The organism is Microbacterium sp. TNHR37B, assembly GCF_001620065.1.
GTDB lineage: Bacteria > Actinomycetota > Actinomycetes > Actinomycetales > Microbacteriaceae > Microbacterium.
Map to the genome: position 1 here is coordinate 56498 of NZ_LQGV01000003.1, position 461373 is coordinate 517870.

The window sequence follows — 461373 nt, forward strand, 5'->3', positions numbered from 1 at the left end:
ACGATCGTGCGGCCGGGTTCGAAGGCGAGGTCGGGCACGGCCACGCCGTGGGTGCGGCATTCGCGCGCGACCGCATCGACGACGCCGTCGGCAAGCTCGCCGATCGGGGTGGGGTCGTCGACGGAGGTGTAGGCGATGCCGAATCCGCCACCGAGGTTCAGGAGGGGGATCTCTCCCTCGCGGCTCAGTCGCGCGTGGAGTTCCACGACACGAGCCGCGGACTCGGCGAAACCGGCGGTGCCGAAGATCTGCGAACCGATGTGACAATGCAGGCCGAGAAAGCGCAGCGAGGTGAGCTCACGGATGCGCGCGACGATCGCCGGCGCGTCCGCGAGGGCGAACCCGAACTTCTGGTCCTCGTGCGCCGTGGCAAGGAAATCGTGCGTCTCGGCGTGCACACCGCTGTTGACGCGCACGAGCACGTTCTGCACGACACTCGCGTGCGCGGCGATCTCGGCGAGCCGCTCCACCTCGATCGCGCTGTCGACGATGACGGTTCCCACACCCGCCGCCACGGCATCGCGCAGTTCCGGAACGGACTTGTTGTTGCCGTGCATGCCGATCCGCGCGGGATCGGCTCCTGCAGCGAGCGCGATGGCGAGCTCGCCTCCGGTGGCGACGTCCACGGCCAATCCCTCGCCGGTGACCCAGCGGACGACCTCCGTGCTGAGAAAAGCCTTGCCGGCGTAGTACACGCGAGCGCGCGATCCGTGACGGGCGGCCGCCGCCTCGAAGGCGCTGCGCACCTCGCGCGCGCGGGCACGCACCTCGGGCTCGTCGAGCACGTACAGCGGAGTGCCGAAGCGCCGCTGGAGCTCGGAGACGCCGACGCCACCGACGAACACCTCCCCCGACGCGTCGCGGCGGGCTGATGCCGGCCAGACGGCGGGCACGAGCTCATCGGCGTCGCGAGGCACGGCGAGCCATTCGGGCGCGAGCGGACGGTGATCGGGGGCGGACACGAGTGGACACCAATCGGGTGGAGACGGCGGCTGCCGGCGGGATGTTCACGCCGGGACAGTCCCTTTCAGGCGGTGACTCAGAGTCTAGAGCACCCGCCTCCCCCGCTCCGACGAGACGGCTCGTCTCCCGGACGAGCGCTCCGGCACGCGCAGAGCCGAGGGCGCCTCAGGAGCACTCGCCCTTCTGACGCGCCGCATCGTCGCGGAGGATCGAGCTGTCGATCTCGAACTCGGCCGTCACCGCTCGAGGGGCCACCGAGACATCGGTGAGGGTCAGGGCCGCGGGAAGGTACTGGGCGATACACACGTCCCAATCCCGCACCACCGTGGAGGCGAGAGCGCCGAACTGTCGCAGAATCGCCTCCGCAGAGATCTCCGCGCCCGCGAGCCGGAGCGACGTCGGGGTGAGGACGAGTTCCCCCGCCTCCGCCCGCGGCGTGAGCGCCACGCCCACGGGCACGGTCGTGAGAAGCGCGTTGAGCTCGAAGGTCACCGCGATGTCGGGAGCATCGATCTGCACACTGTCGGCCGGGAACTCGTCGAGGTTCGCCAGCAGCGCCTGCAGTTGCTCGTCGTCCAGCGTGACCGAGGCGTAGGCCCCGCTCCAGTCACCGTCGCCGCGGATGGGGACGTCCTGCGCGCGTACGGTGACGTCGGCGGAGAAGTCCCCGATCGGAACGTCCGCCGAACTCACCCGCACCTCGCCGAGGTTGCCCACCAGCAACGGCAGGAGCACCGGGCCGATCACCTCGACGTCGATGTCCTGGTCCGCAGGAAGGGAGAGCTGGGTGACGGCCTGCTCGCGGATCGTCTGCTCGACGACACCCCGGGCGATCTGTTCACCGGCCAGCCACGCCCCCGCGGCGAGCACCAGTACGATCACGACCCCGATGGCCCAGGGCCACCGCCGGCGCGCTCGTCGGGTTGCCGGCGAGGACGCGGCGGGAGGCACGCGCGGGGCGGGGCCGGCGAGCGGGCTGGTGTCGTCGCGGTCCGCGGTCACGTCGGTGCCCTCCGCTCACATGCGTTCGGGCGCGCTGACGCCGAGGAGGCCGAGACCATTGCGCAGTACCTGACCGGTCGCATCGTTGAGCCAGAGGCGCGTCCGATGCAGGTCGGTCACCTCTTCGTCGCCCAGCGGGGTGACGCGGCAGTTGTCGTACCACCGGTGGTAGAGGGCGGCGAGCTCCTCGAGGTAGCGCGCGACCCGGTGCGGCTCACGGACCTCGGCGGCGAAGGCCACGATCCGCGGGAACTCCTGAAGGGCACCCAGGAGCGCCGACTCGGTCTCGTGCTCCAGCTGCTCCGGGGCGAAGGCCTCACGGGTGACCCCGGCCGCTGCGGCATTGCGTGCCACGTTGTGGGTCCGCGCGTGGGCGTACTGCACGTAGAAGACGGGGTTGTCGTTCGTGCGCTTGGTGAGGATCTCGGGGTCGAGCGTCAACGGCGAATCGGCGGGGTAACGGGCCAGCGAGTAGCGGAGGGCGTCGGTGCCCAGCCAGTCCCGCAGGTCGTCGAGCTCGATGATGTTGCCCGCGCGCTTGGACAGCCGCGCGCCGTTGACCGACACCAGCTGCCCGATGAGCACCTCGATATCGCGTTCCGGATCGTCGCCGGCCGCGCCCGCGAGGGCCTTGAGCCGGTGGACGTAGCCGTGGTGGTCGGCGCCGAGGAGGTAGATCTTGTGGGCGAATCCTCGGTCGCTCTTGTTCAAGTAGTAGGCGGCATCGGCGGCGAAGTAGGTGTACTCGCCGTTGGACCGACGGATCACACGGTCCTTGTCGTCGCCGAACTCCGTCGTGCGCACCCAGACGGCGCCGTCCTGATCGAAGACATGCCCCTGCTCGCGAAGCCGGTCGACCGCTTCGTCCACGAGACTCGGTCCCCCGTCGGCACCCGGGGCGTGTAGCGTGCGCTCGCTGAAGAAGACGTCGAAGTGGACGTTGAACTTCTCGAGCGACGACTGGAGCTCGCCGAGCTGGAACTCGTACGCGCGGTCGCGCGCGGTGACCAGCTGCGCGTCGGCGTCGAGGTCGAGGATGTCGGGGACGGCGGCGCGCACACGCTCGGCGAGATCCCCGATGTAGGAGCCGGCGTACCCGTCCTCCGGGGCCGGTTCACCCTTGATCGCGGCCAGCACCGAGCGTCCGAAGCGCTCCATCTGCGCGCCCGCGTCGTTGATGTAGAACTCCCGCACGAGCGTCGCGCCGCTGGCGAGGAGCACACGCGCGATCGCGTCGCCGACGGCCGCCCAGCGGGTATGCCCGATGTGCATCGGTCCGGTCGGGTTGGCGCTGACGAACTCGAGGTTGATCGTCTGGCCCCGCTGGCTGTCGTTGGTGCCGAAAGCCGCGCCGGCCTCGACGATCGTCTTCGCGAGAGCTCCCGCAGCGGCCGCGTCGAGGCGGATGTTGATGAACCCGGGCCCGGCGACCTCCACGCTCGCGATGCCGTCCACCGCGGCGAGCGCCTCGGCGATCTCCGCCGCGAACTCCCGCGGATTGGCGCCGACGAGCTTGCTGAGCTTCAGCGCCGCGTTGGAGGCCCAGTCGCCGTGAGCCCGGTTCTTCGGCCGCTCCAGCACGAAGTCGGCTGCCGTCAGCCCCTCACTCGCCCCGGGTCGTCGCGCGTCGGCGAGCGGGGCGACGACGGCGAGCAGGGCGTGGGCGAGGGCATCGGGATTCATAACCCGTCAATCCTACGGTCCCGCCCCCGCCTCCCCCGTCGAGAGCACATGCTGTCGCCGAGCGGATACCTTCCGGACGGCGTGAACGTGTGCGCTCGGCGAGAGCATGTGCTCTCGCGATCCGAAGCGAGGGCGCCGGGCGCTCAGGCGAGTTGGACGAGCGTGGCGAGGTCGTCGCGGGCGGGATCGGCGGCGGCGTCCGCCTCCTCCTGCGCGACGAGGTCGACGGCGGCTCCGGGTACGACACAGGCGTCCACCCGCATCCGCTGCAACCCCACGTGGCCGCCGTGGTAGCTGAGGAACGCGCAGTCGGCGGCATCGCGACCGGTGGCGATCCGCACGAGCGACCGGCGGTTGGCCAGTCGCGTCGCATCGATGACGTACCAGCTCCCGTCGTGGTAGGCCTCGGCGACCGCGTGGAAGTCCATCGGACGCAGGCCCGGCGCGTAGCAGGCGGCGTAGCGGGCCGGCATGTCCATCGCGCGCAGGAGCGCGATCACGACGTGGGCGTAGTCGCGGCACACCCCCTGGCCCGTCATGAGCGTCGTCACAGCCGAGTCGGTGCCCTGGCTCAGCCCCGGAGTGTAGGTGGTGCTCGCAGCGACGAACTCTCCGACCGCGAGGATGAGATCGACCCCCGAGAGCCCGCGGAACTGACGCCGCGCCTGCGAGAACACCTCGTCGGACTGGCAGTACCGACTGGGACGCAAGTAGGTGATCGCCTCCAGGTCGCTCGTCGCTCGCACCGGCGCGGGCCCGTCGATCGCGGCCTGATAGCGCACGCGCATGAGGCCGGCCTCGCCTTGGAGCCGGTGCAAGCGACTCCCGGACTGATCCACGATCTCGGTCGGGGTGTACACCCGCTCGACCTGCCCCGCATCGACCTGGACGAAGCTCAGTTCCTCCCTCGCGACGGGGGTCGGCTGGGCAGCGGCGATCTGGAAAATGAGGTCGACGGACGAGCCGAGCTCGAGGTCCAGTTCCGCCGTCACGATGCGATGCACCGGGATATCCTCGCACGCTCCGAACCACCGCGGATCCGCTGTCGCACCGGGCCGGAAACCCGCGGTACCGGGGCGGGGCAGCGGTGACGTACGCTCATGGCATGGGTGCACCCGAGCGCCTCGTCGCACGCCCGTCATTGTGGACGATCATCGCCGCCGTCGCGGCGGTCATCGTCGTGTCCGTCGTGGCTTTCTGGGGGCCCTGGGCGACCCCCGCCGCGACGGTCGCCGCCGGCGAGGACGAAGCGGTCGTCGCGGCGCCACCCTCTCCCCTGGATCTGCCCGAGAACGCGCGCGTCCTCATCTTCGGCGACTCGTGGACCTGGGGCGAGGCGGCAGCACCCGGCAAGGGCTACGCGTACGAGGTCGCCGACGTGACGGGGTGGACGACCATCGTCGACGGCGTCCGCGGGAGCGGCTATCTTCGCCCGGGCATCGACGGCGCCGACTTCGGCACCCGGATCGCCCAGCTCGACCGGTGGCTTGCTCCGGACCTCATCGTCGTACAGGGATCCATCAACGACCGCCGTCTGTACCCGCAGAACTATCGCGAGGCCGTCGAGCGCGCGTGGGACCGCCTCGCCGACATCTTCCCGGACGCGCAGATCGTGATCCTCGGCCCGGCACCGCAAGTGCTTCCGGTGGAAGAGGCGACAGCCCTGATCGACGCCGACCTCGCCGACCTGGCGGCCCGTCGCGGATGGTGGTACATCTCTCCGATCGCGGAGAACTGGATCACCGCCGCCGACTACCGCGACATCATCGACACGAGCGCGGTCGGCCGCGATCATCCCTCGACCGCCGGGCACCGCTACCTTGCGGAGCGTCTGGCCGCGGCGGTGGCTGCCCTGTCTCGGTGATAACCTCGATCAGTACGCCTCCGTAGCTCAGGGGATAGAGCGTTGGTTTCCGGTACCAAAGGTCGCAGGTTCGATTCCTGTCGGGGGCACAGTGGGTTGTGCGCGGAACGGGTGTGAACTCGTACGCGGAACCTGATGCCATGAGAGAAGCCGCCTGAGGTCCGGGCGGCTTCTCGCATTGTGCGGCGACGCGGTCAGCGGGCGTCGAGCAGCTCCGCCGCCACCTCCCGCAGGTCGCGGGCGAGTTCACGGGACTCGAGGACGACGATGCTCTCGCCGTCCCTCAGGAGCAGGCGCGTCAGAGGGTCTCCCGTGCCGACCTGGCCGACCTCGTCCTCCCGATCGTCGATGACGGCGTCCTCCGCCCCCGCGACCGTCGTGTCCACGGCCGTCGGGGCGAGCTCCTGGACGAGGCGGTCCCATCCCGCCGCCCCACCCGGGTAGATGGTCACCCAGAGCGCGGGGAAGGATGACGCCGTCGTGGGGTCGACGTCCTTGCTCCAGACGCACGGACCGATGACCGACCCCGCCGCGACCGCAATCTCGTGCAGCGGGTCGGGGCTCGATCCGTCGACGCCGGGGAGACCCTCTCCGGGAGCACCGCCCAGCGCCGACGGGAGATCGATCGCCGCCGCGACGTCATCGCAGCCTGCAAAGCCGTCCCACCCTGTTCGGTCACCCGGTACACCCGGGGCCAGGTCGGGGAGGCCCGCCTCGATCACGTCGGCGACCTGATCGGTGAGCCCCTCGGGGACATCCTGGCCGTAGGTCGTCGCGCCGGGGCTCACTGTCACGAGAGCCCACAGGTCATCCGTGGCACGGGCGACGCGGCAGCCGTAACCGTCGTAGCCGATCGACTCGCACTGTTGCGCCGCGTACCGCTCTTCGAGCGCAGCCGGCACGACCTCGACGGGGAAGAGGTCCACCTGCACCTGCCAGCTCCCGGTCCATCGGCAGCTCACGGCGCCAAGGGTGTGCAGGGACGTCGTGGTGACGTCTTCCACGGCGCCTTGTCCGATGGCGGCGGGCAGCCCGGCGGAGGGAATGACGTCATCGCACGAGCCTCCGGCGACGGCAACCGGTGTCTGCGGAAGCGGCGGTGGCGGTGCGGTCGGCGGCGGCGTGGTCGGCGACGGTGTCGCGGTCGGTGTGGGGGCCGCACTGACCGTTGCCGTCGGGCTCGGCGTCTGCGCGATGTTCGGCGGCGCCGGACGGTAGAGCGCCAGCGCCGATACACCCACGACGATCGCGACAGCCGCGGTCGCACCCGCGGCAGCTATCAGACGCGCCCTCCGCGCCCTCCGCGCGCTGAGCGAGCGCGCTCCCGCCATGATGCGGGAACGGAGCTCGATCTGCTCCGCCGGGTCGAGTTCCTCGTTCAGACCCATGTCTCCTCCATCGTGGTGAGTTCGTCGCGCAGTTTCGCCTTGGCCCGGGACAGACGTGATTTGACCGTTCCCGGTGGGATGCCGAGGATCTCCGCGGTCTCGCGCTCCGCGTAGCCCTCGAGAATCGCGAGCACCACGACGTGCTGCTCGGCCGCAGGAAGCCGTTTCAACGCCGCCAGCACACCCGTCTCATCGGAGGAGACCACCTCCCGCGCGCCGTGAGCGACGGGCACGCGGGCGACGAGCGACCGATACCGCCTTCGCGAGCGCTCGAGGTTGCGTGCGGCGTTGCCGACGGTCACCAGCAGCCACGGCAAGGGCGACCCATCGACCAGACGCACACGACGGCGGTGGCGCCACAGCTCGAAGAAGGCGATCGTGACGGCGTCCTTCGCGTCCTCTCGGTCGTTGAGCAACCGCCGGGCATGAGCGAAGAGCCTGGTGCGGTGGCGGTCGAAGAGGGCCCCGAGCGCAGCCTCGTCATCAACGAGCACGCGGCGCCAGTCTGAGGAATCGTCATCCATCACACCTTGTATTGTCCGGCGGCGCCCGATCGGTTCACGCCGGGCACGGGGTGCCTGATCGGGGCGAACGAGGCGCTTCTCAGATTCTTTTGCGAAGTCGCGTAATAGATCGGTCCTCCCCCACTCTCTTCAGGTGAGTCCAGCGTTCGGGGGGAGGCGGACTCCTGCGGGGCCGGTCACCATCGGGGGACGGTGACGGGCCCCGCCATAATCAGCCGCGACATCGTCGCCGCACATGAAGATCGCCCCGGGGCCGAAGCCTCGGGGCGATCATTCTGCGGATTCGGTGTCTGTGTCCGGATCCCTTTCGAGTTCCTTCTGTCTCCGTTTTCCTTCGCGATGCCCAAAATACTCAGCCTCGGCCCACCGTCAAGAGTTGGCCGCCAACTCGTTTCAGGTTCATGTTGAAGCTCACGTTGCCCGTCGTGCGACGACGAAATCATCCTCTCGATGGATACCGGTCCATCCCGCGGGCGACGCCAGCGACCCATCCCGGTTCGTACCGTCGAATCATGGCCACCGCAACCCTGCCCCGCGTTCCCGCGTCAGCGATCTCCGGGCCCTCGGCGACCCGTCGCACGGCGTCGGCCGGAGGGGCCGCGGTGCTGTCGATCCTCGGCGCAGCGGTGGCGATCGGCATCGCCGCTCTCGGCCTCCTCGTCGTCCCGGCCGCCGCCGCGATCGTCTTCGGTCCCGCACTCCTGAAGCTGCTCTGACCTCGCGCCTCCGGCTCACGCGGGTCGGACCGACCATGCCGCACCCCAAAACCTGCCGCCCGCGCGGAGCCCCGACGTGTGCACGGAGGCCCGTCGCTAGGGTGACACCATGACGGTCACGTCCACCCACGCGCCGTCCCGCTCCCCTCTGATCCTGGACCTGGCCCGGCGCGTGCCCCTCACACTCGGGTTCGTCCTCGTCCTCCTGATCGTGGGGCTGGCCTTCGGCGGCCTCTGGCGACCCGTCGGCGAGACGCCTCTGATGGACCAGATCGCCTACGGCGTGCCCGCGTTCGAGGCGGGCCGCTGGTGGACGCCGGTGACCGGCGCCTTCTTCGTCGTGAGCCCGTGGGGATACGTACCGACGCTTCTCACCATGGTGTCCGTCGGGCTCCTGGAGGCAAAGCGCGGGTCACGCGTCGCGCTCGCCTACTTCTGGATCGGACACCTGTTCGCGGTCGTCACGACCGCACTGATCGTCTCGCTGTGCGCGAGTGCGTCCGGCTGGGCGTGGGCGCAGGACCAGGTGCAGATGCTGGACGTCGGTCCGAGCGCCGGAGCTCTCGCCTGTCTCGCCGCCTTCCTCGGCACCCTTCGGACCTCCTGGCGCCTCCGCGGGTGGCTGATCCTCCTCGCGACCCTCACGATCGGCGTGCTGGTTCTCGGCACGCTCGCCGACCTCGAGCACATGGCCGCCGTCCTCCTGGTGCTGGGAGTGGACCGCAGCCTGACCCCGCGCCGAGCGTCGCTCCGGGAGCAACGGCTCGTCGCGCAGGTGGGGATGGTCTCCTTCGCCGCGATCGAGGTGATCCTCGCGTTCGTTCCGACCGACGGCCCGCTGGGAACCACGGCGCCGCTCGGTGGATCCCCCTGGAGCACGGCGATCGACATCGCCATCGTCGCCCTCGTCGTCAGCGGTCTGCGCCGTGCCCGTCGATGGGCATGGCGCGTCGCGACCGCGCTCTTGACGCTCAACACCCTTCTCGCTGCGGCCCTCTGGGTCCTCCTCGTCGCCGACTCCACGGGCGAGGCGAGCGACCTCATCGACGGCGATGCGCGCATCGAGATCGCCGCGGGGATCCTGTCGCTGCTCCTCCTCGTCTACCTGCTCAGCGTGCGGCGGGCCTTCCAGGGCGACCGGCACACGCGCGTCGGCCTGGCGCCCGAACCCGGCGCCCGGGAGGTCCGCGACGCGTTGACGGCGTATGGCGGGGGCACGCTCTCCTGGATGTCGTTGTGGGAGGGCAACTCCTACGCGCGCACCTCCGGCGGCATCGTCGTCTACCAGCGCCGAGCCGGCGTCGCGATCGCCCTGGCCGACCCCCTAGGACCCCGCGCCTCTCGCGCCTCCTCGGCGAGAGAGTTCATCTCGGCAGCAGAGCACGCCGGTCTCGTCCCCTGCTTCTTCAGCGCCGGTGCCGACACCCGCCGCGCGGTGCCGAAGGAGTGGCGGAGCCTCGTGGTGGCCGACGACACCATCGTCGACCTCCCCGGCCTGGCCTTCCGCGGCAAACGCTGGAACTCGGTGCGGACCTCACTGAACCGCGCCGAACGCGAACAGGTGACCTTCCGGATGACCCGCTACGCCGACGAGCCTTGGGGAGTCCACACCCAGCTCCACGCGATCTCCGAACAATGGGTCGGCGACAAGGCCTTGCCCGAAATGGGCTTCACTCTCGGCAGCCTCACCGAGGCAGCCGATCCAGACGTGCGCATCGCTCTCGCCCACTCGGCGGAGGGGAACGTCGAGGGATTCCTGTCCTGGCTCCCGGTATACGGAGAGGGCGGGATCCGTGGGTGGACCCTCGACGTCATGCGACGCAGGGAGGGCGGGTTCGGGCCTGTCATGGAGTTCCTCATCGCGCAGTCCGCGCTGACCTTCCGCGACGAGGGGGCTGAGGTGATGTCACTGTCCGGTGCTCCGCTCACGCACGAGTATCCTCCCGAGGCGCGGCTGCTCACCGACTTGAGCACGCGCCTCGCCGATGCCCTCGAACCGGTCTATGGCTTCCGCTCGCTCCACCGGTTCAAGGCCAAGTTCCATCCCCGCTACGAGACGATGTACCTGCTGTTCCGTGACGAGGCCGACCTGACACGGATCGCCGCAGGGCTCACGCGGGCGTTCCTTCCGAGCGCAACCATCGGACAGTTCGCTCGGGCAGGGGCAGAGCTCCTTCGACGCGACGAGTGACTCCGCGGCCGAGGCGTCGACGATCAGTGCTCGCCGCCGCCGACGAGCTTCAGGCCGACGACGCATCCCACGAGGCCGAGGATCAGGAGGGTTCGGACGAGCGAGAACTCCTCGTCGCCGGTGACCATCGCCCACGCGACGGTCAAGGACGCGCCGATTCCCACCCAGACCGCGTAGGCGGTGCCGGTCGGGATGTCCCGCATCGCCCAGGCGAGGCCGCCCATGCTGGCCGCCAGAGCGACGCCGAACACCACGGTCGGCCAGAGCCGGGTGAAACCCTCCGACTTGCCGAGGGCAGTGGCCCACACCGCTTCCAGCACACCCGAGACGATGAGGATGACCCACGACATGACGACCTCCTGGCCAGTCTTGTCGCTCACCGGGTACTGATCCGTCGTCCGGGGATCCTGTCGAGACCCAGGATTCAGCATAGGGCGGCGACCTGCTCACCCGCTGTGCACCGCGGGCGGGCTCCGTCAGCGCAGGTACGCATCGACCATCAGGGGGCCACGGATGTCTCTCAGAGCGTCGACGAGCCTGGTGAGGGCACGCGCGTTCCAGGCACCGACGCACAAGTCGTGCGGCCCCAGGGGCGGCAGCTTCCCCGTCCGCACGCGGACCACCTCCCATCCGGCGGACCGGACGGCGCGGTCCTTCCGGCGGTCGGCGACCTCCCGATCCCCGACGTGCTCGAGTCCGTGGCGGCCGACGGAGTCGTACTCCACGGCGATGCGCAGCTCCGGAAGCAGGAGATCCGGCCACACCTCGAGGTGGCGGAAGAAGGGGCGGGCCACCCGCACAGCGGTCATTCCCGGCGTGAGGTCCAGAGCGCTGAAGACGTCGGCACGCATCCGCGCCTCGACCGCTGAGGCCGGCGGAGGCGCGCACGCCGAGACGAAGGGCTCTCCGACCGGCAGCAACGGTGTCTTGTCACACACGTCGAGGGCCGGACGAGGGCGCGCCGAGCGCGCTCGCAGAACCGCCGCCTCCTGGACCATCGGCTCACCGGGCATCGGCACACGGTCCCGCATCGGAAGCGCCAGAGTCCGCGAAGGACGAGCGTTCTCGGCGCACTCCGGGCACCAGGCACTCCGCCGGCGCTGCCGTCCGGGCCGCGAGCGCTGCTCCGCCGGGGTCGCGGCGAAACGGTGTCCGCGCTCGCATTCCCACAGCAACAGCACGTCGGCGGCCGGCGGGACCTGCGAGAGCGAGATGCCCGCGTTGAGCTCGGGATGATACTGGCGGATCAACGCGGGATAGCCGGCCCACGCCTCCCGGTAGGTACCGACGGGATAGGGCACCGCGAGCGTCTTCGACCACTGCCGACGCGACCACCACGCCTCCACCCGTTCCGGCATGCCGGGAGGCTATCGCCGACCATCGACACGGCCCCCGGTCGGCAGATCGGCGCCCCTAAGAGTCGGACCCGTCACCGAGGGACAGTGAGGAGAAGGCCACGATGCCGGCTCGCCCACTCACCGCCTCCACCGTGACAAGGTCTCCCGACAGGTTTTCGCCGTCTGCCCCGATGCACGCGCGCACGGCCGCCGGCTGATCATCGATCGGTGCCATCGTGATGACGACCTGATAGTCGCCGCGTAACGTGCCGCCGTCGTCGTCCTGGAGGGGCCCGAATGTAGCCGCACCGCCGCTCACCTCATCCTGGGACTGAAATCCGCCACTCTCCTCGCGAAACATGGCAGCGCCGAGCAACGTCCCCTCAGGCAGATTCGTGGCGGCGTGGAGGATCACACCCGCCTCCGTGATCTCGACCTCGGAATCGATCGTCACGTCGATGGGCGTCGGAGGACAGTCCCCGGCACTGGCGGCAGCGGGGACGGACACGGGGTCGGTGGCAGCACACCCACCCAGAGCGAGACCGCCGACGACGAAGAGGGCCAGAAGAGGACGGACGCGGAGGCGAGAGGTCACCCGAGCGAATCTACCGGCCGTCCTCGCTCGCCTTCAGGGACTGATGAAGAAGATCGCGTCCAGGAGGCCGGGGTTGTGGGCATGGACGAGCACGGCGAACACCACGGCGTCGAACAGCAGATGCACCGTCACGACGTAACCGAGCGAGCGCGTGCGCAGGAAGATGATCGCCTGGAGGAGCGCGAACGGGATCGTCAGCACGGGGCCCCAGGCCTGGTAGCCGAGCTCCCACAGGAAGGACACGAAGACGATCGCCTGCAGCACGTTGGCGGTGGCATCGGCGACGTGACGGCGCAGCAGGACGAAGCACGTGCAGATGAAGAACAGCTCGTCCCAGATCCCGACCGCCCCCACCCCGACGAACAGTCGCGCGACGAGGTCGGGGGTGTCCACCACGGGCCAGTTCTGATAGACGCCCGACGTGATGAAGTAGAACGGCAGGATCGCCCACCCGAGAAACAGCACGGCGACCAGCCATGCCCACTGCCAGCGCGTCCAGCGACCTCCTCCCCGCCAGGGGAACCGGATGGCGCGATCGCGGTAGACCCACCGGGAGACGGCGTACGGCACCACGACCGCACCCCCGAGCGCGAGGGTGAACCGCAGCATCGCGACGTCGTCGAGCTCAGCCTTGAGAGGGATCGCGCTGACGATGAGCAGCCCGCACGCGATGAGCGAGAGATCGCGGGCGAGCGACTTCTCAGCGGCCAGGGCCTCCCGGCGCTCACCCGCCACGGCCGCACCGACGCCCCCGGCCAGGAGCAGCCAGCCGAGCCAGGGCTGGAGGAGCACGAAGAATGCGGGCGCGGCGAGACAGACCGCGAGCGCCGGGAGCACGCGCCAGGACAACAGGGGACGGCGAGGCTCGACGGCGGAGGTGGTCACAACCGCTCCCGCCGCCGGTAGGCGAGGTCACGGATCTCCCGTCCCTTCGCGAGTCCCTTGCGCTCGAACGCGGTCATGACACGGCCCTCGAACCGGGGCGCCCACTCGCCGTCGAAGTCCGGCGCGAACTCCGACGCATCGGTGAAGACCTCCCGCATCTGCAGCGCGTACTCCTCCCAGTCGGTGGCGAGGCGAAGCACTCCCCCGTCCCGGAGAGCGCGGGAGGCGAGGGGAAGGAATGCCGGCGCGATGAGACGCCGCTTGTTGTGCTTCGTCTTGTGCCACGGGTCGGGGAAGAAGACCCAGATCTCATCGACGGAGCCGTCCGGAAGGAGGTGCTCGAGCACCTCGGGCGCGTTGGCCTCGACGAGGCGCAGGTTCTCGAGCCCGGCACGAGCGGCATCGAGCATGGTGCGTGCAAGACCCGCACGGAACACCTCCACCGCCACGTGGTCCCGCTCCGGGTGGGTCGCGGCGGCGTGGACGATCGCGTGCCCTTGTCCGGAGCCGATCTCGACGATGAGCGGCGCGGTGCGGCCGAACACCTCGGCCGGGTCGATACCACTCCCCGGACGCACGCTGGTCGCCGCGGCATCGCGCTCGACCGTGAGCAGGTAGCGCGGAGCGAGTTCCGCCCAGCCCCGTTCCTGCGCATCGCTCATCCGGCCGCTGCGGCGGACGAACGAGACCGGCTTGTCACGGAAACGGAGTTCGGAGGGCTCGTTCACTTCGGCATCGGACACCGGTTCAGGCTACCGACCCGCTGTCCGCCGTGACGAAGTCGATGAGTTCCTCCACCCGTCCGAGAAGAGCGGGGTCGAGGTCGCGATAGGTCCGCACGGCCGCCAGAATGCGCTGCCAGTTGCGGGCGAGGTCCGCCGGCGAGTCGGCCGGCCAGCCGAGGGCGCGACTGACTCCGACCTTCCACTCGATCCCACGCGGGACGTCGGGCCACCCAGAGATGCCGAGGGCGCGCGGTGTGACGCACTGCCACACGTCGACGTGCGGATGCCCGACGATCCTGACGAACCGACCGTGCGGACCGCGTCGCACCGCCTCAGCGAGCCGGGTCTCCTTGGAGCCCGGGACGAGGTGGTCCAGCAGCACGCCGTAGCGGCGCTGCGCGGAGGGCGGGTCGTCCCGCAGCACCTCCTCGAGGAGGTCCGCCCCCTGCAAGAACTCCACGACGACGCCTTCGATGCGCAAGTCGTCGCCCCACACCTTCTCCACGAGCTCCGCGTCGTGCTTGCCTTCGACGAGGATGCGGGAGGCGCGCGCGACGCGTGCCCGCGCCTGCGGCGCCGCGAAAGAGCCCGACGCCGTGCGGGCGGGTCCCGAGGCCCGGGCAGCCGCGGGGGCGACGAGCTCCACCGCCTCGCCGTCGATGAGGAAACCCCCGCCAAGGGGGAAGAGACGACGGTTCCCCCGGCGATCCTCCAGTTCGATGAGGTTCGACTGACGACCGACGACCGCGCCGCAGAAGCCGTCGGCGACCACCTCGACCACGAGGTCTCGTTGCGCCTCCACGCGGGGCATCGGTCGGCGTCCCACCTCACGCCATCCCGGCGCCAGCACATCGCTTCCGTATCTGTCGTCCATGAACCCTCCGAAGCGGTGAGCCTAGTCGGCGGGCGCGTTCCCGAGCGGCAGACGCGCCCGAGCGCCGTCGGACGGGGCCGGCTCCGGCGCGAGACTCGGCGGATCCACAGGCGCGGCGGCCCGTCTCACCTTTCTCCACATGCCGTGCGGAGAATAGACTCACCCAGGGTGAGCAGCACGCCCGGCGAGGAGGATTCACCGATGCGATCGCGCAAGTCATCGGTGCTCATCGTGGTGCTCGCCCTGCTCGCGACGGTCCTGTTCGGCGCGGCCACCCCCGCCGCGGCGACTCCTCCGGTCTCCCTCGGATCCTCGCGGGTGCTCGACGACGCCGGCGTGCTCAGCGCATCCGAGGAGCGCGAGATCATCGCGCGCTCGAAGGCGCTGTCAGAGTCATCGCGGCTCGACCTGTGGGTCGTCTACGTCGACCGTTTCACCGACCCGTCCGACCCCTCCGAGTGGGGAACCCAGACGGCCCGGCTGAACGGCCTCGGCCTCAACCAGTACGTCCTCGTGGTCTCCACCGAGGGACGCACCTTCTACTTGGCCGGTCAGTCCGGGGGCCAGGTCAGCGACGACCAGCTCGCGCGCATCGAGCAGGATCGTGTCGGGCCCGCCCTCGGCAGCGACGGGTGGGTCGCCGGCGCGATCGCCGCGGCCGATGGCCTCGCCGCCGCACATGGCGGAGGCGGCGGTGTGAACCTCGGCGTGGTGCTGTTCGTGCTCCTGCTCGCCGCGATCCTGGGTGTGCTGGTCTGGCTGTTCGTGCGATCCCGCCGCCGCGCCAGTGGCGGTTCCGCTTCGGCCGTGCCGATCGAAGAGCTGGCTCGTCGCGCTGCCTCCGCGCTCGTCCAGACCGACGACGCGGTCAAGACGAGCGAGCAAGAACTCGGGTTCGCCCGCGCACAGTTCGGCGATGACGCCGCGGCCGAGTTCGAAGCGACGATCGCTCAGGCCAAGGCCGATCTCGATGCCGCGTTCTCGCTGCAGCAGAAGCTCGACGATGACGTTCCCGATACCGACGACGAAGTGCGAGCCTGGAACACCCGGATCATCGAGCTCTGCACGCAGGCGAACAGCGCACTCGATGCGAAGGCCGCAGCCTTCGACGAACTGCGCAAGCTCGAGCAGAACGCCCCCGAGGCACTGACTCGCGTACAGGAGCTGCGCACCGAGATCGGCGGCCGGGCGCCCGAGACGACGGCGCAGCTGACCGCGCTGCGGCAGGAGTACGCGGCGGACGCCCTCGCCACGATCGCCGACAACCCGGAGCAGATCGCTCAGCGGCTGGCCTTCGCCGATGAGCAGGTGGCGCGCGCCGAGGCGGCGATCGGCGCCGGCAAAGGCGGCGAGGCGGCCGTCGGCATCCGTGCGGCCGAGGAGGCCATCGGCCAAGCCCGCGCCCTCGAAGACGCGGTGGCCCGGATGAGCGGCGACCTGCGCGCCGCCGAGACCCAGGCTGCCGCTCTCCTCGCTGAGATCGACGGCGACCTCGCCGCCGCTGCCGCTCTTCCCGACGCGGATGGTCGCGTGACGGGAGTGGTCACCGCCACCCGTCAGCAGACCGACGCCGCACGGCCGCTGCTCACCGGCGCGGAGCGTGATCCGCTTCGCGCCCTCGACCTCCTCGAGCGGGCCAACACTCAGATCGACACGCTGCTCGCGGGCATTCGCGACGAGCAGGAACGGCAGAGGCGCGCCGCCCAGCAACTCGATCAGTTGCTCACGCATGCCCAGGCGCAGGTCTCCGCCGCGGAGGACTTCATCACGTCCCGCCGCGGCGCGGTCGGTGCCACCGCCCGTACCCGGCTCGCCGAGGCGGGAGCCTCCATCGTGCAGGCGCGACAGCTCGCCGCCACCGACCCGGCGCAGGCGCTGTCGGCCGCCCAACGCGCGAACGAGCTGGCATCGCAGGCGATCCGTCAGGCCCAGAACGACGTCGGAGCCTTCGGCGGATCCGGTGGCGACAGCGGCAATGTCATGGGGGCGGTGCTGGGTGGCATCCTACTCAACTCGATGCTCGGCGGAGGCGGCCGGCGCAGTACCGGACCGACGACGCGCTCCGGCGGCCGCGGAGGCGGCTTCAGCTCCGGCAGTTTCGGAGGCGGCGCCACCCGCACCCGACGGGGCGGAGGGAGATTCTGAGCCGCACGACCGCCCCTTCACCCGCCGCTCCGCACAGATGACCCCACGACCACAGACCCTCGTGTGAGGAAAGGAAAACCGATGGCAAAGCAGTCCATCTTCGGCCGCATCTCGACCCTTGTGAAGGCGAACATCAACGCCCTCATCGATTCCGCCGAAGACCCCCAGAAGATGCTCGACCAGCTCGTCCGGGACTTCACCAACAACATCGTCGATGCCGAATCGGCGATCGCCGAGACGATCGGGAACCTGCGCCTGCTCGAGCGTGACCACGCCGAGGACGTCAAGGCCGCTGCGGAGTGGGGCAACAAGGCTCTCGCCGCCAGCCGCAAGGCCGACGAGCTGCGCGCGGTCGGCAACACCGCTGACGCGGACAAGTTCGACAACCTCGCCAAGATCGCCCTGCAGCGCCAGATCAGCGAGGAGAACGAGGCGGCGGCCATCGCCCCCTCGATCGCCGCGCAGACCGAGGTCGTCGACAAGCTCAAGGACGGCCTCAATGGCATGAAGCAGAAGCTCGAGCAGCTGAAGTCGAAGCGGGCCGAGTTGGTCGCCCGCGCCAAGACCGCCGAGGCGCAGAACAAGGTGCACGACGCCGTCAAGTCGATCGACGTGCTCGACCCGACGAGCGACCTGGGTCGCTTCGAGGACAAGGTGCGCCGCCAGGAGGCTCTCGCGGCCGGCAAGGCGGAGATCGCCGCCTCGTCGCTCGACGCCCAGTTCAACGAGCTGGAGGACATGGGAGAGCTGACCGAGGTCGAAGCGCGTCTGGCCGCGCTGAAGACCGGCGGCTCGAGCTCGGCCGCGATCGAGCAGTAATCCGGTCGGCACAGCGCCGGGTGTCGTCCGCGACCCCGGCGCTGTGCCGTCTCTTCCGCCGGACACCCTGGCCCGCCCGTCCCCGGCCCCACCGGAGGTACGCCGACAGGCGTCGCCGTGACGGCGGAGGAGGAAGATGGGAGCATGACCCGATTTCTCGTGGTGCCGCAATGGCAGGGATCGCCCGCGGCTCGAGCGATGCTGCTGGCCGAGGGCGCGGAGACAATCGCCGGTGACCTTCCCCGCGCCGGGCGCACTGCTGTCGAGGTCCCCGTGGAGGCAGGCGAGTCGCTGGAGACCGGCATCCGTCGCTTCAGCGCCCTGACACGCGTCCGCGACGCGATGTCCGAGGAGCTCGATGCATCGCCCGAACCCGCCGTCATCGTCGGCGGTGACTGCAGCGTCGCGGTGGCGGCGATCGCCCACGCTGCGGCCCGCCATCCCGGCCTCGCCGTGGTGTGGTTCGACGCTCACGGAGATCTCCACTCTCCCCAGACGAGCTCCTCGGGGGCGTTTGCCGGAATGGCGCTGCGCGCCGTGTTCGAGGAGGGCCCGTGGGGGTCGGCATCGGTGTCGGCGGATCGGGTCGTCCTGGCCGGAGCCCGCGAGTTCGACCCCGCGGAAGCAGACGTGCTGCGCTCCTCGGCCCTCGCTCACGTCCCGGTCGATGCGCTGGCCGAGCCGACGACGATCGCGGACGCGGTGGCGGCCTCGGGGGCCGACGAGGTCTACGTGCACATCGACCTCGATGTGCTCGACCCCGCAGTCCTGGCCGGCGTCTCGCAGGCGATCCCGTTCGGCGCCCGCGGCGAAGACGTCGCCGGCGCGATCCGGGAGCTCCGCCGTCGCTTCCCCCTGGTGGGCTCCTCGATTTCCGGCTTCGCACCCGCGACCCCAGAGGCCGCGGTGGACGACCTCGGCACCATCCTGCGCATCGTCGGGGCTCTCGCATGATCGCCCGCCCCCCGGCCGGATGGCAGGAGAGGGCGCGGGCCGCCGTCGCGAGAGGCGAGCGCGGCGATCGCTGGATCCCGTCGGCGCTGCTGGACTCGCCGATCAGTCGTCTCGGCTACGCGTGGGGCACCGCCGTCGGATGGATCTGGGGCACGCTGTGGTCCACGGGCCGCGTGGAACGCCGACAGGGGCTGTGGGTGTTCCGCGGAATGCCCGCGTGGACCTTCGGACGGGGCGGTGTCTGCGTCGGCGGGTGCTTCCTCACCGGCAGCGGCGTGGTGACCGACGCCGTCTTGCGCCACGAGGCCGTGCATGCACGGCAATGGCGCCGCTACGGGTTCCTGATGCCGCTGCTGTATCTCCTCGCAGGGAGAGACCCTCTGACGAACCGCTTCGAGATCCTCGCCGGGCTCGAAGACGGCAACTACGTTCCGCGAGGAGTCAGTGCGCGGGAGTGAGGCCGAATCGCGGCGGAGTGTGGATGTCGGCGGGGTCGATCGCCCGCACCTCGGTGAGGTGGTCGACGATGTCTGCCGTACCGAGGTAGCCGCCCAGCAGATGCACGTGGGTGGAGTGACCCGGCTCGCACAGCATCTCGTCTGCCCAGGCCGTCACGGCCCGTGCGAGCGCCTGTCCGGGTGCGCACCCCCGGCCGGTGCCCGGGGCGCCGGTGCGCCGCGACCGGTCGAGCCAGGTCACGATCATGCGCGCCGGGACGGGAAGCTCACCCATCCAGCTCTCGTCGGGAACCTCGATGAAGACGCGGCCCGTCGAGCACAGGGGAAGTGTCGCGATGAACGCCTGGAGCTCGGCCAACGAGTGCTCGTCTGCGGTGATCAGCTGCTGGGCGCGCGCGTGCTTGGAGGCGCGGCACGCGCGGGTGCTGTGATCGGTCGCGGGGAGGCTCATGACACCTCCACTATACGTCAATGAAGGCGAGCCTTACCTCAGTCCTCGATGACGAGGATTCGGCGCAGGGCGTGCAGCTCCTCCTCGGAGACACCGTGGTGACGGAGGTAGCCGGCCGCTCCCCCGTAGCGCTGCCGCACGTGATCGAGGAGGCCCCGCATGACCGGTGCCGGGGAGCGGGTCGCGAGCGTCTCCAGGTTCCGCGCCTCGGGGTGGGTGCGGCGGAGGTAGGCCAGGACCATCGCGTTGCGCTCCGCGGGCAGCGCCGCCTCGGTGCGCGCGTAGTCCGCGATCACGTCGTCCTCGGCCACCCCGGCGGCGGCGAGCACCAGCGCGACGCTCACCCCCGTCCGGTCCTTCCCCACACTGCAGTGCACGAGAACCGGGCCGTCGGCGATCACACGGCGGGCGACGCGGACGAGGGCGTCGCCGGAATCGTCCACGATCGTGCGGTACAGGGCGTCGAGGGTGACGTCGGCGCGGAAGAACGAGGCCACCGATCCAGCGAACAACGGCACACGGTCCACCACGACATCCAGGCTGCGCAGGTCGGTGGGCTCGTAGGCCACCTCGGTGTCGTCGCGCAGATCGACGACCGTGCGAATGCGCAGCGCCCTGATCGCCTCGCGCCCCTCTGCGGTGACCCCGGCGAGGTTTCCCGAGCGGAACAGCACACCCGGACGCGTGCGACCGCCCTCCGCGACCAGTCCCCCGGTGTCGCGGAAGTTCAGCGCACCGGGGACGAGGTCCGGGGCCTCACGCATCGCCGGAGCGCGCGCCGCGCGGCGGCACCGGATAGCGTCCCGCGATCGTGAGTCGATTGAACGCGTTGATGGAGATGAGGAGCCAACTGATCGCGACATACTCCTGCTCCGAGAGAATGCCTCCTACGCGGTCGTAGACCTCATCGGGGATGCCGTCCTCGTGGATGAACACGTACCGCTCCGTGAGCTCGAACGCCGCGCGCTCCCGATCCGAGAACACGCCGGAGTCACGCCAGGCCGCCAGCTGCGTGAGCTCGTCGACCGTCACTCCCGCCGCGACGGCACGATCGCCGTGCACGCGCAGACAGTACGCACAGCCGTTGAGCTGAGAGGCATAGAGGAGCGTCAGCTCTTTGAGGCGATCCTCGATCCCGGCCTCGGCGGCGATCGTGCCGACCGTTCGCGCGAAAGTCTCCAGCGCGTCGTAGGCGGGTCGAGCGGAACGCGCGAGGTGGACGCGGCGCTCCGCGGGCGCGTCCGGGAGCGGTTCGTGGGTCATGCGGCCAGCCTATGCCGACGCGCGATGGTCGCGGCGGGCGGCGCCCGGCCGCACGACAGGTCCCGACGACAGAGCACGAACACGACCACCGCGAACACCGCCGCCGAAGTGGCACAATGACCGGATGGACGACGCGTCGGACGAGTTCCGATTCCTTCCCGGCCAGGCCGCCGACCTCGACGTCGAGGTGGTTCCGCCCGTGTCGCGACTCACCTCCACGCTGCCGGACGGCCGCAAGGTGAGCGGCCTGCGATTCGGCGAGGGCCCGCCCGTCGCCGTGTTCCTCCACGGCGGCGGACTCAACGCCCACACGTGGGACACCACGATCCTGGCGACTGGCCTTCCGGCCATCGCCGTCGACCTTCCCGGGCACGGCGACTCGTCGTGGCGGGACGACGAGAACTACACGGGAGCCAGCCTCGCCGAGGACGTCGCGCCAGCGATCCGGGAGTGGACGGGGTCTCCCTTCGTGCTGGTGGGCCATTCCCTGGGCGGACTTACGGCCGCCGCGTTGGCGGCGCACCATCCCGACCTCGTACGCGCGCTGATCGTGGTCGACATCACCCCCGGGATGGACCCCGACGGCGGCGCCGCTCAGATCCGGGCGTTCTTCGCCGGGCCGATCGACTGGGCATCGCGCGAGGAGCTCGTCGAACGCGCGCTCGCGTTCGGGCTCGGAGGCAATCGTGCGGCGGCGGCACGGGGCGTGTTCCTGAACTCCCGCGTGCGCGCGGACGGCAGGGTGGAATGGAAGCACCACTACGCGCGCATCGCGAACCGGCTCGCCGCCGACTCCGCCGCCGCCGACGAGGCGCAGGAGAAGCAGGGCGCGATGCGCGACGCCCTGGCCTCCTCGGGCTGGAAGGACCTCGCCGCGGTCGCCGCGCCTCTCACGCTCGTCCGCGGAGCACGTGGATTCCTGACCGATGCCGACGTGGCCGAGTTCCGGCGGCGGGTTCCGGAGGCGACGGTCATCGAGCTGGACTCGGGTCACAACGTCCACGAACAGATGCCCGCGGCACTGGCCCGGATCATCGTCGACGTCGCGCACGGCGACGACGAGTGACGGCCCCGCGTGACGATTCCGGAACGTTCGTGACGGCCGATGCCCCCGACGCCTGCTGCGGACCCTAGGCTGTTACGCGCACCCGAGTCGGCGGGCGCGCTCTCACGACCTCCAGAAGCCGGAGACGTGAGGCAGACGCGCCGCCCGCCCCTGTGAAAGGAACACCCCCACATGCTCCGCAGATCCGCTCTTCTGGCCGCAGGACTGTTGGCATCCGGCGCGCTGCTGCTCTCCGCGTGCACGAGCAGTCCGACCCCTGCGCCGTCGGCGACCGAGATCACGCCCGACCCGAATGCCGTCGCGAACATCCGGCTCGTTCTGGAGCCGAGCAACCTGGACATCCGCGAGACCGCCGGGGCGGCGCTGGATCAGATCCTCATCGACAACGTCTATCAGGGCTTGGTCGCACGCACTCCCGATCAGAAGATCGTCCCGTCGCTGGCCAGCGAGTTCGAGATCTCTCCCGACCGACTCACCTACACTTTCACGCTGCGGGAAGGCGTGCTCTTCCACAACGGCGACGAGCTGACCCCGGAAGACGTCGTCTGGTCGCTCGAACAGGTCAAGAAGAACGACACCTATCGCGATTCCGCTCGCCTGGCAGCCGTCGAGGACATCCAGGCCGACGGGCAGACGATCACCCTCACGCTCAGCGAACCCGACTCGACGCTGCTGTGGAACCTCACCGGCCGCGCCGGTCTCGTGCTGGAGAAGGGCGACAAGACCGACCGCAAGACGGCAGCCAACGGCACCGGCCCCTTCACGCTCGCGAGCTGGAAGCAGGGCGACAGCATCACGCTGGCCCGCAACGACGACTATTGGGGCACGAAGGCGGGAGTCGCCGAGGTGGTCCTCAGTTACGTCCCCGACACGCAGGCCGCGCTGAGCGGAGCGCTGGCGGGACAGTTCGACGCGCTGACCGGCTTCGATGCCACCCTCACCGACAAGATCGAGGCGAACGGGGACTTCGCCGTGGTCGTCGGCAAGTCGACCGACAAAGGCACCCTCGCCTTCAACTCCACCAAGGCACCCCTCGACGACGTGCGCGTGCGCAAGGCGATCCGTCAGGCGATCGACCACGACGCGATCATCACCGCGCTCGGCGCCGGCCAGACCCAGTACGGCCCCATCCCCGAGCTCGACCCGGGGTACGAGGATCTCTCCGACGTCGCGCCCTTCGATCCGGAGGCGTCGCGCGCGCTGCTCGCCGAGGCGGGCGTGTCCGATCTCACCCTGACGCTCACGATCTACAGCGGCTACGGCACCACGGTTTCCCAGATCCTCGTCTCGAACCTCAACGACGTGGGAATCACGCTGAAGGTCAACCAGGTCGAGTTCCCCACCTGGGTCAACGACGTGTACGTCAACAAGGACTACGACCTGAGCTTCGTCCTGCACACCGAGGCACGCGACTTCGAGAACTGGGCGAACCCCGACTACTACTTCACCTATGACAACCCCGAGGTTCAGCGCCTCTACGCCGAGTCGATCGCCGCGACCGACGACGCCAGCGCTGCCGACCTGCTGAAGCAGGCCGCACGCATCGTGTCGGAGGACCACGCCGCCGACTGGGTCTACAACGGGGCCTCTGTGGTGGCCGTCGGCACCAACATCAGCGGTCTCCCCTCGGTCAACGTCAACGAACGTCTGAACCTCTCCGAGCTGGTCAAGAGCAAGGGGTGATCCGGTACGCGCTGACGCGACTGGCCCTGCTCCTGCTGGGCCTGCTCGTCGCCAGTGCGCTGATCTTCGCGGCATTGCGGGTGCTGCCGGGCGACGTCGCACAGCTGATCGCAGGGATCAACGCGTCGCCCGAACAGATCCAGGCCATTCGGGAGAACCTGGGCCTCGATCAGCCGCTGATCGCCCAGTACGGGTCGTGGCTCGCCGGGATCCTCTCCGGCGACCTCGGCACGTCGCAACTGACGGGAACGCCCGTGATCGACGAGCTCGTCGAGAAGAGCGAGGTCACTCTCCCTCTCGGCGTCTTGGCGATGACGATCGCCCTCGTGATCGCGCTCCCCTTCGGCGTGCTCTCGGCGCTGCGTCGCGGACGCCCCGACGGCACGGCGCTGAACGTCACGGCACAGACCATCGCGGCGGTGCCCGTGGTGTGGGCGGGGATGATGCTCGTCGTGCTCTTCGCCGTGTGGTGGGGCTGGCTTCCCGCGCAGGGCTTCCCCCGCGCCGGCTGGAACGACCCCGTCGCGGCCGTGCGCGCTCTCCTCCTTCCGGCGATCACGATCGGGGTCGTGGAAGGCGCGATGCTCATGCGCTTCGTCCGTTCCGCGACCCTGCAGGCCGTGGGCCAGGACTACGTGCGCACGGCGGCGGCGCAGGGATTCACCCGCACGCGCGCACTGCTTCGCCACGGACTCCCCAACGTCGGCCTGTCGATCATCACGGTGCTCGGCCTTCAGGTGGCGGGGATCATCGTGGGGGCCGTCGTGATCGAGCAGCTGTTCGGACTGCCGGGCATCGGACGCATGCTGGTCGACGACGTGAGCAACCGCGACCTGCCGAAGGTGCAGGGCGAGCTCCTCGTGCTCACGGGTCTCGTGCTCGTGATCGGATTCGTCGTGGACCTCGTCCATCGCGTGCTCGATCCGCGTCTGCGGGAGGCCGAATGATCCGCTTCCTCTGGCTCCGGCGCCTGTGGGCGTCGTCGACGGGTCGCTTCGGCCTGATCGTGGTCGCTGCGATCGGCATCGTCGCGCTCGTCTCGCTCTTCTGGCTCCCCTTCGAGCCGAAACGCGTCGACATCGCCAACCGCTGGGCGATGCCCTCGTGGCCGCACGTCCTCGGCACCGATGGCTCGGGACGCGACATCCTGAGTCTTCTCATGGCCGGCGCTCGTACGACCGTGTGGGTGGCCGCCGGTGCCGGAGTGGTCGCCACGCTTCTGGGGCTCGCTCTGGCGGCCCTCGGCGCGCTCACGGCGCGATGGCTGCGAGAGACGGTCGCCGTGATCGTCGACATCCTCATCGCGTTCCCCGTGCTGCTGATCGCGATGATGATCTCCGCCGTCTGGGGCGGATCCCTGTGGGTCGTGATCGTCTCGGTCGGCATCGGGTTCGGCGTGAACATCGCCCGGGTCACCCGGCCGGAGCTGCGACGCGTCCTTCACAGCGACTTCGTGCTCGCGGGCCGCGCGAACGGCCTCACACCCTTCCAGAACCTCTGGCGGCACCTCCTCCCCAACGTCGCGCCCGTCTTCATCGTGCAGCTCTCCTGGGGGATGGCGGTGGCCGTGCTCGCCGAAGCGGGACTCAGCTACCTCGGTTTCGGAGCACCACCGACCGAGCCGTCCTGGGGACTGCTGCTCAAGGAGCTGCAGGACTACATCTCGGTCCATCCCCTGAGCGTCGTGTGGCCCGGAGCGACGATCACGATCACCGTGCTCGGCCTCAACCTCCTGGGAGATGCCCTCCGCGACGCCACCGATCCCACCCTGACGCGGCGGCGCGCGAGCGGATCCCGCGCCGACGCAGCGCGCGCGGCCGCGGCGCATCAGCCGGGAGTGATCGCATGAGTCTGCAGGTGCGGGGGCTCGAGATCGAGATCGATGGGCGACGCGTCGTCGACGGCGTCTCCTTCGACGTTCCCGACGGCGCGCGCGTCGGCCTCATCGGCGAGTCGGGCTCCGGGAAGTCGCTGACAGCCATGGCCGTGCTGGGGCTTCTCCCCGACGGCGTCACCGCGCGCGGAAGCGTGCGATGGAACGGCCGGGAACTGATCGGGCTCCCCGACCGGGAACTCGCACGCCTCCGGGGCGCGGAGATCGGGATCGTCTTCCAGGAGCCACGCACCGCGCTGAACCCCATCCGCACGGTGGGGCGCCAGATCGCGGAGTCGCTGCGGATCCACGAGGGGCTGGGACGACGAGAGGCGGCGGCACGGGCGGTCGAGGAGGCGACCCGCGTGCGGTTGCCGGATCCGGCGCAGATCGTCCGTCGTTACCCGCACCAGCTCTCCGGCGGCCAGCGCCAGCGGGTCGCGACCGCGATGGCTCTCGCCTGCCGGCCGCGGCTGCTCATCGCCGACGAGCCGACGACAGCCCTCGACGTGACGATCCAGGCCGAGATCCTCGAGCTGTTGGCCTCGCTCGTCGACTCCGACGGGATGTCCCTCGTGTTCATCACGCACGACCTGGCCGTCCTGTCCCGCGTCGCGAGCCACGCCGTCGTCCTCGAGCACGGCCGTGTCGTCGAGCACGGGCCGCTGTCCACGCTGCTGCACCATCCGTCCTCGCCGGTGACCCAGGCCCTGCTGCGCGACGCCACGGCGACGCTCTGGCGCCCGGGAGGTGCGGGATGACCGACACGCTCTTGCGGGCCCGCGGACTGACCCGCCGGTTTCCCACTCCCGGTCGCGCCCCATTCACCCCCGCCCGATGGACGACGGCGCTCGATGACGTCGACGTCGACGTCCGGGACGGAAGCGCGCTCGGCGTGATCGGCGAGTCGGGGTCGGGCAAGTCGACCCTCGTCCGGCTGCTCCTGGGGCTTGACTCCCCCACCGCCGGAACAGTCGAGTTCGACGGGCGGGCCGTGACGGCCGGTGCGCGCGCTCGGTCGCTGCATTGGCTCCGGCGGCAGACCGGGATCGTGTTCCAAGATCCGTACGCGTCGCTGGATCCGCGCATGAGCGTGGGGCGGATCATCGCCGAACCACTGTGGGCGCTCGGCGTGCCCGGCGATCGTCGCGCCCGCGTCCGCGAAGTGCTGACCGCCGTCGGCTTGGAAGCCGAGATGGCCGACCGCTACCCGCACGAGTTCTCCGGCGGACAGCGGCAGCGAATCGCCTTCGCTCGAGCGATCGCGCACCGTCCGCGGTTGCTGATCGGCGACGAGCCGCTGTCCGCGCTCGATGTGACCGTCCGCGCGCAGATCCTGGAGCTCATCCGCGAGCTCCGGAGCACGCAGCATCTGACCCTCGTGCTGGTCTCCCACGACATCGGGGTCGTGCAGAACCTGTGCGATCAGGTCGTCGTCATGAAGGACGGACGGATCGTCGAGGAGGGGCCCACGGAGAAGGTGCTGCTGACCCCGCAGGTCGCCTATACGCGGCACCTCCTGGCCTCCATCCCCACGATCGCTCCCTGAGCGCTGGGGAGAGTCCCGGGAGGACGTCGGAGGCGCGCACTACCCTGACCGTCATGGACGTCCTGCTCGATGACACCGAGGCACCGCACGGCCCGGCCCACGCGATCGTTCCGGCCTACCTTCTGGCGCGGCTCGCCGCGTCCCGCGCCGCGCACCTCAGCGTCGCCTCCGCGGCCGCGCGCGCCACCCTGGCCACTCCTCGCGCCTACCGCCCGTCCCCACCCTCGCGCGCCACTCTCGATCTGTCGGTCGACGGCGCCGGAGGACTCGTGCTCCAGGCCACCCCGGCACCCGACCGCGTCATCTCCGATGCAGGGCGACGGGAAGCGCTTCCGGGGGTCCCCGTGCGCCGCGAGGACGAACCCGCCACGGGAGACCCGGCCGCGGACGAAGCCTTCGACGGCCTGGGCGCGACATTCGCCCTCTTCGCCGAAGAGTACGCGCGCAACGCGATCGACGGCCACGGCGGCGCGCTCCTGGCCACCGTCCACTACGGCGAGCGCTACGACAACGCGTTCTGGAACGGCGAGCGAATGGTCTTCGGTGACGGCGACGGCGAGGTGTTCACGGGCTTCACCCGCTCCCTCAGCGTCATCGCGCACGAGCTCACCCACGGCGTGATCGAAAGCGCGGGCGGCCTGACCTACTCGGGGCAGTCGGGCGCCCTCAACGAGTCGATCGCGGACGTGTTCGGCGCCCTCGTCGACCAGCGGGCTGCCGGACAGCAGGCCGACGAGGCGAGCTGGCTCATCGGGGCGGAGATCTTCACCGACGCGGTTCACGGCGTCGCGCTGCGCTCCCTCAGCGCGCCCGGAACCGCCTACGACGACGACGTGCTCGGCCGCGATCCACAGCCGGCGCACATGCGCGACTACGTCGAGACCACCGCCGACAACGGCGGCGTGCACATCAACTCCGGGATCCCGAACAAGGCCTTCCACGCCGCGGCGACCGCGCTCGGCGGTTACGCGTGGGAGCGGGCGGGACGCATCTGGTACCTCACACTCACATCGGGCTCGTTGACCTCGACGAGCGACTTCGCGGCGTTCGCGCACGCGACGATCACCACCGCCGCGCGAGAGTACGGTGAGAATTCGGAGGAGCACATCGCCGTCCGGTCAGCCTGGACCGGAGTCGGTGTGATCGAGGATGCAGCCATCGCCTGAGACGCCGCCTGTCCCCCCGCCGCACGTGTCCATCGCCGTCGAGCGCACGGGCGGCATCGCCGGGCTGGTGCGTCGTTGGACGGTGGATGGCACCCGCGACCAGGACGACCGATGGGCAGCACTGGTCGCTGCCTGCCCGTGGCCGGACGCGGGCTCCGCCACCTCGGGGATCGCCGTCGGCGCCGACCGCTTCTGCTGGTCGCTCACCGCCATGCAAGACGGAGACACCCGGCACGTCGAGCTGAGCGAGTCCGAGCTCGAGGGCCCGTGGCGCACTCTCGTCGACGCCGTCCGCGCGGCCGATGCGACGCGGTCGCCGTCCTCAGCGGCGGAAGAGTGAGCGCTTCTTCTTCGGGCTGAGATGCTTCTGCAGGTAGATCGTGCCCAGCCAGCGTCCGAACTTGTGTCCGACGCGTCCCATCCGGCCGACCTCCACGAACCCGAGCTTCTCGTGCAGAGCCACGGACGCTTCCGCCCCCTTGTCGCTGATGACGGCGACCATCTCGCGAATCCCCAACTCCTCGCACGCCGCGATCAGCGCCTCCAGCAGCGCGCGTCCGAGCCCCTTGCCCGTGGCAGCCTGACCGAGGTAGACCGAGTTCTCCACGGTATAGCGATACCCCGACTTTCCCGTCCACGGAGAGACGAGCGCGTAGCCGAGGATCTGGCCGCCGGGCGAGACCGCCACGAGGAAGGGAAGGCCGAGTTTGTGCAGGTAGTCGAACTTCTCGACCCACTGCGCGTGCGACCACCGCTTCTCGTCGAAGGTGACGACCGAGTTGGTCACGTAGTAGTTGTAGATCTCGCGCACATCGGCCATGTCGGTGCGCTGCGCCGGGCGGATCTCGAATGAAAAGGGGCGCTCGGGTTCGGCGGCACGATGCAGGTGCCGCGGCAGCCGACGGCGACCGGTCTCGTACTCCTCCTCCAGCATGCCGACAGCCTACGGGCGGCGGATGACGATCATGTGTCGCGCGCCGGGATCGCCCAGTCCACGGGCGAAACCCCCCGCTGCTCGAGGAGCGTGTTGGCGCGCGAGAACGGCCGAGAGCCGAAGAAGCCGCGGTGCGCCGACAGCGGTGAGGGATGGGCCGACGCGATCACGGGCGTCTCACCGAGGAGAGGACGCAGCCCCGCGGCGTCGCGCCCCCAGAGGATCGCGACGAGGGGGACGCCTCGTGCCACCAGGACACGGATGGCGTGCTCGGTCACCTTCTCCCATCCCCAGCCGCGGTGCGAGGCCGGTGCTCCGGGCGTCACCGTGAGCACTCTGTTCAGGAGCATCACGCCCTGGTCGCTCCACGCGGAGAGGTCACCGTGCGCGGCACGCGGGATCCCGAGGTCGGTCTCCAGCTCCTGATAGATGTTGGCGAGACTGCGCGGCAGAGGGCGGACATGAGCGTCGACGGCGAACGACAGGCCGATCGGATGACCCGGCGTCGGGTAGGGGTCCTGCCCGACGATCAGTACCTTGACGTCGCGCAACGGCCGGCCGAAGGCCCGGAGCACGCGGTCGCCGGCCGGCAGGTAGCCGCGGCCCGCCGCCGTCTCTGCGCGCAGTCTCTCGCCGAGCGCGGCGATGTCGGGGGCGACGGGAGCCAGGGCGTCCGCCCATTCCGGGTCGATCAGTCCGTCGGCGGCGAGCTGGTCGAGCGTCCGGGCCATCATGCGCTCCGCTCGCGCCCGGCGTCCTCCTCGACCACAGTGCCCTGGGCCGACCAAGGGAAGTCGATCCACTGCGCCGTCTCGCGCCACGAGTAGTCGGGGAGGGCCACCGCGCCGGGCTTGGTGTAGATGCAGACCGATCGCACGTCGGCTCCGACGTCGGCCAGAAGCTTCACGGCGAGCGCGAGAGTGCGCCCGCTGTCGGCCACATCGTCCACGAGCAGGACACGCTTTCCGGGCAGATAGCCGAGGTCGAGGTCCGGCGGCAAGACCTCGGGAGCATCGCGCACCGTGCCGATGCCGGTGTAGAACTCCACGTTCAGAGCACCGCAGCTCTTGACCCCGAGTCCGTAGGCCACCGCCCCCGCAGGCAGCAGGCCCCCGCGAGCGATCGCCACGACCACGTCGGGCGCGAACCCGTCCGCCACGATGCGCCGCGACAACGCACGGGTTGCCGCACCGAACCCTTCCCACGTCAGCGTCTCGCGCTCCTGCGTCACTGTCGTCCTCCTCGCCTCCGTGCCAGCCTACGGCCGGAGAGGGGGCGCCGATTCCCCGGGGCGTCGGACAGAGGCCCCGCCGGAGGACGGTCCTAGACTGACGCCGTGCCCACCCCTCGTGACCTCGGCGGCCTCGCCCCGTCCTCGCGTCTGTCCGCTCTCCGAACATCCACGATGGGGATCACCGCCGGGCTGATCGGCTGGTTCATCCTCGTCGAGATCGTCTCCGGCATCCTGCAGGGGTACTACGTCCCCCTGTTCAGCGACATCGTCGTCGCTCTCGGCGTCCACGACTCCGACGTCAACTGGTTCGAGGCGGCGCAGCTCCTCCTGTCGGCACTGGTGGTGCCGATCCTCGCCAAGCTCGGCGACATGTACGGCCACAAGCGGATCCTGCTGATCGCCGCCATCCTGACGGCGGGGGCCACCTGGTGGGTGGCCTTCGCCGGGTCGTTCTGGTCCTTCCTCATCGCCTGGGCACTCCAGGGCTTCTACGTCGTCTGGCTGCCGCTGGAGATCGCGCTCATCTTCGAACGCGGACGCACGCAGAACCGCGGAGTGTCCCTCACCCGCCGCGCGGCGGGCCTCCTCGTCGTGGGCCTCCAGGCCGGGGCCATCATCGGCGCGCTCGCGGCCGGACGGATCTACGCCGCCACCGGCGGCGACCTCACCCTGACCCTCATCGTCCCGGCGGTGGCGGTGAGCGTGATCGTCGTCGTGATCTGGCTCTGGGTGCCGGAGTCCACGCCCCAGCCGGGTCGGTCGCTGGACACCTGGGGATTCGTGATCCTCGCATGGGGGCTGCTGCTGGTCACCAGCGCCCTGGCGTGGATGCGGCTGATCGGAAAGCTGGGCCTGGGCCCCCTCGCCTGGACGGGGGTCTGGGCGCTCCTCCTCCTCGGAGTCGCCGTGCTCGTCGGCTTCGTCTTCTTCGAACGGCGCCAGGACGATCCTGCGATCGACCTCCGGGTCGTCGCGCGGCCGGAGATGTGGCCTGTGCAGGCGACGGCATTCCTCATCGGCATCAGTCTCCTCGGAGCGCAAGGGCCACTGTCGACGTATGTGGGCACCGACCCGTCGCTCGGCTACGGACTGGGGCTGGACGCGACCGAGCGCTCGAACGTCATCGGCATCTACCTCGTGTCGCTCATCATCGGCGCCGTGCTGTTCGCGGTGACCTCACGCCGCGCGAGCCCGCGCGTTGTCCTCATCGTCGCTGCGGTGCTCGTGGGTCTCGGCTACGCGCTGTTCCTCCCCTTCCACCTGCAGCTCTGGCAGGTGCTGTTGAACCTGTCGATCGCGGGCCTCGGGTGCGGTGCGCTCGTGGGCGCGATGCCCGCCGCAGCCGCCGCGGCCGCTCCGCGGGGCCAGACGGGCGTGGCCTCGGCCCTCACCAACACGACCAAGACGGTCGGCGGCGCGTTCTCCTCCGCCGTCTTCGGCGTCGTGCTGGCCGGAGGGGCGGGAGTCGTCGCGAGCGAGACAGCCGCCTCCCTCGGCGGATACCTCACGGTCTGGGCGATCTGCGCGGCAGGAGGATTCCTCGCCGCGCTCCTGCTCCTGTTCGTGCCGAAAGTCGCCTTCGCCGACGCGCCCGAAGCCGTCGGCTGATCGCAGGGCCTCCGGAGACGATCAGCGGCGAGGGCGCAGCGCGCCACGAGCGAGCAGGTGCTGCGCCGACTGAGCGACGGGACGCATGGTCACCAGGTCAAGGTTCACGTGGCCCGGCGCGTTCAGGGCGTACGCGATGACGTCGGCGACATCTGCCGCCGTCAGCGGGTCGGCGACCCCCTCGTAGACCTTCTCGGCGGCCGCCTGGTCGCCGCCGAGTCGATGGAGCGTGAACTCCTCCGTGAAGACCATGCCCGGCGCGATCTCGGTGACCCGGATCGGCTCTCCATTGAGCTCGAGTCGCAGGGCCCGGACGAGCATGGACTCCCCCGCCTTCGCGGCGTTGTAGCCGGCTCCTCCGGGATACGCCGTCTGGGCGGCCGTGGAGGTGACGTAGAGGGTGTCGGCGTGGCCGCCGTCTGCGATCGCCGCGCGAAGATGCGGCAGGAGGGCGGCGGTCACCGCCTGAGCCGACAGGACGTTCGCCTCGAACATCCACCGCCAGTCGGCCGGGTCGCCGTCCTCGACACGGTCGGTTCCGCGCGCGCCGCCCGCGACGTGCACGAGCGCGTGCAGCGGACCGGTGTCGGAGATGTGGGCGGCGAGCGCATCGACGTCGGCCTGCGCGGTGAGGTCCGCCGCGAACGAGCGCGATCCCACGGCGGAGTCGAGGTCGGCCAGCCTGTCCGCGCGGCGCGCCACCCCGACGACGTCCCATCCGCAGCTCCGCAGGGAGTGGACCACCGCCTGCCCGATTCCCGAACTCGCCCCGGTGACCACTGCGCGTCGCGTCATCCCCCCACGCTACGACACGAGGCCTCCTCCGCCGGGACGGCGAACGTTACGTCACATTTCCGGCCCGTTGTTGACAGAGAGGGACATCCCTACTCTCGGTGGAGTCGAAGAACGCATCCGCCCTTCGTCTTCCCACCCGAATCCGCAGGAGACCGACATGTCCGCAGCCGAGAACTGGCGCTTCGAGACCAAGCAGATCCACACCGGCGCCGCGCCCGATCCGGTCACGAAGGCCCGGGCCACACCGATCTACCAGACCACGTCGTACGTCTTCGACAACGCCGACCACGCTGCGAATCTCTTCGCGCTCGCGGAGTTCGGCAACATCTACACGCGCATCCAGAACCCGACGCAAGACGTCGTGGAGCAGCGGATCGCCGCCCTCGAAGGCGGCACCGGCGCGCTCCTGGTGGCCTCGGGTCAGGCCGCGGAGACCTTCGCGGTCCTCAACATCGCCCAGGCGGGCGACCACATCGTCTCGTCGAGCTCGATCTACGGCGGCACCTACAACCTCTTCAAGTACACCCTCGCCAAGCTCGGCATCGAGGTCACCTTCGTCGAGAACCAGGACGACGCCGAGGAATGGCGCCGCGCGGTCCGTCCGAACACCAAGCTGTTCTTCGCGGAGACCATCGGAAACCCCAAGATCAACATCCTCGACATCCGCACCGTCGCCGACGTGGCACACGAGTCGGGCGTCCCGCTCATCGTCGACAACACGATCGCGACCCCGTATCTCATCCGCCCGTTCGAGCACGGCGCCGACATCGTCATCCACTCGGCCACCAAGTTCCTCGGCGGTCACGGCACCGTCATCGGCGGCGTGATCGTCGACGGCGGAAAGTTCGAGTGGTCGAAGAACGTCGAGAAGTTCCCCGGCCTCACCGAGCCCGACCCCTCCTACCACGGCGCCTCGTACACCACGGCCGTCGGCGACGCCCTCGCCTACATCATCAAGGCGCGCGTCCAGCTGCTGCGCGACCTCGGTGCGGCGATCTCGCCGCAGAGCGCCTGGCTGCTGATCCAGGGAATTGAGACGCTGTCGCTGCGCATCGAGCGTCACGTGCAGAACGCGCAGGAGATCGCGGAGTGGCTCGAGAACCACGACGACATCGCGTCGGTCAACTACTCGGGCCTGCCCACCTCGCCGTGGTACGCGGCGGCGAACACCTACGCCCCCAAGGGCGTCGGAGCGGTCCTCTCGTTCGAGCTGAAGGGTGGCGTGGAAGCCGGCCGCGAGTTCGTCAACTCGCTGTCGCTGTTCAGCCACCTCGCCAACATCGGTGACGTGCGCTCGCTCGTGATCCACCCCGCTTCGACGACCCACTCGCAGCTCACGCCCGAGCAGCAGCTCACCACGGGGGTGACGCCGGGTCTCGTCCGGCTCTCGGTCGGCCTCGAGAACGTCGACGACCTGAAGGCCGACCTGGAGCAGGCCCTCGCTGCGGCGCGGCGCGTGTCCGAGGCGGCACGTGCCTGATCGGCCGTCCCGCGTCTGATCGTTCCTCCTCAGAACACGGCAGGTGCCCCGTCCTCCGGGACGGGGCACCTGCCGTTTCCCCCTCCAACCGTGCCGGAAGCAGGCTGGACGGGTGATGCGGGCCACGGTCTCCCGGCGGAGACCGATCGGGCCTGCTTTCGGTACGTAACACGACGGATCCCCCCCGCCGCGACGGGCGAGAATGGGGGCATGGACTGGCAGACCTCCGAAGACACGGTGCCGAGCGCGCCGATCACGGAGGCCGATGCGCGCCTGCTCCGGGCCCGGCCGCCGGCCACTGGCGCCTGGCGCGACGGGGATCCGGCCGGCGACCGCCGGTTCGCGTCCCTCGGCAGCTTCCGCACCGAGGGGGGCCGGGAGCTTCCCAGCATCCGTCTCGCCTACGAGACCTGGGGCACGCTGTCGCCGCAGCGGGACAACGCCGTGCTGGTCCTCCACGCCCTCACCGGCGACAGCCACGTGCGGGGTCCGGCGGGACCGGGTCACGCCACGGCGGGATGGTGGGAGGACATCATCGGCCCCGGCTCCGCGATCGACACCGACGAGTGGTTCGTGGTCGCCGCCAATATCCTCGGCGGCTGCCAGGGCTCGACGGGCCCCGCGAGCATCGCCCCCGACGGGTACGAATGGGGGCCCCGCTTCCCCCATCTGACGGTGCGCGACCAGGTCGAGGCGCAGGCGCGCCTCGCCGACGCGCTCGGCATCCAGGTGTGGGCTGCGGTGGTCGGCGGCTCGATGGGCGGGATGCACGCTCTGGAGTGGGCGATCGGTCACGCCGATCGGGTCGATCGACTCGCGGTGCTGTGCTCTCCCCCCACGACAACGGCCGATCAGGTCGCGCTCAACTCGGTGCAGCTGGAGGCGATCCGGATGGATCCGCGCTTCGCGGGCGGGGAGTACTACGACGCGGCGGACGGCGAGGGTCCGCACCGCGGACTCGCCCTGGCCCGGCGGATGGCGCTCCTGAATTACCGGAGCCCCACGGAGCTGAACCAGCGGTTCGGCCGGAGCTGGCAATCGGACAAGGACCCGCTGCGCGAGGGCGGACGCTACGCCGTGGAGAGCTACCTCGATTTCCACGGCAACAAGTTCACGCGGCGCTTCGACGCCAACGCATACCTGACCTTGGTGGAGGCGATGAACTCGCACGACGTCGGTCGGGGACGCGGAGGGATCGAGGACGCCCTCGCGCAGGTCACCGCCCGCACGCTCGTGCTCGGGATCGACAGCGACCGCCTCTTCCCGGTCGACGGCCAGCGACGCATCAGCCGCGGGATCCGCTCGACCATCGACGACGACACGGTCGTCCTGTCCAGCGACTTCGGCCACGACGGGTTCCTCATCGAGACCGAGGCCGTCGGCCACCACCTCCGCCGGCTGCTCGAGGGGTGAGGATTCAGCTCGTCTCGTCGATCGCGCGCTCCAGACGCTCGATCTTCCCGTCGATCTCCCCCTCGTAGCCCGGCCGGATGTCGGCCTTCAGCACGAGCGACACCCGGGAGCCGAACGGCATCACGGCGTCGGTCGCACGCTTGACGACATCCATCACCTCGTCCCAGGTGCCCTCGACCTCCGTGAACATGCTCGTCGTGCGGTGAGGAAGGCCTGAGTCGCGGACGACGCGGACGGCCGCGGCGACGGCATCGTGGACGGAGCCGTCGGCGCGACCGGTGCCGGAAGGGGCGACGGAGAAGGCGATGAGCATGGGGGTCCTCTCGGAGCGATCAGGCCGGATCGGCGGCGCCGTGTGGCACGGAGCGCACGCGGGTGTGCGCGGGGGGTCGCACCCGCAGGAGACGGACGACCATCCAGACGAACAGGATGATCAGCATGCCGTTGCGTGCCGTGAGGATGCTGACAGCGAGAGGCTCCGGCACGAGGATGCCGTTGTAGAGCACGGGGTAGACGAGCTGCGTCAGGAGGGCGGTCACGAGAGAGAGGACCGCCGGCGTGAGCCATCGTTCGCGGTCGAGCAGCAGCCCGATCACGAGGGGAGCGACGAGCCAGGCGAGGTACTGCGGCGAGCCGACCTTGTTGAACACGATGAAGCCGGTCACGAGCGCGAGCGACAAGACGGGAAATAGGGCGTGGAAGGTCGCGCCCCGCCAGGCCTTGAGGGCTCCGATCGCGACGACACCGGCCATCGCAAGGACGAGCACGGGAGTCATGGCCGCGATCACCGGGTCGATCTCGGTGCCCGTCACCTGGAAGGTGAGGAGATCGTAGGAGTAGTACACCGAGAAGCCGTCGAGACCGAGGAGCGCGCCCCAGAGGTACGGCGCTGCGACGGGGGCCTCCACCTGCAGGCCCCGCGTCGTCTGGTCGCCGACGAAGCCGAAGGCGTTCGCCCCGCCTCCCGCCGCCCAGATCACGGCCAGCGTCAGCGCCGAGATGACCACGGCACCGCCGACCAGCGCGGAGCGGCGCCGCAGAGCGACGAGGGCTGCCGCCATGACCGCCGCCGGCCACACCTTGATCCACGTGGCGACGGCCAGGACGATCGACCCGAGCCACGGTCTGCCGACGAGCCACAGCGAACCGGCGATGACGAGCGGAACGGTCAACCCGTCGAGGCGGTACAGCCCGACCGGACCGAGCGCGGCGATCGAGGACAGCCAGAACCAGGCCGCCACGACCCGACCGGTCGAGCGTGCCTGCCCGACGAGCATCGCGAACACGAGCGCATCGACGAGGGTCACGAGCACGGCCCATGCCACCGTGTACGACCCGACGAAGGGGACGAAGGCGTGCGCCAGCACCATCGGTACGAGGGCGACCTGCGGATACACCCACCGGGTGTCGATTCCGACGATCGCCCCGCCGTTCAGCGCTTGGGCCGACCACGGCTCATAGACCCGGTACACGTCGCCCATGGGTTCGTTGGGCATGAGGAACCCCAACCATGCCACCCCCACGTGCACGGCGACGAAGGCGATCCACAGCACGGCACGCTTCGACATCCTCCCCATCCTAGGGAGCCGCTGCGACCGCCCCGAACGCGGTCAGCCGTCGGCGAGGACGGCCGCGACAGCCAACGGCAAGGACTCCGCCACGTCGAGCGCCGTGATCGGGCCTTCCCCGCGACTGTCGACGGCGAGCGCCCCCGCTCGCGCGTGGAGCCACGCGCCGGCTGCCGCGGCCCGCGCGATCTCCCGCGGCGACGGCTCGCCTGCCGACCGCGCCACGACTCCCGCCACCACCGCGCCGATCGTCCCGGCCAGGACATCGCCGGTTCCCGCCGTGGCGAGCCAGGCCGTCGCGACGGGGAGCACGATCAGCGAACCGTCGGCGCCTGCGACGATCGTCTCGGATCCCTTTCGCACGACGCACGCCTTCAGCACCCGAGCGGTCTCGGCGACCGCCTCTGCGTCATTGGCGTCCTCCTCGAGGCCCAGGGCGGCGCGAACCCGCGCATGCTCCCCCGCATGCGGCGTGAGGATCCTCGGCGCGGTGGCACCGATCGCGAGCTCGAGCGCACCCGCGTCGACGACGACTGGGGCCACCCCCGACAGCAGCTCGCGCAGTGCCGCGGTCTCGCTCTCGGATCGTGCGGCCGGGTCCGTCCCGGATCCGACGACCCACGCCTGGACACGCCCCGCCACCGTCACCGTCTCGGGTCGGCGCGCCAACACCAGCGAAGCCGCCCGCTCCGGCCCGACGTAGCGCACCATCCCCACACCGGTGCGCCAGGCCGCCTCCACACCGAGCACGGCGGCACCGGGATAGGTGATCGAACCGGTGCGCAGACCCACCACTCCCCGGGAATACTTGTCGTCGGATGCGGTTGGCTTCCGCAGGAGCTCCGCCGTGTCGGATGCCGTCCATCCCCTGTCCATGGCGCCACCCTACCGGCGCCCTCCCCTGGAGCGACGACCGTATGAGCCAGCTGTTCTCCCCCATCGACATCCGCGGCATCCGGGCGCGCAACCGCCTGTGGGTGGCTCCGATGTGCCAGTACTCGGCCGAGGAGGGCATGCCCAACGACTGGCACCACGTCCACCTGGCACAGTTCGCCTCGGGCGGGGCGGGAGTGGTGATCACCGAAGCGACGGCGGTGTCTCCCGAGGGGCGTATCTCGCCCGAGGACACCGGAATCTGGAACGACGCGCAACGCGACGCGTGGCGCCCGATCGCGGCCGCGATCCGCAGCCGCGGCGCGGTCGCCGGGATCCAGCTGGCCCACGCCGGACGCAAGGCCTCGACGTGGTCGCCGTTCACCGGTCGTCGCGGCACCGTCCCGGCTTCCGAGGGCGGCTGGCAGACCGTGGCGCCGTCGGCGGTCGCCTACGACGGGTTCGAAGAACCGCGGGCGCTGGAGATCGCCGAGATCGACGCCCTCGTCGCGGACTTCGCCGCCGGGGCGGCGCGGGCCGTCGCCGCCGGCTTCACGGTGCTGGAGATCCACGCCGCGCACGGATACCTCCTGCACCAGTTCCTCTCGCCCCTGTCGAACACCCGCACCGACGAGTACGGCGGAAGCCTCGAGAACCGCGCGCGACTGCTGCTCCGCATCGTCGAGGCCGTGCGCGGGGCGGCGCCCGACGCCGCCGTCTTCGTCCGGTTCTCGGCGACCGACGCCGCGGAAGGCGGCTGGGATGTGGCCCAGACGACGACCGTCGCGGGCTGGGCAGCCCAGCGCGGTGCCGACTTCTTCGACATCTCCAGCGGCGGCCTCGTCGCCCACCAGCGGATCGCGACCGGCCCCGGCTACCAGGTGCCCCTCGCCGCCGCCGTGCGCGCCGCCGGCGTCGGGCCGGTGGGCGCGGTGGGTGAGATCGTCGACGGACCGCAGGCAGAGGCGATCCTCCGCTCCGGCGACGCCGATGTCATCCTCGCCGGTCGCGAGTGGCTCCGCGACCCGCACTTCGCGCTCCGCGCCGCCACCGAACTGGGGGACGCCGCCACAGACCTCTGGCCCGTGCAGTACGTGCGCGCACGTCCCACCCGCTGAGCGCTCGGCACGCTCCCGGAACACCGCCCCGGGGCCGGACGCGGCTGTCAGCGTCGACGGCGGGTGGCGTCGTGCACCTCTCCGACGAGTTCCTCGATGATGTCCTCCAGGAACAGCACGGCAGTCGTCTCACCGCGGCGGTCGCGGACCTGCGCGAGGTGACGGCTCGATCGGCGCATGAGGGCGAGGGCGTCCTCGAGGTCGGTGGTCTCGGAGACGGGGACCATCTGGTGGATGCGCTTGGCGGGGATCCTCGTCGTCGCCGCCGCGTCGGGTCCCGGACCCTCCGCCGCCCGCAGCACGTCCTTGAGGTGGACGTAGCCCACGGGAGAACCGGCCTCGTCGACGATCACATATCGGGAGAAGCCGTGCCGGGAGACGGCCCGTTCGATCTCGTCGGGTGTCGTCGACTCGGGAAGGGTCACCAGTTCCGACAGCGGCACGGCGATGTCCATCGCCTTCTTCTCGGTGAACTCGACCGCCGCCGTCACCGCACCCGAGGCGTCGTCGAGCACCCCCTCGATCCGTGACTGGTTGACGATCGTGGCGACCTCATCGAGCGTGAACGTCGAGGCGGCCTCGTCCTTGGGCTCCACGCGGAACAGGCGCACGACATGGTTGGCCGTCCAGTTGAGCGCGACGATGATCGGATGGAACAGCTTGGACACCCAGACGAGAGGTGTCGCCAGCAGCAGAACGGCCCGGTCGGGAAGCGAGAAGGCGAGGTTCTTCGGAACCATCTCGCCGAAGACGACGTGGAGGTAGGAGACGAGGATCAGCGCCAGGGCGAAGGCGATGCCTCCGATGACCGCCTCGCTCCAGCCCGTGAGTCCCAGCGGCACCTCCAGCAGGTGGTGGATCGCCGGCTCCGACACGTTCAGGATGAGCAGCGAGCAGATCGTGATGCCGAGCTGGCTCGTGGCGAGCATGAGCGTGGCGTGCTCCATCGCATACAGCGCCGTCTTCGCAGCCCGCGACCCGCGCTCGGCGAGAGGCTCGATCTGCGAGCGACGCGCAGAGATCACGGCGAACTCCGCACCGACGAAGAAGGCGTTGAAGACGAGGAGCACGAACAGCCACGCGATTCCGGCCCAGTCGTTCATCGCTGCCCTCCGTCCGACTCGCCGCGCACGACGGCGTCCGCATCAGCGGGAAGCGGCCGCGGCGTGAACCGCACGCGATCGACGCGGCGCCCGTCCATCCGGTGCACGGTGAGGGTGCCGTCCTCGATCTCCACGGCGTCGCCGACGACGGGAATGCGCTCGAGCGTGGACATGATGAACCCGCCGACGGTGTCGTAGACGTCGCCCTCGGGCACGCGGATCCCGGTCCGGTCGAGCACCTCATCCGGGCGCAGATCGGCGGGGAAGGTGACCGTGTCGACACCGCGGACGATCCCCGCGCGGTTGCGGTCGTGCTCGTCCAACACCTCGCCGACGATCTCCTCCACGAGATCCTCCAGCGTCACGACGCCGGCGGTTCCGCCGTACTCGTCGACCACGATCGCCATCTGATATCCGCGACCGCGCAGCTCGGACATGAGGGCGTCCAGGTGCACGGCCTCCGGGACGCGCAGCGGCTCTTCGGCGATGGCCGCGGCGGGGACCTCGGCGCGGCGGTCGCGGGGGACGCTGACGGCCTGCTTGAGGTGCACGATCCCGGTGATGTCGTCCATGGAGTCGTCGTAGACGGGGAATCGGCTGTGGCCCGTCCGACGGGCGAGCTGGATGACGTCTTCGACGCTGTCCCCGGCCGCGACAGCGTGCACGCTGGGGCGCGGGGTCATGACATCGGCGGTGGTCAGACGGGCGAAGGTGAGCGTCCGGTCCAGAAGTGAGGCGGTGTCTTCCTCGAGCACTCCGGCGTTGGCCGAGCGACGGACGAGGCTCGAGAGCTCCTCCGCCGTGCGGGCGCCCGAGAGCTCCTCCTTCGGCTCCACCCCCATCGCCCGCAGGACGCCATTGGCGCTGCCGTTGAGGACGACGATCGCCGGGCGGAACACCGTCGTGAAAGCGACCTGGAAGGGGATGACGAGCTTCGCGGTCTGCCGCGGCACCGCGAGGGCGAAGTTCTTGGGAACGAGCTCACCCAGGATCATCGAGAACACCGTGGCCACCGAGATCGCGACGATCGTCGCGATGGGACGCACCGCCGACTCGGGGATCCCCCAGCCCGTGAGCAGCGGCGAGAGCAGGTTCGACAGCGCCGGCTCCATCGTGTACCCGGTCAGGAGCGTCGTCAGGGTGATGCCGAGCTGTGCGCTCGACAGGTGCGTCGAGGTGATCCTCAGCGCACTGATCGTCAGCGACAGACGCGACTCGCCGGCGGTCTGCCGTTTCTCGAGCTCGGCGCGGTCGAGGTTCACGAGCGCGAACTCGCTGGCGACGAACAGCCCCGTGCCGATGGTCAGAAGGAGCCCCACGCCCAACATGACGTAGTCCATCACGCGTCACCCCCGCTCGCGCGGAAGAAGGGTCGGTGGGGCGAGCGTCTGCAACTAGGAGGGTCGTCCATTGTGCAGACGATTGTACGGCACGCCACCCCGGCGGACGCCGGTCGTCGGGCGGTCGCTACCAGCTGACGGGCAACGCCTTGCCCTCTTCGTATCCGGCGGCCGACTGCAGGCCCACGAGGGCACGCTCATGGAACTCCGCCACCGTTGCCGCACCGGCGTAGGTGAACGAGGAACGCACGCCCGAGGTGATCATGTCGACGAGGTCCTCCACGGAGGGTCGCAGCGGGTCGAGGTAGATCCGCGACGACGAGATCCCTTCCGCGAAGAGTTCCTTACGTGCGCGCTCGTACGGGTCGAGACGCCCGAAGCGGCCGTGGACGGCCTTCGTGGAGGCCATGCCCCACGACTCCTTGTACACGCGGCCGGCTTCGTCGGTCTGCAGCTGCCCCGGCGCCTCCAGCGTGCCGGCGAACCACGACCCGATCATGACCGAAGCGGCCCCGGCTGCCAGAGCGAGAGCGACATCGCGCGGGTAGCGCACACCGCCGTCGGCCCACACGTGGGCACCCCGCTCCGCCGCCGCCTGAGCGGTCTCGAGCACGGCGGAGAACTGCGGCCTGCCCACGGCGGTCATCATGCGCGTCGTACACATCGCCCCCGGGCCGACTCCCACCTTGAGGATCGAGGCGCCCGCATCGACGAGGTCGGCCACACCGTCGGCCGTCACGATGTTGCCCGCGGCGATCGGCACACCGAGATCCAGGGCGGCGACCTCGCGGAGCGCGCGGAGCATCCCCTCCTGGTGTCCGTGCGCGGTGTCGACGACGAGCACGTCCACACCGGCGGCGACCAGGGCCCGTGCCTTGCCGGCGACATCGCCGTTGATGCCCACAGCGGCCGCCACGATGAGGCGCCCGTTCGCGTCGACGGCCGGACGGTAGAGAGTGGAGCGCAGGGCGGTGCGCTGCGAGAGAGTGCCCACGAGGTATCCGTGGTGGAGCACGCAGACGGTCTCCGCTTCGGCGGCGACGATGAGGTCGAATGCGTGGCGGGCATCGGTCACATCGTCGGCGTCGATCGAGGCGACGCGCCCGCGAACGAGATCCCCCAGGCGGGCGTCGGAGAGGGCGGTTCCCAGGCGCTGGGCCGGCACGACGCCGAGAACGTCGTCGCGGTGCACGCGGCCCTCACGTTCGACGGCGACGACGATCCCGTGGCCGTCGGTCGGCGGCAGCAGGAGCGCGGCTTCGGCGACCGTGGCCTCGGGCGGCAGCACCAGGGGGGTGTCCCACACCACGGGCTGGTCCTTGACCCAGCGGATGGCGGCGTCGATCTGCTGCAGCGCCATGTCCTGCGGGAGGACGCCGAGTCCGCCACGGCGGGCCAGCGCCGCGGCCAGGCGCGGACCGGTGACCGAGTTCATGTTGGATGCCACGAGCGGAAGCGTCGCCGTCGTCCCGTCACCGGGGGCCAGGTCCACGTCCAGGCGGCTCGTGACGGCCGAACGCCGGGGAACGAGGAAGACGTCGGAGTACGTCAGATCGACCTGGGGTCGCGCGCCGGAGAACTGCATACTCCGAGGCTACCCACTCGGCACTGCCCGGGGCCGGGACGGCGGCGAACTCCTGCCCTCCGTCAGCCCGTCGCCATGCGGGAGGAACGAACGACGAGACGTATTCCTGGGCTACCCTTGATAGTCGTGCGCGCGGGCCACGACAGTGCCCCGCAGCATCTGAACTTCACCGATGAAAGCAGGCGAATCGTGTCCAGCCAGGTGACCGGCGTGGGAACTTCGAACGACGGCGAATTCGGGGCCAACGAATGGCTCGTCGCCGAGATGTACGAGCAGTACACGAAGGACCGGAACTCGGTGGATCGCGCCTGGTGGCCGATCCTCGACGCCTACCAGCCTCAGGCGGAGACCGCGAGCGCCACGACGGTTCCCACGACCCCGCCCTCCGCCACGGCCGCACCGTCCGAGGCCCGGCCGGTCACGGCACCCATCCCCGTCGTCGGGACGGCCCCGGTGGCCCGGACCACGGCGCGCCCCGCCGCGCCGCAGCCGGTTCCCGCGCAGGCACCCAAGTCGGCTCCGTCGACCCCCGAAGCCGCGGGAGAGGACGTCGTCACACCGCTGCGGGGCATGCCGAAGACCCTCGCGGCCAACATGGACGAATCGCTCACCGTTCCCACGGCCACGAGCGTGCGCACCGTTCCGGCCAAGCTCATGATCGACAACCGGATCGTGATCAACAACCACATGTCGCGCACGCGAGGCGGCAAGGTGAGCTTCACGCACCTCATCGGCTGGGCGCTCATCCAGGCCCTCAAGGTCTTCCCCAGCCAAAACGTGGCCTACGCGGAGGTCGACGGCAAGCCGTCGGTGGTCGCTCCGGCCCACATCAACCTCGGCATCGCGATCGACCTGCCCAAGCCCGACGGCACCCGGGCGCTCATGGTCCCCAGCATCAAGCGTGCGGAGTCCCTGACGTTCCACGAGTACCTCGCCTCGTACGAAGACCTCGTCAAGCGCGCCCGCGCCGGCAAACTGACCGCCGCGGATTTCCAGGGCACCACCATCTCCCTCACCAACCCCGGCGGCATCGGGACGGTGCACTCGGTCCCCCGCCTCATGAAGGGGCAGGGCTGCATCGTGGGCGCCGGAGCGCTGGAGTACCCGGCGGAGTTCCAGGGTTCGAGCGAGAAGACCCTGGTCGAGCTCGGCATCGGGAAGACGATCACCCTCACGAGCACCTACGACCACCGGGTCATCCAGGGCGCCGGCTCGGGCGAGTTCCTCAAGATCGTCCACGAGATGCTCATCGGTCAGCGCGGGTTCTACGAGGACATCTTCGCCGCCCTGCGCATCCCCTACGCGCCGATCCACTGGGGCGGGGACATCAACGTCGACATCGCCGAGCGCGTCGACAAGACGGCGCGTGTGCAGGAGCTCATCAACTCGTTCCGCGTGCGCGGGCACCTGATGGCGGACATCGATCCGCTCGAGTACGTGCAGCGCACTCACCCCGACCTCGAGATCGAGTCGCACGGCCTGACCTTCTGGGACCTCGACCGTGAGTTCGTCACCGGGGGCTTCGGGGGGAAGCGCACCATGAAGCTGCGCGAGATCCTCGGGGTGCTGCGCGACTCCTACTGCCGCACGATCGGCATCGAGTACATGCACATCCAGGACCCTGCCCAGCGCAAGTGGTTCCAGGACAACGTCGAGGTCAAGTACCAGAAGCCGGGGCACGACGAACAGCTCCGCATCCTCGACAAGCTCAACCAGGCCGAGGCCTTCGAGACCTTCCTGCAGACCAAGTACGTCGGCCAGAAGCGCTTCAGCCTGGAAGGCGGAGAGTCGCTCATCCCCCTCCTCGACGAGGTTCTGCAGGGCGCGGCAGGCGCGGGCCTCGACGGCGCCGCGATCGGCATGGCTCACCGCGGCCGTCTCAACGTCCTCACCAACATCGCCGGAAAGACCTACGGTCAGGTCTTCCGCGAGTTCGAGGGCTCCGTGGCGATCGGCTCCAAGAGCGGCTCGGGCGATGTCAAGTACCACCTCGGCACCGAAGGGACCTTCGTCTCCGATGCCGGCGAGGAGATCCCGGTCTACCTCGCGGCCAACCCGTCGCACCTCGAGACCGTCGACGGCGTGCTGGAGGGGATCGTGCGGGCCAAGCAGGACCGCATGCCCATCGGCTCCTTCTCGTGGCTGCCCATCCTGGTGCACGGGGATGCCGCCTTCGCGGGCCAGGGCGTCGTGGTCGAGACGCTCCAGATGTCGCAGCTGCGCGGTTACCGCACGGGCGGCACGGTGCACGTCGTCGTCAACAACCAGGTGGGCTTCACGACGCTTCCCCAGGACGGTCGCACCTCGGTCTATGCGACCGATGTCGCCAAGACCATCCAGGCTCCCATCTTCCACGTCAACGGGGACGACCCGGAGGCGGTCGTCCGCGTCGCCGAGCTGGCGTTCCGCTATCGCGAGGAGTTCCACCGCGACGTCGTGATCGACCTCGTCTGCTACCGGCGCCGAGGACACAACGAGGGTGACGACCCCTCGATGACGCAGCCCCTCATGACCAACCTCATCGAGGCGAAGCGGTCGGTCCGTCGCCTCTACACCGAGTCGCTCGTCGGTCGCGGCGACATCACCGAGGAGGAGTACGAGAAGGCCAAGCAGGACTTCCAGAACCGCCTCGAGGTCGCCTTCGCCGAGACGCACGCCGCCGAGACCGGCTCGACCGGGATCGTGACCTCCACGGGCTCGGTCGACGTCGCCGTCGGCGCCCCGGAGACGACGGGGGTCTCGACCGCGGTCGTCCACCAGATCGGCGACGCGTTCGTCAACCGCCCCGAGGGCTTCACCGTCCACAGCAAGCTGCAGCAGCTCCTCGAGAAGCGCCACGACATGAGCCGCAACGGCTCGATCGACTGGGCGTTCGGCGAGCTCCTCGCCTTTGGCTCGCTCCTCATGGAGGGCACCAACGTCCGCCTCGCCGGTCAGGACGCCCGTCGGGGAACGTTCGTGCAGCGCCACGCCGTCATGCACGATCGCGCGAACGGCCAGGAGTGGCTGCCGCTGGCGAACCTCGGCGAGAACCAGGGGCGCTTCTACGTGTACGACTCGCTGCTCAGCGAGTATGCCGCCATGGGCTTCGAGTACGGCTACTCGGTCGAGCGCGCCGACACGCTGACGCTGTGGGAGGCGCAGTTCGGCGACTTCGCCAACGGCGCGCAGTCCGTCGTGGACGAGTACATCTCCGCCGCGGAGCAGAAGTGGAGCCAGCAGTCCAGCGTCGTCCTCCTCCTCCCCCACGGATACGAAGGTCAGGGACCGGACCACTCCTCGGCTCGCATCGAGCGCTATCTGCAGATGTGCGCGCAGGACAACATGACCGTGGCGCGACCGTCCACACCCGCCTCGTACTTCCATCTCCTTCGCCGGCAGGCCTACGCGCGCCCGCGTCGACCGCTGATCGTCTTCACTCCCAAGGCCATGCTGCGCCTGCGCGGCGCGACGAGCCCGGTGGGCGCGTTCACCGAGGGGCGCTTCGAACCGGTGCTCGATGACGATCGCGGCATCGACAAGAGCGCCGTGCGCCGCGTGTTGCTCCATTCCGGGAAGATCCACTGGGATCTCAAGGCAGAGCTCGACAAGAACCCGAACCCGGCGATCGCGCTGGTGCGGCTGGAGCAGTTCTATCCGGCGCCGGTCGACGAGCTCAACGCGGTGCTGGCCGAGTATCCGAACGCGGAACTCGTGTGGGTGCAGGACGAGCCGGAGAACCAGGGCGCGTGGCCCTTCATCGCCCTCGAAGTGGTCAAGCATCTGCGCGGACGCACCATCTCGCGCGTCTCCCGCCCCGCGGCCGCCTCCACGGCCACCGGCTCGCCGAAGGTGCACGCCGTCGAGCAGTCCACCATCATGCAGGAGGCGCTCCGGGTCTGAGCCGGCAGACGAGCGCCACCGGCGCGACATGGACGTGGCACTCCTCGTGAACCCCGCCGCACGGTCGGGGGCACGTTCCGCTGCGGCGTTGCGGTGCGCGGAACACCTCCACGCCCACGGGGTGAGAACGACCGTGCTGGCCGGAGGGAGCCCGTCGGAGTCCGCCGACCTCGTCCGGCGAGCGGTGGATGCCGGCGCGGATGCCGTGGTCGTCGCCGGCGGCGATGGGACTGTCCGGATCGCCGCGGAAGCGCTCGCCCACACCGGGGTACCTCTCGCTCCCCTCGCCATCGGCACCGGCAATGATCTCGCCACCTCCCTCGGCTATCGCGAGCGCGACGCCGAAGGCACCGCCCGCGCTGTCCTGGGGTCAGCCGTGAAGACGATCGACCTCGGCCGCATCCAGCGTGCCGATGGCTCCGTGGCGCTCTTCACGACGGTGCTCGCGAGCGGGTTCGATGCGAAGGTGAACGATCGCGCCAACCGGATGCGGTTTCCGCGCGGTCGGTCCCGCTACACGGTGGCCCTGCTCATCGAGTTCGCGAGATTGCGCGGGCAGCGGTTCCACCTCACCCTGGAACATGCCGACGGGTCTGAGGAGCACGTCGACCGGGACCTCATCATGGCAGCTCTGGGCAACGGTCCCTCCTACGGAGGCGGCATCCCGATCTGCCCCGATGCGTCGCAGGAGGACGGACTGCTCGATCTGACCCTCGTGCGCCCCGCCGGTCGCCCCCGGCTCCTGCGGCTTCTGCCCCGCGTGTATCGGGGCACGCACGGGACACTGCCCGAAGTATCGATGTGTCGGGTGCGCGCCGTGCGGATGGAAGCGGCCGACATCACGGCCTACGCCGACGGAGACCCGGTCGGACCGCTTCCACTCCGGGTGGATGTCCTCCCCGGCGCGCTCACCGTCCTCACCCCCTGACGGAGGCGCCTGGGGCGCGTCAGTGGTGGGTGGCCTGCTCCGCACGAAGGCGTGCCAACACCTGGTCGCGGAGCTCCTCGGGAGCCGTCTCACGGCACGCACGGGCGACCACTGCGGTCAGCGTCGTCGCCACGAGAGCCTCCTCGCGGCACGAATCGCAGTTCTCCAGGTGCTCCTTGATGTCGGAATGCTCCGTCTTGCAGACCTCGTTCCGCAAGTACTCCTCAAGGTCCTTCCGGGCTTTGTCGCAGCCGCAGTCGCTCATCTCGTGCTCCTCGTGGCGGGCACATCGATGCCGCGCTCTCTTGCATAGTCGGCGAGCAGTTCACGGAGCATTCGCCTGCCACGGTGCAGGCGGCTCATGACCGTGCCGATCGGGGTTTTCATGATGTCCGCGATCTCCTGATACGCGAATCCTTCGACGTCGGCGAGATACACCGCGAGGCGGAAGTCCTCGGGAATCTCTTGCAGTGCGTCCTTGACGGCGGATGCCGGCATGTGGTCGATCGCCTCGGCCTCCGCCGAGCGAGTACGTGTTGCGGTGGTCGACTCCGCACCGCCCAGCTGCCAGTCTTCGAGATCGTCGATCGTTCCCTGGTAGGGCTCGCGCTGCTTCTTCCGATACGTGTTGATGTACGTGTTGGTGAGAATGCGGTAGAGCCACGCCTTGAGATTGGTGCCCTGGGTGAAGGACGCCCACGAGGCGAACGCCTTGACGAACGTCTCTTGCACGAGGTCGGCCGCGTCGGCCGGGTTTCGCGTCATCCGCATCGCGGCGGCATAGAGCTGGTCCATGAAAGGAAGGGCCTGCTCTTCGAACTGGTGTCGCGGATCGGTTGCCGCCTCGTTTTCCATCAGGCGCCAGTCTACGTCGCCGAACAGATCCGACACGGGTGGCAGCGTCGCGATCATGCCGCTCCTCGCTCTCCGGTCTCGAGATATTCCGCCGGCGGGTGTCGACGGGTTCGTTAGGGTAGAACTCGATGACTGCGTCCGGGTATTCCCCCCTTTCCTCTTCACCGGGAGCACAGGCGCCGCGCGGGGCGGTGCATCCCGGCCCCTGGCGCGCTCCGGCGGTCTCCGGACCGCTCGCCGCGACCGTCACGGTGCCCGGCTCGAAGTCGCTCACGAACCGTAAACTCGTCCTCGCCGCACTGGCCGACGGGCCGAGCACGCTCGTCGCCCCCCTGCACTCCGACGACTCCGCCCGCATGATCGAGGCGCTTCGCACCCTGGGCGTCGAGATCGAGGAGCTTCCCGCCACCGGGCCGTTCGGGCCGGATCTGCTCATCACCCCGCCCCGGAAGCTCCGCGGCGACGTCGTCATCGATTGCGGCCAGGCCGGCACCGTCATGCGTTTCATCGCGCCGCTGGCGGGCCTCGCCGACGGCGACGTGACGATCACCGCGCATGAGAGCGCGCTGCACCGTCCGATGGGCACCATGATCACCGCGTTGCGCGAGATCGGCGTCGACATCGACGACGGCGGCCGCTGGGCCCTTCCCTTCACCGTCCGCGGAAGGGGCCATATCCGCGGTGGCGAGGTCACGATCGATGCCAGCGCCTCGAGCCAGTTCGTCTCCGGCCTGCTTCTCGCCGCCCCCCGATACGACGTCGGACTGCACCTGCGCCACAGCGGCGAGCGACTGCCCAGCGTCCCCCACATCGACATGACGGTGGAGGCCCTGGCCCGCCGCGGCGTGCATGTGGAGCATCCCGAGCCGCACGAATGGCTCGTGCCGGCCGGCGCTCCGCGCGGCCGCGACGCGACGGTGGAGCCTGATCTGTCCAACGCCGCCCCCTTCCTCGCGGCGGCGATGGTCGTCGGCGGAGCGGTCACCATCCCGGCGTGGCCGGCCACGTCGACCCAGCCCGGGGCCCTGCTCACCGAGATCCTCTCCCTCATGGGGGCCCGTGTCACCCGTCGCGGTGGCGCGGTCACCGTGACGGCGGGTGACCGGATCAACGGCGTCGACCTGGATCTCACGGCCGCCAGCGAGCTGACTCCGACGTTGTTCGCGCTGGCCGCGTTCGCCGATGCGCCCTCGACGCTCCACGGCATCGGGCACATCCGTGGCCATGAGACCGACCGGATCGCCGCACTGGTGAACAACCTCCGCCGGCTCGGCGGCGAGGCCGAAGAGCTCGCCGACGGCATCCGGGTGACGCCCGCTCCCCTCCACGGAGGCGTGTGGCATGCGGAGCACGATCACCGCATCGCCACCGCGGGAGCGATCATCGGACTGCGAGTGCCCGGCGTCGAGGTCGATGACATCGGCACGACCGCCAAGACCATGCCCGAGTTCCCCGACATGTGGCAACGGATGCTGCAGTCCACGAGTCGATGACGGGGCGGCGACCGGGGTGAGCTGGCTCGACGCCGACGACGAGGACGAGGACGACTTCGACGAGTCGCGGATCCGTGTTCGCCCCAACCCGAAAGCCAACCGACCACGAACGAAGCGTCGCCCTGCCCACGCCGACGCACAGATCGCCCGGGTGCTCGGTGTGGACCGCGGCCGTTACGCCGTCCTCGTCGACGAGGACGGGCCTGAGGAACGTCAGATCTCCGCAACCCGGGCCCGGGAGCTGCGCAAACACCCGATCGTCACCGGCGACCGCGCCCGCGTCGTCGGCGACCTCTCCGGCACCGAAGGAACCCTGGCACGCATCATCGGCATCGAGGAGCGCACGTCGCTCCTGCGCCGCAGCGCGGATGACACCGATCAGGTGGAGCGCGTCGTCGTCGCCAACGCCGACCAGATGCTCGTCGTGGTCGCCGCCGCCGATCCCGAGCCGCGCCCGCGCCTGGTCGACCGCTACCTCGTCGCCGCGCTCGACGCCGGAATCCACCCGCTCCTGGTCGTCACCAAGACCGATCTCGCCGATCCCTCGGCCTTCCTCGCGCATTTCGAGGGTCTCGACGACCTCGACGTGTTCACGAGCGGTCACGGACGCATGCCGGTCGAGGAGATCGGCGACCGGCTGGTCGGGCACTCGACGGTGTTCGTGGGTCATTCCGGAGTCGGCAAGTCGACGCTCGTGAACGCCCTCGTCCCCGGCGCCTCCCGCGCCACGGGACACGTGAACGAGGTCACCGGTCGCGGGCGGCACACCTCCAGCTCCACGGTGTCGCTGCGCTACCAGAACGACACCGGGCGCGGCTGGGTCATCGACACCCCCGGGGTCCGATCGTTCGGCCTCGGACACGTCGACCCCGCCAACATCCTCCGCGCCTTCACGGATCTGGCGGCCATCGCTGAGGAGTGCCCGCGCGGGTGCACACATCTGCCGGATGCCCCCGACTGCGCGCTCGTGGAAGCCGTGGCGGAGGGGCGCCTCGGCGAGCGGGGAGCCGCGCGGCTCGACTCTCTCCAGCGGCTTCTCGCGACCTTCGGCTGACCCGCCGCGCAGCCTGTCACCCTCGATAGGCTGGACGCATGGCACGTCTAGAACCCGGAGTCCCCGCCCCCTCGTTCGATCTCGTCGATCAGGACGAGAAGCCGGTCCGCCTCTCCGATCTCCGCGGGTCCGGGGTCATCCTCTTCTTCTACCCCGCCGCCATGACGCCCGGGTGCACGACGGAGGCCTGCGACTTCCGCGACAGCCTCGCGCCGCTGCAGGCCGCCGGCTACACCGTGCTGGGCATCTCTCGAGACGCCCCGGCGAAGCTCCGCGAGTTCCGCGAGCGCGATCACCTTCCGTACGCCCTGTTGAGCGACCCCGACCATGCGGTCCACGAGGAGTACGGCGCGTGGGGCGAGAAGAGCAACTACGGCAAGATCGTCCACGGCGTCATCCGTTCGACCTTCATCATCGACGGCGAGGGCGTCCTCACGCACGCCTTGTACAACGTGAAGGCCACCGGACACGTCGCTCGGATCCGAGCGCTTCTCGAGGTCTAGGAACGAAGGCGGCGCGCGGCCGCACGCGCTGCGACGATCAGCAACGCGAGTCCGAGGAGAGCGGGGAGCACGACAGCGACCGCGAACCCCGGCTGGGGGTCCTCACCCGTCAACGCCCCACCCGCGACCGCGAGCGCGAGCAGTTGCGTCACGATCCCGCCGCTGCGTCCCCATGAGGCTCCGCGCCATGTGGCCAGGGCGAAGCCGGCCACGGCGAACGCGCCGACTGCCGTGAGCACGATCAGGGCGACGGAGCTGGCGACCGATCCCGTGTCACCCCGCACGAGCGCGACGATCTCCCACCCGGCGAGCACGAACACGGCCACCGCCTCCGCCGTCAGAAGGAGGCCCGCTAGTCGTTCCACGGTCGTCGTGGTCATTGCGCACATGCTCCTGATCGGGTCGTATCGGATCTCATCGCGGGCGTCACGTCGAGCGTCTGCACAGCACACTGCTCAGGAAATGACATGTTCACCCTTGATTCACCTCGCCTCGCATGGGACGATTGAACCAGCGTGTGCTCCCACAGCGCAGTGGGGCGAGCAACTGCTCGCACACTTCCAGGGTAATCGACGTCACCCGGCGTCAGACCCACCCGAACTTCATCCCGCATCAAGGAGCACCACACCATGGATTGGCGCGACAAAGCCGCCTGCCTGACCGTCGACCCCGAGCTGTTCTTCCCGGTGGGGAACACTGGTCCGGCGGTCGACCAGATCGAAAAAGCAAAGGCCGTGTGCGCGCGCTGCACCGTCACCGAGATCTGCCTGCAGTACGCCCTCGAGAGCGGTCAGGACTCGGGCGTGTGGGGCGGGCTGTCCGAGGACGAGCGCCGCGCTCTCAAGCGCCGCGCCGCTCGCGCACGCCGCGCCTCCTGACGACTCCCTCCTGCGTCAGGTGACGCGACGGTCGATGTAGCGCAGCGGAATCTCGATCGTCACCTCGGTTCCCGAGCCCACGAGCGTGTGCCAGTCGATGGTCCCACTGAGTTCACCTTGGATCAGGGTGCGCACGATCTGCGTGCCGAGCCCTCGGCCCACCTGCCCCTCGGGCAGCCCGACACCGGTGTCTCGCACGCGCACACCCAGTTGATCGTCGGTGCGCTCGGCGATGATCTCGACTTCCCCCTCCTTGTCGGCGAGTCCGTGCTCCACGGCGTTGGTGACGAGCTCGGTCAGGGCCAACGCGAGGGGCGTGGCGTACTCGCTGGGGAGAGTCCCGAAGGTGCCGGTCTTGCGCGTCCGTGCCCGGGTGTTGGGAGACGCGGCGACCTCCGCCACGAGCTTGAGCACGCGATCGAACACGTCGTCGAAGTCCACGTTCTGCGCGAGCCCTTCCGACAGCGTGTCGTGGACGACCGCGATGGCGGACACCCGTCGCATCGCCTGGGTCAGCGCATCGCGCGCCTCGTCGGAGTGCGTGCGGCGGGACTGGATTCGCAGCAGTGACGCGACGGTCTGGAGGTTGTTCTTCACGCGGTGGTGAATCTCCCGGATGGTCGCATCCTTCGTGATGAGCTCTTGCTCCTGGTGGCGAATCTCCGTCACGTCACGACACAGGACGATCGCGCCGATGCGTGTGCCGTGGTCTTTCAAGGGGATGGTGCGCAAGGAGACGGTCACCCCGCGCGCTTCGATGTCTGCACGCCAGGGGGCTCGGCCCGCCATGACGATCGGCAGCGATTCGTCGAATTGACGGGACGCGGGCAGGAGCGCGGTGGCCACCTCGATCAGCGGCTCTCCTTCCAGCTCGTCGTCGAATCCCAGACGATTGAAGGCGGACAGCGCGTTGGGGCTCGCGAACGTCGTCACGCCGTCCACGTCGAGGCGGATGAGTCCGTCCGACGCGCGCGGAGCACCCCGCCGCGGCGAGGTCGGTGCTGCGAGATCGGGGAAGTCCGCCGAAGCGATCATGCCGAAGAGATCGTCAGCGCAGTCGTTGAACGTGATCTGCTGCCGCGAAGGAGTGCGCGCCTCACCCAGGTTGGTGTGCCGGGTGAGCACTCCGATCACCGTGGTCCCCGTGTCCTCGCTCCCCTGTGCTCGGACGATCGGGACGGCCCGCACGCGCGTCGGCGTCTCTTCGAACCAGTCGGGCGAAGCGGAGTCGACGATCCGCAGCTGCGTGAACGCGTCGCGCACCTGCGTGCGCCATTGCGGCCGGACCCGGTCGCCCACGATGTCACGGTAGAACAGGGTCGCCGCCCCGGAGGGACGGGTGTGGGCCACGGCGATGAACGAATCGTCGTCGGTGGGCACCCAGATGACGATGTCCGCGAAAGCGAGGTCGGCGAGCAACTGGCCGTCGCCCGCCAGACGATGCAGCCACTCGACGTCCGCCTCGCTCGAACGGCCTTGCGCGTAGACGAGATCGCTGAGTGTCGACACGTCTCCAGGCTACTCACCCGTTCGGGCCGCCGCGCGCCGCGTGCGCCTCTCGCCGCGTGCGCCTCTCGCCGGTGCTGCGGCCTCGGCGCTCGCGAGACGGGGTGACGCGACGAAGCGTCGGCGGGTCGATGGCCTCTCCGACGAAGCGGCGGACGGCGGCCGTGAGCGCCGACCGTCCGGCCACCCGCAGGAGCGGCTGCGCCTCGAGAAGGGCTGCGTCCACCGCTCGGACGTCGAACGGCGCGAACCAGACGTGGGCGATACCGAGATAGCGGTCGAGCGTGCGGCGCACCTGCCCCCGCGCGTCGATCCCGAGCACGCCGGCGCGCGTCTTGTTGACGAGCACTCGCACCGGCGTGGCGCCCATCGCCGCCACGAGATCGGCGTGCGCGCGAACGAAGCGCGAGACCCCCACCGGGTCGGCGGCGACGACGGCGACGACCAGGTCCGCGGCACCGAGGGCCGCGAGCGTGGCGGCGTTGCGACGAGGGCCGTCGAGGTCGCTGACGATCTCCTCGTCCGACTCGAGCGAGGACGCCACGTCCACGACGATGTCGTCGGCCCAGTCTCGGCACACCCCCAAGGCTCCCGTCACACGGTCGGCCGTGAGTTCGGGCCACCGGCTCGGACGGTTGATCCCGGTCAGGACGGACACGTCTCCGGAGACGGCCGCGATCCGCGAGAGCTCCTCGCCCGTCAGCTGTCGGCGGGCGACCTGCCGACACGCAGCAGCGAAACCCGGAGCTTCGTCGGGGAGCCCGGTGGCGAGCGCGAGGGACGGTGCATGCGTGTCGGCGTCGACGAGCGCGACCCGTCTGCCATCGCGGGCGAGCTCTGCCGCGAGCGCAGAGGCGATGGTGCTCCGACCCGGGGCGCCGGCGGGGCCCCACACGACGATGATCCGGCCGCGCGACGGTCCTGCCTCGGACGAACGCGGGAGCGGGGAGTCCAGCAGACGGTCGACGTCGTCGTCGGGGGCCACCGCCCGCACGCCGAATGCGGTCGCGAGGCGCCGGTCGGCATCACGAGCACAGCGCGCGACGATGCGCACGCCGAAGCCGTCGCAGACCGAGACGAGGGCGCTCGTGAGCGCCTCACGGGATGCATCGATGACCAGGAGGTCGGCGCCCGACAGAAGAGACGCCAGACCACCGTCGCTCGTGGGTCCCCCCGACTCACGAGCTCTGGCGACGGCCGCCGCGGGCGCGGTCGGGTCGACGACAGCGGCCACCTCGACGGCGTGACGGCGGAGCGCATCGGCCAGTGCCGCGCCGTCGTGGACGGCGACGACGGCCCTCATGGGAGCGGTCCGCCGGCGGGGACGACCGAGATGCTCGCGCCGCCCGCGATCGCGGCCAGGGTCTCGGCGACCTCCGAGCGATCGATCACGACTTCCAGCGACACCCCTCCACCCGCCATCACGGAGTCGTCGCGCGTCACCGAGAGGACCGTCGCCGCGTCAACGAGCACGTGCGGAGTGTCGAACCGGCCCTGCTCGAGCGGTGCCGCAGCCCAGACCTCCACCTGCGCCCCCGTGACGACGGACGACGGCACGTCACCGTCGGTGTGAAGCACGACCGTCGTGGTGCGGATCGCGGGCTCCGACGAGATCGCGGCCTGCGGAACCAGTTCGCCCGCGGCGATCGTGCGGGTCGCCACTGCATCGGCCGGAAGCGACGCGGTGGCGGCGTACGCGCTCGCGGTGTCGCCCAGCGCCACGTCGACGAGGGTCAGATCGCGCGGCGCGACGCGCTCGCCCGGAACGATCGTCCGGCTCGCCGCGTACACGGGCACGGTATGGCGCGCGGCGGCGACGACGGCCCAGACTCCGGCGACCGAGGCGACGACCAGGACGATCCCCAGCAGGAAACGTGTATCGCTCCAAAACGCTCGGGCACGAGGGCGGGCGGTCTCTCCTGAGCTCATGGCCCCATCGTGACCGCTCCGGAGGCGGAGCAGGACGTCTGTCCACAGCGGCGCTATCCACAGACCCGAACGTCTTCGCATTTCGACTCACTTCAGGCGGATAATGGCGTCATGCCCGAAGCACTCCCCCCCGAAGTGCGCCTCCTCGCCGCTGCGCAGGTCGCGGAAATGCTCGCGATCGATGTCGACGAAGTGATCGCGCTTGCACTCGACGGCCGACTGGAGGGAATGAAGGTCGGCAACCCTCCCCGCTGGCGAATCTCGCACACGAGCGTCGATGCCTACGTGTCCGAGCAGGCCGAGGAGGCCCGCCGGATGGCCTTGTGGCGGCAATCGAACGCGGCGAGCTTCCCCGAACTGTGGGGACGCGGACCGGTGAGCCGCCCCGACTGAATCTCCGCGGGTTACGGCAGCGGGGTCGCCACTTCGGTGCGCACCCAGGCGACGGCCGAGAAGGCGACCACGCGGTACCCGGTGACCGATGACGCGCGCCGTGGCGCGTCGACGTCGTGCAGCGCAAGATCGGCGTGGTCGGCTCCGGCGCGGTCGAGCGTTCCGACGAAGCTTCGTCCACCCGTGACCGCAACGGTGACCGGTGCGCGCCGTCGCGCGAGGTCTCTCAGAGCGAAGCCGAAGGTCATCCGCTGCGCCAAGGCCGCCCCCGGTGTGGCGTCCCGCGCGCTGGTCAGCACATCCTCGCGCGTGAGTGAGACGGCGACGATGGACGGCAGGGGCATCAGCACGATGCCGGGGTGCCGGGTGCCGAGCTCCATCGCGATCCAGTCTGCGCCGACGGCGACGATCCGCCCGGACCAGGCCGTGCCGTCGACGAGGTCTACGGCCACCTCTCCGCCGGGATGAGCGAGCATCGCCGTGAGGCGCTCACGTAGCGCCAGTCGCGCCACCCGCAGCCGTTCGGTCTCGCTGTCGAGGGCCGCACGCTCGGCTTCCCATTCCGAGTCGAGCTGGTCTTCCAGGTCCTCGAAGAATCGTTCCCACCGCACGGCGAGAGGTTAGGCGATCGCCGTCGACGGCGTCCGCGGTTTCCACAGGTTGGAGGATTCTCATCCCCTCGTTCGAGGCGCTGTGCTCTACTCGACCGGACGCACTGAACGGAGGAACGGCATGCATGCAGTGGCCGACGAGACCCCGACACCGCATCGAGGTGTCCTGCGCTTGTCCCGTTCCCTGTCGATCGAGGAGTACTTCGCGGCGCAGCGCACCTCCACGCGCGATCTCCCCGCCTCCGAGCCGCTTCTGCGCAACCTCGCCATCGGGGTCATGGAGGTGCTCGCCGGCGTGCGCGAGGTCGACCAGCTCGCCCGGTGGCTCGGCGAAGACGCCTACCGTGCGCTGGTCGCGCGAGCCAATCTCTCCGCCCGCGCTCGCAGCGCCCGCGGAGTGCCGGCGGCCCGGCCTGCCCACCGGATCCTGTCGATCCGTGAGACGACGCCCGCCGACGGCGTCGTGGAGGCCGCCATCATCGTCGCCGGACCCGCGCGCACGCGGGCGATCGCCATGCGCCTCGAAGGCTGGGACGGCCGCTGGCGAGCGACGACGCTGGCTCTGCTGTAGGCCTCCTACTGCCGGTACGACGCGAGGAAGTTCCCGAGTCGCTCGACCGCCTCCGACAGCACACGAGCCTCGGGCAACGTCACGATCCGCAGGTGATCGGGCGTCGGCCAGTTGAAGCCGGTTCCCTGTACGAGCAGCACGTGCTCGGCGACGAGGAAGTCGTAGACGAGCTTGGCGTCGTCGCGGATCTCGTACACCTCCGGGTCGATCCGTGGGAAGGCGTAGAGGGCACCCTGGGGCTTCAGGCAGGTCACTCCGGGGATCCGGGTGAGGCCTTCCCACGCCGCATCGCGTTGCTCGTGCAGGCGCCCCGTCGGCGCGATGAGCGCATCGATCGACTGCACCCCCGACAGAGCCGCCTGCACCGCGTGCTGCCCCGGCACATTCGGACACAGACGTGTGGACGCGAGGAGTTGAATGCCTTCCAAGAAGCCGCGAGCGCGCGTCTTGGGACCGGTGATGACCATCCAGCCGGACCGGAACCCTGCGACACGGTAAGTCTTGGACAGCCCGTTGAAGGTGAGACAGAGGAGGTCCGGGGCCAGGGTCGCGAGAGGGATGTGCACCGCCTCGTCGAAGAGGATCCGGTCGTAGATCTCGTCGCTCAGCAGCAGCAGTTCGTTCTCGCGAGCGATCTCGACAAGTCCCGTCAGCACCTCGCGGGTGTAGACGGCGCCGGTCGGGTTGTTGGGATTGATGACGACGATCGCCTTGGTCTGCGGCGTGATCTTCTCGCGGATGTCGTCGAGGTCGGGCTGCCAGCCGTTCTCGTTGTCGCAGCGGTAATGCACCGGGGTACCGCCGGCCAGCGACGTCATCGCCGTCCACAACGGATAGTCGGGCGCGGGGATCAGTACTTCGTCACCCTCGTCGAGAAGCGCCTGCATCGTCATGGTGATGAGCTCGGAGACGCCGTTACCGAGATAGACGTCGTCGGGGTCGAACGAGGGGAATCCGTCCACCTGCTCGTATCGCGAGACGATCGCCCGGCGCGCGGACATGATGCCGCGGCTGTCGCTGTAGCCGTGGGCGTGTGGGATCGCGTCGATCATGTCCCGCACGATCTGATACGGGGCCTCGAAGCCGAAGGTGGCGGGGTTTCCCGTGTTGAGCTTGAGGATCGTGTGCCCATCGGCCTCGAGCCGGTCGGCCTCGACGAGGGCGGCTCCGCGGATCTCGTAGAGGACGTCCTTCAGCTTCGACGATTGATCCAGGATACGAGGGCTCATCGGATCAGGATATCGCCGTAGTCCGGTAGCCAATCGACCACGCGTGGCCTGAACGACGGATGCCGGCCGCGTCTGCGCAGCCGGCATCCGTCGTCGCTCTCGTCCTACTTCTTCTTGTCCGCCGCGCGACGCTGAGCGCGGTTGAGCGGAGCGGAATCGCCCCCGGCTCCGCCGTCGGTGCGCTGTCCGAAGGCACCGCGGGGAGCCTCCTCGGTGGGCTGTGCGGGCGCCGAGGCCTGTCGCAGCTTGTTGGTGGCAGCCTGCTGGACTTGCCCCCGGTCGTTGCGCACCTCCACTTCGCCAGCGTCGTTCGCGGCGGTGTACTGCAGCTTCTGCACCTCGACCGGCGGCGCTTCCAGACCCTTCGCCTCGACGGCGTCTCCGGCCTGGCGGACCTCGACGTCCAGGTTGTAGAGGAAGCCGACCGACTCCTCCTTGATCTGGGCCATCATGGCCTGGAACATCTGGAAGCCCTCGCGCTGGTACTCGATGAGGGGATCGCGCTGCGCCATCGCGCGCAGGCCGATGCCGTCCTTGAGGTAGTCCATCTCATACAGGTGGTCACGCCAGCGGCGATCGAGCACCTGCAGGACGACCCGTCGCTCGAGCTCGCGCATCGCGGGCTCGCCCAGCGTCTTCTCGCGCGCGGTGTAGGCGATCTTCGCGTCGGAGAGGATCTCGCGCTTGAGCAGCTCCGGTGTCACGCGCCCCTTGCTGCCGCTCTCCGCGACGACCTCGTCGATCGTCACCCCGACCGGGTAGAGCGTCTTCAGCTCGGTCCACAACGCGTCGAAGTCCCAGCTCTCGTTGTGACCGTTGGCGGTGTGGTCGTCGATGATCGCCGAGATGGCGTCTTCGATGAAGTGCTGGACGCGGTCGGACAGATCGTCACCCTCGAGCATGTGCCGGCGGTCGGCGTAGATCGCCTCGCGCTGCCGGTTGAGGACGTCGTCGTACTTCAGGACGTTCTTGCGGATCTCGGCGTTGCGGGCCTCCACCTGCGACTGCGCGCTCTTGATCGCGCGAGAGACCATCGTGGACTCGATGGCGACGTCGTCGGGGAAGTTGGTGCGCGCGAGGATCGCTTCGGCGGCACCCGACTGGAACAGTCGCATGAGGTCGTCGGTGAGGGACAGGTAGAACCGGCTCTCACCGGGGTCTCCCTGACGCCCCGAGCGACCGCGGAGCTGGTTGTCGATGCGTCGCGACTCGTGCCGCTCGGTACCGAGCACGTAGAGGCCGCCGGCGGCGACGACCTTTGCGGCCTCCTCCGCCACGGTGTCACGCATCGCGGTGTAGACCTCGTCCCACGCCGCTTCGTACTCCTCCGGAGTCTCCTCGGGATCGAGCCCCCGGGACTTCACTTCCTGCACGGCCAGGAACTCGGCGTTACCGCCGAGCATGATGTCGGTACCGCGACCGGCCATGTTGGTGGCGACCGTCACGGCGCCCAGGCGTCCCGCGCGGGCGACGATCTCCGCCTCGCGGGCATGGTTCTTGGCGTTGAGGACCTCGTGCTTGACGCCCTTCTTGGCCAGCAGACGCGACAGGTACTCGCTCTTCTCGACGCTCACCGTTCCGACGAGCACGGGCTGTCCGGTCTCGTGCCGCTGGACGATGTCCTCGACGACCTGTGCGAACTTGGCCTGCTCGTTCTTGTAGACGAGGTCCGACTGGTCCTTGCGGATCATGGGCTTGTTCGTCGGGATGGGAACGACGCCCAGCTTGTAGGTGGACATGAACTCGGCCGCCTCGGTCTCGGCCGTACCGGTCATACCGGCGAGCTTCTCGTAGAGGCGGAAGTAGTTCTGCAGCGTGACCGTCGCCAACGTCTGGTTCTCGGCCTTGACCGGAACGTTCTCCTTGGCCTCGATCGCCTGGTGGATGCCCTCGTTGTAGCGGCGTCCCACGAGGATGCGGCCGGTGTGCTCGTCGACGATCATGACCTCGTCGTTCATGACGACGTAGTCGGTGTCGCGCTTGAACAGCGCCAGTGCCTTGATCGAGTTGTTGAGGAACGAGATCAGCGGCGTGTTGGCCGATTCGTACAGGTTGTCGATGCCGAGATAGTCCTCGACCTTCTCGATCCCGGGTTCGAGGACGCCGATCGTGCGCTTCTTCTCGTCGACCTCGTAGTCCACGCCCGCCTCGAGCGTCTTCGCGATCTTCGCGAACTCCACGAACCAGCGATTCGCCTCGCCCGAGGAGGGACCGGAGATGATCAGCGGCGTCCGGGCCTCGTCGATCAGGATGGAGTCGACCTCGTCGACGATCGCGAAGAAATGACCACGCTGGACGAGGTCTTCCTTGCGCCACGCCATGTTGTCGCGGAGGTAATCGAATCCGAACTCGTTGTTGGTCCCGTACGTGATGTCGGCCTCATACTGCTCACGCCGCACATCGGGGGTCTGGCCGGAGATGATCGTGCCCGTCGTCATTCCGAGGGCCCGATAGACGCGACCCATGAGCTCGGACTGGTACGAGGCGAGGAAGTCGTTGACGGTGATGACGTGAACGCCCTTGCCGGCGATCGCGTTGAGATACACCGCGAACGTCGCCGTCAGGGTCTTTCCTTCACCGGTCTTCATCTCGGCGATGTTGCCGAGATGAAGGGCGGCGCCACCCATGATCTGCACGTCGTAGGGACGCTGACCGAGCGTCCGCTTGGCGGCCTCGCGCACGGCGGCGAACGCCTCTGGCATGAGCTTGTCGAGGGTCTCCCCTGCGTCGTAGCGTGCGCGCAGCTCCGCCGTCTCGCCGCGCAACTCCTCATCGGTCAGCTGGGCGTAATCCTCCTCGAGAGCATTCACGGCCTTCACGACCTGCTGAAGCCGACGCAGAATGCGTCCTTCTCCGGCGCGGAGCAGTTTCTCGAGAGGGTTGGCCACGGAGGATCTCCATCTTTCGGGTGCGGGCGACGCGAATGCCGCCGGTGATGCGCGCCGATGCGCACAGCACAACTCCCCATGTTATGCGGTTGTGACCTTGAAACGGGCTGAACAAACCACCGGGCGCCCGGGGAAGACCCCTGTTCCGCTCGCGCGCCGGACGCCGCGAGGGGTGCGGATGCCGCTCACCACGGAAGATCGCGAGCCCCGGCTGGTTCGCAGCGGCGGACCGTAGGATCGAACCATGGCCGGAATCTGGGGCAATCGCAAGAAGGAACGCGAAGCGCAGGCAGCACAGGACGCCGAGGAGACGCGCCGCGCGGGGGCCGCGCTCGTCGCGATCGATGAGCGCCTGCGGACGACCAGCGATGAGCTCGTCTACGCCGAGGCCGAGCTCGGCACCGATGCGGTGCGCCCCGTCCGTGAGGCGATCGAGGCCGTCCGCCAGCACCTCGCCGAGGCCTTTCACCTCCATCAGCTCAACCACGACGAGATCCCCGACACCTCGGAGGAGCTGCGCACCCGCAGCGCCCGCATCATCCAGCTCTGCGAATGGGCCGAGGACCTGCTCGACGATCGCACGGAAGCGCTCGCGGCGCCCATCGAGCGCGCACGTCGCGCTCCGGAGATCGTCGCGGGCATCCGTCGCGACGCGGAGCGGCTCTCGGCCCGACTCCCCCAGACCAAGACCACGCTCGAGCGCCTGGCGGCACGCTACTCCAGCGATGCCCTGCGGAAGGTGTCGGGAAACCACGCCGAGGCCGAGCAGCTGCTGAACTTCGCCCTCCACGGCGCTGACATCTCGGAGCGGCGCCGCGAGTCCGGCCAGCGGGAGCAAGCCAATCTCGCGCTCGAGACGGCGATCGAGGCGATCCGGCGCGCCACGACCCTCATCGACGCCGTGGATTCCTACGAGGTGGAGGCTCTGCGGGCGGAGTCGACGCTCGATGCGATCGTGCTCGATTCCCGGGAGGATCTCGCCGCTGCGCGCGACATCGCCCACGTGCCCGATGTCGCGACGGCGATGTCCGCCCTGGAGCGGGAGCTGACCGCCCTCACCCCGGCCGGATCGCTCGCCGACCCCTTCAGCGAACTCACCCGGTTGCGGGAGGCGAACGCCGCCCTCGACGTGGTCGTGGCGCGCGTTCGGGAGCGTGCCGCCCGACCCGTGATCCCGGAAGCCCACGTCCGCCACGCCGTCGAAGACGCGGACCGCCAACTCGGTGTGGCCCGGAGCGTCATCTCGGGGCATCGCGGATGGATCGGCGCCGACGCCCGCACTCGCCTGGCCGAGGCCGAGCGCATTCGGCTGGACCTGGCGACGGCGGTGTCCGGCCCCATCGACGAAGACGACCGGGAACGGGCTCTCGCCGATGCCCGCCGTTGCGGCATGTTGGCCGCGGAGGCGCTGCAGCTCGCCCAGCGCGACATCGACTCCTCCCGTCCCCGCGACGACGACTGGGGTGGCGGATGGGGAGGACGCGGAGGCGGTCGAGGCGGCGGCGGTGACGTCATGGGCGGCATCCTGGGCGGCCTCGTGATCGGCAGCATCCTCGACGGCATCTTCGACTGAGCGAACGCGGGCGCGTGCGTCACACGAGAAAGGGGCGGACACCCATCGGTGCCCGCCCCTTCCTCCTGTCAGATCAGGACGCCAGCTCCTGCGCCGGCGGCGCCGTCGCGGTCAACGAGATCACGCCGTAGTCCCAGCCCTTGCGACGGTAGACGACGCTCGGGTGATCGGTACGGGCGTCGATGAAGAGGAAGAAGTCGTGCCCGACGAGTTCCATCCGATCGACGGCCTCCTCGACCGTCATCCATTCGGCGTCGAAGTTCTTCGTCCGGATCACGACGGGCGTGTAGTCGGCTTCCTCGGCATCGCTGTTCTGGATCGGCACCTCGCCGGTGGCCACCGCGTGGAGCACTTCCACCGAAGCGGGCTGCACATCGATGCCCTGCAGGGCACCGCTCCCCTTCTCGAACTTGGCGCCACGAGGGTGATTGCGCGCGTCGACCCGCTTCTCCTTGGCCCGGCGCAATTGCTCGGCGAGCTTGTCGACGGCGAGGTCGAGCGCGACGAACTTGTCTCCGTCCGTGGCCTCGGCCCGTACGACCGGACCCTTACCGGTGACGGTGAGCTCCACCGTCTCCTCTTCTCGGCCGCCGTTGTGATAGGCGCGGTGGGTGACTTTGACGTCGAGTCGCTGCGCTCGCGGAGCGAGGTTCTCGATGCGGGTGGACTTCTCCTCCGCGACCGTGCGGAAGCGATCGGTGATACCCACCCCGACGCCGACGATGCTGGTTTCCATCCCTGACCTCCTTGTTCCGGGTCCACCCGGTCAAGGGCGGACCCTGAGTTCGCCTTGTCCCCTCCACGCTATCGGGCGTTGTCTCCGATGTCACCTCCCGTTACCGGGACGATCCTCTGTCCCGCCTGTGCCGACGGTGTGGCCGCGACAGTCACCGCGCCGACCACGTCCGCACCGGCGGCGGCGAGCACCCGAGCGGCCTCGGCCAGTGTCGCTCCGGTCGTGACGACGTCGTCGACGAGGATCACTCGGTGCCCGCGCGCCTCCCGCGCGCGCACGGTGCCGACGACGTTGCGAATGCGCTCTTCGCGCCCCAGCCTGCGCTGGTCGGCGGCTGCCACCCCCGGGGTGAGAAGACGCGTCGGGCGCACTCCCGCCCGCCGGACCAAGAGGTCGACCGGAACGAAGCCGCGACGGCGGAACGCCGCTCGCGAGGACGGGAGCGGCACGAGGTCGACACTGCCCTCCGCCGTTCTCGTGCGATCGCAGAGCCCGGCGACCGCGAGGCGGAGCGCCGCCGCAAGCGGAGCGGTCAACGCCGTCCGACCGTCCTCCTTCCACGCGCGGATCACGCGGGAGACCGTGTCGGCGTAGCGCAGTGAGGACACCACCGTCGTCCCCTGGACGAGTCGCCGCACGATGAGCTCCGGCGGGTGAGGCAGAAGCGCGGCGCGGCACGCCGGACACAGTTCGACACCGGCGAGGTCGCAGCCGGCGCACCAGACCGGGAAGAAGAGGCCGACCGCTTCTCGGAGGGCCTCGCGCACGACAGACACGCACCAGTGTCCGTCACCTCGGTACTCGCCCCCGACGCTCGGTCCGCCAGAGGCACAGGCAGGCCCGGTCGGGCCGTTGGGGACGAGCCGGTGCAGGTCAGCCGGGCATGCCCCGCTGAGTGGCGAGCACTCCGACGTCGTTCGCGATCACCGACCACGTCGCGCCACGCTGCCCGAACAGGCGCCCCTCGGAGTCGAGGAGGCGGACCTCCCCCGACTCGTTGCCCCCGGCGAGCGACGTCGCCCCCTCGGGGGCCCGCGTGCCACGTGACGGGCCGCCGACCGGCTGCTCGATCACGACCGGCTGCCCTTCGCTCTGCGCGAGGACGGCGAGGGTCGATCCGTCGAGCCACGCCATGTCGACGCCCGCACCAGGAAGAGCCCCGAGCGCCTTCGGCTCGCTGAGCCGGACGGGGACACCGTCGTCGTCGCGGATGATGCCGGAGATCCAGACCGCGGGTTGCGTGCCGTCGCGGACGACGGCGGCGAGGCGAGTGCCGTCGCGAGACACGCGGAGCGCGTACACCCGCGTGACGCCTGGCCACGCCGACGCGAGGTCATGGACGGTGCCATCGGGGCCGTAGGCCCGCAGACCCGCCGGATCGCCCGCCGGCACGGAATAGGTGAAGAGGTCGTCGTCCATCGTGGGCTTCACGAGCCCCGCCCGGGTGTCCAGCACCTGCCAGCGACCGTCGGACTGCACGAGGCCGACGCCTCCGCTCGCTCCGCGCACCGCGGCGTGGGTCCTCTCTGCATCGACCTCGATCGCGTTCACGGCGCCGATCTCGGTCGCGATGTCGGTCAGCGCTCCGCCCAGACCCGTGAGAGGGTCCAACTCGGCACCCGAGAGAAACCCGAAGCCGTCGCCCCAGGTCACCAGGGGCCTGGTCTCCACCCGTGTCTGCCGGATCTCGGCGGGGACGGCTCCGAGCGACTGCCCGTCCACGAGCATGTCGACCCCCTGCACCCCTGTGCCCGCCAGGCTCTCCGCCAGTTGGAGCTGCATCCGCCCGAGCGTCGTCCGGTCGACCCCGCGCGCCGCGGAGCGCAGCGGCACCTCGGCCACTTGCGAACGCACGGGGACGGACGGCGCGCCGAGCCCGGTGCTCTCCGTGAACTCGTTGCGCACCGAATCGGCGAGCCACGCGCTCGGCCCGCCGAGAGTGAGGGCTTCGGCGATGCGCACGCGGGCGGAATCGACCGGGAACCAGCGTTCATCGGGCACCAGGTAGCGCCAGTCCCGGTCGAAGAACATGAGCGGGTAGTTGCGGAACACCGACGTGAACCGGTTCCGGTCCAGCACGATCCCGTCGGGTGCCTCCGTGATCCGCCACTCGCCCTCTTCCTTAGCCAGGCGGAAGTTCAGCGAGACGACCTCGCCGGCGCGCTCGGTGTAGGCGCCGTTGGCCTCGACGGAGCCCTCCACCCGCACCGCGACGTTCACCTCGTCATCGGACACCGCAGTGACCGTGCGTTGGCCCGGGGTGTATACCGTGACGCCCGCCCGCGGGTTCCACGCCGTGGCCTCGGCGAGGAAGAGCTTGGCGACCGCCCACGTGTCGCGCGTCCCGCTCCCGGCGGCGATGAATCCCTCGACCACCTGCTGCGGCGTCATGCCGGGGCTCGGCTTGTCGGGGTTGAAGGAGACGGCGGGATCCTCGCCGGCCTCCGAGACGCTCCGACCGAGTTTGACCGGTCCGCTCGTGGGCAGCCCCGCGCACGCGGCCAAGACGAGGATGAGCGCGATGGCCGGGAGGGCGAGGATGCGACGCGTCCGCTGCGGGATCATGCGAGCCCTCCCGTCGGTGTCCGCGAGATGTCGATCGGCTGCGTGAGCCCCAGGTCGTCCAGCGGTGCTCCATCGTCGCCGGGATCGAGCGGAATCGGCGAGGCGTTGCCGATCCGGGCGGCGCCCCGGGGAAGGGTCAGCACGAAGTGGGTGCCCCGCCCCGGCTCCGACCACACCGCGAGCGTGCCGCCGTGAAGTCGCGCGTCGCCCAGGGCGATCGAGAGCCCGAGACCCGTGCCGCCGATCGTGCGCTTGCGCGACGGATCCGCGCGCCAGAAGCGATCGAAAACCCGCTCGACGTCCTGCGCGCGCATCCCCAGACCGAAGTCGCGGACGCCGAGGGCGACCGAACGCTGATCACTGTCGACGGTGACGACGATCGGACGCCCCTCGCCGTGCTCGATCGCGTTGCCGAGCAGGTTTCGGACGACGCGACGCACGCGCCGCGGGTCCATCTCGACCGGCGAGTACCCTCCCGGGGCGACCAGGCGCACATCGCTCCCGTGCTGCTCGGCGAGCTGCTGCATGGACGCGATGACGTCTTCGGCCAGATGAGCGAGGCTCGTGGGCTCGGTCTCCAGCTGCACCGACCCCGCGTCGTACCGGCTGATCTCGAGGAGGTCGGTGAGCAGGGTCTCGAACCGCTGCACTTGGGCGTGGAGCAGCTCGGCGGCACGAGCGGTGGTGGGGTCGAACTCCGTCCGCTGATCGTTGAGCATGTCGGAGGCGAGACGGATCGTCGTCAGCGGGGTGCGGAGCTCGTGCGAGACGTCGGAGACGAAGCGCTGCTGGACGAGGGACAGGTCCGCGAGCTCCTTGATCTGACTCTCGATGCTGTCGGCCATGGCGTTGAAGGAACGCCCGAGCGTGGCGAACTCGTCCTCGCCCCGCACCGGCAGCCGGACCCCGAGGTCCCCCGCGGCGAGCTTGGCGCTCGTGTCGGCGGCCTGTGCGATCGGGACGGTGACCGAACGCAGGACGATCCAGGAGATCGCGCCGATGAGAACGACGAGCGCGATTCCGACGCCCCAGAGGGTCACCTGGACGAAGCGCAGCGTCTCTGCCTCCGACGCCAGGTCGTACGCGAAGTAGAGCTCGTACGGCCCCGCTTCCGGCAGGAGGAGCTGCTGGCCCACCACGACGCCCGGGACGACCGCTCCGTCTTCGGTGGGGATGCCGATCGATTGCCAGGCCTGGTGGTCGGGGTCGGCGACGACGGCCTTGCGCAAGGCCGGGGAGAGCATGGTGGAGAGCTGACCACCCACTTCGAGGTCCTGCGGTGCGACGGCGGAGGGATCCGAGGAGATCCGGAACATCGCGTACATGTCGGTGGCGGCCTGCCGGAACTGCGTGGCCTGCACGTCACGCATCACATCCTGCAGGGCGACGGCGTCGCCTCCGATCGCCGCAGAGTCCAGCGTCGTCTGAGCGGCGAGCGTGGCGCGCTGCGCGGCGGCCTCCACCTGCTCGACGCGAGACTCGAACAGGTCGTTCTGAATCGCCAGCGACATCCACACGAGCGCGACGAGGATCGTCAGGGCAGTGGATCCGAGCGTCACCGCGAGCGTGCGGAACCGGAGCGAACGACGCCACGAGTAGCCGACATTGGCGGGCCAGCCGCGCCAGTCCCGCCACGTCGGCAGGGCGGCCGTGCGGACGGAGCCGGTGGAGGACACGGTCCCCTACACCGCGGCGCCGGCGCGGTAGCCGACGCCGCGCACCGTCATGACGATCTTCGGATTGTCCGGGTCGATCTCCACCTTGGCGCGCAGTCGCTGCACGTGGACGTTCACCAGCCGGGTGTCGGCCTTGTAGTGGTAGCCCCACACCTGCTCCAACAGCGCTTCGCGCGAGAAGACCTGCTGGGGCTTCGAGGCGAGAGCGACGAGCAGCTCGAACTCCAGCGGCGTCAGCGCGATGACCGCGTCGCCACGACGCACCTCGTGCGCGGCGACGTCCACGGACAAGTCGCCGATCCGGAGGGTCTCGGCAGGCGCCGCGCTGGCGGGACGCAATCGTGTGCGGATGCGGGCGACGAGCTCCTTCGGGTTGAAGGGCTTCACGATGTAGTCGTCTGCACCCGACTCCAGGCCCCGGACCACATCGGCGGTGTCGGTGCGCGCCGTGAGCATGATGATGGGAACGCCGGACTCCGCCCGGATGCGCGTGCAGATCTCGATGCCGTCCATCCCGGGGAGCATGAGGTCCAGAAGGACCAGCTCGGGGCGCTCGTGCCGCCACATCTCCACGGCCACCGCGCCGTCGGCGCAGAAGACCGGCTCGAACCCCTCGGTGCGCAGGACGATGCCGATCATCTCTGCCAGAGCGGTGTCGTCGTCGACGACCAGGATGCGAGAAGCCATCTGACCCATTCGTCCTTCGGGTTAGGCGGGAGCCAACGCGTACCGGGCGGTGTGCGTTGACTGACACAGTATCGGACCACCCCGGGAATGGGGCGGGGAGCAGCCATGCGAGCGCCGTGCGCAGCGGCCGTTCCGCGCGAAGAACGGGCCAGGACGGTGTGCCACGATAGGAGGACCACCAGCCCTCCGACTGCCCCACGGACGCGGAGAGGCTGCGCGAGATGGAAGGATCCTCGACGTGACGGACACGACCTGGACCCCGGCGACGAGGCCCGGCATCGTTCCCCTGCAGCCGCTGGGATTCGGCACCATCCTCGGTCGCTCCTTCACCGTGCTCCGCCACAATCCCCGGGTCCTCCTGGGCTTCGCCCTCGTCGTGCAGGCGGTGGGTGCGCTCCTGGTGGCGGGGGTCCTCGTCGGGCTCGGCGTGCTCAGTTTCTCGCGGCTGGCCTCGCTGCAACCCGGCACCGAAGAGTTCGAGACCGTCCTGGCCGGCTCCGTCGCCCTCGTGGGGATCGCCGGCCTCATCCTGACCATCGCCTCGGCCGCTCTCGGGGTGATCGTGCAAGGGGTCGTCGTCGCCGAGGTGCTCCACGCGGTGGTCGCGGAGAAGCTCACCCTGCGCCGACTCTGGGGGCGGGTCCGTCCCGTGGCGGGACGGCTGATCGGCTACGGACTGCTCCTGACCCTGGCGATCGTGGTCGCCGTTGCCATCGTGGTGGGGATCTTCTTCGGACTCAGCGTGATCGCCGGGCCGCTCGGCTTCGTCGTCGCGATGGTCGTCGCCCTCGGGATGGTCCCGCTCTCGCTGTGGCTGACGACCAAGCTCATGCTCGTCCCCGCCGTGCTGGTAGCCGAGCAGGCGACGATCCGCGCGGCCGTCGCTCGGTCGTGGACCCTGATCCGGGGACGGTTCTGGGTGGGGCTCGGCGTCAGCGTCATCATCAGCCTCGCGTTCGGCACGCTTGCTCAGGTGGTGAGCGTGCCGCTGTCGATCGCCGCGTTGGGCATGGGCACGATCGTGACGCCGACCGGGGAGCCCGACGTTGCCGCCCTCACGACCTTTCTCGTCGGCAACGTCCTCACCCAACTCGTGGTCTTCCTGGTCCAGTGCGTCTCGCTCATCGTCCTGTCCACCGGGGCCGCGCTCGTGTATGTCGATTGCCGTATGCGACACGAGGGGCTCGATCTCGATCTCTTGAGGTACGTCGACCAGCGCGACGCCGGCGCGAGCGAGCTCGCCGATCCCTACCGCCTCCACATCGGGCGGAGGAGCCTTCCGCGGTGGGGTGCTCCGCCCGCTGCGTGGCCGTCACCGGGCGGTGCCGCCTGGCCCGCACCGAACTCGATGTGGCCCGCCCCCGGCGTCGTCGGGCCGCCGCCGGGCGGATGGTCACCGCCGCAGAGCGCCGCATGGCCTCCGCCGAGCGCGGGACCGGCGTCTCCGACCGCCGTCGATCCGGCGTGGCCGGCTCCGTCCGCCGGTGGTTTCCTCGCACCGGCGCCGGAGGCGGGGCAGTCTGTCGACGTCTCCCCGCCGCACGGTCCCTCCGGGCCGAACGCGACGCAGTGGGTGCCGCCCGGGTCGGGATCGTCGTGACGATCCGCGACCTCGCCCTCCCCCTGATCCCCGACGGTGACGAGGCGCGTCGATGGGCGGAGCAGGAGCTGTCGGACCCGGCCTACCAGGCCGCCGAGCCCACCCCGTTCGATCGGATGGCGCGCGCGGTGGGCGAGTTCCTCGGATCGCTCTTCTCCGGCTCGGCCCCGGCAGCCCTCGCGCCGTGGATGGCGGTAGGTGTCGTCCTCGTCCTCCTCGCCATCGTGGTGCTCGCGGTGATCGTGTGGGGGCGGCCGCGTCGCACCGTCCGGTCCCGCGGACGTGTCGACCTCTTCGGGATCGACGATGCGCGACGGGCGGATGAGCTCCGCACCGCTTCCCGCGCGGCCGCGGACCGCGAGGACTGGGAGGAGGCGATCGCGCTGCGCTTCCGTGCGCTCTCCCGCGGTCTCGTCGAGCGCACCGTGCTCGACCCCGCCCCCGGCACGACCGTCCACGGCTTCGCGCGGCAAGCCTCCGCCGCGTTCCCCGCGGAGGGAGGAGCGCTCGCGCACGCCGCCGACCTCTTCGACGACGTCCGCTACCTCCGCCGCCCCGGCGATGCGACGGGATACCGCTCGATGGTGGAGCTGGACGAACGCCTCGCCCGTACGTCGCCCCGGTTCGACACCGGCGACCGTGACCTGGGCGCCGAGGTGGCTCGATGAGCGGGAGTGGCTCGATGAGCGCGGTGGCCACGGCGCCGTCGCGGAGGCGGGGCATCTGGGGGTGGACGGCGATCGCCGCCGGCATCATCGTCGTCGGGCTTGGGTTGACCGCGATCGCCGGCATCGCCCAGCTTCCCGCGCGTGGCCTCCTGGACCCACACGCCGCCGGTCCCGACGGCACCCGGGCGATCACGCGTCTATTGCAGAAAGAGGGCGTCAGCGTCGTCGCCGTCCGCGACCGCGCGGCGGCGCGGGCCGCCCTCTCCAGCGGCGGGACGCTGGTCTGGGCGGACACCTCGCCCCTGGCCGACGATACGATCCGAGAGATCTCCTCCCTCGCCGAGGACGTGGTGTTGCTCGACCCGGCGTCGCGGGATCTGCGCGTGCTTCTCCCCGGCGCGAGCGTCGGCGGCTACGGCATGTCGCTGGTCGAACCCGATTGCGAGCTTCCCGACGCCCAACGGGCCGGCCCGATCACTCCGGGGGCGCTCTTCACCGCCGATGCACCGGTTCAGGCCTGCTACATCTCCGACGGCGGCGCCGGTCTCGTCGTCCGAGACGAGGGCGAACGCCGGGTGTCCGCCGTCGACGGCACGGTGCTCTTCACGAACGCGCAGCTGGCCCGCGACGGCAATGCCGCGCTGGCCCTCAACCTCCTGGGCCGTCATCCGTGGGTCGTCTGGTATCTGCCGTCGCTCGAGGACAGCGACTTCGCCGATAGCGCCCCGAGCCTGGGTGAGCTCACCCCGCCGTGGGTCACTCCCGTCATGCTGCTCCTGCTCACCGCGGGTGTCGCCGCCGCGGTCTGGCGCGGACGACGCTTCGGACCGTTGGTGACCGAGCGGCTGCCGGTCACCGTGCGCGTCGGAGAGACCTCGGAAGGTCGCGCACGCCTCTACGCCCGCGCGGGGGAACCGACCCATGCGCTGGACAACCTGAGGATCGGCGCGCTCACACGCCTGGCCCGCTTGGTGGGTCTCGGCCCGAGTGCGAGTGCGCAGGAGATCAGCGACGCCGTCGCCGAACGCCTCGGCGAGGACCGCCAGGCGGTGCGCGGACTCCTCCTCGACACGACCGTGGACGACGATGCCCAACTCGTCGAGGCAGCCGACCGCGTGCGGTCGCTCGAGCAGCGACTCCACGCCGCCGTGCGCCCCGCACGGCCCGCGCAGCGTCCCGAACCCGACACCGCCCTCGAACAGCCCCCGTCCCGAAAGGACCATTCATGAGCGCACTGGACCCCGCGTCGACTCCGACGACGGCGCCCTCATCCGATCAGCTCCGCGAGGCGATGAACCGCGTGCGGATCGAGGTCGGCAAAGCCGTCGTCGGACAGGACGGCGCGGTCACGGGGTTGCTGATCGCTCTGCTCAGCCGCGGCCACGTGCTCCTGGAGGGCGTTCCCGGGGTCGCCAAGACGCTGCTCGTCCGAGCCTTCAGCCGTGCGATCGGACTGGACACCGCGCGGATCCAGTTCACGCCCGACCTCATGCCGGGAGACGTCACGGGATCGCTCGTCTTCGACGCGCGCTCCGGGGAGTTCGACTTCCGGGCAGGCCCCGTGTTCACGCACGTCCTCCTGGCCGACGAGATCAACCGGACGCCCCCGAAGACGCAGGCCGCCCTGCTGGAGGCGATGGAGGAGCGCCAGGTCTCCGCCGACGGTGTCTCCCGCGCCCTCCCCGAGCCCTTCCTGGTCGCCGCCACGCAGAACCCGGTGGAACACGAGGGCACCTACACACTGCCCGAGGCCCAACTCGACCGCTTCCTGCTCAAGCTGATGATCGACGTCCCGGCGCGCGGCGACGAGATCGCGGTGCTCCGCCGTCACGCGAGCGGATTCACTTCGCGCGATCTCGCCGCCGCGGGTCTGGAGGCCGTCACCGGCGCGGAGGAGATCCGCGCCGCGCAGGCCGCCGTCGGCCGCGTCGAGGTGTCCGACGACGTGCTCGGATACGTCGTGGATCTAGCGCGGGCCACCCGCCTTTCCCCCTCCGTGCAGCTGGGAGCGAGCCCGCGCGCGGCGACCGCGCTGCTGGCGACCTCGAAGGCGTGGGCGTGGCTGGGCGGCTACCCCGCCATCACCCCGGACCACGTCCAGACGATGCTCGTGCCCACGTGGCGACACCGTCTGCGCCTCCGCCCCGACGCCGAGATCGAGGGCGTGTCGGCCGATGCGATCCTCACCTCTGTGGTCCAGCAGACGCGCGTACCCGTCTAGGCCTCATGTTCGTCACCGGTCGTCTGCCGCTCGCCCTGGCCCTGGGCGTCGTCCCTGTCATCGCGCTGTCGTCGATGGCGGTCCCGGCGTGGACGGTCGCGGCGGGCTGGGTGCTGCTGGCAGCGTTCCTGGCAGCGATGGACGTCGCTCTCGCCGCCTCCCCGCGGCGATTGCGGATCGAACGACGCGTTCCCGCACGCGCGCTTCGAGACAGCGACGTGTCCACGACGGTCCTCGTGCACAACACCGGTTCCCGGCGGCTCCGCGGACTCCTGCGCGACGGGTGGCAGCCCACCGCCGGCGCCCCGTCCCGCCGCAGCGTCCTCGATCTCCCGGCCGGGGAGCGACGCGGAGTCGAGGTCCCACTGCGTCCGCGGCGACGCGGTGAACTGCGCAGCGACTTCGTCGTGGTCCGCTCGGTCGGTCCGCTCGGGCTCGCCGGGCGACAAGCGCGCCTCGACGCGCCCGCGAGGATCCGCGTCCTCCCGCCGTTCACCGCACGCCGACACCTGCCCTCGCGGCTGGCGCGGCTGCGCGAGCTCGACGGCAACACGAGTCTGCAGGTCCGAGGGCAAGGCACCGAGTTCGACAGCCTCCGCGAGTACGTGCGCGGTGACGACGTGCGCTCGATCGACTGGCGGGCCACGGCCCGGGCGAGCACGACGATGCTGCGGACGTGGCGTCCCGAGCGGGACCGTCACGTCGTCATCATCATCGACACCGGCCGCACGGCCGCCGCACGCGTCGGCGACGGGATCCGTCTGGATGCCGCCATGGAGTCCGCCCTCCTGTTGAGCGCCCTCGCCTCGCGCGCGGGCGACCACGTCCATCTCGTGATGTTCGACCGTGTCGTTCGCGCGCGGGTGACCGGGCGCGACGGGGCGGGACTGCTGTCGAGCCTCGTGGACGCCATGGCGCCGGTGGAGGCACAGCTGATCGACACCGACTGGGACGCCGCGTTCGCCCACGTGCGCACGTTGACGACGCGCCCCTCGCTCGTGGTGGCGCTGACGGCCCAGGACGCGGTGGAATCGGCGCGGGGATTCCTCGCGGCCCTTCCCGCGGTCACACGGCGGGCGCCGCTGCTGGTGGGGGCGGCGTGGGACGAACCGTCCGCTCCTCCGCCGCGGCGGACGGCCGCCGACATCTACCGCGAAGCCGCAGACGAACGCGCCCGACGTGACGCCGACCGCGTGGCCGCAGCCATCCGCCGTGCCGGTGGCGAGGCCCTCGCTGCGACCCCCGAGGACCTTCCCCCCGCCATCGCCGACCGCTACCTGGCCCTGAAAGCGGCCGGGCGGCTCTAGATCCGCGCCGCGCATCCCGAAGCCCGTCGACGGTTCCGCGTCACGGATCGAGAGATCACGCGTCTTGTCACACGACGCCACACGTCGGCCGCCTCCTGGGCAATCGCCCGGAACAGGGGCAGAATCACCCTCATCTGGATCGCCCCGCGTGATCCTCAGCGAAAGGACCTCTCATGAGCACCGACCCCATCCCCGATACCCCGGCCACGCCGACTGCTCTGGACCACACGCCACCGCCGGCGGGACCGGCGACCAGCATCAAGCTCCTGGCGGAAGCGGCGGGGACCTTCCTTCTCGTCTTCGGCGGCATCGGAGCCGCCCTGTTCGCCTCGGACTTCGGTGTGGGGTCCAACGGATCCTCGCTCGGGATCGGCTTCGTGGGGGTGGCGCTCGCCTTCGGCCTGACGGTCGTGGCGGGTGCCTACGCCTGGGGACCGATCTCCGGCGGCCACTTCAATCCCGCTGTCACGCTCGGCCTCGCCGCCGCCGGCCGCTTCCCGTGGAAGGACACGATCGGCTACATCGTCGCGCAGGTCGTCGGCGGCGCGATCGCGACCAGCCTGATCGTCCTGATCGGTCTGTTCGGCCCGAACGGATGGCTGACCGCCGCGCAGTCCGGGGGCTTTGCCAGCAACGGGTTCGGTGACCACTCCCCCGGGAACTTCGGCATCGGCGGGGCGATCACCGCCGAGATCCTCTTCACGGGGATCTTCGTGCTCGTCATCCTCGGCGTGACCCACGCGACGCGCGGGACGACGCTGGCCGGGCTCGTCATCGGTCTCACCCTGACGCTCATCCACCTCGTCTCGATCCCGATCGACAACACCTCAGTCAACCCCGCCCGTTCGATCGCCACCGCTCTCTACGGCGGCGGGGACGCCCTGGCACAGCTGTGGGTCTTCATCGTGTTCCCGATCGTCGGCGCCCTGCTGGCCGGGTTCGCCCACCGCGCCCTGTTCGACGGCAAGTCGGCCGGCTGAACCGACCCCGCACACACACGACGACCGGAGGCGGGAGGCCTCCGGTCGTCGTGTGCAGCGAGGGGAAACGAGGCGTCCCCGCCGCCGGCGCTCAGGCGTGCAGGTCGAACCGATCGAGCTCCATGACGCGACCCCACGCGGCGGCGAAGTCACGGACGAATTTGTCGTTCGCATCGTCGGACGCGTAGACCTCGGCGAGCGCGCGCAGCTCCGAGTTGGAGCCGAACAACAGATCGACGCGGGTGCCGACGCCGACCTTCTCGCCCGAGCCGTCCTTCGTGCCGATGAACGCGTGGGAGCCCGGATCGAGCGGTCGCCAGGTGGTCCCGAGGTCGAGCAGGTTCACGAAGAAGTCGTTCGAGAGCACTCCCGGCCGATCCGTGAAGACGCCGTACTCCGAACCGTCCCAGTTGGCACCGAGTACCCGGAGCCCCCCGACCAGGACCGTCATCTCCGGTGCGCTGAGGGTCAGGAGGTTCGCCTTGTCGATGAGCAGGTGCTCCGCGGGAAGCCCCGAGGCGACCGCAACCGGACCCTGGTAGTTGCGGAACCCGTCGGCCGCCGGCTCGAGATAGGCAAACGACTCGACGTCGGTCTGCTCGGCGGAGGCATCTGTGCGACCGGGGTGGAACACGACCTCCACCTCGACGCCGGCGTCCTGCGCAGCCTTCTCGATCGCGGCGTTCCCCGCCAGGACGATGAGATCGGCCAACGACACCTTCGCATCGGACTGGGTGTCGAAGTCGGCCTTGATGCCGCCGAGGACGCCAAGCACGCGGTGCAGCTGTGCGGGGTTGTTGACCTCCCAGTCCTTCTGCGGGGCAAGCCGGATACGCGCACCGTTCACACCGCCCCGCTTGTCGCTGCCGCGGAAGGTCGAGGCGGCCGCCCATGCCGTGGAGACCAGCTCGGCGACGCTGAGCCCCGACTCGAGGATCCGCGCCTTCAGCGCTGCCGCCGCCGCGTCGTCGATGAGCGGGTGATCGACCGGGGGAACCCGGTCCTGCCAGATGAGCTCCTCGCTGGGCACCTCGGGACCGAGGTAGCGCTCGATGGGCCCCATGTCGCGGTGGGTCAGCTTGAACCAGGCGCGGGCGAACGCGTCGGCGAAGGCCTCGGGGTCATCCTTGAAGCGTCGCGAGATCTTGTCGTACTCGGGGTCCGCGCGCAGAGCCAGGTCGCTCGTGAGCATGCGCGGCTCACGACGGCCCGACGAGTGGGCCATGGGCACCATGTCGGCTCCTCCGCCGTTGACCGGACGCCACTGGTGCGCGCCGGCGGGGCTCTGGAAGAGCTCCCACTCATACGCGTAGAGGATGTGGAAGAACTCGTTGTCCCATCGGGTGGGGTGGTAGGTCCAGGTGACCTCGAGACCCGACGTGATCGTGTCGTCGCCCGTGCCGGAGGCGTAGTCGTTCCTCCAGCCGAGTCCCTGTTCCTCGATCGGCGAGGCCTCGGGGTTGTCGGCGAGGTGCGAGTCGGGCGCCGCACCGTGCGTCTTCCCGAACGTGTGGCCGCCCGCGATGAGCGCCACGGTCTCTTCGTCGTTCATCGCCATCCGGCCGAACGTCTCGCGGATGTCGCGCGCCGACGCGAGGGGGTCGGGCTGGCCGCCCGGGCCTTCGGGGTTGACGTAGATGAGCCCCATCTGCACCGCCGCGAGCGGCTTCTCGAGGTCGCGCTCGCCCGTGTACCGCTCGTCGCCGAGCCACGTGGTCTCCGGCCCCCAGTACACGTCGTCGTCCGGCTCCCAGACATCGGGCCGCCCGCCGGCGAACCCGAAGGTGGAGAACCCCATCGACTCCAGGGCGACGTTGCCGGCGAGGATCATGAGGTCTCCCCAGGAGATGCTCTGTCCGTACTTCTTCTTGACCGGCCAGAGCAGCCGCCGCGCCTTGTCGAGGTTGACGTTGTCGGGCCAGCTGTTCAGCGGCGCGAAGCGCTGCTGCCCCGTGCCGCCTCCCCCGCGACCGTCCATCACCCGATAGGTGCCGGCGGAATGCCACGCCATGCGGATCATGAGCGGGCCGTAGTTGCCGAAGTCGGCGGGCCACCAGTCCTGCGAGGTGGTCAGCACCTCGGCGATGTCCTTCTTGACGGCCTTCAGGTCGAGAGCCGAGAAGGCGGCCCGGTAGTCGAAGTCCTCGCCGAGCGGGTTGGCCACCGCAGGGTTCTTCTTCAGGATGCGGAGGTTCAGCTGGTTCGGCCACCACACGTCGTTCGCCGACCCGGTGGTGGGGTGGGGCTGGGCGTGGATCACGGGGCAGGAGCCGGCCTGGTCGGTCTGCTCCTGCTCGACGCGGGCCTCGTCGGTGTCGGTGACGGTGACGGACTGGTCGATGCCCGTCGGGTTCTCACCGATCGGGGCGGCGCTGTCGTCGTGTGCGCTCATTTTCTTCCTTCCTGAAGGGTCGAGGGGGCGGGAGATCCGGGACGCGGCGAGACCGCGATGAAGGGTTCGGTCACGGGCGCGTTCCCTCCGCGCACGCGGGGCACGTGCCCCAGAAGGTGACCTCGGCCGCCTGAAGGCGGTATCCGTGGGAGTCGGACGGGGTGAGACAGGGGGCGTGCCCGACGACGCACTCGACGTCTTCGACCTCGCCGCACTGAATGCAGACGAGGTGGTGATGATTGTCGTCGACGCGCAGCTCGAAGAGCATGGGACGGCCCGCCGGCTCGATACGGCGGACGAGTCCGGCATCGGCGAAGTCGCTCAGTGCGTTGTAGACCGATTGCCTGCTGGTGCGGGGCATCCGATGGGCGATCGACGCGAAGACGGCGTCTGCGCTCGCATGCGGCCGTGCCGCAAGGGCCTCGTAGACGGCGGCCCGCGACTCCGTGACGCGCAGCCCGGCGTGTCGCAGGGCGAGCGCGGCAGCGGCGTCCCCGACGGCGGATGCGATCTCTGTCACACCCTCAGCGTAGCGGCTTGTTTTGACAGATTCAAAACAACACCTCACCCCGCGACGAGCCGAGTCGTGCCCGCCTCGTACTCGGTGAGATCGCCCGTCTCTCCCCGCCGCACCGCGCGGCCTCCGACCACGATCATCGTGACGAGCAGCACCGCGAGCGCGAGAGTCCCGATACCGATCTTCACGGCCCACGGCCACGGCTGCGCCGTGACGAACCCCTCGACGAGACCGGCGAGAGCGAGGGCGAAGACGAGACCGATCGCGACGGTGACGAGGGAGCGGCCCGCCTCGGCGATGGCTTCCCCGCGCGAGCGCGGACCGGGGGCGACCCACGCCCAGAAGATGTGGAGTCCCGCGGCGGCCGCGACGAAGACGCAGGTGAGTTCCAGCTGCCCGTGCGGGGCGATGTAGAGGAGGAACACGTCACCCCGCCCGTGCGCGAACAGCACGGCCCCCGCGGTCCCCACCCCGACCGCGTTCTGGATGACGACCATGATGGGCCAGAATCCGGTGATCCCGAAGAGCACGCACTGCGCGGCGATCCAGGCGTTGTTGGTCCACACCGTGCCCGCGAACACCGCCGCGGGGTTCTCGCTGTAGTACTCGGTGAAGGAGCTCTCGGCGTACTGCTCGAGCTGCGCCGCGTTCCCCAGCGCCGCGAGGGCCTGCGGATCGCGGGCGATCCAGCTGCCGGCGAGGGTCGCGACCACCAGGAAGAAGACGGCGACGGCGAGTGTCGTCCACCGCAGACGGTAGAGCGCCGCAGGCAGCTGACGAACGAAGAACCGTGGCACCTGCTGCAGGACGTTGTCCGGCGCACCGGTCAGTCGCAGCCGCGCCCGCGCGAGGAGAGTCGAGAGATGATCGCCTTCGGTGCTGCGACCGGCGGAGGTCTTGATCTCGGCGAGATCGGCGGACGCGGAACGGTAGCGCGAGACCAGCTCGTCGACCTCCGCCCCCGTGGGACGACGCACTCGACCCAGTTCGTCCAGACGCTCCCACTCGGCCCGTCGCGCAGCCGTGATCGCGTCGAGGTCCATGTGTTTCACTGTAGTCATGACGTCCCCGGGTGCTGCCGCCGAGATCCGACAGGACGAGGTGCTCACCGGTGAAGCCGTCGCTCTGGACGTGCAGGCGGTGGGTTTCTTCCTGCGGGCGCTGGGAGCGCTGATCGACGTCGTCGCCTCGGTCGCCGCCCTGGTCGCGTTCTGGACCGTGGCGGGTCTGGTCACGGGGTCGGGCGGCGACCTCGTGACCATGTCTCCCGTGCTCACGATCGCCACCATCGTGATCGTGCTGGTGGTGATCCCGACCGCCGTGGAGACCGCGACACGCGGCCGGAGCCTGGGGAAGCTGGCGGTCGGCGGGCGGATCGTGCGCACCGACGGGGGCGCGATCGGCTTCCGGCACGCGTTCATCCGCGCCCTGACCGGCGTCCTGGAGATCTGGTTCACCGCGGGGGCGGTGGCAGGGCTCGTCGGCGTGTTCACTCCCCGCGCGCAACGACTCGGCGACCTCTTGGCCGGTACCTACAGCGAGCGCACGCGCGCACCGCGCCTCCCCGCTCCGGCGGGAGACGTGCCCCCGGCGCTGACGGAATGGGCTCGGGTCGCCGACGTCGCCCGGCTCCCCTACCGGGTCGCCCGACGGGCCGCGCAGTTCGTCCGCGGCGCAGACGGCCTGGATCCCGCCGCTCGCTCCCGAGCGGCGTTCCATCTCGCGGCGGAGGTCAGCGCGTTCGTGTCACCGGTCCCCGTTGCAGATCCCGAGACGTTCGTCCGCGCCGTCGTGGCCGTGCGGCGCGACCGTGAGTACCGCGCACTCCGCGGCGCCTCGGAGAGGGTCGACGCGCTGACAGCGACCGCTGCCGCCGCGCCCCGCGGGTTCCCGGTGCGTTCGGGTCCCTCGTCGCGGCCCGCCCGCTGACCCGATCCGGCGGTGACCGACGGCCCGTCAGTAGCGGTAGTGCTCCAGCTTGTAGGGCCCCTCCACGGGAACACCGATGTAGGCCGCCTGGTGAGGCGTTAGCTCGGTCAGCTCGACGCCGAGGGCCGAGAGGTGGAGACGCGCGACCTTCTCGTCGAGGAGCTTGGGGAGCACATACACTCCCGTCGGGTAGGCGTCGCGCCGCTCCCACAGCTCGAGCTGCGCGAGCACCTGGTTGGTGAAGGACGCGCTCATCACGAACGACGGGTGACCGGTCGCGTTGCCGAGGTTCATCAGGCGCCCCTCGGAGAGCACGAGGATGCTCCGTCCGGTGGGCAGACGCCACTCGTGGACCTGCGGCTTGATCTCGATACGTTCGGCGCCGGGAAGGGCTTCCAGCCCGGCCATGTCGATCTCGTCGTCGAAGTGACCGACGTTCCCGACGATCGCGAGGTGCTTGAGCCCGAGCAGGTGGTCGACCGTCACGACGTGGGTGTTGCCGGTTCCCGTGATGAGGAGGTCAATCTCCCCGATCACCGACTCGAGGCGGGCGACCTGGAACCCGTCCATCGCCGCCTGCAGCGCGCAGATCGGGTCGATCTCCCCGATGATGACGCGAGCGCCTTGTCCGCGCAGCGCCTCGGCTGCCCCCTTGCCCACGTCGCCGTAGCCGACGACGAAGGCCACCTTGCCCCCCATGAGCACGTCGGTGGCGCGGTTGATGCCATCGGGCAGCGAGTGGCGGATGCCGTACTTGTTGTCGAACTTCGACTTGGTGACGGAGTCGTTGACATTGATGCCGGGGAACAGCAGACGCCCCGCGGCGTGGAGCTCGTACAGTCGGTGAACTCCGGTGGTGGTCTCCTCGGTGACGCCGAGGATGCCCGCGGCCATGCGGGTGAACCGCTGCGGATCGCGTGCCAGCGACGCGCGTAGCGTCTGGAGCACGATGCGGTACTCCGCCGAGTCCCCCTCCTGCGCATCGGGGACGACGCCCGCCGCCTCGAACTCCACGCCCTTGTGCACGAGCAGGGTCGCATCGCCGCCGTCGTCGAGGATCAGGTTGGGTCCGTCAAAGCCCTCGGCCGACCAGTCGAAGATCCGGTCGGCGAAGTCCCAGTATTCCTCCAGCGTCTCGCCCTTGAAGGCGAAGACGGGGACACCGGCGGGCTCGTCGACGGTTCCCGTCGGCCCCACCGCGACCGCGGCGGCCGCCTCGTCCTGAGTGGAGAAGATGTTGCAGCTGGCCCAGCGCACCTGCGCGCCCAGGGCGACGAGCGTCTCGATCAGCACCGCTGTCTGCACCGTCATGTGGAGCGAGCCGGCGATCCGTGCCCCGGCGAGGGGACGAGTGTCGGCGAACTCCGCACGCAGGGCCATGAGCCCGGGCATCTCGTTCTCGGCGAGGCGGATCTGATGACGGCCCGCCTCGGCGAGCGAGAGGTCGGCGACGACGAAGTCGAGAGATGTCACGGAAGTCGGCATCCGCCCATTCTCCCACCCCGGGGGCCGACCCGGTCGCCGCGTGTCACGGACTCCGCGACGGGCGAGATCGAGTCGTGTCGATTCAGACGCGCAGAGTCTCGTGCCGCACGACCACCCATCCCTTGGGCACCGACAGCCGGTCGGTGTGAATCGCGCAGAGGTCGTGGGCATGCGGATCGTTGCCGCCGCCGAGGGGACCGAGAGCGGCCATCTGGTCGCCGTAGTCGAACGTCAACGTCGTGACCGCTTCGCGGGCGCACGCCACCTTGGAGCAGAGTCTGTCACGCATCGCTTCTACGGTACCCAGCCGACCGCCGGTGCCGACCGCGCCGCGCCGGGGCCGTCCGATCGACGCCCCGGCCGCATAGGATGATCGGCATGATGAGGCGCCGACGCACCGCTTCGCCCGCCCGCCCGAATCGCCACGGCCGACACGGACGCCTCGATCGCAGTTCCGTGGTGCGACCGCCGCTGCCGCCCCTCGAGACGCGGGCGGACAAGTTCGATCTCGCCGTCGGGACCGCAGCCGAGTTCCTGCGCAGCGCCTGGTCGGAGCTGCGTGACGTGCGCTTCGAAGTGGCGGCGATGCCGCCGTCGACCGACGAGGACGGGATCCCGCGGTGGAGCGCCCTCCCCGACGAGAAGCGGATCATCCTCTACCGCTTTCCGATCGAGCGGCTGAGCCACCTGCACCGCAACGACGACCTGCACCGGCGCATGATGATCGAGAGTTGTGTGTTCCGCGCTGCTGCGGAGTACCTCGACCGCGACCCGTGGGACCTCGGCCCCGAGCGGTTCCGCTTCTTCTGAGCGGTTCCGTCTCTTCTGAGTGATTCCCGCCTCACGGCGCGATCGCGGATCGGCGGCGCGCTACTGCGTGAACACCACGACCGGCTCCGATGCCGCATCAGCCGGAACGACGTCGTAGCCGGCCAGCGATCCAGGGCCGTAGTAGGTGACATTGGCGCGCAGGCGCGCGCCACCCCCGTCGATCGAATAGACGGCGCCGGACTGCACCGCCACCCGCGCGGACGATCCCGCCTCGATCGTGATCTCCTGCTCACCGTCAGGACCGGTCAGGCGCATCCGGGCGGCAGCATCCGAGTCGTTGGACACCGTGAGCTTGGGCGACGGGCCGGCGGCGACCGCCACGAGACTCGGAACGTTGAGGGCGGCCGGTGCCGTATGCCAGGCGAAATCGGACCCCGCGCCGAAGCCCGTCGTCGTCCACGCCGCCGTGACGATCGGCTCGTCCGCGATGACCTCGACGCGGTAAGCGTTGCGCGCCAGCGACCCCAACTCCAGCTCCGCCGGCACACCAGCCAGCAGCGGCAGCGTATCGGTCACCGTGGAGCCTCCCCCCAGGGGGGTGAGGACGACGCGCGCCTCGGTGTCTGACGACGGTGCGAGGACGCGCAAGACGGTGGCGGACTCCGACGCGCCGGCCTGACCCGGCGCTGCGACCACCGAGAGGGCGGGGATCACCTGCCGCGTGGCCGGCGCGGCTGTGACACCGACCTGGTCGACGCCGCCGGGCACGAGCGTCCGGGTGATGCTCGCCTGCAGGCTCACCTGCACCGGGGCGCCCGACGACGTGACACGCACGACCGGGCTCTCCTCGCCCAGAGCGACCGTCGCCAGCGGAACGACGCGTTGCGTGCGCGGGGCGACGACGATCCCGGTCGCCGCAGCCGGCTCCGTCGCCCCCTGCGCCCCGTAGACCGTGAGCGATACCTCGGCGGCAACCGCCGAGGGGTTGGCGATCAGGAGGAGATCGGCAGCGCCGGTGGTGCCGCTGCCACCGGCGATCCAGGACTCCAGCCGCGGCGGCGCACACGACGAGGCCGCGAACCCGCGGAGGTCCTCATCGGAAACGGTGGTGGACCCGGCGGCCGCGAGATCGGTGCGCTTCCCATCGACCGGAAGGGCCTCGAGCGCTTCGGGACCCGCCCCGCCCGCCACGTCCGGGGCAGCGAGTCGCGCCGTCGTCGCCTCGAGCGCACCCACCCCGGTGGCGGCGGAGATCTCCGAGTCCGCCGCGTCGGCGAGCTGGCCGGCATCGGCGGCGTTGCGCCCTGCGGCCAACACCGGACCGACGCACGAGAGGGTCGATGCCGTCGGCCGCGGCTGAGCGGTGACCGAGACCGGCTCCCGCTCCACACTCGGCCAGGGCAGGACGACGGCGGCACCGAGGCCCACCACGAGCGCGGCGGAGACCGCCGCACCGATGCCGGCTCGGCGCCCCATTCTGCGAGAGTCCGTCGGCATCACCGCTCACCTCCGACCACACGCGGCCGGCGACGGGATTGCCGAATGCTCGCCGCGGTGGGAACGGCGAGGAGGAGCGTCACGACGACGATGCCCAGCTGCGCGGCCGCCACGCTCCACGCCGTGGCCCGCTCCGATGCGCTCGGCGCCCGCGGTGTCACCTCGTCGCGCACGAACCAGAGCTGTCCCTTGCCGGTCTCCCCCACCGCCTCCAGGCCGTCCCGGCGATCGAGCGCGGCTTGCGCTGCCAGCCGGGTCACCCGCGCGTCGTCGCTCTGCCCCGCATTGCCGCCGGGGGCGTCGAGGAGGATGTAGGCGATCCCGTGGTCGGCGAGCCGCGACACGACATCGCCGGCGGACCCGGTGATGAGGTCGGCGGTGACGGACGCGGTCGTCTCGTCAGCTGTCGTCGCGTGCTGCCTCGACGACTGCAGCGTCGTCTGCCCGCCGAGGGTGACGCTTCCTCCCCAGACCACCGTGCTCACGACACCGCCCTCGCGCTGCGGCGTGAGCACGAGGGTCGCCGTCCCGGGACCACCACGCCCCTCCGCGCTCACGTAGGCGGGCAGGGTGCTGTCGGGTCCGTTGTCGATCTGGGCCTGGTCGCGGGGGAAGGCCGTCATGGCCGGCACGGCGAGCACGACGAGGGCGACGAGCGGAACCGCTGCGGCCACCCCTCGCCAGGTCCGCGCCGGCAGGGCGGCCAGCGCGAGCGCCGCGGCACCCAGCAGTCCCGCCCATGCCAGACTCAGTCCGGCGCCGGGCCACACCGTCACGGGCGTCGCGCCGGCGGCGGACAATTGGACGCCCGACGCGACGAGTGCCGTCACGACGCCGAGCCCCACGCTGACGTAGCAGACCGCCACCGGCGCCATCCGCGACATGGCCGGCGCGGCCAGGGCCAGCAGCAGGATGGGGACGATCAGGAGCGCCATCCATCCGGCTGCCTCGCCGACGATCCCCGCCCATCCGGCGACGTCGTCGGTCGGGAAGCCGGCGGCGATCCCCAGGCGCCCCCACACATCGTCGCGAGGCGTGGCGAACGGTGCGGGCACCCCGGGATCGGCGAACAGTGCCCAGCCCTCACCCGCCCGGAGGCGGTGCCAGACGAGGGGTGCGGCGGCGACGGCGGAGGGGATCACGAGCCAGACCACCCGCGCGGCGCCGCGGCCACCGCGGCGGCTCAGGACGAGCACGAGGACCAGGAGCCAGAGGACGAGGATCGCCGGGGCGAGCGAGGGGGCGCAGGCCACGACCGCGGCGAGGATCAACGACGCCGACGCCGCCGCGGTCCACGATCGGTGAGCGACGGCGCCGGTCGTGAAGAGCCACGGCAGAAGGAGATGGACGAGGACCGCGGTCGGCCGACCGTGCAGGAGAGCCGCGAGGAACGTCGGCGCCAGCGCCCATCCGATCGCCACGAGGGCGCGCGGGAGAGGCTTCTCGGTGAGGCGGGTCGCCGCGAACCACCCGCCGAGCGCCGCGAGCGGCAGCGCCAGGATCCACAACGCCACGAGCGCGCGCGACGGCTCCCACGGACTCAGGGATCCCAGAGCGGCCACGACGGCCGAGAAGGGATCGGCGGGGCCCACGGTGTCCCAGCCGAGGGGACGGGGACCTGCGAGCGCGTCGGCCCACAGCGCGGCCACCGTCGTCCGCAGCGGCGCGAGCGCCCCTCCGCCCAACGCGGGCCAAGCCAACAGGGCCGGGAAGGCCGCGAGCGAGACAGCCAACGCGACGACGACGATCCATACCCCGCCATCGCCACGGAAGAACCCGAGTTCGGACCGCGCCTGACCGGCGCCACCCTCGTCGTCGAGTCGATGCCGCAGCTGTCGCCCGCCGATCCGGAGCGGGGCCAGCTGCGACCAGGAGACGCGCTGCACCCGGCGGATGCCGGCGCGGGCCCGGACGATCGAAGGGATCCGCAACGCGGCGACGATCGTCGCCCCCAGCTCCGGCGCGATGCGTCCGGGTCTCTTGGCGAGCAAGTGTGCCGCGCTTCTCAGGACGGCGAGCGGACCGAAAGTGAGCCAGTGCAGCAGCAGCAGTGGTCCGGCCGCGTACACCAGCCGGCGATGCACCTGCGCGAGACGGCTGTGATAGGCCGACCGCCGGCGTCCTGCCGCCCCGGCATCGTCGTCACGCTCCTCGGCAGCACCCACCGCGACCACGGCTGCCGGCGTGAGAGCCACCCGGCTGCCCGACAGCCGGGCGCGCACGCTCAGATCCAGCCCCTCGTCCGCTCCGCGCAAGGCCGGGTCCACCCCGTCGAGCAGACGCCACATCTCGGCGCGCACGAGAAGGCCGCGCACGTCGGCGCCCAGGACGTCCTCGCGGGCGTCGTGCTGGCCCTGGTCGTGCTCGTCGTCGGCCAGACCCACCGTGCGCCCGAACCGGGTCATCGACACCCCGAGGGAGACGATGTGGGCGCGATCCTCCCACCGCACGAGCTTGGGAGCGGCCACCGCGACCGAGGGAGCCGTCTCCAGTGCAGCCGCGAGAGCCGCCAAGGCGTCCGGCTCGGGCGCGCAGTCATGGCCGAGCAACCAGACCGCGTTCCCGTCGAGACGGTGCGAGGCCATTCGCAGGCCTTCCGCGAATGTCGTCGAGCGCCCCGCCGTGATGACCGCTTCGGCCCCGGACGTGGCAGCGACCTCTGCCGAGGCCCGGTCGTCACCACAGAGCACGATCGTGATCGCGTCGACGGGGCGCGTCTGATTCGCCACGGCGGTGAGCGTGCGGCGCAGACGGATGTCCGCAGCGACACGCCCCTCGGGGCGCACGATCAGGAGGGCGTGTACACGGGCGGGCATGACGACGTCAGCCTAGACGCGGCAGCGGCCGTACCCGGCGGCCGCAGCGGCGATTCCCGGGATGGGGAGTCGCGCCGCCGCGTCGGGGCTCAGACCGCGCGGCGCTTGAGCTTGCGGCGCTCGCGCTCGCTGAGACCACCCCAGATGCCGAAACGCTCGTCGTTCTGGAGGGCGTACTCGAGGCACTCGCCACGCACGTCGCACGAGGTGCAGATGCGCTTGGCGTCACGAGTGGATCCGCCCTTCTCGGGGAAGAAGGCCTCGGGATCGGTCTGAGCGCACAACGCATCGGACTGCCAGGCGAGAGCGCCATCCTCCTCGGCGTCGGACACCCGACGAACGCCGGGGACTCCGAGGTTGACGGGGTCGACGAACCAATTCTCGGGGACGCCGGAACGGTAAGCCGCCATATCGCTCTCCCACCTGTGTCGCCTTGCGCTGTTGCGCGTGTGGGATTAATTACACCCGTGTCATTCGATCAGGTCAAGTCGCAGATCGTAAACCCTCAATGCGGGATTGAAGCTTCTTGACACGCCCGGGCGTGTCGCACACGTCACTCCGCGCCGGGCTGCGCCACGAAGACGTCGCCGTCGCCGGACACCGTGAGAGCCCTCTCGTCCGCGCTGGCGAAGACGGCTCCGCCGGGCGTCACCTCGACCGGCACCGATTCATCGTCGGCGGAGGCCACTCGGACGGTGCCCCGCGTCACGAGGGCGATCGCGGGACCCGCGATCCCCACGCGACGCTCAGCCCCCTCGCTCACCGTCACCCGCGTCAGCGCGAAGTCGGGGACCCCGACGTCATAACGGGCCAGGCCGTCGACCAGCTCGGGCTCCAGGACGGGAGCAGCCGCAGGCCGGGTGTCGAGGATCCGGAGGAGCTCGCCCACATCGACATGCTTGGGCGTGAGCCCTCCGCGCAGCACATTGTCGCTGGCGGCCATGAGTTCGACGCCCAGTCCGTCCTGGTAGGCATGCAGGACGCCGGCGGGCGCGAACAGAGCCTGCCCGGGCCGGAGGATGACGAGGTTCATCAACAGCGCGACGACGACTCCGCCGTCACCGGGGAAGTCGTCGCAGATCCGGCGCAGCACGTCGAGTTCCTCTGCGAACTCCTCCGAGGTCGCCACGCGGACGGCGCGGACGATGTCGGCCACCGCGTCACCGGCTTCCCCCGACAGCGCCCAGGCCAGGGTCTCCCGCAGGGCCGCCGGCTCGTCGTCGCCCTGCAGCCGACGACGCAGCGCCTCCGGGCCGGGGCCGTCGCCGAGCGCGTCCAGCAGCCGGCGGGTGTCCGCCAGCGGCCGAAGCCCGACGAGAGCGCGGAAGCGGTCGCTCAGCGCCACGATGATCTCGGGTTTGTGGTTCGCGTCGCGGTAGGTGCGCTCGGGTGCGTCACGTGCGATCCCCGCCGCTTCTTCTCGCGCGAATCCCTCGGCGGCCTGCGCGCGCGAGGGATGCGCCTGGATCGACAGCGACTGGCCGGCGGCGAGCACCTTGAGCAGGAACGGCAGCGCCGGCTCGCCGCGTTCCTTCCGCAGGACATCCAGCGTGACGCCGTCGGGCGTGCGCGAGGGAGAGCCGGGATGATCGCCGTACCAGATCTCCGCCTCGGTGGCTCCGTCGGGCTCGCGGCCCTCCAGCTCGGGGATTAGGGTCGTGGAGCCCCAGGCGTATGCGCGCGGGACGTTGGAGATCGGGATCAGCACCCTCTCAGCCTAGAGTCGCCCGCGATAGCCTGAGAGCAGATGACCTCTCACACCCAGCACCCGATCACCGCCCCACCCGCCGCGCCGATCCGAGAGACGACGGGTCATCTGTTGCTGCGCGGATGGTGCATCTTCGTGCTGGCCGGGGGCCTGGCGGGGACCGGATGGCTGATGGTGCTCGGCACCGTGGGCACGGGGGTCGCCGTGTTCGGCTCGGCGTTGCTCTCCCTCGTGCTGTGGATCGTCCTCCGTCCTCCGGTGCAGTGGCGGCGTCTCCCGTGGTTCGCGGTGGGCTACGTCGTGCTCGCGACGTTGTCGTTGTCGTGGTCGCACTGGCTGGGCGCGAGCGCGCTGACCCTCGCGGTCCTGGTGAGCACCACCGTCTTGGGCTTCTTCGTCGCCGCCGTCCTCACCTGGCGCGAGATCGTCCGAGCGCTCGCATCGGCGCTCAAGTGGATCCTCGTTCTCTCGCTCGTCTTCGAACTGTGGGTCTCCCTGATCTGGCAAGGACCGATCCTGCCGCAGTTCGTGCGTCCCGACGGCGGCGTGGAGGATCCGATCGTGCTGTGGAGCCGGGACAACCTGTTCGACGGCGGCCGCATCCAGGGCCTGTTCGGAAACTCCAACGCGCTGGCCTACGTCGCCCTCCTCGGCATGGTGGTGTTCGCGATTCGCTTCGCCGCCCGAGCGCCTCGGCGCGTGCTGCTGGTGGGGTGGTTCGCGCTCGCCCTCTTCCTCTTCGTCCGCGCCGGATCGGCGACGGCGTATCTCGCCGCCGCGATGACCGCTGTCGTCCTGGTCACTGTCCTCCTCATGCGCACGACCCGCCGCCCGGGCGAGCGCACACGCTTCTACGTGCTGTACGCGGTCGTGGCGATCGGCGGACTGGCCGGCCTCTGGTATGCCCGCGACGCCATCTTCGCGATCCTCGGGCGCTCGTCCGACCTCACCGGACGCGAGTCGATCTGGGCCGCCGTTGCCGCGCGCGCCTCCGAGCGCCCCCTCTGGGGCTGGGGATTCTCTTCGCCGTGGGTGCCGACCGAGCCCGCCTTCGACCGCTGGATCGTCGACCACGGCCAGACCGTCATGCAGGCCCACAACATGTGGCTCGACGTCTTCCTCCAGCTGGGGGCCATCGGCGTCGCCGTGATGGCGCTCACCTATCTCGCCTTCATCTGGCGCTCGTGGTTCTTCGCCATCGACCGCCCCCGCTGGGATCTCGTGGCCGACCGGCCATACTCCCCGCTGACGCTCCTGCCGACCCTCGTGGCTGCGCAGCTGCTCGTCCAAGGGCTCGCGGAGTCGACCCCGTTGCTCAACTGGGGCTGGATGCTGCTCGTCCTCCTGGCGTTCAAGATCAAGCAAGCCCCGCTCGTGGGGCGCGGACCGACCGAGCAACGCCTCGTCGGCGAGCAGGGTGAGCGGCTGACGACCCCATGAAGCCGGTCTCCTCCGACGCGTTGAGCTTCTTGCGCTCCTCGGCCCTGGCCGCCGCGTTCGCGACGACCACGATCGGCGCCCTGTTCTCGACGCACCTGCTCCGGCAGCTGATGGGCGACGCCGGATACGGAGCGGTGATCTCAGGACTGTGCGTGTTGGGAGCGGCCATGCTGGTCGCTCGTCGGCGCGAGCTCCGTCCGTTCGAGATCATGCCCACGACCCTGCTGCTGCTGCTCGTGTGGCTGCTGCTGACCGTGTTCTGGTCGAGGTCGGTGAGTGCGACCCTCGGCGGCTGGCTGCAGCTGGCGGCGCCGACCTTCCTCGCCGTCGTCGTCGCACAGTTCCGCGACACGCTCCAGACCGTCCGCTCCACCGGCGACGCGCTGCGGTTCCTCCTCACCGCTTCCCTCGCGATCGAGATCCTGAGCGGGATCCTGCTGGACGTGCCCGTCCCCTTCCTCGGCATCGCCGGCAACCTCGCCGAGGGCGGTCCGATCCAGGGGCTCTTCGGCACCCGGACGATGCTCGGGCTGGTGACGATCATCGCGCTGGTGACCTTCGTCGTCGAGTGGCGCACGCGGTCCGTCGCGCCGGGCCTGTCCGCCTACTCGGTATCGCTGGCCGCGGTGCTCGCCGTCTTCACGGGCTCCCCCATCGTCCTCGGGATGGCCGTGATCGCGGGGCTCGCGATCGGGATCCTCGCCGTCGTGCGACACACGCCACCGGCCGGGCGGACGGCCCTGCAATGGGGCATCGCCGGAGCGCTCGCGATCGGCGGAATCCTCGTCTACACGTTCCGTCGACCGCTCGTGTACTGGCTGAACGCGGAGCCCGACTTCCTCACCCGGTCAAAGCTCTGGAACGAGGTCCTCGACATGTCGGCGGACCGGCCCGTCCAGGGATGGGGCTGGGTCGGCACCTGGCCCGACCACCAGCTGCCATACACGATCATCCGCTTCGCCACCGGCACCAACCACACCTCGGCGCTCAACGCGTGGATGGACATGCTGTTGCAGGCCGGCGCGGCCGGAGTGGTCCTCTTCGTCGGTGTCGCCGGGCTCGGGCTCGCCCGCGCGTGGGTGACGGCGTCGGAACGACGCTCGACCGTCTACACCTGGCCGGCGCTGGTGATCATCACGCTGCTGGCCGATTCGGTCGTCACGAGCTCCCTGCTGGGCGGGTTCGGCTGGTTCCTCCTGGTCGTCTGCGTGACCCGAGCCTCGCTCGTGCGCGGCTGGCGCAGCAGACTGGACACCGGGCCGGAATCACCGGCGTGGCGCTCGCCGCGACCGATCCAGTGACCACCCGCGTCAGCGGCGCGCTCCCGTGCGTGTGGAGATGAGGGCGCGCACGATGCCCTCCGCTCCGTCCGCGGGGGGAACGAGCACGATCTGACCGGGAAAGAGCGATGACTCCTCGCGCAGGCGTGCCTGCGTGTCCGCATCGTCGGTGACGACGAGGTCCGGGCCCAGCGCGTCGATCCCCACGCGCTGCGAGGCCTGGATCGCGCCCCGCACCAACAGCACCCGTCGTGCGCTCGTCGCGGGCAGAGACGCCGCTGCAGCAACCGACGTCGCCAGGACCACGCCGCTGCGAAGCTCGCCGAGAAGGCCTCGCACGCGGCCACGCGGGCCCCGCCCCGCTCGACCGCCGCGTGTGGAAACGAGGCGGACGCGGACACCGTGATCTGCCGCCCGTTCGCGGATCCCCCGGCCGAGATCGGGGTCGTCGGTGACGACCGTCCACACGTCGGGAGATCGAGGCGCAAACCGATCGAGGAAGGCCTTGCCCACCCGGAGGTCATGCCGAGCGCGTGCCGCCAGCACCATGACGTTCTCCCGAGCGTTGAGTCGCACCGGGCCCCGCCACCGCACCTTCCGGAACTTCCAGACACGTACGGCGCCCGGCTGGCTGGGCACCGACTGGACGGCCTGCCCGGTCACGGCTCGGCGATGACGTTCGGCGGCTTGCACCCAGGTCTCCCCCGCGCGAGCGACGACGACGGGGCGCAGCAGATCGCCGTCCTGAACGGCATCGGCGGTCGACGGCACCCGCAGCGCCCGCTCGTAGAGCCTGGTCTGCCCGAAGTAGTCGAGGGGACGGACCTTCACCGCCTGCAGTTCGCGGAGCCTCCCGTCGGCGAGCACCAGCACGCGCTCCTCGGGTTCGGTGGTGTAGCCGCGAAGGGTCACCCGACGCTGTCCGGGGCGGGGGCGCTCGGCGTAGTACCCCACCCAGTTCCATACGCGTCGTCCGGACAGGGCCAGTACGACCAGTCGCGACTCGAGCGGGAGTGCCGTGGCGTCGTAGCGCAGCACCCGGTCAGCGTCGACATGCGCCAGGCACGCGCTCACCGCGTCGCGCGCGTCGCGTCGCTGTTGTGCATCCAGTCCGGCCGCGTAGGTCTGCGGGTCGAGCTGGCGGGGCAGGAGCCACTGGCATTCGTACAGCAGGATCGACTGCAGCCATGCGGGCACCCCACCGGAGGCGGCGGCCTCTTCGAGGATCGGCAGATAGCCGTCGCGGAACCGGTCGATGTAGGCACTCGGGTCGTCCTGGTACGAATCGACCGCGGAGTCCCGGCTGGCGCGCTTGCGGTAGCCGTACCGCGCCTCCGCCACCAATCCGATCCGCGCATGAGGGCGTGAGAGGAGGAACCGGCTGACGAAGAGGGCGTCTTCGGAGGCATGGAGGCCCGACTGGAAGGTGACGCCGGTCTCGACGAGCCGGTCCCTCCGGAACAGGGCCGTGGCGACATTGAGCTGGAAGATGTCGGGCTCGTCCTCGAGCGAGACGACTCGCGACCCCTGGAAGAAGCGGAATCGCAGAGCGTGAACATCCTGGAACTGCGGATCGGGATCGAACACGCGGAAGATGTTCGCGCTGACGACATCGACGTCCTCCGCGGCGGTCCGGAGGAACTGCGCGAGCGCCGCGAAGTAGCCGGGATCGAGGAGATCGTCGGGGTCGGGGAAGGTCACCCATTGACCACGGGCATGCGAGAGACCGTGATTGCGCGCCTTGCTCACTCCGCCGTGCGGCTGGCGGAGGAGCACCGTACGATGCGCCGTGGTCTGCATCCACTCCGCCACGATCCGCGCGGTCGAATCGGGCGAAGCATCGTCGACGAAGACGAGGTCGAGATCGTAATCGCCGGGTCGTTGGCGCTCGAGCGAGCGGAGGAAGTCGCCCACGAACGCTTCGACATCGTGCAGGGGCACGATCGCGGTGATGGTCACCGGAGCGTCGGACGGCATACGTCGAGTCTACGGTTCGGCACGCACCGGCACGGCCGGCACCCTAGGTGGTCAACCGGGCGCGGACGCTAGAATCGTCCGCGGTGCCCGACCGCGGAGCGCCGTCGTCGACGGCGGCCTCTTCCGGGCCGTCGACCATCAGAAGGGGCCCCCGTGCACGCTCTCCGCCGGTTTCTGAGGCGAAGCGCGCTTCTGCACCGGTGGCGTTTCGCCCCGTACGCGACCGCATACGCCATTGCGAAGCGGATCGTCCCGGTGCGCCGCGACCGCACCGTGTTCCTCTCGGACTCCCGGGCAGGATTCTCCGGCAACTTCGGCTTCCTCGTCGACGAGCTCCGACGGCAGCGCCCCGACGCGGAGATCTTCGGACTGTTCAAGCCGAACCTCGGCGCGCGTCGGCGGCTGCGGGACACGTTGCGTCTGCCCTGGCTGATCGCGAGTGCGCAGACGGTCGTGCTGGACGACTTCTATCCCTTGATCTACCCGTTCCGGTTGCGACCGGAGACGCGGCTCCTGCAGGTGTGGCACGCGTCGGGCGCGTTCAAAAAGGTCGGGTGGAGTCGCGTCGACCTGCCCGGCGGCCCCGTGCAGGGTTCGCTCACACACCGCAACTACACCGACGCGCTGGTGGGAGCCGAGACCACACGTGCCAACTACGCCGAAGCCTTCGGCATCGATGTCGCCAAAGTCCACGCGCTCGGGATTCCCCGCACCGACGTCTTCTTCGACGCGGAGGTGATCGCACGGACGGCGACACGCATTCGGGACCGCTACGGCATCCCCGCCGACCGCCGCATCGCAGTGTTCGCTCCCACCTTCCGGGGGAACGGACAGCTCACGGCCTACTACGACCTCGAGCAGATTCCGTGGGATCAGGTGCTCGCAGAGCTCGGCGACGAGTGGGTCGTCCTGGTCAAGATGCACCCCTTCGTTCGCGACGCCGTCATCCCTCCCGGGGTGATCGATGCCTCCGACGAGCGGGAGCTCAACGACCTGCTCATGGCGTCGGACGTCCTGATCACGGACTACTCGTCGGCCATCTTCGAGTACGCGCTGCTGGACCGCCCCGTCGTCTTCTTCTGCCCGGACATCGACGACTACACCGCCTCTCGCGACTTCTACTACCCGTTCAGCGACTTCCTCATGGGACCGCTCGTCAAACGAGGCGAGGACCTGGCCGAGGCCATCCGGTCCGCTCGCACGGGCCCGGCGACGGCCGCCTTCCGCGAGCGGTTCCTCTCGGCGTGCGACGGGCACGCCAGCGAACGAGTCGTCCGGGAGATCCTGCTCCGTCCCGCCGTCACGGTGGACCGTGCCGCGCTCGCGCCCGGCGGCACCCCGGAACCCACCCGCGTCACGGGGGGGATGCGCCGTCAGCTCCTCACCGCCTGGGCGGCCCGCACGGGCCTCAACCTCGTCTACGCACCGTTGAAGCTGCTCCCGAGCCGACGCAAGGTGGTGATGATCAGCCGGGAGCATCCGACCGAGCCCGAGGACTTCGCCGACCTCCGCGCGGCGCTGGCGGCAGTGGACCCCCGTATCCGGGTCGTCTCCCTCGTGCGCATGGTGCCGCCGGGGATCGTCGGCAAAGTGCGCTACTCGATCCACATGCTCGCCCAGCTGTATCACGTCGCCACGGCCCGGGTGCTCGTCGTCGACACCTACGCCATCGTCGCCAGCGTGCTGCGCCACAAGCCCGACCTCACGGTCGTGCAGATCTGGCATGCGCTGGGCGCGTTCAAGAAGTTCGGCCTGAGCATCCTGGGACAGCAGGAGGGCCGTGATTCCCGGCTGGCTGCCGCCATGCGGATGCACCAGGGATACGACCTCGTGCTGACGAGCTCCGAGGAGTGCCGGCCCGCGTATGCGGAGGCGTTCGGGACGGACATCGCACGCGTCGCGGTGGCCCCGCTCCCCCGCGTCGACCGCCTTCGAGACCCGGCGCGCCACGCCCGGATACGCGAACGCATCTACGCACGCCATCCCCACCTTCGCGATGCGCGCATCGCCCTGTTCGCGCCGACGTTCCGGCTCGATGGCACCATGACCGTCGATGTCGCCGCTCTGTCGGAGTCGCTCTCGACTCTCGGGGTGCATACCGTCGTCAAGCTCCACCCGCTGATGCACGGCGCTTTCGGCAACGAGGTCGACACGGCGGACGGTTTCTCGACGCAGGAGATGCTGCACGTCGCCGACCTCTTCATCACCGACTACTCCTCCGCGTTGTACGAAGCGGCCGTGGTCGGCGTCCCCAGTTACTTCCTCGCCCCGGACCTCGACGAGTACCTGTCGTCGCGGAACTTCTATCTCGACTACCGCACCGATCTCCCCGGTCCCATCGTGCGCACGATCGAGGAGGTCACCTCGGCCGTCTCCGCCGGGGCGGCGACCGCGTCGGATGCCCTCGCCTTCGCCCGCCGCTGGGTGGAAGTGCCGGGGGACCCGATCCCGGAAGCCGGAGCCACCCCCTGCGCGGACGCCATCGCGCAGCGCCTGCGTGACGCCGTCGACGGCTCGCACACCCGCCGTCTACCCTGACGTTGCCTTCCGGCTACCTGCGCCCCCTACCATCGCGGCCGCGTGGTCGGCCATCGTTTCCGTCCCGCAGGAGGGACGTGCACGTGAGGCCGACTGTCCAGACGCCAGTCCTGCTTCGGGCAGATGAGTTGCCCCGAGACCCCGCGGACGTCGTCTATCTGACGAAGTACGTGAGCCGACTCGATTCGGGGATCGCCTTCACCGACACCTTCTATCTGGACGGATTGGCTCGTTCGGCACTGTCCACGCTCGTCATGGCCAACCGCGTGCCGGTCGACCTGGGCGAGCGACTTGTCACGACCTCCTCTTCTGACGCGGTGTACCGCCGTCAGAGGCCCCTCCTGCAGCTGAGCAACGGCTTGGGCTCCTTCCGCCATCACGCGCCGGGTGGTCCTCTCCCCGAGCACGAGGGGGCGCTGCGGGTCGTGGTGGTCCACGACGAGCCCGCCGCTTACGACCACTACGGGACCGACGTGTGGAATCGAGACAACGTCGTCCACCACCTCATGCCCGCCCATGACGCCTACATCTTCGTGTCGGAGAACTGCCGTGCGGCGTGGAACGCCTACCCCCACATCGCCGCCAAACCGCAGTTCTTCCTCCCCAATACGTGTGCGGAGGAACCCGACATCGCCACGCTGATGTCCTCGCGGGCCCGCGAGGACGTGTGCCGCGAGCTCGGATACCGAGACGACGAGGTGAATCTCTGCGTCGTGGCCACCGTGCAGCCGCGCAAGGCACAGCGCACCGCGATCGAGGCGATCGCACGCCTGCGATCCGAGGACCCGGACCGGCGCTATCGCCTGCGCCTGTTCGGCCGCGCGACGCAGCCCGACTACCTCGCCGAGCTCCACACGCACGCCGCACAATGGGGCGTGGCCGATGCCGTCACCTTCGCGGGGCAGCTCCCCAAAGCCGAGGTGCTGGAGCACATCTACGCGTCGGACGCACTGGTGTGTCCCTCCGAGTCGGAGGCGATGCCGCTGGTCCTCCTGGAGGCGATGCAGCTGCAGACTCCGATCCTCACCACCCCCGTCGGCGGGATCCCGGAGATGGTCGACGACGCGTCCGCTCGACTGTTCGCGCCCGGCGACGTGGCGGCCCTCTCCGACGCTCTCCGGCGAACGGTCACCGAGCCCGCCGCGACGGCAGCGCGGGTGGCCGCCGCCGCGGAGCGCTACGGGGCGGAGTTCTCTCAGGCGCGTTTCCGGGAACGGTTCGACAGCGTCCTCCAGTCCCTCGTCCGGATCGCCGCGCACGGCGCGACGGGGGTGCCCGCGTTCACCGGCGGGGATCCCGGCGCCCTCCTGGACGGGAAGGGAGGACGAGAGGCACGGATCGCCCTGGCCCTCGCCGACCCTGCCGCGTGGTCGCCGACCACGCGTTCCTCCGCCGCGGAGGGCGGCCTCGTGGCGGCACTCCGGGCGGCGGCTCCCGCCCTGCGGCTCGGATACCGTCCGATCGGCGTGGACGAATCGTCCGGAACCCTGCACCTCAGCCGGGCACCGGAGGCCCCCTCGATCCTCGCCCCCCGAGATGTCGCGGCGCTCCTCCACGGGGACGCACACGTGCAGGCCGTCGCCACCGATGTCGCGGCGCACGCGGCGCTCGAGCGGCGGACGCTCCTGCGGACGATTCGCGGCCTTCGCCGCACTGTCCGCAGGAAAGACGCCGTGTTGATCGGTGGCCGACTCCGCCGGGCACTCCGACGGGTACCGGGGCTCACCCGTGTCGCGCGGGGCTGGCGAGCCTGGCGGCGGGGTGCGCCGACGACGAGCCCGTCCACCGGCGCGGCGTCCGATGCGATCGTGTTCATCGTCAACAGTCCGACCCAGCTGGTGACGGGCCTGGCGCTCTGGGACCAGGTCTACTCCTCCCCCGACGCACCCCCGCTGACCGCCCTCGTCTACTCGACCGGAGGTGCGTCCGACTTCGGCGCACGCGTGAAGGACCTCGCCGTCCGCACGGGCCGTTTCGCGCGGGTCGTCGATGTCACCGACACCTACCGCCGGGTCTACGGCCGGGATCCGGGAACCGACGACCTCCGGCGCGCGCAGCGTGCCTTCCGGGCGCACCTCGCCCCGCTCCGAGCGACCCGGGTGTTCATTCCCGCCTTCATGTCGGCGCGCGCGCAGAAACTGCTCTACGAGACCTTCGACGGCGCGTCGGTGCATCTGTTCGAAGACGGGCTCGGATCGTACGTTCCCAAGCCCATCAAGATGGTCGACGACGGCCTGCGCGACCGGGTGCTCTCCGGCGACTGCGCCGAGGCGTTCCACATCCGCAGGATCGCGACGGTCGACCTGCTGTGGGATGCTCTCCCGGCGCCGCCGCAGTACGGCGCGGACCTTCCCGGCGTCCGCTTCCCAGAGCTGCACGTGGGACGCTTTCGACCCGACTTCTCCGCCGTCGCCGCCGCCTGGGATGCCGTGCCACGCGCGTTCTCGCCGGACACCGTCCTGGTCACGACACAGAACTTCGCCGACCACTTGCGGCACGCGGGGCTGACCCGCGACGTCGAGCGCGAACTCAACGACGCCATGATCGCGCGCCTGGTCGACTCCGGCGCGCGCGTGGTCGTCCGGCCCCATCCCCGAGCGAGCGAGGACGTATGGAGCGGACGATGGTCGAGCGACCCACGGGTGGAGATCTGGCGTGAGCATCCGGGCGTTCCGGTCGAGGCGCTGCTGACGCCTTCGGCACTCCCGGGCGCGGTCGTCGGCGTGTCGAGTTCCTGCCTGTTCACCCTGGCCGGGCGATCCGACCTCGCCGTACGACGATTCGCCGACGCCGCCTACACGACGCTCGAACGGTTCTCGACTCCGGAGTATCGGGAGATGCTGGAGCTGGCTCGCACGGCCATCGAGCCGTGGTCATCGCCGGAGTCTCCGGCCGACAGGCCGCAGCACCCGTCAGGGTTGGTCCAGGCAGCGCTGTCAGAATCGAGGCCATGACCACACCCCCCGACGCTCCCCGGACCGGAGCGACCACTGCCGTGCTCCCGGTCGTCGGCGGCGAGCCCGCCTCGACACCGAAGCCGAAGAAGAAGCGGGACAGGATCAAGGTCGCCTTCTTCAGCGTCCTTGCGGTGTTCGCCGTCGTCGTGGTCGTCGTCGGCCTCTTCGGATGGAATCTGTGGAGCTCTTTCGACAAGGCCGAGAAGATCCAGGACGCCTTCCCCACCGGCGAGCGCCCCGCGGCGGTGGCGGGGGCGCAGACGATCCTCCTCCTCGGATCGGACACGCGTGGCTCGAGCGACGAGGACGAGGTGTCCGGCCGCTCCGACACGATCATGGTGGTCAACGTCCCGGCCGACCACCAGAGCGTGTCGGTCATGTCGATCATGCGCGACAACTGGGTGGAGATCCCGGCACACGGCGAGGCCAAGATCAATGCCGCCATGGCCCTCGGCGGCGTGCCCCTCGTGGTGGAGACGGTGGAGAGGTTCATCGACGCGCGCATCGACCATGTCGCGATCGTCGACTTCGAGAGCTTCGCCGGCATGGCCGACGCCCTCGGAGGGGTCACCGTCGACAACCCGAAGGAGTTCACGGCGGTCTCGGGCGAGCACTTCGACGAGGGCAAGATCACCCTTCGCGGGGACGACGCCCTGGCCTTCGTCCGCGAGCGAAAGGCCTTCGCGACGGGCGACTACCAGCGTGCCGCCAACCAGCAGCGGTTCATGAAGGGTTTGCTCTCGGAAGTCCTGAGCGCCGACACGCTCCTCAACCCGTTCCGCATGAGCAGCCTCGTCGGAGAGGTCTCACCGTTCCTCTCCGTCGACGCGGGGGTGGACCCGGGGTACCTTCTGTCCACGCTGTGGAATGCGCGTGACATCCGCTCGAGCGACGTTCACTTCTTCACCTCGCCGACGCTGGGCACGGGATGGCGGAGCGGGCAGTCGGTCGTGCTGCCGGACTGGGATCAGATCGACGTCGTGCGAAAGGCCCTCCGGGACGGCACGCTGTCCGAGTACGAGCCGCCGAAGCTCTGACCGGACGCTCACGCCCCCGGGGTCGGGGCGCGGCGGCGCAGACCCCTAGACTTGCTCTGCCCGCTTCCCGACACCTTCCGAACACCGTGCACCCGAACTCCCCCGCTGAGACCACCCGCGCCCGTCGACCCGGCTACATCGCCGAGATCGAGGGTGTGCGCGGGCTCGCGCTCACCCTCGTCGTCCTGTTCCACCTCTTCGGGCAGGGACGCGTCTCCGGTGGCGTCGACGTCTTCCTCCTGATCTCGGGGTTCCTCCTGACCCGTTCGATGCTCAAGCGCACGGAACGCCCGGGGGAACGATTCCTCACCGCGCACTTCGGGCGTGTGCTGTTGCGGCTGGTGCCGGCGGCGCTGGTCGTCCTGATCTTCACCGCCGTGATGACCCTCCTCATCGCTCCCACGACGCGATGGGTGCAGACGGGGCGCGAGCTGATCGCATCGGCCCTGTATTACGAGAACTGGGAGCTCATCGGTTCGCAGCTCTCCTATGGCGCTGCGGGCCCGTCGACCAGCCCGCTCCAGCATTTCTGGTCGCTGTCGGTGCAGGGCCAGTTCTTTCTCGTCTGGCCGTTCCTGGTGCTCGCATTGGCAGTGCTGGCCCGTCGCCTCGGTGGCCGGCCCGCCACGTGGGTAGGGATCGTCACTGCCGTCGCAACGATCGCGTCGTTCGTCTATGCGATCGCGCTGACCGGCCTGGACCAGCCGGTGGCCTACTTCAACTCGTTCACGCGCTTCTGGGAGATCGGCGTCGGCTGTCTGCTCGCCTTCGTCGCCGGACGACTGTCACTCCCGCAGGTCGCTCGCATCGTCCTCGGGTGGACCGGGCTCGCGTTGATCGTCACCAGTGGTTTCTTCATCGACGGAGCACACCTCTTCCCCGGTGTCTGGACTCTGTGGCCCATCATCGGGGTCAGCCTCGTCATCCTCAGTTCGGGAGAGCCGACCCGCGTCGGTCCCGACCGCATGCTCGAGTGGGCGCCGCTGCGCTTCTTCGCCCGGATCTCATACCCGCTCTACCTCTGGCACTGGCCGATCCTGATCGCCTACCTCGAGTACCGCGACCAGTCGCGCGTGGGTGTCCTGGGCGCTGTCGTGGTCTTGACGATCTCGGTCACCCTGGCGTGGGCGACCCAGAAGTTCATCGCCGAGCCGGCACTCCGCCTGCGTGTGTCCTGGCGACCCCGCGCGACGCTCCTCGCTCCCGCGGCGGCGTTGCTGTCCGTCGTGCTCGTGGTGGGAGCGGGGGTGTTCACTCTCGAACGCGCCCGTGAGGCGGAGCTCGCCACGGCGGCGGCCCCCTCCTCGGACCATCCCGGCGCTCGTGCACTGACGGAGACCCCGCCGCCCACCTGGGACGCCGACACGCCCTTCCGCCCGAGCGTCGATGCCGCGTTCGACGACCTGCCCGATCTCTACGAGCGCGGTTGCGTGCAGAAATGGCGCAGCGAACCGGGCATGGACGAGGTGCTCACCTGCGAAGACGATTCCGTGAGCTCGCCTCGTCGGACGATCGTCATGTCGGGCGGATCGCACGTGCTGCACTGGTACCCCGCGCTGAAGGCGGTGGCCGAGGCGCGGGGGTGGAGCCTCGTCGTCGTCGACAAGGACGGCTGCCGCCTCACGACGCGCGCCGGCGGGAAGGATGGACTGTCGGAGTCCTGCCACTCCTGGAACGACAAGGCGATCCCCTATCTCATCGACCTGCATCCCGACGCGGTGTTCACGGTGGCGACCAAGACCCCCGAGGTGGAAGGCGACGTGGAGATCTCCTACCCGGGCCAGGTGGACGCGTGGGCGCGTCTGGCCGAGGGCGGGGTCCCGGTCATCGCCATCCGCGACACTCCACGCTTCCTCGGCGATGTGCCCGAGTGCGTCGAAGAGAACGCCGCCGATCCGGCATCGTGCGGGCGCGATCGCAGCGACGTGTTCCTCCCCACCTCGCCGGTGCGGGACGAGCCCGGCCTGTCGGACGAGGTCACTCTGCTGGACCTGACGGACGCCTTCTGCACGCAGACGCGATGCGATCCGATCGTCGGCAATGTGCTCGCCTATCGCGACCAGGACCACATGACCGCGACCTACTCGGCCACGCTGGCCACCGCGCTCGACGCCGCCCTGCGCGAAGCGGCGCCGTGGTTGGACTGACGGGCCGACCGGGACACCGCTAACGGCCGCTCGCGGTCACGTGAAGAAGCGGGTCCCCCGGACGGTGCCCTGCGGAACGGTCAGCGGACGACGCCACCCGGAGTCGATGCCGCCGCGGACGGCCTCCTATCATGGGGTGGGCTGCGCGCTTTCCGGAGGCGACGGCTGCCCCCGGCTTGAGGAACGGATCGAAGAGGCATGGATAGACGCACGGTGACGCGAGTCGTCGCAGACCGACTCCCGCAGGGAATGCGTCACCGCCTGCGGAACCTGCGCGCGGGTCGCACTCCGGAGGGATACGTTCGCGGGTTGCTGTCCATCGTCGTCCCGGCCTACAACGTCGAGCGCTACATCGAAGAGTGCTTGCAGTCTCTTCTCGACCAGACCTACCGGCGGATCGAGATCATCGTCGTCGACGACGGCGCGATCGACGGCACCCGCGCCGTCGCGGCGAGAGTGCGGGCGCGCGATCGACGCATCCGGATCGTCAGCCAGCCCAACGGCGGCCTGTCGGCAGCCCGCAACACGGGTATCCGTTACGCGACGGGTGAGTATCTGTGGTTCGTCGACTCCGACGACACCGTGGAGCCGCACGCCGCCATGACATTCCTCCGGTCCCTCCAGAAGACGGGTTCGGATTTCGCCGTCGCGCAGTACCGCCGTTTCACCGGTCTGCGGACGTGGCCGGCGGGCCCGTGGATCCAAGACGCGCACCGCGTCCGCCGCACCCGGATCTCGGCGACCGACTTCCCCGAGATCCTCGTCAATGCGGTCGCCTGGAGCAAGGTCTACCGTCGATCGTTCTGGGATCGCATGGGGACGACGTTCCCCGTGGGCGCCCTGTACGAGGATCAGCCGGTCTCCGCAGTCGCGTACGCGGTGGCACGCTCCGTGGACGTCCTGCCCGACGTCCTCATCAACTGGCGCGACCGCGAAGACGCGTCGTCGATCTCCCAGCAGACCCGCTCGGTGGGCGACGTGACCGGACGGATGCACGCTGCGATCCGCAGCGTGGAACTGCTCCGCGACCACTCCTCCGCCCTCGCCGAGACGCGGACCTGTCAGTTGCTGTCCAACGACATCCAGCACTCGAGGAAACAGCTGCCACACACCTCGGACGACTTCTGGGACGCGCTGACCGCGGGAGTCCGAGCGCTCGTGGCCGAGCTCGAGGACAGCGGGTGGGCTCGGATCCTGCCCCACCAGGCGTCCCTCGTCTGGCTGATCGCCGAGGGACGTCGCGACGACGCGTTGCGCTATCTCGCCGCCGACGGCCTGGACGCAGGACGCTGGCCGACGGAGATCGACGCGGACGTGGCAACCCTGCGCGTCGCCCTCTCGGACGAGATCGACTATCCGCGGGCCGTGGTGACGATGCCCCCTGAGTGCTTCACGCCGAAGATCGCCCTGCGGGGGGTCACGTGGATCGATGACGACACGCTCCAACTCGATGGCTGGGGCTTTGTGACGGGAATCGATTCCGTCGAGGTGCCGACGACGGCCGAGGTCGAGCTCGTCGGGCCCGGCGATGTCCGGATTCCGCTGACGACAGTGCGCCGTGAGGACGCGCGGATCGATCTGGTGGCCCACCACAAGGTCAACGACTACTCGGCAGGAGCATGGCGGGCCACCGTCACTCGGCCCCACCTGGTAGCCACGGGGCTCGAGCGCGCCGACTTCTTCCTGTGGGTCACCCTGCGCAACGCCATCGGCACCTGGCGGCTGCAGGTGCGCGACGTGAACCTGTGGGGCTCCACCGCACTGGTGCGTCCGCGCTTCGACGCCGAAGGCCGAAGGATCGCCGTGATCCTCTCCGATCCGAACCGGCTGCACCTCCAACTCCGCAGGCTTCCCGAGCGCGCGGTCTCGGTGGACACGCACGACGAACAGATCGACGTCGTCGTGGAGTCCACCGCCCCGATGACCTTCGTCGAAGCTCGCGTGACGGGGAATGCGTCGAGCGAACCGGTGGCCTTCCCCGTCGAATCCTCGGGCGCAGGGCGGTGGGCCTTCTCGATCGACCCCGCCGCGCTGGTCGGTCCCCGCGACACCTCCTGGGGGCTCCGCCTGATCGACGCCGACGGCGTCGCTCACGAGATCTCCTGGGCCGCACCCGAGACGGACTGGCCGACGGTCGTGCCGGCATCGCTCGTGTCGGCGACCCAGACCGTTTACGGCAACCTCGCCCTGGCACGCATCACCCGTCGGATGACGATCGAGTCGATCCAGGTCGACGAGGGAACACTCCGGATGGGCGGGCGGCTTCTGTCCGGCCGGGGCGCCCCGTTCGTGGAGATGCGCGATCACCGGACTCAGGTGCGGGCGGATGTGGAATGGGACGGCGATCGGTGGACGGCGCGGATCCCTCTCCGCGCGGAACGCTGGGGCCGCACCCCGGCTCCTCTCCCCTCGGGTCGTTATCGCCTCCTGGCGGTGGACGAGACGACCGAGCAGGACTTCTTCCTCTCCGAGGCATTCGTCGCGACGACGCCCCACGAGACGCTCATCCCCGGCGAGCTCACGGCACGCGTCGAGGTGAACCCGAAGCAGTCGTGTCCCGAGATCATCCTCAGCGCGCCGCTGACGCGGGAAGAGACCGGTACCCGTCGTCAGTTCGCCCTTCAGCGGCAGCAAGCCGCCACGGGGCGCCCGCTTCGCGATGCGGTTCTCTTCCGTTCCTTCTATGGCGAGAACACGTCGTGCAGCAACGCGGGCGTGCACCGTGAGCTCGTCGAGCGGGACTACGGTCTTGATCTGGTGTGGTCGGTGAAGGATCGCTCCGTCCCCGTGCCCGCCGGCGGGCGCGGGGTCGTGGTGGGCACTGCGGAGTGGTTCGACCTGCTCGCCACCGCGCGGTACCTGTTCGACAACGTCCACCAGCCCGACTTCTTCCACAAGCACGACGGGCAGGTGTTCGTCCAGACGCTCCACGGCTACCCCTTCAAGACCGCCGGACTGCGCTATTGGGAGCAGGCGGGATACTCCGAGAGCCGGATCGCATCGTTCCTCGCCCGGCATGAGCAGTGGGACTACCTGCTCTCTCCCGCGGCCTACGCCACCCCCCTCCTCGAGCGCGACTTCCGTTCCACGACGGCGACCACGCTGGAGATCGGATATCCCCGCAACGACGTCTTCTTCGACCCCAACGCGCAGGAGTTGCGAGAGCGCACGCGGGCGGTACTGGGCATCCGGCCCGGGCAGAAGGCGATCCTCTACGCCCCGACCTACCGGGACAACCTCGCGACGAGCGAGTTCGAGGCGAAACCGGTCGACTGGCTCGCTCCGCGCGATGTGGTGGAGCGGCTCGGGGACGACCACGTCGTCCTCATGCGCGGCCACGCGATGAACGCCCGCACGACCTCGCGCGCGCAGGCGGCACCGGGGGTCATCGACGTCACCGACTACCCCGAGATCACGGAGCTGTGCCTCGCCTCCGACGCCGCGATCCTGGACTACTCGTCGCTGCGGTTCGACTACGCGTTGACCGGCAACCCGATGGTGTTCTTCGTCCCCGACCTCGACGTCTACCGCGACGACGCGCGGGGCTGGATGCTGCCCTACGAGGAGACCGCGCCCGGCCCGATCGCCCGGACGGTCGAGGAGTGCCTCGCCGCACTGGCCGACCTCGACCTGCTGCAGCGCAACACGCGCCCGGCGGTGGACGCCTTCCGGGCACGGTTCATGGAGCGCGAAGACGGCCACGCCTCGGCCCGCCTGGTCGACGCGGTCTTCGAACGATGACCGTCCCGTCGATCACGACGAGACGCGCTCACCGCGAGCGTCAGGGCCCGGTCGCGCCGCGTGCGGGCCTGCGCACCGACATCCAGGGCCTTCGCGCGCTCGCGGTGCTCCTCGTGGTCGTGTTCCACCTGTGGCCGGGCCGGCTCGCGGGCGGATTCATCGGCGTCGACGTGTTCTTCGTCATCTCCGGGTTCCTCATCACCGGTCACATCGTCCGCAGCGCTCGCCACGACCGTTCGGTGCTCACGACGCTCTCGAGCTTCTACGCACGACGCATCCGGCGTCTGATGCCGGCGGCGACCGCGGTGCTGCTGATCACCGCGGCGGCCGTCGTCGTCTGGATGCCGGTGTCGCGGTGGAACGACATGGCCCGCGAGCTCCTGGCCTCGGCTCTGGCTGTGGAGAACTGGGTGCTGGCCGGCAACGCCGTGGACTATCTCGCGGCGGAGTCCGCGCCCTCACCCTTCCAGCACTTCTGGTCGCTCTCGGTCGAGGAGCAGTTCTACTTGTTCTGGCCGGTCCTGCTGCTCTCGCTCCTCGCGCTGCTGCGCCGACGCCGGGACGCCGAGCGGCGCGCCGCGGTGATCGCCCTCGTCGCCGGGGTCGGCGTGCTGAGCTTTGCCGCCATGCTGTGGCTGATGTCCACAGCGCCGGCCGCGGCCTACTTCGTCACGCCCGGACGGGTCTGGCAGCTCGCCGCGGGAGGCCTCTTGGCGCTCGTGGTCTCCGACGACCGCGCGATCCCCCGCCCGGTCCGGTTCGCCGCGCCGTGGGTGGGCCTGGCCGTGATCGTGGTGGCCGCGTTCACGCTCGGCGACGTCACCTATCCGGGCGTCTGGGCCCTCCTCCCCGTGATCGGCGCGACCCTCGTGCTGCTCGGGGGCGGAGAGGAAGGCCGAGGCTCACTCGGGTCGCTCGCGCGGGTGCGTCCGCTCCAGATCGTCGGAGACGCGTCTTACTCCATCTACCTCTGGCACTGGCCGCTCGTCATCCTCGTTCCCTACGCGATCGGGCACGAGCTGCGCGGGGTGGAGAAGGTGATCCTCTTCGCCGCCAGCCTGTTGCTGGGGTGGCTGTCGCTGCGGTGGGTGGAGACACCGCTGCGCACCGGCGGCGGAAGACGCCGCGTGGCGTACGCCCTCGGACTCGCGTGCATCCTGAGCGTCGGCGCGGCGGCTCTCGGCACCAGCCTGGCGGGGACCGCCCGCGTCGAACAGGCCCAGCAGGCCGTGGATGCTCGCCTGGTCTCCGCCGCACCATGCGCGGGTGCGCGCTCGACCTCGAACCCCGGCTGCTCCCCCGCGTGGGGTGAGGTGCCCGGCGATGCCGGCGCCGCCGCGGCGGAAGACCGCCCCTGGCCGTGGGAAGAGTACTGCGCAAACGGCCTGGGTGCCTTCGCAACCACCGTCTGCCGCACCGACAGCCCCGACGGAGACCTCAACGTGCTGCTCTGGGGCGACTCCCACAGTGGCAACTGGAGCGATGCCCTCCGCGCGGCCGGCGAGGCGGGCGGGTTCGATGTGACCGTCGCCATGCGGCACGGATGCCCCTCGACGGGCGAGGCGCCCGACGCGACGGTGTCGCGAGAGATCCCGGCGGCCGAACAGGCCGCCTGCGACGCGCGCAATGCGTGGGTGGAGAAGACGCTGGTGCCGGAGGCCGATGTCGTCATCCTCGCCAACATGACCTCCAACTACCCGTTCGACGGAGACGCGGCCGGACCCTATGAGGAGACGATCGAGACGCTCCTGGCTCGGGGCGAGCCGGTGGTCGTCCTCGAGGACGTTCCGCTGACCGGTGACAGCGTCGGCAATCGCGTCGACGGGCCGGAGTGTCTCTCGAGTGGCGGCGACTGCCGCAACCCGCGGGAGCGGGCGCTCTACCGCTCCGTCACCGACGAACTGGAGGCGCGGTTCGGCGATCGCATCACCGTCGCCGACCCGGCCGACAACTTCTGCGACGAGCGTTACTGCTACTTCGCGGTCGGCGGCCTACCGGTGTACTTCGACGCATCGCATCTGACCGGATCCTTCTCGGAATCGCTCGACTCGTGGATCTACCGGGTCGTGTCCGACGCCGTCACCCCGTAAGCCTCAGACCGGCTTCCACTCCGGCATGTAGCCGCCCACCCACCGGGCCGCGTCGTTCTTCTCGCCCTGCCGGAGCCAGGCGAGTTTGCGCAAGAGTTCCCGCTCGAACTCGGTGGTCTCCGCCGCGTAGCTGCGCACGGCGGCGGGGAAGGGGGCGGCGGCCAACGCGGCCTCATAGGCGGGATGGGCGCGGCCGGACTGATGGATGTGCGCGAGCCCGTTGCGATCGAGGAAGGCGGTGTAGCGGGCGAAGGCCTCCGGCATGAACGCATTGAGCTCATCGAACGACGCGGTCTCGTACAGCTCCGCGGCGTCAGCCACGCCCCCTTCGTACACGCGGTAGGGGATGCGGTGGTAATCCGCGAGCTCCTGGGTACGGGCGTCATGACACAACAGCACGGCGGGGGTGCCTGCGGCCAGCGCGGCAACGTTCCCGTGGATGCGCGAGCCGAAGGCGAAGTCCTGCTCCTTCATGAACGACTTCCACGTGGTCGGGTCGAGGAAGAAGCGGATCCGGTCCTGCCGGTAGAACGGGTGCGTCCGGTCCAGGGGCATATCTGGTCGCGTCGTGGAGGCATCGGTGCCCCACAGGAGCATCGCCAGTTCGTGGTGTTCCTGCGGCACATACACCAGATTCGGGTACGCGTCGACGTGATGGCGGATCACCCGGTCGAATCCCGCGGCGGGATCGATGTTGATCGCGACGTTGAAGGCGATCGGCGAGTTCTCATCGATGCGCTCCTTCGTGCGCTCGACGCGATGCGTTCCGTCGTGATCGAACATGCTGGGGCACCCGATGACGTCGACGACATCGGAACCGAAGCCCAGCCGGTTCAGGTACGCGGCGGTCTGCTCCCCGCGCACCCCGAGCGAGCGGGAGCGATCGAGCACGGCCGAGACGAAACGCGCGACGGATCCGTCGACCTCGGGGTCGGACATGTCTCCGCCGACGTCCGACTGACCCCCCACTCCGGTGATGACGACCGGGATCGTCAGGAGGCGGATGACGGCGGTGAGGCGGTCGAGCGAGGGCAGGAAGTCCCGACGGAAGGCGTTGGCCAACGGAATCACGTAGACGTCGAACGATCCGTTGATGGCGGAGGCCATGGCCGCCGGGTCCTTGGAGAGCTCGACGTAGAGGGAATCGACGGTCATATCCGTGTCGGGCGTGTGGAGTGCCCGGTACACCGATTCCAGGTACAGGGCGTTGCCGACGTTCGACCCGAAGATGCCCCATCCCCAGCGCGCCAGAGAGGCCTCGGGCGAGACGGGGACGTGGGGCGGCTTGCCCCCGCGGATGAGTACGCGCATGACGTGCCTTCCTCGGCCCCCACCGGCAAGGGACCAGTCGTCGATTGTACGTGAGGTCGACCCGCCTACGATGGTGGCGTGAGCAGTCCTCCCATGCTGACGGTGGTCGTCGCCCTCGATGCGTCGGATGAGATCCGGATCGATGCCCTCGCGGATGCGATCGGCGGGGTCGAGGAGTCTTCCGCGGCGAGATGGGAACTGGTCGCTGCAGACCCGACGGTGCTGCGCGCCGCGCATGCACGCTGGCTCGACGACGACCGGATGCCGCGAGACGTGCACACCGTCGCTGGAGAGCTCACCGACGCACTGAGGTCGGTCACGACACCGTGGGTGGGCATCCTCGACGGGACGACCCTGCCCGATCCCGCGTGGCTCGTCCGGCTCCGGGAGGCATGCGCGGGGGATGCCGATGCCGAGGGAGGCACCGCCGACCTCGTCGTGTCCCGGCCGGTGTCACCGGGGTGGGAGCAGGCCCCGTTGTTCGGGCCCGGTGACCGCCTCGCCGACCTCGATCCACAGACTGGAACCCTCCCGGCGGTCCTGCCGGGCCTCGCCCTCCGACGCGAGATCGCTGCGGATGCCGCACCGTCGGGAACGTCGCCGGACGCTCTGCTCCTGGCCCTCCTGCGGCGTTCGGCCCGGATCCGCGTGGCCGCCGGGGCGACCTATCGAGTCACCGCCACCGGAGGCGCCGCGTCGTGGGGGGAACGGGCCGCCGCCCTCCTCGACGAAGCCGGGCACGATCGGACCGCGCAGGTGCTGGCGCTGCACCGGCTCCGCGCCGCGTTTCTCGGCGAGCTCACCCTGGCGACGGCGGCACGCCTGAACACGCGCGACCGCGCCGAGGTGCTCGACGTCGCGACCCGGGTCCTGACGCGTATCGATCCGGACGTGATGCGCGGCTATCGGCTGACGCCGCTGCGGGTCGATCTGCGCGCGCTCTTCCTCGTCCTCGGGGGCTCGTCCCTCCCGTTCGTCCTCGCCCACACGACCGTGCGCGGCCCGCGCTCGCGCACCGAGATCCGCATGCTCCACACCTCGACGGCCCCTCACGTGGTGGTCCGCTCGGCAGACGGGAGCGCCCTCCCGATCGTCGATCGAAAGTGGCGCACGCTCGACTACTTCGGCCAGGACCGCCTGCGAGAGCACATTCTGTGGACCACGGGCGATCCGCCCGCCGTGGTCGAGGTCGACGGTGTGGCAGGCGCGGTCACCGATCGCGTGTATGTCTACCCACCGCGTCCGGTACCGGTACCGTCGCCGCGGGAGGCCCCCGACGCATCGGCCGGGAACGCCGTGCGCTCGGGTTCCTCCCGCGGAGGCGTCGCCGGTGTGCTCCGCCGGCTCGTGTCGCGCCCGCCGCGCGGCAGCACCCCCGAGGGCGGCCCGGATGCCCGCGCGGGCGCCGAGATCCCGTCGACGCGTCCGCCGGCGACGGTCGAGGAGTCGCCGTTCACGGACGCGTGGCTGATGATGGACCGCGTCGACCACGCCGGCGACAACGCGGAGCTCTTGTTCACCCACCTCCGACGCGAGCGTCCGTCGATCAACGCCTGGTTCGTGGTGGCGGAGGGGTCGCCCGACTTCGCCCGGCTGCGCGAGGAGTCCGACCGGGTCCTCCCGTACGGCGGCGATGAGCACGCGAAGGCCCTCGACCGAGCGGTCGTCGTGGCGTCGTCCTACGTCGATGCCCCCATGACCCACCCCAAGCCCGACCGTCTCTATCCCGGCGGTCAGCGGCCATGGCTATTCGTCTACCTCCAGCACGGCGTGCTGCACAACGATCTGTCGTTGTGGTTCAACGCAAAGCCCATCGACCTCATGACCACGGCCACGCAGAGCGAGCACGAGGCGATCGTCGGCGATGGATCACCCTACGTGCTGTCACGAAGCTCTGTCGCACGCACCGGCTTCCCGCGCTTCGACCGAGTGGCGCAGCGCGCTCTCGATCGGCGGCCGGCTTCGCCGGACACCATCCTCCTCGCTCCCACGTGGCGACTTCCCCTGGTGCGTACAGGGTCCGACGCACGCCGGCACGTCACCGACGACGTGCTCGAGAGCGAGTTCGCACGGCAATGGCTCGGTCTCGCCGGCGACGCGCGGCTGAGGGAGCACGCAGAGCGACACGGCGCCCGCGTGCTGCTGCTCCCCCACCCGGCCATGCGGGGTGACTTCGCACGCGTGGCGGCGGGGAGCGGCGTGCTCATCGCCGATGACGACGTGGACGCCGTCGATGCGCTCGTGCGCTCGCGCGTGGTGGTGACCGACTACTCCTCGATCGCGTTCGATGCCGCCGTGGCGGGGAGCCACGTCGTGTACTTCCAGTTCGACCGCGAGGCGGCCTTGGGCGGCGGGCACACGTATCGGGCGGGGCGCTTCGACTACGAGCGGGAGGGGCTCGGTCCCGTCACGCGTGAGACGTCCGCGGCCGTGTCCGCGATCGAGAGGGCCCTCCACGACCACGTGGATGACCCCTTCCGCGAACGGCGGAGAGAAGTGGCGGAGACGGCGGACGGGGGCGCCGCGGCACGGATCGTCTCCGCGATCGAGGAGCATCTGAGCGCGCAGTGATGCGTGCTCAGCCCGGAGCCACCGACCAGGAATCCGGCGGGGCGGGCCGGGAGCGCTCCTCGAGGCTTCTACGCGTGCGCACCTCGCGCATGGCGTCGAAGGTGCGGGCACGGTTGTTCCCGTCGCGGACCGGGAAGGCGGCGTCGGTGCGAGCCGTGTACTCCGCGGGGAAGTCCCCCGCGATCGCGCGCGCGATCATCTCGACGACGGCCGTCGGCTCGGTCAGGACGGGTCCGAACCCGTCGCGCTCGTAGTCGAAGTACCCGGCGCGCTCGGTGTGACCGCGGCGATACTCCTCCTGATCGAACTGGTAGTAGATCACCGGGCGACGCAGATACGCGGCGTTGAACGCGGTGGAGGAGTAGTCGGTGACCAGCACGGCCGCGCGCACGATCATGTCGCGGACGTCGGCGTCGAGATAGGACACGATCTCGATGTGCGGCGGGAGGTCGAACTGCGGAAGGTAGCGCTGCATGTTGGGATGCGGCATGAAGACGATGCGGGCCCCGGCCTCCTGCAACCGCTCCAGTTCCGGGTCGCGCAGGAGCGTCGCGAGCGCGCGACCGTACTCGGTCTCGGCGAGCGCCCCCAGAAGCTCGCGGTCGTCGGATGCAGACTTGAGGTCGCTGACGAGATAGTTGCGCCACGTGGGCATCACCAGGACGATGTCGCGCTCGCTCTCGTTCACCGCCGCGTCGAGCTCACGGAGCACATCGAAGCGCGGCAGCCCGGTGAGCCGCACCTCCTTCGTGCTGTAGCGATACGGCGAGACCCCCGCGATGTAGTCGTACTCGGCCTGGGTCGAGGTCACGAACACGTCGATGACCTTCGGATTGAGCCACAGCGAAAGGTCGCCCTTGATGACTCCGTGCTGCAGGAAGGTGAAGCTGTACCCGGCCGGGCGGTACTTGCGCGGCAGCGCGTGGGTGATGAACCGGTCGGCATGACTGGAGGCGAGATGATCGGCATGCACGAGGAGCGCGGTGAACTCCGGAGAACCATAGGCGACCAGTCGAGCCCCGCGAGCAGCCAGGCGGTGCCAGTCGGGCGTTCCCGCTCGCACGACGAACCATGCATTCACCTCCGGGTGATGCTCCCGCACCCACCAGTAGAGGTCTTCCGCGCTGTCGTTGGCGTCGACCTCGCGGTCGATGAACACCCACGCCCCCGCGAAGCGCCGGGCGAGTCGGGGCGACCTCACCGCGAGGTCGCGCCGGAGAAGCGACACCAGCTGGCCGCTCAGACGCCGGCGGATCGCACTTCCCACACGCTTTCGGAGCCGCCGGAGATCGGCGGCGGTCCTCCCCCGGAGACGGCCCCGTGCGGCAAAGGGGCTGAGCGGCACCGTCGGCCGCTCCTCGATCTCTCGGGGTTCGCCGTCGAGGGTTACCTCCACCGCTCCGGGCTCGGGAATCCAGAGCGTGCGCTGCCACACCAACGGGCGGCCGACGTACTCCAGCGGCTGGGTCTTCTCGAAGCGCGGCGCCACGACCGCACCGTCCACGCTCAGCCGCTCCACCGGGCGTTCCCCGTGGTAGCGGTACACGACCGACTGGAGTCCGCGACGACGATCCACCGCGCCGCGGTACACGGTTCCGGCAGCGCGTCCCCGTTTGACGAGCAGGAGCGCTTCCCGCATCCACGGCGCGACGGTCATCAGCGCGAAGTTCGAGATCGCCTCCTCGTCGATGTGCCGGAGGAAGCCTGGCACCGATTCCGCCAGCTCACGGTGCATCTCCTCGGGGAAATCGGACTGGCGCACCCGGGCGGTCTGGGAGCTGCGGAGGATCCAGAACTGGTCGTACAGAAAGAGGTTCTGCGCCCATCGCGGCAGCGGCCGGCCCAGGGATTCGGCTTCGGCGATCACCCCGCCGAACCCGATGCGGATCGTGTCGGTGTACTTCTCCGGCTTCTCGTGGCTGGACTGCATCGTTGACGAGCTGTCCGCTCGCTGCCGGTAGTGGTACTGCGCCGACGGGAGGAAGGCCACCGCGGGACGCGGGCAATGCAGCAGGTAGCGTGCAACGAAATTGGCGTCTTCGAAGCGAAGTCGAAGATCCTCGGGGAAGCGCAGCCCCGCGGCGCTCACGACGTCGCGCCGCACGAAGCCGGAGGTGATGTGCGGCTGGATCCACTCGGGTTCCGCGTCGAGATCCGCCACGCGACGACCGTGGCGGAAGCGTCCGGCGAGCGCGTGATTGTCGAGGAGGCTGTCACGATCCTCGAACCACATCAGGATGCGCGCGGAGACCATCGCGAGCTGTCCCTCCGCGTGGCGCTCGATCTCCGCGGCCGCGGCGGCGAAGTACCCCGGAGAGAGCACGTCATCGGGATCGGGGAAGGTCAGCCAGGTGCCGGTCGCGTGCGCGAGGCCGAGGTTGCGGGCGCTCGCCTGCCCCCCGTTGGACTGCGTGAGCACGGTCACGTTCGGCCTCGTGGCGGCGAACTCCTCCGCCACGGCGAGCGTGCCGTCGGTGGAGCCGTCGTCGACCAGGATCACCTCCAGCCTCTCGAAGCCGTAACTCTGCTCGCGCAGCGACGCGAAGAAGTCCGGCAGATAGGCCTCGACGTTGTACATCGGGCTGATCACGGAGAAGGTCGTCGGCACCCTTCGACGATAGTCGAGCGCTCTCCCCGGGCTCTCGGGGCTCCCCGAGTAGGATGAACGGCGGCGCAAGTACCGCGCGCCCATCGATCGCCGAGGAGCGTCCACCGGGTGAACAACGTGCATACCGTCGCCGTCGTCCTGGCCGGAGGGATTGGCGCACGCGTCGGTCTCGGCATCCCGAAGCAGCTCATCAAGATCGCGGGCAAGGCGATCGTGGAGCACACCCTCGAGGCACTGGACGCGAGCCCCGACATCGACGAGGTCATCGTCATGATGAACGCGGCGACGATCGACGAGTTGTCGCATCTGCTGGGCAGCGGACGCTTCGCCAAGCTGACCCGCATCCTTCCCGGCGGCGAGACCCGCAATGACACCACCCGGCTGGCCATCGAGGCGATCGAGGGCGATGACACGAAGGTCCTCTTCCACGACGCCGTGCGGCCGTTCATCGACGACCGGATCATCTCCGACTGCGTCCGGGCGCTCGACGACTACGACGCCGTCGACACCGCCGTCCCCTCGGCCGACACGATCATCGAGGTCGACGAGCGGCAGCACATCACGGGGATCCCCCCGCGCTCGCGCCTGCGTCGCGGGCAGACCCCGCAGGCCTTCCGTCTCGGCGTGATCCGGCGCGCATACGAGATCGCCGCGGAGGACCCCGACTTCACGGCCACCGACGACTGCGGCGTCGTGTTCACCTACCTCCCCGAGACGCCGATCTATGTCGTCGACGGCACCGCGGAGAACATGAAGGTGACCGAGCCGATCGACATCCACATCGCCGACAAGCTCTTCCAACTCCAGTCGGCCAGCCTCTCGCTCGACGGCGGCGACCTCGCCGACCTGAGCGGTAAGGCCATCGTCGTCTTCGGGGGGAGCTACGGCATCGGGGCGAGCATCGTCGTGCAAGCCCGTGAGCACGGGGCCCGCGTGCGGGAGTTCAGCCGGTCGACGACGGGAACGGACGTCGGGTCGCCCAAGGCCGTCCGCAAGGCGCTGCGCGCAGCCTACGAGGAGTTCGGCCGGATCGACGCCGTCGTCATGACCGCCGGCGTGCTGAACATCGCTCCCTTGGTCGAGACGCCCAAGCAAGAGGTGAAGCGGACCATCCGCACGAACCTGCTCGCGCCCGCCACTGTCGCTCGGGAGGCCTTCCCCTACCTCGAAGAGACCGGGGGCGAGGTCGTGTTGTTCACCTCGAGCTCCTACACGCGGGGCCGGGCGGGCTACAGCATCTACAGCGCGACCAAGGCCGGTGTCGTCAACCTCACCCAGGCGTTGTCCGAAGAGTGGGCCGAATCGGGGGTGCGCATCAACTGCGTCAACCCGCAACGCACGGCCACTCCGATGCGCACCGCGGCCTTCGGCGAGGAACCGGAGGACACCCTGCTCGATCCCGATCACGTGGCGTGGGTGACCCTCCGGATGCTGACCGTTCCGGTGACCGGTCAGGTCATCAACGTCCGGCTCCACGACGCGTGACGACGTCACGGCTTCCCTAGGCAGGCCCTTCCATGTTTCAACGAGCTCTCCGCAACGACCCCGTCGATCTCGCGATCATCGTCCTGAGCGTCACGGCGACCCTGCTTCTTTACTCCGAGCTGACGACCCTCGGGATCGTGGCGTGGGTCGTCGCCTACGGTGCTCTCCTCGGCGTCGTCATCGCCCGCTTGCGGCCGCGGTGGCAGGGCGTGTTGCGCCAGAGCGTGGGAGGACTCGTCATCCTCACGTTCGCGGTCACGCCGCCGCTGACCACCGACGAGGTCTCCAGTGCGCCGATCGCGTGGCTGTCCATGGGGTTCGTGCTCGTGCTGTTGTCGGCATTGCCGATGATCGAAGCCATCGCCGGATACGTCGGTGTGCGGATCGCCAATGTTCCCGGGCTGACGGTGATCCCGCCGGTCCCCCTGCTCAAGCGCCTCCTGCATGTCGTCGTACTGGCCGCCCCGGCGCTGCTGTTCCTGCTCAGCCGCCTGCACGTGGACGGCTGGTTCTGGACGCTCGTCGCCGTGCCGATCGGTCTCACCGTGCTCGTCATCTACGCGATCGCCGGGCTGCGCCAGCGCACCTCGCGTCGCACCCGGGCGGCGCTGCCGGGCGCCCTTGCTGCGCTGAAGCCTGACTTCGTCGTGTACTGGGACGCTCCGGCCAACACCGGATTCCAGCTCGCGATGTGGCTCCCCTACCTGCGCCGGCTCGACCGCCCGTTCTTCATCATGCTCCGCAACCGGCGCAGCTGGAACGATGCGGTCGCGGTCGCGGGTGACGTGCCCGTCGTCCTCGCGCCCACGATGCGCGACGTCGACGAATTCACGGTCCCGTCGCTGCGGGCCGCTTTCTACACGAACAACGCCGCACGCAACACGCACTTCGTTCGCTTCCAGAAGCTCACCCATATCCAGCTCCTCCACGGTGAGAGCGACAAGGCGCCCAGTTACAATCCCGTGACCGCCATGTACGACCGCGTGTACGTGGCCGGCCGGGCCGGTCAGGACCGTTATGCGCGGCACGGCGTCCTCATCGACCCCAGGAAGTTCGTCATCGTCGGACGCCCGCAGGTCGAGAGCATTCTTTCGGCCCCGGCCGGAGCACGTGATCGCCCGCACCCCGTCGCACTGTACGCGCCGACGTGGCGAGGCGTCCGTCTGGACTCTTCGTACACGTCGCTCGACGTCGCCGAGGAGATCGTCGAAGACCTCCTCGCCCGGGGGTGCGCCGTCATGTTCCGCCCGCATCCGTGGAGCTACAAGGACCCGATCCACCGCGCGATCAACGAGCGGATCCAGCATCGCCTGGGCGCCCACCGGTCCCAGACCGGCGTGCCGCACGTCTTCGGGGACGAGGCGGAACGCCTGCGCTCCGTCAACGATTGCATCAACGACAGTGACCTCATGATCTCCGACGTCTCCAGCGTCGTGGGCGACTTCCTCTACTCGCTGAAGCCGCTCGTCACCACGGCCTTCGGCCGAGATCTGACGGAGTTCCTGGCGGAGTTCCCGCTCGCACGCGCCGGGTACGTCATCACCGACGACCGGGCGACGTGGACCGCCGCCTTCGATGACGCCCTCGGCCCGGACTCGCAGCGCGCTGTCCGCGCGGAGATGCGGGAGTACTACCTCGGGTCCTTTCCCCCGGAAGACTATGCCTCGGGCTTCATCGACGCCGCCCGCCGAGACATCGACGGGACCCCGCCGATCGGCCACGCCGAGGCGGAGACGGACGGGGAATCCGACTGAGCGACGCGCGCCGCGCGCCAGGCATCCCGAGTTCACCAAGGTCACACGGATATAGTCGATTGGTTCACACACCAGACACGGAGGTCTCCCGGGTGCACTCTCTCATTCTCCTCAACGGCGGGGTCGGCGCACGCGTCGGCGCGAACCAGCCGAAACAGTTCCTCAAGGTCAACGGCATCCCGATCCTCGTGTACTCGCTCACGGCGATCGACCCGATCGAGCAGATCGGCGAGATCGTGATGAACTACCCCGACGGGTGGCGCGGCGCGGTCGAGAAGCTCCTCGAGGACTACGCCATCAAGACGCCCGTCACGCTCGTCGAGGCCGGCGACTCCCGTCACACCTCCGTGTCGGCCATGCTGCCGCACTGCACCCACGACAGCGTGATCATCCACGAGGCCGCGCGCCCGCTGGTGCTGCGTCAGGACTTCGAGAACCTCATCGCGTCGCCGCACGACAATGTGGCTCTCATGCACCAGATCCCCTTCACTGTCGCGCCCGTCGACCCCGATACCCACACCGTCACCGGATCGCTCGACCGTTCGCGGCTGCGGAACGTCCAGTTGCCGCAGAAGTTCCGCACGAGCGATCTCGCCGACGCCCACCGCCAGGCGGCGGAGCGGGGCGACGTCTTCACCGAGGATGCGACGCTCGTGGCCACCTCGGGCTACCCGGTGTCCTACATCGACGGCCGCGACGAGAACTTCAAGGTCACGACGCCCACCGACATCCGGCTCGCCACCTACCTGATGCAGGAGAATGAGACGTCCTATGAGTAAGTCTGCACTGGTCACCGGGGCGTCCCGCGGAATCGGCTACGAGACCGCCCGCCGATTCATCGAGTCGGTCGACGACATCACGACCGTCATCATCGTGGCCCGCGAGTCCGACGCCTTCACACAGGCCCGCGATGAGCTCGGCGCCCTCGCCGAGGCGCGGGGCAAGACCCTGCTCGCCCACCCCGCCGACGTCGGCGATCTCGAGGCCCTGCGCGCCGCGATCGCCGAGATCCACCGCACCGTCGGCAACGTCGACATCCTCATCAACAACGCGGGGTACACGAATCCCGTCCCGATCCACCAGGTCGAGTTCGCCGACTTCGAGCGCACCATGACCGTCAACCTCTACGCGCCGTTCACGCTCATCCAGGAGCTCCTCCACCTCGGGAACACCTTCGAGCTGATCGTGAACATCGCCTCGACCGCCGGCATCACCGGACGCTCCGGCTGGCTGACCTATTCCGCGTCGAAGGCCGCTGTGATCAACATGAGCCAGGTGCTGCGCGAGGAGCTCGCGATCTACGGCACGCGGGTGGTGTGCCTCTCCCCCGGCCGCACGGCCACCGCCCTGCGGCGCGTGCTGGCCCCCACCGAGGACCCCACGACGATCATGCAGCCGGAGCACGTCGCGCAGGTCATCGAGGCGTTCGCGTCGCCTGTGGGCCGCTACATCGACTCCGAGAACATCGTGGTGCGCCTGTGAGAGCGAAGCGATGAGCAAACGGCCCGGCGATTCCTTCGCCGGGCCGTTTCACTTCCCCTCGAGGACCTCGACGGCCTCGTCGATGGGCCCGTCAAAGATCTTGACGCCCTTCTTGATGACGATGCCGCGGGTGCAGAGGTCCTTGACCTGTCCCTTGCTGTGGCTGACGACCATCATCGTGACGCCCTGTGCCGCGAGCTCCTTGAGCTTGGCGTTGCACTTGGCGCGGAACGGGGCGTCGCCGACGGCGAGCACCTCGTCGACGAGCAGCACGTCAAGATGCACGTGGATGGCGACGCTGAAGGCGAGGCGCATGAACATGCCGGACGAGTAGTGCTTGACCTCTTGATCGATGAAGTCGCCGATCTCACTGAACGCGACGATCTCGTCGAACCGTTCCTTGGTCTCCGCTTCGCTCATCCCAAGGATCGCGGCGTTGAGGAAGACGTTCTCCCGCCCGGTGAGGTCGGGGTGGAACCCCGCACCCACCTCGATGAGCCCGGCCACGCGACCCCGCGTGAGCACACGCCCCTCGTCGGGCTCCAGGACGCCGGAGACGAGCTTGAGCGTCGTGGACTTGCCGGACCCGTTGAGCCCCATCACCGCGACGGACTCGCCCTCACCGATCATGAACGAGAGGTCGTTGAGCGCCTGGAACTGCTGCGAGCGGACCGGACGGCCGCGCACGACGTTGATGAACGCGTCTTTCATCGAACGGCTGCTGCGCTTGTTGAACCACTTCGAGACGTGCTCCACGATGATGCGGGGCTGGGCAGTGTCGGTCGTCGTCGTCATCACAGATCCTGGGCGAACGTGCGCTCGAAGCGGCGGAAGGTGAGCTGGCCGATCGTCAGCGCAATGGCGATGACGACGAGCGCGGCAAGGACATACCAGACCATCTCCGGAGGCCATCCGTGATGCTGGGACGCCGCCACCGTCGGCTCCCAGAAGGCCTGGTGGAACATCTCGACGGCGACGGTGACGGGATTGCTCATGTAGAAGTGGAAGATCCACGGCACGTTCCGTGTCGCGTGCTCGACCATGACCCACGTGTAGAGGATGGGCGACGACCAGGTGGAGATCGTCCGAACGATGTCGACGACGTTCGACGCGTCACGGAAGCGGACGTTGATCGCGGAGAAGAAGAGCCCCAGCCCGAGGATGAACAGGAGCACCAGGGCGAGACCTCCCAGCGCGAGACCGATCGAGGCGAACGAGGGCACCCAGCCGAAGAGGAAGATGCAGACGATCAGGAGGACCGCGAGCTGCGGAAGGAAGTGGACGAACGAGCCGATGATCGCCGCGATCGGGAAGAGCTCGCGGGGCAGATAGATCTTCCGGACGAGCGCCTTGTTGTCGACGATCGATCGCGTCGCCGCGCCGAAGGCCTCGTTGAACAGGTTGACCACCACGATCCCGCTGAAGAGGTAGAGCGGGAACGCTTCGACCCTCTGGTGCATCTGCAGCACGCCGCCGACGATCGCGTAGTAGACCAGGAACTGCACGGTCGGTCGAACGTAGGACCAGAACCAGCCGAGCACCGAGTTGCGATAGCGCAACGACGAGGTCTTGCTGATGAGGACACCGAGCAGATAGCGGTGTCCGAAGACGTCGAGTATGCCCCGGCCGCGCCCCGGTGTGTCGAAGGCGCTGTAGTCGATCTGTGTCACAGGTTTCCTCGCAGGCTGAGACCACCGGCCTGACTGTCGGGCGTTCGGCGGACCACCCGTCATCCTAACGGACCGCGCCCCCGGCGAAGCTGGGCGCGCGCCGGGGATCACCGGTCGCACGGCAGCCCGAGCACGGCCGCGAGGCGACCACATCGAAGCTTCAGCGAGTTTCGTCGACTATGACGACCACTTCAGCCCGCGCAGGTCCACGGCCGTCAGAGAAGCCCCGGTGGCGACATCGCTCATCATCTGCAAGCGCAATCGTCTGTCGGTTCCCAGATCGACGACGGCGGCCAGTTGCCCGAATGTGCTTCCCGTGGTGCCGATGACTTCCACCGGACCGAGCGACGTCATGTTCCCTGTGTCCTCGTTGTACCTCACGAATCGGAACTTGACGACCTCCCCCGGAGAGAGGTTGGCGATAGTGAAGTTGGCGGTGGCGAGCGTGAGCCCGCCCAGGAACAGCGAGACGTGATTCTCCACGTTGAGTCGAACCCATCCCCATGTGCCAACGGGGATCGCTTGTGTCGCCTCGTAGACACGTTCGGCGTAGCTGGGCATTTCTTCTCCGATCAGTTGCGGTGTCTCGCCGGGAAAGGGAGCGGCACGAACAATGGGCTCCGGGTCGATCCGGTGACCTCCTGGGCTGGGGGTATGACGCGACGTTCCGCCCTTATACATTTCCAAATGGAGGTGGACGGGATATCCACCCGTGCCGCCCATCGTCCCGACACGCTGTCCCGCCGCCACCGTCTCCCCCTCATCGACGATCGGCGCATTCTTGAGATGGGCATACAGCGTGTAGTAGCCGTCAGCATGCTTGACCGTGGCGCAGTACCCCATGTAACTGGCGTACCAACCGCTCTGGACGACAGTGCCTGCCGCCATCGAGTAGACCGGGGAATCGACTTGTCCGGGACGGATCATGTCCAGAGCGCGATGCCGGCCGTCGGGCGAGTACGGGAAGTTCCCGTTTCCTTCCCAGTCCTGCGTGTAGTTGATCGGCCCTTTGAGAGGCTTCACCCATTTGACCGTGGAGGCGGCGTGGGCGATGTTCGTCCAGGCAAACGAATCGATCAAGAGAGCTAAGGCTCCCGCGGAGGCACCGGTGAGAACACCGCGTCTGCTCAGCAGAGAATATCTGTCCGTGTCTTCATCGTCCACACACGCACCGTAGCAGTGTGAGTGAGATTTAGGGAAGACAATTGTGCCTACCTACTGGGAAATCAACGGCAATGGCTGCTTGCGGCGAACATGCGCCTACTTCAGGTACTTCGAGTGCACCCAGCCGGACTGCTTTCCCACCGTGACCTTCCGCCAGACGCCCTTCGACGACACCACCGTGACCTTCGTGCCCTTCTTCAGGACGGTGAGGATCTTGCCGCTCGTCGAGGCGCTGGAACGCAGGTTGAGGCTCGTGGTCGTCGTCTTCACGACCTTCTTGGTCGTCGATGCCGGTACGGCCTTCAGGTACTTCGAATGCACCCAGCCGGTCTTCGAGGAGACGGTGACCTTGCGCCACGCGCCGCTGGAAGAGACGACCGTGACCTTCGTCCCCTTCTTCAGTGTCGTGATGATCTTCGACGACGTGGACGCCTTGGCGCGGAGGTTCAGCGACGTCGTCGTCTGCATCTTCTTGGCCGCCGTGACCTTCGTCAGCTGGGACGCCGGGACCCACCCCGAGGAGCTTCCCGCCGTGACGGCACGCCAGCTTCCCGTCTGATCGACGACGGTGACCTTGACGCCCTTGGCGAGCTTCGCGCCGGCCTTACCCGAGGACGACGCCGCAGCGCGCAATGTCAGCGCCGCCTTGGTCTGCAAGGTGGAGGTCTTCGTCGCTGCAGGCTTCTTCGCGACGAGGTGCTTCCCGTCGATCCACCCCTTGGCCTTGCCGACAGTGGCGGCCTTCCATGCGCCCTTCGTGCCGGTCACGGTGACCTTCGTGCCCTTGACGATCGTGGAGACGAGCGTCGACGAGCCGGCCCCCGTCCGCAGGTGCACGGCGTTCTTCGCGTACATGGTCTGCGTGGCCGGAGCGGGGGTGGCGCTCGGCGTCGGAGTCGGCGAGGCTGTGGGCTTCGGGGTCGGGTTCGGTGTCGGCACGGGCTTCGGCGTCGACGTCGCGGCGAGCGAGACGTAACCGCTGTGCACCCAGTAGGGAGACCCGTTGATCGTCAGCCGCCACCAGACGCCGTACGTCGCCGTGCGCGTGTACGTCGCGCCCATCTTGATCTGTGTCTTGCCGGAGTCGCAGCTGGTGTTGGGGGCCTTTCGGGCGTTCAGCGTCGCGGTGGCCACCACGACCTTCCCCGAGGCCTTCGTCACGCTGGACTCCGAGGGCAGCGCGCAGACGCTGCCTCCGGCGGCGGGAGTGCCGGTGTTGGGGAGCGTGAGCGACGACTTGAGCACCCAACGGCTCGCCGAGCCGACCTTCACCCGGATCCACGCGCCGTATGCGCCCGTCACCGTGAGCTTGGCGCCCTTGGCGACCGAGCTCGTGTCACTCGTGCAGCGCGAGGTCGGCGCCTTGCGGGCCGTCGCGGCCTTCGTCACGGTGGCCGTGCCCGTCGCGGCGGCGATGTCGGCCGACGGCGGTGAGGTGCAGGACCCGACCTGTGCGGGGGCGCCGTTGGAAGGCGAGGCGCCCGAGGCGAACCAGTCGACGTAATAGTTGTAGAAGTTGCGGTTGCCGTACGCCGAGCAGCTGTCACCGGTGCCGTAGCCGGCAGCCAGAGCCGCGATGTTCGCGCGGTAGGGCGTGTAGATGTACAGGTTCGCCGTGGCCTGGTTCTGGATGAAGACCTTCGACGACCCGCACGAGCTCGTCGGGTGCCACTTGACGGTGTTGACCTGACCTGCGCGGTAGTTGAACGAGGTCGGGTTCTTCGTGTACACCTGCATCTGCCGCGCACCCTTGTAGACCTGGTTCACGAACCCGGCCGCCGCTTCGTCGCAGGGCGCCGTGTCGGGGCATGCCTGTCCCATCGCCGCCCGATACGACCACTCCGAGGGCGCACTGGAGGTCACCAGTCCCTGCTCCTTCTGGAGCATGACGAGGATGACCTTGGGGTTGATGCCGCACGCCTTGCCGACCGTCGCGATGACCTGCGCGGCGGTCGCACCCTTCTTGGCGGAGATCGCGGCGCAGTACTTGTCGGACGCGAACTTGGGCAGATCGGTCTTGAAGCTCTTGAGGCAGGTGGGCGCGTCGCTCTTCGCCTGGCAGGTCGTCACGCGCGCATTGAGGAACGTCTGAATCTGCGCGGCGGTCATCGAGTCGGCGTCGAAGAACTCCCGATCGCTGATGATGAAGCCGCCCTCGAGGATCGAACCAGGCAGCTCTGCGGCCTGGGCGGGGGCGGGCGGGGAGAAGGTCAGCATCCCGGCGACGAGCGACAGGACGCCGACGACGAGCGCGAGCGGGGAGAGGGCGCGACGGCTTCCGAGTCGGGGGGACATGTGACCATTGTTACGGAAGTCAACTTCCGATACCACCCCGAGTTGGAAGCGGATGTTCCGACACGCCGTTTCAAGAATGCTCGGAGGCTGCCGTCAGGTTGCTCCTAGAGGTCGGCGTGGAGCTGCCACACCCGTTCTGCGGCCCCGAGCCAGGAGAACGCCCGCCCACGATCCGCCGCCAGCACGGCGAGACGCTCGGCTGCGGCCGCGGAGCCGAGCGCCTGGGAAAGCGCGCCGGCGAGCTCGTCGACGTCCGCCGCGAGCAGACCGCCCTCCGCCAACACCTCGCGGTGGACAGGTGTGTCGATCGCCGCTACGGGAACACCTGCTCGGAGCGCCTCCCCCAGCCGCCAGGGGAACGCGCTTCCCGCGGCCGGGGCGAGGAAAGCGACTGCTCCGCCCAGCACGGCCCCGCGGTCGTGAACATCGAGCGCCGGGCGCACGTGCAGTCTCCCTTCCGCCACCCCCGCCGCCGCCGCCAACTCGGCGATGTGGGGCTCCTCGCCTTCGGGGCCGTCGATCACCACGACCGGCAGGTCGGCGCGCGCAGCCACGATCGCCGCGAACCCGATCGCAAGTCGATCGGAGGCGCGGGCGGAGCCACTCAGGAGCACGAAACCCTCGGGAAGTCCGAGCGAGCGGCGCCGTCCGACCTCGTCGGACGGCACGCGGAATCCTTCCGCGGGCGCGCCCGCGATCACGCGGATGCGGTCACCGAGACGCGCGATGTCGACGAGACGCTCCGCCATGGCGTGCGTGGGCACCACCACGGCGTCGGCGTGACGCACCGCCCGCTTCAGCAGCGCACGTTCGCGAACGACGGTGGCTCGGGCGATGTCTCCCGGATGTTCCCAGGCGTCGAGGTCCCACATCGTGACGACCGTCTGGTCGTGATCGTTGACCCGGTCGTGACGGATGAGGGGGGCGGCCAGCGACGGCGCGTGGATCAACCCCCCACCGACTCCGGTGGGGAGACCGAGCTGCCAGGCCGTGACCAACTCACGTCGCGCCAGAGCCGGTGCGGGGGCTACGCGCAGGCCGGGGACGAGGCCGGACGGGTCATCGGCACCCGCGGGAACGATCGCTTCCACATCGCACCCGGACGGCGCGGTGGCGACGAGGCCCCGCGCCAGCTCCCGCGCAGCCTCGCCGAGGTCGGCTCCCGGGCCGTCGAGCGGACGCTCCAGGACGATCCGCAAGGTCGTCGTCATCGGACCTCGCCCCTCCGGCGCGCCGCGGTCACTCCCCGCCTCCCGGAGTGGGCGACGGAGACGGCGGGTGCAGCGCCCGCTGCACGAGGTCGTGGATGTGGTCGAAGTCCGGCGCGTCGGGATTCACGTCGTTGTCCCGGGTCAGCTCGATCGTGGTGACCTTCTGCGACTTCGCCTTCACCGCGAGGTCCGCGAGGAACGGCAGCATGCTCGACGGGATGTCGGTGTGGACGATCTCAGACCCGGCCGACGCGATCCCCTGGAACCGGGTGAGCACGGTCGTGGGGGTGAACTGGTCGAGGATCGCCTGCTGCAGCTGACGCTGACGCTTCATGCGGTCGTAGTCGCTCGTGGTGTAGCGCGACCGCGCATACCACTGGGCGGTGTCACCGTCCATGTGCTGCCGACCCGCCTCGATCCAGCCCGTGATGCCCGACAGGCTCCCATCGGGATTCTTGTGGAGCGCCCCCTTCGGCAGGCGCTCGGCGACGGTGATGTCCACTCCGCCCAGGGCATCGATGAGCTCGGCGAAGCCATCCATGTCGACGAACACGAAGTACTGGATCGTGATCCCGAGCACGCCTTCGGCGGCGTCGCGCGTCGCCTCGATGCCGGGCGTCGATCCGTTCGCGGCCGCATCGGGGTACAGGGCCTCGCCGTCCATGCAGACGCCGACCTCGGTGTTGAGCTGGTTGATCTTGTTGTCCCAGCCACAGCTCGGATCGGCGTGGCCCTGGTGGCCGTTCGGGTACAGCTTCTTCATGGGGCCGTCCGAGAACGGAACGTCCCGCATGTCGCGAGGGATCCCGGTGATCGTGACGGCTCCGGTCTCGGCGTTGACCGAGACCACAGAGATGCTGTCGAACAGCATGTGGGTGCGTCCGGTGCCGCTGTCGGCCCCCAGAAGCAGGAAGTTGTAGTAGCCGTCGGAGGCGGGCATGCTCGGCCCGCTCCCGAACACCGACGCGATCGTGTCACGCGCCGATCCCGCCACTTGCGACGCGTAGACGGCACCGCCGGAGGCCGCGACCAGGAGCGCGACGCTGAGCGCGGCGATCCCGGCCCGGGCACGCGGCCGGACCCGCACGAGGCGGACCAGGCGAAGCGTGTCGATCGTGAGGACGACCCAGAGCAACGCGTAGGCGACCAGGACGACCTGTGCCGCGAGAAGGACGATCCACGTGGAGAAGACGGCGAGGAGAGTCTGCCAGGACAGCAGGCCGACGACGAGCGTCACCAGGACCAGGGCCCATAGCACGAACGTGGAGATCAGGCCCACACGACCGAGCCTGCGGTCACCGGCGAGCGCCTGCGCCGAACCCGGCAGCAGGAAGTTCATCACGACGAGCCACCATCCGCGCCGCGTCATGATCTCCGGAGAGGCGGCGTCGGGCGTGCGCAACGAGTACTCGTTCCACAGGCCCCGTCCCGGCGAAGCCGCTGCCGCCGAGGGACGGGGAGGACTCAGCGTGCTCACCGCGACTCCCTCACAGCGACTCCTTGAGCCGGCGGTTCTTCTCCTCGACCTGCGCCTCGAGCGATTGCGCGTACTGTTCGACGCGATCGGCGAGACGCTCGTCACCGGCCCCGAGGATGCGCGCGGCCAGGAGCCCCGCGTTCTTCGCACCGTTGATCGAGACGGTGGCCACCGGGATGCCCGCCGGCATCTGGACGATGCTCAGCAGCGAGTCCATCCCGTCGAGCGTCGCCAGCTGCACCGGTACACCGATGACGGGGAGCGAGGTCACCGACGCCAGCATGCCGGGGAGGTGCGCCGCACCCCCGGCCCCGGCGATGATCACCTTGAGCCCGCGGGCACGCGCCTCCCGCCCGTAACGGAGGAGCTTGTCGGGCGTCCGGTGTGCCGAGACGACCTCGACCTCGTGCCGCACCGTGAAATCCGACAGGATCTGGGACGCGTCGCTCATGACGCGCCAATCGGAGTCTGAGCCCATGACGACGCCGACGAGCGGGGCGTCCGAAGAATGCAGCGGTCGGGTCACTCGACAAGGCTAGGGCGCGGCGCTGAGAACTCGCGTAACGGCACGGCGCCCGCGGCCGGATTCACCGCGCGGGGGCAGTCAGTGGCCCTCTCCCCCGTCAGTCGGCGAAGAAGGCCGCCGCCGACCGCGCCTCGTAGGCGACGGCGTCGAGTTCCTCGCCGCAGGCGTTGACGTGGCCGACCTTGCGGCCGGGGCGAGGGTCCTTGCCGTAGGTGTGGAGCTTCACCGCGGGGTGAGCCTCCAGGACGGCCGCGAACCGGCTCGACATCGTCTCCGACGCCGGCCCGCCCAGGATGTTGACCATCACCGCCCAGTCCTGTCGAGGTGCGGGATCGCCCAGCGGAAGGTCGAGCACCGCCCGCAGATGCTGTTCGAACTGACCGGTCACCGCACCGTCCTGGCTCCAGTGACCGCTGTTGTGCGGGCGCATCGCGAGCTCGTTGATGAGGAGGCGCTCGTCGGTCGTCTCGAACAGCTCGACAGCGAGCATGCCCGTGACCCCCAGTCCCTCGGCGATGGTGGTGCCGATCTCGGCCGCGACCTGCCGCAGTCGCGGGGAGGCGCTCGGGGCCGGCGCAACGACCTCCGCGCACACCCCGTCCCGCTGGATGGTTTCCACGACCGGGTAGACGGTCAGGGGTCCGGAGGGCCGGCGAGCGACCTGCTGCGCGAGCTCGCGCCGGAAGTCGACGAGTTCCTCGGCCAGGAGCGCCTCGCCGGGCTCGAGCGCATCGAGCCACTCCGCCGCCTCGTCGGCGTCGGCCACGACCCGGACGCCTTTGCCGTCGTAGCCGCCGCGCGGGGTCTTGACGACCGCGCGGCCGCCGTGCGCCTGGAGGAAGGTCGTGAGCGCTGCGGAATCGGACACCGCCGCCCACTCCGGCTGCGGGAGCCCGAGCTCGGCCAGCCGCGCTCGCATGGCGAGCTTGTCCTGGGCGAACGCGAGGGCGTCGGGCCCGGGATGCACGGCGATGCCGTCGGCGACCAGAGCCCGCAGGACATCCTGCGGCACGTGTTCGTGGTCGAAGGTCACGACGTCGACGTCGCGAGCGAACGTGCGGACCGTCTCAAGATCGCGGTAGTCGCCCACCTGCGATGCGGCGAGATCGGCCGCCATCTCCGGCTGTTCGGCGAGCACCCGCACCTCGATGCCGAGTTCGACCGCGGGCGCGATCATCATTCGCGCCAGCTGTCCGCCTCCCACGATCCCGACCTTCAGCGACATGGGGCTCCCTTCACGCGGCGACGGCAGGCACTGCTCGACTATTCTTCCCGCTCGACCATAGTGACGCACGCCGACGGCGACGGATGCCGCGAACGCTACGGAAGGACGGTGGTGGCCCCGGTGGCTCCCGGCCCGTGGGCATCTCGGTGAGCGAGGATCTGGCTGATCTCCACTTGATCCGCCAGCGTCTCGTGCACGAGACGCACGGCCGGGACGTTCGTGAGCCGCACGGGCTGTTCGACGCCGTTGGAGAGGACGAGGTCCCCTGTGCCCCACAGGCGCTGCAACGGCCCGCGCTTCTCGGAGATCGTGTAGCCGCGGGCGTGGGTGATCTCCACGCGTCGCCGCGCGACGAGTCCGCTGCGTTCGATCACCCGGCGGGTGGTGATCGTATAGGTGTGAGCGAGCCAGCGCAGGTACGGGATCACGACCAGCACGATCACGACGACGGCGGCGGCCGACCACAGCAGCCAGGTGGCCGCCGCTTCCTGAAGGTCGTCGGGCAACCATGCCGTCCACGAGCTCGGCAGGTTTCCGGAGTAGTAGCCCATGGCGGTGGCGACGGCGATCAGCACCAGCGCCGACCACAGCAAGCGGCGGGCGTGTGAACGCACTCTCGCGACGCGCATCTCCGGCGCGGCCGCGCCGGAGGCCGGCGTGAGGGGCCTTCCCGGGAGCGAACTCGGCTGAGACACCCTCTCATCATGGCGCGGGCCGCCGACAGCGCTCTCGGGGCACGCCGCAGGGGGACCGTTCGCTTCGGCCCGCTGCCCCGGAGCGGGCAGGCGCGGTGCGCCGCAGAGAAGAGAAGCTCAGCCCTCGTCGGGGCGGATGTGCACCACGTCACCGGCAGCGAGGACGAGCTCGTCGCCGCCGTCGGTCAGCACCACGAGCCGCCCGCCGTCGTCCAGCCGCTGGGCCTGCCCGACCACCGTCGTCTCGTCGGGGAGCGTGACGCGCACGTGCGTTCCGAGCGTCGCGCAGTGCTCCTCGACCGCAGGGCGCACCGCGGCCGAGCCCGAGACGGCGAGGGCGGCGATGTCGTCGCGGAGGTGGGTGAGGTAGTCCGCCAGCAGCCGGTCTTCCTCCGCACTCGCACCCAGAGCGTGGAAGGACGTCGCGGTCGGCACCGGCAGCTCCCCCGCCGGCATCGCGGTGTTCACGCCCGCGCCGACGACGACCAGATTCGGATCGGCGGCGACGACCTCGGCCAGGATCCCGCAGATCTTGCGACCTTCGACCATCACATCGTTGGGCCACTTGAGGTCCGCTCGGAACCGCGACAGCTGACGACCGACGGCGCGCGTCATCGCGGCGCCGGCGAGGAGCGGGATCCAGCCGCGATCGTCGACCGCGACGGCACCCACATCCAGCACGACCGAAACGGCCAGCGCCGATCCGGGCGGCGTGGTCCACGTCCGGTCCCGACGACCCCGTCCCGCTCGTTGGTCCCGGGTCAGCAGCACCGAGAGGTGCGGGTGGGCCTCGGGATCATCGGTCACGTGACGCACCAACGCGGCGTTGGTGGAGTCGACGGTCTCGATCACCTGCAGTCGGGGACTGATCGCGGCGGACAGCGGGAATCCGGATTCGAGGAGCGTCATGCCGGCCACGATACGCCGCCGACGCCGTGCGCGACCGCGAGGGCCCTGTCACCTTCGACAAGGGAAACGACACGGCGTTGTGTGCGTGCGCCAAGGTGTGGCGGAGGGCGCTCGCTAGGGTGGAACGCGTGACCGAGCAGCCTGACCTGTCCACGACCGCCGGCAAGATCGCGGACCTCCGCGCGCGCTATCAGGAGGCGATCGTCGACGCCGAAGTGACGGCGCGGGAGAAACAGCACGCGAAGGGCAAGCTCACCGCCCGCGAACGCATCGAGATGCTCGTCGACCCCGGCTCGTTCGTGGAGCTCGACGAGTATGTCCGTCACCGCACGACGTCCTTCGGAATGGACCGCTCCCGCCCGTACGGCGACTCGGTCGTCACCGGCGTCGGCACGATCCATGGCCGGACGGTCGCCGTGTACGCGCAGGACTTCACGACCTTCGGCGGGTCACTGGGCGAAGTGGCCGGCGACAAGATCATCAAGGTCATGGAGTTCGCACTCCGCGGCGGGATGCCCATCGTCGGCATCCTCGACTCGGGCGGCGCGCGCATTCAGGAGGGCGTCGTCGCCCTCGGTAAGTACGGCGAGATCTTCCGCCTCAACACGGCGGCCTCCGGCGTCATCCCGCAGATCTCGATCATCATGGGGCCTGCGGCCGGCGGCGCGGTGTACTCCCCCGCCCTGACCGACTTCGTCGTCATGGTCGACAAGACCAGCCAGATGTTCGTCACCGGACCCGACGTCATCAAGACCGTGACCGGCGAGGACGTCGGGATGGAGGAGCTCGGCGGCGCGTACACGCACAACACCCGGTCGGGCGTCGCGCACTACCTCGCGGAGGACGAGGACGACGCGATCGACTACGTGCGGACCATGCTCGGATTCCTCCCGGACAACAACATGTCGGAGCTTCCCGACTACGAGCACACGTTCGAGTTCGAGACGACCGATGCCGACCGCGTGCTGAACACGATCATCCCCGACTCCCCCAACCAGCCCTACGACATCCACCAGGTGATCTCCCACCTCACCGACGGCGGTGAGTTCCTGGAGGTCCAGCCCCTCTTCGCTCCGAACATCGTGATCGGCTTCGGCCGTATCGAGGGCCGCAGTGTCGGGATCATCGCCAATCAGCCCTCCCAGATGGCGGGCACGCTCAACATCGAGGCCGGAGAGAAGGCGAGCCGCTTCGTGCGGTTCTGCGACGCCTTCTCCATCCCGATCGTGACGCTGGTCGACGTGCCCGGCTACCTGCCGGGCACCGATCAGGAATGGACCGGCGTGATCCGCCGCGGCGCGAAGCTCCTCTACGCCTATGCCGAGGCGACCGTTCCGCTGGTGACCGTCATCCTCCGCAAGGCCTACGGCGGCGCCTACATCGTCATGGGATCCAAGCAACTGGGCGCGGACATCAACCTCGCCTGGCCGACGGCCGAGATCGCGGTCATGGGCGGTCAGGGAGCAGTCAACATCCTCTACCGCGGCGAGATCCGCAAGGCCGAGGAGGCGGGCGAGGACGTGGCCGCTGTGCGTACGCGACTGGCCACCGAGTACACCTACAACGTCGCCTCACCGTTCCTCGCGGCTGAGCGCGGCGAGCTCGACGGGATCATCGAGCCGGCCGCGACCCGCGTCGCCATCGCCAAGGCGCTCCGGTCGCTCCGGGGCAAGCGCGCGAGCCTCCCCGCCAAGAAGCACGGGAACATCCCGCTGTGACCTCCCCGACAGACCCGAACCGGACGCCACCCCGAGTGGAGGTCGACGTCGTTCGCGGCACTCCCACCGCCGAGGAGCTGGCCGCCGTGGTGGCGGTGGTCACCGAGTCGTACGAGGCCGAGGCGGCCGCCGCCGTGGCACCACGGGCCCTCCGCCCCTCGGCGTGGCAGTTGTCGGCGCGATCGTTGCGCGAGCCGCTCCGACGCGATGTGGGATGGGGCCGTTTCTCGGGCTGATCGGGCGATGTCGTGGCGTCGCTCGGGCGCTCGTCCCGGGCCTCGACGGAATGTCCCCCAAAATACCTACAGACATTCCTGGCGTCCCGCCGCACACTTGTAACTGCTGGAACGCTTCTGCGTTCGGTCGGTCTGCTCTTAAGGACCATTCCGACCCGCGAGTCGGTTTTCGGGTAACCACTCGCAAGGAGAGGGGCGGGCGGCTTCGCCGCCCCTCTCCTTCCTTCTTCTTCCGCCGCGTGGGTGTTATCGCCGGGATGCGCGTCAGTCGGCGACGACGGCGCCGGAATCGCTCTTCGGGCGGGGGATCTCGTGCCAGAGATCCACGACCTCTTCGCCGTCGGGGTCGTCCTCGCTCCTCGAGCGCCCGACCACGGTGACGGCGACGTGCTCGTGCGGGGAGGTACGGATGAAGACCCGCTCCGATTCGGCGTTCTCCAGCGTCGTGGCGAGCTCGTGACGGATGGCCGCGATATCCGCCTCGGCGATCCCGTCCAGCCCTCCCTCGTCGAGCATCGTGACCTCACCGCCGCGACGCCGCACCGCCTCCAGTTGCGTGCGGACGTCGTCGTCGAGAAGGCTACGACCGCGGAGCTCGTCACGCAGACGACCCTCGGCGAGCCTCGCCTGGCGCCGCTCGTCGTCGTCGAGGGCGCCTCCCGTCTCGATCACCCGGGTGAGGACCGGACCGGCCAGGGCGATCGCCCGCTGGACGGTCACCCGGCGTTCGCGGCGCCGACCCGCCTGCGACGCGAGCCACTCCGATGACGACCTCTGCAGTTCGGTCAGTTCCGCCGTGTCGCGCGCCGCCCGAGCCATCAACCCCGTCACCAGCTGCGCGATGCCGACCCACACCGCCGCACCCACCGCTCCGAGCGACAGCGCCCCGGCGATCCCGATCCAGAAGCTTCCGATCACGGTGATGATCGCCACACCGAACCATGCCGTCAGCACGCGCCCGCGCACGACGAGGATCGCCAGGAGCGCGCTGATCCCGCCCAGGCCCCACGTCGCGTAGGCCTGCAGCCGCGCCTCGTCGCCCGCGCCGTACCAGCTCGCATTGGGAACGACGATCGCGGTGACCACGGCGAGCACGACGAGCCACGAGGGGAGCGGCGTCGTGCCGGGCGCCCAGAAGATACAGAGCCAGGTGGTGGCGAGATACAGCGCCAGCGCCGCGACGACGACGAGCGGCCGGTCGGGCCACACGGTCCACACCATGCCGCCGATGGCGAGGTACGCGGTGAAGGCGACGCCGAGCGCCGACAGCGCCGCGCGCATGGACATCCTCATGACGGCCGCTCCCACGTCAAGGTCACCTGGGTACCCTCGGGCCCGCTGTCCAGTCGCGCGCTCCCCGCGACGGCTGCCATCCGAGCCGAGATCGAGCCGCGAATACCCAGACGATCGTCCGGCACGGCCTCGGGATCGAATCCCGGCCCACCATCGGAGACCACGATCTCGATGCGGCGCACCGAGGCCACCACCTGCACGGCCAGATCAGCGCCGCCCGCGTGCTCCACGGCGTTGGCCACCGCCTGGGTCGCCGCGAGGATCAGAGCGCGCGCCACACGGCCGGGAAGGGCCCACTCCTCGTGCGGCAGCTCGCCGGTGACGTGCGGGCCGCCGGCCTCGACGGATGCGGACTCGAGATCGGCGACGAAAGCCGCCAGCAGGACCGGCGCATCGGATCCCTCGCCGGCGTCCTGGTCGACGTTGGCGAGCCGCGTCAGCGCCTCGCGCGCCATCGACACCGCGAGCGATCGCTCTCGGGGCGTGTGCGCCCGTTCGGCGGCGATCAGGGCGGCCAGGACACTGTCGTGCATCAAGGCGGCCACCGCGACGCGTTCCCGCTCGGCGGCGTCGGCGGCAGCCGCCGCCGCGTATGACCCCACGGCTTCCCGCCGCGCCGTGTCCATCCCCACCGCCATCGTGCGCAGCATCCATCCGAGCACGAGGAAGACGAGCGCGAGGATGATCGCGAAGACGACATCGAGGAGGGTCGGCATGAACGCCGAGACGGCCGCATCCTGCAACTGGACCAATCGGACGACGCCGTAGAGCACGGGGATGAACAGCGCCCAGACGATCTGCCACGCGAGCGGGAAGGCCAGCACCGCGGCCACCGTGGCGACGTTCAGGAGATACCAGATCCACGGCTCGCTCGTGCCGGCGGCCACGCGCCCGGCCGTCGCGACGGGCCAGGCCAGGAGAGCGAGAGGGAAGACCACCGCGAACACCCCCGCACACGCGCGCGTGGCCAGGCCGCTCGAGCTGGCGACGACCATGACGATGAGCGGGACGAAGATCAGGATCACGAGACCCACGCGCCACAGCGGCGCCTCCTGCGTCGAGCTCAGCGCGTTGAAGAAGGCCTGCACCCCGAGCACCGAGCACCCGAAGCCGCACACGACGCCGAGGATGCGCTCGATCCGTGCCTGTGAGAAACGTTCGCTGCCTGCTGCCGCCGCCTCACCGAGAGGCAGCACGGGCCGGAGAGCGACCGACCCGGACGGGGCGATCTCAGACGTCACCGTCGCCCTCGGCCACGAGCCCGTCCTCCATCGCCCGCCGGAGCAGGTCCACCTTGGTCGGAGCGGGACGTCCGACCTCGATGTACTTCACCCGCACGCGCGTGATGTTCTCCTTGGCGGTCGAGTAGGCGATCCCCAGTCGGTCGGCGACAGCCTTGAGCGGCAGACCCGCCGCATACAACCGCAGCACGTCGCGCTCGCGCGCCGAGAGCTGCGCGTCGGCGAATGCCCGGTCACCGTCGACAGCGCTCGCCCATTCCACGTTGTCGAGGGGTTCGCCCCGCGCGACGATACGGATCGCGCGGATGACGTCGTCGATGCGCGAAGACTTGCTCACGACCCCGGCGGCACCCGCGGCGAGCGCCTCACGTACGGCGGCAGGGCGATCGGCGACGCTGTGGATGATCACTTCCGAGCCGTCGCGCACGAGCCGCCCGACGTTCTCGGTGACCGTCGTTCCGTCGCCGAGGGTGAGATCGAGGACGACGACGTCCGCGGGGCCCTCCCCCGACCGGGCGCGCCATTTGAGGTAGTCCGTGACGGTATCCCCCGAGAAGACGACGTCCTTGTTCGGGTTCCTCGCGCACGCGGCCTCGAGGCCGAGGCGCACGGACTCGTGATCGTCGATGAAGGCGACACGGGTCATGCGTTCAGCCTAGGACCCCGGACGGTCTCGCGTGAGGACGACAAGCGCCTCGACATGATGAGAGTTCGGAAAGAGATCGAAGCCGCTGACCGTCTCGCCCTCGTAACCGAGTTGGCGGAAGGTGCCGAGGTCGCGCGCGAGCGCCACGGGGTCGCACGCCACGTACGCGACGCGCTCCGGCGAGAGACGGGCGATCCGCTCCACGACGTCGCGTCCGGCGCCGGCACGCGGCGGGTCCAGCACGACGACGCCGCGGCGGAGCCGCTCCCGCTCCGCCGCCGAGGCACTCGCCTCCACGTGTGCCAGCCACCGGTCCACCCGGGAGGTCTCCGCTCGCGCCCCCACCCACTCCGCGAGGTTCTCGCCCGCGTGCTCCGTCGCGAGCGCGTCGGACTCCACGGTCGTGATCCGGGTCGCCGATCCGCCCAGCGTCGCCACCGCGGCCGCCAGCAGCCCGACACCGCCGTAGAGGTCGAGATGCCACGCGTCCGGATCGATGGGTCGAGGGCGCAGGGCGTCGGCGAGCGCGGCGGACAACGTCGCTGCTGCCGACCGATGCACCTGCCAGACCCCGCCGGCGTCCACGCGGAACTCCCGCCCGCCCACGAGCTCGATGACCGTCTCGGTGGCCCCCGCCGCCTCGGGCGCCGCGCCTCGGCTGCCCCGGCGCCTGCCGCCCGGACGGGCAGCCGGTGGTGCCGCACGCTCGATCACGCGCACCCGCCCGTCGGCCGGCTGCACGAGGTCGATCTCCGCGGCCCCGCCTGCGCGGCGCGCGAGCTGCGCGGCCACTTCCTCGATGGCGTCCGTGGCGAGAGGCAGTGAGTCCACCGGAATGACCCGATGGCTCCGCGCGGCGTAGGGCCCGACGCGGCCCTCGTCGTCGGCGTGCAGACGCACGCGCGTCCGCCATCGGGTGCCGTCGGGAGTCTCTGCGTCGACCGATTGGAGGGTCACCGGCAACTCCACGTGGCCGACGCGGGCGAGGGCGTCGGCGATGACCCGCGTCTTGAGCTCTCGCTGGTGCGCGAGAGCGATGTGGCCGAAGTCCGCCCCTCCGGGCCTGTCTTCGGGGGCCGCCGACACGTCCGCCGTACTCCACACGTGGGGACGCCGGTGCGGCGAGGGCTCGAGGACCTCCACGAGCTCGGCGCGCCAGAAGGCCGGCTTGCTGTCGTCGACGATGCGAACCCGCACGCGCTCTCCCGGCAGCGTGTCGGGGACGAAGACGACACGACCGCCGCGCGCTTCGGTGTCGGCGTCGACGTGGCGGGCAACGAACACCCCGCCGTGGGCCACGTCGGTGATGTCCAGTTCGATCTCGGCTCCGGTCACGCCTCGACTCTTCCACACCGATCTCGCCTCGATAGCGTGGGGTCCATGCGCGTATGTCTGGCCTCGACGTCTCCCGCCCGCCGGATGCTGCTCCGACACGCCGGCATCGAGCCCCTGCTCCGGGCTCCCGACGTGGACGAAGAGGGCGTCATCGCCGCCGTCGAAGCGGAGGAAGGACGCACGCTCCTCCCCGACGAGCACGTGCTGCTGCTGGCGCGGCGGAAGGCCGCCGCCGTGGTGGCCTCGCTCGCGCGCACCGATCCGGACTTCGACGGCATCGTCGTCGGCGGCGACTCGATGTTCGAGCTCGACGGCGAGATCCTCGGCAAGCCCTACGAACCGGAGGTCGCGGTGGCACGCTGGCGGGCGATGCGCGGGCGCACGGGTCGCCTGCATTCGGGGCACAGCGTCTTCCGGGTCAGGCCCGAGCACCCTCCGGCAGAGGCATACGCGGTCGCCGACGCGGCGGTCACGTTCGCCGACGACGTCTCCGACGCGGAGATCGACGCCTATGTCGCCACGGGCGAGCCTCTGCTGGTTGCGGGAGCTTTCACCGTCGACAGCCTCGGCGGCCCCTTCATCAGCCGCGTCGAGGGCGACCCCTCGACCGTGGTCGGCATGTCGCTGTCCACACTCCGCCGATTGGCCGGAGAGCTCGACATCGTCTGGACGACCCTGTGGAACCGCGGCGGCGCGCCGTCCACCTCGTAGGGTGTCGCCGACGTTTTCGGAATGATCTTGTGCGAGTGATCCAAAGACCACCCGTTTCCTCTCGGTAGGCTCGACTCCATGCCTCAGTTCGGGACCTCTCCGCTCACCAAGGTGCTCATCGCGAATCGAGGCGAGATCGCCGTGCGCGTCATCCGCGCGGCACGCGACTCGGGCAAGGCGTCGGTCGCCGTGTACGCCGACCAGGACCGCGACGCCCTCCACACGCGCTTGGCCGACGAGGCCTATGCTCTCGACGGCGCGACCAGCGCCGACACGTACCTCTCGATCGAGAAGATCCTCTCAGTCGCCCGGCGATCCGGCGCCGATGCGGTCCACCCCGGCTACGGGTTCCTCGCCGAGAACGCCGACTTCGCCCGCGCGGTGATCGCGGCGGGGCTGACCTGGATCGGCCCGTCCCCCGAAGCGATCGAAGCGCTGGGCGACAAGGTGACGGCTCGTCACGTGGCCGAGAAGGTCGGCGCGCCGCTCGCTCCCGGCACCCCGGGCCCGGTCTCCGGCGCGGACGAGGTCATCGCCTTCGCCCGCGAGCACGGCCTTCCGATCGCGATCAAGGCGGCCTACGGCGGTGGCGGGCGCGGTCTGAAGGTCGCCCGAGAGCTCGATGAGGTGGCGGAGCTGTTCGAGTCGGCCACCCGCGAGGCCGTCGCCGCCTTCGGCCGCGGCGAGTGCTTCGTCGAGAAGTACCTCGACAAGCCGCGGCACGTCGAGACGCAGTGCCTGGCCGACGCGGACGGCAACGTCGTGGTCGTCTCCACGCGTGACTGCTCGCTGCAGCGGCGCCACCAGAAGCTCGTGGAAGAGGCTCCGGCGCCGTTCCTCACCGCGGAGCAGAACGAGATCCTCTACGCCTCGTCCAAGGCGATCCTGAAGGAGGTCGGCTACGTGGGCGCGGGGACGTGCGAGTTCCTGATCGGCGCCGACGGGACGATCTCCTTCCTCGAGGTCAACACGCGCCTGCAGGTGGAGCACCCCGTCTCGGAAGAGGTCACCGGGATCGACCTCGTCCGCGAGCAGTTCCGGCTGGCCGAGGGCGGCGTGCTCGACTACGACGACCCCCAGCCGGTCGGCCACTCCTTCGAGTTCCGGATCAACGGCGAGGACCCGGGTCGAGGATTCCTCCCCCAGCCCGGCCGCATCCACCAGTTCAAGACCTTCGGCGGGCCCGGGATCCGGCTCGACTCGGGTGTGACGGCCGGGGACAGCGTCTCGGGCGCCTTCGATTCCCTGCTCGGCAAGATCATCGTCTCGGGACGTACGCGCGCCGAGGCCCTCGAGCGCTCACGCCGTGCCCTCGACGAGTTCGAGGTCGCCGGGATGCCCACCGTGCTCCCCTTCCACCGCAAGGTCGTCCGTGATCCCGCCTTCACCGCGGAGGATGGCCGCTTCGGCGTCTTCACCCGCTGGATCGAGACCGAGTTCGACAACGACATCCCCGCGTGGGACGGTGAGCTGGAAGCCCCCGAGGCGGCCGAGGCGCGGCACACCGTCGTCGTCGAGGTGTCCGGCAAGCGCCTGGAGGTGAGTCTTCCGGACCGCATCGCCCAGGCGCCGACGCAGGTCGGCCGCCCGGCTGCCGTGCCCCCGTCGCGTCGGTCGCATGCGCCCACCGTCAACGCCGGCGCGTCCGGCGACGCGGTCACCTCGCCGATGCAGGCCACGGTCGTCAAAGTCGCCGTCGAGGAGGGCCAGCAGGTCGTCAAGGGCGACCTCGTCGTCGTGCTCGAGGCGATGAAGATGGAGCAGCCGCTGCAAGCCCACAAGGACGGCGTCGTCGGCGCCATCAACGCCGACCCGGGGGCCACCGTCGCCGCCGGGCATCAGCTGCTGACGATCTCCTGACGTCGTCCGGCGCCCCGCGGCCGGAGCGGCCGGTCTGTAGCGTGGGGGTATGAGACGCGTACTCGGTGCCTTCGTCGTGATCTCGGCGGCTCTGCTGTCGGCGGGGTGCGCCGCGTCGGCGTCGGTCGACCCCGAGGCCGCGCGTGCGTGGGCGGCCGAGGCGAGTGCGCAGAGCTCCGACGGCCCGGGGCTGGCGGGCGCTGCCATGCTGTCGGCGACATCGGATCCGCCCGCCGACGACGGCGTACGCCTGGACTTCGCCGAACCGGTGACCCTGACCCGGGCACAGGCGAGCTGCTTCGGAGGACAGACCGCCGAGGTCATCGTGACGGTGACCTCGGCGACGGGAGGAGCCTCGACCGGCTACGGACTCGAGATCCCCTGCGACGAGCGGCCGCACGACATCCCGTTCGGGGATCGCGGGGTCCAGGGAGCGGAGTCGGTATTCCTCACCGCGCGCGCCGATCCGTCCACGTACGCCTACGTCGAAGTGATCCAGGCGCTCACGGCCGAGCGCTGACGGGACTCAGCCGAAGAAGTCGTCGTCGCGGTTGACCATGTGCATCGCCCGAGTGGCGTCGGTGATCGAGCCCGACAGGGACGGGTAGACCGCGAAGATCCGCGACACCTGGTCGACGGTGAGGCGGCGCTCGACCGCGATCGCGATCGGGTAGATGAGCTCGGAGGCGCGCGGCGCGACGATCACGCCGCCGATCACGGTGCCCGAGCCTTCACGCGCCATGATCTTCACGAAGCCGTCTTTGATCCCCATCATCTTGGCGCGGGGGTTGGCAGCCAGCGGGAGCTTGTGCACGTAGCCGTTCACCGCTCCCGACTCGATGTCGGCCTCCGAACGGCCGACGGTGGCGATCTCGGGGGCGGTGAAGATGTTCGCCGTAATCCGCCGGCGCTCCAGCGGGATGACGATGTCGCCGAGCGCGTGGAAGATGGCCGTGCGTCCCTGCATCGACGCGACCGAGGCGAGGGGGACGAAGGTGGTGCAGTCGCCGGCCGCGTAGATGTTGGGCACGGAGGTGCGCGCCACGCGATTGACCCGGATGTGCCCGGAGTCGGTGAGCTGCACGCCCGCCTCTTCGAGGCCGATGTCGCGCGTGTTGGGGATCGATCCCACCGCCATGAGGCAGTGACTGCCTTCCACGGTGCGTCCGTCGGCGAGGGTGACGACCACGCCCGCCCCGGAGCGCTCCACCTTATCGGCGCGTGATGTGGACAGCACGGTCATCCCGCCGCGCTTGAACACCTTCTCGATCACGGCGGCCGCGTCGCGATCTTCGCCCGGAAGGACCTGGTCCCGGCTGGAGATCAGAGTGACCTGCGCGCCGAGATTCATGTAGGCCGAGGCGAACTCGGCGCCCGTCACACCGGATCCCACGACGATGAGGTGCTCCGGCAGAGACTTCATGTCATAGAGCTGCGTCCACGTGAGGATTCGCTCCCCGTCGGGCTGGGCGCTGGGCAGCTCCCGCGGCGATGCCCCCACCGACACGACGAGCGTGTCGGCTTCGATCCGGTCGAAGTCGGTGCCGCCGGGCCCGGTCGAGGCCACGAGGGCGTGAGAGCCGTCGAGCCGGCCATGTCCGGAGATGATGCGCACCCCCGCCTCGACGAGGTGGGCGCGCATGTCGTCGGACTGCTGGCGAGCGAGCGAGAGGAGCCGCTTGTTGACGGCGGCGAGATTGATCGCGATCTCCGGCTTCAAGGGCCGGCCGGTGTCGGACTTGGCGAACAGCTGCACCCCGAGGTCGGAGGCCTCGGAGATCGCGACGGCGGCATCGGCGGTGGCGATGAGGCTCTTGGACGGGACGACGTCGGTGATGACCGCACTTCCGCCCACGCCCGCACGCTCGACGAGGGTGACCTGCGCGCCCAGCTGCGCAGCGGCCAGCGCCGCCTCGTAGCCTCCGGGCCCCCCACCGAGGACGGCGACGGACTGGGTGCGCTCGAAGCTCAAGGACATGACATCCATTGTCGCAACTGAAAGCGACCGTCGCGCGCCACGCCGCCGCGCGAGCACGCCGCGCCGCTCCTGGCACGGCATGCCGCGGGTTCCTAGAGTGGAGGCATGTCCGAAACGATCCACCACCCGCTCGACGACGCCGCCACCGATCCGTTCGAGGTCGCCGCGCGCGCTGCCCGCGACATCGCCCGCCTCACCGGCGTCGAGCACCACGACATCGCCCTCACCCTCGGCAGCGGTTGGGGGAAGGCTGCCGACCTCATCGGCGAGACGACGGCCACGATCGCCGCCACGGAGGTCACCGGGTTCAGCAAGCCCGCTCTCGCCGGGCACGTGGGCTCGCTGCGTAGCATCCTCACCCCGAAGGGCACGCGCGTTCTCGTGATCGGCGCACGCACGCACTACTACGAAGGCCACGGCGTGCGCAGAGTGGTGCACAGCGTGCGGACCGCCGCCGCGACCGGAGCCCGCACGATGGTCCTCACCAACGGCGCCGGAGGGATCAAGAGCACGTGGTCGCCCGGACAGCCGGTGCTGATCAGCGACCACATCAACCTCACCGGTGATTCGCCGCTGGAAGGCGCGACCTTCATCGACCTCACCGACCTGTACTCGACGCGCCTGCGCGACCTGGCACGCCGGGTGGATCCCTCGCTCGATGAAGGCGTGTACTGCCAGTTCCGTGGTCCGCAGTACGAGACGCCCGCCGAAGTGCGCATGGCGAAGACGATCGGCGGCCACATCGTGGGAATGTCGACGGCGCTGGAGGCGATCGCCGCCCGCCAGGCGGGCATGGAGGTCCTGGGCTTCTCGCTCATCACCAACATGGCCGCAGGGATCCAGACGACGCCACTGAGTCACCAGGAGGTGATCGAGGCGGGCCAGCAGGCCGAGCCGGTGATCTCCGCTCTCCTGGCCCGCGTGATCGGCGAGCTGTGATGAGCGTCGACGCCGCCCGCGCGTGGCGCGATCAGGACCCCGACGACGTCACCCGCGCAGAGCTCGACGCCCTGATCGACGCTGCCGAGGCGGGCGATCCCGCTGCCGCGGCTGACCTGGAGGACCGCTTCTCCGGCCGTCTCGAGTTCGGGACCGCCGGCCTGCGCGGGCGCCTCGGCGCGGGACCCACCCGCATGAACCGGGTTCTCGTCGCGCAAGCGGCGGCGGGACTGGCGGCTTATCTGCTCGAAGAGGCGGACGGCGCCACGCCCACGGTCATCGTCGGCTACGACGGACGACGTAACTCCGACGTGTTCGCGCGCGACAGTGCCGAGATCTTCGCCGGAGCCGGCCTCCGCGCGATCCTCCTTCCCCGGCTCCTTCCGACGCCCGTCCTCGCCTTCGCCGTGCGCCACCTCGGCGCCGCGGCCGGGGTGATGGTCACCGCCTCGCACAACCCGCCCGACGACAACGGCTACAAGGTGTATCTGGGAGGCGCCGACGACGGCTCTCAGATCGTCGCGCCGGCCGACGCCGAGATCGCGGCCCACATCCTCGCAGTGTCGGATGCGGGTGACATCGGCGCGCTCCCGCGGGGGGCCTTCGAGACCGCCGAGGAGGAGGTCGTGGACGCCTACGTGGCGGCCACGGCCACGGTTGCTCCCGCCCCGGCCGGGGCGGCGGGACTGAACTGGGTGTACACGGCGATGCACGGCGTCGGGTACGAGACGCTCGAGCGCATCCTCACGGCCGCCGGCTATCCGCTGCCGACCGTCGTGGCCGAGCAGATCGCCCCCGACGGCACCTTCCCCACCGTCGCCTTCCCCAACCCGGAAGAGCCCGGCGCGATGGATCTCGCCTTCGCGACCGCGCGGGACGCGCAGGCGGAGCTGATCCTTGCCAACGACCCCGACGCCGACCGGCTCGCCGTGGCGATCCCCGACGCCGAGGCGCCGGAGGGCTGGCGGCGGCTCACCGGCAATCAGGTGGGTCTCCTCCTCGGCTGGCGCGCCGCCCGCACCGCGACCTCGGGTGCTCTGGCGTGCTCGCTGGTGTCCTCCCCGGGGCTGCAGACCGTGGCCGAGCACTACGGGCTGGACTTCCACTCCACGCTCACCGGCTTCAAGTGGATCTCCCGCGCCCCCGGCATCGTGTACGGCTTCGAGGAGGCCCTCGGATATCTCGTCAACCCGGGCACCGTGCGGGACAAGGACGGCATCTCCGCCGCGATCGCCCTCCTCGGTCTCGTCTCGGAAGCGCGGGAGGAGGGACGGAGCCTCGGAGACCTCCTCCGTCAGTTCGACGAGACGTTCGGGTTCTTCGAGTCGGGTCAGGTCTCGGTCAGGGTCGAGGATCTCTCCGTCATCCCGCGCGTCATGGCGGCGCTGCGCTCCGCACCGCCCGCCTCCATCGGCGGGACGGCGGTGGAACGCGTGGACGACCTGCTGGCGGGTGTGGGCGACCTTCCGCGTGGCGACGTGCTGCGCTTCTGGCTGACCGACGGCTCACGCGTGATCGTGCGCCCGAGCGGGACCGAGCCGAAGGTCAAGGTGTATCTCGACGTCCGCGGAGAGTCGGCGGCGCAGGCCGCGTCGCGGCTGGCCGCGGTCGAATCCGGGGCGCGCGACCTCCTCGCCGCTGCGCAGGCGTGACGCAGCGCTCGCCTAGGCTCGTGTCATGCTGCTGACCGACCCGGTCGTCCTCGACGACCCGCACGTCCGCCTGGAGCCTCTGGACCCGTCGCACGCCGCCGATCTCCGGCACGCGCGCGACGGGCTGGAGTACGCCTGGTACACCTCGGTGCCCGCCTCCATCGAGGACGAGATCGCCCATCGGATCGCCGAGAGGGATGCCGGCAGGATGAACCCGTGGGCGGTCGTGGTGGACGGGCGTGCGCGCGGCATGACGACGTTCTGCAACATCGACGCGGACAACCGACGGGTGGAGATCGGGTACACGTGGCTGTCGCCGAGCGTGCAGCGGACGGCGGTCAACACCGCCGCCAAGCTGCTCCTGCTCACGCACGCGTTCGAGGCGTGCGACGTGATCGCCGTGGAGTTTCGCACGCACTGGCACAACCGGCAGTCGCGGGCGGCCATCGAGCGGTTGGGGGCCAAGCAGGACGGGGTGCTGCGCAACCACCGCTTCGGGCCCGACGGCACCCTCCGCGACACCGTCGTCTACTCGATCCTCCCGCACGAGTGGCCCACGGTACGGCGGGGCCTGAGCGCGCGCCTGTCCTGACCGGTCGGACAGCTCAGCCGTCGACGACGGCGACCAGTTCGTCGAGGAAGGCGGGGAAGGTCGTTCCCCGGCGAACGATGCGCTGCACGCTCTCGCGCTCGCTGAACACCTCGACGAGCTGCTCGAAGACGGTCTGGAACGCGGCGCGATCCGACTCGCTGAAGGCCACCATGGCCACCACCTGTACACGCCCGTCGCCCCAGGGGATCGACTGTTCACCGATGCCGATCGCGATGGCCGTCCGCGTGGCGGTCATACCGAGCGCGTGCGGCACCGCGAGGGCGTCGGAGAACGCGGTGGAGGACAGCCGTTCGCGCTCGAGGGTGCGCTGCACGTAGTCGTCGTCGATGACGCCGGAACGCACCAGGAGCGCGCCGAGCCGCGAGATCACCGCTTCCTCGTCCTGCTGGGGGTCGAGCCCGTAGACAAAGGCGTCGGGATGGAAGTAGCGCTCCAGCTCCGTACGCAGGCGCGCGAGCCGGCGCGCGCGGCGGACCCGGCTGGCCGCCGCCTGCACGCGCTCCACGTCGGCCTCGGTGAGGAACGGCTGGATCCGCACGAACCGATCGGCCACGCTGGGCGGGTCGATCGTGGTGAGCACGAGGTCGGTATCGATGGAGGACCAGTCCGGGTCGACGCGGGTCTCCACTCCCACGACGGTGACGGCTTGCCCGAGCGACTGCGCGATGCTCGAACGCAAGAGCTCGTGCAGTTCGTAGTATCCGGGGCACACGATCGTCGCCGTCAGGACGGCTCCCGCCCGTCGGCTTCTCTCCAGCCGGCCCCCGACGTGCATCGCGATGTAGGCGATCTCGTCGTCGAGGAGCGCGATCCCGAGGAGGCCTCGCAGGCCGTCGGAGATGTAGACGGCGATCTCGAAGATCATCGGATAGCTCGTCTTCAGCGACTTCGTGAGCGGATTGCGCGACCAGGCCTGCTCCCGCGCCCGCATCCGCAGGTTCTGCACGTGGAGGGCGAGCCGCAAGACGAAGTCGTCGTGATCGATGTCGACCTGGAACTCCGCCGCGGCGCGCGCAACGACGTCGCGGACGGCGGCTTCCACCTCCGGGTCGAGTCGCTGCCGGATGACCGCGGCCGGCTCCGCAGCCCCCGGGGCGACGACACGGCTCTCCACCAACGCGGTGAGGTGGAGCAGGTCGCCCGAGCCGAAACGCACCCGGAGGTGGCGGGCACTCAGGCGGTCGAGCGCCGCGGCGATACGTTCGGCGGACTCCCCCGACGGCGGCGCCCCCGCCTCCTCGAGGCCGCGATCTCGCGACACTCGGGCGGCGGCGATGGCGATGTGCATCATCACGTCGCCGATCCCGAACTCGTTGACGAAGTAGCCGAGGTCGGTGAGCTCGGCGACCAGTTCCGCCTTGAACGGCCCGAATGCCGCCGCTCCGATGGATTCCTCGCCGAGCGCACGGCGGAGAGCGTCGACGTCGAAGGCGCCGTCGTCGGTCTCCTCGTGGACGAGCCGGCTGAGGAGCCTCCGCTGGGACATCTCGGTGCCCCGCAGCCGGGCACGTGATGCCGTGCGCTCGAGCACGAGGTCGGTCTCGCCGAGAAGAGCTCTCACCCGCGCCAGATCCGCGTCGAGCGTGGCGGGACTCACGTGGAAATGGTCCGCGGTCTCGAAGACGTCGATGCCGTCGGGGGAGAAGAGGAGCGCCCGCACCAAGCGGTGGAGCCGATCTCTCGGGGTGCCCGACTCCACGCCTCCCGCGCGCTGCGCCGCCACGAGGTCGGCACCGGCGCGATACCCCTGAGGACCCGACTCCACAGCTGACCCGCCGGGAACCCGACCGTTGATCGCGTTGACATACGACCGGATGCTGCGCGGGGTCACCCCGATCGCGTCGGCGAGCTCCGCGGCGGTCATCCAGTCGCTGCCGCGCGCGAGCATGGCGATGACGCGATCCTGCCGGGCTCTGCTCACCCGTCCAGTCAACCATGGGTCTCTCCGCCGGGCTCCGGCGGTTTCCGCCCCCGCGGAAACAGGAGTGGTTGTCGGCTCTCAGTGGTTTCACAAGAATGGGCGGGAAGGAGGCGGATCGATGAGGATCCTGGTGGTATGCGGCGCGGGAGCGTCGAGCACTTTCGTCGCCCAGCGCTTGCGGCGCGCGGCCCAGACCCGGGGCCGGGAGCTCAGCGCAGTCGCCGGCACCGAGCAGTCGTTGCCGACCGACCTGGAACGGGCAGACCTCGTGCTCGTCGGACCCCATCTGCAGCATGCCCTCGAAAGCATCCGTCACGACGCCGGTCCGCGAGGAACGCGCGTCGTGCTGCTGCCGCCCGACATCTTCGCCGACCTCGACGGGACCCGAACCCTCGCGCTCGTCGATGAGACCCTGACGCCGCCCTACAGAGAGGAATCCGCATGACCGCCGTGTCCCGCACCGTCCGGATCGGATCGTCCAACGGCCTTCACGCGCGTCCCGCGAAGCTGTTCGCGCAGGCCGCGAAGGATTCCGGCGCCGAGGTGACCATCTCGAAGGGCTCCGGCGCTCCCGTCAACGCCGCCAGCATCCTGGGCGTCATCTCCCTCGGCGCCGAGAAGGGCGACTACGTGACCCTGACCACCGACGGAGCGAACGCGGAGAGCGTCCTCGACGCACTCGCCGAGCTTCTCACCACCGACCACGACGAGTAACTCCTCGCCGACGTTCCACCCCCCATTGAGCACCACAAGGAGATCCACGACATGAGCGAACTGCGCGGAGTCGGCATCGGTCTGGGCGTTGCCCAGGGACCTGTCGCCCGGATGGCGGAGCCGCTTCCCGCCCCCGAGGACGTCCCCAGCCAGCGCACTCCCGAGGAGGAGCTCGCCCGGGTTCGCGAAGCCGTGGCCGCCGTCGCCCGCGAGCTCGAGGAACGGGGCTCGCAGGCGGGAGGCCTCGCCCGTGAGGTGCTCGAAGCGCAGGCCATGATGGCCGAGGATCCCACGCTCGATCAGGAGGTCTCCACGCGGGTGACCGCCGGCAAGACCGGCGAGTACGCCGTCTACGACGCGTTCGCCACCTTCCGCGACATGCTCTCGGCGATGGGCGGCTATCTCGGCGAGCGCGCGGCCGACCTCGACGACGTCGCCCAGCGCGTCATCGCCCGTTTGCGGGGCCTTCCTGCCCCCGGCATCCCCGACCCCGGCCACCCGTTCGTCCTCGTTGCGAAGGACCTCGCTCCCGCCGACACCGCCCTCCTCGACCTCGACAAGGTGCTCGCCCTCGTCACCACCGATGGCGGTCCCACCTCGCACACCGCGATCCTCGCGCGGGAGAAGTCGATCGTCGCCGTGGTCGGAGCCGCCGCGGCGAAGGACCTCACCGACGGCGAGACCGTCATCGTCGATGCGGCCAAGGGCGTCGTGACGAGCAGCCCCTCGGAAGCCGAGCTCGCTCAGGCGCAGCACCGCGCCGACGCCCGCGCCGCCGCCGCGACCGCCCCCCTCACTCCGGGCGCCCTGAAGGACGGGACGGCGGTGCCGCTCCTGGCGAACCTCGGAAAGCCCGGCGGAGCCGCTGAAGCGGTCGAGCTGGGCGCGGAGGGCGTGGGCCTGTTCCGCACCGAGTTCCTCTTCCTCTCCTCATCCCAGGCGCCCACGGTCGAGGAGCAAACCAAGGCCTACACCGAGCTCCTCCAGGCCTTCCCCGGCAAGAAGGTCGTCGTCCGTGCGCTGGACGCCGGTGCCGACAAGCCGCTCGCGTTCCTCAACGACGCGCACGAGGAGAACCCTGCGCTCGGTCTCCGGGGCCTGCGTGCCCTCCGCGCGAGCGAGGACATCCTGCGGGAGCAGCTGACCGCTCTGGCCCAGGCCGACGCCGCCACCGACGCCGACCTCTGGGTCATGGCGCCGATGGTGTCCACCGTGGAGGAGACGGAGTACTTCGTCACCCTCGCCAAGGAGTACGGCATCAAGACCGCCGGCGTGATGGTCGAGGTGCCCTCCTCGGCGCTCCTGGCCGACAAGGTCCTCGACATCGCCGACTTCGCCTCGATCGGCACGAACGACCTCACCCAGTACACCCTGGCCGCCGACCGTCTGCTCGGCTCCGTCTCGAGCTTCCAGGACCCGTGGCACCCCGCCGTCCTACAGCTCATCAAGCTGACCGGCGAAGGCGGCAAGGCCCACGGCAAGCCCGTCGGCATCTGCGGCGAGGCCGCCGCCGATCCGATGCTGGCCGTCGTCCTCGTCGGCCTCGGAGCCACCACGTTGTCGATGGCCCCCACGGCGCTCGCCGACGTGCGCGCCACCCTCTTGCAGTACACCCGCGACGATGCCGAGCGCATCGCCGCCGCAGCACTCGCCGCGTCCGACGCGGCGTCCGCCCGAGCCGCGGCGCAGGCCGCGTCTGGCTCCCCCGCCTGACCGGCGGGGCTACCCAAGGAGATATCAACACATGACAACGGCGTCCTCCCCCACCACGGGGGTCAATCGGGCACGAGTCGGAGTCCAGCGCTTCGGCACGTTCCTGTCCGGCATGATCATGCCGAACATCGCGGCATTCATCGCGTGGGGCTTCATCACGATGCTCTTCATCTCGGCCGGCTGGCTGGGCGGCTGGTTCCCCGTCTCCAACCTGCTCGGTGGTTTTGGGGATGCGGCAACCATCGGCTGGGAGGGCGCGAGAACCGCTCTCGCTCAGACCGAAGACGGCGTCACCTTCACCACATTCGTCGGCCTGGTCGGCCCGATGGTGACCTATCTCCTGCCTCTTCTGATCGCCAACACCGGTGGGCGCATGGTCTACGGCGAGCGAGGTGGCGTCGTGGCATCCATCGCGACGATGGGTGTGATCGTGGGAACCGACATCCCGATGTTCCTCGGCGCCATGATTATGGGCCCGCTGGCAGCGTGGGCCACCAAGCAGATGGACAAGCTGTGGGACGGGAAGATCAAGCCCGGCTTCGAGATGCTGGTCAACAACTTCTCCGCGGGCATCCTGGGCATGCTTCTCGCCATCTTCGGGTTCTTCGCCTTCGGCCCCGTGATGCTCGGCATCAGCGGTTTCCTGGGGACGATCGTCGGCGGGCTCGTCTCGGCGAGTCTTCTGCCGGTTCTCTCGATCATCGTCGAGCCCGCGAAGGTGCTGTTCCTCAACAACGCCATTAACCACGGCGTGTTCACTCCGCTCGGGATCCAGCAGGCGGCGGAGACGGGGAAGTCGATCCTGTTCCTCATCGAGGCCAACCCGGGCCCAGGACTCGGGCTCCTCTTGGCCTTCACGTTCTTTGGCATCGGGGCCGCCAAGGCCTCGGCGCCGGGCGCGATCGTGATCCAGTTCTTCGGCGGCATCCATGAGATCTACTTCCCGTATGCACTCAGCAAGCCGATGACGATCCTTGCGCTCATTGCGGGTGGCGCAACCGGTGTCACGACAAACATGATCTTTGGCGGTGGTCTCGCGTTCCCCGCGGCGCCCGGAAGCATCATCGCCGTCACTGCGGCGGCGTTGACTCCCGAGGCTGGTGGTGTCGGAAACCTGCTGGTCGTCTACCTCTCTGTCGTCCTCGCCGCAGCGGTGACCTTCCTGATCACGGCCGTCATCCTGCGCTCTTCGCGCAAGCGGGATCTCGCCGCCGCAACGGACTCGTTCTCTGCAGCCATCGACCAGACCGAGGCGAACAAGGGCAAGTCCTCGTCCGCCATGGACGCGCTGCGCGGCTCGGGCGCGGCGGCTGCCGGCGCGGCCACCGGCACCGTGACTGCCGACAAGACGATCAGCAACATCGTCTTCGCCTGCGACGCGGGCATGGGCTCGTCCGCGATGGGCGCGAGCGTCCTGCGCAACAAGATCAAGAAGGCGGGCGTGGAAGGGGTGACCGTCACCAACAAGGCGGTCGCCAACCTCGACGGCTCCGAGGACCTGGTGATCACTCAGCAGCAGCTGACGGACCGGGCACGCGGAGTCAACCCGAACGCCATCCACGTGTCGGTCGACAACTTCATGAACTCGCCGAAGTACGACGAGGTCGTCAAGCTCGTGGTCGATCAGCACGACGCGTAGCCTCGGAAGACCGCTGCGGGGTCGGGTCGCGAGATGCACCCGGCCTCGCAGCCCGAGGCATCCGATCAGAAGGAAGAAAGAGAACAGTCATGGCACGTGAAGTCTTGAACGTCGGACAGGTCCGCATCCACGCAGGATCGGCTACTCGGGAGCAGGCGATGCGGGAAGCAGCCGACATCCTGGAGGCGGCGGGCGCCGTGACGGGGGCGTACTTCGATGCGATGCAGCAGCGCGAGACGACGGTCTCGACCTACATGGGCAATGAGCTGGCCATCCCCCACGGCACGAACGAGACCAAAGACGCGATCCTTGATTCGGCTCTCTCCTTCGTCCGCTACGACGGCGGCGTGGACTGGGACGGCAACCCCGTCAGCTTCGTCGTGGGCATCGCCGGCAAGGGTGACGAACACCTCGAGATCCTGTCGCAGATCGCCCTCCTGTTCTCCGACGAGGACGAAGTCGAGCGGCTGAAGGCGGCGCAGACCCCGGAAGAGCTGTTCACCCTGCTCGCAGCGGTCAACGAGTCATGAAAGCCGTCCATTTCGGCGCCGGCAACATCGGCCGAGGCTTCGTCGGACTACTCCTCCACGAGGGCGGCTACGACCTCGTGTTCTCCGACGTCGCCGCTCCGCTCGTCGATGCGATCAACGCCGCGTCCTCGTACACGGTCCACGAGGTGGGTGACGGCGGCACCGACAAGGTGGTCACCGGTTTCCGCGCCCTCAACAGCGCGACCCAGCAGGATGAGCTCGTCGACGAGATCTCCCGCGCGAACGTGGTGACCACCGCGGTCGGCCCGACGATCCTGAAGTTCGTGGCCCCGCCCATCGTGGCCGGGCTCGCGCTGCGCGACCCGTCCGCTCCCCCGCTGCAGATCATGGCGTGCGAGAACGCGATCAATGCGACCGATCTGCTCCGTGACGAGATCAAGGCTCAGGCGGGCGAGGCGTGGGACGCCCTCGAAGGCCGCGCCGTGTTCGCCAACACCGCCGTCGACCGCATCGTCCCGGCACAGCCCGCCGGAGCCGGTGTCGATGTCACCGTGGAGCCGTTCTACGAGTGGGCCATCGAGCTGCCGCCCTTCGGCGAGGCGCCGCCGCACATTCCCGGCGCGCACTTCGTCGACGATCTGGCCCCCTACATCGAGCGCAAGCTCTTCACCGTCAACACGGGCCACGCCACCACCGCGTACTTCGGCGCGGAAGCGGGCATCGACAAGATCTCCGACGTCCTGGCCGACCCCGCGATCGCCGGCAAGGTGGCAGCCACCCTCGAAGAGACCTCGGCGCTGCTGGTGGCCAAGCACGGACTGGATGCCGGCGAGCTCGCCGAGTACCGCGCCACGATCCTGCGCCGATTCGCCAATCCGGCTCTCCCCGACACCGTCGGCCGCGTCGGGCGTCAGCCGCTGCGCAAGCTCTCCCGCCACGAACGTTTCGTCGGTCCGGCGGCCGAAGCAGCCGAGCGCGGACTCGCCGTGGACGCGCTTCTGGCAGCGATCGGCGCCGCGCTGCGCTTCGACGACACGGACGACGAGCAATCGGTGGAGCTCCAGCAGAGATTGCGTGCCGAGACCGCCGACGAGTTCACCTCGTCTGTCACCGGGCTCACGCAGGACCACCCCCTCTTCGCCCGCGTGAGCGAGGTCGTCGCCGCGCGCCAGGCTGAGCGGGAGTGACCGCGGCGAAGCGGCGACGGCGACGACTGCTGTGGTGGATCGGCGGCGGACTGGTCGGCGTGCTTCTGCTCGCCGCGACGGGGATCGTCGTGTGGAGCCAGGTGGGGGTGTACGCGGCTGAAGCCGAGCCGCTGGCCGCCGTCCGCGCCGACCCGGCCATCCGCCTCACTGATGACGGCACCGCCATCGTCATGTCGCCGACACATCCCGACGCCGACGCGGCGAAGGGGCTCGTGTTCATCCCGGGCGCGAAAGTCGACCCCTGGGCCTATGCGAGCACCCTCAGCGGACTCGTCGCCGACGACGGCCTGACCGTCGTGATCACCCGCCCCTGGCTCAACCTCGCCTTCTTCGACCCGCGCCCGCTCAGCACCTTCACGGGCCTCGCCCCCGAGGTGCAGACGTGGGCGGTCGGCGGCCACTCCCTGGGCGGCGTGCGAGCATGCAGCCTCGCCGCCGATGCCGAGGCGCTCGTGCTCTTCGCCTCCTACTGCGCCACGGACATCTCGGACACCGGCCTCCCCGTGCTGAGCCTGTCGGGAAGCGAGGACGGGCTGTCGACGCCGCAGAAGATCGACGACGCCCGCCACCTCCTTCCTCCGGATGCGACCATGATCCAGATCGACGGTGCGAGTCACGCCTCCTTCGGCGCGTACGGTCGCCAGGACGGCGACGGAGTCGCGACGCTGTCGCGCGAGCAGACAGTGGCGGAGATCACGTCGTCTGTCGGAGAGTTCATCGCGTCACGGGGATAGCCAGTCCTCCCACGGCCACCCGATAGCATCACGTCACATCGCCTCATCCGCCACAAAGGAGTGACCGGACCATGCCTCAGCGTCGCTACGCCATCATCGGCGCCGGGCCGTCGGGGCTGGCCGCCGCCCGGGCACTCCACCGCGAAGGTCTCGATTTCGACGGTTATGAAGCGTCCTCGGGTGTCGGCGGGTTGTGGGACATCGACAACCCCCGCTCGACGATGTATGAGTCGGCCCATCTCATCTCCTCGCGGACGACCACGGAGTTCACGGAGTTCCCGATGGAGAGCACCGTGGATTATCCGGGCCATCGGGAGCTCGTGCGCTACTTCCGCGCCTACAGCGCCGCGTTCGGCCTCGATGAGCGGTTTCGGTTCCGCAGCAGAGTGACCGCCGTCATGCGTACTCCTACCGGCGCCTGGGACGTGACCGCCGACTCCCCCGAGGGGCCGACGACGACCTCCTATGACGGCGTGATCATCGCCAACGGCACGCTGGCGGAGCCGCACCTCCCGGAGTTTCCGGGCCGGTTCTCGGGTGAGCTCCTGCACACGAGCGCGTACAAGAGAGGGAGCCAGCTCGCCGGCCGCCGGGTGCTCATCGTCGGCGCCGGGAACTCCGGCTGCGACATCGCGGTCGACGCCGTCCATCACGCGGCCTCGGTGGAGATGAGCGTGCGCCGCGGCTACTACTTCGTCCCGCGCTACCTCTTCGGCCGCCCGGCGGACACCCTGAATCAGGGCCGACCGCTGCCCGCTCGACTCAAGCAGTTCATCGATACACGCGTGCTCCGGGCCTTCACCGGGGATCCGGTGAGATTCGGGTTCCCCCGGCCGGACTACCGCATCTACGAATCGCACCCCATCGTCAACACCCTCGTTCTGAATCATCTGGGCCAGGGCGACCTCCGCATCCGCGCCGACGTCGCGCGGTTCGACGGCACGACCGTCCACTTCCGCGACGGCTCCTCGGGCGAGTACGACACCGTGCTGCTGGCGACCGGATACCGTCTCGACTACCCGTTCGTCGACCGCGCCGATCTGCACTGGACGGGGAGCGCGCCCCACCTGTTCCTCCACATCTTCCCGCCGTCGTTCAACGGGCTGTACGTGATGGGCATGGTCGAGGCGTCCGGGCTCGGCTGGCAGGGGCGCTTCGAACAGGCGGAGCTCGTCGCCGCCTACCTGCGCGCGCAGGTCGACGCTCCCGATCGGGCGTCGCTGTTCCGTCGGACGGTCAGCGTCCCGTGGCCCGACCTCACCGGTGGATACCGCTATCTGGCGCTGGAACGGATGTCGTACTACGTCAACAAGGACGCCTATCGCACCACGGTGCGTGCGATGACGCGGTCGCTGACGTCCGGGAGGAACGGTGATCAACCCCGCCGGGCCCACCCCGGGCTCGCCCGCTAACCCGTGAAGCGGTCGATACCGCCACCCCACTCGCCCCCGCCCCGCCCTTTCGGGGTCCCGCGTCCCGCCCGTTCAGGACTCCGGAAACCCGCCACTCGATCCGCCAGATTCCACCTTCCACCCCCAGTTCGGCCGTAAGACTCCGGAGCCCTGAACCGTCTACCTCGCCCAACCTCCTACTGACCGCCCGTAGCCGCGCCTCACTCCCCCACGGGGGTGGCTCACTCCTGGGTCGTTCGGGACTCCGGAACAACAGCCGGTTCGACGAGGTCTCCCGCCCAGATCGGCCCATCGGGCGAGCGGATTTCCGGAGCGCCGAACGTGAGCGGCGGAAGATGGCGCGTGAGAGGCCAACGACAGCGCCCTCTCCCCAGCCTCGGAATAGCTTGGGCTGTCCCCACGTCGCCCGGACCGGCACGGGCGCGCCGCCTGCAGGCGGCATCGTCCACGGATGAATCGCCCCAGGCCGCCCCGCCCGACCCTTCCGTCTGACATTCCACCGCGGGTGATGCACCGGCAGGAGCTTCGCCGCCTGGGCCTCACCGGGCGACAGATCACTCTCGCCGTTCGATCCGGTTCCCTGCTGCGTCCACGCAACGACCACTACCTGCCGGCGGACACGCACCCTGATCTCGTCAATGCGGTCCACAGCGGCGGGAGGCTGGATTGCCTCTCCTTGATGTCGCATCTGACTGTCTTCGTGCTCGACGACCGGCGGCTCCACATCCAGCTGGATCGCGATGCCAGCCGGGTGCCTGCACCCCCGACCCGCATGGTGCGACACTGGCGGCCCACGACGGTGGCTGAGGATGTCACCACGACATCCGTGATCGAGGCGCTCGCGCAGGCGGTGCGGTGCCAATCCCCCCGAGCGGCTATCGCGACCCTCGACAGCGCGTGGCATTTGGGGCTGGTGGACGAGCGCGGCGTGGCGGACGTCTTCGCCCGGCTCCCGTCTCGCTACCGCCCGCTCCGTGCCCTGCTGGATCCCCGAGCGGAGTCAGGCATTGAGACGCTCGTGCGGCTGATGTTGCGCCAGCTCGGGTACGACGCCGAACTGCAGGTCCCGCTCCAGGACGTCGGGTTCGTCGATCTGCTCGTGGACGGCTGGCTCATCGTCGAGTGTGACGGCGCCGCCCACCATCGTTCCTGGGAGGAGCACAAGCGCGATCGCCGGCGCGACGCGTTGGCGATCGCGCAGGGGTACACGACGATCCGACTGCTCGCCGAGGACGTCCTCTTTCGGCCGGAATGGGTTCGTGATATTCTCCGCGGTGCTCTGGCGTCGCGTGCGCAACACTCCGGAACTCGCCGGACCAGCCGGCCGAAAGCACCCCCGGGAAGCGGCTCCACCGAGAGATTCCGGAGTCCTGCACCGGGACCCGGGATGCAGACGACGACAGCGGAGGTCAGCGGTCGAAGCCCTCACCGATCAGTTCGATGAGCTCCTCGCGCTCCTCGACCGACAGGAACGCCCCGGCGGCCGCGTTCAGCTGGAACGCCTCGAGGTCGTCGAGCGAGTAGTCGAAGGTCTCGGCGAGAAGCGCCAGCTCGCGGGTCAGAGACGTGCGGCTCATCGTGCGGTTGTCGACGTTGACCGTGACCGAGAATCCGAGCTGGTAGAGGAGGTCGAACGGGTGGTCCTCCATCGTGGTGCCCCAGCTGGCGATCGCCCCGGTCTGGAGGTTGGACGACGGCGAGAGCTCGAGCGGGATCTCGCGGTCGCGCACCCAGTGGGCGAGGTCTCCGAAGGTGACGAAGGTCTCTTCCCCCTTCTGCGACACCACCTCGAGGTCTTCCGCGATCCGGACGCCGTGGCCGAGGCGCAGGGCGCGGCCGTCGATGAGCGCGGAGCGGATGGAGTCGAGCCCCGCCGCCTCCCCCGCGTGAACCGTCACGGGGAAGAACTGCTCGGCGAGATAGTCGAACGCCTCCCGGTGGCGGGAGGGCGGGAAGCCGTCCTCGGGACCCGCGATGTCGAAGCCGACGGCGCCGCGTCCCCGGAAGGCGACGGCGAGCTCGGCGATCTCCCGTGCCCGATCGGTGTGGCGCATCGCGGTGATGAGCTGCCCGACGCGGATGTCGTCGCCGCGGGCCTCGACCGTGTCCTCGCCCTCCTCGATTCCCTCCTGCACGGCCTCGACGGCCTCCTCGAGCGTCAGGCCGGCGGCGAGATGCTGCTCCGGAGCCCAGCGGACTTCGCCGTAGATGACGCCATCGGCGGCCAGATCCTCCACGAACTCCTTGGCCACGCGGCGCAGCCCCTCCCGCGTCTGCATGACAGCGGTGGTGAGGTCGAACGTCTTCAGGTACTCCACGAGCGAGCCGGAATCGCTCTGCCCCTCGAACCAGTCGGCGAGGGCGTCGGCGTCGGTCCGGGGAACCTCGAGCCCGATCTCGTCGGCGAGCTCGATGATGGTCTGCGGGCGCAGAGCACCGTCGAGGTGGTCGTGCAGCGACACCTTCGGCAGGGAGCGGATCGAGACGCCCTGCAGCTTCGCGTCGCCGTGCTGATCGATGGCCATGATTCTCCCGGGGTGTGAGGAATGGAGGTGGGGGTGCCGCCCGCTCAGGCGGTGATGCGCTCCCGGACGAGCGGCGAACGGGCGGGGGCCTCGTCACCGATCGTCCACGCGCCGTCGAGGGCGTCGAGAGCGCGGGCGAAGCGGTGCTCGTCGTCGGCGAGGAGGGTAAAGACGGGCTGTCCGGGAGCGACCCGATCGCCGGGCTTGACGTGGAGATCGATACCGGCGGCGTGGATGACGGGGTCCTGCGCGCGGGCACGTCCGGCGCCCAAGCGCCACGCGGCGACGCCGAAGGGAAGCGCCTCGAGCGCCGTGACGACGCCCTCACGATCGGCGACGACGGTGTGGGTCTCCCGAGGGGCGGGAAGCGGGGCGTCCGGGTCGCCGTCTTGGGCGCGGATCATCCGGCGCCACGCGTCCATGGCCCGGCCGTCGGTCAGCGCTGCCTCGACGTCGGCGTCCGGCTGGCCGGCGAGCGCGAGCATCTCGCGCGCGAGCGCCACCGTCAGCTCCACGACATCGGCGGGTCCCCCGCCGGCGAGGACCTCCACCGACTCCCGGACCTCGTTGGCGTTGCCGATCGCCAGGCCCAGCGGCGTGTTCATGTCGGTGAGCAACGCCGTCGTCGCCACTCCGGAGTCGGTGCCCAACGCCACCATGGTCCGCGCGAGCTCCCGCGCGCGGTCGACGTCGCGCATGAAAGCGCCGGATCCGAACTTGACGTCGAGGACGAGCGAGTCGGTACCCTCGGCGATCTTCTTGGACATGATGCTCGACGCGATGAGAGGGATCGCCTCGACCGTGCCGGTGACGTCACGAAGGGCGTAGAGCCGCTTGTCGGCCGGCGCGAGGCCGGAACCGGCCGCGCAGATGACCGCACCCACGTCGCGCAGCTGGGCGAACATCTCGTCGTTGGACAGGGCGGCGCGCCACCCCGGGATCGACTCGAGCTTGTCGAGCGTGCCGCCGGTGTGCCCGAGCCCGCGTCCCGACAACTGCGGAACGGCCACACCGAACGCGGCGACGAGCGGGGCGAGCGGCAGGGTGATCTTGTCACCGACGCCTCCCGTGGAGTGCTTGTCGACGGTGGTCTTGCCCAGGCCCGCGAAGCTCATACGCTCCCCCGAGGCGATCATCGCGTCGGTCATGACGCGGATCTCGTCCCTCGTCATCCCGTTCAGGAGCACAGCCATCGCGAAGGCCGCCATCTGCGAGTCGGCGACGTACTCACGCGTGTAGGCGTCGACCATCCACCGCAGCGCATCCTCGGCGACGGCACCGCCGTCACGCTTGGTGCGGATCACGTCGACCGCGTCGAAGGGCTCCACGTCGGGCGTGGTCGGGCTGCTCATCGGGCGGCCTCCAGATCTCGGGGCCCGAACGCGTCGGGCAGGACTTCGTCGATCGTGCGGATGCCGGACACCGTCTCCAAGAGCATGCCCGGCAAGGCGAACTCGTTCAGGAGCTGGCGGCATCGACCGCACGGCATGATGGTCTCGCCGTCGTTGTTGACGCACACGAATGCGACGAGCTGGCCGCCGCCGGACATGTGCAGGTCTCCCACGAGGGCGCACTCGGCACAGAGCCCGACGCCGTAGGAGGCGTTCTCGACGTTGCACCCGGACACGACGCGTCCGTCGCTGACGAGGGCGGCCGCCCCCACCCGGTAGCGCGAGTACGGCGCGTACGCGCGCTGCATCGCCTCGGTCGCGACGGCGCGCAGATGGTCCCAATCGATGTCGGTCATGTCATCCCTTGATGTACGGCTTGCCGGCGGCGGCGGGTCCGCGGATCTGTCCGGCGAAGCCGGCGACCGCCAGGATCGTCACGATGTACGGCAGCATCAGCATGAACTCGCTCGGGATCGGGGTCTTCAGGATCGTGAGCAGGTTCTGGAGGTTCGTCGCGAACCCGAACAGCAGTGCGGCCAGGGTCGCCCGGATGGGATCCCACCGACCGAAGATCACGGCGGCCAGAGCGATGAAGCCGAGGCCGGCGGTCATGTCCTTGCCGAACTCCGGAACCGAGACGAGGGTGAAGAAGGCGCCGCCGATGCCGGCGATGGCCCCGGCGAGCGAGACGTTCCAGAACCGCGTCGCGGCGACCTTGATGCCCACGGTGTCGGCTGCCTGCGGGTGCTCGCCCACGGCGCGGAGCCGAAGGCCCCAGCGCGTGCGGTAGAGCCCCCACGCCACGATGGCGACCGTCACGAACATCAGATAGACGATGAAGGTCTGGTTGAACAGCACCGGCCCGATGACGGGGATGTCGCTGAGCAGCGGGATCTCGATGCGTCCGAACCGCTCGGGACGGTTGAGCTGGGCCTCGTTCGGCACGAGAAGAGCGCCGTAGAGGAACCCGGTGAGGCCGGTGACCAGGACGTTCAGGACAACGCCGACGATGACCTGGTCGACCAGGTACTTGATCGCGAAGGCCGCCAGCACGAACGCCACGAGCACACCGCCGACCATGGCGCCCAGGAGCCCGATGAAGGGATTCCCGGTGATGCTCGACAGCAACGCCGCAGAGAACGCCCCGAGGAGCAGCTGCCCTTCGATCGCGACGTTGACGACGCCGACCCGCTCACCGATGACACCGCCGAGCGCGCCGAAGACGAGCGGCACCGACAGCGACACCGCGCCGAACAGCAGGCTCGGGAGCGGGACGAGGCCGCCCGCCGCCGCCCAGACGAGGAAGGCGAAGACGCCCACGACGCCGAAGACGGCCGCGATCCACAGCGGAACCGGTCGATACGACCACGCGATCCACGCGGCCCAGAGAGTGAGGGCCGCCAGCACCGCCACCAGCAGCCACGTCGTCAGGCCGGTGGGCAGTTCGACGTCGGGGATGGCGATGGCCGACGACGGGTCGCCCAGCCGGAAGATGGAGGTGCCGCCACGGGGGGCGACCGCGAACAGCACCGTCAGCAGCACGGTGACGATCGCGAACACCGCGGGCACCTTCAGGCGCCGCTCCTTCACGACGTCGAGCTGGATGGTCCCGTCGGCTTCGAGAGCGGGGGCGCTCATGCCGTCACCGCCTTCTTGGCCGCCTTGGCTCGCGCCTTGGCCGCCTTCTCGAGGTCCGTCTTGGGGAGGAAGAACACGGCGCGCAAGAGCGGCGGCGCCGCGATGAACAACACGATGAGCGACTGGACGACCAGCACGATGTCCACCGGGATGCCCTGGGCCTGCATCGAGAAGGATCCCGCTTTGAGCGCGCCGAAGAGGATGCCGGCCGCGAAGGTGCCCCAGGCGCGGCTGCGGCCGAGGAGGGCGACGGTGATCGCGTCGAACCCGATGCCGGCGTCGATCGTCGCACCGAAGCCGGTGGTCACGTTCCCCTGGATCTGGTTCATCGCTGCGAGGCCCGCAAGCCCGCCGGCGAAGAGCATGGCGTAGACATAGAGCCGCTCGACGTTGATGCCCGCGGCGCGCGCCGCGTGGGGGTTCTCCCCCACCGCACGCATCCGAAGACCGAGGCTCGACCGCTCGATCACCCACCACACCAGGAGGGTGGCGGCCACGACCACCACGAAGCCCCAGTCCAGCTGCGGGAAGAGCGGCCCCAGGAGGTCGGGGAACTGCGCGGTGACCGGCGTCGGCTGCGACTGCGGCTGGTTCTGTCCTTCCATCTGCAGCAGCCCCGGCGTGCGGAGCATCCACATGAGGAGGTAGAACGCGACGTAGTTAAGCATGATCGTGAGGATCACCTCGTGGGCGCCCGTCTTCGCCTTCAGGATCCCGACCAGGCCGCCCCAGAGCGCGCCGCCGACGATGCCGGCCAGCAGCGTGACGGGCAGGTGGATCCAGATCGGCAGGTCGAGGTTGAACGCGAACAGGCCCGCGAACATCGCGCCCACCAGCATCTGGCCGCGCGCGCCGATGTTGAACAGTCCCACCCGGAAGGCCAGGGCGACGCCGAGACCGGCGGCGATCAAGGGAGCGGCGAAGCCGAGCGAGTTGGTCAGAGGACGGATCTGCGCTTCGAAGCTCGCCCCACGGAAGTTGAACACCGCGCCGCGGAAGAGTGCCTCGTAACCGTTGTAGACGGCGTTCCAGATCGCGGCGAAGGTGTCCCCCGGCTGCGCGAAGAAGTAGCCGGCCGCTGCCTGCACGTCGGAGTTCGTGATCGCGATCAGCACGCCGCCGACCACCATCGCCAGCACGATCGCGAGGATCGTCGTCATCGCGCTGCCGCGCAGCAGTTCCTTGAGGAACACACTGGAACGGGGAGGCGGTGGCACCTCCTCACCGGTCAGCGGGCCGCTGGCCGGGGGGAGCTGTTCAGTGGGGCGGGCGCCATCGGCCGCGCCCGGCATCGTGCCGCTCATGCCGCAACCTCCGCATCCGTCGCACCGGCCATCATCAGGCCGAGGGTGTCCCGGGGCGTGTCGCCCGGGACGATACCGACGATCGCGCCGCGGTACATCACCGCGATCCGGTCGGCGAGAGCGGTCACCTCATCCAGCTCGGTGGAGATCACCACGACGGGGATGCCGGCGTCACGGGTCTCGATGATCCGCTTGTGGATGAACTCGATCGATCCGACGTCGACCCCGCGCGTGGGCTGCGCGGCGACCAGGAGCTGGAGATCACGGCTCATCTCGCGGGCGATCACGACCTTCTGCTGGTTGCCGCCGGAGAGCTTCCCGGCCGGCGTCTGCGGCCCCTGCGTACGGATGTCGTACTCGGCGATGCGGGCCCGGGCGAACGCGTCCAGCGCCGCACGTCGGATGGTGCCTGCGCGGCTGAACTCGGGGTCGCTCGATCGATCGAGAATGAGGTTCTCGGCGACCGAGAACCCGCCCACGAGCCCGTCCTCGGTGCGGTCCTCGGGGACGAAGCCCACGCCCGACTCCAGGATCCCCCGCACGCTCTTGCCCACGAGTTCCGTGGTGCCCAGGCGGATGGACCCCTCCACGCGGGGGGCGAGGCCGACGATGGCCTCGACGAGCTCGGTCTGGCCGTTTCCCTGCACTCCCGCAATGGCGAGCACCTCGCCGGGCCGCACGTCGAAGCTGACCCCGTCCACGACGATCCCGCCCTCGGCGGTGAGGACGCGGAGGTCGCGCACCGAGAGCCCGCCCTCCCGGAGCTGCGGGGCCCCCTTCTGCACGGTCAGCTCGACGGCACGTCCGACCATGAGCGAGGCCAGCTCGGTGTTCGTGGCGGTCGGCGAGGCCTCCCCCACGACCTTGCCGAGGCGGATGACGGTGATACGGTCCGCGACTTCGCGGACCTCACGCAGCTTGTGGGTGATGAAGACGATCGAGGTTCCCTCGTCGCGCAGTTGGCGCATGATCGCCATGAGCTCGTCGGTCTCTTGCGGGGTCAGCACCGCGGTCGGCTCGTCGAACACGAGCACCTTGGCGTCGCGGGAGAGCGCCTTGATGATCTCCACCCGCTGCTGCACCCCGACCGGGAGGTCGCCGACGAGCGCGTCGGGGTCGATCTGGAACCCGAAGCGCTCGGCGACCTCGCGGACGTGCTGCCGGGCCTTCTGGATGTCGAGACGCCCGAGACCCTTGGTCTCCTCGTGTCCGAGCATGACGTTCTCCGCCACGGTGAACACGGGGATCAGCATGAAGTGCTGGTGCACCATGCCGATGCCGGCCGCCATCGCGTCGCCCGGACCGCGGAAATGCTGGACCTCGTCGTCGAGGAGGATCTCGCCCTCGTCGGCCTGGTACAGGCCGTAGAGCACGTTCATGAGGGTGGACTTTCCTGCGCCGTTCTCGCCGAGGAGGGCGTGGATCTCCCCCGGCTGGACCACGAGGTCGATGTGGTCGTTGGCGACGAGGCTGCCGAATCTCTTGGTGATCCCGCGTAGCTCGAGCTTCATATCAAAACCCTATCCGGCGCCCCCGCTCCGGCGGGAGGGCGCCATCGATGTCACTGCGGACGACACTCGGGGCGAGCCGCTTGCGCAGGCTCGCCCCGAGTGGTGAGTGGTCAGATCACGGGGAGTTCTTCGACTCCACCTTGATCTCGCCCGAGACGATCGCCTTCTGCAGGGCGGCGATCTCGTCGGTCAGGCCCGCCGGGAGCTTCGACTCGAAGTCGTGGAAGCTCGAGAGCTTGACGCCCTCGTTCTCGAGGGTGCCGACGTAGGGGGCCGGGTCGAAGCTGCCCGCGGCAGCGGCGACGGTGGCGTCGTAGACCGCGACGTCGATGGCCTTCATGATCGAGACGAGCGTGATGTCGGCGACGCTGTCGTCGGCGACGGCGAGGTCGCTGTCGACACCGAGCATCAGGGTGTCCTTGCCGCTGTCGGCGATGGCCGCCGCCGCGCTCTTGTAGATGGGGCCACCGACGGGGAGGATGACGTCCACGCCCTGGTCGAGCACCGAGTTCGCGGTCTGCTTGGCGGTGTCGTTCGCGTCGAAGCCGCCGGTGAAGGCGCCCTTCTGCGACTCGACGTCCCAGCCGAAGACCTGGACGTTGGCACCCTTGTCCTCGTTGTACTTGTCCACGCCCAGCTTGTAGCCGTCCATGAACACGGCGACCGACGGGATCTGCATGCCGCCGAAGGTGCCGACCTTGTTCACGCCCGCCTGAGCCGACCACGCCGCGGCGGCGTAGCCACCGAGGTAGGCGGCCTCAGCCGTGTTGAAGACGAGCGGCTTGATGTTCGGAGCGTCGGTCTTGCCGTCGAAGTCCGTGTCGGCGTAGTCGTCGATGATCGCGAAGTTGAGGTCGGGGTTGGCCTTGGCAGCCTCGACCGTCGCGGCAGCGAGCTTGAAGCCGACCGAGATGATCAGCGTGCAGCCCTCGGAGATGGCGGTGGTCATGTTCGGGCTGTAGTCGTTGTCGTTGGTCGACTCGAACTCCAGCGGCTTCACGCCCAGCTCCGCAGCGGCCTTGTCCATGCCGTTCTTGGCCGACTCGTTGAACGACTTGTCGTTCCAGCCGCCCGCGTCCGAGATCAGGCAGGGCTTGAAGCCATCGACGACGGTCGGTGCGCTGGCACCGGGCGACGACGGGCTCGCCTGCGGGGCGCTCCCACAGCCGGCGAGGGCCGCGACGAGCAGAGTTGCTCCCGCGATACCCGCAAACTTCTTGGTGGTCGAAATGGTCAAGTGTGCCTCCACGGACGAAGACCCGCGGACTTCGCGGGCATGCGGGATCAAGTTACCGATTGTGTCCGCTGATTTGCACGCTGAGCAGGCCGTTCAGCCCGAATGGTTACAAAGACGCAATGAACCCGTCATGCAGCACGCATCCTGCTCAGGATCGACCGGTTTCCGACGGCCGGGAGCGCCGTGCGTAAGCCTTCGGATGCGCACCGTTGAAAGCGCTCGCTCGGGTCCGAGCTCTCGCTAGGGTCAGAGCGGAGGGAGACCGATGTCGAACAGACGTGGACGCGAGGGCGCCGCGCTCGTCGCGGTGACCGTGGTGGCGGTCTGGGCCCTCCAGGGTCTGCCCGCCCTGTTCCTCCTGCGCGTCGTCTATCCGGCTGGGCAGAGCGGGATGGGCTCGGTCCTTGCCTTCTGGACCGGCCCCGAATGGGTGGGCGCGCTCCCCGTCTTCGCGGCCGCACTGTGGTGCTGCCTCGAACGGGGCTTCCCCTTCCCCCGTGCCGCGCGACCGAACCTCATGGTCAGCGCCGTGCGCGCCACGATCGCGTACGCGGTCTTCGCGATGGCGGCCGGGTACCTGTTCGTCCTCTTCCGCGTCGTCGAGGGGTCCGACGTCACCTCGCTCGCGCTGTTGGCGGGTCCGGCGAACGTCGCCTGGACGGGGACCGTCGGCGCCCTCTTCGTCGGCATCCTCGTTCCGACGATCCTGCTGCACCCTCGGGGCGACGCCGCCCTCGCACCGGAGCCCGTCGACCGTGACGCGGCCGAGGAAGACGCGATCGTCGAGGCGATCGCCGCACGGAAGCCGGATGGGGACGGGCGCCCCTGACCACCTGCCCGGGAGCCGTCCCGACTAGAGGACGTCGCCGCGACCGGTGACCTTCAGGGCGTCGACGACACCCTTGACCCGCTGAGCGTGCTCGCTGGTGGTGACCAGCAGCGCGTCGGGGGTGTCGACGACGACGATGTCCTTGACCCCGATGAGACTGATCACCCGCGTGGTGTGGCTGACGACGATGCCGCTGGCGGCGTCGGAGAGGATCCGCGCGTTCTCGCCGAGGATCGCGAGGTCGTTCTTGCGTCCGCCGGAGTTGAGCTTGGCGAGACTCGCGAAGTCGCCCACGTCGTCCCAGTCGAAGTGCCCGGGGATGACTGCCAATCGTCCCCGCTCTGCGGCGGGCTCGGCCACGACGTAGTCGATGGCGATCTTGCGGAGCTTGGGCCAGATGCGGTCGACCGCGGGCCCCCGCCGGTCGCGGTCGTCCCACGCCTCGGCGAGCTCGATCAGCCCGGCATGCAGCTCGGGCTGATTGGCCTCGATCTCGGCGAGGAGCACATCGGCGCGGGAGATGAACATGCCCGCGTTCCACAGATAGTCCCGCGAGGCGACGTACTGCCGCGCGGTCTCGAGGTCTGGCTTCTCCACGAAACGCTCCACGAGCGCCGCCTCGGGAGCTCCCGGCACCTCGAGCATGTCGGCCTTCTTGATGTAGCCGAAGCCGACGGAGGGCTCGCTGGGGGTGATCCCGATCGTGCACACATAGCCCTCGCGCGCGACGGCGACGGCCTGCTGCACGGCCCAGTGGAACACCGGGAGGACGCGGATGACGTGGTCGGCGGCGAACGACCCGATGATGACGTCGGGGTCGCGGCGGTGCAGGATCGCCGCGGCCAGTCCGATCGCGGCAGCGGAGTCGCGTGGCTCCGACTCGAGGAACACGTTGTGGTCGGCGATCCCCGGCAGCTGCTCCTCCACGGCGGCGCGGTGCGCACGCCCGGTCACGACCGCGATCCGCCCCTCCCCCGTGAGCGGCTCCAACCGGTCCCACGTGTCGCGGAGCAGAGAGTGCCCGGAACCGGTGAGGTCGTGGAGGAACTTGGGCGCATCAGCGCGGGACAGCGGCCACAGACGGCTTCCCACCCCTCCCGCAGGAATGACGGCGTAGAAGTCGGGAATGGGATCGACCATGGCACCGAGCGTAGCGGGAGGCTCCTGAGCGTCCCCCGGGCGCGGACCTCGAAGCGGAGATGCTCTGGCGGGGAGCCCACCCTCCCCCCGAAAGTCAGGGGTCGGGACGGCGAACCGGCGTCCTCGCGCACCGATATCTCGACGTCGAGAGAAGTAAGGCCCGCCTCACTCGCCCCGTGCCCGAGGACCGTCCTAGGATGAAGGGGCGCCCGTGTGCGACGTCGGGGTCGGAAGCCCCAGGGATGATGCTGTCCCCCGCCGCTTCGAGGTGCCGTTCACACCAAAGGGAGGACGACCGTGTCCGCACCAGCACGCGTCACACCGTCGGTAACCCAGACCACATCCCGTACGCCGCGCGGCACGCTGTACCGCGGAAACGAGGGCATGTGGTCGTGGGTGCTGCACCGCATCACCGGCGTCGCCATCTTCTTCTTCCTTCTCGTCCACGTGCTCGACACGGCTCTGATCCGCGTCGCCCCCGATGCGTACGACGCCGTCATGAGCTCGTACAAGAACCCCGTGATGGGACTGGGCGAGACCGTGCTCGTGGCCGCGATCGTCTACCACGCCTTCAACGGCCTCCGCATCATCGCGGTGGACCTGTGGCCGTGGGCCACGCGCCACCAGCGTCAGCTGTGGTGGACCGTGCTCGTGCTCTGGGTGGTGACCGTGGGCGGATTCGCCGCACGCCACCTCCCCATCGTCTTCTCGACCATGGGAGGGGGGCACTGATGACCGCCGAGACCCTGGCTGCCCCGCGCAGCGCCGCGCCCCGCAAGAAGGGCGCCAACCTCGAGAAGTGGGGCTGGATCTACATGCGCGTCTCCGGCGTGCTGCTGGTCGTCCTCATTTTCGGCCACCTCTTCGTCAACCTGATGCTGGGCGAGGGCATCCACGGGATCGACTTCGCGTTCGTGTCCGGCAAGTTCGCGAGCCCCTTCTGGCAGTGGTGGGACGTGCTGATGCTCTGGCTCGCGCTCATCCACGGCGCGAACGGCATGCGCACCATCGTCAACGACTACGTCACCGGCGAGAAGACGCGGCGCGTGCTGGTGTGGGCCCTGTGGATCACCGCGGGCCTGCTCATCGTCCTCGGCACCCTCGTGGTCTTCACCTTCGACCCGTGCATCCCCAACCTCAGCGACGGCAGCGTCCTGACCGAGATCTGCAAGGCATCCTGACTGTGACTCTCAGCTACCCCGACGCGGTCGTCAAAGACGGCGTCTACTACCACCAGTTCGACGTCGTCATCGTGGGCGCCGGCGGTGCCGGTATGCGCGCCGCGATCGAAGCCGGTCCGGGCGCGAAGACCGCGGTGATCTCCAAGCTCTACCCCACCCGGTCGCACACCGGCGCGGCGCAGGGCGGCATGGCGGCGGCGCTCGCCAACGTCGAAGAGGACTCCTGGGAGTGGCACACCTTCGACACCGTCAAGGGCGGCGACTACCTCGTCGACCAGGACGCCGCGGAGATCCTGGCCAAAGAAGCCATCGACGCGGTCATCGACCTCGAGAACATGGGCCTGCCGTTCAACCGCACCCCCGAGGGCAAGATCGACCAGCGCCGTTTCGGCGGGCACACGGCCGACCACGGCAAGACCCCCGTGCGACGTGCCTGCTACGCGGCCGACCGCACCGGTCACATGATCCTGCAGACGCTGTTCCAGAACTGCGTCAAGCTCGGGATCAACTTCTTCAACGAGTTCTACGTGCTCGACCTCATCACGGTGGGCGAGGGCGCCGAGACCCAGGTCGCCGGCGTCGTCGCGTACGAGCTGGCGACGGGAGACCTGCACGTCTTCCAGTCCAAGGCGGTCGTGTTCGCCACCGGCGGCTTCGGCAAGATCTTCAAGACGACTTCCAACGCGCACACCCTCACCGGCGACGGCGTGGGCGTGGTGTGGCGCAAGAAGCTCCCGCTGGAAGACATGGAGTTCTTCCAGTTCCACCCGACCGGTCTCGCCGGTCTCGGCATCCTCCTCACCGAGGGTGCGCGCGGCGAAGGCGCGATCCTCCGCAACGCCTCGGGCGAGCGGTTCATGGAGCGCTACGCTCCCACGATCAAGGACCTCGCTCCGCGTGACATCGTCAGCCGCTGCATGGTCCAGGAGGTGGCGGAGGGCCGTGGCGCCGGCCCCCACCGCGACTACGTGCTGCTGGACTGCACCCACCTGGGCGCAGAGGTGCTGGAGACCAAGCTCCCCGACATCACCGAGTTCGCCCGCACCTACCTGGGCGTCGACCCGGTCGTCGAGCCGGTGCCCGTCATGCCCACCGCGCACTATGCGATGGGTGGGATCCCCACCAACGTCGACGCCGAGGTCCTCGCCGACAACGACACCGTCGTCCCCGGCCTCTATGCGGCGGGCGAGTGCGCCTGCGTGTCCGTGCACGGCTCCAACCGTCTGGGCACCAACTCGCTCCTGGACATCAATGTGTTCGGCAAGCGCGCCGGCCGCAACGCGGTGACCTACGCCGCGACCGCCGACTTCGTGCCGCTCCCGGACGACCCCGCGCGCGAGGTGCGCGAGATGCTCGAGGGCCTGCGGAACAACCCCGGCTCGGAGCGGATCGCCGTCCTCCGCAAGACTCTGCAGGACGAGATGGACCGCAAGGCCCAGGTGTTCCGCACCGACCAGTCGCTGTCGGAGGTCATGGACGTCATCGCCGACCTGCGCGAGCGCTACAAGAACGTCCACGTCGATGACAAGGGCACCCGCTTCAACACCGATCTGCTGGAAGCGGTGGAGCTGGGCTTCCTCCTCGACATCGCCGAGGTCGTCGTCGTCACCGCGCGCAACCGCAAGGAGAGCCGTGGCGGCCACATGCGCGACGACTTCCCGCACCGCGACGACGAGAACTACATGAAGCACACCATGGCCTACCTCTCGGGCGACCCGCACTCGTCGCACCCCGAAGATCACATCCGCCTGGACTGGAAGCCCGTCGTGTTCACGAAGAACGAGGCCGGCGAACTGCGCTACCCGCCGCTGGAGAGGAAGTACTGAGATGACCCTCGTCGCCGACGCCGCCACCGAGGCCACCAACGACACCGGCATCCAGTCGTTCCTCGTCACCTTCATCATCCGCCGCTTCGACCCCGAGGTCGACAGCGAGCCGCGCTGGGTGGACTACGACGTCGAGCTCTACTCGACCGACCGCGTGCTGGACGCCCTCCACAAGATCAAGTGGGAGGTCGACGGCTCGCTCACCTTCCGCCGGTCCTGCGCCCACGGCATCTGCGGATCCGACGCGATGCGCATCAACGGCCGCAATCGCCTGGCGTGCAAGACGCTCATCAAGGACCTCGACATCTCGCAGCCGATCTACGTGGAGGCCATCAAGGGCCTCCCGCTGGAGAAGGACCTCGTCGTCGACATGGAGCCGTTCTTCGCGTCGTATCGAGAGGTGCAGCCGTTCCTCATCGCGAACTCGACGCCCGAGCCGGGCAAGGAGCGCATCCAGTCCATCGCCGACCGCGAGATCTTCGACGACACGACCAAGTGCATCCTCTGCGCGGCGTGCACGTCGTCGTGTCCTGTGTTCTGGACCGACGGACAGTACTTCGGCCCGGCCGCCATCGTCAACGCACACCGGTTCATCTTCGACTCGCGTGACGACGCCGGCGATGTGCGCCTGGACATCCTCAACGACAAGGAAGGCGTGTGGCGCTGCCGCACGACCTTCAACTGCACCGAGGCGTGCCCGCGAGGGATCGAGGTGACCAAGGCCATCGCCGAGGTCAAGCAGGCGGTGTTGCGCGGCCGCTGAGCCGCCACGCGCGCCGGCGCTGGATAGCCTGGTCGGGTGAGCGAGGACCGTAGCGACCTCTGGCGTGCGCGCTGGGAGGAGTCCGGTCTGCGCGAACGCCTGGACGAGCCGATCGAGCGCGCGACGCGCCTCACCCGCCAGACGCTCGCCTGGTTCCCGATCCGGGTCTGGCGTCACTTCCTCCAGCACAACGGCTTCCTTCTGGCGGCCGCCATCAGCTACCAGTCGATCTTCGCGATCTTCGCGATCATCTACGTCGCCTTCGCCGGCGTCGGGCTGTGGCTCGGCGGCAGTCGCCCCGCCATCGACGGCCTGATCGAGCTCATCAACTCCTACATCCCCGGTCTCATCGGACCCGAAGGCAGAGGCCTCGTCCCCGCCGATGCGGTCGAGGAGATCGCCCGGAGCGCGACCAGCGTCTTGGCCGTCACCGGAGCGGTCGCGGTGATGGTCGCGATCTGGACGGCCATCGGCTTCATCACGTTCACGCGTCGAGCGGTCCGCGACATCTTCGGCCTCCCGTTCGATGACCGCAACTACCTCTATCTGAAAGCGCGCGACTTCGTCGCCGGGGCGCTGTTCGGCGGATCTCTCGTGCTCGGGGCCGGGCTCGGGTGGGCAGCCAGCGGCGCGGTGGAGTTCCTCTTCCGCGCCGTCGGCGGCGACATCCTCTCCACGTGGGGGAACGTCCTCAGCAGGCTCGCGTCGCTCGCGATCGCACTCGTCATCAACACGGGAGCACTGGCGTTCCTCGTCCGCTTCCTCACCGGGACGACCCTGCCCTGGGGTCGGATCTGGCCCGGCGCGATGCTCGGCGGCGGCGCCCTGGTCGTGCTGCAGCTCGGGGCGGGACTGCTCCTGTACTACACGCCGGCCAATCCCCTCCTGGCGACCTTCTCCGTCTTCATCGGTTTCCTCTTGTGGTTCCGGCTCGCGGGGATCGTGATCCTCGTCGCCTCCTCGTGGGTGGCAGTCTCGGCCCACGACCGCGATGTGCCGCTCGTCACCCCCACCGAGGCGCAGCGACGCGCCGCGGAACGCGAGGCGCTGTTGGTTGCGGCGCGCCTGCGGGTGCGCGACGCGCACGTCGCGCGGAGCGAGGCCTCCCTCTGGACGCGGTGGGCCGCCACGCGAGAGCTGCGCCGCGCGGAGGACGAGCTGGCCCGCCTCGACGCGGGCGGAGACGGCGCCCCCGCATCGCGGTGACCGGCCCGCAGAGCCGTGTCGGCGACTCTCAGTAGGCTGGCCTCCATGCCCCCACGCCTGCGTATCGCCTCGGTCAATGTCAACGGGATCCGGGCGGCGGCGCGGAAGGGGATGCACGGGTGGCTCGAGTCGGCCGACGTCGACATCCTGACCCTGCAAGAGGTGCGCGCGGAGGCGCGAGACCTCGCCGCGGCTCTTCCGGGCTGGCACGTCGTCAACGACGAGGCGCTCGCGAAAGGCCGCGCCGGCGTGGCGATCGCCGCGCGGGAGCCGCTGGAGATCTGGCGCACCGAGCTCGGCGACGACACGCTCGACTCGAAGGGGCGCTGGGTCGAGGCCGACATCGAGGTCGCGGGTCAGTCGGTCACGGTGGTGAGCGCCTATGTGTTCACGGGAGAGGCCGATACCGAGAAGCAGGTGGCGAAGTACGCCTTCCTCGACGCGATGGAGGCGCGACTTCCCGCCCTGGGAGAGCTGGCGGTCGTCACGGGCGACCTCAACGTCGGCCATCGCGAACTCGACATCCGCAACTGGAAGGGCAACCGGAAGAAGGCAGGCTTCCTCCCGCGCGAGCGTGCGTACTTCGACCGCTTCACCGGCGCCCGGGGCGAGACCGTCGACTGTGTCGACGGCACCACCGGAACCGGCCTCGGCTGGATCGACGTGGGCCGGCGGTGGGCCGGGGAGGTCGATGGCCCGTACTCGTGGTGGTCCAACCGCGGCAAGGCCTTCGACACCGACACCGGGTGGCGGATCGACTACCAGCTCGCCACTGCCGCGATGGCGGAGAAGGTCACCGACTACCGGATCGTGCGGGCACCCTCGTGGGACACCCGGTGGAGCGACCACGCCCCCGTGATCGCGGATTACACCTTCGGGTGACCGCGCCCCGGCCGTCCGCTCCGTCGGATGTGCCGGCGCCGCGCGCCCTAGGATTGTCGGGTGACCAGACCTCGCCTGTACTCCGGAATGCAGCCCTCCGCCGACTCCCTCCAGATCGGCAACTACATCGGCGCGCTCCTCCAGTGGCGTGATCTGCAGGAGGCGTACGAGGCGTTCTTCTCGGTCGTCGACCTTCACGCCCTCACCCAGCCGAACGACCCGGCCGAGCTGCGAGCGAAGACCCGGCGCACCGCCGCGCAGTACATCGCGGCGGGCATCGAGCCGTCCAAGTCCACGCTCTACGTCCAGTCGCACGTGGCGGCGCACGCCCAGCTCCAGTGGGTCCTGGCCACTCTCACCGGCTTCGGCGAGGCGGGACGGATGACGCAGTTCAAGGACAAGTCGCAGCGCTACGGCGCCGACGCGACCAACGTGGGACTGTTCACCTACCCCGTGCTCATGGCGGCCGACATCCTCCTCTACCAGACCGACATCGTTCCCGTCGGCGACGACCAGAAGCAGCACGTCGAGCTGACCCGCGACCTCGCCGAACGCTTCAACGCCCGGTACGGGAAGGCGTTCACGGTGCCGACCCCGGTCATCCAGAAGGAGACGGCGCGTATCTACGACCTGCAGAACCCGACGGCGAAGATGTCGAAGTCCGCGGAGTCGGACGCCGGCGTGCTGTGGCTCCTCGACGACCCGGCCGTCTCGGCGAAGAAGGTCATGCGGGCGGTCACCGACTCCGAGGGGTCGGTCCGCTACGACCGGGAGAACAAGCCCGGCGTCTCCAATCTCCTCGTGATCTACGCGGCCCTCACCGGGCGGCAGATCCCCTCGATCGAGGACGAGTACGCTGGCCGCGGCTACGGCGACTTCAAGAAGGGCCTCGCGGAGGTGGTCGTGGGAGAGTTCGGTCCGGTGCGTCAGCGCGCGCTGGAACTGCTCGACGACCCCGCCGAGCTCGACCGGCTCCTCGCGGCGAACGCGGCCAAGGCGGACGAGGTGGCCGAAGCGACCCTCGCCGACGTGTACGACAAGGTGGGTCTGCTCCGTCGCGTGTGACCCACGCCAGCGGCTCTCCAGGACAACTCCGCAGCGAGAGGAAGCGTGCGGCGGAGATAGGGTCGGAGGATGCAGCCCGTGACGCTCCGGACCGATCGACTCGAGCTCTCGGCGGTGACGGCAGACGACGTCGACGCGATCTTCCGGGCCTGCCAGGATCCGGACATCCAGCGCTACACGACGGTGCCGAGCCCCTACGAGCGCACACACGCGGTCGATTTCGTCGCACGTGCCACCGAGTGGTGGGAATCCGGGTCGGAGGCGACGTGGGCGGTCCGCGCCGACGGCGTGCTCACCGGGGTCGTGGGGCTCCACCGCCTCGGCGGCGGCGATGCCGAGCTCGGCTACTGGATGTCGTCCGACCACCGCGGCCAGGGCTTCCTGACCGAGGCGGCGGCCGCCGTGATCGACTGGGGCTTCGTGGCCGATGGACTGGGACTCGCGCGGATCCAGTGGCGGGCCGTCGTCGGCAACGTCCCCTCCGCCCGCGCCGCCCGCGCCCTCGGGTTCCACTTCGAGGGCACGCAGCGCGCGGCGTTGCGGAACGGCTCCGGCACGCGGGCGGACGGCTGGGTCGCGGGACTCCTCCCCTCCGACGACCGCGCGCCGCAGCCTTGGCCCGTGCTCGACGCCTGACCAGCTGTCTCCTGCGCGACCGGCCGTCTCCTCGTGAGGGGGCGCGCGTGTCCCCCGGCGGTGGCAGGATGAGGGCATGCCGGAGATGCCCGAGGTGCAGGGACTGGTCGATTTCCTCGACGGGCGCCTGCGCGGACGGACGGTGACGAAGGCGACCGTCGCCAACATCGCGGCATTGAAGACCTACGACCCGCCCCTCCCCGCTCTGGTCGGCGCGCGCGTCGCCGGTGTCACGCGGCACGGCAAGTTCGTCGACATCGGCACCGAAGACGGCGCCGCGGTGCCCCACCTCATCTTCCACCTCGCCAAAGCGGGCTGGCTGCGGTGGTACGACCTGTTGCCCGCCACCGTGATCCGGCCGGGGAAGACCCCCATCGCCCTCCGGGTGGGCTTCGACGACGACTCCGGATTCGACCTGACCGAGGCCGGCACGAAGAAGTCCCTCGCCGTCTACGCCGCCCGGCGGCCGGAGGACGTTCCCGGGATCGCGCGCCTGGGTCCCGATCCCCTCGCCGAGGACTTCTCGCGCGACGCGCTCGCGGGCCTCCTCGCCGGACGCCGCACCCAGATCAAAGGGGTGCTGCGCGACCAGTCGATCGTCGCGGGCATCGGCAACGCATACTCCGACGAGATCCTCCACGCGGCGCGCATGTCGCCGTATGCGCTGGCGGCCGGGCTCGACGACGCCGAGATCGACCGCCTGTACGCCGCCGTTCGCGACACCCTCACCGAGGCGGTCGGCGAGGCCAGCGGAAAGCCGCCCGCGGAGCTCAAGGACGCCAAGCGGAGGGGCATGGCCGTGCACGGCCGGCGCGGACAGGCCTGCCCGGTGTGCGGCGACGAGGTGCGCAGCGTCTTCTTCGCCGACAAGTAAATACGACACTTTTGCGCCCTATGGTGACATGTGTATCCTCCGAGGTATACAATCGCCGTATCGACACCGCCAGCGGCGGTGCCCAGCCTGTCCCGGCAGGTGAGTTTAGAGCCGCGCTCCTCATCTGCAAGTCAGGTAACACCTCGCGTTGACCAGCGGTCGCGCGGTCCGTTACTTGACCGACAGGAGGGCCGGCATGAAGAGCCGCCTCAGCGTCTCCGCTCTCGGAGACATCATCGGCGCCGACCGCGGTTTCAACGTCGGCGCCGACATCCTCACCCATACAGCCGATGGTGTCGCGCTGCGCGACATCTACAACGAGATCGTCGATGCTCTCGCAGAGTGGAACAAGGGTCGACAGGCCGTGTCCGCTCTGTTCACGTCGACCACGACCGACTCGTTCGTGCAGCTCGCCAAGGAGCCGGGGCAGGGCGACGACTTCGAAGAAGCGTCAGAGTTCGGCGTGCCCAAGTCGGCTCGCCGCGACGCCGAGTACTTCCGCATGGGCTTCCCGCTCAAGTGGTTCGACATCGCAACTCGGTACACGCAAGCGTTCCTCCGTGACGCAAGCGCCGAGCAGGTGCGACTTCAGTTGAGCAGCGTCCTCGAACGCGACAACCACCTGGTCTTCGCCAAGACGATGAAGGCGCTCACCGACAAAGTCACCTCGGCCAACCGAAGCACCAACGAGAACGGCGTGACGGTCTACGACCTCTGGGACGGTTCGGCTGGCGAGGTTCCGCCGTCGTTCGCAGGCAAGACCTTCACGGACTCGCACAGCCACTACCTGGTCTCCGGTGCCGCCACGCTCGACGGTGGCGACCTCAAGGAACTGCGCGACACGATCCAGGAGCACGGCTACGGTCTTCGTGAGTCCGGCGAGCAGGTCGTCATCATGGTCAACCCGGTGCAGGCTGACCTCATATGGTCGTTCCGCAAGGATCCGGAGAACCTGGCGAAGGATCCGTTCGACTTCATCCCCGCGCAGGGTGCACCCGCGTACCTTTCCGCTGAGGACATCGTGGGCGACAAGCCTCCGGCGACCTTCAACGGTCTGGCGATTGAGGGTTCCTATGGTGACGCGCTCATCACGAAGAACTATCTCATCCCCGCGGGGTACGTCGTCGCGGTCGCGTCGGGCGGAGCGAACCGCTCGCGCAACCCTCTCCTGTTCCGGGAGCACCCTCGCCCCGAGTGGCGCGGTCTGAACATCGTGACGCAGGACAACCATCCGCTGCGCAACGCGTACTACCAGCGCGGATTCGGTGTCGGCGTCCGTCATCGCGGCGCGGCCGCTGTCCTCCAGATCAAGGCCTCGGGTTCCTACGTGAACCCGGCATGGCCGTAGCAAGACCGGGCACGGGCTTTCAGCCCCTTTCACCGTGCCCCACCCCCGGTGCCGCCGCGCTTGTTGACGTGGGCGCGGCGGCACCCACGCGTCAAGTCACGTCAAGTGAGGACCGACAACATGGACGACAACAGATTCGAGCCGAGCGAGCACCCGGCGCTCATGAAGCACTTCGAACGTGTCGGGTTCGACCCGTACGCATCCACGGCACCTGTCCAGGTGTACCCACCGTCCAGTGCCGTCGTTGCGCAGCGATACCGGGCGTTCATCGAGCGCGAGTCGGTGCGGCTCGGTCGCGACTTGCCCGCATACTCAGCGCTGGCTGACCAGACGACAGCTGAGCTGTGCGATTCAGCCTCCTTCCCGGCACCACGAACCTGAACGCTCATGACAAGCGGCAAGCTCTCCCCAGGAACGAACCGCTGCTCTGCTATGAGCAGACACAGCGGTGAGCGGTGTAAGAAGGCGGCGATTCCTGGCGGCACAGTCTGTCGTCTTCACGGCGGTGCCGCATCGCAGGTGCAGCGATCGGCGCGCGAGCGCTTCAACGATCTCATCGACCCGATGATCAACATCGCTCACAAGATGGTCGAGGAGGCCGAAGCTGGATCGTTGAGCGCGAGCGACCGTCTCGGACTTATGAAGTTCATCGCTGACCGCACCGGGTTTGTCCCCGGCAAGGTCGTCAACGTCGACGGACCTCCCCGCTGGGAGGGAGTCATGACGCACATCATCACCAACCTGCCCGAAGGCGACGTGATCGACGCGGAGGTCGTGGAAGAGGACGAAGAGGCCAGGTACGAGCGCGAGAAGCGTCGCCAACGCGAGATCGAGGAGCAGGCGCGCCGTGAGCAGCAACGCGACCTGGCTAGAGCCGAACTACCCCAGATCGTGCCCGCCGCGAATCGCGGCGAGCGTGCAACGATCCGGCGCGGCACACCCGATCCACCCCAACACCCCGGATATCGACGTTAGGAGAGACGATGCCACTTGCCAGCAAAGAAACTGGCGCAGGGGTGAGTGAGTTCTCGCCATCCCGCCTAGAGCGACAGCCGACGATCAACCCACTTGACCCTCCGAGCGCGAACCGTGAGGCGCTTCTGCAGGCGGACTACGGCTCGACTACGCCACGGCAAAGCAAGCGCACGAGCGCGCGATGACAGCGGAACAAGATGATCGGCTCGCCCTCTTGGCGTACGACTACCACGTCTCCATCGACCGGCCGGGCGCTCTCGTACGTCCTCTGCTTCGAGCAACCCGCGACGAATGGGTGGCTAGGTTCCGCGCGATCGTGGGTACGCGAGGCCATGATTTCAAGGGGCGACCGTCCGACGATCACGTCATTCGCCTCTGGCGCGGCACAGAGCTCGAAGAGCACAGGCATGGACTGTCCTGGACTCCCGCCCGCACCATGGCGATCGGTCACGCGCCCAACGGACAGCTATGGCGCATCGATAGCGTGCCGCTGAACGCCATCCTCTACTACGACCCGACAGCGCCTGGCACGATAGCGCTGCCTGAAGTCCTGATCGACACAACGGGGCTGCACGTCGTGCGCGAGCTTGTGCCCGTTTCCTCAGGGATTCGTGTTCCTTCCATGCTCAACCATTGGGCGCACGGACCGAACGGGGACCGAAGGTGGGGACCTCATGGCGCAGCGGGGCTGCTTCTTCACGACCCGGCCCGCGGGGTGCTCCTCCAACAGCGATCCATCTACTCCGACCGCGGCGGAACCTGGTCGATCCCGGGCGGGGCGTGTGAGCCAGAGGAAGCGCCGGTTGACACTGCCTTCCGCGAGGCGCGCGAGGAGATCGGACTGACACGAGAGCTGGCACGTACGACAGGAGATCACGTACTTGACCTCGGATGGTGGCGCTACACGACCGTGATCGCCGAGCCTGTGGGCTTCATCGACGTAATTCCTCGTGGTTGGGAGTCATCCCGCCTCGAATGGGTCCCAACTCACGCCGTGCCCGCGCTGAACCTCCACCCCGACTTCGCGCTCTCGTGGCCCAGTCTCGCGACAATGCTCAATGCGTCGGCTCCCGCATGAACGTCTGCTTCGTGTGCTTCGGCAACGTCTGTAGGTCGCCAACCGCGGAGATCATCTTCTTCGAGCTTGTCAAGGAGGCAGGCCTCTCGGAGAGCATCCGTGTCACCTCTGCGGGGGTTGCCGCCGTCTCGGGCCAGCCCCTTGACCAGGGCAGCGCAGCGACGCTCCGACGACACGGCTATAGACACCTCGCGCACTCCGCGCGACGATTCGGCCCTCACTGGTTCGACAATTGCGACCTGATCATGGTTAGCGACGCGGAGGTCGCGCAACACGTCCTCGACTCCGCCCGCACAGACGAAGAGCGCCAACGGGTACGTCTACTCGCGCCAGACGGCGTACCGAATCCCTGGGGCGGAGACCGCACAGCCTACGAATCCGCCTACGACTCGATTGACCGTGCTTGCCGAGAGCTTCTGCGTTCGCTACGCCCCGACGCAGCGCCCGGTGCCCTCGGCCAGGCGTGAGAGTGCCCGGAGAGGCGTCCTGGGCGCGACCTGGGAACCAACATCGCGAGGACGGGTGTCGATATCACTGCGCACAATCGGATGTTCCTAGGCGAAGTCCATCGAGGTTTGACGCGATGAATCCAATGCGATATATCTCGTATTATCGCGAGGTTGCCACCGAGCAACACGTGCCGCTGGACGGCTGAGTACCCGGGATCGCAGATCGAACCGGGGATACAGCGCGAGGTCATAACGGGACCCAGCATCTGACGCTGGCCACCCACCGAAGCACCGCGGATAGGTACTCCCGAAGGACTCCTATCGTGGCGCTCCCACACCGGCGACAGCAGCTCGCTAAGTTCATTCCATTCCACGACCTGACGCTCCAGCAGGTCGCTGCCGCGCTCCGAACCGACACCGTGCGGGTGGCGAATCTCACGAAGGGCCACACCTACCCCACGCCCGATGAGATCGAGGCACTTGAGCGGTTGTTCGGCTTGCCCGTCGACGTCCTCTTCGAGCCGGATCTGCTCGTGTTCCGTGATGACTGGCCAGAGTCGCAAGGGCTTCGCCAGGCCGCAACCAAGCGAGCGGAGCTCGAACGACTTCGCCGTAAGGCCGGCGAGTGACATGGCTCGCTCAAGGTTCACACCCGAGCAAACCTCCGATGCCATCGCCCTCCGAGTCGTCGCTCTTCTTGATCGAGTACGCGAGCGACTGATTGCTGAGGGTGTCCTGCCCGCGAACACAGAGCGGTCCCCTTCGCCATCGCCGGACGGCCCTCAGGCCGACGTCGAATCCAGGTGACGAAGTGTCGCAGGCGTTCGACCGTAATCATGACCCTGACCAGCCGCTGAGGTTCCTGCCATTGCTCCCCGGGACGAACAGGCCAGCGATCAAGGACTGGCCCAACCGCGCGAGCGCTGATCCCTTGCAGTGGTCGGCATGGCGGCACGAGATGCCTGGGTGCAACTTCGGTGTACTCACCGGAAACGGGATCGGGGTCATCGATCTTGATACTAAGAACGACCCTCACGGCGCGGGCGGCTTCGGCAGCCTCATCACCGTGGAGGAACTGCTGAGCGTCGATCTCAGCAACTTGCCTCTGGTGATGACCCATAGTGGCGCCCACCTGTACTTCCGCTACGAAGGGCGCCTGCCGTCGAAGGTACCCTGGCTCCCCCACATCGACGTCAAGGCCGACGGAGGGCATCAAGTAGCGGCACCGGGCACCGTGCGCCTCGCGAACGGCGTCGAGCGCACCTACACACTCGTGCGGGGAGACCTTCAGGCGATCCCGCCCGCACCTGCTGTCCTGCTAGACGCGATGCGCGGGTGGCGCATCGGACGCACAGGGACGGGCGGCTCGCCCTCCCTCGGCGCGAATCTACCGTCGGACATCGACGCCATAACGCACGGTTTGCCGCTCAACTCTCGAAATGACTTCATGCACCGGCTCGCGTGTCGGTGGTGGGCCGAACTCGGCCTATCGAACGGCGATGCCGTTCGAAGCCGCGCGTACCGGGTCTGGCAAGCGACGCCGAACCACGACACGTTCACCTGGGATGAAGCCCTTGCCGCCCTGCGAAGCGCGGAGAGGTTCATGACAGAGGAGATCCGCAAAGACCTGGAGCTGTATCGAGCGTGGGGGCTGAACCGGTGAGCGGCTTCATCCCTCTCAGCCCGGAAGAAGAGTTCGAGGCGCGGGTAGCACGGCATGAGATGGATGCAGAGGCAAAGGCCGAGGCCTCGCGACGAATCGCGGAGCGACGGCACGCTCAACTCGATCGAATGTCGCGACTCACTCCCGGCGGCGACTTCGGATTGGACGAGCCCGAGACGATCCCCGCGGTCTGGGGCAAAGGCGAACTGGTGCTCTGGGCCGAGGGTGAGGGCCTGATGATCCTGGCCGAGCAGGGTCTGGGGAAGACAACCATCGCCCAGCAACTCACCCTCTCGATGATCGGCGTCCGAGCCGATGCCCTCCTTGGCCTCACCGTCAAACAGGCGACTGGTCCCGTGCTCTACCTTGCAATGGACCGACCGCGGCAAGCGGCGCGCTCGCTAAGCAGAATGATCGGAGAGGCTGACCGTACCGCACTGAACGAAAGGCTTGTGGTCTGGCGAGGCCCGCTACCGCTCGACATCACAGCCAGTCCTCAAGCGCTCGCGGATTGGGCGCAGGAGGTCGCGCCGGGCTGCTCAGTAATCGTCGCTGACTCCGTGAAGGACTTCGCACCTGGTCTCGCGAAGGATGAAGTGGGCGCTGCCCTAAACCTCGCGTGGCAGGAGGTCATCGCGCGCGGCATCGACCTCCTGCTGTTGCACCACCCGCGCAAGGACTCGGAGGGAAAGCCGTCGCTCAACGCCGCGTACGGTTCGACGTGGCTCACAGCCGGCCTCGGGTCAGTGATCCAGTTGACCGGCGCGCGCGGTGCCGCAGAAGTGAAGCTGCACCATGTCAAGCAGCCGAGCGAGATCGTCGGGCCTTGGGTGGTGGAACACGACTATGCATCGGGCACGAGCGTTCGCGGTATCGGATCCGTCGAGGATTACCTCTTGCTGAAGTTCACCGACCCTTCCCCCCAGACAGTACAGACCGTCGCTGAGGGTATGGGGATGAGTGAGAAGTCTGCCCGCGCCCGCCTGGAGAAGCTGGTCGAGGCGGGGAAGGTCATCAAGACCGAGCCTGTGCAGACGGCGGACGGTCGTTCTCCCGCCGTCTACACGCTGAGGGTCGCGTGAGCGCTGTGATGGAGGGAACTGGGGTCGGGAACTGGGGTCGCCCAAACAGCCCTGTTTCGCGCGACGGGGTCGACCGTGGCCCTGTTCCCGCCGATCGAACCCCTTTAGGGGTTCGTCGCGAGGGAACTGGGGTCACGACCGGGATCTGGGTGGTGCACTCGGCGCGGAGGCTGCGACTGCGCTCAGAGACCCTATGGAAGAAGCCGACCCCATGGGCTAGGGCATGAGGGTTCCCAGAGAGGGTGTTTCGCCTTACTGACCCGCGACAGCATCGCGATTTCGACGCCGCACGCGAGGTCTCACGGTGCCGTGGGGCGGGCATGGAGTCGACGGTTGCATTCGTACATACGTTCGATATTGTCCAAATAACACTCGAATTGTGGACAGACCGTTGGTTACCACACAGACGGAAGGACATACCGTGCCACCAGACCTCGACCTGTACTGGCAGAACTACGATCGCACCCTCGCGACGATCCGCGCCGAGCGTCCCTCGACGTTCGCCGGACTGAAGCTCATCCTCGACAGGTTCGAGCCACCATCCTCGGGAGATGCCTTCTTCCCCGGCGGTGCTGACGACACCCTTGCCCTCGCACTGATGAGCGCTGGGTGGAGCGTCGACTTTGAAGAGGCCGACTACCTGTACACCGCCGTCCATCCGAAGAGCGGTGCCGTGATCCAGCACGTTGAGGGAGACCTGTACTGCCTGCTTGAGGGCACGGTTCCGTCAGCCACCGACTCACCGCGCAGCCACTAACTGCACGGCGAGGCTCAGGAGCAGGGACGGGCAAGCCACTAACAAACCCGTCCCTGCTCGACCACCATACGAGAGGAATCATCATGAACGCCGCGCAAGCCCGCAAGGTCGTCGCCTACATGCGGACATCGACAGACGAGCAGGACAACGGGATCGAAGCCCAGCGTGCCGCGATCCTCCGTGCCGCCGAGTTCTATGGCTGGGAGGTCATTGCGGAACTCTCAGACCAGATCAGCGGCGGCACCGACATGAGCAAGCGACCGAAGGGCAGTCTCGCGCTCGGCATGGTGCGTGAAGGACTCGCAGATGCACTGGTCGTCGCCAAGCTCGACCGGCTCTCACGATCCGTGCCCGACTTCGGACGCATCCTTGAGGACGCACGCAAAGAAGGATGGGGCGTCGTAGTGCTCGATCCCAACATCGACACGACCTCCGCGAACGGCGAGCTCGTCCTCAACGTGCTCATCAGCGTGGCGCAGTGGGAACGTCGCATCATCGGCGAACGCACGAAGGCCGCGCTCACGGTCGTCCGCGAGCGAGCGAAGGCGGAGGGCAAGAACCTCGGCCGGCCGCGTGCCATCCCAGAGGACATCGTGGCCCGCATCCTGCGCGAGTCGAGTGAGGGCAAGAGCGCCCGTGCCATTGCCCGCGACCTCACCGCAGACCACGTGCCGACCGCCCAGGGTGCTGCCAACTGGTCACATCAGACCGTTCAAGCGATCCTCGGACGCGAGGCAATCGCAACCGACGCTCTGGAAGTGCCCGCTAGGGCGACCTGAGTGCATCTCGCGCACCCGCAGCGCGAAGTCGATTCGAATATCGACACCTCTGCCGCGTCGCGTCAGGATGCAACCCAATGGACCGTCATCTTGAGACGTTGGTCATGCTCGTTTGTCCATGCAACAACGAAATCGACCTCGTCGTAGTAGTAGGTGTCCAGCAACTCGCCTGAGAACTGCTTCCTTTCTCCCGGCCCGATCTGTGGCCAGTCCAGCGCTGACCGTACGCGCATGAACTCTCGCGGGACGTCGAGCGACACGTCAGCGGCGGTGCTACCCCTCGCAACGTTCTTGATGGTCCAATCGTGATCATCAAGGTCTTCAGAGCGCTTCTGAATGACCCACTGGGCACGAATCGACGGCTTGAATCTGGCGCGCTCGGCCGCGATAGCCGCCTCAGCCTCCTCGCGGGCTTGCGCCCGGACTCGCTCTATCCTCGTGACAGTGGTGAGCGGGCGCCACTTCGCGATGTTGCCCCAAGTGACGGACCGCCAAGGCGGGTAGATGGCAGTTGCGAGGACGGCCACTGCTCCGATTCCGACGATGTACCACCAGACAGGAGCTCTCGCAGACGCGAGAAGCCCTAGGAACCAGGTCGCCGCAGACCCTCCGAAGAACACGATCAGCCCGGCGATCACTTGACCCCGGATGCTGCTCGCGTGCTGATCTGGCCGATCCGCTCTCACAAGGTCTCACACTACCGATCTGGGCACCGGCGGCCCACCAGTCACACGCCGCTAGCGGCCACGTCGCCAGAATCGCCAGCCCCGCCAGATTTGCTGAGCTTTCACATCAGCGTTCGCGACGGCGGCTTCGCGTTCACGCTCTGCTGTGAGCGCCTGCGTCACTTCCATCTCAAGTTCCGAAAGGTGCACATTTCGGCTCACGATTTGGCCAAACAGTGGGCCTAGCGCGAGGAAGGTAACCGCGGCGCTAACGATCAGGATCAGCCACGTCTTCCCAGCCATCGGAGGCGCCACATCCTGCGATAGAAGGTTAAGACACGCAACCATACCCACGACGAGCCCCGTCGCGAGAACGATCGCTACTGTTAGCAGCACGCCTTGCCGGCGTATCCCGACGAAGGTGCGCCAGCCCCAGTAGTCGAACTTGCTCATCGCCGCGCGCAGTTCCTTGCGTGCTTGCGGCACGCCGGGGAGCGCATCTGCCCTCGTGAACTTGAACAGTCGCGCTTCAACTACGAGGGTCAGCAGCAGAACCGGGATTACCTGCGCCACGGTGGCGATGAAGGCGCGGTCGCTCTCAGACACCTTCAGGCCCCTTCATCGTGCTGGCAATCAGTTACTTGATCCACGGGAGCGCCTTCTTGTCGCCGAGCGACCGGCGAACGACTCGTAGTGCGTGGCCGGCGCGCCGAGAGACGGTGTCGGACAGTGCCGCTAGGAGCACACCTCCAAGGAACACCGGGAAGAAAACGATCGGATACCAAGTAGTGAGCGCACGTCCGAAATCGGTGCTGATCTCTGGTAGCAGGCCGATTGCGGAGCCGATTCCCCAGAACATCAGCCCGAACAAGTAGACCAGACTGCCAACTATGCCGACCCCAATCAGAATGCTCCCCACACGGCCAAGCGCACGCTTTAGTCTCGTGGATGCCCTCTTGTCGGCGGAGACCGACCTGACCGCCGCGAGGTTTGCGATCGGGTTCACAGCCGCAAGAGTAGGGGCCCCGTCCGTGATGAAACGATAATGGCTGGCCATTCGCTTGCGAATGATGCTTGGGGAAACAACCAGTGTTCCCTGCGGGTCCACCTGCACCGCGGTCTCATCGAGCAAAGCAAACTTGTTGCCTTCGAGCTCGCTGACGACGGGCACGCCAAGTCTGATTTCCAACGAGCGCCCTCCGTCGAACTGATCCGACGTGATGTCGCGCTTTCCCGCGCTCCAGAAGTAGAGGTCCACAAGGTGCGGGCGCTGGACGCTCCGTCCCTTCCAGGTGTACTCAAGTTCAGCCCCGATCCCCTTACCACGAGCCTCAAGGCTCAACGCACGCGCGTCCGCCCATAATTCGTACTCGTCGGAGACATTTCGCCAACGCTCTCCAACAACCTGGACGAGGTACCCCAGCACCGCGCCACCCACAAGCAGAAGTATGTCGCTGAACTCCATCACGGCCTTCACGTTCGGTGAAATCAGTCGAACGCAGGCTATCGCTCAGTCTGCGCGTGGCCGCATTCAACTCGCGGCATGTTCTCCCTGTTGGGCAGCGCGCGACAGCAAGGACGCCGCTTCGAGGCCCAGTGCGTCAGCCAGACGGTGGATGTTGTCCAGGCTGATGTTGCGCTCACCTCGTTCCACCTGTCCGACGTAGCTGCGGTCAAGCTCGGCTCGGTGCGCAAGTTGCTCCTGGCTCAACCCGGCGGAGAGACGAAGCTCGCGCACACGCGCGCCAAACGCAGCTCGCCGTTCGAGCTGTTTCGGAGTAGCGGGGGTCACTCATCGAACTTCGCCACAAGGTGTCTATGAGTCCACGGACTATGAGTACCATGCAGGTATGGCGAACGAAGAGAAGCTGGTACGGCTCGCGACCGAGCACCTGGATGCCGATGAGCAGATCCAGCTGACTATGGCAGGCACGTACGAGGTCAAGATGCTGGGTAACGACACTGTTCGCGCAGGCGTCCTCATCGCGACCGATCGTCGAGTGGTGTTCTACGCCAAGAAGCTCGGCGGCTACGAGCTGGAGTCCTTCGCCTACGACAGGATCTCGTCGTTCGAAGCGGGGAAGAGCATGATGGGCGGGCACATCACCTTCTTCGCGTCCGGAAACCGAGTTCATGTCAAGTGGATTCAGCCACCCACCGCGGCACAGGCGTTCGCTGAGGTAGTTCGCGGCAAGATGCACGGCGTCGCCGCTCCGGTGGCCGCAGAGCCCTCGACTCCAGTAGCACCCTCCGACCCGATCATCACCCAGATACAACAGCTGGCAGGCCTTCGAGATGCCGGAGCTATCACCGACACAGAGTTCGAGACCAAGAAGGCTGAGTTGCTTGCGCGCCTGTAGCACTGACGCGCCCGCGTGGGCATCCTGAGACCCGCTGACGCGCTTGAGGGCCGGGGTTGATAATCGAATCGACTCCGGCCCTCAAGTTCGCTTGTAGGCGCTTCTACGGAATCGCCTACACGGCCCTCTTGAACTCCCACGGTCGGGCGATCCCCGAGATGACCGGCTCAGTACTCTGCGACTGAGGCTCGCTCAGGTATCTGCCGATGATCTTCTCGGCAGTCTGGGCCGCGAGGAACGGGTCGAAGACCTCGCCCTCACTGAGCCCGTCCACGTAGCGCTCGTCCGAGTCTCCGAAGTGCTCGTCCTCCAGGCTGATCGAGAACGAATCGTCAGACTCGCGCGTGACTTCCAGGATGAGGCGGATGGTGTTGCTTGACATGATGATCCCTTTCCAAGGACATCAGAGAGCTTTCGCTCAATCGAATGATGTCCGCGGTGGGTCGGTCCCCGGCGTGCTTGCGATCCGGGCAGTTGAACCTCGCGCTGCTCTAGTCAGCCGTCCAATGCAGTGTCTACAGCGTATCGGAGCGCACGTAACAGCGGGATAACAGGTCAGTCCTTGCGCCAGTCGATGATCACCCGAGCCTTCATTGCATCGCTCGCGATCCCGTCACGTCGCGCCCGGAACGCCTCAGCAGTCTCACTCTTCTTCGGGAGAGTGGTCGTCGGGATGCCCTCGGGCCAGGGGCCAATCACGACGCGCGAGATGAGGTCGCGGAAGAACAGCCGTCGCTCCCCCACCGTCCAGTGCTCCCATGCCGCGAGAACGTCGCGACGATGCGCCCAGACGTCGACGGCAAGCGGTCCACCGTGCCGCGCGTCGATCCGCTGAGTCAGGGACGCAATCTCGGCGTCGAGGCGCGAGACCTCAGCCTGCGCATCACGCTCGCTCATAATGCCCGCGATGAACGCTCGCGCCGCGCGGTCGCGCTCACCCTTCCTCGTCTCGCGAGTGTCGCGCAGGGCCTTCGCGTCTATGTCGTCAGTCTCGCGCTTTCGCTTCACGGCATCCCAGAACGGCAGGTCGTCCAAGTGCTTCACTGACTCGGCGTAAAGATGTGCCTCCAGCGCCTCGGCGTCGATGCTTACTCGACCCGTGCTCAGGCCGGTGGCCTCGCCCCTCGGGTGGTTGGGGTGGTCGCCATTGACGAAGGCTCGGCAGACGAGCTTGGTGGGCACGCCCTTTCGTGCGACCGGATACAGGGGCTTCTCGCACGCCCCGCACACGACGATCCCGCCACCGAGTACATGCTTGGACGACTTCACGCCCAGCGGGTTCGTTCTGCGTGACGAGTCTGGCGCAAGGCGATCAGTCAGACGCTCGTGGGTCTGCTTGTCGATGATCGCCTCCCAGCAGTTCTCAACGCCAGCCGAGTTGATTCCTGCGAGCGCCGGGTTGGTCAGCACCTTGTGCAGAACCGAGCGCCTCCACGCGCTCCCACGCCGGGTGGTCACGCCGCGCGCGCTCCAGTCTCGGACGATTCCGTACAACGTGTCGTCCTGATCGAGAACACGAGTGACGGCCTCGAGGACGAGCTTCGATTCGGCTTCGTCGACATGGAGTTGCTTGTCCTCCTTGCGGTAGCCGAACGGAGGCACACCGCCGTGCCATCTGCCCGATTCGACACGTTGGCGTGCAGATCGTTCGACGCGCTCGCCCACACGCTCGGCCTCTGCCGCGTCGACAGCCGCCTTGATACGAGCGACCATCCGCCCATCTGCCGTGGCCAAGTTATCGTCGCCAGACACGACGGTGCGGATCACCGTGCCGTGACGCTCGAATAGCGTGATGAGGTCCTCAAGCTCTCGGGGCCGGCGAGTGATTCGCGAGTTGCTGTAGGCGATGATCGTCGAGAACTCGCCACCGCGAGCGCGAGACAGCATGTCCTCGTAGCCAGGCCGACGCTTGCGCGAGCGCGTCGACGCAGAAGTGTCGTTGTCTTCGAAGTCGGCCACCACCGCAAGGCCAAGCGCCTCGGCTTTCGCGAGACAGTCCTCTCGCTGCCGCTGGACTCCGAGCGCAAGCCCTTCCTTGTCGTCCGAGATGCGCGTATAGATAGCAGCATGCCTAGACGCCGAAGCAGTGGTCTGCCGAGAAGCGGTGCTGATGCCGCGAGCCAAGGTTCCTCCAAGGAAGTGATTGACGAGGACGCCGGTTGGAGGCACTTCGAGTATTGCCCGACCTGTCAGACGAACGGCAAGATCCTTGCCGACCGGCGACGCTCACGCATCGACAAGTGAGTCGATACAACGATTGTCAACCATAGGGCGCAAAACGTCACCCTTTACAACAGCCTGGAGTACTGCCCGACCTGCCAGACCGGCGGGAAGATCCTCGCGGACCGACGCTTGTCGCGCCTGCTGAAGTAGCGCCTCGACGCTGCACCGCCGACGGGCGGGTCAGCCGGTAGTGCCCATGAGGATGCGGGCGTCGTCGTCGACCCAGTCGATCGACTTGGAGACCGCCTTCTTCCACTGGCGATAGCGACGCGCACGCTCGTCGGGGTCCATGCGGGGCTCGAACCGCGCGTCTTCCTTCCAGTGTGTGCGCAGCTCGTCGCGATCCGCCCACACGCCCACGGCGAGACCCGCCGCGTAGGCGGCACCGAGCGCCGTGGTCTCCACGACGCGAGGGCGCACGACCGGGATCCCGAGGATGTCGGCCTGGAACTGCATGAGCGTCGCGTTGCGGGTCATCCCGCCGTCGACCCGCAGTTCTTCCAGTTCCCGGCCCGCGTCGGCGACGACGGCCTCGATGACATCGCGCGTCTGGAACGCCGTCGCCTCGAGCGCCGCCCGTGCGACGTGCCCCTTCGTGACGAACCGGGTGAGCCCCACGAGCGCACCACGGGCATCGGGACGCCAGTACGGCGCGAACAGCCCCGAGAATGCCGGGACGAAGTAGGCGCCGCCGTTGTCGTCCACGGTCGTGGCCAGGGTTTCGACCTCTTCCGAGCTGCGGATGAGGCCGAGGTTGTCGCGCAGCCACTGCACGAGCGACCCGGTGACGGCGATCGACCCCTCCAGGGCGTAGCGCGCCGGTTCGCCGTCGCAGCGATAGGCGACCGTCGTGAGGAGCCCGGCCCGCGACCGGACGAGCTCGGTCCCGGTGTTCACGAGGAGGAAGTTGCCGGTGCCGTAGGTGTTCTTCGACTCGCTGGTGTCGAAGGCCGTCTGCCCGAAGGTCGCCGCCTGCTGGTCACCGAGGATCCCGGCCAGCGGCACGCCGCGAAGCGCGGCCGGGGTGCGCACCTCGCCGACCACCTCCGAGGACGAGTGGATCGCCGGGAGCATCGAGCGCGGCACCCGCCAGACCTCCAGGAGCTCGTCGGACCAGTCGAGCGTGCGGAGGTCCATGAGGAGGGTGCGGCTCGCATTGGTGACGTCGGTGACGTGGATGCCACCATCCACCCCACCGGTGAGGTTCCACACCACCCAGCTGTCGGCGGTGCCGAACAGCAGATGCCCCGCCTCGGCGTCCTCGCGCGCGCCGGGCACGTTGTCGAGGATCCACGCGAGCTTCGACGCGGAGAAGTACGTGGCCAGCGGAAGACCGGTCTGCTCGGTGAAGGCGTCCACGCCACGCTCGGCGATCATGCGGTCGAGCATGGGCTGGGTGCGGGTGTCCTGCCACACCAGGGCGTTGTGGACCGGCCGCCCGGTGCGCCGATCCCACACGATCGCGGTCTCGCGCTGATTGGTCACCCCGACGGCAGCGACGTCGCCGCGGGAGAGCCCGGTGTCCTCCAGGACTCGAGCGAGCACCCACTCGGTGTTCGTCCAGATCTCGTCGGCGTCGTGCTCCACGCGTCCGGCCCGCGGGAAGATCTGCTCGTGCTCGCGCTGAGCGGTGCCGACGATCCCTCCCGTCGCGTCGAACACGATGGCCCGAGTGGAGGTGGTCCCCTGGTCGACAGCGATCACATGGCTGGGCAACATCGTCTCCTCACTGAGTCGCCGGATCGGCTGCTCCGGCGGCCGTCACACGCCCTGACACGCTATCGCGCGGAAAGTGTGGAGCGGCCGGGAACGGCGGAGTCGATCCGATCCAGGGTGCGCTCGACCTCGGCGTGCTGTCTCGCGGCATCCCACCCCACCACCGGCGCGAGCACCGCGGCCAGCTCGGCGGCGACCTCGGCGTCCACTCGGCCGGCGAACGCCAGACTCGTGCGACGCTGCACGAGATCGTCCAGGTGGACGACGTCCTCGGTGCGCGCGAGGTACCGCATCTCTCCCTCGCTGTAGTCCGGAAGGGTACGCAACTGCTGGTCGTCATCGCCGAGAGACGCGATCACCTCGACGGCGCGGGTGCCGTAACGGTCGAGCAGCGTCTCGGCTCGCACCACGTCGATGTCCCGGGCGTGCAGGTCGATCCACTGGCGACGTGCACGATGGCTCTGGGGATACCCCCGGCCACCCCCGATCGGGAGGCCCTTGGTGCTCCGCCGCCGGGGCACGGCCAGAAGGGCCAGCACCCGGTCGGTGAGGTGGGCCGCCGACGCGCGGAAGGTCGTCCACTTGCCGCCCACGAGACTCAGCACGCTCGCGCCCGTCGCGCCGGGCAGTCGCTCCGCCTCGATGCGATAGTCGCGCGAGACGAACCCGGGAGCGAGATCGCCGTGACCGGGGAGCGGGCGGACACCGGCGAAACGGTGGACGATCTGGGAGCGGGAGACCTCGATACCGGGGAAGACGTGTGCGATGAGGTCGAAGAAGTAGTCCACTTCCGCCTCCGTGCACAGGAGCGGTTCGGTCATGTCGTGCTCGAGGTCGGTCGTCCCGACCAGCACGCGTCCCTTGAGGGGGTAGATGAGGACGATGCGGCCGTCGGAGTGCTCGAAGAAGAGCTCGCGCCCGCCGGTGGCCGCCAGCAACTCGTCGTGCTCCAGCACGATGTGGGAGCCCTTCGTCCCGCCCATGAAGCGCGTGGGCTCACCCAGCGCAGCGTTGGTGAGATCGGTCCACGGGCCGGACGCGTTGACGATCACCGACGCCGTGAACGGGAACTCCGCGCCGTCCTCCGCGCGGAGCACCACACGTCCGTCGTCGACACCGATCGCTGCCGTGTAGTTGGCCGCACGGGCACGCTCGCCGCCGGCGAGCCGCCCATCGTGGAGCACGTCGAGGGCCAGCCGTTCGGGGTCATGCAGGGAGGCGTCCCAGTACGTCGCCGTGTACCGCACCCGGGGGTTCAGCTCAGGCAACTGCTCGAGGGAGCGTCGGCGGCCGTGGAAGGTGTGCCGCGGCACGGTGCTCTTCCCGAGCAGGCCGCCGCCGCGGGAGAAGGAGTCGTAGACGACCAGGCCGATCTTGATGAGCAGCGCGCCCCGTTCGCGCGGCGCTCCCGCCCCGTGGCGCAGGAACCGCAGCGGTGCGGACAGCAGGCCCGAGAACGTCGAGTAGATCGGGATCGTCGTCTGCAGCGGCCGGACGTAGTGCGGCGCGATCCGCAGCAGGGCGTTGCGCTCGGTGACGGCTTCGTGCACGAGGCGGAACTCGCCGTTCTCCAGATAACGGATACCGCCGTGGATCATGTGGCTGGAGGCGGCCGACGCCCCCGAGACGAAGTCGTTCCGCTCGACCAACGCGACGTCCACGCCCTGCAGGGCGAGGTCGCGGAAGGTTGCGAGGCCGTTGATGCCCCCTCCGATGATGATCACGTCGGCGTACGGCCGGTCGATGAGCCTCGTACGATCCTCCGATGTGTGCATACCCGTCCTCACGCCCCTGTGCATACCCGTCCTCCCGCCCCCAGGCTACGTCGCGCGGCCTGTGGAGAGGCTGGCGCGGAATGAAACGCCGCGGGACGCGTTGAGTACACTCGGAAGCACGATGTGCTCCGGGGTCGGTGAGAATCCGAACCGGCGGTGACAGTCCGCGAGCCCCTCGCCACGGCGACGGGTTGACCTGGTGGAACTCCAGGACCGACGGTGATGCGACGCGAGTCGCGAGTCCGGATGGGAGGAAGCACAGGCGGTGTGCGTCGATGGCGCATGCCGACGAGGCGTCGACCGATCCCCGGAGTCCGACCGAAGGACGAGGGATGGCCGCCACCGACCGCGAGAGCGAGGCGATGCGCCGCGCGCTGACGCTGGCGCTCAACGGGCCGCGAGGGGTGAACCCGCAAGTGGGCGCGGTGATCCTCGGCGCCGACGGCGAACTGCTCGCCGAGGGCTGGCACCGCGGCGCGGGCACCGCGCACGCGGAGGTCGACGCCCTCTCGCGCCTCTCCCCCGAGGCCGCGCGCGGCGCGACGGCCGTCGTGAGCCTCGAGCCGTGCAACCACACGGGCCGCACGGGCCCGTGCGCGCAGGCGCTGATCGATGCCGGGATCGCGCGCGTGGTCTACGCGATCGACGACCCCGGCGAAGCGTCCTCGGGCGGAGCCGACCGGCTCCGGGCCGCGGGCGTCGACGTCGTCGCGGGCGTGCGCGCCGACGAGGCCACGGCGCTCCTGGCGGGGTGGCTGACCGTGCAGCGGCTCGGGCGTCCGCACGTGACGATCAAGTGGGCGCAGTCGCTCGACGGACGCGCCGCCGCCCAGGACGGCACCAGCCAGTGGATCACGGGGCCCGAGGCGCGGGCGGACGTGCACCGCCGGCGCGCGGTCGCGGACGCGATCGTCGTCGGCACCGGCACGCTGCTGGCCGACGATCCGGCGCTGACGGCGCGGGAGCCGGGTGGCGGACTGCTCCCGGACCAGCCGCGTCCGGTCATCGTCGGGACCCGCGCGGTGCCGCAAGACGCCGCCGTCCGACGCCACCCCCGTCCCTTCCTGCAGGACGAGGGCGACGACCTTCCCGACCTCCTCGACCGCCTGCGCGAACTGGGTGCTCACTCCGTCTTCGTCGAGGGCGGCCCGACGCTGGCCAGCTCCTTCCTGCGTGCAGGTCTCGTCGACGAGGTCCTCACCTACATCGCCCCCACCGTGATCGGCGGCGACCGCGTGGCCGTCACCGATGTCGGGGTGTCCACGATCGCCCAGCAACGACGACTCGAGATCGTCACGGTCGAGCGCCTCGGCGCCGACCTCCTCGTCACCACCCGCCCCCTCACCGAGAAGGAGACCCCCTGATGTTCACCGGGATCATCGAAGAGCGTGGCGTCGTCACCGCCATCGAGCCGTCCGGCGACGGTGTGCGACTCACGGTGCGCTCGCCCCTCGCGGTGTCGGACGCCCGCCGGGGCGACTCGATCGCCATCAGCGGGGTGTGCCTGACGGTCACCGATCAGGGCGCGGACTGGTTCACCGCCGACGTGATGAAGCAGACGCTGGACATGTCCAGCCTCGGCGCCTTCGAGATCGGTGCGGAGGTGAACGTCGAGCGGGCGCTCGCCGCGCACGCGCGCCTGGGCGGACACATCGTGCAGGGCCACGTCGACGGCACCGGGCACGTCATCGAGGTGCGGCCGGGAGAGCAGTGGCGCGTGATCCGGGTGTCGCTGCCTGCCGACCTGGCACCGCTCGTGGTCGACAAGGGTTCGATCTCGCTGCAGGGGGTCTCCCTGACGGTCTCGGCCGTCTCCCCCGCCGAGGAGTCCGAGCCCTGGTTCGAGGTGTCCCTCATCCCCGAGACCCTCGACAAGACGACCCTCGGCGCGCTGCGCCCCGGCGACCGCGTGAACCTGGAGACAGACATTCTCGCGCGCCACGTGCAGCGCCTCCTCGCTTTCCGACCCGACACCATCCGAGAAGGAGGCTCCGAATGAGCCTTTCCACCATCCCCGAGGCCCTGGACGCCCTCCGCGCCGGCCGCCCCGTCATCGTCGCCGACGATGAGAACCGCGAGAACGAGGGCGACATCATCCTGTCGGCCGAGCTCGCCACACCCGAGTGGCTCGCCTGGACCATCCGCTGGTCCAGCGGCTTCCTGTGCGCCCCGATGCCGGCCGACTGGGCCGACCGACTCGACCTTCCTCCCATGGTGGCGGTCAACGAGGACAGCCGCGGCACGGCCTACACCGTGAGCGTGGACGCCGCCGACCGCGTGTCGACAGGCATCAGCGCCGCCGACCGCGCGCACACCCTGAACGTCCTGGCCGATCCCGCCTCGACGCCGTCTTCCGTCATCCGCCCCGGCCACATCCTGCCGCTGCGCGCCGTCGACGGTGGGGTGCGGGAGCGCGCAGGGCACACCGAGGCCGCCGTGGAGCTGATGACCCTCGCCGGCCTGCAGCCGGTCGGGGCGATCGGTGAGGTCGTCGCCGAGGACGGCAGCATGATGCGCCTTCCGGGCCTGCTCGAACTCGGGGCGCGAGAGAACGTGCCGGTCATCACGATCGAGCAGCTGATCGCCCACCTCGACGGCACGTCGGTGGCCCAGGCGCAGAGCGAGCACGGGTCGCGGCGACGTGTGAGCCTCCGCGCGGAGGCGCAGGTGCCGACCTCGCACGGTTCCTTCCGCTTCCTGGCGTACAAGGACCGGATCACCGGGACCGACCACATCGCCGTCGTCTCGGGTGACCTCACCGACGACGCGTCGCTCGTGCGCGTGCATTCGGAGTGCCTGACCGGCGAGGCCTTCGGCTCGCTGAAGTGCGAGTGCGGACCGCAGCTGGACGCCGCCCTCGACGCGATCGAGCAGGACGGCGGCGTGGTCATCTACATGCGGGGCCACGAAGGACGAGGCATCGGGCTCATCAACAAGCTCCGCGCCTACAGCCTCCAGGAGCGCGGGCTCGACACCGTCGATGCGAACCTCGCTCTCGGCCTCCCGGCCGACGCGCGCGACTACGCCGCCGCTGCCGGCATCCTCGCCGACCTCGGCGTCGACAAGGTGCGCCTCCTCACGAACAACACCGACAAGGTCAACCAGCTGCGGGCGCTCGGACTCGACATCGTCGAGCAGGTGCCGCTCCTGGTCGGCGTCGGGCCGAACAACCACCAGTACCTCGCCACGAAGGCGGAGCGCATGGGGCACATCATCGACGGCGCGGCGCTGGATCAGGCGCTGGCCGGAGCACAGGGAGAGAACGCATGAGCGGACACGGCGCGCCCACGACGGACCGGATCGACGCGACGGGGCTGCGGGTGATCGTGGTCGCCGGCACGTGGCACGACACCATCACCGACGGCCTCATCGCGGGAGCCGAGCGCGTCTTGGAGGCCTCCGGGGCGTCGTGGCGGCTCGTGCGGGTGCCGGGCTCCTTCGAGCTCCCCGTCGCGAGCAAGGTGGCGCTGGAGGCGGGGGCCGATGCGGTCGTCGCCCTCGGGGTCATCATCCGCGGGGGAACACCCCACTTCGAGTACGTCTCCTCGGCGGCGACCGACGGGCTCACGCGCGTGGCGCTGGAGACGGGCAAGCCCGTGGGATTCGGGGTCTTGACCCTCGACGACGAGCAGCAGGGCCTCGACCGTGCGGGCCTCGCCGGCTCGAAGGAGGACAAGGGCGCCGAGGCGGCCGACGCGGCCCTGCGCACCGCGGTGCTGCTGCGCGAGCTGCGCGGCTGAGCCCGGGGGCTCAGCGCACGAACAGCTGCACCTGTGCCGTCCCCGGAGGGGCGTCCCACCCCTGAGCGAACATCGTCTCGCCTCGCCAACGGACGATACCGCCCCAGGCGAGCGTGCCGCCCGGCGCCAGTTCCCTCGCGGTGAAGGGGTCGTCGAGTCGGTAGAGCGCCTGCCCCGCGCGCCAGGTGGCCTCCGACTCGTAGAAGAAGTCGAGGACGAGACGGTCCTCGATGACGATCGCCGTGGCCACCTCGTGCAGGACGTCGCCGAACCCCGCGAGGTCGAGGTAGTCGCACGGGGCGAAGCTCCAGCTGACGAGGTCGGGCGAGCGGCCCACGTGCAGGCGGCCGTTGCAGCCTTCCGAGAGGTACATCAGGTACTCCCCGCCGATGCGCACGGCGTTGCCGTCGAGGTCACGCGGGATGACGGCGCCCTTCGCCCAGAGCCGTGAGACCTCGCGGTCGACGACCCGTCCGCGTTTGGTCCAGGTGAGGAGGTCGTCGGACTCCGCGACCGAGATGTCGCACCCGACGTCGCCCACCTCGTATCCCGGCGACGGGTACTGCGCGCGGTCGGCGTCGGTGACGGTGAACACCCCGTTGTAGAAGAGCAGGTAGCGACCGTCGGCTCGGTAGATCTTGGGATCCTCGACTCCGAGGTCCTCCCCCTCGACCGTCGGCCAGACGAGAGGGTTGGTGCTGTCGTCGCGCCACGTCCCGTCCCCTTCCCGCACGGCATGACCGATGCGCGAAGCCAACGACTCCTTCGCCGGAGACGCCCGATAGAAGAGGTGGAGCCGGTCGCCCTCCGGCAGGAGCGAGGAGTTGATGAGCGACGCCACCTCCCACCCGATGCGCCACGGATCCTCCCAGGGACGACCGTCGAACCGCAGCTCCGGGCGCTCGGTGAAGGGGCCGACCTGCCACTCCCGCGGCTCGGTGAACTGCGCGAGGAAGGTGTGTTCGGACAGGGCGTCGGTCCGCGGGTTGGCTTGTGCCCGCGCGCGGGCGAGGGCGGCACGCTGCGACGCCGATGTGAGCGGCCGGGTCATGATTCCCGCCGCACGAGCTCAGCGACGCCGATGCGGCTGTCCGCCATGCCGTAGAAGACGAAGTCGCGCCCCTCGATCCGTTCCACGGCCGTCGGGAACACCACGTTGGCCACCACGCCTTCGCGCTCCCCGTCGGTCTCCGGGGTCATCAGCGGCGCCGCGGTGCGTTGGAGGACACGGGACGGATCGGCCGGGTCGAGCAGCATCGCTCCGACCGCATAGTGGACGTCGGCCTGCGGGGTGAACACGCTTCCCTCGATCGTGCCCGAGACACCGTGGTAGACCAGCAGCCATCCCTCGGGAACCCGCACCGGCGCGGGCCCGGCACCGATCTTCAGGCTCTCCCAGTCCTGTTCGGGGCCGGCCAGGAACCGGTGGTCCCGGGGACGCGTGAGCGCCGACTCGTCGCGGCGCACCTCGTCGGCCGGCACGTAGGAGATCCAGATGCTCGGCCGGTGTTCGAGCACGCCGCCCGGCAGGCGCACGTCGTGATCGGGGCGCACGAAGCTGAGATCCCACATCGGCCGGTGCAGGAGCGCGATCGACGGGGTTCCGTCGGGGGCGGGCACGATCTCCGGGAAGAAGACGACGTCTTTGTTGGGGAACAGCGTCAGGTCGAGGTCGAGTGCGTCGTCGTACGCGAACTGCAGCGGTCCGAGGCGCCGCCAGGAGTGCGCGTCCTCGGAGACGGCCAGCGCCGTCCGCGGTCCCGTGGGGCCGAAGGCGACGTAGGTCATGACGTAGAGCCCGAGGGCGTCGATGCGGGTGATGCGCGGGTCTTCGGTGCCTCCGTGCCGACCCCCCGCTTCCCAGGTGCGGGCGGGTTCGAGAGCGATGCCGTCGCGGCGCACCCCGGTGGGCACTCCGCCGTCGCAGAGCACCTCGGCGCGGCCGATGCGCGAGAAGTTTCCCTCGGAGACCAGGCGGGGAAAGAGCCACACCGTGCCCTGCGGGTCGGTCGCCACCGCGGGGTTGAGGACGCCTTCCACCTCCTCGGGCGCCTGCGGATCGGGCGCCATGATCACGCCGAGACGATGGATCTCGTAGGGGACGGTGGATGCCGTGGAGACGGCGGGAGAGGTCATGAGACAGCCTTCGTGTCGAGAGGGGACGGGGCAGGGAGGGGTCAGCCCTTGACGGAGCCGACGACGCCACCGACGAGGTAGCGCTGCAGGAAGACGTAGGCCGCGAGCAACGGCGCAGCGACGATCATCGTGGCCGCGGCCAGGAGCGGCCAGTCGTTGGTGTAGGTGCCTTTGAACGCGTACAGACCGAGGGAGATCGGACTCTTCGCGGGATCGGGCAGAAGGATCGTCGCGAGAATGATGTCGTTCCACACGCCGATCGCTTGCAGGATGAACACGGTGGCCAGGGCGGGGCGGGCCATCGGGATCACGAACGTCATGAGGTAGCGCCAATAGCCGCAACCGTCCACGGCGGCCGCTTCGTCGAGCTCGAACGGGATCGAGCGCACGTAGCCGGCGAGCAGGATCGGCCCGATCCCCACCCCCGCGGCCATGATGGCGATGTAGCCGATCTGCGTGTTGTAGAGCCCCAGGCGGAGCAGGAGCTGGAACTGCGTGATGAGGGCGTTGGGGAGGAACAGGAGCACCACGAACAGCAGGTTCCACAGGCGCGGGTGCTTCACGTACGACCTCGCCACCGGGAACGCGAGCACGAGCGAGACCGCGGTCCCGATCGCCGCGGCCGTCAGCGTGTAGATGATGCTGTTGGCCAGGTAGGCACCGAAGTTCCCCTGCACCCAGGCCGCTCCGAAGTTTCCCCACTGCGGCTCGGTCACCACGGCCCCGGGATCGGCGAAGAAGGCACCGCTCGATTTGAGCGAGGTGTTCAGCAGGAACGCCAGGGGGAAGAGGTAGCAGACGGCGACGAGGGCCAGCAGGAGGTAGGACACCACTCGGCCGGGCGTGAGCGGACGTCGACGCTTCTCGACGCGGCCGGGGCGTCGTTCCAGGGTGGTCACAGCCGGGCCTCCCTTCTGCGCAGGTACCACATCACCAGGAGAGAGGCGATGCCGACGATGAAGAACTGGATGACGGAGATGGTCGCGGCATACCCCTGCGACTGGCCCATGCCGCTGGTGGTGGACCCCCCGAAGGCCTGGGCGAAGATCGCGAGCGAGAGCAACTGCGTGGCCGGGTTGTTCGGGCCGGTGAGGACGTAGGCGAGCTGGTAGCTCTGCAGCGAGCCGACGATCGCGAGGAGCACGTTGGCCGTGACAGAGGGGGCCAGCAGCGGGATCGTGACCAGACGCAGTCTCTTCGCCCCGTCCGCGCCGTCGAGGGCCGCCGCCTCGTACAGCTCCTCGGGGATGGACTGGAGCCCGGCGAGATAGATGACCACGGCGACGCCGAGCCCCGCCCAGATCTGCACGAAGATCACGAGACCGAGAGCCAAGGCGGGGTCGCCGAAGAAGGCCGAGTCGGCCCCGAACCACGACCAGATCGTGGCGGCGGGCCCGGCCGACGGGTTGAAGAACAACGACCAGATGAGGCCGATGACGGTGACGCCGAGAATCGTCGGCAGGAACACCAGGGCGCGTGTGAAGGTGCGCCCGCGCAGTTTGGTGTTCAGGAGCACCGCGATGCCGAGCGCCAGCACGTTGATGACGACGGTGGAGACGATCGCGTAGACGAGGGTGTTCTGCAGGGCGTTGAGGTTGTAGCCGAGCTTGGCGGCGGAGAAGAAGCGGGCGTAGTTCTCCAGGCCGACGAAGTTCACGGGGATTCCGGGAAGGCCCCGGATATCGGTGAAGGAGATCGCGAAGACGGCGACCGCCGGGACGAGGGCGAAGACGGCGAGGACAGCCGCGCCGGCGCTCATGCTCACCCGCATGGTGCGACGGTGCCCGAAGGGGAAGGTGCTCATACCACTCCTGGGGAGGTGGCCGCGGGCGACGACAGCCTGGTCGTCGCCCGCGGGTGCGGTCGGTCGATCAGAAGGCGGCGGACCAGGCCGACTGCGCCTCCTGGGCGGCCTGGGGCACGGTCATCGTTCCGAGCGGCGCGATGGCGGGATAGTTGAACGGGAAGACGGCCGCAGGACCGGCGTCCTGGTTCGACACCCAGATGGTGTCCCACGCCGGCGAGAAGGTCGCCGTGTAGTCGGCGATGCCCGTGAGGAAGTCGCTCGCCGTGATGTTCGGCTGTGCGGGCGCGAACCCGGTCGTGGCCACGAAGTCCGCGTAGGTGTCGGGGCTCGAGAAGAAGTCGAGGTAGGCGAGCGCAGCGGCCTTGTTGGGCGCGTTGGAGGCAGCGGCCAGCCGGAGCTCCACCTTGCCAGCGAGGGTTGCGTTGTCGGCCGCGTCGTCGCTGGCCGGCAACGGGAAGTAGCCGTACTCGAACGCGTCGCCGACGGCGGCGTCGATCGTCGTCTGGTTCCAGGTGCCGTCGATCGTCATGGCGAAGTCTCCGTTGGCGAAGCCCGACGGGATCGCGTCGTACCCGACGCCGGCGAAGTTCTTCTGGGCCATGTCGTAGAGGCTCTTCACCCTCTCCAGCACCTGCAGCTGGGTGCCATCGGTCAGCGAGAGCGAGTTGTCCCACAGCCCCGTCGCGAGGGCGTTCTTGTCCTCGGCGGTCGGGTAGAGGCCCTGCACGGCGGCGAGCATCGCGAGACCGGCGGGCCAGCTGTCCTTCCCGCCGATGCCGAGTGGAGTGACGCCGTCTTTCTGCAGCGCAGCGGCGACGGACTCGAACTCGCTCCAGGTCGTCGGGATCTCCAACCCCAGGTCGTCGAAGATCTTCTTGTTGTAGTACACGCCGGAGTAGTAGCTGAGCCCGGTCGGCACCGTGTACTGCTTGCCGTTGTAGGCCGTGGCCTCCAGCACCGTCGGGGTGAAGTTCTTCATGAAGGGCTGATCGGTGAGGTCGACGAACAGGCCGGCGTCGGCGGCGACGTTGTCGTCGCTCGCGGAGACACCCTCGGCGAAGGCCGGGACGTCGCGGGGCTGGGCGAGCGTCACGTCGACGTTGCCGGCGGTGAGGCGGGACGACCGGGTGGAGTTGAAGTTCTCGTTCGGGACGGCGCTGAACTCCACCTTCACGTCGGGGTACTTCTTCATGAAGGCCTCGTTGACCTTCGCGAAGGCGGCGTCGGATCCCGACGAGCTCGACACGAGGATCTGCAGGGTGCCGTAGACCTCGCCGTTCCCGGCGTCCTCCCCGGTCGACGAGCAGGCGGTGATGGCGGTGAGCGCGAGGGCCGCGACGCCCACGGCGGCGATCCCCCGGGTGATGTGTGTGCGCATTTCACTCCTTTGTGCGGGTACCGAAACGTTTCTGTTGTTTCGGTACTCGTACCTTAGACTGACCTCGATGAAGAACACAACCTCGACGGGTCGCGCGGGCCGAAAGGCCGGATCGGCGAGTGCCGCCCGCGCCACGATCGTCGATGTCGCCCGCGCCGCCGGGGTCGCCCTGAGTTCAGCGTCCGCCGCCCTCAACGATCGGCCCGGCGTTTCGGAGGCGACGCGCACGAGGGTCAAGGAGGTGGCGGCCGAGCTCGACTACGTGCCGTCGATGCGCGGCAAGTCGCTCTCGAGTCAGCGTGCGTTCGCCGTCGGGCTCGTCGTCGAACGCCACCCCGAGGTCTTGGAAGCCGATCCGTTCTTCGGGGCGTTCATCGGCGGCATCGAGGAGTCTCTCTCCGCCGAGGGGTACGTTCTGGCGCTCCTGGTGACCGAAGACTCGCGGGCGACCCTTCGCCGCCTGGTCGAGCTGGTGCACGGCCGGCGCGTCGACGGTGTCTTCCTGAACGAGCTCAAGGTCGACGACCCCCGCATCGCGCTCCTGCGCGATCTCGGCGTCCCCGCCGTCGCCGTCAACCCGGCCGAACCCGACTTCGCCTTCCCCGCGGTGCATCAAGACGGCACCCGCGCCATCCGCGAGGTCGTCCACACCCTCGTCCAACTGGGCCACCGGAGAATCGCCCACGTGAGCGGCCCCGACACCTACGCGCACTCGGCCGAGCGCCTGCGGGCCTGGCAGGCGGCGATGGCGGAGGAGGGTTTGGATGCAGACCTCGTCGAAGACGGCAGCTTCACCTACGAGGGCGGGCGGCGGGCGGCGGAGATCCTGCTGACGCGAGAGGACGCCCCCACCGCGGTGTTCTGCGCGAACGACCAGTCGGCGATCGGATTCATGAACCGGGCGATCGAGTTCGACGTCGCCGTCCCCGATGCGCTCTCGATCGTGGGCTACGACGGCAACCGCATCGGCGAGTTCGTCAAGCCTCAGCTCGCGACCGTGCAGACCTCTCCCCGGCAGCTGGGCAGGGAAGCCGCGCGCATGCTGCTGGACGCGGTGACGGGAGGAGACCCCGCCGATGTCGTGCTGTCGGAGGCCCGCTTCGTCCTCCGGGGCTCGGCGGGACGCCTCCGACGCCGTCCGGACTGACGAGTCCGCACACCTTCAGGTAGGCTGAGGGTATGGAAACCCTCCGCCACGTCGTCGTCCTGATCCACCTCGTCGGGTTCGCCACCCTCTTCGGAGCCTGGCTGGTCGCCGCCGTCGGCGACCGCAAGATCACGCGGCTTCAGCACTGGGGTCTCGCGATCGCCGGGGTCGCCGGCCTCGCGCTGGCAGCCCCGTGGGGGATCACCTGGGAGCTGAACTACGTCAAGATCGGAGTCAAGCTCGTCGTGCTCCTCGTCATCGGCGCCCTCCTCGGGATCGGCGCCGCGCGTCAACGCAAGGCAGGCAGTGTCCCCGCTCCCGTCTTCTGGGGCATCGGCGTCCTCACCCTCCTGAACGCCGCCCTGGCTGTCCTCTGGCGCTGACCGCCCGTCGCACCACCACCGCCGTCCGCCGCACACGTGGCGGGCGGCGGTTGACGTTTCGCCCGACTCGGCCTTCCACGGACGTACGATTTTCCGTCGGCTCCGGTGACCAACCGCTCCGCGACGACCTCCGAGCCGCCCCGCGCACCACCCCGCGCGGCGCGCGACCCGCCTGGCCCTCATCCCACGAGGATCCGCTGTCCCTCCGTGTCTTCCAGGTGCTCCATGTCCCACGCTCCCACCCCATCCCCCGCTCCCGCCAACCCCCGCTCGCGCGTCATCACCGCCAGCCTCGTCGGGACCACGATCGAGTTCTACGACTTCTACGTCTATGCGACGGCGGCCGTGCTCGTCTTCCCTCTCCTCTTCTTCCCGACGGGCAACGACACCACCGCGCTCCTGCTGTCGTTCAGCGTCTTCGGTGCGGCGATGGTGGCCCGTCCGATCGGCGCCGTCGTCTTCGGTCACTTCGGTGACCGCTTCGGCCGCAAGGCGACGCTGGTCGCCTCGCTCCTGACGATGGGCATCGCGACCTTCCTCATCGGCTTCCTCCCGACCTTCACCGAGATCGGCGTCTGGGCGGCGGTGCTGCTGCTGGTGCTGCGCCTGGCGCAGGGCTTCGCGCTCGGAGGCGAATGGTCCGGCGCCGCGCTCGTCGCCACCGAGAACGCCCCCCAGGGCAAGCGTGCTTGGTACGGGACCTTCCCTCAGCTGGGTGCTCCGATCGGCTTCATCATCGCCAACACGGTGTTCCTGCTGATCAATTTCGCCCTGCCCCACCCGGATGGCCCGGCGGTGCGCTCCGAGGCCTTCCTGGCGTGGGGCTGGCGTGTGCCGTTCCTCTTCTCGGCCGTCATGGTCATCGTCGGCCTCTGGGTGCGGCTGCGGCTGGTGGAGTCGGAGACTTTCTCCTCGGCCGAGAAGAAGGGGGCGCTGCGCAAATTCCCCCTGGGCGAGGTCTTCCGCCGTCACTGGTGGGCGATGATCCTCGGCACCTTCATCATGCTGGCCACCTACGTGCTCTTCTACCTGATGACGAGCTTCACCCTCGCATACGGCACCAAGGCCACCGCCGACGGGGCACAGGCGGCCGCCGATGCCGGCGGGCCTGCCTTCGACCCGTCCACTTACGTCGCGGGCCTCGGGTTCGGCTACACCGACTTCGTCATCATGCAGATCATCGGCGTCGTGTTCTTCGGCATTTTCACGCTGTTGTCGGGCCCCGTCGCCGACAGCATCGGGCGACGCCGTCTGCTCCTGTGGATCACCGCGGCCATCGCGGTGTTCGGGCTCCTCTTCTCGGTGTTCCTCTCCCCGCAGCTGGATCCGAAGTTCACGGGGGCCCTTGTGCAGGCCTTCCTCATCCTCGGCTTCATGCTCATGGGAGCCACCTTCGGCCCGATGGGCGCCCTGCTGCCCGAGCTCTTCCCCACCAACGTCCGCTACACCGGTTCGGCGATCGCGTACAACGTCTCCTCGATCCTCGGGGCGGCCCTGGCGCCCATCGTCGCGACGGCGTTGTGGGCAGCCGCGGGCGGCTCGCCGTGGCTCGTCGGCGTCTACCTCAGCGGGTCGGCCGTCCTCACTCTGGTCGCGCTGTGGCTGTCTAAGGAGACGAAAGACATCGACTACGAGAGCAACCTCGGTCTCGGCGAGACGGCGTCGCTCTGACACGGGGTCCGTGCGGTCGGCACGGCCGCACGGACCCGCTCAGTCGAGGAACAGCGCGCGCAGCCGCTTGGTGGTGAAAACGAGCCCCACCGCGATCATCACGACGTAGTACAGCACGTGCCAGAGCATGCCGACGTGGAGCACTCCCGTCGTCAGGCCCCGGATGAGTTCCACCCCATGCCACAGCGGCAGCGCCATGACGATCTGCTGCACCCAGCCCGGGTAGACGGTGATGGGGTAGAACGTCGCCGAGAAGAGGAACATCGGCAACAGCACGAAGTTGATCCAGTCCATGTGCTGGAAGGTCTTCATGTAGCTCGTGACCGCCATGCCGAGACTCGCGAACCCGAACGCGATGAGGAGCACCGCGGGGATCGCGAGCACCGCCGTCCACGCGAGATTGAGCCCCAGCACCTGCATGATGATCATGAACCCGGTGGCGTACAGGAGCCCGCGCAGTAGTGCGTAGAGGATCTCGCCGAGCGCCACATCGAGCGGACCGAGCGAGGTCGAGAGCATCCCCTCGTAGAGCTTGCCGTAGTTGAGCTTGAAGAAGACGTTCCAGGTGGAGTCGTAGATCGCACCGTTCATGGCCGAGACAGCCAGGAGCGCCGGAGCGATGAACGCCGCGTAGCTCACGTCGACGCCCTGCGAGGTCTGCACATCGCCGATGAGCTTGCCGAGGCCGATGCCCATCGACGCGAGGTAGAACACGGGCTCGAAGAACCCCGACAGCACGACCGCCCAGCTCGACGAGCGCGCGGCGATCAGCCCGCGCTGCACGACGGCGCCCGGGTTGCCCGCCCACAGCGCGCGGACCCCGCCGCGGCGGGTGGAGGTGTCGACGGACGCGACGGTGGTCATTTCGCGAGCCTCTCGGTGAACAGGCGGCGTCCCCACAGGTATCCGGCCAGTGACAGCACGACCAGGTAGACGACGTGGACCGCGATCATCTCGGGAGGAACCGCCGCGTGATAGGTCGCGACACGGCCGAGCTCGGCACCGTGCCAGAGCGGGGAGATCCAGCCGATCCACTGCAGCCACACCGGCAGTGAATCGAGGGGGTAGAACGTTCCCGAGAACAGGAACATCGGCATGAAGATGAAGCGCTGGACGAGAGCGAATTGCCCCTTGTCGTCTTCGATGGACGCGGCGTATGCCATCAGCGGAATGCCGAACGCGAGTCCTGCCACGACGCCGATGGGTATCGCCAGCCATCCCGTCTCGGGATGGGGGACCGTCTCGAGCCCGACAACGCCGAGCAGCCAGATGAAGAGGTAGTACGCCCCGACGGCCACGGTCATCCGCGCGCCGGCACCGAGGATGACGCCGTTCGCGATCTGCGGGCTCGCCAGCGGTGAGGCGTTGAATCCGTAGAAGTAACGACGCCACTTGAAGCCGGCCATCACGGGATAGGTCATCTCTTCCGAGGCCACCGAGATCGCCGCGGTCACCAGGAGTGCGGGGGCCACGAACACCAGGTAATCCACCGCGACGCCGCGGTCGACGACGGGCACCTGGATGAGCGCCGCGAGCCCCGCGGCGAGCCCCAGCAGGTAGAGGATCGGCTGGCCGAGCGCGCCGACGATGATCGTCCATCCGTACGCGCGCATCGCGCGCACCATGTGCTCGGTGACGTACCAGCTGCCGCGGCGGCGGGGCCTCCGCCCCCACGCGATCGCCTCCGCGCGCAGTTCGTCGAGACTCGGGTGAAGGGAGGTCGTCATTCGATCAGCGACCTTCCGGTGAGGCGGAGGAAGACGTCCTCCAGGCTGGAGCGGCGGACCAGGCTCGTGATCGGCTGCAGCCCCTCGGCAGCGACTCGCTCCAACGCCGCCTCGCCGTCGTGCGCGTAGATGAGCACCCGGTCGGGGAGCACTTCGACACGATCACCGATGCCCTGGAGCTGTGCGGCGGCCTGCGCATTGCGCTCGGAGCCGAAACGAACCTCCAGCACCTCGCGACTGGAGTGCTCGCGGATGAGCGAGGCCGGTGTGCCCTCGGCCATGATGCGCCCCTTGTCGACGACGATGAGCCGGTCGCACAGCTGCTCCGCTTCGTCCATGTAGTGCGTGGTGAGGACGAGCGTCGTGCCGCGCTCCTTGAGGCGGAAGAGGCGGTCCCACAGCACATGCCGCGCCTGGGGGTCGAGGCCGGTGGTGGGCTCGTCGAGGAGCAGGATGCGCGGGTCGTTGATGAGGCCGCGCGCGATCGTGAGGCGTCGCTTCATGCCCCCGGAGAGCTGGTCGACCTTGTTCTTGGCCTTGTCCTCGAGCTGGGCGAACGCCAGCAGCTCGTCGGCCTTCTCGTGGCACACCTTTCCCGGGAGCCCGAAATAGCGGCCGTAGATGTAGAGGTTCTCGCGCGCATTCAGCTCGCCGTCGAGGTTGTCCTGCTGGGGCACGACGCCCAGCCGGGAACGGATCTCGGGACCGTAGCGATCGGGGTCGAGACCGAGGATCTCGAGCGAGCCGGCGGTGCGGGTAGAGACCGCTCCGATCATCTTCATCGTCGTGGACTTGCCCGCACCGTTGGGACCGAGGAGCCCGAAGGACTCGCCCGGTGCCACCTCGAAGCTGAGCCCATCGACGGCGACGAAGTCGGGCTTGCCCTTGACCCTGTAGGTCTTGCGGAGATTCTGGGCGGAGATCACGGCGTCAGGCACCGGACCACACTATCCGGCGGTTCCGACACGGCCGACCACGGCGGGAGGCGGCGCCGACCACCTCGGCGTCCCGCGGCGGCCGCGCAGACGTCGGACGGGGGAAGATAGGAGAAGGCAGCGTCGCCGGATGATCCACCTCTCCACCCGAGGAGCTCCCCATGTCCACCCCACGCCGCGGCCTGCGCCGCGCTTCCACGGACGACGGACCGCGCGCCAGCCTCCGCCAACTCCTCCCCTTCCTCCTGGAGCATCGCGGTGTTCTCGTCGCGGTCGCGATCCTCAGCGTGATCGGGGCGGCCCTGACGCTCGCGCAACCGGTGCTGGTCGGCCGGGTGATCGACCTGGTCCAGGCGAATCAGCCCCTGGGCGCCCTGGTCTGGGCGATCGTCGGGCTCGTCGTGGTGGCCTCGCTCGTGTCGGGGTATCAGCACTACCTGTTGCAGCGGACGGGTACCGCCGTGGTGTACTCGAGCCGGCGCCGCCTCATCTCCCGCATCCTGCACCTGCCGATCAGTGAGTTCGACGCTCGGCGCACGGGCGACCTCGTCTCACGCGTGGGCACCGACACCACGCTGCTGTACGCGGTGCTGACCCAAGGACTGGCCGACGCGGTCGGCAACTCGCTGATCTTCGCGGGCGCGATCGTCGCGATGGCCGTCATCGACCCCGTGCTGCTCGGCGCCATCGCCGTGGTGCTCGCCGTCGCCATCACCGGCGTCGTGCTCCTGAGCGGACGCATCCGTGTCGCCACGCGCCTGCAGCAGGAGAAGGTGGGAGTGCTCGCCTCGGGGGTGGAGCGTGCCGTCGGGGCCATCCGCACCATCCGCGCCGCCGGTGCGACCGAGCGGGAGACGGCCGCCGTCAGCGCGCAGGCCAGCGATGTGTACGACGTCGGCGTGCGGATCGCGAAGGTCTCGGCCCTCGTCGTGCCGATCGCCGGCGTCGCCCTCCAGGCGTCGCTGCTCGTCGTGCTCGGATTCGGGGGCTTCCGGGTGGCGGCGGGCGCGATCACGATCGCGCAGCTCGTCGCCTTCGTGATGTTCCTGTTCCTGCTCATCGGACCGCTCGGATCGTTCTTGGGCGCCATCACGTCGGTGAACCAGGCGCTGGGTGCGCTGGGCCGCATCCAGGAGGTGCTCGACCTGCCGACCGAGTGCGAGGGCGACGAGCGCCTCGCCGTCGCTACCGCCACCGAGAGCGATGCCGCCTCACCGGCCGCGGCGATCGAGTTCCGCGACGTGCACTTCCGCTACCCCGAGGCCGTCGTGGCCGCCCGCCGGCGCGCGGAGGTCGACGCGCACCGCACCCTCACCGACGCCGGCATGGGCACGTCGGTGCAGGCGCCGGCCTCCGCCGAGGCGATCCCCTCGGAGTCCACGGAGGTGCTGCGGGGCGTGTCCTTCGCCGTTCCCCGCGGCGCCAGGGTGGCCCTGGTGGGGCCGTCGGGGGCGGGGAAGTCGACGACCCTCGCCCTCATCGAGCGCTTCTACGATCCGACCTCCGGCCAGATCCTCCTCGACGGCGTCGACGTGCGCACGATCGACCGCGACCGCCTGCGCGCACAGTTGGGCTACGTCGAGCAGGACGCACCGACCCTGGCGGGAACCCTCGCCGAGAACCTGCGACTGGCCTCTCCCCGGGCGACCGACGAGGAATGCGAGCGGGTGCTCCGCGCCGTCAACCTCGACCACGTGCTCGACCGTCACCCCCTGGGCCTCGACTCGCCGGTCGGTGAGGCAGGCGTCATGCTCTCCGGCGGCGAACGCCAGCGCCTCGCGATCGCCCGGGCGCTCCTGGCCGCGCCTCCCATCCTTCTGCTCGACGAATCGACCTCGTCGCTCGACGGCCGCAACGAGCAGCGCATGCGGGAGGCGATCGACGCGGTGTCGGAAGGACGCACGCTCATCGTGATCGCTCACCGGCTGTCGACGGTCGTCGACAGCGACCTGATCGTCGTCCTCGACGGCGGCGAGGTGATCGGACAGGGGACGCACGAGGAGCTGGTGCGCACCGTTCCGCTCTACCGCGAGCTCGCCGCTCACCAGCTCCTCGTCTGACGCGAGGTCCCAGCGGGGGGTGCACGCCACCGGCGGAGACGACGAAGGGGCCCGTCCCGCAGGACGGACCCCTTCTCGCGGCACCGAGGGCGCAGCGTGCGTGGCGATCACTTGCCGCCGAGCGCGTCCTTGGCGTCCTTCGCGGCGTCCTTGACGTCGGCGGCCGCGTCCTTGGCGTGAGCCTTGACCTGATCCGCCTTGCCCTCGGCGACGAGCTTGTCGTTGTCGGTGAGGTTCCCCACCGCCTCCTTCGCCTTTCCGGCGAGGTTCTCGGCGGTGTTCTTGATGTCGTCAGCAAAGCCCATGATGAGCTCCTTTCCTTGTCGTTGTCGGTTTCGGTGGTTCCCCGCCCCAGGGCGGGGAAGTCGGTGGGTCAGGTCACGCGGCGTGCGCGGGCCAGCGCACTCCGCACACCCGTGGTGAGGTGGAGGACGAGGGGTACGCGCGTGCCGAGCGTCGCGTCGAGAGCCGCCACGGCCGCGGTCAGCCGTTCGAGCGTCGAGGGGAGGTCGGCGCGAGGCCGCACCTGCACGCGGACGTGCAGGACGCGAGTCGCGCCTCGGCGACCGCGCCGGTGGACGGTCGCCGACACGGCGGCCACCTCGGGAGCGGCGGCCAGCTCCCCCTGCAGGAGGTCCCGCACGATCGTGCCGTCGACGATCACGTCCTCATCGTCGATGATCACCGGCTCATGGCGGCGGATCCGCGTGAGGATCCAGATCACGGCGAGAAGGGAGAGCACGGTCAGGACGGCGACGCCGATCCAGATCCCCCGTGCGCCGGTGAGGCCGAGCCGGTCCAGGCCCTCGGCGAGCAGGGAGAGCCCGGGCAGCGGCTGTCCGGTGACAGCGGGCCAGCCGGCCAGCGCGGCGAGCGCGAACAGCACCACGCCGACGAGCCCCAGCACGAGGCGGTTCATCGTCCGATTGGCATCGCTCATGACAGCCGTCCTCCCTCTTCGACCCGCACTCGCACCGCCACCGGCGGCGTCAGCCTCACGGGGGCGAGCGCGTCGTTCTCGGCGCGGGCGATCTCCGTCGCCGCAACGGGAAAGCCGGTGGCGGGCGTGATCCTCACCTCGGCATGGCGACGCGAGACGCGGGTGGCGACGTGGGAGGCACCGACCGACGCCCGCCGCGCGGCACCGCGAGAGAGCGTGCCGGCGACGATCGCATCGTCCACGACGAGGGGAGCGCGCTCGGACGTGATGACGCGGCGGCCGGTGCGCCCCGGAGCCAGGGCGCCCCACAGACAGAGGACCCCAGCGACCGCGGCGACGATCGCCACGACAAGGCCCACGGTCCCCCCGCCGGTGATCTGCGCCCAGAGCTCCGGGAGCGACACCCACAGCGCGGGCGCACCGAGCCCGGCACGCACGGCTTCGACGATCACGAGAACCGCCACGACAACGACGGGGGCGAGAGTGAGGGAGACCCAGACGCTGCGACTGCGGTGCGCCATCCGGCGGGCCATTCGACGTTCCGGCGTCGTGCTCATGATGCTCTCCTCTCGGTGTCGACGACATGGGTCAGATGGATGCGGACGCGGGCGACATCGGCGCCGGTGAGGGCGTTCAGTCGCTCGGCGACGAGGCGTCGGGCCCGTACGGCCGCGGCGACGACACCTCGGCCGGCGGGGTCGGCTCGCCGCGGATCGATGCCCGAGGACACGTCGGCGCGAAGGCGCCCCTGCTCGTCGCGGACGGTCGCCTTCGGATCTCGCGGCGGCACCCCGAGCGCGTCGGCGGCGACGGCCGCGGCGATGCGCTCGTAGGCACGCGCCGTGATGGTGACGCGTCCCGCGATCTCTGTGGCGTCCATGGTCATCCCACGCGCCGCCCGCGAGCGGCGTCGACGGCGGCCCGGAGATCGAGCGTGCCCGACAGGACCCCGCCGACGAGGGCGCCGACAAGTCCGAGCACCGCCACCAGGAGCATGCCCCAGAACCCGAAGGCGAGCGCCGCGAAGGCCAGCGCCACCCCCGCCAGGGCGCCCCACGCGACCGGGGTCACTGGACGCGCTCCTCGACCGCGTCGTCGTCGCCCGGGATGTGGACGTCGACGACGGTGACGTTGATCTCGGCGACTTCCATGCCGGCCAGCTGCGTGATCGCGTCGGCGACGGCGGCGCGGACGTCGGAGGCGACGCGCTGGAGCTGCTCGGGGTACTCGGCGACGATCGTGATGTCGGCGGCGACCTGCGTCTCCCCGACCTCGACGTGGACGCCCTGTCCCAGATCCTTCGCACCGACGGCCTCGCGGATGCTGCCGATGACGCGTGCGGCGCCACCGCCGAGGGCGTGGACTCCGGGAACCGAGGACGCGGCGATGCCGGCGATCTTCGCGATCACGGGATCGACGATGACGGTCTTGCCTCCGCCGGTGACGGTCTCGGTGACGGAGGTGGTCGCGGTGGAGGGGGTGGTGCCTGCCATGATGATGTCCTTTCGTCATGCCCCGCATCGGGGCTCTCACGGGTATGACGGGTGCCGCCGCGGATTCGTCACGGTCGTCTTGCTGGCAGTTCGCTGAGTGCGCACCGGCTCCCCCGCGACGGGCGGCGTCCGGATGTGAGATCGTCGAGGGGAGCCGCGGGCGGGGGCGGCGCAGAACAGGAGCGGCGTGGACCGACGCGGGGGAACGGACCGGCTCGACGCGGTCGAGGACGGGATCCTCGCTCGTCGCGCAGCCGACGGCGACGAGCGAGCGTTCACCGTCCTGGTGCGCCGGCACAGCGGCTACCTCATCGCCTTCGCCACACGCCTCCTCGGCTCCCGGGCCGATGCCGACGACTGCGTGCAGGAGTCGCTGATCGTCGCGTGGCGGCGCCTTCCCGAGCTGCGCGATCCCGACCGGGTGCGCGCGTGGTTCTCCACGATCGTCGCTCGCAAGGCCACCGATCGCCTGCGCGCGCGACCCCCGGTCGCCTCGCTCGACGACGTGGAGCCGGAAGCCACCTCGCCGCGGCCGGACGAAGCCGCCGTCGCCTCGTCGCAGCTCGATATGCTGCGCACCGTGCTGGACGAGCTGCCGGCCGACCAGCGGACCGCGTGGCTCCTTCGGGAGGTCAGCGGCTACAGCTACGACGAGATCGCCCGCGAGATCGGCGTCTCGGCCACCGTGGTGCGTGGCCGCCTGGCCCGAGCGCGGGCCACCGTCTTCGAGAGAATGCAGGAGTGGAGGTGAACGAGATGACAGAGCGCGGGATCGGCGAGTCCGGGTACACCCTGGAGCAGTTGGCCGAGTATCACGACCGCGGTCGCCAGCCCGTCATCCCGGCGATCGACGGCGACCCCCAATGCCGGGCGATCCTCGATTCGATGGACCGCCTGGGCGCCCTGTCGCGTGAGCTCGTCGAGAAGGATGCCGCCGTCGAGGTGTCGGAGTCGTGGCTGGAGCACATCATCGGCGAGGTCGCACGGGAATCGCGCGCCGGTCGCGACCTGCCGATCCAGGACGACGGTGAGGTCACGCTCGTGGTCACCGAGGGCGCCATCCGCGGTCTCGTCCGCGATGCCGGCGATGCGGTCGACGGGGTGCTGGTCGAGCGGGTGGAGGTGAGCGTGCTGGCGCCCGTCATCGACGTGGCGCTGTCGATCAGCGCGATGCACGGCACGCCCCTCCCGGGGGTCGCGGAGCGGGTACGGCGATCGGTGGCTGAGGCGATCGCCCGCAGCACCGTGTGGAGCGTCGGGCGGATCGACGTCACGATCGACTCGTTGCGGGTGCAGGAGGAGGGACGATGACGACGACTCCGGCTGAGCTGGCCGCTCTCGTGGACGCGGAGGTGCAGGCGATCGACGGTGTCGCGCAGCTGTACTACGCGGCTCCTCTCCCCACACGCCTGTGGCAGGCGGTCGCCCGCGACGAGACGTTCACGGCCATCACCCGCCGGGGCGATACGTGGGAGGCGGTCGTGAGCATCGGGGTCGCCGGCGACCGGGCCGACGAGGTCGCCCGCCGCGTCGCCGCGCGGGTGCGATCCCTCCTCGGCGAGGCGGCCCGCGTGACCGTGCGGGTCAGCCGCCTCGCCGTCGACTGAGGCCCTTCACGCCGTAGCCGCCGCGCGCGTCAGGCGGTAGCGGAGGGCTGCCAGCTCCGCCGAGAGCGCCGCCGGGATCCGGCCGTCGAAGCCCGCGAAGAACTCCTCGGTGAGATCGGCCTCCTGGAGCCACAGGCTCGGGTCGACCTCGAAGAGCGCATCGAGGTCGCTCGGGGCGATCTCGAGGCCGTCGAGGTCCAGGTCCTCGATGCGAGGCAGCCGGCCGATCGGGCTCTCCACGGCGCCGACCGCACCCTCCACGCGCCGGACGATCCATTCGATGACCCGCGAGTTGTCACCGAAGCCGGGCCACAGGAAGCGGCCGTCGGCACCTTTGCGGAACCAGTTGACCTGGAAGATACGGGGAGCGCGGTCGAAGCGCAGCGACTGCCCCACCGACAGCCAGTGCCCGAAGTAGTCCGCCATGTTGTACCCGCAGAAGGGCAGCATCGCGAACGGATCGCGACGCAGCTCCCCCACCGTCCCCTCGGCGGCCGCGGTGCGCTCGGAGGAGATGTTGGCTCCCAGGAATACGCCGTGGGCCCAGTCGGTGGCCTCCAGGACGAGCGGGACGTTGGTGGCGCGGCGCCCTCCGAACAGGATCGCGTCCAGGGGCACGCCCTCTGCGGCGTCCCAGTCGGGCGCGATCTGCGGGCACTGCCCCGCGCTCACGGTGAAGCGGGAGTTGGGGTGCGCGGCCGGACGACCCGACGCGGGAGTCCAGGGGTTTCCCTCCCAGTCGGTCAGCTCCGCGGGGACCTCGTCGGTCAGACCCTCCCACCACACGTCGCCGTCGGGGCGGAGGGCGACGTTGGTGAAGATCGTGTTGCCCCACAGCGTCTCGACGGCCGTGACGTTCGTCGACTCGCCGGTGCCGGGCGCGACGCCGAAGAACCCGGCCTCCGGGTTGATCGCCCACAGGCGCCCGTCTTCGCCGGGGCGGAGCCACGCGATGTCGTCGCCGAGCGTCTCCACCCGCCATCCGGGGATGGTGGGTCGCAGCATCGCCAGGTTCGTCTTGCCGCACGCGGACGGGAAGGCCGCCGCGAGGTGGAAGGCGCGCCCCTCGGGACTGATCACCCGGATGAGCAGCATGTGCTCGGCGAGCCAGCCCTCCTCCCGCCCGATGACCGAGGCGATGCGCAGGGCGAAGCACTTCTTGGCGAGGATGGCGTTGCCGCCGTATCCCGATCCGAACGACCACACCTCCAGGGTCTCGGGGAAGTGGACGATGTACTTCTCGTCGTTGCACGGCCACGCGACGTCTGCCTCGCCCGGGGCGAGCGGTGCGCCGACCGTGTGAATCGTCTTGACCCAGGGCTTCCCCGCGGCGATCTGCTCCAGCACCGGCGTGCCGACGCGCGTCATGATGCCGATGGAGGTGACGGCGTACGCGGAGTCGGTCACCTGGACCCCGATGTGGGAGAGCGGTCCGCCGACGGCCCCCATGGAGAACGGGACGACGTACATCGTGCGGCCGCGCATCGAGCCTTCGAACAGCGGCGTGATCGTGCGGCGGATCTCGTCGGGTGCCACCCAGTTGTTGGTGGGGCCGGCGTCCTCCTCACGCTCGGAGGCGATGAAGGTGCGCCCCTCGGTGCGCGCGACGTCGCTCGGGTGGGACCGCGCGAGGTAGGAGCCCGGGCGCCACTCCGGATTGAGCTTGATGAGCTTCCCCTCCTCCACCTGCTGGCGGAGGAGGGCGTCGTTCTCGGCACGCGAGCCGTCGACCCAGTGGATGCGCGCAGGCTGGGTGAGGCGAGCGATCTCGTCGACCCAGGCGGCGAGCTCGGCCAGCCCCTCGCCGGCGATCCGCTCGCCGGCGATTCCCTCCCCGGCGATTCGCGGGGCGGCACCGAAGGCACGCGTCGCGGGTGCGCTGGGCGCGCTGGGCGCGGCGACGGGGCGGGGGAAGATGTCCGCGAGGGCCATGTCGATCTCCTTCGATGAGCGTCCGGTTCGTTCCGTGCCTCCACCTTCCCTCTCATTTGCCGCCGCTTTCCGGGTCCGTGCGCGGCAAGAATCCTGATTCTTTCGCTATGCTCAAGGAATGTCCCCCACCGCGATCGAGCTGTCGACCCTGGGCCACCGCATCCGGCATCAGCGGGTCTCCCGCGGCTACACGCTGGACGAACTCGGCGCGATCGTGGGCGTGGCCGGGAGTCAGCTGAGCCTGATCGAGAACGGAAAGCGGGAACCGAAGCTCTCCCTCCTGCAGGCGATCGCCTCGGCCACGGGCACCGAGGTCACCGATCTGCTGTCGACCGAACCACCCAATCGGCGGGCCGCGCTGGAGCTGGAGCTCGATCGCGCGCAGGCCAGCCCGGTCTTCCGCCGCCTGGGGCTCCCGCCGCTCAAGGTGACGCGCACCATGAGCGATGAGACGCTCGAGTCGGTGCTCGCCCTCCACCGCGAGCTCCACCGACGGGAGCGCGAGGCGATCGCGACTCCGGAGGAGGCACGGCGCGCCAACACGGAGCTCCGCCTTCGCATGCGCGCCCGCGGCAACTACCTCCCCGACATCGAAAAGCTCGCCGAGAAGCAGTTGCGGGCCGCAGGGCACACCGCAGGGGCGCTCACGCACCGCACCGTGAGCATCATGGCCGAACAGCTCGGGTTCGAGCTCATCTACGCGAGCGATCTGCCCCACTCCGCCCGGTCGGTCACCGACCTCGAGAACGGACGCATCTACCTGCCACCCGCCTCGATCCCCGGCGGTCATGGCCTGCGCTCGATGGCCCTGCAGGCCATGGCGCATCGCCTGCTCGGCCACACTCCTCCCACCGACTACGCCGACTTCCTCCAGCAGCGCCTGGAGATCAACTACTACGCCGCCTGCTGCCTCATGCCGGAGACGGCCTCCGTGGCCTTCCTCACCCAGGCCAAGAAGGAGCGCGACCTCGCGGTCGAGGACTTCCGCGACGCGTTCGGGGTCACCCACGAAGCGGCGGGGATGCGGCTGACGAACCTCCTCACGGAGCACTTCGGCATCCGCCTCCACTTCTTGCGAGTCGATGGCACGGGGGCGATCAGTCGCGTGTACGAGAACGACGAGCTGCCCCTGCCCATGGACGTCACCGGGTCGGTGGAAGGCCAGATCGTCTGCCGGAAGTTCGCTGCGCGGTCGGCGTTCGGGGAGCAGAACCGCACGACCGAGCAGTACCAGTACACCGACACCCCCGCCGGCACGTTCTGGTGCTCCAGCCAGACCGGCAGCACCTCCGACGGCGAGTTCTCCATCACGGTGGGCGTTCCCTTCGATGACGCGCGCTGGTTCCGCGGCCGTGAGACCCAGAAGCGCGCCACCTCGACCTGCCCCGACGAGGCCTGTTGCCGTCGGCCCGACGCCGACCTCACCCAGCGCTGGGAGGGGAAGGCGTGGCCGAGCGCACGCGTACACATGCAGATGTTCTCGCCGCTCCCCCGCGGCGCCTTTCCCGGCGTCGACGATGGCGAGGTCTACGCCTTCCTCGACCGGCACGCGGGGCGCTGACCCCCACCGCCGCCGTCACCGCCGGGGAAGCCGCCGGGCACCGCCGGGGCCGCCGCCGAACCCGTCCCGCCGCCGTCGGTCGCCACCCACACCCCCGGCGCGCGAGCCAAAAGCAGGCGCAACCTCACCCCACCGCCGCCAACACCCCGTCCGGCCCGGCTCGGCCTGCTTTCGGAGCGCCCCGGTGTTGGAATCCGACGCGGACGGGGTGTACGCTCCCCGATGAGGTTCGCCTTACCTAAGTCTTCGACGAGGGCTGCGACGGGGCAGCGGGCACCGGCCTCGCTTCCCCGACATCCGAATCGATCCCGTGCTCGCCACATTCCTCATCGGCCTGCGAGAAGGCCTCGAAGCCGCGCTCGTCGTCGGCATCCTGATCGCCTACCTCACCCGCATCGGCCGCCGGGACGTGCTTCCCCGCCTGTGGGCCGGCATCGCTCTGGCCGTCGCGCTCGCTCTCGTGATCGGCGCAATCCTCACCTTCGGCGCGTACGCGCTCACCTTCGAGGCCCAGGAACTGATCGGCGGCCTCCTGTCGCTCCTGGCGGTCGGCATGGTGACGTGGATGATCTTCTGGATGCAGCGCACGGCGCGCACCCTCAAATCCAGCCTCGAAGGTGAGCTCGACCGGGCCCTCGCCACCGGCGGACTGTGGGGCATCGTGCTCATCGGGTTCGTCTCGGTGGCCCGCGAGGGCATCGAGACCACACTCCTGCTGTGGTCGATGGTGCGCTCGTTCGGCGATTCCCCCGAGGTGCTCACCGGAGCCCTCCTCGGTATCGCGGCGGCGGTCGTGCTGGGATGGCTGCTGGCGCGCGGCATGATCCGCATCGATCTCCGGCTGTTCTTCGCCTGGACCGGAGCGGTCCTCGTCATCGTCGCGGCGGGCGTGCTCGCCTACGCCTTCCACGATCTCCAGGAGGCGGGTGTGCTCCCGGGCCCCTTCTCGGCGGCCGCGACCATCGACCCCGCAACGGGTGCCGTCGGCGTCGGCCTGCCGGGCTTCCCCTTCGGCTGGGCGTTCGACGTGCGGGCGCAGATCCCCCCGACCGGAGCCCTGGCCGTCGTGCTCCAGGCGACCATCGGGTTCATGCCGCAGATGACCTGGCTGCAAGTGGCCGCGTGGACGCTCTACCTCGCCGTCGTCGGCACGTTCTTCGTTCGCGGTCTCCGCCGTCGCCCCCGCCGTTCCGCGGCGTCGGTCGAGACCACCTCCTCCCCTTCCGTCACCGAGACCTCCACCGCATCCCAAGGAGCATCATGATCCGCACCCGCACCGCGAAGACGTTCGGCGCCCTCGCCGCCGTCGGCGTCGCCTCGATCGCCCTCTCGGGCTGTGTCGCCAAGACCGATGTCGCCGCGAGCGACTCCCTCACCGTCACCTCGACCGATTCCTCCTGCGACGTGTCGGCGGCGAGCGCCACCAGCGGAACGGTCAGCTTCGAGGTCGCGAACGAGAGCTCCCAGGTGACCGAGTTCTACCTGCTCGCCTCCGACGGGCTGCGGATCGTCGGCGAGGTGGAGAACATCGCGCCGGGCGCCTCGCGCACCCTCACGGTCGTCGCACAGCCGGGCGACTACTTCACCCTGTGCAAGCCCGGGATGGTCGGAGAGGGAGTCGGCCGCACGGCGTTCTCGGTCTCCGGTGACGCCGTGGCCGCGACCGGCGACGACGCGGAGCAGAAGCAGAAGGCGGTCGACTTGTACGCCGCCTTCGTGAAAGACCAGGTCGAGCAGCTCGTCCCCGCCGTGGACGAACTCGTCGCGGCATACGAGAAGGGCGACGACCAGAAGGCTCGCAGCCTGTTCCCGCAGGTGCGCGCTTACTACGAGCGCATCGAGCCGGTGGCCGAATCGCTCGGCGACCTCGACCCGCGCATCGACTATCGCGAGGTCGACGCGGTCGCGGAGGGCCTGGACTGGACCGGCTTCCACCGGATCGAGAAGGATCTGTGGGTGCCGGCGAAAGACGCGCTCAACGCGGACGGAGAGACCTCCGCGTGGAAGGACTGGGCCCCCTCGACGACCGCGGAGCGCGCCTCCTTCGGTGACCAGCTCGTCGCCGATGTCGCCCAGCTCAATGACTACGTGCACTCGGCCGACTTCCAGTCGGCGCTGGACGCCCAAGGCGTGGCCGGCATCTCCAACGGCGCGATCGGCCTCCTCGACGAGGTGGCCACCGGCAAGATCACGGGCGAGGAGGACTGGTGGTCGGGCACCGACCTGTGGGACTTCGCCGCCAACGTCGAGGGGTCGAAGATGGCGTTCTCCCTCGTGAAGGACTTCGCCGCGGCGCAGGGCACCGAGGGCGCGGCGCTGGCCGACCAGATCGAGCAGGGATACGCCGACCTCGAGAAGGCGCTGGCTGCGCACGGCTCGCTCGCCGACGGCTTCATCGGCTACGGCGAGCTGACCCACGCGGACAAGCGGGAACTGACCGACCTGCTGAACGCACTCGCCGAGCCGCTCTCGAAGCTCACCTCGACGGTCCTCTCCTGACCCGCCGCGCATGACAAGCCCCTCCGACGCGACTCCCGAACCGCCGAGTGTCCACGACGCGCCGCATGACCCGGCGTCGTCTCCGCGCGTCGTGGACACTCGGCGGGAGGCGCCGGGGCTCAGCCGGCGCGGGCTGTTCGGGCTCGCCGCCGGAGTGGGGGCGGCGGGGCTCAGCGTGGGCGCCGGTGCGGGCGTGGCCGCGGGCGTGGCAGTGGGGCGGTCCCGAGAGAAGGAGGGCGCGGGGGCCGTGTACGCCTTCTCCGGCGAGCACCAGGCCGGCATCACGACGCCCGTCCAGGATCACCTCCACTTCGCCTCGTTCGACATGATGGCTCGCACCACGCGCGAGGACCTCGTCAGTCTGCTGCAGGACTGGACCTACGCGGCGGCCCGGATGACGCAAGGGCTCGACGTGAGCGCGACGGGAGCCGTCGGCGGATCTCCGGAGGCGCCTCCGGACGACACCGGCGAAGCGCTCGGACTCCCCGCATCCGGACTCACGATCACGTTCGGCTTCGGCCCCACGCTGTTCGTCACGGCCGACGGCGAGGACCGCTACGGCTTGTCCTCGCAGCGACCGGCCGCGCTCCAGAGGCTCCCCCGGTTCCTCGGCGACGATCTCGATCCCGGCGCATCGGGCGGTGACCTCTGCATCCAGGCGTGCGCGGACGATCCGCAGGTGGCCGTGCACGCGATCCGCAACCTCAGCCGGATCGCGTTCGGGCGCGCCCGGTTGCGGTGGTCGCAGCTGGGCTTCGGGAAGACCTCGAAGACCACCGCCGCTCAGGCAACGCCGCGCAACCTGTTCGGCTTCAAGGACGGCACGGCCAACATCCTCGCCGACGACACCGCGGCCCTCGCCGCGCACGTGTGGGTGGACGCGGCGGACGAGCCGGCGTGGCTGGCGGGTGGCTCCTACCTCGTCGCCCGGAAGATCGCCATGATCATCGAGACGTGGGACCGCGTGCGCCTGTCCGAGCAGGAGCGCATCGTCGGACGCGACAAGGCACACGGCGCGCCGCTGTCGGGCGGGCAGGAGGAGACCACCCCCGACTTCGCCGCGACGGACGCCGGCGGCGCGGCCCGGATCGACCCCCACTCGCATGTGCGCCTGGCGCACCCGGAGCTCAACGGCGGCACCCGCATCCTCCGTCGCGGCTACAACTTCGTCGACGGCAACACCGACCTCGGACGCCTCGACGCCGGCCTGTTCTTCCTCTCGTACCAGCGATCGCCGGAACAGTTCATCTCCCTCCAACGGGCGCTGTCGACCGATCTGATGAACGAGTACATCCGCCACGTCGGCTCGGGTATCTGGGCGATTCCGCGCGGAGCGAGGACCGGGTCGTTCGTCGGCGCCGAGCTGTTCGCCTGAGCGAGGGACGGAGGGCCGGACGCGAGGACCGGCTCACCCCGTGATGAACCGTCCGAAGCGCGCGAGCGCCCGCTCGACCTCGGCGGCGTCCGCGTCGCCGAAGAGCTCGGGGACGGGGGCGAGGTGGTGCTTGCCCACCGCCACCGAATGCGACCACACGCCCACGATCTCCCCATCGGCGACGAGGACGGGCTTCACGATGCCGTTCATGCTCGGTCCGATCCGTCGCGTGAACTCCGGTGCGCACGGCGTGGAGCGATCGAGGTAGGACAGGTAGTACTCCTCGAAGGGCGGCAGCGCGAGCACCGGAGGAACGCTGGTGGACGCCGGAGCCGCTTCGGCCGAGACGAACAGCCCGTCCTCCACCTCGACGACTCGGTCGCCCGCTCCCTCCCGCGCCCGCTGAGACACCCCCTTCGGCACCCCGGCCCACCACCCGAAATCACCGATCCCCGCCGGTCCGTGGCCGCGGATGTAGCGGACGAACAGCTCCGCGAGGGGGTCGGCGGGTCGCGCCCCATGGGGGATCCATTCCGCGGGCGCGACGACGTACTGGTCACGCGTCGGGCCGCCCTCACGCGGCACGACGGGGCCCAGCACGACGACCTCACGCAGCGCGAGCGCCGAGAAGATGTGGTTCCCGCGCATGCGCGACGGATCGATGCCCGCCCCCTCCAGCACCGCGGCGAACTCGGCACGGGTGATCCGGTTCCCTCCCGCGAGCGCCGCGCGCACCGCCGTCTCGGCCCGCACCAGCGTCTCGGCATCGATGCCCAGGCCGCGATGGTTCCCGGCGTACTGCCTCGCCTGGCGTTCGGCGGTCACCGACAGCATCCAGGAGAGATCGGCCGCGGGAACGATGTGCAGGGTGCCGCGCTGTGTCCACGATCGCACCAGCCCGCCGGGCTGAGCGAATGCGGCATCCACGTCGCGGAGGGTCGGGGTGCCCGCGGTGCGGGCGGCCACCGCCCATCGCCCACCCCAGAACTCCTGGGCCTGCGTCGCCGTCATGTGGGCCGCGGCGGCCGTGACCGACTCCGCGGGGGAACGAAGCCGGTGCGCCCGCAAGCGCTCGGCTCGCAACGCAGCGAGATCCATGACGCCATCCTGCCCGGGACCACCCCCACGCGGCGAGCCCCTCCGTGCGCCGCGCGATAGACTCCTGTGGTCCGGCGGTCCTCTCCGCCGGTGCTCGAAAAATGGGCACGCCGCAGCCCGGCGACGACGCCGGAGCAGCGAGACACATACGGCCTCACCTCCGTCTCGTTCTCGCAGGAGCAGCATGTCCACCGTTTCCGCGCACGTCGCGCAGACCCTCGCCCGCCACATCGACCACGTCTTCGGGGTGATGGGCAACGGCAACGCCCACTTCCTCGACGCGCTCGAACGCTCCACCGATGTCGCCTTCACCGCCGTGCGGCATGAGGCGGGAGGTGTCGTCGCCGCCGATGCCTACCACCGCGCGGGTGGGGGCCTGGCCGCGGCCACCGCCACCTACGGCGCCGGCTTCACCAACACGCTGACGGCCCTCGCCGAGGCCGTGCAGGCGCACGTCCCGCTCCTGCTCGTGGTCGGCGACGAGCCCACGTCAGGCCCCCGGCCGTGGGACGTGGACCAGATCGCTCTCGCCTCTGCCGTGGGAGCACGCACCTATACGGTCGGACGCGCGGATGCCGCCGCGACGACCGCCATCGCCGTCGAGCACGCGCTGTCCTACCGGGTGCCGACCGTGCTCGCCATTCCCTACGACGTGGCCCGGCTGGATGCTGGAGCGGTGCCTGAGGCGCCCGCACCGATCCTTCCGGGGCCGCTCGAACCCACCGCCTTCGCGCGGGCGGCCATCGCCGACCTCGCCGATACCCTCGCGCGTGCGCGTCGACCGCTTCTGCTGGCCGGGCGCGGCGCGTGGGTGTCGGGCGCCGGCGACGCGCTCGGACGACTGGCCGATGCGACCGGGGCCCTCACCGCGACCACGGCGCTCGGGCGCGGCATCTTCCCCCGCGCGGAGTTCGACCTGGGCGTCGCCGGCGGGTTCGGTGCGGAAGGGGCGATGGAGCTCGTCCGCGCCGCCGACGTGGCCGTGGTCTTCGGCGCGGGCCTCAACCCGTTCACCATGCGCTTCGGCGACCTGTTCGCGCCGGGCACACGCGTCGTGCAGGTCGACATCTCGCCCGCCGCCACGCACCCGCACGTCGGCGGTTTCATCCGTGGCGACGCGGCGATCGTGGCCGCCGCCCTCGCCGATGCGCTGGAGCCGTCGCAGCCCTCCGGGTGGCGCGAGTCTGTCGATCTTTCGGCTGCCCGAGCGCGACACCGCGGCGAGGCGCTCGCTCCCGACGGGCGGCTGGATCCTCGCGCGGTCGCGGCGCGGATCGGGGAGGCGCTGGAACGGCACCCGTCCACGCGCGACCGAGTGGTCGTCTCCGACGGCGGCCACTTCATCGGCTGGGCGAACATGTACTGGCCGGTGGCGGCGCCCGACCGGATGATGATGGTCGGCACCGCCTATCAGTCGATCGGACTCGGATTCCCTTCCGTTCCCGGGGCGGCGCTGGCCCGGCCGGAGTCGACGGTGGTGCTGACGACGGGCGACGGTGGCGGGCTGATGGCCCTCGCCGATCTCGAGTCGGCGGTGCGCGTCGCGGCCGGTCGCGGCCTCGCCGTCGTCTGGAACGACGCCGCGTACGGTGCCGAGGTCAACCTCTACGGCCTGCAAGGCTTGGCCCGGGAGCCGATGCTGATCCCGGAGGTCGACTTCGCGGGACTCGCGCGATCCGTGGGCGCCGAGGGCGTCGTGGTGCGCGCGCTCGACGATCTCCGCGCGCTGGACGACTGGGCGGCGCGGCCTGCGTCCGACCGACCGTTCCTGCTGCTGGACTGCCGTATCTCGGGCGAGGTCATCGCTCCGTACCAGCAGGAGATCATTCGGGTGAACACTCCCGGGCGGTGAGCGGCGCGGCGCGTCGATACGCTGCCTCCCGAGATGCCGGTTCCTCCCCGGCGTGACAGATCGCGGGGTTATCCACAAACCAAGTGTGACCTGGGCTTTCCTGGAGTCGAGCGTCGGGCCCCTCGCGAAGAATGGGGGCATGACGTCCCACGCCACCGTGCTGGTGCGGTCCTTCCCTGCGACCCCTGCCGCACTGCCGCACTGCCGGCGGCACCACACCCTGAAACACCACTCCGCGTGGCGGGTGAGGCAGACGGGAGCCGGAGTGATGCACTGGACCAGCCCCACCGGCCGGGTCTCCCCCGATCGGCCCGCGCGAACCCTGGCCTTCGTGACCGATGCCGGAACCGAGGACGTGAGCGATGCCACTCCCGAGCCGGACTCACCTCCGCCGTTCTGATGCGGAGCTCGAATCGCCGTGCCTGCTCGCGCATCCGGAGCCGCGCACGCTCAGTGGCCGGGAAGGAGCACCCCGTCGAAGAAACTGGCCAGCTCGGCATGCGCCGACAACGACAGCACTGCCGCGACGTACTGATCGGGGCGGACGACGACAACGGCGCCGTCGCGGGCGATAGCCCGTTCGTCGAAGATGTCGCGATCGTTCCACGCGCTCGCCCCCGCGGCGAACACCTTCTCCCAGTCCATCAGTCCGAGGGGACCGGTCCGTGGGCGGAACACCTCGGGGACGGCGCTCCACTCGACCTCGTCGAACGGCTGCGGGTACACGACCTTCACATCGAACAGGGCGTCCATGTCGTCGCCGGGGCGGGCATAGCGCTGCAGCGGCGAGTCATCGGACACCGACATCCACCGTGCCCACGCGTCCAGCGCCGGCGAGGCGCCGGAGTCGTCCCGATCCGCGAACGCGTAGATCCGCCATCGTCCGTCGGCCTTCGCGTAGTGACCGAGGTGGACGACGTTGCCGTCGGCGACCCGCGTGACCGGCACGCTCTGGAACCGCTTGCCGAGCGGGAACCCCGCGGCAAGACCCTGCTGCGCCGCCGAGCCGACGATCATCGAGGGGCCGTACTGCGTCATGAACCCCGAGGGGAACTCCGCGGTGGCGAGGTAGTAGGTGGCGAGATCCTCGGGATCGGTGATGTCCTCGGGCTTGCGCGCCATGAGCGACGACCACTCGCGATCGAAGTCGATCAACTGCTGGGCCACCGGCATGCGTTCGGCGCCATAGGTCGACAGGAGCGACGCGGGACTGCGGCCGGTGAGCACCGAGCCGAGCTTCCAGCCGAGGTTGAACCCATCCTGCATCGACACGTTCATCCCCTGCCCCGCCTTCGCACTGTGGGTGTGGCAGGCATCGCCGGTGAGGAACACGCGCGGCGTGCGGGCAGCGCCTTCCGGCACGTCGTCGAAACCGTCCGTGACACGATGACCGACCTCATAGACGCTGTGCCACGCCACCTGTCTCACATCGAGCGTGTACGGGTGGAGGATCTCGTTGGCGCGCCGGATGATCTCCTCGATCGGCGTCTGCCGCACACGGTGATCATCGTCCTCCGCCACGGCCCCCAGGTCGATGTACATGCGGCTGAGGTAGCCGCCCTCACGGGGGATGTGGAGGATGTTCCCCGCTTGGGCGTTGATCGCGCACTTGATGCGCCAGTCGGGGAAGTCCGTGTTGACCAGCACATCCATGACACCCCACGCATGCTGAGAGATGTCGCCCACATGACGGCGGCCGATCGCCTCGCGGACCGCGCTGCGCGCACCGTCGCAACCGACGACGTACTTCGCAGACACCGTGCGCTCCCCGGCCGCGGAGCGCAGGCGTACCTCGACGGGATGATCACCCTCGTCTCTCACCGTGAGCCCGAGGAACTCGACGCCGTAGTCGGGCTCGATGCGCCCCGGGCCGTGAGCGGCCGCCTCGGCGAAGTAGTCGAGCACCCTGGCCTGATTGACGATCAGGTGCGGAAACTCGCTGATCCGATATCCGTAGTCCTCGGTGCGGGAACGCCGCACGATGCGACTCGGGTCGTCGGGATCGGGACCCCAGAAGTTCATCCAGCCGATGTTGTACGCCTCGGCGGTAATCCGCTCGGCGAACCCGAAGGCCTGGAAGGTCTCGACGCTCCGCGGCTGGATGCCATCGGCCTGGCCCAGCACGAGCCGGCCGTCTCGCCGCTCGATGATCCGCGTCACGACCGACGGGTACTGCGCCATCTGCGCCGCCAAGAGCATCCCGGCGGGTCCGGAGCCGACGATGAGCACGTCGATCTCCTCGGGGATCTCCCGCGGACGCTCCACGCCGGATCCGCGCGCGGGCTGCACGCGCGGATCTCCGGAGACGTAGCCGTGGTGGTGGAACTGCATCGTCGCCTCGCCTCACGCCCGTGCGAGGCCGCGGATCGGGCTCACGGTCTGTTCCTGCTCGTGGTCCGGGCCGAGGGGAATCCCACTCCGATCACGCAGCACGAGCGTGGCGAGCAGGCCCAGCACCGTCATGCCCGCGAGATACCACGTGACGGCCCCGGTCGAACCGGTGGCCTGCACGAGGGCCGTCGCGATCGTCGGGGCGAAGGCGCCTCCCAGGATCGCGCCGATCGCGTACGAGATCGACACCCCCGAGAAGCGGATCGACGCCGGGAACAACTCCGCATACAGCGCGGCCTGCGGGCCGTAGGTGAAGCCCAGTCCGACGGTCAGCGCCACCAGGCCGAGGCCGAGCAGCACGATGTCCCCCGTGTTGACGAGCGGGAAGAGCAGGAACACACCGCCCAGCTGCAGCACCCACCCGATGAGGTACGTCGTCCGTCGCCCGAGTCGATCGGAAAGCCAGCCGGCGATCCACGTGAAGACCAGCCACGTGACAGCCGACAGGGTGACCGCCCACAGCACCTCCGAGGTCGGGAGCCCCACCGGACCCGCCGGATCGGTCGCGTAGCGCTGGATGTATCCGCCGGTGGTCATGTATCCGACCGCGTTGTTACCGGCGAACACGAAAGCCGCGACGATCACCAGCAGCGCGTGGGTGCGGAAGAGGCGCACGATCGGCATCCTCGTCTCTTCCTTGCGCTCGGCGAGCTCCACGAAGACGGGACTCTCCTCCACGCGGCGGCGCACGTATGCGCCGATCAGGATCAGCACCACGCTGAGCAGGAACGGGATGCGCCAGCCCCAGGAGAGGAAGAAGTCCTCCCCGGGCAGCGACACGAGCGCGAGGACCGCGGAGGCGAGCAGGAGTCCGAGCGGCACGCCGATCTGCGGCGAGGCGCCGAACAGCCCCCGCTTGGCCTTCGGAGCGTGCTCCACAGCCATCAACACGGCGCCGCCCCATTCGCCACCCGCCGAGATGCCCTGCAGGATGCGCAGCACGATGAGAAGCACGGGGGCGAGGATGCCGATCTGCGCATATGTCGGCAGCAGCCCGACGAGGGTCGTCGCGACACCCATCAGCACGAGCGTCAGCATGAGAACGAGCCGTCGCCCGTACTTGTCGCCGAAGTGGCCCGCGAGGAAAGCGCCCAGCGGCCGGAACAAGAAGCTGATCCCCACCGTGATGAACGAGAGGATCTGCCCGAACTGCTCCCCGGCGGGAGCGAAGAACAGCTGCCCGAAGACCAGACCGGCCGCCGAGGCGTAGATGAAGAAGTCGTACCACTCCACGGTGGTTCCGACCACCGTGGCGAACACGACCCGGCGCCGATCGGTCGCGGTCGCGATGGTACCGGTGGGGGTGAATCCCGCCGGCGGGGTCGAGGAGGATGCGCTCATGGTGGCTCCCGTGTCACTGACGTCGTTGTCGTTCGAGCTGCTTGCCCGGTGACTCAGGATCATATACGATTTCGGATACGACGCAAGAGCGAGGGAGCTCATGACCATCGAGACGACCACCGATCCCCGGTTCTCCGGCCTTCCCGGCCGTCCGGGAAAGATCATCGCGGTGCACCTCAGCTACCCCTCTCGCGCCGCACAGCGGGGCCGGACCCCAGAGGCGCCCTCGTACTTCTTCAAGGCCTCGAGCTCCGTGGCCGCCTCCGGCTCGACCGTTGCCCGCCCCGCAGGCACCGAGCTTCTCGCCTTCGAGGGGGAGATCGCCCTCGTGATCGGCTCGACCGCGCGACACGTCTCCCTCACCGGCGCCTGGGAGCACGTCGGATGGGTGACCGCCGGGAACGACCTCGGGCTCTACGACCTGCGCGCCAGCGACAAGGGCTCGAACGTCCGGTCCAAGAGCCGAGACGGATTCACCCCGCTCGGCCCTCGGCTCCTCGACGCCCGACTCCTCGATCCCACGGGCCTGCGCGTGCGCACGTGGGTCAACGGCGTCCTCACCCAGGACGACACGACCGGAGCCCTCCTCTTCCCCCTGACCCAGATCGTCGCCGACCTCAGCCAGCACTTCACCCTCGAGCCCGGCGACGTGATCCTCACCGGCACGCCGGCGGGATCCTCGGTGCTCCAGCCCGGCGACGTCGTCGAGGTCGAAGTCGACGCGCCCGAGGCGGGACTCACGACCGGGCGCCTCGTGACGAGCGTCGCGACCGACGACGGACCCGGCTTCGATGCGACTCTCGGCGCACTCCCCGCCGTCGACGACACCCAGCGCACCGAAGCCTGGGGCAACGACTCCCCACGCACGGAAACACAGCGCACCGTCGGGGCTGCCGCCTCCCCCACCGCCGGCGGCGGCGCGACCACCCCGCCCACCGAGACAGACGAGTCCGGCAGCCGCTCGACGCTCGACGCCGACCTGCGCGCCGCGCTCCACCGCCTCCCCGTCGCGGCACTCTCCCAGCAACTGCGCAAGCGCGGGCTCGACGATGTGACGATCGACGGGGTCCACGCCCTTCACCCCGGCCGCCGGCTGGTCGGAACGGCACGGACACTGCGCTTCGTCCCGCACCGTCCTGACCTCTTCGAGACGCACGGAGGCGGCTACAACGCGCAGAAGCGGGCGTTCGACACGGTCGGTGCGGGCGAGGTGATCGTCATCGAGGCGCGCGGCGAGACCGGTTCCGGCACGCTCGGCGACATCCTGGCGCTCCGTGCACACGCCCGGGGAGCCGCGGGCATCGTCACCGACGGCGGTGTGCGCGACATCGATGCCGTCCGGGCGGTGGGCCTCCCGGTCTACACCGCCGGAGCGCATCCGGCCGTGCTCGGGCGCAAGCACGTCCCCTGGGACCACGACGTCACCATCGCGTGCGGAGGCACCACGGTGCAGCCCGGCGACATCGTCGTGGGCGACGCCGACGGCGTGCTGGTGATCCCCCCGCCGCTTCTCCGGGAGGTCGTGGAAGCGGCGCTCGCGCAGGAGGACGAGGACGCGTGGATCGCCGCCCGCGTCGCCGAAGGACACCCGATCGAAGGCCTGTTTCCCCTGAACGCCAGCTGGCGCGCCCGCTACGACGCCGAGAGGACGCAGCGATGACCGACACGGCCCAGACCACGCGCAGCAAGTCGCAGCAGGCCTACCACTGGATCAAGGAACGGATCGCCGATCAGGTCTTCACTCCCGGGTATCGGCTGGTGCTCGGGACCATCGCGAGCGACCTCGACATGAGCGTCGTCCCGGTGCGGGAGGCGATCCGGCAGCTGGAGGCGGAGGGCCTCGTGACCTTCGAACGCAACGTCGGCGCACGCGTCTCCATGGTCGACGACACGCAGTACCGCTTCTCGATGCAGTCCCTCAGCATCCTGGAGGGGGCGGCCACCGCCCTCGCCGCGCGCCGTCTCACCGCCGACGACCTGCGCGATGCGCGCCGGATCAACGAGCTGATGATCGAGACGCTGGCGCATTTCGATCCGCGCGCCTTCACGAGGCTGAACCAGGAGTTCCACGCGACGCTGTTCGCGCGGTGCCCCAACCCGCGCATGCTCGAACTCGTCGAGGCCGAGTGGGCGCGCCTCGGCCACCTTCGCGACTCCACGTTCAGCTTCGTCCCCGGCCGCGCCGAGGAGTCCGTCCACGAGCACGAGAACATCGTGCGTCTCATCGAGCGGGGAGCGCCCCTCGGCGAGATCGAGAAGGCGGCTCGCCGCCATCGTTCCGCAACGCTGGACGCCTACATGATCCACGAGCACCCGGATGAGGCGCTCGGCCTCCCCGCGTTCTGATCCCCCTCCCGACAAGGAGCCCACATGAGCACTCCCGACCTCGCCTCGCGTCACGTGCCGGCCGATCTCCCCTCCCGCATCCAGCACTACATCGACGGCGCGCTCGTCGATTCGGTCGACGGAGACACCTTCGACGTCCTCGAACCGGTGTCCAACGAGGTGTATGTCACAGCGGCGGCGGGCAAGAAGGCGGACATCGACCGCGCGGTGGCGGCGGCGCGGCGCGCGTTCACCGAAGGCCCGTGGCCGCGGATGCTCCCCCGCGAGCGCTCGCGCGTGCTCCACCGGATCGCCGACATCGTCGAGTCGCGCGACGAGCGCCTCGCCGAGCTCGAGTCGTTCGACTCGGGGCTGCCGATCACGCAGGCTCTGGGCCAGGCCCGGCGCGCGGCGGAGAACTTCCGCTTCTTCGCCGATCTCGTCGTCGCTCAGGCCGACGACACCTTCAAGGTCCCGGGACGGCAGATCAACTACGTCAACCGCAAACCGATCGGCGTCGCGGGGCTCATCACCCCCTGGAACACGCCCTTCATGCTGGAGTCGTGGAAGCTGGCTCCGGCGCTGGCAACCGGCAACACCGTCGTGCTGAAGCCCGCCGAGTTCACTCCGCTGTCGGCGTCGCTGTGGGCGGGGATCTTCGAAGAGGCGGGACTCCCCCGGGGCGTCTTCAACCTCGTGAACGGGCTGGGTGAAGACGCGGGCGATGCCCTCGTGAAGCATCCCGACGTGCCGCTCATCTCCTTCACGGGCGAGAGCTCCACGGGGCAGCTGATCTTCGCCAACGCGGCACCGCACCTGAAGGCCCTGTCGATGGAGCTCGGCGGGAAGTCGCCCGCGATCGTCTTCGCCGACGCCGACCTGGACGCCGCCATCGACGCGACGATCTTCGGTGTGTTCTCCCTCAACGGCGAGCGCTGCACCGCCGGTTCCCGGATCCTCGTCGAGCGTGCCGTGTACGACGAGTTCGTCGAGCGCTACGCGGCTCAGGCCGCGCGGGTGACGGTGGGCTACCCGCACGACCCGCAGACCGAGGTGGGCGCGCTCGTGCACCCCGAGCACTTCGCGAAGGTCATGAGCTACGTCGAGCTCGGCAAGACGGAAGGCCGTCTCGTGGCCGGCGGCGGCCAGCCGGAGGGTTTCGCGTTCGGCAACTTCGTGGCCCCGACCGTCTTCGCCGACGTCCGCCCGGATGCGCGCATCTTCCAGGAGGAGATCTTCGGCCCGGTCGTCGCGATCACGCCGTTCGACACCGAGGAGGAGGCGCTGGCGCTGGCCAACGACACGAAATACGGCCTCGCCGCCTATGTCTGGACGAACGACCTGAAGCGTGCCCACACCTTCGCGGGCGCCGTGGAGGCGGGCATGGTCTGGCTCAACTCGAACAACGTCCGCGACCTCCGCACCCCCTTCGGCGGCGTGAAGGCGTCGGGACTCGGCCACGAGGGCGGCTACCGCTCCATCGACTTCTACACCGATCAGCAGGCCGTTCACATCACGCTCGGCGCGGTGCACAACCCCACCTTCGGCAAGAACTGACCCACGCCCGGAAAGCAAGGACGCTGACATGACCTACCGTGACCAGTTGACCCCCACCTCGTCGGGCTTCTTCGTGAGCCAGGAGGCACCCATCCGCTCCGCCGATCCCCTCCCCGTCCCGGCGGCGCCGGCCCCCGACATCCTGCGCTGCGCCTACATGGAGCTGGTCGTCACCGACCTCGCGGCCTCACGCGCCTTCTACGTCGACGTGCTGGGCCTCTACGTGACCGAGGAGGACGAGAGCACGGTGTACCTCCGCTCGACGGAGGAGTTCATCCACCACAACCTGGTGCTGCGCGAGGGCCCGATCGCCGCCGTCGCCGTGTTCTCGTATCGGGTGCGCTCGGCCGACGACCTCGACAAGGCGGTCGCGTTCTACACCGAGCTCGGCTGCCGGGTGGAGCGGCGGGCCGAGGGGTTCGTCAAAGGCATCGGCGACGCCGTGCGGGTGACCGACCCGCTCGGGTTCCCCTACGAGTTCTTCTTCCAGACCGAGCACGTGGAGAGACTGTCGTGGCGGTACGACCTCCACACCCCGGGTGAGCTCGTCCGCCTCGACCACTTCAATCAGGTCACCCCGGACGTCCCGCGGGCCGTCGGCTTCATGCAGTCGCTCGGCTTCCGCGTGACGGAGGACATCCAGGACGAGGAGGGCACGGTCTACGCGGCGTGGATGCGGCGCAAGCCCACCGTGCACGACACCGCCATGACCGGCGGCGACGGGCCGCGCATGCACCACGTGGCCTTCGCGACCCACGAGAAGCACAACATCCTCGCCATCTGCGACAAGCTCGGAGCTCTCCGCCGTTCCGACGCGATCGAGCGCGGGCCGGGACGACACGGGGTCTCCAACGCGTTCTATCTCTATCTGCGCGACCCCGACGGGCACCGCGTGGAGATCTACACGCAGGACTACTACACCGGCGACCCCGACAACCCGGTGGTCACGTGGGACGTCCACGACAACCAGCGCCGCGACTGGTGGGGCAACCCCGTCGTGCCCTCCTGGTACACGGAGGCCTCGCTGGTCCTCGATCTCGACGGCAACCCGCAGCCGGTCCTCGCCCGCACCGAGTCGTCGGAGATGGCGGTGACGATCGGCGCCGACGGCTTCTCGTACACCCGTCCGGAGGAGAGGGGCGCGACGGGGCAGGATCACCGGCAGGGCGAGTACAAGCTCGGGCACCAGCTCTGACATGCTCACCCCCGCAGAGACCGACCGCATCGCGGCGGAACTGGCCGATGCCGACCGCACCCACGGCGTGATCCCGCGGATCACCGCTCGGTATCCCGCGGCGACCGTCGAGGACGCCTACCGGATCCAGGCGCGATGGCGCGATCGCAGGATCGCCGACGGCCATCGTCTCGTCGGGCGCAAGATCGGCCTGACCTCCCGTGCGATGCAGCACGCCACCGGCATCACCGAGCCCGACTACGGGGTGATGTTCGACGACACGATCTTCCGCAGCGGCGACACCCTTCCCGTCGACCGTTTCTCCAACGTCCGCGTCGAGGTGGAGCTGGCCTTCGTCCTGGCACAACCCCTGGAAGGCCCGCACGCCACCCTCGCCGACGCCCTGCGCGCGACCGACCACGTGGTGCCCGCACTGGAGGTGCTCAACTCACACATCGAGCTGGAGGGGCGCACCATCGTCGACACGATCAGCGACAACGCCGCCTATGGTGCGATGGTGCTCGGAGAGACGCGTCGGCGTCCGGACGAGGTCGATCTGCGGTGGGTCCCGGGTGTGCTCAGCCGCAATGGCGAGATCGAGGAGACCGGGGTCGCCGCCGGAGTGCTCGGTCATCCCGCCACCGGTGTGGCGTGGCTGGCCAACAAGCTCCATCAGCACGGTGCCCGACTCGAGGCGGGCGAGATCATCCTCGCCGGATCCTTCACCCGCCCCGTCTGGGTGCACGCGGGCGACCACGTGCTCTGCGACTACGGACCGATGGGAACCATCTCGTGTCACTTCATCTAGCCCCCACCTTCCGAGAGCGCCTGGCCGAAACCCACCGCCCCCTCGCCGGGCTCTGGGCCTGCACGGCGTCTCCCGTCGTGACCGAGATCCTCGCGGGGTCGGGCATGGACTGGCTGCTCATCGACATGGAGCACTCTCCGAACGGACTCGGCAGCACGCTCGCTCAGCTCCAGGTCGCCGCGGCCTATCCCGCCACCCCCGTCGTCCGGGTTCCGATCGGAGACGTCGTCACGATCAAGCAGGTGCTCGACCTCGGCGCGCAGAACCTCCTCGTGCCGATGGTGTCGACACCCGACGATGCCCGGGCGGCCGCCTCGGCGGTGCGGTATCCGCCGCGGGGCACGCGCGGGGTGGGGGCGGCGCTGGCACGGTCGGCTCGGTGGAACCGCGTGGACGACTATCTCCGCGACGCCGATGCGCACACCTCGCTGTTCGTCCAGATCGAGACCGTCTCCGGCGTTGCCCACGCGGCCGAGATCGCGGCCGTCGACGGCGTGGACGGCGTGTTCGTCGGCCCGTCCGACCTCGCCGCATCGATGGGGCTCCTCGGGCAGCAGACCCACCCCGACGTGCGTGCCGCCGTCGCCGAGACCATGCGCGCGGTGCAGGCGGCCGGAAAGCCCGTGGGCGTCAACGCGTTCGACCCCGTGATCGCGCGCGAGTACGCCGACGCCGGTGCGGACTTCCTCCTCGTGGGCGCGGACGTGGCGATCATCGCCCGCGAGTCGGAGCGGCTCGCCGAGGAGTGGGCGCTCGACATCCGCGGACACGATCTCGACGCCTCCTGACGCGGTGGCGATCGTCTGTCACTCTGGACGGATGAAGAGAGACGTCTCCAGTCGCATCGTGGTCCGGGTCACCGAGACGGCCGACCTCGTGTTCGCGATCGCGGTGGCGACCACCTCTGCGGAGGTGGAGGAGTCCTTCCGCGCCACGCTCGACGGCGTGGCGGTCGCCCCGACGGAGATGCCCGACGCCCACGGCGGGCGCCTGCACCGCCTTCGCGTGGACCCGGGAGAGCTCGTCGTCGAGTACGCCGCGCAGGTCACCGGACGCGATGCGCCGCGAGACGCCGACGAGACCGAGCTCGTGGTCTATCAGCGCCCGAGTCGCTACGCGGAGTCGGATGAGCTGGCCGCGACGGCCAGTGCGGAGTTCGCCGGTTCCGGTGGCGACGCCGCGACCCTCCTCGCCGTGTCGTCGTGGGTGGGCACACGCCTGGCCTACGTCTCCGGGTCCTCCCTCCCGACCGACGGCGCCACCCGCACCCTCCTGGCACGTCGCGGCGTCTGTCGCGACTTCGCCCATCTGTGCGTCGCGCTGCTTCGCGCCCGCGGCCTTCCGGCGCGACTCGTGTCGGTGTATGCGCCGGGGCTGGAACCGATGGACTTCCACGCCGTCGTCGAGGCCTGGGTGGAGGGCGCCTGGCGCGTCATCGACGCCACGACCCTGGCACCGCGGAGCTCCCTCCTGCGCATCGCGACAGGGCGCGACGCCGCCGACACCGCGTTCCTGACCGTACTGAGCGGGCGCGCCGACCTCGTCGACCTCCGCGTGGGCGCCGTGGCCGATCAGCTCCCCGACGACGACCTCGACGAGCTCGTCTCCCTGGGCTGATCCTCGCGACGGCCGGGGAACGAACGGTGTTCAATATGTTGCATGCCCCTCCCCTCGGATGCCCCGCCGGTCGGCCGTTCCCTCTTGCGCGATGACGTCTACCGGCGCCTGCGCGACGCGATCGTCGACGGCACGCTCCGACCGGGCGAGCAACTGCGCGACGCGGAGATCGGCGCGTGGCTGGGCGTGAGCCGCACCCCCGTCCGGGAGGCGCTGTTGCGGCTGGAGGGGAACGGCCTCGTCGTCACGCAACCGGGGCGGTCCACGGCCGTCAGTGAGATCGACGAGAAGTCGCTACGCGACGCGCGAGACGTGGTCGCCGCGATGCATACCCTGGCCGTGCAGGAGGTGGCGGGCCGGCTCAGCGCGGACGACATCGCCGGGATGCGCGACGCGAACCGCCGCTTCGCCGAGGCGATCAGGGCGGGCGATGCGGCCGCCGCGCTCGACAGCGATGAAGAGCTGCACGCCATCCCGATCCGCGTCCTGGGTAATCGGGCCGTCGAGAAAGTGCTGGAGCAGTTCGGCCCCCTCGTCCGCCGCGCCGAGCTCATCCGGTTCAGCGATGACGGGCACGCCTCGATCGAGCGGCACGAACGCATGATCGATCTGTGCGAACGGCACGATGGCGCCGGCGCGGCAGCCGCGGCGTTCGCGACGTGGCAGAGCCTTCCGACCTCGACCGAGTCTCGCTGACCTCGGCGGCCGCCCTCGCGTCGGGTCACCTCCCGGCGAGGCGCACGACCACGCGGAGGCCGCCGGAGGGCCGCGCCGTGAGGTGGAGGGTGCCGTCGTGGGCGCGGACGATCGCCGCGACGATCGCCAGCCCCAGGCCCGCACCCTCCTGACCCTCGCGCCGCGCGCGTGCGGCGCCTCGCTGGAACGGCTCGACGAGCGTCTCCACCGATGCCGGATCGAGCACGGCCCCCGCGCTCTCCACCACCAGCACCGCCTCCGCCTCGTCGCGCCAGGTCGAGGCGGAGACAGGCCCTCGACGCGGATCGCCGTGCACGAGTGCGTTGTGGAGGAGGTTGACCGCGACCTGCCCGAGAAGGGGCTCCGATCCGGAGGTAGGAGCCGGAGCGCTGGAGACGATGAGCTCCGCGCCACGCTCCTCCGCGAGCGGGAGGAGCACCTCGGCGGCCTCCTCGACGAGGAGGGAGAGGTCGACCTCCCGGCGCTCGAACGCGCGTCGCTCCACCCGGGTGAGCAGGAGCAACGCTTCGACGAGCTCGATCGAGCGCTCGTTCACGCGCGCCAACCGCTCCAGGAGCGCAGCGGTGTCCCGGTCGGGGTCGGAGCGGCCCACCTCCAGGAGCGTGCGGGTGATCGCGAGAGGGGTGCGCAGCTCGTGCGAGGCGTTGGCGGCGAAACGCTGCTGCTCCGCCACGTGGGCTTCGATCCGGTCCAGCATCCCGTCAAACGAGTCGGCGAGCTCACCGAACTCGTCCCGGCGCGTCATTCCCACCCGGAGGGCGAGGTTCCCGGCGTCGGCGCGGCGCGTCACCTCGGTGAGGCGGCTGAGCGGCGAGAGCATGCGACCGGCGAGAAACCACCCGCCCACCGCCCCCACGATCAGCAGCACCGCCATCGCCCATGCCGCCGCCGGCGCGAAGGCACGCAGCAGGTCGCCCTGATTGGGTGCCCATCCCGTGTCCGTGCTGATCGCCCTGGTCGGCACGTAGCGCAGCAGGAAGAACCAGACCACCCCGAGGAGGATCGCTCCCGCCACCGCGACCAGGCCGACATAGCTCGCCGTCAGCGAGACGCGCGCGCTGACGCTCCGCCTCCCGGTCATGGGCTGCCCGGATCGATCCGGTAGCCGACTCCGGGCTCGGTGAGGATGAGCCAGGGCTCCCCGAGTCGCTTCCGGAGCGCGGAGACCGTGATGCGCACGGCGTTGGTGAAGGGGTCGGCGTTCGCGTCCCACGCCTGCTCGAGGAGCGCCTCCGCACTGACGACGCCACCCTCGGCGGCGACCAGCACCTCGAGCACGGCGAACTGCTTCCGCGTGAGGGCGATGTAGCGACCATCGCGATACACCTCGCGCCGGAACGGGTCCAGGCGAAGGCCGCCGATCTCCCGCACCGGCGGTCGGTGACGCACGCGGCGACGATCGAGCGCGCGCAGGCGCAGGACGAGTTCCCGCAGCGCGAAGGGCTTCGTCAGGTAGTCGTCGGCGCCGAGCTCGAATCCCGACGCCTTGTCGTCGATGCGGTCGGCCGCGGTCAGCATGAGGATCGGCAGCCCGCTGCCGGAGGCGACGATCATCCGCGCGATGTCGTCGCCGGACGGTCCCGGGATGTCGCGATCGAGGACGGCGATGTCGTAGTCGTTGACGGCGAGGAGCTCCTGCGCCGTCTCGCCGTCACCGGCGATGTCCGCCGCGATCGCCTCCAACCGGAGCCCGTCGCGGATGGCCGACGCCATCAGCGGCTCGTCCTCCACGATCAGCACTCGCACTCCTCGATCGTACGGAGCCGCGGATATCGTCGGTGTATCGGTTTCTGCGTACGCGCGGGCAACACGCGCGCGGATCTGCTGGACACATGAACTCAGCTCGGATGTCCGTCGCCCGCCGATCCTCAGCCCTCGCCCTCGGAGGCCTCATCGTCGGGGCCCTCGTCCTCGTCGCCACGCTGACGGGGTGCGCCGTCCACCCCGCCGGATCCCCGTCGACCGATCCCGCTTCGCCGACCGACGACGGAACGGTCCCGCCCGGCACGACGGTCTTCGACGACGACGTCGCGGCGGTCTCCCGGCTGAACGCGCAGTTGCGCGATGCCCTGCGCGCAGCGTCGACGGCGGCGCAGGCCGACGGCGTCGAGGTGCGCATCAACAGCGGGTGGCGCTCGACAGCGCTGCAGGAGCGGCTGTTGCGCGATGCGGTGGAGACGTACGGATCGCCGGCGGAGGCCGCCCGGTGGGTCGCCACCCCCGAGACCTCGCCGCACGTCTCCGGCGATGCGGTCGACGTCGGCCCGTGGGAGGCCGCGGAGTGGCTCGGGCGTCACGGTGCCCCGTACGGTCTCTGTCAGATCTACATCAACGAAGCGTGGCACTTCGAGCTCCGTACCGAGGCGCCCACGCAGGGATGCCCCCGCATGTACCTGGACCCGACCGAGGACCCGCGAATGGCGCCGCGCTGACAGCATGTCAACCTGTTGACAACCGGCGTGTCAACGGGTTGACTCAGAGCATGGCCGATCGCATCACCGTCACCCTGCACGAGCTGGTCGCCGAGCTCGACATCTACGCCGATGCCGTCCTGCGCCAGCGACACGGGGTGTCGTTCAACCTCTTCGAGTTCCTCGCGACCCTCGCCGAAGTGGGGCCGGTCGATGTGACCGGGCTGGCGCGCTGTCTCCGCGTGACGAAGGCGGCCGTGAGCAAACGCCTTCCCGGTCTCATCGACGACGGCTGGATCCAGACCGAGGCCGGCACCGGCCGCCGCGTCGTGCTGTCGCTCAGCGACACGGGGCACGCCCTCGTGCAGCGAGCGGGCGGCGAGCTGGAAGCGGAGTTCACCGAGATGCTGGCAGACCCGCGACTGGATCCCGAGGTCTCGGCGGGAGCGATCGACGCCGGCCAGCTCAACTCCCACCTGGCGATGCTCACCAGGATCGTCCTCGAGAAAGGGACCCCGTCATGACCCGCCGGATCCTCGTCGTGATCGGCACCCCGCTGCCGGCGACACTCACCCACGCCCTCGCTGCCGCCTACACGGCCGAGGCGCGGGCGCACGGTGCGGAGGTCCGCGTGATCGATCTCGCCGTCGACCCCGTTCCGGATCACCCGCGCACCCGCGATCAGCTCCATGCGCCCCGCACCGAGGCCGACCGCGCGCTCGACCCGGAGGTCGCCCGTTACCTCGACGACGTCCGGTGGGCGGACCACCTCACCATCGTCCACCCGCAGTGGTGGGGCACCGCTCCCGCCGCCCTCAAGGCGTTCATCGACCGCGTCTTCCTCTCGGGCGCGACCTTCCGCTACCGCCAGGGCACCCGCACGTGGGATCGGCTGCTGAAGGGGCGGACCGGACGGGTGGTCATGACGATGGACTCCCCCCGCTGGTGGAACCGGATCGTCTACCGGGGGGCGGCCGAGGCCTCGCTCACCCGCGCCACCCTCGGCTACTGCGGCGTGACGACCGTCGGGGTGACCCGATTCACGCCGGTGCGGTTCAGCGACGAGTCGGTGCGGCAGTCGTGGATCGACCGGATGGGCACGCTCGGCCGCACGGACGCCACCCGGCGCGCGCGACGGGGCGCCACCCGCACCGACCCCGCCGCGGCGCCCCGGGACGAGGCCGCCTCGCGCGTTTGATGAACTCGGTACATGAAGTTGCTGTAACAATGCGACGGCCGGGCGGCCACCCCGCGCGCCCACGCGGGATGATGGGTTTCGGCACCGGCTCGCGACGCGCGAACGGGTGCCCCCTCGACACCGTCACCCGAGCCCGGAGGCACTCCATGCCGCGTCCCGCCCTGCGCACCGTCCTCGTCGCGTCCGTCACGGCTTCGATCCTGCTGGCCACGGGGTGCACCGCCGCCACGACGCCGTCGGGATCGCCGAGCGCCGCGGACGAGGGGTACGTCACGCCGGGCAAGCTCACGATCGCCACCGGCGAGACCGCCTACTTCCCCTACGTGATCGACGACGATCCGGCATCCGGCGAGGGATTCGAAGCCGCCGTCGCCTACGCCGTCGCCGATCGTCTCGGTTTCTCGCACGACGACGTGGAGTGGGTGCGCACGAGCTTCGAGTCCGCCATCGCGCCGGGCCCGAAGAACTTCGACTTCAACATCCAGCAGTACACGATCACCGACGAGCGCAAGCAGGCGGTCGACTTCTCCTCCCCGTACTACGCCGCCAGCCAGGCGGTCGTCGCGATCAAGGGCGGCGCGGCCGATGACGTCACCGACATCGCCTCGCTCAAGGGGCTGACGCTGGGCGCGATGAGCGGATCGACGAGCGCCACCACGATCGCCGAGTCCGTAGCCCCCACGACCGAGCCGCTCCTGTACGCCTCGAACGAGGACGCCGTCGCCGCGTTGAAGGCGGGCCAGATCGACGCGATCGTCCTCGACCTGCCCACCGCGTACTACGCGACCGCGGAGTACATCGAGAACTCCTTCATCGTCGGCGAGCTGCCCGGCGCCGGTGTCCCCGACGAGTGGGGTCTCCTGCTCGCGAAGGACTCCCCGCTGACCGCGCGGGTCACCGAAGCCGTCGATGCGCTGCGCGAAGACGGCACGCTCGAGGAGATCACCGACGAGTGGCTGGGCTCCGGTCAGGGCGTCACGCTGCTGAAGTGACCGGTTCCTCTCCGTCTCGCCGCGATCCGGCGTTTCCCGCTCGCCCGAGTGCGCTCGAGCAGCAGCGTCGGGAGTACCGGCGGCGGCGCGAGGCGCGCTCCTTCCTCGTCGCGATCGCCTCGACGGTCGTCTTCGCGCTGGTCATCTGGCTGACGGTCATCAACACGTCCGGCTGGGCGCAGGTCCAGCAGACGTTCTTCGATCCCGAGATCGCGCTGCGCTCGCTGCCGAAGGTGTGGGACGGGTTCCTCATCAACCTGCAGGTGCTCGCCTACTCACTCGTGACGGTGTCGGTGGTGGCCCTCGTGATCGCGACGGCGCGGACGCTCCGCGGCGCGGTCTTCTTCCCGCTCCGCGTCCTGGCCGCCGGGTACACCGACCTCTTCCGCGGGCTGCCCTTCATCATCGTGCTCTACCTCGTCGGCTACGGACTCCCGACCATCGCCGGCGTGCGGATCCCCGTGGTGGCCCTGGGCGTCCTCGCCGTGACCCTCACCTACTCGTCGTACGTCGCAGAGGTCATCCGAGCCGGTATCGAAGCCGTGCACCCGTCGCAGCGGCTGGCGGCGCGTGCCCTGGGGCTCGGGCACCTGCAGACCCTCCGCCGGATCGTCCTTCCCCAGGCACTGCGGAAGATCACTCCTCCCCTCATGAACGACTTCGTCTCGATGCAGAAGGACGTGGGTCTCATCTCGATCCTCGGAGCGATCGATGCCATCGCCGCCGCCCGTTCGGTCACAGCGCAGACGTACAATTTCACGCCGTACGTCGTCGCCGGGATCCTCTTCATCCTGCTGGCGATCCCCACCATCCGTCTGACCGACTGGTACACCGCCAAGCTCCGCGACCGCGAGCAGGCAGGGGCGATCCTGTGACCGCGTCTCCTCCCGCCGGTGCCCCCGTGCTGTCGGCGACCGACCTGTGGAAGGCTTTCGGGCCGCGCGAGGTCCTCCGCGGGGTCGATGTGACCCTCGCTCGCCACGAGGTCGTCGCCCTCATCGGACCGAGCGGCTCGGGCAAGTCGACGCTGCTGCGGTGTCTCGGGCTCCTGGAGTCGATCGACGACGGGCAGATCTTCCTCGGCAACGAGGACATCTCCGACCCCCGCATCGACGCCAACCGCGTGAGGGCCCGGTTCGGCGCCGTGTTCCAGAGCTACAACCTCTTCCCGCACCTGTCGGTGATCGACAATGTCACGCTCGCCTCGCGCGTCGTCCACCGATTGTCTCGGCGGGAGGCCGAGGCGCGGGCGCTCCCCCTGCTGGAGCGCATCGGGCTGGCCGACAAAGCGACCGACCATCCCGACCGACTGTCGGGAGGGCAGCAGCAGCGGGCCGCGATCGTCCGGGCGGTCGTCACCGATCCGGAGGTCCTGCTCCTCGACGAGATCACCTCGGCCCTCGACCCGGAGCTCGTGGGCGAAGTGCTCGAGCTCGTCCGCGACCTCGCCGGAGACGGCGCCACGATCCTCATGGCCACACACGAGATGGCCTTCGCCCGGGAAGTCGCTCATCGAGTGCTGTTCCTCGACGACGGGGTGATCGTGGAGGAGGGGCCTCCCGCGCAGATCTTCACCGCCGCACGTCACCCCCGCACACGGGAGTTCCTCGCACGCGTGGCTCCCTGAGGCTTTCGCCAGTCTTCTCGCTCCCGCTCAGCGCGATGTCGACGCCGCCCGCGCAGCCCGGATGAGCTCGGTCGAGTGCCGCAGATGCGCGTGCACACAGGCGCTGCCGTCCCGCGGGAGGGCGGCGAGGTAGACGCGGTGCTCCGCGGCCAGCGCTCCCCGGGGGTAGTGGGGTCGTACGTGGGCGAGGAGCAGCAGCACCTCTGATTCGAGGGACGCGTGCGCCTCGATGATCCGGGGGCTGCCCGATCCCGCCACGATGCGGCGATGCACGTCGGCGTGCGCGCGGATGATCTCCATCCAGTCATCGGCGGCCTCGGCGACCCCCAGACGCTCGATCGCCTCGAGGACGGGAGCCTCCACATCCGCCGGCCATGTGGCGCCGTGTCGCTCAGTGATCAGCCGCACCGCCTCCGACTCCAGGGCTGCACGAAGCTCCTGCAGCCCCGCCACCGCCGCGTCGTCGAACGTCGCGACCCGCGCGCCGGCGTACGGGATGATCTGTACGAGCCGCTCGGCGTGGAGCGTCGCGAGGGCGGCGCGCACCGTGTGCCGGGACACCTCGTGGCTGCCGGCGAGCTCCTCTTCGCGCAGAGGGGTGCCGGGCGCGAGGGCGCCGGTCACGATGGCGTCACGCAGGGCCGCCGCCAGTCGGCTGTCCGCCGTCGGGCGCGGTACGCCCTCACGACGCCGCGGCGACACGTTCCCCTCCTCGGCCTGCCGGAAGGGCGACGAGCACGAGACCGAGTGCGATGACGCCGACGCCCACCGCCGAGACGGGCGAGAGCTGCTCCCCCAGCACGACGAGACCGAGGAGGGTGGCCCCCAGCGGCTCGGCCAGCGTCAGGGTCGACACGGTCGTGGGGCTGAGGCGACGCAGTCCCCAGCCGAACAGGAGGTAGGCCACGGTGACCGTGACCACGCCGAGCCAGAGTGCCAGCGTCGCACCGGCCGGCGTGGCGAGCCATGACGCGTCGGTGAGAAGGAGGACGGGAAGGCTCAGCGCGGCGGCGACGCCGAAGATCCCGCCCATGGCACCGGATGCGCTCCACCCACGCTCCAGCAGTTCCTTCGCCGCGACCGCGTAGAGGGCGTAGGAGGCCCCCGCCGCGAGCGACGCCAGGATCCCGGCCGGGCGGGCCGCGAGCGTCCCCGCGCCGAACACGCCCGACACGATCGCGACGCCGACGATCGCGATCCCGGTAGCCAAGATCCACCGCGCATCCGGCAGCCGCCGTCGCAGGACGCTGACGAGCAGTCCGGTCGCGATGGGTGCCGAGCCGAGGGCGACCACCGTCCCGACGGCGACTCCGTTCGCGGCGGCGCCACTGAAGAACGTCGGCTGATACGCGAGCACTCCCGCCGCCCCGACCAGAACCACGGCGGGGGCGGGAACGCGCGGCGCGAGGGGCACCCGATCCGCCGGAGCGCCGGTCTCCCCGGCTGCCACTCCGCCGGCACGGCGCACGCGTGCCCACCCCGCCCACGCGACGAGGGCGAGCAGTCCGCCCCCGATCAGCACTCGGGCCGCACCGATCGAGACGGCATCGGCACCGACATCGGCCAGAGCCCGCGAGGTCCCCGTCGTGGCGAAGCACAGCGCGGCGGCCAGCACGGCCGCAACGGCCAGAAGTCGGTCCATGGGGACGATTGTTACACAATCATCCCGACAGACACGACCACTCGGTCGGCCGGGGTCAGCCGGCGAGTCGCTCGGCGGTCTCCACCACGTTGGCCACCAGCATCGCCCGCGTCATCGGTCCGACCCCTCCGGGGTTCGGCGAGAGCCACCCCGCGACCTCGGCGACACCCGGAGCGACGTCGCCGGCCAGCTTCGCCCGCCCCGACTCGGTGGTACCCACGCGGGTCACTCCGACATCGAGCACGGCGGCGCCCGGTTTGATCCATTCCGGCTGCACGAGGTGGGGCTGACCGACCGCCGCGACGACGATGTCGGCGCGTGCGACCTCCGCCGCGAGGTCGGTGGTGCGCGAGTGCGTCAGCGTGACCGTCGCATCGGTGCCCTTGCGCGTCAGGAGGAGCCCCAGCGGACGCCCCACCGTGATGCCACGGCCGATCACCACCACATGGGCGCCGGCGATCCGCACGTCGTGCCGCTCCAGCAGCTCGACGATACCCGCGGGCGTGCACGGGAGGGGGGCGGCGACGGCCGTCGCGGGATCGACCCCGAGCACGAGGCGCCCGAGGTTCATGGGATGGAGGCCATCGGCATCCTTGGCCGGGTCGATGAGCTCGAGCACCGCGTTCTCGTCGATTCCCGCGGGGAGCGGCAGCTGCACGATGAAGCCGGTGACCGCGGGATCGGCGTTGAGGTCGCGCACGGCGGCCGCGATCTCGTCCTGTGTCGCCGTGGCGGGCAGCTCGACCGAGATCGAAGCGACACCCACCTCGGCGCAATCGCGATGCTTGCCCGTCACGTAGGAGCGGGAGGCGGGATCGTCTCCCACGAGCAACGTTCCGAGCCCCGGGACGATGCCGCGAGCGGCCAGCGCCGCCACCCTCTCCGCCAGCTCGGTCTTGATCGCAGCCGCCGTAGCGACCCCGTCCAGTCTCCGAGCCGTCACTGCTGCAGACCCGGGTAGAGGGGGAAGGCCGCCGTCAGCGCGGCCACACGCGTGCGCAGCGCCTCGACGTCGGCGCCAGGCTGGAGGGCGAGAGCGATGACGTCGGCCACCTCGGTGAACTCTGCGTCACCGAAGCCACGGGTGGCGAGGGCCGGCGTGCCGATACGGAGCCCCGAGGTCACCATCGGCGGGCGCGGGTCATTGGGGACGGCGTTGCGGTTGACCGTGATGTGGATCTCGTGGAGCAGGTCTTCGGCCTGCTTGCCGTCGATCTGCGCCTCCCGCAGGTCGACGAGCACGAGGTGCACGTCGGTGCCGCCGGAACGCACCGAGATGCCCGCGTCCTTCACGTCCTGCTGCGACAGCCGGTCGGCCAGGATCGCGGCACCGCGGACCACGCGTTCCTGCCGCTCACGGAACTCGGGAGTCGCGGCGAGCTTGAAGGCGGTCGCCTTGGCGGCGATGACGTGCATGAGCGGGCCGCCCTGCTGGCCGGGGAAGACGGCGGTGTTGATCTTCTTGGCGATGTCGGCGTCGTTAGTCAGGATGAAGCCCGAGCGCGGTCCACCGATCGTCTTGTGGACCGTGGAGGAGACGACGTGCGCGTGCGGCACGGGCGAGGGGTGGAGCCCCGCGGCGACCAGCCCCGCGAAGTGGGCCATGTCGACCCAGAGGAGCGCCCCGACCTCGTCGGCGATCGCGCGGAAGGCGGCGAAGTCGAGCTGACGCGGGTAGGCCGACCAGCCCGCGATGATCACCTTCGGCTGGTGCTCGACCGCGAGACGCCGCACCTCGTCCATGTCGATGATGCTGGTCTCGGGATCGACGCCGTACGCGACGATGTTGTACAGACGGCCGGAGAAGTTGATCTTCATGCCGTGGGTCAGGTGGCCGCCCTGGTCCAGCGACAGGCCCAGCAGCGTGTCGCCCGGTCGGGCGATGGCGTGGAGGACGGCGGCGTTCGCCGACGCCCCCGAGTGGGGCTGGACGTTGGCGAACTCGGCGCCGAAGAGGTCCTTCGCCCGCTGGATCGCGAGCTCCTCGGCCACGTCGACCTCTTCACAGCCGCCGTAGTAGCGCCGCCCGGGGTACCCCTCGGCGTACTTGTTGGTCAGCACCGAGCCCTGCGACTGCAGGATCGAGACGGGAACGAAGTTCTCGGAGGCGATCATCTCCAGGTAGCCGCGCTGGCGGTCGAGCTCACGCTCGAGCACCTGCGCGATCTCCGGGTCGACCTCGGAGAGAGGGGCGTTGAAATAGGCATCGGTCATGACGATCTCCTGACGACGGCTTTCGGGATGGAATCTCGCATCGGCCCAGGCGTGCGGTCGAATGCCGTGTCGGTCGCTCCCCGGTGGTGTCCCACCTCAACGCCAGTCGCGACGATCCCGAGCATACCGGATTCGCTCGCCGCGCGGACCGGCGCTGGTAGGCTGGGCTCGGCCTGTTTGTTAGGACTCCTTACATGACGAGGACGGAGTCCGCGGAGAGAATCGAGCCCGCATGTCCGCACCCTCGGTCGTGCCGCTGCCCTCATCGATGACGGCGACCGGCGGCGCGCCGTTCCGCCTCGACGGCGCCGTCCTCACTGGAGACGAAGCCGCTGTCACCGAGCTGCGCCGCCTCCTCCACCTCCGCACCGGCCTGCACCTCCCGGTCGATCCCGGTTCGGGTGCTGTTCCGGAGGGACGCCGGATCGATCTCCGCATCGGGGCCCTCCCGGATCCGGAGTCCTCGGTCATCGCCATCGACGCCGACGGGGTCTGGGTCGAAGGCGCGGACCCGGCGGGCCTCTTCTACGCCGTGCAGACCCTGGCGCAGTTGGCGACGGCATCCGGTTCCCGCGGGGAGCTGCCGGCCCTGCGCATCCAGGACGTCCCGCGCTTCGCCTATCGCGGAGTGATGCTCGATGTCGCCCGCCATTTCCACGACGTGCGGACGGTCGAGGCCTTCATCGAGCGAGCCGCGAGCCTGAAGTTCAACCACCTGCACCTCCACCTGTCCGACGATCAGGGCTGGCGGATCGCACTGGACACGCGACCCCTGCTGGCCGAGCGTGCCTCGGGCACCTCCATCGGAGGCGACCCGGGCGGCCACTTCAGCCGCGACGACTACCAGCGCATCGTGGCAGCCGCCGCGGCGCGGCACATGGTCGTGGTGCCCGAGATCGACCTCCCCGGCCACACCCACGCCGTCGGCCTCGCCTACCCCGAGCTCTGCGAGGATCCGGTGATCACCGACGAGGTGCGGGCCACGGTGCGCGACTTCGGCGGTGACCTCCCGCGTCCAGGCGAGCCGTACACGGGGCTTGCGGTCGGGTTCTCCTCGCTGAGGATCCGCGATGAGGGCACCTACGCGTTCGTCGCGGACGTCGTGGGCGAGCTCGCGACGATCACCCCGGGCCCCTACCTCCACGTCGGCGGGGACGAAGCGCTGGGAACCCCGGCCGACGACTTCGCCCTGTTCATGGAGCGGGTCACGGCGATCGTGGTCGCGCAGGGGAAGACGCCGGTCACCTGGCACGAGGCGGGCGCCGCGCCCGGTCTGGCGCCCGGGACGATCGGTCAGTACTGGGGCTTCGTCGAGCCGATCGAGGGGATGGACGAGAAGACCCGCGCCTTCGTCGCGCGGGGCGGTCGCGTGATCCTCTCCCCCGCCGACGCGATCTACCTGGACATGAAGTTCGCCGCCGATTCGCCCCTCGGCCTCACCTGGGCTCGAGGGGTGACGACGCTGGAACGCGCCTACGACTGGGAGCCCGCCGAGGTCATCCCCGGCGTCGGCGACGAGCAGATCCTCGGCGTCGAGGCAGCGCTGTGGACCGAGACCGTCCGGGATCTCGCCGACATCGACGCGCTCCTTTTTCCGCGGATCGCCGCCGCCGCCGAGGCGGCCTGGTCACCGCCGCGCGGCTCGACCCCGGAACGCTCGTGGGCGTCGTTCCGGGAACGCGTCGAGGCACTACCGTCACTCTGGGCGGCGCTCGGTTTCGCCGGCACGTCCCCGGACAGCATCCTCGACCGCGAAGGAACGGCATGAGCACGATCATCCACTCGGTCACCCTCGTGGACGACGGCCAGCTCGTCGAGGACGGCTGGATCACCCTGGACGGCGGCACGGTCGCCGCGCGCGGGACCGGCGCGACCTGGCGGGAACGGCACGCGGCCGAGACCGTGGACGGAGCCGGCGGCGTCCTCACCCCCGGCTTCATCGACATCCACGGCCACGGCGGCGGCGGCGCATCGTTCGACGACGGCGCCGACGCGATCGCGACCGCCCGCGCGCTCCACCGCGCTCACGGCACGACGCGCGCCGTGGTGTCGCTCGTGACGGCGCCGGTGTCCGACCTGGCCCGCCGGGCGGCGATGGTCGCAGACCTGGCGGCCGGCGATCCGACGATTCTCGGCAGTCACCTCGAGGGGCCCTTCCTCGACGCCGGGCACAAGGGAGCGCATACTGAAGCGCTCTTGCGGGCGCCCGATGCGGAGTCGCTCGACCGGCTCATGGAGGCGGGCCGGGGATCGATCCGGCAGATCACCCTGGCGCCGGAGCTCCCGGGGGGCCTCGCCGCCGTCGGCCGGCTGGTGGAGTCCGGCGTGCGGGTGGCCGTGGGGCACACCGGCGCCACGGAGGAGCAGGCGCGCGCAGCGTTCGACGCGGGGGCGACGCTCCTGACACACGCCTTCAACGCGATGCCGGGAATCCACCACCGGGCGCCGGGCCCCGTGGTGGCGGCTCTCCACGACTCACGGGTGACGCTGGAGATCATCGCCGACGGCGTGCACGTGCACCCCGACGTCGTCGCCCTCGCCTTCACCGCCGCGCCGGACCGCGTCGCGCTCATCACCGACGCGATGGCGGCCGCCGGCGCGACGGACGGCCGCTACGAGCTCGGAGGCCTGGCCGTCACCGTCACCGACGGCACGGCACGGCTGGACAGCAATGGCGCGATCGCGGGCTCGACCCTCACGCAGGACGTCGCGCTGCGCAATGCCGTGGCGGCCGGGGTCGCGCTTCCGGCCGCGGTGGCGGCGTTGACCACGGTGCCCGCGCGCGCCCTGGGCTACGGCGACCGCTTCGGGGCGCTGCGGTCCGGCGCCCCCGGCGATGCCGTGCTCCTGGACTCCGACCTGCGGGTGCGCGCGGTGTGGGTCGACGGCGTGCGCGTCTGAGACGACGCCGGTCACGCGGGAGACAACGGTAGGCGGGGCGGGTGCGCCCCCCAGCACACTCCGCCCCGCCTGCCCCGTTGCGGGTTCTGGAACTCTCCCCCCAGATCGTTCCGGTCTCCCGATGGACGGCGTCGATCTTCCGATCCCCCAGATCTCGATCGATCTCTCGATCCCCCAGGCCGTCCTTGGTCGCCGTCGCCGCGTCGGAGCACCTCCGGTCGCGTCGGGTCAACGGCTTCCACAGGATGAGATGCGCCCCTCACGGATCTATTACGCGGTTCGCCGAAAAAGTTCGCCGGCCGTCGCGGTGACCTCCGGACCCCGCCCGGTCTCGGGGGGCGAGGAGGCCGACGACCGTGAAGGGAAGCGGATTCACAGATCCGCGTCATAACATGCCTGTCGGTGCGTCTCTTGTGTGAGAACACCATGACTATGAACGACGAATCCCCCACCACCACGTCCGACCTCGCCGACGCCGACCTCGTGCTCCGCACCCGCTCGGGCGACAGCGAGGCCTTTGGCGAGCTTTGGCGACGCCACTACCGTTCGGGCATCACGGTCGCCCAGTCCATCACGTCGAGCCTCGACCCCGACGATCTCGTGCAAGAGGCCTACACCCGGATCTATCGATCGATCCAGAAGGGCGGCGGCCCCACCGGGTCCTTCCGCGCCTACCTCTTCACGAGCATCCGCAACACGGCGGCGGGCTGGGGCCGCTCCCGCAAAGAGACCGCGATCGACGAGCTCGACGCCGTCGAGGATCCCGACGCCAGCACCCACGAGACCGACGAGGCACTCGACCGCGGCCTGACGCACCAAGCGTTCCGAAGCCTGCCCACCCGGTGGCAGGAGGTGCTCTGGTACTCCGAGATCGAGCAGATGAAGCCCGCGGAGATCGCTCCGCTCCTGGGCATGAAGCCCACCGCGGTCGCCCAGCTCGCCTTCCGAGCCCGCGAGGGGCTGCGGGAAGCCTGGATCCAAGCACACCTGCGCTCGGTGAGCGACGACTCCCCCTGCGCGTGGACGATCAATCGTCTCGGCGCGTATGCGCGGGGGAACCTCGCCAAGCGCGACCAGACCAAGGTCGAGGCGCACCTCACCGAGTGCGCCCGCTGCACGATCGTCGCCTCGGAGGCCAAGGAGGTCTCCCATCGACTCGCCATGATTCTTCTGCCCCTCGCGATCGGTGCGGGTGCGGCCACGACGTACGCCGCCACGGTCCAGGGCGGTTCGGTCCCGCTCGCCGCTCTCGCCGCCGGGGCATCCCAATCCATGCCCGGCGCCGTCGTCGCGGGTGCGTCCGCCTCCACCACGGCTGCCGCCAGCGGCTCTGCCGGTTCCGGTGGGGTCGGCGGGTCGGCGGGGGCGGTCGCTGCAGCCGGTGCGGGTGGCGGTGGTGTCCTCAGCGGCGCGGGCGGCATCGTCGCACTCGTGACGCTCGTCGCGGCGGGAACCGCGGTGGCCGCGGCGATCGTCGTGCCTCAGCTCGTGAGCGCGAACCCGCCGTCCGCGGGCGGCCCCGTGCTGCCCGGCGCGCCGATCGACGACGGCTCGAACCCGGTGGTCGATCCCATCGCGCTGCCGACACCGGGGCCGACGCCGAGTGATCTTCCGACTCTCGCCCCGACTCCTCGCGCGACGACGCCCGCCGCGCCGGAGGGGGACCCGCAGGTGGACCCGGTGCGTCCCGCGCCGACACCGTCTGCGGACCCGACTCCCACGGTCGATCCGACGCCCACGCCCGAGCCCACACCGGTGCCGACCCCAGACCCCGAGCCGACGCCGACGCCGACTCCGACTCCGACGCCTGACCCCGAACCGACGCCCACACCCACCCCGACACCGACTCCGAGCCCGACTCCGACTCCGACGCCGACTCCGACTCCGACTCCGACTCCGACCGTCCCGGCGTACATGGAGTCGTCGCCCGAGTTCTCGGGTGCCGTGTTCGCTGGCGAGCCCACGCTCACCGAAGTCGACTTCGTGGTCATGCTGCAGGGCGCTCCGGGCGCCTCCGTCGACGTCCTCGTCAATGGCACCTACCTCAAGTCGGCTCTCATCGGCCCCGACGGCACGACGACCGTCCCGCTGCATTCGGAGCCGGCACCCAACCTGTTGTGGAATCCCACCATCGGTTTCCGTTACGCCTGGGAAGACCTCCGCGGACCGCAGATGCAGCGCAGTCTCCTGCAGATCGCCTTCGCCGCGGGGCTGAATGGGGAGTCGCCGGGAACGGGCGAAGGAGATCCCGGAGAAGTGCCCGTGATCACCGTTCCCTCCGGCGATACCGGAACGTCTCCCGCCAGCCGTACCGCGCCGACGACGTCGGTCCTCGCCCCGGCGCCGCCGAGGGTGGGCGACCGGTCCGTCACGACGGACGACGCCGGTGACGCGCCGGCGTCCACGAGCAGCTCTGGCAACGAGGTGGCCGGCCAGAACACCGCACCGGCCCCTGAGACCGAGACCGGGACCACGGGCGGCACCGGCGCGGAGACCGCGTCCGGCGACCAGACTGCATCGGACCAGGAATCTGCGTCTGGGTCCACGGCCAACCCGCCGTCGGCTGACGACGCGGCGAGCGCTTCGAACGGGACCGACGGCACGGCCCTGACCGGATCGTCGGCCGAGGGCGGCCCGTAGACTCGAGGCATGGCCGATCTTCCCGCCGTGCGCCCTGAGGCACCGGCTGAACCCCTCCCCGCCGGAACCCGGCCCCGTCTGAACGCCCTCGACGTCGTGGCCTTCCTGTGCGAGGTGTTCGCCATCGTGACACTCGCGCTGTGGGGATTCGCCGGCTTCGAGCTGCCGGTGAACATCATCGCCGGCATCGGTGCTCCGCTCCTGGCGGTCCTCGTCTGGGCGCTGTTCGTCTCGCCTCGTGCCGTCGTGCCGGTGCACCCCTTCGTCCGCGCCTTCGTCGAGCTCGTCGTCTACCTAGCGGCCACACTCGCGTGGTGGAGCATGGGCTACGCGTGGATCGGCCTCGCGTTCGCGGTCGTCGCCGTCACCGTGGGTCTCATCACGGGGCGCCGCCGCCTCGCATGACCGGCGGCGACGTCGTCGACCTGCTGCGGTCCCGGCTCGGTGACCGCGTCGACACACGCCCCCACGCACTGGGTGAGGCACGCGCCGACCGCTCGGGCCACGCATCGCCGGGCGACCCGCTCGCCGTCGTCTACGCAGAGAGCGTCGAAGACGTCCAGAACACGCTCCGCATCGCCCACGCCCACCGCGTGCCCGTGGTCACCCGCGGTGCCGGCACGGGACTGGCTGGCGGCGCGAACGCGGGACCGGGACAGATCGCTCTGTCGACCCTGCGGATGGATCGCCTCATCGAGGTACGCCCCGATGATCTCCTCGCTGTCGTCGAGCCGGGAATCCTCAACGCCGCCCTCAATGATGCTCTCGCGGCCCACGATCTGTGGTGGGCACCCGACCCCGCCAGCCGGGCGATCTCGACCGTCGGCGGCAACATCGCCACGGGCGCCGGAGGCCTTCTCTGCGCGAAGTACGGCGTCGTGCGCGATGCCGTCCTCGGTGTCGACCTCGTCCTTGCGGATGGAAGACTGCTGCGCCTCGGACGGCGCACCGTCAAGGGCGTCACGGGACTGGACCTCACCTCCCTCGTCATCGGGTCCGAGGGCGTTCTCGGCGTGATCGTGGGTGCGACGCTGAAGCTGCGGCGCCGGACACCCGGCGAGCCGCGCACGCTCAGCGCCGAGTTCTCCGACGTCCGCGCCGGAGCCGTCGGTGCTGCCGCGATCACGGCATCGGGCGTGCAGCCCTCGATCATGGAGCTCATGGACGCGCCGTCACTCGCGGCCGTGCACCGTCTCCTCGACCTTCCCGCCCCCGCCGAGGGCACCGCGCAGCTCACGGTGCAGACCGACGGCACCGGCGCCGAGGCCGACATCGAGGTCATCGCCCGCATCCTCCGCTCGCTGGGCGCCACCGTCACGATGGCCGCCGATGCGGCCGACGGTGAACGTCTGTGGACGATCCGACGGAGCATGCACGCCGCGATGGCGAGCCTCGGAACGACGCTGATCGAAGATGTCGCGGTGCCCCGCAGCGCGCTGCCCGCGATGTTCGACGAGATCGCGCGGATCGAGCAGCGCTACGGACTGCAGATCCCGACCGTGTGCCACGCCGGCGACGGAAACCTGCACCCGAACTTCGTCTTCGACGGCCCCGAGGTCCCCAACCGCATCTGGGCCGCCGCCGACGACCTCTTCCGCGCCGCGCTGCGCCTGGGCGGAACGCTCACGGGCGAACACGGCGTGGGGGTCCTCAAGCGCCGTTGGCTGGCCGATGAGCTCGGCGAAGACCAGTGGGAGCTGCAGCGCCAGATCGCTCGCGTCTTCGACCCCGCCGGCATCCTGAATCCGGGAAAGGTGTTCGACCCTAGAGATCACGCAGCCGGCGGGAACACCTGAACCGTCGGCGGCGGCGTCCGGCGAAGCCCCAGGACGATCGCGGCGATACCGAGCCCGAGCGGCACCACGAACATCGCCAGGCTCGACAGCTGCCAGAGCGTGATGAGGGCCAGCTGGTCGCCGGCGCCGGCGTTCACGAGTGACACCGAGGCGATCTGGGTGATCGCGCCGACACCGACGACGACGAGCAGCCCCCACGCCGGCACGCGGTTCCAGGGCCGTGGCACGACGCCGGCACGCCAGATCTCAGCGACCGCCAGCGCGGCCGCGCCGATCCAGAGGACCTGGTACGCGTCCCCCCACCACACGCGGGCATCATCGGTCGTCGTCAACGGCCCGAGCGTGAGGTCGGCGAGCCCGGAGGCGAGCCACATCGCGAGCGGCACGACCGCCAGCGCGGTGAGGGCGATCACCCCGGCGCGGCGTCCCGCCACGACAGACCCACGGCCGCGCCAGCCCCAGGCGAAGAGAACCATGGCCGCCGCGAAGGCAAGCTCGCCGAGGATCCCGACGGTGCTCCGGAGCACGGGCACGTCGAGGCCGATCCCGGCACTGAGCACGAAGGGAAGCACGGCGCTCGCGACGAGCAGCGCACCCGCCCAGACCCAGACGATGAGATCGGAGGACTCGGTCGAGGCAGACATGTATTCAGCCTAGGACGCGGCGGTCACCCGCCCGGGATCGTTGTGCGACGCTCCCGGAACCGGACGCTCAGAGGCCCTGCCAGGCCGGCTTGTGCGCGTAGGTGTAACGGTAATAGTCGGCGTGGCGGAGCCGAGACGCTGCCGCCTCGTCGACGACGACCGTCACGTGCTCGTGCAGCTGGATCGCCGACCCCGGCAGCGAGGCGGTCACCGGGCCCTCCACGGCACCCGCGATCGCTTCGGCCTTGGCCTCCCCGAACGCGAGGAGGAACAGGTGTCGCGCGCGCAGGATGGTGCCCAGCCCCTGGGTGATGCAATGCATCGGCACGTCGTCGATGGAGTCGAAGAAGCGTGCGTTGTCCACGCGGGTCTGCTCGATGAGGGTTTTCACGCGCGTGCGGGAGGCGAAGGAGGATCCGGGCTCGTTGAAGCCGATGTGGCCCGAGGTGCCGATGCCCAGGATCTGCAGGTCGACACCGCCCGCCTCGGCGATCGCGGCCTCATAATCCTCACCGGCGTGGGCGATCGTCTCCAGCGCCCCGTTGGGGGTGTGGATCAGGCGCGGGTCGAGACCGAGCGGCTCCACGACCTCACGGGTGATCACCGAACGGTAGCTCTCGGGGTGCTGAGGGTCGATGCCGACGTACTCGTCGAGAGCGAACCCGCGGACCCGAGAGACGTCGATGCCGTCCAGCCGCGGCCGCAGTGCTTCGTAGACGGGAAGCGGCGTGGACCCCGTGGCAAGTCCGAGGACGGCGTCCGGCCGGGACTGGACGAGGCGCACGATCTCGTCGGCGACGAGTGCACCGGCGTCGGCGGGCGTGGGGACGATGACGACTTCAGCCACGGGTGAGGGTCTCCTGTTCATGGGTGGACGCGCCGACCAGGGCGGCGCCGAGTGCCGCGGCCGGCGAGCCGGGGGCGAGGACGTCGACACGCTCGGGCAAATGCAGCGAGCGGAGGAAGGGGGATGCCGCAGCACGGGTCTCGAGCTCCGAGAGCACCGGTCTCAGCATACGATCCCCCAGCGCCGTGAGCCCGCCGCCGAGAACGACCGTGTCCACGTCGGCGGACAGCACCAGCACGCGGACGGCCGCCGCCACGCCGAAAGCGAGCCCGTCACGCAACGGGATGGCTCGCGCGTCGCCGCGCTCTGCCGCGTCGAAGACGTCGCGCACCGGTAGGTCGCCCGGCTCCCCCCAGCGACGCGCGAGCGAACCCCCGCCGGCGTACGCCTCGATGCATCCCCGCTGTCCGCAGGGGCATTCGGGGCCGTGTGGATCGATGGAGATGTGCCCGATCTCACCGGCCGCGCCCCGCGCTCCGCGCCAGACCTCTCCGGCCATCGCGATGCCCGCTGCCACTCCGGTACCGAGGTTCAGGTAGGCAAGACTCCCCCGCCCGCTGCCCCGGAGGGCCAACGCCCCTCGTGTCGCCGCCTTCACGTCGTTCTCGACCGTCGTGGGAACACCCAGGGCGGCGCCGACGAGCGCCGCGAGATCGAGGTCCTCGATGCCGAGGTTGACGGCGTGGGTCACGCGGCCCGTGCCCGGAACGATCTGTCCCGGCACGCCGATGCCGATCGAGGCGAGTGAGGAAGGGGCGATGCCCGACTCGGCAGCCAGATCCCGAACGGCCGCGATCACCGTGGCGACGACGGCCTCGGCACCCCAGCCGCTGGGCCTGCGGGCGCGAGCGATGATCTCGCCCGCAGGCGTGACGGCGACGACGTCGGTCTTGGTTCCCCCGACGTCCAGTCCGATGCGCATGTCAGCCTTTCACCGCTCCCGATACGAGACCGCTGGTCATCCGGCCCTGCACGATCAAGAAGAACACGATGACGGGAATCGCCATCAGGGTCGACCCTGCCATGACGACGGCCCAGTCGGTGGCCTTGGTGGCCTGGACGAAGCTGCGGAGCCAGATGGGAAGGGTCTGCGCCTCCGGACGCGTCATGATGACGAGGGCGAAGACGAACTCGTTCCAGGCCTGGATGAACGCGAAGATCCCGGTGGACACGAGGCCCGGCGCCAACAGGGGGAAGGTCACCCGCCAGAAGGCCTGGTTACGACTGCAACCGTCGATCATCGCCGCTTCTTCGAGGTCGGCGGGAACGCCGTTGACGAAACCGCGGAGCGTCCAGATCGTGAAGGGCAGCACCATCGCGATGTACACGGCGGCGAGTCCGATGACGGTGTTGAGCAGTTGCCAGCCGTCGAGCACACGGAAGGTCGAGATGATCATCGCTTCGGCGGGGATCATCTGGATGACGAGGATCGCGATGATGAACGTCTTGCGCGAGCGGAACCGGTATCGGGCCACCGCGATCGACGCGAGGAAGGCGAACAGCAGCGCCGCCACCACCGTCAGGACCGTCACCGCCAGCGAGATCCCGAGGGCGGGGAGGAACCCGCCATCGTTCCACGCGGCCTCGAAGCTGCGGAGCGTGAACTCATCGGGCCAGAGGTGCGGCACGTCGCTCTTGACGGCGGAGCCCGGGAGGAAGGCCGTGTTGACCATCCAGTAGACCGGGAAGACCGAGCAGACGAAGACGACGATCGCCGCCGCGTTGAGGGCGACCCGGCCGGTCCGCCGGCGCGTGCGCGCGCTCACAGGTCCTCCTCCGTCTTGAGCATGGTGCGGATGTACGAGGCGGAGATGAGGAGAAGGATGACGACGAGGATCACCGCGATCGCCCCGCCGGCTCCGAGGTCACCGGTCGCCATCGACACGCTGTAGATGTAGACGCCGATCGTGTTGGTGTCGGCGCGGACGCCGCCCACGGTCTGCAGGGCGTAGATCTGGGCGAACACGCGGAGGTCCCAGATGATCTGGAGGATGAGCAGCACGATCAGGATCGAGCGCACGTACGGCACGACGATGAGCCGGAAGCGCTGCCAGGCGCTCGCCCCATCGAGGGAAGCGGCTTCCATCACCTCGTCGGGCACCTGCGTCAGGCCCGCGTAAGTCGAGAAGGCCACGAACGGCACGGCGCCCCAGGTGATGATGATGGCCGCGACCGAGAAGAAGCTCAGTGGATCGCTCAGCCAGCTGTGCCCGGTCCAGTCGGTGCCGGTGACCTGGGTGAGGAAGTAGTTGACGAGCCCGTAGTCGGTGTCGAAGATCCAGCCCCACACGATCGTGGCGGTCAGCGCGGGCATCGCCCAGGCCAGGAGCAGCCCCACCGAGACGACTGTCCGCATGACACGGCCGAGGGCCCGCATCATGAGGGCGATGGAGATCCCCAGCACCATCGTCGCGACCACGCTCACGACGCACAGCACGATGCTGCGCGCCAGCACGATCCAGAACTCGCTGTCGCCGAGGACGCGGAGGTAGTTGTCGAGCCCGATGAAGGGGGCCGGGGCGCCGAAGATCTGTGCCCGCCCGTACTCCTGGAACGACATGACGACGAGCTGCACGAGCGGCCAGCCGATGAAGACGAGCAGCATCACGAGCGAGGGCAGCAGCAGCGCCAGCGGCATCCCCGTGAAGCGGCGGCGGCGTGGGGCGGCGCCGGGAGGCGGGGCCATCGCTGCCCGCTCGGGCGCGAGTGTGGTGGGGACGGTCACCGTCCTCCTCCTTCTGTCGAGGGAGCCGTCCCCCCGGGGCCGGGTTTACCCGGGGGAACGGCGGGATCGAGATCAGCCGTTGAGGATCGACTCGATCTGGGTGTCGAGATCGGCGGCGAGGGAGGCGATGTCACCCCCGTTGGCGATCTTGACGAAGAAGTCCTGCAGCAGGCCCTTCGCCTCGACGTCCGCCCACTTGGGCGAGGCCGGCGTGAGCTTCGCGTTGGCGGCCGCCTCAGCGATCACCTTCGCCAGCTCGGGCGTTGCCGCAGCGACCTTGTCTCCGAGCGACTTCTTGGCCGGGACCAGGCCGTTCTCAGCGAGGATGGTCTGGTACTCATCGCTCAGGATGATCTCCAGCGCGCTCTTGGCGAGCTCCGGGTGGGCGGAGCGGGCCGCGATGCCGATGTTCGAGCCGCCTGCGAAGACCTGAGCGGCACCGCCGTCCTTGCCGGGGAGCGCGAAGTAGCCGAGGTTGTCGGTGAGGGCGGTGTCCTTCTTGTCCTCGTCCGCGACGATCGACCAGTAGGCCCAGCTGGGCGCCGACAGGGTCGCCGCCTTCTCCGTGCGGAACGGGACCCACGCCTCGGTCTCGTCGCCGTCCTTCGCGGCGAGCGACGCCTTGGTCATCAGCTCCTGGACCTGGGCGAGACCGGCCAGCGACGCCTCGGAGGACAACTGCGCGTCCCAGGTGCCGTCACTGTTCTTCACCGCGACCTCGCCGCCGTTCTCCCAGATGAACGGGAGAGCGTTGTACCAGTCCTTTCCGGGGAAGTAGACGCCGGAGACCCCCGACAGCTTGTCAGCGAGCGTGACGCCATTCGACACGTAGTCGGCCAGGGTGCTGGGCGCGGAGACGCCCGCCTCCTTGTACTGCGCCGTGTTGTAGAACACCACGCGTGCGCCGGAGTAGTACGGCGCGGCGTAGAGCTTGCCGTCCCAGGTGCCGGCCTCGACGAATCCGTCCAGCAGGTCGGAGCCGCCCAGCTTGTCGGAGATGTCGCTGAGGTCCAGCAGCGCACCGGCTGACGTGAAGGCGGCCGCCTGCGTGTTGCCCATCTCGACGATGTCGGGGCTGTCGCTGGAGGAGAGGCTCGTGGTGAGCTTGTCCACGAGACCGGTCCACTGCTGTTCCTCGATCACGATCTTGCTGCCCGGGTTCGCCTCGGCGAACGTCGTGGTCAGGTAGTCGCGCGCCGCCTGGGGCGTGTCGGTCCCCACGAGCCAGACGCGCAGCTCGGCGGGTTCCGGGGTGCCGTTGCCGGTGGGCGTCGTCGCACCGCCGGTCGAACATCCCGCGAGGATGACGGCCGAAGCGCCGAGGAGCGCGAGGGCTCCGAGCTTCTTGTTCATGTTGTCTTCCTTCTTGTTTCTCTTGGTGTGTCGGACGGGATCGGGCGATTCCGTCCGGAAGGACGGGTCGTCGACCCATCCGGGGGTGATGGAGCGCGTCAGGACACCCCGAGCCGTCCTGACAGGACCATGACGGCCGCGCCGCGAAGGACGATGTCCTCCCCGTGCTCCGTCATCCGCACGCGCACGCCGTCGTGGAACTCGGCCAGGGTGCGCGAACGCAGGGTCTCGACGGTCGCCTCGGCCAGCGGCCCGTCAAGCAGTTCAGCGGGACCGGAGAGCACGATCTCCGAGAGATCGAGCGCACCGACGATGGGGGCCAGCGCGATTCCCAGCCGCTCGCCGGCGTCCTGGAGGATCGCGGTGCGGTCGGCGCCCGCCGTGGCGAGCCGCCCCTCGATCGCGGGCACCGACAACCACGCCTCGAGGCAGCCGACCTTGCCGCAGACGCACCGCGGACCCCCATCGGTGCCGACCGTGACGTGGCCGATCTCACCCGCGGCGTGGCGGCTCCCGGCCATCGGCTGCCCCCCGGAGAGGAGTCCGGAACCCACACCGCGGCCGACGCGGACGAGCATGACGTCGTCGGCGGCGCCTCCGAACGTGTACTCCGCGAGCACGGCGGCGTTCGCGTCGTTGGCGACGAGCACGGGCAGGGCCAGCGCCGAGGTGAGGGCACCCGCCAGATCGACGTCACGCCAGCCGAAGTTCGGAGCGGTCAGCACCACCCCCCGCTCATCGACGACACCGGGACTTCCGACGCCGATGCCCAGCACGGGAGCGTGCGCGTCCGCGACGAGAGTCCGGGCCAGCGAGACGACCGCCTCGACGATGTCGACCGGATCGCTGGGCGCGGCGACTCCGTGGCGGGCGACGATGTCGCCGTCGAGCGTGAGGACGGCCCCGAGGAAGCGATCCGTTCCGGACAGGTCGAGGCCGACGATGCGGTGTCCCTCGCGATCGAGGTCGACGAGGATGGCGGGCTTGCCCGGCCCCGAGGCCTCCCGCACACCGCGCTCGGCGACGTACCCGTCGGAGATGAGCTCGGCGACGAGGTCGGAGATGGTCACGCGGGTCAGTCCCGTCTCCCGGGAGAGGTCGGCGCGGCTCATGGCGCCGTGGTGGAAGAGGTTCTGCAGCACGAGCGAACGGTTGTGCGCGCGGGCGTGCTCGGGCAGCACCTTCACCGCGTGGCGGAGGCTGCGCCCGGCGCCGAAGGCGCGACCGCCGCTGGCGAGGCCGGCAGGCTGACGCAGGGAATCCGTTCTCGACATGTTTGTTAGTAGACCTTACGAACTAGACCGGCGCAAGAGAGATGCGTAATTCGGAAGGATCATTTACAAAACCGTTACATTGCCCCGCCCTCGGCACCTGCCGGTCGACGAGAGCCCCGTCGCGTACCATGGAGGAGCGCCCGTGCGCCGATCTCCGGCCTCCGCGCCACCTCCCTGGGAGTGACACCGTGAGCGAACCGACAACCCCCGCCGATGACGCCGCCGCGCCGACCGTGCAGTGGGCGCCCGCGACGGAAGCCCCGCGCCGCAAACGGTGGGGCCTGCGCCTGGGGATCCCGGCCGGCGTCGCCGCGGTGGGACTGGTCGCCGCCTCCCTCGTCCTCATCGCTCCCGGCACGGCGGTGGCCGGCGTTCCGGTCGGTTTCCTCACCGCCGGCGGGGCGTCCGACGCCATCTCGCAAAGATTGGCCACGACGACGGTGACCCTCGGCGACGGCGGGCCCACGCTCACGGCCGCGGAGCTGGGAGCCGAAGTCGACGCCGGCGCCCTCGCCGGACGCGCATTCGATGCCCACCCGATGTGGAACGTTGCGCAGTGGTTCGGCGAGACGACCGACGCCGAGATCACCCTCGACCCGACGGTCGCCGCTTCCGCGCTGCAGAAGGCGTTGCCCGACCTCTTCACCTCCCCCACGGCGGCAACGGTCACGTTCGACGGGAAGACGTACGTCGCGGAGCCCGCCGTCGTCGGCCAGGGGATCGATCTCGAGGCCCTCCAGTCAGCCCTCGACACGGCCTTCGCCGAGGGGCGGACGACCCTCGTGATCGACCCGGTCCTCGTCCCCGTGGAGGCGGCCGCCACGACCGCCAAGGCCGAGGCCGCCGCCGACCGGCTCAACGCGCTCCTGGCCGAGGTCGGTTTCTACGTGGGCGATGAGCGCACGGTTCCCGTCTCCGCGAAGACAGCAGCCTCCTGGCTCACCATCGAGGCCTCCGACGAGGGCGACTTCACGATCAACGCCGATGCCAGCCGAATCGAGGCCGCCGTCGCGGACCTCCGCGACGCGATCGATCAGGACGTCGCCGACGCGACCGTGGTCACCAACAGCGCGGGAGACGTCCTCCGGACCGTGAAGGAAGGCAAGGACGGTCGCGTGCTCGGCGACACCGCCGGTGTCGCGGAGACCTTCGCGGCGCAGCTCGCTGCCGGCGACGGCGCCCTCGTGCTCCCCGTCGAGGTGACCCCGCACAAGACGACCGAGCTGGCCCGCCTGCTCGAGGTCGACCTCGGAGCCCAGCGCCTCTATCTCAAGGAGAACGGGAAGGTCGTCGACACCTGGCTCATCTCCAGTGGCCGGCCGGGGGCCGTGACGTATCCCGGTCACTTCCGCATCGGCTGGAAGACGTCCTCGCAGGACATGAAGGGCACGGCGCGCGACTCGGGCAAGGCGTACACCCAGAAGGACGTGCCGTGGGTCATGTACTTCAACGGCAACCAGGCGTTCCACGGCGCGTACTGGCACAACAACTTCGGCAATGTCATGAGTGCCGGCTGCGTCAACATGCCCCCGGCGAAGGCGAAGAGGATCTACGACTGGTCGCCGGAGGGGACCGACGTCTGGATCCACGGATGAGTGTCGATAGTGTGGCTTCGTGCCGCGTTTCGACCTGAGCCGTCCAGAGCTGGAGGCTTACCTTCCCGACGTCCGTGAGCCCGCCGATTTCGACGATTTCTGGCGACAGACCCTGGCGGAGTCCCGCGCTGTGGCCGCACCTCCGGTGCTCACGCTGCAGCCGACCCCGTTCACGACGCTCGACGTCTTCGACGTCACCTTCTCGGGCTTCGCAGGTGACCCCATCAAGGGCTGGTTCACGGTCCCCCATCGCGCCGACGGCCCGCTCCCCGCGATCGTCGAGTACATCGGGTACAACGGCGGTCGCGGCCTCCCCGTGGAGCGGTTGGGCTGGGCGTCGGCGGGGTACGCCCACCTGCTGATGGACACGCGCGGGCAGGGTTCCGGATGGGGCACCGGTGGCGCCACCGCCGACCCGCACCCGAGCGGGCCTGCGGCCGCGGGATACATGACGCGGGGTATCGAGGATCCCGCGTCGTATTACTACCGGCGCGTGTTCACCGATGCCGTCCTGGCGGTCGACGCCGTCCGGACTCTGCCCCTGGTCGACCCGGCGCGGGTATCGGTGACCGGCGGGAGCCAGGGCGGCGGGATCGCCCTGGCCGCCGCGGGGCTGTCGGAAGGCCTCGTGGCCGCGCTTCCCGACGTGCCCTTCCTATGCCACTTCGAGCGTTCCGTGGGCCTCACCGACACCGACCCCTACCAGGAGGTCGTGCGCTACCTCTCGGTGCATCGCGGAGCCGATGACCGGGTGTTCGACACGCTCTCCTACTTCGACGGCGTCAACCACGCCAAGCGCGCCACGGCAGCAGGGCTCTTCTCCGTCGCGCTCCACGATCCGATCTGCCCGCCGTCCACGGTGTATGCCGCCTACAACCACTTCGGCGCCTCCGACAAGGCGATCGAGGTCTACACGCACAACCAGCACGAGGGTGGACAGGCCTTCCAGTGGCTGGCCCAGACGGCGTTCTTGGGCTCGCGGTCGTGAGCGCGCACGACGACGCCCTTGCGGGCGTGCTCTCCATCGACGCCGGGCAGACCGGCATGAAGATCCGGGTGCGACTGGGCGATGTGGTCCACGAGACGACGCTTCCGGGCATCCGCACCAACACGCTGCTCCTGCCTCAGCTCGCCGACGCCGCCCGATCGGCGCTGCAGATGTCGGGCGTCGCCCCGGCGGTGCTGGCGGCGGGGGTCTCCGGCCTGACCGCGGCCGGTGCCGACCCCGCGCACCTGGCCGCGCTGTTGTCGGACACGCCTCTTCGCCGCGTGATCCTCGCGCACGACGCGACGACATCGTTCCTGGGCGCCCTCGGGGATGCCCGGGGTGCGGTCATCGCCGCCGGCACCGGGGTCGTCACCCTCGCGGTGGGACGCGACGCGGTCGCCCGCGTCGACGGCTGGGGCCACACGATGGGCGACGCCGGCAGCGGCTTCTGGATCGGCCGGGAGGCGCTCGTCGCGGCCATGCGCGCGTTCGACGGGCGCGGGCCGGCCACGAGCCTGCGCGCTGCGGTGGAGCAGAGCTGGCCGGAGCTTTCCGATGCCTACATCCAGCTGCAGTCCGACCCGGACTGGGTCCGCCGGGTGGCCTCGTTCGCCGCGCCCGTGGCGGCCGCAGCCGCCGGTGGCGACGCGGTCGCCGTGGCGATCCTGCACCGAGCCGCATCAGAACTGGCTCAGAGCGTGCACGCGGGACTGATCCGCGTCGCGGCCGGCGACGACCCCGACGCGCGTGTCTGCGCCTTGGGCGGCGTGTTCCGCTCCCCGCTCCTGCGCGAGGCGTTCGTCTCAGAGCTCGATCGGCTCGGGGTGCATGCCCCGTTGGAGGCGCCCCGCGGCGAAGGGATCGACGGCGTCGAGGCGCTCTCGACCCTGCCCGGCGATCACCCGCTGGCCGCGCTCACGTGGACCAGCGGGTGACGCCGCGGCGGGGATCAGAGAGCGTCGACGATCGCGTTCAGCGTCACTGACGGACGCATCACCGCGTCGACCTTCGCGGTGTCCGGGTGGTAGTAGCCGCCGATGTCGGCGGGCTTGCCCTGCACCGCGAGGAGCTCATCGACGATCGTCTTCTCCTGCGCGGCCAGCTGCTCGGCCACCGGCGCGAAAGCGGCGGCCAGCTCGGCGTCGTCGGTCTGAGCCGCCAGCTCCTGCGCCCAGTACAGCGCGAGGTAGAAGTGGCTCCCGCGGTTGTCGATCGTGCCGAGAGCCCGACCGGGCGACTTGTCCTCCTCGAGGAACGTCCCGGTCGCGGCGTCGAGGGTGTCCGCCAGCACCTTCGCGCGCGCGTTGCCGGTGTAGTCCGCCAGGTGCTCGAACGACGCGGCGAGCGCGAAGAACTCGCCGAGCGAGTCCCACCGCAGGTAGTCCTCTTCCACGAGCTGCTGCACGTGCTTGGGCGCGGAGCCGCCGGCACCGGTCTCGAACAGTCCACCACCGGCCAGCAGCGGCACGATCGAGAGCATCTTGGCACTGGTGCCGACCTCGAGGATCGGGAACAGGTCGGTGAGGTAGTCGCGCAGGACGTTTCCGGTGACCGAGATCGTGTCCAGCCCGTGCCGCATGCGGGCCAGGGTGTATCGCGTGGCCTCGGCCGGGGCGAGGATCGAGATCTGGACGTCGTGCGTGTCCATCGTCGCGAGCGCCTGGTAGACCTTCGCGATCAGCTGCGCATCGTGCGAGCGGTTGACGTCGAGCCAGAACACCGCCGGCGCACCGGTCGCCCGCGCGCGGCTGACGGCGAGGCGCACCCAGTCGACGACCGGGAGGTACTTGGTCTGCGTGGCACGCCAGATATCGCCCGCCTGGACCTCGTGCTCGATGACGACCTCGCCCTGGCCGTCGAGGACCTGCACGACGCCGGCCGCGGCGATCTCGAACGTCTTGTCGTGGCTGCCGTACTCCTCGGCCGCCTGCGCCATGAGCCCGACGTTGGGCACCGTGCCGATCGTCGCGGGGTCGAGCGGACCGTTCGCGATGACGTCGTCGATGACCGCCTGATAGACACCGGCGTAGGAGGAGTCGGGGATGACGGCGAGGGTGTCGTCCTCGCTGCCGTCCGCTCCCCAGAGCTTGCCGCCGTTGCGGACGAGCGCCGGCATGGAGGCGTCCACGATCACGTCGGAGGGCACGTGCAGGTTGGTGATGCCCTTGTCGCTGTTGACGTAGGACAGGCGGGCCCCCTGCTCGAGCGCCGCGGTGAAGGCGGCGATGATCTCATCCCCACCCTCGACGTCGGCGAGGCCCGCGAGGATCGAGCCGAGGCCGTTGTTGGGCGTGAGGCCCGCCGCGGCGATGCGGTCGCCGTAGCGGGCGAAGACGTCGGCGAAGTAGGCCTTGACGACGTGGCCGAAGATGATCGGGTCGCTGACCTTCATCATTGTCGCCTTCAGGTGCACCGAGTACAGCACGCCCTCCTGCTGCGCCTCGCGCAGGGTCTCGGCGAGGAACGCGTCGAGGGCGGCGGCCGAGAGGAAGGTGGCGTCGATGATCTCGCGCGGCAGGACCTTCAGCTCCGGCTTCAGCACCGTCACCGTGCCGTCCTCGGCGACGTGGCGCACGCTCAGGACGTCGTCGTGGGCGGAGACCCAGGACTTCTCGTTGCTCTTGAAGTCGTCGTGCCCCATCGTGGCGACGCGCGTGCGCGAGCCCGCCGCGAACGGCTTGTTGCGGTGCGGGTGCTTGCGGGCGTAGTTCTTCACCGACAGGGGAGCCCGGCGGTCGCTGTTGCCTTCGCGGAGCACGGGGTTCACGGCCGAGCCCTTGATGCGGTCGTACCGCGCGCGGACGTCCTTGTCCTCGACCGTGGTCGGGTCGTCGGGATAGTCCGGGATGTCGTACCCCTGCCCCTGCAGCTCGGCGATGGCGGCCTTGAGCTGCGGGATCGACGCGGAGATGTTGGGGAGCTTGATGATGTTCGCCTCGGGAAGGGTGGCGAGCCCACCGAGCTCCGCTAGCGCGTCGCCGACCTGCTGCTCGGGGGTGAGGCGCTGCGGGAACGCGGCCAGAATGCGCCCCGAGAGCGAGATGTCGCGAGTCTCGAGCTCGACCCCGGCTTGCCCGGCGAAGGCGCGGACGATCGGGAGGAAGGAGGCCGTGGCCAGAGCCGGAGCCTCGTCGGTGTGGGTGTAGATGATGGTGGACTCAGGCACGTCTGATCTCTCCTGGTGGGCGTCGCGGATCGGTGTTCAGCCTATCGCACCGCACCAAACTATCTTGACGTCGAGATATCTGCCGAGGGGCGGGAGATGTCCCCCCGGAGACGGATGCGCGGGCTCGGCCCGGCGAGTAGCCTGGGGCCATGACGGAGCTTCGCCTGGTGGAACTGTCGGCTGCGACCATCGTCGCGGTCAACGCGATGTCCCTCAAGCCGGGCCAGGAGCAGTTCCTGGCGCCGACGAGCTATGCCGTGGCCGCCGCCGTCGTCAACCCCGCCACCGCGTGGCAGCGCGTCGTCCTCGACGACAACGAGGTCGTCGGGTTCGTGAGCGCCAACTTCGACCCCGAGGCACCGCACGAGCACTTCCGTTCGGTGCTGTGGCGGATCAACGTCGATGCCGACGACCAGGGCCGCGGAGTGGGGCGCTTCGCCGTCGAGAAACTTCTCGAAGAGGCGCGCTCCCGCGGCGTCGACCACGTCAACGTCATCTACGAAGCCGGAGAGGAAGGCCCCGAGGCGTTCTTCCGGCGCGTCGGATTCACCCCGGTGGGCGAGACCGAGTTCGGCGAGGTCGTCGCCGAGGTCAGGCTCTGATCACTCGCCGTCGCATCGTCGCCGCTTCCCTCTTGCGCGCGGGATTCACCGCGGGCCCGTGACCGGCGGCGAGGTCTCGTATCTCCCTCCCCCATCGAGGCCTCGTCGCCCTCTTCCCGGCGCGGCCAGAAGGCCCACGTGACCAGAATCGCCGCCCCGATCGTCACGACCGCCAGGACCAGGGGGTGCTGGAGCCAGGCGACGGCGGCCGCGACTCCCGGAACCGCCCACCACACGTGCCGCACCGTCGTGGCGGTGTAGGGAACCGGGTCCTCCGAGGCGTTCGCGTCACCCTTCATCCGGAAAGTGACCCGGTCTCCGTCGACCGAATCGATCCCGACGACACGATGGGTGATCGGGAGCTCGGGATCGCGGGAGACGGTCACGACGTCGCCGACCGACATCTCGGTGGCCGGGATCTCACGGACGAAGGCGATCGACCCCGCCGGGATCGTCGGCGACATCGAGCCGGTCGCGAACATGATGATCGTGACGCGGAAGACCACGGCAGCGACGACGAGGGCGAGACAGATGAGCCCGCCGAGCGCGAGGAGACTGAGGAGCGTCTCTCCGACGACGCGGAGTCCGCGCCGGGGCGCCTCGGTCACCACGTGCAGCCCGTGATGAGTCCGGCGAGGGTCGTGGAGAACGTTCCGGTGACGGCGGGGGAACTCCACGTGTTCGACACCGCGCGCACCCGCACGTCATACGTGACTCCCCCCAGCAGCGTGGACAACAAGCCCGAGGTCGACGCCGACGTCGCCCCGGCTGCGACGGTGATGGAGGCCTGCACGACTCCCTGACGGAGGATCTCCAAGACGTAGCCCGTGCGCGGTGCGCCCGTCGTGGGATTGATCCAGGAGTAGGTGACCGAGAGCCCCAGCACGATCGAGCACCCGTTCTTGGTCGGCGCGACGACCCCCGTGGACGCGATGCTCGCCGCAGAGAGCTCCTGATCGGTCCACGCGGCCGAGACCGCCTGCGGAAGGCCGGCCGTGGGCGACAGGCCCAGGGCGCACACGAGGGCGACCGCTCCCCAGCCGGCTCGTCGTCGAACGTCTCGGCGACTCACGGCGCGGCCTCCCGGCGCGCCCGGGCGATGCGCGCCAGCAGGAGGCCCGCGCCGACCGCCCCCAGCGCCGGCAGGAACATCATCCCGACGCGGCCGCCGCTCTGCGCCAAGCCCTCCTCGTCCCCGCGCCCCTCGCCGCGCGCGTGGACCGTGAGTCGCGCGACGCGAGCGTCCGGCGCGCCGCCGCTGTCCGCCAGCCAGATCCGCAACCGATACCATCGCGTCTCGCGGGAGGGCATCGTGGCGATGGCGGCCGCGCTGTCGGCGGACACCCTGGGGCGAACGTGCTCCCCCGATCGGCACCCCGCGGACGTCCACGCGACGTCGCACTCCCGCACCTCGACGGAGAAGGAACCGGTGGGATCGCCCCCCTCCCATCGCACGTCGATCACGCCGTCGTCGCGGGAGGCGGACACGGCGACGTCCCACGTGACCGGGACCCCCGGCTCCATACGCCGCGCCGCCTCGCGGTCGAGCGTGGCTTCGACACGGACGATGTCGGGGTCCTCCGGCGCCTCTGCGCTGGTCGTGGGCAGCCCTCCGGAGAGGCCGGAGAGCCCCGCCGCGAGGAGCCCGGACAGGACGAGCGCGGCGATCGCGGTCACGGCGTGGACCCCGCGAAGCGCCACGTGACCGTCGTGGTCTGGTTCTGGACGCCATCGGCCGCCGTCGACGGGAGGGCGATACGGATGCAGTAGGTCACGGTGTTCGCGCCCGCCGCCTGCAGGTCCTGTGGGGCGTCGGGCGTCGTGGCGACGTCCGTGGACAGAGCCGTGCCATTGGGCACGATCACCGGCGCCGAAGCATTCGAAAAGAGCGCCTCCGCGCACGAGGCCCCGGAGGGCACGACGCGCACGGCGTAGACGAGGGCCGCGGCGAGCGCGCCCGACGCCGAGGTCGCCGTCTGCATCCGCACGACACCGGGCACCGAGTCGAAGCCGCCGCTCGCCGCCGTCGCGGTGCGAATGCGTACCGTCGTGAACCCCGCGGGAGAACCGGGATAGACGCCGCCCAGCGTCGGGGTGAAGGTGATCGTTCCGCCGGGGCTCGTGGCGTGGTCGGCGAAGGCGCCGTCGCTGATGCTCCCCACGATCCCGAATCTTCCCGAGCCGACCGTGGCGGTGGCGAACTCGTTGTCCGTCCAGGCGGCGAGGGTGGCCACCGCGCCCACGCCCAGCACGATCGCCCCCGCCAGCACGGCACGCGCACGGAGGAAGAGGCGTCCGCGTCGTCCGGGGACCCGGCGCCGCCCGACGCCGACATCGGAGGACACGTTCTCTCCTAGGACGACGCGGCCGTGAACTGCCAGACGCCGGTCGCCGAGGTGCCCTGTTCCAGCCCAGCGCTGGAGGTGACGGCGAAGCACAGCTGCTGGGCCACCCCCGCGGCGGGTGCGACAGGAGCAGACAACGAGACGCTCGTGCTGGTCACCGCCGTGTCGTCGAGAGACCCCGCCGCCAGCGGCGTGCCCGTCGCGGTGGCCGCTCCGCACGTCGCCCCCGCGGCGAGGGGGTAGATCGCGTAGTCGAGCTCGGCGACAGCGGTGCCGGTGCCCATGAGCCCGACGAGGGAGAGGTCGGCCGGATTGGTCGTCCCCGCCGCCAGCCGCACCCAGAACCCGGCGTAGACGGTCTCCTCCGGAGCCAGCTCGTCCACCGGCAGGGAGAAGCTCAGCGTCGCCGCGCTTCCCGCCGTGTCGTGGTCGGCGTACGTACTGCCATCGACCGAGCCCTCGAGGTTGAACTGTCCCGCCGAGAAGAGGCCAGTGACGAACTCGTCATCCGTCCACGCGGCGAGGACCACTGCTCCGCCGACTCCGAGGACCAGTCCGCCGGCCAGCAGAGCGCGCGCCTTGCGGCGGCGCCTGCGGAGGATGATCGCTTCCTGTGTTTCCGTGCTCCGTACTTCCGTGCTCACTGCCACACCTCGCATCCAGGGGGTGCGTCGTCGTCGACGCGAATGTGCCTGCATCGTAGCGTGGCACCGCTCCCACATAAAGGGGCCCTGCGCGAAGTGCGCGCAGGGCTGCGTCGGTGGACACCTCGCCGTCTGCGAGCGCGCCGCGTAGCGTGGCGGCATGACACTCTCGCTCGGATTCATCGGCATCGTCACGCGCGACATGACCGCCTCGCTCGCCTTCTATCGCGCCCTGGGCGTCGACATCGCCGACGGCCAGGACGCGAGTCCCCACGTGGACGCATCCCTCCCCGGCGGGGTCGCCCTTGCCTGGGACACCGTCGAGACGATCCGCAGCTTCGACCCTTCCTTCGTTCCCGCGGAGGGTGGTCACCGGATCGCCCTGGCCTTCGAGCAGGCGAGCCCCGCCGAGGTCGACGCCGCCGTGGCGGCGCTGGCTGCCGCCGGGCATCCCGCCCACGTCGCCCCGTTCGACGCTCCCTGGGGCCAGCGGTACGCCACCGTGCTGGACCCCGACGGAAACTCGATCGACCTGTACGCCGCACTCCCCTCGCGCTGATGCGGAAGACGACGAAGCGCCCCGGAAATGACTCCCGGGGCGCTTCGAGGCCTCTCAGACCAGAGACTCGCGCCAGGCCGCGTGCAGTTGGGCGAACTTCCCCGTGCCCGAGATGAGGGTCTCGGGGGTGTCATCCTCGATGATCCGTCCGTGCTCCATCACGAGCACCCGATCGGCGATCGCGACCGTCGACAGACGGTGCGCGATGATGATGGCCGTGCGATCGGCGAGCAGGGTCTGCAGCGCATCCTGGATCTGTCGCTCCGACGGAATGTCCAGCGAGGCCGTGGCCTCGTCGAGGATCAGTACCGCCGGGTCGGCGAGGAAGGCGCGAGCGAAGGAGATCAGCTGACGCTGTCCCGCCGAGACACGCCCCCCACGCTTATTGACGTCGGTGGCGTATCCGTCGGGGAGGCGCTCGATGAAGTCGTGCGCGCCGACCGCGCGCGCCGCGGCACGGATCTCGTCCATCGTCGCGTCGGGCTTGCCGAGCGCGATGTTGTCGGCCACCGTGCCACTGAACAGGTACGCCTCCTGGGTGACCATGACGATCGCCCTTCGCAGATCCTTGGGGTGCAGGTCCCGCAGGTCGACACCGTCGAGAGCGACGACGCCGCGCGACGGGTCGTAGAACCGCGAGACGAGCTTCGCGAGCGTCGACTTTCCCGCACCCGTGGTCCCCACCAGAGCGATCGTCTGCCCGGCCGGGATGTCGAGGGAGAAGTGGGGCAGGATCGTGCGGTCGTCGCTGTAGCCGAAGGTGACGTCGCGGAACTCGACGTGCCCGCGCGCCGACCAGAGGTCGACCGGGTGGGCCGGGTCGGGAACGGTCGGCTCCTCCTCCAGCACGCCCGAGACCTTCTCCAGAGCGGCGGTGGCCGACTGGTACGAGTTGAGGAAGAACGCGATCTCCTGCAACGGCGAGAAGAAGTTCCGGACGTACAGCACGGCCGCCAGGAGCGTGCCCACGAGGATCGAGCCGTCGGCGACGCGCAAGCCGCCCCAGAGCACCACCAGCGCCACCGACACCGCGGCGACGGCCATCATGCCGGGCTCGAAGACCCCGAACAAGCGGATCGAGCGCAGGTTCACGTCTCGGTACTGGCTCGAGAGCTCTCCGAACTCCTCGTCGTTGCGCTCCTCCTTGCGGAACGCCTTGACGGCGCGGATGCCGGTCATCGACTCCACGAACTTCACGATGACCTTCGCGCTGATCACGCGGGACTCGCGATAGACCTTCTGCGAGCTCAGGTAGAACCACCGCATGATGAACCACAGCGGGATGCCCATCGCCAGAAGGATGAGGCCGGACTGCCAGTCCAGGAGCACGAGCGCGACGAGCGTGAACCCGCCGTAGAGGACGCCCGAGACGAGCTCGTTGAGACCGCCGTCGAGCAGCTCGCGGATCGAGTCCAAGTCGCTGGTCTGGCGCGAGATGATCCGGCCGGACGTGTACGACTCGTGGAACTCGAGGCTCAAGCGCTGCGTGTGCAGGAAGATCCGCTTGCGGAGATCCAGCATCACCGCCTGCGTGAGTCGAGCGGCAACGACGGCATACCAGCCGATCAGCGCCGCGCCTCCGAAGCCCGCGACGAGGTAGATGGCGACCACCAGGATGGTCGGCATCCAGTCGCCGTCGGCGAGGACGGTCTCCAGCGCGTTATTGATTCCGAAGGCGATCAGCGCAGGACCGGCCACCCGCAGGGCGGTCGAGATGACGAGGACCGTCCCGGCCAGGATGATCTGCCGACGAAGCGGCCCCACCAGCGAGCCCAGCAGGCGCAGCGAGCGCTGGCGGATGGCGCGCGACTCGTCGCGCGTGTAGTCGGAGCGGTCTTCGCCGCTGGTTCCGGTGACCGTGGTGCTCACAGGTTCACCTCCCTCTCCCGCATGCGGGCTTGTTCGTCTTCGAGACTCGAGATCACGTGACGGTAGTGGGCGCTGGTGCGCAGCAGTTCGGAGTGGGTACCGACCGCGGTGATCCGCCCCTCCTCGAGAAGCGCCACCCGGTCGGCCAGCGTGACCGTCGAGGGGCGGTGCGCCACGATCAGCGCGGTGGTCGCGTGGAGCACCTCTCGGAGGGCGTCCTCGACGAGCGCCTCGGTGTCGACGTCGAGCGCCGACAGCGGATCGTCGAGGACGAGGACGGCTGGCCGGGCCGCGACGGCGCGCGCGAGCGCGAGGCGCTGCCGCTGACCGCCGGACAGGGACATCCCCTCCTCGCCGATGACGGTGTCGGCGCCGAGCGGAAGCTGATCTACGAATCCGGCCTGAGCCACCTGCAGGGCCTCGCGCAGGACCGCCTCGGCCTCGGGGCTTCCCGGAGCGAGGTCTTCGCGACCGAGGAGCACGTTCTCCCGCACCGTCTGCGAGAACAGGGTCGCGTCTTCGAACGCCATGCCCACGTGGGTGCGCAGTTCGGCCAACGTCAGATCGCGCACGTCGACGCCGTCGAGGGTGACCCGCCCCGCCGTCACGTCGTACAGGCGCGCGGGAAGAGTCGTGAGGGTCGTCTTGCCCGATCCCGTCAAGCCCACGAGTGCCATCGTCTCGCCGGGCTGGAGCTCGAGGTCGATACCGTTCAGCAGGTCGCGCTCGCTCTGCGCCGCATCCTGATAGCGGAAGTGCACGCCCTCGAACCGCAGGGCTCCCCGCGGCTCGGCCAGCCGGACCGGGTTCTCGGGGTCGACGATCGAGTTGCCCTCGTCGAACACCTCGAAGATGCGGTCGGTGGCGGTGCGCGCATCCAGCAGGAAGGAGAACAGGAAGCCGATGGACTCCATCGGCCACCGCAGCACCGTGGCCATCGCGAAGAAGGCGATGAGCTCCGCGATCGTCAGCTGCTGCATCTGGGTGAGGACGATCCCCACCCCGAGGCACAGCGCGAAGGCGATGTCGGGCAGCAGCACGAGCCAGAACCAGATCCAGCCGACCGCACGCGCCTTGCTCAGCTCGGTCTCCCGGAGGGTCTCGGCCTGCCGGGTGAACTTGTGCAGCGCATGCGCGCCACGCCCGAACGCCTTGAGGACGCGGATGCCGTGCACCGATTCCTCGACCGAGGTGGCAAGGTCACCGGCTTGGTCCTGGCTCTGACGCGCGAGCGTGCCGTACGTCTTCTCGAAGCGGAAGCCGGCGATCCACAGCGGCGCACAGACGATCAGGAACGTGGCGCCCAGGGCCCAGTGCCAGCGGAACAGCAGCGCGGCACCGACGGCGATCGTGATCGCGTTGACCAGCAGCAGCACGAGGCCGAAGGCGAGCCAACGGCGCACCATGCTGATGTCCTGCATCATCCGGCTGAGCAGCTGACCCGACTGCCACCGATCGTGGAACGCGACGGGGAGGCGCTGGAGACGCTGGAAGAAACCGGTGCGGAGGTCGTACTCGACCTTCGTGGAGGGCGCGATCACGAAGAAGCGCCGGGCCCACACCATGAGGGCTTCCAGCAGGCCGAGGACGAGGATCGCGACGCCGCCCCAGACGAGCTGCCCGAGGTCCTTCGAGGCGATGGGCCCCTGCACGACGGCCTCGAGGACGAGAGGAATCGACAGCGCGAGGAGGCTGGCGGCGAGCGCGCTGGCAGCTCCCAGGGCGAGGCGCGGCAGCACCGGCTTCGCGAACGGGTAGAGGCGGGCGAGCGCCCGCGGAGTGGACAGAGGGGGCGTGGGGCTCTCGGTGGAAGAGGTCATGATCCTTGAGAAATGGGTGGAGCGGATGCCGAGGCGGCGAGGTGGGGAGAGCGACGGGCGCGAGAATCACCGGTCAGGCGTGGCCTACCGGTACCGAACGCGGGGAGCGGACGAACGCTTCCCGAGAGGCGAGGAGCGGTTCTACCCGCGGTACGAGCGTCCGGCGACGGCGAAGAGGACACGCGGCTTCGTGATGACGATGGCCTGGGACATGGCTTCCTCCTCGGGTCGGTGACAGGGACGCTGTCGCATCCGGCACCGGCGCGACAGCCCTCCAGCCTATACCTGAGTGTTCCCTGAATGCAACGGCGATCTGCCCCGCCGCGATCGGCGCGGCTCAGGCCGACTCACGAGCGAGGAGGCGGCGCTTGACCTCCACTCCCCACGCGAAGCCGCCGAGCGTCCCGTCACCGCGCAGCACCCGGTGGCAGGGGACGAACAACGCCGGGGCATTGCGGGCGCAGATCGACGCCGCCGCCCGCACCGCCGTCGGCCGCCCGAGCAGGGCCGCGAACCCCGTGTAGGTCAACGGCTCGCCGGGCGCGATACGGCGAAGCGCAGCCCACCCCTCCCGCTGCAGCGCGGTGCCCGACTGCGCGACGACCACGTCGTCGATCGCACGCACGTCGCCGTCGTAGTACGCCGCGACGGCCGCCGCGGCATCGGCCCGTCCCTCTCGAACCTCACCCGGCGCCAGGCGCAGCCGGGCGAGGATCGCGGAGGGGTCATCGGTCCACCCGGAGGCGAGGACCCGCTGCCGCTCGTCGGCGAGGATCGTGAACGGCCCGTCGGGGGTCGCGAGGGTGTGCAGGAGGGCGGTCATGGTGCTCCCAGGAGTGAAGAGGGGTCGGTGTCGGGGGCAGAGGCCGGGGCGATGCGTGAGTGCGACGCCCCGCGGCGGGACGCGGGTGCACGGGGCGGCACCGCCCGCCAGAAGTGGGCCGTGAGGTAGCTCCGCCACGGCGCCGCGCGCGTGGACCATTCCGTCAGCGCGCGGGGTTCGACAGGGAGGCCGAGGGCGCCGGCACCGGTGCGGACGGCGACATCGCCGGGGAGGAAGACGTCGGGATCGTTCAACACACGCATCCGCACGTAGTCGGCCGTCCAGGCTCCAATGCCGGCGCGGGCCATCAGCGCCTCACGCTGGACGGCGCCGTCGTCACCGGGCGAGAGGACGAGGTCGCCGTCTGCGAGGGCGGCCGCGGTGGAGGTGAGGGCACGGATCCGGGCGGCCGGCCCGCGCAGCACCTCGTCGCCGTGCTCGGCGATCGCCCGCATGGTGGGAAAGAGCCGATCGGTCCCCTCGAAGGCCGCCACCGGCTCCCCCAGCGCCTCGGTGAGAGTGCTGAGGGCGGTGCGCGCGGCAGCGACGGTGATCTGCTGGCCGACCATCGCGCGGATCAGCATCTCGTGAGGATCGGCCGCGCCGGGAACGCGGATGCCGGGGACGGCGTCGATGCGCGGCGCCAGCTCGGGGAAGGAACGCAGCGCGCTGTCGACGGCGACGGGATCGCCATCGAGATCGAACAGACGTCGAGCGCGGGTCACGACCGGCATCAGGTCGCGCAACTGCGTGAGGCGCGCGCGCAGGCGCATCCGGCCCTCGCGGTCGCGCCGCAGCTCGAACCAGGCCGGGCCTCCGTCCAGCCGCAGGGTGCGCGAGAAGGAGGTCGGTGTCGCCACCTCCACGCCCGGTACGGCACGCGCCGCCATCCAGGCGAAGAGGCCGTCGGCGTCGAAGGGCTCCCGATGGGCCAGGGTGAGCTCGATCGTCCCGGGAGGGGCGGCCTCGGCGCGCGCTCCCCGCCGGGCGCGCAAGGCCGAGGGGGTGAGCCCGAAGACCTCACGCACCGTGTCGTTGAACTGGCGGACGCTGGCGAAGCCCGACGAGAACGCGACGTCGGACGCAGGAAGGTCGGTCCCGACGAGCAGCATGCGGGCGGTGTGCGCTCGGTGCGCGCGAGCGAGGGCGAGCGGCCCGGCACCGAGCTCCGCCGCCAGGAGCCGGGTGAGGTGGCGGGCGGAATACCCGAGCCGCGCCGCGAGACCGGGGACCCCTTCCCGTTCCACCACGCCGTCGGCGATCAAACGCATGGCGCGGGCGGCGGTGTCGCCGCGCACGTTCCATTCCGGCGACCCCGGTGCCGCCTCCGGCAGGCAGCGCTTGCACGCGCGGTACCCCGCCTCGTGCGCGGCGGCGGAGGTCGGGTAGAAGGTGACGTTCGCCGGCTTGGGCGTCCGGGCCGGACACGACGGACGGCAGTAGATCCCCGTCGAGCGCACGGCCGTGACGAACTGTCCATCGAAGCGGGCATCACGGGCGTCGATGGCGCGATAGCGCTCATCGAAGGTCATGCTCGCGAGGGACATGCCTCCACTGTGTCACGGAACGACGGTCTGGACTCGCGGGAATCGGACACGGTGGTGACCGCCCGATCGACGTGTCCGTCAGTGGAAGAAGTGACGCTCCCCCGTGAAGAACATCGTGACGTTCGCCGCCCGCGCCGCGTCGATGACCTCCTGGTCGCGCACCGAGCCGCCCGGCTGGATGATCGTCTTGATGCCGGCGTCGATGAGCACCTGCGGCCCGTCGGCGAAGGGGAAGAAGGCGTCGGAGGCCGCCACCGAACCGGCCGCGCGGTCCCCCGCCCGCTCGACGGCGAGGCGGCAGGAGTCGACACGGTTGACCTGTCCCATCCCGATCCCCACCGTGGCAGACCCCTGCGCCAGCACGATCGCGTTGGACTTGACGGCGCGGCACGCCTTCCACGCGAAGATCATTCCTTCGAGTTCCTCCGGGGCGGGGGCATCGCCGGAGACCAGCTGCCAGTCGGTGGCGACCGACTCGATCTCGTCGGGGAACCGATCGGCGTCCTGCAGCAGAAGGCCTCCCGAGACCAGGCGCACATCCATCCGCTCCTGCTTCCAGTCGGCGGGAAGGCGCAGCACGCGGAGGTTCTTCTTGAGCGCGAACACCTCCAGGGCTTCCGGCTCGAAGTCGGGGGCGACGATGACCTCGGTGAAGATGTCGCGGAGGTTCTCCGCCATCTTGAGGGTCACGGTGCGGTTGGCGGCGATGACCCCGCCGAAAGCCGACACTGGGTCGCACTCGTGCGCCCGCAGGTGCGCGGAGGCGATCGGGTCGAGGGCGTTCGGGGCACCGATCGCGATGCCGCACGGGTTGGCGTGCTTGATGATCGCCACCGCGGGCTTGACCAGGTCGAACGCGGCACGCAGGGCGGCGTCGGCGTCGACGTAGTTGTTGTAGGACATCTCCTTGCCCTGCAGCTGCGTCGCCTGAGCGATGCCGTGACCGCCGGCGCGCGTGTAGATGGCCGCGCGCTGATGCGCGTTCTCGCCGTAGCGGAGGGTCTCGAGCCGCTCCGCCGTGATCGTGAGGTGCTGGGGCAGTTCGTCGGTGGAAAGGGTCTGATCGGCGAACCACGTGGCCACCGCGCGGTCGTACTCGCACGTGTGAGCGAAGGCGCGCGCGGCGAGGTCGCGGCGCTGCGCGAGGCTCGTGCCCCCGCCGGCGACCGCGTCGATGATCGCGGGGTAGGACTCCGGCGAGACGACGATGGCGACGTTGGCGAAGTTCTTCGCCGATGCACGCACCATCGCCGGGCCGCCGATGTCGATCTGCTCCACGACGGCGTCGCCCACCGCCCCCGAGGCGACCGTCTCCTTGAACGGGTAGAGGTTGACCACCACGAGCTCGAACGGGAGGATGCCGAGCTCTCCCAGCTGGGTCTCGTGGTCCTCGAGACGGAGGTCGGCGAGCAGGCCCGCGTGCACGTTGGGGTGGAGTGTCTTCACCCGCCCTCCGAGCGACTCGGGGAATCCGGTGATCTCCGAGACGTCGGTGACGGCGATCCCCGACTCGCGCAGGAGTGAGGCCGACCCACCCGTGGAGAGGATCTCGACCCCGGCGTCGGCGAGGGCCTGCGCGAGCGGAAGGAGGTCGGTCTTGTCGCTGACCGAGATCAGGGCGCGGCGGATCGGGACGAGATCGCGCTCGCGGTAGAGGGCAGGGTCGATGGTCGGACCGGCCATGGGGGCTCCTGTCGTCAGGGGTGGTGAGCGTTCAGCGGGAGGAAGCGGTGGGGGCGGCCGCGCTCAGGTCGAGATCGCCCTGAGCGATCCGACGCACGACGTCGATGAGGAGGCGACGTTCGACGGGCTTGATGCGGTCGTGGAGCGTGTGCTCGGTGTCCCCGGGCAGCACTGCCACGCGCTCCTGCGCGAGGATCGGCCCGGTGTCGACGCCGCCGTCGACGACGATGACGCTCGCGCCGGTCTGGTCCACACCCGCGGCCAGCGCGTCGCGGACGCCGTGTGCCCCGGGGAACTCCGGCAGGTAGGCGGGGTGCGTGTTGATGATGCGCGGCGCCCAGGCATCGACGAACGGGGCGGGAAGAAGCCGCATGAGACCGCTCAGCACGAGGAGGTCGGGCTGCCACACCGACAGCTGCGCGTGGAGCTCCGCCCCCCATTCCTCGCGGGACTCGAAGTCGTGGAAGGGCACCAGGAGCGTCGGGATGCCGAAGGCCTCGGCGTGGGCGAACCCATCGGCCTGACGGTCGGCGCCCACCACGATCACGCGCGCGGGAAAGTCGGCCTCATGCGTCGCCTCGAGGAGGGCGCGCAGGTTGGAGCCGGCGCCCGAGATCAGGACGGCGAGGGTCAGCACCCGCTCAGTCTACCGGCGGGGCCGGGCGCTGCTCGGTCCCCCGGAAGAGGTCCAGGTCCAGGCCGAGGTCCTCGGTGTCCTGATCGCCGGCGTCCTGGTCGCCGTCGACCTGGTGCCCAGTGCGCCATCCCGTGGTGGCCGGCGCGGCATCCCGCGTCGCGTGGCCCTCGGCCTCCCCCGTGACACGCGCCACCGGGTCGTCCTGCCTCCGGGGCGCCCAGAGGACGGCACCGGCACCGACGGCCACTTCGAGGCCGACCGCGAGGGCGAACGCGCCGGTCGACGGACCCACCTGCTGCAGGCGCTCCGGTCCGATACCGCCCGAGGCCACCACGGCGAGCAGGGCCGCCGAGGCCGCCGCCGCGACGGCGATGACCCCCCACACCACGAGCCGCGCGCGCCAGGAGTCATCGGCGCCCGCACGGCGCAGGCGCGCCCGTCCCACGGCTCCGGCGAGAGCACCGACGGCGACCACGGCGAGGGCCAGGAGCAGCAGCCACGGGGAGGGCTGCTCGGGGATCGCGCCGAGCACGGGGATGCCGGGCACCACGCCGAGTGCCGTCCCGCCCGGGGAGACGGCAGTACCGACCCCCACCGCGAACCCAGGGCCGGCGGCATAGGCCGCGCCCCACACGATCATGGCGGGGAGGTAGAGGAGCTGACCGGCGGCGACCACGATCGCGCCGACGAGGTCGACGTGGGCCGCCTCGAACAGGGCGAGGATCCGTCCGGCACCCACCGCGACGGCGACGGCCAGAACAGCCGCCCCCACCCCGACGAGACCCATCGCTCCGGCCGCGGCACCCCGCGCCGAGGCGGCGACGACGGTCGGGTCGAGGTCGAGTCGCTCTCGCACCCGGTCGAGGAGCCCGGCGTCGCCGTCGTGCCAGGCGCGGCACGCCGCGGCACCCAAAGCCGGGAGACCGTAGACAGCTGCAGGGAAGAACACCGCAGCCGCGAGATCGGTGGAGACCACCGCGTCCACCGCCGATCTCGTCGTCGACAGCGCCGCGAGGAGCGCCAGCAGTGCCGCGACCGCCGTACCGCTCACCGCGCCCACGGCCCACGCTCCGGCGCGCGCCGCGCGCAGTCCCGACCGCGCGGCGAAGAGGGCTGTGAACACCGCGAACGCGAGCGGCGCAAGCGACAGCACGAACGTCGTGCCGTCGGCCGGGATCCCGACGTCGGTGGCGTACTGCGCGTCGATGTGCACGTCGAGAGGCACGAGGTGTCCCGCCTGCCAGATCCGCACTGCGGCGGGCCACAGCGCCCCCCAGTCCGCGTCACCTGGCAGCCCGAAGGACCACAGCAGGGTCAGCGGCGCGAGGGATGCGGCCAGGCCGACCGCGACCGCGACGAGGGCGTCGAGGGCGGAGAGGAGGGCGACGAGGAGGCGATTCATGCGGCTTCGACCCTACCGAGCGCTCGTGTGCGTTCCCGGGGGGCGCGCGGGCGCGATACCGTCATTGCCAGGAGGATCCATGACCAACCGCGCCGCCACGGCATCGACGACCGAACCCACCCCCCGGGGAGCCCTCGACCGCTATTTCGGGATCACCCGCCGCGGATCCACCGTCGGCGCCGAGATCCGAGGGGGCCTCGTGACGTTCGTCACGATGGCCTACATCGTGATCCTCAACCCGATCATCCTGAGCGGCAAGCCCGACGTCGCCGGCCACGCCCTCGAGTTCGACCAGGTCGGCGCGGTCACCGCCCTGACCGCCGGGGTCATGACGATCCTCTTCGGCCTCGTCACCCGACTGCCGTTCGCCTTCGCCGCCGGGCTCGGCATCAACGCCTTCGTCGCGTTCAGCGTCGTCGGCGAGGTCACCTGGCCCGAGGCGATGGCGCTGGTCGTCATCAACGGTCTGATCATCGTCCTGCTCGCGGCGACCGGTCTGCGCAAGATGATCTTCGACGCCGTGCCCGTTCAGCTCAAGCTCGCCATCACGGTGGCCATCGGCCTCTTCATCGCCTTCATCGGATTCGTCAACTCCGGATTCGTGACGGCGACCCTCTCCGCCTCGCCGCCCGTGGGCCTGGGCGTCGCCGGGTCGGTCGCGACGATCCCCACGCTCCTGTTCGTCATCACGCTCCTCGTCACCGGGGTGCTCGTGGCCCGCAAGGTGAAGGGCGGCATGCTGATCGGCCTCGTCACCGGCACGATCCTGGCCGTGATCGCCGAGGCGATCTGGCACCTGGGACCGGCCACCGAGAAGGCCGGCGGCTGGGGCCTGACGATCCCGGCGCTCTCCGGTGCGCCGGTGAGCCTTCCCGACCTCGCGCTGGTCGGTGCCGTGAGCTTCGGATTCGACTTCTCCCGCGTGGGGCTCGTGACCCTCGTGATGCTCGTCTTCACCCTCGTTTTCTCGAACTTCTTCGACGCGATGGGCACGATGACCGGACTCGCCAAGGAGGCGGGACTGGCCGACGAGAAGGGCGACTTCCCGCGCATCAAGTCGGCGCTCGTCGTCGAGGGCGTCGGCGCCGTCGTCGGCGGTTCGACCTCGTCGTCGTCGGCGACGGTCTTCATCGAGTCCGGCTCGGGCATCGGCGAGGGGGCCCGGACGGGCCTGGCGAACGTGGTGACGGGACTCATGTTCCTCCTCGCGATGTTCTTCACCCCGCTCACCTCGATCGTGCCGACCGAGGTGGCCGCGGCCGCGTTGGTCATCGTCGGAGCGATGATGCTCGCCCAGATCGCCCACATCGATCTGACCGACTTCCGCGTGCTGCTGCCGGTCTTCCTCACCGCCACCGTCATGCCTCTGACCTACTCGATCGCCAACGGCATCGGAGCGGGATTCGTCAGCTGGGTACTGGTGCACGCCCTGTCGGGACGCGGCAAGACGATCAGCCCGCTCCTGTGGATCGTCGCCGGCGGGTTCGTGATCTTCTTCGCCCGCGGTCCGATCGAGACGCTGCTGGGCGCCTGAGGCTGAGGCCTGCGGGCGTCAGTCGCCGACACGCGGGACGCCGTCGTGCCAGACGATCGGAAGCGTGACGAGGCCGCGGTACATGTACAGCTCGTCCCACGAGTGGAAGACGAGCGTGTCGGCGCCATCGACACTCACCACATCTTGCCCGCCCGGACCGCGCAGGTCGCCGGCGCTGCGAAGGATCGGCTCGTCGAGCTTCTCGTACGGCCCCTCGATGCTCTCGGCCGTGGCCGCTCCCACGGCGTAGGAGTCGCCGCCGTAGTCGTTGGCGGAGTACAGCAGGACGTAGCGGTTGTCGCGGCGCACGAGGGTGGGGGCCTCCACGAGCGCGCCTTCCCAGTCGAGAGCCTGTCGGATCAGGCGGACCGGCTCGTCCGTCAGCGACAGGCCGTCCGACGACAGGCGCGCCATCTCGATCCACGTGTCCTCTGCGCAGCAGTTTCCATCGGTCTTCCAGAGCAGGTAGCGCGTGCCGTCGACATCGTCGAACGTCGAGGCATCGATCGCGCCGCCCTCCTCGACCGGACACACGAGCGGTTGGTCGGAAGCGGACACGAAGTCGTCGTCGATCGTGGCTGCGGTCGCGACTCCGATGCACTGCCTGCCGGAAGCGGTGTCCTGGGCCGTCATATACATGACATAGCCCGAACCGGGGGCCGGCGCGGCGACCACCTCGGGCGCCCAGGTGCGCCCGGGAGAGGCCCAGGCGGGCAGGCGCGGCAGCACATCGCGGTTCTCGATGGTCCACTGCGCGAGGTCCGTGGAGCGTGCGATCCGGAGGTTGAGGCCGTGTCCCCCGGTGGCGAACGCCGCGAAGCCGCCCTGATCGAGGGCGACGACATCGGGATCGGGGAAATCGGCGTCGATCGCGAACACCGTCGATGGGGCGGCAGCCGACGGCGTCGGACGCTCTGCTCCGCCGTCGGCGGCGCACCCGGCCAGCAGCAGGATGACCGCTGCAGATGCGACGGCCGCGCCCCCGCGGTTCATCCCTTGACCGCCGCTCCGGCGACGGAGTCGACGATCTGCCGTTGCGCGAACGCGAAGAGCACGAGCACGGGCACCGAGGCGATGACCGCTCCCGCCATGACGACCCCGAAGTGCGTTCGATATGCGCCCTGCAGCATGGCAAGACCCGGCTGGAGGGTCATGTTCTCGGGCGAGAGCAGGACGTACACGGGCCACAGGAAGTCGTTCCAGTTGCCGAGGAACGACAGTACGGCCAGTGTCGCGAGTGCCGGTTTGGCCAGCGGCAGGGCGACCTGGAGGAAGATCCGGAACTCCCCCGCACCGTCGATCCGCGCCGCCTCCTCGACCTCCACGGGGAGCCCCACGAAGAACTGCCGGAGGAAGAAGACGCCGAAGGCGCTGGCCGCCCCGGGCACCGTGATCGCCAGGATGCTGTCGAGCCAGCCGAAGTTCTCGACGATCAGGTAGTTGGGGATGAGGAAGACGACGGGCGGCACCAGTAGCGTCGCGATGATCAAGCCGAAGATGATGCGCTTCCCCGCGAAGTCGAGGCGGGCGAGCGCGTAGGCGGCCATCGAAGCGGTCGCGAGGATCAGGACCGTCTGCAGCGTCGCCGCGGCGAAGCTGTTCCACAGCCACAGGAAGATCGGCTGCTGCCCGCTGAGCAGGAGCTGTTGGTACGCCTCGAACGAGAACGGGTCCGGAAGCGCGTACGGGTTGCGCACGGCATCCGCGTCGGTCTTGAACGACGTCAGCAGCATCCACGCGAGCGGGAAGATGACCACGAGCGCCAGCGCGCCCAGGACGGCGTAGAGCACCGAACGCGATGCCACGCGGCGGGACGAGGTCATGAGACGACCCTCTCTGCGCGTTCACGCTGCAGCCGGAAGTTGATGACGCTCACGACGGCGAGGATGGCGAAGAGGATGTAGCTCATCGCAGCCGCGGGAGCCATGTTGTTCTGCGACAGGCCCTGGTCGGCGATGTACATGATCGCGGTTCGGGTGGCCGTCCCCGGTCCCCCGTTGGTGAGCAGGTAGGACTGGCCGAACATGTTCGCCGAGGCCAGCACCGTGGTCGTCGTGATGAAGAGCATGACAGGACGCAAGCCCGGGAGAGTGACGCTGAAGAACGCGCGGACCGGTCCGGCGCCGTCGAGCGCGGCCGCCTCGTAGAGGTCGCCGTTGATCCCCTTCAGCCCCGCCAAGAAGATGACGGTGTTCAGCCCCGCGGTCCACCACACCGTGACGCCGACGAGCGAGACCCACACCCACGGGGTGTCGACGACCCACGGGATGTCGTCGGGCAGGCCGAGCAGGCCCAGCAGGTGATTGAGGATCCCGGACTGCGTGTCGAAGATGTACATCCAGATCACGCCGACGATCGCGACGCCCAGGACGTAGGGAGCGAAGAACAGGGTGCGGAAGAAGGTCGCGCCGCCGAGCTTCTGATTCAGCAGTAGCGCGATCAGCAGCGGCAGCACCACCAGGAGCGGCACGCTGGCGACGACGAAGATGCCGGTGGCCCCCATCGACTCCCAGAAGTCTCCCGAGGTCGTGCTGCCCGGCGTGAACAGGTTGATGTAGTTCTTCAGCCCCACGAAGCTCTGCTCATCGCGGAACGGGCTCCAGTCGGTGAGGCTGATCCATGCGCCGAAGAACGCCGGGGCGATGACGAACGTGCCGAACAGAGCCAGGAACGGCGCAAGGAACACGTAGGCGATGAGGGTGCGGCGCGTCCGGCCCGACACGCCCCGGCCGCCCGGCCGGGCGCCGCGCGGGCGCTCGACCGGGACGGCCGTCGCGAGGCGGATGTCAGCCGCCATACTTGGCCTTGTTCTGCTCGATGATGGCGTCGGCCTTGGCCTTGGCGTCGTCGAGGGCGGCCTGCGGCGTCTTCTTGCCAGTCAGCGCCTCGTTGATCGCCGTCGTGATGAGGGCGTTCGCCTCGTTGATGCCGGGCGAGACCGTCTCGTAGCGGGCGTACTCGAGCTCCTCCATGAACGGCTCGAGGTTCGGGTAGGTCGACAGCAGCTCGGGATCCTCGCGGACCGTGTTGGCGGCGGGGAGCTCACCGGTCTCGGCCCAGCCGAGGGAGTTGTCGTTCATCCACTTCACGAAGGTCGCCGCCGCGGCGGTCTTGTCGGCGTCCTGGCCCTTGTTCGACGGGAACACCCAGTGGGTCGAGCTCGACCAGACGGCCTTCTCGGTGCCGATCTGGGGCACGGGCGCCGCGGCCCAGTCGAGGTCGCCGAACGCGGAGTTGGTGGTCTGCCAGACGCCGTTCCAGTTGAACGCGGTGTCGCCGGCCAGAAGCGCCTTGATGTTGCCGTCCTGCGCGACGTTGGCGGGGCTGTATCCCTTGTCGACGAGGTCGGTCATCCAGGTGAGCGCCTGCACGCCCGCCTCGGAGTTGAACGTGGCCTCGGAGACGTCCTCGTTGTAGAGCTCGCCGCCGAACTGCCACAGGAGGCTCTGGAACTCGAAGGTGCCGGTGAAGACGTATCCGTCGACCCATTCGCCCTTCACGCCCGCGTCTTTCAGAGCGTCGAGCGCGTCGAGATAGCCGTCCTTGTCAGTGGGAATCTCGGTGATGTCCGCCTTGGCGAGCACCTCCTTATTGACGAAGAGGCCGAGCGGCGTGACGCTCCACGGCACGGCGTACTGCGCGCCGTCGTAGTTGCCCTTGTCGAAGACCCCGGCGGGGAAGTCCTCCGCGCTGTAGCCGAGGTTGGAGACGATGTCGTCAGCGGGGATCAGGAGCTTCTGCGCCGCGTAGGTGGCCAGGTCGTCACCGTGGAGCACGGCGACGTCGGGGCCCTTGCCCGCCTTGATCGCCAACGGCATTTTCGCGTTGATGTCGGCCCACTCCTGCGGGACGTTCTTGACGACGATGTTGTCGTGCTCGGCGTTGAACTGGTCGATGAGCTTGGGCACGATCGTCGGCGCCGCGCCGCCGGTCCAGCCGTGCCAGAAGGTGATCTCCACCTTCGGACCGCTGTACTCCTCGCCGGACACCCCCTGATCGCTCGGGCCCGATCCGGCGCAGCCGGCGAACGCGAGGGCGACCGAGGCGGCAAGACCCGCCGCGAGTCCGCGCGCGATTGCCTTCTTCATGTGATTGCTCTCCTTTGAGTTGGTCCCCAGGTCGATCTGGGCGCTGTGGATCACGTGAGCCCGAATGTACAGCGCTAGAAAATTCGTGTCAAGGCCCCGACGCGCCGGAGTCGGACGCTGTACGAGGCAGGCGGTAGGGTGGGGGCGCCGGACCGACGGAGGAGCACAGAATGCGCGGACCCCGACTGCAGGACGTCGCCGAGCGGGCGGGCGTGTCGATGAAGACCGTCTCGAACGTCGTGCGCAACTACCCCCACGTGTCGCCACAGATGCGCGCACGCGTACAGCAGGCCATCGACGAGCTGGGCTATCGCCCCAACGTCGTCGCGAGGCGACTGGCCACGGGCCGTACGGGATTCATCGCGCTCGCCTTCGCCGATGTCGCCATCCCCTACTTCGCGGAGTTGTCGCGCGCGGCCTCCCGCGCCGCCGCGGGCTTCGAGTATCGCGTGCTACTGGAGGAGACCGACGCCACCCTCGAGGGCGAACGTGCACTCATGGCCAGCTCGGAGGCAGGCCTGATCGACGGGATGATCTTCCAGCCCAGCGCGATGTCGTCGGCCGAGATCGCCCGCCACCGCATCGACATCCCGATCGTCCTGCTGGGCGAGACGCCCGCACCGCTGACGATCGACCGCGTCATGATCGACAACATCGCAGCCGCGCGGGAGATCACCCGGCATCTGATCGCCAGCGGCCGGCGCCGCATCGGCTTCGTGGGACATGAGGCGTCGTCGCTCACCGAGACCTCGCGCCAGCGTCTGCTCGGCTACCAGGAGGCGCTGCAGGAAGCGGGACTCGCCGCCGACCCGTCGCGGCTGGTCGCTTCCGGCGCGGTCGCGGCGTCCGAGGCGGTGGATGCCGTCCGCGACGCGTTGGACGGTGGCCTCGATGTCGATGCCCTCGTCTGCCGCGACGACCTCGCCGCGATCGGCACACTGCGCGCTCTTCAGGAGCGCGGCATCCGCGTGCCCGACGACGTCGCCGTCACCGGCTGGGACGACACCCGCCTGAGCGCGGTGACCTTTCCGTCGCTGACCACCGTGAGCCCCGACATCGACACCATCGTCTCTCGGGCGCTCACGCTGCTCGACGAGCGCATCCGCGGCTACGACGGCGTGGGCCGGCACGAGATCGCCCCCCATCGCATCGTCGTCCGCGAGAGCGCCCCGGCCTGACGCACGCTTTTACAGCGCTGCATCAGACGGGGGCGTCAGCAGTCCCCTCTCAGCGGCTCACCGTGACCTCCACCGGGCGACTCACCGTGGCGCCTGCCGCGTTGCGGAACTCGACCTCATAGCGGTGCACCCCCGGTGCGGCACCCGCGACGGTCAGTCGCGCGCGCTGCGCCGACGGTGTCGCCGCGGTCAGCGTGCCCTCTCCGACGACGACCCCTCCCTCACGGAAGACGTATGACGTCGCGTTCGTTCCCCACCACAGGTCGGCGGTGAGCGTGAACGCGCCGTCGCGGTCGTGGTTGTCATGGCTGAGCACCGGACGCCCCGGCGCGGCATCGGTCACGGGCACCCGCAGCGCAGCGACGGCGGTGACCCCGCGGGAGTTCACGAGCTCGCCGGTGTAGACGTACTCGCCGTCGACGCGTCCCCGGATGTCGACGGTGGCCCGCTGTGCGGCGGGAGTGGCCGGATCGAGGCGCGTCGAGGAGAGCAGCACGCCGTTCTCGTAGAGGCGGAACACGCTCGCATTCTGCCCCCACCACAGGTCCATCGTGATCGTGTAGTCGCCGTCGCGGAGCCCGGTGTCCCACCCGTTGTCCGACGAGAGCACCCCCGCCGCCGGCCGCGCGACGGCCCCGTCATCCTGCGCACGCGCGTCGACCCGGATGAGGTCGAGCTCGGCGAACCCCTGCCCCTTCGACAGGCGCACGGTGTTCTCCCCCGCCCGCAGGTCGAGATCGAGACCGGTGAACAGCCAGTTGTCCCAGCCGTTGCTCGGAAGCGCCACGGGCTCGGCGGCGGCTCCGTTCACAGACACGAGATGCGTGCTCGGCGACCCGGTGCCGTTGGAGTACCGCACGTCCACGCCGTAGAGACCGTCCGAGGGCACCGTGACCGTGAACTCGACCCAGCTGTCGTCGAAGTCGATGTAGCCCACCTTCCGGTGCCCCGACGCTCCCGGCACCGACACATCGACCACGCGGGCCCGGTGCACCTCGGCATCCTCCGCCTCGTACGTGCGCTGGGGGACGCTGGTGTCGCCCGAGGGCAGGGCGACCGTCTCGTACGTGGCGACCGGAGTCCCGAACACGGGCGAGCCGCCGTCCCACGAGAAGCGCTGGGCCCGGATCGTCCGCCCGTCCCACCCCCGGTCCTTCACGGTGCTCGCGTGGTAAACAATCCAGTCCTCGGTGCCATCGGGCGAGGTCGTGAAGGAATGATGACCCGGCCCCCACGCCGTGTCACGCTTGGCGAACACGCACCCGTCCGACTTCTCCCACGATGCGGGGTCGAGCACGTCGCCGCCGCGCGAGGTCAGCGTGCCGAGACAGTAGTCCTCGGTCCAGCTGCCACTGGCCGAGTAGACGATCGTCGTCACCCCGTCTCGCTCCAGCACCTCCGGACCTTCCTGGATCGGCAGCGCCACCCGCTCCCACGACTCGGTGGGCGCGGACAGACGCACTCGTTCGCCGCTGATGGTGAGCGGGTCGCTCATGGGCGCGATGTAGAGGCTCTGGCCCTCGTCGACCGTGCCCTCCCATCCCGACCAGAGGAAGTACAGCGAGCCGTCGTGCTGCATGACCGTCGCGTCGATCGCCCACCGGTCGGTGGGAGCGGCGATCTTCACCGGATCCGACCACGCACCCTGGGGGTCGTCGGTGAGAGCACGGATGCCGTACATCCGGTGGTTCGCGTTCGCCCCGTCGTCGGCGGCGAAGTAGATGTGCCACTCGCCGTCGATCAGCAGGATCTCGGGCGCCCAGACGTTGCAGCACAGCGGCCCGTCGGCATCCGGCTGCCACACCCGCCTCACCTCGCCGTCCGACAGCGCGGCAAGACCGGAGGACTCGCGCACCCAGATTCCTTCGGCATCGGAGCTCACCGAGATGTAGCGGTCACCCTGACGCACGACCGACGGGTCCGCGCCCTTCAGGACCGGGTTGTAGAAGTCCGCCGGAGGCTCATCGGCGGCCACCGCGACAGCCGTGCCGGACGACGCCGCGCCGACGGCCAGGAGCAACGCCACGAGGGCCGCCGCGAGTCGAGATCGTGTGGGAGAACGGTGCATGGGTTCCTCTCGTGCCGCATCGTCGCGGGTCCGCCGAATCTACAGCGCAGCAAACCAAGCGTCAATGGTTTCTCCATGCCTGTTTTTTTCGGTTTACAGCGCTGCACTTTTGCGGCATGCTGGACGACATGATCGACGACGACCGTGACGCGACGGCGCCCCCGCGACCCTTCGACGGGACTCATCCTCGCCCTCAGCTGACCCGCCCGCAGTGGACCGACCTCTCCGGACCGTGGGGCTTCACGTTCGACGACGCCGACGAAGGGCTCGCCGCCGGCTGGCACTCTCCGCAGGTGGACACGACGCCCTTCGATCGCGAGATCCTCGTGCCGTTCCCGCCGGAGTCGCCCGCGTCGGGCATCGCCGACACCGCGCATCACCGCGTCAGCTGGTACTCGCGATCCTTCGACCCGAGCGACCTTCACGCCGCCGGGTTCGGCACCGGGCGCCGCCTGCACCTCCACTTCGGTGCCGTGGACTACCGCTGCCGCGTGTGGATCGACGGACAGCAGGTGGGAGACCACGAAGGCGGGCACACCCCGTTCGGCTTCGACATCACCGATGCCCTCGCCGACATCGAACGACACACGATCGTCGTCCGGGTCGAAGACGACCCCCACGACATCGGTCAGCCTCGTGGGAAGCAAGACTGGCGTGAGCAGCCGCACGTGATCTGGTACCACCGCACGAGCGGCATCTGGCAGCCGGTCTGGCTCGAGGCCACGCCCGCGGTGGCCACCACGGCGGTGCGGTGGAACCCCGACCCGCGGCGCGGGGTCGTGGCCGTCGACCTCGAGCTCTCCCGCGTCCCGGACGGCCCCACCGCGGCGCGGATCGACCTGTCTTTCGAAGGCCGCGCGCTCGGCAGCGTCGAGACCGACGTCCTCGACGACGAGGCGGCTTTGGTCATCCCCGTCGCCGACCTCCTCAACGGCCAGGCCTACGAAGAGCTCCTGTGGTCGCCCGAGCATCCGCGTCTGGTCGAGGCGACCATCACCGTGGGCGAGGATGCCGCGCAGTCCTACCTCGGCATCCGCACCGCGCACGTCGAGCGGAGGCGGTTCTTCCTCAACGATCGGCCGTACTACGTGCGCTCCGTACTCAACCAGGGTTACTGGCCGCAGACCCACCTGGCGGCTCCGTCCGCTGACGCACTGCGAGACGAGGTGCAGCTCATCAAGGACCTCGGCTTCAACGCCACGAGATTGCATCAGAAGTTCGAGGACCCGCGCTTCCTCTATTGGGCCGACCGCCTCGGGCTGCTCGTGTGGGGCGAGGCGCCGGCGAGCTTTACCTTCTCGCCGACCACGGTCGCCCGCACGATGCGTGAGTGGCTCGACATCGTTCGCCGCGACTACTCGCATCCCTCGATCGTCACCTGGGTGCCGCTGAACGAGAGCTGGGGGGTGCAGCACGTGGCGCATGACTCCCGGATGCGGGCCTTCGCGCGCTCCCTCGTGGCCGTGACGAAAGCGCTCGATCCGACGCGCCCCGTCGTGTCCAATGACGGCTGGGAGCAGGTCGACACCGACATCGTGGCCATCCACGACTACGACGCCGACCCCGCTCGCCTCGCCCCGCGATACGCGACCCACGAGGACATCGCACGGCTCGTGGAGGGCGTAGGGCCGGCGGGGCGCGTGCTGATCCTGGAGGGCGACGTGTCACAGGCCCCGGTCATGCTGACCGAGTTCGGTGGCATCTCCTTCGACGGCGAGGCGGAACCAGGCGCCTGGGGATACTCGGCGGCCACCTCGGCCGACGACTTCGACCAACGGCTGCAGGGACTCATGCGGGCCGTCCACGCCAGCCAGGCGCTCGCGGGATTCTGCTACACGCAGTTGACCGACACGCTGCAGGAGACGAACGGACTGGTACGCCCCGACCGCACCCCGAAGCTCCCGCTGGAGCGCCTGCGCGCGATCATGACGGGAACCGCCTGACGGCGAGCACCCCGGGTTCAGCGCGACTGCGAGAACGCCGCGTCGAACGAGGCGTGCGGCGGGGTGATGGCGGCGAGATCACGAACGAATGCGAGTGCCTCCGGAGCGCCGACGAGGCGGTCCATCCCCGCGTCCTCCCATTCGACGCTCGTGGGCCCGTCGTAACCGATGGCGTTGAGGGCGCGGAAGAGCGGCTCCCACGGCACGGCGCCGTGGCCGGTCGAGACGAAGGTCCACCCGCGCCGCGGATGGGACCACGGCAGGTGGGAGCCGAGCACGCCGTTGCGACCGTCGAGATGCGTGACCGACTCCTTGCAGTGCACGTGGAAGATCCGGTCGGCGAAGTCGAGGACGAAGGCGACGCTGTCCAGCTGCTGCCACACGAAGTGCGACGGATCGAAGTTGAAGCCGAAGCTCGGCCGGTGACCGATCGCCTCGAGCGTGCGCTGCGCGGTCCAGTAGTCGTAGGCGATCTCGGACGGGTGCACCTCGAGGGCGAAGCGCACCCCCACCTCGTCGAAGACGTCGAGGATCGGGTTCCACCGGTCGGCGAAGTCCCGGTAGCCGGCATCGATCATCTCGTCGGTGGCGGGAGGGAACATCGCGACGTACTTCCAGATGCTCGACCCGGAGAAGCCGTTGACGGTGTCGACGCCGAGAGCGGCGGCGAACCGTGCGGTGTCGATCAGCTCGGCCGCGGCGCGCTGTCGCACGCCTTCGGGATCGCCGTCACCCCACACGCGATCGGGCACGATGTCCCGGTGACGCTGATCGATCGGGTCGTCACAGACCGCTTGCCCGACCAGGTGCTGCGAGATCGTCCAGACCCCGAGTCCGTGGCGTTCCAGGATCGTTCGCCGGGACTGGACGTACTCGGCGTCGTCCCATCGCGCCACATCGATGTGATCTCCCCAGCAGGCGATCTCGAGGCCGTCGTAGCCCCACTCGCCCGCGAGGCGCGCGACCTCCTCGAAGGGCAGATCGGCCCATTGGCCGGTGAACAGGGTGATGGGGCGAGCCATGTCCGCGCCTCTCTCTCAGCCGTCAGCCGACGGCGGTCCAACTCGATCCGTCACCGGCGCTGCGTTCGACGGCGTCGAGCACGCGCTGGACGTGGAGGCCTTCCGCGAACGACGGACGGGGCGCCGTCCCTTCGGCCACGGCCGCGACGAAGTCCACGACCTGGTGCGAGAAGCCGTGCTCGTACCCCAGCATGTGACCCGTCGGCCACCAGGATCCCGCATACGGGTGCACCGGATCGGTGACCAGGATGGTGCGGAATCCCTGCTCCCCCGCCGGGTCGGTCGCGTCGTAGAACTCCAGCTCGTTCTGACGCTCGAGGTTGAAGGCGAGAGCGCCGAGCGCGCCGGAGACCTCGATGGTGAAGCCGTTCTTGCGCCCCGTGGCGAAGCGGGTGGCCTCGAACGAACCGAGGGCCCGGTAGCCGTCTCCGCCCGAGAACCTGCCGGCGAACAGGGCGATGTCATCGACCGTCACGACGCCCCGCTCCGCGGAGGCGGTGCCCGACAGCCCCACTCCCTCGCCGAGGAGCGGGCGCTCGGGCACCACGGTGTCCAGGACGCCCGAGACGGTCTCCAGGGAGAGCCCCGTGATGAACTCCGCGAGGTCGATCGCGTGGGCGCCGATGTCGCCGAGCGATCCCGACCCCGCTCGGTCCTTCTGCAGACGCCAGGTGAGGGGCGCTTCGGCATCGGAGAGCCAATCCTGCCGGTAGGCCGCCCGCACCTGGCGGATCTCCCCCAGCCGGCCGGCCGCGACGAGGTCCCTCGCGAAGGTCGCGGCGGGCACCCGGCGATAGGTGAAGCCCACCATCGAGCGGATCCCGCGGGCGGCAGCAGCCTCGGCGGCGACCGCCATCCCCTCCGCCTCGGCCACCGAGTTGGCGAGCGGCTTCTCACACAGCACATGCTTGCCGGCCGCGAGGGCGGCCACGGCGATCTCGGCGTGGGTGTCACCGGGCGTCACGATGTCGACGACGTCGATGTCGTCCCGGTCGAGCACGGCCCGCCAGTCCGAGGCGGACTCTTCCCACCCCCACCGCTGTGCGGCCGCCGCGGCGGCCTCGGGATCACGTCCCACGAGCACTGTCATCTCCGGCGCGAGGGGCAGGTCGAAGAACCGAGGCGCGACGCGCCATCCCTGAGAGTGGGCGGCTCCCATGAAGCCGTGGCCGATCATCGCGACGCGAAGGGCGTTCGTCACAGTCATCTCCGTTGATCGCAGACGCTCACGGCGCGAAGGACCGCGCTCGAGCGAATTGACGTTTGCGACAACATAACAGGCCACGTCCGGCCGCCGCGGGGTTTTGCGCAACCCCGGGCGCTCGGACGCGGCCTGGTGACGGAATCACCCGCGGTCTGCGGGCACCGTGGGAACGATCAGAGCGATTCGATGATCTCGCGCATGAGGGCGGCCGTCTCGGACGGGGTCTTCCCGACCTTGACACCCGCGGCCTCGAGGGCTTCCTTCTTCGCCTGTGCCGTGCCGGCAGAGCCGGACACGATCGCCCCGGCGTGACCCATCGTCTTGCCCTCGGGAGCGGTGAACCCTGCGACGTAGCCGACGACCGGCTTCGTCACGTTCGCCTTGATGTAGTCGGCCGCCCGCTCCTCGGCGTCGCCGCCGATCTCACCGATCATGACGATCGCCTTCGTCTCGGGGTCGGCCTCGAATGCGGCGAGCGCGTCGATGTGGGTCGTGCCGATGACCGGGTCTCCGCCGATCCCGATGGCGGTGGAGAAACCGAGGTCGCGCAACTCGAACATCATCTGGTAGGTCAAGGTGCCCGACTTCGACACGAGGCCGATCGGTCCCTTGCCGGTGATGTTGGCGGGGGTGATCCCGACCAGGGCCTCGCCCGGGGTGATGATGCCGGGGCAGTTCGGGCCGATGATGCGCGTCTTGTTGCCGCGGCTCTTCGCGTACGCCCACGCCTCGGCGGTGTCACCGACGGGCACGCCCTCGGTGATGACCACGAGGAGCGGGATGTCGGTGTCGATGGCCTCGATCATCGCGTCCTTCGTGAACGCCGGGGGCACGAACGCGATCGAGACGTCGGCACCGGTCTTCTCGATCGCCTCGGCGACGGAGCCGAAGACGGGCAGCTCCACCGCGTTGCCGTCCTTGTCGGTGTGGGACACCGTCGTGCCCGCCTTGCGCGCGTTCACGCCGCCGACCACGTTGGTTCCCGCCTTGAGCATGAGCGCCGTGTGCTTGGTGCCCTCGCCGCCGGTGATGCCCTGGACGATGACCTTGGAGTCCTTGTTCAGATAGATCGACATAGTCCTCTTCCTTCTGTCTCGTCGCGGCTCAGGCGTTCGCGAGCTCGGCGGCCTTGTCGGCGCCCTCGTCCATGCCGGCGGCCAGGGTGACCAACGGGTTGTTCGCCGCAGCGAGGATCGCGCGTCCCTCTTCGACCTGATTGCCGTCCAGACGAACGACGAGAGGCTTGGTGGCGGCGTCGCCGAGGATCTCCAGGGCTTTCACGATGCCCTCCGCCACCGCGACGCAGCTCGTGATGCCGCCGAACACGTTGACGAAGACACTCTTGACCTGCTCGTCGCCGAGGATCACGTCGAGCCCCGCCGCCATCACGGTGGCCGAGGCGCCGCCGCCGATGTCGAGGAAGTTGGCCGGCTTGACGCCGCCGTGCTTCTCGCCGGCGTAGGCGACGACGTCGAGCGTCGACATGACGAGCCCGGCACCGTTTCCGATGATGCCGACCTGGCCGTCGAGCTTGACGTAGTTCAGCCCCGACGCCTTGGCCTTGGCCTCCAGAGGGTCGGCGGCGTCTTTGTCCTCGAGCGCTTCGTGCTCGGGGTGGCGGACCTCGCTGGCGTTGTCGTCGAGGGTCACCTTGCCATCGAGGGCGATGATGTTGCCGTCGGCGTCCTGGATGAGCGGGTTGACCTCGACGAGGGTGGCGCCCTCACCCGTGTAGACGTCGTAGAGCTTGACGAAGACGGCGGCCACCTTCTCCACGAGGTCTTCGGGGAAGTTCGCCGCGCGGGCGATCTCCACGGCCTTCTGCGCGTCGATGCCCTGCAGAGGGTCCACCTCGACGCGGGCAAGGGCCTCGGGCTTCTCGACGGCGAGCTGCTCGATCTCCATCCCGCCCTCGACCGAGCACAGGCTCAGGTACGACCGGTTGGCGCGGTCGAGGAGCACCGAGAAGTAGAACTCCTTCTCGATGCGCGCACCCGCGGCGACCATCACGCGCTTGACGACGTGACCCTTGATGTCCAGGCCCAGAATCGCCTCGGCGGCGGCGAACGCCTCGTCGGGCGTCTTGGCGACCTTCACACCGCCGGCCTTGCCTCGACCTCCCGTCTTGACCTGGGCCTTGACGACGACGACGCCACCGAGCTTCTCCGCGGCGGCCCTCGCCTCCTCGGGGGTGTCAGCGACGATGCCGGCGAGCACCGGCACCTCGTACTTCTCGAACAGGTCTCGTGCCTGGTACTCGTAGAGATCCACGTGCAATCCTTCGCTGGGCGACGGTGGGTTTCGATGCCGAAAAAGTCTCGATGTCGAGAGATCGACCAGTGTCCCAGCCTAGTACCTGCGCCTGAGTGCCCCTCGCCGGCGACCCGCGAGCAGTAGGCTTTCAGCCACCATGAGCGACCCGACCGCCACGCCCGCCCGCCACACCGTCGTCGCCGCCGCGTTGGAGCTGTTCGCGACGCAGGGCTTCGAGGCCACCTCGGTGGAGCAGATCGCCCAGGCGGCCGGCGTCTCCCGCTCGACCTTCTTCCGCCAGTTCGGCGGCAAGGACGACGTCGTCTTCACCGATCACGACGATCTCCTCTCGCTCCTGCGCTCCTTCCTCGCGACGCCCCACGAGAATCCGTGGTCGGCGGTGTGCGACGCCTCCGTCGAGGTGTTCCGCCACTTCGCCGCCGATCCCGAGCTCGCCCGGCGCCGGTACAGCGTCGTGCGTCAGGTGCCGGCGCTGCGCGAGCGCGAGATCGTCACGGTCTTCCAATACGAGCGCGTTTTCGACGACTACCTGCGCAGCGCTCTTCCCGGGATCGATCCCGTGGAGTCGGTGGCGTTCGCGGCGGCGGTCACCGCGGTGCACAACCATGTGCTGCGGCGGCTCCTGCGCGGCACCGTGCCGGTGGACCCGTCCGTCCTCGCCGCCGCGTACGACGATCTGCTGCACCGCTTCGGCGTGCACCCGGCGGGCGAGGAGCCGGCGGTCGACGACCTCGTCATCGCCGCCTTCCCCCGTCGGATGCCGGCCGCGGAGATCGCTCGACGACTCCGGTCGGAACTGGACTGATCGCCTCGCTCGACGCAGTGGAACGCGGTTTCGCGCGAGGTGACACTCGGTCCCGCCGACGAGTACGCTGTTCCCATGGATGCGCAGTTCCCCGGGCAATCGGTCGACGGCTACGACGTGACCGCGCCGCTCGACACCGACTACTACGCGGTGTTCGCCGACATCTCCCCCGACGACCGCGACGTCTGGACGCGCGCGCGAGCCTTCGTCGAGGGGCTGGATGGACGCATGGCCGCGGCATGGGACGCCGCGGAGTACCCCATGGATCTCGCCCGGCGCCTCGGCGAACTCGACCTCCTCAACGACGGCGTCGCGCATCCCGCCCTCACCCGGTTCTCACCGCTGGCCGCCGGGCTCGTGAACATGGAGGTCTCCCGCGGCGACGGGTCGCTCGGAACCGTCATCGCGGTGCAGGGAGGCCTGGCCCTGCGCACCCTCGCCCTCTTCGGCAGCGAGGAGCAGCAACACCGCTGGCTCCTTCCGATTGCCCGCGCGGAGGTCCCGGCGGCATTCGCGCTGACCGAACCCGACCACGGCTCCGACTCGGTGTCCCTCGAGACCACCGCGCGTCGTCACGGCGAGGGCTGGATCCTCCGCGGCGCGAAGAAGTGGATCGGCAACGGCGCGGCGGGAGGGGTCACCTTCGTGTGGGCCCGCATCGACGACGAGGGCACGCCGCATCACGGAGCGGTCCGCTGCTTCCTCGTCGAGCAGTCGCTGCCCGGATACACCGGCACCGTGATCACCGGCAAGGCATCGCTGCGGGCGATCCACCAGGCACACATCACCCTCGACGACGTCCACGTCGGCGACGACGCGTTGCTGCCGGGGGCGCTGAGCTTCCGTGACGCCTCCACGGTGCTCCATTCCACCCGGTCGGGTGTGGCATGGTCAGCCCTGGGCCACGCGACGGCCTGCTACGAGACGGCGCTCCAGTACGCCGGCGAGCGCGTGCAGTTCGGGAAGCCGCTGGCGCGGTTCCAGATGGTGCAGGAACGGCTGGCTCAGATGCTCGCCGACCTGACCTCGATGCAGCTGTACTGTCGCCGCCTCGCCGACCTCGAGTCCGCAGGAGTCCTCCGGCCCACGCAGGCATCGCTCGCGAAATACCACAACACGCGCACGGCGCGGCGGATCGCCGCGACCGCCCGCGACCTTCTGGGCGGGAACGGCATCCTCCTCGAATACGGCGTGGCTCAGCACATGGCCGATATCGAGGCGATCCACACCTACGAGGGCACCGAGAGCGTTCAGGCGCTCCTCCTCGGCCGCGACATCACGGGGGTCAGCGCGTTCGCGTGAGACGGACCGGCCGGGCGCGTCCGCACCCGGCCGCTCCTGCGCTCAGCGCCGGATGAGAGATCCCGATCCGCTCTCGCTCAGACGGCCCTCAATCTCCGCGCCCCGACGGACGAGGAGGTCGCCGGATCCCTGCTCGCGGACACTGCCGTCGATCTCGGCGCGCGCCTCCACCGTGACGCCACCCGAGCCGCTCTCGGTGACGCTGCCGTCGACGCTGCCCGCGATACGCACGCTCCCCGCGCTCTTCTCGGTCACGCTGCCGTCCACCTCGCCGGCTCGCTCGACGATGACGCCGCCGCCGTCGGCCTCGGTGAGCCGTCCTCCCACGTCGCCGGAGACACGGATGTCTCCGTGGCCCTTCTCGCTGACGGACCCGTCGACCTCGCCCCGCACGGTGATCCCTCCGGTCCCGGTCTCGGTGACGCTCCCCTCGACCTCGCCGCGGGCGCCGATGATGACGGAGCCCTTGCCGGACTGTCGGACGTTGCCGGTGACGGTGCCGTGGATCGTGACGGTGCCGCCGGAGACCACCAGGTCGCCACGGACGATCTTCCCGGCGGCGACGGTGTAGTCGCCGCTGCGCACGGTGTCGGCGGCCGATGCGGCGGCCGGGATCCCTGCCGCCAGCAGTGCAGTGGTGGCGCCGAGGGCTGCCAGACGTGACATCTTCATGATGAGTCCTCTCGTGATCGCCGGGGCTCGGGAAATCGGCCGCCGTGCAGGACCCATTCGACGCGATCCGGCTAAGCCCGGGGTGAACCGCCGATGAGATGCCTCTTAGGACGGGGTGACCGGGGACGGGCGCCCCCGCCGGCCCCGGCCCGCCGCACCCCTCGCCAACCCCGACGGCGGCGGGCAGGATGGGGGCGTGTACGAGATCCCCGCCCCCATGCTCGCCAAGTCCGTGCCCGAGATCCCGCGGCCCGACCGCGTCACGGGCGGGCTCAGCTACGAACCCAAGTGGGATGGCTTTCGTGCCCTCGTCGCCTGGGACGGACGCGAGGTGGTGATCGGCTCACGCGGATCCAAACCGCTCACGCGATACTTCCCCGAGCTGGTCGACGCGTTCGCCCGGCTCCTTCCCGAGCCCTGCCTCCTCGACGGCGAGATCGTCGTCGCCGTCGGGGAACCGGGAGCGTGGCGGCTGGACTGGAGTGCGCTCTCGCAACGCATCCACCCGGCCGCCTCGCGCGTGGCACTGCTGAGTGAGACCACTCCGGCGATGTTCATCGCCTTCGATCTTCTCGCCCGCGGGCGGCGCGACCTGCAGTCGGCCCCGTTCGCCGAACGGCGGGCGGAGCTGGTGGACCTCCTGGCAGAGGTCCCCGCACCCGTCCACGTCACCCGCACGACCCCGGACGCCGACGCCGCCACCCGCTGGCTCGCTGAGTTCGAAGGGGCGGGGCTGGACGGCGTGGTCGCCAAGCCCCTGAGCGCCCCGTATGCGCCCGGAAAGCGCGCGATGTTCAAGATCAAGCATGCCCGCACGGCGGACGTGGTCGCGGTGGGGTACCGGGTGCACAAGAGCGGTGAGGGGGTCGGCTCGCTCCTGGTGGGCCTGTACGGCTCGGACGGCGAACTGCACAACGTGGGCGGGGTGTCGGCGTGGAGCGATGCGCGCCGGCGCGAGCTCATCGACGAGCTCGCGCCGCTGGTGGAGCGCGACGAGGACGGGTCGGCGGTGAGAGGTGAGACCGACCGCTCCCGCTTCTCGTCGGCGTCCGACGTCTCGTTCGTGCGACTGCGGCCCGAACGCGTGCTCGAAGTGCGCTACGACCAGCTGGAGGGATCGAGGTTCCGCCACACCGTGCAGTTCGAGCGGTGGCGCCCCGACCGTGACCCGCGGTCGTGCACCTACGCACAGCTGGAGAGCGTGACCGCCTACGACCTCGGAGCGGTGCTGGACTGACGGATCCCGTCACACGGCGCCCGGCCCGACGAGCGGCCCGGCCGAACACAGATCGGGCCCGCATCGGCGCCGGACTCCAGCGGCCGGACATGCGGGCCCGAGACCTGTGAAGCCTGGGGGGGGTGAGGCTTCTGGTCTCCGACCTTACGCATCGGAGGAGACGCGCGGAGGAGTCCCCCGCCGTGATTATTCAGGCGTCGCGGCCTCCTGGTCCGGTCGGCGTTTGTCACGGTGCACGCGCGACGCCGAGATGCCAGGATCGAATCATGGCCGACGCGCACGGCACCCCCGATCCCGACCCGACACACACCGCCGAGTTGCGGCTGGAGCCGGTCGGATTCATCGCGCGCACCGACGTGGTCGTGCGGCTGGGATCGATGATGCTCGGAGCCGGCGCGTCGTCGGCGCGGGTGAGCGACAGCATGCTGCGCACCGCGCAGGCCGTGGGCATCGAGGAGCTCCATTCGCGCGTCGGGATGAAGGACATCGTCTCGACGGCCAGCCGCGGACAGATGTTCCGCACGCGCGTGGCCGAGATCCGCAACCCGGCGATCGACGCCGACCGGCTCACCGAGCTCAAGCGGTTGACCAACCGGCTCCATCCGGGGATGTCGGCCGCCGAGGTCCAGCACGAGCTCGATGAGATCGAGCGGCTGCCGCGACGTTACAGCGACATCGTCCGCGTGCTCGCGGCGGGGCTCGCCTGTGCCGCGTTCGCCCTCCTCAACAACGGCGGTTGGCAGGAGTTCGTGGCCGTGGGGATCGCGGCCGCCGCCGGTCAGACGGTCCGCATGGCCATCCACCGGCTGCGGACCAATGAGTTCCTCGTCGTCTTCGCCTCGGCGCTGACGGCGCTTCTGGTCTACTTGCTGGCGGCGCACGTGTTCAGCCTGCTCGGGATGCCGGGCGGCCAGCACGATGCGGCACTGACGAGCGCCGTGCTCTACCTCGTGCCCGGGTTTCCCCTGGTCACCGGCGCCCTCGACCTCGCTCGCCTCGACCTGAACTCGGGGATCGCTCGCGTGACATATGCGGTGCTCATCCTCCTCGCGACGGGCTCGGCGGTGTGGGGCGTGGCGGCGGTGTTCGATGCGACGGTCACGCAGACGGCCGCTCCGGTGTTCGCCGAGCCGCTGCTGTCGGTCATGCGTCTGGTCGCAGGCTTCGTCGGCGTGTTCGGGTTCGCGGTGCTGTTCTCCACCCCGTGGCAGATCGCCGTGGCGGCGTCGCTGCTGGGCGGCCTCGCGAACGTGGGTCGGCTCGCGCTCGTCGACGCGGGGACGATGCCGGCGGTGGCGGCAGCCGCCGCCGCGCTGACCGTGGGCATCGGGGCCTTCCTCGTGGGCGACCGGCTGCGAGCGGCGCGGGTGACGCTCACCGTGCCCGCCGTCCTCATCATGGTTCCCGGAGCAGCCGCCTACCGCTCGATCGCCGGAGTCATCGGAGGAGACACGCTCGCCGCCATCCAGAACGGGATGCAAGCCGTCTTCGTCGTCGTGGCCCTCGCCATCGGGCTGACGGTGTCGCGCGTCCTCACGGAGCGAGAATGGCAACGCCCGGAGAGGTGACGTCCGCCTGACGAGCGGCCGGCCCGCACGGATGCCCCTTCCCGCACGGATTCCCTCCCGCATGGATTGGTCATGTGGGTGTGAGCGGCCATCGCGTACGGTCGAGGCATGGCTCCCTCTCCTCTGCACCGCCTGTTCGGCTCTCAGCCCCGCACCGTGCGCCTCGATCTGAGCGCGACTCCCGCCGTACCGGTCGCCGCCGGGGGCAAGCCGTGGAGTCTGTGGTCCGACGCTCTCGGTACCCTCGCGATCCGCTCGCTGCAGGTGCTGATCGTCGTGGGGATCGCCGCCGCACTCATCCTCGGCATCCTGCAGCTCACCGTCGTGACCATTCCGCTGGTTCTCGCCCTCATCCTCGCCTCCGCGTTCGCGCCTGTGATGACCTGGCTGCGGCGCCGCGGCGTCCCCTCGCTCCTGGCGACCCTGCTGACCCTCCTCGCCATCGTCGTGCTGCTGGGCGGGGTGACCTGGCTCATCGTGTGGGCGGTGCGCGACCAGTGGGACACGCTCGCGACCCAGGCCCAGGAGGGGTTCCAGAAGTTCCTCGCGTGGGTCGGGACGCTGCCGTTCGACATCGATCAGGGCCAGATCGACGAGTGGGTCGCCTCGCTCGGAGAGTTCGTCACGAGCGCACAGTTCGGCTCGGGTGCGATCGCGGGCGTCGGCGCCGTGGCCAACTTCGTCACCGGGTTCGTCCTGATGGTCGTGATGCTGTTCTTCTTCCTGAAGGACGGACCGCAGATGTGGGCGTTCGTCCTCCGCCCGTTCCGCGGTGAGGGATACACCCGTGCGGTGCGGATCGGCGACAAGACCGTCTCGACGCTGGGATCGTACGTCCGCGGCACGGCCACCGTCGCCGCCGTCGACGCGATCGGCATCCTCATCGGGCTCCTCATCCTGCAGGTTCCGCTCGCGATCCCGCTGGCCGTCCTGGTGTTCCTGCTCGCCTTCATCCCCATCGTGGGTGCCACGCTCGCCGGGATCCTCGCTGCTCTGGTGGCCCTTGTGGCGCACGGGCCGGTGATCGCTCTGATCGTCGTCGGAGTCGTCGTCCTCGTCAACCAGCTGGAGGGCAACCTCCTGCAGCCGTTCCTCATGGGGCGGACGATGAAGCTCCACGCGTTCGTCGTCCTCGTGGCCCTGACCGTGGGCACGGTGCTCGGCGGCATCGTCGGGGCCGTGCTCGCCGTTCCACTCACGGCGGTCGCCTGGGGCGCCGTGCAGGTGTGGGACGGACCGCACACCCCCGCCCGCTGGGCCCGGCCGAAGCAGGCGGACGCCGCGACACGCTGACCGACTCGTTCACCGGACGGACACCCTCCCGACACCCGGCCCCTCTAGCGTGACGCGGCCGCGATGGGCGGCCCGGGAGGGAAGTTGTCACCGCACGTACTGGCCGTCGTGGCCTACGACTCGCAGCTCAAGTGGGCGATGGGCCTGCTTGCCGAGTTCCGACGGCGGGGATGGTCGACGCGGGTCGTGGTGCCGGCCGATGTCCGACACTCCCTGTCCGCCGAGCAGGTGCGCGCGGCAGGCGCCGACGACGTCGGCTTCCTGCCGTGGTCGAGGGTGCTCGCCGAGGCGGCCGAGGCGGGCGCCGTGGTCCTGGCCGTCCAGGGGCCCCTCGTCGAACGCTTCACCGATGACCTCCACGTGAGCCGCGGAGAGCACGGCGTTGCCGCGGCGGGCCCCGTCGTCATCGCGGGATGGGTCGGGATCATCATCGAGAAGATCATCGCCGGCTACCTCGATCGCTGCGCGGCCGACATCGTCGCGGTCAACTCCGCCGACAACCTCCGGGACTTCCGCGCGGCGGCGAGCCTTCTGGGAATCCCGGACGCCAACCTGCTGCTGAGCGGGCTGCCGCTCCTGCCCGCGGCGCCCGCTCCGGCCGGCTCCGGCCCCGTGCGCACCGTGCTGTTCGCCGATCAGCCCACCGTCCCCGCCGGCCGTGCCGACCGCGCCTACCTGTACCAGCGGTTGGCGGACTACGCCCGCGCGCATCCCGACCGTCAGGTGCTCCTGCGTCCGCGGCATCGTCCGGGTGAGGGCACCTTCCACGTCATGCGTCACCACCCGGAGACGGTGCTCGCCGGCCTGCCGCCGACGCCGGACAACTTCGCCGTCACCTACGAGCCCATCACGAGCCTCCTGCCGCGGACCGACCTGCTGTTGACGATGTCCTCCACCGCCGGTCTCGAGGCGATCGGGGCAGGTGTCCGCACGGCCTTCCTCGGCGATCTCGGCGTGCACGAGAAGCACGGCAACCACGTGCTCCTCGCCTCTGGGCTTCTCGCGACGTTCGACGACCTCGAGGCGGACCGGCTGCCCACCGCCCGCCGCGCATGGCTGGACGACCTGTTCGTCCGGGACCGCGACGGACGCGCGCGGCGGCCGGCCGAGCGCATCGTCGACCGTGCCGTCGAACTCCACGCCCTGCCTCCGGGCGACCGACCCGGCGCCGCGGTTGCCGCGAGCGCATTCGTGCGCGGCCGGATCGCGGTGCGCGCGCGGCGACGGACGATGCCGCCGATCACGCGCACGGGCGTGCACTCCCCCGTCGGCGAAGGCCGTCTCGCCGATCGCCTGGGGCGGATCCGCGCGGACGCGCGGCGGCGGGCGAACTGGGGCGCCCAGGCGCTCCTCCCGCGATCCTGGGTGGAATGGCTACGTCAGCGACGCTACGCCGGGACGCGACCGTCGCGGTGATGTCGCTGGGGTCTAGAGATCCAGGAGCGCGAGGGCGATCGTGACCAGACGGTCCTTGTCGAGTCGACCCTCCTGACCCCACCGCGAGTCGCTCACGACGATCTCCACGCCGGGAACGAGGACCGACCCGGTCCCGCCGCCGACCGCGGCGGAGTCGGCGTCGAGCCACAGCCCGACACCACCGAGGGCATCGAGCCGGGGGTCCGTGAAGTACATGTCCATTCCGTACTGCGCGGCCTCGTCGGGGTCGGGGATGTCGTCAGACCCCTCGGTGATGTCGACGGAGAACCGCTGGATGTCGGTGAGGGCGTCGACCCCGTCTGCCGGGGTCGCCCAGACGCATCCGATGGCGTCGCTCTGCACGGAGGAGTACTCGGGGTCGAACGGGATGCCCTCGACCAGATCGCCCACGACGGCTGCCACCTGGTCGCAGTCCGAGATGTTCGGGAGTCCGGCGGTGGGAGCCTCTCCCGAGGTGCCGCCCTCCGCGCTCTGCCCCGCCTCGGCCGGGACCTCCGACGGGGACGGCGCCGGCTCGGCAGGAGCCGAGCAGCCGGTGAGGACCACGGCGGAGAGGAGGAAGGGAGCCAACAGCGACAGACGACGGCGAGCACTCACTCGTCCGATGCTATCGGTCCGCCTCCGTGTCTTGCGTGCGCGCGCGACTGGGCTGCACGCGTGGCGGCTCCCCCGGCATCTTGGGGAACTCGGGCGGAAACGGCAGCTCACCGAGGCCGTTTGCGAGGTCGCGTTCCCACCACTCCAGGAGCACGTCGATGCGCCCCGGTTCGGCGGCCAGGTGCTCCCAGGGGTCGCCCTGAGCGGCCAGCCGCTCGGGCACGGTGCGCACCGTGAAAGCGGCGGGGTCCACCCCCTCGGCGAGCTCCTCCCAGGTGAGGGGAGTGGCAACCGTGGCCGTCGGGAGGGCACGCGGGCTGTAGGCGCCGGCCATCGTCCGGTCGCGGTTGGCCTGGTTGAAATCCACGAACACCCGACGACCGCGCTCCTCCTTCCACCAGTGGGTCGTCACGGAGGTGGGCAGTCGACGTTCGAGCTCGCGACCGGCAGCGATGACGGCGTGGCGCACGTCCAAGAACTCGTGCGTCGGCTCGATGGGGCAGAACACGTGCAGGCCGCGGTTGCCGCTCGTCTTCAGCCAGGCCTGCAGCCCCGCCTCGCGCAGCACCTCCCGCAGCACCGGGGCGACAGCGGCGGCATCGGCGAAGTCTGTGCCCGGCTGCGGATCCAGGTCGATGCGCAGTTCGACGGGATTGTCCGTGTCGGCGGCGAGCGAGGCCCACGGATGGAAGACCACCGTGTTCATCTGCACGGCCCAGACGATCGCCGCCGCCTCATCGAGCACCACCTGCGGATGGCGGCGACCGCTGTTGTACGTGCACATCACCTGATGGACGTAGTCCGGCGCTCCCCTGGGCGGGTTCTTGGAGAAGAAGCGCTCCCCGTCCACCGAGTCGGGGAAGCGCTCCAGCGACACCGGACGGTGGCCATTGGCGCGGAGGAACGGCTCGGCGACAGCAATGGCGTACTCGGCCAGTTCGTGCTTGGTGACGCCGACCTCCGGAAAGATGACGCGATTCGGACTGGAGAGGGAGACCTCGCGATCACCGACGGTCACACTGATGCGCTCCGATGCCATGGCTCGACCCTAGGCGCCGGACGGGGCATGACGACACCCCTTGCGCGAGGCGGCGATCCTGCCTCGGCGTTCGCGGACCGGGGTCAGGCCAGGGCCAAGACCGGAGCGAGGTCGTCGCGGTCGAGCTCGATCCACGGTCCGGCGGGATCGACCACGACGCCGGAGATCTCGGGGTCGGCGCTCAGCGCTTTGGCCAGCTGCTCTCCCGACAGCGGGAGCGGCCGGTCGCCCCGGCCCACCGCGATCACCTCGAGCGGGTGCGAGAACACCTCGAGGCGCCGGCGACCGTCGGCCGTACGGGCCTCCGCCAGCCCGATGCGGCCGGCTTCGTCGGTGTTCCCCGCCACCCAGAGCCGCACGCGGGTGAGGGCGTCGGCGACGTCGGCCGCCGTCTGCGTCGTGCGCTCGGCCACGAGAAGGGCCTTGAGTGCCAGCGTCGGCTCGCTCTCCTCCAGCGCCTTCTGGATGAGCTCGGACGGGAGGATCAGCCGCGCACCAACGCTCGCGTGGTCGAGGAAGAGGCCGGCGTAGGGTCCTGCCACGACGTTCTGGAACACGGAGACGGTGGGCTGACCGATCGCCGAAGTGGCGGAATCGCCGTCGACGCGCACGCTGTCCTGGAGTGCGGCACCGCCGGTGAAGGCCAGCATGAAACGCTGGTCACCGATCGCGGTGGCGGCGATGTTGAGAGGTTGACCGTCCGCAAGGAGAGCCTTCGCGTCGCCTTGCACGCGCACGTAGAGGTGCCCCTGCATCGCCTGACGCATGACGTTCATCACGTCGGTGTTCTGTGGCTCCGCCGGCAGTGCGGCGAGCGCCTGCTTCAGCAGCACGTTGTCGGGAAGGCCCGGAACCGTCTGCGTGCGCGCGGGCGCTTCGGCGGCCGGACGCGCTGTCGGCGCCGACCCCGAGCCGAACGTCGAGATCGAGATGCCGACCTCGGGCACGTCCTCCGTGGCGGCCGCTCGTTCCTCGGGAGACGGTGCCGCAGCGCCGGCCTCTCCGAGGGTCGCTGCCGGGGCCTGTTCGTCGTCGGACTTGCCGCGCCGGGAGAAGAGTGCCATGTCGTCAGCCTATCCGTCGGGAAGAGAGGCGCCTCGGCCGGGCGCGACCCGGCCGAGGCGCAGAGACGTCCGGGGAGGCCGGGCCGTTCCCCCAGCTGCCGACGGCACCACCCCGGACGTCGTCATGACACCTTCTTGGTGGCCTTCGACGTCTTGGACACCGCGCCGTATCCGGTCTTCTTCCCCACCACCTTGACGGTGATCTTCTTGCCCTTCTGCGCCTTCTTCAGCACGAACGTCGACTTCGTCGCCTTCTTGATCGCCTTGCCGTTCGCGTGCCACTGATAGCTGAAGGACGTGCCCTTGGTCCACGAGCCGGGCTTGGCCGTCAGCTTCTTGCCGACCTTGGCCGTGCCGACGATCTTGGGGGTCGCGGAGGTCAGCTTCTTGGTGAGCGTGACGTTCACTCCGCCCTTGGATTGCCCGGACGTCAGGACGAAGGTCTTGGACGACTCGAACGAGCGGCCCCCTCCGTAAAAGGCGGCCGCATATCCGGCGCCGCTGGGCCCGTTCACCTTGACGGCGAGTGTGCCGTGAGCAAGGCCCGAGACGGTGTACCGCCCCTTCGCATCGGTTTTCGCCTGCGCGTACTCCCAGAAGCCCTTGCCGTCCACGCTGATCTTGCGCGCGATCATCGCCGTCGCCCCCGTGATCGGCGTGCCGCGGGAGGTGGTGACCTTCCCCGAGACGGTGACTCCGCCGACGAGCTTCGTGCCGATCCCCGATACCGTCGCGCCGCCCTTGACGGTGAAGGACTTCGCCTTCGTGACGTTGTCGGTGTTGCCGTAGTACCGCGTGGCCGCTGCGGTGCCCTTGAGGTCTCCGAACACCGCCGAGTACGTGCCGGGCTTCACTCCGGAGATGACGAAGCGTCCGTCGGGGTCGGCGAGTGCGGCATAGCTCGTGGTCTTCCACCGGTGGTATCCCGTCTTCGCGGCGGGGACCATCAGCAGCACCACCGGCTGCTCCACCGCGACCGACGCCGTGATGGTGCCGGTGACGGTTCCGGTGCTCGCGTCTGCCGTGGCGATCAGCGCACCGGTCGCGCCGGCCTGGAGGGCAGCGGCACCTCCAGTGGCCAGGTCCGTCGACGTCACCGCGGCCGCGGCGACGCCCGATCCGTCGACACCGGACGCGGCCGGAGCTCCCGTCGCCGCCGAGGCGGCCCCCGCCGTCAACAGCGAGGCGAACAGGATGGTGGTAGCAGCGATCGCCGTCTTTCGTGCGCGTGTCAGTGAGCGCATGGTTCTCCCCTCGGCGGACCCGTGCCCGCCAGCCAGATGTGCGACCGCGTTTTCCCCGGGGCCGCGGAACCCCGATGTTCCCCCTCCACTACAGCAGTGACCGCCGCACTTCTCGATGGGGAGAACTCCCCATTATCGACAGCGGCCGGTCATTCCGAAAGGAATGGCCGGCCGCTGGGCGATATCGCGGGTCAGGAGACCTTTTTCGTCTTCTTCGAGGTCTTTGAGGCGGACGTGTAGCCGTCCTTCTTGCCGGTGACCTTCACCGTGATCGTCTTCCCCTTCTGGGACTTCGTGAGGGTGAACGTCGACGTCGTCGCCTTCGCGATGGCCTTTCCGCCCGCGTACCACTGGTAGCGGAGGGTCGCTCCCCGCGTCCACGCGCCCGGCTTCGCCGTGAGCTTCTTGCCGACCTTGAGGGTGCCGGAGATCTTCGGAACGGAGGTCTTCAGCCTCTGGATCTTCGGCGCGACGTCGAGATTGGTGTTGATGCCACCGGTGTTCTTCGGCGCCTTCACCGTGACGCGGGTCGCCGACTCCGCGTCCGGCTTGTCCTTGTACCACTTCTGCCACACGACCGACGCAGCTGCCGCGGGGGCGGGGGTCAGCGGGGTGAGCGAGCGCGCACCCGCGGGAAGCGTCGGAGCCGTCGCGCTGCCCGCTCCCGCGCCGCTGCCCGCACGGTAGAACTGCACCGCGTACGTGCCGCTCTGCAGGCCCTTGATCTTGTAGGCGCCGGACGTCGCCGCGTACGCCCAGCCGCTGTACTCCCACTCGCCGTCGGAGGCCAGCCGGTACGCGTACACGTACGCCACGCCCTTCTTGGCAGCGGAGCCCGAGACCGTCCCGGAGATCGATCCGCCGGGCTTGAGGGAGACGTTGACGTTGGTCCGGGTCGCGCCGGTCTTCATCGCGATCTTCGTCGCGGTCTTCCAGTCGGTCTTCCCCTTGTACCACTGCGCGGCGGCGGTGCCGTCGTTCGGCATCACGCGGACCTTGTAGGAGCCTGCGGGAAGCTGGTCGATACGGTACGTGCCCGACGCGCTGACCCACGCGCTGCGGAGGTAGACGCGCTTGTCGGTGAAGACGCCGACCTCGACGTTCTTCAGCGTCGTGCCGGAGCCCTTCGGGAGAGTGACCTTGCCGCTGATGACGGCGCCCTTGACGAGCTTCGCGTTGAGCGTGCGGGTCTGGCCGGCCGTCACCTTGACCTTGGCGGCGGACGCCCACGTGGAGGTGTTGTTCCACCACTGTCCCAGCACGTTGAGGCCGTAGCCGGAGAAGTTGACCTTGTACGTGCCCGCCGGCACGTTCTCCAGGCGATAGGTGCCGTCGGCCTTGACGCTCGTGCTGTTGAGGTAGACCTCCTTCGTGGCCGAGTACACCGCCACGTAGAGCCCGCTCGTGTTCGTGAGCTTGATGCCTGCGGGGAGGGTGACCTTCCCCTTCAGCACGGCCGACTTCACGAGGCTCGCGTTGATCCCCGTCTTGACGTCGCCGCCCTTGACGGTCAAGGTCGTCGCCGTCTCGAAGCTCGTCTTCTTGTTCCACCACTGCTCGGTCGCACCGCTCGCGCTGAAGGAGATCTTGTAGGAGCCGGCGGGAACCCCGGTGAGGGTGTAGTTCTTCGAGCCCTGGTCGTACTGCCAGGACGCCTCCACCCCGCGCGTCCGGTCCTTCGCGTCGACGATGCGGATCGACGGCCACTCGGTTCCCGAGGGAATCGTGAAGGTGCCCTTGATGGTCGCCCCGCGGGCGAGCGTTGCGTCGATTCCGGTGATGTTCGCCCCGGCGGCGACCTTGAGGATCGTCGCGCTGCTCCAGTCCTTCTGGTTCTTCCACCACTGGCCGGCGAGCCCGGAGGAGTCACTCACGCCGAACTTGACCCGGTAGTCGCCGGCATTCAGCCCGGTGATCGTGTAAGTGCCGTCGGTCGAGACGTTGACGAAACCGTTGTCTGTCGTCGCCACACCCTGCACACTGACGTAGACGGATCCCGGGGTGACGGACATGCCTGACGGCACCGTGACCTTGCCGGAGATCGTCGCCGTATCGGCGGCCTGCGCCGCGGCGGGGGCGAAAGTGAACAGTGCCGCCGTGAGCACCGCGACCAGCGCGATGCCGACGGAGCGAAGGCGCGATCGTGTGCGCATGGACTCTCCCGGAGTTGGACGTCGTGGCGCACCGGCGGGAGCACCCAGGGTCACATTAGGGCATTCTCATGCTTCATCACTACGACGTGTCGAAACGTCGCGTGAACGACCTCACAACTTGGTGATGGGGGCGATCTTGATGAGGAGCTTCTTGGCGCCGGCCGCATCGAAGCGCACGTGCGCGACGCGCTTAGCGCCCTCACCGGTGACCATGTCGACGCGTCCTTCGCCGAAGTCGTCGTGGCGGATCCGGTCACCCGGCGCGAGCTCGAGGTCGCCGTTGTCGCGCACCTTGGCAGGGATCCGGTTGGCGAACTTCTCGAGGGAGCCTGCCGGTCGCTCGCGCGGGGGCAAGGGCACGAGATCGTCACCGTAGCGGCGGCCACCCCCGCCGATGCCGCGAGAACCCGGCCGGGCGTTCAGGGCGCGGGACTGTGACCCGCCGCGCGAGTTCACGTCGCCCGGCGACTGGCGCCAGTCGATCAGGTCGTGCGGGATCTCCTGAAGGAATCGGCTCGGCATCGCGACCGAGACCTCGCCGAACTGCGCGCGCGTCATCGCGAGAGACAGATGGAGCTTCTTCCGGGCACGCGTCAGGGCCACGTAGAAGAGGCGGCGCTCCTCCTGCGGCCCTCCGGGCTCGCCCGCGGAGATGCGGTGCGGGATCAGGTCTTCCTCCACCCCCGTCACGAAGACCGCGTCGTACTCCAGACCTTTGGCCGTGTGCATCGTCATGAGCGAGACCGTTCCCGACGCGTCATCGAGATCGTCGGCGTCGGAGACGAGCGCCACCTCGGTGAGGAAGTCGAGGATCGTGCCGTCGGGGTTGTTGCGGGCGAACTCGCGAGTGACGGCGACGAGCTCATCGAGGTTCTCCACGCGCGCTTCGTCTTGCGGGTCCTTGGACATCCGGAGCGCGTCGAAGTACCCCGACTTGTTCAGCAGGATGGTGAGGCCCTCGGTGACCGAAGTGGACGAGGCCACCTCGCCGCTGGCCGGCAGCATGATCTCCGCCGCCTCGGCCAGCACGGCGTGGAGTTGCGCGATCGCCTTCTGGATCTTGGGCCCCACCCCGAGGGCCGAGCCGTTCGCGAGCGCCTCACGGAAAGAGATGCCCTCCTCCGCGGCGTAGCGCGCGATCGCCGTCTCGGTGACGTCGCCGATCCCCCGCCGCGGCTTGTTGAGGATACGACGGACGGCCAGATCGTCGGCAGGGTTCGCGACCGCGATGAGATAGGCCATCGCGTCTTTGATCTCGGCGCGGTCGTAGAACTTCGTGCCGCCCATGATCTTGTAGGGCACGGCAGACCGGATGAAGATCTCCTCCAGCGCGCGTGACTGCGAGTTCGTGCGATAGAACACGGCGATCTGACCGTACGGAAGGCCCTTCCGGTGCAGGGCTTCGATCTCGTCGGCGACGAACTGCGCCTCGTCGTGCTGCGAGTACCCGGTGAAGCCGATGATGGGGTCGCCCGCGCCGACGTCGGTCCACAGCTTCTTGTCCTTGCGGTCGAAGTTGTGGCTGATCACCGCGTTGGCCGCCGACAGGATGTTCTGCGTCGAGCGGTAGTTCTGCTCGAGGAGCACGACCTTGGCGCCCGGGAAGTCCCGCTCGAACTCCGAGATGTTGCGGATGTCCGCCCCGCGGAAGGCATAGATCGACTGGTCGGAGTCGCCGACGACCGTCAGGGATGCCCCGTCGAGCTCGGGGGTGTCGATCGTGTCGAAGATCATCATCCCGCCGCTGGAGAACGCGTCGCCGATGCCGGAGACGGGCCGGGTGAGCTCGTGGATCAGCGAGTACTGCGCGTGGTTGGTGTCCTGGTACTCGTCGACGAGGATGTGCCGGAACCGCCGGCGATAGACGTCGGCCACCCGCGGGAAGGCGCGGAACAGATAGACGGTCTGCGCGATGAGATCGTCGAAGTCGAACGCGTTGGCCTTCTGCAGGGCGCGCTGATAGTCGGCGAAGATCTCGGCGAAGATCCGCTCGGCGGGGTCACTGAGATTGGCCTGGCGCGCGAACGACTCGGCGTCGGCGAGCTCGTTCTTGAGCTTGGAGATCCGCCCCTGCACCGATGCCGGGGTGAGACCGAAGGCGTCGGCCTCGTGGTCTTTCACGAGCCGCTTGATCAGGGCCCGGGAATCGCCCGAGTCGTAGATCGTGAAGTTGCGCGTGAAGCCGAACTGATCGGCCTCTCGGCGGAGGATGCGGACGCATGCCGAGTGGAAGGTCGAGATCCACATCCCCTGTGATGCCTCGCCGACGAGCTGGTGGACGCGCTCGCGCATCTCGCCCGCCGCCTTGTTCGTGAAGGTGATGGCGAGGATCTGGCTCGGCCATGCCTCGCGGTTGCGGAGCAGGGACGCGATCCGGTGCGTGAGCACTCGCGTCTTGCCCGAGCCGGCACCGGCGACGATCAGCAGCGCCGGGCCACGGTAGGTGACCGCCTCCCGCTGCGGCGGGTTCAGTCCGCGCAGCAGGTCGTCGTCGGCGCGTGAGCCCCGCCCCTGCGGACCTGGCGCATCGGCGCCGACGATGACGGGTGTGATCGGGTCGCTCATGACCCCTCAAGTCTAGGCTCGGGCGCCGACACCGGTCATCGCACGCCGAGAGGGATCGGGGAGGACGGCGGCGACGGCCGACATCACCGGCGCCTGCTGCCCCACTGCCCGACGCGACACGAGAGTCGCGGCGAACGCCAGCGCGCACAGCACCGGCCCGAGCGGCGCCAGTGCTGCCGCCGGCGAGCCGGAGGCGACCAGGGCCGCCACCGCGATGGCGGGAGCGAGGACGAGTTCGGCCCGCAGGAGGTCGAGCAGTTGCCGCGCGCCGAGCGTGCGCTGCGCCTTCGGGGTGATCCAGAAGACCGCCCGGCGCCCGATCGCGGTGCGGACGACGGCGGAGAGCACGACGAACATCGCGGAGGAGTAGAGCAGTCCTGTCAGGAGGAGGAAGACGACGCCGGCGACAGGGCGGTGAACGCGCGCGCGGCGGGCCGCCTCGGGCAGGAGCGGGGCGAGGGCGCTCACCGCGGTGAGGACCATCGCCCAGAGCGGCGGTGTGGCGCCGTGCATCGCGAGGCTCACCCCCGACACCATCGCCGCCACTCCGGCCAGCGCTGCGAGCGGCACCAGCGCGGTCTCCAGCAGCACGTCGAGCCGTCCCCGGCCCTGCCACCCGCGGAGCTGGCCGGGCCGCCGCAGGAACTCCACGGCACCCTCCGTGGTCTTGCGCATCTGAGTGCGGAACGATCGGTAGTCGATCGGATAGTCCTCCGCGAATGCGACGTCGACGTTGACGAGCCGCCACCCCCGGCGACGCAAGGCCACCGACAGGGCCAGGTCTTCGGCGACGACCTCTGGGACGCCGCCCACATCGTCGATCGCGGCGGCCCGGACGAGCGCGCCTCGGCCGAGGAGGGCGACGACCCCCGCAGCCTCGCGGCCCCGGCGCGTGGTCTCCAGATGAGTCTCCAGCAGCGGTCCGAAGTAGCGGGAGAACCACGATCTGCCCGGACGGGCGGTCGGGAGCGCCTGAGCGACGGCGACCGTCGGATCGGCCAGAGCCGAGGCACACCGGCGAGCGAGGTCGGGAGGCAGGACCACGTCGCTGTCGCACAGGAGGTAGGCGTCGAACTCCCCCCGCAGCGCAGCGAACCCGTGGTTGAGGTTGCCGGCCTTGTAGCCGCCGCGCTGGGCCCTCCGGATGATCCGGCAGCCGTGCGCGGCGGCGAAGGCGTCCAGGCGGGCCCGCGCGGCCGGATCACGGGAGTCGTCGAGGATGACCGTCGCCACCGGGACGTCTTGGCGCATGCTCGCCGCGATCGCCGGGAGGTCGGCATCGTCGGCGACGCAGTAGACGAGCGCGATCCGCAGATCGGGAGCCGGCGCCAGCTCGCGGTCGTCTTCGCGATCAGAGCGCCCCGCGACAGCCGCGCGCCCCCAGAGCGTGACCGACCGGAAGCCTGTGCTCCACAGCACGAGGCTCGCAACGACGAAGACCGTCGCCACCCCCGCCGCAGCGCCCGCGGACATGGCCCACAGCGCGAGGACACTGGCGAGAAGACCCACCAGCACGACGGCCACGGCGGGAAGGAGACGGCCTACGAGGCGACGCATAATCACATGCCGAGTATATATATACCGACAAACGGTTTACCTCAGGGATCACCCTGATCCTGCCCGGGTATCGCCAGCAGCGGTCGCTACAGCAGGCGCCGCTCGGACGCCCAAACGGTCAGCTCGTGGCGCGACGACAGCTGCAGCTTGCGGAGCACCGATGACACGTGGGTTTCCACCGTCTTGATCGAGATGAACAGTTCGGTGGCGACTTCCTTGTACGCATAGCCGCGCGCGATGAGGCGCATCACCTCCTGCTCCCGGGCCGAGAGCCGGTCCAGCTCGTCGTCGACGGCGGCGGTCTCCCCCGCGACAGCACCGAACGCATCGAGCACGAACCCCGCGAGGCGCGGCGAGAAGACGGCGTCACCGCCGGCGACGGCGTGCACGGCGGCGCTCACCTCCGACCCCGACGACCCTTTCGTGATGTAGCCGCGGGCGCCGGCGCGGATCACCCGGACGACGTCCTCGGCGGCATCCGAGACGCTCAGCGCGAGGAAGCGCACGGTCGTGGGCAGGCACCCGCGGATCACGGACTCGCCTCCCGACGCGTCGGCCACACCCGTCCCGCCGGGAAGGTGCACGTCGAGGAGGACGACATCGGGCGTCGTACGGCCGATCACCTCGATCGCCGACGCCACGTCGGCGGCTTCACCCACCACCTCGACGGACGCATCCAGATCCGCCCGCAGACCGGAACGGAAGATCGAGTGGTCGTCGACGATCACGACCCGCAGCTTCTCAGGCATACCGGCCCCCCGCCGTCGTGAGGCGAAGGTGCACCTCGGTGCCGCCTCCGGCGCCGGGCCGGATCGTGGCGGTCCCGCCGATCCGTCGCATCCGCCCGACGATCGATTCGCGCACGCCCCATCGATCGGCGGGGACCGCCTCGGGGTCGAAGCCGGAACCGCGGTCGCGGACGAAGACGTCGACGGAAGTAGCCGCGCCCTCGATGTAGACGGAGATCTCCCCTCCCGCATGGCGGGCGGCGTTGAGCATCGCCTCGCGCGCGGCCGCCGCCACCTCACCGCTCGCGCGCTCGGTTGAGGAGCCCGCCGAGACGACGTCGATCCGCACCGGATAGTCCAGCTCCAACCCGCCCGCGTAGTCCCGGAGGTCGGTCGGCAGATCACTGTCGGCGGGAGCGTCACCGTCGTAGAGCCACGCACGCAGCTCCCGCTCCTGAGCCCGCGCGAGACGGGCTGCTTCGCTCGACGCGCCCGCTCGATTCTGGATGAGGGCGAGGGTCTGGAGCACCGAGTCGTGCAGGTGCGCCGCCATCTCCGCGCGCTGCTCCTCCCGCACGCGGGCGATCCGCTCCCCCGACAGCTCCCGGTAACGCTCGATCGGCGTCGACGACAAGACGAGCACGACGCCCACGAGGGGGACGAGGACGATCGTGAGGACGATCAGCCCGTCGTACTCGATGCGCTGCGCCGGGATCCACGCGGCGATGATCATCACGACGAGCGCGAGCAGGCGCACGGCGAGCGCGTGGCGCGGACCGCGGGCGGGATCGCGGCGGTCGATGAGCGCCGCCCACAGCCCTGCACCTGCCGCCATCACCGTGGTGAACAGGACGGCCGCGGCGAGGACGACCGGGAACGACACCCACCGAGTCCCCACCGCGACCGGATAGGTGGCCCCGGATCCCCACGAGCCGAACGTCCAGAACAGGCCCACCGCGGCAGCCGTCGCGAGCAGCCACGCGACGGGAGCGCGCCGCGTCGGCGCCTCCTCGCCCTCGTCCCAGGGCACGAACGCCCACAGCCACAGATAGAGGAGGACGCCCGCCCCGCCCAGCAGGGTCAGCGTCACGAAGAGCGCCCGGACCGCGGTCTCGGAGGCCCCCAGGTGTCGCGCGACACCGGCCGACACACCCGCGACGGCGCACGCTCGAGGGCGGCGGAGCGGAGGCCGCGAGTCGGACCCCCGCACACCGAACCGTCGGGCCGGTCGCGCGGGACGCACGACGGGCATCGCGGCGGGAGGGGTCGAGGGCATGACAGCATCAAATCACCCGGCGCGGGCCGGCCGATACGACGGCGGGCGACAATCAGGGGCCATTCAGGGGTTCACCCCATGGCCGCCGGCGTGTCGGTCGAACAGGATCGAGACATGACCACCCCACCCACCACCGACCCTGGGCCCCTGCCGCCGACACCGATCGCATTCCGTTCCCGGGGCGACCGGTTCTTCTCGTGGACCGCGGGCCTCGGCGTCGTCCGCTCCGAAGGATGGATCGGTGGGGTCGCCGCGGGACTTGCGGCTCGCCTGCGCGTGGACCCCCTCATCATCCGCGGCGTGCTCGTCGTCGCGGCATTGTTCGCCCTTCCGGCGATCCTCGCCTACGCCGTCGCGTGGGCGCTGCTTCCCGACCTCGACGACCGGATCGTGCTCCGCGACGCGCTGCACGGTCGGCTCACCGCGGCGCTCGGCGGCGTCGCCGTGTTCGCGATCGTGGGCCTGCTCCCGTCGCCGCTGCTGCTCCTGGTCACGGACCTGCCCGCGCGCGCGGCCGTGCTGGCCGTGCCGCTCGTGCTGATCCTGGTCATCGCCGCTTTCCTCGTGTTTCTGATCGTGCGTGCCTCCGGCCGCACCCCGGGTGAAGACGTCGTCGAGCCGCGATCGGCTTCCGCGGCGACGACCGGCCCGGATTCCTCCGCGGTACTGGGGTCCGGCGCGGAGGAAGCGGAGGGGGGCGCTGCGTCGGCCACGGTCGCGTCCTCCTCCGCGGTCCTCGCGCCCGCGTCGACCGCCGAGACGGTCGCTGCGGCGCCGCCGCCGGGGATCCTCGACGACACGGATGAGATGGCGCAGTGGCGCGCCCAGCACGCGGCGTGGAAGGAGCAGGATCAGCTCTGGCGCCAGCAACAACAAGACGCGGTCCGCGCCGCACGGGAACAGGCCCGCCGCGAGCGTCAGGCACGCGCCGCGGGCTTCTCCGCGGCGGCCGCGGAACGTCAGCGCGTGCGACGGGCGACGAACCCGCGCGCCCCGTTCGCCTTCATCGCCGCGGCCATCGGCGTCGGTGTCCTCGCCGGCACGATCACGGCGCTGCAGCACGGGGGCTCCCTCGCTCCGGCGCGCGGACTCTTCGTGGCGGCCGCCGTGCTGGCGGTCGCGATGATCATCGCGGGGGTCGTCCGTCGACGCAGCGGATTTCTGGCGTTCCTCACCGCGCTCACCCTCACGGGAGGCGCGATCGCCGTCGCCGTTCCCGCGGCGATCGACCTTCATCTCGGCTCCTACGGCATCTCCAACCTGGGCCGTTCCGCCTCGTCGGACAGCGCCCCCTTCCGTCAGCCATGGGGCGATCTGAGCATCACGCTCGCCGATACCGGCCGCGACGGCGCGACCTACGTGGACAAGCGACAGGGCTCCACGTTCATCGGGGTACAGCCCGGCGTGGAGGTGACCGTCGAAGTCACCACGGACGCCGCGGCTGTCGTGGCTTCCGGAACGGACACGCCGACACCCTGGACCGAGTTCTCGGACATGCCCGGCGGCACCGTCGAGACCCTTCCCGACGGACGACAGCTCTACCGGGTCACCGCGACGGCGGGACCCGAGCCCGCAACGACCCGCCACCGGGTCGTCATCGACCAGGACGCCGGCTACGTCGAGCTCTACTTGGAAAGCCCGGCCACCCCCACGGAAGGCGACGGACAATGAGCGACCTCGACGACATCCTCACCGACGAGCCGGCACCGTCGGCCACGAGCAACGCGTCGGGCCTGTCCCCGAGCACTCGCGAGCCCGTGCCGCTGCAACCGCGGACACGCTGGGCCGCCATCGTGTGGGGCATCGTGTTCGGGGCCCTTGCCCTCGGCGGCCTCGCGCTGGTCTCCGACGGCACGCGCTTTGCCGACGTCGTGGCATGGAGCGCGGATCTGCAGCTCGCCACGGTGATCGGGTACGGTCTTCTCGTCGTCGGGAGCCTGGCGCTCATCCTCGGCGCCGTGGGCCTCCTCCGCCGCGCACAGGTCACCCTCGCCCGACGCCGCGCCGGCGAGCGGGAAGTCGCACAGGAGCTGCCCACCGTGGCGGAGCGAGAATGAGACCGTGCGCACCATCCTGAACATCGTCTGGATCGTCTTCGCGGGCTTCTGGCTCTTCGTGGGGTACGTGGTGGCCGGGGTGCTGCTGTGTCTTCCGATCATCACGATCCCGTGGGCGATCGCGTCGTTCCGGACCGCCGGCTATGTCATCTGGCCCTTCGGGCGCACGATCGTCGACAAGCCGACCGCAGGGGTCGGCTCCTTTCTCGGCAACGTCGTGTGGGTGATCCTCGCCGGATGGTGGCTCGCGCTGGGCCATCTCGTGAGCGGCATCGCCCTGTGCATCACCATCATCGGCATCCCGATGGCGATCGCCGACTTCAAGATGATCCCGATCTCCCTCATGCCGCTCGGCAAGGACATCGTCTCCACGCGTAGCGGGGCCTTCGACCCCGCCCGCTGACCGTCACGAACAGACGCAAAGCGCAATCACAGGTCACACTCCTGGCCACGCCCACGCCGCCGGGTTAGCGTGGGGACCACTCACCACACCTTCGCGGCGATCCGGGCGGTCCCGGGCACCGGCTCATACCCGGTCGCGTTGCGGGTTCGACTCCCGCCGTCGCGTCCACTCCCGAGAGGGCCCCGCCCGCGTGTGGAATGAAATGATTCGCGCTCCTCGCCGACGAGTGCCGGCGATGACGCCACACTTCGCCCCGCGTTGTTCGATCGATCTTCCGGTATTCCTGTACATGTGCTTACATATAAACCTGTAACTACGATCACAGGAATACCTGTAGACCGAGGAGAGCGATGAAGGGCAACGAACTGGTGTGGCGCTCTCTCGCCGATCGCGCACTCCAAGGGCAACGGACCTGGCGGAACGTCACCGAGCTTGCCTACGACGCCGGCGTTCCGAGCACGACGGCCTACCTTGCTCTCGAGCGCCTCGAAAGCAACGGGACCGTCGATCGATACAGCCGTGGCGGTCTCGCGGTCGTCAGCGTCGACAAGCTATTGACCATGCTGTGCGCCTGGCGCAATCTCGGGCGTGACACCCTCGCGTGGACGACTCGCGAGGGTATCGACCCATTGCTCCAGTCAGACAAGGGCCCATACGCCCTCGGCGGCCCGGACGCAGCGAGCACGATTCTGAACGGGCGTGCCGTGGCGGACTTCAGCGAGCACATCGTGTACCTCCCGGCGTCCGCGAACCTCGCTGATCTCCCTCCCGGCAACGACGTCCGTGTGCTCACGATGGACAAGCGTGCCGCGAGGACCTGGAACGGGTACTCGAGCCTTGCTCAGACATATGCGGATCTCTTTGCAACCCCCGGGTGGCAGGCGTCCGAGTTCCGAGAGGCGCTACGTGACAGGTTCGTGCGAGAACGCGAATGGGATCAGGAAGGCGACGGGCGATGACGATCCTCGGCGGAGACGACGAGGGTCGGCTGCGGGCGTTGCTGGACTCGCTCGGATACGATCTCGAGCCTTCGATCCTCATCGGAGGATGGGCGACGAATGCGCGCGTCGGGGGTGAGATCAGCCATGACATCGACCTCATCATCACAGAGCAGAGCCTCCGCCAGCGGCTCCCCGAGCGCCTCACCGGCTACAGCGAGAACCGCCTCCACAGCGGAGGACGGAAAGCCCGGGGCGACGCGGACGGCGTCCACGTCGACGCCTACTTCCCCTATGAGTCCAAACTCGGCTCGAAGCTGCTCCTCGACGTCGGTGTGCTCACGCAGTACGTCGATCCCGACCTCAAGGTCGAGGGTTGGCTCATGCTGACGCTCGACGCACACATCGCCACGAAGGTCGCCGCCCTGCTCGACCGACACGCGACGGAGAAGGGCAGGAAAGATGCCCGCGAACTCGTGGCGCTGATCGACTCCGGCGGCACTGCCGCGGGAGTCATCGAGGTTCTTCTCGCCTCGTGCGGCGGGCCGGCGGGCGATGTTCCCGACCACGTGCGCACGACATTCGAGCTCCTCCCCAAGCTCGCTGGCCTCAACCAAAAGGACCGGCGCCGCTACGCGTCGCTCGCGCGCGAATGGGTCGAGGAAGCCGAACTGCGACTTCGGCGCGCGGCAGACGGGCACGCGGGGCCGACACTCAGTGGGGGCGCGTGATGCGGGACCCGTGGGCTGACGCTACACACCTGCGGACCCGCCGCCCGTCGTGCCGACGTAGATCGCCACGGAGCTCGGCGAGCTCACCATCCGTGCGCGTTGAGCCAGGCCCGACGCCGGGCCACCTCGGCATCCGACTCCGTCGCGTCGGATGTGTCATGGACCAGCAACGCACCCGTCGCATCACGCGCGATGAAGCGGAGGCACTCCGGGCACAGCGCGCGGCCCTCGGGATATCCATCGGGGAGCGGCTCGGCCGGCTCGGCCTCACGGCCCGAGCCGGGGCAGCGCGCGGGATCCGATCCCGCGCCGCTCCACATGATCGCGCGGTGTCGATGGAGCCCCGCATGGCCGAGCGGACGCGTGCAGCGCTTTCCCTCCCGACGCTCGCGGCAGAAGCGCACGACGCCCGACTCGACGGCATCCGGCATGCTCCCGACAGTAGTCGGGGTACCGCCGGATGCCGTCGAGATGTTCCGGCCCGGGGCCGCCGCCCCGGCGCTGGGCCCGCGGTAGCGTGCGACTCGTGGAGTTCTCTCCGTACGGACTCGCGTTCAGCCTGGCCCTGCTCGCACCCTCTCTCCTGCTCGCATGGTGGCCACCGCGCCACCCCCTTCCGCGGCTTCGCGTCGCCTGGCCTCTCGCGGCGGCCGAGCGACTCGGGCAGGCACTGGCGCTCGTGCTGCCGGTGGTGAGCGGGGCGACCGGCCCGCTCACCCCCGCGCAGTCGGTGCTCGGGTGCACGACGGGGGTGCTGTTTCTCGCCTACGCGGCACTGTGGGTGCGGTATCTGGCCAAAGGCCGCGAACCGGAACTGCTCTACGGCCGATGGGCCGGTGTTCCGGTACCGCTCGCCCTCCTCCCGATCCTCGCGGTGACGGCGTGTGCGGGGTGGCTGGGAAGCCCGTGGATCCTGGCCGCGGGGGTCATCCTTGCCGCCGGGCACCTTCCGATCTCGCTCCAGATCGCTCAGCGCCTCCGGAACGAGCCGCCCAAGATCCCCCGCCCGGGGGAGGCGCAGGGAGCCGCCGCGTCCTACCGTGGGGACGGACACACAGATCGCGAGGAGAACACGTGAACCCTCCGCACGACAACCGTTCGCCCGACCCGCAGGGCACCCCGCCGGACCCGCCGGCGATGATCGCGGTCTGGTGCTTCGTCGGCGCGACCTTCCTGTTCGCCCTGCCGATCACGCTCTTCCCCGGCGCTCCACCGTGGGTGCGCATCGTCACGACGGTCCTGGGGTTCGTCGCGATCGTGCTGGGAGGTGCACGGCTCCATCAGGAAGTGTCGTTCCTGCGCGAAAAGACGAGCGACGCCCGGGCCGCAGGTGATGAGCCGCCCCACCCGGGAGGCGACCGGTGAGTCGCACCCCGGGGCGCACCCGTCGCCTTGGAGAATGAGCCTCATGGCTGCTCCCCCCGTCGAGTTCAGCGAGGTCGCCGGACTGCCGACCTACGCGCGCGACGTCCGCACGACGTTCGAGGGGGCCCTCACCTTCGGAGTGGGCCTGCGGGATGAGACCGCACGCACTGCCGGGACGGCGCACCTGCTGGAACACCTCGTCATGGCGCGGGTCGGACGGGTCGATGTCGTCCACAACGCCACCACGAGCGACGAGACCATCAGCTTCTTCGCACAGGGTCCGCCGTCGGCCGTCGCCGACTTCCTGGGCCGGGTGTCACGCGCCGTCTCCACACTCGTCGAGATCTCCGACGCCGATGTCGCCGAGCAGCAGCGCATCATCAGCATCGAACTCGGCGACGACGACGAGCGCCCCGGCCGAGGACACCTGATCGACCGTTTCGGGAACCAGTCGGTCGGACTGCTGGATTTCGGCTCGCCGGCACACCGATCGCTCACCCGAGCAGAGGCGCTGGTCTTCGCCGAGACGTGGCTGCACGCGGGCAATGCCGCGCTCTCGTTCACGGGTCCGGTGCCAGAGGGACTGGAGGTCACCCTGCCGGCGGCGCGACCTCTTCCCTCCCGGCCCACCCCCCGGGTGCTGAGGAACGGGATGTGGGTGGTGAACGGCACGACGCCCGTGGTGCTCTCCCTCGTCCTCAGCGGCGAGGATCGCGCGGCGCGAGTGATCGCCGGCGCCGTCGTGCACGACGCGCTGTTCGAGACGCTGCGCACCGAGCGCCACCTGGTCTACTCTGTGGATCCGTTCGTGGCCGCCCTCGACCGGGAGCACCGCCTCGACTGCTACGCGCTGGACCCTCGCCCCGAGAACGCCCTCGACGCCGCGAAGGAAGCGGCCACCGTCGTGCGCGCTCTGGCGACGCAGGGCCCGAGCAGCGATACGGTCGCCGCTCACATCCTCCGCTACAACATGGAGGACGAGAACCCCGCGGCCCAGGTCGCCGACCTCGACGGGCTCGTCACGAGCATCCTGCGAGGACGCCGCGCTCACGGCGACGTCTCGCCCCCTCCGGCCGTGTGCGCGGTCACGGCGGAGGCGGTCAGAGACGTGATCGCCCGAGGGCTCGACTCTCTCTTCATCACCCTCGGCGACGATCTCCAGGCGGACAGTGACGACCAGGTGACACACGCGCTCGGACTCCCTCCCGCGGAAGGCCCCACGTCGGCCCTCGCGACGCTGACCAAGCGGGAGCTGTTCGCCCACGGAATGAAGGACACGACCGACATCTTCGCCGGCCGGACATTCCGTGGCGCCCGGGGTGCTCAGGTCATGGTGGATGCCGAACGCATCGCGATCATCGACGATGAGGGGATCTTCGAGGTGCCCGTCACCGACCTGGCTTTGGCCACGTACTCGGAGGAGCGTCGCACCTGGGTCTTCATGGCGGGAGAAGGACACATCCTGGTGATCGACCTCGATCAGTGGCGGGGAGCCGGTGCCCTGCACGCCGCGATCGAGAAGCGGGTGCCGACCGCCATCCGGTGCACGATCGACCGGGTGAGGACCGCGGAGCGCGGCCCGCGGGATCGCGTCTGAGGTCGTCAGCACACCGACATCGACTTGCCCCGCGCACCCCCGATGACCGAGGCTTGTGAGTCGGGACACGCACCGCGCGAGAGGGATCCATGACTGACACAGACCGCCACATCTTCGAGCCGGACGGCCGGGCCATCCCCTACGTCGACGAGGGCGCGGGCCCGGCTCTCGTGCTCATCCCCGGCAAGGGCATCGACCCCGTGCACCTGGGCACCCTCGCCCACGTGATCCTCGAAGAGGACTTCCGCATCGTCCGCGTGGGCTCCCGTCACTCCGGCGCCGACGAAGGGACGACGCTCCTGGAGGCGGCCCAGGACGTGGTCGACGTCATGGATCACCTGGGGATCGCCGACGCCTGGGTAGGCGGACACGCTTTCGGCGGCACGATCGCGCGCGCCGTCGCTCGGGCACACCACGATCGCGTCAACGGCGTGCTGCTCCTCGCGGTCGAGGCGGACGTGCCGGCCGAAGCGGAGCTCGCTCCCGACATCCCCGTCCTCGTGCTCCAGGGGGGCGACGACGAGGTCACCCCGCCCGCCAACGGCGAGGCGCTGCGGGAGTCTGCTCCGGGACTCGTGAGCGTCGTGACGATCGACGGCGCCGGACACCTGTTCGCCGCCACGCACGCCGGAGAGACCGCCGCCGTCATCGAGGACTATCTCGACTGGGACTGAGCTCTCCCGCCGTCGTCGGCCTCAGCGCGGCGCGCCCGCCTCGTCCCGGCCGACGAAGATCACTCCGCGGTAACCTTCGTCCGACCATCGGACGAGCCGGTCGAGGTCGGCAAGGCGCACCGGCAGCTCGTGAGTGTCCACCCACGTCTCGCCCGTGTCACGGTTGATCCAGGGGTCTTCCACGATCACCACGTCGACCCCGTCGGAAGCGTGAGCGAGCACCCAGTGCGGTCCGTGCTCGCCATGCATCGGCTCCTCGTCGATGAGGAGAAGGGCGAGGTCGCCGCCGGCGACCCGACGCGCGATCTCCTCGACGCCCACTCGATCGCCGGTGACGACGATGCCCAGCTCTTCCGCGCGGCGTCGCGACTCCGCCTGCAGTTCGGCCCGGAAGTCGAGCTCGAATCCCGTGTAGTTCTCCACGAGCACGGGCCCGTCGTGATCCAGGCTCACCTCGACCGCGGAGGTGCCCACATGCTCGGCCGTCGTCACCGCGAGACCGAACGGCTCACAGGCGGGGTAGTTGCTCGCGAGTCGCCAGAACCCGAGCTCGACATCACGGTCCTGCGAGTCGCCCGCGAACCCCTCGACGCCGCGCAGTCCGGCGCCCATGAGTGAGGCGACCGCACCACAGGTGAACAGGGTCGTCTGCGCGTAGTACCCGGGCTCGGCATGCGGAAGATGGCGCAGCCAGAGCACCGCGCCGCGTGTCGACTGCGTGCCGACGGCACCGTAGGGCCGCCGGAGGGGAACGAAGCCCGCCTCCGCGGCGAAGCCGGGAAGCTCCTCCGGAGAGCTCCACTTCAGGGCGATGTCCCCCCGACCGCGGGCGCGGTCCCGCAACGCGCGGACGAGGGCGGCGCCGGCGGACTCGTCCCGCCACCACGGATCGACCGCCGTCGTGCCCGCGGTGGCCGGGCGCCCGGTCTCCAGGGCCGCGGCGACGATCTCGCCCCCCTCCGTCACGGTGACCAGCGCAGGGCGATACGCCGCGCGGGGAGAGCTCCATCGCTGCGCTCGCTCCGCCCCCACGCGTTCGGCGAGCTCCTCCACGTGAGCGCGGATCGTGTCCCACCCGTCATGGACGAGGACATCGGTGGCGAGCTGGGTCATGAGGCGGTCTCTCCGTCGTGATGCCGCGCGCCCGTGCTCTCCAGGAGCGCAGCGGCGACGAGGGTCTGGGTGAAAGGATGCCGGGGAGATCCGAGGACATCGGCGCAGGCGCCGTGCTCGACGACCTTCCCCTCCCACATGACGGTGACAGTGTCGGCGAGGGTGCGCACGACCGCCAGGTCATGGGAGATGAACAGCAGGGTGATGCCGCGCTCGTCGCGCAGCCGCCGGAAGAGCGCAAGGATCTGCGCTTGGACCGAGACGTCCAAGGCGGACACCGACTCGTCGCAGATGAGCAACCGGGGACGGGGAGCGAGCGCGCGCGCAATCGCCACGCGCTGGCGCTGGCCGCCGGAGAGGTCGGCAGGCCTCCGCGTGGCGAACTCGGCCGGCAGGCCCACCGTCTCCAGCAGCCCCGCGACGGTGTCGGTCGCCCCGGGAACGGCACGCAGCGCCTCGCGGAGGATCGCCCCGATCGTCATCATCGGGTTGAGCGAGGAGTACGGATCCTGGAAGACGATCTGCATCTGCCCGGGCATGCGAGACCGGCGGCCGGGCGCGAGCGGGGCGCCCGCGAAGGAGATCGTCCCGCCGTCCTCCCGTTCCAGTCCCGCGATGCACCGGGCGAGCGTCGACTTCCCGGAGCCCGACTCGCCCACGATCCCGGCGATGACCCCGGTCGGGATCTCCAGGTCCACGTTCGAGAGGACCGTCCGCTCGCCGAAGGACTTGTCTACCCCGCGAACGCTCACCAGCACTTCGGGCTCCGCCGGTGGGGACTCCCGAGCGGGAGGCTCCGGCGTCGGAGCGAGAGCCGGGTCGGCCGCCACGAGCGCGCGCGTGTAGGGATGCTGGGGGTCACGGAGCACGGAAGCGGTGCGGCCGCGCTCCACGATGTCGCCGTGCCTCATGACGAGGACCTCATCGGCACGCCCGCGCACGACGCCGAGGTCGTGCGAGATCAGGACGATCGGAAGTCCCCGGCTGTCCTGGAGCGACCGCAGCGCATCGAGCACTTCGCCCTGATTCGACGCGTCGAGTGCCGTCGTGGGCTCGTCCGCGATCAGCAGCTGGGGGTCGCTGGCCACGGCGGCCGCGATCGCGACCCGCTGGCGCATCCCGCCCGACAACTGGTGCGGGTAGGCGCGGAGGACGCGTTCGGGGAGGTTCACCTCCGCGAGGCTCCGCACGACCGCATCGCGACGCTCCGTCCGGTCCATCCGCGTGCCGCGAGCGGCCTCGAGCGTCCAGGCGATCTGATCCCCACATCGGTGGACGGGCGACAGGCTCGTGAACGGGTCCTGCAGCAGCAGCGCCACCATCCGCCCCCGGATTCCGCGCCACTGGTCGGGGCGCGTCGACAGATCGATCGCGCGCTCCCCGATGCTCAGCCGGCCGCGGGCGCGGAACCCGCGCGGAAGCAGACCCACGAGACTCTTCGCCGAGAGCGTCTTTCCCGATCCCGACTCACCGATGAGGGCCAGCATCTGCCCGGGTGCCACATCCGCGCCGAACGGTGCCACCACCTGTCCCGCCGGCCCCACGACCGACAGCTCCTCGATGCGCACCCCGTTCATGCGGCCGCTCCCGTCCGTGAGAGGCGTTCGCCGAGCCAGTCGCCGAATACATTGACCGCGCAGGCCACGAGGATGATCAGCACGGCGGGGAGGATGACGGCGGCCGGATTGTCGAACATGATCGCGCGGTTGTCGGTGAGCTGCCGCCCCCAATCGGCGGTGCCGGGCGCCACCCCCACTCCGAGGAACGACAGCGACGAGAACGCCACCAGAGCGAAGGCCGTGTTGAGCATGACGTTCGTGATGATCAGGGTCGAGACGTTCGGGAGGATGTGACGGAACATCACGCGCCACCGCGACAGCGACAGCATCTGCGCCGCCTCGATGTAGGGCCGCGCCGCTTGCTCCAAGACCCCCGCGCGCACGATGCGGATGTCCGAGGGGGAGAACAGGACGATCAGCAACGCGACCGTGACGCCGTAGCCGCCTCCCAGCACCCCCGAGACGACGATCGCCGCGAGAAGGACCGGCAGCGCCAGGAGCAGATCGGTCCAGCGACCGATGAGGAAGTCCAGCCACCCGTGCTCGTAGCCGGCGAGGGTGCCCAGCACGATGCCGAAGAGCATGGATCCGAGGGCGACGCACACCGGTCCGACGATCGACGACGCCGCTCCGGCGACCGTCATCGCCCAGACGTCTCGTCCGAGCTCGTCGGTGCCCAGGGGATGCCCGTCGCTTCCCGCCGGCAGGAGGCTCGCGAGGATGTCCTGCCGCATGGCATCGGGGTAGAGGAGACCGCCCACCGCCACGGTGATCGCCACGACGACAAGGAAGGCGACCACGACGACGATCGCCCAGGGCGCTCGGCGGCGGGTGGGGGTGGAGAGCAGTTCGATGGCGGCGGTCATGACGGCCTCCGGGCGGTGCGTACCCGCGGGTCGAGCACGAGATAGGCGAGGTCGGCCAGGAGCGCGATCACGGCGATCACGACGGCGACCAGGAGCGTGAGGGACTGGACGACGGCGATGTCCTTGAAGAGGACCGAGTCCTGGAGGAGCGTGCCGAGTCCCGGGAGGGCGTAGGTCGTCTCTGCGAGCACCGTGCCGCCGACGAGGAAGGTGAGCACGAGACTCGCTCCCGTCACGATCGGGATGGCGGCGTTGCGCAGCGCGATACGTTCCACGGTGCGCTCGGACAGCCCGCGGGCGCGCGCGGAGGTCACGTAGTCCGAGGCGAGTTCTCGCAGCATCGCGGTGCGCGTGAGCTTGAGGACGATCGCCCCGAGGCCGAGGGCGAGGGTGATCGCCGGCAGCACGAGATGCCGGAGCGTGTCGAAGCCCCCGTCGCCCGCCCCGTACACGGGGAAGACCGGCAGGTAGTAGGCGAAGGCGTAGAGCAGCAGCAGGCCGATCGCGAACGTCGGCGCGCTCAGTCCCACGATGGCGAACACGTTCGCCACGCGGTCCACGGCGCCGCCCGGGCGCACGGCGCTGCGCACTCCCAGGGGAATCGCGACAGCGAGAGCGCACACGAAGGCCAGTCCGCAGAGAGAAAGCGTGATGCCCAGGCGAGACGAGATGGCATCGGCCACCGGAAGCTGCAGCCGGATCGAGGTGCCCAGGTCTCCCGTGACGAACCCCCCGAGCCAGCGCAGGTACTGGATCACGACCGGGTCGTCGAGGTGGTACTGCGCACGGACGGCGGCCACCGCCTCCGGGGTCACCGGGCGGTTGCCGAGCAGGTTCTTCACGATGTCGCCGGGGGCCAGATACATGAGCGAGAAGATCACGATCGACAGCGCCAGCAGCACCCCCGCGGTGCCGAGCACGCGCACCACGAGCAGGCGTCCGAGAGGACGTGCCCGCGCCGCGCGTGCCCGGAAGATCGAGGCCGAAGTCACGAGCCGGTCGTCACTCTGCCGCGCGGTACAGCTGCGTCGGCCACGACGAGATGAAGGCGAAGGAGCTGTAGTCCTTGATCCCGAGGTCCTTCGCGAACGCCGTCGCCGACTGCCCCCACCACAACGGGACGTTGATGACGTCCTTCGCCTGCAGCGTCTCGGCCTGGATCAGCACGTCCACCCGCTCGGCGGGGTCGGAGGTCGCTCCGGCCTTGGTCAGCAGGTCGGTGACGGCGGGGTTGTCGTAGGCGGCAGGGTTGCCCGCGCCCAGCAGGTAGCTGGGCACCTCGGCGGGATCCCCGAGCGTGGAGAAGTACCACATGACGTTGATGCCGTGATCGCCCGAGGCGTCGAGGCTGGCCAGCCACTCCTCGATCGGGACCTCGCGAACCTTGAGGGTGATCCCGATGTCGGCGAGGCTCTGCGAGAGGGCCTGGGCGGCCGATCCGATCTGCGGCCCCGTGTTGGGGGTCAGGATCTCGGCTTCGAAACCGTCGGGCTGCGTGGACGCAGCCAGTGCCGCCTTTGCCGCGTCGAGATCGAAGTCCCACTGCGGGATCGCGGCGAGCTTGTCGCGAGCCGCCTGTGCGTCGTAGGCCTTGCCCAGGGACTCCGGCGTCATGATGGCGGTCGCCGCCTCGCCGTGGCCGCGCAGCAACGACTTCACGTACGCATCGCGGTCCACCGCGTGGGCGATCGCCTCCCGAACCTTGGGGTCGTCGAAGGGCGCGACGCTCGTGTTGAAGTAGAGGCCCACGTAGGAGAGGTCGTTGATGTAGTCGACACGCATCGAGTCGAGCTTCTCCCACTGCGACGACTGCGCGAGCGGGACGTTGAAGGCGACGTCGATGTCGCCGGCCTGGGCGGCCAGCAAGCGGGTCGATTCGTCCGGGACGAAGGTGACCTTGATCTCCTTCACTTTGGGAAGCTCCCCCCACCAGGTGTCGACGCGTTCCATCGTCACGTGGGAATCGGGGACGAACTCGGTCACCCGGTACGGCCCGGTGCCGAGCAGGAGCGACTTCGAGGTGCCGACCTTGCCGTCGTTCGCCTCCCAGAACGCGCGGGAGGTGATGAAGGCCGCCCCGCCCGTGCTCATGTTGGCGGCGAAGGCGGGGTCGGGGTCCTTCAGGGTGATGGTGACCTCGGCGTCGTCGGTCTTCTCGATCGTGTCGACGTTGGTCAGGTAGTAGGTGAGGCCGGGAGAGGCCTTCTCGTCGCGGGCCTCCTCGAGGCTGAACACGACATCGTCGGCGGTCACGGGTGTGCCGTCCTGGAACTCGGCGTCAGGACGCAGCTCGTAGACATAGGTGACGTCGTCGGTCTGCGTCCACGACTCCGCCAAGCCCGGCTGCACGCGGCCCTGCGCGTCGATCGAGACGAGCCCCTCTTGCACGATCGAGGCGATGTAGTAGTTGAGGATTCCCGCCTCCTGTCCGACATAGAGGCTCGAGAGCGAGCCGGGCAGAGCGACGGTGACGCTGTCGATCTCGGCGCCGGTGTCGGCACCGACGGTCGCGGTGGGTGCCGGGGCACCCGTGGCGCAGGCGGTCAGCAGCAGCACGGACGCCGCGGCGGCGGCTCCGGCGTGCGCGAGTCGAGTGGTGGTCAGGGACATGTCGGGGTGCTCCTCTGCGAGGGTGGGTGAGAGTTCGGTGCGGTGCGGTGCGGGGTACGACACGAATCGGGCTCGGTGTCCGGCGGAGCGACGGCGCGCATCGACGACGGCGTCGACCCCGGTCGTGGGAAGCCGATGGGTGGCCAGGGCACGCAGCGCCTCTGCCACGGCCGGGATCGAGGCCGCCTCGACCAGGGTGACGGCGGACGTGCGACGCGTGACGGCGGGAAGGAGGCCGAGTGTGCGAACGCGCTCGGGAAGGTCCACACCGGCCAGCGCGCCCTCGGGGAGGAACGCCGTCCCCACTCCCTGCGCCACGAGTGCGATCGCCGCGTCAGGGAGCGACACCGCCAGATCCCGGGCGTCGGCGCCGCGACCGAGCATCTCGGCGATGGGATCCGTCGCCGTGCCGCGGCCGGCGATCCACGGGTGGGCGGCAAGGAGCGACGGGTCCACGCGCGAGGCCTCGGCGTGGGCGTCGAGCGTCGTCAGCGCGAGGATCTCCTCGGCGAACAGGAACGTCGAACGCAGGCCCGCCGCCCTCGCCGCGGTGCTGCGACGGGCTCTCTCGCCGACTGCCGAGACGAGGGCGATGTCCGCACGGCCGTCCCGGATCATCGCGAGCGCGTCCGCCGCGTCGGCCGCCTCGGTGATGCCGACCTCGATCTGCGCTCCCGCGTCGGCCAGCCGGCCCAGAGCGGGGGCGAGCATGGGGCCGATGGCTTCGGCCGGGGCGGCGAAACGCGCCGCATCGGCGCGGCGGCCGAGCAGACGAGCGAGTTCGGTCGCGGCGGCCGTGAGGCTGGCGTCGATGCGCGGCGCGTGGGCGGCCAGCAGCGCACCGATCGGGGTGAGGCGCGCCGCGCGCGCCGTGCGGGCGACGAGGCTGGCTCCCAGTCTCGCCTCCAGACGCTGCACGTGCTGAGTGATGGTCGGCTGGGTGTATCCGAGGGAACGCGCCGCGGCACTGATCGACCCGGTCTGATCGATGGCGACGAGGATCCGGAGGGAATGGACGTCGAGGGCGCGTGTCAGTGCGTCGACATCGATCGCTCCCGATTCATCCATAGGGGCATGCTATTGATCCCCGCATTTCGATGGTGTAACAGAATGTATCGATCTGTCGCGCGGCTTCACAGAACGTCCTGGATGCACCGCGATCGATGCCAGGAGAATCCGGATGCCCGCCGCGGACAGGGAGGATCGACGTGAGCAGCCGAGATCGATGAGGAGAGAGGTCAGCGACGACATGGAAGCGTCCCCACCGCAGGAGAAGGCCCGCGACGCGGCTACCGCGCACGGCGCCTGGGTGTCGGCGAGGGATCGTCTCGTCTGGGGGCGCGACGGCATCGCGTCGCTTCGCGCGACGCACTGGCTCGACGACGCCCCCCGGGAGTTTCCCGACACGCCAGGCGTCTGGCATGCCGACGCGGGACGCGCCGTCGGCGATCTGCCGAGCGGCCGCGTGCTCCTTCCCGTCGGCGACGAGCACCGCGAGGGACAGGTGCTGCTCCGCGGCTTCGCGCGCGACGGCATGACGGCCCTCCGCGTGTTCGATCCCGCGGCGGCGACAGACCGGGGAATCTCGCGGATCGATCGGTTCCCGTACACCCCCGGAGACACGATCGCAGCAACGGTCCGTCTCGCCGACCACACGCGGTCGACGCAGGCGGTCGACGGCCACGTGGGGACGTCGGTCTACGGAGCGGAGGTGGAGCTCGACATCGACGGTGTCCGCCTCTGCCTCGCGGCGCAGGTGCGCGCGGACGGCACGCTCTTCCTCGCCTTCTCCGACCGGACGAGCGGGACCGAGAGCTACCGGTTCCGCTTTCTCCAGCTCCCCGCCCCCGACGCCGACGGCCGCGTGGAGGTGGACTTCCACCGCGCCTACCTCCCGCCGTGCGCCTTCTCGGACCACTACGTGTGCGTCTTCCCTCCGCCTCAGAACCGGGTGTCCGTGGCGATCCGCGCCGGAGAGGCCCTCGTGCGCTGATCCATCCACCCCTCACCGATTCCCCGCCAGGCGGCGTAGCCTGGCAAGGATCGAGGAGGAGTCATGCGCACGATCGGCACGGTGGTCGGTGTCGGTGCCCTGTGCCTGGTTCTCGCCGCCTGCAGCCCGGGAGGTCCCATGAACGCGACGCCGAGCAGCCCCTCTCCCCGGCCGTCCTTCCAGACGACGACGCCGGGCCCCGTCGGGCCGTCGGGGTCGGCCACGGAGGTCCCGTCGGCGCGATGGGCCGCGATCCGCGCGGACCTCACCGCGCGCGGCGTCACCGAGGAGCCGGAGCTGGTGTCCGCCGAGCGGCTCACCTTCAACGACGGTTCCCTGGGGTGCCCGAGCCCCGGGCAGTCCTACACCCAGGCGCGGGTCGAGGGGATGCGCGTGGTCGTGAGGGCAGCCGGCGACACCTACGACTACCGCTTCGGCGACGGCGACGCGCCTCGCCTCTGCACGCGCTGAGCACACGTCCCGGGGGAAGCGCCATCGACGGCGCCCGCAGAAGAGGGGCGATGCTCGCGCACCGCCCCTCCCCTGGATCGGCCTACTTCATCGGGACGAGGAGAGCCTCGCTGGCACCCGACTTGTTGTCGTAGACGACCACCATGGAGCCGAGGGGCTTCTGGGTCGCATACGCGTCCGCATCGATCTCGACGGAGACGTTCGCACTTCCGCGCTTCGGGACGGTGACCGCCTGACCGTTGCTGACCGCGGGAGCGGCCGGGTCGTAGGTCGCCGTCGACGAGAACGCATCCTCGCCGTCCGAGGTGATGCTGAACGACTGCACGGTGTAGTCGAACGCTCCGTCCACGGAGACGTCGCTCGCCCATACCGGGAGCAGGATCGTGCTGCTGTCGGTGGGGGCCTGCGCGAGGAAGCCCGTCGCGATCAGCTTTCCGGTCGCGATCTCCTGTGCGAAGACCTCCGTGACTCCGTTGATGTCGCTGTTGCGCACCGCTCCGGAGTCGTACGAGAACACGATCCAGTCCGGCGTGCCATCGCGATCGACGTCGAGGAGCACGTCGAACTCGTTGTTGGCCGCGTTGGACCACCGCTTGTGCGTGTTCACGGCGAACACCAGGAGATGATCGCCCGCGTCGGCGAACGACTGCACGCCGGCGGCACGCAGGTCATACCCGGTGTCGGGAAGCGCCTTCGTCGCGTCCTTCTTGTCGGACAGGCCCCACGTGTAGACGTCGGCACCGGCGTCGAGCGCGCCGAGCGTGTTGCGCAGCGTGATCTTCTTCGTGCCGTCGGTGATCTTGGCCTTCTTCGAGAAGAGTGCGGACGTGTGCGCACTCACCTTGCTGTTCGAGCGCGGCACGAGCAGGTACGGGACCCGCAGCGTGGCGTCGGAGGAGGTGAGGACGACATCGCCGGAGATCTCGTAGAAGCCGTACTGGTCTCCGCTGACGACCGACGTCGGCACGTCCTTCGCCGAGGCGGCCACGCCGACCACGAGCTTGGCGCTCCCGCCCCCGCGGACCGTGATCTTCTTGTGGCTGAGCTTGACGACGGCCTTGCGCGATTCCGCACTCGGCGTCGCCTTCACCGTGAAGGTGACCGACTTCTTGCCGTGGTTGGTGACGGTGACGGTCTTGACCCCGCCGAAGCCGAGCGCCGACTCCTGGAAGCCGAAGCTCAGCGCCGACTCGCGCGCCCAGCCGCTCTCGGTGCGGAAGGCGTCGCCGGTGGCGGTGACCTGCGTCGCCACGGCCTGCGCCGTGTCGACCAGTCCCACACCGCCGATCGTCAGACGCTGACCGGCGACCTTGTCGGGGTCAGCGGTCGAGACGATCGCCGCGGAGATCTGCGGCGCCGTCCACGACGGGTGCGACTGCACCGTGAGGGCGGCGACACCGGCCACGTGAGGCGCGGCCATGGAGGTGCCCGAGAGGATGCCGGCACCGTTTCCGGATCCGACCGCGACAGAGGAGATCGACACGCCAGGCGCTGCCACATCGGGGCTGATCGCGCTGTCGCCCGACCGGGGTCCTGCCGAGGTGAAGTCGCCGTAACCGCGTCCCGCCGGGTTGGCGAGGGTGACTGGGGCGAAGGAGGTGGCCGTGCCGACGAAGGCGTCGCCGTCGGAGGAGCGGACCCCGAAGAACGGGATCGTGACCAGGACATCCTCTCCCGTGTCGGGGTTCGAGGTGATGAGCCCCTCGTACGGCGGGAGGTCGTCGGTGGAGTTGACCATCACCACGGCGGAGGCACCGGCCTCCTGGCCGTAGATCGCCTTGGCGACGCGGGCGCAATCGCCGCGCTGCACGACGGCGAGCTGGTCGCCGCCGGGAACGATCCCGGCTTTCGTGAAGGCGTCCACGGAGCAGCCGATCGCCTCGTTCTCCGCCGTAGCGGGATCGTCGGTGACCCGGACGACCGACATCGGCCCGATGCCGTCGAGCGAGGCACCGTTGGCGTTGATCGCCTCCACGTCGTTGGCCCCCATCGTGATGACGGTGCCGGGGAAGCTCACGGCGCTGTCGACCGCGGAGACGGCGATCACCCCGTCACCGGTTCCGGGGGAACCGGTGAGGTACGGGTTGTGACCGGCGTTTCCGGCCGACGCGACGACCACGACGCCCGCGCCGACGGCGTTGCTGGCGGCCACGGCGTCCGGGTCGTCACCGCGCCCGAAAGACGAGCCGAGGGACATGTTGATGACGTCCATCCCGTTTGCGACGGCCCAGTCGATCGCCGGCACCACGACGTCGGTCGATCCGCCGCAGCCGAAGACGCGCACGGCGTAGAGGTCCGCCTGCGGGGCGACGCCCGGTCCCACGCGGAACTGCTGCGACGGCGTGGTCGAGTCGTACGGGCCGGTGTAGCCGGACCCGTCGGCGAGGACGCCCGAGCCGGCGGCCGTGCCCGCGACGTGGGATCCGTGCCCCTGGCAGTCCAGCGGGTTCGCATCGGGATGCGGAACGGGCTGATAGTCCGCGCTCGAGGGGTCGGCGTTGTAGTCGTCGCCGACGAGGTCGATACCGCCCTTCACCCGCGGCGCGTTCGGCCCGAACAGGGCCGGGTCGGCGGGCTGGTCGGAGACGGCGACCGCCGCCTCGTACGCGGCGACCGTCCCCGGTCCGCCGAAGCCGGCGTGGGTGTAGTCGATACCGGTGTCGATGATGGCCACCTTGACGTTCTCGCCCGTGAACCCGGTGTTCTCCCACACCTGCGGCACGCCGAGATACGGGACCGAGACGGAGTTGTCGAGCTCGTACGTCCGCACGGGGTGGACGGCCACGACACCGGGAAGATCCGCCACCGCATCGAGCTGGGCGGCGGGGACCGTCGCCTGGATGCCGTTGTAGGCGGACTGCATCTGCGCCTGGATCTTGCCGCCCTTGCTCGTGATCGAGCCTCGGATGGAGTCCTGCGCCTTCTTCAGCTTGCCCTTGACCGCCGACCGCTCGCTCGAGCTCAGGTCGCGGCCCTTCTCCGCCTGGACGACGGCGACGGGGTCGCCGGTCATCTCGATGATGACGGTGACCCGCCCGTCTGCACCGATCGAGGACGCAGAGAAGGACGAGTCGAGGCCGCCGGAGGAGGGGGCTTCAGCGAACTGCGACGAGGGATCGTCGTCTGTTGCGGCCACGGCCGCGGTCGAGGGAAGCAGGAGCGCGATCGCGCCGACTGCCGCCAGAGTGCGTCGTTGCAAGGTGTAACCGCCTTTCGTGCAGGGGTTGAGGCCCGCACTGGGTGAGCGGGGGCTGAGAGGAGGCTATGCATCTGCCGCATGCGCGCGGAACACGTATGAGAGGACTCTCATACGTGGGGATCGGCCGGCGCGTCAGACGAACAGGCGTCGACCGAGATCGACGTGGTCGACAAAGACGCCGTCCACCCCGGTGGCGGCCAGCTCGCGCCACTCCGCCTCGTAGTCCCCGAAGCGCGCCGCCTCGTCCCCGATCCGGTGGCGAGGCTCCAGGAACGCGTTCTCGGGGCGACACGTCCAGGTGAAGACGAGGAGGCCGAGGTCGTGAGCCGCACGCACGAGGTCACGGCCGTCCCCCGACTCGGGGGCAAGGAGCATGAGCTTGTCGACACTGATCCCGTCGACGCGCTCGGCCAAGGAAGCCAGTCCCGTCGAGGCGAGCTGCCGGTAGGTGGGAGCATTCGCCCCCTCGGCGCGCACGAGGTCGAACGGACTCCCCTCCGCTTCGAGGAGGAAGACGAAGGAGGCCTCGACGCCCTCGGCGCGCAGCTGAGTGAGGATGGTGGGCTCGAACGACTCGATGAACAGCGTGCGCTCCCCCGAGCCCCACCCGGCGCTGCGCAGCTCGGTCGAGAGGAGGGCGGCGACGTCGAACCCCAGCTCGGCGAACACGGTCGCATGCTTGATCTCCAGCACGACGCCGACGTCGCGCCCCGCAACGCCCCGCGCGGCGAGGTCCAGCACATCGCGCAGCCGGAGCATGGGCTCCTCTCCGTCGTGCGTCGCGCTCTCCGGGCGCAGCTGCGGCAGCCGCTCGCGGCACCGCAGCGTCGACAGCTCCTCCCAGGTGAAATCCTCCGTGAACCATCCGGTCTGCGCCACGCCGTCCACGATCTTTGTCGTGCGACGTCCGGCGAACTCGGGACGGTCGGCGACGTCGGTCGTGGACCCGATCTCGTTCTCGTGACGGACGACGGCGACACCGTCGCGAGAGAAGACGACGTCGGGTTCGACCGCGTCCGCCCCGTGGGCGAGGGCGAGCTCGTACGAGGACCGCGTGTGCTCGGGACGGTACCCGGGTGATCCGCGATGACCGATGACGAGGGGGCGGGGGCGCGTCATGGTGTCAGGCTAACGGCCGTGCGGCGAGCCGCCTTCTGGGAGCACTCTCAGCCTCGAGCGGTCACCCGGAATACCCCTTCCGATACGCTGGAATCCGCAGCACCGCGCTGTCCCCCGATTTGGAGTGAGAGAGACCATGGCCTCCGGCAACTTCGCATTCAACAACCCGGCGTTCCAGGAGGAGCGCCCCGGCCTCACGCCCCCGCCCGCCGCCTCGCAGGCCGGCGCTCAGACCGCGTATGCGACGGCGACCCACCAGGCGACCGACGCGGCCGTCAACGCCCAGCTCGAAGGAGCCTTCGCGGCGCCGCCGGCCGGCTCGGTCAACACGGGCCGCATGACCGTCGAGGACACCGTCGCCAAGACGCTCGGACTGTTCGCCGTCCTCCTGGTCACCGCCGTCGTCGGCTGGATGTGGACGATGGCGCCGGTCACCGCCGCCAACCCCGTTCCCACGATCGTCCCGTGGATCGTGGGCATGCTCGGCGGGTTCGTCCTCGCGATGGTGATCTCCTTCACGTCGCGCAAGAAGGTCCGCCCCGCATTGATCTTCGCCTATGCGGCCTTCGAGGGTCTGTTCGTCGGCGGCATCTCCGCCTACTTCGAGCTGCTGTGGCCGGGCATCGTCATCCAGGCGGCCATCGCGACGTTCGCCGTCGTCGGCGTGGTGCTGGCTCTGTTCGCGAGCGGCAAGGTGCGCGCCTCCGCCCGCGCCAACAAGATCTTCCTCGTCGCGATCCTCGGCTACATGGTGTTCGGCCTCGTGAACCTCGTGCTCATGTGGACCGGCGTCACGCAGGGCACCTTCGGCCTGTACAGCCAGTCGATCTCGATCATGGGTATCGAGATCCCGCTCGGTCTCATCATCGGCGTGCTGGTCGTGCTGCTCGCGTCGTACTCGCTGGTGCAGGACTTCGACATGATCCAGCGCGGCGTCCGCAACGGCGCTCCGCGTGAGCTCGGCTGGCTCGGCGGCTTCGGCATCATGGTGACCGTCGTCTGGCTCTACATCGAGATCCTCCGCATCATCGCGATCCTCCGCGGCAACAACTGACACCGCCGCGTCGTCACGACGAAGGCCGCCCGGTTCGCCGGGCGGCCTTCGTCGTTCACGGGCGTCTGCCGATGATCGCCGGCGAAAGTGGCGTACGTTCAGATCACCATGAGACGCGGTTCCAACCTGCCGGCCGTCGGCACCTACAACCAGACCCTCGTGCTGGACTTGATCCGCCGGTCCCCCGCGGGAGTGAGCCGGATCGAGCTCGCCGAGCGGACCGGGCTGTCGGCGCAGACGCTGAGCAACGTCGCCCGCAAGCTGGTGGACGAGGGCATGATCGTCGAGGGAGCTCCGATCATCGCGGGCAAGGGGAAGCCCCGCACGCCACTGCAGCTGAACCCCCAGGCGCGGTACGCGCTCGGCATCCACCTCGACCCGGCGGTGGACACCTTCGTCCTGGCCGACATGAACGGCGCCGTGGTGGACCACGCCGAGCATGCGCCGCGCTCCGCCCCGGACGCGGCGCGGCTTCTCCCCGACCTCGCCGAGCGTGCAAACGCCCTGCTGGACCGCGCCGGCATCCACCGCGATCGCGTCCTCGGCATCGGTGTCGCCGCCCCGGGACCGATCGATCTCGACCGTGGCATGCTGCTGCAGCCGCCGCTCCTCCCCGCCTGGCACCACGTGCCGCTGCGCGACGAGCTGAGGAGAGCGACGGGACTCCCGGTGATGGTGGAGAAGGACGTCGTGGCGGCCATGGTGGGTGAGCTGTGGGTCGACACCGAGCAGCGTCTGACCGAAGCGATCTTCTTCTACTTCGGAGCCGGTGTCGGTGTGGGACTCGCCACCGACGCGACACCCGTCCGAGGCCGCACCGGCAACGCCGGCGATGTGGCGCACATCGTCGTCGAGCCCGAAGGCCCCCTCTGCCAGTGCGGCCAGCGCGGTTGCCTCGGGGTCGCCCTCGCGCCTGAGCGTCTGGTCGCCGATGCTGCGGGAGACAGCGCCGATCGTCCGCCGTCGGAGTCGCGGGCCATGCTCGGCCGCCTGGCTCAGGCGGCGACCGAGGGCGACGCTGTCGCCGCGAGAGTGTTCGAGCGGACCGCGACGGCGCTCGCCCGTGGGCTGGTGGTCCTCAACAACCTGCTCGATGCGGACGTCGTCGTGATCGGCGGGCCGATCTGGAACCGTATCGCCCCGGCTGTCGAGCCTGCTCTGCGGGAGGCTCTCGCCCGCAGCCACGAGATCACGACGACGCGCGGGATCTCGCTCTACGGCACGCGGCTGAGCACCGACGTCGCCGCCTTGGGCGCGGCGTGCCTCGTGCTGGACGGCGCCTTCACCGCCCGGCCCGCGGGCCTCATGATCACCCCGAGCTGAGCCGGCGGCCCCGATCGCAGGTCACGGTTGCGCGACGACTCTTGATCTTTTAATCCATTTGGTTTAGAAAAAGACCGACGCGCAGCGCACCGCGCGGACGACAGCAAAGGAGCTTGGAATGAAGAGATCGATGACGACTCTCGCCCTCATCGGCGCGGCCTCCCTCACCGTGGGTCTCGCGGGCTGCGCCGACACCGGCGGCGGCGGAGCGAAGGACGACACCATCCGTGTCGCGTACCAGAAGACCGCATCGTTCACCGCGATGGACGAGCTCATGAAGAAGGCGAAGGAGGAGTACGAGGCGGCCCATGACGGCAAGACTGTCGAGCTCGTGCCGATCGAGGCGGAGCAGGACCAGTACTTCACCAAGCTCGCCCTCATGAACGGGTCGCCCGACACCGCCCCCGACGTGATCTACGAAGACACCTTCCAGATCCGATCGGATGCGGCCGCCGGGTACCTCCAGCCGCTCGACGACTACCTCGGGGACTGGGACGGCTGGAGCCTCTACGACGACGGAGCCAAGCAGGCGGGCCTCGGCGACGACGGGAAGACCTACGGCATCTCGCTCGGAACGGACACACGCGGTCTGTACTTCAACAAGGACATCTTCGAGGCCGCCGGCCTCCCGACCGACTGGGCGCCGACGAGCTGGAACGACATCCTCGACGCCGCGCGCACGATCAAGGCCGCCGACCCCGACGTCATCCCGCTCAACATCTACGCCTCCCGCGCGCTCGGGGAGGCCACCTCGATGCAGGGCTTCGAGATGCTGCTCTACGGCACCGGCGATGAGCTCATGGACACCTCGACCAACAAGTGGGTGACGGGCTCGAAGGGGTTCGCCGACGCGCTCGGCCTCTACCAGACGATCGCGCAGGAGAAGCTCGGCCCCGACCCCGCCGAGGCGCTGGACGCCGGATGGGGATCGAAGGTGAGCACCGAGCTCCTCCCGCAGGGCAAGCTCGCGATCGCACTGGACGGCTCCTGGCTCCCCAGCAACTGGATCTCGGGCGACAACGAATGGCCGCAGTGGCAGGAGACGATGGGCTTCGCCGCGATGCCGACCCAGAACGCCGGCGGGTTCACGTCGATGTCGGGCGGCTGGACGCTCGCGATGGGCGCCAACGCCTCCGATCCCCAGGCCGCGTTCGACTTCATCGCGCAGGCCCTCACCCCTGAGAACGCGCTGATGTATCACCAGGAGGCCGGGCAGATCGCGGTGCGGTCCGACGTCGCCGAGAGCAAGGAGTACCTCGACTTCAACCCGTCGTTCGAGTTCTTCTCCTCGCTCGTGCCGTACACGCACTTCCGCCCCGCGACTCCGGACTACTCGCAGATCTCCGCGAACATCCCCGTCGCCACGGAGAGCGTGTTCACCGGGCAGGCCTCCCCCGCCGATGCTCAGGCGCAGTACGATTCGGCACTGATCGGGATCGTCGGCGAAGAGAACACCCAGGCGGGCTGATCGCTCCATGACCGCCGTCGCCTCCCGCGGCCCGATCGAGCGTGGCCGGGGCTCTGCTCCCCGGCCACGCTCCGGCCACCGCTCCTCGACCTCCCGACGCACGCTCGGTCGCGTGCTCCCGCTCCTGCCCGCGGTGCTGCTGCTGGCCGCGTTCATGCTCGGACCGATCGTCTACTCCCTCTACGGGTCTCTGACCGATCGCGCGATGACGGGACCGCGTGCGGCGAACCCGCAGTTCGTGGGCCTCGACAACTACGCGCAGCTGTTCGCCTCACCGGAGTTCTGGAGCTCGCTCGGGCTGACGGTCGTGTTCATCCTCGCCTCTGCCGTCATCGGTCAGAACGTCCTGGGGATGCTCCTCGCGGTGTTGCTGCGCAGCGCCGTGAAGCCACTCCGCTCGCTCGTGGGAGGCCTCGTCGTGCTGGCCTGGGTCCTGCCCGAGATCGTGGCCGCCTTCGCCCTCTACGCCTTCTTCTCGAAGGACGGCACCCTCAACGCCGTCCTCGGCTGGGTCGGCCTGGAGGGCACCAGCTGGCTGTACTACTTCCCGCTGCTGTCAGTGATCGTGGCGAACATCTGGCGCGGCACGGCGTTCTCGATGATGGTCTACAACGCCGCGCTGTCCGAGGTGCCACCAGAGCTGACCGAAGCCGCGACGATCGACGGCGCAGGCGCGTGGCAGCGGTTCACCCGGGTGACCCTTCCGGTCATCCGCCGGTCGATCTCCACCAACCTGCTGCTGACGACCCTGCAGACGCTCGGGGTGTTCACCCTCATCTGGGTGATGACCGGCGGCGGCCCCGGCACGCAGTCCTCGACTCTCCCGGTCCTCGCCTTCCAAGAGGCGTTCAAGTTCGCTCAGGTGGGGTACGGCACCGCGATCGCCACCGTGACGCTCCTGATCGGGGCAGTGTTCTCGATCGTGTACATCAAGATCCTCAAGCCGGAGGTGGACTGACATGGCCCGTCGCACCCGTGCCGTCAGCGTCGCCGCACCCCGTCGACGGACCCAGACCGTGATCGCCTCGGTGATCCTCGCCGCGATCGGCGTCCTCTTCCTCGTTCCCCTCCTGTGGATCGGGTTCGCTTCCTTCAACGGCAATGCCACGGTGTCGATGACCCTCCCCGAGACCTGGACGCTGGACAACTACCGCCAGGTGATGACGTGGGAGCTCACCTGGCAGCCGCTGCTGAACTCCATCGCGATCTCCGTCGGCACGGCGGTGATCACCGTCGTCGCCGGCGTCCTGGCCGCCTATCCGCTCTCCCGCTACCGCATGCGGTTCCAGCGGTCGTTCATGTACGCGATCCTGTTCGGCACGGGTCTTCCGATCACCGCGATGATGGTGCCCGTCTACGCGCTGTTCGTGAGCCTCAAACTGCTCGACTCGGTGTGGGGCGTCATCCTCTTCATGGCCGCGACCTCGCTGCCGATGGCGATCTGGATGCTGAAGAACTTCATGGACTCGGTGCCGATCTCCCTCGAGGAGGCGGCTTGGGTCGACGGCGCGAGCTCCATGACGGCGCTCCGGCGCGTGGTCCTCCCTCTCATGCGCCCGGGCCTCGGAGTCGTGTTCATCTTCGTGTTCACGATGGCGTGGGGGAACTTCTTCGTCCCCTTCGTCCTCCTCTTCTCGGCCGACAAGTTCCCCGCGGCCGTATCGATCTTCAACTTCTTCGGTCAGTACGGATCGATCGCCTACGGGCAGCTCGCTGCCTACTCGGTCCTGTATGCGACCCCGATGGTCATCCTCTACGTCCTCGTCCAACGACTCTCCGGCGGCGCCTTCGCTCTGGCCGGTTCGGTCAAGGGCTGAGCCGGCGACGTCTTCCCGACCCCTCATCGATCTCGAAAGGCCACACCTCACCATGCATGACCGTTCCACGCTCGCCGAGCTCCGGGTCGACCGCTTCCTTCGCGAACGCCTGCAGGCTTCCCTCTACCGCGCCGCACAGCCACTCGAGCTCGCACGCTGGGAGGCACCGGGAGAACCCGTGGACTTCGCCGAGGCCGCCGGCGGCGACTACGAGCCCTTCGCCGCGGGCGACCTCTGGGGCCGCCCGTGGGGCACGACGTGGTTCCGCGTGCACGGACGGGTTCCCGAGGCGTGGCGGGACGCCGACGGGAGACTCCCCGAGGCCACCCGGGCGGAGCTGGTCGTCGATCTGGGCTTCACCACCGGGCAGCCGGGCTTCCAGTGCGAGGCCATGGTGTGGACGACCGACGGCAGACCGCTTCGCGGCATCGCTCCCCTCAACAATGCGGTCGTGGAGGCGGTGGCCGAAGACGGCACCGTGGACGTGTACATCGAGGGGGCTTCGAACCCCGACGTCGGCAGCCTCTTCACGTTCGACCCGACCCCGGTGGGCGACCCGGCCACTGCGGGAACCGACCCGATCTACACGCTCCGGCACGTCGATGTCCGCCTGCGCGACCTCGAGGTGACGGCGCTCCTGGCCGACACGCGCGCGCTGCGGGGCCTCGTCGGCCAGCTGGATGCCGGCTCGCCCCGCCGCGCGACGATCCTGCAGGCGCTCGAGCGCATGATCGACGCCGTCGACCCGCATGACGTCGCGGGTACGGCCGCCGCGGGACGGGCCGTGCTGGCCCCCGTCCTCGCCTCCCCTGCCGCGGCGAGCGCCCACACGCTGCACGCGGTCGGGCACGCCCACATCGACTCCGCCTGGCTGTGGCCCGTCCGCGAGACGGTGCGCAAGGTCGCCCGTACCTTCTCGAACGTCCTCTCGCTCATGGATGAGGACCCCGAGGTGGTCTTCGCCGCGTCCTCGGCGCAGCAGTACGCCTGGATGAAGGAGTACTACCCCGACCTGTTCGCGCGCATCCGCCGGCGCGTGGAGGAGGGACGCTTCGTCCCGGTGGGAAGCATGTGGGTGGAATCCGACACCAACATGCCCGGGAGCGAGGCGATGGCGCGGCAGTTCGTCGCCGGCAAGGGGTTCTTCCTGCGTGAATTCGGCCTCGACACCCCGGAGGTGTGGCTCCCCGATTCGTTCGGGTACACCGGAGCCCTGCCGCAGATCGCGCGTGCGGCCGGCGCGCGGTGGTTCCTCACGCAGAAGACCTCGTGGAACGAGACGAACCGGATGCCGCATCACACCTTCCAGTGGGAGGGGATCGACGGCACGCGCCTGTTCACCCATTTCCCCCCGGTCGATACCTACAACTCCGTGGTCTCGGCCGCGGAGCTCGCCCACGCGGAACGGAACTTCGCCGACAAGGGTCGCGCCTCGGTGTCGCTCCTCCCCTACGGCTACGGCGACGGTGGCGGTGGACCGACGCGGGAGATGGCCCACGCGATCGCTCGGACCGGCTCGCTGGAGGGGTCGCCGAAGGTGGTGCACAGCTCGCCGCGCCGCTTCTTCGAGACGGCCGAAGACGAGTACCCCGATCCCGAGGTGTGGGTCGGCGAGCTGTATCTGGAGTTCCACCGCGGCACCTACACGAGCCAGCTGGCCACGAAGCAGGGCAACCGGCGCAGCGAGCACCTCCTGCGCGAGGCCGAGCTGTGGGCCGCGACCGCGACGGTGCGCGCCGGGGCCGACTACCCGGCGGAGCGGCTCTCCCGCGCGTGGGAGACGGTGCTGTTGCAGCAGTTCCACGACATCCTCCCCGGCTCCTCGATCGCGTGGGTCTACCACGACGCCGAGCGCAACTACGCCGCGGTCGCCCGCGAGCTGGAGGACATCATCGGGGCGAGCCTGCGGGCCCTCGCCGGCGAGGGCGACCGCGTCGTGCGGGCCAACGCCGCGCCCCACGGCCGCGACGGCATCCGCGCGCTGGGTGCCACCGCCTCCGCCGCGCCCGAGCGCGTCGCGCCACAGGCGGAAGGAGACGGCTGGGTACTCGACAACGGGGTCGTCCGCGTCACGGTGGACGGCCGAGGCCTCATCGTGTCGGCCGTCGACCTCACGACGGGACGAGACGCCGTCCCCCCGGGCGCCGCGGCCGGCCTGCTGCAGCTGCACCGGGACACCCCGACGCAGTGGGACGCATGGGACGTCGACGTGCACTACCGCGAGACGGTGACCGACCTCACGGAGGTCCACGACCTTCGGGTCGACGGCGACGAGATCGTCGTCGCGCGCCGCTTCGGATCGTCTCGCGTCACACAACGGATCTCGCTGGATGCCGGCTCCCGCACGGTGTCGCTGTCGTTCGATCTCGACTGGCAGGAGACGCAGAAGCTCCTCAAGCTCGCCTTCCCCGTCGATGTGCACACGGGCATCGCGACCAGCGAGATCCAGTTCGGGCACATCGATCGGGCGACGCACACCAACACCTCGTGGGATGCCGCCCGCTTCGAGACCGTCGCGCATCGCTGGATCCGCGTGGCGGAGCCCGACTTCGGCGTGGCGGTGGTCAACGATTCGACGTACGGCCACGATGTGACCCGCGCGCCCCGCGGCGAAGGCGGCGGGACGATCAGCCTCGTGCGGCTCTCGCTCATCCGTTCGGCGCTGTTCCCCGATCCGACACAGGACCGCGGTGAGCACCGCCTGCGCGTGGGCCTCGTCGTCGGCGCGGACGTCGCCGACGCGGTCACGGAGGGCTACCGCATCAACCTTCCGGTGCGGACGATCGACGCGGCCGCGACCGAGATCGATCCGCTCCTGACGGTGAGCGATCCCGGGGTCGTCGTGGAGGCGGTCAAGCTTGCCGAGGACGGGAGCGGCGACGTGATCGTGCGGCTCTACGAAGCGCTCGGCGTGCGCACGACCGCGGAGCTGACGGCGTCGTTCGCGGCGACCGGGGTGGTCGAGACCGACCTGCTCGAACGCGAGATCCCCGCCGCCGCACTGACGTCATCGGCGTCCGGCGACAGCGGCCTCTCGGCGACGCTCTCGCTGCGCCCGTTCCAGATCGCGACCCTCCGCTTCACCCGCTGAGCCTCGCCGCCCGTCCTCTCGCACAACACGCCGGGGCGCACTCCCGCCGGTCGGGAGGCGAAGCGATTCGCCCCCGGGGAGCAATCGGGGCAGGGGTCCCCCGCTCTTGCTCCCCGGGGGCGAATCGCGTAGCCGGTCGCCCGAATCACGTAGCCGGTCTCCCCGAGGGGGACGACCGCCGGCGGCTCACTCCCACTCGATGGTCCCCGGCGGCTTGGACGTGACGTCGAGCACCACCCGGTTGACCTCGCGCACCTCGTTGGTGATGCGGTTGCTGATCTTCGAGAGCACGTCGTAGGGAAGTCGGGTCCAGTCCGCCGTCATCGCGTCCTCGCTCGAGACCGGACGCAGCACGATCGGGTGTCCATACGTGCGACCGTCACCCTGCACCCCCACGGAGCGCACATCGGCGAGGAGCACGACGGGGCACTGCCAGATCTCGCCGTCCAGGCCCGCCTTGGTCAGCTCCTCGCGGGCGATGGCGTCGGCGTCACGCAGGATCTCGAGACGATCAGCGGTGACCTCACCCACGATCCGGATGCCGAGGCCGGGCCCCGGAAAGGGCTGCCGACCGACGATCGCCTCGGGCAATCCCAGCTCTCGGCCGATCGCCCGCACCTCGTCCTTGAAGAGGGTGCGCAGCGGTTCGACGAGCTCGAACTGCAGGTCTTCCGGAAGCCCTCCCACGTTGTGGTGGCTCTTGATGTTCGCCGTCCCCGTCCCGCCGCCCGATTCGACGACGTCGGGGTACAGCGTTCCCTGCACCAGGAATCGGATCGGGTCGCCTTCGGCGGCCGCTTCGGCGATGAGGTCGGCCTGCACCTTCTCGAAGGCGCGGATGAACTCGCGCCCGATGATCTTGCGCTTCTGCTCGGGGTCGCTGACGCCGGCGAGGGCGTTCAGGAACGTCTCTCGGGCGTCGACGGTGATCAGGCGCACTCCGGTGGAGGCGACGTAGTCGTTCTCGACCTGTTCCCGTTCCCCCTTGCGCAGGAGGCCGTGGTCGATGAAGACGGCCACGAGCTGGTCGCCGACGGCCTCGTGCACGAGCGCCGTCGACACAGCGGAGTCGACACCGCCCGACAGGGCCGACAGGACGCGTCCGGTGCCGACCTGCGCGCGGATCTTCTCGATCTGCTCGGCGATCACGTTTCCGCTGTTCCAGTCCGACGGCAGCCCCGCGGCCTTGTGCAGGAAGTTGACGATCACCTCCTGCCCGTGGTCGGAGTGCTTGACCTCGGGGTGCCACTGCACGCCGTAGAAGCACTTCTCGTCGCTGCCGAAGGCGGCCACGGGGGTCGCCGCGGTGGAGGCGAGCACCTCGAAGCCGTCGGGAGCCTGAGCCACCTGGTCACCGTGGCTCATCCACACGTTCTGCTCGGACGGCTGGCCGCCGAGGAGGACGCCGCCATCGTTCGCGACGACCGCGTCGGTCGCACCGTACTCCCGCAGCCCCGTGTTGGCCACGACGCCGCCGAGCTGCTGAGCCATCACCTGGAAGCCGTAGCAGATGCCGAGCGTCGGGACACCGAGTTCGAGCACGCCGGGGTCGAGCGAGGGCGCTCCGGGCTCGTACACCGACGACGGTCCTCCCGAGAGGATGATCCCCACCGGGTTCTTCGCCGCGATCTCGGTAGCGGTCGCGGTGTGCGGCACGATCTCGCTGTACACCCCCGCCTCGCGCACCCGGCGGGCGATGAGCTGGGCGTACTGGGCGCCGAAGTCGACGACGAGGACGGGCCGCTGGGCGGTTTCGGTCTGGGTGGTCACCGGGGGCCTTCCGACGCGGGAACGGAGGAGACGGCCGCCGCTTCGGCTTCGCGGCGCGCGAGATACCCACGCACCTCCCGCGCGACGCGCGTCTCCATGATGAACGAGAGCAGGGGCACGATCCCGCCGAGCGCGAGCAGCACGAACCGCAGGAAGGGCCAGCGCATGAGGCTCCAGATGCGGAAGCAGGCGAAGAGGTACACGACGTAGAACCAGCCGTGCGCGATGAGGATGAACAGGGAGATGTTGAATCCGTCGCCGGCCGAGGTCATCTCGCAGCCGTTGCCCCCGGGGATGAACAGGGAGAACCACTCGCACCCCGGGCCGGCGATGACGGGGGCGAACCAGAGCAGGCCTCCCGAGCCGCCCGCGAACAGCTCCACGTGCAGCGGTGTGTACTTGAGCACCATCTCCGTCACGAGCAGGAGCAGGCCGACACCGGTGATGATGGAGGCGATCTGGTAGAACCTCAACGCCCCGCGGATCGCCGGGAACGCGGCGAGTTTCGGCTGTACGGGCATGCCCTCCACTCTAGTCGGCGGCAGGTGCTGCCCCGGCCGCGGCCACGTGCCCTTCGGCCGCGCGGGCATCCTCGAGCGCCTCGACCTCCTTCTCCCACGCGTCGCGGGCCAGGCGGTACCACATGTAGAAGGCGAAGCCTGCGAACACCGCCCATTCGACGGCGTAGAAGATGTTCAACCAGTTGACGTTCGACAGCTCCGTGGGTGCCGGCGAGTCGATCGCGACGAGTCCCGGGGGCGGGTCGATGGGACCGAGCGCATCGATGTCGGCCACGAGGTAGGGGCGGTAGACGTCGAGCCCGTCGATGGGATGCCACTGCCCGAGCAGCGCCGCGGGGGACATCGTGGTCATCTCGGTGATCGGGGCTCCCGGGGCGGGCACCCGCGGGCCCTCGTCGGAGATGAGCCGGCCGGTGAGAGTGAACGGTGCCGCGTCGATCGTCGCCAGCTCCTGCGCGATCGATCGCGCGGCGGCGTCGGCCTCGGCGCGCGTCGCGGTCCACCCGAGGGCGACGGCGAGCGCCGTGGGCTGCGCGGTGCCGTCGACGAGGAACGGCGCCGTCACCCAGTACCCTTCGACGCCGTCGTTGAACCGCGACGAGACGACCAGCAGGTCCGACTCGCTCCAGACCCCGGTGACCTCCACGCGTTGACCGACGAGCGGCTCGGGAAGATAGGCGCCCGGTTCGACCACGTCCTCGAGGGGCTGCGCCTTCTCGGTCGCGCCCGGCGGAGGCGGGGCGGTGTCGATCGCGCGTTCCAGCTGCCACTGCCCGAGCCAGGCGAAGATCCCCGCCACCGCCAGGGCGAACACGAGCATGCCGATCCACCACGGGCGCAGCATCACTTCCCGCAGCGTGGGCGGAAAGACCTCGGGGAGGTCGGGGGCGAGCGCGGAGGAAGCGGAAGAGGCCATCAGTGCGAGGAGTACGGCGCGACGACCACCTCGACGCGCTGGAACTCCTTGAGGTCGGAGTACCCCGTCGTCGCCATGGACTTGCGGAGGGCGCCGATGAGGTTGGCGGTGCCGTCGGCGACGGGAGCGGGGCCGTAGAGGATCTCCTCGAGGGGGGCCACCTGGCCCACTTCCACGCGGCGGCCACGCGGGAGCTTGGGGTGGTGAGCCTCGGGACCCCAGTGGAAGCCGCGGCCGGGCGCATCGATCGCGCGCGCGAGCGCGACGCCGAGCATCACCGCGTCGGCGCCCATCGCGAGCGCCTTGACGATGTCGCCCGAGGTGCCGACACCGCCATCGGCGATGACATGGACGTAGCGTCCGCCCGACTCGTCGAGGTAATCCCGTCGCGCCCCGGCGACATCGGCGACCGCGGTCGCCAGCGGCGCGTGGACCCCCAGCGTGGCGCGAGTGGTCGAGGCGGCGCCCCCGCCGAAGCCGACGAGGACTCCCGCCGCGCCCGTGCGCATCAGGTGGAGGGCAGCGGTGTACGTGGAGGCCCCGCCGACGATCACAGGCACGTCGAGGTCGTAGATGAACTTCTTGAGGTTGAGCGGCGCGGTGTCACTGGACACGTGCTCGGCCGAGACGGTGGTGCCGCGGATGACGAACAGATCGACGCCGGCCGCGACGACGGTCTCGTACAGCTCCTGTGTGCGCTGCGGAGTGAGCGCCCCCGCGACGGTCACTCCGCCGTCGCGGATCTCCGCGAGCCGGTCGCGGACGAGCTCGGGCTTGACGGGCGCCGCATAGATCTCCTGCATGCGTCGTGTCGCGATTTCGGCGGGAAGCGACGCGATCTCCGCCAGGAGCGGCTCCGGGTCGTCGTATCGCGTCCACAGCCCCTCGAGGTCGAGCACACCGAGGCCGCCGAGCCGCCCCAGCATGATCGCCGTCTGCGGGCTCATGACCGAGTCCATCGGCGCCCCCAGAACGGGGATCTCGAACCCGAACGCGTCGATCGACCAAGACGTCGAGACGTCTTCGGGATTGCGGGTGCGACGAGAAGGCACCACGGCGATGTCGTCGAACGCGTACGCGCGGCGGGCGCGCTTGGCGCGGCCGATCTCGATCTCCATGCTCACGCCCCCAGCCTACCCGTCGTCGTCGCGGGAGCCGCGGGCGGAGGACGCCTCATCGCGCACGTGCGACGCGTCTCTCGTCCCAGACCGGCTCCGACGCCTCGTACACCAGGCCGTCCGATCCGAACACGAGGAAGCGGTCGAACGATCGCGCGAACCAGCGGTCGTGCGTCACCGCGAGGACGGTGCCCTCGAACGACCCGAGCGCGGACTCCAGCGCTTCCGCCGAGACGAGGTCGAGGTTGTCGGTCGGCTCGTCGAGGAGCAGGAGGGTGGCCCCCGACAGCTCCAGCAGCAGGATCTGGAACCGCGCCTGCTGTCCGCCGGACAGACTCTCGAAGACCTGCTCGGCCTGCCGCACGAGTCCGTAACGGTCCAGGGCCGAGCTCGCGGCCTCGCGGGCGAGCCCGGCCCGCGCGTCGTCGCCGCGGTGCAGGATCTGAAGCAGCGTCCGCCCGGTGTAGTCGGGGTGTTCGTGGGTCTGCGCGAACCATCCCGGCGTGACCCGCGCGCCCAGGACCGCCCGCCCGCTGTGCGCGACCGGGTCCAGCCGAGCCCCGATCTGGGTGACGTGCCCGAGCGTCGGATCGGGATCGGTGCCGCCTGTGGCGAGCAGCCGGAGGAAGTGCGACTTGCCCGAGCCGTTGGAGCCCAGGACGGCCACCCGGTCGCCGAACCACACCTCCAGGTCGAAGGGCCGCATGAGACCCGTGAGCTCGAGCCGCTCCGCGACGACGGCGCGCTTGCCCGTGCGCGCTCCGCGCAGACGCAGCCGCAGGTTCTGCTCGGGCGGACGCTCCTCGGGAGGGCCGGCCTGCTCGAAGCGTCGCAGCCGCGTCTGGGCGGCGCGATATCGCGAGGCGAAGTCGTCGCTCGCCGCGGCCTTCACCCGCATCTCGGCGACGAGTCGCTGCAGCTTCGCATGCTCCTCGTCCCATCGCCGGCGCAGTTCCTCCAAGCGCTCCATCCGATGCGTGCGCGCCTCGTGATAGGTCGCGAAGCCGCCACCGTGGATCCACGCCGTGCTGCCGGACGCCGTGACCTCGAGAGTCACGATGCGGTCGGCGGCTCGAGCGAGCAGCTCACGGTCGTGCGAGACCAGCAGCACCGTCTTGGACGACTCTCGGAGCCGGTCCTCCAGCCACCGCTTGCCCGGCACGTCCAGATAGTTGTCGGGCTCGTCCAGGAGCAGCACTTCGTCGGGTCCACGCAGGAGCGCCTCGAGCGCCAGCCGCTTCTGCTCCCCGCCCGAGAGCGTGGCGAGATCCCGAAAGCGGGCACGCTCATAGGGGATGCCGAGTGCCGCCGTCGTGCAGGTGTCCCACACCGTCTCGTGCTCGTACCCGCCGGCCTCGGCGTAGTCGGCGAGCGCTTGCGCGTACGCCAACTGCGTCGAGGTGTCGTCGTGCTCGATGATGGCGTTCTCCGCGGCCTCCAGCGCGCGAGCCGCATGGGCGATACGGGCGGGCGCGACGGCGACGAGAAGATCGTGGACCGTCTCCCCCTCCGCGCCGTGGCCGATGAACTGGTCCATGACGCCGAGTCCCCCGGTCACCACGATCGCTCCCTCGGGCGGGGTCAACTCCCCCCGGATCAGACGCAGCAGCGTGGACTTCCCGGCCCCGTTGGGCCCGATGAGGGCGGTCGTGGTGCCGGAGCCCACGCGGAAGGTCACGGCATCCAGAAGCGGGTGTCCGTCCGGGAGGACGTACGACACCGCCGATACGTCGATGTGGCCCACGAGCGATCCTGTTCTGCCCCGGCCGGTCGCGCAGAGCCGACCAGTCTATCGCGACGGCCGGCCACCATCCGATCGAGGTCGGTTCCGCGCAGGGCTCCGGATCTCCCGAGCGGACCTACTTCTTGTAATTGGGAGCTTCGACGACGATCTGGACGTCGTGCGGGTGGGACTCCTTGAGGCCTGCGGGGGTGATGCGCACGAACTTTCCCCGCGCCTTCAGCTCCTCGATCGTGCGGGCGCCGACGTAGAACATCGACTGCCGCAGGCCCCCGACCAGCTGATAGGCGACGGCGGAGACGGGTCCGCGATAGGCGACCTGCCCCTCGATGCCCTCGGGGATGAGCTTGTCGTCGTTGGGCACGTCGGCCTGGAAGTAGCGGTCCTTGGAGTACGACGTCTTCTTCCCGCGGGTCTGCAGGGCGCCGAGCGATCCCATGCCGCGGTAGAGCTTGAACTGCTTGCCACCCTGGAAGACGATCTCGCCCGGCGACTCGTCGGTGCCGGCCAGGAGGGAGCCCAGCATCACGGTGTCGGCGCCGGCCACGAGAGCCTTCGCAATATCGCCCGAGTACTGCAGGCCGCCGTCGGCGATCACCGGGATCCCGGCCTCGCGGGTGGCCTGGAACGCTTCCCAGATCGCGGTGACCTGCGGCACGCCGACGCCCGCGACGACGCGCGTCGTGCAGATCGACCCCGGCCCGACCCCGACCTTCACGGCGTCGGCTCCCGCGTCGACGAGGGCCTGGGCGCCTTCGCGCGTGGCGACGTTGCCGCCGATGACGTCGATGTGGTCGAAAGAGGAGTCCGCCTTGATGCGACGGATCATGTCGATCACGCCGGCGGACTGACCGTTGGCGGTGTCGACCACGAGGACGTCGACACCCGCGTCGCGCAGGGCCTCGGCGCGCTGCCACGCGTCTCCGAAGAAGCCGATCGCCGCGCCGACGCGGAGCCTCCCCTGCTCGTCCTTCGTGGCGAGGGGGTACTTCTCGCTCTTGTCGAAGTCCTTGATCGTGATGAGGCCGGCGAGCTTGCCTTCGTCGTCGATGAGGGGCAGCTTCTCCACGCGATGCTGCGCGAAGAGCGCGATGACCTCGTTCGCCCCGATCCCCACTCGCCCGGTGACGAGCCCTTCGCTCGTCATGACGTCGCGCACCTTCGTCGTCTGACGCTCGAAGCCCGAGACGAACCGCATGTCGCGGTTGGTGATGATGCCGACCAGGCGTCCGTCCTCGTCGACCACCGGCAGTCCCGAGATCCGGTACTGCGCGCAGAGGGTGTCGACCTCTTCGATCGTCGCGTCGGGGGTCGTCGTGATGGGGTCGGTGATCATCCCCGACTCGCTGCGCTTGACCCGGTCGACCATCGAGGCCTGCTCTTGGATCGAGGCGTTCCGGTGCAGGATCCCGATGCCGCCTTCGCGCGCGATCGCGATGGCCATGCGCGCCTCCGTGACGGTGTCCATCGCCGCCGACAAGAGGGGCGTCGCGACGGTGATGCGCCGGGTCACGCGGGAGGAGGTATCGGCTTCGGACGGGATCACATCGGTGTGCCCGGGAAGCAGCAGAACGTCGTCGTAGGTCAGTCCGACGAAACCGAACGGGTCGTTGTGCTCCATGCAATCTCCTGCGTTTTCGGGGTTATCCGATTCTAAGGCGCGACGGTGCGGTTTCATTCCGAGAACGTCGCGGGCGCGGGTGTCTAGCACACGTTCCCTTCCCGGGGAAGGGAAAAGAGTGTGAGGTAGGCGAAACAACGCCGACACATTACGCTCGTACCGTCGTTGATCACCGTGGATGCGACCCGCGCCTCTCGAGGCGTACGGACTGGAGGATCTGTGAGTCCCACGACCGTGAGTACGAGACGCCCATTGCGGTGGATCGTCCTGTTCCTGGGCGCGGTGCTCGCGGGGGCGACGCTCTTCGCGGGCCTCCCCACCGCCGCCCATGCCGACACCGAAGACCTGCCATACACCGTCGTCGTCAACGTGCGCACGGGCGGCGAGCCGGTCGTCGGAGCCGAGATCACCGTCACCGGCGGCGACTTCACCGGCCAGGGCGTGACGAGCGACCGCGGCAACGTCCGCATCGGGGTTCCCGACAAGGACCGCGCCTACACGGTCGAGCTGGTTCAGTCGAGCTTGCCCAGTGGAGTGCAGGCACCCGAAGGCTTCGACTTCACGCAGGAGGCGGAGTTCGGAGCCGGGCGCACGATCACGAAGAACTTCACTCTGGAAGCCGGGCAGCGCGCGACGACCTCGTTCCTCGACCAGTTCCTCTCGCGGGCGGTGAACGGGTTGAACTTCGGCCTCATGCTCGCCCTCGCCGCGATCGGGCTCTCGCTCGTGTTCGGAACGACCGGGCTCTCGAACTTCGCCCACGGCGAGATGGTCACCTTCGGAGCGCTGGCGGCGCTCCTTTTCTCTGTCGGCTTCGACCTCCCGATCTGGCTCGCGATCCCCCTCGCGGTCGCCGTCTCGGCAGGCTTCGGGCTGGGGATGGACGCGGGCCTCTGGCGGCCCCTCCGGCGCAAGGGCCTCGGCACAGTACAGCTGATGATCGTCTCGATCGGCCTCTCGCTGGCGTTGCGGTACGTCTACCAGATGTTCGTCGGCGGCGGCACGGCCCAGCTCCCCGGCGGTGCCGCGGCCACCATCCCCGGACTCGGCCCCATCCGGCTCACGGTCACCGACGTCGTCAGCATGATCGTCTCGCTGGTCGTGATCGGCGCCTTCGCGTGGTGGCTCATGCGCACCCGCATCGGCCGCGCCACCCGCGCCGTCTCGGACAACCCGTCGTTGGCGGCGGCGAGCGGAATCGACGTCGACGCGGTCGTCCGCGTCGTCTGGGTGCTGGCGGCGGCCCTGGCCGGCCTCTCCGGAGTGCTGTGGGCGTACTTCCGCCCCGGCATCAAGTGGGACATGGGAACGAGCATCCTGCTGTTGATCTTCGCGGCGGTCACCCTGGGCGGTCTCGGCACGGCCTTCGGTGCTCTGATCGGCTCGATCATCGTGGGAATGCTCGTCGAGGTGTCGACCCTCTGGATACCGTCCGACATGAAGTATGTGGGCGCGCTGGCCGTGCTCATCGTCATTCTGCTGTTCCGTCCGCAGGGCATCCTCGGACGCCGAGAGCGAATCGGGTGATCGCCGTGGACTTCGGACAGATTCTCAACAACACGCTGGCGCAGATCCTCGCGCCCGCCACGCTGGGCTACATCCTTGCCGCCACCGGCCTGTCGGTGCACTTCGGCTTCGCGGGCCTGTTGAACATGGGCGTCGCGGGCTTCATGGCCATCGGCGCCTACGGGTTCGCGATCTCCATCCTGACCTTCGGCCTCCCGTGGCCGCTCGCGGCGCTGATCGGTCTCATCGCGGCCGTGCTGTTCGCCCTCGTGATGGGTATCCCCACCCTGCGCCTTCGCGGCGACTACCTGGCGATCGTCACGATCGCCGCCGCGGAGGTGCTGCGCCTCTTCTTCCTCACCTCCGCCTTCCGCAACTACACGGGGTCCGCCGACGGCCTCTCCGGCTTCCAAGCCGGGTTCCGCGCGAGCAACCCTCTCCCTCCGGGCAAGTGGGGCCTCGGTCCGTGGACGTATCAGTCCGATCAGTGGTGGGTGATCCTCATCGGGGTGTTCACGATCGCGATCGTGGTGCTCGTGGTGTGGTTGTTGATGCGGAGCCCGTGGGGACGCGTCATCCGCGGTATCCGCGAGGATGAGGACGCCGTCCGGTCGCTGGGCAAGAACGTGTTCGCCTTCAAGATGCAGGCGCTCATCGTCGGCGGCGTCATCATCGCGGCGGGCGGCATCATCACCGCGATGGGGACGAACGTGAACCCCAACGTCTACGTCACTTCCCAGACGTTCTACGTGTGGACGGCACTCCTCCTCGGAGGCGCCGCCACGATCTTCGGACCGGTGCTGGGCGCGGTGCTGTTCTGGGTGGTTCGCGCGTTCCTCTCCAACCTCCTCCCGGCGCTGGTCAAGGTCGGCTGGCTGCCGTTCATGTCCACCGAGCAGAGTCAGATGCTCGTGTTCGTCCTGGTGGGTGTCGCCCTGATGCTGCTGGTCATCTTCCGCCCGCAGGGTCTCCTCGGAAGCAAGAAGGAGCTGACCTTTGTCCGCTAACGTGACGCCTCCCACTCCTCGCCCCAAGACCACCGGGCTCCACACCGGCGACATCGCTCCCGGCGTCGCCAAGGTGGATCCGATCATCGTCATCGACGGGGTCCGGCGTGAGTTCGGCGGCCTGACCGCCGTCGATGTCGAGCACCTGGAGATCCCACGGAACGCGATCACCGCGCTGATCGGCCCGAACGGCGCCGGAAAGACCACGCTCTTCAATCTCCTCACCGGGTTCGACAAGCCCAACGCAGGGTCGTGGTCGTTCGACGGCACCAACCTCTCCGGCATCCCGGCGTTCAAGACGGCGCGAATGGGTCAGGTGCGCACCTTCCAGCTCACCAAGTCGCTGGGTCTTCTCACCGTGCTGGAGAACATGAAGCTCGGAGCGCCCCGCCAGACGGGCGAGAAGATCTGGGCCGGGATCCTGCCGTTCCTCTGGAATCGGCGCGAAGCCGAGATCGAGGTCAAGGCCCGGGATCTGCTGAGACGCTTCAAGCTCGACGCCAAGGAGAAGGACTTCGCGGCCTCGTTGTCCGGCGGGCAGCGCAAGCTCCTGGAGATGGCGCGCGCGCTCATGAGCGACCCGACGCTGGTGATGCTGGACGAGCCGATGGCCGGGGTCAACCCCGCCCTCACACAGTCGCTCCTCGACCACATCCTCGATCTGAAGGACCTCGGGATGACCGTCGTCTTCGTCGAGCACGACATGCACATGGTGCGACACATCGCCGACTGGGTGGTCGTGATGGCGGAGGGAAAGGTGGTCGCCGAAGGTCCGCCCGACGCGGTCATGCGCGAACAGGCCGTCATCGACGCCTACCTCGGCACGCACCAGGACGTCGACCTCGGCGTCGTCACCGGACGCTACGCGGGAGACCTCCCCGCCGAGGCGCAGGAGCTCGTCGAGACGGCGCAAGAGCTCAGTCACGCGGTGGACGCCGACGGCGATGCCACGCCCCAGGAAGCGGAGGACCAGAAATGAGCGGAACCGCCCCCGCCGCCACCGCCGACGTGCGGAGCGACGCACCGGAGAACGTCGTCGAGCTCCGCGAGGTCGTCGCAGGCTACCTCCCCGGCGTCAACATCCTCAACGGCGCGAGTCTCACCGCGGCCAAAGGCGAACTGATCGGCATCATCGGCCCCAACGGCGCCGGCAAGTCGACCATGCTCAAGGCGATCTTCGGTCAGGTCAAGATCCGTTCCGGAGCCGTCCTGCTCAACGGTGAGGACATCACGGGGCTTCGCGCGAACAAGCTCGTGGGCAAGGGCGTCGGGTTCGTTCCGCAGACCAACAACGTCTTCCCCAGCCTCACGATCGCCGAGAACCTCCAGATGGGCGCCTACCAACGTCCGAAGGCGTACGCCGAACGGGTCGATTTCGTGACCTCGGTCTTCCCCGACTTGGCCAAGCGACTCGCTCAGCGGGCGGGGTCATTGTCCGGCGGCGAGCGCCAGATGGTCGCGATGGGGCGAGCCCTCATGATGGACCCGCACGTGCTCCTCCTCGACGAGCCCTCGGCGGGCCTGTCCCCCTCCCGGCAGGACGAGGCGTTCTTGCGGGTCTCGGAGATCAACAAGGCCGGCGTGACGACGATCATGGTCGAGCAGAACGCCCGCCGGTGCCTCCAGATCTGCGACCGGGGCTACGTCCTCGATCAGGGTCGCGACGCCTACACCGGCACGGGCCGTGAACTGCTGAACGACCCGAACGTCATCGGCCTCTACCTCGGGACGCTCGGCGCCGACTGAGTCCGACGCTGCCGCCGCCCCACCGGGATCATCGGCAGGAACAGTCCGGCGAAGGCGACGAGCGGCCACACGCTCGACGACGCGATCGCGACGGCGACGCCCACGGCGGCCACGGCAACGGCGAGCACCCACAGGGTCACGGCGATCCACCAGGGACGATCGGTGAGCCCGTCTGTCGTGGTGATCATGCCCCCAGGATAACCGGGCGGCAATCGGCGCCGGGCGGCGATCATCCCGCGACGGCGAAGGGCCCCGGTCCGCAGACCGGGGCCCTTCGATCCGTGAGGCGGTCAGCCCACCTCGACGAACTCGTTGTTGTTGTCGTCACCGAACTCGAAGATGCCGATCGACGCCTGGGTCGGGTCGCCGACCTCGTCGAACGTGATCGGGCCGGACACACCGTCGTAGTCGGCGACGCCGCCACCGATGATGATGTCCGCGCACTCCGCGTAGCTCGTGCACTTCGTGCCGTCACCCGAGCCGCCGGAGACCTGCTGCAGGTGGGCCGCGACGTCCGGACCCTCCGTGGAACCGGCCTCGAGCGCCGCCAGCGCCAGCAGAATCACCGCGTCGTAGGACTCGGGGGCGTACGTGAAGTCCTTGAGCTCCTCGTTGCCCTCGTCGGTCCAGTACTTCTGCAGGTTGTCACGGAACTCGGTGATGGTCGCGGGATCGACCGCGGGGTAGGTTCCCTTGGCACCCGTCAGAGTTCCGGCCGGGAACTCGTCGCCGAAGTTGGAGAGGTTGCCGTCGACGAAGTACATCTTGTCGGACGGGAAGGACGCCCCCACCAACTCGGGGATGATCGTCTTCACCTCTTCGAACGTGATCAGCGCGATGGCGTCGGGGTCGGCGGCCAGAACGTCCTCGACCTGAGCCGAGAAGTTGGTGTCACCCGTGTTGTAGAGCGACGCCGCCACGACCTTGCCGCCGGCCTTCTCGAAGGCGTCCTTCGTGAAGCAGGCGAGACCGGTGCCGTACGAGTCGTTGAGAACGATGAGGCCGAGGGTCTCGTTACCGTCACCGGAGATCAGGTTGCCGAGCACTTCGCCCTGCAGGACGTCGGACGGCGCGGTGCGCCAGTACAGGCCCTTGTCCTTGTAACCCGTGAAGGCCGCCGAGGTGTTGGCGGGCGAGAACTGGATGGCGTCGGCTGCGATCACCTGGTCGATGAACTGCAGCGAGGTCCCCGACGAGGCGGCGCCGATGATGGCCGTGGCGCCGGCGTTCAGCAGACGCGGCACCTCGGTCTCGTACGCCTTGTTGTCGGTGTCGCCCGAGTCGCCCTGAACGAGGTCAATGGTGACGCCCTTGTCCGCTTCGTTGACGACGGACGCGGCGTACTCGGTGGCCGAGATCTCGGGCGGTCCGAGGAAGGCGAGGTTGCCGGTGACCGGCAGCGCCGTGCCGATCGTGTACTTGAGGTCGGTGCCCGGACCCTTCGACGTCGAGGAGTACTCGGGCGTGTAGGACTCCGGCGCTGCCTTGTCGCAGTCGATCGGGAAGGTGTAGTCGTCGCCGGGCGCGGCGGAACTCGCGCCGGGTGCCGGGGAGCCGGAACAGCCGGCCAAGACGAGCGCGCTCGCGCCGACCAGGGCGATGCCGCCCATGATCTTCGCGGCGCGTGAGCGTGTGAGAACGGTCATGTTGCTCCTTGCTGTCTGCGTACGCGGGCGACCCCGGGTGCCGCCCCAATTGGGAATAACCTAATCGCCGCAGCGCGTCGGCAATGTTGCGATCCGTTAACGCTGTGTAACGCCTCCCGAATCGTTACTTTCGTTATCTTTCCCCGTCGCGAGCCACTCGTCGTGATGAGCCGAGCGCTAGCCTGACGAGGTGACCCCCGACCTTCTGTTCCCCTATGTCGCGGGCGGCATCGTCGGTGTCTGCATCGGGATCATCGCGACGATCTCGGTGTACGCCGCCTCTCGGGCCGCCCGGCAACGTCGCCGTCGACGCGAGAAGCGCCGACGCCTCGACTACTGGGCGAGCATGACCCCGGGCGCTCTCCCGGCCGGAGCCCAGGCGCAGCCGGGGAAGCCGCTGCGCGGGCGGCGCCGCGCTCAGACGATCGACGATTTCCTCGACGGACAGCGCGCGAGACCCTTCGGAGACTCCGGACCTCGCGACTGGTGACAGCCACCGTCGCGCCCCGCTCCCCAGCGACCGGCGGCCGGCGAACGAGGTCTGAACGGCCTACGGCGACGACGGGTCGACGACAACGGAGGGCGTCGGATCCGCGAAGCCTCGTCTGGCCGGAACCACAAGGAGAGAGCCGCCGCAGACGTACCCGATCGCGGGGAGGGCGAACCACGCGTCCCACGGGATGAGAGACATGCCTGCCACGAGCACCAGGATTGCCCCTGCCGGGAGAGCCAACGCCCATCGAGCCGGCGTGCGCGTCGCACGATCCGTGAGGAGGAGCACCGCGCCGGCGAGAGTCGCCAGGAAAGACAACGCTGCGGCGAGTTGAGAGGGGGCCGGACCCAGCGGCGAGCCGAGGAAGATCTGGATGACATTCACCACAATGACCAGGAGCCCGAAAATGCCCACGAGAAGGAAGGCCAGGCGTGCGCGACCACGAAAAGACACACCTACCGTGACGGCCCCGAGCGCGATCACGAGCGAAGGACCGAGGGTGATGGCCGCGACGACCACCGGTGGTGCAGCAAACGACTGCGTGGCGAAATGCGTGGCGATCACGCGGACGATCTCCGCCCCGCCGCCGAGGATGAAGAGTGCTGCTCCGACGCCACGACCGGTCATACGGCGATCGTCTCACGCAGGGAGGCCGCGATCCAGAGCAGGAACCGCTACGCAACGGGGGCGACCGCGGCGCGGGAGCGCCGAGCGTAACGCACCGAATCCACCATCAGGACGACGAGCGCGAGCCACACGAGCCCGAAACCGATCCAGCGCTCCCACGGCATCGGCTCGCCCATGATCCACGCGCCGGTGATGAACTGCAGGATGGGCGCCACGAACTGCAGCAGGCCGATGACGGTGAGTGTGGCACGGCGGGCGCCGGCGGCGAAGAAGAGGAGCGGCGTTGCGGTGACCACTCCCGCGAGAAGGAGCAGCGCGGTGTGCCCCGCACTGACCTGGCCCATCGTGGTCCCGGTGGTCGCGCCCACCACGATCAACTGCACCACTGCCACGGGGGCCAGCCACAGCGACTCCAGCGTGAGGCCGCTGATGGCGTCGACGCTCGGTCCGATCTGCTTCTTGACGAGTCCGTAGGTGCCGAAGCTGGCGGCCAGCGTCAGCGCGATCCACGGGAAGGCTCCGTATCCGATGACGATCACGAGGACGGCGATCGCTGAGATGCCGATGGCGGCCCACTGCGCGACGCGCAGGCGCTCCTTGAGGACCAGCACGCCGAGGAGCACGGTCACGATCGGATTGATGAAGTAGCCGAGGCTGCCTTCGATGACGTGACCGGTGAGGGTGCCGACCAGGAAGACCTGCCAGTTGACGTAGATGAGCAGGCCGGCCGCGATCGTCCAGAGGACGAGCCGACGGTTGCGCAGGATCGCCCAGAGCTTGCCCCACGAGCGGGTGACGGTGAGAAGCAGCGCGCAGAAGACGAGAGAGAGAAGGATGCGCCACGCCACGACCTCCCACGGCCCGGTCGGGGGCAACGTGAGGAAGTAGAGGGGCAGGAAGCCCCAGAGGAGATAGGCGATGAACGCGTAGACCCCGCCGCGTGCACGTTCGGCGTCAGGGCTGCGGGATGTCATGAGTCCAAGACTAGAACGGTCCTGACTCAGCGCGCGTCGGTGTGCCGGGTCGGATCCTGCCGATATCCGCGGAGATCCTGCCAGCCCGCTCGGCAGGAACGGCGAAAGGCCCGGACGCCGAGGCATCCGGGCCTTTCGAGACCGTCGCGCGGACCAGTCGCGCGGGGCGATGTCAGCGAACGACGACAGCGAGGACGTCGCGCGCGGAGAGGACGAGGAACTCGTCGCCACCGAACTTGACCTCGGTCCCGCCGTACTTGCTGTAGATGACGCGGTCGCCGACCGCGACGTCGAGCGGCACACGGTTGCCGTTGTCGTCGATGCGACCCGGGCCCACCGCGACGACCTCGCCCTCCTGGGGCTTCTCCTTCGCGGTGTCGGGGATGACGAGTCCGCTGGACGTCACCTGCTCAGCCTCGACCTGCTTGATGACGATGCGGTCCTCGAGCGGCTTGATGGAAACCGACACGGTCTACCTCTTTCTTGCTTCAGGGGTCTTGCCTCAAGACTCATTAGCACCCGCACACTTCGAGTGCTAACGCCAGTCTAGGGCCCGGTTGGCACTCGTGCAACGCGAGTGCCAACCGGATCTCGCGCCCTCCCACTGCCGCCTCCCGACGCCGGAGCGCGCAAGCCGACGGGGCTGGGCAGACCGCCCGGCATAGGCTTGCCGGGTGGATCTCGCCGAACTGACGTCGCTGCTGACCCCCGAGGGGCTCCGACTCCTGGACGAGGTCGGACCGGTCGCGTCGACCGACGACGTCGCCGCGGTCGTCAGCCGGCTCCGAGCCGCCGGTCACGCCCCTGAACGGGTGTCGGCGGTCGTCGGGCAAGCGCGCCTGCGCCATCGCGCCGAGACGAAGTTCGGCCCGTTCGCCGCCCGCATGCTCTTCACGCGCGCCGGCCTCGAGCAGGCCTCACGCCTGGCCGTCGCCGCACGACACGCGGGACGGTTCCGCGATGCGGGAGTGCGACGCGTCGCCGACTTGGGATGCGGAATCGGGGGCGACTCCCTGGGGCTGGCGGGGATCGGCCTGGAGGTGCTCGCCGTCGAGGCGGACGAGGTCACTGCGGCGATCGCCGCCTACAACCTCGCCCCGTTCGCCGACGCCGTGACGGTTCGGCACGCCCGGGCTCAGGAGGTCGACCTCACGGAGGTGGACGCGGTCTGGCTCGACCCGGCCCGCCGCACGGCCGGCCACGAGGAGACGCGACGGACGTCGTCGGATGAATGGTCCCCGCCGCTGGAGTGGTCCTTCGACCTGGCCGCGAGAGTGCCGACGGGGATCAAGCTCGGCCCCGGCTTCGATCGCGACCGCCTCCCCTCAGGAACGGACGGCCACCCGGTCGAGGCACAGTGGATCACCGTCGACGGCGCCACGATCGAGCTGGTCCTCTGGACGGGATCGCTGGCCCGCGAGGGGGTACGCCGGGCGGCGCTCGTCGTCACCGGCGACCGGGCACGCGAGATGACCGCGGCCGGCGACAGCGTCGACGAGCCGGTCCGCCCGCTCGGCGAGTTCCTCCACGAGCCCGCCGGTGCCGTGATCCGCGCGCGTCTGATCGGCGATCTCGCGCGGGACCTCGATGCGGGGATGGTGTCCGACGGCATCGCGTACCTCACCTCCGACACCTCTCGAATGACTCCCTTCGCGCAGACCTTCCGCATCCGGGAATCCCTCCCCACCGACATCTCGCGGCTGGCCCGTGCGCTGCGGGAGCGAGGAGTGGGAACACTCGAGATCAAGAAGCGGGGCGTCGACGTCGACCCCGCGCGGCTGCGCACGCGCCTGAAGCTGCGCGGATCCGCCTCCGCCACGCTGATCCTGACGCGCATCGGCTCGGCCCGCGTCGCGCTTCTCGCCGACAGGCTCTAGGAGAGTCTGCGAGTCAAGGAGGCAGCGGACACCCCTCACGACCAGAGCGCACCCTGCATGTGGGCCCACCAGAGCCATCCGGCGCTGTAGGCGAGCGAGAGCACACTCAGGCAGAGGGCCCAGACCGCGATGCCGCGGTTCTCCCACGGGCGCCGAAGCGCGACGATCGCCAGCACGGCGCCGAGCATACCGGCGGGGAACCCCCACCCGACCAGGAGCGAGATCGCCAGCGCCAGGATCGCGAAGGTCAGTGCCCAGCCCGCCGAACGCGGGAGGGGCGGCGGAGGCGGAGGTACCCACCGCAGGTCGGGCGTCTCGGGGATGGGGAGGTTCGCGGCGGAGACGATCTCGATCGGCTCCGTCAGCGGACGTCGGAAACCGCCCCGGTGCGCACCGGGGAGCGCGGACTCACCGCCGGCGGACGCGGCGTCGGCATCCAGGAGTGGCACCGGGAGCTGAGGAACGTCGTCGGGGAGAGGGGTGGTTCCGTCGGGGCGCTCGGAGGTCATGAGCTCACCGCCACCTGGATCTGCGTGACCGGGAGGGTCGAGTCGGCGCCGAAGGAGAGGGTCGAGGCAGGTCGTCCGCTGCGGATCAGCTCGGCGGCGAGCGCGGCGATCATCGCACCGTTGTCGGTGCAGAGCGTGAGCGGAGGGATCCGCACGGCGACGCCCGCGGCCTCCGCGCGGGAGAGGGCGACCTCGCGCAAGCGCCGGTTCGCGACGACGCCGCCGCCCAGCAGCAGTCGCGGTACCCCGTGCCGCTGGCACGCGTCGAGCGCCTTGGTCACGAGGACGTCGATGACCGCCTCCCGGAAAGACGCCGCGACATCGGGCACCGAGATCTCCTCTCCGGTCGCCTCGGCCCGCTCCACCCACCGCGCCACGGCGGTCTTCAGCCCCGAGAAGGAGAAGTCGTAGCGGTGGTCGGCCATGTCAGAGGCCCGGGAGAGTCCGCGCGGGAAGCGGATGGCCGCGGGGTCACCCTCGGCGGCCACCCGATCGATCTCGGGTCCGCCGGGATAGGGCAGCCCCAGGATGCGTGCGATCTTGTCGAAAGCCTCCCCCGCGGCGTCGTCCATCGTCTCGCCGAGCAGTTCGACATCGGAGACGAGGTCACGCACGAGCAGGAGCGAGGTGTGGCCCCCCGAGACCAGGAGCGCGACAGTCGGATACTCGACGCGTTCGCCGGTCAGGATGTCGGCGGCGATGTGACCGACGAGATGGTTGACGGCGTAGAGGGGACGGTCCAGGGAGACGGCGAGCGACTTGGCCGCCCCCACGCCGACCATGAGCGCACCGGCCAGTCCCGGTCCGCTCGTCACGGCGATGGCGTCGAGATCGGTGAGGGCCACGCCTGCCTCGGCCGTCGCGGCACGGATCGCCGGCTCCAGCGCCTCCAGGTGCGCGCGGGCGGCGACCTCCGGGACGACGCCGCCGAAGCGTGCATGTTCGGCCATGGAGCTCGCGATCGTGTTCGAGAGCAGGGTGCGCCCCCGGACGATGCCGATGCCCGTCTCATCGCAGCTGGTCTCGATCCCCAGCACGAGCGGTTCGTGTTCGCTCATCCGCACCATCCCGCCGGATTCGTCGCCGGAGCGACCTGCTCCGACCGTGCCGCCGCCCAGCCCGCAAGGTCGAGCTTCATCACGATGGCGTCCACGTCATCGGGCTGGTAGTACCGCGCCCGGCGCCCGATCTCCACGAACCCCTCGGAGATGTAGAGCGATGATGCCGCCGGGTTGTCGGCGCGCACGTCGAGGAACACCTCACGGGCGCCTCGTTCGGCGGCTCTGCGCAGCAGGTCCGCGAAGAGCAGGCGTCCTCGTCCCCGGCCCCGCGCATCGGCGGCGATCGCGATCGTCTGGATGTCCGCGTCGGTTGCTCCCTGCACCACACGGACTCCGCCGTAACCGATCAATCGACCGGCTTCCTCGTCGACGACGTACCGTCCGTGCGGGGAGGCGAGCTCAGCCGCCATCATCGCCGAGCTCCAGGCATCGGTCGAGAACGAGGCGCGCTCCAGGTCCATGATGCGGGGCAGGTCGTCGGGTGTGGCGGTGCGCAATGTCATGTCCCGACCCGCTTCGGCCCCGAGGGCATCGTCACGTCGGGTGCCCGCAGGTACAGCGGGCTAGCATCGGCGAGCTCGCGGCCGGCGGCGACGGCGCGGGCCGCTGCGAGGGCGATCATGGCCGCCGAGACGGTCGCGACATCACGACGCTCGGCGCCCAGCTCTCGCAGCCGCTCATCGACCGCGTCCCGCGGGGCCAGCGCGGGCCCCGCGACGCACCGCGGCAGGCCGTCGTCATCCAGCCCGTCGTAGACGGAGTAGGCGAACTCCCTGCGGCGGGCGTCGGTGACCACCGCGAATCGCGGAACGCGCGCGAACGGGTCGGCCAGCAGCACTGACAGTGCCGCGGCGGCGTGGCTGGGCACGGCGACGACGGGAATGTCGCGCCCGAGGGCGAAAGCACGGGCCGCCGCGATGCCGACCCGGAGGCCTGTGAAGGGACCCGGCCCCATCCCGGCCGCGACGTGCGTCAGCTCGACCTCGGTCGCCGCCGACGTCGCACCGATGGGACCGAACGCGGCCTCGGTCAGCACCGCCTCCAAAAGGAGCCCGATGACTTCGGCGTGGCCCAGCGGATCGGGGCTCGACGCCTCGGCGCGGACGACGCCGTCACGTTCCACGACGGCGGCGGACGTGCCGAGCGAAGTGTCGATGCCGAGGATCACCCCTCCAGGGTAGCCGCGGTCGCACCGCCGACGTTCCCCGGGTCAGCCGTCTCGCCGCGTCACCGTCACCCGTCGCGGAGCATCGTCGTCCGGCACGCTCTCGCTCGATCCGGCTGCCGTGCACACGGTGTCCTGCCCGACACCGGACCACTCGCGGTCGATCTCGACCTCCCACCACCGGTCGACCAGACCGTCGACCATCCCCCGGCCCCATTCGACGATCGTCACCGATCGATCGAGGTCGAGGCCGAGGTCGTCGAACTCGGCGGGCGACCCCAACCGGTAGGCGTCGACGTGCACGAGCGCCGGCCCGTCGACGAGCGACGGGTGCGTGCGGGCGATGACGAAGGTGGGGCTCTGGATCGGCCCCCGAACCCCGAGCCCCGCCGCGATGCCGCGCGTGAGCGTCGTCTTCCCCGCCCCCAGCGGCCCCGTCAACACCAGCAGATCCCCCGCTTCGAGCGCGCAGCCGACGGCGCGACCGAACTCTTCCATCGCCTCCGGCGACGCGATCTCACGGACCCCTTCAAGCGCGGTCATCCCGCTCATCGCGACACCTCACGGCGAGGCACCCGCGGACCCACACGCGTCACGATCTCGTAGTTGATGGTGCCGGCAGATGCCGCCCACCGTTCCACCGCGGGCTCTCCGAGCGTGGGGTCGCCGAAGAGCACGACGTCGTCGCCCACCGCGACCGGGTGATCACCGACATCCACGACGAACTGATCCATCGCGATCCGTCCGGCGACGGGGAACTCGGCGCCACCGATCCGCACCACGCCCCCTCCGGAGGCGTTGCGGGGGACTCCGTCGGCATAGCCGAGCGGAACGAGAGCGAGAGTGGTCTCGGTCGCCGTCCGGTACTGGTATCCGTACGAGACGCCCTGTCCGGCGGGAACACGGCGGACCGCAGCGACGGAACCGCGCAGGGTCATGGCGGGCCGGAGGCCGAGATCGGCCGACGTGCGGTGGTCGAACGGCGAGAGCCCATACATCGCGATCCCGATCCGGACGCTGTCGAAGCGCGTCGCGGGGAGGGCGATGGCCGCGTGCGACGCGGCGAGATGCCGGACGGAGGGCTGCAGGCCGGCGAGGGCGGCCGCCGCGAGCGCCTGCTCGAACCGCGCCGTGGCAGCGAGATCGTCGGCGTCGGACGTGTTCGACAGGTGGCTGAAGATCCCGACGACCTGGAGCCTGCCGATGCGCTCGAGGCGCGCCGCCTCGGCGAAGACGATCCGCTGGTCCTCCGGAGGGATCCCGTTGCGCCCGAGACCGGTCTCGACCTTCAGATGGACGACGGTCGGGCGGTCCGGGCGCGAGGCCGCGGCGGCGGCCGCGAGTTGGTCGAACGAGGAGATCCCGATCTCGACCCCGGCCGCGGCAGCCTCGACGAAGGTCTCCCCCGGCGCGTGCAGCCACGCCAGCAGCGGTGCGACGATGCCGGCGCGACGCAGGGCGAGGGCCTCGGCGACGTCGGAGACAGCGACCCTGCTCGCTCCCCCGGCCAAGGCCGCTCGCGCCGAGCGGACCGCGCCGTGGCCGTAGCCGTCGGCCTTGACCACCGCGATGACCTCGGTGTCGGTCAATCGCCGGAGATGGCGCACGTTGGCCGTGATGGCGGCGACGTCGATGACGGCCTCACGCAGACCCATCGTGTTCTCACTCACCGCGCTGCTCCTCCCGCTCGACGATCCGCCTCGGCCGTCGCGGCCTCTTCCGCTTCCGCGACGACGTACGCCACCGCGATGCCCGCGTCGTGGGAGAGCGATAGATGCAACGCCGTGATCCCCCGTTCCTGCACCGTACGGGCGGTCTCCCCGCCCAACGTGAAGACCGGTCTGCCGGACGGTTCCGACCCGACCTCGATGTCGGTCCAGTGCACGCCGTCCGAGCCTCCGAGCGCCTTGATCAGCGCCTCCTTCGCCGCGTAGCGGGCGGCGAGCGAGGGGGGCCGCAATCGGCGCTCGCCCTCTGCGAAGAGACGCTCCATCAGGCGCGGAGTCCGCTGGATCGACCGCTCGAACCGGGGGATGTCGACGAGGTCGACGCCGACGCCGACGATCATCCGATCACGATCCTCATCGATGCCCTATTCGACCGTGACCGACTTCGCGAGGTTCCGCGGCTGGTCGACATCCAGCCCCTTCGCCGTCGCCAGCCCCATCGCGAAGATGTGGAGCGGCACCACCGCGAGCAACGGCTCGAAGAGAGCACCGGCCAGCGGGATGCGCAGCACCTCGTCGGCGAACGGCAGGACGGCCGCGTCGCCCTCCTCGGCGACCGCGATCACCCGGGCGCCGCGAGCACGGATCTCCTGGATGTTCGAGACCACCTTCTTGTGGAGCTCACCCGACTCCCGCGGCGACGGGACGATCACGAACACCGGCTGACCCGGCTCGATGAGGGCGATGGGCCCGTGCTTGAGCTCGCCGGCGGCGAAGCCTTCGGCGTGGATGTAGGAGATCTCCTTGAGCTTCAGGGCTCCCTCGAGGGCGATCGGGTAGCCGACGTGGCGCCCGAGGAAGAGCACCGACTGCGTGTCCGCCATCCAGTGGGAGAACTGCTCGATGTGGGACTGCTCCTTCTCCAGAACCCACGCGATCTTGTCCGGCACCGCCTCGAGCTCAGCGACGTTCCGCGCCGACTCGGCGAGAGTGAGCGCTCCACGGACCCGTCCCATGTGCAGGCCCAGGAGGTAGAGCGCCGTGATCTGGGCGACGAACGCCTTGGTGGAGGCGACGGCGACTTCGGGCCCCGCGTGCGTGTACACGATCGCGTCCGACTCGCGCGGGATCGTGGCGCCCTGGGTGTTGCAGATCGAGAGCGTCCGCGCACCCTGCTCGCGGGCGTACTTCACCGCCATCAGGGTGTCCATCGTCTCGCCCGACTGCGAGATGGAGACGACGAGCGTGTCCGGCCCGATCACCGGGTCGCGGTAGCGGAACTCATGGGCCAGCTCGACGTCCACGGGAACCCGCGTCCACTGCTCGAGTGCGTACTTTCCGACGAGCCCGGCATAGGCGGCGGTCCCGCAGGCGACCACGATCACCCGCGAGATGCCGGCGAAGAGCTCGTCGAGTCCTTCGAGTTCGGGGATCACGACCTCGCCGTCGCGGAGACGTCCGCGCAGGGTGTTGGCCACGGCGTCGGGCTCCTCGGACACTTCCTTCGCCATGAACGACGACCATCCGCCCTTCTCCGCGGCGGAGGCGTCCCACACCACCTCGAAGGGCTCCGCGGCGACGGGAGACCCCTCGAAGTCGGTCACCGTCACCCCCTCCGGCGTGATCGCGACGATCTCGTCCTGACCGATGGCGAGCGCATTGCGCGTGTACTCCACGAAAGCCGCGACATCCGAGCCGAGGAAGTTCTCGCCCTCTCCGAGTCCGATCACCAGCGGCGAGTTGCGGCGGGCTCCGACGACGAGACCGGGCTCGTCGCGGTGCATGGCGAGGAGGGTGAACGCCCCCTCCAGGCGCGACACCACGGCGCGGAAAGCGGCTTCGAGGTCACCCGTGCGGCGATACTCGCGTCCGAGGAGCACAGCGGCCACCTCGGTGTCGGTCTCGCTGCGGAAGCTGTAGCCCTCCTCGAGGAGCTCCCGCTTGAGGTCGGCGAAGTTCTCGATGATGCCGTTGTGGATGACGGCCAGTCTGTCGTCATCGGCGAGATGCGGATGCGCGTTGGCGTCGGTGGGACCGCCGTGGGTCGCCCAGCGGGTGTGACCGATCCCGGTCGTGCCGTCGGCGAGCGGATGGTGCGACAGATCGTCGCGGAGCACCTGCAGCTTTCCTGCGCGCTTGCGCAGCCCCAGCTCGCCGTCACCATCGATCACCGCGATACCCGCGGAGTCGTATCCGCGGTACTCGAGGCGAGCCAGCCCTCCCAAGAGGATGTCCTGGCTCGGCCGGGGGCCGACGTATCCGACGATTCCACACATGCGCTCAATCGTACGCGGGTGGCCGGTCGCCCCCGCGCCGGTGCGCCGGGAATCTGGCGGGAGCCGCGGGCTCAGAGCTTGCGCAAGAGCACCGATTCCACGACGTGGTCCTCGCCCTTGTTGAGGACGAGCTGCGCGCGGTGCTTCGTCGGCTCGACGTTCTCCCGGAGGTTCGGAAGGTTGATGTCCCGCCAGAAGCCGAGGGCCTGCGTCACCGCCTCCTCGTCGGAGATGTCGGCGAACACCCGGAAGAACGAGTTCGGGTTGGTGAACGCGCTCTGACGCAGAGCGAGGAAGCGGTCGACGAACCAGGTCTCGATGTGTGCCACGTCGGCATCGACATAGATCGAGAAGTCGAACAGGTCGCTCACCGCGATGTCATGGGGAGCCGGCGGCGGCGCCAGCACGTTGAGCCCCTCGACGATCACGACGTCGGGGCGGCGCACCGTCACGTACGCGTCGGGGATGATGTCGTAGCGCATGTGCGAGTAGAACGGGGCACGGACCTCGGGCGCTCCGGACTTCACCTCCGAGAGGAACTGCACCATCGCGCGACGGTCATACGACTCGGGGAATCCCTTGCGCGACATCAGGCCGCGACGCTCCAGCTCCGCGTTGGGGTAGAGGAAGCCGTCTGTCGTCACGAGCTCCACCCGCGGGGTCCCCGGCCAGCGACTCATGAGTTCGCGGAGGAGGCGGGCGATCGTGGACTTGCCGACCGCGACCGAGCCGGCGACCGCCACCACGAACGGCGTCGTGGAATCCGGCTCGCGCAGGAAGGCCGCCGTCTCGGCACCCAGGCGCTTCGTGTTCTCCGCATAGGCGCTCAGCAGGCGGCTGAGGGGCAGATAGACCTCGCGGACCTCGGTGATGTCGAGACGATCGCCGATGCCGCGCAGCTGCACCACCTCTGCCTCGGTGAGGGGGGTGGCCAGTCCGGGCGCCAGTCGCGCCCAGTCCGCGCGTTCGATGCGGCGGTAGAGGGCATCGCTCATGCGGGCGTCGTCGGAGGTCATCGCGCCCACTCTAGTCCCGCCCGCTCGCCCCGCCGCGTCGCCTCCCGCCGTCGTGATGGGGGGCGCGCCACTACGCTCTTCTCATGCGCCTCGGAGTCCTCGACATCGGCTCGAACACCGTGCACCTCCTCGTGGCCGACGTCCGCCCCGGAGGCAGACCCCTCGCCACGAGCAGCACCCGCACGGTCCTCCGGCTCATGCGGTATCTGACGCCCGACGGGTCGATCAGCGAAGAGGGGATCGTGGCCCTGGAAGAGGCGGTGCGTGCCGCTCGCGCGGTCGCGCAGGCCGAGAACGTACGGGAGCTTCTCGCCACCGCCACCAGCGCCGTGCGGGAGGCCACCAACGGGGCCGCCGTGATCGCGCGGGTCGAACGTGCCCTCGGCCAGGAGCTGCAGGTGCTGGGCGGGGAGTCCGAGGCCCGGTTCACCTTCCTCGCGGTGCGGCGGTGGTTCGGCTGGGCGGCGGGGCAGATTCTTCTCTTCGACATCGGCGGCGGTTCGCTGGAGCTGGCCACGGGGTCGGATGAGCTGCCCGAGGTCGCGGCATCGGTTCCCCTCGGCGCCGGCCGGATGACGGTCGAGTTCATGCCGGAGGACCCGCCGGGCGAGGACGCCGTGGAGGCGCTCCGCGCGCACGCCCGGGCGACCCTCGAACCGGTCGCCGCGGTGATGGGCGACCAGGCGTCCCCCGATCATGTGGTGGGGTCCTCCAAAGCGATCCGTTCCCTCGCGAAGCTGGCGGGCTATCCGGCGCCCGGCTGGAGCGGCACCGAACGGATGCTTCTGCCGCGCGCGGCCCTCGGCTCGTGGATTCCGCGACTGGCGCGGCTTCCCGCCTCGGCGCGGCAAGAGCTTCCCGGGATCACGGCCGACCGCACATTCCAGATCGTCGCGGGCGCGGTCGTGCTCCACACCGCGATGACGGTGCTCGACGTCGACGAGCTGGAAGTGTCGCCCTGGGCGCTCCGGGAGGGTGTGCTGCTGCGATACATCGAGTCGCTGTCGTGGACCGAACCGGAGTGACACCCGCGCCGGGACACCCGACCGAGCCTTTCGCCGCGTCGGTCACCGAGTCGGGCGCGGCGGAAGGCGGACCGGCTCGGTAGGGGCGTCCCATCGTCGGGAGGGAGCGCGGGTGGGCGCCGGTGTCGTCACCGTGGGCACTGCCACCTCCAGCACGACATCGCGCCCGACCTGGGTCAACCGGGCGCGGTCGTCGAAGGCGGACAGCCCCAGCCCGCGCACCCTCTGAGCGCGGAGGGTTCCGGGCGAGACGATGGCGACCGACACCGCCGAACCGTCGGGGGCGCTCGTCACCCGCACGCGTGCCGTGCGCGCCGACGAGTGCTTCACGGCGTTCACGAAGCCCTCGCTGATGATGTTTCCCACGGCCGCGGCCACCGCCGGTGCCTGCAGCGCGGCGACCGCGAGCGGATCGATCTCGGCGCGCACATCGAGGACTTCGGACCACGTGGCCAGGAGACCGTCGATATCGTCGCCACCCAGAGGGGCGGCGCTCGCGCCGGCAAGGATCTCGTCGAACGCGAAATCGGTGTCCCGCCGGAACCTGTCGCGCTCCTGCGGCGTCGGCTGCCGCTCGTCGGCGCGCGCAGCGAAGATCACGCACGTGCTCTGCACCCGGTCGTGGAGGAGGTCCACGCCCCGCCAGAGGGGGTCTCGTGCCCGCGCGGTCTGCGACGTGACCAGCGACGAGGTCGCCGTGAGGAGCTGAGACAGGCTCTGCCGGTCGCTTTCGGCGCGGTTCATCGCGCCGACACCGATCGCGCAGATCAGCGCGAGACCGGGAATCGAAAGGAGGGGGACGAGGAGCACCATCGCCGCGATGGAGGTGAGGGCGGCGCCCCCGGCGCTCATGCCTGCACCCGCCGCCGTCCAGACGATCAGGAACACCGCCCCCGCCACGGGAGGCGTCGCGCGCGCCTCGGCCCACCGGGCGATGAGATCCGCGATCACGCCGAACGCGATCAAGAGACTCGCCGACGCCAACAGCAGCGGCCAGCCGCCGACCATCACCGTATAGGGAGCGCTGGCGAGGAAGTAGACCACGAGGACGAGCGCAGCGGGCGGCCGCCCGAGCTGAGCCAAGAAGGAGCCGGCACGCGGGCGGGGTCGTTCGCCGGCGGAGACCGCGTAGCCCGGCCGGTGATCGATCGGGGTCTGCAGGCGCTCGTCGAGACGATGACTGGTCGCGCGTACGTCATCGGCGAAGGCCCGCACGGCGTCGAAGTCGACGGCACGCTCCAGCATCTCGTCACGCTGCCGCCGCAGCCGACGGATCTCCTCGGTGAGCAGACGTGCGTTCTCGTCTCCGTAATCGGCGATCCGGCGCTGAAGGTCCTCGAACACCGACAGCGCCGCACTCAGCCGGGTACTCGAGCGTCGCGACTCCTCGTAGACGTTCGCGGCCGCCGCGACCAGCGGGAGAAGGGTGAACCAGATCAGCGCGTTCGTGGCGATCCGCTGAGCCCAATGTGCTTCGCTGACGAGTCCGAAGAGCATGCCCCCGGTCACGTCGTTGAGGAACGGGCGGAGGAGGGACACCGTCACGAGGACGGCGACCACCAGTGCGCCCCGGGCCGCGGGTCGCTGCAGGCGACGCTCGAGCACCGCGACGGGAAGGAGCACGAGAACGATGACGACCCAGGTCAGAAGAGAGCTGAACATCGCCGCAGTGGTCTCGGTGGGGCTGAGCGGCCCCGCGATCGGACTGAGGAGGAACACCGCGGCGAGGCCGGAAGCCACAAGTGTCCACCACGTGAAGAACCGGCCGCCCGACACCGCCGACCACCAGTCGTCGAATGGCGCCACCCGTCCCCGTCGGCGCGGAACGCGCTGCGTCATCGGCTGACCTCGACCCGTTTCGGTGAGCCCACGCGGGCTCTTGACGCCATGGTACGACCAGAAGACAGCCCTCAGAGCCCCGGCGTGCCGGGAGAGATGCCCCGCCGGCCGCGAACGACCTCAGCCGCGGACGACGGCGGCCAGCTGCTCGGCGATCCGCGTCGCCGTCGCCTCGTCGGCGGCCTCGACCATCACACGGACCATGAGCTCGGTGCCCGAGGGGCGAAGCAGCACGCGGCCGCTCTCCCCCAGCTCCCGCTCCGCCTCGGCGACGGCAGCGGCAACGTCGGGGGCGGTCGCCCGCGACCTCTCCACCCCGCGCACGTTGACGAGCACCTGCGGGAAGACCGTCATCACCGATGCGAGCTCTGCGAGACTCTTCCGTTGGCGCGCCATCTCGGCGCAGAGGTGGAGCCCCGTGAGGAGCCCATCGCCGGTCGTGGCGAACGCGCTCATGATGAGGTGCCCGCTCTGCTCTCCGCCCAGGGAGTAACGCCCCTCCGTCATCCGCTCCAGGACGTAGCGGTCGCCCACGGCAGTGGTCTCCACCTGGATTCCTTGGGCGTGCATCGCACGGTGCAGCCCGAGGTTGCTCATGACGGTGGCGACGAGCGTGTCGCGGTGCAGCTGACCGCGGTCGCGCATCGCGACGGCGAGGATCGCCATGATCTGGTCGCCGTCGATGATGCGCCCCTCGGCGTCGACGGCCAGGCACCTGTCGGCATCGCCGTCGTGGGCGATCCCGACGTCCGCGCCGACACGGACGACCTCCGCCGACAGCTTCTCGAGATGCGTGGATCCGTAGCCGTCATTGATGTTCAGACCGTCGGGGTCGTTGCCGATCACGGTGACCTTCGCGCCGGCGTTGCGGAACGTCTCGGGCGACACTCCGGAGGCCGCGCCGTGCGCACAGTCCAGGACGACGTGGAGGCCGTCGAGGCGGTGCGGGAGCGAGGCGAGCAGGTGGAGGACATAGCGATCCTCGGCGTCGGAGAACCGCACCACCCGCCCGACGTCACCGCCGGTCGGGCGCAGCTTCTCCCCCGCCATGGCCTCCTCGATGCGACGCTCCACGGCATCGGGCAGCTTCACGCCGCCGCGAGCGAAGATCTTGATCCCGTTGTCGGGTGCGGGGTTGTGCGAGGCGGAGATCATGACACCGAAGTCGGCGTCGACGTCACCGATGAGGAAGGCCGCTGCCGGCGTGGGGAGCGTACCCGCGTCGAGGACGTCGACTCCGGAGGACGCGAGTCCCGCTTCCACCGCTGCGCTGAGGAACTGCCCCGAGACGCGAGGATCACGCGCGACCACGGCGGTCAGGCGACGCCCCGTCGCCCGGCGGGCTTCGGCGATACGGCCCTGGCCCAGGACGACAGCAGTCGCCTGGGCCAGGGTGAGTGCGAGTTCGGCGGTGAGGGGGCCGTTGGCCAGCCCCCGCACACCATCCGTCCCGAACAGTGACACGAAGACTTAACGCTTCGAGTACTGAGGTGCCTTACGGGCCTTCTTGAGACCGGCCTTCTTGCGCTCCTTCACACGAGCGTCGCGCGAGAGGAAGCCGGCCTTCTTGAGGGTCGGACGGTTGTTCTCGGCGTCGATCTCGTTGAGGGCACGAGCGATGCCCAGGCGCAGCGCACCGGCCTGGCCGGAGTCGCCGCCGCCGGAAATGCGGGCGATCACGTCGTAGGCGCCGACGAGGTCGAGAGCCGTGAACGGGTCGTTGATGAGCTGCTGGTGCAGCTTGTTCGGGAAGTAGTCCTCGAGCGTCCGGCCGTTCACCGTGATGGAGCCGGAGCCGGGCACGAGACGCACCCGCGCGATGGCCTGCTTGCGGCGGCCGACGGCGGCACCCGGGACCGACAGGACGGGGCGGACAGCTGCCGCCGTCTCGGTCGCGGGGGTCTCGGTGGAGTAGTTCTCGGGGGTCTCTTCGAGGGAGTCAGCGACGGGTGCCGCATTGCTGTTCTGGGCCATGAGTTGTCCTCAGTCTGTTTCGGCGGCGCTTACTGGGCGACCTGGTCGAAGGTGTACGTGGTGGGCTGCTGGGCCGCGTGCGGGTGCTCGGCACCGGCGTAGACCTTGAGCTTGGACAGCTGCTGGCGACCCAGGCTGTTCTTGGGGAGCATGCCGCGGACGGCCTTCTCCACGGCGCGGACCGGGTTCTTCTCCAGGAGCTCGGCGTACGAGGTGGCCGTGAGGCCGCCCGGGTAGCCGGAGTGGCGGTAGGCCATCTTCTGCTGGAGCTTCTGCCCCGTCAGCGCGACCTTGGCCGCGTTGACGATGATGACGAAGTCGCCGGTGTCGATGTGGTTGGCGAAGGTGGGCTTGTGCTTGCCGCGGAGAAGAGTCGCCGCGTGCGAGGCGAGGCGTCCGAGGACGACGTCGGTCGCGTCGATGACCAGCCATTCACGCTGGGTCTCGCCCGCCTTGGGGGTGTAAGTGCGCGTCACAGTAGTGCTGCTTTCTTGATCGAACGGAGAAGTTCGTGAATCCCACTCCGGGGGGTTTGTCGGGCGGAGGCCGGGCAAACACGCCAGTGGAGGGCTCACGTTCGCGATGACGGATCAGCAGAGCCGACACCAAGGATCTATCGTACGCGATGACGACACGACACGCCAATCGTCGTCGCATATACACCCCGCATCTGCTCCAATGCAGCAACCCCCGTGGCGTGTCGCCTGTGACGTGTGGTACAGATGTGGCGAGAGAGTAATCCTTTTCCCCCGGAGGATCACGATGATCAGTCGCCCTTGGCGACGCCTCGGCGTCGCCGCAACGGCGGTCGCGGCTCTGGTGGTGGCGAGTGCGGTCGCCACCACCACGGCCCACGCCGCCACCAGCACCAACGTCTCCTGCACGTCGATGACGCTCGACCAAGTGCAGAAGCAGATCCTCACCGAGGTCAACGCCGCTCGATCGAAAGCCGGCGTCCCGGCCCTGAAGGAGTACGGCGCACTCAACACGGTGGCGATCAACTGGTCCAAGAAGCAGGCCGCCAGCTCGACGATGAGCCACAATCCGCGGTACGCGGCGCAGATTCCCGACGGCTGGAGCGCCGCAGGAGAGAACGTCGCCTTCGGCTACTCGCCGCAGCGGGTCACCGATGCCTGGATGAACAGCAAGGGCCATCGGGAGAACATCGAGCGCAAGAGCTTCACGCACATCGGCATCGGGGTGGCGTGCAACGCCTCAGGCTGGCCGTACTACACGCAGGTCTTCGGTGGCTACAAGACGCTCAAGGCCACGACCCCCCAGATTGCGGGCACGGCGAAGGCCGGAGTGAAGCTCACGGCGAAGCCCGGCACCTGGACGTCGGGCACCAAGCTCCGATACCAGTGGTATGCGGGGGGCAAGGCCGTCTCGGGGGCCACCGCCAAGTCGTACACCCCTCAGGCGAAGGATGCCGGCAAGGCACTGAAGGTCAAAGTCACCGGCTCCAAGACCGGATACGGGAGCACGTCGAAGACGTCCAAGTCCACGCCGAAGGTCGCCGCTCCCAGCGCATTGAAGCTGACGACGCCGAAGATCAGCGGCACAGCGAAGGTGGGAAAGAAGCTGACGCTCGTCCGGGGAAGCTGGACCAGCGGGACCACGTTCACGTATCGCTGGTACCGGGACGGCAAGTACATCCCGGGGGCGACCAAGACCAGCTACACGCTGACCAAGAGCGACAAAGGCAAGACGATCTCGATCAAGGTCACCGGTAAGAAGAGCGGATACAAGACGGCCTCGCGCACGTCGGCCAGGACGTCGACCGTCAGGTGACGACGGGCTCGACGGTCACCGCACCACCGCGGTGACCGTCGACAGCCGCGACAGCACCTCGTGGCTGATCGACCCCAGCAGGAATCGAGCCACGACTCCTCTCCCGTGCGTTCCGACGACAGCGAGCCTCGCCGAGGAGGCGAGTTCGTTGATGATGTGCGAGGGGTAGCCGCGTTCCACACGGCGCTCGACGACGAGGTCGGGGAAGTCGCTGGCCACTCCGGCCAACGCAAGAGCCTGGACTTCTTCGGTCGCGGCCTGCATGTTGGTGAGGTACAGCTCGGGGTAAACCGCGAGGCCGTTGCGCGGAGCTTGCAGCGGCGTCCACACACTGATGGCGATCAGTGGTTCCCCGGAGCGGTCCGCCTCCTCGGCGGCGAACCGGAGGGCGTGCTCGGACACGCTCGACCCGTCGATACCGACCACCACTCCCCTGCGTGCGCCGAGGTCGAGATCCGGGACGACGACGACCGGGCAGGGGGCGCTCGCCGCGATCCGTACGCCGTGCACTCCGCGGGCGCGGCCGCCTTCCGGGCCCCGATAGTCGCTGCCGATGACGAGGACATCGGCGGCGGTGGCCGCTTCCGTCAGCACCGATACGGGATCACCGCTCGCGACGCGGGACACGACCTCGACGCCGCGACCCGCCACCGTCCGCACATGGTCCTGCAAGAGGTCCTCGGCGGCAGAGCGGGCCTCCTCCACCACCGACTCCTCGCCGACAGTCCCGAGAGCGCCGCCGACCACCGAGATCAACTCGACCCGCTCTCCCCGCGCGCTCGCACGAGCGACGGCCCATTCCACGACGCGTTGCGCAACGGGGCCTCCGGTGACCCCGACCACGATCGTCTTCGACATGACGCCTCACCTTCCGGCGCTGCCCTCGTCGGCCGCGCCGCGTGCGTCCAGGGTACGCCGCGGGGCCTGCGAGGACGAGGTGTCGGGCCGTGGATACTCGGGCGGTGTGACGATAGCCGTTCAGGAACGGGGGTCAGCGCGGGCGGTGATGAGGATGGGGAGGTGGTCGCTGCGACCCTGCGGCAATGTCGTGATCGAGTCGATCGTGAAGCCCACGCTCGTCGCGAAGTCGTAGTGCCCGCGGAAGAACTTGTACCGCGTGTAGGTGCGGACATCACTCAGGGTGAGCTCATAACCGGCATCGCGCACGGTCTGGCTCAGGTTCTCCTTGAACACGGGGTAGTTGTAGTCGCCGACCATGAGGATCGGCAAGCCGTCGCCCAATCCGCTCAACTCGTCCAACGCCGCGCGGATCTGCTTGCGTCGCAGGGAGTTGAGCGCTGTGAGCGGCGCGGCATGGAAGCTCGCGACGATGAACTGCGACCCACTGTCGATGTCGCGCAGCCGGACGCCCAGCATGCGTTCCTCTGCGGGTTTGAGCACACGGTCGTGCAGCGACTTCTTCAGGGAGAGCGAACGCACCTCCAGCGGGGTGAAGGTGTTCTCCCGGTGGTAGACGGCCAGCCCCAGACGGTTGCGGACGGTGGCCTCGGCCAGACGCAGCCCCGCGATCTCGACCGGCAGGGTCTCCGTGTCGGCCTCCTGGAGACAGAGCAGGTCGGCGCCGTGAGTGTCCACGAGGCGATCCAGCTCGTGGGCGGCCTTGTGCTTGTTCAGGTTGTACGAGATGACCTTCATGCCGGAGCCCAGCCTAGGCGCTGTCGCCGTGTGTCACCTATGAGAGCCGTCAGTCCTCGTCGAGGCTGCGCCGCGCGCGCGTCTGTTCGGCGCGCAGGGCGAGCAGGTCGTCGGCGGGATAGCCCACCTCGGCAAGAGTCAGCCCGCGGGCGGCGAGCACCTTCGTCTCGCTCGTCCGCTCCCCCGCTTCCCGGATCTCGACGACGTCGCTCGGGGTCAATCGCCCCTGCCCGACACCGACGCAGGCGCCGACGAGCGCGCGCACCATGCTGTGACAGAAGGCGTCGGCCTTGACGTTGGCCACCAGGACGCCGTCGTCGGCGCGGTGCCAGTCGAACTCGAGCAGGGTCCGAATCGTCGTCGCGCCGTCTCGCCACTTGCAGTACGCCGCGAAGTCGTGGAGTCCGATGAGAGATCGGGCCGCCTCGTCCATCGCGTCGACATCGAGCATCGCGTTCACCGTCGTGGTGCGCAGGCGGTCGAGCGGGTCGTAGCCGGTGGCCCGGTCGGCGATGCGGTAGCTGTAGCGACGCCAGACGGCCGAGAACCGGGCGTCGAACCCCGCAACGGCGATCGTGGAGCGGTGGACGGCGAGATCGGGGTACTGCCCCAGGACACCGGTCAGCCGCGCCGCCAGCGCGTCGGGATCGGGGTTGCGTCCCTTGGCGAGCCGAACCTGCTGCGCCTCGGTGAGGTCGAGGTGCGCCACCTGACCAGAGGCATGCACGCCCGCGTCGGTGCGGCCGGCGACCACGAGCGTGGGATCTCCGCCGAGGATCCGTGCGATCGCGGCTTCGAGCGTGCCCTGAACCGTGCGCAGCCCCGGTTGCCGGGCCCATCCGCGGAAGCCGGTGCCGTCGTAGGCGAGATCGAGACGCAGTCGCACTCCGTCAGCCTAGGCGCATCCGCGCGACGCCTTCCGCCCTCGAGTCCTCAGGAGGCCGCGTCCACCTCGCCGCGCGTCGGCGGATTGGCCCCGGCCCGCGAGACCGTGATCCCCGCCGTGACGGCCGCCCGCCGGAGGGCACGTGCGAGCGCCTCCTGCGAGGAGAAGATCCCGTCGTCGTCGAGTGCGCTGGAGATGAGGCTGGCCATGTAGGCGTCCCCCGCGCCGATGGTGTCGACGACCTCGACGGGAAGGGCCTCGACCTCGACGATGCCGTCGGCCCCGCGTGCGATGGCGCCCTCGCCGCCGCGGGTGATGACGACGATCCTGGGGCCGTGGGCGGCGATCTCGGCCAGCACCCCGTCGAGCGCGAGGTCGGGGTAGAGCCACGCGGCATCCTCGTCACTGAGCTTGATCAGGTCAGCAGCCGCGGCCGCGCGAGCGAACCTCTGCCGCGCCGACGCACGGTCGCCCACCAGGGCCGGGCGGATGTTGGGGTCGACAGTGACGAGGCGGTCACCGGCCGCACGCTCCAGCGCCTCGACCACTGCGGCGCCGCCCGGTTCCAGGAACAACGCGATCGAACCGGCATGCACGAGCGCCACGTCGTCGAGGGTGGGAGTGGGGATGTCCCAATCGATCGCGAAGTCGTACTCGGCCGAACCGTCGGAGCGCAGTCGTGCCCGCGCCGTCGACGTCGGCGCGTCGACCCACGAGTCGGCCGTCAGGGCCGCACCCGACGAGGCGATCTGCTCGGCGATGCGCGCACCCCGCTCGTCACGGCCGAGACGCGTGAGGAGGCGCACGTCGTGGCCCTGTCGGGCCACGCCGACCGCGACGTTCGCGGGACTTCCCCCCACCAGTTCGCGCACCTCGGCACCGTCGATGATGTCGATCAGCGCCTCACCGATCACGAGAGCACGAGTGTTCATCCCCCCAGTCTCTCGCAGGTGCGTGGCGAGCCGCGACCGCCGCGGGCGTCAAAATCGCTGCACGAGCGCGAGCGACCGCTCGGTGGCGACGAAGCCGAGGCGCTCGTAGAGGGCGTGGGCTCCGGAGGGGTTCTCGGTGTCGACGTCGAGGACGACTTTGCTGAGCCCCTCTTCGGCGATCGCCGCGAGCGACGCGGCGATGACCGCCGGCGCGAGACCGCGGCGCCGGTGGTCACGCACGACGCCGATGAGGTCGATGTAGGCGTGCGATGCCCCCAGCGTCTCCCAGTCGCTGCGATTGACGGACGCGAGGCACAGGCCCACGACGCGGCCGTCGGCGTCGAGCGCCAGGCGCGACAGATCGGGGCGCAGGAACTCGCCGTCGACGAACTTGCGCCAGCTCTCCTCCGTGGTGGGAAGACTCCCCCAGTGATCCCGGAACGCGTCGTTGCGCGCGGCGAGGACGTCCAGGGCCCGGTCGGCGGTATACGGGATCAGTTCCACGCCATCGGGGATCGTCGGATGAGGCGGGGCGATGGACATGTCGCGCACCATCGTCGTGAACCAGCGCTCCACGCGCAGCCCCAGGGGCTCGGCGATCGTCACGACATCGGGGGTCGACTCCTCGGCGTAGACCTTGATCTGCAGGTCCCATTCCCCCGGCGGCGCGTCCGCGATGGCCTCGGCCAGCTGCTCGCGCGCGCGTACATAGCTCCAGCGCAAGGCGGCGGTGCCGATCCCCCGCCGACGCCAGGCGGGATGGACCGCGCCGCTGATCGTCACGGTGAGGGTTCCCTCGCGCGATGGGTGGAGCATCGCACAGGAGAACGCGACGGCTTCCCCCTCGGGAGTGACGGCGATCACCGTGTCACGGCCATGATCGATGTAGCTCAGATCGAACGCGTCGGCGATGTCCTCGCGTGGCGTGATCCAGGTCGGGTGGTCGACCGCATCGGCAGCAGCCTGCACGCCGTGGATCGCGTCGATGTCGTCAGGGGTGGCGGTACGCCAGCCGGCGATGGCGGGATGGGTGGGCAGCGTCGGCGCCGGCGCGGGCCCGATCCGCTCTGCAAGGCTCTTCTCGGTCACCGCGCCAGCCTACGATGAGCCGCCGACGGCGGCGCTCCCCGACATCCGTGCCCGCAGACGCGAAGAAGCCCGCACCGAGACGGGTGCGGGCTTCTTCGAGCGTATGCGAACGCGGATTACTCCGCCTTCTCCTCCGCGGGGGCCTCGACGGCGTCCGCAGCGGCGGCTTCGGCCGCAGCGCCTTCTTCGGGCGACTCGGCGCCCGCCTCGGCGGCCTCGTCCGACACGGTCTCCTCAGCGACGGGAGCCTCCTCGGCGGGAGCCTCCTCGGCCGGGGCGGCAGCAGCTGGCGCCGCCGACTTCTTCGCGGACTTCGGCTTCGGGTTCACCGGCTCGAGAACGAGCTCGATGACGGCCATGGGGGCGTTGTCACCCTTGCGGTTCCCGACCTTGGTGATGCGGGTGTAGCCGCCCTCGCGCTCGGCGACCAACGGGGCGATCTCGGCGAAGAGGACGTGCACGACTTCCTTGTCACCGATGACCGAGAGCACGCGACGACGCGCGTGCAGGTCTCCGCGCTTGGCGAAGGTGATGAGACGCTCGGCCAGCGGACGGAGCCGCTTCGCCTTGGTCTCGGTGGTCTTGATCGACTTGTGCGTGAACAGCGCCGCGGCGAGGTTCGCAAGCAGCAGGCGCTCGTGGGCGGGGCCGCCTCCGAGGCGGGGACCCTTGGTGGGCTTGGGCATGTCAGTTACTCCTGGTGAAAAGTGTCAGCGAGAGACCCGGGGGTACCGGTGTCCGCTCAGAGGGTCTCGTCGTCGTAGCCGCCGTAGAAGTGGGCGCCGTCGAAACCGGGCACCGAATCCTTCAGCGACAGGCCGAGCGAGACGAGCTTGTCGCGCACCTCGTCGACCGACTTCTGACCGAAGTTGCGGATGTTCATGAGCTGCGTCTCCGACAGGGCGACGAGCTCGGACACCGTGTTGATGCCCTCGCGCTTGAGGCAGTTGTACGAACGCACCGACAGGTCGAGGTCTTCGATCGGCATCGACAGTTCGTTGGTGAGCACCTGCTCGACGGGCGCGGGGCCGATCTCGATACCCTCGGCCTCGACGTTGAGCTCGCGCGCCAGCCCGAACAGCTCGGTGAGCGTGCGGCCGGCCGAGGCCACCGCGTCGCGCGGGGCGATCGAGGGCTTCGTCTCCACGTCCAGCACCAGCTTGTCGAAGTCGGTGCGCTCGCCGGCACGCGTGGCGTCGACGCGGTAGCTGACCTTGAGCACGGGCGAGTAGATCGAGTCGATCGGGACCTGGCCGGCCTCGGCGTACTCGTTGCGGTTCTGCGTGGCCGACACGTACCCACGGCCGCGCTCGATCGTCAGCTCCAGCTCGAAGCGAGCGCTGTCGTTGAGCGTCGCGATGACCAGCTCGGGGTTGTGGACCTCGACACCGGCCGGAGCGGAGATGTCGGCAGCGGTGACCTCTCCGGCACCCGTCTTGCGCAGGTACGCGGTGATGGGCTCATCGCGCTCGCTGGAGACGACGAGCTGCTTGATGTTGAGGATGATCTCGGTGACATCCTCCTTCACACCGGGGATGGTGCTGAACTCGTGCAGCACACCGTCGATGCGGATGCTGGTGACCGCGGCGCCGGGGATCGACGACAGCAGGCTGCGGCGCAGCGCGTTGCCGATCGTGTACCCGAAACCGGGCTCCAGCGGCTCGATGACGAAGCGGCTGCGGAACTCGCCGATCTTCTCCTCGGTCAGAGTGGGACGCTGTGCGATGAGCACTATGTGTTCCTTTCAGTCACGTGCCCGCTATATGACACGTGGGTGTTCTGAGATGTTGAGTTGTTTCCGGCGACGGTCGGGAGGTCGGCGACCGATGCTCCCGACCGTCGAAAATCAGACGCGGCGGCGCTTGGGCGGGCGGCAGCCGTTGTGTGCCTGAGGCGTGACGTCCTGGATGGACCCGACCTCGAGCCCGGCGGCGGTCAGCGAACGGATCGCGGTCTCACGACCCGAGCCCGGGCCCTTGACGAAGACGTCGACCTTCTTGACGCCGTGCTCGGCGGCCTGGCGGGCGGCCGACTCGGCGGCCATGCCGGCGGCGTACGGGGTCGACTTGCGCGAGCCCTTGAAGCCGACGCCACCCGACGACGCCCAGCTGATGACGGCGCCCGAGGGGTCGGTGATCGAGACGATCGTGTTGTTGAACGTCGACTTGATGTGGGCGTGGCCCAGCGCGATGTTCTTCTTCTCCTTGCGGCGCGGCTTGCGCGCGGCGGACTTGGCCTGTGCCATGTTGCGTTCTCCCTAAATCCTTGGCTATGCCCGGCGAAGGCTTAGCGGGCCTTCTTCTTGCCGGCGACGGTGCGCTTCGGACCCTTGCGGGTACGCGCGTTCGTCTTGGTGCGCTGTCCGCGCACGGGAAGGCCGCGGCGGTGACGCAGACCCTCGTAGGAGCCGATCTCGACCTTGCGGCGGATGTCGGCGGCGACCTCGCGGCGAAGATCACCCTCGGTCTTGTAGTTCGCGTCGATGTAGTCGCGCAGCGCGACGAGCTGGTCGTCGCTGAGGTCCTTCACCCGGATCGACTCGTCGATCTCGGTCTGCTTGAGGATCTCGGCCGAACGGGTACGGCCGATGCCGTAGATGTACGTGAGGGCGATCACCACGCGCTTGTCGCGCGGGATGTCAACGCCGGCAAGACGTGCCATGCGGTTTCTCCTGGGAGTTGGTGGAGGTGTGGAGCAGGATCGGTGCCCGGGCCTCCGCCCCGGGGTGTCCCCTCCGAAGAGGTTCTGAACCTGCCAGTGTGTGTTGAGTTGTACGTTCCGGGCCGGATGCCGTGGCACCCGGAGCCCGTCAGCCCTGGCGCTGCTTGTGGCGCGGGTTGGACTTGCAGATCACCATGACGCGGCCGTGGCGGCGGATGACCTTGCAGTGGTCGCAGATGGGCTTGACGGAGGGGTTGACCTTCATGATTTCCTGATTTCGCTGTCTTCGCCGGGCAGGGGGAACCCTGGGGCGTTACTTCTCGACCGGTCTAGCGGTAGCGGTAGACGATGCGCCCGCGGGTGAGGTCGTAGGGCGAGAGCTCCACGACGACACGGTCCTCGGGGATGATGCGGATGTAGTTCTGCCGCATCTTGCCGGAGATCGTGGCGAGCACCTTGTGTCCGTTGGTCAGCTCCACGCGGAACATCGCGTTGGGAAGCGCCTCCGACACTGTGCCTTCGATCTCGATGACACCGTCTTTCTTAGCCATAGCCTCGCTGTCGCTTGCACAGACCGGTCGGTCTGCGGGTGGATGGGATTCGGTGCTTCGACACGCCAATGAAGGCGCAAGGCACCAAAGATTCAGTGTACGTGATAAAGGTCGGGCCGGCAAACTGCGGGCCCGACCTTCCCGCGTCAGCCGTTGGTGAGTCGCGCGACGATGTCGGTCTCGGCATCGAAGGTGACGGGCACGATCGTCCCGTTGACGGCGAGCGTGGGCGTGCCCGTGGCACCGTCGGGAAGCTTCTGCGCCTTGGCGAAGTCGAGGAACTTCTGATCCAGGATCGCCTTCTCCAGCTCGGGCGTGACGTTCACGCCCGCATCCTTCGCGATCGAGACCATCTGCTCATCGGTGAGTCCCGCGCTCTGCTCCGCCGGCTGGTTGTCGTACATCGCGACGAGGAAGGCGTACGCGTTGGCCGGATCTGCTTCGGCGACGGCATACATCGCCGCGGCCGAACGGCTCGAGAACTCGGTCCCCTGCGAGAGCCGGTCGAGGATCGCGACCGGGTGCACCTCGAGGGTGATCTTGCCCTCGTCGATGAGCTGGGTGATGGTCTTGCCCTCGGTCTTCTCGAACTGGCCGCAGTAGGGGCACATGAAATCGACCCACGTGGACACCGTGTCGGGGCCATCGCCGAACGTGATCGCACCGGTCTCCTGGTTGATCCCGCTGGAGTCGGGCGCGACCCCCGGATCGGTGGCCTTGTTGTTCATGATCATCACGAGCACCACGACCACGGCCACGACGGCGACCACTGCAACACTCGTCCAGATCGCGAACCAGTTCGTCTTGCCCGATGCTGATTGCGCCATGCCTCACGTCCTTCTCCGTCGGCACGCGCCGACACCGTCTGTCATTGTCTCACCCGGTCGCTATGGAACTCATGTGTCCAGCGCCGTGACAACCGCATCGCGGTTTCGAGCGCGACGCCGTCAGGCGATCGGTGCGGGGGTCACACCGAACGGCGCCAGGCCTGCGGCGCCGCCGTCTTCCGCCGTCAGCACCCAGATGCCGTCGGCGTGTACCGCCACGCTGTGCTCCCAGTGGGAGCCATCGCCGCCGTCGACCGTGGAGACCGTCCAGTCGTCGTCCTCCACGAAGGTCGCCTCCGACCCCGCGACCACCATCGGCTCGATCGCCAGGCACAGCCCCGGCTTGACCTCGGGGCCCAGGTCGGCGACCCGGTAGTTGAAGACGGTGGGTCCCTCGTGCATGCGACGACCGATGCCGTGGCCCACGTAGTCGCGGAGGATGCCGTATCCCTCCCCCGACGCCTCGATCGTCGTCTGCACGGCGTCGCCGATCTCGCCGACGCGACGCGCAGAGGCAAGGGCAGCGATGCCGGCCCACAGTGACGCTTCGGTGACCTCGGAGAGCCGCGTGCGCGCCGCGACGATGTCGGGACGCGAGGGGTCGGGGACCACGATCGTGATCGCCGAGTCGCCGTTCCAGCCCCGGAACTGCGCCCCGGCGTCGATCGACACGATGTCGCCGGGCTCCAGAACGCGATCGCCGGGGATGCCGTGGACGACCTGATCGTTGACGGAGATGCACGTGGTGTGGCGGTAGCCCCGCACGAGCTGGAAGTTCGACTCCGCGCCCCGGGCGCGGATGACCTCGTCAGCGACGGCGTCGAGCTCCGCCGTGGTCACCCCCGGAGCGACCAGGCGTCGCGCCCGGTCGAGAGCCGCGGCGGTGATGCGGCCCGGCTCGATCATCGCCCGCAGCTGGGCGGGCGACTTGTACAGCGAGCGGCGCAGTCCCACGATCAGGCGGTGATGCCGCGAGCGGAGAGGGCGGACACGATCCGCGCATACACCTCGTCGAGCGACCCCACGCCGTCGATCTCGTCGACGATCCCGCGGCCGCGGTAGACATCGAGGATCGGAGCCGTCTCGGACTCGTAGATCGAGAGACGCTTGGCGATGGACTCCTCGTTGTCGTCCGCGCGGCCCTGTTGAGCGGCGCGCAAGGACAGGCGGGCGATGGATTCGGCCCGCGGCACCGAGAGCTCGATCACGGCCGTGAGGGGCTCACCGCGCCCCTCCAAGAACACATCGAGGTCGCCGACCTGCCCGAGGTTGCGCGGGTAGCCGTCGAGCAGGAAGCCGTTCGCGGCATCGTCCTGCTCGAGACGATCACGCACGATCGCGCTCGTCAGCTCGTCGGGGACCAGGTCGCCGGCATCGATGATCGCCTTGACCTGCTGGCCGAGCTCCGTGCCCTCCTTGACGTTGGCGCGGAACACATCTCCGGTGGAGACCGCCGGAATCCCGAGCGACTCCGCGATCCGAACACCCTGGGTGCCCTTGCCCGAGCCCTGCGGCCCGATGATCAGGAGGCGTGCGGGAGTGGAGGTCATCGAAGAAGCCCTTCGTAGTGTCGCTGCTGCAGCTGGGCATCGATCTGCTTGACGGTCTCGAGGCCGACACCGACGATGATCAGGATCGACGCACCGCCGAACGGGAAGTTCTGGTTGGCGCCCACCGTGGCAAGGGCGATCAGAGGCAGCAGGGCGATCAGGCCCAGATAGATCGAGCCCGGCAGCGTGATGCGGGTCAGGACGTAGTCGAGGTACTCCGCCGTCGGCCGACCCGCCCGGATGCCCGGGATGAAGCCGCCGTACTTCTTCATGTTGTCGGCGACCTCGACCGGGTTGAACGTGATCGCGACGTAGAAGTAGGTGAAGCCGATGATGAGGAGGAAGTACACCGCCATGTAATACGGCGAGTCACCGGTCGTGAAGTACTGCTGGATCCACGTGACCCAGCCGGGGACGTTGCCGTCGGCGTCGGGCGTCTGGTTGAACTGCGCCACGAGCGCCGGGATGTACAGCAACGACGACGCGAAGATGACGGGCACGACGCCGGCCATGTTCACCTTGATCGGGATGTAGGTGTTGGTGCCCCCGAGGGTGCGGCGTCCGACCATGCGCTTCGCGTACTGGACGGGCACCCGACGCTGGGACTGCTCGACGAACACCACGAGCGCGATGACCGCGATGCCGACCGCCAGCACGAGGAGGAAGATCTCGAAGCCGTTCGTGGCCTGGATGGCCCACAGGGCCGCGGGGAACGACGCGGCGATCGAGGTGAAGATGAGGATCGACATGCCGTTGCCGACACCGCGCTCGGTCACCAGCTCGGCGAACCACATGATGAGGCCGGTACCGGCGGTCATCGTGATGATCATGAGCAGCTGGGCCCACCAGGCCTCTTCGGTCAGCAGCGACGAGCACTCCGGCACGCCCGTGGCGTTTCCGAACAGCTGGCCCGAGCGGGCGACCGTCACGAGGGTCGTGGACTGCAGCAGCGCCAGCGCGATCGTGAGGTAGCGCGTGTACTGGGTGAGCTTGCTCTGCCCCGCCTGGCCCTCCTTGTAGAGGGTCTCGAAGTGAGGGATGACCACGCGCAGCAGCTGCACGATGATCGTCGCGGTGATGTAGGGCATGACGCCCAGCGCGAAGATCGAGAGCTGGAGCAGCGCTCCACCCGAGAAGAGGTTCACGAGCGACAGCAGTCCGTCGGTCGACCCCGTCTGCTCGAGACACGAGGTCACGTTGGGGTAGTCGACGAAGGGCGTCGGCACGTGGGCACCGAGACGGTAGATGGCGATGATCGCCAGAGTGAAGGCGATCTTCCGCCGAAGATCCGGCGTGCGGAAGACCCGCGCGATGGCGCTGAACAAGAGATTCCTCCAGATGGACGGCGGCGTGTCGGGACACGCCGTCTCCCAGAGTACGGCAACAGGGGCCGCCCCGGTGTCTGAACCGGGTCGGCCCCTGTCACAGGACTACTTGACCGAACCGCCCGCGGCGACGATCTTCTGCTCGGCCGAACCCGAGACCTTGTCGACGGTGACGTTGAGCTTGACCGAGATGTCGCCGGTGCCGAGCACCTTGACCTTCTCGTTCTTGCGGACGGCACCCTTGGCGACGAGGTCGCTCACGGTGACGTCGCCACCGGTGGGGTACAGCTCGGCGAGCTTGTCGAGGTTGACCACCTGGTACTCGACGCGGAACGGGTTCTTGAACCCGCGCAGCTTCGGCGTACGCATGTGGAGCGGCATCTGCCCACCCTCGAAGCCCACCTTGACCTGGTAGCGAGCCTTCGTACCCTTGGTACCGCGGCCCGCCGTCTTGCCCTTGGAGCCCTCACCGCGACCGACACGGGTCTTGGCGGTGTTGGCACCCGGAACCGGACGCAGGTGGTGCACCTTCAGCACACCGGGGCGCGAAGCGCCGGCATCCTGGGCAGGCGTCGCCTTCTTGGCGGCCGGCTTCGAGGCGGGAGCCTTCTCAGCCTTGTCCGCGCTGTCGGCAGCAGCCTTCTTGGCGGGCGCCTTCTTGGCCGCGGGGGCCTTCTCGGCTGCCGGCTTCTTGGCGGCGGTCTTCTTCTCGACGACCTCTTCGGTCGTCTTCTCAGCCTTATCGGCCATCAGTCGATCTCCTCAACCTTCACGAGGTGCGCGACGGTCTTGACGTACCCGCGCGTCTGCGAGTCGTCCGGACGGACGACCGAGTCGCCGATCCGCTTGAGACCGAGGGAACGCAGCGTCTCGCGCTGGTTCTGCTTCTCGCTCACCTTGGACTTGACCTGCGTGACCTTCAGACGCGAAGCCATCAGGCACCAACCTTCTGTGCCGCGATGGCGTCAGCCTCGGCACGGATCAGGCGGGCCGGCGCGACCTGGTCGAAGTCCAGGCCACGGCGCGCGGCGACCGCACGGGGCTCTTCGAGCTGCTGAAGCGCGGCGACCGTCGCGTGCACGATGTTGATCGTGTTCGACGAACCGAGCGACTTCGACAGCACGTCGTGGATGCCGGCGCACTCGAGGACGGCACGGACCGGGCCACCGGCGATCACACCGGTACCGGCAGCGGCCGGACGCAGCAGCACCACACCGGCGGCCGCCTCACCCTGCACCGGGTGCGGGATCGTCGAGCCGGAACGGGGCACGCGGAAGAAGTTGCGCTTGGCCTCTTCGACGCCCTTCGAGATGGCCAGGGGAACCTCGCGCGCCTTGCCGTAGCCGACGCCCACGAGGCCGTTGCCGTCGCCCACGACGACCAGCGCCGTGAAGCTGAAGCGGCGACCGCCCTTGACGACCTTCGACACGCGGTTGATCGTCACGACACGCTCGAGGAACTGGCTCTCGTTACGGTCGCGCGAACCACGGTCGCGGTTGGGGTTGCGCTCGCGGCCACCGCGACGCGGCTCGCGCTCACGCTCGGCGGGCGCCTCGGTCGCAGCCGTCGCCTCGGGCGCGGTCTGCTCGGCAGTGGCTGCCACTTCGGTCTCCTTGTTCTCGCTCACAGGTTCAAACCTCCCTCGCGAGCGCCTTCGGCGATCGCGGCGACACGGCCGGCGTAGCGGTTGCCACCGCGGTCGAACACGACGTCCTCGACGCCGGCGGCCTTCGCACGCTCGGCGACGAGCTCGCCGACCTTGCGCGCCTTGGCGGTCTTGTCACCGTCGAACGCCCGCAGGTCGGTCTCGAGGGTCGAGGCCGATGCCACGGTGTGGCCCTTGCTGTCGTCCACGAGCTGGACGAAGACGTGGCGGGCCGACCGGGTGACGACCAGGCGCGGACGCGCCTCGGTGCCCACGACCTTCTTGCGAAGGCGGGCGTGACGACGCGCACGCGCGTCGGACTTCGACTTCACAGCCATGATTACTTACCAGCCTTTCCGGCCTTGCGACGAACGACCTCGCCGGCGTAACGCACACCCTTGCCCTTGTACGGCTCGGGCTTGCGGATCTTGCGGATGTTCGCAGCCGCCTCGCCGACGGCCTGCTTGTCGATGCCGCTGACGGTGAGCTTGTTGTTGCCTTCGACGGTCAGCGTGATGCCGGCCGGGGCCTCGACGAGCACCGGGTGCGAGAAGCCCAGCGCGAACTCCACCGCGCTGCCCTTCTGCTGCACGCGGTAACCGGTGCCGACGACCTCGAGACCCTTGGAGTAGCCCTGGGTCACGCCGATGATGTTGTTGTTGATGAGGGTGCGGGTGAGTCCGTGGAGCGAACGCGACTCGCGCTCGTCGTCGGGACGGGAGACCAGGACCTGGCCCTCCTCCACCTTGACCTCGATGGGGCGCGCGACGGTGAGCTTCAGCTCGCCCTTCGGGCCCTTGACGGCGACATCCTGGCCGGCGACCTCGACGGTCACGCCTGCGGGGATGTCGATCGGAAGACGTCCAATACGCGACATGTCAGATCACCACACGTAGGCGAGGACTTCCCCACCCACGCCCTTCTGCTCGGCCTGGCGGTCGGTGAGAAGACCGGAGGAGGTGGACAGGATCGCGACGCCGAGGCCCCCGAGGACCTTGGGCAGCTCGGTGGACTTCGCGTAGACGCGCAGACCCGGCTTGGAGACGCGCTTGATGCCGGCGATCGACCGCTCGCGGTTGGGGCCGTACTTCAGCGTCATCGTGAGGGTCTGGCCGACACGGGCGTCGGAGACCTCCCAGCCGGAGATGTAGCCCTCCTGCTGGAGGATCTCGGCGATGTGAGTCTTGAGCTTCGAGCTCGGCAGCGACACGGTGTCGTGGTGTGCCGAGTTCGCGTTGCGCAGACGGGTCAGCATGTCAGCGACCGGGTCTGTCATCGTCATTTCTTGGTTTCCTTTGTTCAGTGGTTTCGGATGCCGTTACACGACAGCCGACCTGCTTGATGGGTCTTACTGGGCGTCGTCCGTCTTGAACGGGAACCCGAGCTGGCGCAGCAGCGAGCGACCCTCGTCATCCGTCTTCGCCGTGGTGACGATCGTGATGTCGAAGCCGCGGACGCGGTCGATCTTGTCCTGGTTGATCTCGTGGAACACGGACTGCTCCTGGAGACCGAACGTGTAGTTGCCGTGACCGTCGAACTGCTTGGGCGACAGGCCACGGAAGTCGCGGATGCGCGGCAGCGCCAGGTTCACGAGACGGTCCAGGAACTCCCACGCGCGGTCGCCTCGGAGGGTGACGTGCGCGCCGATGGCCTGGCCCTCGCGCAGCTTGAATTGCGCGATCGACTTGCGTGCCTTCGTGACGACGGGCTTCTGCCCGGTGATCTTGACGAGGTCGTCGACCGCGCCCTCGATCACCTTGCTGTCGCGAGCCGCCTCGCCGACACCGGTGTTCACGACGACCTTCACGAGACCGGGGATCTGCATGACGTTCGCGTAGCCGAACTCCTCCTGCAGCGCCTTCTTGATCTCGCTCTGGTACTTCTGCTTCAGGCGGGGCTGGATCTTGCCAGCCGCCGCGGCAGTGGTGCTGCTCATGTTCAGAGGTCCTTGCCGCTCTTCTTCGCGTACCGCACACGGACGGTGCGCTTGACGCCGTCCTTCGTCTGCTCCTCGACACGGTGGCCGACGCGGGTCGGCTTCTTGGTCGAGGGGTCGACGACGGCGACGTTGGAGATGTGGATCGGGGCTTCCATCGTCTCGATGCCGCCCGTCTTCGTGCCGCGCTGGGACTGGCCCACGCGGTTGTGCTTGGTGACGTAGTTGACACCCTGGACGATCACGCGGTTCTGCTCCACGAGGACCTCGAGGACCTCGCCCTGCTTGCCGCGGTCGCCGCCCTTGTCCTGCTTCTTACCGGTGATGACCTGAACCAGGTCGCCCTTTTTGATCTTCGCCATGATCAGATGACCTCCGGGGCCAGCGAGACGATCTTCATGAACTTCTTGTCACGAAGCTCACGACCGACCGGTCCGAAGATACGGGTGCCACGGGGCTCCCCGTCGTTCTTCAGGATGACGGCGGCGTTCTCGTCGAACTTGATGTAGGACCCGTCGGCACGACGGACCTGCTTCTTGGTACGGACGACGACGGCCTTGACCACGTCGCCCTTCTTCACGTTGCCGCCCGGGATCGCGTCCTTGACGGTCGCCACGATGATGTCGCCCAGTCCGGCGTAACGGCGGTTCGAACCACCGAGGACGCGGATCGTGAGCAGCTCCTTGGCGCCGGTGTTGTCGGCGACCTTGAGGCGGGACTCAGTCTGAATCACTTCTTACTCCTTGGGTTCCAAGCGAGCCGCGAGGGCTTACTTGGCCTTCTCGAGGATCTCGACCAGACGCCAGCGCTTGGTGGCGCTGAGCGGACGGGTCTCGTTGATGAGCACGAGATCGCCGATGCCGGCGGTGTTCGCCTCGTCGTGGGCCTTGACCTTCGACGTGCGACGGATGACCTTGCCGTAGAGGGGGTGCTTCACGCGGTCCTCGACCTCGACGACGATCGTCTTGTCCATCTTGTCGCTGACGACGTAGCCACGACGCGCCTTGCGGTACCCGCGGGCGTCGGCATCGCGCACGTCGTGCGCAGCGGACTCGTGGCCGGCGGCCGGGGCGACGACCTCGGCCGCGGGGGCCTCGACCTTCGCCGCAGCCGGCTTCTTGGCGGGAGCCTTCTTGGGGGCCGCAGCCTTGGCGGCCGGTGCCTTCTTCTCCGTGTCAGCCATCACTCGGCCTCTTCCTTCGCGGCCTCGTCGGCGGCGTCCGCCTTCTTGGCCTTGGTCTTCTTCGCCTTCGTCGCGACCTCAGCGGGAGCGGGCGTGGCACGGATGCCGAGCTCGCGCTCACGGATCACGGTGTAGAGCCGCGCGATGTCGCGCTTGACGGCGCGGATGCGGCCGTGGCTCTCGAGCTGGCCGGTGGCCGACTGGAAGCGCAGGTTGAACAGCTCTTCCTTGGCCTTGCGCAGCTCCTCGACGAGGCGCTGGTCTTCGAACGTGTCGAGCTCGCTCGGGGCGAGCGTCTTGGTACCGACGGCCATTACGCGTCGCCCTCCTCGCGCTTGATGATGCGTGCCTTCAGCGGCAGCTTGTGGATTGCACGGGTGAGCGCCTCACGAGCGAGTTCCTCGTTGACGCCCGCGACCTCGAACAGGACGCGGCCCGGCTTGACGTTGGCGACCCACCACTCGGGCGAGCCCTTACCCGAACCCATGCGGGTTTCCGCAGGCTTCTTGGTGAGCGGGCGGTCGGGGTAGATGTTGATCCACACCTTTCCACCACGCTTGATGTGACGAGTCATCGCGATACGAGCGGACTCGATCTGACGGTTGGTCACATAGGCGGGCGTCAGCGCCTGGATCCCGAACTCACCGAACGACACCTTGGTGCCACCGGTGGCCTGGCCGCTACGGCCCGGGTGGTGCTGCTTGCGGTACTTGACCTTGCGGGGAATAAGCATCAGGCAGACGCTCCTTCTGCGACGGGGGCCTCGGCGCGGGGGCCACGGCGGCGGTCGCCACGGTCGTCACGACCGCGGGACTTGGGCGCGTTGGCCTGCTCGCGCGCGAGCTCCTTGTTGGTGAGATCGCCCTTGTAGATCCAGACCTTCACGCCGATACGGCCGAAGGTGGTCTTGGCCTCGTAGAAGCCGTAGTCGATGTTCGCGCGGAGCGTGTGCAGCGGCACGCGACCCTCGCGGTAGAACTCCGACCGGCTCATCTCGGCGCCGCCGAGACGACCGGAGACCTGGATCCGGACACCCTTCGCGCCGGCGCGCTGAGCGCCCTGCAGGCCCTTGCGCATCGCACGGCGGAACGCCACACGAGCAGACAGCTGCTCGGCGATCCCCTGCGCGACCAGCTGAGCGTCGGCCTCGGGGTTCTTGACCTCGAGGATGTTCAGCTGGATCTGCTTGCCGGTGAGCTTCTCGAGGTCGGCACGGATGCGCTCGGCCTCGGCGCCGCGGCGGCCGATGACGATGCCCGGACGGGCGGTGTGGATGTCGACGCGGACGCGGTCACGCGTGCGCTCGATCTCGATCCCGCTGACGCCGGCCCGGTCGAGCTGGGTCTGCAGGAGCTTGCGGATCTTGATGTCCTCGGCCACGTAGTCGGCGTAACGCTGGCCCGGCTTGGTGGAGTCGGAGAACCAACGCGACACGTGGTCCGTGGTGATGCCGAGGCGGAAGCCGTACGGGTTTACTTTCTGTCCCATTACTTGCTCGCCTTCTTGGTCGTGGTCGCGGCCGGCGCATCGGCAACCTCGGGGGTTGCGAGCTCGATCGTGATGTGGCTCGTGCGCTTCTTGATCTGGAAGGCGCGACCCTGGGCGCGGGGCTGGAAACGCTTGAGCGTCGTGCCCTCGTCCACGTACGCGTTCTTCACGTACAGGTCCTGCTCGTCCAGGAACTCGCCGTCCTTGTCCGCCTTCACGCGGGCGTTGGCGACCGCAGCGGCGACGAGCTTGTAGATCGGCTCGCTGGCACCCTGGGGAGCGAACTTCAGGATGGCGAGAGCCTCCTGAGCCTGCTTTCCCTTGATGAGCGCGACGACACGACGAGCCTTCTGAGGGGTCACGCGGATGTGCTTCACGCGTGCGATGGATTCCACCATGTCTCTCCTCCTCTAGTCCTCTCTGGAACGCCCCCGCGTCAGCGGCGGCGGCCCTTCTTGTCGTCCTTCTCGTGGCCGCGGAAGGTGCGGGTGGGCGCGAACTCGCCCAGCTTGTGGCCGACCATGGTCTCGGACACGAACACGGGGATGTGCTTGCGTCCGTCGTGCACGGCGATGGTGTGTCCCAGCATGGCGGGGATGATCATCGAACGGCGCGACCAGGTCTTGATGACGTTCTTGGTGCCGGCTTCGTTCTGCGAGACGACCTTGCGAAGCAGGTGCTCGTCGACGAAGGGGCCCTTCTTAAGGCTGCGAGGCATCTTCCTCTACTCCTACTTGCGCTTCTTGCCGGCGTTGCGACGGCGGACGATGTACTTGTCGCTTTCCTTGTTGGGGTGGCGGGTACGACCCTCAGCCTGGCCCCAAGGAGTGACGGGGTGACGTCCACCGGACGTCTTGCCCTCACCACCACCGTGCGGGTGGTCGACCGGGTTCATCGCGACACCGCGGACGGTCGGGCGCACGCCCTTCCAACGCTTGCGGCCGGCCTTGCCCCAGTTGATGTTGGACTGCTCGGCGTTGCCGACCTCGCCGATCGTGGCGCGGCAGCGCGCGTCCACGTTGCGGATCTCACCCGAGGGCAGACGCAGCTGCGCGTAGGGGCCGTCCTTGGCGACGAGACGCACCGAGGTGCCCGCCGAACGCGCCAGCTTCGCGCCGCCGCCGGGACGGAGCTCGATCGCGTGGATCACCGTACCGGTGGGGATGTTGCGCAGCGGCAGGTTGTTGCCGGGCTTGATGTCGGCGCCGGCGCCGGACTCCACGACGTCGCCCTGCTGCAGCTTGTTCGGGGCGAGGATGTAGCGCTTCTCACCGTCGAAGTAGTGCAGGAGCGCGATGCGCGCCGTGCGGTTGGGGTCGTACTCGATGTGAGCGACCTTGGCGTTGACACCGTCCTTGTCGTTGCGACGGAAGTCGATCACGCGGTACTGGCGCTTGTGGCCACCACCGATGTGACGGGTCGTGATGCGGCCCTGGTTGTTGCGGCCACCGGTCTTGGCGAGCGGGCGCAGCAGCGACTTCTCGGGCGTCGATCGCGTGATCTCGGCGAAGTCAGCCACCGACGAACCGCGACGACCCGGGGTCGTGGGCTTGTACTTGCGAATAGCCATGTTCGTTGTCCTCTATCCCGACCGTCAGCCGACTGCCGTGAAGATGTCGATGGTGCCCGACTTCAGCGTGACGATGGCGCGCTTGGTGTCCTTGCGCTTGCCGGTGCCGAAACGGGTGCGACGGGCCTTGCCCACGCGGTTGATGGTGTTCACCGCGGCGACCTTGACGCCGAAGATCTTCTCGATGGCGAGCTTGATCTCGGTCTTGGTGGCGCGCGGGTCCACGAGGAACGTGTACTTGCCCTCGTCGATGAGCCCGTAGCTCTTCTCCGAGACGACCGGCTTCAGGATGATGTCGCGCGGGTCCTTGTTGAGGGCGATGTTCGCGGTGCTCATGCCGAGACCTCCTCGGTGGCGCCGGCCTTCGCAGCGACGAACGCGTCGTAGGCGGCCTTGGTGAAGACGATGTCGTCGGAGACGAGCACGTCGTAGGCGTTGAGCTGACCGACGGGCAGCACGTGGACGTACGCGAGGTTGCGCACGCTCTTGATGGTGAGCTCGTCCTCGCGGTCGATGACCACGAGCACGTTCTTCACGGCGCCGAGACCGGCCAGCACGGAGGCGGCCGCCTTGGTCGAGGGCGCGCCCTCGATGCCGAAGGAGTCGACGATGTGCAGGCGTCCACCGCGAGCACGATCGCTGAGCGAGCCGAGCAGGGCCGCGGCGATCATCTTCTTGGGGGTGCGCTGCGCGTAGTCGCGCGGCTTCGGGCCGTGGACGATGCCACCACCGGTCATGTGCGGCGCGCGGATCGAGCCCTGACGGGCGTTACCCGTGCCCTTCTGCTTGAAGGGCTTGCGGCCGGCACCCGAGACCTCACCGCGACGCTTGGTCGAGTGAGTGCCCTGGCGCGCCGCGGCGAGCTGCGCGACGACGACCTGGTGGATGAGCGGGATGTTCGTCTTGACGTCGAACAGCGCGGCGGGCAGCTCCACGGAGCCGGCCTTCTTGCCGTCTGCCTTCACGACGTCGAGCGCGAGAGTCGAGTCAGCCATGATCAGGCACCCTTCACTGCGTTGCGGACGTAGACGATGCGGCCGCGCGCGCCGGGGACGGCGCCCTTGACGAGCAGCAGACCCTTCTCGGCGTCGACGGCGTGCACCGTGAGGTTGAGGACGGTCACGCGCTCGCCACCCATACGGCCGGCCATGCGCATGCCCTTGAAGACACGGCTCGGGGTCGACGAGGCGCCGATCGAACCGGGCTTGCGGTGGTTGCGGTGCGCACCGTGCGAAGCCGAGACGCCCTTGAAGTTGTGGCGCTTCATGACACCCGCGGTGCCCTTGCCCTTGCTGGTGCCGACGACGTCGACCCGCTGGCCGGCCTCGAAGGTGGCGTCGACGGTGAGCTCCTGACCGAGTGAGTAGTCAGCGGCATCGGCCGTGCGGACCTCCGTGAGGTGGCGGCGCGGGGTCACGCCGGCGGCCTCGAAGTGGGCCGTCTGCGGCTTGTTGACCTTGCGGGGGTCGATCTGCCCGTAGGCGATCTGAACCGCGTTGTAGCCGTCCTTCTCGGGCGTGCGAACCTGGGTGACCACGTTCGGCGCGACCTCGATGACGGTGACGGGAACGAGCTTGCCGTTCTCGTCCCAGACCTGGGTCATGCCGAGCTTGGTGCCCAGGAGACCCTTCGAAATCTTCTCGTTGATGTGTGCCATGGTCGTCGTCCTCAGAGCTTGATCTCGATGTTGACGTCGGCCGGCAGGTCGAGGCGCATCAGCGAGTCGACGGCCTTGGGCGTCGGGTCGATGATGTCGATCAGACGCTTGTGGGTGCGCATCTCGAAGTGCTCGCGGCTGTCCTTGTACTTGTGGGGCGACCGGATGACGCACACGACGTTCTTCTCGGTCGGAAGGGGCACGGGGCCCACGACGGTCGCGCCCGCACGGGTCACGGTGTCGACGATCTTTCGCGCCGACGTGTCGATGACCTCGTGGTCATACGACTTCAGGCGAATGCGGATCTTCTGTCCCGCCATTGTCTGCTCACTCTCTTTTCTCGCGTCGTACCTCGGGGGCATTGGACGCACGTGGCGCGGTTACGCCGGGTACTTCGTTCCCGGTCCGGATCACGGACGCGGGACGTGCTGCACCGCTGTTCTGATGTCAGTCCGGCCCGCCCGCACGCATGCGGAACCCGTTTCCAGGTGAGGGTCGGATGTGTTGTTCTGCTGCCCGCGGCCTAGGACCCTGCACCGTGTCCTCGAAGGAGGAGGTGCCGCCTATGCACTGCCCTGGCAGTGATCCCGCGTCGCGCTGGTGCACACGCAGGAATGTGGAACCTGACTAGTCTACGTGTCGCCCGGGCGTGTCGCAAACTCGGGCGTGTCGCGCCTCCGCCGAGGCGTGTCGCGTCGCCCGCGCCCCGGCACGACGCGGCGGAGGGGCGGATGCCCGATGCACCCGCCCCTCCGGTTCGAGGCTGCTACTCGTTGCCGATCTTCGAGTCGATGGTCCCCCGGATGTCGTCCACCGTGCCGTGGGCGGACTCGGGAGCGACCTTCTTGACGAAGTCCGCGGCGGCGTCCAGCACGTTGTCGCTGACCTCTTCCGCCTTGTCCGAGGCCAGCGTCTCTTCGATCTTGTCCTTGTTCTGCTCCAGGAACTCCTTGCCCTGGTTGACGAGGTCTTCGATTCCCATACGGTCCCCCTCCGGTCGGTAGGCGCCTCCGGCGGGCGCCGCAGTGCGTGATTCACATCATGGCCGCGGCGCCCCGTCCGGTCTAGGGGCTGGTCTGCTCCCGACGCCGGGCCCGCCACAGCCCGAGGCCGCCGAGCAGCAGCAGGCCGAGCGCGAACGGCAGGATCGGAACGAGCGTCCCCCCGGTGGCGGGGAGGTCGACGACCGTGACGCCACCGACCGCCGCGTCCGACTTCACTCCGCGACCCGCGTCGGAAGAGACCGTGGCGGTGTTGACGAGGTCGCCGGTGGCGCTCGCGGCGACCACGACCGTCACCACGAGCGTCGCCTTCTGGCCGACGTCGAGCCGATCCAGTGTGCAGGTGACCACGGCGGCGGTCTTCTCGCACGAGCCGTCCGCGCCCTGCAAGGCGGCCGCGCGCGCGATGAGCCCCTCCGGCAGTTCGTCCGTCACCGTGATCGGCCCCGGATCCTCGGTGGGTCCCTGGTTGACCACGGTGATCTCGTACCGCGCCTCCGCGCCCGTGACGAGCTCATCGAGCCGTGTCTTGGTGATCACGAGGTCGCTCTGCGGAGGCACCGCGACGGTGGCAGTCGAGGCGTTGTCGCCGAGGGTGTCCTCGTCTTCCGGCGTCGTCGCGGTGACGCTCGCGGTGTTGGCGACCTCCGGATAGGCAGCGGGAAGCACCCGCACCTCCACGGTCACCTCGGGAGCCGTCGCTCCGGCCGCGAGCACGTCCCGCAGGCACAGCACCTGACCCTCCGCGGCGTCGTGGGCGCACTCCCATCCGATACCGGTGACCGCCACGATCTCGAGACCGGAGGGGAGCGGATCGGTGATCCGCACACCTCGCGCCTGAGAAGGCCCGGCGTTGCGCACCGTCAGGGCGTAGGTGAAGGTGTCGCCGACCTCGGGCGTGCCGACCGCCTTCTTCACGATCGACAGGTCGACGCGCTCCGCCACGGTGCCCTCCGCGGTGGCGGTGTCGTTCTCGGACCGCGGGTCGGGGGTCTCCGCAGACACCGTGGCCGTGTTGACGATGTCACCCTGCAGGTCTTCGTCGGCGGTCACCACCAGCGTGAACGTCGCCGACGTCGCGGGGGCGAGGACGCCCCCGTACGTGCAGCGGACATCGTCCGACCCGTCGGACGGCGGCGCGCACGTCCACGAGGCACCGTCGACGGAACGGTACGACAGCCCGGCGGGCAACGTGTCGGTCACCGTGATCCCGCGCGCCGCGGAGGGCCCGAGGTTGGTGACCGTCAGCGCGTAGGCGCCCGCGCCGCCCGCGACGATCGACTGGCTGACCACCTTGGTGAGCGCGAGATCGGCTGTCTCCCCGACCGTGGAGACGGTGTGGTCACTGTTGGGCACGCCGTCGTGGTCGGGTGTGAGCCCCGGTGTCACCGACACGTCGTTGCGGATCGTCCCCTGCACCGACGGTGCGACCAGACCCGTGACGGTGATGAGGGGTGCCGCGCCGAGGTCGAGGTCTTCCGACCGGGTGCAGGTGACGCGCTCTCGGCCGTCCGGCCCGGCCTCCGCGGGCCGGCAGTCCCAGCCCTCACCGGTGGCCGAGACGAAGGAGACTCCCGCCGGGAGTGTGTCGACCACGGTGATCGGGTCCGCCTCGGTCGCGTCGGAGTCGGACGGGCCGAGGTTCGACACCGCCACCGTCCAGACGATCTCCTGCCCGGCGACGATGTCGGCGGCGTCGGTGACAACCTCCTTGCGCACCCCGAGGTCGGCGATCTCCGTGATCTGCACGCTGTCCTCGGCGCCGTCGTTGCCGGGCTCCGGGTCGGACGTGAAGCCCGGGGCGACGATGGCCGAGTTCGTCACCGTGCCGTTCAGATCCGGCGCGAGCGCCACTCGGAGGTCCAGCGAGACGGCCTCGCCCACGGCGATCGTCTCGGCGAGGAGACAGCGCACCGTCTGCGGGTCGTCGTCGTCCGCCGTGCACGACGGGTCGCTTCCGTCCGCGACGAGGGTGACCCCGTCGGGTAGCACATCGGTGACGACGATCGGGTTCTGGGCATCGGCGAGCGAGTCGCTCGGGCCCTCGTTGGAGACCCGGAGGGTCCAGGTGAACTCCCGACCCGCGACGGCGGACTCGCCCGCCTCATGGGACTTCGACAGCGCGAGGTCCGCGGTCGTGACAAGGGTTCCGATCACCGATGCCGTGTTGTTGGTCTCGTCGGGATCCGGCGTGCTCGACGAGACGACCGCGGTGTTCGCGACGCTCCCGGTCAGCGCTGCACTGGCGGCGACCTCGATGACGAGGTCGACCGGCGCTCCCCCCGGAGCGATGACGCCGTCGTACCGACACGTCAGCTCGGTCGGGTCCTCGGAGTCGGTCGTGCACGTCCACGGCGTCTCGATGCCGTCCTCCCCGACGACCCGCTGGAAGGTCAGGACCGCCGGAAGCGTGTCGACGACCGTCACGTCTCGCGCTGCACTGGGTCCGGCGTTGGTCACCTGAAGGAGATAGGTGCCCGTGGACCCGGCCACGACCGCCGACGCGACGTCCTTGCGCAGGCGCAGGTCCGCCGACTCCCCGACGATGGAGGACGCGGTGTCCTCGTCGTTGCCCTCGGCGTCTGCGGGCTGCGCAGTGCGTCCGGGGGTGACGCGGGCGGTGTTGGCGATGGTCCCCTGAACCTCGGCACCGATCGAGGCGTCGAGGAGGAAGACCTGGGGTTCGTCGGTGGCGAGGTCGCGAGCCAGCTCGCAGCGCACCGACGTCCCGTCTCCGGAGAGATCGCAGGTCCAGTCCTCCGACGGGGGCGTGATCCGGGTCGCGGTGACCCCGGCAGGGAGAGTGTCGGTCACGACGATGGGCGCTTCCGCGTCGGCGTCGGAGTTGGAGGGACCGACGTCGGAGACGGTGAGACGCCACTGGATGGGCTGGCCCGCGACGATGTCCTCCGCCGCCGTGACGACCTCCTTGACGAGAGCGAGGTCTGCCACCTCGATCACGCGAGGAGAGACGGCCGTGGCTTCATCGGGCCACACCGGCGAGGCCGGCTGGGGCGTGAGCGCCGGAGCGACGCGCACGGTGTTGGACAGCGTGCCGGTGACCGCCTCGTCGACCTCGACCGTGAGAGCGATCGTCACCCGGTCGCCCGGTCGGAGGGTCGCTCCGATCTCGCAGCGCACCTCTTCGTCGGCGCCTGCGACACAGTCGGCGCCCTCAGCGGAGACGAACCGCGTTCCGGCCGCGAGGGCGTCCGTGACGACGAGCGGCTCGTCGGACGTGGCCACCGAGTCACTCGGGCCATGATTGGTGACCTCGATCGTCCAGGTGTACTCGCGTCCCGCCGTCGGGATGCCGACGCCGGCCTTGGTGATGCCGAGATCCGCGAACGTCACCACCGAGACGTCGACATCGCTCTGGGGCGATGCAGGGTCGGAGGGCGAGGAGGCCGTCGCGACGTTCGTGATCGCCCCGGCGGGAAGCGAGGCGTCGATGGCTGCGACGATCTCCAGCACGGGGGCCTGGGAACCCGCCGCAAGAGTGAGGGCGGAGCCGGCGGCGTCCTGCAGTTCACAGGCGACCTCTCCCGAGGCCGGTGCGCAGGACCAGCGGGCGGAGCCGCCGATCGTGGACGCGGAGACGAAGGTCGCGCCTTCCGGGAGGGCGTCGGTCACGACGACCGAGGCAGCCGCGTCGGACGGTCCGCGGTTGCCGACAGCCAGACGGAAGATCGCCGTGCCGCCGGCGGCAACGGTGGGCGTCGTCGTGGTCTTGGTGATCGTCAGCTCGCTGACGGCCGACACCTCGACGGAATCGGTGTCGGTGGCCGTCGCCGGCTCACCCGTTTCCCCGTCGATCGTGGCCGACGAGGCGGTCGCGCGATTGGTGATCACCGCCGCGTCGACGACCGACGAGCGGACCGTGGTGGTGACGGTCAGCACGACCTCCCCTCCCGCGGGGATCTTTCCGATCGTGCAGGAGAGGGCGGGCGCATCCACACACGTCACGCCCTCGGGCGCCTCGACGTCGTCGAGGACGAGGCGCGGATCGATGACGTCGGCCAGGGTCACGTCCCGCGCGTCGGAAGGACCGTCGTTGCCGATCCGGATCGTCCAGTCCACGGGCTCGCCGGCGCGGACGACATCCGCTGAGGCCACCTTTTCCAGCGTGAGCGAGGCCCGCTGGATGACGGGGAGATCGACAGCATCGACGTTGTTCTGCGGGTGGGGGTCGGTGGTGGTCGAGGTCACCGACGCCGCATTGGTGAGCGTCGTGCCGTCGAAGGACGCCGCGATCCGGACGGTCACCGACGTGTTCCAGGCCGACTCCGCGGCCGCGAGGCCCGCAGGCTTGCTACAGGTCAGCACGCGGCCGTCCGCCGCGCAACCCGCCGGGAGAGGCGTCACGAAGGACATCCCCGTGGGAAGCGTGTCGACGAGGGTGAGCGCACCCGCGTCGGAAGGACCCAGGTTGTCGACGCGGAGTGTGTACTGCGCGGTCTCGCCCGCGACCACGGGGTCTCCCGGCGCACCCCCGGTCGGACGCACGTTCTTGGTCAGCTCGAGATCGGCACGAGGCTGCGCCGGACCGGGCTGGGCGGACGCCCGGGGGCGCGGCTCATCCTGCTGCTCGTACCACTGCGAAGAGGCGGCCGCGGTGTTGAGCAGGTCGGCGGGGTCGCCGCGGAAGCCGGGCGCGAGCATCACGGTGTACTCCACCGCAGGTGCGGCCTCTCCCGAAGCGAGAGTCCCGGTCAGGGTGAAGGTCACCGTGCGGCCGGACACCTCCACGTCCCAGGCCGAGGCACCCGCCGTGATCTCCCGGAACGACGTGGCGGCGGGAAGGGTGTCGACGACGAACACACCGCGCGCGTCCGACGGCCCGCGATTGCCGACCTGGATGCGATACGCGATCGGCTCGCCCGGGACGACGGCGGCGGGCGGTGCGGGGTCGATGACGGACTTGACGATCGTGAGGTCCTCGCGCACCGCCACGTCGGTGCGGGCCGTGGCGGTGTTGTTGGAGGACGTCGGGTCGGTGGTCACCGGCGCGACGGTCGCGGTGTTGACGACCACGTCGTCTCCCGCGGCGACATCGGCGTTCACCGTGGCGCGCACGCGCACCGATACGGCGTCGCCGACGGCGAGGTCGGAAGCGAGAGCGCAGCGCAGTGTCGCGCCGGAGAGCGCGCATCCCGAAGGAACGGTGCCGACCAACTCCGGCGCCGACACCGAAGCCGGTAGCGCGTCGGTGAGGACGATCGGGGCGACGCTGGAACCACGCGAGACGGAGGGCCCGTTGTTGCGCACGGTCACGACCCACTCGATCGCCTCGCCCGCGGTGACAGGGCCGGTAGCGGGAACGGTCACCGTCTTCGTCACGGCCAGGTCGGCCGAGGTGGCCACCGATCCGGTCGCCGAGGAGGTGTTGTTCCCCGGCTCCCGATCCTCGGTGCGCGCCGCGACGCTGGCTGTGTTGGGGACCGCGGTGCCCTGCGCCACCGTGGAAGCGATCGCGACAGTGACCGTGATCGCCGGCCACGACGATCCACCGGCGAGCGTGTCGGTGCTCGTCTGGCGGGCGCAGCTGAAGGCGCCGGCACCGTCGGGGGTGCTGCAGACCCAACCGCTGCCCGCGGCGCTGACGAAGGTCACGCCGCTGGGGAGGCTCAGCGTGTCGGTGACGGTCACTCCCACGGCCGGGTCGGATCCGGCGCCGTTGCTCACCACGAGCTGGAAGGTTCCGGTGCCGCCCGCGGTGAAGGTCCCCGCGGACTTCTGGATGCGCAGGTCGGCCTGGTGGATGCGAGCCTGAGCGGTGCCCGTCGTCCCCACATACGAGCCGCTGCCGTTGTTGTACGAGGTCCCGCCCGTGGCGTCGGTGACGTCAGCGGCGCGGGCGGTGTTGACGTGCGCCGTGCCGCTGCCGACGGCGACCGAGGACCCGGCGACGGCGCGGTAGGTGAGTGTGTGGCTCTGCGACGGGGCCAGCGCCCCCAGGTCCGCCCAGGTCAGGGTCTGCCCGGTGATCACGGGATCGCCCGCGCTTGCCCCACCGATCGCGGCGGAGCCCGGGACGTAGCTCCACCCCGCCGGGAGGGTGTCGACGGCATCCAGCGCCGTCGCGGTCGCCGTCCCGCCGTTGGTGAGCACCACCTGGAACGTGACGTCGTCGCCGATGTAGACCGGGTTCGCCGTGACCTGGCTCTTGACGGTGTTGACGAGCGGGAAGGCCGGAGTCACCGAGGCGGTGGCCGCGGCTCCCGGTCCGAAGGACTTCCCCGCGGCGGCGAGCGAGGTCCAGGACTGCGGCACGACACTGTTGGTGAGCGCGGCCCCGGAGAGGGTCGCAGCGGCGGCGAGCGTGGCCGGGTACGTGAACGATCGCGGCGTTCCCGGGACGAGCTGCGCCAGGCTCCATGTGATCGTCCGTGCCGACGCGTTCCACACGCCTCCGCCGCTGACGGTGGCACCGTCGGCGAGCGGTGTGCGATCGGAGGCGGAGACCACGGGGATGACACCCGCCGGGACCGCGTCGACGACGACGACGTTGTAGGCGACGACGTTGTTGGTGGACGCGGTCGCCTGAGCACCCACCGTGTAGGTGAAGATCTGTCCCTGCGACTTGCGCACCGCACTGTCGCTGACCGACTTGGTCACCGTGACGGCCGGGCGCCGCACCACGATGGTGGAGTTCGCCGAGGCGGCGCTGTCGTTCCAGGTGCCGCTGGCGGAGGTCTGCGGCGTTCGAGCAGCGTAGTCCCAGCGGAGCACGCCCTGGTTGGAGTACGAGGAGTTGTTGTCCTGCGCGGAGGTGATGGTCGTGGGGATCTGGATCGAGAACGTCAGCGTGACCGTCCTGCTGGTCGTCGCCGCCGGGAGGTCGCCGAGGAGCACCCCGAACGTGCGGCCGTTGGGAGTGAGTGTCTGCGCGTCGGCACAGAGCTCGGCGGGTGCGCACGAGGGCGTGCCGACGAGCGCTCCCGCACTGGCCGGGAAGACCGAGGGCAACGCGTCGGTGATCGCGGCGTTGTAGAACGTGGTGTGCGCGGGAAGCGTCGCCGAGATGGTCCAGGTGACGGTCTCCCCCGCAACGTAGATGTTGGTGGGCGACAAGCGATCGGCCGTCTTGGTCACCGTCGGACGCTGCACATTGACGGTCGCGGACCGCTGCGGCGACACGACGGTGCGTTCCCCCGCCACCGTGCCGGCGAGCGTGCTCCCGCTCAGCTGGGCGGTGTTGACGTACGCCGTTCCGGAGACGGCGTCATCCGGCAGGGTGGCCGAGTAGGTGAGGGTCTGCGGGACGCCGGGGGCCAGGGCGTCCGGAAGCGTCCACGTCACCCGTTGGGTTCCGGTCGCGCAGCCGTTGGCGCCCGTGCCCGCGACGGGGCCGGTCATCCCGGCGGGAAGCGATCCGAGGAGGAGCCCGCCCGGGACGCAGTCGGTGACGACGGCGTCGTGGAGCGGGGGCTGTCCCGCCGGGGTCGACGCGGTCAGGCGGAAGAAGACCGTCTCGCCGCCGGCCGCGGTGACGGCAGAGGCATATCCCGATCCGCTCGTGCGGGAGACCTGCTTGGCGAGGTCGGGGGCGGGGACAACGACCGTGATCTGCGCGGAGTCGGTCGCTCGGACGACGGCGCCGGTATCGGCCGCCGCCGGCGTGCTGGTGAGGTCTACGCGATTGGTCAGCGCCGCACCGTGGGCATTGGCGCCGGTGTCGGCGACACGCATCGTCAGCCGCACCGTGAACTCGGCCGGATCGTCGGAGGCGTTGGTCCACGTGGTCGGGAAGAGGAGGTCGCCGTAGCGGGCGTCGGCCGGATCGGTGCAGAGACGGAACTCGTCGGCGTCCCGCGCGCAGCCCGCCGCCGAGACGATGCCGGCGGGCCCGGTGAGGGTCGGGCTTCCCGCGGCCGCCCATCGCGCCGCTGCCGGGGGCTGCTCGTCGAGCACCCCGTTGAAGATGCTCGTGCGCGCCGGGAGCGTCGCGGTGTACTCCCAGGTCACGGTCTCACCGATGGTCGCCTGGGTCAGCGCGGAGTTGTTCGTCTCCGTGACGCTCGTCTCGACGACCGCCTTGTCGGCCGACGCCCCGGCGAGGGTGATCGTCGCGGAGTCGGCGGCCTCGGCCGCGGTGGGAGTCTCGTCGGGATAGGCGCCGACCGGGTTGACCGGGTAGAAGCCCGCTCCGCCCGCCGCGGGATCGAGCCCGTTCGTGCTCACCGCGGTGAAGCGGGTGACCGCCGCCGTGTTGGTGTGCGAGGACGAGATCGACAGCGGCGACGGGACGGTCAGCGTGTAGGAGATCCTCGCGGACTCCCCGCCTCGCAGCGGGTCGGCCGCGCGATCGAGCACCCATGTCACCACGACGCGGCCATCGGCGCGAGTCGTGCAGTTCTCCGGCGCGATCGCGGGAGAGGCCGAGGTGATGTCGGCGCAGTCGAAGCCCGCGGGGAGGAGATCCCACACCTCGATCTCGTCGAGCGGGTAGTCGGTCAGGCTGCCGGCCGTCCCGTCGTGGGTGACGTCGATCGTGAAGACGAGCGACTGTCCCTCTCGGACGGGAGTCAGGGCGTCCGCGCCGTCGACCTTCTTCTGCAGCGAGAGCGGCGGCGCCGGAGCGAGAGTGAGATCGACATCATCGCGCAGGCCCACCACACCACTGTCACCCGACGTGTACCGCAGCTTCGCGAGGTTTCCGGTGACGCGGGGCTTGGTCTCAGGGACGCTGTCGATGCGCGCGAGGATGAACAGCTCGAGATCGTCGCCCGGCGCCACGTAGAAGGTGTTTCCGACCTCTTCCCCCAGTTGCCAGCGCGACGTGGTCGCGGGGTTCGCGCCCAGACCCGTGACGGTCGTCCACCCGGCGCCCTCGGTGGCCGACCAGCCGACCATCGATGCGCCGACGGGAAGGAAATCGCTCACCACGACGTCGCGCGTCGCAACGCCGACGGGGAAGTCTCCCGTGATCCGGAAGCAGACGAGGTCCCCCAGCTGCAGCGCGGGGACGTCGTCGCCGGTCGGTGAGGTGTAGTCACTCGTCGCGGAGCAGGTGGTGCCGGAACCCGATACCCCGGTGATGGGCGTACGGTCGGGGTTCGCCCAGATCGCCTTGGCCATGCGCACGCTGCTCGTGCCGATGCTGACCGTGGAGTCGTTGCGCCCGGGTGCCGCTCCCTCGTCGACCGTGTTGTCGGCGACGGGGCTCACGGTGCCGGAGAGGGTCACCCGGTTGGCGAAAGAGTCTCCGACCGAGGTGCGGCTTCCATCGTGATAGAAGTCACGCATGAAGACGGCGTAGTCGAGGGTCGTCACGTCGTTCTCGGGTCGGTCGGTGATCGCGAAGGAGACCGTGAACCGACCGGTGTCCGCGTCGTATTCCGCGGACTGCATGACGCCTCCCCCGGCGACCTCCCCCGCGCCGCTCGCGGCGTCGGCGCACTCCGCGGGCCACGTGTCACCGCCCGGCGAGACACCTTCGGGGAGAACGGGACACATGCCGTCGGGCACGGTGTCGACCACGCGAACGTCGTCGGCATCGATGTACTGACTCGTCCGGATCGTCAGCGTGTAGGGCTTGGTCTGCCCCGCGACGAAGTCGCCGCTGCTGGTGGTCTTCACCACACCGATGTCGAGGACCGTGACGGTCTCCTCCGCCGTGGTGGTGATCTCCTTCGCTCCGCCTTCGACCACGTCGCCCCGGTACGAGCCGGAGGCCTCCGCCGTGTTCGTCACCGCATACCCGCCGGTCGTCGGCCGGGTCGGGGCGCCGGGCTCCGTCGCGCCGGGAAGCGTCACTTCCCGAAGCGCCACGTAGGCACGGTACGTCAGGTCGATGGTCCTGCCGGCCGCAACGTTTCCGAGGTCCCAGGTGAGCTGGGTGAACACCTCGCCATCCACATCGACGATCTCGCAGGTGAAGTCGCCGTCGTCACAGCCGACGACGGTGAACGTCGCGGGCACGAAGTCCTCCACGACCACGCCGTCGGTGCCGGCGACCTGGGCGGTCCTCACCGTCACGGTGTAGGTGGCGGGGTTCTCGGGACCGCGGTAGACCTCGTTCTCCGCGTTCCCTGTCTCTTTCTTGGTCAGCGACAGGGCGATGACGGTGACCGTCGCATCGACGGACCCGCCCTCCGAGGCACCCTCGACGACGGGCGCTCCCGCATCGGGCACGGTGACGTCGGCGAGCATCCGCTCGTCGTCGTTGGCGTACACGCCAGAGCCGACCGTGAAGCTGGCACCCACGGGATAGCGCTCGGTGTCGGCACGGATCGCGAAGGAGACCGAGGTCGAGGCTCCCTCCGGCAGATCGGCGACGTTCTCCCAGATCAGCACCTGCCCGCGATAGGCTTCCTCGGCATCGGGGTCCGCGGGATCGGGTGTCCACGGCACGATCCGGGGCTCGCCCACACCGTTGGCGCCCCCCGGCGTCGCAGACCCCGGAACGTAGCTGACTCCCACGGGGAGCACCACGACGGCGGTCGCGTTGTAGAGGTCCACGCCGTCCGGGTTGCTCGCGCGCACGGTCACGCGTCCTTCCCCACCGGCGAGCACCGTCTCCCCCGTCGAGGTCACGACGACGCCGTCGGTGGTGCCGACAGGTTCGATGGCCGACGCGGGCGCAGCCGGAAGGGCGATGATTCCGAGAGCGGCGACAAGAGCGACGACGAGAGCGATCGACCACCGCTTCATCATCGGAGCGCGCGCAGGCAGGACGGACGTGAGCATGACGGACCTCAGAGTCACGGGAAGAACTCGGCCGGCTCGGGGGCGCGCGGTCGAGGCAGGAGTCGGGGTGCTCCCGCTGTTCACCCTAGCGAAACAGCGCCGTCCGTCCGGAGCCTGCGGAATTCTTGAGCGAATCCTGAGGTGAGCTCCGCCCGGGCACGAGAAAGGGGGCCGGATCCCGAAGGATCCGACCCCCTTCGCGGAAGTCGTTGACTCCCGCCGAAGTGTGTACTCCGACTTACTTGATGATCTTCGTCACCGTGCCGGCGCCGACGGTGCGGCCACCCTCACGGATCGCGAAGCCGAGGCCCTCTTCCATGGCGATCGGCTGGATGAGCTCGACCGTCATGTCGGTGGTGTCACCGGGCATGACCATCTCGGTGCCCTCGGGCAGCGAGATGACGCCGGTGACGTCGGTGGTGCGGAAGTAGAACTGCGGGCGGTAGTTCGTGTAGAAGGGGTTGTGACGGCCACCCTCCTCCTTGGACAGGATGTACGCCGTGCCCTCGAAGTTGGTGTGCGGGGTCACAGAACCCGGCTTCACGACAACCTGGCCGCGCTCGACGTCGTCACGCTTGGTGCCGCGAAGGAGCAGACCACAGTTCTCGCCGGCCCAGGCCTCGTCGAGCTGCTTGTGGAACATCTCGATACCCGTGACGATGGTCTTCTGCGTCGGGCGGATGCCGACGATCTCGACCTCGGAGTTGATGGCCAGCGTGCCACGCTCGGCGCGACCGGTGACGACCGTTCCACGACCGGTGATCGTGAAGACGTCCTCGATCGGCATGAGGAACGGCTTGTCCTTGTCGCGCACCGGGTCCGGGATGGACTCGTCGACGGCGTTCATGAGCTCGACGATCGACTCGACCCACTTCTCGTCGCCCTCGAGAGCCTTCAGGCCCGAGACGCGCACGACGGGGGCGTTGTCGCCGTCGAAGTCCTGCGACGAGAGGAGCTCACGGACCTCGAGCTCGACGAGCTCCAGGATCTCCTCGTCGTCGACCATGTCCGACTTGTTGAGGGCGACGAGCAGGTACGGCACGCCGACCTGCTTGGCGAGCAGCACGTGCTCACGCGTCTGCGCCATCGGGCCGTCGGTGGCGGCGACCACGAGGATCGCGCCGTCCATCTGCGCCGCACCGGTGATCATGTTCTTGATGTAGTCGGCGTGACCGGGCGCGTCGACGTGCGCGTAGTGACGCTTCGGGGTCTCGTACTCGACGTGCGAGATGTTGATCGTGATACCGCGCTGACGCTCCTCGGGAGCCGAGTCGATCGACGCGAAGTCGCGCTGCACGTTGGTCGCGGACGGGTACTTGTCGGCGAGCACCTTCGAGATCGCGGCGGTGAGCGTCGTCTTGCCGTGGTCGACGTGACCGATCGTTCCGATGTTCACGTGCGGCTTGGTCCGCTCGAACTTGGCCTTAGCCACTGGGTCCTCCTCAGGACGGTCGTTGTAGAGCTCCGGGCGCTGGATTGCGACCGGCGTTCTACGGGGATGGTGTCATTGTAGTTGACAGTTCTGTATTCAGTTTGGGTGGATGCCGGGAGCGGCTGCCCCCGGCATCCGAGCCGGGAAAGGGTTACTCGCCCTTGGTCTTCTGGACGATCTCGTCGGCCACAGCCTTCGGGACCTCCGCGTAGGAGTCGAACTCCATCGAGTAGACCGCGCGACCCGAGGTCTTCGAGCGCAGGTCACCGATGTAGCCGAACATCTCCGACAGCGGGACGAGGGCACGGACGACCTTGACGCCGGCCGCGTCCTCCATCGACTGGATCTGTCCACGGCGGCTGTTGAGGTCGCCGATGACGTCGCCCATGTACTCCTCGGGCGTGCGCACCTCGACGTTCATGAGCGGCTCGAGGATCGCGGGGTTCGCCTTGCGGACGGCCTCCTTGAAGCCCATGGAGCCGGCGATCTTGAACGCCATCTCGGACGAGTCGACGTCGTGCGAGGCACCGTCGAGCAGCGTCGCCTTGACACCCACCATGGGGTAGCCGGCGAGCACACCGACGTTCATCGCGTCCTGGAAGCCCTGGTTGGTCGGCTCGATGTACTCGCGCGGGATGCGGCCACCGGTGACCTTGTTCTCGAATTCGTACGTCTTGTCGGCCGTGACCTCGAGCGGCTCGATCGCGAACTGGATCTTCGCGAACTGACCCGAACCACCGGTCTGCTTCTTGTGCGTGTAGTCGTGACGCTCGACCGCCTTGCGGATGGTCTCGCGGTACGCCACCTGGGGCTTGCCGACGTTCGCCTCGACGCGGAACTCGCGCTTCATGCGGTCGACGAGGATGTCCAGGTGCAGCTCGCCCATGCCCTTGATGACGGTCTGGCCCGTCTCGGGGTTGAGCTCGGTGCGGAAGGTCGGGTCCTCTTCGGCGAGCTTCTGGATCGCCAGACCCAGCTTCTCCTGGTCGGCCTTGGTCTTCGGCTCGATGGCGACCTCGATGACGGGCTCGGGGAAGGTCATCGACTCGAGGACCACGGGCTCGTTGGGGTCGGCCAGGGTGTCACCGGTGGTGGTGTCCTTGAGACCGATGACGGCGTAGATGTTGCCCGCCGTGACCGAGTCGACCGGGTTCTCCTTGTTGGCGTGCATCTGGAAGATCTTTCCGATGCGCTCCTTCTTGCCCTTGGTCGAGTTGATGACCTGGGCGCCGGAGTCGAGGTGACCGGAGTAGACGCGGATGTAGGTGAGGCGACCGAAGAACGGGTGCACCGCGACCTTGAACGCCAGCGCGGCGAACGGGTCGTTCGCGTCGGGGTGACGCTCGATGATCTTCTCCTCGTCCTTCGGGTCGTGCGCCTCGATGGCAGGCACGTCGAGGGGCGAGGGGAGGAAGTCGACGACCGCGTCGAGCATGGGCTGCACGCCGCGGTTCTTGAACGCCGAGCCGCACAGGACCGGGTAGAGCTCGCCGGCGACGGTGAGCTTGCGGATCGCCCCCTTGATCTCGGCGATCGAGAGCTCCTCGCCGCCGAAGTACTTCTCCAGCAGGGCCTCGTCGCTCTCCGCGACCGTCTCGAGCAGCTTCTCGCGGTACTCGGCAGCGCGGTCGGCGAGGTCGGCGGGGATCTCCTGGATCTCGTACTTGGCGCCCATGGTCACGTCACCCTTGGCATCGCCGGGCCACACCAGTGCACGCATCTCGACGAGGTCGATGACACCGATGAAGTCGTTCTCCGCGCCGATGGGCAGCTGGAGCACGAGCGGCTTGGCGCCCAGGCGGTTGATGATCGTGTCGACGGTGAAGTAGAAGTCGGCGCCGAGCTTGTCCATCTTGTTGACGAAGCAGATACGCGGGACGTCGTACTTGTCGGCCTGACGCCACACCGTCTCGGACTGGGGCTCGACACCCTCCTTGCCGTCGAAGACGGCGACGGCACCGTCGAGCACGCGCAGCGAACGCTCGACCTCGACCGTGAAGTCCACGTGGCCGGGGGTGTCGATGATGTTGATCTGGTTCTTGTTCCAGAAGCAGGTGACGGCGGCAGACGTGATCGTGATGCCGCGCTCCTTCTCCTGCTCCATCCAGTCGGTGGTCGACGCACCGTCGTGCGTCTCACCGAGCTTGTGGTTGACGCCCGTGTAGAACAGGATGCGCTCGGTCGTCGTCGTCTTGCCGGCATCGATGTGCGCCATGATGCCGATGTTGCGGACCTTGTTGAGGTCGGTGAGCACTTCTTGTGCCACGGGGTGTCCTTACTTGTGGTGAGGCGTCTCGGCTCGCGGTTTCGCCGCCCGCTCAACGACCGGATGGTGTCCTGGTCGTTGAGCGGGCGAAGCGAGACGAGACGCTGGTGAGGTGTTTACCAGCGGTAGTGAGCGAACGCCCGGTTCGACTCGGCCATCTTGTGGGTGTCCTCGCGGCGCTTGACCGCGGCACCGAGGCCGTTCGAGGCGTCGAGGATCTCGTTCTGCAGGCGCTCGGTCATCGTCTTCTCACGACGGCCCTTCGCGTAGCTGACGAGCCAGCGCAGCGCGAGCGTGTTGGCGCGGTGCGGCTTCACCTCGACGGGCACCTGGTAGGTGGAGCCACCGACGCGGCGGCTCTTGACCTCGAGGGTGGGGCGCACGTTGTCGAGCGCCTTCTTGAGCGTGGCCACGGCGTCCTGGCCGTTCTTGGCCTCGACGCCCTTGAGCGCGTTGTAGACGATCGACTCGGCGAGCGACTTCTTGCCGTCGACGAGGATCTTGTTCACCAGCTGGGTGACGATCGGAGCACCGTAGACCGGGTCGTTGACGACGACGCGGCGGGGTGCGGGTCCCTTACGAGGCATCTAACTCAACCCTTCTTGGCGCCGTAGCGGCTGCGAGCCTGCTTACGGTTCTTGACGGCCTGGGTGTCCAGGGCGCCACGGACGATCTTGTAACGCACACCGGGGAGGTCCTTCACACGACCGCCACGGACGAGCACCAGCGAGTGCTCCTGCAGGTTGTGACCCTCACCGGGGATGTACGCGGTGACCTCGGTGCCATTGCGGAGCTTGACACGAGCGACCTTGCGCATGGCCGAGTTCGGCTTCTTGGGCGTGGTCGTGTAGACGCGGGTGCAGACCCCCGCCTGCTGCGGGTTCGCCTTCAGGGCGGGCGCCTTGGTCTTGGTGACCTTGGGCGAGCGACCCTTGCGAACCAACTGCTGAATGGTTGGCACGTTCTCTCCTTGTCATGCTGCTCGGCCTGGACGGACCTCGCAGGTGCTGCACGGTGACAGCGTTCGTGGTTTCACCACAGATCCACCGGCGCGGCACGACAGTGCCGAACATGGTGTGGTGGATATGCCGTGGGGGCGCCCTGTTCGCAGGACGATCCCTGTTGCGTGCGCGACGCCCGCCGTCGGACCGAGGCACGACGCAAGGCGCGCACGTGCGCACACCCGGTCAATGATACGCCGTCTGCGGGAGGTGGGCAACCGAGGCCACCCGGACCCGCTCCGATGGGAATGGAGGAGTCAGCACGCGGAGCCGCCGAGGAGCCTCTCGGGGTCGGAGCAGCCGACCTGACCGGGCTTCAGCGAGGTCCGCGCCGCGTCCGGAGGGGCCGGACGAGGGCGGAGCCGATGTGCACGAGGGCGGCGACACCGAGGAGAGCCACGCCGGTGACAGTGCCCGCATCGGCGAGAGCGGGCTCACTCAGCAGCCGGAACGCCGCGACCGTCGTCGCCACGGCGAGCCAGCATGCCAGAACGACCGGCACCGCTGTCCCGAACCGCTCCGGCGTCGCACGTCGCGTGGCGACGAACCCGATCGCAGCCAGGGCCAGCGACAGTGTTCCCGACAGCAGCGCCACCTGGTCGAGGTCGTAGACGAACCCGCCCGCCCGGAACCGCGGCATCACGAGCGCCGGGGCGAACAAGGCGACGATGAGGGTGATCACCAGGAGGGCACCCCGCCCCTTCGCGTGGCGAGGCACGTCTCAGTCGTGCTGGAGGTGGAACTCCTCGTCGCCGAGGTAGAACCTCTCACCTGCTTCGAGCTCGGTTCCGGGGGCCACCTCCATCTCCTCCCCCATCAGGGTGCGCAGAAGCACGCCGTTGGTCGAGCCGAGGTCGGTGATCGCCCAACGGTCACCGCGCAGTTCCAGCCGCGCGTGGGTCTTGGACACGGTACGGGCCTGGTCTTCGACCGACACGAGCTGCGCCAGCGGGAACGCCGGGTCTGCCGCGGGACGACGACCGAGCACGACCGTCTCCGACGTGAGGGCGATGGCGTCGCCGGTGGCCGGAATGAGTCGCCACGCCACCGTCTTACGGCGGACCATCACCGTCTGGTCGACATCGTCCGCGTCGACATCCTCGGCATCGGGTCCGCGATGCTGCGCGGACACCGACGACCGTGCCGAGAGTGGGGATCCCGCGACCGGTGATCCGACCACGGCGGAGACCTCCCCCGACATCTCCGGGAACGCGTCGTGGTCGTCCGGCACTGCGGCCGCCGGCGCCGCCGGCAACGGTGCGGTGACCGACGGCTGCGCGGGGGCCGGAACGGCGGGCGGCTGCGCAGCGAGCGGAGCCTCGGGCGCGGGCTGTGTCGCTGGGCGCGCTCCGGGGACGAAGGAGATCAGGCCGTCGACGACGTCGCTCGACCCGGCCCCGTGTCCGCTCGGGAACGGACCGGCGGCGTCCGCCGGCGGTGGTGGCGAGAACGGGCGCGGCGCGGAGGACGCCGAGCTCGGCGGGTAGGGAGACGGCGAGACCGCGGAGACGTCGTCGATCTCGGCCGACCACGCGTCGGTCTCCACGCTCTGGTCGTCCGATGCGGCCCGTCCGGGAGGGCCCCACGCGTCGGGGACGCCCGACGTCGGCGCCGAGAACGCCCCGCCGTCCGGGGAGGCGCCTCCGCTCGCCGCTGGCGCGGGCGGGACCGGCGGGGCCGCGCCGAAGGGCGCACCCGCGGCCTGCGGTGCCGCGAATGCAGCCGACGGGCCCGCAGTGCCGGGCAGGGGCGGCCGCGGCGGAACCGGCATCGAGGACGCGCCGCCGATCCCGCCGGACGGCGGCGGCACGGGCGGCGCTGCTGTCGCGGGACGGGCACCCCGCCACGACGCCGGACCGAACCCGAGGATGCTGGCCCACACGACGAAGAGGAACGCGGCGAGCACCGTCATGCCGGTGCCGTAGCCGAAGCCCGGGTTGATGCGGTGGGCACTGACGATCGTCAGGACCAGCACCGCCACCGCACCCAATCCGGGCACGAGCAGCAGCAGGATCAGCCACGGGCTGAAGCCGCCCCACTTCAGCACGGTCGCCTGGTTGAGGAAGGGGACCCACCCCTTCCACGACTCCTCGCCGATCTTGCGGAACAGCGCCGAGAGCGCCAGCGCCGTCCAGACGTACAGGGCGATGCCGATGACGCCGCTCAGCAACCCGATGAGGGTCAGCAGCGACGTGTCGATCGTCGGGCTGGTCATGGACTCCACCTTAAGGGCGGACGGCCACTGTCTTACAGATCGGGGAGGCCGCTGTCCTGCCCCGGGTCGAACGGCGCGTCCAGGGAGCGCGTCAGCTCCTCCAGCATCGCCGCGATCTGTGGTTCGACGTACTGGCCGATCGCCGCCTGGATCCGCAGCCGGTGGTGCAGCAGCACGCTGCAGACCTCCCTGCCGATCATGTTCGCGTAGTCGTCGGCCAGCCCCACCTCCTGCCGCAGCGCAGCTTTCGCCTCGTCGGAGAGCGGCGGAAGGGCGGGCACATCGGAGTTCGCTTCGTCGGCCAGACCCGAGATGGTGAACAGGAACGGCGCCCCGGGGACGGGCTCCGGATCCATCGGCAACCCCTCGTACTCGGGGTCCAGGCCCTCGGCGGGGCGGTAGCTGCGGGCGCGGTTACGGGCGGCCTGCTGGTCGAGCTCCGCCTGCAGCATCGGCAGGTTGAGAGAGGTGTACTCGGCGACGGCGTGATCGATGATCGTCTTGATCCGGATCGACAGGCCATGCTGAACGCCGTGCGGGACGTCGGCGCCGAGACCGGCGGCAGAGAGCACGGGGGACCCGAAGCAACGGCGACACGGTGCAACTCGGCCCCGATGCGTCGCCGGCTCCCACCGCGGCAGCCAACGAAGCCAGGCGTCCACCGCCTGGCTGACCTGGGTCTCGATCGACCGCTCCACGGGCACCATTGTCCCCCGTCAGGCGTCCGGGAGTGCGGATTTCGATGCCACCGGGCACGCCGGCGTCCGCCGAGAGACGGTCAGGACTCGTCCTCGTCGCGTTCCCAGCGCCACGTCGGCCGCCGCGCCCGCGTGCGGACGAGTGCCACCGCGACCCACGCGCACACGAAGGTGACGACCACCAGCACCGGGAGGAACGGGCTCGTGACGAATCCGCCGACCGCGGCACCCGAGCGGGCGAGATCCGCACCGGTCACCAGCGCCCCGAACCACAGCCCGGCCACGTACGCCACGAACACCGTGACGACGCTCGCGATGGTCGAACGGTAGGTGGGCCGGGCGACCCGGGTGGCGAGCGCCGTGAGGATCGCGAAGGCGACACCCGCCACGACGACGGCCAATGCACCGGGCAACGATCCGAGGCCCGGCACCGAGACGACCTCGGCATCGGCGAGGAGGCTCGTCACTCCGAAAGCGGCGATCACGAGCGCGAAGAAGCCCACCGTCGTCAGCGCCACCGCCAGCGGCGGCGACACCGGGCCGCGTTCGGGTGAGCTCACGTCACATCCGGTGCAGTTGGGGGCCCGCCTCGAGCGTGCGCTCGTACTCGCGCTGAGCCTCGATGTTGAGCTCGGTCACCCGTGCGCCACGCGAGGCGACCCACGCCCCGAACCAGATCGTGATCTCGCGGCCGAGGATGAAGGCGACGATGGCCAGAGGGGCGAGCATCTGCCCCTCGATCAGTTCCGCGCCCTGGCTGGGGGTCAGACTCCAGAACGGCGCCTCGAACAGCTGACCCAGCAGGTGACCGCCGTACGCGGCGGCCCCCACCAGCAGACCGAAGATCACCCAGCGACCCCATCGACCGCGGTTGATGATCGCTCCCAAGAGCCAGAAGGCGAGGAAGAACACGACGACGGGCACCCAGAACCACCACGAGGTGACAGCGTCCAGCGCCTGCGAGCCGAGGCTCGTCACGGTCACGTCGCCGGAGGCGGCACCGAGTCCGAGGGCCGCGCCGAGGTACAAGAGGCCGAAGACCACGGCGGCGAGAAGGCCGATGAGCCCCGCGGCGCCCCGGTTGCCGCGCGGGCGCGGAGCCTCCGGCGCCTGGACGAAGATCGGCTGGGGCGCCGGAGCGGGCGCCACGACCGGTTCGACCCGCTCGGTCTCGGCCACGGGCGGAGTCGGTTCGCTCGGCGTGATGACGGCGGTGCGGTCGTCGGCGACGACGGTCTCGCTCACCGCCGGGGCAGCCGGGGCGGCCGCGCTGTCGGCAGTCGTGTCCACCGGGGCCTCGGGCTCGGGGCCCGCCGCCTCGATGTAGGAGAGGTCGTGGTGCGCCGGCTCCTGCGGAGCGACGGCGTCACGGGAGGCCGCTTCGGCTTCCGCCAGGCCCTCGTTGGCGCGGCCGACCACGTCGTCCACGTTGGTCGCGGCGTCGGACGACGTCGACGGCTCGACCGGCTCGCCGTGGTTGGGATCGCTCATTGCGGTGTGCTCCTCACGCGGAGGCGCGCGCCACCGCACAGCGAGCGTAACGTGCGGCGGGGCGCCCACCCCGAAGGCATGCCGACGTGTCGGCACCCGAGTCGCCGGGCGGTCTGCTTATCGTGGGCGCATGCCCTCGCGTCGCCCCGTCCGTGTACGAATGTCGGTACGGTCGCGCGTGCGCGTCCTGGCGCTGACGACGGCGACAGGAGCCCTCCTCGCGACGGCGTCGGCGTGTGCGCCGGAGCCCGCCCCGCCGACCCCGTCGACGCCGCCCGTGTCCGCGGCGAGCCCGACACCCTCCGCGGCGGGCGCGCCCGTGCTGGCGGATTTCCCTTTCGCGCCCTCCGAGTCCACCACTCCCCTGCCCGACGACTGTCGCGCCATCCTCACCGAGAGCGTCCTGAGCGAGCTCGGTGACGTTCCCTTGAACGCTCCCGGGATGGGTGGCGGCATCCGCCCCGACAGCACCCGGGTCTGCGCGTGGGGCGAGCCGGGCGCGGCGGGCACCTGGTTGGTCACACGCATCGGCTTCTCCCCGTTCCGCGCAGCCTCCGACGCGCTCTACGAGCTCGGCCGTGAGGGATTCACGTGCTACGAGCCGGGCGGCGGCATTCGGTGCGAGCGCACGTGGCCGCACGAGACGCTCCCCGTCACGCAGGGCCGGACCGTCTACTACCGCGACGGCATCGTCATCGACACGCAGTACTCCAACCTGGCACCGGCCGGCTACACCAACGCGATCATCGCGTCGATGTGGCCCGCGGGAGGAGCTCCTCGCCCGAGCCCGTCGCCGAGCACCCCCTGACGGACGCCGGACTCACCGGCGACCACCGGATCAGCGAGCCCCCCACACGCGGTCGGCGACGACGTCGACGTACCCCGACGGGCGCCATCCGCTCTCGAGGGTGGAGACCCAGAGACCGCCGACGATGTCGATCGTCTCCCGGTCGTCGCCGTCCTCCCGGACGCACCGCGTGCGGCGGTCCCGTTCCTCACACGTGTACCCCTGCACGCTCAGGGCCGTCCGGGCGATGGCGCCCGCGTCGGTGGGGACGTCGGCGAGCGTCGTGGACACCGAGCCCTCCGGCCCCGTCCACCCGCACGTGAGTCGCACGGCCGGTGCCAGAGCGTCCACCAGCGCCGGCGCCATCGTGGCGGGGGCGTCGGTCGAGGGGGTCAGGATCGACTCATCGGACCACACGAGACTCCGCCACACGGACGTGTCGTACAGTTCGCGACACTCCGTCGGGGGTCCAGCCGCCTCGACATCGCCGTCGCCCGCGACCGGTCCCGAGGCCGATCCGCCCAGCTGTCCACCGACGAAGCCGACGAGCCCAGGGACGAGCGGTGCCGCGATCCACACCAGGCCGCCGACGACAAGGGCGCACGCGAGTCCGACCGTCCACGCGAGCGCCGAGTTCCTTCCGCCGACCCGTGCCACCTCTCCACGCTAACCGCGGAGGGGGCCGGGGCCGTGGAGACGAGCCGAGAACCGCCGCGCGCAGACGCGAAAGAGCCCCAGGGGCGTACCCTGGGGCTCTTTCGACTCCTACCGGGAACCGATCAGTTGTGCTCGCGACTTCGTCGCTTCGACTTCAATCGGCTCGGTCGAACGAGCAAGCTCGTTCTCCCCTCGCCTCCATCAGTTGTACGTGCCGGGCGTGAAGTCGTCGGTCGAGAAGCTGTCGAAGTCGACGTAGCTCAGGTCGGCGTCGCTGTACGCGCCGTCCGAGGCGAAGATGCGGTTGGGGTACCGCTCGCTCTTGGCCTCGTCCGTCGCCTCGACGGCGACGTTGCGGTACTTCGCAAGTCCCGTTCCGGCGGGGATGAGCTTTCCGATGATGACGTTCTCCTTGAGGCCGACCAGCGGGTCACTCTTGCCCTCCATCGCCGCCTGCGTGAGCACGCGGGTGGTCTCCTGGAAGGACGCCGCCGACAGCCACGACTCGGTCGCGAGCGACGCCTTCGTGATACCCATCAGCTCGGGGCGACCCGAGGCGGGGCGCTTGCCGGCCGCGACGGCCTCGCGGTTGATCTGCTGGTAGCGCTTGAAGTCGACCAGCTCACCGGGCAGCAGCGTCGTGTCGCCGTGGTCGACCACGGTGACCTTCCGCAGCATCTGACGGACGATGACCTCGATGTGCTTGTCGTGGATCGGCACACCCTGCGAACGGTAGACGCCCTGCACGCCGCCGACGAGGTACTTCTGCACCTCGCGGGCACCCTGCACGCGCATGACCTCCTTGGGGTCGAGCGTTCCGACGAGGATCGGCTGACCCACCGTGACGCGCTGGCCTTCCTCGACCAGGAGCGTCGCACGCTTCAGGACGGGGTAGACGTGGGGCTCGTCGCCGTTGTCGGGCGTCAGGATGACCTTCTTGGCCTTGTCGGTCTCGTCGATCTTGATGACGCCGTCGGCTTCGGCGATCGGGGACGCACCCTTGGGGGTGCGCGCCTCGAACAGCTCCTGAACACGCGGCAGACCCTGCGTGATGTCGTCGGCCGAGGCCGAACCACCCGTGTGGAACGTACGCATGGTCAGCTGCGTACCGGGCTCACCGATCGACTGGGCCGCGATGATGCCGACCGCCTCGCCGATGTCGACGAGCTTTCCGGTGGCCAGCGAACGGCCGTAGCACTTCGCGCAGACACCGACGGCGGAGTCACAGGTCAGCACCGAGCGGACCTTGATCGTCTCGATGCCGCCCTCGACGAGCTTGTCGATGAGCACGTCGCCCACGTCGTCGCCGGCCGCGGCCAGCACGGTGCCGGAGGCATCCACGACGTCGGCGGCCAGGGTTCGGGCGAAGACCGAGTTCTCGACGTTGGCGTCACGCACGAGCGTGCCGTCGCTGCCGGGAGCGGCGATCGTGAACTCGAGGCCCTTGGACGTGCCACAGTCGTCCTCACGGATGATGACGTCCTGCGAGACGTCGACGAGTCGACGCGTCAGGTAGCCCGAGTCGGCGGTACGGAGGGCCGTGTCGGCCAGACCCTTACGGGCACCGTGCGTCGCGATGAAGTACTCCGCCACCGACAGCCCCTCGCGGTACGAGGAGATGATCGGACGGGGGATGATCTCACCCTTCGGGTTGTTCACGAGGCCTCGCATACCCGCGATGTTGCGGATCTGCAGCCAGTTACCACGAGCACCCGAGCTGACCATGCGGTTGATGGTGTTGTCGGCCGGGAAGTTGTCCCGCATCGCCTTCTGGACGGCGTCGGTCGCCTCGGTCCAGATCTTGATGAGCTCCTGGCGACGCTCGGCGTCGGTCGTGAGGCCCTTCTCGAACTGCGCCTGGACCTTCGCGGCCTGCTTCTCGTAGCCGGCCACGATCTCCGCCTTGTTCGGCGGGGTGAGGATGTCCGACAGCGCCACGGTGACACCCGAACGGGTGGCCCAGTGGAAGCCGGCGTCCTTGATCCGGTCGAGCGATGCCGCGACCTCGACCTTCGGGTACTCCTCGGCGAGCTTGTTGACGATCTGCGACAGCTTGCCCTTGTCGGCCTGCTCGCGGACGAACGGGTAGCCCTTGGGGAGCGTGTCGTTGAAGATCGCCTGGCCGAGCGAGGCGTCGACGAGACCGTGCTGGTCGTAACCCTCGGGCGCTTCGCCCTCGAGGAACGTCAGACCCGGGATGCGGATGCGGACCTTGGCCTGCAGGTCGAGGGTGCCCTCGTCCTTGGCGAGGATCGCCTCGCCGACCGAGCCGAACACGCGTCCCTCACCGGCAGCACCCTCCTTGACCGTGGTCAGGTGGTGGAGGCCGATGATCATGTCCTGCGAGGGCAGGGTGACCGGGCGGCCGTCCGACGGCTTGAGGATGTTGTTCGACGCGAGCATCAGCACGCGGGCCTCGGCCTGCGCCTCGACCGACAGCGGCAGGTGCACGGCCATCTGGTCACCGTCGAAGTCGGCGTTGAACGCCGCACACACGAGCGGGTGGAGCTGGATGGCCTTGCCCTCCACGAGCTGCGGCTCGAAGGCCTGGATGCCGAGGCGGTGCAGCGTGGGCGCGCGGTTGAGGAGCACGGGACGCTCGCGGATGATCTCCTCGAGCACGTCCCACACCTCGGGACGCGTGCGCTCCACGGCGCGCTTGGCGGCCTTGATGTTCTGCGAGTGACCGAGGTCGATCAGGCGCTTGATGACGAACGGCTTGAACAGCTCCAGCGCCATCTGCTTGGGAAGACCACACTGGTGGAGCTTCAGCTGCGGACCGACGATGATGACCGAACGACCCGAGTAGTCGACGCGCTTTCCGAGCAGGTTCTGACGGAAACGTCCCTGCTTGCCCTTGAGCATGTCGGACAGCGACTTCAGCGCACGGTTTCCCGTACCGGTGACGGGACGTCCGCGACGGCCGTTGTCGAACAGCGCGTCGACGGCCTCCTGCAGCATCCGCTTCTCGTTGTTGACGATGATCTCGGGAGCACCGAGGTCGATCAGGCGGCGGAGACGGTTGTTGCGGTTGATCACGCGACGGTAGAGGTCGTTCAGGTCGCTCGTCGCGAAACGGCCACCGTCGAGCTGCACCATCGGGCGCAGCTCCGGCGGGATCACCGGGACGACGTCGAGGACCATGGCTGCGGGGTTCATGCCCGTCGACAGGAACGAGTTGACGACCTTCAGGCGCTTGATCGCGCGGATCTTGCGCTGACCCTTGCCCTCGGAGATCTGCAGGTGCAGGCTGTCGGCCTCGGCGGCCAGGTCGAAGGACTGCAGCCGACGCTGGATCGACTCGGCGCCCATGTAGGCCTCGAAGTACTGGCCGAAGCGGTCCTGGAGCTCGTGGAAGACGTCGTCCTCCTGCTTGAGCTGACCCACCTCGAGCGTGCGGAACTCCTCCCACATGCGCTCGAGCTTGGCGATCTGCTCGTCCGCGTTCTTGCGGATGCCGGCCATGTCCTTCTCGGCGGCGTCCTTGACCTTCTTCTTCTGGTCGGCCTTCGCACCCTCTTCCTCGAGCGCCGCCAGCTCCTCCTCCAGCTTGGCCAGACGTGCCGCCACGCGGGCGTCACGGCGGTCGCCGAGGTTCTTGATCTCCAGGCGCAGGTTGGCCTCGTGGGTCGGGAGGTCGCGGTGACGCGCATCCTCGTCGACCGAGATCACCATGTACGCGGCGAAGTAGATGACCTTCTCGAGATCCTTCGGCGCCATGTCGAGCAGGTAGCCCAAGCGCGAGGGGACGCCCTTGAAGTACCAGATGTGGGTCACCGGAGCGGCGAGCTCGATGTGGCCCATGCGCTCACGACGGACGGAGGACTTGGTGACCTCCACGCCACAGCGCTCGCAGACGATGCCCTTGAAGCGGACACGCTTGTACTTGCCGCAGGCGCACTCCCAGTCGCGGGAGGGCCCGAAGATCTGCTCGCCGAAGAGGCCGTCCTTCTCCGGCTTCAGCGTGCGGTAGTTGATGGTCTCAGGCTTCTTGACCTCACCGTAGGACCAGCGACGGATGTCGTCGGCGGTGGCCAGGCCGATGCGAAGCTCATCGAAAGTTGTTGCGTCGAGCACGAGTTCTCCTGTGTCGAAATTCGTAGAAATGCCTGGCCGGGATCAGATCTCGTCGATGGACGAGGACTCGAACCGGGTGGAGATGTTGATGCCGAGCTCCTCCGCCGCGCGGAAGGCCTCGTCGTCGGTGTCGCGGAGGTTGACCGCCGTGCCGTCGGCCGAGAGCACCTCGACGTTCAGGCAGAGCGACTGCATCTCCTTCATGAGCACCTTGAAGGACTCGGGGATGCCGGGCTCCTGGATGTTCTCGCCCTTGACGATCGCCTCGTAGACCTTCACGCGGCCCACGATGTCGTCGGACTTGATCGTCAGGAGCTCCTGCAGCGCGTACGCGGCGCCGTAGGCCTCGAGGGCCCACACCTCCATCTCACCGAAGCGCTGACCGCCGAACTGCGCCTTACCACCGAGCGGCTGCTGGGTGATCATCGAGTACGGACCGGTCGAGCGCGCGTGGATCTTGTCGTCGACGAGGTGGTGCAGCTTCAGGATGTACATGTAGCCGACCGAGATGGGCGCGGGGAACGGCTCGCCCGAGCGTCCGTCGAACAGCTGGGTCTTGCCCGAGCTGTCGATCAGCCGCTCGCCGTCGCGCGTGGGGAGCGTCGAGTCGAGCAGACCCGCGATCTCCGCCTCGTACGCGCCGTCGAACACCGGCGTGGCGACCTTCGTGCCGGGAGCGGCCTCGCGGGCCTCCTCCGGGAGGTGCGCCGCCCACTCCGGGTTGCCCTCGACCTTCCAGCCCTGCTTCGCGATCCACCCGAGGTGGGTCTCGAGCACCTGGCCGAAGTTCATGCGACCGGGGATACCGAGCGGGTTGAGCACGACGTCGACGGGGGTGCCGTCGGCGAGGAAGGGCATGTCCTCGACCGGGAGGATCTTGGCGATGACACCCTTGTTGCCGTGGCGGCCGGCGAGCTTGTCACCCTCGGTGATCTTGCGCTTCTGGGCGATGTAGACCACGACGCGGCGGTTGACGCCCGAACCGAGCTCGTCGTCGCCGTCTTCGGCGTTGAACTCCTTGACGGCGATGATCGTGCCCTGCTCACCGTGGGGCACCTTCAGCGACGTGTCGCGCACTTCGCGGCTCTTCTCGTTGAAGATCGCGCGGAGCAGGCGCTCCTCGGCCGACAGCTCGGTCTCACCCTTGGGCGTGACCTTGCCGACGAGGATGTCACCGGGACGCACCTCGGCACCGATGCGGACGATGCCGCGCTCGTCGAGGTCCTTCAGCAGGTCGGGGCTGACGTTGGGGAGGTCACGGGTGATCTCCTCCTTGCCGAGCTTGGTGTCGCGAGCGTCGACCTCGTACTCCTCGATGTGGATCGAGGAGAGGGTGTCGTTCTTGACGAGGTCCTGGCTGAGGATGATCGCGTCCTCGAAGTTGTGACCCTCCCACGTCATGAACGCCACGAGGAGGTTCTTGCCGAGGGCGAGCTCGCCGTTCTCGGTCGCGGGACCGTCGGCGATGACCTCGCCGGCCTCGATGCGGTCGCCCGCCGAGACGATGACACGCTGGTTGTACGACGTGCCCTGGTTGGAGCGGTCGAACTTGCGCAGGAAGTAGTCCTGCGTGCCGCCCTCGTCGAGCTGGATCGTGACGACGTCGGCGGACACCTCGGCGACCACACCGGCCTTCTCGGCGGTGATGACGTCACCGGCGTCGATCGCGGCGTAGCCCTCCATACCGGTACCGACCACGGGCGAGTCGCTGCGCAGCAGCGGCACGGCCTGACGCTGCATGTTGGCACCCATGAGGGCCCGGTTGGCGTCGTCGTGCTCGAGGAAGGGGATGAGGGAGGTCGCGACCGACACCATCTGGCGCGGCGAGACGTCCATGTAGCCGATCTCCTCGGCGTGGAAGAGGTCTACCTCGCCACCCTGACCGCGGCGGGCGAGCACGCGCTCCTCCGCGAACGATCCGTCGGCCTTCAGCTCGACACCGGCCTGCGCGACGATGTAGTCGCTCTCCTGCGAGGCGGTCAGGTAGTCGATCTGGTCGGTGACCTTGCCGTCGACCACGCGGCGGTACGGCGTCTCGATGAAGCCGAACGCGTTGATCCGCGCGAACGAGGCGAGCGAGCCGATGAGGCCGATGTTCGGGCCTTCCGGCGTCTCGATCGGGCACATGCGGCCGTAGTGCGAGGGGTGGACGTCGCGGACCTCGACACCGGCGCGCTCACGAGACAGACCACCGGGGCCCAGGGCCGACAGGCGGCGCTTGTGGGTCAGACCCGCGAGCGGGTTGTTCTGGTCCATGAACTGCGACAGCTGCGAGGTTCCGAAGAACTCCTTGATCGCGGCGACGACCGGACGCACGTTGATGAGCGTCTGCGGCGTGATGGCCTCGATGTCCTGCGTCGTCATGCGCTCGCGCACGACGCGCTCCATGCGCGACAGACCCGTGCGGACCTGGTTCTGGATGAGCTCGCCGACCGCGCGGATGCGACGGTTGCCGAAGTTGTCGATGTCGTCGACGTCGAGACGGATCTCGGCCGGCTTGCCGTCGCGCACGCCCGGGATGCTGGCGTCGCCGCGGTGGAGGGCGACGAGGTACTTGATCGTCGCGACGATGTCGGCGACCGTGAGGACCGACTCGTTCGCCGCGGCGTCCAGGCCCAGCTTCTGGTTGATCTTGTAGCGACCCACCTTGGCCAGGTCGTAGCGCTTCGGGTTGAAGTAGAAGTTGTCGAGGAGCGCGCGGGCAGCCTCGGCGGCCACCTGCTCGCCCGGACGGAGCTTGCGGTAGATGTCGCGGAGAGCGTCCTCCTTGGTGAGGATCGTGTCCTTGCTGAGGGTGTCCTCGATGGACTCGAAGCCCGCGAACTCGGCCAGGATGTCTTCGCTGGACAGGCCGAGCGCCTTGAGGAAGACGGTGACCGACTGCTTGCGCTTGCGGTCGATGCGCACACCGACCTGGTCGCGCTTGTCGATCTCGAACTCGAGCCACGCACCGCGGCTGGGGATGACGCGCGCCGAGACGATGTCCTTGTCGGAGGTCTTGTCGGGCGTCTTGTCGAAGTAGACACCGGGCGAGCGGACGAGCTGCGACACGACGACGCGCTCGGTGCCGTTGATGATGAACGTGCCCTTGCCGGTCTGGAGCGGGAAGTCGCCCATGAAGACCGTCTGGGTCTTGATCTCACCGGTGAGGTGGTTCATGAACTCGGCCTCGACGTACAGCGGGGCGGCGTAGGTCTTGCCGCGCTCCTTGCACTCCTCGATCGAGTACTTCTCGGGCTCGAGATACGGGTTCGTGAACGAGAGCTGCATGGTCTCGCCGAGGTCCTCGATGGGCGAGATCTCCTCGAAGATCTCCTCGAGTCCGCTCGTGGCGGGCACATCGGTGCGCCCGGCGGCCTGCGCCTCTGCGACACGGGCCTTCCAGGCGTCGTTGCCGACGAGCCAATCGAAGGACTCCGTCTGCAGCGCGAGAAGGTCGGGGACCGTCAGCGTGTCGGAGATCTTGGCGAACGAGAGGCGGGATGCTCCGCGGCCGTTCTTCGGGGTGGTGGTGGAATTGGTTGCGTTGCGCGCAGCAGCCAAGGGGATTACCTCCGTGAGCCCGGGCAGGGCGGGTGTTCCTTGTCGACAGGTGGAGTGCTCCCGGAACCGAAACCTGCCGCACGCGCTGCCGCGAAGCGACAGGGGCGCAGGCACAAGCCGACCACCATATGAGGGCAAGGGGAAGGGAGCGCAACTACCCACTATAGACCGGGCGACGCGCCGTGTCCAGTCGAATCCTTGACGAGTTTCTGTGACTGCGGTATAACCGCGCGGACGGCCTCAGCGCGGGTGACGAAACCGCAGCCGGGTGCCGGGCCGCGCCTGCGCGAGGAGGTCGCGCGAGTCGTCGGTGACCACCGCGATCACGGGATAGCCGCCGGTGACCGGGGCGTCCGGCCCGAGGACCACCGGTCGCCCCGATGGTGGCACCTGGAGGGCACCGGGAACCATGCCCTCGCTGGGCAGCTCGGCATCGTCGAGGCGTCCCAACGCCGGGCCGTCCAGCCGCAGGCCCACCCGGTCGGCCTCGTGCGACACCGTCCACACGGCATCGAACAGGAGCGGGAGGGCGGAGGGGACGAACCGATCGGCGCGTGGGCCGGCAGCCAGCGCGACCTCGATCACGTCATCGCCCGGCGGACCCCAGGGCGCCAGGGGCAGCGCGGGCACCCGTTGCGGGGCGCGCTCCCCCACCGGGATCAGATCACCGGCGCGCAACGGCTCCGGACCGATCCCGGCGAGGGTGTCCGTGGCGCGGGAGCCGGCGACGTCGGGCACGACGATCCCGCCCCGCACCGCGAGGTAGGCGTAGGCGCCGTGCGCGAGCCGGTCGACCAGGAGCTCGCCCCCGCGGGGCCACGGATGCGCCTGGTACGGGTCCACGGGCCGGCCGTCGAGGAGGACGGGGCCCCACCCTCCGGTGACGGCGAACCACAGGTCGTCCTCGGCGACGGCGCGCCAGCCTCCGAGAGCGATCTCGACGCCCGCGGCGTGCTCGTCGTTGCCCACGAGGCGATTCGCCGTCCGCAGGGCGGTGCGGTCGAACGCCCCCGAGGACGCGATGCCGTCGGCGACGTGCCCCGCCCGGCCCTGGTCCTGGATCGTGGCACGCAGCCCGGGCTCGCGCACGCGGAACGAGGCGACCGATGGACGCGGTGCCGCGCCGCCCTCGGTGATCGGAGCGGCCGCCACAGAGAGCGCACGAGACGGCACGAAGCGCACGCGGTCGCCGGGGGCCAGAAGGGTCGGCACGGCGGCCGCGGGGTCGAACAGCCGAGCCGATGTCGTCCCGATCAGCTGCCAGCCGCCCGGGGTGTCGCGCGGGTACGCGCCGGAGAACTCCCCCGCCACGGCGACCGAACCTGCCGGGACGCGCGTGCGCGGCGTGCTCCGGCGGGAGACCAGGAACGGCCAGTCCGCGCTCACCAGATAACCGAACCCGGGGGCGAACCCGGTGAAGGCGACCGTCCACGACGCCGCCGAGTGGCAGGCGGCGAGCGCGTCGGGGGTCGTGCCGAGTTCGGTCGCGAGATCCACGAGGTCCTCGCCGTCGTACACGACGGGAAGATCCACGGGCGCTCCGGAGGGCGGCGGGACGCGCACCGACGCTCCGGCGAGGGTCTCCTCGATCCACCGTTGGGCGGCCGCGAGCGCGCCCGGACCGCCGTCGACGATCACGAGGACGGTCCGCGCCGCCGGCACGATGTCGACGACGGACGGCGGCGCAGATGCGGCAAGCGCCTCTCGCGCCGCGAGCACCTGATCCAACGAGGGGAACTCCGCCAGCACTGCACGGTCGCCCATCGGACGGATGACGGGGACGCGGGAGGGGCTCACCATGGCGCGGCCACCGCGATGCCCGCGGCGTCGAGCGCGGCACGCACCGCGCGCGCCATCTCGACGGCGCCGGGAGAGTCGCCGTGGACGCACAGCGACGAGGCCCGGACAGGCACGACCGTGCCGTCGACGGCGGTGACCGATCCCTCCGTCACGAGGCGCACGGCCCGGGCGGCGACCACCGCAGGGTCGTGGAGAAGCGCGCCGGGCTCCGAGCGGGGGACGAGGGTGCCGCCGGGCAGGTATCCGCGGTCGAGGAACGCCTCGCGCAGGAACGGCAGGCCGAGGGACACCGCGGCCCGCTCGATCTGACCGCCCGTGCCCAGGAGAGCCAACGGGCGCCCGAGGTCTGCCGACACCTCGGCGACGGCGGCGGCCACCGCATGGGCGGCCGGCGCCTCGGCGGCGACCACGTGGTAGAGCGCTCCGTGCGGTTTGACGTAGCGGAGGTCCGCCCCGGCCGCCACCAACGCCGCGACCTGTTCTCGCACCTGCTGGCGAAGCACCGGCGGATCGACCGTCTGCACGGCACGCCCGAACCCCGCCCTGTCGACGAACGAGGGGTGGGCTCCCACGGCGACCCCGTGAGCGCGAGCGTGGGCGACCGCCGCGCGCATCGACTCCCCGTCGCCGGCGTGTCCGCCGCACGCGATCGAGGCGCTCGAGATCACGGGATAGAGGGCCTCGTCGTCGGCCGTGGGGACGCCGTCGACGGTCTCGCCGAGGTCGGCGTTGAGGTCGATCACGCACATGCCCCCACGGTACCGCCGAGAGCCTTGGGCGACCGGGCTGCGCACCTCCTCCACTCCGCGCCCCGTTGCCTGCCGCCTCCGCGCACGCACGCCCTGCGTGACAAGAAAAGGCTCGGAGGTGGAGGAGTTGCGCAGGCACCCGCGTCACGGGCCGTCGCCCCGGTAGCGTGGACGCATGGCGCGGGCGCGGATCGAGCAGTCGGGCCCCTCGGTGCGCCTGTCGGACGGTGCGCTGGCCCGCGTGGTTCCCAGCCGGTTCGCCGGAGGGTGGGAGCTCGACGTCGACGGCACGCCGCAGTCGCACGTCGACCTCGACGACCCGACGCACCTGCACTTCGAGTACGTCGCCCGCATGGCCGCCGTGGTCGACCGGCTCCGCCTTCCCGGGCAGCCGCTGACGGCCGTCCACCTCGGCGCGGGGGCACTCACCCTCCCGCGGTACATCGAGCACACCCGCCCCGGCTCCCGGCAGCAGGTGATCGAGCTGGAGCCGGCGCTGATCGGCCTCGTCCGCGAGCAGCTGCCCCTGCCACGCGGTGCCCAGATCCGCGTCCGGATCGGAGACGCACGCGAGGTCGCCGAGCGCCTCCCGGCCGGGTTGACCGGCGCGGCCGACCTGGTGATCTCCGACGTCTTCGCGGGCGCGCGGACTCCGTCCCACGTCACGAGCGTCGAGTATTACGGGATCCTCGCGCGCCTGCTCGCTCCCGACGGAGTGCTGCTGGTCAACGTGGCCGACGGCGCCGGACTCGCCTTCGCGCGCCGCCAGGTGGCGACGGTCGCCCGCATTTTGCAGCACGTCATCGTGCTCGCGGAGGTGCAGACGCTCAAGGGTCGCCGATTCGGCAACCTCGTGATCGCCGCGTCGGGCGCGCCGCTTCCGACCGAATGGCTGCCGCGGCTCATGGCGGCCGGACCCCACCCCGCGAAGGTCGCTCAGGGGGCGGAGATCGAGGAGTTCATCCGGGGCGCCCGGATCTCCACCGATGCCGACGCCACCGACTCCCCCGCCCCCGCCGCGTCGGTCTTCGACCGCTGACCTCGGCGCGCCCTCGGCTCGTTCACGCACACCCGGGCGAGACTGGAGAGGCGAACCGCGAGCGTCGGAGGGAGAGACGGTGAGCTACATCCTCGGATACGACGCGGAGACCCTGCGAGAGCTGGTGGATCCTCGTCAGTGCAAGGACCGGCTGGACGAGCTGGGAGATCAGCGGAGCCTTCCGGCTCTGTTGGAACGCGTCTGGCTGCTGAAGGTGCTCGACCGCCTCGACGACGCGCTCGTCGTCTCGGAGCAGTCCGTCCGCGTCGCCCGTATGGGCGGCACGCGCAAGGACCTGCTGCGCGCGCGCATCCTGCACGCGACCGTGCTGCAGCACCGGGGCGCCTTCGCCGCCGCCGTGCAGGAGCTCACGACGTGTGCCGAAGAGGCCGAGGGACAGGGCTGGTCGGCCCTCGCGGCGTTCGCGGTGCAGCACCGGGGCAAGGTCCACTACGACGCGCAGAACTTTGCCGCGGCGAGAGCGGACTTCAAGCGGGCGTTGTTCCTGCGCCAGGAATCGGGCGCTCCCGAGGAACAGCTCGAATCGACGTTGCTGGCCATCGACGCCGCCGATCGGCGGCGCACGGCCGTCGCCAGCTGAGTGTCCGACGGCACGTCTATCCTTCCGGCATGACGGATCTTCGCGTGGTGCGCCGTGAGGCGGAGCACCTCATCGCCACGCACCTGGACGCGTCGTGGACGTTCGCCTTCGACAACGCCAAACGCCGTGCGGGCGCCTGCGACTACACGCGGCAGCGCATCACCGTCTCGCGGTATCTCGCGGCCCGCTACGACGACGAGACGAACCGTCAGACCCTCCTTCACGAGATCGCCCACGCGCTGGCGGGAGCCCAGGCGGGTCACGGCGCGGGGTGGAAACGGATCGCGCGTTCGCTCGGATACACGGGAGGGGTCACTCACCGCGGCGAGACGGCCACCGAGCTCGCCCCGTGGGTGGGCGTGTGCCCGGCCGGCCACGTCGCGTATCGGCATCGCCGGGCGACGCGACCGACGTCGTGCGCCCGATGCTCCGCGCGCTTCGACGGACGGTTCCTCTTCTCGTGGACGCGGCGGGAGATCAGCGCCGCCACGCGACGCGCCGCGGTCACCCCCCGCTGAGCCCTCAGCCTGCCTGCCGCGGTGAATCAGAGCGCGGTGAATCAGAGCGCCGTGAAGGCACCGTGGCGCAGCACGGGAACCCTGGACGACACATCGATCTCCGCCGCCCGGCTCACCTCGTCGGCCGCTCCGCGCTCGAGGAGTTCCTGTCCCGACCCGCTCGCCGTGAGCAGATGACGCACCGCGCCCCGCAGCCCCCGGAACGCCTCTCCCGCCGCCGCGGCCTCGGGAGAGGTGTGATCGATTCCGCGGATCCCGAGCGCGTCGATCACCGCGCCCGCACCGAGATGGTCCTCGACGGCGAATCGCACCGGAGCGTCATCGGCACCGGGTACACGTTCCCCGGCGCAGATGATCGCGACACTCGTGCGCCGAGCGCGGCGGTGCTGCTCCCGGGCGACGGCCTCCGCCACGGCCGATGCGTTGCGCAGGCACCCGAGGAGCACGAGGGCACCGCCACGGCCGGCCTCGTCGGCGACGGCCGCGCCGTTGCGGGACACCGCGTGCGCGCGTTCATCGAGGGCGACGGGTCCGTCGGCGACGGCCTCGGTGACGGTCGACGAGAACCGCAACACGTCCACGACCACGACGATGTCGGCCGGCGCCAGTCGCCGGAGCCCTTCCCGCCCCCACTCGCACCGGACGTGGTAGCGGGACTGGTCGAACGGTGACGCGGAGGCGGCGGGCGAGCTCACCGTTCCAGGCTAGACGGCGCGCCGCACCGCTCAGCCGACTCGTTCCTGCGTACGGGCGTCGATCACGGGCCGAAGGGCGCGGACGAGTCCGAGCACGTTGCGGGCTCCGCGCTGCAGCTCTCCCACCGTGAGGCCACCGGGCACGGCGACCGACTGGACGATCGTGTCGTCGGCATAGGCCTGGGGGCCGTCGTCGGTCTTCACCCCGCCGGGCATCAGCACGTCGACTTGAGCGCGCACCCGGTAGGCGTTGTTGGCGAGGGCGGGGAAGTCGGGATCGGTGGCGTCCTCCATCCACCAGTCGGTGATGACGCACCCCTCGTAGCCCCATTCTCCGCGCAGGATGACGGTGACGAGATCGTGATGGTAGTGCGCCCACACCCCGTTGACCTGGTTGTAGGAGGTCATGAGCGCGAGCGGGCGGGCCTCACGCACGCAGAGCTCGAATCCCCGCAGGTAGATCTCGCGCAGCGCGCGTTCGGACACGCGGGAATCGTTGCGGGTGCGGTTGGTCTCCTGGTTGTTGGCCGCGAAGTGCTTCGGGCACGCGGCGACTCCCTGCGACTGCACGCCGCGCACCACAGCGGCTGCCATACGCCCGGTGACCAGTGGGTCCTCGGAGAAGTACTCGAAGTTCCGGCCGCAGAGAGGATCACGGTGGATGTTCATGCCCGGACTCAGGAGCACGTCGGACCCCTTGCGGATCATCTCCTGGCCGTGGAGCGCCGTCAGCTCGGTCACGAGAGGCAGGTTCCACGTGGACGCCAGAGCAGTGCCGGAGGGAAGGAGCGACGCGTACGCGGAGAGGCGGATGCCGCTCGGTCCGTCGGTCGTGGTCACCGGGCGGATGCCCTTGTCTCGGAGCGAGGCGGTCACCCCGCCCAGCACGCCGGCGTTGCCGGCGGCACCGAGCGGCGAGTGCATCGTGACGTCGCCCCGCGCGAGGTCGGCGAGCTCGGTCACGTCCAGTTGCGCCACGAACGCGTCGAGGGTCGCGGTGCCCTCGTCGACGTCGTCGAGACGGATGCCGAGGTCGCCCGTCACGGCCGTGGCAGGCGGGAGCTCGGATGCGATCCGTCCCTTCCTGTCCACCGTCGCCCGCGGCACCGGCTCCCAGCCCACCCGAGCCCGGCCCTCGTCATCCCGGTCCACCCGCATGCGCGAGAAGTCGTGGACGGGGGCGGCGGCCTCGCTCACCTGACGGACGACCCGCAGCGCGTCGCGGGTCACCGTCGCGACGGTCGCCGCCGACCGCACGTCGGTCCCCACGTGGAAGAGGTAGTCCCCCGCCTCCAGCACCCAGGCGTGAGGATGCCCCGTCGCTCCGGCGTCGTCGTAGGAGGCGAGCTCGTCGAACAGGACGCGGAGAGTGACCCGCTCGCTCTCGCCCGGCGCGAGCAGCCCTGTCTTGTGGAAGGCGGCGAGCACGCGCGCGGGCTGTGAGAGGGCGACTCCCGGCGCGGTCGCATAGACCTGCACCGTCTCCTTTCCGGGAGCGGTGCCGACATTGCGCACACCGATCGAGAACTCGATCGCCACGTCGTCGGCCTGCACCACGCGGGGATCGATCTCGAAATCCGTGTACCCGAGACCGAACCCGAACGGGAACTGGACCCGATCCGGGGCGAAGGTCTCGAAGTAGCGATAGCCGACGAAGATGTCCTCGGCGTAGACGTTGACGTCGCGCCCGCCGAAGTTCGCCGAGCTCGGGTAGTCGTCGTAGGACCACGCGATCGTGTCGGTGAGCTTGCCGCTGGCGGGGATCTCACCGGCCAGCACCGCGGCCACCGCGCGGGCTCCTTCCATTCCGCCCTGCCAGGCGTACAGCACGCCGGAGATGCGATGGCCGTAGTCGGCGATCCAGGAGAGGTCCATGACATTGCCCGCATCGAGGACGACCACGGTGCGCGCGAAGGCGGCCGTCACGGTGTCGAGCATCGTCCGCTCGGCGGCGGTGAGCTCGAAGCTCCCCGGCTCGCGCAGGCTGTCGCGTGCCTCGCCGGCGGCCCGGCCGATCACGACGACCGCCACCTCGGCACGGGTCGCGGCGGCGGCCGCGACCTCAGCGGACAGCGGCATCTCCGGGAAATGATGCGGCCACTGACCCCACGTGCCCGTCAGCTCCGGGGGGTGCTCGCTGCACCACCGCCGGTAGAGCTCCGCGAGCTCGCCGTCGACGGCGACCCCGGCATCACGCAGCCCGGCGACGAGGTTCCAGACGTACGGGACCTTGACGTCGCCGCCGGATCCGTAGCCGACGGCGAACCAGTCGAGCTGGACGCGCCCGAACACGGCGACGGTGGCGTGTGCGAGCGGGAGGACGCGCCCGTCGTTTCGGAGGAGGACGACCCCCTCGGCAGCCGCCTGGCGCGCGATGCGACCGAGGGCAGGGTCGAGCGTCGGGTCGGTGTCCTCCAGGACGGTGGACAGCTGCGCGACCGACTCGACGGCCATGACGCCGTGCGATCGGTCACCGGATTCGGTGACGGGAGTGGTGGGCATGGTCGATCCTCGCTCGCCGTGGAGTGCGGCGCAAGTGTGTGGGAGCGCTCCCACGTTACCGGATGCGAGCCCATCCGCGAGACACTGGAGCATGCGGATCCTGCTGAAGCTCCGACTCGACTGCGACGCCGACGCCGCATGGCGCGCCCTCCACTCCCCGCGCGCCGTCGGTGAGCTCTACGGCCCCTTCGTCACGCTGACCCCGATGGCGGCCGAGGGATTGCCGACGAGCTTCGAGCCCGGGACCGATGCGCCCGTCCGTATGGGAGTGGACACCCGCATCGCCGGCACGATTCCCTTGGGCGCTCAGCTGATCCACGTGAGTGATCGGTACACGGAGGATCGGCACGGCCCCGTCCGCATCTTCCGCGACAGCGGAATCCCTCTGACCGGCCCGTTGGCGTCTCTCGATGTCTGGGACCACCAGATGGCCGTCTCCCCTCTTCCCGGAGACCCGACCCGCACCCTGTGGCGCGACCGCCTCGTGATCGGGGGGCCGACCGCCGCGGCGCTCTGGCCCGTGCTGTGGGCGACATGGCAGTGGCGAGGTGCGCGGCTGCGACAGCTGGCCCCGACCTGGGCGCACGAGCCGGAGACCACCGCCGACGACGACTGACTCCCGCGGCCGGTCGGCCGGCGGGAGTCCGTCGTGTGCGGCCCGACCGTCGGGCTCAGCCCTCACTCGGCGAGCGCCTCCACAGGGGTGGCACGGGTGGCCAGCCGAGTGGGGACGACGGCCGCGATGAGGGTGAGGACGGCGGTGGCGACAGCCACGATCAGCGTCGGGACGACCGGAACCGCGGGAAGCACGAGCGTCGGAGACATCCACTGCGGCGGCATCGGCACGGACCCGAGCACCGACTGCGCGGCGATCCATCCGTAAGCCGTGCCCAGCAGCAGGCCGAAGACCAGCGCCGTGAGCGTCACGTGGGTCGCCTCCAGCAGCACCATCCGTCGCACCTGTCCCGACGTGAGTCCGAGCGCGCGGAGGAGGCCCAGCTCGCGGCGGCGCTGCACGACGCCGATCGTCAGCAGGTTGACCAGCCCCACTCCGGCGATGACGGCGCTGACGGCCACGAGGGCCATCATCACGGCGGCGAACGAGTCCACCATCTGGTTGAAGTACATGTCCGGTTCGCCGCCGCTGGAGGCCGTGATGAGCGACTTGGCGGACTCGGCCGCCACCGCGAACATCGTGACGAGAGCGACGCCCATGACGACGCCGATGGCCATCCGGCTGGAGCGCTCGGGGTAGCGCAGCGCGTTCTCCGCCGCGAGCCGCGCGGTGGCCGACCGGCCGAACAGACGCCCGGTGAGGCGCAGCAACGGCGGCATGACCACGACGGCGGCGAGGCTCAACGCCGTGAACGAGAAGAGACCGCCGAAGAAGGCGACGATCACCCCGAGTGGCGTGAGGAGGCCCAGCAGCAGACCGCCGACGAGGAGGAGCACCCCGATTGCGCCGAGGACGATCGTCGCGGCGTTGCGACCGCGCTGGCGCGTCGCGGTCTCGTGCGTCTGCTCCACCGATCCGCCGAGCGCCTGCAGCGGCGTGACCGTCAGCACGCGTCGCGACCCCGCCCACGCCGCCGCCCAGGTGGTGAGGGTCACCGCTACGACGGGAAGGAACACCGCGGGCTGCATGCCGGGGTATCCCACCGAGACGCCCATGAAACGGTCGAGCATCGGGAGCCCGATCATCGCGATGACGGTCCCGGCTCCCCAGCCGAGGACCGCTCCGATCGCGCCGACGATGAAACCCTGCCGCGCGATCTCCGCGCGCTGCGACCGCGCCGAGGCGCCGATGAGGCGCAAGAGCGCGATCCGCCGCGTGCGTCCGGCCACGATCGTCGCGAACGTGTTGGCGGTGACGATCGCCGCGACGTACACGGCGACCGCCAGCAGGAGCACGCTGAGGAGGCCGGCGATGGCCGCGAGGGTGTCGGACGTCCCGTAGGTGGGGGTCGCCAGGATCGCCGCCGACAGATATGCCGTCGCGCTGATCAGGAGGACGCCGAAGGCGACCGAGATCGCCGACACGAGGACCGTCGCCCCCATGCCGCGCTCGCGCAGCCACGACCAGCGGCCTCCCGCCGCCGCCGCGGCACTGGCCGCGGGGGCGGGAGGCGCCGCGATGGCGCTCATGCCGTCACCTCGGCGGCGAGCATGTGGGCCGAGATCTGCTGCGCGCTCTGGCGCGGCTTGTCGGAGACGATGCGCCCGTCCCCCAGGAAGACGACGCGGTCGGCGTGGGACGCGGCGATCGGGTCGTGGGTGACCATCGCGATCGACTGGCCGTGCTCGCGGCTCGTCGCGGCGAGGAGCGCCAGCACTTCGCGGCTGGTCTTCGAGTCGAGGTTGCCGGTCGGCTCGTCGGCGAACAGCAGGTCAGGCGCCGTGGCCAGAGCACGCGCGATCGCGACGCGCTGCTGCTGACCTCCGGAGAGCTGGTGCGGGCGGTGACGCAGACGCTGAGTCAGGCCGAGGGTCTCGACGAGGCCGTCGATGCGGGCCTTCTCGAGCGCCGTCGGGCGCCGGCCGTCGAGATCGAACGGCAGCAGAATGTTGCCGAGCGTGTCGAGGGTGGGCACGAGGTTGAACGCCTGGAAGACGAATCCGACGCGGCGCCGGCGGAGGATGGTCAGCTCGGTGTCGGACAGGCCCGAGATCTCGGTGTCACCGATCCAGGCACGGCCGGAGGTGGGGGCATCCAGCCCCGCCATGATGTGCATGAGCGTGGACTTCCCGGATCCGGACGGCCCCATGATCGCGGTGAACTCGCCGCGGCGGATGCCGATGCTGACGTCGTCGAGGGCGCGCACACCGCTCTCGCCCGAGCCGAAGGTCTTGGTCAGGTGCTGGACCCGGGCGGCGAGGCCGAGGTCGGTCGATGTGATCTCCATGCCTTCGACGCTAGGTGGGGCACACCGCCCGGGGCGTCGGTCGCCAGTCGCGAGGGCCTACATCGCAAGGATGATCCGGCGCCCGCTCAGGCCAGGCCGTGCTCGAACGCGAACACCACCAGCTGCACCCGGTCACGGAGGCCGAGTTTGGTGAGCACACGACTGATGTGCGTCTTGACGGTCGCTTCCGAGAGGAACTCGCGCGCCGCGATCTCGGCATTGGAGAGGCCCCGCGCGGCGAGCGCGAAGATCTCGCGTTCGCGCTCGGTCAGCGCGGCGAAGGCGGGCGGCGGGGCCTGCGGGGCGTCGACGAAGTGGGCGAACAGGTCGCGCGTCGCGGCGGCCGCGATCACCGAGGAGCCGGCGTGGACGGTGCGGATCGCCGCGAGGAGGAACTCCGGGTCGGCATCCTTGAGGAGGAACCCGCTCGCCCCTTGCCGAATCGCCCGGGCCGCCGCTTCGTCCAGATCGAAGGTGGTGAGCATCACGACGCGCGGCGGGTCGGTGTCACGGAGCAGCTGCTCGGTGGCGGTGAGCCCGTCCATCACCGGCATGCGGATGTCCATGAGCACCACGTCGGGATGTGTCTGGCGCACGACCCGGAGGGCCTCCTGACCGTCGCCCGCCTCTCCCACCACTTCGAGGTCGGGCTGGGAGTCGACCACCATGCGGATCCCGGCCCGGAAGAGGGCCTGATCGTCCACGAGCACGACCCGTACCGTCTCACTCACGTCGTTCCTCCGATCGGCAGCCGGGCCGAGACCACGAACCAGTCCGGCCTTCCATTCTCATCCGCCTGCGGCCCCGCATTGACCCGGCCGCCCACCAGAGCGGCGCGCTCGTTCATGCCCATGAGTCCATGGCCGCCGCGGGGCGACTCGACGACGCCCCGCCGGTTGCGCACCTCCAGCTCCACGGCATCCGGATGCCAGGCCAGGCGTACGTCGACGCGGCCGCCGTCACCGTGTCGGAGGGCGTTGGTGAGCGCCTCCTGCAGGATGCGGTACACCGCCAGCTGTACGGCGGCGGGAGGCTCGCTCCGGGGCATGGGGTCGACGTCCACGCGCAGGTCGACTCCGGCAGCACGCACCTGCGCATACAGCTGCTCGAGGTCGGCGATCGTCGGCTGCGGACCATCGGCTTGGCTATGCCGCAGCTGCGTCAGCAGCAGGCGGACATCCGCCAGAGCGGAGCGGGCGGTGCTGCCGATCGCCTCGAGAGACGCAGCGGCCGCCGCGGGGTCGGCAGTGGCGGCGTATCGCGCACCGTCGGCCTGAGCGATCACGACGGCGAGGGAGTGCGCCACGACATCGTGCATGTCGCGGGCGATCCGGTTGCGCTCCGCCTCCACGGCGGTCTCGGCCTCGGCCCGCTCCTGCGCCAGCCGGTTGTCGCGCGCCCGGAAGGCGGTCCGCACGAGCGCGCCGACCGTCCAGGACAGGAGGAGCGCGAGCGCCGCGCTGAAGAAGACAGTGATACCGATGAGCAGATTCGTCTGGATGGCCCCTTCGAGGCTCCATCCACCGCGCACGAGGGGCGGAACGATCAGGTACACCGTGATCGCTGCGGCACCGAGCAGGCTCGAACCGAACCCGAGCCAGAAGAGCAGTCGTGAACCGTACGCCGCGGTGACGTAGAGGACGCCGAAGATCGCGACGTTCGCCGGCAGCGGCGGCAGCCCGAACAGCATCTGCGCGATCGCCATCGCCCAGGCCAGGGTCAGGGCGAGAGGCGGCGACCAGCGGCGGATCCCCAGGGCGACCGCGAAACCGGCGCTGAGGATCGTGGCGATCAGCAGCGACCGGGTCGTGCCCACGCCTGTCCAATAGCCCAGTGGGACCGCCGTGAAGAGCATCGAGATCAGGAAGAACACCGCAGCGCCGACCACGTCGACGACCTGCTGGTACGTCATCAGGGGCCGGAACACACAACGACGCTACGCGAGCGACAGGCGCGGCGTCATCCACCGGAGGATGTATCCGCCGCCGATGCCCGCCCGCCCGGGTCAGTCGACGGCCGGCATCAGGGGACGGTTCTCGAAGAAGGTCTGCAGCACGACGGTCGTGCGCGTACGCACCGAAGCCGCCGCCCGGATCTCGCGGATGAGGGCCTCGAGGGCGCGCGGGGTGGCGACGCGAACGAAGAGCATGTAGGCCGCGTCGCCCGCGATGGAGTGGCACGCCTCGATCTCCTCGAGGTGCGCCAGCAGCTCGGGGGCATCGTCGGGCTGCGCGGGATCGAGCGGGGTGATCTCGATGAACGCCGCGAGCGGCTTCCCGACCTCCTCCGGATCGATCGTCGCGCGGTAGCCCGTGATCGCTCCCTCTGCTTCGAGACGCTTGAGCCGGGACTGCACGGCCGAGACCGACAGACCCACGGTGGCGGAGAGCTGCGCGAGCGTCGCCCGACCGTCACGCGCCAAGACACGGACGATGCCCGCGTCCACCTCCGAGAGAGCCATGACAAACAAGATACCGGAAAATTTCCTGTGGTGGCGGGCATGAACGGGAAGCAATCCCGTAGAATCGCCGGGATCCGTTCGCGCGACCCCGACAGGAGGTTCATCATGTCCCTGACAACCGGCACCCCCCAGACCGTCATCGGCGAGCCCGAGGTCGTCGAGGACGGCCGCGCGCTCGCTGAGCAGCCGGCCTGGCTCGCGTTGAAGGACGCGGTGATCGGCCTGCAGGAACTGCAGACGCAGGACGGTTCCCTCGCCGAGGATGCCGATCCCGCCGAAGCACGGTCCTACGTCGCCGTCATCGTGGAGGCGATCCGCGCCCTGAGCCCCCTGTTCCCGCACGATGCCGAGTATCTCGCCGCGAGCATCCACGACTTCCAGCGGTGGTCGGACGGCGGCTTCGGGGTGCCCGACTTCCTCGACTCCCTCACCGCCTTCCAGCCGCAGCAGCACCGTGTGGACGGGCTGACGCACCTCGTCGTCTTCCCGATGTACACGCAGAACGGGTCCCGCAATCGCTTCGTCGAAGCGGTGCTGGTCGAGGTGATCTGGCCCGAGTTCATCGCCGAGCTGGAGACGACGTACACCAACGCCCTGTTCGTCTCGCTGCGCCTGCTCGATTTCACCCCCGGCTACGACACCAACTCCGCGGTCCTCTTTCCCGAGACGGTCGCGATGCGCGAGATTCCCACGTTCACCTGGGGCGCGATCTTCCAGGATCGTGAGGCGGCGCGGTATCGCCGCGTCGTGCGTGCGGCCGCGTCCATCACGAAGCTCGATCTTCCCGAGGCCGCCGCGCGCATGCTCGACGACCAGGCGCTCACCGAGAAGACGTTCGTGATGTGGGATCTCATCCACGACCGCACGCACATGCGCGGAGACCTCCCGTTCGACCCGTTCATGATCAAGCAGCGGATGCCCTACTTCCTCTATTCACTCGAGGAGCTGCGGTGCGACCTCACCGCCTTCCGCGAGTGCGTGTCGATCGAGAAGACGCTGGCAGAACGCGACGACACCCTGACCGCGGCCGAGGCGGAGATGCTCGAGCACGCGCGGCTCGTGCAGTACGCCGTGATCTTCGACCGCATCTTCCGATTCGCCATCACCGGCACTCGCGTCCGCAACTACGACGGGCTGGGCGGCCAGCTGCTGTTCGCCTGGCTGCACCAGCGCGGCGTCCTGCACTGGACCGACACCGCGCTCGCGTTCGATTGGGAGGCGGTGCCGGCAGCCGTTGTCGCCCTCGGCGACGCGATCGACGAGCTCTACTGGCGCTCGATCGACCGCCCCAAGGTCTCTCACTGGCTCGCCGCGTACGACCTCGTGCGGGCGACCCTGGAGCCGCACCCTGCGTCGCGGTGGGCGCGGGGACTCTCGGACGAGATCCTGGCCGGACCGCCGAAGGGGTACACCGACGCCGTCCTGGACGACGAGTTTCCGCTGTCGATGTTCTTCGAGGCGCTGGAGAAGAAGATGCGTGACGTGATCGCCTCGACCGAGGGGATCCGCGGCACGGATGACTGAGACCGCGATCGCGCAGCGGACCGTGCTGGTCGCGGGGGCGACCGGTGCGAGCGGTCTCGCGGCGACGCGCGCGCTGGTGGGGGCCGGCGCGCGCGTGGTCGCCGTCGGCCGAGACGAGCGACGGCTGACGCCGCTCGCCTCGCTCGGCGCGCGCACCGAGGTCTGCGACCTCGCCTCGGAAGAAGGGGTCACGGCCCTCCGCGACAGGCTCCACGACAACGGCGTGCGCGTCGACGGACTCCTTCACCTCGTGGGCGGGTGGCGCGGGGGCGGCGGGATCCCGGGGCAGAGCGACGAGGACTATCGCTTCCTCGAGCAGTCGTTCACGGCACTGCGACACGTCACGCGGACGTTCTGGCAAGACCTCGCCACCGCACCCGTCGGCCGGACCGCCATCGTCTCCTCGACCGCCGTCGCCCGGCCGCTGGCCGGAGGGGCGAACTACGCCTCCGTCAAAGCCGCGTCCGAGGCCTGGGTCCATGCCGTGGCGCGCGGCTTCGCCACAGCAGCGCGCGACGCCGGCCGCCCCCTGACCGCGGCAGCGGTCATCTACCGCGTGCGCTCTCTGGCGGACCGGGAAGACGACCTCGCCCGCGCGTACACGTCTGTGTGGGACCGTCCGGCCGAAGCCGTCAACGGCTCCGTCATGGAGCTCGACGAGGCCTGACCCGGACACAGGCCCGACCCGCACAGGCCCGACCCTGGACGCAGGGAAGGCGCACCGCGCGCCTCAGGACTGATCGGCAACGCCGCCTCGGGCTTGCGCCGCGGAGGCGGGCGGGACGACCGGCGGTTCCACCGCTGCCGGAGGGGTCTCCTCGACCGCCGCCGAGGTGTTCGTCGACGCCTCGGGCCTCTCGGGGGCCGTCGCGTACTCCGCGGAGAGGATGCGATAGGAGCGCGTCGCGAAAGCGAGGAGCGCGAAGACGACCATCACGAGCCCCGACACGAGGAACACGAGCGCGATGCCGCGCGCCTCGCCGTCGCCGAGCAGCCATCCCCACCTCTGCCGCCCGGCGCTCGAGTCCATGTAGGGGATGATGACGAACTCCGCGAGCGGTGCGACGAGGAACGAGGTGATCGGAGCGGCCGACACCTCGATCGCCGTCGCCGCACCGAATACCCGGCCCTGGCTCTCGAAGGGCACGACGCGCTGCACGACCGTCTGTTCGGCCGCCTCGATCGCCGGGATCAGCATCATGTACAGCCAGATGCCGACGACATAGAGCCACCACCACTCACGGAGCGTGAACACCGCACCGAGGACACCCATCACCATCACGAGGAGGAGCATCGTGCGGATGGGGTTGCGTCCGAGTCCGCGGGCGGCCACGACGCCGCCCCCGATGAGGAAACCGGTCGCCGTGAAGCCGAGCACGACGCCCCACCATTCCACGCGGAAGAGCGTGAGGCCGTAGGGGTCCATGAGGGCCATGTAGACGCCGCCGATGAGGTTGTTGAACGTCGAGAACAGAATGAGGGCGAACAGGCCGGGCACGGCCCGGATCGCGACGGCGGCTCCGCGGACGTCGAGGATCTTCGAGCCCGGCGTCCGTTCCGGCTCGCCCTCGGGCACGCGCAGCGTGAAGAGGTGCACGAGCGCGACGAGGGTGAGCACGATCGCGATCACGAGCGTCCAGCCCATGCCGAGCCGACCGATCGCGAGCCCCGAGAAGACGCTCGTCACGAGGAACGCGAGCCCCTGGACGGTGCCGACGAGTCCGTTCGCGTTGGCATGACGCTCGGTGGGCACGAGGAGGGTGACGGTGGTCGCCAGCGCGATGTTGCGCAGGTTCTCGATCACCGCCCCGGCGAGGATGATCCCGGAGAAGAGCCAGAACCACGGCCCGCCCAGGTCGAGAAGCTCCGCCTCGGGGCGAGCCAGGTACAGGACCCCGGCGACGACGAACGCGACCAGGGTGACAAGGCCCGACAGGATCATGACCCGGTGCTTGCGATGACGGTCGACGAACGTGCCGAACACCATCCCGAAGATCGCCAGGAGCAGCATGTAGGCGCCGCCGATGATGCCGGTGGCCAGGACCGACCGCGTCTCGAGGTAGACCCAGAAGGTCAGAGCGAACCAGAGGAAGCTCGTCGTGATGTTGGCGACGGCGGTGTTCACGAGCACATGGAGAAACGTGCGCATGCCTCCCGCGGGCACGGCCCGGGCGGGAGGGGATGACGACGGCGGCATAGCGGGAGGGTAGCGGCCGGCTCCGACACGCGAAAGACCCCGGCCGAGCCGCACACACGCGGCGGCGGCAGCCGGGGCCGAACTAGGCTGGATCTCTGTGACCACCCTGCACGACACCCGCGTCCGCGGCTTCGCGAGCGACAACTACTCCGGCATCCACCCCGAGGTGCTCGCGGCGATCGCCGCGGCCAATGACGGACACCAGATCGCCTACGGCGAAGACGTCTACACCGGCCGACTGCAAGAGGTGTTCGCCGCGCACTTCGGTGACGGCGTCCAGGCGTTCCCGGTGTTCAACGGGACCGGAGCCAACGTCGTCGGGCTCCAGTCGATGCTGCCGCGCTGGGGGGCGGTGATCGCGGCCTCCACCGCGCACATCAACGTCGACGAAGGCGGGGCTCCCGAGCGCGTGGCGGGCATCAAGATCCTCACCGTTCCCACCGACGACGGCAAGCTGACCCCTGACCTCATCGATCGCGAGGCCTGGGGCTGGGGCGACGAGCACCGCGCCCAGCCGCTCGTGGTGTCGCTGACCCAGTCCACGGAGCTCGGGACCCTCTACACGCCGGAGGAGATCGGCGCGATCGCCGACCACGTGCACGCCCGCGGGATGAAGCTGCACGTCGACGGTGCGCGGCTGTCCAACGCGGCGGCCGCCCTGGACCTGCCGCTGCGTGCTTTCACCCGTGACGTGGGCGTCGACGTCCTGAGCTTCGGGGGAACGAAGAACGGCGCGATGCTGGGCGAGGCGGTCGTCGTGCTCGACCCGAGCGCCTCTGAAGGACTCCTCTATCTCCGCAAGCTCAACATGCAGCTCTCGAGCAAGATGCGCTTCGTCTCGGCCCAGCTGATCGCCCTGCTCGAGGGCGACCTGTATCTGCGCAACGCGCGGCACGCGAATGCGATGGCGGCGCGCCTGCGCGCCGGCGTCGAGGCGGGAATCGACGGCGGGACCATCAACGGCGTGTCGTTCACGCAGCCCACGCAGGCCAACGGAGTCTTCGCGACGCTCCCCGAGGGCGTCGCCGACGCTCTGCGCGAGCGGTTCCGCTTCTACGACTGGGATGCCGCCCGACGCGAGGTGCGGTGGATGTGCTCGTTCGACACGACGGAGGACGACGTCGACGCCTTCGTCTCCGAGCTGGCCCGACTGACGTCCTGATTTCGGGCCACCCGCCGCATTTCGCGCAGCAGAGCGCGCAAGACGCGCAGAGCACCGCTGGTTCCGGTGGACCGCGTGATGAATCGGCCCGTTTCTCGTCTCCTGTAGGAGCAGCCGTCTGGGGACGGTCCGCTCACGCCTCGGCGCCCCGCGCGCCTTCGTCAACGGCGCAGCGATGCGTCTTCATCTGGGGGATGAATTGGGTACTGCACTCTCGCGCGCTCTCTCGCGCGCACTTCCGGCGGCGACACCGCCGGGCGACGGAGCGGAACGGGCGTCGATCGCCCGCGTCCGCACCACTCGCGGCGTCGTCGCGGTGACGGTGGCCGCGCTGGCGGCGACGTTGGCCATCGCGGGGCCGGTGAGCCCCGCCTCCGCCGCCGCCGGGCCCGACACGGCCCCGCCGGAGCAGCGCAACTCCGCCACGGTCACCGCCGATCCGCTGCCCACCGTGCAGATCGACTCGGGTGTCGTCTGGACCCAGGCGATCGCCGGCAACACCGTGTTCGCGGGCGGATCCTTCAGCGCTGCTCGGCCCGCGGGCGCCGCTCCGGGTGAGCGGACCTTCCCGCGTCACAATCTCCTCGCGTACGACATCCGCACCGGCGAGGCGACCTCGTTCGCCCCGAAGATCGAAGGGACGGTCAAGTCCCTCGCGGTCTCGCCCGACGGCAAGACGCTGTATGTGGGCGGCGCCTTCAAGAAGGTCAACGACCAGGATCGCTTCTATCTTGCGGCCTTCGACGTGGCGACGGGGGAACTGACGAACTTCAAGGCCGCCATGGGCGGGGGCTACGTCAACGCGATCGCCGTGACCGATCGGACCGTCTATGTCGGCGGACTGTTCGGCGCCGCGAAGGGAGTGGGGCGGCAGAACCTCGCCGCGGTGACAACTAAGGGCGAGCTGCTGTCGTGGGCCCCGACCGCCGACCGGCAGATCGACGCCATGACGCTGACGCCCGAGGGCGACAAGGTCATCATCGGGGGGCGCTTCCGCCTCGTCAACGGTGCCGTGCAGCCCGGTCTTGCCGCCCTCGACGCGGTCACCGGCACCAAGGTGCGATGGGCGGCGCAGGACACCATCCAGAACGCGAAGTCCGCGGTCGAGACTCACCTCGACAAGGGCGGAATCTGGAACCTGACGACGGATGGCAAAGCGGTCTACGGCACGGGGTGGACGCTGTTCGGCAAGGTCGTCGGCAACCTCGAGGGCGCCTTCTCGGCGAACCCGTCGACGGGCGCGCTGAACTGGGTCGCGGACTGCCACGGCGACCACTACGGCGTGTACTCCGACGGCACGAACGTCTACACCGCCAATCACGCGCACGACTGCTCGACCGTCGGCGGCTTCCCCGAGGGCGGAAAGACCAACCAACGTCACGCGACGGTCTACACCACCGCGACGAAGGGCAAGCTGGGCCCCGCGCTCAAGCCCGACTACTACCAGACCTGGGAGGGCACGAACGCGCCCGCATTCGTCGACTGGTCGCCGGAGTGGGTCACCGGGACGGCGACCGGCATGGGTCAGGCCACCTGGTCGGTCACCGGAAACGGTGAGTACGTCGTCTATGGCGGGGAGTTCCCGTTCGTCAACAAGAAGCGCAGCCAGGGCATCGCGCGTTTCGCGGTGAACCCGCCCGGCGGGCCGAAGGAAGGGCCGCAGAAGTCCGGCACCGACTGGGCTCCCACCGCGTCGTCGGCGGGCGGCTCCGGCATGGTGCGCGTGACGGTTCCGCTCAACTGGGACCGCGATGACCTCTCGCTCACCTACGACCTCTACGTCGACGGCATCGACGCCCCGATCGGCTCGGCGACGGTCGACTCCCCGTTCTGGGAGCGCACCAAGACCGTGACCGTCATCGGTTCCGGGCTCACTCCGGGCGCGACCTACACGGCGCGCATTGTCGCTCGCGACGGTGACGGCAACAGCGCGACGAGCGCCACCACCACTGCCACCGCGGGCGTCAAGGCTGCCTCGGTGTACGCCGACCAGGTGCGTGCCGACGGCGCCAGCCTGCTGTGGCGTCTCGGGACGACCGGCAGTGCTGCCAACGGCGGCAACGGCGGAACCGACTGGGTCGGCAGCAACGACGCCGTCTTCGGTTCGGGCGTCGGGAGCAAGACCACCGACGGTGCGATCGCGAACGACGACAAGACCTCGGCGACGGTGAACGGCACCGCGTCGGCCTGGGCTCGGGCCAAGACCGCCACCCCGCTGGGCGGCGCCTTCGCGACGGAGATCTGGGTCAAGACCAACACCACCAAGGGCGGCTGGCTCAGCGGATACCGCACGCCTGCGTCAGGAACCGTCGAGCTCAGCGACCGCATGGTCTACATGCGCAACGACGGCAAGCTGACCTTCGGCCTGCGCACCGGGGTGTACACCACTGTGAGCACGACCAAGGCGTACAACGACAACAAGTGGCATCACGTGGTCGCCCAGCTCAGCCCGACGGGCGGCATGGAGCTCTACGTCGACGGCACGCGTGTGGCGAGCAACTCCGCCATCACGTCGGCGCGCGCGTACACGGGCTTCTGGCAGGTCGGTGGCGACACCATCACCAGCGGCTGGCCGACCCGCCCCTCGTCGTCGTTCCTCAGCGGCCAGATCGACGAGTTCGCGGTGTACCCGCAGGCGCTCACGGCGGCGCAGATCAAGACGCACCACGCGATCGGCACGGGAGCGAAGGCTCCGAGCGCCGTCGTGACCACCAGCGGGAAGGACCTCGCGTGGGCCTTCGACGGATCGGGGTCGAAGGCCACCACGGGCGACATCGCGGGCTACGCGTGGAACTTCGGCGACGGAACGACCGGGACGGGGCGCACGGCATCGCACGAGTACGCGAAGCCCGGCACCTACACCGTGGCGCTCACCGTGACCGACGCGGGCGGGTTGTCCCAGACCACCCGCGCGACCGTCACGGCTACAGCCCCGAGGATCGCGCCCACGGCGGCGTTCTCTTCGAAGGCCCGCGATCTCGCGGTCTCCTTCGACGGCGGAGCATCCAGCGCGGAGTCCGGCACCTCGGTGGCGGCCTACCGATGGGACTTCGGTGACGGCACGTCCGGTACCGGCAGCGCGCCGACCCACGAGTACACCGAGGCGGGAACCTACGCGGTCAGCCTGGTCGTCACCGACGCCCGCGGGATCGACAGTGAGACCGTGACGCACGACGTGACAGTCTCCGCGCCCGAGGCGGGGTTGATCGCCCGCGACACGTTCGAGCGGTCGGTGTCGTCCGGATGGGGCGAGGCGACGAGCGGAGCGACGTGGGTCACCCCCGCGGGCTTCGCCGTGGCCGACGGCGTCGGAACGATCGAGGTCGGCCGCAGCCAGACCAAGACGGCGGTCCTGACCGGCGCCGTTGCGCGCGACGTCGACGCCCGCGCGGTGTTCGGAACCGAAGCGGTCTCGGACGGCGGCGGAGTCCACCTCAACCTGGCCGTTCGCGCCTCCGACTCGGGGGCCTACCGCCTGAAACTGCGCATCGCCTCGACCGGCGTGGTCACCGCGAGTACGGCCAAGCTCCTGGGCTCCACCGAGACGCTCCTGACCTCGCGTGCCGTGCCGGACTACGTCCACACCGCGGGCGGACGCCTCCACACGCGCCTGCAGGCCGTGAGCGAGGGCGGAACGACCACCCTGCGCGCGAAGGTCTGGCCCGTGGGAACCGAAGAGCCCGACGCGTGGCTCATCGTGTCGACCGATGCGGAGGCAGAACTGCAGGACGCCGGTTCACTGCGCATCAGCGCCTACCTGACCGGCACCAGCACGAACGGGCCGGCCCGGATCACCGTCGACGACATCGAGGCGCAGCAGCCCGCGCTGTAGGGGTCTCATCGAGAAAGGCGGCGTCCCCGCGCACGATACGTGTTCGGGGGCGCCGCCTCTCGTCGTCGACGGGGTAGCGCTAGCGAGCGTCGCTCCGCTCGGCCGCCGCCTCCGCCTCCGCCTCCGCCTCCGGCTCATCTTCAGTCTCCGCGACAGCGTCCGGCTCAGCCACGTCGTCGAGGTCGGGCTCGACGTCCGCGGGCCCGAACCCCGGCGCGGCCTCGGTGACGCTCGACGCGTCCTCGTCGAGCGTCGCAGACTCATCCGCGTCGGACGCTTTCGCCGTCTCGGCGCCACCGGCCGCCTCGCCGCGCATCAGCTCGCGGACCTCGGACATGAAGCTCGTGAGCTGGTGCTGCTGCCACCGCAACTGGCGGGTGCGGTCCTCGGCGTCGCGCAGGACCGATTCGGAGTGCGCCGTGACCGTGTCGATGATCTGCTGCGCGCGCACGCGCGCGCGGTCGAGCTGCTCCCGGGCCTTGAGGTGGGCATCCGCCTCGATCTGCTGCGCCTGGGCGCGCATGAGACGGTCGAAGTCGTCGGCCTTCGCCGTGATGCGCTGCGCATGCTCCAGCGACGAAGCGACCTGCTCGTTCGCGTCCTTGGTGATGCGCTCCGCGTGAGCGACGGCCTGATTGTGGAGCATGAGGAACTCCTGCTGGGCGTCGTCCTGCCGGCGGGTGAGGGACTCCTCGAACTCCAGCGCGCGCATGCGGAGCTCGCGCACCGCCTCCTCGGCCTCCGCGCGTGCCTGCTCAGTCTCGCGGGCCACGAGCGACCGCAGGGCCGCCGCGCCCTTCTCCGACTCGGTGCGGATGGCAGCGGCCTCCTGCTCGGCCTGCGAGACCTTCTCGGCGGCATGGGCGCGTTCGCGCTCCAGCTGCGCCTCGTGAGCCGTCCGTTCCGTCTCGGTCGCCAGACGCACCTGCTGCGCGTCGTGCTCGGCGCGCGCCACGATCGCGTCGGCGTCGGCCTGGGCCTCCTGACGGCGGGTCTGGATCTCGGCGTGCGCGGCCTCGAGGAGCCGGTCGGCCTGGATGCTCGCGTTCTTGATGAGGAGGCTCGCCTGCTCCTCCGCGACGTGGAGCACCTCCTCGAAACGGCGCCGGTTCGCGGATTCCCCAGAGGCGCCGAGGAGCTCTTCGGTGAGGGTCTGCACCTGCTCCTCCGCGTTGGCCGCTTGCGCGTTGGCGACGGCGAGTTCCGCTTCGAGCTCCTCGACGCGTCTGCTGCTCTGCGCCTGCGCGGAGTCGATCGCCCGACGGTGCCGGTCCTTCAGCTGGGCCAGCTCCTCGCCCTGGATCCGCAGCCGGGTGGTGAGCTCGGAGAGCGCGGCATCGACCTCGCCCTTGTCGTAGCCGCGGAACGCCGTCGTGAAGTGCGATTCCGCGGCCCCCTCCTGCCCACGCAGCAGGTCGTCGAAGGGCGACGACTCATCGGACGGGGCGGGCAGGTGCTGATCGGGCATGGGGGACTCCACGGGACGAGAGGCGGTCGAGTCGGCATCGGCAGTACCGGCACTCCGAAGGTTACCGCTCCGCGCAGTCCGGCCGCTGGGGCGAGTCGTTCAGTTTCCGCTCAACCACTGCCGATACGCGTCGAACGTGTAGGGGCGCCCCAAGAAGCGCTCCACGAGGTCGGCCCCGTCGCGGCTTCCCCCCGGCTCCAGGATCTCGCGGCGATAGCGCTCGGCCACCGCGGGATTCATGAGGTCGTCGCCGAAGGCCGCGCGCAGGTCGCGCGCGATGACGAGGCTCCACTGATACGTGTAGTAGCACGACCCATAGCCGGTGAGGTGACCGAAGCCGGCGTAGGAATGACCACCGGGAAGGGGACGCACGGGAGAGGTCTCGCGGTACCAGCGTTCGGTCGCGGCGGCGATGTCGGCGGGCGTCTCGACGTGCAGCCGATACGACACCTCTGCGTGACCGAGCTGGCGACGCACCTCGAGGGCGCGGCCGAACCCGTCGGCCACCTGCATGCGCTCGACGAGGTCGGCGGGGATCGGCTCCTCGTCGGCACCGGCGGTGAAGGTGGCCAGGACCGAGGGGTCCCACGCCCAGTCCTCCAGCAGCTGGCTGGGCGCTTCCACGAAATCCCACTCGGTCGCCACGCCACTGAACCGCACGAAGCGCTGCCGACCGCCCAGGATGTCGTGGACGAGGTGCCCGAACTCGTGGAAGAAGGTGACCACTTCGTCGTGCGTCATGAGCCCTCGGGAGAAGTTGCACAGGAGCACCGCCTCCGGAAGCACCCGTCCGGCGACGCCCGGGACCAGCCCGAAACAGGCGGCGTGACTGTATTTGCCCTCGCGGGGGTGGAGGTCGAGGTGCACGCGCCCCAGCCGGTCGTCCTTCCGCAACACGTCGTAGGTCAGGACGTCCTCGTGCCACGCACCGATCTCGACCGGGACGAAACGGAGGTCGAGGAGTCTCGAGGCCGTCTCCAGCACACCGGGGAGCACACGGGAGAAGGAGAAGTAGGACCGGACGAGCTGCGCATCCACGTCGTGACGCTCCTGCCGCAGCTGGCTCAGGAGGTAGAACAGGTCGGCGACGGTGACCTCTTCCGCGTCCGGATCGTCGCGACGGAGGCGATCGAGAAGGAGCGGGTACTCGGCGGCCGCCGCGGCGGCCGAGGCCTCGTCGAGCCGGTCGAGGAAGGTCCGCACGGCGGCAGCGGAACCGATCATGCGCGGCTCGGTCTCGTAATCCGCCCACGTCGCGTACCCGAGGAGGCGCGCGCGCTCGGCTCGCACGGCGAGCAGTTCGGAGAGGATCTCGTCATTCTCGGGCCAGGCGAGATCGTTGTAGGCCGACACCAGCGCCACGCGTGTGGCGCGCACCCGGGCGTACTCTCGCACCGGCATGAGATCGGTGTAGTCGGTCGTCAGGGTGACGAAGCCCTCGTCATCGGCGGGGCGGGCATCGAGGAAGTCCTGCGGGAGGCCGACGAGGTCTTCCGCGGGCACCCGGACCTCACGCCGGCCCTCGCGGATGTTCCGCGAGAATGCGAGGCTCAGCGCCGTGTCGCGATCGGTGAGTTCGCGCACGCGCTCGCGTTCCTCGGCCGGGAGGTCGACTCCACCCCGGCGGAAATCCCGCAGGACGTGAGCGAGAAAGCGCGCCGACTCGTCGTCGAGAGCGGCGCCCTCGTGGGCGCGGAGCGCATCGAAGAGGGAGGCATCGCGCACGCGAGCGGACGCGACGGCGTCGAGCTTCTGGACCGCCGCCTCGGCCGCCGCGCGCACGGCGGCGTCGGGGTGGGCTTCACTGAGAAGGTACGCCTCGTTCATCGCGCCGGTCAGCGCGAGGTCGGCGTTGTTCCAGAGGTCGAGCGCGGCTTCCGGGGTCGCCGCGGTGGGGAGGCGGGCGTCGAACTCGCGGACGAGGGCGATCGCCCCGTCGGCGTTCCCTTCCGCGGCAGTCAGCCAGCCCTCGAGGTCGGTGGGGAAGACGAACGGCTCCAGGGGCTCCATGCGTTCGAGCCTAGAGGGACGTTCGAGCCGGGAGGGACGTTCGAGTCGAGCGGGACGCGGGCCTTGTCACCGGCGACCCAGGAGGAACGTGGCCAGCGTCGGCCGCCAATGCTGCGACACGTACGCGAGCGCCTCGTCGACGCCGAAGGCGCGGGTGGAGTTGCCCACTCTCACCCACAACTCGGTGCTCCCGCCCTGCGTCAGAAAAACCGGCTCGGGTGCGCGCGGGCACCGCACGGCGCACACCGTCGCCCCCTCGACCTCGGCGAAGCGGATCCGAGGCAACGCCGCCGCGTTCTTGCCGAGCGTCGTGGCGAGGAGGTCGCGCAGCCAGAGCTCGAACCGGTCCGCGTCGGGAGTGCGCAGGGTCGCGAAGTCGCGGTCGAGGCCGACGGGCCGCCCCTCATCGTCGGCGCCGATGACCAGGGTGCCGCCGCGGCTGTTCAGGAACGCCGCCACCGTCTTGGCGACGACGGCCTCCATGCGGGCGTCTTTCTTGTCCTCCCGCACGTTCCAGCGGGCCGTCTCCTTGAACTCCACGCGTTCGGACTCGCCCGCATGCAGGAGCGCGGCGATGTCGACTCCGGAGCCGTCACGCCGCAGCAGGACGGCGACGCCGGCGACGAGGAGCGACAGACCGAGGCTGCACCCCGCGGCGATGAGAAGCGTCATCGGCATCCAGATGCGAAGCCCCGCGAACAGCCAGCCCGAGACGAACAGGCCAGCGCTCAGACCCAGCACCGAGACGATCGTCATGACGGACAACGGCAGCGAGAGACGGCGGCCGAAGAGCGCCCGCAACGCCCAGGCGATGAGGAACGAGACGGCCAGGGCGACCGGGAGAGCAAGAGCGAAGTCGACGAGGAGGGCGCTGCGCGGCATGGTCAGCGCAACGCCCCGACCGACGCGAGGGCGTGGCGGACCAGCGTGCCCCGGCCGCCCTCCATCTCGGCGGCGAGGTTGTCGGACGCCGCTTCCTGCGGTGACATCCAGGTCACCTCGAGCGCATCCTGTCGAGGCTCGCAGGTGCCCGTGACCGGCACGACGAAGGCGAGGGACACCGCGTGCTGACGATCGTCGTGGTACGCGCTGATTCCGGGGAGAGGGAAGTACTCCGCCACGGTGAACGGCACCGGCTGCGGCGGGAGCAGGGGGAACGCCATGGGGCCCAGGTCGTTCTCCAGATGACGGAAGAGGGCGTCGCGCACCGTCTCGCCATAGCGCACCCGCCCGGAGACGATCGTGCGGGTGATCTCGCCGAGCGGTGTCGCGCGCAACAGGATCCCGACCTCGGTCACCGCCCCGGTGCCGTCGGTGCGGACCGGAACCGCCTCGACATAGAGGATCGGGAGTCGCCGTCGGGCTTCGGCCAGCTCGATGTCGCTCAACCAGCCGGGATTGGCCGCGGAGCCGGGCGCAGGCGAGCCGAAGGATCCGGCCTGCCCGTCGCGACCGAAGCCGCGCAGCGGGTCGCGCGGGGTCTCGTCGTCGCGGTCGCTCGGGTCGGGGTCGGGAGTGCGGACGGCCATGCCTCCATGTATACCTCCTCCGCGTCGGCGGGGTCGGAGAGAATGGTCGGCATGAGTCCGATCCCCCGGCTGGATGCCGACGCGGTGCTGTGGAGCGCCCCGCCGTCGGAGCGCGAGGGCCGGCCCGTCCTCGTGCTGCTGCACGGCTACGGCTCCGAGGAGCGCGATCTGTTCGCCCTCGTCCCGCACCTGCCGCCGGAGTACGTCGTGGCCGCCGTGCGCGCTCCCCTGGCGCCTCCGTTCCCGACGCCCGGATGGTCCTGGTTCCCGATCGAGGGACTGCACGGCCGCGACCCGGAGGGCACGACCGCCGCCGCCGAGGCCTTCCTGGAGTGGCTCGACGACGCCGTCGAAGCCCCGACCGTCGGGTTGCTCGGCTTCTCGCAGGGAGCCGTCGTGGCTCTGCAGGCGTTGCGCCTGCGCCCGCAGGCATTCGCGTTCGCGGTGGCCCTCGCCGGCTACGTCGACGCGGCTCCCCTCCCCGGCGACGCCGAGCTGGCGACGCGCCGACCCCCGGTGTTCTGGGGACGCGGCTCCCGCGATGAGGTCATTCCCGCCGACCGCGTCGCCCACACGGTGCAGTGGCTCCCCGACCACGTCGACCTCAGCGGACGCGTCTACGAGGGATTGGCGCACAGCGTGTCCGCCCAGGAGCTCGACGATGTCCGCGTCTTCCTCGACAAGCGCCGGGACCCGTGAGGCGGCGACGGCCTCGGGTATAGTCGAGGGGTCCCCCGTCCCAAGTGTGAGGAAGACCGTTGAAGGGTTTCGACGCCGCGCTGTGATCCCGCGCTAGCCGTCGCCCTCCGTTCTTCCATCCCGGACCGGACTCGCTGCGACGTCTGCGCTCCCATCCCGCGCTGACGTCGACTCCCTCCCGCCTCCTCCGGCCTCGGCCGTCGAGCGCGCTCCGGTGTCCGTGGCGTCCGCGCACCCCCGATCCGCGATCGGGGCCACCGACACCTGGGAGGCACTCATGCCTGCGAACTCCACCGCGGTCACCCTCGACCGCATCTCTTTCACCTGGCCCGACGGCACCGTCGCCCTCGACGGCGTCAGCGGCGCCTTCGACACCGGGCGCACCGGCCTGGTCGGCCGCAACGGCGCCGGGAAGTCGACGCTCCTCTCCCTCATCGCGGGCGAACGCGCGCCGTCGGCCGGCCAGATCCTCGTCGCGGGGGCCGTGGACCGGCTGCCGCAGCAGCTGACGCTCGACGTCGACCGCCCGGTCGCGGACCTGCTCGGCGTCGGCGACGCCGTCCGCGCCGTGCGGGCCATCACCTCCGGCGACGTCGACCCCGCACACTTCGACGCCGTCGGCGACGACTGGGACGTCGAAGCCCGCGCCGAGGCCGCGCTCGCCGAAGCCGGGCTCCCCGCCGGCGCACTCGACCGCCGGGTGGGAACCCTCTCCGGCGGCGAGGCCGTGCTGGCGGCGCTCGTCGGCGTGCGCCTGCGGGGCGCACCCATCGCGCTGCTGGATGAACCGACAAACAACCTCGACCGCGATGCGCGTGCTCGTGTCTACGATCTGGTCCGCTCGTGGCGCGGGACGCTCATCGTCGTGAGCCACGACACCCGGCTACTGGATCTCATGGACGACACCGCCGAGCTCTACCGCGGCGGGCTGTCGGTGTTCGGCGGCGGGTACACCGCATGGCGGGAGGCACTCGAGGCCGAACAGGCCGCGGCACGTCAGGCCGAGACCGCGGCGCGTCAGGTGGTCCGCCGCGAGAAGCGCGACCGCCTCCAGACCGAGACGAAGATCGCCCATCGGCAGGCGGCCGGGCACAAGGCCCAGGTCGAGAAGCGTGTGCCGGGAATCGTGGCCGGGAATCGCAAGCGCGCCGCCCAAGTCACGGCCGGAAAGCTGCGCACGGACGCCGCGGAGAAGGTGGCGTCCGCCCGGGCGAGTCTCGACGCGGCCGAACGCCGCGTCCGCGACGACGAGTCGGTCCACATCGATCTCCCCGACCCCGGCGTGGCGACGGGCAGACGCATCGCGACACTCGGCGACGCCTACCGCGAATGGGTCGTGCAGGGTCCCGAGCGCGTTGCCCTCATCGGCCCCAACGGGGCCGGCAAGACGACGCTCGTGGAACGACTGGTGGCGCACGCGGATCGAGACCGAGACCGAGACCGAGGCGCGGATCCCCGATTCGCGAGCCTCCGCGCCCTGGCCCACACCGACCGGATCGGCTACCTCTCCCAGCGGGTCGACGGCCTCGACGACACCCGAACCGTGCTGGAGAACCTCCGCACTCCCGGGATGGGCGACGTGGAGCTGCGCAACCGTCTGGCTCGGTTCCTCCTGCGCGGCGATGCCGTCCACCGCCCGGTGTCGGCGTTGTCGGGTGGCGAACGGTTCCGGGCCGCTCTGGCTCGCCTGCTGTTCACCGACCCGCCTCCGCAACTGCTCGTGCTCGATGAGCCGACGAACAACCTCGACCTGGACACGGTCGACCAGCTCGTCGACGCCCTCGCGGTGTACGGCGGCGCGGTGGTCGTCGTCAGCCACGACGACGGCTTCCTGCACCGGGTCGGTCCGGATCTCGTGCTGGAACTGCGAGACGGACAGCTCACGGAGAGGCGGTGAGGCAAGACCTGGCGCCGATGTCGGCGCACGGGGTGAAGATGTACTGATGGCCGACGTGCTCGAACGGTTCGGTCCTGCGACGCAGGACTGGTTTCGTGGCGCCTTCCACCGGCCCACCGACGCCCAGGCCGGCGCATGGCAGACCATCTCGGCCGGAGCACACGCGCTCGTGGTCGCCCCCACCGGCTCCGGGAAGACCCTGTCGGCGTTCCTGTGGTCGATCGACCGGATCTTCCACGACAAGCAGGACTCCCCGCCGCCGGCCGAGAAGGGACGGGCGAAGGATCCCCGCCCGCCCCGCACGCGCGTGCTCTACATCTCTCCGCTGAAAGCCCTCGGCGTCGATGTGGAGAGAAACCTCCGGTCACCGCTCGTGGGAATCGGCCAGTCGGCGCGGCGCCTGGGAGTCGCGGTCCCCGACATCACGGTCGGCGTGCGCTCCGGAGACACGGCGTCCGCGGATCGGCGAAAGCTCGTGTCCGACCCGCCCGACATCCTCATCACCACTCCCGAATCGCTCTACCTCATGCTGACCTCCCAGGCCGGTCAGACCCTCCGCGGCGTGCACACCGTGATCGTCGACGAGGTGCACGCCGTCGCGGCGACCAAACGCGGCGCTCATCTGGCCGTCAGCCTGGAACGCCTCGACGCCCTGCGGCGCGACAGCGATCCCGATGCCGCCCCGGTACAGCGCATCGGGCTCTCCGCGACGGTGCGTCCCATCGACGAGGTCGCACGGTTCCTCGGCGGCTCCCAGCCGGTGGAGATCGTGGCTCCCCGAGCGAGCAAGGCGTTCGACCTGTCGGTCGTCGTACCGATGGACGACATGCGCCATCCTCCCCCGCCGCCGGGGAGCGAGCCGGCGAACCCGCCCGACGACTCTCCCGGAAGCGACGACGCCCAGGCGAGCGCTCCCGGGCCGGCGTGGTACGACGCGGCACCGGGCGCCTCCCCCGCCGGCGCGGCGGGGTCGACGGAGATGACAGGGTCGGTGTGGCCACACGTCGAGGAGGCGATCGTCGACCGCATCCTCGCTCATCGCTCCACGATCGTCTTCGCGAACTCTCGTCGCCTCGCCGAGCGCCTGACCGGACGGCTGAACGAGATCTACGCCGAGCGGCTCGGGATCGAGCTCCCCGACGCCGCCGTCCCCGCCGCGATGATGGCGCAGGCCGGCTCCTCAGCCGGCGCCGACCCGGTGCTGGCCAAGGCGCATCACGGCTCGGTGTCGAAGGAGCAGCGTGCGCAAGTCGAAGACGAGCTGAAGTCCGGGGCGCTGCGGTGCGTCGTGGCGACGAGCAGTCTCGAACTCGGGATCGACATGGGCGCGGTCGACCTGGTCATCCAGGTCGAGGCGCCCCCGTCCGCGGCCTCGGGCCTGCAACGTGTCGGGCGCGCGGGACACCAGGTGGGCGAGGTCAGCCGCGCTGCGTTGTTCCCCAAGCACCGCGGCGACGTCCTGCACACCGCCGTGGTGACCGAGCGCATGCTGGCGGGGAAGATCGAGGCGATCGCCGTTCCCCAGAACCCGCTCGACATCCTCGCGCAGCAGACCGTGGCCGCATGCGCGACGGGACAGGTCGATGTCGAGGAGTGGTTCGACACCGTCAAGCGTTCGGCGCCGTTCCGCTCGCTGCCGCGCTCGGCGTACGAGGCGACGCTGGATCTCCTCGCAGGCCGTTTCCCCTCCGACGAGTTCGCCGAGCTCCGCCCGCGCGTGGTGTGGGATCGAGATCACGGCGTGCTCACCGGACGGCCCGGGTCCCAGCGCATCGCGGTGACCAGCGGTGGCACGATCCCCGACCGCGGCCTGTTCGGGGTGTTCGTCGCGGGCGAGACGCGCAACGCCCGCGTCGGCGAGCTCGACGAGGAGATGGTCTACGAGTCCCGCGTCGGCGACGTCTTCACGCTCGGAACGACGAGTTGGCGGATCGTCGAGATCACCCACGATCGGGTCAATGTGCTTCCGGCGTTCGGGCAGCCCGGCAAGCTCCCGTTCTGGCACGGCGACGGCCTCGGTCGCCCCGCCGAGCTGGGTGAGGCCCTCGGCGCGTTCTCCCGGGAGATCTCGAGCGCACCGCCCGAGAAGGCGACCGCTCGGCTCCGCGAGTCGGGACTGGACGACAACGCCATCGGCAATCTCCTGTCGTATCTGAGCGAGCAGCGCGAAGCGACCGGCACGCTTCCCACCGACAGGACACTCACGGTCGAGCGCTCTCGTGACGAGGTGGGCGACTGGCGCATCATCCTGCATTCCCCGTACGGCATGCACGTGCATGCGCCGTGGGCGCTGGCGGTGAACGCGCGGATCCGGGAGCGATTGGGCGTGGAGGGCTCAGCCGTCGCGAGCGACGACGGGATCATCGCCCGCGTGCCGGACGCCGAGTCCGAGCCTCCGGATGCCGAGCTGTTCGTGTTCGACCCCGTCGAGCTGGAGCAGATCGTCACCGACGAGGTGGGAGGGTCGGCGCTGTTCGCCTCCCGATTCCGCGAGTGCGCGGCCCGGGCGCTGCTGCTGCCGCGACTGAACCCGCAGAAGCGCTCCCCCTTGTGGCAGCAACGGCAGAAGTCGGCGCAGCTGCTCGAGGTCGCCCGTAAGCACCCCACCTTCCCGATCATCCTCGAGACCCTCCGCGAAGTCCTCCAAGACGTGTACGACGTGCCGGCTCTGCTGCGGATCGCCCGCGCGATCGGCGACCGTCGCATCCGCCTGATCGAGACCACCACGTCGCAGCCCTCTCCCTACGCACGGGATCTGCTGTTCGGCTATGTCGGCGCGTTCATGTACGAGGGCGACTCCCCGCTCGCGGAACGTCGCGCCGCCGCGCTCTCGGTCGACCCGGCGCTGCTGGGCGAGCTGCTCGGCAAGGTCGAGATGCGCGAGCTGCTCGATCCGGGGATCATCGCGCAGTTCGAACGCGAGGTGCAACGGCTCGATCCCTCCCGGCGGGTGCATGGTCTCGAAGGCGTCGCCGATCTGCTGCGACTGCTCGGCCCCCTCGACGCCGACGAGGTGGCCGAGCGGCTTGCCCAGGACGACGTCGCGGCGGACGACGCGAGCACCACAGCGGCCTCGACGGACCAGGCGGGTGCGCACCTCGACGCCCTTGTCTCGGCGAGGCGCGCGATCCGCGTGACGGTCGCGGGAGTGCCGCAGGTGGCGGCCATCGAAGACGCCGGACGGCTGCGCGATGCGCTCGGAGCGGCCCTTCCGGTAGGCATCCCCACGGCCTTCCTGGAGCCGGTCGTGGACCCGCTCGCCGACCTCGTCGCACGCTTCGCCCGCACCCATGCCCCCTTCCGCACCTCGGATGTGGCGCGGCGGCTCGGTATCGGTGCAGCCGTCGCCCGGCAGTCCCTGCAGCGACTGGAGTCGCAGGGGCGGGTCTCCAGCGGCTACTTCCTTCCCGAGCAGGCCGCCGATCGCGCCGCGGACAACGACCTGGAGTGGTGCGACAGCGAGGTGCTGCGCCGCCTCCGGATGCGGTCGCTGGCGGCGTTGCGCGGCGCGGTCGAACCGGTCGAGCCCACGGCGTTCGCACGCTTCCTCCCCGCCTGGCAGCACGTCGGATCCTCCGGCGTCGGACGGGGACTGGACGGGATCGACGGTGTCCTCGCCGTGATCGAGCAGTTGGCGGGGGTGCCGCTGCCGGCCAGCGCGTGGGAGTCCCTCATCCTGCCCGCGCGGGTCACCGACTACGCCCCGGCGATGCTCGACGAGCTCACCGCCACCGGAGAGGTGCTCTGGTCCGGGCACGGCTCGCTGCCCGGGCGCGACGGATGGATCGCGCTCCATCCCGCCGACACCGCGGCCTTCACCCTGCGCTTGCAGGACCGCTCGCCGGAGTCGGCGCTGGAGGAGCGGGTGCGCGAGGTGCTCGCCGGCGGCGGCGCCTACTTCGCCTCGCAACTGGTCGCCCTGGTCGGAGCCGAGAACGAGCAGTCGGTCGTGGAGGCGCTGTGGAACCTGGCGTGGAGCGCACAGGTGACCAACGACACCTTCTCACCCGTGCGGATGCTCCTGGCGGGAGGCTCGCAAGCCCACCGGGCCGTGCGGAGGACCCCGCGCGCCCGCATGTTCCGGGGCACCCCGATCGCCCGCCCGACCACCGCGCCGCACCGCCCGCCCCTCGTCGGCGGACGCTGGTCGCTCTTGCCCGCCCCCGAGTCCGACGGGACGCTGCGGGCGGCGGCGGCCGCGAGCCTGCTCCTGGAGCGTTATGGGGTCGTCACCCGCGGGTCCGTGCAGGCCGAGGAACTGCCGGGTGGCTTCGCGCAGGCCTACCGCACCCTCGCCGGGTTCGAGGAGACCGGACACTGCCGACGCGGCTACTTCATCGAGAAGCTGGGCGCGGCGCAGTTCGCCACCTCGGCCACGGTCGACCGTCTGCGCACGTTCGGCGGCGCATCCGACGAGGACGCACCGGCCCTGGAAGCGGTCACCCTGGCCGCCACCGACCCGGCCAACGCCTACGGAGCCGCGCTGCCGTGGCCCGCGCAGGACGGTGGACACCGCCCGGGCCGGAAGGCGGGAGGCCTGGTCGTGCTCGTCGATGGTCGCCTCGTGCTGTACCTGGAACGTGGAGGCCGGTCGGCACTCGCGTTCACCGATGACGAGCCGGTGTTGGATGCGGCGTCACGCAGTCTCGTCGAGACGGCACGGGCCCGACGGCTGGACACCCTCACGATCGAGAAGGTGAACGGCGCGTTCGTCTACGGCACCCCCGTCGGTCGCGCGCTCCGCGATGCCGGGTTCGTGGAGTCCACGCGCGGCGTCACCCTGCGCAGGGCACGATGACCTGCGGAGGAACGAGGAGGGCCGGCCGTGCCCGAGGGTGACACCGTCTTCCGTACGGCGCGACGTCTGCACGACGCCCTCGCCGGGCGGATCGCCACGCGGTTCGATGTCCGCGTGCCGGGAAGCGCCACAGCCGACCTGACCGGGGAGCGCATCCACGAGGTCGTGCCCCGGGGGAAGC

415 protein-coding genes, 2 tRNA genes, 2 pseudogenes and 3 riboswitches (2 of these 422 only partly in view) are annotated in these 461373 nt (G+C 69.7%); of the genes and pseudogenes, 178 read left to right on the forward strand and 241 right to left on the reverse strand.

Going from position 1 to position 461373, the window contains the following annotated elements:
* The 4 genes from lysA to AVP41_RS08590 all read right to left on the reverse strand — a co-directional run.
* A protein-coding gene (gene lysA, locus AVP41_RS08575) for a diaminopimelate decarboxylase (RefSeq protein WP_067163318.1) crosses the window boundary here: on the reverse strand, positions 1-962 show its 5' portion. 457 nt of this gene lie to the left of the window's left edge; the window shows 962 of its 1419 coding nt (coding positions 1-962); its start codon is at positions 960-962; its stop codon lies off the left edge, out of view.
* A 166-nt stretch (positions 963-1128) separates the two neighbouring features.
* Complete coding sequence (locus AVP41_RS08580; RefSeq protein ID WP_067163320.1) at positions 1129-1965, reverse strand: LmeA family phospholipid-binding protein; 837 nt, start codon at positions 1963-1965, stop codon at positions 1129-1131.
* A 15-nt stretch (positions 1966-1980) separates the two neighbouring features.
* Positions 1981-3648: an arginine--tRNA ligase gene (locus AVP41_RS08585; protein ID WP_067163322.1), complete on the reverse strand. Its 1668-nt coding sequence runs from the start codon at positions 3646-3648 to the stop codon at positions 1981-1983.
* 143 nt (positions 3649-3791) lie between these two features.
* A complete protein-coding gene (locus AVP41_RS08590) occupies positions 3792-4652 on the reverse strand; it encodes a transglutaminase-like domain-containing protein (RefSeq protein WP_067163324.1) in 861 nt (286 codons plus the stop codon).
* Positions 4653-4753: 101 nt separating this feature from the next.
* On the opposite strand from AVP41_RS08590, the gene AVP41_RS08595 reads away from it, so the two are divergent.
* Positions 4754-5512 (forward strand): SGNH/GDSL hydrolase family protein, encoded by a 759-nt coding sequence (locus AVP41_RS08595; protein WP_067163327.1) that lies wholly within the window; start codon positions 4754-4756, stop codon positions 5510-5512.
* A gap of 16 nt (positions 5513-5528) precedes the next feature.
* A tRNA-Arg gene (locus AVP41_RS08600) sits at positions 5529-5601 on the forward strand.
* Between the two features lie 105 nt (positions 5602-5706).
* Here the strand turns inward: AVP41_RS08600 and AVP41_RS08605 are convergent.
* Positions 5707-6900 (reverse strand): hypothetical protein, encoded by a 1194-nt coding sequence (locus AVP41_RS08605; protein ID WP_067163329.1) that lies wholly within the window; start codon positions 6898-6900, stop codon positions 5707-5709.
* The gene (locus tag AVP41_RS08610) at positions 6891-7424 is read right to left on the reverse strand and encodes an RNA polymerase sigma factor (protein WP_067163331.1); all 534 of its coding nucleotides are present in this window, start codon (positions 7422-7424) and stop codon (positions 6891-6893) included. Before AVP41_RS08610 ends, AVP41_RS08605 begins: the two co-directional genes overlap by 10 nt.
* A 512-nt stretch (positions 7425-7936) precedes the next feature.
* Between AVP41_RS08610 and AVP41_RS08615 the strand changes: the two genes are divergently transcribed.
* Both AVP41_RS08615 and AVP41_RS08620 read left to right on the forward strand, forming a co-directional pair.
* Entirely contained in the window at positions 7937-8140 is a 204-nt protein-coding gene (locus AVP41_RS08615; protein WP_067163334.1) for a hypothetical protein, read from the forward strand.
* Between the two features lie 109 nt (positions 8141-8249).
* Positions 8250-10331, forward strand: a complete 2082-nt coding sequence (locus AVP41_RS08620) for a bifunctional lysylphosphatidylglycerol flippase/synthetase MprF (protein ID WP_067163336.1) — start codon at positions 8250-8252, stop codon at positions 10329-10331.
* A 23-nt stretch (positions 10332-10354) separates the two neighbouring features.
* Here AVP41_RS08620 and AVP41_RS08625 read toward each other — a convergent pair whose 3' ends face one another.
* From AVP41_RS08625 to AVP41_RS08650, 6 genes are all read right to left on the reverse strand, one after another.
* A complete protein-coding gene (locus tag AVP41_RS08625; RefSeq protein ID WP_067165715.1) occupies positions 10355-10681 on the reverse strand; it encodes a DMT family transporter in 327 nt (108 codons plus the stop codon).
* Positions 10682-10689: 8 nt separating this feature from the next.
* A riboswitch (guanidine-III (ykkC-III) riboswitch) is annotated at positions 10690-10754 on the reverse strand.
* 53 nt (positions 10755-10807) lie between these two features.
* Positions 10808-11689 (reverse strand): zinc-ribbon domain-containing protein, encoded by an 882-nt coding sequence (locus tag AVP41_RS08630; RefSeq protein ID WP_067163338.1) that lies wholly within the window; start codon positions 11687-11689, stop codon positions 10808-10810.
* 55 nt (positions 11690-11744) lie between these two features.
* Entirely contained in the window at positions 11745-12263 is a 519-nt protein-coding gene (locus AVP41_RS08635) for a hypothetical protein (protein WP_067163340.1), read from the reverse strand.
* A gap of 33 nt (positions 12264-12296) precedes the next feature.
* The gene (locus AVP41_RS08640) at positions 12297-13148 is read right to left on the reverse strand and encodes a CPBP family intramembrane glutamic endopeptidase (RefSeq protein WP_067163343.1); all 852 of its coding nucleotides are present in this window, start codon (positions 13146-13148) and stop codon (positions 12297-12299) included.
* Positions 13145-13810: a tRNA (guanosine(46)-N7)-methyltransferase TrmB gene (gene trmB, locus AVP41_RS08645; protein ID WP_157532507.1), complete on the reverse strand. Its 666-nt coding sequence runs from the start codon at positions 13808-13810 to the stop codon at positions 13145-13147. The genes AVP41_RS08640 and trmB overlap by 4 nt, the downstream gene beginning before the upstream one ends.
* Before the next feature lie 85 nt (positions 13811-13895).
* Positions 13896-14747: a DUF3097 family protein gene (locus tag AVP41_RS08650; protein ID WP_067163346.1), complete on the reverse strand. Its 852-nt coding sequence runs from the start codon at positions 14745-14747 to the stop codon at positions 13896-13898.
* 201 nt (positions 14748-14948) lie between these two features.
* On the opposite strand from AVP41_RS08650, the pseudogene AVP41_RS17115 reads away from it, so the two are divergent.
* The 4 genes and pseudogenes from AVP41_RS17115 to AVP41_RS08670 all read left to right on the forward strand — a co-directional run.
* Positions 14949-15410: pseudogene (locus AVP41_RS17115) on the forward strand (TPM domain-containing protein); the annotation flags it as partial.
* A 1563-nt stretch (positions 15411-16973) separates the two neighbouring features.
* Complete coding sequence (locus tag AVP41_RS08660; RefSeq protein WP_067163351.1) at positions 16974-17711, forward strand: PspA/IM30 family protein; 738 nt, start codon at positions 16974-16976, stop codon at positions 17709-17711.
* Between the two features lie 144 nt (positions 17712-17855).
* Complete coding sequence (locus AVP41_RS08665; protein WP_067163353.1) at positions 17856-18665, forward strand: arginase family protein; 810 nt, start codon at positions 17856-17858, stop codon at positions 18663-18665.
* The gene (locus tag AVP41_RS08670; protein ID WP_067163356.1) at positions 18662-19123 is read left to right on the forward strand and encodes a Fe-S oxidoreductase; all 462 of its coding nucleotides are present in this window, start codon (positions 18662-18664) and stop codon (positions 19121-19123) included. The genes AVP41_RS08665 and AVP41_RS08670 overlap by 4 nt, the downstream gene beginning before the upstream one ends.
* On the opposite strand, the gene AVP41_RS08675 is transcribed toward AVP41_RS08670, so the two are convergent.
* Genes AVP41_RS08675 through AVP41_RS08685 form a run of 3 tightly spaced genes read right to left on the reverse strand, consistent with a single transcriptional unit; the run spans position 19107 to position 20837 of the window.
* Positions 19107-19574 (reverse strand): SIP domain-containing protein, encoded by a 468-nt coding sequence (locus tag AVP41_RS08675; RefSeq protein ID WP_067163358.1) that lies wholly within the window; start codon positions 19572-19574, stop codon positions 19107-19109. The genes AVP41_RS08670 and AVP41_RS08675 overlap by 17 nt on opposite strands.
* A 38-nt stretch (positions 19575-19612) precedes the next feature.
* Positions 19613-20338, reverse strand: a complete 726-nt coding sequence (locus tag AVP41_RS08680; protein WP_067163360.1) for a tyrosine-protein phosphatase — start codon at positions 20336-20338, stop codon at positions 19613-19615.
* Complete coding sequence (locus AVP41_RS08685) at positions 20331-20837, reverse strand: carboxymuconolactone decarboxylase family protein (RefSeq protein ID WP_067163362.1); 507 nt, start codon at positions 20835-20837, stop codon at positions 20331-20333. The genes AVP41_RS08680 and AVP41_RS08685 overlap by 8 nt, the downstream gene beginning before the upstream one ends.
* A 124-nt stretch (positions 20838-20961) precedes the next feature.
* Here AVP41_RS08685 and AVP41_RS08690 point away from each other — a divergent pair, with 124 nt between their 5' ends.
* The 8 genes from AVP41_RS08690 to AVP41_RS08725 all read left to right on the forward strand — a co-directional run bounded on the left by AVP41_RS08690 (position 20962) and on the right by AVP41_RS08725 (position 28514).
* Positions 20962-21903, forward strand: a complete 942-nt coding sequence (locus AVP41_RS08690) for an alpha/beta fold hydrolase (RefSeq protein ID WP_067163364.1) — start codon at positions 20962-20964, stop codon at positions 21901-21903.
* 171 nt (positions 21904-22074) lie between these two features.
* The gene (locus AVP41_RS08695; protein ID WP_067163367.1) at positions 22075-23586 is read left to right on the forward strand and encodes an ABC transporter substrate-binding protein; all 1512 of its coding nucleotides are present in this window, start codon (positions 22075-22077) and stop codon (positions 23584-23586) included.
* Positions 23583-24533, forward strand: a complete 951-nt coding sequence (locus AVP41_RS08700; RefSeq protein WP_067163369.1) for an ABC transporter permease — start codon at positions 23583-23585, stop codon at positions 24531-24533. The genes AVP41_RS08695 and AVP41_RS08700 overlap by 4 nt, the downstream gene beginning before the upstream one ends.
* Positions 24530-25435: an ABC transporter permease gene (locus AVP41_RS08705; RefSeq protein WP_067163372.1), complete on the forward strand. Its 906-nt coding sequence runs from the start codon at positions 24530-24532 to the stop codon at positions 25433-25435. Before AVP41_RS08700 ends, AVP41_RS08705 begins: the two co-directional genes overlap by 4 nt.
* On the forward strand, positions 25432-26220 hold the full coding sequence (locus tag AVP41_RS08710; RefSeq protein WP_067163374.1) for an ATP-binding cassette domain-containing protein: 789 nt from the start codon (positions 25432-25434) through the stop codon (positions 26218-26220). The genes AVP41_RS08705 and AVP41_RS08710 overlap by 4 nt, the downstream gene beginning before the upstream one ends.
* The gene (locus AVP41_RS08715; protein WP_082829123.1) at positions 26217-27008 is read left to right on the forward strand and encodes an ABC transporter ATP-binding protein; all 792 of its coding nucleotides are present in this window, start codon (positions 26217-26219) and stop codon (positions 27006-27008) included. Before AVP41_RS08710 ends, AVP41_RS08715 begins: the two co-directional genes overlap by 4 nt.
* 53 nt (positions 27009-27061) lie before the next feature.
* Entirely contained in the window at positions 27062-28174 is a 1113-nt protein-coding gene (locus AVP41_RS08720) for a M4 family metallopeptidase (RefSeq protein ID WP_067163376.1), read from the forward strand.
* A 25-nt stretch (positions 28175-28199) separates the two neighbouring features.
* On the forward strand, positions 28200-28514 hold the full coding sequence (locus AVP41_RS08725; protein WP_067163379.1) for a protealysin inhibitor emfourin: 315 nt from the start codon (positions 28200-28202) through the stop codon (positions 28512-28514).
* Here AVP41_RS08725 and AVP41_RS08730 read toward each other — a convergent pair.
* From AVP41_RS08730 to AVP41_RS08740, 3 genes are read right to left on the reverse strand one after another with little or no spacing between them, the layout of a single operon-like run.
* Positions 28497-29108, reverse strand: coding sequence for a GNAT family N-acetyltransferase (locus AVP41_RS08730; RefSeq protein ID WP_067163381.1), 612 nt, complete (start codon positions 29106-29108; stop codon positions 28497-28499). The two genes, AVP41_RS08725 and AVP41_RS08730, sit on opposite strands and share 18 nt — an antisense overlap.
* Before the next feature lie 29 nt (positions 29109-29137).
* Entirely contained in the window at positions 29138-29839 is a 702-nt protein-coding gene (locus AVP41_RS08735) for a uracil-DNA glycosylase (RefSeq protein ID WP_082829124.1), read from the reverse strand.
* On the reverse strand, positions 29839-30339 hold the full coding sequence (locus AVP41_RS08740) for a phosphoribosyltransferase (protein ID WP_067163386.1): 501 nt from the start codon (positions 30337-30339) through the stop codon (positions 29839-29841). The genes AVP41_RS08735 and AVP41_RS08740 overlap by 1 nt, the downstream gene beginning before the upstream one ends.
* Positions 30340-30513: 174 nt before the next feature.
* Between AVP41_RS08740 and AVP41_RS08745 the strand changes: the two genes are divergently transcribed.
* Positions 30514-31950, forward strand: a complete 1437-nt coding sequence (locus tag AVP41_RS08745) for an MFS transporter (RefSeq protein ID WP_067165723.1) — start codon at positions 30514-30516, stop codon at positions 31948-31950.
* A gap of 21 nt (positions 31951-31971) precedes the next feature.
* Here the strand turns inward: AVP41_RS08745 and AVP41_RS08750 are convergent, their stop codons facing one another.
* Positions 31972-32745, reverse strand: a complete 774-nt coding sequence (locus AVP41_RS08750; RefSeq protein WP_197464302.1) for an SDR family oxidoreductase — start codon at positions 32743-32745, stop codon at positions 31972-31974.
* Positions 32746-32902: 157 nt separating this feature from the next.
* Between AVP41_RS08750 and AVP41_RS08755 the strand changes: the two genes are divergently transcribed.
* Together AVP41_RS08755 and metX are read left to right on the forward strand one after the other, a co-directional pair.
* Positions 32903-34225, forward strand: coding sequence for a bifunctional o-acetylhomoserine/o-acetylserine sulfhydrylase (locus tag AVP41_RS08755; RefSeq protein WP_067163389.1), 1323 nt, complete (start codon positions 32903-32905; stop codon positions 34223-34225).
* A gap of 210 nt (positions 34226-34435) precedes the next feature.
* Complete coding sequence (gene metX, locus AVP41_RS08760; RefSeq protein ID WP_067163392.1) at positions 34436-35638, forward strand: homoserine O-acetyltransferase MetX; 1203 nt, start codon at positions 34436-34438, stop codon at positions 35636-35638.
* A gap of 4 nt (positions 35639-35642) precedes the next feature.
* Here metX and AVP41_RS08765 read toward each other — a convergent pair whose 3' ends face one another.
* From AVP41_RS08765 to AVP41_RS08775, 3 genes are read right to left on the reverse strand one after another with little or no spacing between them, the layout of a single operon-like run.
* Positions 35643-35951, reverse strand: coding sequence for a thiamine-binding protein (locus tag AVP41_RS08765; RefSeq protein WP_067163394.1), 309 nt, complete (start codon positions 35949-35951; stop codon positions 35643-35645).
* Positions 35952-35970: 19 nt separating this feature from the next.
* The gene (locus tag AVP41_RS08770) at positions 35971-37206 is read right to left on the reverse strand and encodes a glycosyltransferase 87 family protein (protein ID WP_067163397.1); all 1236 of its coding nucleotides are present in this window, start codon (positions 37204-37206) and stop codon (positions 35971-35973) included.
* A gap of 42 nt (positions 37207-37248) precedes the next feature.
* A complete protein-coding gene (locus AVP41_RS08775) occupies positions 37249-38082 on the reverse strand; it encodes an ADP-dependent NAD(P)H-hydrate dehydratase (protein ID WP_067163399.1) in 834 nt (277 codons plus the stop codon).
* Positions 38083-38123: 41 nt separating this feature from the next.
* Here AVP41_RS08775 and AVP41_RS08780 point away from each other — a divergent pair, with 41 nt between their 5' ends.
* The gene (locus AVP41_RS08780; RefSeq protein WP_067163401.1) at positions 38124-39197 is read left to right on the forward strand and encodes an NADH:flavin oxidoreductase/NADH oxidase; all 1074 of its coding nucleotides are present in this window, start codon (positions 38124-38126) and stop codon (positions 39195-39197) included.
* A 47-nt stretch (positions 39198-39244) separates the two neighbouring features.
* Here AVP41_RS08780 and AVP41_RS08785 read toward each other — a convergent pair whose 3' ends face one another.
* The 3 genes from AVP41_RS08785 to AVP41_RS08795 form a co-directional block, all read right to left on the reverse strand.
* Complete coding sequence (locus AVP41_RS08785; RefSeq protein WP_067163403.1) at positions 39245-40300, reverse strand: hemolysin family protein; 1056 nt, start codon at positions 40298-40300, stop codon at positions 39245-39247.
* Positions 40297-41640: a hemolysin family protein gene (locus AVP41_RS08790; RefSeq protein ID WP_067163406.1), complete on the reverse strand. Its 1344-nt coding sequence runs from the start codon at positions 41638-41640 to the stop codon at positions 40297-40299. The genes AVP41_RS08785 and AVP41_RS08790 overlap by 4 nt, the downstream gene beginning before the upstream one ends.
* Before the next feature lie 127 nt (positions 41641-41767).
* The gene (locus AVP41_RS08795) at positions 41768-43225 is read right to left on the reverse strand and encodes a GuaB1 family IMP dehydrogenase-related protein (RefSeq protein ID WP_067163408.1); all 1458 of its coding nucleotides are present in this window, start codon (positions 43223-43225) and stop codon (positions 41768-41770) included.
* Positions 43226-43414: 189 nt separating this feature from the next.
* Between AVP41_RS08795 and AVP41_RS08800 the strand changes: the two genes are divergently transcribed.
* A complete protein-coding gene (locus AVP41_RS08800; RefSeq protein ID WP_197464303.1) occupies positions 43415-47107 on the forward strand; it encodes a multifunctional oxoglutarate decarboxylase/oxoglutarate dehydrogenase thiamine pyrophosphate-binding subunit/dihydrolipoyllysine-residue succinyltransferase subunit in 3693 nt (1230 codons plus the stop codon).
* 28 nt (positions 47108-47135) lie between these two features.
* Positions 47136-48035: a diacylglycerol kinase family protein gene (locus AVP41_RS08805; RefSeq protein ID WP_067163410.1), complete on the forward strand. Its 900-nt coding sequence runs from the start codon at positions 47136-47138 to the stop codon at positions 48033-48035.
* Between the two features lie 19 nt (positions 48036-48054).
* Here the strand turns inward: AVP41_RS08805 and AVP41_RS08810 are convergent, their stop codons facing one another.
* Both AVP41_RS08810 and AVP41_RS08815 read right to left on the reverse strand, forming a co-directional pair.
* A complete protein-coding gene (locus AVP41_RS08810; RefSeq protein ID WP_067163411.1) occupies positions 48055-48300 on the reverse strand; it encodes a zf-HC2 domain-containing protein in 246 nt (81 codons plus the stop codon).
* Entirely contained in the window at positions 48297-48947 is a 651-nt protein-coding gene (locus tag AVP41_RS08815) for a sigma-70 family RNA polymerase sigma factor (protein WP_067163414.1), read from the reverse strand. The genes AVP41_RS08810 and AVP41_RS08815 overlap by 4 nt, the downstream gene beginning before the upstream one ends.
* A gap of 71 nt (positions 48948-49018) precedes the next feature.
* Between AVP41_RS08815 and aroA the strand changes: the two genes are divergently transcribed.
* Genes aroA through bcp form a run of 3 tightly spaced genes read left to right on the forward strand, consistent with a single transcriptional unit; the run spans position 49019 to position 51940 of the window.
* Complete coding sequence (gene aroA, locus AVP41_RS08820) at positions 49019-50383, forward strand: 3-phosphoshikimate 1-carboxyvinyltransferase (protein WP_067163416.1); 1365 nt, start codon at positions 49019-49021, stop codon at positions 50381-50383.
* 16 nt (positions 50384-50399) lie between these two features.
* On the forward strand, positions 50400-51437 hold the full coding sequence (gene rsgA, locus AVP41_RS08825; RefSeq protein ID WP_067163419.1) for a ribosome small subunit-dependent GTPase A: 1038 nt from the start codon (positions 50400-50402) through the stop codon (positions 51435-51437).
* Between the two features lie 38 nt (positions 51438-51475).
* The gene (gene bcp, locus AVP41_RS08830; RefSeq protein ID WP_067163421.1) at positions 51476-51940 is read left to right on the forward strand and encodes a thioredoxin-dependent thiol peroxidase; all 465 of its coding nucleotides are present in this window, start codon (positions 51476-51478) and stop codon (positions 51938-51940) included.
* Here bcp and AVP41_RS08835 read toward each other — a convergent pair.
* Positions 51937-52320, reverse strand: a complete 384-nt coding sequence (locus AVP41_RS08835; RefSeq protein WP_067163424.1) for a histidine kinase — start codon at positions 52318-52320, stop codon at positions 51937-51939. The two genes, bcp and AVP41_RS08835, sit on opposite strands and share 4 nt — an antisense overlap.
* 249 nt (positions 52321-52569) lie before the next feature.
* Here AVP41_RS08835 and AVP41_RS08840 point away from each other — a divergent pair, with 249 nt between their 5' ends.
* The gene (locus AVP41_RS08840) at positions 52570-52818 is read left to right on the forward strand and encodes a WhiB family transcriptional regulator (protein ID WP_036295594.1); all 249 of its coding nucleotides are present in this window, start codon (positions 52570-52572) and stop codon (positions 52816-52818) included.
* Positions 52819-52833: 15 nt separating this feature from the next.
* Here AVP41_RS08840 and AVP41_RS08845 read toward each other — a convergent pair whose 3' ends face one another.
* The 3 genes from AVP41_RS08845 to AVP41_RS08855 are packed head-to-tail and all read right to left on the reverse strand — an operon-like array spanning position 52834 to position 56253.
* Positions 52834-54327: a sensor histidine kinase gene (locus AVP41_RS08845; RefSeq protein ID WP_067163427.1), complete on the reverse strand. Its 1494-nt coding sequence runs from the start codon at positions 54325-54327 to the stop codon at positions 52834-52836.
* 13 nt (positions 54328-54340) lie between these two features.
* A complete protein-coding gene (locus AVP41_RS08850) occupies positions 54341-55627 on the reverse strand; it encodes an AAA family ATPase (RefSeq protein ID WP_067163429.1) in 1287 nt (428 codons plus the stop codon).
* Positions 55624-56253: an SAF domain-containing protein gene (locus tag AVP41_RS08855; RefSeq protein WP_067163431.1), complete on the reverse strand. Its 630-nt coding sequence runs from the start codon at positions 56251-56253 to the stop codon at positions 55624-55626. Before AVP41_RS08855 ends, AVP41_RS08850 begins: the two co-directional genes overlap by 4 nt.
* Before the next feature lie 111 nt (positions 56254-56364).
* Here AVP41_RS08855 and AVP41_RS08860 point away from each other — a divergent pair, with 111 nt between their 5' ends.
* Complete coding sequence (locus AVP41_RS08860) at positions 56365-56646, forward strand: helix-turn-helix domain-containing protein (RefSeq protein WP_067163433.1); 282 nt, start codon at positions 56365-56367, stop codon at positions 56644-56646.
* Between the two features lie 11 nt (positions 56647-56657).
* Here the strand turns inward: AVP41_RS08860 and AVP41_RS08865 are convergent, their stop codons facing one another.
* The gene (locus tag AVP41_RS08865; protein ID WP_067163435.1) at positions 56658-57257 is read right to left on the reverse strand and encodes a hypothetical protein; all 600 of its coding nucleotides are present in this window, start codon (positions 57255-57257) and stop codon (positions 56658-56660) included.
* Positions 57258-57378: 121 nt separating this feature from the next.
* Between AVP41_RS08865 and AVP41_RS08870 the strand changes: the two genes are divergently transcribed.
* On the forward strand, positions 57379-57828 hold the full coding sequence (locus AVP41_RS08870; protein WP_067163437.1) for an Rv3235 family protein: 450 nt from the start codon (positions 57379-57381) through the stop codon (positions 57826-57828).
* 5 nt (positions 57829-57833) lie between these two features.
* Here AVP41_RS08870 and AVP41_RS08875 read toward each other — a convergent pair whose 3' ends face one another.
* A complete protein-coding gene (locus AVP41_RS08875) occupies positions 57834-59057 on the reverse strand; it encodes a pyridoxal phosphate-dependent aminotransferase (RefSeq protein WP_067163440.1) in 1224 nt (407 codons plus the stop codon).
* Between the two features lie 104 nt (positions 59058-59161).
* Complete coding sequence (gene secA, locus AVP41_RS08880; protein ID WP_067163442.1) at positions 59162-61945, reverse strand: preprotein translocase subunit SecA; 2784 nt, start codon at positions 61943-61945, stop codon at positions 59162-59164.
* A gap of 244 nt (positions 61946-62189) precedes the next feature.
* Here secA and AVP41_RS08885 point away from each other — a divergent pair, with 244 nt between their 5' ends.
* Positions 62190-63518: a hypothetical protein gene (locus AVP41_RS08885; protein WP_067163445.1), complete on the forward strand. Its 1329-nt coding sequence runs from the start codon at positions 62190-62192 to the stop codon at positions 63516-63518.
* Between the two features lie 73 nt (positions 63519-63591).
* Here the strand turns inward: AVP41_RS08885 and hpf are convergent, their stop codons facing one another.
* From hpf to mtrA, 5 genes are all read right to left on the reverse strand, one after another.
* Entirely contained in the window at positions 63592-64254 is a 663-nt protein-coding gene (gene hpf, locus AVP41_RS08890; protein ID WP_067163447.1) for a ribosome hibernation-promoting factor, HPF/YfiA family, read from the reverse strand.
* Between the two features lie 68 nt (positions 64255-64322).
* Positions 64323-65030, reverse strand: coding sequence for a ComF family protein (locus AVP41_RS08895; protein ID WP_067163449.1), 708 nt, complete (start codon positions 65028-65030; stop codon positions 64323-64325).
* Positions 65031-65127: 97 nt separating this feature from the next.
* Positions 65128-66819: an LpqB family beta-propeller domain-containing protein gene (locus AVP41_RS08900; protein ID WP_067163452.1), complete on the reverse strand. Its 1692-nt coding sequence runs from the start codon at positions 66817-66819 to the stop codon at positions 65128-65130.
* A complete protein-coding gene (mtrB, locus tag AVP41_RS08905; protein WP_067163455.1) occupies positions 66816-68495 on the reverse strand; it encodes an MtrAB system histidine kinase MtrB in 1680 nt (559 codons plus the stop codon). The genes AVP41_RS08900 and mtrB overlap by 4 nt, the downstream gene beginning before the upstream one ends.
* Before the next feature lie 6 nt (positions 68496-68501).
* Positions 68502-69182, reverse strand: coding sequence for an MtrAB system response regulator MtrA (gene mtrA, locus AVP41_RS08910; protein WP_067165731.1), 681 nt, complete (start codon positions 69180-69182; stop codon positions 68502-68504).
* Positions 69183-69420: 238 nt separating this feature from the next.
* On the opposite strand from mtrA, the gene AVP41_RS16815 reads away from it, so the two are divergent.
* The 6 genes from AVP41_RS16815 to aqpZ all read left to right on the forward strand — a co-directional run bounded on the left by AVP41_RS16815 (position 69421) and on the right by aqpZ (position 75958).
* A complete protein-coding gene (locus AVP41_RS16815) occupies positions 69421-70782 on the forward strand; it encodes a hypothetical protein (protein ID WP_067163458.1) in 1362 nt (453 codons plus the stop codon).
* Positions 70779-71450, forward strand: coding sequence for a DUF4129 domain-containing protein (locus AVP41_RS16820; protein ID WP_197464305.1), 672 nt, complete (start codon positions 70779-70781; stop codon positions 71448-71450). The genes AVP41_RS16815 and AVP41_RS16820 overlap by 4 nt, the downstream gene beginning before the upstream one ends.
* Positions 71447-72679, forward strand: a complete 1233-nt coding sequence (locus tag AVP41_RS08925) for a DUF4350 domain-containing protein (protein ID WP_231902716.1) — start codon at positions 71447-71449, stop codon at positions 72677-72679. Before AVP41_RS16820 ends, AVP41_RS08925 begins: the two co-directional genes overlap by 4 nt.
* Positions 72676-73671: an AAA family ATPase gene (locus tag AVP41_RS08930; protein ID WP_067163463.1), complete on the forward strand. Its 996-nt coding sequence runs from the start codon at positions 72676-72678 to the stop codon at positions 73669-73671. The genes AVP41_RS08925 and AVP41_RS08930 overlap by 4 nt, the downstream gene beginning before the upstream one ends.
* Before the next feature lie 5 nt (positions 73672-73676).
* A complete protein-coding gene (locus AVP41_RS08935) occupies positions 73677-74978 on the forward strand; it encodes a DUF58 domain-containing protein (protein WP_067163466.1) in 1302 nt (433 codons plus the stop codon).
* A 173-nt stretch (positions 74979-75151) separates the two neighbouring features.
* A complete protein-coding gene (gene aqpZ, locus AVP41_RS08940; RefSeq protein ID WP_082829126.1) occupies positions 75152-75958 on the forward strand; it encodes an aquaporin Z in 807 nt (268 codons plus the stop codon).
* Positions 75959-76049: 91 nt separating this feature from the next.
* Here aqpZ and katG read toward each other — a convergent pair whose 3' ends face one another.
* From katG to AVP41_RS08955, 3 genes are all read right to left on the reverse strand, one after another.
* Entirely contained in the window at positions 76050-78350 is a 2301-nt protein-coding gene (gene katG / locus AVP41_RS08945) for a catalase/peroxidase HPI (RefSeq protein ID WP_067163468.1), read from the reverse strand.
* 70 nt (positions 78351-78420) lie between these two features.
* Positions 78421-78870: a Fur family transcriptional regulator gene (locus AVP41_RS08950; protein ID WP_067163471.1), complete on the reverse strand. Its 450-nt coding sequence runs from the start codon at positions 78868-78870 to the stop codon at positions 78421-78423.
* A 44-nt stretch (positions 78871-78914) separates the two neighbouring features.
* Positions 78915-79910, reverse strand: coding sequence for a stage II sporulation protein M (locus tag AVP41_RS08955; protein WP_067163474.1), 996 nt, complete (start codon positions 79908-79910; stop codon positions 78915-78917).
* A gap of 16 nt (positions 79911-79926) precedes the next feature.
* On the opposite strand from AVP41_RS08955, the gene AVP41_RS08960 reads away from it, so the two are divergent.
* Entirely contained in the window at positions 79927-80796 is an 870-nt protein-coding gene (locus AVP41_RS08960) for an RDD family protein (RefSeq protein ID WP_067163476.1), read from the forward strand.
* 27 nt (positions 80797-80823) lie between these two features.
* On the opposite strand, the gene ahcY is transcribed toward AVP41_RS08960, so the two are convergent.
* A complete protein-coding gene (ahcY, locus tag AVP41_RS08965) occupies positions 80824-82281 on the reverse strand; it encodes an adenosylhomocysteinase (protein WP_067163478.1) in 1458 nt (485 codons plus the stop codon).
* A gap of 82 nt (positions 82282-82363) precedes the next feature.
* Entirely contained in the window at positions 82364-82570 is a 207-nt protein-coding gene (locus AVP41_RS08970; protein WP_067163481.1) for a DUF3499 family protein, read from the reverse strand.
* Positions 82571-82659: 89 nt separating this feature from the next.
* On the opposite strand from AVP41_RS08970, the gene AVP41_RS08975 reads away from it, so the two are divergent.
* Positions 82660-83091 carry a metallopeptidase family protein gene (locus AVP41_RS08975; RefSeq protein ID WP_231902717.1) on the forward strand — a complete coding sequence of 144 codons (432 nt, stop codon included), beginning with the start codon at positions 82660-82662 and terminating at the stop codon, positions 83089-83091.
* 60 nt (positions 83092-83151) lie between these two features.
* Here the strand turns inward: AVP41_RS08975 and AVP41_RS08980 are convergent, their stop codons facing one another.
* The 4 genes from AVP41_RS08980 to manA form a co-directional block, all read right to left on the reverse strand.
* Positions 83152-84528 carry a DUF5719 family protein gene (locus tag AVP41_RS08980; RefSeq protein WP_067163483.1) on the reverse strand — a complete coding sequence of 459 codons (1377 nt, stop codon included), beginning with the start codon at positions 84526-84528 and terminating at the stop codon, positions 83152-83154.
* Positions 84529-84548: 20 nt separating this feature from the next.
* Positions 84549-87365 carry a glycosyltransferase gene (locus tag AVP41_RS08985; protein ID WP_067163485.1) on the reverse strand — a complete coding sequence of 939 codons (2817 nt, stop codon included), beginning with the start codon at positions 87363-87365 and terminating at the stop codon, positions 84549-84551.
* Positions 87366-87454: 89 nt separating this feature from the next.
* Positions 87455-87775: a WhiB family transcriptional regulator gene (locus tag AVP41_RS08990; RefSeq protein ID WP_082829128.1), complete on the reverse strand. Its 321-nt coding sequence runs from the start codon at positions 87773-87775 to the stop codon at positions 87455-87457.
* 143 nt (positions 87776-87918) lie between these two features.
* Positions 87919-89073 (reverse strand): mannose-6-phosphate isomerase, class I, encoded by a 1155-nt coding sequence (gene manA / locus AVP41_RS08995; protein WP_067163488.1) that lies wholly within the window; start codon positions 89071-89073, stop codon positions 87919-87921.
* 39 nt (positions 89074-89112) lie between these two features.
* Between manA and AVP41_RS09000 the strand changes: the two genes are divergently transcribed.
* Positions 89113-90513: an O-antigen ligase family protein gene (locus AVP41_RS09000; RefSeq protein WP_067163490.1), complete on the forward strand. Its 1401-nt coding sequence runs from the start codon at positions 89113-89115 to the stop codon at positions 90511-90513.
* Entirely contained in the window at positions 90510-91814 is a 1305-nt protein-coding gene (locus AVP41_RS09005; RefSeq protein WP_067163493.1) for an O-antigen ligase family protein, read from the forward strand. Before AVP41_RS09000 ends, AVP41_RS09005 begins: the two co-directional genes overlap by 4 nt.
* A 9-nt stretch (positions 91815-91823) precedes the next feature.
* Here AVP41_RS09005 and AVP41_RS09010 read toward each other — a convergent pair whose 3' ends face one another.
* The gene (locus tag AVP41_RS09010; RefSeq protein ID WP_067163496.1) at positions 91824-93770 is read right to left on the reverse strand and encodes a glycosyltransferase family 2 protein; all 1947 of its coding nucleotides are present in this window, start codon (positions 93768-93770) and stop codon (positions 91824-91826) included.
* Between the two features lie 153 nt (positions 93771-93923).
* On the opposite strand from AVP41_RS09010, the gene AVP41_RS09015 reads away from it, so the two are divergent.
* From AVP41_RS09015 to AVP41_RS09040, 6 genes are all read left to right on the forward strand, one after another.
* A complete protein-coding gene (locus tag AVP41_RS09015; RefSeq protein ID WP_067163498.1) occupies positions 93924-96308 on the forward strand; it encodes a CDP-glycerol glycerophosphotransferase family protein in 2385 nt (794 codons plus the stop codon).
* A 170-nt stretch (positions 96309-96478) separates the two neighbouring features.
* Complete coding sequence (locus AVP41_RS09020; protein ID WP_157532437.1) at positions 96479-99262, forward strand: glycosyltransferase; 2784 nt, start codon at positions 96479-96481, stop codon at positions 99260-99262.
* A complete protein-coding gene (locus tag AVP41_RS09025; RefSeq protein ID WP_082829129.1) occupies positions 99259-100302 on the forward strand; it encodes an LCP family protein in 1044 nt (347 codons plus the stop codon). The genes AVP41_RS09020 and AVP41_RS09025 overlap by 4 nt, the downstream gene beginning before the upstream one ends.
* 86 nt (positions 100303-100388) lie before the next feature.
* Entirely contained in the window at positions 100389-102449 is a 2061-nt protein-coding gene (locus AVP41_RS09030; protein ID WP_067163504.1) for an acyltransferase family protein, read from the forward strand.
* Between the two features lie 309 nt (positions 102450-102758).
* Positions 102759-106190: a bifunctional glycosyltransferase/CDP-glycerol:glycerophosphate glycerophosphotransferase gene (locus AVP41_RS09035; protein WP_197464306.1), complete on the forward strand. Its 3432-nt coding sequence runs from the start codon at positions 102759-102761 to the stop codon at positions 106188-106190.
* Positions 106187-108280 carry an acyltransferase family protein gene (locus tag AVP41_RS09040; protein ID WP_067163508.1) on the forward strand — a complete coding sequence of 698 codons (2094 nt, stop codon included), beginning with the start codon at positions 106187-106189 and terminating at the stop codon, positions 108278-108280. The genes AVP41_RS09035 and AVP41_RS09040 overlap by 4 nt, the downstream gene beginning before the upstream one ends.
* A 3-nt stretch (positions 108281-108283) precedes the next feature.
* Here AVP41_RS09040 and AVP41_RS09045 read toward each other — a convergent pair whose 3' ends face one another.
* The gene (locus AVP41_RS09045) at positions 108284-109591 is read right to left on the reverse strand and encodes a polysaccharide pyruvyl transferase family protein (RefSeq protein WP_067163511.1); all 1308 of its coding nucleotides are present in this window, start codon (positions 109589-109591) and stop codon (positions 108284-108286) included.
* Between the two features lie 78 nt (positions 109592-109669).
* On the opposite strand from AVP41_RS09045, the gene AVP41_RS09050 reads away from it, so the two are divergent.
* Complete coding sequence (locus tag AVP41_RS09050; protein ID WP_157532438.1) at positions 109670-112162, forward strand: CDP-glycerol glycerophosphotransferase family protein; 2493 nt, start codon at positions 109670-109672, stop codon at positions 112160-112162.
* A gap of 7 nt (positions 112163-112169) precedes the next feature.
* On the opposite strand, the gene AVP41_RS09055 is transcribed toward AVP41_RS09050, so the two are convergent.
* On the reverse strand, positions 112170-114770 hold the full coding sequence (locus tag AVP41_RS09055) for a bifunctional glycosyltransferase/CDP-glycerol:glycerophosphate glycerophosphotransferase (RefSeq protein WP_067163515.1): 2601 nt from the start codon (positions 114768-114770) through the stop codon (positions 112170-112172).
* A 108-nt stretch (positions 114771-114878) separates the two neighbouring features.
* On the opposite strand from AVP41_RS09055, the gene AVP41_RS09060 reads away from it, so the two are divergent.
* The 4 genes from AVP41_RS09060 to AVP41_RS16350 all read left to right on the forward strand — a co-directional run bounded on the left by AVP41_RS09060 (position 114879) and on the right by AVP41_RS16350 (position 119491).
* The gene (locus tag AVP41_RS09060) at positions 114879-116255 is read left to right on the forward strand and encodes a bifunctional cytidylyltransferase/SDR family oxidoreductase (RefSeq protein WP_067163518.1); all 1377 of its coding nucleotides are present in this window, start codon (positions 114879-114881) and stop codon (positions 116253-116255) included.
* Positions 116256-116287: 32 nt separating this feature from the next.
* Positions 116288-118009 carry a CDP-glycerol glycerophosphotransferase family protein gene (locus tag AVP41_RS09065; RefSeq protein ID WP_067163520.1) on the forward strand — a complete coding sequence of 574 codons (1722 nt, stop codon included), beginning with the start codon at positions 116288-116290 and terminating at the stop codon, positions 118007-118009.
* Positions 118010-118101: 92 nt separating this feature from the next.
* Positions 118102-118788 (forward strand): IspD/TarI family cytidylyltransferase, encoded by a 687-nt coding sequence (locus AVP41_RS09070; RefSeq protein WP_067163522.1) that lies wholly within the window; start codon positions 118102-118104, stop codon positions 118786-118788.
* Positions 118781-119491, forward strand: a complete 711-nt coding sequence (locus tag AVP41_RS16350; protein WP_082829133.1) for an SDR family NAD(P)-dependent oxidoreductase — start codon at positions 118781-118783, stop codon at positions 119489-119491. Before AVP41_RS09070 ends, AVP41_RS16350 begins: the two co-directional genes overlap by 8 nt.
* A 48-nt stretch (positions 119492-119539) precedes the next feature.
* Here AVP41_RS16350 and AVP41_RS09080 read toward each other — a convergent pair whose 3' ends face one another.
* The 10 genes from AVP41_RS09080 to AVP41_RS09125 all read right to left on the reverse strand — a co-directional run bounded on the left by AVP41_RS09080 (position 119540) and on the right by AVP41_RS09125 (position 130663).
* Positions 119540-120286 (reverse strand): ABC transporter ATP-binding protein, encoded by a 747-nt coding sequence (locus AVP41_RS09080; protein ID WP_067163524.1) that lies wholly within the window; start codon positions 120284-120286, stop codon positions 119540-119542.
* Positions 120286-121161 carry an ABC transporter permease gene (locus tag AVP41_RS09085; RefSeq protein ID WP_231902719.1) on the reverse strand — a complete coding sequence of 292 codons (876 nt, stop codon included), beginning with the start codon at positions 121159-121161 and terminating at the stop codon, positions 120286-120288. Before AVP41_RS09085 ends, AVP41_RS09080 begins: the two co-directional genes overlap by 1 nt.
* A gap of 177 nt (positions 121162-121338) precedes the next feature.
* Positions 121339-122325: a M23 family metallopeptidase gene (locus tag AVP41_RS09090; protein ID WP_157532440.1), complete on the reverse strand. Its 987-nt coding sequence runs from the start codon at positions 122323-122325 to the stop codon at positions 121339-121341.
* Positions 122326-122421: 96 nt separating this feature from the next.
* Positions 122422-124620, reverse strand: coding sequence for an SH3 domain-containing protein (locus AVP41_RS09095; protein ID WP_067163531.1), 2199 nt, complete (start codon positions 124618-124620; stop codon positions 122422-122424).
* Positions 124621-124724: 104 nt separating this feature from the next.
* Positions 124725-125831 (reverse strand): glycosyltransferase, encoded by a 1107-nt coding sequence (locus AVP41_RS09100; RefSeq protein ID WP_067163533.1) that lies wholly within the window; start codon positions 125829-125831, stop codon positions 124725-124727.
* Positions 125832-125859: 28 nt separating this feature from the next.
* Positions 125860-127308, reverse strand: coding sequence for an LCP family protein (locus tag AVP41_RS09105; RefSeq protein WP_067163536.1), 1449 nt, complete (start codon positions 127306-127308; stop codon positions 125860-125862).
* Between the two features lie 10 nt (positions 127309-127318).
* Positions 127319-127786, reverse strand: a complete 468-nt coding sequence (purE, locus tag AVP41_RS09110) for a 5-(carboxyamino)imidazole ribonucleotide mutase (RefSeq protein WP_067165744.1) — start codon at positions 127784-127786, stop codon at positions 127319-127321.
* 145 nt (positions 127787-127931) lie between these two features.
* Positions 127932-129059: a 5-(carboxyamino)imidazole ribonucleotide synthase gene (locus AVP41_RS09115; protein ID WP_067163538.1), complete on the reverse strand. Its 1128-nt coding sequence runs from the start codon at positions 129057-129059 to the stop codon at positions 127932-127934.
* Positions 129060-129154: 95 nt separating this feature from the next.
* Positions 129155-129754, reverse strand: a complete 600-nt coding sequence (locus tag AVP41_RS09120; RefSeq protein ID WP_067163541.1) for a PH domain-containing protein — start codon at positions 129752-129754, stop codon at positions 129155-129157.
* A gap of 117 nt (positions 129755-129871) precedes the next feature.
* Positions 129872-130663 carry a biotin--[acetyl-CoA-carboxylase] ligase gene (locus tag AVP41_RS09125; RefSeq protein WP_067163543.1) on the reverse strand — a complete coding sequence of 264 codons (792 nt, stop codon included), beginning with the start codon at positions 130661-130663 and terminating at the stop codon, positions 129872-129874.
* Positions 130664-130791: 128 nt separating this feature from the next.
* On the opposite strand from AVP41_RS09125, the gene AVP41_RS09130 reads away from it, so the two are divergent.
* Both AVP41_RS09130 and AVP41_RS09135 read left to right on the forward strand, forming a co-directional pair.
* Positions 130792-132381 (forward strand): acyl-CoA carboxylase subunit beta, encoded by a 1590-nt coding sequence (locus AVP41_RS09130; RefSeq protein ID WP_067163546.1) that lies wholly within the window; start codon positions 130792-130794, stop codon positions 132379-132381.
* Positions 132378-132617, forward strand: coding sequence for an acyl-CoA carboxylase subunit epsilon (locus AVP41_RS09135; RefSeq protein ID WP_067163549.1), 240 nt, complete (start codon positions 132378-132380; stop codon positions 132615-132617). The genes AVP41_RS09130 and AVP41_RS09135 overlap by 4 nt, the downstream gene beginning before the upstream one ends.
* Before the next feature lie 264 nt (positions 132618-132881).
* Here the strand turns inward: AVP41_RS09135 and AVP41_RS09140 are convergent, their stop codons facing one another.
* The 4 genes from AVP41_RS09140 to AVP41_RS09155 are packed head-to-tail and all read right to left on the reverse strand — an operon-like array spanning position 132882 to position 137132.
* On the reverse strand, positions 132882-133898 hold the full coding sequence (locus tag AVP41_RS09140; RefSeq protein ID WP_231902720.1) for a hypothetical protein: 1017 nt from the start codon (positions 133896-133898) through the stop codon (positions 132882-132884).
* 8 nt (positions 133899-133906) lie between these two features.
* Positions 133907-135151, reverse strand: a complete 1245-nt coding sequence (locus AVP41_RS09145; RefSeq protein ID WP_082829134.1) for a sensor histidine kinase — start codon at positions 135149-135151, stop codon at positions 133907-133909.
* Entirely contained in the window at positions 135141-135797 is a 657-nt protein-coding gene (locus AVP41_RS09150; protein WP_067163551.1) for a response regulator transcription factor, read from the reverse strand. The genes AVP41_RS09145 and AVP41_RS09150 overlap by 11 nt, the downstream gene beginning before the upstream one ends.
* Positions 135798-135806: 9 nt before the next feature.
* On the reverse strand, positions 135807-137132 hold the full coding sequence (locus AVP41_RS09155) for a class I SAM-dependent RNA methyltransferase (RefSeq protein ID WP_067163553.1): 1326 nt from the start codon (positions 137130-137132) through the stop codon (positions 135807-135809).
* A 45-nt stretch (positions 137133-137177) separates the two neighbouring features.
* Between AVP41_RS09155 and AVP41_RS09160 the strand changes: the two genes are divergently transcribed.
* From AVP41_RS09160 to AVP41_RS09170, 3 genes are all read left to right on the forward strand, one after another.
* The gene (locus AVP41_RS09160) at positions 137178-137843 is read left to right on the forward strand and encodes a Maf family protein (protein WP_067165751.1); all 666 of its coding nucleotides are present in this window, start codon (positions 137178-137180) and stop codon (positions 137841-137843) included.
* Positions 137844-137921: 78 nt separating this feature from the next.
* A complete protein-coding gene (locus AVP41_RS09165) occupies positions 137922-139703 on the forward strand; it encodes an acetyl/propionyl/methylcrotonyl-CoA carboxylase subunit alpha (protein WP_067163555.1) in 1782 nt (593 codons plus the stop codon).
* A 49-nt stretch (positions 139704-139752) separates the two neighbouring features.
* Positions 139753-140223, forward strand: coding sequence for a hypothetical protein (locus tag AVP41_RS09170; protein ID WP_067163558.1), 471 nt, complete (start codon positions 139753-139755; stop codon positions 140221-140223).
* Between the two features lie 6 nt (positions 140224-140229).
* Here AVP41_RS09170 and AVP41_RS09175 read toward each other — a convergent pair whose 3' ends face one another.
* The gene (locus AVP41_RS09175) at positions 140230-141681 is read right to left on the reverse strand and encodes an NAD(P)H-quinone dehydrogenase (protein WP_067163560.1); all 1452 of its coding nucleotides are present in this window, start codon (positions 141679-141681) and stop codon (positions 140230-140232) included.
* A gap of 105 nt (positions 141682-141786) precedes the next feature.
* Between AVP41_RS09175 and AVP41_RS09180 the strand changes: the two genes are divergently transcribed.
* Genes AVP41_RS09180 through AVP41_RS09190 form a run of 3 tightly spaced genes read left to right on the forward strand, consistent with a single transcriptional unit; the run spans position 141787 to position 144864 of the window.
* Positions 141787-142620 (forward strand): purine-nucleoside phosphorylase, encoded by an 834-nt coding sequence (locus AVP41_RS09180; RefSeq protein ID WP_067163562.1) that lies wholly within the window; start codon positions 141787-141789, stop codon positions 142618-142620.
* Positions 142620-144272: a phospho-sugar mutase gene (locus AVP41_RS09185; protein WP_067163565.1), complete on the forward strand. Its 1653-nt coding sequence runs from the start codon at positions 142620-142622 to the stop codon at positions 144270-144272. The genes AVP41_RS09180 and AVP41_RS09185 overlap by 1 nt, the downstream gene beginning before the upstream one ends.
* Before the next feature lie 25 nt (positions 144273-144297).
* Entirely contained in the window at positions 144298-144864 is a 567-nt protein-coding gene (locus AVP41_RS09190) for a GNAT family N-acetyltransferase (RefSeq protein ID WP_067163567.1), read from the forward strand.
* Between the two features lie 13 nt (positions 144865-144877).
* On the opposite strand, the gene AVP41_RS09195 is transcribed toward AVP41_RS09190, so the two are convergent.
* A complete protein-coding gene (locus AVP41_RS09195; RefSeq protein WP_231902721.1) occupies positions 144878-146806 on the reverse strand; it encodes a BglG family transcription antiterminator in 1929 nt (642 codons plus the stop codon).
* A gap of 118 nt (positions 146807-146924) precedes the next feature.
* Here AVP41_RS09195 and AVP41_RS09200 point away from each other — a divergent pair, with 118 nt between their 5' ends.
* The 9 genes from AVP41_RS09200 (at position 146925) to AVP41_RS09240 (ending at position 156161) form a co-directional block, all read left to right on the forward strand.
* The gene (locus tag AVP41_RS09200) at positions 146925-147251 is read left to right on the forward strand and encodes a PTS sugar transporter subunit IIB (RefSeq protein ID WP_067163569.1); all 327 of its coding nucleotides are present in this window, start codon (positions 146925-146927) and stop codon (positions 147249-147251) included.
* On the forward strand, positions 147248-147520 hold the full coding sequence (locus AVP41_RS09205; RefSeq protein ID WP_067163572.1) for an HPr family phosphocarrier protein: 273 nt from the start codon (positions 147248-147250) through the stop codon (positions 147518-147520). The genes AVP41_RS09200 and AVP41_RS09205 overlap by 4 nt, the downstream gene beginning before the upstream one ends.
* A 51-nt stretch (positions 147521-147571) precedes the next feature.
* A complete protein-coding gene (gene ptsP, locus AVP41_RS09210; protein WP_067163574.1) occupies positions 147572-149233 on the forward strand; it encodes a phosphoenolpyruvate--protein phosphotransferase in 1662 nt (553 codons plus the stop codon).
* A 31-nt stretch (positions 149234-149264) separates the two neighbouring features.
* Complete coding sequence (locus AVP41_RS09215) at positions 149265-150872, forward strand: PTS mannitol transporter subunit IICB (protein ID WP_067163576.1); 1608 nt, start codon at positions 149265-149267, stop codon at positions 150870-150872.
* An 89-nt stretch (positions 150873-150961) separates the two neighbouring features.
* Positions 150962-151402, forward strand: a complete 441-nt coding sequence (locus tag AVP41_RS09220; protein ID WP_067163579.1) for a PTS sugar transporter subunit IIA — start codon at positions 150962-150964, stop codon at positions 151400-151402.
* On the forward strand, positions 151399-152550 hold the full coding sequence (locus AVP41_RS09225) for a mannitol-1-phosphate 5-dehydrogenase (protein WP_067163581.1): 1152 nt from the start codon (positions 151399-151401) through the stop codon (positions 152548-152550). The genes AVP41_RS09220 and AVP41_RS09225 overlap by 4 nt, the downstream gene beginning before the upstream one ends.
* Positions 152547-153305, forward strand: coding sequence for an alpha/beta hydrolase (locus AVP41_RS09230; protein ID WP_067163584.1), 759 nt, complete (start codon positions 152547-152549; stop codon positions 153303-153305). Before AVP41_RS09225 ends, AVP41_RS09230 begins: the two co-directional genes overlap by 4 nt.
* 71 nt (positions 153306-153376) lie before the next feature.
* Positions 153377-154717: a flavin-containing monooxygenase gene (locus AVP41_RS09235; RefSeq protein ID WP_067163586.1), complete on the forward strand. Its 1341-nt coding sequence runs from the start codon at positions 153377-153379 to the stop codon at positions 154715-154717.
* A 679-nt stretch (positions 154718-155396) separates the two neighbouring features.
* Positions 155397-156161 carry an endonuclease domain-containing protein gene (locus AVP41_RS09240; protein ID WP_231902722.1) on the forward strand — a complete coding sequence of 255 codons (765 nt, stop codon included), beginning with the start codon at positions 155397-155399 and terminating at the stop codon, positions 156159-156161.
* On the opposite strand, the gene AVP41_RS09245 is transcribed toward AVP41_RS09240, so the two are convergent.
* The 7 genes from AVP41_RS09245 to AVP41_RS09275 all read right to left on the reverse strand — a co-directional run bounded on the left by AVP41_RS09245 (position 156127) and on the right by AVP41_RS09275 (position 164323).
* Positions 156127-157242: an adenosine deaminase gene (locus AVP41_RS09245; RefSeq protein ID WP_067163588.1), complete on the reverse strand. Its 1116-nt coding sequence runs from the start codon at positions 157240-157242 to the stop codon at positions 156127-156129. The genes AVP41_RS09240 and AVP41_RS09245 overlap by 35 nt on opposite strands.
* Positions 157243-157286: 44 nt before the next feature.
* Positions 157287-158594 (reverse strand): thymidine phosphorylase, encoded by a 1308-nt coding sequence (locus tag AVP41_RS09250; RefSeq protein WP_067163591.1) that lies wholly within the window; start codon positions 158592-158594, stop codon positions 157287-157289.
* A complete protein-coding gene (locus tag AVP41_RS09255; protein ID WP_067163593.1) occupies positions 158591-158989 on the reverse strand; it encodes a cytidine deaminase in 399 nt (132 codons plus the stop codon). The genes AVP41_RS09250 and AVP41_RS09255 overlap by 4 nt, the downstream gene beginning before the upstream one ends.
* A 1-nt stretch (position 158990) precedes the next feature.
* On the reverse strand, positions 158991-160271 hold the full coding sequence (locus tag AVP41_RS09260; RefSeq protein WP_067163596.1) for an ABC transporter permease: 1281 nt from the start codon (positions 160269-160271) through the stop codon (positions 158991-158993).
* Positions 160268-161575: an ABC transporter permease gene (locus AVP41_RS09265; RefSeq protein ID WP_067163599.1), complete on the reverse strand. Its 1308-nt coding sequence runs from the start codon at positions 161573-161575 to the stop codon at positions 160268-160270. Before AVP41_RS09265 ends, AVP41_RS09260 begins: the two co-directional genes overlap by 4 nt.
* Positions 161572-163086, reverse strand: a complete 1515-nt coding sequence (locus tag AVP41_RS09270; protein WP_067163601.1) for an ABC transporter ATP-binding protein — start codon at positions 163084-163086, stop codon at positions 161572-161574. The genes AVP41_RS09265 and AVP41_RS09270 overlap by 4 nt, the downstream gene beginning before the upstream one ends.
* A gap of 115 nt (positions 163087-163201) precedes the next feature.
* Entirely contained in the window at positions 163202-164323 is a 1122-nt protein-coding gene (locus AVP41_RS09275; protein WP_067163604.1) for a BMP family lipoprotein, read from the reverse strand.
* Between the two features lie 265 nt (positions 164324-164588).
* On the opposite strand from AVP41_RS09275, the gene AVP41_RS09280 reads away from it, so the two are divergent.
* Entirely contained in the window at positions 164589-165152 is a 564-nt protein-coding gene (locus AVP41_RS09280; RefSeq protein ID WP_067163606.1) for a hypothetical protein, read from the forward strand.
* 24 nt (positions 165153-165176) lie between these two features.
* Here AVP41_RS09280 and AVP41_RS09285 read toward each other — a convergent pair whose 3' ends face one another.
* Entirely contained in the window at positions 165177-166292 is a 1116-nt protein-coding gene (locus tag AVP41_RS09285; protein ID WP_067163609.1) for a mannose-1-phosphate guanylyltransferase, read from the reverse strand.
* A 297-nt stretch (positions 166293-166589) separates the two neighbouring features.
* On the opposite strand from AVP41_RS09285, the gene sdhC reads away from it, so the two are divergent.
* The 19 genes from sdhC to AVP41_RS09375 all read left to right on the forward strand — a co-directional run bounded on the left by sdhC (position 166590) and on the right by AVP41_RS09375 (position 182856).
* Positions 166590-167024, forward strand: a complete 435-nt coding sequence (gene sdhC, locus AVP41_RS09290; RefSeq protein WP_082829136.1) for a succinate dehydrogenase, cytochrome b556 subunit — start codon at positions 166590-166592, stop codon at positions 167022-167024.
* Positions 167024-167473, forward strand: coding sequence for a succinate dehydrogenase hydrophobic membrane anchor subunit (locus AVP41_RS09295; RefSeq protein ID WP_067163614.1), 450 nt, complete (start codon positions 167024-167026; stop codon positions 167471-167473). The genes sdhC and AVP41_RS09295 overlap by 1 nt, the downstream gene beginning before the upstream one ends.
* A gap of 2 nt (positions 167474-167475) precedes the next feature.
* Positions 167476-169299: a succinate dehydrogenase flavoprotein subunit gene (gene sdhA / locus AVP41_RS09300; RefSeq protein ID WP_067163616.1), complete on the forward strand. Its 1824-nt coding sequence runs from the start codon at positions 167476-167478 to the stop codon at positions 169297-169299.
* Between the two features lies 1 nt (position 169300).
* Positions 169301-170062: a succinate dehydrogenase iron-sulfur subunit gene (locus tag AVP41_RS09305; RefSeq protein ID WP_067163619.1), complete on the forward strand. Its 762-nt coding sequence runs from the start codon at positions 169301-169303 to the stop codon at positions 170060-170062.
* Positions 170063-170098: 36 nt separating this feature from the next.
* Positions 170099-171268 carry a YihY/virulence factor BrkB family protein gene (locus tag AVP41_RS09310; protein ID WP_067163621.1) on the forward strand — a complete coding sequence of 390 codons (1170 nt, stop codon included), beginning with the start codon at positions 170099-170101 and terminating at the stop codon, positions 171266-171268.
* 45 nt (positions 171269-171313) lie between these two features.
* Positions 171314-172150 (forward strand): exodeoxyribonuclease III, encoded by an 837-nt coding sequence (locus tag AVP41_RS09315; RefSeq protein ID WP_067163624.1) that lies wholly within the window; start codon positions 171314-171316, stop codon positions 172148-172150.
* Between the two features lie 60 nt (positions 172151-172210).
* Positions 172211-173215: a tryptophan--tRNA ligase gene (gene trpS, locus AVP41_RS09320; protein ID WP_082829137.1), complete on the forward strand. Its 1005-nt coding sequence runs from the start codon at positions 172211-172213 to the stop codon at positions 173213-173215.
* A 69-nt stretch (positions 173216-173284) separates the two neighbouring features.
* Positions 173285-173851 (forward strand): GNAT family N-acetyltransferase, encoded by a 567-nt coding sequence (locus tag AVP41_RS09325; RefSeq protein WP_067163629.1) that lies wholly within the window; start codon positions 173285-173287, stop codon positions 173849-173851.
* Positions 173852-173927: 76 nt separating this feature from the next.
* Entirely contained in the window at positions 173928-174725 is a 798-nt protein-coding gene (locus AVP41_RS09330; protein ID WP_082829138.1) for an Fpg/Nei family DNA glycosylase, read from the forward strand.
* 196 nt (positions 174726-174921) lie between these two features.
* Positions 174922-176073 carry a hypothetical protein gene (locus tag AVP41_RS09335; RefSeq protein WP_067163631.1) on the forward strand — a complete coding sequence of 384 codons (1152 nt, stop codon included), beginning with the start codon at positions 174922-174924 and terminating at the stop codon, positions 176071-176073.
* Between the two features lie 120 nt (positions 176074-176193).
* Entirely contained in the window at positions 176194-176454 is a 261-nt protein-coding gene (locus tag AVP41_RS09340; RefSeq protein ID WP_067163634.1) for a hypothetical protein, read from the forward strand.
* Between the two features lie 6 nt (positions 176455-176460).
* The gene (locus AVP41_RS09345) at positions 176461-177048 is read left to right on the forward strand and encodes a hypothetical protein (protein ID WP_157532442.1); all 588 of its coding nucleotides are present in this window, start codon (positions 176461-176463) and stop codon (positions 177046-177048) included.
* 181 nt (positions 177049-177229) lie between these two features.
* A complete protein-coding gene (locus tag AVP41_RS16945) occupies positions 177230-178126 on the forward strand; it encodes an NUDIX domain-containing protein (RefSeq protein WP_082829139.1) in 897 nt (298 codons plus the stop codon).
* A complete protein-coding gene (locus tag AVP41_RS17120; RefSeq protein ID WP_197464308.1) occupies positions 178123-178593 on the forward strand; it encodes a low molecular weight protein-tyrosine-phosphatase in 471 nt (156 codons plus the stop codon). Before AVP41_RS16945 ends, AVP41_RS17120 begins: the two co-directional genes overlap by 4 nt.
* Positions 178594-178898: 305 nt before the next feature.
* On the forward strand, positions 178899-179204 hold the full coding sequence (locus AVP41_RS09355) for a helix-turn-helix domain-containing protein (RefSeq protein WP_067163641.1): 306 nt from the start codon (positions 178899-178901) through the stop codon (positions 179202-179204).
* A 182-nt stretch (positions 179205-179386) separates the two neighbouring features.
* Positions 179387-180238 (forward strand): bifunctional DNA primase/polymerase, encoded by an 852-nt coding sequence (locus tag AVP41_RS09360; RefSeq protein WP_197464309.1) that lies wholly within the window; start codon positions 179387-179389, stop codon positions 180236-180238.
* Entirely contained in the window at positions 180235-181320 is a 1086-nt protein-coding gene (locus tag AVP41_RS09365; RefSeq protein ID WP_157532445.1) for an AAA family ATPase, read from the forward strand. Before AVP41_RS09360 ends, AVP41_RS09365 begins: the two co-directional genes overlap by 4 nt.
* A gap of 421 nt (positions 181321-181741) precedes the next feature.
* The gene (locus tag AVP41_RS09370; RefSeq protein ID WP_067163648.1) at positions 181742-182077 is read left to right on the forward strand and encodes a hypothetical protein; all 336 of its coding nucleotides are present in this window, start codon (positions 181742-181744) and stop codon (positions 182075-182077) included.
* A gap of 83 nt (positions 182078-182160) precedes the next feature.
* A complete protein-coding gene (locus AVP41_RS09375; RefSeq protein ID WP_067163650.1) occupies positions 182161-182856 on the forward strand; it encodes a recombinase family protein in 696 nt (231 codons plus the stop codon).
* Between the two features lie 62 nt (positions 182857-182918).
* Here AVP41_RS09375 and AVP41_RS09380 read toward each other — a convergent pair whose 3' ends face one another.
* From AVP41_RS09380 to AVP41_RS09395, 4 genes are all read right to left on the reverse strand, one after another.
* The gene (locus AVP41_RS09380; RefSeq protein WP_067163652.1) at positions 182919-183494 is read right to left on the reverse strand and encodes a hypothetical protein; all 576 of its coding nucleotides are present in this window, start codon (positions 183492-183494) and stop codon (positions 182919-182921) included.
* Positions 183495-183593: 99 nt separating this feature from the next.
* A complete protein-coding gene (locus AVP41_RS09385) occupies positions 183594-184127 on the reverse strand; it encodes a hypothetical protein (RefSeq protein WP_067163654.1) in 534 nt (177 codons plus the stop codon).
* Between the two features lie 31 nt (positions 184128-184158).
* Complete coding sequence (locus AVP41_RS09390; RefSeq protein WP_157532446.1) at positions 184159-184989, reverse strand: hypothetical protein; 831 nt, start codon at positions 184987-184989, stop codon at positions 184159-184161.
* A gap of 63 nt (positions 184990-185052) precedes the next feature.
* On the reverse strand, positions 185053-185313 hold the full coding sequence (locus tag AVP41_RS09395) for a helix-turn-helix domain-containing protein (protein WP_067163659.1): 261 nt from the start codon (positions 185311-185313) through the stop codon (positions 185053-185055).
* Between the two features lie 58 nt (positions 185314-185371).
* On the opposite strand from AVP41_RS09395, the gene AVP41_RS09400 reads away from it, so the two are divergent.
* Positions 185372-185881, forward strand: a complete 510-nt coding sequence (locus AVP41_RS09400) for a PH domain-containing protein (RefSeq protein ID WP_067163662.1) — start codon at positions 185372-185374, stop codon at positions 185879-185881.
* A gap of 115 nt (positions 185882-185996) precedes the next feature.
* On the opposite strand, the gene AVP41_RS09405 is transcribed toward AVP41_RS09400, so the two are convergent.
* The 4 genes from AVP41_RS09405 to AVP41_RS09420 form a co-directional block, all read right to left on the reverse strand.
* On the reverse strand, positions 185997-186263 hold the full coding sequence (locus tag AVP41_RS09405; RefSeq protein WP_067163664.1) for a hypothetical protein: 267 nt from the start codon (positions 186261-186263) through the stop codon (positions 185997-185999).
* A 173-nt stretch (positions 186264-186436) separates the two neighbouring features.
* Complete coding sequence (locus AVP41_RS09410; RefSeq protein ID WP_157532447.1) at positions 186437-188005, reverse strand: recombinase family protein; 1569 nt, start codon at positions 188003-188005, stop codon at positions 186437-186439.
* A gap of 279 nt (positions 188006-188284) precedes the next feature.
* Complete coding sequence (gene glpK, locus AVP41_RS09415; protein WP_067163669.1) at positions 188285-189823, reverse strand: glycerol kinase GlpK; 1539 nt, start codon at positions 189821-189823, stop codon at positions 188285-188287.
* A gap of 59 nt (positions 189824-189882) precedes the next feature.
* Positions 189883-191595 carry a glycerol-3-phosphate dehydrogenase/oxidase gene (locus AVP41_RS09420; RefSeq protein ID WP_067163671.1) on the reverse strand — a complete coding sequence of 571 codons (1713 nt, stop codon included), beginning with the start codon at positions 191593-191595 and terminating at the stop codon, positions 189883-189885.
* A 121-nt stretch (positions 191596-191716) separates the two neighbouring features.
* Positions 191717-191857: riboswitch (FMN riboswitch) on the forward strand.
* Positions 191858-191927: 70 nt separating this feature from the next.
* Here AVP41_RS09420 and ribD point away from each other — a divergent pair.
* The 4 genes from ribD to ribH are packed head-to-tail and all read left to right on the forward strand — an operon-like array spanning position 191928 to position 195335.
* On the forward strand, positions 191928-192959 hold the full coding sequence (gene ribD, locus AVP41_RS09425; protein WP_067165757.1) for a bifunctional diaminohydroxyphosphoribosylaminopyrimidine deaminase/5-amino-6-(5-phosphoribosylamino)uracil reductase RibD: 1032 nt from the start codon (positions 191928-191930) through the stop codon (positions 192957-192959).
* Positions 192959-193594 (forward strand): riboflavin synthase, encoded by a 636-nt coding sequence (locus AVP41_RS09430; RefSeq protein ID WP_067163673.1) that lies wholly within the window; start codon positions 192959-192961, stop codon positions 193592-193594. Before ribD ends, AVP41_RS09430 begins: the two co-directional genes overlap by 1 nt.
* Positions 193591-194865, forward strand: a complete 1275-nt coding sequence (locus AVP41_RS09435) for a bifunctional 3,4-dihydroxy-2-butanone-4-phosphate synthase/GTP cyclohydrolase II (protein ID WP_067163676.1) — start codon at positions 193591-193593, stop codon at positions 194863-194865. The genes AVP41_RS09430 and AVP41_RS09435 overlap by 4 nt, the downstream gene beginning before the upstream one ends.
* Entirely contained in the window at positions 194862-195335 is a 474-nt protein-coding gene (ribH, locus tag AVP41_RS09440) for a 6,7-dimethyl-8-ribityllumazine synthase (protein WP_067163678.1), read from the forward strand. The genes AVP41_RS09435 and ribH overlap by 4 nt, the downstream gene beginning before the upstream one ends.
* Positions 195336-195345: 10 nt before the next feature.
* Here ribH and AVP41_RS09445 read toward each other — a convergent pair whose 3' ends face one another.
* The 5 genes from AVP41_RS09445 to AVP41_RS09465 form a co-directional block, all read right to left on the reverse strand.
* The gene (locus AVP41_RS09445; protein WP_067163680.1) at positions 195346-196386 is read right to left on the reverse strand and encodes a hypothetical protein; all 1041 of its coding nucleotides are present in this window, start codon (positions 196384-196386) and stop codon (positions 195346-195348) included.
* Positions 196383-197471, reverse strand: a complete 1089-nt coding sequence (locus AVP41_RS09450) for a glycoside hydrolase family 130 protein (RefSeq protein WP_067163683.1) — start codon at positions 197469-197471, stop codon at positions 196383-196385. Before AVP41_RS09450 ends, AVP41_RS09445 begins: the two co-directional genes overlap by 4 nt.
* Before the next feature lie 41 nt (positions 197472-197512).
* Positions 197513-198370: a carbohydrate ABC transporter permease gene (locus AVP41_RS09455; RefSeq protein ID WP_082829144.1), complete on the reverse strand. Its 858-nt coding sequence runs from the start codon at positions 198368-198370 to the stop codon at positions 197513-197515.
* On the reverse strand, positions 198367-199275 hold the full coding sequence (locus tag AVP41_RS09460; protein ID WP_067163688.1) for a carbohydrate ABC transporter permease: 909 nt from the start codon (positions 199273-199275) through the stop codon (positions 198367-198369). Before AVP41_RS09460 ends, AVP41_RS09455 begins: the two co-directional genes overlap by 4 nt.
* 67 nt (positions 199276-199342) lie before the next feature.
* Positions 199343-200656, reverse strand: coding sequence for an ABC transporter substrate-binding protein (locus tag AVP41_RS09465; protein WP_067163690.1), 1314 nt, complete (start codon positions 200654-200656; stop codon positions 199343-199345).
* 67 nt (positions 200657-200723) lie between these two features.
* Here AVP41_RS09465 and AVP41_RS09470 point away from each other — a divergent pair, with 67 nt between their 5' ends.
* The 3 genes from AVP41_RS09470 to AVP41_RS09480 all read left to right on the forward strand — a co-directional run bounded on the left by AVP41_RS09470 (position 200724) and on the right by AVP41_RS09480 (position 203857).
* Positions 200724-201803, forward strand: a complete 1080-nt coding sequence (locus tag AVP41_RS09470; protein ID WP_067163692.1) for a LacI family DNA-binding transcriptional regulator — start codon at positions 200724-200726, stop codon at positions 201801-201803.
* A gap of 32 nt (positions 201804-201835) precedes the next feature.
* Positions 201836-202186 carry a Fe-S protein gene (locus AVP41_RS09475; RefSeq protein ID WP_067163694.1) on the forward strand — a complete coding sequence of 117 codons (351 nt, stop codon included), beginning with the start codon at positions 201836-201838 and terminating at the stop codon, positions 202184-202186.
* A 225-nt stretch (positions 202187-202411) separates the two neighbouring features.
* A complete protein-coding gene (locus tag AVP41_RS09480) occupies positions 202412-203857 on the forward strand; it encodes an MFS transporter (RefSeq protein ID WP_067163696.1) in 1446 nt (481 codons plus the stop codon).
* Positions 203858-203896: 39 nt separating this feature from the next.
* On the opposite strand, the gene AVP41_RS09485 is transcribed toward AVP41_RS09480, so the two are convergent.
* Genes AVP41_RS09485 through AVP41_RS09495 form a run of 3 tightly spaced genes read right to left on the reverse strand, consistent with a single transcriptional unit; the run spans position 203897 to position 206522 of the window.
* Positions 203897-204721, reverse strand: coding sequence for an ABC transporter permease (locus AVP41_RS09485; protein WP_067163698.1), 825 nt, complete (start codon positions 204719-204721; stop codon positions 203897-203899).
* Positions 204718-205584 carry an ABC transporter permease gene (locus AVP41_RS09490; RefSeq protein ID WP_067163700.1) on the reverse strand — a complete coding sequence of 289 codons (867 nt, stop codon included), beginning with the start codon at positions 205582-205584 and terminating at the stop codon, positions 204718-204720. Before AVP41_RS09490 ends, AVP41_RS09485 begins: the two co-directional genes overlap by 4 nt.
* Positions 205581-206522 carry an ABC transporter ATP-binding protein gene (locus AVP41_RS09495; RefSeq protein WP_067163702.1) on the reverse strand — a complete coding sequence of 314 codons (942 nt, stop codon included), beginning with the start codon at positions 206520-206522 and terminating at the stop codon, positions 205581-205583. The genes AVP41_RS09490 and AVP41_RS09495 overlap by 4 nt, the downstream gene beginning before the upstream one ends.
* A gap of 158 nt (positions 206523-206680) precedes the next feature.
* Between AVP41_RS09495 and AVP41_RS09500 the strand changes: the two genes are divergently transcribed.
* Positions 206681-208579: an ABC transporter ATP-binding protein gene (locus AVP41_RS09500; RefSeq protein ID WP_067163704.1), complete on the forward strand. Its 1899-nt coding sequence runs from the start codon at positions 206681-206683 to the stop codon at positions 208577-208579.
* A gap of 107 nt (positions 208580-208686) precedes the next feature.
* Here the strand turns inward: AVP41_RS09500 and AVP41_RS09505 are convergent, their stop codons facing one another.
* The 6 genes from AVP41_RS09505 to AVP41_RS09530 form a co-directional block, all read right to left on the reverse strand.
* Entirely contained in the window at positions 208687-208884 is a 198-nt protein-coding gene (locus tag AVP41_RS09505; protein WP_067163708.1) for a CsbD family protein, read from the reverse strand.
* Between the two features lie 68 nt (positions 208885-208952).
* A complete protein-coding gene (locus tag AVP41_RS09510; protein ID WP_067163710.1) occupies positions 208953-209519 on the reverse strand; it encodes a hypothetical protein in 567 nt (188 codons plus the stop codon).
* On the reverse strand, positions 209516-210076 hold the full coding sequence (locus tag AVP41_RS09515; RefSeq protein ID WP_067163711.1) for a hypothetical protein: 561 nt from the start codon (positions 210074-210076) through the stop codon (positions 209516-209518). Before AVP41_RS09515 ends, AVP41_RS09510 begins: the two co-directional genes overlap by 4 nt.
* On the reverse strand, positions 210073-210399 hold the full coding sequence (locus AVP41_RS09520) for a hypothetical protein (RefSeq protein ID WP_067163714.1): 327 nt from the start codon (positions 210397-210399) through the stop codon (positions 210073-210075). The genes AVP41_RS09515 and AVP41_RS09520 overlap by 4 nt, the downstream gene beginning before the upstream one ends.
* Before the next feature lie 2 nt (positions 210400-210401).
* On the reverse strand, positions 210402-210590 hold the full coding sequence (locus AVP41_RS09525) for a DUF2273 domain-containing protein (RefSeq protein WP_067163716.1): 189 nt from the start codon (positions 210588-210590) through the stop codon (positions 210402-210404).
* The gene (locus AVP41_RS09530; protein WP_067163718.1) at positions 210587-211012 is read right to left on the reverse strand and encodes an Asp23/Gls24 family envelope stress response protein; all 426 of its coding nucleotides are present in this window, start codon (positions 211010-211012) and stop codon (positions 210587-210589) included. Before AVP41_RS09530 ends, AVP41_RS09525 begins: the two co-directional genes overlap by 4 nt.
* A gap of 187 nt (positions 211013-211199) precedes the next feature.
* On the opposite strand from AVP41_RS09530, the gene AVP41_RS09535 reads away from it, so the two are divergent.
* From AVP41_RS09535 to AVP41_RS09545, 3 genes are read left to right on the forward strand one after another with little or no spacing between them, the layout of a single operon-like run.
* The gene (locus tag AVP41_RS09535) at positions 211200-211763 is read left to right on the forward strand and encodes an RNA polymerase sigma factor (RefSeq protein WP_067163720.1); all 564 of its coding nucleotides are present in this window, start codon (positions 211200-211202) and stop codon (positions 211761-211763) included.
* The gene (locus tag AVP41_RS09540) at positions 211760-212323 is read left to right on the forward strand and encodes a hypothetical protein (protein ID WP_067163722.1); all 564 of its coding nucleotides are present in this window, start codon (positions 211760-211762) and stop codon (positions 212321-212323) included. The genes AVP41_RS09535 and AVP41_RS09540 overlap by 4 nt, the downstream gene beginning before the upstream one ends.
* Complete coding sequence (locus AVP41_RS09545; RefSeq protein ID WP_067163724.1) at positions 212320-212619, forward strand: hypothetical protein; 300 nt, start codon at positions 212320-212322, stop codon at positions 212617-212619. Before AVP41_RS09540 ends, AVP41_RS09545 begins: the two co-directional genes overlap by 4 nt.
* Positions 212620-212625: 6 nt before the next feature.
* On the opposite strand, the gene AVP41_RS09550 is transcribed toward AVP41_RS09545, so the two are convergent.
* Positions 212626-214551 carry a phosphoenolpyruvate carboxykinase (GTP) gene (locus tag AVP41_RS09550; RefSeq protein WP_082829145.1) on the reverse strand — a complete coding sequence of 642 codons (1926 nt, stop codon included), beginning with the start codon at positions 214549-214551 and terminating at the stop codon, positions 212626-212628.
* Positions 214552-214669: 118 nt separating this feature from the next.
* Between AVP41_RS09550 and AVP41_RS09555 the strand changes: the two genes are divergently transcribed.
* The 4 genes from AVP41_RS09555 to efeB all read left to right on the forward strand — a co-directional run bounded on the left by AVP41_RS09555 (position 214670) and on the right by efeB (position 219986).
* Complete coding sequence (locus AVP41_RS09555) at positions 214670-216112, forward strand: XRE family transcriptional regulator (protein WP_067163726.1); 1443 nt, start codon at positions 214670-214672, stop codon at positions 216110-216112.
* Positions 216113-216422: 310 nt separating this feature from the next.
* Complete coding sequence (gene efeU / locus AVP41_RS09560; protein WP_067163729.1) at positions 216423-217376, forward strand: iron uptake transporter permease EfeU; 954 nt, start codon at positions 216423-216425, stop codon at positions 217374-217376.
* Complete coding sequence (gene efeO / locus AVP41_RS09565) at positions 217373-218611, forward strand: iron uptake system protein EfeO (RefSeq protein WP_067163731.1); 1239 nt, start codon at positions 217373-217375, stop codon at positions 218609-218611. The genes efeU and efeO overlap by 4 nt, the downstream gene beginning before the upstream one ends.
* A gap of 10 nt (positions 218612-218621) precedes the next feature.
* Positions 218622-219986 (forward strand): iron uptake transporter deferrochelatase/peroxidase subunit, encoded by a 1365-nt coding sequence (efeB, locus tag AVP41_RS09570; RefSeq protein WP_067163733.1) that lies wholly within the window; start codon positions 218622-218624, stop codon positions 219984-219986.
* A gap of 33 nt (positions 219987-220019) precedes the next feature.
* Here efeB and AVP41_RS09575 read toward each other — a convergent pair whose 3' ends face one another.
* The gene (locus tag AVP41_RS09575; protein ID WP_067163736.1) at positions 220020-221084 is read right to left on the reverse strand and encodes a winged helix DNA-binding domain-containing protein; all 1065 of its coding nucleotides are present in this window, start codon (positions 221082-221084) and stop codon (positions 220020-220022) included.
* 184 nt (positions 221085-221268) lie between these two features.
* On the opposite strand from AVP41_RS09575, the gene AVP41_RS09580 reads away from it, so the two are divergent.
* On the forward strand, positions 221269-222936 hold the full coding sequence (locus tag AVP41_RS09580) for a thiamine pyrophosphate-binding protein (RefSeq protein WP_067163738.1): 1668 nt from the start codon (positions 221269-221271) through the stop codon (positions 222934-222936).
* Positions 222937-223075: 139 nt separating this feature from the next.
* Entirely contained in the window at positions 223076-223336 is a 261-nt protein-coding gene (locus AVP41_RS16825; RefSeq protein WP_082829146.1) for a hypothetical protein, read from the forward strand.
* Positions 223337-223386: 50 nt separating this feature from the next.
* On the opposite strand, the gene AVP41_RS09585 is transcribed toward AVP41_RS16825, so the two are convergent.
* Both AVP41_RS09585 and AVP41_RS09590 read right to left on the reverse strand, forming a co-directional pair.
* The gene (locus AVP41_RS09585; RefSeq protein ID WP_067163740.1) at positions 223387-225267 is read right to left on the reverse strand and encodes an FAD-dependent monooxygenase; all 1881 of its coding nucleotides are present in this window, start codon (positions 225265-225267) and stop codon (positions 223387-223389) included.
* A 12-nt stretch (positions 225268-225279) separates the two neighbouring features.
* A complete protein-coding gene (locus tag AVP41_RS09590) occupies positions 225280-226668 on the reverse strand; it encodes an MFS transporter (protein WP_067165763.1) in 1389 nt (462 codons plus the stop codon).
* 100 nt (positions 226669-226768) lie between these two features.
* On the opposite strand from AVP41_RS09590, the gene AVP41_RS09595 reads away from it, so the two are divergent.
* Genes AVP41_RS09595 through AVP41_RS09630 form a run of 8 tightly spaced genes read left to right on the forward strand, consistent with a single transcriptional unit; the run spans position 226769 to position 234845 of the window.
* Positions 226769-228328: a fumarylacetoacetate hydrolase family protein gene (locus AVP41_RS09595; protein WP_067163742.1), complete on the forward strand. Its 1560-nt coding sequence runs from the start codon at positions 226769-226771 to the stop codon at positions 228326-228328.
* Positions 228325-229014 (forward strand): GntR family transcriptional regulator, encoded by a 690-nt coding sequence (locus AVP41_RS09600; RefSeq protein WP_067163745.1) that lies wholly within the window; start codon positions 228325-228327, stop codon positions 229012-229014. Before AVP41_RS09595 ends, AVP41_RS09600 begins: the two co-directional genes overlap by 4 nt.
* Before the next feature lie 24 nt (positions 229015-229038).
* A complete protein-coding gene (hpaE, locus tag AVP41_RS09605; RefSeq protein ID WP_067163747.1) occupies positions 229039-230550 on the forward strand; it encodes a 5-carboxymethyl-2-hydroxymuconate semialdehyde dehydrogenase in 1512 nt (503 codons plus the stop codon).
* Positions 230551-230578: 28 nt separating this feature from the next.
* Positions 230579-231745 carry a 3,4-dihydroxyphenylacetate 2,3-dioxygenase gene (gene hpaD / locus AVP41_RS09610; protein ID WP_067163750.1) on the forward strand — a complete coding sequence of 389 codons (1167 nt, stop codon included), beginning with the start codon at positions 230579-230581 and terminating at the stop codon, positions 231743-231745.
* A gap of 1 nt (position 231746) precedes the next feature.
* Complete coding sequence (locus AVP41_RS09615; protein WP_067163752.1) at positions 231747-232532, forward strand: 2-keto-4-pentenoate hydratase; 786 nt, start codon at positions 231747-231749, stop codon at positions 232530-232532.
* A complete protein-coding gene (locus AVP41_RS09620) occupies positions 232517-233320 on the forward strand; it encodes an HpcH/HpaI aldolase family protein (RefSeq protein WP_067163755.1) in 804 nt (267 codons plus the stop codon). The genes AVP41_RS09615 and AVP41_RS09620 overlap by 16 nt, the downstream gene beginning before the upstream one ends.
* A 31-nt stretch (positions 233321-233351) precedes the next feature.
* Positions 233352-234149, forward strand: a complete 798-nt coding sequence (locus AVP41_RS09625; RefSeq protein ID WP_067163757.1) for a transglutaminase-like domain-containing protein — start codon at positions 233352-233354, stop codon at positions 234147-234149.
* 42 nt (positions 234150-234191) lie between these two features.
* Entirely contained in the window at positions 234192-234845 is a 654-nt protein-coding gene (locus tag AVP41_RS09630) for a GntR family transcriptional regulator (RefSeq protein WP_067163759.1), read from the forward strand.
* Positions 234846-234870: 25 nt separating this feature from the next.
* Here the strand turns inward: AVP41_RS09630 and AVP41_RS09635 are convergent, their stop codons facing one another.
* Together AVP41_RS09635 and AVP41_RS09640 are read right to left on the reverse strand one after the other, a co-directional pair.
* Positions 234871-235947 (reverse strand): sensor histidine kinase, encoded by a 1077-nt coding sequence (locus AVP41_RS09635; RefSeq protein WP_067163761.1) that lies wholly within the window; start codon positions 235945-235947, stop codon positions 234871-234873.
* Positions 235944-236612, reverse strand: a complete 669-nt coding sequence (locus AVP41_RS09640) for a response regulator transcription factor (RefSeq protein WP_067163764.1) — start codon at positions 236610-236612, stop codon at positions 235944-235946. Before AVP41_RS09640 ends, AVP41_RS09635 begins: the two co-directional genes overlap by 4 nt.
* 86 nt (positions 236613-236698) lie before the next feature.
* Between AVP41_RS09640 and AVP41_RS09645 the strand changes: the two genes are divergently transcribed.
* The 6 genes from AVP41_RS09645 (at position 236699) to AVP41_RS09670 (ending at position 241094) form a co-directional block, all read left to right on the forward strand.
* On the forward strand, positions 236699-237298 hold the full coding sequence (locus AVP41_RS09645) for a M15 family metallopeptidase (protein ID WP_082829147.1): 600 nt from the start codon (positions 236699-236701) through the stop codon (positions 237296-237298).
* Between the two features lie 50 nt (positions 237299-237348).
* Positions 237349-237801, forward strand: a complete 453-nt coding sequence (locus AVP41_RS09650; protein ID WP_067163769.1) for a MarR family winged helix-turn-helix transcriptional regulator — start codon at positions 237349-237351, stop codon at positions 237799-237801.
* Positions 237798-238475 carry an NAD(P)H-dependent oxidoreductase gene (locus AVP41_RS09655; RefSeq protein WP_067163771.1) on the forward strand — a complete coding sequence of 226 codons (678 nt, stop codon included), beginning with the start codon at positions 237798-237800 and terminating at the stop codon, positions 238473-238475. Before AVP41_RS09650 ends, AVP41_RS09655 begins: the two co-directional genes overlap by 4 nt.
* A 146-nt stretch (positions 238476-238621) precedes the next feature.
* Positions 238622-239467: an ABC transporter substrate-binding protein gene (locus tag AVP41_RS09660; protein WP_067163774.1), complete on the forward strand. Its 846-nt coding sequence runs from the start codon at positions 238622-238624 to the stop codon at positions 239465-239467.
* Entirely contained in the window at positions 239464-240342 is an 879-nt protein-coding gene (locus AVP41_RS09665; RefSeq protein ID WP_067163776.1) for an amino acid ABC transporter permease, read from the forward strand. Before AVP41_RS09660 ends, AVP41_RS09665 begins: the two co-directional genes overlap by 4 nt.
* Positions 240339-241094 carry an amino acid ABC transporter ATP-binding protein gene (locus AVP41_RS09670; RefSeq protein WP_067163778.1) on the forward strand — a complete coding sequence of 252 codons (756 nt, stop codon included), beginning with the start codon at positions 240339-240341 and terminating at the stop codon, positions 241092-241094. Before AVP41_RS09665 ends, AVP41_RS09670 begins: the two co-directional genes overlap by 4 nt.
* A 27-nt stretch (positions 241095-241121) precedes the next feature.
* Here the strand turns inward: AVP41_RS09670 and AVP41_RS09675 are convergent, their stop codons facing one another.
* Genes AVP41_RS09675 through glyA form a run of 4 tightly spaced genes read right to left on the reverse strand, consistent with a single transcriptional unit; the run spans position 241122 to position 244950 of the window.
* Positions 241122-241796 carry a GntR family transcriptional regulator gene (locus tag AVP41_RS09675; protein ID WP_067163780.1) on the reverse strand — a complete coding sequence of 225 codons (675 nt, stop codon included), beginning with the start codon at positions 241794-241796 and terminating at the stop codon, positions 241122-241124.
* Positions 241777-242736, reverse strand: coding sequence for an EamA family transporter (locus AVP41_RS09680; RefSeq protein ID WP_067163782.1), 960 nt, complete (start codon positions 242734-242736; stop codon positions 241777-241779). The genes AVP41_RS09675 and AVP41_RS09680 overlap by 20 nt, the downstream gene beginning before the upstream one ends.
* A 55-nt stretch (positions 242737-242791) precedes the next feature.
* Positions 242792-243679, reverse strand: coding sequence for a bifunctional methylenetetrahydrofolate dehydrogenase/methenyltetrahydrofolate cyclohydrolase (locus tag AVP41_RS09685; RefSeq protein WP_067163785.1), 888 nt, complete (start codon positions 243677-243679; stop codon positions 242792-242794).
* On the reverse strand, positions 243676-244950 hold the full coding sequence (glyA, locus tag AVP41_RS09690; RefSeq protein WP_067163788.1) for a serine hydroxymethyltransferase: 1275 nt from the start codon (positions 244948-244950) through the stop codon (positions 243676-243678). Before glyA ends, AVP41_RS09685 begins: the two co-directional genes overlap by 4 nt.
* A 36-nt stretch (positions 244951-244986) precedes the next feature.
* Positions 244987-245070: riboswitch (ZMP/ZTP riboswitch) on the reverse strand.
* Between the two features lie 112 nt (positions 245071-245182).
* Here glyA and AVP41_RS09695 point away from each other — a divergent pair.
* The 5 genes from AVP41_RS09695 to AVP41_RS09720 all read left to right on the forward strand — a co-directional run bounded on the left by AVP41_RS09695 (position 245183) and on the right by AVP41_RS09720 (position 252287).
* Complete coding sequence (locus AVP41_RS09695; RefSeq protein WP_067163790.1) at positions 245183-246718, forward strand: beta-N-acetylhexosaminidase; 1536 nt, start codon at positions 245183-245185, stop codon at positions 246716-246718.
* Positions 246715-247851, forward strand: a complete 1137-nt coding sequence (gene nagA / locus AVP41_RS09700) for an N-acetylglucosamine-6-phosphate deacetylase (protein ID WP_067163792.1) — start codon at positions 246715-246717, stop codon at positions 247849-247851. Before AVP41_RS09695 ends, nagA begins: the two co-directional genes overlap by 4 nt.
* A 426-nt stretch (positions 247852-248277) precedes the next feature.
* Positions 248278-250491, forward strand: coding sequence for a sigma-70 family RNA polymerase sigma factor (locus AVP41_RS09710; protein ID WP_082829148.1), 2214 nt, complete (start codon positions 248278-248280; stop codon positions 250489-250491).
* Between the two features lie 9 nt (positions 250492-250500).
* Positions 250501-250896 (forward strand): YrdB family protein, encoded by a 396-nt coding sequence (locus AVP41_RS09715; protein WP_067163799.1) that lies wholly within the window; start codon positions 250501-250503, stop codon positions 250894-250896.
* Positions 250893-252287 carry an FAD-binding oxidoreductase gene (locus AVP41_RS09720; protein WP_067163802.1) on the forward strand — a complete coding sequence of 465 codons (1395 nt, stop codon included), beginning with the start codon at positions 250893-250895 and terminating at the stop codon, positions 252285-252287. The genes AVP41_RS09715 and AVP41_RS09720 overlap by 4 nt, the downstream gene beginning before the upstream one ends.
* On the opposite strand, the gene AVP41_RS09725 is transcribed toward AVP41_RS09720, so the two are convergent.
* The 7 genes from AVP41_RS09725 to AVP41_RS09755 all read right to left on the reverse strand — a co-directional run bounded on the left by AVP41_RS09725 (position 252263) and on the right by AVP41_RS09755 (position 259130).
* Positions 252263-252931 carry a hypothetical protein gene (locus AVP41_RS09725; RefSeq protein WP_067163804.1) on the reverse strand — a complete coding sequence of 223 codons (669 nt, stop codon included), beginning with the start codon at positions 252929-252931 and terminating at the stop codon, positions 252263-252265. The genes AVP41_RS09720 and AVP41_RS09725 overlap by 25 nt on opposite strands.
* A gap of 67 nt (positions 252932-252998) precedes the next feature.
* Positions 252999-253778: a glucosamine-6-phosphate deaminase gene (locus tag AVP41_RS09730; RefSeq protein WP_067163806.1), complete on the reverse strand. Its 780-nt coding sequence runs from the start codon at positions 253776-253778 to the stop codon at positions 252999-253001.
* Positions 253771-254700, reverse strand: coding sequence for an ROK family protein (locus tag AVP41_RS09735; RefSeq protein ID WP_067163809.1), 930 nt, complete (start codon positions 254698-254700; stop codon positions 253771-253773). Before AVP41_RS09735 ends, AVP41_RS09730 begins: the two co-directional genes overlap by 8 nt.
* A gap of 1 nt (position 254701) precedes the next feature.
* Entirely contained in the window at positions 254702-255544 is an 843-nt protein-coding gene (locus AVP41_RS09740; protein WP_067163811.1) for a carbohydrate ABC transporter permease, read from the reverse strand.
* Positions 255541-256464: a carbohydrate ABC transporter permease gene (locus tag AVP41_RS09745; RefSeq protein WP_067165765.1), complete on the reverse strand. Its 924-nt coding sequence runs from the start codon at positions 256462-256464 to the stop codon at positions 255541-255543. Before AVP41_RS09745 ends, AVP41_RS09740 begins: the two co-directional genes overlap by 4 nt.
* A gap of 111 nt (positions 256465-256575) precedes the next feature.
* A complete protein-coding gene (locus tag AVP41_RS09750) occupies positions 256576-257856 on the reverse strand; it encodes an extracellular solute-binding protein (protein ID WP_067163813.1) in 1281 nt (426 codons plus the stop codon).
* Between the two features lie 98 nt (positions 257857-257954).
* A complete protein-coding gene (locus AVP41_RS09755) occupies positions 257955-259130 on the reverse strand; it encodes an ROK family transcriptional regulator (protein WP_067163816.1) in 1176 nt (391 codons plus the stop codon).
* Between the two features lie 188 nt (positions 259131-259318).
* On the opposite strand from AVP41_RS09755, the gene AVP41_RS09760 reads away from it, so the two are divergent.
* Genes AVP41_RS09760 through AVP41_RS09770 form a run of 3 tightly spaced genes read left to right on the forward strand, consistent with a single transcriptional unit; the run spans position 259319 to position 262648 of the window.
* Positions 259319-260725 carry a L,D-transpeptidase family protein gene (locus tag AVP41_RS09760; RefSeq protein WP_231902725.1) on the forward strand — a complete coding sequence of 469 codons (1407 nt, stop codon included), beginning with the start codon at positions 259319-259321 and terminating at the stop codon, positions 260723-260725.
* A gap of 19 nt (positions 260726-260744) precedes the next feature.
* Complete coding sequence (locus tag AVP41_RS09765; RefSeq protein ID WP_067163822.1) at positions 260745-261713, forward strand: acetylxylan esterase; 969 nt, start codon at positions 260745-260747, stop codon at positions 261711-261713.
* Entirely contained in the window at positions 261710-262648 is a 939-nt protein-coding gene (locus AVP41_RS09770; RefSeq protein ID WP_231902726.1) for an N-acetylglucosamine kinase, read from the forward strand. Before AVP41_RS09765 ends, AVP41_RS09770 begins: the two co-directional genes overlap by 4 nt.
* 14 nt (positions 262649-262662) lie before the next feature.
* On the opposite strand, the gene AVP41_RS09775 is transcribed toward AVP41_RS09770, so the two are convergent.
* Positions 262663-264879, reverse strand: coding sequence for an NADP-dependent isocitrate dehydrogenase (locus tag AVP41_RS09775; protein WP_067163825.1), 2217 nt, complete (start codon positions 264877-264879; stop codon positions 262663-262665).
* A 149-nt stretch (positions 264880-265028) separates the two neighbouring features.
* On the opposite strand from AVP41_RS09775, the gene AVP41_RS09780 reads away from it, so the two are divergent.
* Positions 265029-265481: a GNAT family N-acetyltransferase gene (locus AVP41_RS09780; RefSeq protein WP_067163827.1), complete on the forward strand. Its 453-nt coding sequence runs from the start codon at positions 265029-265031 to the stop codon at positions 265479-265481.
* Here AVP41_RS09780 and AVP41_RS09785 read toward each other — a convergent pair.
* The 5 genes from AVP41_RS09785 to AVP41_RS09805 are packed head-to-tail and all read right to left on the reverse strand — an operon-like array spanning position 265376 to position 268470.
* The gene (locus AVP41_RS09785; RefSeq protein ID WP_082829242.1) at positions 265376-266089 is read right to left on the reverse strand and encodes a signal peptidase I; all 714 of its coding nucleotides are present in this window, start codon (positions 266087-266089) and stop codon (positions 265376-265378) included. The two genes, AVP41_RS09780 and AVP41_RS09785, sit on opposite strands and share 106 nt — an antisense overlap.
* Entirely contained in the window at positions 266086-266553 is a 468-nt protein-coding gene (locus AVP41_RS16645; protein WP_157532448.1) for a fibronectin type III domain-containing protein, read from the reverse strand. Before AVP41_RS16645 ends, AVP41_RS09785 begins: the two co-directional genes overlap by 4 nt.
* Positions 266550-267158: a hypothetical protein gene (locus AVP41_RS16650; protein ID WP_157532449.1), complete on the reverse strand. Its 609-nt coding sequence runs from the start codon at positions 267156-267158 to the stop codon at positions 266550-266552. The genes AVP41_RS16645 and AVP41_RS16650 overlap by 4 nt, the downstream gene beginning before the upstream one ends.
* Positions 267155-267826, reverse strand: coding sequence for a SipW-dependent-type signal peptide-containing protein (locus AVP41_RS09800; protein ID WP_067163833.1), 672 nt, complete (start codon positions 267824-267826; stop codon positions 267155-267157). The genes AVP41_RS16650 and AVP41_RS09800 overlap by 4 nt, the downstream gene beginning before the upstream one ends.
* A gap of 8 nt (positions 267827-267834) precedes the next feature.
* Positions 267835-268470, reverse strand: coding sequence for a SipW-dependent-type signal peptide-containing protein (locus tag AVP41_RS09805; RefSeq protein WP_231902727.1), 636 nt, complete (start codon positions 268468-268470; stop codon positions 267835-267837).
* Between the two features lie 160 nt (positions 268471-268630).
* Here AVP41_RS09805 and AVP41_RS09810 point away from each other — a divergent pair, with 160 nt between their 5' ends.
* A complete protein-coding gene (locus tag AVP41_RS09810; protein WP_067163836.1) occupies positions 268631-269029 on the forward strand; it encodes a VOC family protein in 399 nt (132 codons plus the stop codon).
* Between the two features lie 54 nt (positions 269030-269083).
* Here AVP41_RS09810 and AVP41_RS09815 read toward each other — a convergent pair whose 3' ends face one another.
* The 7 genes from AVP41_RS09815 to AVP41_RS09850 form a co-directional block, all read right to left on the reverse strand.
* A complete protein-coding gene (locus tag AVP41_RS09815; protein ID WP_067163838.1) occupies positions 269084-270898 on the reverse strand; it encodes an ABC transporter ATP-binding protein in 1815 nt (604 codons plus the stop codon).
* Positions 270895-272718, reverse strand: coding sequence for an ABC transporter ATP-binding protein (locus AVP41_RS09820; protein WP_067163840.1), 1824 nt, complete (start codon positions 272716-272718; stop codon positions 270895-270897). The genes AVP41_RS09815 and AVP41_RS09820 overlap by 4 nt, the downstream gene beginning before the upstream one ends.
* 337 nt (positions 272719-273055) lie before the next feature.
* Positions 273056-273541: a methylated-DNA--[protein]-cysteine S-methyltransferase gene (locus AVP41_RS09830; RefSeq protein WP_067163844.1), complete on the reverse strand. Its 486-nt coding sequence runs from the start codon at positions 273539-273541 to the stop codon at positions 273056-273058.
* Positions 273538-275088, reverse strand: a complete 1551-nt coding sequence (locus AVP41_RS09835) for an AlkA N-terminal domain-containing protein (RefSeq protein ID WP_067163846.1) — start codon at positions 275086-275088, stop codon at positions 273538-273540. Before AVP41_RS09835 ends, AVP41_RS09830 begins: the two co-directional genes overlap by 4 nt.
* A 78-nt stretch (positions 275089-275166) precedes the next feature.
* Positions 275167-276771, reverse strand: coding sequence for a bifunctional phosphoribosylaminoimidazolecarboxamide formyltransferase/IMP cyclohydrolase (gene purH, locus AVP41_RS09840; protein ID WP_067163848.1), 1605 nt, complete (start codon positions 276769-276771; stop codon positions 275167-275169).
* Between the two features lie 31 nt (positions 276772-276802).
* Complete coding sequence (purN, locus tag AVP41_RS09845) at positions 276803-277408, reverse strand: phosphoribosylglycinamide formyltransferase (RefSeq protein ID WP_067163850.1); 606 nt, start codon at positions 277406-277408, stop codon at positions 276803-276805.
* A gap of 4 nt (positions 277409-277412) precedes the next feature.
* On the reverse strand, positions 277413-278810 hold the full coding sequence (locus tag AVP41_RS09850; protein ID WP_197464310.1) for a cell division protein PerM: 1398 nt from the start codon (positions 278808-278810) through the stop codon (positions 277413-277415).
* 79 nt (positions 278811-278889) lie between these two features.
* On the opposite strand from AVP41_RS09850, the gene AVP41_RS09855 reads away from it, so the two are divergent.
* A complete protein-coding gene (locus AVP41_RS09855) occupies positions 278890-280344 on the forward strand; it encodes an NCS2 family permease (RefSeq protein WP_067163853.1) in 1455 nt (484 codons plus the stop codon).
* Between the two features lie 18 nt (positions 280345-280362).
* Here AVP41_RS09855 and AVP41_RS09860 read toward each other — a convergent pair whose 3' ends face one another.
* The 4 genes from AVP41_RS09860 to AVP41_RS09875 are packed head-to-tail and all read right to left on the reverse strand — an operon-like array spanning position 280363 to position 284432.
* On the reverse strand, positions 280363-281337 hold the full coding sequence (locus AVP41_RS09860) for a glycoside hydrolase family 43 protein (protein ID WP_067163855.1): 975 nt from the start codon (positions 281335-281337) through the stop codon (positions 280363-280365).
* On the reverse strand, positions 281334-282167 hold the full coding sequence (locus AVP41_RS09865; protein WP_067163857.1) for a carbohydrate ABC transporter permease: 834 nt from the start codon (positions 282165-282167) through the stop codon (positions 281334-281336). The genes AVP41_RS09860 and AVP41_RS09865 overlap by 4 nt, the downstream gene beginning before the upstream one ends.
* Positions 282164-283141, reverse strand: coding sequence for a carbohydrate ABC transporter permease (locus tag AVP41_RS09870; protein ID WP_067163860.1), 978 nt, complete (start codon positions 283139-283141; stop codon positions 282164-282166). The genes AVP41_RS09865 and AVP41_RS09870 overlap by 4 nt, the downstream gene beginning before the upstream one ends.
* Positions 283131-284432 carry an ABC transporter substrate-binding protein gene (locus AVP41_RS09875; protein ID WP_067163863.1) on the reverse strand — a complete coding sequence of 434 codons (1302 nt, stop codon included), beginning with the start codon at positions 284430-284432 and terminating at the stop codon, positions 283131-283133. Before AVP41_RS09875 ends, AVP41_RS09870 begins: the two co-directional genes overlap by 11 nt.
* Before the next feature lie 170 nt (positions 284433-284602).
* Between AVP41_RS09875 and AVP41_RS09880 the strand changes: the two genes are divergently transcribed.
* Positions 284603-285610 carry a LacI family DNA-binding transcriptional regulator gene (locus AVP41_RS09880; RefSeq protein WP_082829153.1) on the forward strand — a complete coding sequence of 336 codons (1008 nt, stop codon included), beginning with the start codon at positions 284603-284605 and terminating at the stop codon, positions 285608-285610.
* Between the two features lie 49 nt (positions 285611-285659).
* Here the strand turns inward: AVP41_RS09880 and AVP41_RS09885 are convergent, their stop codons facing one another.
* Positions 285660-287678, reverse strand: coding sequence for a family 43 glycosylhydrolase (locus AVP41_RS09885; protein WP_067163865.1), 2019 nt, complete (start codon positions 287676-287678; stop codon positions 285660-285662).
* A gap of 128 nt (positions 287679-287806) precedes the next feature.
* Here AVP41_RS09885 and AVP41_RS09890 point away from each other — a divergent pair, with 128 nt between their 5' ends.
* Positions 287807-289621 carry a glycoside hydrolase family 2 protein gene (locus AVP41_RS09890; protein ID WP_067163868.1) on the forward strand — a complete coding sequence of 605 codons (1815 nt, stop codon included), beginning with the start codon at positions 287807-287809 and terminating at the stop codon, positions 289619-289621.
* Between the two features lie 17 nt (positions 289622-289638).
* Here AVP41_RS09890 and AVP41_RS09895 read toward each other — a convergent pair whose 3' ends face one another.
* The 4 genes from AVP41_RS09895 to sucC all read right to left on the reverse strand — a co-directional run bounded on the left by AVP41_RS09895 (position 289639) and on the right by sucC (position 294118).
* Entirely contained in the window at positions 289639-290643 is a 1005-nt protein-coding gene (locus AVP41_RS09895) for a sugar phosphate isomerase/epimerase family protein (protein WP_067163870.1), read from the reverse strand.
* A 22-nt stretch (positions 290644-290665) separates the two neighbouring features.
* Positions 290666-291820 (reverse strand): Gfo/Idh/MocA family protein, encoded by a 1155-nt coding sequence (locus AVP41_RS09900; RefSeq protein ID WP_067165775.1) that lies wholly within the window; start codon positions 291818-291820, stop codon positions 290666-290668.
* 200 nt (positions 291821-292020) lie between these two features.
* Positions 292021-292923 carry a succinate--CoA ligase subunit alpha gene (sucD, locus tag AVP41_RS09905; RefSeq protein ID WP_067163872.1) on the reverse strand — a complete coding sequence of 301 codons (903 nt, stop codon included), beginning with the start codon at positions 292921-292923 and terminating at the stop codon, positions 292021-292023.
* 28 nt (positions 292924-292951) lie between these two features.
* Entirely contained in the window at positions 292952-294118 is a 1167-nt protein-coding gene (gene sucC, locus AVP41_RS09910) for an ADP-forming succinate--CoA ligase subunit beta (RefSeq protein ID WP_067163874.1), read from the reverse strand.
* Positions 294119-294257: 139 nt separating this feature from the next.
* Here sucC and AVP41_RS09915 point away from each other — a divergent pair, with 139 nt between their 5' ends.
* Entirely contained in the window at positions 294258-294926 is a 669-nt protein-coding gene (locus AVP41_RS09915) for a TetR/AcrR family transcriptional regulator (protein WP_067163876.1), read from the forward strand.
* 75 nt (positions 294927-295001) lie between these two features.
* Complete coding sequence (locus AVP41_RS09920) at positions 295002-296228, forward strand: acyl-CoA dehydrogenase family protein (RefSeq protein ID WP_067165778.1); 1227 nt, start codon at positions 295002-295004, stop codon at positions 296226-296228.
* Between the two features lie 42 nt (positions 296229-296270).
* Here the strand turns inward: AVP41_RS09920 and AVP41_RS09925 are convergent, their stop codons facing one another.
* Positions 296271-296900: a polymer-forming cytoskeletal protein gene (locus AVP41_RS09925; protein ID WP_067163878.1), complete on the reverse strand. Its 630-nt coding sequence runs from the start codon at positions 296898-296900 to the stop codon at positions 296271-296273.
* 217 nt (positions 296901-297117) lie between these two features.
* On the opposite strand from AVP41_RS09925, the gene AVP41_RS09930 reads away from it, so the two are divergent.
* The 4 genes from AVP41_RS09930 (at position 297118) to AVP41_RS09945 (ending at position 302414) form a co-directional block, all read left to right on the forward strand.
* Positions 297118-298137, forward strand: a complete 1020-nt coding sequence (locus tag AVP41_RS09930; RefSeq protein ID WP_197464353.1) for an ATP-dependent DNA ligase — start codon at positions 297118-297120, stop codon at positions 298135-298137.
* A 266-nt stretch (positions 298138-298403) separates the two neighbouring features.
* On the forward strand, positions 298404-299705 hold the full coding sequence (locus AVP41_RS09935) for a threonine/serine ThrE exporter family protein (RefSeq protein ID WP_067163882.1): 1302 nt from the start codon (positions 298404-298406) through the stop codon (positions 299703-299705).
* 108 nt (positions 299706-299813) lie between these two features.
* A complete protein-coding gene (locus AVP41_RS09940; RefSeq protein ID WP_067163884.1) occupies positions 299814-300998 on the forward strand; it encodes an AI-2E family transporter in 1185 nt (394 codons plus the stop codon).
* Between the two features lie 84 nt (positions 300999-301082).
* Positions 301083-302414 (forward strand): DUF6716 putative glycosyltransferase, encoded by a 1332-nt coding sequence (locus tag AVP41_RS09945; protein WP_157532451.1) that lies wholly within the window; start codon positions 301083-301085, stop codon positions 302412-302414.
* Between the two features lie 12 nt (positions 302415-302426).
* Here the strand turns inward: AVP41_RS09945 and AVP41_RS09950 are convergent, their stop codons facing one another.
* The 9 genes from AVP41_RS09950 to AVP41_RS09990 form a co-directional block, all read right to left on the reverse strand.
* Complete coding sequence (locus AVP41_RS09950; protein WP_231902728.1) at positions 302427-303032, reverse strand: hypothetical protein; 606 nt, start codon at positions 303030-303032, stop codon at positions 302427-302429.
* Between the two features lie 10 nt (positions 303033-303042).
* Positions 303043-304071, reverse strand: coding sequence for a non-homologous end-joining DNA ligase (gene ligD, locus AVP41_RS09955; protein WP_067163891.1), 1029 nt, complete (start codon positions 304069-304071; stop codon positions 303043-303045).
* Between the two features lie 83 nt (positions 304072-304154).
* A complete protein-coding gene (locus AVP41_RS09960; RefSeq protein WP_067163893.1) occupies positions 304155-305135 on the reverse strand; it encodes an SseB family protein in 981 nt (326 codons plus the stop codon).
* 122 nt (positions 305136-305257) lie between these two features.
* On the reverse strand, positions 305258-306379 hold the full coding sequence (locus AVP41_RS09965; RefSeq protein ID WP_067163896.1) for a carboxypeptidase-like regulatory domain-containing protein: 1122 nt from the start codon (positions 306377-306379) through the stop codon (positions 305258-305260).
* A 191-nt stretch (positions 306380-306570) separates the two neighbouring features.
* Complete coding sequence (locus AVP41_RS09970; protein WP_067163898.1) at positions 306571-308532, reverse strand: carboxypeptidase regulatory-like domain-containing protein; 1962 nt, start codon at positions 308530-308532, stop codon at positions 306571-306573.
* A gap of 111 nt (positions 308533-308643) precedes the next feature.
* Entirely contained in the window at positions 308644-311097 is a 2454-nt protein-coding gene (locus AVP41_RS09975) for an ATP-dependent helicase (protein WP_067163900.1), read from the reverse strand.
* A gap of 12 nt (positions 311098-311109) precedes the next feature.
* Positions 311110-312654, reverse strand: coding sequence for a glycosyltransferase family 2 protein (locus AVP41_RS09980; RefSeq protein ID WP_067163903.1), 1545 nt, complete (start codon positions 312652-312654; stop codon positions 311110-311112).
* 86 nt (positions 312655-312740) lie between these two features.
* Entirely contained in the window at positions 312741-313403 is a 663-nt protein-coding gene (locus AVP41_RS09985; RefSeq protein WP_067163906.1) for a LuxR C-terminal-related transcriptional regulator, read from the reverse strand.
* Positions 313396-314658, reverse strand: a complete 1263-nt coding sequence (locus AVP41_RS09990; RefSeq protein ID WP_231902729.1) for an ATP-binding protein — start codon at positions 314656-314658, stop codon at positions 313396-313398. Before AVP41_RS09990 ends, AVP41_RS09985 begins: the two co-directional genes overlap by 8 nt.
* Before the next feature lie 114 nt (positions 314659-314772).
* Between AVP41_RS09990 and AVP41_RS09995 the strand changes: the two genes are divergently transcribed.
* The 6 genes from AVP41_RS09995 to AVP41_RS10015 all read left to right on the forward strand — a co-directional run bounded on the left by AVP41_RS09995 (position 314773) and on the right by AVP41_RS10015 (position 318787).
* The gene (locus AVP41_RS09995; protein ID WP_197464311.1) at positions 314773-316329 is read left to right on the forward strand and encodes a PspC domain-containing protein; all 1557 of its coding nucleotides are present in this window, start codon (positions 314773-314775) and stop codon (positions 316327-316329) included.
* Entirely contained in the window at positions 316326-316715 is a 390-nt protein-coding gene (locus tag AVP41_RS10000) for a hypothetical protein (protein WP_067163910.1), read from the forward strand. Before AVP41_RS09995 ends, AVP41_RS10000 begins: the two co-directional genes overlap by 4 nt.
* A gap of 4 nt (positions 316716-316719) precedes the next feature.
* The gene (locus AVP41_RS10005) at positions 316720-317118 is read left to right on the forward strand and encodes a YccF domain-containing protein (protein WP_067163912.1); all 399 of its coding nucleotides are present in this window, start codon (positions 316720-316722) and stop codon (positions 317116-317118) included.
* A gap of 92 nt (positions 317119-317210) precedes the next feature.
* A tRNA-Met gene (locus tag AVP41_RS16655) sits at positions 317211-317286 on the forward strand.
* Between the two features lie 182 nt (positions 317287-317468).
* A complete protein-coding gene (locus tag AVP41_RS10010) occupies positions 317469-318077 on the forward strand; it encodes a hypothetical protein (protein ID WP_067163914.1) in 609 nt (202 codons plus the stop codon).
* The gene (locus AVP41_RS10015; protein ID WP_067163916.1) at positions 318074-318787 is read left to right on the forward strand and encodes a nucleotidyl transferase AbiEii/AbiGii toxin family protein; all 714 of its coding nucleotides are present in this window, start codon (positions 318074-318076) and stop codon (positions 318785-318787) included. Before AVP41_RS10010 ends, AVP41_RS10015 begins: the two co-directional genes overlap by 4 nt.
* A gap of 83 nt (positions 318788-318870) precedes the next feature.
* On the opposite strand, the gene AVP41_RS10020 is transcribed toward AVP41_RS10015, so the two are convergent.
* Positions 318871-319218 (reverse strand): hypothetical protein, encoded by a 348-nt coding sequence (locus AVP41_RS10020; protein ID WP_067163918.1) that lies wholly within the window; start codon positions 319216-319218, stop codon positions 318871-318873.
* 95 nt (positions 319219-319313) lie between these two features.
* Here AVP41_RS10020 and AVP41_RS10025 point away from each other — a divergent pair, with 95 nt between their 5' ends.
* The 4 genes from AVP41_RS10025 (at position 319314) to AVP41_RS10040 (ending at position 322423) form a co-directional block, all read left to right on the forward strand.
* On the forward strand, positions 319314-319865 hold the full coding sequence (locus AVP41_RS10025) for a hypothetical protein (protein WP_067163920.1): 552 nt from the start codon (positions 319314-319316) through the stop codon (positions 319863-319865).
* Positions 319862-320152, forward strand: coding sequence for a hypothetical protein (locus tag AVP41_RS10030; protein ID WP_067163921.1), 291 nt, complete (start codon positions 319862-319864; stop codon positions 320150-320152). The genes AVP41_RS10025 and AVP41_RS10030 overlap by 4 nt, the downstream gene beginning before the upstream one ends.
* Positions 320153-320195: 43 nt before the next feature.
* Positions 320196-321749, forward strand: coding sequence for an insulinase family protein (locus AVP41_RS10035; RefSeq protein WP_067163924.1), 1554 nt, complete (start codon positions 320196-320198; stop codon positions 321747-321749).
* 89 nt (positions 321750-321838) lie between these two features.
* Complete coding sequence (locus tag AVP41_RS10040) at positions 321839-322423, forward strand: alpha/beta fold hydrolase (protein ID WP_067163926.1); 585 nt, start codon at positions 321839-321841, stop codon at positions 322421-322423.
* Between the two features lie 21 nt (positions 322424-322444).
* On the opposite strand, the gene AVP41_RS10045 is transcribed toward AVP41_RS10040, so the two are convergent.
* The 5 genes from AVP41_RS10045 to AVP41_RS10065 are packed head-to-tail and all read right to left on the reverse strand — an operon-like array spanning position 322445 to position 329639.
* On the reverse strand, positions 322445-323536 hold the full coding sequence (locus AVP41_RS10045) for a peptidase C39 family protein (RefSeq protein ID WP_067163928.1): 1092 nt from the start codon (positions 323534-323536) through the stop codon (positions 322445-322447).
* Positions 323533-325113 carry an ATP-binding cassette domain-containing protein gene (locus AVP41_RS10050; RefSeq protein WP_067163930.1) on the reverse strand — a complete coding sequence of 527 codons (1581 nt, stop codon included), beginning with the start codon at positions 325111-325113 and terminating at the stop codon, positions 323533-323535. Before AVP41_RS10050 ends, AVP41_RS10045 begins: the two co-directional genes overlap by 4 nt.
* Positions 325110-325961 carry an ABC transporter permease gene (locus AVP41_RS10055; RefSeq protein ID WP_067163932.1) on the reverse strand — a complete coding sequence of 284 codons (852 nt, stop codon included), beginning with the start codon at positions 325959-325961 and terminating at the stop codon, positions 325110-325112. Before AVP41_RS10055 ends, AVP41_RS10050 begins: the two co-directional genes overlap by 4 nt.
* Positions 325958-326953, reverse strand: coding sequence for an ABC transporter permease (locus AVP41_RS10060; protein WP_067163934.1), 996 nt, complete (start codon positions 326951-326953; stop codon positions 325958-325960). The genes AVP41_RS10055 and AVP41_RS10060 overlap by 4 nt, the downstream gene beginning before the upstream one ends.
* A 10-nt stretch (positions 326954-326963) precedes the next feature.
* Positions 326964-329639: an ABC transporter substrate-binding protein gene (locus AVP41_RS10065; RefSeq protein WP_067163936.1), complete on the reverse strand. Its 2676-nt coding sequence runs from the start codon at positions 329637-329639 to the stop codon at positions 326964-326966.
* Positions 329640-329796: 157 nt separating this feature from the next.
* Between AVP41_RS10065 and AVP41_RS10070 the strand changes: the two genes are divergently transcribed.
* Positions 329797-330564 (forward strand): DUF1684 domain-containing protein, encoded by a 768-nt coding sequence (locus tag AVP41_RS10070; protein WP_197464312.1) that lies wholly within the window; start codon positions 329797-329799, stop codon positions 330562-330564.
* 63 nt (positions 330565-330627) lie between these two features.
* Positions 330628-331035: a hypothetical protein gene (locus tag AVP41_RS10075; protein ID WP_067163941.1), complete on the forward strand. Its 408-nt coding sequence runs from the start codon at positions 330628-330630 to the stop codon at positions 331033-331035.
* 82 nt (positions 331036-331117) lie between these two features.
* Here AVP41_RS10075 and AVP41_RS10080 read toward each other — a convergent pair whose 3' ends face one another.
* A complete protein-coding gene (locus tag AVP41_RS10080; protein WP_067163943.1) occupies positions 331118-334234 on the reverse strand; it encodes a S8 family serine peptidase in 3117 nt (1038 codons plus the stop codon).
* Positions 334235-334366: 132 nt separating this feature from the next.
* On the reverse strand, positions 334367-335353 hold the full coding sequence (locus tag AVP41_RS10085; protein WP_067163945.1) for a glycerophosphodiester phosphodiesterase family protein: 987 nt from the start codon (positions 335351-335353) through the stop codon (positions 334367-334369).
* 136 nt (positions 335354-335489) lie between these two features.
* Between AVP41_RS10085 and AVP41_RS10090 the strand changes: the two genes are divergently transcribed.
* From AVP41_RS10090 to AVP41_RS10115, 6 genes are all read left to right on the forward strand, one after another.
* Positions 335490-336407: a Bax inhibitor-1/YccA family protein gene (locus AVP41_RS10090; protein ID WP_067163946.1), complete on the forward strand. Its 918-nt coding sequence runs from the start codon at positions 335490-335492 to the stop codon at positions 336405-336407.
* Positions 336408-336515: 108 nt separating this feature from the next.
* On the forward strand, positions 336516-337730 hold the full coding sequence (locus AVP41_RS10095) for an ROK family transcriptional regulator (RefSeq protein WP_067165786.1): 1215 nt from the start codon (positions 336516-336518) through the stop codon (positions 337728-337730).
* Positions 337731-337848: 118 nt separating this feature from the next.
* Positions 337849-339198 (forward strand): extracellular solute-binding protein, encoded by a 1350-nt coding sequence (locus AVP41_RS10100; RefSeq protein ID WP_067163948.1) that lies wholly within the window; start codon positions 337849-337851, stop codon positions 339196-339198.
* 7 nt (positions 339199-339205) lie between these two features.
* Positions 339206-340156 (forward strand): carbohydrate ABC transporter permease, encoded by a 951-nt coding sequence (locus AVP41_RS10105; protein ID WP_067163950.1) that lies wholly within the window; start codon positions 339206-339208, stop codon positions 340154-340156.
* Position 340157: 1 nt separating this feature from the next.
* A complete protein-coding gene (locus tag AVP41_RS10110; protein WP_067163952.1) occupies positions 340158-341015 on the forward strand; it encodes a carbohydrate ABC transporter permease in 858 nt (285 codons plus the stop codon).
* Positions 341016-341067: 52 nt separating this feature from the next.
* Positions 341068-344106, forward strand: a complete 3039-nt coding sequence (locus tag AVP41_RS10115; RefSeq protein WP_067163954.1) for an alpha-mannosidase — start codon at positions 341068-341070, stop codon at positions 344104-344106.
* Positions 344107-344292: 186 nt separating this feature from the next.
* Here the strand turns inward: AVP41_RS10115 and guaA are convergent, their stop codons facing one another.
* The 6 genes from guaA to guaB form a co-directional block, all read right to left on the reverse strand.
* Positions 344293-345876, reverse strand: a complete 1584-nt coding sequence (gene guaA, locus AVP41_RS10120) for a glutamine-hydrolyzing GMP synthase (protein WP_067163956.1) — start codon at positions 345874-345876, stop codon at positions 344293-344295.
* Positions 345873-346397, reverse strand: coding sequence for a DUF3817 domain-containing protein (locus AVP41_RS10125; RefSeq protein WP_067163958.1), 525 nt, complete (start codon positions 346395-346397; stop codon positions 345873-345875). Before AVP41_RS10125 ends, guaA begins: the two co-directional genes overlap by 4 nt.
* Positions 346398-346407: 10 nt before the next feature.
* Positions 346408-347313: an SURF1 family protein gene (locus tag AVP41_RS10130; protein ID WP_067163960.1), complete on the reverse strand. Its 906-nt coding sequence runs from the start codon at positions 347311-347313 to the stop codon at positions 346408-346410.
* Entirely contained in the window at positions 347313-348431 is a 1119-nt protein-coding gene (locus AVP41_RS10135; RefSeq protein ID WP_067163962.1) for a GuaB3 family IMP dehydrogenase-related protein, read from the reverse strand. Before AVP41_RS10135 ends, AVP41_RS10130 begins: the two co-directional genes overlap by 1 nt.
* Before the next feature lie 55 nt (positions 348432-348486).
* The gene (locus tag AVP41_RS10140) at positions 348487-350175 is read right to left on the reverse strand and encodes an ABC-F family ATP-binding cassette domain-containing protein (RefSeq protein WP_067163964.1); all 1689 of its coding nucleotides are present in this window, start codon (positions 350173-350175) and stop codon (positions 348487-348489) included.
* Between the two features lie 115 nt (positions 350176-350290).
* Complete coding sequence (gene guaB, locus AVP41_RS10145) at positions 350291-351793, reverse strand: IMP dehydrogenase (RefSeq protein WP_067163966.1); 1503 nt, start codon at positions 351791-351793, stop codon at positions 350291-350293.
* Between the two features lie 234 nt (positions 351794-352027).
* Between guaB and AVP41_RS10150 the strand changes: the two genes are divergently transcribed.
* From AVP41_RS10150 to AVP41_RS10165, 4 genes are read left to right on the forward strand one after another with little or no spacing between them, the layout of a single operon-like run.
* Positions 352028-353320 carry a branched-chain amino acid ABC transporter permease gene (locus AVP41_RS10150; RefSeq protein ID WP_231902730.1) on the forward strand — a complete coding sequence of 431 codons (1293 nt, stop codon included), beginning with the start codon at positions 352028-352030 and terminating at the stop codon, positions 353318-353320.
* Between the two features lie 5 nt (positions 353321-353325).
* On the forward strand, positions 353326-354306 hold the full coding sequence (locus AVP41_RS10155) for a branched-chain amino acid ABC transporter permease (RefSeq protein ID WP_067165789.1): 981 nt from the start codon (positions 353326-353328) through the stop codon (positions 354304-354306).
* Positions 354296-355285, forward strand: a complete 990-nt coding sequence (locus AVP41_RS10160; protein WP_067163970.1) for an ABC transporter ATP-binding protein — start codon at positions 354296-354298, stop codon at positions 355283-355285. Before AVP41_RS10155 ends, AVP41_RS10160 begins: the two co-directional genes overlap by 11 nt.
* On the forward strand, positions 355282-356052 hold the full coding sequence (locus AVP41_RS10165) for an ABC transporter ATP-binding protein (RefSeq protein ID WP_067163972.1): 771 nt from the start codon (positions 355282-355284) through the stop codon (positions 356050-356052). The genes AVP41_RS10160 and AVP41_RS10165 overlap by 4 nt, the downstream gene beginning before the upstream one ends.
* Here the strand turns inward: AVP41_RS10165 and AVP41_RS10170 are convergent.
* Positions 356025-356240, reverse strand: a complete 216-nt coding sequence (locus AVP41_RS10170; RefSeq protein WP_067163975.1) for a hypothetical protein — start codon at positions 356238-356240, stop codon at positions 356025-356027. The genes AVP41_RS10165 and AVP41_RS10170 overlap by 28 nt on opposite strands.
* 102 nt (positions 356241-356342) lie before the next feature.
* Positions 356343-357698 carry an ABC transporter substrate-binding protein gene (locus tag AVP41_RS10175; RefSeq protein ID WP_067163977.1) on the reverse strand — a complete coding sequence of 452 codons (1356 nt, stop codon included), beginning with the start codon at positions 357696-357698 and terminating at the stop codon, positions 356343-356345.
* Between the two features lie 190 nt (positions 357699-357888).
* Here AVP41_RS10175 and AVP41_RS10180 point away from each other — a divergent pair, with 190 nt between their 5' ends.
* The gene (locus AVP41_RS10180; protein WP_067163980.1) at positions 357889-358188 is read left to right on the forward strand and encodes a hypothetical protein; all 300 of its coding nucleotides are present in this window, start codon (positions 357889-357891) and stop codon (positions 358186-358188) included.
* 60 nt (positions 358189-358248) lie between these two features.
* Here the strand turns inward: AVP41_RS10180 and AVP41_RS10185 are convergent, their stop codons facing one another.
* From AVP41_RS10185 to groES, 3 genes are all read right to left on the reverse strand, one after another.
* Positions 358249-358818, reverse strand: a complete 570-nt coding sequence (locus tag AVP41_RS10185) for a hypothetical protein (RefSeq protein WP_067163983.1) — start codon at positions 358816-358818, stop codon at positions 358249-358251.
* 47 nt (positions 358819-358865) lie between these two features.
* A complete protein-coding gene (rarD, locus tag AVP41_RS10190; RefSeq protein ID WP_067163986.1) occupies positions 358866-359792 on the reverse strand; it encodes an EamA family transporter RarD in 927 nt (308 codons plus the stop codon).
* Between the two features lie 172 nt (positions 359793-359964).
* Positions 359965-360261: a co-chaperone GroES gene (gene groES, locus AVP41_RS10195; protein ID WP_005050391.1), complete on the reverse strand. Its 297-nt coding sequence runs from the start codon at positions 360259-360261 to the stop codon at positions 359965-359967.
* A 205-nt stretch (positions 360262-360466) separates the two neighbouring features.
* Here groES and AVP41_RS10200 point away from each other — a divergent pair, with 205 nt between their 5' ends.
* Positions 360467-361669 (forward strand): class I SAM-dependent methyltransferase, encoded by a 1203-nt coding sequence (locus AVP41_RS10200; RefSeq protein ID WP_067163987.1) that lies wholly within the window; start codon positions 360467-360469, stop codon positions 361667-361669.
* A gap of 35 nt (positions 361670-361704) precedes the next feature.
* Here AVP41_RS10200 and AVP41_RS10205 read toward each other — a convergent pair whose 3' ends face one another.
* From AVP41_RS10205 to coaA, 9 genes are all read right to left on the reverse strand, one after another.
* Entirely contained in the window at positions 361705-362178 is a 474-nt protein-coding gene (locus AVP41_RS10205; protein WP_067163990.1) for a hypothetical protein, read from the reverse strand.
* A complete protein-coding gene (tsaD, locus tag AVP41_RS10210; RefSeq protein ID WP_067165793.1) occupies positions 362175-363236 on the reverse strand; it encodes a tRNA (adenosine(37)-N6)-threonylcarbamoyltransferase complex transferase subunit TsaD in 1062 nt (353 codons plus the stop codon). The genes AVP41_RS10205 and tsaD overlap by 4 nt, the downstream gene beginning before the upstream one ends.
* Complete coding sequence (rimI, locus tag AVP41_RS10215; RefSeq protein ID WP_067163992.1) at positions 363233-363742, reverse strand: ribosomal protein S18-alanine N-acetyltransferase; 510 nt, start codon at positions 363740-363742, stop codon at positions 363233-363235. Before rimI ends, tsaD begins: the two co-directional genes overlap by 4 nt.
* Entirely contained in the window at positions 363739-364407 is a 669-nt protein-coding gene (gene tsaB, locus AVP41_RS10220; protein ID WP_067163994.1) for a tRNA (adenosine(37)-N6)-threonylcarbamoyltransferase complex dimerization subunit type 1 TsaB, read from the reverse strand. The genes rimI and tsaB overlap by 4 nt, the downstream gene beginning before the upstream one ends.
* Positions 364408-364449: 42 nt before the next feature.
* Positions 364450-364956 carry a tRNA (adenosine(37)-N6)-threonylcarbamoyltransferase complex ATPase subunit type 1 TsaE gene (gene tsaE, locus AVP41_RS10225; RefSeq protein ID WP_067163996.1) on the reverse strand — a complete coding sequence of 169 codons (507 nt, stop codon included), beginning with the start codon at positions 364954-364956 and terminating at the stop codon, positions 364450-364452.
* Complete coding sequence (alr, locus tag AVP41_RS10230) at positions 364953-366059, reverse strand: alanine racemase (protein WP_067165797.1); 1107 nt, start codon at positions 366057-366059, stop codon at positions 364953-364955. Before alr ends, tsaE begins: the two co-directional genes overlap by 4 nt.
* Before the next feature lie 11 nt (positions 366060-366070).
* Positions 366071-366472: a holo-ACP synthase gene (locus AVP41_RS10235; RefSeq protein WP_067163998.1), complete on the reverse strand. Its 402-nt coding sequence runs from the start codon at positions 366470-366472 to the stop codon at positions 366071-366073.
* A 24-nt stretch (positions 366473-366496) separates the two neighbouring features.
* Positions 366497-368347, reverse strand: a complete 1851-nt coding sequence (gene glmS / locus AVP41_RS10240) for a glutamine--fructose-6-phosphate transaminase (isomerizing) (RefSeq protein ID WP_067164000.1) — start codon at positions 368345-368347, stop codon at positions 366497-366499.
* Between the two features lie 71 nt (positions 368348-368418).
* Entirely contained in the window at positions 368419-369363 is a 945-nt protein-coding gene (gene coaA, locus AVP41_RS10245) for a type I pantothenate kinase (RefSeq protein WP_067164002.1), read from the reverse strand.
* Between the two features lie 83 nt (positions 369364-369446).
* On the opposite strand from coaA, the gene AVP41_RS10250 reads away from it, so the two are divergent.
* Positions 369447-370388, forward strand: coding sequence for a Ppx/GppA phosphatase family protein (locus tag AVP41_RS10250; protein WP_067164004.1), 942 nt, complete (start codon positions 369447-369449; stop codon positions 370386-370388).
* Positions 370389-370430: 42 nt separating this feature from the next.
* Here the strand turns inward: AVP41_RS10250 and AVP41_RS10255 are convergent, their stop codons facing one another.
* From AVP41_RS10255 to rplM, 4 genes are all read right to left on the reverse strand, one after another.
* The gene (locus tag AVP41_RS10255; RefSeq protein ID WP_067164006.1) at positions 370431-372227 is read right to left on the reverse strand and encodes a hypothetical protein; all 1797 of its coding nucleotides are present in this window, start codon (positions 372225-372227) and stop codon (positions 370431-370433) included.
* Between the two features lie 120 nt (positions 372228-372347).
* Entirely contained in the window at positions 372348-373691 is a 1344-nt protein-coding gene (gene glmM / locus AVP41_RS10260) for a phosphoglucosamine mutase (protein ID WP_067164009.1), read from the reverse strand.
* Between the two features lie 6 nt (positions 373692-373697).
* On the reverse strand, positions 373698-374201 hold the full coding sequence (gene rpsI, locus AVP41_RS10265) for a 30S ribosomal protein S9 (protein WP_067164011.1): 504 nt from the start codon (positions 374199-374201) through the stop codon (positions 373698-373700).
* A 29-nt stretch (positions 374202-374230) separates the two neighbouring features.
* Complete coding sequence (gene rplM, locus AVP41_RS10270; protein WP_067164013.1) at positions 374231-374677, reverse strand: 50S ribosomal protein L13; 447 nt, start codon at positions 374675-374677, stop codon at positions 374231-374233.
* Positions 374678-374963: 286 nt separating this feature from the next.
* Between rplM and AVP41_RS16660 the strand changes: the two genes are divergently transcribed.
* Complete coding sequence (locus AVP41_RS16660) at positions 374964-375992, forward strand: CAP domain-containing protein (protein WP_157532452.1); 1029 nt, start codon at positions 374964-374966, stop codon at positions 375990-375992.
* Positions 375993-376007: 15 nt separating this feature from the next.
* Here the strand turns inward: AVP41_RS16660 and AVP41_RS10280 are convergent, their stop codons facing one another.
* From AVP41_RS10280 to AVP41_RS10505, 46 genes are all read right to left on the reverse strand, one after another.
* The gene (locus AVP41_RS10280; protein ID WP_067164015.1) at positions 376008-376850 is read right to left on the reverse strand and encodes a universal stress protein; all 843 of its coding nucleotides are present in this window, start codon (positions 376848-376850) and stop codon (positions 376008-376010) included.
* 120 nt (positions 376851-376970) lie between these two features.
* Positions 376971-377648: an endonuclease/exonuclease/phosphatase family protein gene (locus tag AVP41_RS10285; protein ID WP_067164017.1), complete on the reverse strand. Its 678-nt coding sequence runs from the start codon at positions 377646-377648 to the stop codon at positions 376971-376973.
* A gap of 49 nt (positions 377649-377697) precedes the next feature.
* Positions 377698-378534 carry a tRNA pseudouridine(38-40) synthase TruA gene (gene truA / locus AVP41_RS10290; RefSeq protein WP_067164019.1) on the reverse strand — a complete coding sequence of 279 codons (837 nt, stop codon included), beginning with the start codon at positions 378532-378534 and terminating at the stop codon, positions 377698-377700.
* Between the two features lie 47 nt (positions 378535-378581).
* Positions 378582-379466, reverse strand: coding sequence for a carbohydrate kinase family protein (locus AVP41_RS10295; protein WP_067164021.1), 885 nt, complete (start codon positions 379464-379466; stop codon positions 378582-378584).
* Between the two features lie 48 nt (positions 379467-379514).
* Positions 379515-380555 (reverse strand): GNAT family N-acetyltransferase, encoded by a 1041-nt coding sequence (locus tag AVP41_RS10300; RefSeq protein ID WP_067164023.1) that lies wholly within the window; start codon positions 380553-380555, stop codon positions 379515-379517.
* 116 nt (positions 380556-380671) lie between these two features.
* The gene (gene rplQ / locus AVP41_RS10305; RefSeq protein ID WP_067164026.1) at positions 380672-381241 is read right to left on the reverse strand and encodes a 50S ribosomal protein L17; all 570 of its coding nucleotides are present in this window, start codon (positions 381239-381241) and stop codon (positions 380672-380674) included.
* Positions 381242-381297: 56 nt separating this feature from the next.
* Entirely contained in the window at positions 381298-382287 is a 990-nt protein-coding gene (locus tag AVP41_RS10310; protein WP_067164028.1) for a DNA-directed RNA polymerase subunit alpha, read from the reverse strand.
* Between the two features lie 114 nt (positions 382288-382401).
* A complete protein-coding gene (gene rpsK / locus AVP41_RS10315) occupies positions 382402-382800 on the reverse strand; it encodes a 30S ribosomal protein S11 (protein WP_067164030.1) in 399 nt (132 codons plus the stop codon).
* A gap of 41 nt (positions 382801-382841) precedes the next feature.
* A complete protein-coding gene (gene rpsM, locus AVP41_RS10320; protein ID WP_067164032.1) occupies positions 382842-383216 on the reverse strand; it encodes a 30S ribosomal protein S13 in 375 nt (124 codons plus the stop codon).
* A 148-nt stretch (positions 383217-383364) separates the two neighbouring features.
* The gene (rpmJ, locus tag AVP41_RS10325; RefSeq protein WP_005050492.1) at positions 383365-383481 is read right to left on the reverse strand and encodes a 50S ribosomal protein L36; all 117 of its coding nucleotides are present in this window, start codon (positions 383479-383481) and stop codon (positions 383365-383367) included.
* A gap of 64 nt (positions 383482-383545) precedes the next feature.
* Complete coding sequence (gene infA, locus AVP41_RS10330; protein ID WP_013583992.1) at positions 383546-383767, reverse strand: translation initiation factor IF-1; 222 nt, start codon at positions 383765-383767, stop codon at positions 383546-383548.
* Positions 383768-383913: 146 nt separating this feature from the next.
* On the reverse strand, positions 383914-384594 hold the full coding sequence (locus tag AVP41_RS10335) for a DsbA family protein (RefSeq protein ID WP_067164034.1): 681 nt from the start codon (positions 384592-384594) through the stop codon (positions 383914-383916).
* 120 nt (positions 384595-384714) lie between these two features.
* Positions 384715-385548 carry a type I methionyl aminopeptidase gene (gene map, locus AVP41_RS10340; RefSeq protein WP_082829155.1) on the reverse strand — a complete coding sequence of 278 codons (834 nt, stop codon included), beginning with the start codon at positions 385546-385548 and terminating at the stop codon, positions 384715-384717.
* A gap of 2 nt (positions 385549-385550) precedes the next feature.
* Positions 385551-386144: an adenylate kinase gene (locus AVP41_RS10345; protein ID WP_067164037.1), complete on the reverse strand. Its 594-nt coding sequence runs from the start codon at positions 386142-386144 to the stop codon at positions 385551-385553.
* Positions 386141-387469 carry a preprotein translocase subunit SecY gene (gene secY / locus AVP41_RS10350; RefSeq protein WP_067164039.1) on the reverse strand — a complete coding sequence of 443 codons (1329 nt, stop codon included), beginning with the start codon at positions 387467-387469 and terminating at the stop codon, positions 386141-386143. The genes AVP41_RS10345 and secY overlap by 4 nt, the downstream gene beginning before the upstream one ends.
* 105 nt (positions 387470-387574) lie before the next feature.
* Complete coding sequence (gene rplO / locus AVP41_RS10355; protein ID WP_082829156.1) at positions 387575-388219, reverse strand: 50S ribosomal protein L15; 645 nt, start codon at positions 388217-388219, stop codon at positions 387575-387577.
* Positions 388219-388404, reverse strand: a complete 186-nt coding sequence (rpmD, locus tag AVP41_RS10360) for a 50S ribosomal protein L30 (RefSeq protein WP_067164042.1) — start codon at positions 388402-388404, stop codon at positions 388219-388221. The genes rplO and rpmD overlap by 1 nt, the downstream gene beginning before the upstream one ends.
* Positions 388404-389096: a 30S ribosomal protein S5 gene (gene rpsE, locus AVP41_RS10365; protein ID WP_082829157.1), complete on the reverse strand. Its 693-nt coding sequence runs from the start codon at positions 389094-389096 to the stop codon at positions 388404-388406. The genes rpmD and rpsE overlap by 1 nt, the downstream gene beginning before the upstream one ends.
* On the reverse strand, positions 389093-389452 hold the full coding sequence (gene rplR / locus AVP41_RS10370; RefSeq protein ID WP_067164044.1) for a 50S ribosomal protein L18: 360 nt from the start codon (positions 389450-389452) through the stop codon (positions 389093-389095). The genes rpsE and rplR overlap by 4 nt, the downstream gene beginning before the upstream one ends.
* Before the next feature lie 2 nt (positions 389453-389454).
* A complete protein-coding gene (rplF, locus tag AVP41_RS10375; protein ID WP_067164047.1) occupies positions 389455-389991 on the reverse strand; it encodes a 50S ribosomal protein L6 in 537 nt (178 codons plus the stop codon).
* A gap of 6 nt (positions 389992-389997) precedes the next feature.
* Positions 389998-390396 (reverse strand): 30S ribosomal protein S8, encoded by a 399-nt coding sequence (gene rpsH, locus AVP41_RS10380; protein ID WP_067164049.1) that lies wholly within the window; start codon positions 390394-390396, stop codon positions 389998-390000.
* A gap of 66 nt (positions 390397-390462) precedes the next feature.
* On the reverse strand, positions 390463-391050 hold the full coding sequence (rplE, locus tag AVP41_RS10385) for a 50S ribosomal protein L5 (RefSeq protein ID WP_067164052.1): 588 nt from the start codon (positions 391048-391050) through the stop codon (positions 390463-390465).
* 2 nt (positions 391051-391052) lie between these two features.
* The gene (gene rplX / locus AVP41_RS10390) at positions 391053-391412 is read right to left on the reverse strand and encodes a 50S ribosomal protein L24 (RefSeq protein ID WP_067164054.1); all 360 of its coding nucleotides are present in this window, start codon (positions 391410-391412) and stop codon (positions 391053-391055) included.
* Positions 391413-391414: 2 nt separating this feature from the next.
* Positions 391415-391783 carry a 50S ribosomal protein L14 gene (rplN, locus tag AVP41_RS10395; protein ID WP_067164056.1) on the reverse strand — a complete coding sequence of 123 codons (369 nt, stop codon included), beginning with the start codon at positions 391781-391783 and terminating at the stop codon, positions 391415-391417.
* Positions 391784-391819: 36 nt separating this feature from the next.
* A complete protein-coding gene (gene rpsQ / locus AVP41_RS10400) occupies positions 391820-392086 on the reverse strand; it encodes a 30S ribosomal protein S17 (RefSeq protein WP_067165812.1) in 267 nt (88 codons plus the stop codon).
* A 146-nt stretch (positions 392087-392232) separates the two neighbouring features.
* A complete protein-coding gene (gene rpmC, locus AVP41_RS10405) occupies positions 392233-392547 on the reverse strand; it encodes a 50S ribosomal protein L29 (RefSeq protein ID WP_067164058.1) in 315 nt (104 codons plus the stop codon).
* On the reverse strand, positions 392547-392966 hold the full coding sequence (gene rplP, locus AVP41_RS10410; RefSeq protein WP_018171451.1) for a 50S ribosomal protein L16: 420 nt from the start codon (positions 392964-392966) through the stop codon (positions 392547-392549). The genes rpmC and rplP overlap by 1 nt, the downstream gene beginning before the upstream one ends.
* Positions 392966-393721, reverse strand: coding sequence for a 30S ribosomal protein S3 (gene rpsC / locus AVP41_RS10415; protein WP_067164061.1), 756 nt, complete (start codon positions 393719-393721; stop codon positions 392966-392968). The genes rplP and rpsC overlap by 1 nt, the downstream gene beginning before the upstream one ends.
* Complete coding sequence (gene rplV / locus AVP41_RS10420; protein ID WP_067164063.1) at positions 393721-394119, reverse strand: 50S ribosomal protein L22; 399 nt, start codon at positions 394117-394119, stop codon at positions 393721-393723. Before rplV ends, rpsC begins: the two co-directional genes overlap by 1 nt.
* 38 nt (positions 394120-394157) lie before the next feature.
* Positions 394158-394439 (reverse strand): 30S ribosomal protein S19, encoded by a 282-nt coding sequence (gene rpsS / locus AVP41_RS10425; RefSeq protein ID WP_018187348.1) that lies wholly within the window; start codon positions 394437-394439, stop codon positions 394158-394160.
* Positions 394440-394451: 12 nt separating this feature from the next.
* On the reverse strand, positions 394452-395291 hold the full coding sequence (gene rplB, locus AVP41_RS10430) for a 50S ribosomal protein L2 (RefSeq protein ID WP_067164066.1): 840 nt from the start codon (positions 395289-395291) through the stop codon (positions 394452-394454).
* A gap of 24 nt (positions 395292-395315) precedes the next feature.
* The gene (rplW, locus tag AVP41_RS10435) at positions 395316-395627 is read right to left on the reverse strand and encodes a 50S ribosomal protein L23 (protein ID WP_067164068.1); all 312 of its coding nucleotides are present in this window, start codon (positions 395625-395627) and stop codon (positions 395316-395318) included.
* The gene (gene rplD / locus AVP41_RS10440; protein ID WP_067164070.1) at positions 395624-396286 is read right to left on the reverse strand and encodes a 50S ribosomal protein L4; all 663 of its coding nucleotides are present in this window, start codon (positions 396284-396286) and stop codon (positions 395624-395626) included. Before rplD ends, rplW begins: the two co-directional genes overlap by 4 nt.
* Positions 396287-396288: 2 nt before the next feature.
* Positions 396289-396948 carry a 50S ribosomal protein L3 gene (gene rplC, locus AVP41_RS10445; RefSeq protein ID WP_067164073.1) on the reverse strand — a complete coding sequence of 220 codons (660 nt, stop codon included), beginning with the start codon at positions 396946-396948 and terminating at the stop codon, positions 396289-396291.
* 11 nt (positions 396949-396959) lie between these two features.
* On the reverse strand, positions 396960-397268 hold the full coding sequence (gene rpsJ, locus AVP41_RS10450) for a 30S ribosomal protein S10 (protein WP_005050520.1): 309 nt from the start codon (positions 397266-397268) through the stop codon (positions 396960-396962).
* Between the two features lie 446 nt (positions 397269-397714).
* Positions 397715-397930, reverse strand: coding sequence for a hypothetical protein (locus AVP41_RS10455; protein ID WP_067164075.1), 216 nt, complete (start codon positions 397928-397930; stop codon positions 397715-397717).
* Between the two features lie 82 nt (positions 397931-398012).
* Positions 398013-408641, reverse strand: coding sequence for a DUF11 domain-containing protein (locus AVP41_RS10460; protein ID WP_067164077.1), 10629 nt, complete (start codon positions 408639-408641; stop codon positions 398013-398015).
* Between the two features lie 238 nt (positions 408642-408879).
* Positions 408880-410073 (reverse strand): elongation factor Tu, encoded by a 1194-nt coding sequence (gene tuf, locus AVP41_RS10465; RefSeq protein ID WP_067164079.1) that lies wholly within the window; start codon positions 410071-410073, stop codon positions 408880-408882.
* Positions 410074-410224: 151 nt separating this feature from the next.
* Positions 410225-412339: an elongation factor G gene (gene fusA / locus AVP41_RS10470; protein WP_067164081.1), complete on the reverse strand. Its 2115-nt coding sequence runs from the start codon at positions 412337-412339 to the stop codon at positions 410225-410227.
* A 116-nt stretch (positions 412340-412455) separates the two neighbouring features.
* A complete protein-coding gene (gene rpsG / locus AVP41_RS10475; protein ID WP_005050524.1) occupies positions 412456-412926 on the reverse strand; it encodes a 30S ribosomal protein S7 in 471 nt (156 codons plus the stop codon).
* A 5-nt stretch (positions 412927-412931) separates the two neighbouring features.
* The gene (rpsL, locus tag AVP41_RS10480; protein ID WP_018187369.1) at positions 412932-413300 is read right to left on the reverse strand and encodes a 30S ribosomal protein S12; all 369 of its coding nucleotides are present in this window, start codon (positions 413298-413300) and stop codon (positions 412932-412934) included.
* A 356-nt stretch (positions 413301-413656) separates the two neighbouring features.
* Positions 413657-414058 carry a hypothetical protein gene (locus tag AVP41_RS10485; RefSeq protein ID WP_067164083.1) on the reverse strand — a complete coding sequence of 134 codons (402 nt, stop codon included), beginning with the start codon at positions 414056-414058 and terminating at the stop codon, positions 413657-413659.
* A gap of 3 nt (positions 414059-414061) precedes the next feature.
* Positions 414062-415555, reverse strand: coding sequence for a DUF5684 domain-containing protein (locus tag AVP41_RS10490; RefSeq protein WP_067164085.1), 1494 nt, complete (start codon positions 415553-415555; stop codon positions 414062-414064).
* A gap of 32 nt (positions 415556-415587) precedes the next feature.
* On the reverse strand, positions 415588-416253 hold the full coding sequence (locus AVP41_RS10495) for a spermidine/putrescine ABC transporter substrate-binding protein (protein ID WP_067165815.1): 666 nt from the start codon (positions 416251-416253) through the stop codon (positions 415588-415590).
* A gap of 80 nt (positions 416254-416333) precedes the next feature.
* Positions 416334-416813 carry a DUF6121 family protein gene (locus tag AVP41_RS10500; protein WP_067164087.1) on the reverse strand — a complete coding sequence of 160 codons (480 nt, stop codon included), beginning with the start codon at positions 416811-416813 and terminating at the stop codon, positions 416334-416336.
* Position 416814: 1 nt separating this feature from the next.
* The gene (locus AVP41_RS10505) at positions 416815-417744 is read right to left on the reverse strand and encodes an ABC transporter (RefSeq protein WP_067164088.1); all 930 of its coding nucleotides are present in this window, start codon (positions 417742-417744) and stop codon (positions 416815-416817) included.
* Between the two features lie 130 nt (positions 417745-417874).
* Here AVP41_RS10505 and AVP41_RS10510 point away from each other — a divergent pair, with 130 nt between their 5' ends.
* A complete protein-coding gene (locus AVP41_RS10510; RefSeq protein WP_231902731.1) occupies positions 417875-418552 on the forward strand; it encodes a hypothetical protein in 678 nt (225 codons plus the stop codon).
* 30 nt (positions 418553-418582) lie between these two features.
* On the opposite strand, the gene AVP41_RS10515 is transcribed toward AVP41_RS10510, so the two are convergent.
* The 5 genes from AVP41_RS10515 to pxpA form a co-directional block, all read right to left on the reverse strand.
* Positions 418583-419188 (reverse strand): hypothetical protein, encoded by a 606-nt coding sequence (locus AVP41_RS10515; RefSeq protein WP_067164092.1) that lies wholly within the window; start codon positions 419186-419188, stop codon positions 418583-418585.
* 201 nt (positions 419189-419389) lie between these two features.
* Complete coding sequence (gene rpoC, locus AVP41_RS10520; protein WP_067164095.1) at positions 419390-423265, reverse strand: DNA-directed RNA polymerase subunit beta'; 3876 nt, start codon at positions 423263-423265, stop codon at positions 419390-419392.
* 42 nt (positions 423266-423307) lie between these two features.
* Entirely contained in the window at positions 423308-426808 is a 3501-nt protein-coding gene (gene rpoB / locus AVP41_RS10525; RefSeq protein WP_067164097.1) for a DNA-directed RNA polymerase subunit beta, read from the reverse strand.
* Between the two features lie 240 nt (positions 426809-427048).
* Positions 427049-428608, reverse strand: coding sequence for a 5-oxoprolinase/urea amidolyase family protein (locus AVP41_RS10530; RefSeq protein ID WP_067164100.1), 1560 nt, complete (start codon positions 428606-428608; stop codon positions 427049-427051).
* On the reverse strand, positions 428602-429357 hold the full coding sequence (gene pxpA, locus AVP41_RS10535; RefSeq protein ID WP_067164102.1) for a 5-oxoprolinase subunit PxpA: 756 nt from the start codon (positions 429355-429357) through the stop codon (positions 428602-428604). Before pxpA ends, AVP41_RS10530 begins: the two co-directional genes overlap by 7 nt.
* A 175-nt stretch (positions 429358-429532) precedes the next feature.
* Here pxpA and AVP41_RS10540 point away from each other — a divergent pair, with 175 nt between their 5' ends.
* From AVP41_RS10540 to AVP41_RS10550, 3 genes are all read left to right on the forward strand, one after another.
* Positions 429533-430396, forward strand: a complete 864-nt coding sequence (locus AVP41_RS10540; RefSeq protein WP_067164104.1) for a spermidine synthase — start codon at positions 429533-429535, stop codon at positions 430394-430396.
* Positions 430397-430475: 79 nt separating this feature from the next.
* Positions 430476-430997, forward strand: coding sequence for a hypothetical protein (locus AVP41_RS10545; RefSeq protein WP_067164106.1), 522 nt, complete (start codon positions 430476-430478; stop codon positions 430995-430997).
* Between the two features lie 29 nt (positions 430998-431026).
* Entirely contained in the window at positions 431027-431515 is a 489-nt protein-coding gene (locus tag AVP41_RS10550) for a SprT-like domain-containing protein (RefSeq protein WP_067164108.1), read from the forward strand.
* A 41-nt stretch (positions 431516-431556) separates the two neighbouring features.
* Here the strand turns inward: AVP41_RS10550 and AVP41_RS10555 are convergent, their stop codons facing one another.
* Together AVP41_RS10555 and AVP41_RS10560 are read right to left on the reverse strand one after the other, a co-directional pair.
* Positions 431557-432210 carry a 2-phosphosulfolactate phosphatase gene (locus AVP41_RS10555; RefSeq protein WP_067164110.1) on the reverse strand — a complete coding sequence of 218 codons (654 nt, stop codon included), beginning with the start codon at positions 432208-432210 and terminating at the stop codon, positions 431557-431559.
* A 30-nt stretch (positions 432211-432240) separates the two neighbouring features.
* Positions 432241-434712 (reverse strand): glycoside hydrolase family 3 protein, encoded by a 2472-nt coding sequence (locus AVP41_RS10560; protein ID WP_067164112.1) that lies wholly within the window; start codon positions 434710-434712, stop codon positions 432241-432243.
* Between the two features lie 91 nt (positions 434713-434803).
* Here AVP41_RS10560 and AVP41_RS10565 point away from each other — a divergent pair, with 91 nt between their 5' ends.
* A complete protein-coding gene (locus AVP41_RS10565) occupies positions 434804-435328 on the forward strand; it encodes a hypothetical protein (RefSeq protein WP_067164115.1) in 525 nt (174 codons plus the stop codon).
* Positions 435329-435390: 62 nt separating this feature from the next.
* On the opposite strand, the gene AVP41_RS10570 is transcribed toward AVP41_RS10565, so the two are convergent.
* From AVP41_RS10570 to AVP41_RS10590, 5 genes are all read right to left on the reverse strand, one after another.
* Positions 435391-436857 carry an ABC transporter permease gene (locus AVP41_RS10570; protein WP_067164118.1) on the reverse strand — a complete coding sequence of 489 codons (1467 nt, stop codon included), beginning with the start codon at positions 436855-436857 and terminating at the stop codon, positions 435391-435393.
* Positions 436854-437615, reverse strand: coding sequence for an ABC transporter ATP-binding protein (locus tag AVP41_RS10575; RefSeq protein ID WP_067164120.1), 762 nt, complete (start codon positions 437613-437615; stop codon positions 436854-436856). The genes AVP41_RS10570 and AVP41_RS10575 overlap by 4 nt, the downstream gene beginning before the upstream one ends.
* An 86-nt stretch (positions 437616-437701) precedes the next feature.
* Positions 437702-438346 carry a response regulator gene (locus AVP41_RS10580; protein WP_067164122.1) on the reverse strand — a complete coding sequence of 215 codons (645 nt, stop codon included), beginning with the start codon at positions 438344-438346 and terminating at the stop codon, positions 437702-437704.
* Complete coding sequence (locus tag AVP41_RS10585; RefSeq protein ID WP_067164124.1) at positions 438343-439542, reverse strand: sensor histidine kinase; 1200 nt, start codon at positions 439540-439542, stop codon at positions 438343-438345. The genes AVP41_RS10580 and AVP41_RS10585 overlap by 4 nt, the downstream gene beginning before the upstream one ends.
* 78 nt (positions 439543-439620) lie before the next feature.
* Entirely contained in the window at positions 439621-440076 is a 456-nt protein-coding gene (locus tag AVP41_RS10590; RefSeq protein WP_067164126.1) for an Lrp/AsnC family transcriptional regulator, read from the reverse strand.
* 105 nt (positions 440077-440181) lie between these two features.
* On the opposite strand from AVP41_RS10590, the gene AVP41_RS10595 reads away from it, so the two are divergent.
* Both AVP41_RS10595 and AVP41_RS10600 read left to right on the forward strand, forming a co-directional pair.
* The gene (locus AVP41_RS10595; protein WP_067164128.1) at positions 440182-441600 is read left to right on the forward strand and encodes a DUF6421 family protein; all 1419 of its coding nucleotides are present in this window, start codon (positions 440182-440184) and stop codon (positions 441598-441600) included.
* Positions 441593-442267: an SDR family NAD(P)-dependent oxidoreductase gene (locus AVP41_RS10600; RefSeq protein WP_067164131.1), complete on the forward strand. Its 675-nt coding sequence runs from the start codon at positions 441593-441595 to the stop codon at positions 442265-442267. The genes AVP41_RS10595 and AVP41_RS10600 overlap by 8 nt, the downstream gene beginning before the upstream one ends.
* A 63-nt stretch (positions 442268-442330) precedes the next feature.
* Here the strand turns inward: AVP41_RS10600 and AVP41_RS10605 are convergent, their stop codons facing one another.
* Positions 442331-443797 carry an MFS transporter gene (locus AVP41_RS10605; protein ID WP_442922787.1) on the reverse strand — a complete coding sequence of 489 codons (1467 nt, stop codon included), beginning with the start codon at positions 443795-443797 and terminating at the stop codon, positions 442331-442333.
* 97 nt (positions 443798-443894) lie between these two features.
* On the opposite strand from AVP41_RS10605, the gene AVP41_RS10610 reads away from it, so the two are divergent.
* Together AVP41_RS10610 and AVP41_RS10615 are read left to right on the forward strand one after the other, a co-directional pair.
* Positions 443895-444959, forward strand: a complete 1065-nt coding sequence (locus AVP41_RS10610; RefSeq protein ID WP_067164136.1) for a threonine aldolase family protein — start codon at positions 443895-443897, stop codon at positions 444957-444959.
* A 199-nt stretch (positions 444960-445158) separates the two neighbouring features.
* The gene (locus AVP41_RS10615) at positions 445159-448791 is read left to right on the forward strand and encodes a PKD domain-containing protein (RefSeq protein ID WP_067164138.1); all 3633 of its coding nucleotides are present in this window, start codon (positions 445159-445161) and stop codon (positions 448789-448791) included.
* Positions 448792-448870: 79 nt separating this feature from the next.
* On the opposite strand, the gene AVP41_RS10620 is transcribed toward AVP41_RS10615, so the two are convergent.
* The 4 genes from AVP41_RS10620 to AVP41_RS10635 form a co-directional block, all read right to left on the reverse strand.
* A complete protein-coding gene (locus AVP41_RS10620; RefSeq protein ID WP_197464313.1) occupies positions 448871-450259 on the reverse strand; it encodes a DivIVA domain-containing protein in 1389 nt (462 codons plus the stop codon).
* Between the two features lie 99 nt (positions 450260-450358).
* Entirely contained in the window at positions 450359-452269 is a 1911-nt protein-coding gene (locus AVP41_RS10625; RefSeq protein ID WP_067164141.1) for a M3 family metallopeptidase, read from the reverse strand.
* 66 nt (positions 452270-452335) lie between these two features.
* Positions 452336-453151 carry an AlbA family DNA-binding domain-containing protein gene (locus tag AVP41_RS10630; protein ID WP_067164143.1) on the reverse strand — a complete coding sequence of 272 codons (816 nt, stop codon included), beginning with the start codon at positions 453149-453151 and terminating at the stop codon, positions 452336-452338.
* A 2-nt stretch (positions 453152-453153) separates the two neighbouring features.
* Positions 453154-453798: an NUDIX hydrolase family protein gene (locus AVP41_RS10635; RefSeq protein WP_067164145.1), complete on the reverse strand. Its 645-nt coding sequence runs from the start codon at positions 453796-453798 to the stop codon at positions 453154-453156.
* A 51-nt stretch (positions 453799-453849) separates the two neighbouring features.
* Here AVP41_RS10635 and AVP41_RS10640 point away from each other — a divergent pair, with 51 nt between their 5' ends.
* From AVP41_RS10640 to AVP41_RS10655, 5 genes and pseudogenes are all read left to right on the forward strand, one after another.
* A complete protein-coding gene (locus AVP41_RS10640; RefSeq protein WP_067165819.1) occupies positions 453850-454497 on the forward strand; it encodes an alpha/beta hydrolase in 648 nt (215 codons plus the stop codon).
* 382 nt (positions 454498-454879) lie between these two features.
* Positions 454880-455281 (forward strand): annotated as a pseudogene (locus AVP41_RS17125) (ATP-binding cassette domain-containing protein); the annotation flags it as partial.
* Positions 455282-455392: 111 nt separating this feature from the next.
* Positions 455393-456394, forward strand: coding sequence for an ATP-binding cassette domain-containing protein (locus AVP41_RS17130; protein WP_442922796.1), 1002 nt, complete (start codon positions 455393-455395; stop codon positions 456392-456394).
* A 46-nt stretch (positions 456395-456440) separates the two neighbouring features.
* Positions 456441-461192 (forward strand): Lhr family ATP-dependent helicase, encoded by a 4752-nt coding sequence (locus tag AVP41_RS10650; RefSeq protein WP_067164147.1) that lies wholly within the window; start codon positions 456441-456443, stop codon positions 461190-461192.
* 27 nt (positions 461193-461219) lie between these two features.
* Positions 461220-461373 carry the 5' portion of a DNA-formamidopyrimidine glycosylase family protein gene (locus tag AVP41_RS10655; RefSeq protein WP_067164149.1) on the forward strand. It continues 620 nt past the right edge of the window, so only the first 154 of its 774 coding nucleotides appear in the window; it begins with the start codon at positions 461220-461222; its stop codon lies off the right edge, out of view.

Bases quoted from the DNA above. Each gene is read 5' to 3' on its own strand.
- AVP41_RS10490 (WP_067164085.1), bottom strand. From the start codon at position 415,555: ATGACCAGCCCGACGATCGACACGTCGCTGCTGACCCTCATCGGGTTG.
- AVP41_RS08980 (WP_067163483.1), bottom strand. From the start codon at position 84,528: ATGGGGCGCCGAGCCGGCATCGGTGCGGCGGTCTCCGCCGCGCTCGTG.
- AVP41_RS16945 (WP_082829139.1), top strand. From the start codon at position 177,230: ATGACAGCGGAACAAGATGATCGGCTCGCCCTCTTGGCGTACGACTAC.
- rpmD (WP_067164042.1), bottom strand. From the start codon at position 388,404: ATGGCTTCGCGTCTGAAGGTCACGCAGGTCAAGTCCAAGGTGAGCGAG.
- AVP41_RS10050 (WP_067163930.1), bottom strand. From the start codon at position 325,113: ATGAACGGGGTGCGCATCGAGGAGCTGTCGGTCGTGGGGCCGGCGGGA.
- ligD (WP_067163891.1), bottom strand. From the start codon at position 304,071: ATGGCATCGGAGCGCATCAGTGTGACCGTCGGTGATCGCGAGGTCTCC.
- aqpZ (WP_082829126.1), top strand. From the start codon at position 75,152: ATGAGCACCGACCCCATCCCCGATACCCCGGCCACGCCGACTGCTCTG.
- glmS (WP_067164000.1), bottom strand. From the start codon at position 368,347: ATGTGTGGAATCGTCGGATACGTCGGCCCCCGGCCGAGCCAGGACATC.
- AVP41_RS10570 (WP_067164118.1), bottom strand. From the start codon at position 436,857: ATGAGCGCCATCGCGGCGCCTCCCGCCCCCGCGGCCAGTGCCGCGGCG.
- AVP41_RS09635 (WP_067163761.1), bottom strand. From the start codon at position 235,947: ATGACCGGGAGGCGGAGCGTCAGCGCGCGCGTCTCGCTGACGGCGAGC.
- AVP41_RS10635 (WP_067164145.1), bottom strand. From the start codon at position 453,798: ATGGCCGTCCGCACTCCCGACCCCGACCCGAGCGACCGCGACGACGAG.
- AVP41_RS09530 (WP_067163718.1), bottom strand. From the start codon at position 211,012: ATGGCAGGCACCACCCCCTCCACCGCGACCACCTCCGTCACCGAGACC.
- rarD (WP_067163986.1), bottom strand. From the start codon at position 359,792: ATGACATCCCGCAGCCCTGACGCCGAACGTGCACGCGGCGGGGTCTAC.
- rpmJ (WP_005050492.1), bottom strand. From the start codon at position 383,481: ATGAAGGTCAACCCCTCCGTCAAGCCCATCTGCGACCACTGCAAGGTC.
- metX (WP_067163392.1), top strand. From the start codon at position 34,436: ATGGACTGGCAGACCTCCGAAGACACGGTGCCGAGCGCGCCGATCACG.
- AVP41_RS09250 (WP_067163591.1), bottom strand. From the start codon at position 158,594: ATGAGCAGCCCGACCACGCCCGACGTGGAGCCCTTCGACGCGGTCGAC.
- AVP41_RS10015 (WP_067163916.1), top strand. From the start codon at position 318,074: ATGACGATCCTCGGCGGAGACGACGAGGGTCGGCTGCGGGCGTTGCTG.
- trmB (WP_157532507.1), bottom strand. From the start codon at position 13,810: ATGAGCGATGCGCAGGAACGGGGCTGGGCGGAACTCGCTCCGCGCTAC.
- AVP41_RS10460 (WP_067164077.1), bottom strand. From the start codon at position 408,641: ATGCTCACGTCCGTCCTGCCTGCGCGCGCTCCGATGATGAAGCGGTGG.
- rplF (WP_067164047.1), bottom strand. From the start codon at position 389,991: ATGTCGCGTATTGGACGTCTTCCGATCGACATCCCCGCAGGCGTGACC.
- AVP41_RS08815 (WP_067163414.1), bottom strand. From the start codon at position 48,947: ATGATCGCGACGCTGCCACCCGTGTCGGATCTGTTCGGCGACGTAGAC.
- AVP41_RS09095 (WP_067163531.1), bottom strand. From the start codon at position 124,620: ATGTCCCCCCGACTCGGAAGCCGTCGCGCCCTCTCCCCGCTCGCGCTC.
- rplO (WP_082829156.1), bottom strand. From the start codon at position 388,219: ATGGCCGATAAGGCTGAGAAGACGACCGAAGAGGTCGTCGAGAAGAAG.
- AVP41_RS09545 (WP_067163724.1), top strand. From the start codon at position 212,320: ATGACGACGACTCCGGCTGAGCTGGCCGCTCTCGTGGACGCGGAGGTG.
- AVP41_RS09715 (WP_067163799.1), top strand. From the start codon at position 250,501: ATGGCCGATCTTCCCGCCGTGCGCCCTGAGGCACCGGCTGAACCCCTC.
- AVP41_RS08610 (WP_067163331.1), bottom strand. From the start codon at position 7,424: ATGGATGACGATTCCTCAGACTGGCGCCGCGTGCTCGTTGATGACGAG.
- AVP41_RS09265 (WP_067163599.1), bottom strand. From the start codon at position 161,575: ATGAGCGGCACGATGCCGGGCGCGGCCGATGGCGCCCGCCCCACTGAA.
- AVP41_RS10590 (WP_067164126.1), bottom strand. From the start codon at position 440,076: ATGGCTCTCTCGGAGGTGGACGCGGGCATCGTCCGTGTCTTGGCGCGT.
- hpf (WP_067163447.1), bottom strand. From the start codon at position 64,254: ATGGAAACCAGCATCGTCGGCGTCGGGGTGGGTATCACCGATCGCTTC.
- AVP41_RS08835 (WP_067163424.1), bottom strand. From the start codon at position 52,320: ATGACCACGACGACCGTGGAACGACTAGCGGGCCTCCTTCTGACGGCG.
- tsaD (WP_067165793.1), bottom strand. From the start codon at position 363,236: ATGAGCGAACACGAACCGCTCGTGCTGGGGATCGAGACCAGCTGCGAT.
- ribD (WP_067165757.1), top strand. From the start codon at position 191,928: ATGGCCGCCACCGACCGCGAGAGCGAGGCGATGCGCCGCGCGCTGACG.
- AVP41_RS09830 (WP_067163844.1), bottom strand. From the start codon at position 273,541: ATGACCGCCCTCCTGCACACCCTCGCGACCCCCGACGGGCCGTTCACG.
- AVP41_RS08795 (WP_067163408.1), bottom strand. From the start codon at position 43,225: ATGCAGTTCTCCGGCGCGCGACCCCAGGTCGATCTGACGTACTCCGAC.
- AVP41_RS09585 (WP_067163740.1), bottom strand. From the start codon at position 225,267: ATGCAGTTCCACCACCACGGCTACGTCTCCGGAGATCCGCGCGTGCAG.
- nagA (WP_067163792.1), top strand. From the start codon at position 246,715: ATGAGCACGATCATCCACTCGGTCACCCTCGTGGACGACGGCCAGCTC.
- AVP41_RS08670 (WP_067163356.1), top strand. From the start codon at position 18,662: ATGATCGCCCGCCCCCCGGCCGGATGGCAGGAGAGGGCGCGGGCCGCC.
- AVP41_RS08730 (WP_067163381.1), bottom strand. From the start codon at position 29,108: ATGCTGGAGGAGGAGTACGAGACCGGTCGCCGTCGGCTGCCGCGGCAC.
- AVP41_RS09970 (WP_067163898.1), bottom strand. From the start codon at position 308,532: ATGCGCACACGATCGCGCCTTCGCTCCGTCGGCATCGCGCTGGTCGCG.
- AVP41_RS09240 (WP_231902722.1), top strand. From the start codon at position 155,397: ATGTCGCATCTGACTGTCTTCGTGCTCGACGACCGGCGGCTCCACATC.
- AVP41_RS10505 (WP_067164088.1), bottom strand. From the start codon at position 417,744: ATGAGCGATCCCAACCACGGCGAGCCGGTCGAGCCGTCGACGTCGTCC.
- AVP41_RS10335 (WP_067164034.1), bottom strand. From the start codon at position 384,594: ATGGCGCAATCAGCATCGGGCAAGACGAACTGGTTCGCGATCTGGACG.
- AVP41_RS09710 (WP_082829148.1), top strand. From the start codon at position 248,278: ATGACTATGAACGACGAATCCCCCACCACCACGTCCGACCTCGCCGAC.
- AVP41_RS09435 (WP_067163676.1), top strand. From the start codon at position 193,591: ATGAGCCTTTCCACCATCCCCGAGGCCCTGGACGCCCTCCGCGCCGGC.
- AVP41_RS10345 (WP_067164037.1), bottom strand. From the start codon at position 386,144: ATGACCTCCACTCCCGCACGCCTCCTGATCATCGGGCCGCAGGGCTCG.
- katG (WP_067163468.1), bottom strand. From the start codon at position 78,350: ATGAGCGCACACGACGACAGCGCCGCCCCGATCGGTGAGAACCCGACG.
- rpsG (WP_005050524.1), bottom strand. From the start codon at position 412,926: ATGCCTCGTAAGGGACCCGCACCCCGCCGCGTCGTCGTCAACGACCCG.
- rplC (WP_067164073.1), bottom strand. From the start codon at position 396,948: ATGGCACACATCAACGAGAAGATTTCGAAGGGTCTCCTGGGCACCAAG.
- AVP41_RS08720 (WP_067163376.1), top strand. From the start codon at position 27,062: ATGGACGTCCTGCTCGATGACACCGAGGCACCGCACGGCCCGGCCCAC.
- AVP41_RS09630 (WP_067163759.1), top strand. From the start codon at position 234,192: ATGCCCCTCCCCTCGGATGCCCCGCCGGTCGGCCGTTCCCTCTTGCGC.
- AVP41_RS10040 (WP_067163926.1), top strand. From the start codon at position 321,839: ATGACTGACACAGACCGCCACATCTTCGAGCCGGACGGCCGGGCCATC.
- rplX (WP_067164054.1), bottom strand. From the start codon at position 391,412: ATGGCGAAGATCAAAAAGGGCGACCTGGTTCAGGTCATCACCGGTAAG.
- AVP41_RS10085 (WP_067163945.1), bottom strand. From the start codon at position 335,353: ATGACGCGCCCCCGCCCCCTCGTCATCGGTCATCGCGGATCACCCGGG.
- AVP41_RS10175 (WP_067163977.1), bottom strand. From the start codon at position 357,698: ATGACCGTTCTCACACGCTCACGCGCCGCGAAGATCATGGGCGGCATC.
- AVP41_RS10020 (WP_067163918.1), bottom strand. From the start codon at position 319,218: ATGCCGGATGCCGTCGAGTCGGGCGTCGTGCGCTTCTGCCGCGAGCGT.
- AVP41_RS09375 (WP_067163650.1), top strand. From the start codon at position 182,161: ATGAACGCCGCGCAAGCCCGCAAGGTCGTCGCCTACATGCGGACATCG.
- AVP41_RS09225 (WP_067163581.1), top strand. From the start codon at position 151,399: ATGAAAGCCGTCCATTTCGGCGCCGGCAACATCGGCCGAGGCTTCGTC.
- AVP41_RS16660 (WP_157532452.1), top strand. From the start codon at position 374,964: ATGATCAGTCGCCCTTGGCGACGCCTCGGCGTCGCCGCAACGGCGGTC.
- AVP41_RS10125 (WP_067163958.1), bottom strand. From the start codon at position 346,397: ATGCCCGTACAGCCGAAACTCGCCGCGTTCCCGGCGATCCGCGGGGCG.
- AVP41_RS10070 (WP_197464312.1), top strand. From the start codon at position 329,797: ATGAGGAGAGAGGTCAGCGACGACATGGAAGCGTCCCCACCGCAGGAG.
- AVP41_RS09405 (WP_067163664.1), bottom strand. From the start codon at position 186,263: ATGTCAAGCAACACCATCCGCCTCATCCTGGAAGTCACGCGCGAGTCT.
- AVP41_RS08705 (WP_067163372.1), top strand. From the start codon at position 24,530: ATGATCCGCTTCCTCTGGCTCCGGCGCCTGTGGGCGTCGTCGACGGGT.
- AVP41_RS08855 (WP_067163431.1), bottom strand. From the start codon at position 56,253: ATGAGCTCAGGAGAGACCGCCCGCCCTCGTGCCCGAGCGTTTTGGAGC.
- AVP41_RS10185 (WP_067163983.1), bottom strand. From the start codon at position 358,818: ATGACCGGTCGTGGCGTCGGAGCAGCACTCTTCATCCTCGGCGGCGGG.
- rplR (WP_067164044.1), bottom strand. From the start codon at position 389,452: ATGGCTGTGAAGTCGAAGTCCGACGCGCGTGCGCGTCGTCACGCCCGC.
- AVP41_RS10205 (WP_067163990.1), bottom strand. From the start codon at position 362,178: ATGACCTCCGAGCGCCCCGACGGAACCACCCCTCTCCCCGACGACGTT.
- AVP41_RS09235 (WP_067163586.1), top strand. From the start codon at position 153,377: ATGCCTCAGCGTCGCTACGCCATCATCGGCGCCGGGCCGTCGGGGCTG.
- AVP41_RS10630 (WP_067164143.1), bottom strand. From the start codon at position 453,151: ATGCCGCGCAGCGCCCTCCTCGTCGACTTCGCTCTTGCTCTCCCGGTC.
- AVP41_RS08790 (WP_067163406.1), bottom strand. From the start codon at position 41,640: ATGGACTACGTCATGTTGGGCGTGGGGCTCCTTCTGACCATCGGCACG.
- AVP41_RS09100 (WP_067163533.1), bottom strand. From the start codon at position 125,831: ATGACGACGACCTTGCGGATCGTCCTGGAGCGTCCGCTCGACGGCCCG.
- AVP41_RS10605 (WP_442922787.1), bottom strand. From the start codon at position 443,797: ATGCCGCCGTCGTCATCCCCTCCCGCCCGGGCCGTGCCCGCGGGAGGC.
- AVP41_RS09490 (WP_067163700.1), bottom strand. From the start codon at position 205,584: ATGACGACCTCCCTTCACCCGAGTCTCGACGAACTGCGCGCGGAGGCG.
- AVP41_RS08770 (WP_067163397.1), bottom strand. From the start codon at position 37,206: ATGTCGAAGCGTGCCGTGCTGTGGATCGCCTTCGTCGCCGTGCACGTG.
- AVP41_RS09450 (WP_067163683.1), bottom strand. From the start codon at position 197,471: ATGACCTCTCCCGCCGTCTCCACGGCATCCACCGTCCCCTACGAGATC.
- AVP41_RS10055 (WP_067163932.1), bottom strand. From the start codon at position 325,961: ATGACCGCCGCCATCGAACTGCTCTCCACCCCCACCCGCCGCCGAGCG.
- AVP41_RS10255 (WP_067164006.1), bottom strand. From the start codon at position 372,227: ATGACGCAGCGCGTTCCGCGCCGACGGGGACGGGTGGCGCCATTCGAC.
- AVP41_RS09890 (WP_067163868.1), top strand. From the start codon at position 287,807: ATGATCGACGACGACCGTGACGCGACGGCGCCCCCGCGACCCTTCGAC.
- AVP41_RS10550 (WP_067164108.1), top strand. From the start codon at position 431,027: ATGACGGATCTTCGCGTGGTGCGCCGTGAGGCGGAGCACCTCATCGCC.
- AVP41_RS10280 (WP_067164015.1), bottom strand. From the start codon at position 376,850: ATGTCGAAGACGATCGTGGTCGGGGTCACCGGAGGCCCCGTTGCGCAA.
- AVP41_RS10575 (WP_067164120.1), bottom strand. From the start codon at position 437,615: ATGGAGATCACATCGACCGACCTCGGCCTCGCCGCCCGGGTCCAGCAC.
- AVP41_RS08775 (WP_067163399.1), bottom strand. From the start codon at position 38,082: ATGGACAGGGGATGGACGGCATCCGACACGGCGGAGCTCCTGCGGAAG.
- AVP41_RS09695 (WP_067163790.1), top strand. From the start codon at position 245,183: ATGTCCGCACCCTCGGTCGTGCCGCTGCCCTCATCGATGACGGCGACC.
- sucD (WP_067163872.1), bottom strand. From the start codon at position 292,923: ATGTCGATCTATCTGAACAAGGACTCCAAGGTCATCGTCCAGGGCATC.
- AVP41_RS08690 (WP_067163364.1), top strand. From the start codon at position 20,962: ATGGACGACGCGTCGGACGAGTTCCGATTCCTTCCCGGCCAGGCCGCC.
- AVP41_RS09460 (WP_067163688.1), bottom strand. From the start codon at position 199,275: ATGAGCACCTTCCCCTTCGGGCACCGTCGCACCATGCGGGTGAGCATG.
- AVP41_RS08680 (WP_067163360.1), bottom strand. From the start codon at position 20,338: ATGCGTGAGGCCCCGGACCTCGTCCCCGGTGCGCTGAACTTCCGCGAC.
- AVP41_RS09180 (WP_067163562.1), top strand. From the start codon at position 141,787: ATGTCCGAAACGATCCACCACCCGCTCGACGACGCCGCCACCGATCCG.
- AVP41_RS10250 (WP_067164004.1), top strand. From the start codon at position 369,447: ATGCGCCTCGGAGTCCTCGACATCGGCTCGAACACCGTGCACCTCCTC.
- rplD (WP_067164070.1), bottom strand. From the start codon at position 396,286: ATGGCTGACTCGACTCTCGCGCTCGACGTCGTGAAGGCAGACGGCAAG.
- AVP41_RS08785 (WP_067163403.1), bottom strand. From the start codon at position 40,300: ATGAACGACTGGGCCGGAATCGCGTGGCTGTTCGTGCTCCTCGTCTTC.
- aroA (WP_067163416.1), top strand. From the start codon at position 49,019: ATGACTGCGTCCGGGTATTCCCCCCTTTCCTCTTCACCGGGAGCACAG.
- AVP41_RS09965 (WP_067163896.1), bottom strand. From the start codon at position 306,379: ATGCGCTCACTGACACGCGCACGAAAGACGGCGATCGCTGCTACCACC.
- AVP41_RS10165 (WP_067163972.1), top strand. From the start codon at position 355,282: ATGAGCGGAACCGCCCCCGCCGCCACCGCCGACGTGCGGAGCGACGCA.
- AVP41_RS09285 (WP_067163609.1), bottom strand. From the start codon at position 166,292: ATGGTCGATCCCATTCCCGACTTCTACGCCGTCATTCCTGCGGGAGGG.
- AVP41_RS10075 (WP_067163941.1), top strand. From the start codon at position 330,628: ATGCGCACGATCGGCACGGTGGTCGGTGTCGGTGCCCTGTGCCTGGTT.
- AVP41_RS09500 (WP_067163704.1), top strand. From the start codon at position 206,681: ATGTCCACCCCACGCCGCGGCCTGCGCCGCGCTTCCACGGACGACGGA.
- glpK (WP_067163669.1), bottom strand. From the start codon at position 189,823: ATGTTGCCCAGCCATGTGATCGCTGTCGACCAGGGGACCACCTCCACT.
- AVP41_RS08805 (WP_067163410.1), top strand. From the start codon at position 47,136: ATGGACGTGGCACTCCTCGTGAACCCCGCCGCACGGTCGGGGGCACGT.
- AVP41_RS17130 (WP_442922796.1), top strand. From the start codon at position 455,393: ATGGACGACACCGCCGAGCTCTACCGCGGCGGGCTGTCGGTGTTCGGC.
- rplB (WP_067164066.1), bottom strand. From the start codon at position 395,291: ATGGCTATTCGCAAGTACAAGCCCACGACCCCGGGTCGTCGCGGTTCG.
- rplP (WP_018171451.1), bottom strand. From the start codon at position 392,966: ATGCTTATTCCCCGCAAGGTCAAGTACCGCAAGCAGCACCACCCGGGC.
- AVP41_RS09930 (WP_197464353.1), top strand. From the start codon at position 297,118: ATGCTCGCCAAGTCCGTGCCCGAGATCCCGCGGCCCGACCGCGTCACG.
- AVP41_RS09205 (WP_067163572.1), top strand. From the start codon at position 147,248: ATGACCGCCGTGTCCCGCACCGTCCGGATCGGATCGTCCAACGGCCTT.
- AVP41_RS08620 (WP_067163336.1), top strand. From the start codon at position 8,250: ATGACGGTCACGTCCACCCACGCGCCGTCCCGCTCCCCTCTGATCCTG.
- efeB (WP_067163733.1), top strand. From the start codon at position 218,622: ATGACAAGCCCCTCCGACGCGACTCCCGAACCGCCGAGTGTCCACGAC.
- AVP41_RS17120 (WP_197464308.1), top strand. From the start codon at position 178,123: ATGAACGTCTGCTTCGTGTGCTTCGGCAACGTCTGTAGGTCGCCAACC.
- AVP41_RS10640 (WP_067165819.1), top strand. From the start codon at position 453,850: ATGAGTCCGATCCCCCGGCTGGATGCCGACGCGGTGCTGTGGAGCGCC.
- rplW (WP_067164068.1), bottom strand. From the start codon at position 395,627: ATGAGCACCGCGAACATCGCCCTCAACAAGGACCCGCGCGACATCATC.
- AVP41_RS08860 (WP_067163433.1), top strand. From the start codon at position 56,365: ATGCCCGAAGCACTCCCCCCCGAAGTGCGCCTCCTCGCCGCTGCGCAG.
- efeO (WP_067163731.1), top strand. From the start codon at position 217,373: ATGATCCGCACCCGCACCGCGAAGACGTTCGGCGCCCTCGCCGCCGTC.
- ribH (WP_067163678.1), top strand. From the start codon at position 194,862: ATGAGCGGACACGGCGCGCCCACGACGGACCGGATCGACGCGACGGGG.
- AVP41_RS10095 (WP_067165786.1), top strand. From the start codon at position 336,516: ATGAGACGCGGTTCCAACCTGCCGGCCGTCGGCACCTACAACCAGACC.
- ahcY (WP_067163478.1), bottom strand. From the start codon at position 82,281: ATGCCGACTTCCGTGACATCTCTCGACTTCGTCGTCGCCGACCTCTCG.
- AVP41_RS08885 (WP_067163445.1), top strand. From the start codon at position 62,190: ATGGCCGGAATCTGGGGCAATCGCAAGAAGGAACGCGAAGCGCAGGCA.
- AVP41_RS16350 (WP_082829133.1), top strand. From the start codon at position 118,781: ATGAGTAAGTCTGCACTGGTCACCGGGGCGTCCCGCGGAATCGGCTAC.
- AVP41_RS09215 (WP_067163576.1), top strand. From the start codon at position 149,265: ATGACAACGGCGTCCTCCCCCACCACGGGGGTCAATCGGGCACGAGTC.
- AVP41_RS08750 (WP_197464302.1), bottom strand. From the start codon at position 32,745: ATGACGCGACGCGCAGTGGTCACCGGGGCGAGTTCGGGAATCGGGCAG.
- AVP41_RS09160 (WP_067165751.1), top strand. From the start codon at position 137,178: ATGCGCGTATGTCTGGCCTCGACGTCTCCCGCCCGCCGGATGCTGCTC.
- AVP41_RS10115 (WP_067163954.1), top strand. From the start codon at position 341,068: ATGCATGACCGTTCCACGCTCGCCGAGCTCCGGGTCGACCGCTTCCTT.
- mtrA (WP_067165731.1), bottom strand. From the start codon at position 69,182: ATGGCTTCTCGCATCCTGGTCGTCGACGACGACACCGCTCTGGCAGAG.
- AVP41_RS09920 (WP_067165778.1), top strand. From the start codon at position 295,002: ATGGATGCGCAGTTCCCCGGGCAATCGGTCGACGGCTACGACGTGACC.
- AVP41_RS08925 (WP_231902716.1), top strand. From the start codon at position 71,447: ATGAGCGGGAGTGGCTCGATGAGCGCGGTGGCCACGGCGCCGTCGCGG.
- AVP41_RS09345 (WP_157532442.1), top strand. From the start codon at position 176,461: ATGACAAGCGGCAAGCTCTCCCCAGGAACGAACCGCTGCTCTGCTATG.
- AVP41_RS08955 (WP_067163474.1), bottom strand. From the start codon at position 79,910: ATGGACCTCGACGCGATCACGGCTGCGCGACGGGCCGAGTGGGAGCGT.
- AVP41_RS10100 (WP_067163948.1), top strand. From the start codon at position 337,849: ATGAAGAGATCGATGACGACTCTCGCCCTCATCGGCGCGGCCTCCCTC.
- glyA (WP_067163788.1), bottom strand. From the start codon at position 244,950: ATGACCGATGCCTATTTCAACGCCCCTCTCTCCGAGGTCGACCCGGAG.
- AVP41_RS10010 (WP_067163914.1), top strand. From the start codon at position 317,469: ATGAAGGGCAACGAACTGGTGTGGCGCTCTCTCGCCGATCGCGCACTC.
- AVP41_RS10650 (WP_067164147.1), top strand. From the start codon at position 456,441: ATGGCCGACGTGCTCGAACGGTTCGGTCCTGCGACGCAGGACTGGTTT.
- AVP41_RS09190 (WP_067163567.1), top strand. From the start codon at position 144,298: ATGCTGCTGACCGACCCGGTCGTCCTCGACGACCCGCACGTCCGCCTG.
- AVP41_RS09655 (WP_067163771.1), top strand. From the start codon at position 237,798: ATGACCCGCCGGATCCTCGTCGTGATCGGCACCCCGCTGCCGGCGACA.
- AVP41_RS09595 (WP_067163742.1), top strand. From the start codon at position 226,769: ATGACCATCGAGACGACCACCGATCCCCGGTTCTCCGGCCTTCCCGGC.
- AVP41_RS09985 (WP_067163906.1), bottom strand. From the start codon at position 313,403: ATGCCTGAGAAGCTGCGGGTCGTGATCGTCGACGACCACTCGATCTTC.
- rpsS (WP_018187348.1), bottom strand. From the start codon at position 394,439: ATGCCTCGCAGCCTTAAGAAGGGCCCCTTCGTCGACGAGCACCTGCTT.
- AVP41_RS09680 (WP_067163782.1), bottom strand. From the start codon at position 242,736: ATGGACCGACTTCTGGCCGTTGCGGCCGTGCTGGCCGCCGCGCTGTGC.
- AVP41_RS09465 (WP_067163690.1), bottom strand. From the start codon at position 200,656: ATGCGCACACACATCACCCGGGGGATCGCCGCCGTGGGCGTCGCGGCC.
- AVP41_RS09270 (WP_067163601.1), bottom strand. From the start codon at position 163,086: ATGAAGCTCGAGCTACGCGGGATCACCAAGAGATTCGGCAGCCTCGTC.
- AVP41_RS09515 (WP_067163711.1), bottom strand. From the start codon at position 210,076: ATGAGCACGACGCCGGAACGTCGAATGGCCCGCCGGATGGCGCACCGC.
- AVP41_RS09980 (WP_067163903.1), bottom strand. From the start codon at position 312,654: ATGCGTCGCCTCGTAGGCCGTCTCCTTCCCGCCGTGGCCGTCGTGCTG.
- AVP41_RS09115 (WP_067163538.1), bottom strand. From the start codon at position 129,059: ATGTCGCTGAAGGTCGGGATCGTGGGAGGCGGACAGCTGGCGCGAATG.
- AVP41_RS09280 (WP_067163606.1), top strand. From the start codon at position 164,589: ATGTCGAACAGACGTGGACGCGAGGGCGCCGCGCTCGTCGCGGTGACC.
- rpsK (WP_067164030.1), bottom strand. From the start codon at position 382,800: ATGGCACAGGCCAAGTCCGCCGCGCGCAAGCCGCGCCGCAAGGAGAAG.
- AVP41_RS09885 (WP_067163865.1), bottom strand. From the start codon at position 287,678: ATGCACCGTTCTCCCACACGATCTCGACTCGCGGCGGCCCTCGTGGCG.
- AVP41_RS09895 (WP_067163870.1), bottom strand. From the start codon at position 290,643: ATGGCTCGCCCCATCACCCTGTTCACCGGCCAATGGGCCGATCTGCCC.
- AVP41_RS09880 (WP_082829153.1), top strand. From the start codon at position 284,603: ATGCGCGGACCCCGACTGCAGGACGTCGCCGAGCGGGCGGGCGTGTCG.
- AVP41_RS09065 (WP_067163520.1), top strand. From the start codon at position 116,288: ATGTTTCAACGAGCTCTCCGCAACGACCCCGTCGATCTCGCGATCATC.
- rpsM (WP_067164032.1), bottom strand. From the start codon at position 383,216: ATGGCACGTCTTGCCGGCGTTGACATCCCGCGCGACAAGCGCGTGGTG.
- AVP41_RS09860 (WP_067163855.1), bottom strand. From the start codon at position 281,337: ATGAACCGCGGGGGCGCGGCCGTCGCATCTGCAGCGGTCATCCTGCTG.
- pxpA (WP_067164102.1), bottom strand. From the start codon at position 429,357: ATGTGCGTGATCGACCTCAACGCCGACCTCGGCGAGACCGTCGACGGC.
- AVP41_RS09935 (WP_067163882.1), top strand. From the start codon at position 298,404: ATGGCCGACGCGCACGGCACCCCCGATCCCGACCCGACACACACCGCC.
- AVP41_RS09170 (WP_067163558.1), top strand. From the start codon at position 139,753: ATGAGACGCGTACTCGGTGCCTTCGTCGTGATCTCGGCGGCTCTGCTG.
- AVP41_RS09645 (WP_082829147.1), top strand. From the start codon at position 236,699: ATGAACTCAGCTCGGATGTCCGTCGCCCGCCGATCCTCAGCCCTCGCC.
- AVP41_RS09325 (WP_067163629.1), top strand. From the start codon at position 173,285: ATGCAGCCCGTGACGCTCCGGACCGATCGACTCGAGCTCTCGGCGGTG.
- AVP41_RS08735 (WP_082829124.1), bottom strand. From the start codon at position 29,839: ATGGCCCGGACGCTCGACCAGCTCGCCGCCGACGGACTGATCGACCCG.
- AVP41_RS09580 (WP_067163738.1), top strand. From the start codon at position 221,269: ATGTCCACCGTTTCCGCGCACGTCGCGCAGACCCTCGCCCGCCACATC.
- hpaE (WP_067163747.1), top strand. From the start codon at position 229,039: ATGAGCACTCCCGACCTCGCCTCGCGTCACGTGCCGGCCGATCTCCCC.
- AVP41_RS10135 (WP_067163962.1), bottom strand. From the start codon at position 348,431: ATGGAGATCGAGATCGGCCGCGCCAAGCGCGCCCGCCGCGCGTACGCG.
- AVP41_RS10625 (WP_067164141.1), bottom strand. From the start codon at position 452,269: ATGGAGCCCCTGGAGCCGTTCGTCTTCCCCACCGACCTCGAGGGCTGG.
- AVP41_RS09430 (WP_067163673.1), top strand. From the start codon at position 192,959: ATGTTCACCGGGATCATCGAAGAGCGTGGCGTCGTCACCGCCATCGAG.
- AVP41_RS10455 (WP_067164075.1), bottom strand. From the start codon at position 397,930: ATGGGAATCGAAGACCTCGTCAACCAGGGCAAGGAGTTCCTGGAGCAG.
- AVP41_RS08970 (WP_067163481.1), bottom strand. From the start codon at position 82,570: ATGCGTGACAGACTCTGCTCCAAGGTGGCGTGCGCCCGCGAAGCGGTC.
- AVP41_RS08685 (WP_067163362.1), bottom strand. From the start codon at position 20,837: ATGACCCACGAACCGCTCCCGGACGCGCCCGCGGAGCGCCGCGTCCAC.
- AVP41_RS09940 (WP_067163884.1), top strand. From the start codon at position 299,814: ATGGCTCCCTCTCCTCTGCACCGCCTGTTCGGCTCTCAGCCCCGCACC.
- AVP41_RS08605 (WP_067163329.1), bottom strand. From the start codon at position 6,900: ATGGGTCTGAACGAGGAACTCGACCCGGCGGAGCAGATCGAGCTCCGT.
- AVP41_RS09865 (WP_067163857.1), bottom strand. From the start codon at position 282,167: ATGACCTCGTCCCGCCGCGTGGCATCGCGTTCGGTGCTCTACGCCGTC.
- AVP41_RS09735 (WP_067163809.1), bottom strand. From the start codon at position 254,700: ATGCGCATCGGACTGGACGTCGGGGGAACCAAGACCGACGTCGTCGCC.
- AVP41_RS08650 (WP_067163346.1), bottom strand. From the start codon at position 14,747: ATGGACGACAGATACGGAAGCGATGTGCTGGCGCCGGGATGGCGTGAG.
- guaB (WP_067163966.1), bottom strand. From the start codon at position 351,793: ATGGAGCACAACGACCCGTTCGGTTTCGTCGGACTGACCTACGACGAC.
- AVP41_RS08960 (WP_067163476.1), top strand. From the start codon at position 79,927: ATGACGTCCCCGGGTGCTGCCGCCGAGATCCGACAGGACGAGGTGCTC.
- AVP41_RS09480 (WP_067163696.1), top strand. From the start codon at position 202,412: ATGTCCCACGCTCCCACCCCATCCCCCGCTCCCGCCAACCCCCGCTCG.
- rpsJ (WP_005050520.1), bottom strand. From the start codon at position 397,268: ATGGCGGGACAGAAGATCCGCATTCGCCTGAAGTCGTATGACCACGAG.
- purE (WP_067165744.1), bottom strand. From the start codon at position 127,786: ATGGGCTCAGACTCCGATTGGCGCGTCATGAGCGACGCGTCCCAGATC.
- rplQ (WP_067164026.1), bottom strand. From the start codon at position 381,241: ATGCCCAAGCCCACCAAGGGTCCCCGCCTCGGAGGCGGCCCCGCCCAC.
- AVP41_RS08985 (WP_067163485.1), bottom strand. From the start codon at position 87,365: ATGCCCGCCCGTGTACACGCCCTCCTGATCGTGCGCCCCGAGGGGCGT.
- AVP41_RS09245 (WP_067163588.1), bottom strand. From the start codon at position 157,242: ATGGCCATCGATCAGCACGGCGACGCGAAGCTGCAGGGCGTCTCGATC.
- AVP41_RS08990 (WP_082829128.1), bottom strand. From the start codon at position 87,775: ATGGCGGCTTACCGTTCCGGCGTCCCCGAGAATTGGTTCGTCGACCCC.
- AVP41_RS09755 (WP_067163816.1), bottom strand. From the start codon at position 259,130: ATGTCGAGAACGGATTCCCTGCGTCAGCCTGCCGGCCTCGCCAGCGGC.
- purH (WP_067163848.1), bottom strand. From the start codon at position 276,771: ATGGCCGGTCCGACCATCGACCCTGCCCTCTACCGCGAGCGCGATCTC.
- AVP41_RS08710 (WP_067163374.1), top strand. From the start codon at position 25,432: ATGAGTCTGCAGGTGCGGGGGCTCGAGATCGAGATCGATGGGCGACGC.
- rpsI (WP_067164011.1), bottom strand. From the start codon at position 374,201: ATGGCCCAGAACAGCAATGCGGCACCCGTCGCTGACTCCCTCGAAGAG.
- AVP41_RS10110 (WP_067163952.1), top strand. From the start codon at position 340,158: ATGGCCCGTCGCACCCGTGCCGTCAGCGTCGCCGCACCCCGTCGACGG.
- rpmC (WP_067164058.1), bottom strand. From the start codon at position 392,547: ATGGCCGTCGGTACCAAGACGCTCGCCCCGAGCGAGCTCGACACGTTC.
- AVP41_RS09025 (WP_082829129.1), top strand. From the start codon at position 99,259: ATGACCACACCCCCCGACGCTCCCCGGACCGGAGCGACCACTGCCGTG.
- bcp (WP_067163421.1), top strand. From the start codon at position 51,476: ATGGCACGTCTAGAACCCGGAGTCCCCGCCCCCTCGTTCGATCTCGTC.
- AVP41_RS08875 (WP_067163440.1), bottom strand. From the start codon at position 59,057: ATGAGCCCTCGTATCCTGGATCAATCGTCGAAGCTGAAGGACGTCCTC.
- AVP41_RS09510 (WP_067163710.1), bottom strand. From the start codon at position 209,519: ATGAGCGATGCCAATCGGACGATGAACCGCCTCGTGCTGGGGCTCGTC.
- AVP41_RS09820 (WP_067163840.1), bottom strand. From the start codon at position 272,718: ATGACCTCTTCCACCGAGAGCCCCACGCCCCCTCTGTCCACTCCGCGG.
- hpaD (WP_067163750.1), top strand. From the start codon at position 230,579: ATGACCTACCGTGACCAGTTGACCCCCACCTCGTCGGGCTTCTTCGTG.
- AVP41_RS10090 (WP_067163946.1), top strand. From the start codon at position 335,490: ATGGCCTCCGGCAACTTCGCATTCAACAACCCGGCGTTCCAGGAGGAG.
- AVP41_RS09140 (WP_231902720.1), bottom strand. From the start codon at position 133,898: ATGCGCGCGGCGCTGTCGGCGCTCGGCGTCGCCTTCACCGCGTACCTC.
- AVP41_RS09520 (WP_067163714.1), bottom strand. From the start codon at position 210,399: ATGGACGCCACAGAGATCGCGGGACGCGTCACCATCACGGCGCGTGCC.
- AVP41_RS09150 (WP_067163551.1), bottom strand. From the start codon at position 135,797: ATGACCCGTGTCGCCTTCATCGACGATCACGAGTCCGTGCGCCTCGGC.
- AVP41_RS09220 (WP_067163579.1), top strand. From the start codon at position 150,962: ATGGCACGTGAAGTCTTGAACGTCGGACAGGTCCGCATCCACGCAGGA.
- AVP41_RS09550 (WP_082829145.1), bottom strand. From the start codon at position 214,551: ATGGCCCTCGCGGACATCTTCCCCCGCCCCGTCGCCGCGCCCAGCGCG.
- AVP41_RS09995 (WP_197464311.1), top strand. From the start codon at position 314,773: ATGACCACCCCACCCACCACCGACCCTGGGCCCCTGCCGCCGACACCG.
- AVP41_RS09720 (WP_067163802.1), top strand. From the start codon at position 250,893: ATGACCGGCGGCGACGTCGTCGACCTGCTGCGGTCCCGGCTCGGTGAC.
- AVP41_RS09925 (WP_067163878.1), bottom strand. From the start codon at position 296,900: ATGAAGATGTCACGTCTGGCAGCCCTCGGCGCCACCACTGCACTGCTG.
- AVP41_RS09295 (WP_067163614.1), top strand. From the start codon at position 167,024: ATGACCGCCGAGACCCTGGCTGCCCCGCGCAGCGCCGCGCCCCGCAAG.
- AVP41_RS10600 (WP_067164131.1), top strand. From the start codon at position 441,593: ATGACTGAGACCGCGATCGCGCAGCGGACCGTGCTGGTCGCGGGGGCG.
- rpsH (WP_067164049.1), bottom strand. From the start codon at position 390,396: ATGACGATGACAGACCCGGTCGCTGACATGCTGACCCGTCTGCGCAAC.
- AVP41_RS10540 (WP_067164104.1), top strand. From the start codon at position 429,533: ATGGCGCGGGCGCGGATCGAGCAGTCGGGCCCCTCGGTGCGCCTGTCG.
- AVP41_RS08615 (WP_067163334.1), top strand. From the start codon at position 7,937: ATGGCCACCGCAACCCTGCCCCGCGTTCCCGCGTCAGCGATCTCCGGG.
- AVP41_RS09915 (WP_067163876.1), top strand. From the start codon at position 294,258: ATGAGCGACCCGACCGCCACGCCCGCCCGCCACACCGTCGTCGCCGCC.
- AVP41_RS08975 (WP_231902717.1), top strand. From the start codon at position 82,660: ATGATGAGGCGCCGACGCACCGCTTCGCCCGCCCGCCCGAATCGCCAC.
- AVP41_RS10560 (WP_067164112.1), bottom strand. From the start codon at position 434,712: ATGCCCACCACTCCCGTCACCGAATCCGGTGACCGATCGCACGGCGTC.
- AVP41_RS10170 (WP_067163975.1), bottom strand. From the start codon at position 356,240: ATGATCACCACGACAGACGGGCTCACCGATCGTCCCTGGTGGATCGCC.
- AVP41_RS10530 (WP_067164100.1), bottom strand. From the start codon at position 428,608: ATGGTGAGCCCCTCCCGCGTCCCCGTCATCCGTCCGATGGGCGACCGT.
- AVP41_RS10510 (WP_231902731.1), top strand. From the start codon at position 417,875: ATGCCCTCGCGTCGCCCCGTCCGTGTACGAATGTCGGTACGGTCGCGC.
- AVP41_RS09080 (WP_067163524.1), bottom strand. From the start codon at position 120,286: ATGACGACGACGACCGACACTGCCCAGCCCCGCATCATCGTGGAGCAC.
- AVP41_RS09010 (WP_067163496.1), bottom strand. From the start codon at position 93,770: ATGCCGTCCGACGCTCCGGTGACCATCACCGCGATCGTGCCCCTGCAC.
- AVP41_RS10065 (WP_067163936.1), bottom strand. From the start codon at position 329,639: ATGGATGAATCGGGAGCGATCGATGTCGACGCACTGACACGCGCCCTC.
- AVP41_RS10035 (WP_067163924.1), top strand. From the start codon at position 320,196: ATGGCTGCTCCCCCCGTCGAGTTCAGCGAGGTCGCCGGACTGCCGACC.
- AVP41_RS09185 (WP_067163565.1), top strand. From the start codon at position 142,620: ATGAGCGTCGACGCCGCCCGCGCGTGGCGCGATCAGGACCCCGACGAC.
- AVP41_RS09470 (WP_067163692.1), top strand. From the start codon at position 200,724: ATGAAGAACACAACCTCGACGGGTCGCGCGGGCCGAAAGGCCGGATCG.
- rplV (WP_067164063.1), bottom strand. From the start codon at position 394,119: ATGGTGGAATCCATCGCACGCGTGAAGCACATCCGCGTGACCCCTCAG.
- AVP41_RS10595 (WP_067164128.1), top strand. From the start codon at position 440,182: ATGTCCCTGACAACCGGCACCCCCCAGACCGTCATCGGCGAGCCCGAG.
- AVP41_RS09875 (WP_067163863.1), bottom strand. From the start codon at position 284,432: ATGAAGAAGGCAATCGCGCGCGGACTCGCGGCGGGTCTTGCCGCCTCG.
- AVP41_RS10565 (WP_067164115.1), top strand. From the start codon at position 434,804: ATGCGGATCCTGCTGAAGCTCCGACTCGACTGCGACGCCGACGCCGCA.
- AVP41_RS08755 (WP_067163389.1), top strand. From the start codon at position 32,903: ATGTCCGCAGCCGAGAACTGGCGCTTCGAGACCAAGCAGATCCACACC.
- AVP41_RS08745 (WP_067165723.1), top strand. From the start codon at position 30,514: ATGGGGATCACCGCCGGGCTGATCGGCTGGTTCATCCTCGTCGAGATC.
- AVP41_RS09000 (WP_067163490.1), top strand. From the start codon at position 89,113: ATGACCTCTCACACCCAGCACCCGATCACCGCCCCACCCGCCGCGCCG.
- AVP41_RS10130 (WP_067163960.1), bottom strand. From the start codon at position 347,313: ATGGCCTCTTCCGCTTCCTCCGCGCTCGCCCCCGACCTCCCCGAGGTC.
- AVP41_RS09255 (WP_067163593.1), bottom strand. From the start codon at position 158,989: ATGACCGACATCGATTGGGACCATCTGCGCGCCGTCGCGACCGAGGCG.
- coaA (WP_067164002.1), bottom strand. From the start codon at position 369,363: ATGACCTCCGACGACGCCCGCATGAGCGATGCCCTCTACCGCCGCATC.
- AVP41_RS09660 (WP_067163774.1), top strand. From the start codon at position 238,622: ATGCCGCGTCCCGCCCTGCGCACCGTCCTCGTCGCGTCCGTCACGGCT.
- AVP41_RS08695 (WP_067163367.1), top strand. From the start codon at position 22,075: ATGCTCCGCAGATCCGCTCTTCTGGCCGCAGGACTGTTGGCATCCGGC.
- AVP41_RS10620 (WP_197464313.1), bottom strand. From the start codon at position 450,259: ATGCCCGATCAGCACCTGCCCGCCCCGTCCGATGAGTCGTCGCCCTTC.
- AVP41_RS08930 (WP_067163463.1), top strand. From the start codon at position 72,676: ATGAGCGCACTGGACCCCGCGTCGACTCCGACGACGGCGCCCTCATCC.
- AVP41_RS16825 (WP_082829146.1), top strand. From the start codon at position 223,076: ATGACGTCCCACGCCACCGTGCTGGTGCGGTCCTTCCCTGCGACCCCT.
- AVP41_RS10235 (WP_067163998.1), bottom strand. From the start codon at position 366,472: ATGATCGTCGGCGTCGGCGTCGACCTCGTCGACATCCCCCGGTTCGAG.
- AVP41_RS09750 (WP_067163813.1), bottom strand. From the start codon at position 257,856: ATGAACAAGAAGCTCGGAGCCCTCGCGCTCCTCGGCGCTTCGGCCGTC.
- AVP41_RS09125 (WP_067163543.1), bottom strand. From the start codon at position 130,663: ATGACGCTCCTCGAATCCGGATTCCCGCTGTCCGCCGCGATCAGTCCC.
- AVP41_RS08850 (WP_067163429.1), bottom strand. From the start codon at position 55,627: ATGAGGGCCGTCGTCGCCGTCCACGACGGCGCGGCACTGGCCGATGCG.
- AVP41_RS09870 (WP_067163860.1), bottom strand. From the start codon at position 283,141: ATGGCGGCTGACATCCGCCTCGCGACGGCCGTCCCGGTCGAGCGCCCG.
- AVP41_RS08675 (WP_067163358.1), bottom strand. From the start codon at position 19,574: ATGAGCCTCCCCGCGACCGATCACAGCACCCGCGCGTGCCGCGCCTCC.
- AVP41_RS09165 (WP_067163555.1), top strand. From the start codon at position 137,922: ATGCCTCAGTTCGGGACCTCTCCGCTCACCAAGGTGCTCATCGCGAAT.
- AVP41_RS09175 (WP_067163560.1), bottom strand. From the start codon at position 141,681: ATGTCCTTGAGCTTCGAGCGCACCCAGTCCGTCGCCGTCCTCGGTGGG.
- AVP41_RS08870 (WP_067163437.1), top strand. From the start codon at position 57,379: ATGCATGCAGTGGCCGACGAGACCCCGACACCGCATCGAGGTGTCCTG.
- AVP41_RS08900 (WP_067163452.1), bottom strand. From the start codon at position 66,819: ATGATCCCGCAGCGGACGCGTCGCATCCTCGCCCTCCCGGCCATCGCG.
- alr (WP_067165797.1), bottom strand. From the start codon at position 366,059: ATGGGTCTGCGTGAGGCCGTCATCGACGTCGCCGCCATCACGGCCAAC.
- AVP41_RS09045 (WP_067163511.1), bottom strand. From the start codon at position 109,591: ATGCGCGTACTCATCCGCGGGGGCAAGCCGCCCCACGTCCCCGTCTCG.
- AVP41_RS09855 (WP_067163853.1), top strand. From the start codon at position 278,890: ATGACCAACCGCGCCGCCACGGCATCGACGACCGAACCCACCCCCCGG.
- AVP41_RS08765 (WP_067163394.1), bottom strand. From the start codon at position 35,951: ATGCTCATCGCCTTCTCCGTCGCCCCTTCCGGCACCGGTCGCGCCGAC.
- AVP41_RS08715 (WP_082829123.1), top strand. From the start codon at position 26,217: ATGACCGACACGCTCTTGCGGGCCCGCGGACTGACCCGCCGGTTTCCC.
- AVP41_RS09340 (WP_067163634.1), top strand. From the start codon at position 176,194: ATGGACGACAACAGATTCGAGCCGAGCGAGCACCCGGCGCTCATGAAG.
- AVP41_RS09485 (WP_067163698.1), bottom strand. From the start codon at position 204,721: ATGACCACCGTCGCGTCCGTCGACACCTCCACCCGCCGCGGCGGGGTC.
- AVP41_RS09400 (WP_067163662.1), top strand. From the start codon at position 185,372: ATGGCGAACGAAGAGAAGCTGGTACGGCTCGCGACCGAGCACCTGGAT.
- AVP41_RS10105 (WP_067163950.1), top strand. From the start codon at position 339,206: ATGACCGCCGTCGCCTCCCGCGGCCCGATCGAGCGTGGCCGGGGCTCT.
- AVP41_RS10000 (WP_067163910.1), top strand. From the start codon at position 316,326: ATGAGCGACCTCGACGACATCCTCACCGACGAGCCGGCACCGTCGGCC.
- AVP41_RS08585 (WP_067163322.1), bottom strand. From the start codon at position 3,648: ATGAATCCCGATGCCCTCGCCCACGCCCTGCTCGCCGTCGTCGCCCCG.
- AVP41_RS08935 (WP_067163466.1), top strand. From the start codon at position 73,677: ATGTTCGTCACCGGTCGTCTGCCGCTCGCCCTGGCCCTGGGCGTCGTC.
- AVP41_RS09745 (WP_067165765.1), bottom strand. From the start codon at position 256,464: ATGGCCCCGCCTCCCGGCGCCGCCCCACGCCGCCGCCGCTTCACGGGG.
- AVP41_RS09505 (WP_067163708.1), bottom strand. From the start codon at position 208,884: ATGGGCTTTGCTGACGACATCAAGAACACCGCCGAGAACCTCGCCGGA.
- AVP41_RS09615 (WP_067163752.1), top strand. From the start codon at position 231,747: ATGCTCACCCCCGCAGAGACCGACCGCATCGCGGCGGAACTGGCCGAT.
- AVP41_RS10285 (WP_067164017.1), bottom strand. From the start codon at position 377,648: ATGAAGGTCATCTCGTACAACCTGAACAAGCACAAGGCCGCCCACGAG.
- AVP41_RS09975 (WP_067163900.1), bottom strand. From the start codon at position 311,097: ATGAGCGACCCGATCACACCCGTCATCGTCGGCGCCGATGCGCCAGGT.
- AVP41_RS09780 (WP_067163827.1), top strand. From the start codon at position 265,029: ATGACGGAGCTTCGCCTGGTGGAACTGTCGGCTGCGACCATCGTCGCG.
- AVP41_RS09960 (WP_067163893.1), bottom strand. From the start codon at position 305,135: ATGGCACTCTTCTCCCGGCGCGGCAAGTCCGACGACGAACAGGCCCCG.
- AVP41_RS08665 (WP_067163353.1), top strand. From the start codon at position 17,856: ATGACCCGATTTCTCGTGGTGCCGCAATGGCAGGGATCGCCCGCGGCT.
- ptsP (WP_067163574.1), top strand. From the start codon at position 147,572: ATGAGCGAACTGCGCGGAGTCGGCATCGGTCTGGGCGTTGCCCAGGGA.
- rplE (WP_067164052.1), bottom strand. From the start codon at position 391,050: ATGAGCAGCACCACTGCCGCGGCGGCTGGCAAGATCCAGCCCCGCCTG.
- AVP41_RS08840 (WP_036295594.1), top strand. From the start codon at position 52,570: ATGGATTGGCGCGACAAAGCCGCCTGCCTGACCGTCGACCCCGAGCTG.
- AVP41_RS08660 (WP_067163351.1), top strand. From the start codon at position 16,974: ATGGCAAAGCAGTCCATCTTCGGCCGCATCTCGACCCTTGTGAAGGCG.
- AVP41_RS08625 (WP_067165715.1), bottom strand. From the start codon at position 10,681: ATGTCGTGGGTCATCCTCATCGTCTCGGGTGTGCTGGAAGCGGTGTGG.
- AVP41_RS09810 (WP_067163836.1), top strand. From the start codon at position 268,631: ATGACACTCTCGCTCGGATTCATCGGCATCGTCACGCGCGACATGACC.
- AVP41_RS09625 (WP_067163757.1), top strand. From the start codon at position 233,352: ATGAAGAGAGACGTCTCCAGTCGCATCGTGGTCCGGGTCACCGAGACG.
- AVP41_RS08810 (WP_067163411.1), bottom strand. From the start codon at position 48,300: ATGAGCGACTGCGGCTGCGACAAAGCCCGGAAGGACCTTGAGGAGTAC.
- AVP41_RS09590 (WP_067165763.1), bottom strand. From the start codon at position 226,668: ATGAGCGCATCCTCCTCGACCCCGCCGGCGGGATTCACCCCCACCGGT.
- AVP41_RS09420 (WP_067163671.1), bottom strand. From the start codon at position 191,595: ATGCACACATCGGAGGATCGTACGAGGCTCATCGACCGGCCGTACGCC.
- AVP41_RS10045 (WP_067163928.1), bottom strand. From the start codon at position 323,536: ATGACCCAGCTCGCCACCGATGTCCTCGTCCATGACGGGTGGGACACG.
- infA (WP_013583992.1), bottom strand. From the start codon at position 383,767: ATGGCTAAGAAAGACGGTGTCATCGAGATCGAAGGCACAGTGTCGGAG.
- AVP41_RS10295 (WP_067164021.1), bottom strand. From the start codon at position 379,466: ATGAACACTCGTGCTCTCGTGATCGGTGAGGCGCTGATCGACATCATC.
- AVP41_RS09600 (WP_067163745.1), top strand. From the start codon at position 228,325: ATGACCGACACGGCCCAGACCACGCGCAGCAAGTCGCAGCAGGCCTAC.
- AVP41_RS09330 (WP_082829138.1), top strand. From the start codon at position 173,928: ATGCCGGAGATGCCCGAGGTGCAGGGACTGGTCGATTTCCTCGACGGG.
- AVP41_RS09305 (WP_067163619.1), top strand. From the start codon at position 169,301: ATGACCCTCGTCGCCGACGCCGCCACCGAGGCCACCAACGACACCGGC.
- AVP41_RS09650 (WP_067163769.1), top strand. From the start codon at position 237,349: ATGGCCGATCGCATCACCGTCACCCTGCACGAGCTGGTCGCCGAGCTC.
- AVP41_RS09900 (WP_067165775.1), bottom strand. From the start codon at position 291,820: ATGATCGGCCACGGCTTCATGGGAGCCGCCCACTCTCAGGGATGGCGC.
- tsaE (WP_067163996.1), bottom strand. From the start codon at position 364,956: ATGAGCGGGATGACCGCGCTTGAAGGGGTCCGTGAGATCGCGTCGCCG.
- rpsC (WP_067164061.1), bottom strand. From the start codon at position 393,721: ATGGGACAGAAAGTAAACCCGTACGGCTTCCGCCTCGGCATCACCACG.
- AVP41_RS08780 (WP_067163401.1), top strand. From the start codon at position 38,124: ATGAGCCAGCTGTTCTCCCCCATCGACATCCGCGGCATCCGGGCGCGC.
- AVP41_RS08595 (WP_067163327.1), top strand. From the start codon at position 4,754: ATGGGTGCACCCGAGCGCCTCGTCGCACGCCCGTCATTGTGGACGATC.
- AVP41_RS09315 (WP_067163624.1), top strand. From the start codon at position 171,314: ATGCCCCCACGCCTGCGTATCGCCTCGGTCAATGTCAACGGGATCCGG.
- AVP41_RS09260 (WP_067163596.1), bottom strand. From the start codon at position 160,271: ATGAGCGCCCCCGCTCTCGAAGCCGACGGGACCATCCAGCTCGACGTC.
- AVP41_RS09575 (WP_067163736.1), bottom strand. From the start codon at position 221,084: ATGGATCTCGCTGCGTTGCGAGCCGAGCGCTTGCGGGCGCACCGGCTT.
- AVP41_RS09835 (WP_067163846.1), bottom strand. From the start codon at position 275,088: ATGTCCCTCGCGAGCATGACCTTCGATGAGCGCTATCGCGCCATCGAC.
- AVP41_RS08630 (WP_067163338.1), bottom strand. From the start codon at position 11,689: ATGCCGGAACGGGTGGAGGCGTGGTGGTCGCGTCGGCAGTGGTCGAAG.
- AVP41_RS09040 (WP_067163508.1), top strand. From the start codon at position 106,187: ATGACCGTCCCGTCGATCACGACGAGACGCGCTCACCGCGAGCGTCAG.
- AVP41_RS09475 (WP_067163694.1), top strand. From the start codon at position 201,836: ATGGAAACCCTCCGCCACGTCGTCGTCCTGATCCACCTCGTCGGGTTC.
- AVP41_RS09555 (WP_067163726.1), top strand. From the start codon at position 214,670: ATGTCCCCCACCGCGATCGAGCTGTCGACCCTGGGCCACCGCATCCGG.
- AVP41_RS09445 (WP_067163680.1), bottom strand. From the start codon at position 196,386: ATGACCCGGCCGCTCACATCGGCGTCGCAGCGTGCCGCCCTCGCCCGC.
- AVP41_RS09725 (WP_067163804.1), bottom strand. From the start codon at position 252,931: ATGTCTGCCTCGACCGAGTCCTCCGATCTCATCGTCTGGGTCTGGGCG.
- AVP41_RS09005 (WP_067163493.1), top strand. From the start codon at position 90,510: ATGAAGCCGGTCTCCTCCGACGCGTTGAGCTTCTTGCGCTCCTCGGCC.
- AVP41_RS09850 (WP_197464310.1), bottom strand. From the start codon at position 278,810: ATGAATCGCCTCCTCGTCGCCCTCCTCTCCGCCCTCGACGCCCTCGTC.
- AVP41_RS09200 (WP_067163569.1), top strand. From the start codon at position 146,925: ATGAGGATCCTGGTGGTATGCGGCGCGGGAGCGTCGAGCACTTTCGTC.
- rimI (WP_067163992.1), bottom strand. From the start codon at position 363,742: ATGACATTGCGCACCGCCACACCCGACGACCTGCCCCGCATCATGGAC.
- AVP41_RS09335 (WP_067163631.1), top strand. From the start codon at position 174,922: ATGAAGAGCCGCCTCAGCGTCTCCGCTCTCGGAGACATCATCGGCGCC.
- AVP41_RS09990 (WP_231902729.1), bottom strand. From the start codon at position 314,658: ATGCCCTCGACCCCTCCCGCCGCGATGCCCGTCGTGCGTCCCGCGCGA.